Genomic DNA, 461,373 nt, shown 5'->3' with positions numbered 1-461,373 from the left:
AGATCCGGATGAGCTTCCCGACATTATTGTGTCCTCGGATTTCAATATTTTTTACGGACACCGCTTCAACCGGCAGTTCGTGGCTCCGGGACATTTCACAGGCTACGGCTGTTTCCAGCCCGGGACCCGATTTGTTGAGGCTGGAATCCCGGATCCAAAGGGAGAGTATTCCATCCTCTGCGTCAATCCCCTGGTCATGGTGGTCAACCTGGATCAATTGGGCGACAGGCCTTTGCCCCGGACCTGGGCCGATTGCCTGGATCCAATCTGGAAAAATAGCCTGACCATCCGGGGTGGTGACCAGTTTTTCTGCCATGCGGTTCTTTTGCCCATATTCCAGCAGTTCGGCCCGGAAGGGCTCCGGGCCCTGGCCGCCAATCTAGCCCGGGGGCTCCACCCTTCCCAGATGGTTGCCCGCATGGATAAAAACAGCGACGGCGCCGTCTATGTCATGCCGGAGTTCTTTGCCCAGCGGGTGAGGCACCAGGAGCGGATTCAAATTATCTGGCCCGAAGACGGTGCCCTGGCCAGTCCCGTGACCCTCCAGGTCAAGCCGGACAGGATCCCCGATCTGAAGCCGGTTCTGGACTATCTTACGGGGCCGGGTCTGGCCGCCACCCTTGCCCATGCCCGCTTCCCCGTTCCCCATGCCGGGATTCAGGCCGATGTCCAGACCCGGCCTTTGAGGTGGCTGGGCTGGGATTATCTGCGCAAGAACGATTTGGTTGAACTCAACCAAGAGATCGATGAGATCTTCATGCCCCTGGCCCCGGTGCAGGGATGAGGCTGTAAAAATGACCCATCCCGGAGTAAAATTGATCACCGTGGCCGGCCCGCCCTCTTCGGGAAAGACCTCCGTGATCATCCAGACTCTCAGGCACCTGGCCGCTCCGGAAAAGACCGTGGGGGTGATCAAGTTCGACTGCCTGACCGGGGATGACCATCTCCGGTACGAAAAAGCCGGCATCCCGGTGAAAAACGGCATTGCCGGCGGAATCTGCCCGGACCATTTTTTCATAGCCAATATCGAGCAGGGTCTCCAATGGGGCCGGACCGCGGGCTTCGATTTTCTGATCAGCGAAAGCGCAGGCCTGTGCAACCGCTGCTCCCCCCACATCCGGGGGGTGTTCTCGGTCTGCGTCATCGATCATCTCAGCGGGGTGGATACGCCCAGGAAAATCGGGCCCATGCTCAGGAACGCCGATGTGGTGGTCCTAACCAAGGGGGACATCGTGTCCCAGGCCGAACGGGAGGTCTTTGCCTTCCGGGTCCGCCAGGCCAATGCCAAAGCAGTCCTGCTTCCGGTTAACGGCCTCACCGGCCAGGGCAGCCTGCTCCTGGCCCAGGCCCTGGAAGATGCAGCTGAAATTTCATCCTTAAACGGCATGCGGCTGCGTTTTACCATGCCCGGTGCCCTCTGTTCCTATTGCCTGGGGGAAACCCGGATCGGCCCGGACTGTCAGATCGGCAACATCAAGACCATGGACTTCTCATGAGATCGTCAGCCCTGCTCCATCAGGCCCTGGAGGCCCTGGTCAAGGAACATCCCTATCTTCATGATTTTTTTGCTGCCTTGGACATGGACCTGCCCCGGGACAATTCCATTCTCAGGGAATTTATCCTCTCAACCCCCCCGGAGCATCTGGCGCGGTACAGCCTTACCCATGAAACCCTCATGGAGCAGGTTCTGGACTTTATCGCCGGGATGGTCCGGTTTCAGGCGGAAGAGAATGAAAACAACATCAGACAGGTAACCATCCTGGCCGGTCACGACAAATCCGGAAACAAAGAGGCCTCAGATCTGGTGCTCTGTCCGGGGGAGGTGGTCTGCATTGTCGGCCCCACAGGTTCCGGCAAAAGCCGTCTTTTGGCAGACATCGAATGCCTGGCCCGGGCCGACACCCCGTCGGGCCGGCGCATTCTTCTCAACGGCTCCCTGCCGGACCCGGCCATGAGGTTTTCCGGAGAGCGGCAGCTGGTGGCCCAGTTGTCCCAGAACATGAATTTTGTCATGGACATGACCGTGGAGGAATTTTTGAATCTCCATGCCGAGAGCCGCCTGATCCAGGATGCCCCTGCCCGGGTCCGGCGTATTTTTGAGGCTGCCGTGGGGCTTGCCGGTGAACCCTTTTCCCTTGCCACCCCGGTCACCGCCCTTTCCGGGGGCCAGTCCCGGGCCCTGATGATCGCCGATGTCGCCTTTTTAAGCGCCTCTCCCATTGTGCTCATCGATGAGATTGAAAATGCAGGGGTGGACCGGAGAAAGGCCCTGGCCCTCCTGATCCGGGAAGAAAAAATCGTTCTCATGGCCACCCATGACCCCATGCTGGCCCTTTCCGGCCACCGGCGCATCGTCATCCGCAACGGCGGCATGGTCCGGATCATTCAGACCTCTGAAGCGGAAAAGCGGGCTGCGGCCCGCCTTGAGGTCCTTGACCAAAACCTGGGCCGCCTCAGGGACGACCTGAGGCAGGGCCGCAGCCTTGTGTTTGATCCGGAACACTTCCTGACGGGCCGGCCAAATCCTTCCTGATCGCCCTGGGCGGTGCATGGGGCAGGATGGTCAGGTCCGGCGATTTGCCAGAGCAAGCCGGTAGGATTATTCTTCGAATTTTACGGAAACCTTTTTGTAGCCGGGTTTCTCCTTTACGCTGACGTCCAGCTCAATGCTTGAATCTCTAAGCCCCAGGGACAGCCTGCTTTTTCCTTTGGCCTCATCCATATGCAGAATCTCCCTGACCACCTCAAAGACATTTGCCGCCACATTTGCCGCCGGGGAAGGCAGGCGGGTACCCCGGTATTCGGCGGTTACGGAAACAACTCCGTCGTCGGACTGGACAATGGTAATCTTTTTGGCATTGTTGTTCACCCCGTGCAGGGCCGTCAATGCCAGCCATTTAAGGGCCCCGTCCACCCCTTCCTCTTCTTTATTCAATTCGGACATTTCCTTTAACGGATCCGTGGTTGAATAGCAGTCACAGAGTTCCTGTACTTTTTTATGCAGATTTATTGAATCTTTCATGGATAGTTCTCCTTATACAAGCGGCCAATGTCTTTGGCCGGAATTTTGTAAGCCTCGTTCGCGGCTATCTTGGATATATCTTCTTGCAGGGTTCAGGAACAGGGGATGAATGGACTTTCAGGTCTGAGAAGATCTTCTCCAAAAGATAAGGCGGATTGACAGATATTCAACGATGGCCCATTCTTTTTGTGCCTGGCCCTCAACTCCAAAGGATCAGGAGATGGTTTCCGGTCATGGCCATCATGCATGACAGGTCCGGCCAATCTCTTGGACCGACGCTGTTTCTATTTTGCCGCCAGGGCGAGCGTCTTGGTTTCAAAGAGTTTCAGGACTTTTGACGCTTGATCTCTGCCCTCCTTCCGGAGAAAAGGAGAGACCTTGTTTCCGGAAGGAGGGCAGAAGGGGGGTGGGACAGGCCGGACCGGTTAGAAACGATATTGCACTGAAAAGATCATCTCGTGGATCCGGACATCGGTACTGACCTTCACGGCCAAAGAGGCGGGCTTGACTTCCCTTGTTCCGGCATCCAGGTATCTATACCCAAGGGTCAGGCCCCAGTTTTCATTCAGGGTGTAGCTGCAGCCGGCCCCAAGGCTCCATGCAAAATTGGTCTCATCGCTGGATCCGTTAAAAATGTTGGCATTGCTGTCTTCGTAGAGAACCATAGAGTCAATAAAGGCGAATCCGATTCCCCCGGACAGATATGGGGTGAATGCAGTCTGGTTTTTAAAGTCATAGAAAAAATGGAGAAGCAAGGTGTCCAGGTCGGTTTTTGCTTTGACCTCCCAGTCCAGGGGGCCGGAAATGAAAATACCCTGGTCTCCGGTCCAGACGGTTTCTGCCTCTGAACGGATCATATACTCAAGCTCCACCCTCACAGGGATATGAAATGCCGGGTTAAAATCATACCCCGCCGCAAGACTGCCGCCATGGCTGGTATCATCCCTGTCACCAAACCTCTGGTACAGGGTACTGCTTGAAATATAGGCATCAGAGGATTCCTGGCTGGCCATGGAGACCCCGGCGGCAATGTAAAATCCGGTTTGATGATTTGATTTCAGGTTGTCTGCCTGGGCAAAAGAGGCGAGAAAGAGGACGAGAACAAGTGTACAGAAAAAATGCTTCATTTTATCAATCCTTTCGATCATGTGTTTGCGAATGCAGTTTGCAGGCTATGTTATTGTAAAACAATCCCTACCTGCATTAAAAACTGAGTTTTTTTTAGCATAAATGATGCGATGGAATCAATTAATTTTTAGGACAAATCCTCGTTCCATTCAAGTCTTGAAATGATTATGAATATTGATCATTTGATCAATCAGGTCCAAATATTTTATCTCATTTGGGGCTTGAAAAAGGCGAATCATCCGGGATCTCTTTAGGGATTTCATGAAACAGTCCCATGGAGCCTTGGGCCGTCTTTTTCTCATACAGGAAAAAACAACGGGAACGCGGCAAAGCTCCTTGCTGTTTTTCATCCCCGCACCAGAAAGAAGAGGTGGACAAAGTTAGCTCCTTCAACGGATCAGAATCCCAGGAAGCAAGCGTCTACACCCGGAACTTTGCCAGCATGGCCTGGATATCCCGGGCCAGTTGCCTGAAAGAATTGGAATTGCTGTCAATGGTGGAACTGGTCCCGTCCATCTCAGAAGCCACCTGGTGAACCCCTGCGATCTGTTCGGAGATCTGTTTTGAGAATTCCGCGCTTTTGGATACGTTTTCATTGACTTCCTGCATCTCCGTCGAGGTTTTGTTCATATTCTCTGCGATCTCGCCGGTGGTGGCGGACTGCTCTTCCACCGAAGAGGCAATGCCTGAGACGATATCATTCACATCAAAAATAATGCTGCTGATATCCTTGATTTTTTCCACGGTCTTCCGGGTGGAAAGCTGAACCTCGTCAATCTGGCTCTGGATCTGTTTTGTGGCGTCGGAGGTCTGCCCTGCCAGATCCTTGATCTCGTTGGCCACAACAGAGAAGCCTTTGCCCGCCTCCCCGGCCCTTGCCGCCTCTATGGTGGCGTTCAAGGCCAGAAGGTTGGTCTGTTCTGAGATCTCATCGATGGTTTCAGTGACATCGTTGATTTTAAAGGCGGCCTTTCCCAGGGCATCCACCAGATCAGAGGCCTCTTTTGTGAATGAGACGGCCTGGCTTGAAATGGTTCGGGCTTTTTCCGAATTTTCCGCAATTTCATTGACCGTGCCGGACATCTGCTCCGTAGCAGAGGCCACCGAACGGATATTTCCCATGACCCGGGAACTGGCATTGGATACGGAATCAAGGTTCTGCTTCATTTCAGAGGCCACCTGGGTCAGAGAGTTCGAATTATCTGTCATCTGCCTTGAATCGTCGGACATTTTTTTTGAGATGCCGGCAAGCTCATCGGATGAGCTGGACAGATCATCGATGTTTCCCCGGAGCTGCCTGAAAATATCTCCTATATTGACGGTCATGCGGTTCAATGCTTTAGCAAGCTGCCCGATCTCGTCTTTTTGATTGATATCCAGCTTTTTGGTGAAATCGCCCTCAGACATCTGTTCCGAGAACTCAACCCCTTTGATAATGGGTTTTGTCAATATATTGCTGAACAGAAATACAACCACGCCGACAAGGCACATGCTGAGGCCGAAAGCGATGAGCAGGCTGTTTCTCATGGAGTATAAAAGGGCGTACTGCTCTTTTTTATAGGCCCCGATGGCCACGATGAGATGTTTTGAGGGAATCTCTCGGAATAAAACGATCTTTTTGTTTATTTTTCCGTCCGGTTCCTTCCAGTCATATTCAAGTTTTCCGTTTTTTTCCTCGATCATGGTCTGAACGATGAATTGGCCGTCCTGGGATTTAACATTGTAGACATTTTTACCTTCCAGGGAAGGATGGATGATCATGTCTCCTTTCATATCAAATACAAAGGGATATCCGTCACGGCCCACCTTCATGGCAAGAATGGCATCGTGGAGATCTTCGGATTTTACCAGTTTGGAAAACTCTGCCTTATATGAAGACGCCCAGATGATAAGGTCCATGGGTTCAAAATAGGTAAGATAGGCGGCTTTTTTCCGGGCCTTGGTTTCATTGGGATTTTTCCAGTCATATTCAATATATCCGGAGCGGGACGGGGTATGGAGCAGGGCATCCACTTTGGGCCAGAAAGAGGTTTTGGATATATCCACCCCTTCCGCCTTGGGATGAATACTCAGGATGCCCTTGCTGGAAACACCGGCGGCATACCCGGTGTCTCCGATCTTTTTGCTCAGGATCACTTCCGAGGCCTTTTTTTTCAACTCTTCCCGGGTAATTTCACCCTCTTTAAACTGCCCGTAAAAATAGGCGATTACATCTTTGTCCTTTTGGGTAATCGCCCTGAGGTAATTTTTTATGGCAATATCTTCCAGGGCTCCGAGGCTTTTTTGGGTTGCATGGATCATGTTTGAGATTTCCTTGTCCAGACCCGAGGTCACCTTTTTCTCGATCAGAATGTAAATCCCCAAAGAAAGGGCGGATAAGATGAGAAAAACAGAACAGCCAAAGACCAGAAGCATCTTCATTTTAATTTTCATGATCAGAGTCCTTTAGAAAAAAGTTGAAATTTATAATCCACAAATCAAGGCATGAACCCATTATCCACGACCTGTCATCATTGTTCTTTCTTCAGTCCCGGATCGTTATGATCCGTTTTTCTAATTGGCACCGGCATGTTCTTTTTCAAAAGGACCGCCTTTTTTCGCAAGAAAATTCAGTACTAAAAAAATCTAACTTACTTACGAAATTAAAATTTCAGCGTTAGCATTTTATCCAGCAATTGTCCAGCCTTCATTGTAAGCATTGGTTGGAAATGGATATATTTAACCGGTTTTGTCCGGAGGTATCGTTTTTCGGGGAGTCTTTTAAGAACGGTCTGATTCGAACCCGGGAAAGATCCTCTTATTCCATATCCTTAGTTGAACACACCCGGTTCCGTCCGGATTCTTTTGCGCGGTACAGGGCAAGGTCAGCCCCTTTGATGATCTCATCCATGGAAGAATATTCTTTGCCGATGGCGGCCACTCCGATGCTGACGGTTATTGGAAGAGATTTCCCTGAAAATGGGACCGGGCTCTCTTCAACGGTTCTGCAAATTCGTTCCGCCGCCCTGCACGCCTTTTTCAAGTCCGTTTCCGGGAGCAGGACAATAAATTCTTCCCCTCCAAAGCGGGCAAGGATATCCATTTCACGGACAGCCCCGGCAATCTGTTTTGTCAGGGACTGCAGCACAATATCTCCCACATCATGCCCATGGGTATCGTTAACCCTTTTAAAATGGTCGACATCTATCAGCAGAAGAGAGAGGGGGCGTTTATATCTGACACTGCTTTTTCTTTGTTTTGAAAAGAGTTCCAGAAAATGGCGTCTGTTATAGATCCCGGTCAAATCGTCAAGGGTGGAAAGCCGGATCAGTTTATTTTCCACCTCCTGCCGTGCGTTTATCTCTTTTTTGAGAACATCGTTCAACCGCTGCTGTTTGACAACAGCAAAAAATTCACTCCGCCTTATCCGGTTGAAGTGGATAAGATGATAAGAGCCGTAGAGATTTGCCAGAAAAAAAAAGAGTACAATGGTCATTGTATGGGGGAGCGGAGATTCCGTAAATAGGAAAAGTGTTGCCGTGTACAGAACCGACATGACCATGGACGGAATAAATGAAATAGTGAATTTTATGGAGATAAACAAATAGTACATGAGGACAATGATGGGCGTTGTCGGAAGAATAACGCCCTGGCAGGTATCAAATAAAAATGCGGCTTCCACGGACTCGGATACACCCACCATGATCATATAGGTCATAATGGTGACGGGCAGATAAGGACCCAGACTCTTTTTCCATGCAAAGAGAGCGGCGGTAAATCCCAGGACAAGGCTGAGAAGACGAAGCACCAGCATGGTATTCAATCTATTGCCGCTTCCCAGTACCTGGGCGTTTGCAATAATCCCCAGAAAATAGACCAGGCTTGTAAAGATGCAGATAAAGATCAAACGGCGTCGGTTTTCCTTTTTGTACTCCTCCTGATAGCAGGACTCTGTATCCCGTGACCTGAACTCCCCCACAAAGTTGAACCGGGGTTTTTGTGAGATATCAGAAATCATGGATATTGGGTTCCGGCAATAAAATAACAAGGTTTTTCTTCCATGGGTATGGGGGGCCGACCCCGACCTGTAAAGAATCCTGGGCAATTGATTTTTCTGTTCATAAATCCACCCTCAAATTCAATGTCGAACCGGTTTGTCTCCTCTTTAGTTTTTTTATAGCAGACAGTATTGTCTAATATATACTTTTACAAGTAAAATTAATATTTGGCGAAAGTTTGCGTTTTTTAATGCCCTTTCTGATTAAGTCATTCCAGGGTTACTATCATTGGTTGCCTATGGGGTTTATCTGATTTAAGAAGTAATCAAAGATGGGGATTGGATTGCCCTGATGGCAATACCGGGATTTGCGGATGAGCGGATTTTTCCCGTTTTTTAGGAACACCGTCTAAAGGGGGTTTTGGGTTCTGCCGGCCTCAACTCAGTTTGGGGAAATGCATGCCGGTTCAAGAAGGGGACGTCATTTGCTGTCTGTCAGAATTGATCCGGCCAGGCAAAAAGCTCGGGGCTGCCGCCGGTATGCCAGAACAGCACGGTCTGGTCTTTGGTGAAACCGCCTTTTTGGATCAGGTCCAGAAGGCCGCCCATGGCCCGGGCCGTGTAGACCGGACCCAGGAGAATTCCCTCAAGCCGGGCAAGGGCCCTGATGGCATTAAATTCGAGATCTCCGGGAAGGGCATATCCTGCCCCGAGATAGCTACAATCAAGGTCAAACTCGTCTGCTCTCATCCGGTCGGGAATGTTGAGGCGTTCAGCAGCCTGGTTGGCGATCCGTTCCAGGATGGGGGGGAAAGGCTCATCCCCTGTTTTTGTCTGGTCAATGCTGATCCCCAGAACGTTTCCTTTGAATCCTTTATATTTTGCGCCCAGAGCAAGCCCTGCCTGGGTGCCTCCGGAGCTTGTGGCAAAGACAATCGCGTCCGGTTCAATTTCCATCTCTTCCATCTGATCTGCCAGCTCCAGCATGGCATTGACGTATCCGACGGCCCCAACTGCATTGGAGCCCCCCACGGGAATCACATAGGGGGCTTTCCCGTCCCGGGTCAGCTCTTCGGCCACCTCGTCCATTCTGGCATCCCGGGCCGGCCGGGTGCAAAAATGGATGGTTGCCCCGTAGATTCTGTCCAGGAGCAGGTTGCCGTTGGGATGTATGGGGGGCTCGCCGTTGAGGACCAGGTGGCAGTCAAGCCCGGCCCTGTTGGCGGCGGCAGCAGTGAGGCGGCAATGGTTGGACTGGATTCCCCCGGCTGTGACCAGGGTGTCTTTGCCCTGCTTCAGGGCTTCGCCGATGAGGAATTCCAGTTTTCGGGTTTTGTTGCCTCCGAGTCCAAGGGAGGTGAGGTCATCCCGCTTCATGAATATTCCGGGGCCGCCTGTGCTCTTTGACAGGTTTTCCAGATAATGGATCGGGGTGGGAAACTCTGCCAGGCAAACCCTGGGAAGGCGGTCAATATTCATGGAAAAGCCTCCTTTTTTTAGAATTTATCAATGGGTCAGAATCATGGAGATGAACGCGGCAGCCCTGTCGGTCTGGGGATTGTCAAAGAATGCGTCCGGCTTTCCGGTTTCCACGATCTGTCCCTCATCCATGAACAATACCCGATCGGCCACTTTCTTGGCAAAGCCCATCTCATGGGTAACTACACACATGGTCATGCCCTCGGAGGTAAGATCGGTCATCACGTCCAATACCTCGCCGATCATTTCCGGGTCCAGAGCAGAGGTGGGTTCGTCAAAAAGCATGATTTCAGGGGACATGGCCAGCCCCCGGGCAATGGCCACTCTCTGCTGCTGGCCGCCTGACAGCTGGGTGGGATGGGCATCCGCCTTTTCATCCAGACCCACCCGTTCCAGTTTTTCCATGGCAATGACCCTGGCCTGCTCTTTGGGCACCTTTTTCACATGGACCGGTGCCAGCATTACGTTCTGGAGCACGGTCATATGGGGGTAAAGGTGAAATTGCTGGAAGACAAACCCGATGTCGGCCCGCAGTTTTGTCAGATTGGCGGAGTGGTCGTGAACCGGCATGGAGTTGACAACGATTTCCCCCTCCTGGATATCCTCCAGCCGGTTGATGCACCGGATCAACGTGGATTTCCCCGATCCGCTGGGGCCGCAGATGACCAGGACCTCACCCTTGGGTATGGCCAGGTCGATGTTGTTCAGCACGTGAAGCTTTCCAAACCACTTGTTTACGTTTTTAAATTTAATGATATTTTCCATTGGACCGTCCTTGATATGTTTAAACCGCCATTCTCCGCTCCAGATAATTGGACAGAAGGATCAGGGGGTATGAGATGACAAAGTAGAGAATGCCGACCAGGGAGAAGACCATGAGGCCTTCGGGGATTCGAATTACCGTTACCCAGCCCACCCGGGTCAAATCCATAACCCCGATGACCGAAACAACGGAGGTATCCTTGATCAGCAGGACAAATTGTCCCACCAGGGGCGGCAGGATGACCTTCATGGACTGGGGCAGGATGACCAGCCGAAGCTGCTGGACCCGGGTCAGGCCGGAAGAGGCAGCTGCCTCCCACTGCCCCGTGGGGATGGAAGCGATACCCCCTGCCACGATTTCACAGATAAATGCTGAGCCCATGATCGCCATGGCCAGGAGGGCTGCCGGAAAGGCTTCCAGCTGGATCCCCCATTCGGGCAGGATAAAGAAGATGATAAAGACCTGGACCACAAAGGGAGTGCCCCTGACAAAGGAGACATAGACCCCGATGAGCCATTTTAAGGCCTTGTTTTTTCCCGAGCGGAAAATGCCCAGAAGAAATCCCAGTATGGTGCAGGTGACCAGGGAGATAAAGGAGATCTGTACCGTCATCCACAGTCCCTTGAGGAAAAAGGGAAAAATTTCCACAAGCCTTGAAAAGTAGAAGGACATCATATCAATATACCTCCCTGAAGATCAGTTTTTTCTGGGACCAGTCTGCCAGGGCCTTAAGCACAAAGTAGATGCACATATAGAAAAAGGCCACGGTGAAAAAGGCCTCTGTGGGCATGAACCGCTCAGAGGTCAGGGTCTGCCCGCAACGGGTCAGTTCGGCTACGGAGATCAGGGAGAGCAGGGCGGAATCCTTGACCAGAACAATGGCCTGGCCCAGCAGGGGCGGGATGGTGACCCCCAGGGCCTGGGGCAGGATGATAAAACGCATCCGCTGGAAATAATTGAGCCCCGATGAGATTCCAGCTTCGATCTGTCCCTGATCCACGGAGGTGATTCCGGCCCGGATGATCTCGGCAACATAGGCGCCGGAGTTGAGCATCAAAGCCAGTATCCCGGTCTGGATTTCAGGCATCCTCACCCCCAGGGTGGGCAGACCGAAGTAGAAAAAATAGATCTGCACCAGAAGCGGGGTGGACCGGATCAACTCGATGTAGGCGGTTGCCGAGATCTTTAATAGCTTATAGGGGGAAATCCGACAGGCGCATGCAAAGATGCCCGTTACCAGGGCCAGGAAAATGGAGACAATGGAAATTAAAAATGTGGAGCTTAACCCTTGTAAAAACATGGGCAGGTACTCCATGATGATTCTGAAATTAAAATTTGCCAGCATAAACCCATCCTTAAATCGGGCAGGCTCCAAAAAGGAGCCTGCCCGGCCGTTGTTCAGATCTTAAGAAACTTTGGGTAAGGATACCAAAGGATTAATGATCTTTTTTCCACTCAATGCCTTCCATCCAATAAGAGATGTTTTTGTCGTATTCTCCGTTGGCGCGGACGGTTTTAAAGTAGAGGTTGATCCACTGCCAGAGGTTGACGGACTCCTGGCGGACGGCAAAGGCGAGGGGATCCTTACCCTGGCCCAGGCGTTTGTCCAGCAGGCGGACAGAATTGGGGGGAAAGTCAGGCAAAACGGTGAGTACGGCAAGGTCGTCGTTGACCCCGGCATCCACATGGCCTGCGATCAGGGCCTGTACAACCATTCTTCCGCCGCCTTTATAAGATTTGATCTTGGCCTTGGGCAGGTATTTCTTGGCAATGGTCTCGCCTGTGGAGCCCAGGAGCACGCCCACGGTGACGTCGGGCTTGTTGACATCCTCAAGGGTTTTATAGGGCTTGTCGGTTCCGGTGAAGATACAGGGCTGAACATATATCCAGGGATCGGTAAAGGAAATTTTCAAGGCACGTTTCAGGGTGGGAGTCATGTCGGCGGCCAGAATATCGGCTTTTCCGGAGAGCAGTGCCGGGATCAGTCCGTCCCAGTCAAAGTCCAGAATTTTGAGTTTAACGCCCATGGCATCTGCCATGCCCTGGGTAAAATCAACCATGGAGCCGGCCGGTACGCCGGTTTTGTCCACAAAGGCGTATGGGGGGGCTCCGGACTGAACCGCCACTCTCAGTTCTCCGCGTTTCACAATGTCGGTCAGGGTTCCGGCGAAACTGATTCCGGTAAACACCAGAGCGGTGAGAACAGCGAGCATCAAGGATTTGAATTTCATTTTTTTCTCCTTTTTAAATTATGGTTTATACGGGTTCTGAAATCCTTATTCCAGAACCACCCGTTCTTCCTTAATCGATATGCCCCTTTGTTTTAGGGCCTCCAGAAAGGAGGCCGTTGGAATATGGGCCGTGGGGGAGAGGACACCTTTTTCCAATATTTCGCCTTTGGCAATCATCCTGGCTACAATGGCGGCGGTATAGCCCACCCCCTTGCTCATGGCCATGATGCCGGTCTCAAGATCCCGCTCAATGAGCATGGTGGAGGTCAGGCGGGTTTTTTTGCCGTCCATAATGCCTTCAAACACGTTGACCATGACCACCAGGTCTTTTTCCTCGGCCGTATATTGCAGTTTAGGACCTAAACATTTATCAAGAAGGTCAAGGGGGGAGCAGCCAAGGCCTTCCACCTTTGACTCGCTGACCAACCCTAGGGCCTTCATGGGGCGCCAGAAGTCGCTCCAGCCGGGCCATCTTAATGAGTAGCGACCTGTCTCCCGGATGGTCGGGGTGGCGCCCAGAAGATCGGTGAAGAAAACGGCATCCCCGTTGGGGTATGCCTCAAGGGTCCCCAGGCCCGGTACCTCCACCGGATGGATAAAGGCTTTGTCAAAAAGATCTTCGGCAGAGATATCGATGATTTTCCCTTGCTTAATGATTCTTGCGCTTCTGTTCAGGGCGCTTAGCACCCCTCGCCAGATCCAGGAGATCTTATAATTTAAGGGATTGGTACAGGCCTTTTTTTCAGGGAAGCCGCCGCAGTAGGAGTTAATCAGAGTAAGGGTTTCAAATCGGCGGCCGGCATCCCCGTAGATCACCAGGTCAATGCCCGGGTCCAGGCCGCATTCCGGCATGATGGCAATGCCGGCTTCCTTTGCCTGTTCGTCCAGGCGGGCCGTGTTGTGGGCGTAGTTGGTATTGACCACAGGCGTCCGGGTTTCCAGGGCCGCCTCGTAAACAGCTTCCTTGAAGTCCTTTGGCAGCAGGTCAATGACAATATCCACCTCTTTGTAAAGGGAAATCAGGTTTTCTTTTTTTCTGGCGTCAAGGGCCTGGGTCCTGACCTTGTCCATGGGGGTAAAGGGTTTGATCATGTCAAGGGCGTCAAAGGTAAGATCCGCGCAGATGATCTCTTTGACTTCCGGGTCCCGGGCCAGGTCATAGATGGCGGTCCTGCCCTGGATGCCGCATCCGCCCAAAATCAGTACTTTCATTTTTTCTCTTTCAATTTATAGGTTTAGTCTTCCGAACAGTTTTTCAAATGTGGTTCGGACGTGGGTTCTCATCTGTTCGCCTGCTTCGGACGAGTCTTTTTTCTCAATGGCCCGGACAATGTCGATATGCTGCCTGGGACCGATGAGCTGGGGGCCGGGATTGAGCCCCATATAGTCTCTGTCAAAGAAGCAGATATAGGTGTGGGACCGCCAGAAGCTGTGCCTGCAGTACTGCTCAATGTAGGGGTTTCGGCTCATCCGGGCAATGCCCATGTGAAACTCCTCGTTCAAAGAGAGGCTGGTGATTTTCACATCATCATTCTTGAGGCTGCCCAATGCCTTTTCCCTTTCGATCAGGTCAAAAAGGAAGTCAATATCTTCGGCAGTAGCGCAGTCTGCGGCAGTCGCTGCAGCCAGACCTTCGAGGTGCTCCCTGACATGGAAAACATGTTTGGCATCCTGGGGGCTGGGCAAGGGGATAAAGCAGCCTTTTTTCTTTTTTTTGTCCAGAAACCCTTCTGCCACCAGCTGACCAAGGGCATGGCGGACCGGGGTCCGGCTCAGTCCCAGTTCTTCTGACAATTCCGTCTCCAGAATGAACTCCCCCGGACTGAACTGATCTTTTAAGATCAGCTCTATTATCTTTTTGTAGGCAAATTCATCCAAGTTTTTACGGGCCATGTTTTTAATTCTCCTAAGGCAGACGGTAATGTATACATAAATAAATACATTACTGTGAGTCAACATAAATTTTATTTTTTTTAAACAGGAATTTTAAAGCAACCTGCCGTATGCGGTCTGGGCAGGGTGTTCAATAAAGGTTTTACGGTTTTATTTTGGATGTTGGAGGCAAAGGGAAAACCATTTCTTTTCCTGGGCGACCCACTTTCCAGACTGGCAGGATGATTTCTTTTTATTGGCGAAAAGAGGTAAGGGAAGCTATTAAAAATACCAGGTAGCCCAGGCTGAAATGGTGTCGGAAGGACCAGTGTAAACGTCTGTTCCCGGAATGGCAACTCCCCCGTACTCTGTACCGCGGCTTCCCCAGTTCAGGGTTGCTGTCAGGGTGATCCGAATATTGTCCGACCAATCATAGACCATCCGGGGCAGGAGCATGCCGGAGCCGTCTTCAAGGTTAAGGACTGGGGTGATATAGGCATTGACCAGGGGGTGGATCTCCAGGTTGAGATTGGCGCTGGCAACCCACCTGCCCAAGGCAAAGAGCTCTCCCCTGTCCAGGCGGTCGGACACGGCCGGGTCCGAAAGCATGTCCGTATAGTTCCCCCGGGAAATGCCGTTGTAATAGAGTTCCACATAGCCGTACCAGTTCCTGTTCAGCCAGATCCAGGAATAGTCCAGGTTGATCACGGATGAAAGGTAAAAGGACCGATCCTGGCTGGATTCGTCAAGAAAGGTGCCGGTCAGGTCCCATCGCCAGGCAGCCCCTCCCAGGTACCCCACGCCTCCGATTCCGGCAACCAGATCCCGGTAATGGCGGGCCGCCATGAGTTCGGCTTCCATGTCGCCCAAAAAGAAGTGGAGCTTTGTACCCAGGGAGTTTTCATCCAGGCCGGCATCCCCGGTAGCCGGATCCCTGCGGGCCACATAGATGAGTTCGATGTCCACTCCTTTCGCCGGGAACTGGACCAGAATGAGGTCGTCACCGGTCTTATACTCCCGCTCCAGGTCCGTGGGGGCAAAGGGATTGAAAAGATCCATGGGGTTGAAGGTAAATCCATGTCCCCAGGTCACGGCCTGACGGCCTAAGCGGATCTCCCCCCAGGACGGGGAGAAAGAGACCATGGCCCGGTCCAGGCGGTGAGAAACAAAGGAGTCCCTGTCCTGGTGCAGGGTGGCGGTGAGATCAAAGAACCGGCGGTCATCCCGGGGCGGGCTGAAAAGGCCGTTTGGGAAAAGAGACGGAAAGAGATCTTTGAGCCTTTCCCCGTCCCTGCGGGTACCGCTGCCTCCGGCCAGTGCCTCGTAGTTTACCTCCACATAGGTGGAATCGTTGAAAAAGGCCTTGTTGTTCAGGCGAAACTCCCCGGTTCCGTCCAGGTTGGGGGAAAGGCCGGTTGCCTCGTAGGCACTGCCGGAGCCGGGGAAAAGTGTCCGGGTGTATAATTTCAGGTGGCCGTCCCACTCCATTTCGGGAAGGTCCCATCCAAAACCCGGAGAAATCGGAACAAGTAAAAGAAAAAAGGCCATGGTTATGGCACGTATGGATCCCCGTCGGAACTGGCCTTTCCTATTTTGTATGGTCATCGCTTACCAGTCCGTCCTTGAGCCGGACAATTCTCCTGGCATGGTCCATCACCATCCGGTCATGGGTGGAGAAGATAAAGGTCACTTTCCGTTCCTGGTTCATCCGGGCCATCATCTCCAGGAGCTCCTGGCCGGTCTGGGAATCCAGGTTGGCCGTGGGTTCGTCGGCCAGAACAATGGACGGCTGGGAAACGATGGCCCTGGCCACGGCCACGCGCTGCTGCTGGCCGCCGGAAAGTTCCGCCGGCCTGCGGTCATGCATGTTTACCAGGCCCACTTCATCCAGAATGGCCCGGGCGCGATCCGCCCTTTCCCGGGCCGGTACGCCCTGCATGAGCATGACATACTCGACGTTTTCCCGGGCTGACAGCACCGGGATGATGTTGTAGGCCTGGAACACGAATCCGATTTTGTTCAAACGCAGGTTGGCCAGGCTGGACTGGGAAAGTCCGGTGATCTCCTGGCTGTCCAGGATGATCCTTCCCTGGGTGGGGGCGTCCAGCCCGCCGATCAGATTGAGGAGAGTGGTCTTGCCGGAGCCGGAAGGCCCGGCCAGGGCGGTAAACTCCCCCTTTGCCACGGAAAGGGACACGCCGGCCAGGGCGTGGACCAGCACTTTGCCCTGTTCGTAGGTTTTGCTTACATCAATGACATCAACCATATTCATGGGGTTCACTTCCATTTGATGGGTTCAGGTTCGGGCCATGGCCTCTACCGGGGTGATCTGTCCGGCCCTAGCTGCCGGGTACAGACAGACCAGGATGCCCAGTCCCATGATGACCGCGTTAACAGACAAAAGATCCCTGACCGTAAAAAAGGGGATGACCAGCCGGCCCATCCCGAAGAATTCCGATCCCTGGGCCATGAAGGACATGTCAATGCCGCCGGACAGGAGGCGGATGGTCAGAAACCCCAGGACATTTCCGGCGGCAAGGCCGATTACCAGGAGGACCAGACATTCCAGGAGAACGTTCCTGACAATTCGGACCGGTGTAAGTCCCAGAGCCTTGAGCAGTCCGAACTCCCGGGTTCTTTCCAGAACGGCCATGAGCATGGTGTTGACCAGGCCAAAGGCCATGGCCGTGAATACCACCAGGTACCAGAGCAGCATGAACCGGTCAAACATGTCCAGGTACCCCTTGAGCAGGGGGAGCATCTCGATCCAGGTCAGGACAGTGAGGTCCTTGGGCAGGTCCTTTGTGAGGGCCTGAGCCGCCTGCCCAAGGGCGGCCCGGTCCAGGGGATTCCTGTCCGGCAGCCGGATGCATGCAGATGTGACGCCGTCGCCTATGCCAAGGAGTTTCCGGGCCGCGGCAAGGGAGATGAACACGTACTTTTTTTCCGTGGCCTCCATTTCCGTCCGAAAGGTTCCCCGGATTTTATAGGCCCGGGAAGCGGTTTCCCGGTCTGCCCCCTGGGTCATGAGCACCAGCTTTCGGCCGATCTTGGTTTCAAAGGAATCCAGCAGGGCTTCGCCCACGACGATCCCGCGGTCATCGCCGGGATCGAGAAGGCGACCCTGGGCGATTGAATTTCCGTAAAAGGAGAGACCGGGTTCCTTTTCCGGGACAATGCCCACGATGGTGATTCCTTCGGAATTTCTGGCATTGGAGGCCACTCCATCCACCTGGATGCGGAAGGCCCATCGGGAGCCCGCGGGCAGATCGTGATTCAGCAGGTCTGCCACGGGCGCGGGATTGCTGATCCGGTTCTCCACCACCGGGTCATCCCGAAAGGCCGGATTCTGGATCTGGATATGGCCGGTCAGGGTGTTGAGGGCGTTTTCCAGGGTGGAGACCATCATGCCCCGGGACAGGGCGGTAAAGGCCAGCATGGTCCATGCCCCGATGATGACTGCCGTCAGGATGATGCCGGTTCTTTTTGGGTTTCGCCAGACATTTCGCCATGCCAAATAGAGATGCATAATTCCTCCTTATGCCGCCCGCATGGCATCCACCGGGGTGAGCCGGTGGACCTTGATTGCCGGAACCAGGGCCGTGAGTAGGGTAATGATAAAAACCACGGACGGTCCTGCCAGGGCCGTTGCCAGGCTCAGCTTCGGACGGATCACTCCGGGGATGCCGTACTGCCTCAACATGCCTTCGGCATCTCCCAGGGGGATGCCGGTATGCTGGGTCCAGAGGGTGATAATGCAGCCCAGAACAATCCCCAGAACAATTCCGCACAGGGTCAGAAATGTGGATTCAAACAGCAGCATCTTTGTCAGCCGTCCGGGATTGGCGCCCATGGCCATGAGGGTGCCGAATTCCCGGGTCCTTTCAAACACGGCCATGAGAAAGGTGTTCATGATGCTGAAGGCCACCATGACCATGAGGATGACGTAGAAGATGATCCCACCCCCAAGATCCATCTGGATGGACTGGATCAGCCCGGGGGTGAGCTCATCCCAGGACAGGCAGACCAGGCCGGGTTCAAAGCCGGGCCCTGCCAGCTCCTTTTGCAGGCTGTCCCTGACCTGCCCCACGTTCCAGAGCGAATCGCAGGTGATCACGGTTTCATGCACGGCCCGGCCCATGGAAAAAACGTTTTGAAAATGGGACAGGGGAACCTGGATGGCGGACCGGTCATAATCGTCCATCCCTGAGGAGAAAATGCCGGCCACCTTGAGGACAGTGGCGGCAACGGAACCGTCCAGGGCCGATCCCAGGACCACGAGTTCATCCCCTAGATCTATTTTCAGGTTCTTTGCCAGCAGAGCCCCGACCAGGGCGGTGTTGGTGTCCGAATCTTTCAAAAACCGCCCTTTCCGGACCGTGTCGGCCATGGTTGAAATCCGGGCTTCTTTCCCGGGATCGATTCCGGTGATCAGTCCGCCGTAGGTGCGCAGGTCTGACGAGAGCAGGGCAAAGGCATTGGCCCGGAAGGTATAGGCAGTGACATGGGGAGTCCGGTCAAGGATCCGGGCAAGGGGTTCCGGCTGCTGGATCGCTTTTCTGATCTTATGATCCTGGTTGTATCCGTTCCTGAGGATCTGGAGATGACCGGTCCGGGTCTTTACCGTTGCATTGATCATGACCTCATAGGTGCCGATCTGCATGGAAAGCATGAAGACCAGCAGCAGGCAGGCAAAGGCAATGGCCAGTATGGTCAGGATGGTGCGTCTTGGGTTGCGCCAGACATTTCTCCAGGCCATGAGAATTTCCATGGTCACCTCAGGGGTTTTTTCAGCGCGTTCAGGGTAAAAAAATTCTCCTGCAGGGGTACGTCAAAGTCGAGGCTTTCGTATTCCAGCAGGGTATAGTCTTCCTTGGATCCGGCATCCATGGACCGCATAATCCATTTCCCGGGAAAAGTTCTGCCACCCATGTTTCTGATCTCCGAGGTGGTCATGATCTTAATGGCTTCCATATCTTCATCAAAAAAAGCCTGCTCCATGAGCACCCCGTCCTCCCGGATTTTGAGCTTCTGCATTCCCCAGATCACCGGGGCTCCGGGCCTGGGAATAGATTTGATCTCATAGACCGTAAACCCTTCCCTGGTTTGGGTTCCCGCAATCTCGTGGGTATAGTCCACGAGAATGGTATCGGCCTTGGACAGGTCGTTGTTGGAAAAATCAGACCCCATCCAGGACTGGGACATCATGGAGGGGGGGATCTTGACCACCCGGTTGATCTTGGGGTTATAGGTCCACATGTCCCGGTCGATCTTCAGGGTGCCGTTGCCTTTGTCCTTTTTCGGGGAGATGATCTGGAAGATGGACTTCTCCCGCCCCCGGGTCCAGGCCTTGATCACGGATGTCCGCTCCCAGTCCGGGCGGTGAACCGTCATCCGGACCACCGATACCGAAGTTTTCCCCCGCATATAATCCCAGGCCCTGGTAATAATGGTCTCTGCGTCAGGTTCCCCTGTCGCGGCCGCGGATGGAACCAGGGCCAGGATCAGAGCCAGTATCAAAACCCGGTTTTTCAATATTAACGTCCTATGCTTTTCCAAAGTTGGACTCATCAGAGTTTCATTCCTTTGATCAGGATATTGATAAACCGCCCGGAAGCGGCCATCACATCAAACTCCCTGTCCATCCATGCCTGGAGCATCATTCCGTCCATGGCGCCGACGAGTCCGGCAGCAATGGAGAAAGCATCCAGATCCCCACGGAAAATTCCGGTTTCCCTTCCTTCGTCCACCAGGGCTATGATGATGTTCCTGAGGCTGTCGTACATGGACAAGAGCGCCGAACGGTACCGGTCCCGCATGGAAGGGTTTCCGGCAGCAGCCCAGAATTCCAGAAACACGGAAAAAGTGTCAATCTCCCGGTAAAAGGAGGAGATCAGGGATTCCAGAAGGGTCCTGAGCCGGTCTTCCGCATTTCCCCCAAGATCTTCCGCATGGACCATGGAGGCGACTGCCATCTGATCCACATACCATTGGAACAGGGCAAAGAAGAGATCTTCCTTGCTCCGGTGGTACTCGTATATGGTACCCTTGCCCACATCTGCTGCCCGGGCGATGTCGATGATTTTGGCGGCCGCATACCCCTTTTCCGAAAAAACGGTCAGGGCAGCGGCCAGGATGGCGGCCTGTTTTTTTTCCTTGTTTTCCTGTCTTTTTTGCATTTTTGACCTTTGAGTCGGTTGTTATTCACTTGTTTTGAATGTATTTTCTTTATTTTTATATTATTGACCGACCGGTCGGTATTTGTCAAGAAAAAATTTTTTGGAAAATCTTGATCCGGTTTCAACAGGGGGTGCGGGTTTCAGTCACAGACCTGGGAGTACTCTTTTTTATCCAAAAATAAAAAAAAGGCCGGGATATCAACATCAGACATCCCGGCCTTTTCCATTGTAAAGAATTTTTTGAATCAGGCGCTTTCCCCGGCCTCATCGGTCAGGGTGAGCCGCCGCCGCATGGTTTCATAGGTGCCGTAGGTCAGATAGCGGCCCTGACGGTCGGACGGGGTTAAAAAGGAGACCAGCTTGCGTTCCATCATCCTGGGGTGAAGGTCTTCGGACATGGCAAGGACGCCCTCGGTGATGATCTTCTGCAGGAAAAGTTCCTGCACGGTTCTTTCCCGGATGCTGGAGGCAAAGGGGAGAAACAGGAAATTGGCAAAGATGATCCCGTAAAGGGTGGATGTCAGGGCAATGGGTACAGTGGCCAGGATCACCTCGGAACTCCCCTGGCCGGCCAGCATGCCGATGAGCCCGACCACGCTTCCCACCAAGCCGAAGGAGGGGGCCACATCGGCCATGGTCTGGAGCACTCTCCGGGTTTCATCCCGCCGCACTCTGAAAAAGTACATTTCAGCGGTCAGGGACTCTTTGATCTGCTCTTTGGTGCATCCGTCCACCAATAGCCCCAGGGCCTGGCGCAGAAATTCGATGCCGGTTTCCTCTTCATCATTCTGAAGGGCCAGCAGTCCGTTTTTTCTCTTTTTTACGGAAAGGTCCACCAGGGTCCTGACGACTTTACCGGGGCTGATGATGGACCTGCCGTAGGAGGTCTTCAACACCTTGAAAAGGATTTCGATCCGGTTCATATTATAGCTTAAAAAGGTGGCCCCCAGGGTGCCGCCCACAACGATGAGGAATCCGGACATGTTCATGTAAAGTCCGGTGTTGCCGTGGATGAAAAAACCGGAAAGGAAAAGCAGAACACAGACGAGGATTCCAAAGATGTTTTTCCCGGCCTGGCGTAAGAACGAACCTTGATCTGAAGTAAACATTTTTCAATTCTCCGTTGATTATAATTGAATATATTGGATTAATATTTCTGTCGGGTCAGTATGAGTTCAACCCTTCTGTTCAGGGCCCGGTTGGTCGAAGTGTCATTGGGGCGGAGAGGTTCATGGAAGGAGTGGGCCGTGACAAATATCCTGTTTTCGTCCACCTTGCATACCTCGGTCAGGTACCGGGCCACCCGGACCGCCCTCTGGGCCGAAAGATCCCAGTTGGTGGGAAAGCTCCCTGAACGGGTCGGGGTATCGTCGGTGTGGCCGGCCACATTGATCCTGTACTCATTGTCACTGAGGGCCCTGGCGATCTGGTCCAGCTGGTACCGGGCCCCCAGTTTGAGGTTGTCCCTGCCCGGATCAAATAAAAGGTCTGCCGCCAGGATGATCTTGATCACCTCGCCGTTGACCAGTTCCACGGCAATGTTTTCATCCACCATGATGTCCTTGACCGCCTGCTTTGCCCGGTCAAAAACCTCTGCGGGCCTGCTTTGGGTGTTGATGTTCAGGGTCTGGCCCGAGCCTTGATCAGAGATCCTGTTTTTGGCGGGGCCGGGGCCGAGCCGGATATCCTTATCCCCGATCTGGTAGATATACATCACGGCAAACAGGATAAACATGGTCATCATAAGATCGGACCAGGATACAGACCACTTGTTCTGCTGCTTTTCCTCCGGAAATGTGAGAACATCATCGTAAAAATCAATAACCGGATCTGACTTGTTTTCTGGACTGCCCTTCGGGTCTGGTTTCATGTTTCTTTGTTTCCTGAAAGCTAAAATTGAATCCCAAGTAAAAAAATTATCGTTATATTTCAATCGGATAAAATATGGGTTTCTTTAACAGGAGTTTAAAGGAAAGGGAGGACCGGCGTGCAGGGACCCGGACCGGAAAAGGGGAAGGCAAAAAGAGCCGGGGATCAGATCTGCTTGATGATGGGAAAGGCCCTGCAAAGGTCAAGAACCTCTTCCCTGATTCCGGCCAGGACTTCTTTGCCGGTTGAATTGACCATGGCCGAATCCATGAGCCGGGCGATTCGTTTCATTTCAGCAGCGCCCATGCCCCGGGCAGACAGACCATTGGTTCCCAGCCTGATCCCGCTGACCCGGCCCGGGGTCTTTTCGTCCTGGGGCACCAGATTCCGGTTCAGGACAATTCCCACGGATTCCAGGCGGGTTTCCGCAAATTTGCCAGACATTTCCCTGGCGGTCAGATCCAGGAGGACCTGGTGGTTGTCCGTGCCGCCGGTGACGATGCGATACCCCATTTCCTTGAATTCCCGGGCCAGGGTCCGGGCATTTTCAATGGTTTTTTTCTGGATGGAAATAAATTTTTCTCTTGTTGCGATTTTAAAAATCAAAGCTTTGGCCGCCAGAAGGTTGACGGCACTGGTGCCCTGGCATCCCGGGAACACGGCCTGGTCAATCTTTTTTCCGTATTTTTTCCGGCAGAGGATCACGCCCCCCCTGCCCCCGATCATGGTCTTATAACAGGTAAAGGTGACAAAATCGCAAAAGGGGACCGGGCTGGGGATGGCCCCGGCAGCCACCAGTCCGGCCAAATGGGCCATGTCCGCCATGAAAAAGGCGGAGACTTCCCGGGCAATTTCAGCCATTTTTTCATAGTCGATGAGGCGGGGATAGGAACTGGCACCGGCCACGATCATTCGGGGATTTAATTGCCGGGCCATTTGCCTGACCCGGTCATAGTCGATGCGTTCGGTTTTTGAATCCACCTTATAATGGGAGAAATCAAAGCATCTGCTGGTGATGGAGGCGGAATGCCCGTGGGAAAGATGTCCACCGTGGGGCAGGCTCATGGAGAGAACCCGGTCCCCCGTTTCAAGGACACTGAAATATACGGCCAGGTTGGCCGAGGTTCCGCTGTGGGGCTGGACATTGATGTATTCGGCGTTAAAAAGTTTTTTTCCCCGCTGCCTGGCCAGGTCTTCCACCTGGTCCGCATGGACGCAGCCGGCATGGAAGCGGCCGCCCGGATACCCCTCTATGGTCTTGGTGTTGAATATCGATCCCAGGACCTCGTTTACGGACCGGGGCGCATGGTTCTCCGCCGCGATCAGGTTCAGGGTGGTTTCAAGCCTTTTTTCTTCGTCGATGACAAGCCCGGCCAGTTCCGGGTCGTCCTGGGACAGGTATCTCATTTTGGATTTCTCCTTTTGATTTCCTGTGCGAGTTGGTTTTTGGACCAGGCCGCCTTATTTTTGGATTTCTTCTCCCTTCTTGTCAATAGAATTCAGGGGAAAATGGCAGGCCACCTGTCCGTTGGTCCGGGTTTTGACAAGGTCCGGGGAAAGGGACCGGCAGATCTCCTGGGCATGGGGACACCGGTTTTGAAAGACGCATCCCCCGGGAAGATTAAAGGGGGTGGGCACCTCTCCCTCTATTTTCGGGGCGGGTTTGCGGGCAAAGGGGTCTGCGGTGAAAAGGCTGTCCAGGAGGAGCTGGGTATAGGGGTGGCCGGGCTTTTGTCCCGAAAGTTTTCCCGAAGTGATTTCAACGATTCTGCCCAGGTACATGACAATGATCCGGTCACAGAAATAGTCCACCAGGGCCAGGTCATGGGAGATGAACAGATAGCTCATGTTGAACCGCCGGCGAAGCTTCCGGAGCAGGAGGACGATCTGGGCCTGGACCGAAACATCCAGGGCGGCTGTAGGCTCGTCCAGGATAATGAATTCCGGGGTCATGGCCAGGGCACGGGCAATCACGGCCCGCTGTTTCTGACCGCCGGACAGCTGATAGGGATAGGCCCGGCAGTGTTCGGGCTTTAGGCCTACCATGTCCAGGAGTTGGAAAATCCGGTCATTCCTTTTCGCGGTGGTTATTTTTTCCTTCTGGATTTTGAACACCTCTGCCAGGCTGCGGAAAATGGAGTTGCGGGGGTCCAGGGAGGAATGGGGGTCCTGGAAAACCATCTGCATCCTTCTTCTCAGGCGGCGCAGACGGGTTTTGCCCATGGCGGTGATGTCCAGGCCGTCAAAGAGGATCTGTCCCCGGGTGGATTTGATCAACCCCAGGATCAGCCTGGCCAGGGTGGATTTCCCGCATCCGGACTCCCCCACCACCCCCAGTGATTCTCCTTTGAACAGATCAAAGGTCAGATCATTAACCGCCTTGACTTCACCGATTTTTTTGTGGAGCAGACCGCCGGTCACGGGATAGAATTTGGATAAACGGCTTACCTGGACCAGGGGCTTCATAAAGTCTTCCTCCACTGGGGCGAGAATTGGTGGCAGAGAACCCGGGAGCCCGGATCTGTCCGGATGATCTCCGGCGGAATCTTGCGGCACAGAGGCCCAGCGTCCGGGCACCGGGGATGGTATCGGCATCCCTTTGGGTATGTCCGGACGCTGGGAACATTGCCCGGAATGGCCTTGAGACTGTCGGCCTCCATGTTCAGGACCGGAATGCAGTTGAGCAGGGCCTTGGTATAGGGATGGCCGGGACGGGCAAAAACCGATTTGACATCCCCGATTTCCACCAGGTTGCCGGCATACATGACCGCCACCCGGTCGCATAGATTGGCGATTACCCCCAGGTCATGGGTGATCATGATCAGTCCCAGGTCCATTTTTTCCACGGTCTGCCGGAACAGTTCGACGATCTGGGCCTGGACCGTTACATCCAGGGCAGTGGTGGGTTCATCGGCAATGAGGAGCCTGGGATCGGCACACAGTCCCATGGCAATGACGATCCTCTGCTTGAGTCCCCCGGACAGCTGGTGGGGGAACTGGTGGAATACCTTTTCGGAATTGGGAATCCCCAGGGAGGACATCACATTGACGGCCCGTTCCCGGGCCTGTTCCCGGGACAGGTCCGTATGAAGCTGCAGTCCCTCTACGATCTGGTGACCCACCCGGTAAACCGGATCCAGGGAGGTCATTGGATTCTGGGAGATCAGGGAAATTTGGTTTCCCCTTAACTGCTGGTATTCGGGTTCGGATAAAGAGAGCATGTCCCGGCCCATGAAGGAGATTTCCCCTGAAGAGACCCTGCCGTCCAGAAAGGGGAGCAGCCCCATGACGGCCTGGGCGGTCACGGATTTCCCGGAACCGGTTTCTCCCACCAATCCCAGGATTTCTCCGGCCTCAAGCTCAAAGCTGACTCCGTTCAGGGGCTGGACGATTCCGTCCCGGGTCTTGAATTCAACCTTGATGTCCTTTAGGGTGAGCAGGCTCATTTTAGGGTATCCTCGCGAATGTCCATGATATCCACCAGGGCGTCTCCAAACAGGTTGAATCCGACCACGGTGATCATCATGGCCAGACCCGGAAAGATGATCACCCAGGGGGAGATGAACAGATAGGCCGTGCCGTTGCTCATCATGGCCCCCCAGCTGGGCAGGGGGGGCTGGGCTCCCATGCCCAGGAACCCCAGGGTGGCTTCCAGGACAATGGCCTGGCCGATGCCGATGGTTGCCGCCACTATGACCGGGGCAATGGCATTGGGAAAAAGATGTTTGAACAGAATCGTAAAATCTGTGGCTCCCAGGGACCTTGTGGCCTCCACATAGGTCTCGGTCTTGAGCATGAGGATCTGGCCCCGGATGAGCCGGGCATACTGGGCCCAATAGGTCAGGGCAATGGCAATAATCACGCACTCGAGTCCGGCCCCGACAATGGCCACCAAAAGCAGCGCCACCAGGATCTCAGGCAAAGACCAGGTCAGGTCCGTGACCAGGGAGAGGAACTGGTCCAGCCATCCTCCGTAGTATCCGGCCAGAGAGCCCAGGATCACGCCGATGACAACGGAAAGCCCCACGGAAACGACGCCCACATATACGGATATCCGGGATCCGTACAGGATCCGGCTGAACACATCCCTGCCGAACTCGTCGGTGCCCATGAGATGATCCTTGGACGGCGGGGAGTTCATGATGCTCAAATCCTGCTCTTTATAAGAGTAAGGCGCCACCAGGTCTGCGGATAACGCCACCAGGATCAGCCCCAGGATGAGAATGACACCCAGGATTCCGGCTTTATTGGATTTCAGTTTTTTAATGCGCCGGAGCCACCTGTTGGATGGCGGTTTGATCTGTTTTTCCGTATTTTCCGTAATGCTCATGGCAGGAGGATCTTTCCTCTAATCATTGTCAAATCTCCATTCTTAATTATGCTGATCCCTTACCCTGGGATCGGTTAGGGCGTATAAAACATCGGCCAGGAAAGTGCCCATCATGATGCCCATGGCCAGAAGCAGCATGGCCCCCTGGATCACGGGGTAATCCCTTCGGAAGAGTCCGGTGATGAGCAGCTGGCCCAGGCCGGGCCGGCCAAATACGATTTCCACGGTTACAGCCCCGCCAAGGACCCATCCGATGCGGAGTCCCAGAATGGTGATCACCGGGATCAGGGCGTTTCTTAAGATATGCTTGAGCAGGATGGCCTTTTTGCCTAAGCCCTTGGCATGGAGCATGACGATAAAATCCTTGGATGCCACCTCAAGCATGGCCACCCGGGTGACCCGGGCGATGAGGCCTGCACCCCCCAGGCCGACGGTGACGGCCGGCAGGACCAGGGAGGAGAATGTGCCGGATCCGGACACCGGAAACCAGGAGACCCAGACCGCAAAGAAGAGGATGAGGATCAGGCCCAGCCAGAAGGCCGGGATGGTCACCCCGAACAGGGCGATGAGCATGGCCACATGGTCGAATATGGTGTTCTTGGTCGCAGCGGAGATGATTCCCATGGAGACCCCCAGGACAAAGGAGAGCACAATGGCGGACAGTCCCAGGGAGAGGCTGTAGGGCAGATGGTGGAGCAGCAGTTCCGTGACCGGACGCTTTTCAATGATGGAACGCCCCAGGTCTCCCTTGAACATATTTTTCAGCCAGATCAGATATTGAACCGGAACCGGCTTGTCCAGATGGTATTTTTCAATCAGTTTTCGTTCATGGGCCTTGGTCATACCCGGCCCCATGAGGTTGTCGATGGGATTGCCGGGCACAATGTGAATCAGGGAAAAAACGATGACAGACACCACGAAAAAAATGGGGATCATCAGTAAAAAACGGCGGATTACGTATACCCACATGGATAGATTACTCTATTTTGGCTCACCCCTTGATTTTCCGGAGCTAACCGGAAAATCAAGGGGTTCGGGTTAATCAGTTAAAGACAAATGCACTTATTTGAGATCCCAGTCCAGAACACCCATGCCCATAAACCGCCTGTCCAGGCTGTCCTTGGGATAAACCAGGCGCTTGCCCACGGCAAACACCTTATCCGGAAGGTAAAAGGGAGCCCAGAGGACCTGGTTCAGCACGTAGGTATGGTATTCCTTGAAGTTTTGAATCCGCTCTTCTTGGGTCCTGGATCTTGTCATGGCCTTCTGCATGAGATAGTCTGACTCGTTGTCATGCCACATGCATGCATTGGGATAGCCCAGGCGCTTGGAGTTGAGGAACCACTCCAGGATATCTGCATTGTCCCATTCATAGGAGCGGACCGCCAGCTGATGTTCCCCTTTTTTATAAAAGGCCCGGATGGAAGAGGGATCCATGAGGTTGATTTCGGTCTCAATGCCCACGGCGGCCAGCTGGGCCTGGATGACCTCGGCAGACCTGCGGTAGGAGGATTCGTTCTTGGCCAGCATTTTGAGCTTCAGCCGGTTCCCGTCCTTGTCCGTCCTTACTCCGTCGGGTCCCATTTTCCAGCCGGCTTTGTCCAGGGCAGCCTTGGCCCCTTCCGGATCAAACCGGATTTCATCCTTGGGATCCACCTTGGAGGAAGGGAGGGAGTCGATCAGATAGGTATAGGCCGGCTTGCCGGCGCTGGCAAATACGTTCTTGGTGATGCTCTCCTGGTCCACGGCCAGGGCAATGCCCTTTCTGACCAGGAGATTGTCCAGGGGCGGGGACTGGGTGTTCATGATCATATGGTATAGGGTGAGCCCTGGCAGCTGGACAATACTGAGGTTTTTGTCTTTTTCGATTTTATCGATGAACATGGTGGGAACGGCGAATACAACATCCAGTTTCCCGGTTTTCAGTTCCAGGAACCTTGTGGATTCCTCCTTGATGTCCTTGTATACAACCTTGTCGATGACGGCAGGCCCCTTATTCTTGACATGACCGGGCCCCCATTTATAGTCGGGATTCTTGACCAGGACCAGTTCATTTCCCGGAGACCAGGATTCAAACTTATAGGGCCCGGATCCCACCACATATTTGATTCCGAACTCCTCACCGTATTTTTTATAGGCTTCCATACTGGGAACACACATAAAAGACTGGGAGAAATTGTACAGCATATTGGGGTCCGGGTGCTTCATGTGGATGAGCACGGAATAGGGCCCGGTGATCTCCACGTTGTCAACGGCCCCGACCATATAACTTGAAGGGCCGGTTTCCATTTCCTTTAAAAACCATTTGACCACTTCCGAATTAAAGGGACTTCCGTCGTGGAAACGCACCCCTTTTTTCAGGTTCATGGTCCAGGTCATGCCGTCCTCGCTCACGCTCCAGGATTCGACCAGGCCGGGATAAAATTTTCCGTCCAGCCCCCATTCGATGAGTCTGTCAAAGAGAATGTACATGGCTTCGTGGCTGAGTTCAACCTTGATGGGATTAAAGGTGGTGACCCCCAGTTCATTGGGATCACCGGCCGCATACACGGTTTTTTGAGCCTTTGCCTGGGCCGGAGCCAGGGCAAAGATCAGGATCAACAGGATAAAACCTATACGAATTACAGTTTGTTTCATTTACTCCTCCTTGGGGTTAACCGTTTGAATATAGAACAACAGGCTCCTTGGCCATGTTCAGAGCCGACTTAATTTTTATAGAGTCTTTTGCCGGGCCGGTCTCCGGTCAGCGCTCCGTCCCGGACCACGGCCCGGCCGTTGACAAAGACATGGGGAATGCCCTGGGCGGTCTGGTGGGGCCGGGTAAAATCGGCCCGGTCCAGGACTTTATCCGGATCAAATAGGACCAGGTCGGCTGCCATGCCTTTCTCGATCCGCCCCCGGTCCTTGAGGCCCAGCTTTTGGGCGGGCAGCCCGGTCATTTTATATACGGCCAGTTCCAGGGAGAGGATCTTCTTCTTCCGGACATACCGGGCCAGAACCCTGGGAAAAGTTCCGTAATACCGGGGATGAACCGGGACTCTTCCGGTAATTCCTCCCGGGGTTACGGAACATCCGTCTGATCCGATCATGCCCATGGGGTGTTGGAGAATGGTCATAAGATCCTCCTCGGACATGGCAAAGACGATCATGCCAAGCCCGTCCTTTTCTTCACAGAACAGGGTAAAGAGGGTTTCAATGGGATCGCATGTCTTGGCCCGGGCTGCTTCCGCAACTGTGGACCCGTTCAGGCCTTTATTTTCCGGAAGGGAAAATCCCGTGAGCAGCACATCTTCCCAGCTTAAGCCCTCCATGGGGTTGTCCCAGTCCATGGAGGTCATGTCCCGGGCTACCTGCTTTCGGGTTTTGGGATTGGAAAGAATCTGTTTGAGTCTGGATGCCCCGGCCTCCTTGGCCCATGTGGGAAAGATCTCTATGAGCCCCGTGCTGTAGGCCGTGTAAGGGTATTGATCAAAGTGAACATCCAGGCCTTCCCCACGGGCCTGGTCAATCTTCTCCAGCAGGAGGGCGCCCTTTCCCCATATGGCAGGGGATTCGCATTTGAGATGGGAGATTTCAAGGGAGGCCCCGGATTTCCGGGCCACGGACAGGGCCTCGTCCACGGCCTCAAATAAGAATTTTCCCTCGCTTCTCATATGGGTTGAGTAGACCCCCTCATATCGGGGAAGAACACCGGCCAGTTCAGCCATTTCACCCTTTTGGGCAAAGGCCCCGGGGTGGTAGACCAGGCCCGAGGAGAGCCCGAAAATCCCTTTTTCCATTTCATCCCGCAAAAGAGCCTTCATCTTTTGGATCTCATCCGGTCTCGGGGGGCGGTCTGAATATCCCATGACATTGGCCCGCAGGGTGGAGTGGCCCACCAGGGGAACGATGTTTAGAGCCGTTCCCTGTTCCGACAGCCGGGTATAGAACTCATCCAAGCTATTCCAGTTCCAGTCTTCGGGGTTGAGTTCCCGTTTATAATGCTTGCCCAGGTCGCTCATGTACTCCATGAACGCCTCTCGGAAATCTTCACAGACCGGCCCGGGCGATCCGCCGCAATTGCCCGTGACTTCGGTGGTTACTCCCTGGGTGATCCTGGATTCAGCCCCGGGGGAGAGCAGCAGAGTAAAGTCCGAATGGGTGTGAATGTCGATAAATCCCGGGCAGAGGGTAAGGCCCTTCCCATCCAGGATTTCCGGGCTGTCCAGATTTAGGTTCGCAGCCACATGGGAGATCCTGCCCCCGGTGATACCGATGTCGGATGCAAAGGCCGGCCTTCCGGTTCCGTCGATGACGGAAACGTTTTTGATGATGAGGTCAGGCATTTGAACCTCCGCTTTCCGGCTGCCGTCTTGAGGTGTCCGGAAAATTTTTGTGATTCCGGATGAATTTTGCTACCACCGGAAGGATTCTCCCCATCCCTGCCGGGGAGTTTTCCAGGGGCAGAATCACCGGGATATTTATTCTTTCCTCAAGATCCCGGCCGTATCGATGAAGTTCTTCGCAGGAGCCTCCCTGCCCGTTGAGGGTGACGGCAATGACCCGGGAGCCGTAGAGTTCCACCAGCCGGATTTCGGTTTCAAGGTCCGGGAGCAGGCATTTAAACTTTTCCCCGCCGTCCACATACTTTCTGAACGGAGCATGCTGGAGAATCACTCCCTTGATGTTCCCGGATAAGATGATCTCGGATCCGCAGGGGCCTAAGGGGTTTCGCAATGCAGACTGGCCCTCCACGATGATCAGGTCCGGTCCGGCCTCCTGTTCGCAGCGGACAATGGCGTCTTCCAGTTCGCCGCTGACAAAATCATTCAGGGTGGAATCCAGGATAAACCCATAGGGATTGCCCTGGAGCCATCCGGTCTGGCCGGTGTAGATCATCCGGACTCGAACCCCTGACGGCTCACAGGCCTCTAAAATGAGCCGGGAGGTGGTCCGTTTTCCCAGGGCGCAGTCTGTGCCCAGAACGGCAATGCGGGGGATCTTCATGTCAAAGATCCGGCCGGACCAGAAACAGAGTTGGTCAAAGGGTTTGGATTTCCGGATATCAATGATTTGTGCCCCGTTTTTTTGGGCGGCTTCCCGGAATGCGGGAATTTCGCTTAAGTGCATGTGCATGCCGTTGACAATGGAAATCCCCCGGTTGAGTATATCCATGGCAATGGCCTGCCATTCCTCGTCCAGCCGCCCCCCGCAGAGGGCCACCCCGATAACGGCAAAATCCGGTTTTTTCCCTTTTTCATCCAGGTAGGCATCCATGTGGGCATATACCGGAATGTTGCGGCGGATTCCTTCCAGGACTTCTCCGGCGTCTTTTCCTGCATGGTTCCCATCAATGACCCCGGTGACCTGAAACCGTTCCGTTCCCCGGATCAGGCCGTGGGCGGTTTTTGCATCGGCCGCGGCCAGGAGACCATTGGTCAGAAGTACGGCTGTTCCCATCATGATTTGATTTTTATCGGTTTCCATTAAATTCTTGTCACTCCCAATCCGGGCTGGTCCGTGGTTCTTAGGTTTCCGTTTTCCAGGATAAATCCGCCTTTTACAATGTCCCTGGCCAAATCCAGGCTGCCGTCAAGATCCAAATACCGGGTGGCCGGGGAGGCCAGGGCCGCATGCAGGGCGGCGGCAATGCTGACAACGCTCTCGTCCATACATCCCCACATGAGGTCAATGCCGGAAAGACGGGCCAGTCGGGCAATATCCAGACCCGGTCCCATGCCTCCGCATTTCATGAGCTTGATGTTGAAAATTCCAAAAGGCCGGGGTTCCTGGAGCAGGGCCGGGACATCCGCCGGGGTGTGAAGGCTTTCATCGGCGGCGGACAACATTCTCATGGACCGGTCAAGGGCCTGCATCTCCTTGAGCTGGTCCGATTTTAGGGGCTGCTCGGAAAACTCCACGCAATCTTTTGTCTGTTTGAAAAAACGGGCAAAGTCCCTGGCAGAGTACCCCTGGTTGGCGTCCACCCGGATACGGACGGACGGGCCGAAGTCTTCCCGGACCTTTAGGACCCGTTCGATGTCCCCTTCCAGGTCGAGCCCGGTTTTGATCTTGAGGATGGTAAACCCCCTTTCCACATACTCCCGGGCCTCTTCCAGGGTTTGGTCAAGGTCCATGATGCCGATGGTGATGGATGTGGGCAGGGAGTCATGGGCCCGGCCCAGGATATCGGCCAGGGGCAGGCCCAGGGTTTTTCCGGCCAGATCGTGGAGGGCGATGTCTGCCGCTGCCATGGCCGCCGGTGTTCCGTCCAGGCCGGTCTGCAGGGATCTGAGCAGGGAAGGCGTCATCCGGATGTCCTTTCCTTTGAGAAAAGGGTTCAGGCCCTCCAGGGCTTTCATGCTTTTTCCCATGGTTTCACCGGTGACCTCCGGTGCCGGGGATCCGGCTCCGATCCCCGTGATCCCGTTATCCCCTTCAAGGGTCACAAAAATGTTCTCCACGGCATCCACGGTCTCATAGGCAATGGTATAGGGCCGGGTCAGCTTGAGGTCCTCTTTCCAGAATTTAATCTCTTTTATTTTCATTCGTCGATCCAGCCTTTGATTTTCGGGGGCAGGCAGGTCCATTTCCGCCGGGTGTTGGTCACCATGAAGGACTCGGCATGACTGATCCCGTCTATCTGGCTCATCTGTTCTTCATAGAACTTGAACATCCACTCTATACCTTCGGTGACGATGACTTCGGCAAAAATGTCGTAACGGCCGGTGACGGCCACGGCCCAGTGAATGTTTTCAAATTCCATGAGCTGGTCAATGACATCTCCCATTTTTCCATTGTCGTCCACCCGGATGGCAATGATGGCCGTCAGGGTGTCTTTGACCTTAAAGGTGTCCACCAGGCCAGCCACTTTGAGCACCCCCCTCTTAATGAGGGAACCCAGCCGGGTATGAACCGTGGGGGCGGAGACATCCAGCTTTTTTGCGATCTCTTTGGCCGGCATCCTCCCGTCCTGGGAAAGGAGTTTGATCATCCGCCGGTCTATGGTGTCTATGTCTTTGTTTTCCATAATTTTTTTAAAAATAGGGGTTAAGGGTAAATCCGCTTGGTGACAGGGATCTTTCCGTACAAATCGCCTGCCGCTTCACAAAGTTATTTTATTTAATTAAAATTCATACGGGATATATTTTGTATTTATAAAAATAAAATGTCAATAATTTTTATTTAATTAATGTAAAATTGATTTGATAAGGTCGGATGAAGTTGTTTTTTGGGTGTAACTCATATATTTTAAAGGAAACCGATGAATAAAGAGGTTGGATTCCCGTGAAGAAAAAATTGATCCGGCAGATTCCGGCAGATCAGCGCCCCAGGGAAAAGCTTCTGGAGAAGGGCGCCGGGATTCTTTCGGACAGGGAGCTTCTGGCAATTCTCCTGGGCAAGGGGACCCGGGACATGGATGTGCTGGCCCTGGCCGAAAAGCTGATCCCGGTCATTGATCAAAGAGGGTTTAATCTCACGGTGGAGGATGTAAAGCCGTTCAAAGGAGTGGGGGATGCCAAAGCCGCCCTTATCCTTGCGGCCATGGAGTTTACCCGGCGCAGGGTCAGACCCGAAGGACTGAAGATCACCCGGCCCGAAGATCTGTTTCCCCATGTCCGCCACTATGCTGACCGGAAACAGGAGCATTTTCTATGCGCTTCGGTGAACGGCGCCAATGAGGTGATTCAGATCCGGGTGGTGTCCATCGGTCTGGTCAACACCACCCAGGTCCATCCCAGGGAAGTCTATGCCGATCCTCTCACGGACCGGGCTTCGGCAATCATTGTGGCCCATAACCATCCCTCGGGAGATTTAAGCCCCAGCAAAAGCGATATCGCCATGACCCGGCGTCTTTTCAATGCCGGGGATATCCTGGGCATCCGTTTTCTGGATCACCTGATTTTTAATCGGGATGCGTATTTCAGTTTCAGGGAAAACGGGTGTTTAGGAGAGGTCTCGTCCGGATAGGACTTTTTTGCTATAAGGGCCATGGGATTTTGCCCGGGTTCAGGAGGCCGGCCGGATCATGTTGACCTTGAATTCGGTTTCGCAGTAATTTCCCCTGAGGTATACCTTTTCTGCCGGCCGGGTATAGCAAATTTTAAAATTAAAATCATTCAGCCTGGAATAAAATTTTTGAAACACTCCGGTATCGGTCTCCAGGTTGACCCGGCATCGGTCGGGCAGGTGGAACATGGATACGGCATGGTGGATTATCATGTAAAAGCAGGCGGCAGAAAGGTATTTACAGTTCAATTCTTTGTAGATCTCAGGATAGAATTTGGAAACGTATAGACTGTCTGAAAAGGTTTCATGGGAGACCACCAGGGACCTTGAAAAGGGTCTTGGGTCTTTGGGGGTACTGAGAAAATACTCCAGGCAGGACAACTCCTGTTCAAAGGAAATTGAAAACCGGCTCAGCAGAATGGGGATCTGTCTGGTTAAGAATGGGGATCTGTGGGGAAGAGTCAAGGCCGGGCCCCCTAGTTTGTTTTTTTTCTGGGACTTCGCAAGAGGTTGGCCTCTCCTTTGAAATCAAATTTTTCGTACCATTCCGTCAACAATCCGTAATTCATATGGGGGTCTTTGCCGTTGGGCATGAAAACCGGACTGACACTCAGGTGAATATTAAAGCAGTCTGCTTTCCGGCAGAGTTCCTGAAGAATTTGGGATCCTTTCCCTTGCCGGGTCACAAAGGAACCGATGTGATAGATATGAACCGCTTTTTCCCCATTGGAAACAGCACCCATGGCGACAATTCCAATGGGTTTTCCATGGACGTTCTGGAAGATGAAGGGGTAGATCTCAGAGAGATTCTGATGATACCCGACCCCCAGGGAGACCCTGCCCCTGTATTTTTGATAAAAATAATCGACATAATCCATCTCCCGGGCCATGGGATTTTCAGTTATTGAACCGGGTTTCTCAGTTTTCCGGCCCTGATTTTCCCCTCCGTCCCCCATGGAGGCTTTATCTGGGACAGGAATGGGTTCCGGGTTGAGTATCCCATGGCCGGCCAGCCAGAGAGTCATGGGGCCGGATACTTCCAGACACCTGGAAACGGCCCGGGAGAGTTCAAGTCTGTCGGTTTCCAGATGAAGCTGGCGGCTTATATCCAGAAACAGGTCCCTTGCCGATTCAAACACATGGTTTCTGGCTGAGGAGGATTCGATCCGGGCATGAAGGTTATCGGCATGAAAGGCAGCCCGGCATTCCGACGCGTCAAGGGAGTTCCAGGCCCGGCAGATAAAGGGGCGGACCGGATAGATCCGGCAGGCGCCGTCCCTTAAAAATATACAGGGCGTTTTTTCTTTTAGATCAAATTTTTCTTCCAGGGTTTTGCCCCGGATTAATCTGTGTTTGGTTTTGATTTTTTCTCTTAAAACCGTAAGTTCCGAATCCGTGAATTGATCCTGAACAAAGGAATAGATCAACAGGGCCTCAATGGGCAAAATGGTAATATGCGAGTAACAGCAGAAATCACAGCCGTTGCGGCAGGAAACCTGAGGGGCCTGTCCGGATTCCTCAAGGTCCTGGATGATGTTCTGGACATACTCCATGACCTCCACCGCTACGGAAAGAACCGAGTCCTTGAGAAAGCCATGGTATACTTTTTCCAGAAAAATTTTTTCCAGAATGGTTTTGAATAGATCCTGGTCGGCCGGGCCCTCTGATTCTTTCATACAACCTCGAAGGTGCAAGACAGAAAGGATTCCGTAAACGAACCAAAAGGCTGTCTGAACTTACATGTAAATGGTATTCACGTTTAGAAAATTTAAATTTTCCAATATGCCTGGAGTCTATCCGATTCCCTGTTTATGAGCAAGATTTATTATCCCGGTCCCGGCAACTGTTTCATGGGAGGCTTGCAGAGCCGGGCTTTTTATTTGTTTTGAGTTTTCAGGTCAAACCTGTTATACAAAAGGGATCAGCAGGGTGCGTGCACAAAGGATACGCCCCTGCTGTTATATCATTCCATGATTTTTCCTTTATTTTCAACGGGAACGCTCACGGCGTGATGGTCGGCTGAAGAAGGGTTTGGCGTATAGCATCAGGACAACGGCGTGATTGGGAAAATTAACGGATTTTCCATTTTTTCATCTGCGATTTCATTCCGGATTACGAAATAGTCCTTAAAGAGAAAAGGATATTGAATGAATATTTATGTTGGGAATTTTACCGATCAAATGAATGAGACTTCCCTAAGAGAAATGTTTGAAGCCTTTGGCGAAGTCCAAAGTGCGAAAATCATAAAAGACAGATACACCGGGAGGTCCAAGGGGTTTGGATTCGTTGAAATGCCCAGCAACTCAGAGGCGGACCAGGCAATCAAGGCCTTGAATAAAAAATTTATTGACGGGAAAACCATTAAGGTGAATCCTGCCGATTCCGGCGGCAAGAAAAAAAAGCCTTTTAAGCGGAGGCGATTTTAAGAATTTTTTAAAGCCTTATCCACAAAACAAAAAAGCCCGGGAGCAATATTGCCCCGGGCTTTTGATTTATCTTTTTGTGGGCAGCCCTAACGACGGCTGCTTTGAAAAATAGATAAAATGGCTAACTAGAGAACCGTTACATTTGTTGCAGCAGGACCTTTCTGTCCTTCTTCAATATCAAATGAAACCTGATCCCCTTCATTCAGGGATTTAAACCCTGCTCCGTTGATGCCGGTATGATGCACAAATACATCTTTTCCGCCTTCCTGCTCGATAAATCCAAAACCTTTTGATTCGTTAAACCATTTTACGATGCCGTTTGCCATAGTGGCTTTCTCCTGTAATAAAAAAAATAAAAAAAATTCGGTTTCCAACGCTGGGAGTAATCTCACTTTTTGTTAGGGAATATACACCTGTGATTTGAAACCTGTGCGTTAAAATAGTAAGCGCAGTCCGCCTAAGATAGATGATTTTCAACAAATGTCAAGTAATAATTGATGTTTGGCAAAGATATTTTACACATTTGGGCCTAACCCACGCCGAACTGGGAGGGCTTGATCCGGGTCAGGTATTCCACAAGGGCCTTGTGCTTTTTAAATTCCAGCTTTTCCCGTTTAATGAAAATATTGAAATGATCGGCCCCGGGCTTGATCCCGGGAAAGGGATCGATGAGGATTTTTTCCTCAAGTTCCCGGATGACCGTATACTTGGGGACAAATCCGATGCCCAGCCCTGAAATGGCGCCATTGATGATTCCCCGGATATGGTTGATTTGGATTACGTTTTTCAGACAGGTCCTTTTTTCCCGGGGAATGGCCGTGACGAAATTTTTCCACCAGTCCAGATTCTTGTCATCGGAAAGGAGATTGATCTTTTCAAGATCGTCCAGAGAACGGATCTCATGCTCTTTCACGAATTGAGGCGAAGCAATGGTGACGTATTGTTCCTGGAAAAGATATATTTTTTCCAGGTTGGGCAGATCATGATCCCGGCAGTCAACGACCAGGTCCACCTCATCCTGGGCCAGGGGCTTTCCCAGATAATGGGAAAAATAAAAGTCCAGGTGGATATCCGGATGGTTTTCAAGAAAGGTATGGATATGATTGATCAGGATTGAGGTGCCGAATTCAACGGTGGATCCGATCCGGATTCCCAGTTTGGCCTCTTTTTTAAACCGGGTGATCTCCTGGTCGGCCCGTTCGATTTCATAGAAGATCTTTTCGCAGGACCTGAACAGAGCCTGGCCGGCATGGGTCAGGGAAAGGGTCTTTCCCCGGCGGCGGATCAGGGGGGTGTCCAGGGAGGTCTCCAGTTTTTTAATGGCGTGGCTGACCGCGGACTGGGTGACAAACAGGGCTTCTGCGGCCCGGGTAAAATTCTTGATCTTTGCCAGGATAAAAAAGGTCTTTAGGTGGTATAGATCCATAAAGTATGAAAGCAATTCATGATAATCATAAAAATTATGAATTTTACTTTACTCAACCAGGGGGTATATTACAAGGAAAAAGTATTTTATAATTTTATAAAAGAGGTGATTTCATGGAAAAAAGCAAGGTATTAGATTCTTTAGGCATTCAGGATGTTAACTTCGGCGCCACCACCGGCGGTTCAAATGGATGGATCCAAACCAAGGGCAAAGAGCTTGTGAGCACCTCCCCCATAGACGGGCAGCCCATTGCCAGGGTGATCATGGCGGACCGGCGGGCCTATGACTCGGTCATGGAAAAGGCCACAGCCGCCTTTGCCTCCTTTCGCATGATGCCGGCCCCCAAACGGGGAGAGATCATACGGGAGATTGCCGACGTTCTCAGGGAGAAAAAAGAGGCCCTGGGCACCCTGGTCGCCATGGAGGCGGGAAAAATAAAGGCGGAAGGGCTGGGCGAGGTCCAGGAGATGATCGACATTGCCGATTTTGCCGTGGGACTTTCCCGTCAGCTTTACGGACTGACCATGCACAGTGAGCGCCCCATGCACCGGATGTACGAGCAATGGCATCCCCTGGGGATCGTGGGGGTGATCACGGCCTTTAACTTTCCTGTGGCGGTCTGGTCCTGGAATGCATTGGTTGCAGGGGTATGCGGGGATGCCGTATTGTTTAAGCCCAGTTCCAAAACTCCGCTAACGGCCGTTGCCATTCAGAATATCATTGCACCTGTGGTGGACAAATACGGGATTGAAGGGATTTTTAACCTGGTCATCGGGTCACGGGAAGATGTGGGGGAGCCCATGCTCCACGATAAACGCATTCCTCTGATTTCAGCCACGGGATCCACGGCCATGGGAAAACATGTGGGAGAGGTTGTGGGAGGCCGCCTGGGCCGGACCCTGCTGGAACTGGGGGGCAACAACGCCATCATCGTCACCGAAGACGCCGACATGGACATGGCCATCCGGGCCACCCTGTTCGGGGCCGTGGGAACGGCGGGCCAGCGGTGCACCTCCACACGTCGGATCATTGTCCACTCTTCCGTGAAAGAAAAATTTGTAAATGCCCTGGTCAATGCCTATAAACAGGTTAAGATCGGCAATCCCCTGGACGAGTCCACCCTCATGGGACCCCTCATTGACGGCCGGGCCGTGTCCGACATGGAAAACGCCCTGGCTGCGGTTCAGGAACAGGGAGGTAAAATCCTTTACGGAGGCGGCACCCTGACTCTGGAGGGCCTTGAAGACGGGTTCTATGTAAAGCCCGCCATTGTGGAGGCTGAAAATCAATATCCCGTTGTCCAGGAGGAGACCTTTGCCCCCATCCTCTATATCATTGAATACGATACCTATGACCAGGCCCTTGCGTTCCACAATAACGTGCCCCAGGGTCTGTCCAGCGCCGTGTTTACCTCTTCGGTCCATTATCAGGAAACCTTTTTGTCCCATATGGGATCGGACTGCGGTATTGCCAACGTGAATATCGGTACCTCCGGGGCGGAGATCGGGGGAGCATTCGGCGGCGAAAAAGAGACCGGCGGAGGCCGGGAATCCGGGTCGGACGCCTGGAAGATCTATATGAGGCGTCAGACCAATACCATCAACTGGGGCAGGGATCTTCCCCTGGCCCAGGGAATAGAGTTTAATATCAGCGGAGAATAATAAATTATGAACAATAGCATATTAAGGCTGCCTGAAGCCTATAACGAGCCAATAAAGATGTTCGGGCCGGGCAGTCCGGAAAGGCCGGCCCTGGAGGCTGAACTTCAAAGGCAGATGAATGAGGAAATTAAGATTCCCCTGGTCATCAACGGCCGGGCCGTCCATACCGGCGACATTGGGACAGCGGTCTGTCCCCATGACCACAATCATGTTCTGGCCAGATTCAGCAAGGCCGGGGATGCTGAAATTCTCCAGGCCATAGAAGCGGCTTTGAAAGCCAAACCGGCCTGGGAGGCCATGCCGTGGCAGGAGCGGGCAGCCATCTTTCTCAAGGCGGCAGACCTGATTTCCCAGAAGTATACCCACCTGCTGAATGGGGCCACCATGCTGGGCCAGTCCAAGAATGCCTTTCAGGCGGAAATTGACGCTACCTGCGAACTGGTTGATTTTTTGAGGTTTAACGTGAAGTTCATGGAAGAGATCTACCAGGGTCAGCCCCGTTCTGAAAAGGGGATCTGGAACCGGACCGAGTACCGGCCCCTGGAAGGTTTCGTCTTTGCCCTGACCCCTTTCAACTTTACGGCCATTGCCGGAAACCTGTGCACGGCCCCGGCCATGATGGGGAATACCGTGGTGTGGAAACCGGCATCCACGGCAGTCTTGTCCGGATTTTACATCATGGAGATCCTAAAGGAGGCAGGACTCCCCGACGGAGTGATCAACTTTATCCCGGGTCAGGGGTCAAGGACCGGAAAGATTATCCTCTCCCATGAAGACCTGGCCGGGATTCATTTCACCGGTTCCACCGGGGTGTTCCAGACCCTTTGGCGGAAAACCGGGGAAAATATTGACAAGTACCGGTCCTATCCCAGGATCGTGGGGGAAACCGGGGGCAAGGATTATATTTTCATTCATCCCTCGGGAGAACCGGACCCGGCGGTTACGGCCGCGATCCGGGGGGCCTTTGAATACCAGGGCCAGAAATGCTCGGCCTGCTCCAGGCTCTACCTGCCCCGGTCCATGTCCGGGGAGTTCTTGAAAAAACTGGAAAACCAGGTCAAAACCATAAAAACCGGCAGCGTTCAGGAATTCGGCAATTTCGTCAACGCCGTGATCGATGAAAAGGCCTTTGACTCCATTGACGGGTATATTTCAAGGGCAGAGTCTTCCGACCAGGCTGAGGTGATCCTGGGAGGCAAGCGGGACAAGTCAAAGGGGTATTTCATTGAACCCACCGTCATCCTGGCCAAAGACCCGCACTATGAATCCATGGAGAATGAGATTTTCGGACCGGTCCTGACCCTTTATATTTATGAGGACCAGGACCTGGATCAGACCCTGGACATCCTGGACCGGACCAGCATATACGCCCTGACCGGTGCCATCTTTGCCCGGGACCGCGCGGCTGTCAATCATATGATGGAGAGGCTGACCCATACTGCGGGCAACTTCTATATCAATGACAAACCCACCGGGGCCGTGGTGGGGCAGCAGCCCTTTGGGGGAGCCCGGAAAAGCGGGACAAACGACAAGGCCGGCAGTCTGCTCAACCTGATCCGGTGGACCTCTCCCCGGACCATTAAGGAAAGCTTTGTTCCGCCCATGGATTATCAATACCCGTTTATGGCCGAATAAACCCAACCTTGCATAATCAGGGCTTTGCGGTAGACAACTACAGCTTCAGCCCTGAGCACCTCGGAGCTGAAACCTTTCTGACGTTTGCAGCAGTGGGGGAAACCCGGATGGTGGAAACATCAGAAAGGCCCGGCTTTTAAAAAAGGGGCGGTTATCTCAACCGCCCCTTTCGGGTGGGTGATATAAAAAAAGTCTATACAACCAGGCCCGGAAAATCATTATCATTCAAGGTGCTCTACTCTTGGGAGGAGCTCATCTCCGTTGATTGAGTCTCAGATAACCGTCCGGGTTACTGTCCTCCTCGGCGATAATGGATTCCACATCAAAGCCGGAAGATTCAGAACTTCTCTGAACCCCCGTTGACTGGTAGGCGGTAAACGCTTGTCCAATTCCTTGGATATTCATTTACACCTCCTTTTTAGGGTTATTATCCATTTTGTTTATATTTTTTCCAAAACCCAGGTTTATTTTTTTCTAGTATAAACCCTGGTGCTGCATGGCCGGACGGAAAATTCTTCCCACTGTCGGGCCAAAAGAATCCTCTTCCTGATGATGGCTTCTCTATTGAACTCATAGATATCCCGGAGCCAAAGGAAACAGAGTTCAAGATCTTGCAGGGATTTTCACAGCTTTTTCCTGTTTGGCGATTCCGGGACTCTGTTTTGAAATGGACACAGGCGGATGGTCCCTAAAATTACGACTTACAAGTTTCCCTGGTTTCTGCTATGGTTTTGACAGCACCGGCTGATGTTCGAGCGGTTCCAAGGAGCAGAAATGGAGATTAGGCAAAAGCGGCCAGCCCTGAATTCAAGGGTGATACTGGATCTGAAAAAGCGGTCCTACCTGGGGATGATTTACTATCTCGTTGCATTGGTGGGCGTGATTTTTCCCGATGGATACTATTTCAGGGACCCGTCTTTTTCCAGGCTGTTTCTGGGTATCGTCATCTTGATCTGCCTGTTCAGGCTTGTTCATTATCTGGTCAGCGACCATGTCCCGCCCCGGTTCAAACGGCTTGACTTTATAATCTTTGCGGGCAGCATTGTTTTAAACTCCTTGATCTGGGGTCTGGGGTTTGCAAGACTGCTGGGTCAGGAAGGAGAGCAAAATACCCAGCTTCTCATGCTCATCTGCACCATCGGGATCTGCTCCGGCGGAGTGGTGGCATATGCCCCGTTACTTTGGCTGTCAATCTCCTTTAACGCTTTTATTCTGCTGCCCGGGACCCTTTTCATGGCCGTCAAGGGCGTTTATCTGCCCCTTGCCGGGCTGTGCATGGTCTTTTGTTCCTATCTGGTTTTTCTGGCCGCCCGGATTAACGGGGAATATTGGAAGGCCCTGGAAATTGAATCTCTTCTGGAGCAGAAAACCAGGGAGCTTGAAAAGATCAGCCACATGGACGGTCTGACCGGGCTCTATAACCGAAGGTATTTTGAAACGGCATTTGAAATTGAGTGGAGGCAGGCGGTCAGAAATCAGACCCGGATCGCCGTGCTTCTCTGCGATATCGATAAATTCAAGCAGGTAAATGATCGTTTCGGCCATATGGCAGGAGACGAATATTTAAAACTCACGGCCAGGATCCTTAAGAAGGTTTTTAAGCGCAGAACAGATGTCCTTGTCCGTTACGGGGGCGAGGAGTTTGTGGTCCTGATTTCAGATGTATCCACTGAAACGGTTTTGGATCTGGCCGAGAACCTGAGAAAAGAAATGGAAAAAACCATCCTTGAGTATGAATCCGAACAGATTCAAACCACGGTCAGCCTGGGAGTAGTCGTGGGGATTCCTAAACCCTCGGATAAAAAGGAAAGCATGATTTCCAAGGCAGATGAGCGGATGTACCGGGCCAAAAACAGGGGACGGAACCGGGTGGTCGCTGAAGAGGGCTAGGCCTTGAAAAAAGAAGGGGATTCGCGGCGGTTTTCAGCTTTTTTGTGATCACCGGTTCCATCTTACCATTCCGGATCATATACGGCCGGGAAATTCAAGCCTCCCTGTATTGCCAAGACCGGGCTTCCATGATAAGGATGGATAAAGCCTCCTTTCCCCAGGGGCACCTTTTTTTCCGGGGACTAAATTAAATCTTTGACGGGCAGGAAAATATGGGAGTGCAGAGCAGTTCAGACCATACTGTGGAGAGGTCGATCGGACGGGAAATCCGGTCCTGCAGAAAAAAAATAGGGTTAACCATTGCAGAACTGGCCCACCAGGCCAGCCTGTCCACGGGCATGTTATCCAAGATAGAAAACGGTAACACCTCTCCCTCCCTGGCCACCCTGCAGTCTCTTTCCAAAGCCTTGAACATTCCCATCACGGCTTTTTTCAGGAAATTCGAAGAAGAGCGGGATGCCAGTTTCGTCAAGGCAGGACAAGGCCTGGTCATAGACCGGAGGGGAACCCGCACCGGACACCAGTACCGGCTCCTGGGACATAGCCTGGGAAAGAGCATTTCCGTGGAACCCTATTTAATCACCCTGAATGAGGAGTCCGAGGTTTTTCCCCTGTTTCAGCATCCGGGCATGGAGTATATTTATATGCTGGAAGGAGAAATGGTTTACACCCATGGGGATAAATCCTATTCCCTGAGCCCGGGAGACTCCCTGCTTTTTGATGCCGATGCCACCCACGGCCCTGAAGAGCTGATCGACCTTCCCATTAAGTTCCTTTCCATCATGATTTCCCACCGGACATCCAAGGAAGGATAATCCCGGTCTTTCACAGGGAACAGATTCGTTTTCCTATGCTCCGGCCATGTCTTTTTTCCGGTCCTGTCCGCCATGGAATCGGCTTTATGGGGTTCTTGCCATGCTCCGGTCACCGTGATATGGAAGCACAATAAGCTTGGTTGGGCAGACATTGATAAAAGCAAAAATTAGATTGGAAAGGAGGGTTTGATTTGAAAAGCCGCGCCATCGGATTCCTGGCCCTGGTTTTCTTCTTTCTTCCGGTGAGCCTCTCCTTTGCCGGAGATCTATTTTTCATTGCCGATGACATGGATGCTGCGCCTTATATCTCTGCGGATGCGAGAGGGCTGCCCATGGGGATTTTATACGATACTGTTAAGACCGCATTCAAGCGGATGAACAAGCCTTTCCGGTATGAAGTCCATCCCTGGAAACGGGCGCAGATGATTGTGGAAAAAGGCCAGGCAGACGCCCTGATTACCACCCCAACCCCCAAACGGCTTCAATTCCTGGTGCCCAGCCAAGAGGTCTTGTTTACCATGAAAACCAAGATCTTTACCCAGGAAGACAATCCCAATATTGCCCGGATAAGATCTATTCATTCCCTGACGGATCTGGAAGGGCTTAGAATTATTGATTATATCGGTGACGGCTGGGCAGAAAAGAACCTGGCACAATTCGGGATTCTCTGGGCACCCTCCCTTTCAACGGTCTGTAAGATGATCGCCGCATACCGGGGGGATGTTTTTATCCAGGATGAGAACCTGGTAAAGGATGCAATTAAAAATATCAAAGCCCGTGGAGCGAATCGGGAATTGAGATTTGATCGTATTGTTGCCTTTGATGTCCCAATCCAACCGATTGATTTCCACCTGCTCATCCGGAAGGATTCCGGATTCCTGGAACTGATGCCCGAATTCGATAAAACCATCCGGGCCATGCGCCGGGAAGGGGTGCTGGACCGGATCAAGGCCAGGTGGGTGGAATAGGGTCAGGCTTTTCTGATGGGACTGATTATCGGTTTTACCAGGCAGGCAAGATCGGTCACGGCCATTTCAACGGTTAGGGTGTTCTTTCCGGATCCGCAGAAAATCGTGTCAAGCTCCATGAGGCTTTCATCCAGGACCACCCGGACGTCGTCATTGACCGGAAAAGGTCCTGTTCCGCCGATTTCAAACCCCAGGTCGGCCTCCACCCGTTCGGGCGGGACGGTCCGGATCTGCTTCCGGTTAACACCAAAGGCCCGGCCCAGAAGTTTATAATCGATCCGGTCCTGGGCGTTCACCCCCGCCAGTATCCAGTGGCTGTCCTTGATTTTGAAAACAATGGTCTTGATCAGGTTCCGGGTCAGATGGGGAACCCTGGTTTGGGCATCTTCAAAGGTCCGTACGGGAACATGGTCGTGGAGCCTGAAGGGCAGTCCGCTGTTTTCGAGCAGGAGATAAATTGTCTGAAAAGCCATGGGTTTTTTTGTCTGCCGGGATCTTCCCATACATATCAGGATATGGGCCGACTCCCTGGCCGGCCGGATCGGCAGAAAAAATCCGGGCAGGCCAGGGAAACCGGCTTATGGGCCGGCGTGGTTTTAAATCAGGGTCAGGGTTCGCTGGATCTCCCAGGGGGTGACATGGCGCATGAAGGTTCCCCATTCCGCTTTTTTCAGTTTAATAAACTCATCTGCAATGGGACCCAGGCCGGATTTGACCACCTCATCCTCCTCCAGCGCCTCAACCGCCTCCAAAAGGTTCTGGGGGAGAAGGATCATGCCCAGGTTTTTTCTTTCTTCAATGGACAGGTTCCAGATGTTCTTGCCGGTAATGGCCTCTCCCGGGTCAATTTCATTGATAATCCCGTCCAGGCCGGCGGCAATGTGAACGGCCAGAAGGAGATAGGGGTTGACCATGGAAGAGGGAGATCTATCTTCAAAGCGGTTGGAGGCGGGGCTCCTGAACAACTGGGTCCGGTTGTTGTCTCCGTATGACGCAAAAGAGGGGGTCCAGGTATAACCTGAATCCGTGGAGTAGACGAATTCGCCGCTCTGGATGCGGCGATAACAGTTGATCTGGGGAGATGCAACAGCCGTAATGGCCCGGATATGTTTCAGGAGCCCCCCCACATAGTGGATGGCGGTTTTCGAGATGCCCAAGCCCTTCCAGTCCTCCTCTCCCTCCTGCAGGGGAAAGAGGTTGTTGCCGCTCAGAAGATCGGCAATATGAAAGTGGAGGTGGGCCCCGGAACCGGTTTTGTCTTCAAAGGGTTTGGCCACATAGGTGGCAATGGCTCCGTATTTCTGGGCCACCTGTCCGGTCATCATCCTGAAGTGGATGAGCCGGTCTGAGGCATGCAGGCCATTGGTCCAGTCAAAGTTGATTTCATACTGGCCGTTGGCGTCCTCATGGTCACTCTGGTAAATACCGAATCCCATTTCATTGCCGTACCGGGTAATGTCCTGGAGATAGTCCATGCTCTGGCACATGCCCTTGAAGTCGTAGCAGGGTTTGGCAAGGGTGTCTATGCCGCTGGGATCCCAGACCTTGATTTTGTCCCCATCTTTTTCCACCAGAAAGTGCTCGGGTTCGAACCCGCCGTTCAGGGCAAACCCCTTTTCGGCAAAAATGGAGAGCATCCGTTTTAAATTGGTCCGGGGGCAGTAGGGCCAGGGTTCATCATCCACAAAAAGATCACAGCAGGCCATGGCCACATTGGGCTGCCAGGGCAGACGGGTATAGGTGGAGAGATCGGTCCGGGCCATGAGATCGTGGCTTTCCGGTCCCAGCCCCATTCCCCAGACAGCCCCTCCGGCAAAGCCTGCCCCGTCATCCACGACATCATCAAAACAGTCCACAGGAACCTGTTTGACCTTGGGGCCGCCATGGATATCCACAAACTGGGCCAGGATAAATTCAATTCCCTGCTCTGCCAGGCTCTCCCGGACGGCCTCACGTTTTTTCTCTTTTTCCCTGGGTTCTATTTCAAGGACGGCTGTCATGTTGATTCCTCCATAAATTTACTATAATGAAAGTTTTTTTCCTTATATTTATTTTTAATGCAGGGTTTGTGCCAAAGCCGAAGTTCAGGATTTTAAATTGAGAACAGGTTGAATTGTTGTGTGATTTTAATGGGTTTTGGGACGGGGGGTCTGCTTTTTTCAACGCGCCGGATGCATCGGTGTCCTGAAAACCACAAATATGTGTATTTACGCAAAAACCAGGAGGGGTTTTGTACAAATATGTATTTTTGAGAACTTTCATTTAAAAGTCCTCCCGTTTGAGGGGGCCGGATGCCAGGGGCAGGTCCAGGGCTTTGGATGCAGCCAGGGTAATGGTCCTCATGTCCTCGGGCTCCAGGTTATGGACATTGGTCTTTCCGGCGCACCGGGCAATGATGGCTGTTTCCTGGGCCGTTCCCCGGATCCATTTTACGGCAGCCTCACAAAGGTCCTGTTCGCTGAAGCTATCCTTAAACCCCATTGAATTGTTTTTTATTTCACCGCCCAGTGCAAGTCCCATGGCTGTTCCGAAGACCGAGGCCGTGCAATTATAGGCCAGGGCCTTGGCCACATCGGTCCCGGACCTCATGCCGCCGAAATTCACCAAGGCGATTTCTTCTTCTTTGCCAATGGACCTAAGATACTGGACTGCATCCCTCATCAGGGTAAGATCCACGGGAGAATCCAGCTCCACCCAGTCTTGAAGGATGTCCTTGGACTGGTCCAGGATCATGATGTCAAATTTGTTTTCCAGGGCAAAATCCAGGGACTGGGTCAGATTCCGGCCCCGTACACACAGGCCCAGGATCTGGTTGGGCAAAAAACGCCGGATCTCTCCGGGCTGGAGATCATTTCCGGCGACATAGATGAGCCCGTCGGCATTTTCCTCGGGCTTGTCGCCGGCCGTTAAAAGCTGGAGCCATGGATAAGACGGGTCTTCTCCCTCATTCAGGCGGGTTCTGCCAAGATATCCGCACCCGGTTTGGGAGAGGGCGGCGGAAAGCCCCTTTTTCACCGTCACGGGAGCCGAATCAAACCCGGTAACCAGAAAGGGGTTTTCCAGGATCACTTCGGGAAGCGTTTCTTTTTTAAGACCCAGGCCGAGACTCCGGGAGATTTTCGTTCGGGTACTGCATTCTTCCCGGTAGGGGTCAATGACCAGGCGGGTCAGGGCTGCGGATAAAAACACAATATCGTCCAGATGGGCGGGCCGGTCCAGAGGAAAGGGATTTTCCCTGGAAACCATGGCCCCTGTGAGAAGTTGAGCCTGTTTATCTGTTTCGCTGGGCTCGGATTCAGCCATCCCCCGGATAAGATCAAAGGACTTTTTGGGGTAATTGGCCGTTCCGGTCTCTGATTTTATGTCAAGAGACTCTTTCTGTCCGGATCTCATTTCCGGGACATAGGGCAGGCGGGTCAGGGCTGCCGCCTCCGGGGTCAGGGCAACCAGGTCCTCCCGGCAAAGATCATGGATGGAGGTATGTCCCAGTCCGCTTGCAATGGCGGCCATCTGCCAGCGCATGGATTCCAGATAAAAATGCATTCTCCGGGCATTTTCCTGTACATCAAAGCGGTCTACCCGTTTGGGATCCTGGGTGGCCAGGCCCACGGGGCAGGACCCGGAGCTGCATTTCATACATCCGATACAGCCGCCCGCCAGGAGCATGGGAGTGCCCACACCCACGGCAGTGGCGCCCAGGGCGATGGCCTTGGCCGCATCCACCCCGGTCTGGATTCCGCCCATGAGAACGATGGGAAGCTCACCCTGGGCATCGATTTCCGCCAGTCCGTCCATGGCCTCCATGATGGCGGATATGGTGGGAATTCCCACGTACTCCAAGACTTCGTTTCCTCCGGCTCCGGTCCCTCCCTGGAGTCCGTCCAGTTCCACGAAATCGAGCATGTCCTTATAGGCGATCTTAACGTCGTCCCTTGTTCTGCCGGCCCCCAGCTTGATGCTCACCGGCAGGCGCCAGCCCACGGCTTCCCTGAACTCCCGGATTTTCATGATCAGATCGTCCCCCCCCAGGACATCCGGGTGCCGGGACGGGGAGCGAAGATCCATTCCTTCGGGAATTCCCCGCATGGCCGCGATTTCTTTGGTCAGCTTGGCAGCCATGAGCTGACCTCCCAGGCCGGGCTTGGCGCCCTGGGAAACGTAGAGTTCCAGGCCGTCGGACCGTTTCATGTCATGGATGTTCCAGCCCAGCCGGCCGGAAAGACATTGTGCGATAAGCTGTCTGGCCTCAGCCCGTTCAACCGAGTACATGCCCCCTTCCCCTGTATTTTCCGAAATTCCGGACAGGGAAGAGGCAATGCCCAGGGCCTGCTTGGCTGCCGGGCTCAGGGCGCCGAAACTCATGGGAGCGATCATCACCGGCATGGAAAGATCCAGGGCCCGGCCCCCGTGGCGGTCGCCGATAAAGGTCCTTAGATTGACCTTTGAAGCAACATCCTTGTCCACGGCCGTAAGGTCCATCGGTTTTTTAAAGGCAATGTCGTTAAAGTGGGGAACATGCCGGGACGCCCCGAATCCCCTGACCCGGTACCGGCCGATACGGCTCTTGACCCGGATATCCTCCTGGACCTTTTCATTCCAATAGGGGGTGTCGGCGCCTGAAAATTTAGGAAAGGGAATCTTTTTTGCCGGTGGTTCCGGCGTACCGTAGGTCAGGTCCCTGCCGTGGCAGACTATTTTTTTAAAGGTACCTGAAAATTCAAGTCCATGGGTCTTGAGAAAGGTATGAATACTTTCCAGGTCCGGGGCCGTAGGCTCGCAGAGCCGGGCATCACTGCCCAGGGAGCTGACCTCTCCGCCCACAAAAATTTCGCCTCCGGCCATGTTTTCTCCCACCCGGTCTCCGGAATCTCCCAGGATGATGATCCGGCCGCCGTACATCATGTATCCGGCCATGAAGCTGGAGTTGCCGGCACAGCAAAGGGTTCCTTTTTTCATGACCTGGCCGGACCGGGAGCCCATATTGCCTTTGATGATGATATTTCCTCCCCTCAGGGCCACTCCGGCAATGGCACCGGCATTGCCGCCCACAACAATGGTGCCGGCCAGCATATTGTCCCCCACACCCCAGGAGACGTTCTTTTCCACCCGGATGAACGGGCCGTCGCTCAGGCCCCCGCAGAAATATCCGGCAGATCCGTGGATACTCACATCCACGGGGTTGGTCAGGCCTACACCAATATAATGCCGGGCATCGGGATTGATGATCTCTATGGGTTCATGGATGGCCCCGTATCCCCGGATCACTTCGTTGGCGGTTCGTATGGGCATTTCAGAAAGATCTATGGTTGCCATGTTCCTATTCCTTATTTAAACACTTTTCTTGGGATTGGGTCTGTTCATGGTAAAGGCCGGAAGGTCTGCTATGATTCCCTGGACCAGAGGCCGTATGTCAGGGGCGCCGGTTCGCTGGTCTCCAGAGCCTTGCCGGGAAACAGCCGGTTGATGCCCACCTCTTCCGAGGAAATGGCGATCATCTCATCATCCTCATATTTGACCATGGGCTTGGCAGCCAGCTTGTCCTTGGCATAGCCGATGGCGTCTTTTGTGGCCACAAGATAGGAAAAGGTGCCGTCCAGATCCTCCAGGGAGGCTTTCAGGGCCTCTTCCAAGGTCGCTTCCCGGCTCATCTGAAAGGCCAGGTAAACGGCGATGAGTTCTGTATCGTTTTCGGTCTGAAAGGTCATGCCGTGGCGTTCCAGGCGTCTTCTCATGATCCAGTAGTTGGTGATCTGGCCGTTGTGTACCGTGGCAATGTCGGAAAAACCGCAGGCCCAGAAGGGGTGGGCCGTGTCCGGGTGGACCCCGGATTCCGTTGCCAGCCTTATATGGGCGATGCCGTGGCTTCCGTTGAAATCTCGGATCTGATAGTCCGGGGCCAGGGCCCTTGGCTGTCCTACATCCTTGAGAATATCCAGGCGTTGGCCCATGGACACAGGTTTTAGGTCTTTTTCAATGGCATGGGTCAGCTCCAGGAGATTTCCTTTGAACCGGGCCTGAAGTCCCAGGGTGCATCCCAGCACCTCTTCTTTGACAATCTCCACCCCTTGGCCGGCCAGGACGGACCGGATCCGTTCCCTGTCGGATCGGGCCCCTCCGTTGACGGAAATGAAAAAACGCATGCGGATGAGGTCCTCAAGGGGATCCCGGTAAAGGGCCCAGCCTGAAGAGTCGGGTCCCCGGTGAAGGGTGGCATCCAGGATTTCGGTCAGGGCCGCCCCGGTTGTCAGTTTGAATTTTCGGTTTTTGTCGTGCTTAAACAGAATACCGGCTATGGCGCACATGGTGGTGTTCTCCTTGAATTGTCAGCCTGGGCTGGATATGACTCATTGCACTATGGTTTAAATGGGAACAATAGTTCACCACAGGGAAAAAATTAAATCAAGAAAAATTTCATAAAAAGAAAATATTTTTACTTTTGTGAAATATACGTATCAAAAAAATCCTCCTGAAATGTCCCATGCTTTTCGGCGCCGGGTTTTTGGGCCCTTGGAAAGCTGCCGGCGGACAAAAGGCCCGCCGGCAGCCGGGTCAGGAGGGAAAAGGGTTAAATATGACTGTCCACAGGGAAGCCTGCATAGGCTTCGTTGCCGTGCTCGGTGATGTCCAGTCCTTCCACTTCTTCGGTCTCGGATGCTCTCAGGCCGATGGTGTATTTGATGGCCAGGAACAGGATCATGCCGGTGCCAAAGGCCCAGACAAAGCCGACACCGATGCCGATGAGCTGGGCAAAGAGAACCGTGGTGCTGAATTTTTCAACTCCGAAAAAGGCAAAGGCCAGGGTTCCCCAGGCGCCGCATACACCGTGGACGCTGATGCAGCCCACCGGGTCGTCGATTTTAAAGATTTTTTCAATATAGATGACAGAGTAGACCACCAGGATGCCGGCAACAAGACCGATGATCAGGGCTCCTCCAACGGAAACCACGTCCACGGCTGTACAGATGGCCACCATGCCGGCGAGAAATCCATTGACGGTCATGCCCACATCCGGTTTTTTAAAGATCAGCCAGATGGTGCCCATGGCGCCCAGGCCGCCGGCTGCGCCGGCAATGTTGGTCATGACTGCGATCCTGGCCAGATTGCCGTCAAAGGTGGTGGTGGATCCGGGGTTGAAACCAAACCATCCCAGCCAGAGCAGAAAACCGCCGATGACGGCAAAGGGCAGGTTATGCCCGGGGATTGCCCTGGGATTGCCTTTGGCATCAAACTTACCGATGCGGGGACCGATGACGATGGCACCGGCCAGGGCCAGCCATCCGCCGATGGAATGGACCACGGTGGAGCCGGCAAAGTCATAGAACCCGACGCCCAGAAGGCCCTCTAACCATCCGCTGCTGTCCAGGAGGCTTCCCCAGGCCCAGTTTCCGAATACCGGGTAGATAAAGGCGCAGATCACCACGGAGTAGGCCAGGTAGCCCGTAAACTTTGTTCTCTCTGCAACCCCGCCGGAAACGATGGTTGCGGTTGTGGCGGCAAACACACATTGGAAGAGCCAGAAGGGAAATCCCCACTGGGTTGCGGCTGTGGATCCCAGGAAAATCAGGGACTCATCCGGTCCGGCAAACATGATATGAAACCCCACCACCAGGAAGGCAATGGTGCCGATACAGAAATCACAGATATTTTTCATCATGATGTTGACCGCATTTTTGGCCCGGGTAAACCCGGCCTCCAGCATGGCAAACCCGGCCTGCATTAAAAAGACCAGAAAGGCGGCGATACAGGTCCAGAGAACATCCCCCCGGTACTGCAGGATTTCAATGTCGGTGAGATACCTGACAATGGATGCGGTGGTTGATTTTCCGTCCACAACCACCTCCACATCTTCGGCAACGGGAGAGGTTTCATCCCGGTAGGCAGCGGAAACAGGCAGCTCTTTTCGGATCTCTTCCTGGGTTTTTCCCTGGAACAGGGCTGTGGGGTATTGTTCCAGGGCAGCTTCTGTCGCCTTATCGGCGGCAAGGGCATGGGGCGGCAGCCCGGCAAGAATGCCGGCGGCCATCACCAGGAACAGGGCCAGGGTTTTAAGGGGGGATAAAAATCGCTTGGTTTCAGGTCTCATCTGTTTTCTCCATTATAAATTTAAGGTTATAAAAAAGTTTTTTCTATAGGGCCTGGGTCCCGGTTTCACCGGTCCGGATCCGGACGGCGTTCTCAAGGGGCTGGATAAAGATCTTGCCGTCTCCGATTTTACCGGTTTTGGCCGTGCTGACAATTGTTTCCACCACTGCCTCCACCCGTTCGTCTTCCACGGCGATTTCCAATTCAACCTTGGGGAGGAAATCCGTCTGGTATTCAGCCCCCCTGTATACTTCCTTGTGCCCTTTCTGCCGCCCAAAGCCCTTCACCTCGGAAATGGTCATGCCGTTGATATTGATCTTGGCGAGGGCCTCTTTCACCTCATCCACCTTGAACGGTTTGATGATAGCCATAATTTTTTTCATGTCTTCTCTCTTTTTTAAGGGTTTGCCAAAGCTGCTTGAATATTCTTTAGAGCAAGAGGGGTGCCAGGCGGGGAATTGGATCAAAAATGGGTTTTAACATCTTGAAAATAAAGAGATTTTACTCTGATGAAAAAATGTTGCTTGGATTTAAAGAAAAAGGGATAAAATTACAAAATTGGAATAATGGCTGTCTAAAAATGTAATTTTGCAGATTTTAAGAACGATTTTGTGGGAATGGTTTCGTTTTTGTTCTTAATCCGGATAAAAAAGATGGAGCAGGCCTTCAGGCTCTTTCCCAGGCCGTGCCTCCGTAAGATCATCTAAAGGGATTTGGTAATGGGAAACACCACCGGGATTCTTGGATCTTCTTTTTTCTCGAACCGGATGTCCGCCCAGGGTCTCAGCAGAACAGGCTCTTTTTGGATCGCTGGAAGATCGGCAACAGAGAGTCTGTTGATGCTCTGTGGAGTAGGCTGGTCGTTTTCAGGGAAATGGAGGATGTCGGAATCCTTGACAAAGAAAAAATGGTGGAGGTTGGTTTCCGGGGGGTTGTTTCCATAGAAATGATGGACTTTGGCTTCTGCTTCGTGGAGATTCAACCTCAGGGCAACGGCCGGATTGTTGTTTACTTTGGGATGGGCCTTGATTTTTCCAGGACCGATTTCATCAAACATGAGTGTTTTCTTGTAGACCAAGGCATGCTTGGGATGAACCGTAATCACCAGATCATCAAGTTTGAGATAATCCATGGCATATTTAAGCATGATCTTATTGCCGTACATGGGAATATTCTGGGAACCATCTCTGTATTCAGGGTCTGTGGCAAGGCAGCCTACTTCACCGATCCGCCTCCCCTGACGCCTCAGGCAGTTCAGTTCCTCTTTATATATGGTGTCCATGGGCAGGCCATGGGAGGAGTCTGGAAACAGACTCATCGAAAATACCAGTTTTTGCTTTTTTTTCCCGATGAACACGGCCGTATTATCGAAGAAATGGTGTTTAAGGATTCTGCACTGGCGGGAACTCTCTTCCTCATTGATGTATCCTTCTTGGGAATAGACCTCCTGGACAAGTTTCAGGGCATCATAAAATTCATCCATATTGCTGGCAATTTTAAATTTGTAATCATCCATTTTCCGTTCATCAATATGGATCAATTTTCTGAGTTCTTCGACTTGAGCCAATTCATTCTCCTTTATGCACATCCCTGTTATTTTTAACCTTTGAGTATCATTAATTAAAAAGCAGGTAAAGGTTATTCATAATAAATCATTATCCTAAGGACTTATCCCTTGGTCATGTTTGATATAGCAATAACAATACCAGGAAAGTATCGGCCCTGACCGAAGAAAGTGGTTTTGTCAAAAACCAGAGTTATTTTAAGGGGTTAAAAATGAGGCTGGCGTGAAATAAAATTAAGATTCCCTTTGGAAAGGAGAGTGGAGACAAAAATTTTTTCTGAATATGTATGAAAAACAATGCATATTATTGGACGATTTGATTTAACACCTTGAAAAATAAGTAAAAATTGAAAAATAAATTATGTATCGAAATCCATGCACAAGAACTCTCCACACAGTGAGAACCTGGTTAAAGCCTTATTTAAAAGGGCTTTTCAAGATGCGTATGGAAAACACTACACATCACCTCTGAAAGTCTTGGCATCCAGTCCGCATTTTTTCATGAGATCATAAAAATCTGCCCTGTATTTTCCGGCCAGTTTAGCTGCCTGGCTCACATTCCCCCGGGTCAAGGTAAGCAGCTGGATGATATATTTTTTTTCAAAATCCAGCTTGGCATCTTTAAAAGGCTTTAACTCCGGGTTGCTGTTTTTCGGTCCCTGCATGATTAAATTCTCTGAAATAACAGAGGCATCTGACATGGCCACGCTGTATTCAACAATATTTTTTAACTCTCTTACATTTCCCGGCCAGGGGGCATTCACCAGCTTTGCCATGGCGTTGATGGAGAACTGGCTGATGTTTTTCTTCATGTCCCGGCTGAATTCATTTAAGAAGTGATGGGCAAGAAGGGGGATACAGTCCCGGCGTTCCCTTAAGGGGGGCAGGGTAATGGGAATGACATGAATCCTGTAGTAGAGATCTTCCCTGAAACGTCCCTTGGATACTTCCTGGGAAAGATTTTTATTGGTGGAAGCAATGATCCGGGCCTTAAAAGATATCTTCCGGTGTCCTCCCAGGGGGTAGAATTCATTTTCCTGCAAAACCCTGAGCAGTTTGGCCTGGATGGATACGGGGATTTCCGATATCTCATCAAAGAAAAAAGTACCGTCCCGGACCTGTTCCAGATACCCTTTTTTGTTTTTATCCGCCCCGGTAAAGGCTCCTTTCCGATAACCGAACAATTCGCTTTCAAACAGGGATTCCGGAATAGCCGCACAATTGATGGCCAGAAAAGGGGCATGTTTCCTCTGGCTGGTGACATGGATGGACTTGGCGATCAGTTCCTTGCCTGTTCCGCTCTCTCCCTCAATCAGAATATTGGAATCAATATTGGCTGCCGTGACCACCTTTTTGAGAACGGAAATCATCTTTTCATCTTTGGCAATGATGTTGTGAAGTCCGAATTCCTCATGCAGCATTCCTTTCAGAGCCCTGACCTCCTCGGTTAATTTGTTTTTTTCAAGGCACTGCCGGACATGATGGATTAAGTCGGAATCCTTAAAGGGCTTGGTCAGGTAATAGTATGCCCCTTTCTGTACAGCTTTTACCGCATTTTCAATGGTGCCGTAGGCAGTCAGTATGATCACAGGCATTTTCGGGTCCACCTTGTTGAGGGCTTCCATCAGGTCAATCCCGTTTTCGCCGTTGAGCTGATAATCGATGACGGCCAGATCGAAAAAAGCCTCATTCACAGCGGCCAAGGCATCCCTGCCGTTTGACACGGCCGTGACATCGTACTTTTCCGCCTCCAGTCTCATTTTTAAAACTTTCAGCAAAGAAAGGTCGTCATCTACAAGCAGGATATTTTCCATTCTCGGTTCCTTGATACCATTGGGTTTGGAATTTCTGAATTTCGGTAAGCAGGTCCGGGTCAGGCCGGGTCCAGGTCAATGGCTTTTAACCGGTCAATCTGCTCCAAAAGATTGGAATTTTCATTTTCAAGAGCCTTGATTCGCTCGTTCAGGGCCTTGGTTTCAGCCAGTTCTTTTTTCAGGCGGGCCAGGTTTTTTTTCAGGGATTGAATCATCCGGGTCCTGACTTTTAACTGGTCCCGGTTGATCAGGTCGTTTATATAAAGATCCTCTATCTTTTTTTCATCTTCAATGATCCGGTTCAGCAGATGGGAAAGGATCATTGCGTCTCGCATATACTGGGCCAGAACCGGATCATCTTGGTCCGGCTTGTTTGATTCACCCCTGTAGAGTTCCAGAATCCGCTCATTCTCCCTTGCCGCTCCCTTAAAGTCCTTGTTTTGGATCAGCTCCCGGACAGAGACCAGGTGTTTTCCATGCACGGTGTCTGCAGGGCTGGAAGCGGATTGAAAAGGGGGGAAAGCCTGACACCCGGCAAGGAGAATTCCTATTAAAATGCAGCAGGTAATGTAAACAGGATTTTTGTCCCTTTTGAATACTGGCTCTCGGCCCATATATTGCCTCCATGTGCGGTGATGATATATTTTGAGATGGAGAGGCCCAGGCCTGTTCCCATCCTTGTGTTGAAACCATTGTCAATCTGCTTGAATTTATAGAAGATCTTTTCAAGATCTTCAAGTTTAATTCCAGGCCCGTTGTCTTCAATGGTTATTGTTACATTTTTTTCGGAATCTGAAAAGCCGCAGGCAATCATCACCTGCCCCTTTGCCGGTGTGAATTTTATGGCGTTTCCAATGAGGTTGTCCAGTACTTCAATGATCCTGTCTTCATCAATGAACACCATGGGAAGATCCTCGGGGGGCGGAGAGAATTCAAGGCTGATCTTCCTCTTCCAGGCCAGGGGGGCCAGCTTGATGACGGATTTCCGGATCACATTGGGCATGCTGCGCCGGCTTTGCTGGTACTCCATCTTCCGGGCCTCCATTTTAGAATAATCCAGAATTCTCATGACTGATTTTAAAAGGCGGTTGCATTCCTCATGGATCAGGGAATAGAGCTGGTTCTGCTTATCCGGAGCATCCAGGTAAAACCCCTTGGACAAGATGGTGGAGGCCTCTTTAATTGAGGTGACCGGGGTCCTGAGTTCGTGGGAGACATGGCTGATAAAATCCGCCTTCAGGCTGTCCAGTTCGTTTAACCGGCGGCACATGGCATTAAAATGGTATGACAGGTCCTGGATTTCCAGAGGCCCCTCAATGGTTTGAATTTCCTTGAATTGTCCCCGGGCAATTTCCTTTGTTTTTCTTTGGAGGCTGGTAACGGATTTTCGAATCCACCGGGTGTTGACGGTGGTGATCAGCATTCCCAGCAAAACCGTCAAAATGGTCGTGATGATGGTGACGATCAGGATGCGATGGGTCATCCGGGCAGCCCGGTTTGTTTTGTTGACGATCATGTCCCTGGAAAGGCTGAGGATTTTCTTCAGATGTCCTGAGATTCTTTTAAAATGAAAACCGCTTTGGGTAAGGAGCAGGTCAAGATCCATTTCTTCCCCGGTTTCCATTGTAGTGGCGTTTTGGCTGAACCAGGCGATATAATTCTCAAGAGAAGAAAGAGACTCCGCAAACAAATCTTTTTGTTCATCGGTTTCCATCAGCGCCTTAAAGGTCTGAAGATCATTTTCCAAGTGTATTTTCATGCCCGTAAACCGGTTATGATAGGCAATATCTTTTGATACGAAATACTTCTCACCAAATTCGGCAATGGAGGTAAAGGCATCAAGGATACGGTCCCCCAGAATGATGCTCTCCTGATGCTTGTCCACAATTTCACGGTTCATCTTCTGGAGCCCGGTCAGGTTAAAGATGACCACACCGCCCGAGGCAAAGACAAGAAGCAGGATGACGGCGTTTCCGATGACCAGGCGTTTAAATATGGTAAGGGGTGTTCGCTTCATTTTTTCCTAATCTTAAAGAAGAATTTTCGGTTCGGCGTCATGACGGTGAATCGTCCCTGATTATGCTGTCCCCAAGGAAAAAAGGATACTTGATAATTTTCCCTGAGTCAAAAGGTATATCCACGCCCCAAAAAACCCAAAATCATGCAACGGCCTGAGGCTCCCGGGACGCCTCCCGGTTGCGCCCCGGGATGAACGGTTTGGGGAGCCGATCTTTCATCTGTCCGGGTATGATCGATTCTCCGATAATCGGAAAGTCAAAATCTATAAGAAAAAAGTAATTTTGGATGTTTTGTAGCAACAGCTACAGAAAAAAAGGATGTTTGTCCTTACCAATAATGATATGAACATGAAAACCCAGATGATTATCATGAAAAGGAGAAAAAATGGCTTGCCTATGCGAAAAAATAGCCGGCGGTGAGATTGAACTGTCACCCGTCTGTATAGGGAATCTCTGGATATTTAAAGACCTTGATTCTGATGAAATAAAGGCCCTGAGTCATGGAGCGGTGAGAAAAAAATTAATCAAGGGGCAATCCTTATTCCTGCAGGGAGACCCGGCAAATGAAGTGTTTTTGATCAAAGGCGGCCGTGTCAAGCTTTCCAAAGTTCTTGAAGAGGGCACGGAACTGACCCTTGACATACGAAAAGCAGGTGACTTTGTCGGAGAGAATATGTTTTCCCAGGAAGGCCAGTATCCTGTCAGCGCGGTCTGTCTTGAGACCACTCTCACATGCGGTTTTACCCGGAGTCAATTTGAAGAGCTGGTACTGCAGCATCCCGGGGTTGGCCTCCAGATCATTAAAACCCTTAGCGAACGGATCTCCTGGCTCACCGACCGTGTGGGCAGCCTTGCCGTGGCAAACATTGAGGATCGTCTTTATCGGGTCTTAAGCAATGTCGCAAAGGAACACGGGGAACAAGGCCCCCAGGGAGTTGTGATTCAGTTTCCGCTGACCCATGAAGACCTCGGTTTTTTAACGGGTGCTCACAGGGTCAGTATTACCCGCGCCATGAAATCACTCAAAAAATCGGGGAAAATTATCATTGCGGACAGGCGGCTCATCCTTCCCGCCTTAAAAATCGCTTAAAATTTTCTTTGTCGACGGAATGTCGATCTGGTCTGCCGCCTTCCTGTTTGTATTTATTTGAGGCCGGGAGTTTTCAATCCTTCTGGAAAAGGGTATAAAATCAGGATTGCCCAGAATCCAAAAATCCAGGCCTCAAATGAACATCATCTCAACCATTGTACCGATTTTTATCATCATCTTTATCGGCCTTTTTGCCAGGCAGAGGGGATTTATCCCAAGGGATTTCCTGCACCAGGCCAATCGGCTGGTTTATTATATTGCCATTCCGGCCATGATCTTCAGCGCCGTTGCAAAGGCCTCCCTGAAAAATGAGTTCCACCTGACAGTCCTTTTGCTTACCCTGGCTTCGGTGATCATCATCACCCTCATTGCCTGGGCCGCAGCAGGCATTTTCAAGATTCCGCGATTGTCCACAGGCTCCTTTATCCATTGTTCGTTTCACGGGAACCTCGGGTATATCGGACTTGCCGTGGCGTTTTACTACCTGGGGCACAACGGTTTTGTCCGCGCCGCCATTATTGCGGGATTTGTCATGATCGTCCAGAACGTCCTGGCCGTGGCTGTTCTCCAGTTTCACAGCCGGAACCCCAGGGACCACCTGAACCTGACAGGAACCTTGAAAAGCGCCATGACCAATCCCGTTATCCTGTCGGCCCTGTCCGGCATCCTTTTCTCCCTTCTGGGTCTTACCCTGCCCGTTATCCTGGACCGGTCCCTGGATATTTTAAAGGGAATGGCCCTGCCAACGGCTCTGCTGGTAATCGGGGCCTCCCTTTCCTTTGAAAAGCTGAAGCTCGGATTTTTCCGGGTCCTGCTGTCCGGCTTATTAAAGGTCATGGTCCTGCCGGCCATAGGTCTGGTTCTGTTCAAGCTGTTCGGGGTCCAGGCCCGGGATTATCTTCCCGGCCTGATCATCCTTGCCTCCCCCACGGCCACCCTGGTCTATATCATGGCCGAGCAGATCGGGGGGGATCCCGACTTTGCCGTGGCCGCCATCTCCATCAGTACAATTCTGTCCGGATTTACCTATGGAATCTGGCTGGGGCTGGGATAGACCGGAAGGTTTTGTCCCCTTTTCCCTTTTCCTCTAGAAGAAATATAGTTTGTTGACTTTATAAAGTTACATATTATATTTTTTGTAACTTTAAAGGAGAAAAAAATGCCAAGAACCGGGCTTGCATCCACCCAATTGTTGGAAAAAATTATCCAGTTGGCTGAGCAAAAGATAAGAGACTTCGGGTTTAAGCGCCTGACCCTTACCCAATTGGCCAATGAAATGGGGGTGTCCCATGCAGCACTGTACAAACATGTTTCCAGCAAAGAAGCCCTGCTCGATTTTATTTCAAAGAAATGGCTTCTGGAAATGGATGAGCAGCTAAAATGCATCAGCCGGGAATCCATTGAAGCATATGACCTCCTTTTGAAGTGGTTTACAACTTACCATCGGTTGAAACTGAACAAGGTTCGTAAGGATCCGGAAATCTATAAAACCTTTAATATGGCTGTAGAGAAGAAAAAAGTCTTTGTTCAGGAGCACCTCAATGAAATCAAAGATCAATTGGGGTTTATCGTTGAACGCGGCAAAGAAGCCCACATGTTTGACCGGTTTTCAACCCAAAAAACCGTAAACTTATTGATGGAAAGCACGGTAAGCTTTCATCATCCTCTTCTTGTCGCCGAACAGCAGCAGGAGGATAGAATTCAGGAATTGAAACGTCTTATCCACACCCTGGTGAAAGGACTAAAATCCAACAGCAATACGCAAAAGGAGAAATCCATGAAAACCATACAAGATCGAGTGGCCCTGATCACGGGAGGAACCCGGGGAATCGGCCTGGCAATAGCAAAAAAATTAGCCCGAAAAGGATATAAACTGACCTTAATCTATTCACACAACAAAGCCGCGGCCCAATCCGCTCTGCAGGAAATTAAGGCAGGCTCCTCTGAAGTGAATATTATCCAGGCGGACGTGGCCAGTCCGGAGGATATGAACAAAGCCTTTGGGAAAACCGAAGAAGCCTTTGGAGGCGTTGATGTGGTGATCCATTCTGCCGGGATTATGCTTTTAAGTCCTTTGGCGGAATTAGACCTTGAGGACCTGGATCGAATGCACAGGACCAATATCCGGGGAACCTTTATCGTGAATCAGCAAGCCGCCCTGAGGGTTCGACCGGGGGGAGCCATTATTAATCTCTCCTCCTCTGTAAAGAAGCTGGCATTTGAGCAATACGCCGGGTATGCCGCATCAAAGGGAGCGGTTGATGCCATCATCCCCATCCTGGCCAAAGAGCTTCGGGGCAAAGACATCACGGTCAATGCGGTCGCTCCGGGGCCTACGGCAACAGAATTGTTCTTTAAAGGCAAGGATGAAGAAACCATTGCCCGTCTGTCAAAGGCGAGCCCTCTGGAACGGCTGGGCACCCCTGATGATATGGCTGAGCTGGTGGCCTTTTTGGCGGGACCGGGGCGGTGGGTCAACGGACAGATAATCTATGCCAACGGCGGAATCATTTAAAAGAAATCATCCCCTTGCATTGCAGGGAATAGACGGTTGACAAGATCCCCACAAATTGCGGGGATCTTGTCACAAGTATCAAGCCGTTCCCATCCAGGTTTCTGAATTTCCTTACTCCCTTTTATATCGCCCGATCAGGCGGTTCATCCCGATCAGATGCGGCTCTATTCTTTCCAGAAGCTGCCACAGGTTCAGCCCGGGTTCAAGATCCAGGGTCTTATCCAATGCCAGGACCCAAAAATAATAATTGTGCAGGCCGTGCCCGTTGGGCGGCATGGGACCGTTGTAGCTTGTTTTCCCAAAATCGGTAATGCCGCTGGTATACAAATGGGTGGCTTCATCCAGATGCCTCACATCTCCGGGAATATTGTACAGCACCCAGTGAACAAAACCATAGGTGCCTCTGCCGGATACCAGCGGGGCATCCGGGTCATGACAGATAACGGCGAAGGACATGGTTCCCCCGGGCGGGTTTTCCCATGACAATGCCGGTGAAACATCTTCTCCTTCCCCGGTAAATTTGGAGGGGATCAGAGTATCCTGTTCAAATGCATTGCTTTTTACTTGCATTTTTGTCGGTGCAAAACCCATGATGGTCTCTCCTTTCTTTTTGGTTTTTAAATTGGGCAGCCATGAATCAGGGTAATGGGGATTTTTTGTCCTGTCAATGGCCCCGCCTGCCAGTTTTGTTTGGCAAAAAATTGTTTTCCTTTGTGAGTGATGACAGGTTTTTTCCTGGCAGCATCTGAATAGACCTGCCCTCTTTGTCTTTAATCCCCCCTACCAATCAGTTCATCTAAGATCTTCTGCCGCTTTTCAATTCGCTTTTCAGCAGGTTTTACTATTTTTAAAGGCAACAACTCGATCAATGATTCAATCGTCTTAAATTTAACAATTGGTTTCAAAACCCAATCATATTCCATTATGTCTACGAACATTGAATACTCTCTTTTGCCCTCTTCTAATATTGGAACAAATGGTATCTTAAAAAAGGGTACCGTTGTTGCGAGTTCATTCGGTACTGAGGGGCCGCTTAAATCAGTAATAACAAAGCGTGACAATCCAACAAGAGTCTTAACGGTTTCAGTATAATTTCTATCACGGGGCCGCTCAAAATCAAAAATCATCGGCAGGTACTTCATTTCTCTTAACTTAGCGGCACAAGCTCGCAATGTTTCAATTCCACCACCTCCAAATCGCCCTAAAATCAGCACCCCCTTTTGAGTCATGGAATTAAAAACATTTTTGAGGTTTTCATGTCTTAAAAGAAGGTAAATAAATTGGGCAACCTCTAAACTATCAACACAGACCGCAGGTTGGTCTTGTTTGGATATTGATAAGTTGTTTTGTACCGTTCCTTTTAAACGCAAACCCCATGCTGAAGAGCCGAAAATTTTACATCCAGTGAGGTTTGCATCTTCAAAGTTCGTGTCCGCCATTTGAGCATATCTCAAATTTACATCATATAGGCTCGCTTCCTTAAAATTGGCACCGATCAGATTTGCTTCTCTTAAGTTGGCGCCTTCTAACTTTGCATGATTAAAAATAGTCCCATTCAATTTTGTTCTAAATAAGTCGGCCCAAGATAGATTCGCATTGGTAAAATTCGCATTTTGAAGGTTTGCATCAGATAGAGTGGCCAAGGTGAGGTTCGCATCCAAAAAGACAGTATCTCTAAGGTTTGCTCCCTGAAGAAAAGTTTTACATAGGCTCGCTCGACTGAAATCCGCATCGTGAGAAATTGAATCGTTGAGGTTGGCCCCGTTGAGTTGTGCTCCGGTGAGTTTAGCTCTGCGAAGGTCAACGTCTTTAAGAATAGCCTTGTTAAGGTTTGCTTTTTCAAGATTGGCATCCATGAGGATAGTTTTTCTGAGCATGGTTTCGTTGAGAAATGCACCTTTGAGATTCACCCCACTCAAGTCTGCTCCGTCAAGGTTTGAGCCATTAAGGTTTGATGCGTTAAAATTTGCACCACTGAGGATTTGATTGCAGAGTTCTGAATGGTTCAGGTCAGGTTTTATATCTTTGTTATCATCTCTCCACTTATTCCAAACATTTACACCTTGCTTGATGATATCGAGATGGTTTTGGTTTGCCATTTCATAATCCTCCGTAACATAGCCTATTTTTTTCTTATGGATGATGAATTTTTCCTTGTAATGATCGATTTCTACATCCTGAAATTATTTTTCTTCCTAATAAGAAATCATGTCAAGCAAATTATAGGAAGTCAAACTTCGAACAGGGCTTGTATTTTCAAGCAAGCCAGGGAGGTCAGGCAGTAGACGGGGGGTGTCAATATTAAGAAAAGAGCCGCAACAATTTTTTTAAATCCTTTTTCGGGTCAAATGTGCCCAGATCCTGAATCGACAAGGGGGCAGAGCCGGGTTGGGGAGGGGTGCAGAGGATATGATTCACGATGAGGGTTAGTTTTTCCAGTTTCTCGGTAACGGTTTCCAAGGATTCGTGGGGAACAGGATAGTTTGACAGCATCAGGTATTCCATGGGATAGCGATCCAGTTTCTTCTCAAACCGCAGTATGCTTTTGAGCATGTTTTCTTCCTGGCGTTTTCTGTCTGAAAAATAGTGTTCATAGTCCGTTGAATCCGGGGCCTGGGAAAGGATATTTAAAAACAGGTCAAACACTTCTGTGAACTCATGGATCCGGTTTTTTGATTTCCGGATAAACTTGAGTATGAACTTCTTTTTTTCTTTATTGAAAAGATAGTTCCGGGTCCGGAACAGGATTCTGAAGGAGAATAGATCTGAAACCGGGATGGTTTTCTCAAGGGCCTTACAGATATCAGAATCTATTTTCCTTGTCAGGAAGAGTCTTGAGATGAAGAGCTCAATCTGATCCGGCGGAATTTCGACAAGATAAGGGGCGGTTCTTTCCGGATGAAACAGTCTGAGCATGGAATGATTGTGAATCATATGACCGGTGATTTCCGTCAGATGCTTTTGTTCGAGTCCCCCGGTTTCCAGCAGGGGCTCCAGGGCAAGGCGGACATCCTGTTCCGGGAAAAGAATCATTTCTAGCATCATTTCCCTTTCCGGGAAATCTTCATCTGCCAGGGCATCTTCCAGGTCAGTGGCTGTACCCATCCCAAAACTGGATTCAAGAAAAGACAAAGAAGCCCTGGAAAGAAAAAGTCCTTTTTCCCAGATCTCTTCCAATGCCCGGCCTATCTTTTTGAATTGTTTTTCCGGGCCCATATTTTCTGCCTGATCCAATAAAAATGAACGGATAGTTGTTTGCCGGAAATTGCAAGCGTAAGTATAATCTATCTTTTATGAAGGATCAATTTCAGATGGCGGGTTTTTTGAAGCCGGCAGGTTTATGATTCCGGGACAGGATCTGATTTTTATGTAACATTGGGGCTCACCTGACAGCGGACTCAAGGGAGCGCTGTCGGGTGAGATTCTTTCCATAGGGAATCCCCAGCCGATCCATGCGTTTGCGCAGGGTGTTGGGATGGATGTTCAACAATTGGGCTGCACCGCCCGGCCCGTTGATTTTTCCCTTGGCCGATGCCAGGGCCTTTCGGATATGAATGCGGTTGATCTGGTCCAGGCTTAGAAATGAACCCTGTGCTTCTGCCATCCCTGTTTCCGATATCCGGATTCCTTTTCCCGGAATTAAACCGGAAAAGCTAAGGCGCCTGTTCCTGGAGCAGATCATGGCCCGCTCGATAATATTTTCAAGTTCCCTGACATTTCCCGGCCAATGGTAATCCTGTAATTGCTCGATTTCTTTTCTTTCAATCTCCGGTAATCCGCCAGGGCTGAGGCGACCTGCCTTTTTACGGATAAAATACCTGGCAAGCTCGGGGATATCGGATTTGCGCCGGCGGAGGGGAGGAATATGAATGGGGAAAACGTTTAAGCGGAACCAGAGATCTTCCCTGAAGGTCCCGTCCGATACCATGGCATCCAGATTCCGATGGGTGGCCGAAATCATCCGGATATCGAGGGAAAAAGAGCCGATTCCCCCCACCCGTTCGATTTCACGGGTCTGGAGAACATGGAGGAGACGGACCTGGACCGGCAGGGGCAGTTCCCCGATTTCATCCAGGAAGATGGTTCCTTTATTCGCCAATTCAAACCGGCCCTGCTTTTTGGCCAGGGCACCGGTAAAAGAACCTTTTTCATGCCCGAACAATTCACTGTCCACAAGGGTTTCTGGGATTGCACCGCAGTTAACATTGACAAAAGGGCCGTTTCTGCGGATCGAGACCTTGTGAATTTCTCTGGCAATCAATCCCTTGCCCACCCCGGTTTCTCCCATCAACAGCACAGAGGTGTCCAGACCGGCCACCATTTCAACCTGTTCCATGACCCGGGCAAGGCCGCTGCTCTCACCGATGATTCGAATCGGGTCAAAGTTTATTTGATGATTTGGGGTATCCATGGTCCTTTTTGGTATGATGCACGGGTCTGAATGGACTTGAACCCTTTCCCTAATAAAACCATTAATTTTAAATTGACATTGATCTGGATAAGGATTATCCGGAGAGCATGGCTTTCCTCTTCAAATTCAAAAAAGAGGGACCAGGCAGAAGTATTCCGGTGTCATTCCCCTGGCGAGCTCCCATGCAGGTGGAAATTCTATTCCCCAGACCCGGAAAACCGCTGACTCGGTCTGGTTATTTGCTTACTCATTTAATTTATTCCTCCTTCAGAACAGTATCAAAAATCAACTCTACTAAAAGGATACGGATGAGCCGGGAAAATCCGGCGGAAGAAATTTGCTCTACTTATTTTCTAAAATTTAAACTTATTGCGAAAAGCCCTCCTGGCACGGGTGAGAAGGGATTCAACGGCATGTAATGTCACTTCCAGACTCTCTGCGATTTCCTTATAGCTCATCCCCTGTTCATGCCGCAGATGAATGGCTGCCCGCTGGTTCTCGGGAAGTCCTGAAAGGACAAGGTCGATCCGCTCCCTGAGTTCTGCCGTGCAAAGATGGTGAAGGGGGGTTTTGTTGCTCACAGCCTCGGGCTGACGTGTCAAGGTTTCCGGCCTCATCTTCCGCAGGTGGTCGATACAAAGATTACGGGTAATAAGGAACAAATAGGTCCGCAATGTGGAAAAGGTCCTGTAGGCATCTGCAGTCCGGTAAAGCCGAAGAAAGACCTCCTGGGAGATGTCTTCAGCCTCGGAGACATCCCGCAGTAAACTTAAGGCAAATCCGTATACCCCTTTCTGATACCGGTTTAATATCTCCTTGAATGCATCTGAGTTCCCTTTTGAAATCAAGGAGACCAAATCAGCATCAGATTTTTTTTTATAGGGGGCGGAAAAAATCAACCTTGGGGTTTATCCTTGCACATCCTCTTTTCGAAATTCTTTTTCATTTCCGAAATAAGATACAGACTTTTTTCACTACCAAGCAGCTTGCGAATCTCGATAATATATCCAGCTTTGTTCAGGGCACTCTTTTTTGAGATTTGACTGTATGACTCAATCAGAGGGGCGACCATATCCATATCGAGGTTGCCTGGCCTGCCCATCAGGTCCAGGATTTTTCTCTCTTCTTTAGAAAGCAGCTTCCTAAATTTCCAATGATCGGTATCCAGCTGTTTAATGGTATCTGTCACCTTTCCCCTGAGTTCCTCCGGCAAATCCATTCCGTCCAGGATTTTCAAAATCGGTCCCGGTCCGGGCCGCATTTTTCGGTTCGCGGCAGTAAAGAAGAACCCGATATTGAATGCGAGGGAAAAGAACAACAATACCCATACTCCTTTTTTCCAGAATGTCAGGCCCATGATATGAGTAAGTCCCCCACAGAAAAGAAAAATCCGGAAATCTCGCAGTATTGGGCCCATTGCTGTATGCCGATCCCGCCGTCCCCCAGTTGACAGCCGATTACCAGGCCGATGAGTGCGCTTAAGACCATGGCTGTCTGGGCACCCCAGCCGAGTGCGATCCACCAGAAGATCAATCCCGCCCGGGGGGCTGCTTCCTTGAAAAATAGGTCTAGGGTTCTTTTCTCCAGCCCTGGGGAAGGCCGGGCAGGGGATCGGGACTCCAGAAGACCGGTAAGGCAGCGCAATTCTTCGGCCTTTACCGAACAGGTCCTGCATTCGGCAAGATGATGTTCAAAAAGTATCCTTTTTTCATGAGCCAGTTCTCCATCAATCCAAGCATCCATCATTCCATTTGCATCCTTGCATTTCATGATACACCTCTTTGTGGTTAATCCTTTCCTTATTATAACGGATGAACCGTGAAATTCCGGCACATTATTTTAATAATTATCCTAATTTTACGCTATTTGAAAAATTTTATCTAGTTTACACCATGGTATAACTAGTTATTACACCATGGGGTAAATTTCAGGAGAAGTTATATATAACTATCTTATTTTACACGCTTATAATATGTGGGCACGTTTCCTGCTCTCAATTGAAATATTCTTTCGGATCATGTGGAGAAGAACTTTAGCTGACAGGTAGAAAAAATGAAAATTCATCTTCATAAAAACGCAACAACCACCCCAGCCCAGAGGGCTTTTATCCAGAACAATTCCCATTTCAGTGTGTCCCAACTGGCAGAAAAAATAGGGGTCAGCAAGACTACGGTACGGCGTTGGCGGAAGCGGTCCAATGTCTTTGACCATTCCCATACCCCCAACCGAGTCAGCAAAGCCCTTACACCTGTAGATGAGATTAAGATCGTCCTCTGCCGCCTGGTCACCCGGGCCGGACTGGACGATCTTCACAAGATCGTTGGATCCTTCCTGGATATCGAGTGTTCCCGGGCCAGCCTGAACCGTTGCCTGAAACGGTATCATATCTCAAAACTCCCCGGGCTGCAGCATTTTGTTCCCTATGATCTCAGGGACTATACCGGCACTTATCTGTATTATATTTGTTTTCAGATCCCCGGATTTTCCGGTCTGACCTCTCCGATCTCCCTGCATACTCTTCTGGACTGCTCCTTCAGGATTGTCAATGCCAAACTCACCCTTTCCGGCCCCGAGTTTCTGTCCCACTATATCCGTGAGTTCCCCTTACGGATACTGGGCATCATCCACCAGGACCCTGTTGTCCTGACCCCGGGAACGGATATTGGGGCGGACAGGCACCGGCAGCTCATGATGGTGGAGAACCAGTGCCGGTCCAACAGAATACTTTCGCATCATCTTGAGACCCCCTATCCCAAGACCATTCAAAAGCTGAAAGAGGTCTGCGCCTCCCTTGAAAACAAAATGCCCCATGTTTTCTGGGATTTTCCCTGGTCTTCCAACCCGGAATTTGCCAAAGGGATCAACCAGTACAATAACCGGTTTACCCTGGGCGCATTGAAGCGGAAGACCCCCAACCAGGCCCTGAAGAGGCATTACATCCTTTTCCCCAGCAGTTTCAGGCAAAAACCCGAAACCTGGGCTTGAGTCTTGCCGGCCGCTTTTTCCCCAAACCTGCCGGGAGATCATCCCGGTCTCCCGGGGGATAAAGATTGTATGATTATCTCAGTGGATTGTTTTCTAGATAAAAGCGGTATGCCAAATGATAGTTAAATATCTTACATAACCAATCATTTGAGACATAATATCCTCCTGATTTTTAACTAGTTTTTTATCCTAAAGAAAGTCTTGAAAGCTCTCGATATCAGCTGCAGGAACGGATCGATCCGGGCGGTTAGCTCCCGCCCCAATAATTCACACACCTTTGGGATACCAGGTGTGGCAACAGGTAAACCGGCACTGATGCCTTTACCATTAGAACCCAATTCACGGAGGAAAGAAACATGAGTCTATCAATAAACACAAATGTCTCGGCACTGGTTGCACATCAGAACATGCTCACAACGGACAACGAGATGAACACATCCCTGGAAAGGCTTTCCACGGGCCTTCGGATCAACAAGGCTGCGGACGACGCCTCGGGCATGACCATTGCCGACTCCCTCAAGGCCCAGTACCTGGGAATCGGCCAGGGCATTCAGAATGCCAACGAAGGGGTCTCCATTGTCCAGATCGCCGACGGTGCTTTGGAAGAATCCATCAATATTGTCAATACCATCAAGTCAAAGGCGATTCAGGCAGCCTCCGACGGCCAGACCGCGGAGACCCGGGCCGCCATCCAGGCGGATATTGACAAGCTCCTGGATAACCTGGACACCATTGCCAAGACCACGTCCTACAACGGCCAGCAGCTTCTCAACGGCGGATTCACCGGCAAGGAACTGCAGATCGGGGCCTCTGCCAACCAGACCGCCGCCATCAACATCGGCTCCACGCAATCCACCCAGACCGGCCATGTGTCCACGGCCACCCTGGCCCTGGACAATAAAGACGGAGGAGAGATCAAACTCACCATTACCTCTGCCATTTCAGGAGAGGAAGTGGAGCTGGAGGCCATTGAGATCCTTATGGACAGCAACTCGGCAGCCAACGGGATGGGCGCCCTGGCCGATGAGATCAACTCCCAGACCTACCTGACCGGTGTCTCTGCCACGGCCGTGGTGAAAAGCACCACAGCCGAAGCCATCCAGGCAGGGTCCACAGGAGACGACTTCTCCATCAACGGAGTGCGCATCGGCGCTGTCGATGTCCTGGACAACGATTCCAAGGAGGCTCTGGTCACAGCCATCAACGACCAGACCACGGAAACCGGGGTAATCGCAAGCAGGAATCAGGACGGCACCCTGTCCCTGACCTCGGAAGACGGCCGGGCCATCCTGGTCCAAGGGGATACCGGGAAGGTGTTCGGAGACCAGACCGCAGACGACATGTCCACCATCGGGTATATCACCCTTACCCAGGCCGGCTCCAGCCAGTTCAACATCGAGGGCACCACCAACGGCAGTCTTCAGGATGACTTTACCCTGACCGCGAACCTGACCACTTTCGACGACGCCACTCTGGCCGCAGGTTCCGAGATTGCCGTGGGCTCCACCTTGGCCGCAGGCACGGTGGTAGGCGGGGATGCCACCCTTACTGCAGCCGTGACAAACACCACGGGCGAATATGAACTGGCCGCGGGATCCGAACTGCTTACCGGCAGTGTTCTTGGCCAGGGCACCACCCTGGGCGGAACCGCTGAGGTGGGCGGCGCCGCCACAAGCCTGAACCTGGACAGCAAGATCACCGCCGGCTCCGTCCTGGAGACCGGTTCGGTGCTAAAGGCCGGCACCACCCTCACCTTTGACTTTTCAGACGGCGGCGTCACCTATACGGCCGGCACCACCCTGAGCACGGATCTGACCCTGGCCAGCTCTCTCAGTATTTCAACGGAAATGACCCTGGCAAAGGGCTCTGAACTTGCTGTCGGAAGCACCCTGGAAGCCGGCAGCTTCGCCGGGGCGGACATTGCCCTTGGTGCGGATATGAACGTAGACGAGGACATGACCCTTGGGACCGGATCCACCCTTGCCGATAATTCCGTACTGGCGGCCGGCTCCACCATTGGGCATGATACCACGGTCGACGATGGCGCCGGCGGGGCCATCACAACCACCCAGGAAACCAACCTGGCCGCCGGCTCCACCCTTGCGGCCGATTCCGTTCTGGGGGAAGGTTCCGAGATTGAACAGGCCATGACCGTTGATGCGGTAACCCTGTCCGAGGCCACGATTCTTAAGGCCGGCTCTGTCCTGGAAGCAGGCACCACGCTTGCGGCCGGCACCGTCCTGACCGAGGACATGGCGTTGGAGGACAGCAGTGGTACCGTGCATAATCTGAAAGCGGGCGACATCCTTAACGAGGATCTGGATACTACGGCACAAATTACCCTGTCCAAGGACCTGATCCTGGCAAAAGGCAGCGCCCTTGCAGCGGATTCGGTCGTTAAAATCGATACAGACAGTGCCGGCAACCTGGACTTGAGCGGCCAGGAGGGCCTGACCCTCTCGGATATCAACGTCATGACCCAGGAGGATGCCCAGATCGCCATTGAGATTGCGGATGCGGCCCTGGCCGATCTGGACGCCACCCGGAGTGACCTGGGTTCGGTGCAGAACCAGCTCACCTCCACCATTGCCAACCTTTCCGTGACCAAGACCAATGTCCAGTCCGCGGAATCCACCATCAGGGACGTGGACTTTGCCGAGGAGACGGCCAATTTCACCCGGCTTCAGCTCCTGGCCCAGACCAGTTCCTATGCCATGACCCAGGCCAATGCCAATTCTCAGAACGTGTTGAGCCTGCTCAAGTAAACCAGTAAAATAGCCGGGCCAAGGCCTGAAACGACAAACCCCCGGGGGCGAATGCCCCCGGGGGTTTGTTATGGAGGGAGAGATGGAAAGGAGCCGGGGACCGGGTCTGCCCCGATAAAAGACAGGCCCCGGGAGGGTCATGGTTCGGCCGGTTACAAGTAGTCCACCAGGCTCAGTCCCATGATGGTGGAGCAGGAACTCAAAGCAGCCTCATACACTGTCTCGAGATTCTTGAGATTCATGATCGCCTCCACGGTATCTGCATCCTTGACATCGGAACGCTGGGTAGTCAAGATGAGTTCGTTGTCAGATGCCGAGGTATCCGCAGCGGTCAGGTTAGTATAGGCGATGCCGATGGAGGAGATGCTGGATGTGAGGCTGGTGTAGTGGTTTTCCAGGCGGATCATGGCCCGCTGGATCGCGTCCACGTCACTTTCTGTCAGGGCGGTTTTCAGGTCAAAAATGGTATCAAAGATACTCCAGGTAGCCTCTTCTCCCTCAACGGGGCCGGAATCTACATCTCGAGCGTCAAATCCCAGGTCTGCGGCGGCACTGGTATCGCTGTTGGTGCCGCTTGAAAAGAGCAGGTCAAAGGAGGTAAGCTGTCGGCCGGTATCCGTATCTTCCTGGATGGTAAAGGTCTGGTTTTCCTCGTCGTAAATCACCTCGTAATTGACCCGGCTGCCTCTTTCGGCCGATGCGGCCTCCAAGGAGTCTTCCACGGCCTCGGCATAGTTTGCCGGATCCGAGTATGTGCCGGGTTCAATATAAGCGGTGAGCTGGGTGGAGGATTCGTTTTCCCCCAGGAGGGTCTCTGTGAAATCTATGGCGTCGTTTTCACCGGCCACCACGGTAAATGTGTCGGCAACGGCCTTGTCGCTCTGGACAGGTTTGATCGACACGGTATCCCCATCAAATCCCAGGTCCGGCAGAATGCTGTTGTTTTCATAGCCTTTCACAATATCAAAAGATATGGTGGCCCCTTCCTCGGGCGTATCATTGAGGTCCAGGACAATATCGGCCACTCCGTCGTCGTCGACGTCGATTTCCAGGGTTTCTCCGCTTCCTTCGATGGTGGAACCCAGCCCGTACCCGGGATCATTTTCCACGGTCCAGGTTCCGTCGGAGTTATAGGTCAGGGTCAGGGGCTCTGACCCTTCAGGGTCCGGGGTGTACTCGGTCAGGTTGGAAGGGCTTGTTATTTCGATCTCCAGATCCGGGAAATCTCCTTCGTCAACGCTCAGTCCCGATATCCGGACCGTATCCGTGTGCTGGGCAACCAGGATGATTTCCATGACTCGGTCATAGGAGCCGTCTGTGCCGATGGAAAAGTTGTTGTCCGTCTCATCATAACCGATCTCGTAGCCCACACCGTATCCATCTTCCCGGGAGGCCTCGTTCATGGCGTCCTCAACGGCCTTGGCCAGCCCCTCCCGGGTATAGGTTCCGTTGGGAACGCGAGCTTCAATGGTCAGAATATTCTCGGTTCCAGTGCCGGGGTCTTCCTGAAACACAATCAGGTTGTTGCTTTCATCCACGAGAATCTCATCCTCGTAAAACAGATCGCAGCCGCAACAGCCAAGGGACAGAACCGTGTCCTCACCGGTCTTCAAACTGATGCAATCCTTACTGCCCTGGTAGGTCACACTTAAGGGATAGTCCTCATCGTCATAGGAGAAGGGGGCGGCCTGGTTATCGTCCCCGGCAAAGATGTAGCCGCCGTAAGCCTCGGTGTTGGCAAGATCCAAGAGCTGGTCCAGGTAAAGCACCATGTTTTCTGCGGCATTGACCCGGGCCTGGGTGGTGGCCGATGCATTGGCCAGTTGGGAACACAAGAGGTTGAGTTCCAGCATCAGATCTGCCATGGTTTCCAGGGTGGTCTCGGCACCGGTTAAAACGGTCTGGCCCTGGTAGACATTGGCCTGGATCTGTTTCAGGCAGGACAGGTTGGAGTCGATGTCGAGTATCCGGGCCATGCCCGCGGGGTCATCGGACGCAGAACTGACCCGGACGGTGCCTTTTTCATTGGCTTCGGCCAGATCGCTGGTCAGGCGGCCGAGTTGATAGGTGGCCTGTTTGTATATGCTTATGGATGGGACTCTCATGGTAATTCTCCTCAGTTGAAATCCGGTTTTCCAGACTACTGGAAAAGCTTAAATTTTCATGAAATATCCAACCCGAATCAGCGCACGGCCAAAAGGGTCTCAAACATCTCGTCCACTGCAGTCAACAGCTTGGCTGCCGCGGAATAGGCAGCCTGCTGGGCTGTGAGTTTGATCATCTCCTCATCCAGGGAAACCGCAGAGACCGAATCCCGCTGTTGCGTTAGCTGGTACACCAGGAGTTTCGAGTAATCCAGGGAAGTCTGAACGGACTGAACCCCATATCCGATGACGGAAGCCAGGGTGGCTTGGTAGTCATCCAGGCAGGTTTTTGAACTTGTTGCCGCGGCGGCCTTGCCCCGGGTATACTCCCACTGTTTCATGGAAAGGGTCTGATCCCGTGTATTGGCCATGGCCAGGGAATTGATATTGTCCGCGGAAGAGATCTCACCGGTGTCCTTATCCACCATGCCCGAGGCAAGATAATCCCCGTCCTCCAGGATCTTGTTCACGCCGATGGTCTGTGCATCTGTACCGGTAAAAAATGTGTTGAGGCCCAGGGCCGAGGCAAGGCCGCTGTCCCCGTCCTTGTCCCCTGCAAAGGCAAAGCTGAAATCCGATGGATCTGTTTCGGCCAGATCCATTTGAATGGTTCCGTCCCCGGTCACGGTCCGGTCAAAACGGATTTTAATATCCCCGAGCCCGTCCCCGTCCAGGTCCACCATGAATCCGTCGTCATCCCCGCCCTCTGGGATGATCTGCAGGGTGCCGCCGGAGGGATCGTTTTCAATTGTCCAGACCCCGTCGGACCGGGTGAAGCTAAGATCCTGGGCCGCCAGAGTCAGGGCCGTATAGTTGAGCACGGAGATCCGGGTGTTCTCCTGGCTGATCCCGTCGGCCCCGCTGTAGCTGATGTTTTCCATGGCGCAGTAGTCTTCATCTGTATCAAAGACCATTGTATGGTCCCTGGTGACCCTTGCGGTCACGCCGCCTGCACTTCGGTTGAACTCATCGGCAAAGGAATCCAGAGTCCAGTGCCAGTCGGACAGGGTCTCGGCCGTTCCGTCCCCGCCCCCGTCAAGGGAAAGGGCCCGGCCGGACTCGTCCGTGGTCACATAGAACACCTCCCCTTCCACCAGAGTGCCGCCGTTCAATTGGATGGTCATTCCGTCCACCTCCACGAAGACCGGGATATGGGATGCCGAACTGCCCTCTATGGTGAGGGTGCCTGAAGAGGACCCGGAAGACCATTCAATGACCAGGGGCTCGTCGTTGTCCGGAAGGCTGCCCCCGGACTTCACCCTGAACTCGTAGGTGTCGTCGATGCTGTTGGCCTTTCCTGCAACCGAGAGGTCCAGAAGATCGGCTTCACCGGCTTCATCGGTATTGATCCTCATGGTGTTGCCGGCCACAAGGCTGCCTTGGGATACCTCAAAAAAGAGGGTGGTTGATCCGTTCTCCTTTATCTCCACGGTCCCGGGTTCATCGATCTCCACATACCCGGATTCTCCGGTGGGCTTGCCGTCGCTGTCATAGATCTCCCAGTAGACGATGGCAGGATCCCCCCAGGTAACGGCCGAGGTGAAATTCTTCAAGGCATCCCCTGAGACCAGAATGTTGTTTTCCGGGGCATCGGCCCCGGTTCCGGTGCCTGTGGAAACGGCAAGGGAGGCATCCAGGCCCGTGTCCGTAAACCCGGTGATGGCCAGGGGGGTATCTGATTCAGCCGTCCTCACGATGGTGACGCTGGTCCCGTTTTTGACCACCTCGTATCCATCCGACGGAAGGGAGGCTGAAAGGGCGCTGTAAAGCTGCTCGGCCTGTTCCTCATCCGTAAGCCCGGTGCCTGGATCGGTGACGTTATAGGAAACCGTGTACCCGTCCACTTCAAAGGAGACAAGATCACCGTCGCTGAAATTGGCATACCCTCCCGTGCCCCCGAGGGTGATCATGCCGTTGCCCCCGCCTGCGCGCCCTTTTGTGCCGAAGAGCCCTGCCAAGGAGGTATCGGAGGAGGTGATCTCCATGCCCGGGTCCAGGAGAATGGTCACGGAACCCGTGAGCACGGCCGCCGTATCATAGATGCCGCCGGCCTCCCCCACAAGGATGGTTGCCGAACCACTGCCGCTGCTTGAGCATCCGGGAAGGGAAAAGCCGAGACAGTCGTCCGCAGTGTTGTCTGGTGTGGCACTTTCCTGGTCGGTGCCGTCAAAGTCGAGCTGGCCGTCTCCTATGGCCGTGCCGGTGCCCAGGGTGGTAACGTCCATGCTGGCGTCGTTGCCCGTATCCCCGGAAGCGGCAGACAGGATAAGGCCGGTTCCGTCCGTGGTCCTGACAATGACCTGCCCCGTGGCCTCGTTCAACTCTACTGTAAAGGGCTCGTCTGAAATCTGATTGGAAATGGCACCATAAAAGACCTGGGCCATCTCATCGGCGTCCGTGGTATCCACATCGGTCAGATCCACGGTGACCGTAACCAGCTCGGAAGGCGTGGCATCGGTGGCAACGGTCAGGGTAAGGGTATCTCCGGCATTAAAATTCTGGAAATTGTCCAGGGCCACCCCGGCATTGTCAACCACCCCAAAGTCCTGGATCCCGATTGTGGCTCCCGAGGCGCTTTCAATGGAGGTGCCGTTTACCAGGAGATCCGTATCCCCGTTGGTCTGGTTGATTTTTTGGGCAGCCGACTCCAGGGCATCCTCAAATTGTTCCCCAAGGGTCCCGGCAGAGGAATCCACGGTGAATTCCACGATCTCTTCCTGGCCGTCCACATGGAGGGTGAAGCTTAAGATATCACCGTCCTGGGCATTGGTGACCCCGTTCAGGCTGAATTCAGCCTCTGTGCCAGAGGCATTGGCCGAGATGCCGTCAATGTCGTTTAATTCCGCTGCAATCTGAGCGGCGCTCCGCCTTGCGCCGGAGCCGGAATCGCTGATCCGTACCCTCTGGTTTTCTTCCCCGCCGGTGATGATCAGGACCTGTTCGGCCAGGGCTGCGTTTAGGGCGTCGGCCACACTGCCGGAGGCAGACGAGGTGATCCCGCCTCCGGCCAGGGACTGGGCAAGGCTCTGTTCCCCCAGCACTCCTCCGTCGATCACGGTGAGTTCATAGGTGGAATTGGCCCGGCCCGTGCCCAGGATATCAAAGATCTCGGCCTGGGAGATGCCCATGTCCACCAGAACGGTCTGGTAGGTGCTAATGGATGACCCGCTGTTCTGGATCACCATGGAAAAATCCTTTAGATAATCGATCTTGTCCCCATAGGCCAGGCTGTTCAATACCCCGCTCTCTCCTGTGGCATAGGTGCCCTCCAAAGGCCCGGAAAAATAGGACTGGCCGGTTCCCTGGGAATGCTGATAGTTTAAGGTCCAGATCAGGTTCGAAACCAGTTCGTTCAGGTTGGCCAGGGTTTCCGGGAGCGCGGCATCCCTGATCGTCAGTGATCCGGCCAGGGAACCGCCTGAAATATCATCGGTGATATCGTGGGTGGTGCCGGAGACGCCGCACCAGTATACCCGGTCATCAGAGACCTGAAGGGGATGGGAGATATAGTCTTCCACCAGGGGAAGGCCTCCGCCCGTGGAAATCAGGTAAGAGCCGTCCTCCTTGACCGTTAGGTCGATGTCGATGAGTTCTCCCAGTTCGTCGACCAGGGCGTTGCGCCGGTCGCTTAAGTCATTGGCATTTGCCCCTGAACTTTCCGCTGTCATGATTGCCTTGTTCAGGGCGGCCAGTTCTGCGGTAATGGAGTTTATATCGCCCATGGCCGAAGAGATTTCCCGATCCAGGTCCTGGACAAGATCTCCAAGAGATTGGCTGATTTCGTTGAGGCGCTGGGCCAGGGCCAGTCCGGATGTATAGACCTTCTCCTGTTCCGTGGCCACGGAAGGGGTGTTGCTCAGGGATTCCCAGGCGCTCCAGTAGTTGTCCAGGAGAGTGTTGAGGCTGTCGGCTGAATCTTCTGAAAAGAGGTCCTCGATTTGGGTCATATAGACCAGTTCCTGTTCCAGGGCCGCCTGGGTGGACACTTCCGTGGTCAGCCGGTTTTCCAGAAGCTGGTTGATTTCCCGGGTTACCGACGCTACGGTTACCCCGGTCCCGTAAATCTGTCCGCCCGAGGAGATGTATTTTGTGGTCCCGTATTCAAGGGTTTGGATGCTGTACGTGGTGTTGTCCGCATTGGCGGCGTTCTGCCCGGTGACGCTGATGGCGGCCTGGTAGGTTCTGAGGGCGGATTGGGCCATGTTCAGAATGGCGTTGAGACTGCTCATTCTCCTCCTCCCTGATTGGCATAGCGGGATACGGCCCAGATCCGGTTCATGGCACCCTTGAACATGATGATGTTTTTGCGGGTCGCCTCAATCAGGGCCCTGTTCTCCTCCTCAAGCTCCCTGGCCAGGGGAAGAAGAACCTCTTCCCGGTCCGGGGTGAGTCCGGGGATGGTCCTCAGCCGGTTTGCCAGGGTCCGGGGGCAGGTGCGGGGCAACTCCTTTTCAGCCATTCGGATCAGCTGGTCACGGATGGAACCCACCAGGTTCTCCAGGCGGTTGATGCAGTTGTTTTTTCTTAAAGTCAGTTTGGTAAGGGTTCGGGTTTCGAAATTTGACCCTGCCTCGTGTTCGGCTTCCAGCAATTTTTGCAGTTCCCGGTGAAGGGCCAGGGTCCGGACCATCTTTCTTTCCAGGGTATGGAAACCGTCATTCTCTGCAGTTTTTTTAAACAAGGGTGTCATATCGCCTCCCTATCGTTTCATGGAAATTACCGTGCTCATCATCTCGTCTACGGTGGTGATCACTTTTGCATTGGCCTCGTAGCCGTTTTGAAGCTCGATCATGGAAACAAATTCTTCGGAGATATCCACGTTGGATATCTCAAGGGTATAGGAGCTCAGTTCCCCAAGCCCGTTTTCCCCGGCTGAGTTTGTGATGGCCGACCCGCTGTCCGTGGTTTCCGAGTAAAGATTCCCCCCTTCGCTTTTCAGGCCGTTGGGATTGTTAAAATCTGCCAGGGCGATATTGAACAAAGCCAAAAGCTGACCGTTGTCGTAGGTGCCGGTCACCGTGCCGTCGGATGATACTTCCACCCCTGTCAGATCGCCGGGGGGATATCCGTCCGCATCGTGGTAGGTGGTTGAGGAGGACTCGCCGTACTGGGTGGTGGAAAGGGAATCATTGACCCAGTTATTGCCGTCCCAACGGGAACCGATGTTCAAGGAAATATTAGTTCCCGTTGTACCGTATTCCCCGCCGAGGAAGTCCGTGCTGAACTGAAAATACCCGGTATCCTTAGCCTCGTCAGTGGAGCATTCCCGCCAGACGCTGGAGCCTGAGATGTCAAAGGTGATCACGCTCCGGTCATCCAGGGGATGGGTGTCGGTGCCGGAGGATAAGTCTTCTGCAAAGGTAAAGACGATGTCATCCCTGTCATCCTCGCCCCCGGAACCGTCCAGGTCTATCACCGCCTCTGTCTTATCTCCGGAAAGAGTGGCATTGCTGTATTCGGCAGGGGGCACGTCCGGGTCCACGTCAAAGCTCAGGGTTTCCCCGCCCCCAAGGGTGGCAGCGGCCCCTGAGGTAACGTTAAAGGTCATGTCGGTGGACCCGTTTCCGTCAAAATCAATGGCCACGCTGTTGTTCCCGGTGGTGACAATATCGGCCTCGGCGTATTCGGCCGGCGGGGTGGGATTGATGCCAAAGGAAACGGTCTCACCTGCGGCTGTGACGGCCGAGTCAAAGGTATACTGAATGGTGGAGGCCTGGGCCGCGTTGGTATCCCAGATTTCGACTTGAACCTGGGTGCTGCTGCTTTCCGCGGCCACGACAGTCACGTTGAGTCCGCCGTCATTGGTCACATTCCACTGGGTGCCGTCCCACTCCAGCACAATATCACCCGTCGTGGCCACGGCCCCTTCGTCCCCTGACGTGATGACGGACAGGGTCATGTCCGCGTCAAATGAATTGTCCTCATCCACGAGATCGGCTTTCCTGAGGGCCTGGTTCCAGTCCCATGCCCCGAGGGCGGCGTTGTACATCAGGTCCACATCCTCCACCGCCATGGTCAGGCCTTTGGCATTGTTGATCGTCATGTTGGCCGGGGCGGTGTTGACGGCCGCCGCATTATTGGTGGACGGGTCCGTCACCAGGGTGCCTGCCGCAGCTGCGTCTTCCGGGTTGCTCCAATACCAGGCCTCGGTCACGGGATTCCAGATAATGCTCAGGCCTTCCGCGTCCCGGGTCATGATGCTGGGGTCATTGATGCCATATGTGGTATTGCCGATGGCGTCCCCGGTATAGAAGACCTCCTCAAGATCCTGGACATGGAGATCCGTGGTGTCGTTGACATCAAAACTGAGGGTATCCCCGGCCATGGCATTCTTGTCAAGCTTGATCTTCAGGTCCGCTTCTTCAGTACCGCCGCTGCTGGTGGGATCCAGAACCAGGTGGATGTTCTGGTCATCGGAATAGATGATCTCCGCGTTCTTGTAATTGTCCGGCAGGCCGGCCGTATTAAGGACCCACTTACTGCCGTCAAAGGTCATTTCAATGCCGTACCCGTCTACCAGCATGGCTTCCGAATCTTCGATTTCAAAGTTGATGTCGTCCACGGTGTTGTTCCCGGCGGTCGCAACATTTCCCACCCGGCCGGTGAACTCTTCCATGGTCATGCTGATGATATGGCCCGAGTTTTCCGAAAATTCAATGGTTCCCCGGGCCAGAAGTCCCTGGGAGGAACTGCCCTGGACCAGGGCCCGGTTGTCCTCTTCCGGGTCGCATACGATGATGTACTCCCAGGTGGTGCCCGATTTTTTATCGTAATAGACGGTGACTTCATGGGCAGATCCCAGGGAGTCATAGACCGTTACCGGGCACGCGTGTTCGTAGGTATCCGATGTAACCGTGGTGGTCTCCCCGGCTTTGTACTCATATTTATTGGACAGGACTGAAGGATTGGCGTTTGCATCCGAGTCCAGATTGGTGATAACAGTCATCTCCTTGGTCTTTTCCGGCGAGCTGGTGAATTCGGTTAATATGAGATCGGTGATGGCGCCGATCGAGTCCCCTTCTTCATCCACGTTCCACCCCTGGAGCACGTATCCTCCTGAGTTGACCAGAGCGCCGCTCTCGTTAAAGAAAAAATTGCCGGCACGGGTATAATAGGTCTCATCCGAACCTACCTGGGAGACAATGAAAAAGCCGTCCCCGCCGATGGCCAGGTCCGTGGCGTTTCCTGTTGTTTGAGGGGAACCGTCTGAAAAGTTCTGGGTGACGTTTTCCACGGACATGCCCAGTCCAACCTGGGCCGCACCGGCCTGGGTCCCGATGGTCCGGTAAAGGGTGTCGGCAAAGGTGGTATTCCCTTTTTTAAACCCGACCGTATTGATGTTTGAAATATTGTTACTGGTGACCTGGAGGGCTTTGCTCATATTGCCCAGGCCGCTGGTGCCAGTGTAAAGGGAACCGGATAGAGACATGATGTACTCCTTATGGTTTATGAAATAAATTCATGGTAACGGCAATGCTGAAGATTATCGGACAGATGTAACCGTGGACAGAGAGACCAGGCGGCCGGATTCCCCCAGTTCCAGGTACTGCACGCCGTTTACGATCTGAATGGCGGTGACTTCCCCGGATATGGGTGTTGTGGCGTAGGAACCGCTGGCGGTCTTCACCGTATAGTAGTAAAGCCCGTCAGAAACTCCATAGCCGGTATCTGAGGTCGCATCCCATGGGACCGTGTTATCCCCGGTCGTGGTATCCGCCTCATCCACCTCAATGGTGGCCACGACCTCGTTGTTGGCATTGTAAATCGTAATGGTAACCGCCTCCGAGGTTTCCAGGTGGAAATTTAAGTCCCCTCCATTGATCTGACCCTCAGCTACCCGGACAATAGGGTAGTTGGAACTCACGGTTCTACCCAGGTAGTCCATAATGGAGGTGGCATCATCGTCGGAAGAGTTCTCGGGTTCCGTTACGCTGGTAACGGACGAGGGGTCAAGCAGCACTCCGCCCACCACCAGATAGGGCTTGCCGTTCTGGTAAACCACCGAATTCACCGTACCCGTGATGGTGGAGGTAACCTTTTCATAGCCGGATCCGGCATTGGCCATAACCGTATAGGTGTAGGTGCCTTCATCAACCGCGTCTCCGTTGGCATCGGTGCCGTCCCAGGCGATGAGATAGGATCCGGCCTCCTGCTGTCCTTCCTCCAGGGTCTTCACTGTATTGCCGTTTTCATCCTGGATCACAACAACCACATCAGCCGGTTTGGACAGGGTGTAAAATCCCGAGGTGACACTGCCGTCCTCTACGGTCATGGTATTGGCAATGGCCGTTACCTGCATACCGACATAGTCCGTGGCATTGGTAGCGGAGTCGGAGTCAGCGGCCGTCTTGAGCATTTCATCCATCTTTCCATTCAGATTGATCAGTTGCTCCACCTGTGTAAACTGGGCCAGCTGGTCGGTAAACTGACTGGTATCGGCCGGATCCAGGGGGTTCTGATTCTCAAGCTGGGCCACCAGCAGGGTTAGAAAGTCTTCGGACCCGATCTCGTCATTGGCGTTTGTGTCTTCTTTCTCATAAGCGGTATATTGGGCAATAAGGGACTCCAGCGCTGCATTCCCAACGGATGAGGTAGACATGTCTCCTCCTATTTAATTGTTTATGGTTCTTCCCGGTTCAAAACCCCGGTTTGCTTACTTAAATCGTATCAATAAAGGTGCCCCTGAAATCCTGCATGGGAGTTAATCCCGGATAGGCCGGGTTTGTATCATCGGATTGGGTTTGGCTGGATCTTCGCGGGCAATTCCATGGGGTGAAATAAAACCTCTTTCCCAAAGAACGGACCGAAAAACTAGAAAAAACGGCTTTGTTCTAGTTTTGATAACCAACCTTATGACACTTTGGTGTGATAAAAATTAGAAATTCCTGTTTTATCAATGGACAAGGCAGAAGTTAAAACGGAAAAATTTACCTATCTTTTATTTTGAACAAGGTATTGATTCCCGGGAACCCGGGTCCTGGGTTCAGGATGATTTTTACAGATAAAATCTCACCAACTTGGTTTTTCTTCCGAGAGGAAATGGTCGGCAATCCCGGGTTGATTTCAGAATCAATCCCTTGATAAATATGCTCTTTAGGGTATTCTCCGGTCTAAAGCCATTTTGGAAAACACTCGATATGGAGTCCAAAGCACCCGGCAGAAATTGCCGGAAAATTTTTTAAGGAGACATTCCCATGTCAACCGGATCAATTACTTCTTTAGGATTGGGATCATCCCTGGATCTTCAGGGGATGCTGGATGTCCAGCGGGAGGCGGATGAGTCAATAAACGGCCTGAAGCTGGATGAAATCGAAGACCAGACAGCAATAAAGGACCAGCTCAACTCCGTACTCAACCAGCTGCTCTCCATGAAAACAACCTCTTTAGGTCTTTCCCTGTCTTCCAATTATCTATACCGGTCTGTTACGGTTTCAGACTCGGACATTGCAAAGGCCACGGCCCAGGACGGCACCGCAACCGGGTCCTACCGGGTTACTACCAGCCGTCTGGCCACGGCAAGTTCCTATATCTCCGAAGGGGTGTCCTCTTCATCGGCCAGTGTCTACGTGCCCACGGTTGTGGAGTCCACCCAAGGCTTTACCGGTACGGACATTGTCCTGGCACAAGGGGAGACCATGGAGGTTTCATATGGTCTTGAAGATGATCCTGAAGTCTTTATCATTACCGGGACAGCCGGGGGAATGACTGCGGCGGATTTGGTTTCTGCCGTCAATTATAGCGCCGCCAACCAGGATAATGGAGGAAATCCCCTGGTCACGGCCTCGACCTATACGGACAAGGAGGGAAAAACCCGTATCCGGATTGAGGCGGCTTCCGGGGAAACCGGGGAGGGGAACCGGGTCAGTGTATCCGGGTCTGATATCGGGTTTGCTGCGGAGGTTTCCGAACTCTCTTTTAAGCTGGGGGAGGACGGTGAGGTCTACACCATTTCCGTCCCGGCCGAGACCACCCTGGAAGGACTGGTCAAAAGGATCAGCGAGGATGAGGACAACCCAGGGGTCACCGCCACCATTATTGATACCGGCACCGGGGACAACCCCTATCAGATGGTCCTGACGTCCAAGGACACGGGAGAGGATTCCCGGATCATCATGGTCAGCGAACCTCCCGGTCTGGACCTGAAAGAAAAAGAGGGGAAAGGCTATACCATGACAGGGGATGACTCCATCTCCTTTGACTCCCCTGTCACCATTGACGCAACCAACAATGCCGTTGTCTTTCAGGAAGATACCGGAGACGGATACGGGAGTGAGCTGACCGCCACCATCGAAGAGGGAAGCTATTCAAGTGCGGAGGAACTGGCCCGGGCCGTTGAACTTGCCCTGGAAAACGAATCCAAGCTCAAGGGTGAAGGAAAGGATTATAAGGTCTACATTGACTCGGATACCGGAAAGATGGGCATCCATGAAGCCGGAACATTGGAAGGACTTTCCGTCAACTGGGGGGACACGGACAGCACCGCTGCTTCTGTCCTGGGATTTTCCGAAAATATGGAACTCACCCCGGCAGATTCTTCCCTCAATGCCGAGATAACGGTCGGCGGCAATTCCTACCAGCGCCAGGACAACACAAGCCTGACCGACATCATTGAAGGGGTGACCCTGTCTCTGTACTCCACGGGAGTGACCACCATCAGTATCGGTGCCAGCACCAGCAGCGTGGAAGATCAGATCAAGAGCCTGGTCGAGACCTATAACAATCTGATTGCCGAGATTGATGAAAACGATGACTATAACGAAGATGAGGGGACCTGGGGCACCCTGGCCCGGAGCTCCACGGCAAAGACCCTGAAGCAGTCCCTCAAGACCCTGTTCAGCGCCACGGCGGATACCGGCGGCAGCTTCACGAGCCTCCTGGACCTGGGAGTTGAGTTCAACGATGACGGCAGCATCACCTTGGACGAAAACATATTGAGCCAGCGGCTGTCGGAAGATTTTGAAGAGGTCCAGACCCTGCTCCTGGGGACGGACACGGTAACCGGCCTGGCCGATATCCTCAATGAAAAGATCGGAAACTATGCTCTGTCTGACGGCTATATCGATACGGAAATCGATGTGATAGCCGAAAAGATCAGCCGCCTGAAAAATTCTTATACAACCCAGGCAGAGCGCCTGGAAAAAAAGTACGAGATCATGACTGCAGAGTATACGGCTCTGGACAGCTATCTTGCGCAGATCGAGTCCACTCGTTCTTACATAGAGCAGATGCTGTCTTCCGATGGTGGCGATGACTAACCCGGATTCCGGATCAGGGTGAAACCTCTTCCTTGAGCATGCAGCAGGCGATTTTGTGGATGGGGTTTCCCCGGGAATCATAGGCCAGGTTGCCGGGCTGGATCAGCTTGTTCATGACGCATCCCTCGGGGATGGTAAGGTTGAACAATTCCCGCTCTGTGACGGGCGGATTCGGCTCAAGCCGGTTGTCAACGATGGTGTAGGAATGGAGGGGATGATCCTCGCAGATCGGGCATTGATAGACCCGGCCGTTGGGAAAGACAAAATAGTTTTTGGCCACATTCCCCGCACAGAGAAACTCTTCTCCAGGCTCCAGAAACACTTTGGGATAGGTAACCCTGACCCCGTATCCGGCAATGGTTTCCGCCACCTTTGGGATGATGTCCAGCCAGGTTTCCTTTGTGACCTGGCCCGGGGTTTTGTCATTTCCCGACTCCCCCCTCAGGCCGATGACCTGGATGAAAAAGCGTTCCAGTCCCAGGTCTTTGACCAGACCTACCATATGCCTCAGTTCGTGGATGTTTTTTTCCGAAACCGTATAGATCATGGAGCAGGAAAAATTCTTTTTCACGGCCTTTTCAATCCCCGTCATCACGGCATCAAAGCTGCCCTTTCCCCTTATGCGATCGTTGGTCTCTTTTGTGGCCCCGTCCAGGGAAAAGCTTAAAAAATCGAGTTCTTCCGGGTTGATTTTGTCCAGGATATCGTGGAAAAGAAAGCCGTTGGTATCAATGGTGACGGAGTTGAACCGTAACCGCCGGGCCTCTTTCACGGCCAGGGAAAGGTCCGGGTGCAGGGTGGGTTCCCCCCCCAGGAAGATGACATTGGTATTTTGGTTTTTCGAGGCGAACAGCCGGAGCCACTCCCGGATGGTTTCGATATCCAGCCTTTTTTTCCCGTGCTGGCTCCGGTTGATATAGCAGTGGGAGCAGGACAGGTTGCATTGGGTGAGGATGTGAAAAAACAGGTTGGATGCGTCCCGGGAAAAGGCCACGGTTTTCTTTTGCATCTGATTTGCCTTATCTTTGCAAGAGTCGATTATCCCATGCACTGCTTGGTGAAGTTGGGATCAAAGGGGACCGGGTAATTGCCGTCAAAACAGGCCTTGCAGAAGTTCTGTTCGGGATTTTCAACCCCCGAGGCTTCCATCATCCCCTCAATGGACAGGTATTGCAGAGAGTCCAGGCCCAGGTACTCCCTGAGATCGTCCAGGGGCATGCTGGCGGCGATCAGCTCTCCCTTGGAAGAGAAATCAATGCCGTAGTAGCAGGGAAACTTATGGGGCGGGCAGGAGATGCGCATGTGGACCTTTTTCACCCCCAGCTCCCGCAGGGCCCTGACCCTCGTCTTGGCCGTGGTTCCCCGGATGATGGAGTCTTCGATAATAATGATGTCCTTGCCTTTGATGAGTTCCCGGACCGGGTTAAGCTTGACCCGGACCGCAAAATCCCGCATGGACTGGGTGGGCTGGATAAAGCTGCGGCCCACATAGTGGTTCCGGATCATGCCCATTTCAAAGGGAATTCCCGATTCCTCGGCATAGCCGATGGCCGCGTAGTTGCCCGAATCCGGGAAGGGCATGACCAGGTCCGCATCCACGTGGGATTCCCGTGCCAGGCGCCGGCCGTGGGCCTTTCTCATCTCATAGACATTTTTGCCGTCAATGGTGGAGTCGGGCCGGGCAAAGTAGATATACTCGAAGATACAAAGGGATTTATGCTCGGCCGCCTTGGGGTGGCGGATGCTTCGAATCCCGTCTTCGTTGATGATGACGATCTCCCCCGGGTCGAGTTCCCGGATGAACTCGGCCTGGATCAAATCAAAGGCGCAGGTTTCCGAGGCCAGGACATAGTGGCCGTTGAGCTTGCCCAGGGCCAGGGGCCTGAATCCGTTGGGGTCTTTCATGCCGATGATCTCTCCCTTGCAGGTGAGCAGGATCATGGAGTAGGCCCCCTCGATCTTGGAGACGGCCTTTAAAATGGCGTTTTCATAGTCTCCTTTGATCAGGTTTTTGATAAAGAGATGAAGAAAGACCTCCGAGTCCATGGTGGTCTGGAAGATGGAGCCCTGGGCTTCCAGTTCTTCCCTCAGGATATGGGCGTTGACCAGGTTTCCGTTGTGGGCCAGGGCATAGGAGCGGTGGCGGTGATTGACCAGAAAGGGCTGGGCATTGGCCAGAACGGAATCCCCGGTGGTGGAGTATCTCACATGACCGATGGCCGATCCCCCTTCGATGCGCTCCAGGTCGTCTATATTGAAGATCTCCGGCACCAGGCCCATGCCCTTGTGGGAGAAGATCTTGTCGTTAATTCCCCGGTTCACCGAGATGCCTGCACTTTCCTGGCCCCGGTGCTGGAGGGCATAGAGACCGAAATAGGTGATCTTGGCTGCCTCGGGATGTTTGTAAAGACCAAAGACCCCGCATTCGTCCCTGGGCCGCTCTGTTTCTATTGAGGATAAATTACACATTTTCCTTGTGATACTCCTGGATGGGTTTTACGGAAAGGGTTTTCTTTTTCATGGCCTGGATGGCACTGCAGATGGCCCGGGTTCCGTCGGTGGTGGTGGAATAGGGAATCTTATACTTGATGGCCGCCCTCCGGATCTCATAGCCGTCCCGCTGGGTCTGGCTGGAGGATCCGGTATTCAGAATGAGCTGGATCTCCTTGTTTTTTACCGCATCCACCACGTGGGGGCGGCCCGAAGAGACCTTTTTGATCCGCTTTGCCGGGACATTGTTCTCTTCCAGGAACATGGCCGTTCCCCGGGTGGCCATGATGGTAAATCCCATTTCATGGAAGTTCCGGGCAACGGGCAGGGCCGCTTCCTTGTCCTTGTCCTGGACCGAGATGAACACGGTGCCCTCCTTGGGCAGCTTCTGGCCGGCGGCAAACTGGGCCTTGGCCACGGCTGCCCCCAGGTCCTCGTCAATGCCCATGACCTCGCCTGTGGATTTCATCTCCGGCCCCAGAACCGGGTCCACGTGGTCAAAGCGGTCAAAGGGCATGACCGCCTCCTTGACGCAAAAATAGGGGGGAATGACCTCCCGGGTGAATCCCAGCTCCTTCAGGGTTTTGCCCAGCATGATTTTGGTGGCCAGCTTGGCCAGGGGGACGCCGATGGCCTTGGACACAAAGGGGATGGTTCTTGAAGCCCTGGGGTTGACCTCTATGATGTAGACCGTGTCGTTCATGATGCCGAACTGGATGTTCATCAGCCCTTTTACGTTCAGCTCCTTTGCAATGGCCCGGGCCGCATCGGCCATCTCGTCGATGTGCTCCTGGGCAATGGAGTAGGGGGGCAGGACACAGGCAGAGTCGCCGGAGTGGATTCCGGCTTCTTCAATATGCTCCATCATGCCGCCGATAATGGTGGTCTCCCCGTCGGAAATGGCGTCCACATCCAGTTCAAAAGCCTCTTCCAGGAACTTGTCAATGAGTACGGGCTTGTCCGGGGAGGCCTGGACGGCCAGGTCAAAGTACTCCTCCAGGTCGGCCTCATCATAGACGATCTTCATGGCCCTTCCCCCGAGGACAAAGGAGGGTCTGACCATGACCGGATATCCGATATCCCGGGCAACGGCCCTGGCCTCTTCATAGGAAAAGGCGATCCCGTTTTCGGGCTGGCGCAGATTCAACTTGTTGAGCATTTCCTGGAAAAGGTCCCGGTCCTCGGCCCGGTCAATGCTCTCCGGGCTGGTCCCGATGATGGGAACCCCGGCCTTCTGAAGGTCCGTGGCCAGATTCAGCGGGGTCTGGCCCCCGAACTGGACAATGACCCCATGGGGATTTTCCTTTTCAACGATGTGGAGAACGTCCTCCCGGGTCAGGGGCTCGAAGTAGAGTTTGTCCGAGGTGTCATAGTCCGTGGAAACGGTTTCCGGGTTGGAGTTGACCATGATGGACTCCACCCCCTCTTCTCTCAGGGCAAAGGAGGCATGGACGCAGCAATAGTCAAATTCAATCCCCTGGCCGATGCGGTTGGGTCCGCCCCCCAGGATGATGACCTTTTTCCTGTCAGATACCCGGGCCTCACATTCGGTCTCATAGGTGGAGTAATAATAAGGGGTGGCGGCCCGGAATTCGGCGGCACAGGTGTCCACCAGCTTGTAGACCGGCACGATTCCCAAGTCCTTGCGGGTTTTTTCCACCTGCTTGTCGGTGAGCCCGGTGAGAAAGGCCAGCTGCTTGTCCGAGAACCCGTACTTCTTGGCCTTTTCAAAAAGATCTTTTGGCAGGTCCTTGCCGGCCAGGCGGATCTGTTTTTCCAGGTCAACGATCTGCTTCATCTGGTGGAGAAACCAGGGGTCAATGGCGGTCATCTCGTGGAGCATGGTAATGGGCATGCCGTGCTCCAGGGCGTATTTGATATAGAAGATCCGCTGGGAATTGGGTGTGGAGAGTTTGTATTCCAGTTCATTTCCGGAAACGCTTCCGGGCTCCGGGTCCTTGCCGTCGGCCCCGAATCCGGCCCGGCCGATTTCCAGGGAGCGCAGGCCCTTTTGAAAGGATTCCTTAAACGTCCGGCCGATGGACATGGTTTCCCCCACGGACTTCATGGCCGTGGTCAGGATATCCTCGGCTTCGGGGAATTTTTCAAAGGTCCACCTGGGGATCTTGATCACGCAATAGTCGATGGAGGGTTCAAAACAGGCCATGGTTTCGCCGGTGATATCGTTGGGGATCTCGTCCAGGGTGTATCCCACGGCCAGTTTGGCGGCTATCTTGGCAATGGGAAAGCCCGTGGCCTTGGAGGCCAGGGCCGAACTCCGGGAGACCCTGGGGTTCATCTCCACCACGATGATGTCCCCGTTGTCGGGATTTACGGCAAACTGAACATTGGAGCCCCCTGTGTCCACGCCGATCTCCCGGATAATGGCGATGGAAGCATCCCGCAGGTTCTGGTATTCCTTGTCCGACAGGGTCTGGGCCGGGGCCACGGTAATGGAATCCCCGGTGTGAACCCCCATGGCATCAATGTTTTCAATGGAGCAGATGATGACCACGTTGTCGGCATGGTCCCGCATGACCTCCAGTTCATACTCTTTCCAGCCCAGGACAGACTCCTCCAGCATGACCTGGGTGATGAGGCTGGCATCCAGCCCTGCCTTGGAGAGCCGGGCCAGTTCTTCCGGGTTATAGGCAACCCCGCCCCCGGTTCCTCCCAGGGTAAAACTGGGCCGCACGATGATGGGAAATCCAATGCGGCGGGAGACCTCTTCCACCTCATGCATATTGGTGGCAAACCCGCTCTTGGGAATCCGGAGGCCGATCTTTTTCATGGCATCCCGGAAAAGCTCCCGGTCCTCGGCCTTGTTGATGGCTTCAACAGAGGCCCCGATCATCTCGATATTGTACTTTTCCAATATCCCGGTCTTCGCCGTTTCCAGGGCCGTGTTCAGGGCGGTCTGGCCCCCCAGGGTGGGCAGCAGGGCATCGGGTTTTTCCTTTTCAATGATCTTGCACAGGGCCTCGGGGGTGACCGGCTCGATATAGACCCGGTCGGCTGTTTCCGGATCGGTCATGATCGTTGCCGGGTTGGAGTTAATCAGGACCACCTCAAATCCTTCTTCCTTCAGGGCCTTGCAGGCCTGGGTGCCGGAATAGTCGAATTCGCAGGCCTGGCTGATGATGATGGGTCCTGCCCCGATGATCAGGATCTTGTGGATATCGTTACGCTTTGGCATGTTCAATCACTTTTGCAAACTGGTTAAAAAGATAGGCCGCATCATGGGGGCCGGGGGAAGCTTCGGGATGGTATTGGACGGCAAAGGCCCGGACTTCGTCGTTTTTCAGGCCTTCCAGGGAATCCTCATTCAGGTTGATGTGGGTGAGGATTGAGTTTTCTTTGTCCAGGGTATTTAAGTCCACGGCAAATCCGTGGTTCTGGGAGGTGATCTCCACACGGCCGGTATCCAGGTTTTTCACGGGCTGGTTTCCTCCCCGGTGGCCGAATTTGATCTTCAGGGTTTTGCCCCCCATGGCTAACCCTAGAAGCTGCATTCCCAGGCAGATGCCGAAAATGGGGGCAATTCCGAGAAGCTGTTTAATGGTATCCACGGCATAGGTCAGGGGTTCCGGGTCTCCGGGTCCGTTGGACAGGAAAATTCCCTCGGGCTTTAAGGCCTTTATGGTCTCTGCATCTGTCCCGGCCGGAACCACCAGAACCTCGCACCCGGCCCTTTCCAGGCAGCGGATGATATTATACTTTATGCCGAAATCCAGGGCCACCACAGAGTGCTTTTTCCCCCGAAAATGCCAGATCAGGGGATCTTTGAGTTTGTCTGCACTGAAGTACTCGGGCTGGTTGTACTTCCAGAAATAGGGCTTTTTGCAGGTCACCTTGCCCACCAGGTCTGCGCCTTCCATTGGGGGGACGGCTTTTGCTTTTTCCACCAGGGAAGCGGGATCCAGATCCGATGTGGAGATCACGCCCCGCAGGGCTCCGGATTTACGGATATGCCGGGTCAGGGCCCGGGTGTCCAGGTCTTCGATCCCTAGAATATGGCCTTTTATCAGGTAGTCGGCCAGGGTGCCCCTGGATCTGAAATTGGAGGGAAAGTCCTGGTACTCCTTAATGATAAAGGCTGCCACCTGGATCCGGTCCGATTCAACATCTTCGGGACAGACCCCGTAATTTCCGATCAAAGGATAGGTCATGGTGACCATCTGGCCGGAATAGGAGGGATCGGTCAGAATTTCCTGGTATCCGGTCATGCTGGTGTTAAAAACCACCTCTCCGCCGGCTTCTCCCGGTCCTGTGAAACTCCTGCAGGGAAAAGTCCTGCCGTCTTCCAGGGCTAATAATGCTTTCATGTTAACTCACACCTGTTCAATTTTATATGTCATGGACTTCCGGGCATTCCCCGGACTCCCATACTTATATGTTTACCCCTTTTATAATGAACCTCCCTCAATATCATAAAATGAGGGGATTTAGCAAGACGGTATTTGCCTGGAATTTTTATGGAATTTCGATAAAACCGATAAAATCAAAGAAAATTAAATTCTCCTCTCCCATGATTTGTTCTGTTTTAGGGAACCTTCACTTTTTTCCTTTTTTATGAACGATTGAAAGCCTGTCCGGCCCGGCAAAAACAAGAGAGGAATTTCACATCGTACCCGGCAATTCAAGAGAAAACCTTTCCAAGGTAAAAAATAGATCCGGAAGTATGGGTTTGGCACATGTTTTGCTATTGGCACATGTCTTGCTATGCTTATGAAAAGATAAATTAAACGTTTGCAGGGCTTCATTGGATTTTGGGCGGGGATAGCCCTTCCGGTTCCAGGGAAGGATGAACCCTTTTGGTAAATTAACCTAGTTTAAAAAATGACCTGTGATGAAAAAGATATTAATCGTTGACGGCAATGATGAAACGCGTGACGGGCTGGCAGCTGAATTCCGGTCCCATGACGGATTCCGGGTCTTTTTGGAGAAGAGTGCGGCAATGGCTGTCAAGCTTGTCGGATCCCGGCAGATTGACGTTCTCATCACCGGCGTAGACCCCCCGGAGACGGATGGGTTTAAGCTGGTCTCCCATGTGAAAAAACAGAGCCCAGAAACCCAGATTATAGTGATTGCAGATCATTTTTCAGACCAGGTGGTCCAACATTTAAAAACCCTTGGTATCTCCCATTGCCTGAACAGGCCGGTAGAGACGGAGGCTCTTGTTGATTTGATCTTTCAGGGAACAAAACAGCCCCCCCAGAGCAGCATTCACGGCGTGGCCCTATCCTCTTTTCTTCAGCTTATGAGCCTTGAGCAAAAGACATGCACCCTCAGTATCCAAACCGAGACAGACCAGGGCAAGATCTTTTTTATGAATGGAGAGGTCATTGGAGCCCGGACCGGAGAACTGAACGGCAAACAAGCTTTTTATAGGATTATGGAATGGGGCGACCCCAATATAAAGCTTACTGCGGGATGCCGGGCAGACCGCAGGGAGATCAACCTTCCCCTGATGCATCTTTTAATGGAAAGCCACCGGATGATGGATGAATCCGTTGGCAAGGTCCCGGAAAAGATTCCGCCCGGATCCGGACATGATCCTTCGGGACTTGGGAAACTGGGTGCTCCGGGTTCCAATGCACCGGATGCCCGGGACCCCAAAAGAATCGACAACAGGGAGGGTTCCCGCCCTCCGGCCGTACCGGGCAGGGCGGGCAGAGGGGATATATCCGGGGACAAAATAGAAGAAATGCTTTCCAGAGGCCCTTTGTCAGAGAGACTTCAGGAGATGCAGGCAGCCCTGTATAAAACAGCCGGACCCATGGCCAAGATCCTTTTCCGGGATGCTGTCCGGGAATGGATAAGAGTAGAGGATCCATCGGAATCATCCCTCCCCGCCCTGATTGAAATCGTGGTCCGGGGAATCAATGATCCCGATAAGAAGCAGATTTATATGAAGATGATTTCACTCCGGTCAAAAGAAAGAGATTCGGCTCCCCCCCGGGAATCTGTTTCCTGGCAAATGGCAGAGGCCACAGATCTTGTCGACCAGGTTTTTAAAACCAAAGGGGGCAAATCTGAGTAAATGGCCCGGGCATTGCCGGTGCTTATATCCGGGTTGGAATAGTTAAATATGCCGATTTTGTGCGGGGAAATAACACCATGATGTTGATATTTCCTCTATGGGCGATTGGTTTTGTGCCGCCCGGAGCCGGAGGCAGGTACCTGGATATGATAAAAAAAAAGAATGACCCAAGGAAAGGATTTACCCTTGAATATAATATGGAGACCCAATGAACAGAGACGATAGACATCAGCATAACAGAAAGACCTCATCCGAAAAAAGAGCCTTGCACCAAGAATACACATCTATATGTTACAAGGCCAAATCCTATTCATGCGTGGGATGTGCCGGGGAGAAGTTACCATGATTGTTCAGTGTAAAGAATGTCAGAAGATGCTGGAGGTTGATGAGACCCAGCTCACCAAGGATCTGATGCGCGGGGCCTGTCCCAACTGCAAAGCCATCATTGAAGTGGCAAAGCCGGGGATTGAGGCAGACGAACGGGAAACCGGGCAAGGGGAAACATCAACCCGGACAAAGGAACCTGCCGGAAACATCCCAAATTCCGATCCAATGGAGAATCGGGAGGAGCCCGCCTCTTCCGTGGGCCGGGAAAAAGAGAACCCGCCGGCAACCAGAAATCAAAGGTCCGGCACTCTGACCATCGGAAAAAAATTATTGTTTCTGTTCCTGGCATTCATCCTGATCACAGGGGGAGGGCTTAGTTTTCTATACATGACCTATGTTCCTTCAATGATGCAGGACCAGATCAGTCTGCGGACCTATTCCATTGCCCAATCCTTCAGCGGGGCAATCCTGCAGCCGCTCCTGACAAAGAATTATCTGCTGGTGAATCAAACTGCGGTAAACAATGCAAAACTTCCCCATGTGGCCTATGTGTCGGTCCTGAACAGCCGGGGGATAGTGATTGCCGGCATCCTAGGGAATAAAACTCTTTTTGACTCGGATTTCCGGGCAAATATTGAAAACAGCGGATTCCCAAAACAGATCTCCTCCCGGAACAGAATCCCAACGGGTTCGGAAAAAAGTGTTCTAAACTTCATTGTGGGAGGACAAAAAATCCATGACGTGGCTGTGGCCATTGGGGAGACCGGCGGAGAGGTTCATGTCGGCGTGTTTACGGCAGATGTGGAAAAGGCGGTTCAAAAAAGTCTGATGCCCCTTCTGGCCCTTTTGGCGGCAATCGTACTGGGAGGAAGCCTTTGCTTCTATCTGGTTGCCCGGTCCATTTCCCTGCCCATCCGGAAGCTTACCCAGGCTGCCGAAAAAATCAGCATCGGAGAAATGGACCATCCCATTGAAATCAAAGGGGGAGGAGAAATCCAAGACCTGGCCGACTCACTGGAACGGATGCGGTTTTCCATCAACACGGCCATGGATCGGCTGATGCAGCAATGATTAGGGCACTCAATCTTGCACAAGGAGAAGAGAACATGCGCTTAATACCTTTGTTATGGCTCATTCTGACCATTGCCTTTTCCGGTCCGGTATGGGCTGAAACCTATCAACTGTCCATGCAGCCCCGGTATTCTCCCGAGGAAATCTACCGGCGGATCACCCCTTTGGCCGAATACCTGGGGCAAGAAACAGGGCATACCATTGAAGTCGTCATCCTAAGTGATTTCAGCCAGTATGAAAAACAGTTGAAAAATGGTTCCATCGAAATTGGATATGAGAGTCCCTATATGTATGCCCTGGTGTCAGATGCCCATGAGGCCGTTGCCAGTGCCTTAAAGGGAAAAGACATAGACAGATTCCGGGGGGTCGTCATTTCCAGAAAAGATTCCGGGCTGTCGACCCTGGCCGATCTGAGGGGCAAGAAAATTTCCATTGCCGGCTACACCTCTGCCGGCGGGTATCTGTCCCAAAAACTATCCCTGATGAACCAGGGAATCAACGTTGAAACCGATATGGATATCACCGAAGCCACAGACAACAAACAGGAGAACGTCATCCTGGCGGTTTATACGGGTGATGCAGATGCCGGATTCATTCGGGAATCTGCCCTGCACCAGACCGATACCTATATCTCGGTTTCACAGATACAGGTCATCAGCAGGTGCGCCTGGCTTCCCAACTGGACGCTTTCCCTGAGCAGGTCCCTGCCGGATTCGCTTAAAGAAAAGATAGCGTCGGCACTCCTGGATCTGCAAACCACCCATGCCGCAATAAAGGCCTTAAAGATCAATCACTTCAAGTATGCTTTCGATGAAGATTATGACGCGATTCGGAGGGCAGCCGGGCTGAATTGACCTGCCTTTGCAAAATAAGACCACAACCCGAAATCACTTAGAGATTACCATGAATAGAATTTTTCCATATTTTTGTTTTTTAATGCTGCTCTGCTGGAGTCTTGTTTTTCCCGGCGGATCCATGGCCGGAGGCATGTATAAGATGTCCATGCTGCCAAGGTATTACCCCAAAAAAATCAGGGCCATGATTGCCCCCCTGGCAGAATATATTTCCCAGGAAACCGGGGCAACGGTCAGCCCTGTCCTGACCACGGATTTTACGGAATATGAAAACCGTTTGAAAAGCGGTGAGATTGAAATCGGATATGAAAATCCCCTGGTGTATACAAAGGTGTCCAAGACCCATGAAGTCCTGGTTATGGCCGTAAAAGGAGAGGGCGGAAACCGGTTTAGGGGAATTATCATCACCCGGCCGGACTCGGATATCCACTCCCTGGGAGATCTGAAGCATAAAAAGATCATGATCGTGGGTAAGACCTCGGCCGGGGGATTCCTCTCCCAGAAGCTCTTCCTGGCGGAAAACGGAGTTTCGGTTGAAAAAGACTGCGAACTGGAAGAGGCGTCCAATAATAAACAGGAAAACGTCATCATCTCCGTGAGTATTGGTGATGCAGATGCGGGTTTTATAAGGGAGTCTGCCCTCCATATGGCAGATTTCTATATCCAGCCGGGAAGTATTGTGGTCATGACCCCCTGTGCCTGGCTGCCCAACTGGGCGGTCTCGGTAAAGCGCTCCCTGCCGGATGGGGTAAAAGCGGATATCAAATCGGCACTGCTGTCGCTGGATCAAAATTCAAAAGTACTCAAGGCCATGAATGTTACCGGATTTAAACCGGCCAGGGACCAGGAGTACGACATCATCCGTAATCTTTTATAGTGCTCACAGGGGCACGGGAAGGAACGGGATTGGAAACAGGAATTATATCGGACAACCTTTGAATCTATGTTAGGAATCGGCCATGTTAACCCAGGAACAGCTTGACTATATCGACAATGCAATTCAATCCCATCTCATGGAAGCCGGACTGGATCATGTCATATATATGGATATGGGCGGAAACGCCATTGCCAAACACGACAACGGGAAAACCCGTCTGGACTCCACCTCCTTTACCGCCCTGGCCGCCGGCAACTTCGCGGCTGTTGACGCAATGGCAAAGCTGGTCGGTGAATCTGAGTTCTCCCTGTTGTTTCACAAGGGCAAGAAATTAAGCATTCATTTCAGCAAAGTAACAGATGATACCCTTTTGATTGCCATGTTCAACAAAGACATATCATTGGGGCTGGTAAGACTCAAAGTAGCTGAGACTGTCGGCCGGATCAGCAAGATCCTGGCCAAGGGATAGTTTTCATAAAAATCAGGCCATCCGGATGCGGGTGGCCTGGGGAGGGCGAATTTGGCGCTCATCAATATTAAAACCAAAGAAGTTCAGATCAAAATCGTTTATTACGGCCCGGGAAGAGGCGGAAAGACAACCAACCTCGAATATATTAACCAGGCCTACCGGGATCAGATCAAGACAGAGATGGTCAGTCTTAAAACCCATGACGACCGGACCCTTTTTTTTGACTTTCTCCCATTTGATGTAGGGCCCATAAAAGGGTTTGACGTGACGATTCAGCTCTACACCGTTCCGGGGCAGGTAAAGTATAACGCAACCCGGAAGCTGGTGCTCAGGGGGGTGGACGGCATTGTTTTTGTCGCAGATGTCCAAAAGGAGCAGCGCATAAAAAATATCGAATCCCTTAACCAGCTTTATGAGAACCTGGATTCCTATAGCCTGGACCTTTTTGAGGTGCCCCTGGTGATGCAGTATAACAAGGTGGATCTGAAAAAAGCCAAGATTCCGGTCCTGTCAACCGAGACCATGCAGGCAGACCTCAACGGCCAGTTGAAAGCCCCTGCCTTTGAAGCCAGTGCTTTGAGCGGAGGCAACGTGATCCCCACTTTGAAAGAAATTATTTCCGTAACCCTGGCATCTGTTCAGAATCAGCTTTTTAAGGAGGTTTTTTGAATCCGCTAACTGAACTCAAACAGGTCATTGCTTCCATGGAATCCCGGATCGAAGATGAAAATGTTGATGCATTTGAAGATCAGCTTTCATTGATCAAAGCCCGGCACCCGGACAATGCTGCAATGACTTCCATCATAGAGATGATGCGGTCCCTTGGCCGATACCTTGGCACCCGGAAAAAAAATGTCCATGAAGATACTTTTTCCGTACTCAAGGCCATTACCGAAGATCTTGAAAAATTGGCCTGTGAACCGGACCTGGATAAAGATCAGGCCGCCGGGATTCTGGCAGAATCGAGCCGCACCTATAGAGCATTGAAGGCCAAAATCACCTCCCTTCCCCTGATCAGCGCAATTGAAATGCAGGATTTAAAAGAGGTGATTCTTGCCATTGACTGGGAAATTTCAAATGCAACATTGGAAGATTTCGATAAAGTAACCACCCGGCTGATGTCAAAGTTCAAATCGAGTAAAATCCCATATTCTTTTTTGAAAATCATAAACAGCCTTGGGAGGTATATTGCTTCTAAAAAGGCTTTGGCCCATCAAGACGCCATCTTTTTTCTTCATTCGGTTTTTGCGGATTTTGAACGGGTCGTTCAGACTCCGGGCATGCCCTTCCAGGAGAAAAAGCGGCTGATTGAGCGGGACGTCGCCGCCTTTATTGATTTTAAAAAGAAGTTAGCCAATACAGGGAAGGAGGCCACAGATTCAGCCGATTCGGCAGAAACTCCGGCGGTCCGGCCGGCACTCTCCCACGTGAAGACCTCCCGTACCCATTCGGATCAAAAGGTGGTCCTGCTGGAAACTTCATCCCAAGAAGAGGCCGGTTCCCCCTCCCGGCCAGAAGATTCCCAACCCGGATCCCCCAAAGTCCGGGAAAGGGAACAACCGGAAAATCAGGATATCATGGGAGATCTTTTCAGCATCAAAGAGAGCCCGGCAGATAAAATGCTGGATTTCATCCATTTGTCAGGTGTTCACGGAGAAGATCAGGCCGTGGGGAAGAATATGGACAGCCTGGCAGAAGAGGATCTAAAGGAAAAAGGGTTTAAAAATTTTATTCCCCAGCGGAGGGATACAGACCCCATACCGGAAATCAGAAGCCGGCTGGATGACTTTTTCAGCCAGGAGGATGTGGGGAATCCTTCTGTTGCAGGCCCAGGCGAAAACGAGACCCCTTTGATCGCTGCAGATGAAGCCGAGCCCCTTTCGGTCCAAGAAGATGATCCGGAGACCTTTATCATCTTCCGGGAAGTGGAAGAGACCCCGGGTTTCGACCCAGGGGAAAAAGGAGATTCCGGGATTTTAGTCCATGAAAAAGAATCAATACCGGTCCTCGGGGATGTTGTGGAACCCCTGATTTTCTTTCCGGAAGGCGAGGATCCCGTCGAGGAGGCCATCAAGCGGCTAAAGGCCCTGGCAGAAAGCCGGGATCTGATTCCGGGACAAGAGATGGCGACGACCGTGGAGGAGGATCTTTTCATGCTTCAAGATCTGTGGCGGGAAGATCCTGATAAGGTTCTGCTGATAGATGTTCTGTTCCGCTTCACCCGGCAGGCTCTTGCTCCGGAAGAACCGGAAGAACCGGAGGAAGCGGAGGAAGCGGAGGAGCTGGAGGAGCTGGAGGAGCTGAGTGAACTGGAAGAATCGGAAGACCCGGATCATCCGGATGAACCTGTCGTGGCAGAGGATAAGATTCTGCCGGTTTCCTTGGACAGACGCCGGCCTCCGGGGGTTTGGAAAAAGTTGAAATCCGCACTTTTTCCCGGGAAAAAATGATCTGGTTTTGTGGAGATTGCGGGGAGAAACCGGCCATTGCAATTCCTCAGGGCCGGAAGATTTCCCAATCAAAGTTACCCCTTTCTTTTTCAAGCCGGTTCCCGGTCTGATTGGAATGGATCCAGAATGGAGCGTCATCGATCTGTTCCAATCAAATCTGAACAAAAACCTAGATACCTCCTAACATCGGTATTTTATGGTTATAAACATCAAAAAGACCTGCCCTCATGGTGGATCGGGTGCCGGCAGACAGGAAAAAGATCATGCGAAAACAGACCCATAGAAACGGAGAAGGCAGTAAAGACTACTTTTGTGCGGAGTTTCAACTCAAGGAATCCAGGACTCTCTTTCAGTTCAAGCTGAGAAAAGAATCATCCGGAGACTGGTTCGCCGTCTTCAAAAAAGGCTCAAAAGCCCTGGAGAATCTGAAACAAGGGGACGAGCTGAAAATGAAGTACTACTGCCTGGACAAGTCTGTGCCCGCAGATATTCGCAAAACTCGGATCAAGTACGTTAACAAGTCCTCGGGATTTAGGGACCATTATACCATTGGCCTGGAAATTGATTCTGAAAGTCTTGACAGCCGGGATCCCTTCCCGGGTCTGGCCTGATTCCCTTATTTCCCGGCAAACATCGGGAAGCCTTGCCAAATCCTTCCGGGCATACTATTCTGGCCATAAACGACAACCCCGTAGATACCAGGCAGGCCCATGTTTCCACAGACGAACTCCCAGATGATTGATCCGGTTTTTCCCGGCCTTGACCCCGTCCTCTTCTCCCTTCTCCAAAACCGGCTGGACCGCTTCGCGGAAAGCTTTGAAAAAAGCGGGCTCAACATGAAAGAAGACCGGGTGCGGGATTTGATCCCCTATCTTGTCCGGGTCATGCTTTTCAGTGAGTTTGCGGCAGAACAGATGATCCGTGAACCCGGTCTTTTTCATGAACTTGCAGTTTCCAATGACCTTGGCAAGACCTATTCGGACAAGACCCATGCCGCACGCCTGGAAAAGAAACTGGCCCCCTGCGACCCCGGGGGAATCCGGGAGGTAATGGTCCGGTTCAAACTCTACGAGACCCTCCGCATTGCCTGGAGGGACCTCAATGACCTGGCCGGCCTGGATGAAACCATGGCAGACCTGTCAACCCTTGCAACTGCCTGTATCTCCCAGGGCCTGGATAGCCTTTACAGGCAGTTATGCCAGACCTTTGGAACCCCCAGGGACGGCCAGGGACGGTCCCAGCAGCTCATGGTCCTGGGCATGGGAAAACTGGGGGCTGGGGAGTTGAACTTCTCATCTGATATCGACCTGATTTTTGTCTATCCAGAAGAGGGATTTGTTAAAGATGAATCCGGCAGGGACGGAATCTCCAATGATGAATTTTTCACCCGGCTTGGCCGTAAATTTGTGAACCTGTTTGCCGCCAAAAGCGGGGTGAATTTCTTCAGGGTGGACACCAGGCTTCGTCCCTTTGGGGACAGCGGCCCCATTGTCATGAGCGCTTCAGTCTTTGAAGAGTATTACCAGGCCCACGGCAGGGAGTGGGAACGGTATGCCATGATCAAGGCCCGGCCCGTTGCCGGAGATCTGGATGAAGGATACCGCCTTTTAAAAAATTTAAACGCCTTTATCTACAGGCGGTATTTTGATTACGGCTCCTTTGACTCCTTCAGGGACATGAAGCACCGGATTTCCCTCCAGGTGAAAAGCGCACGGCTGAAAAACAACATCAAGCTGGGGGCCGGCGGCATCCGGGAAATCGAGTTCTTTGCCCAGCTCTTCCAGCTCATCCGGGGAGGGGTGGAACCCGGGCTCCAGGAGAGGAAAGTCCTCAAGGTCCTGGATCTTCTTCTTTCCTTGAAATGCATCCAGGCCGGGACAAGGGATGAACTCAAAGGCTCCTATATTTTTCTGCGCCGGGTGGAGAATAGACTCCAGGAATACCAGGACCGGCAGACCCATGACATCCCGGAACATCCGGATCAGCGGCTTATCCTGGCCCTTTCCATGGGGTTTAAGGATTTTAATGGATTTAACCGGGAATTGACCCGGGTTATGAATCGGGTCCACCACCACTTTTCCCAGCTCCTGGTCACCGGGGAGGAGGAGAAAGAAGATGTGGAAAGCCGGGATCTTAAAGATGTCTGGCTCAATGTCAATGATCCTCAGTTCACGGCCGATGCCGTTGAGATCGCCGGATACAAGGACCCGGAAAGGATCCTTGCCCATCTGCGCAGTCTTGCCGTCCATCCCAACACCCGGAGGCTCACGGAAAACGGCCGGAAAAAACTGGCCCGGCTGGTGCCCATGCTGGTAAAAAAGGCCGGCCGGGAAAATGAGGCCGGATCCATTCTGGGCCGGCTCATCGACCTGGTCATCACAGTTGAGCGCAGAACCTGCTACCTTTCCCTTCTCCTGGAAAACAAGGGGGCTCTGGAGACCCTCATTGCCCTGGCCAGCAAAAGCCCCTGGATCGTCAATTTCTTGAGCAACCATCCGGTGCTCCTGGACGAACTCATGCACCCGGCCACCCTCTACTCCCCTCCCAAGAAGAAGGCCCTGGAAGATGAAATAGAGGCCAGGATGGCAAAGCTCCCCTCCGATGACCTGGAGTACCGATTAGAGGAGCTGAACATCTTCCGCCAGGTCAACACCCTGAGGGTGGCTGCGGCCGATGTAAGCGGGGGCTATCCCCTCATGAAGGTCAGCGATCATTTAACCTATATTGCGGAAACCATCCTGGCCCGGGTTCTGAGGATGGCCTGGGAGGTGGTGGCATCAAAATACGGGCTTCCGCCGGATATTGACGGGGCCGATCCGGATCAATGCGGATTCGCCATCCTGGCCTATGGAAAGGCAGGGGGCCTTGAAATGGGGTATAAGTCGGATCTCGATCTGGTCTTTCTCTACCGGGGAGAATCCGGCATGACCCGGGGCGGGAAGCGGTCCATCGAAGACGTTCTCTTTTATTCCAACCTGGGCCAGAGGATCATCCATATCCTGACCATGCACACCCCTGCCGGAACCCTTTACGGGGCCGACATGCGCCTGAGGCCCGGCGGGAGCTCAGGCACCATCGTTTCCCACATTAACGCCTTTGAAGAGTATCTCAACACCGAAGCCTGGACCTGGGAGCACCAGGCCCTGATCCGGGCCCGGCCCATTACCGGGGACAGCAGCCTGATCCGGGAGTTTGAAAAGATCCGGGAGTCTGTCCTGTGCATTCCCCGGCCGGAACAGGACCTGCGCCGGGAAGTGGGGCAGATGCGGGAGCGGATGAGAAAGGAAAGACTCAAACCTGCGCCGGGGATGTTTGACCTCAAGCAGGACCGGGGCGGCATCGTCGATATCGAGTTCCTGGTCCAGTACCTGATCCTGAGGCATGCCCATGTCCATCCCGACATCACGGTCTGGACCGACAATATCCGTCTTCTGGAGAGCCTGAGCCTGGAGGGAATCATCACCGGGGAGGAAAGCCAGATCCTCCAGGAAGCCTATGTAACCATGCGCAAGAGGATCCACCGCATGATCCTCCAGGAGGAAAAGCCCATAATCCCGGACGGTGATTTCAGCGGTTTGGCCGCCGCGGTCCGGCAGATCTATCAGAAGTACCTGGGGCCGGATCCGGACTAACTGTAAGATTCGATTATGGCTGTTCTCAAATTACCATTCCGATTCATGCCGTGAGGAGCAAAGGTTTTGCGTTCATTCTCGAAAATCATCCATGATTTTCTCCGAGGAGGGATCCCTTTTCCCGGATTGTCCTGCCGCCCGAAGGAATCCAGTCCGCAAAGACCTATGCTCCTCCCTGAGTCGTGTCTCAGTCCCCCGGAGAGACGTCCGGAAGTAAAACCAGGGCGGAATTCTTAATCCCGGGCGCAGCCCCGGCAGATCTTTTCACTTCCCCTGGGTTCCATTTTAGAGGGCATGACCGGCTCCCCGCATTGGGCGCAGGCTTGGGACGGCTCGACCTTGGCTTTTTCCGGTACAGGAAGGGATACGGATTGGACCTGGAACAGGGATTCCAGGTCCAGCTCCAGGATATCCCGGCTCCGCCGGAGGTGAAGCTGGTCAAACCGGCTCTGCTCTTCTTCCGAAGCCTGACCGGCAACGACCTTCTGGAGGAGTTCCCGGTGTTCCGGGTCCAGGTCAAGAGCGCCATGTTTTAACGCCAGTCTGACTCCCTCTCCCGTGTTCCGGCTGAAAAGGGTCAGCGCCATTTTCCCGTAATCCTTGTAGATAAAATTCCCTTTTCCAAAGGTGCATCCGGTCAGGACCTGGACAGCATCGGCACTGCAGGCATCGGTTTCCACGACTGCCACCATTTCCTCGTCCGCGGCCCGGGTTTCCCTGAGGCGTTTCATGCCTTCCCTGGCCGCACGAAATCCGATGGACAATCCCGGGCAGACATGGCCGTGGAAGTCTTCACATTTTTTAAACTCTTTTGTTTCCATAATGGTTTGAGCGTTCATTGATTATTCTCCTTTTGATGTCCGGAAATTCTCTGATCCTCTGACTAGGCTCGGATTCCCGGACAGATGTTTGGATTAATAGGAAAATTCCAGACCCAGAAAAACGGTCTGGCCCGGGTTGGGAAATCCGTATTCTTCTTCGTAATTCTCATCAAACAGGTTTTCCACACCCGCAGTGATGTATCCTTTTCCCAGGGTTTTGGGCAGGGGATATTTGACCAGCAGATCCACCACGGTGAACTCTTCCATATTCTTCAGGGTGACTGTCTGTCCCAAAGGGGTGCCCTCTTCGGAACTTCCCGAGGAAAGGTAGGGAACCTGGCGGTTATCCACCCAGCGCAGGGTGGCCTTTGCCTCCCACCCGTTTTCCCCCTGGTATTTAATGCCGAAGTTGGCTTTGAATTCAGGCAGTTCGGAAAGTTCGTCCGAAAGGGCATTGCTGCCGTCCAGAACATCCCCCTCTTTTTCGGTCTCCTGCCAGGTCAGGTTGGCAAAACCGGAAAAGCCGTTTGCGATTTGTTTTTGGATATCGATTTCAACGCCCCTGAAGTTGACCCGGTCGATATTGTACACCACCCGGCTGGGGGCGTATCCGAAGATCCAGCGGATATAGTCGTCCACCTGGTAGACATAGCAGTTAAGCTTAAGGGTAAGTCCGGGCAGACCGGTATAGGTGACCCCGGCCTCGTATTCCATGGCATCCTCATAGGTCAGATCCTTGCGGACCACATCACTGTTGGGGTCCACCTCCGGCCGGTATCCCCCGTAATACCAGTAAAATGCCGGGTTGTCCGGGAACCTTGTGGCCCTGGCTACCCGGCCGTGCAGGGCAATTTCCGAACCGGGACGAAAGACCAGGCCCAGTTTGGGGAGGAGGGCATCTTCATCGAATTTGGCCTCCACGGTTTCAAATCCCGCGGGTTTTCCGGCGGCGTTGTATCCGGTGACCTGGTCCACTCTCCGGTCACCGAAGTAATTTTCATACCGCAGGCCTGCGTAAAGTTCCAGCCGCTGTGAAAAGGACCAGGTATCGTCCAGATAAAGGCCGTGCCACCGGGTGGCGTCCCAGTCGTCCACGCCGTCGCTGACAGCCGAGGCAAAATAACCGGTTCTCACATAGGTGTTGTCGGTTCCGCCGTACCCCTGGTAATTGCCGTCCAGTCCCATGCCCACAAGATGTTCGGAGATATTTTTTTCCGTTCTGGCGACCCAGCCCCAGGAACGGTCCGGCACTGCCTCCCGTTTCAGCACCACCTCTTCCTGGTTGTAGGAATAAATGGTGTCTTCCCGGTCTTCATTGTTAAAATAGATCTTGGCCTGGGAGGAAAATCCGCTCCAGTCCATTTCCAGCCCCAGGTCAAGTTCCACCCTTTCCTTGGTATAAAAGCTGTTGTCCCCGTGGGTGTCTCCCGTGGGAAACTTGATGCCCGGGCCGATGAGATAGGACCCTATGGATGAGGGATACGAGGGGTCAAAGCCGGCCTGGCCGGGCTCATTTCCCACGGGCATGTTAAAATCCCCGTTGGTATACCGGACAGAGGAGGTCAGCTTGCCAGTGTCCCCCAGGTCATAGGAGAACCGGCCGGAAAAATCCTTTTTCTCGGCACTGCTGTTTCTCAGGTGGCCGCCGGTTTTCTGATATCCCCCGGAGATAAAACTGCCCAGGTTCCCGGTTTTGACAGATCCGGCCACACTCGTGGAAAAGGTGTCGTACCGCTTGTATCCCACGGCGGCATTCAGGGAGGGCTTTTCTTCCGGCTCTATGGGAATCAGGTTAATGGTGCCTCCAAGGGTGTTCCCATATTTGGCGCTGAAGGCCCCCTTGCCCACGGCCACATCCTCTATGTTCTGAAGGGAGAGCACGCTCCAGTCCACGAACTGCCCCCCCATGACGCCGGTACCGTTCAGGGGCCGTCCGTCCATCATGATCAGGGAGCGCCTCTCATCCAGGCCGCGGATTTTTACCTGGCTGCTCTTGGGAGTCATGATCGACCTTGTCTGGATGTCCAGCCCGGAAACCTTGTCCAATACATCCGGAAGGGACGAGGTCACGGGCGTGGCCTCTTCTTTTATGGAGATGAGTTTCACATTTCCTTCCGCAGAAACCTCTTTTTTCGCAGTAACTTCCATTTCCGGCAAATGAACAACCTCACCTGCAACGGCCAATGGCGTCAGGCCAAATAACAAAATCAATATCCCAATAACTGCCTGTTGAATTTTCATGATTGCCTGCTCCTTAAATAATGCTTGAATCGGGTTGAATTTCAGACAGATCGGAGAGAAGGCAAAAAAAGCCAGGAGATTCCGATCTGTATCCATCGAAACCTTCCTGGCTTCTTTACTCTAAGCCTGTTCGCAGGGAAGGTGAGGCGATGATCTCCCCTGCTATATTTACAAACCAAATAGATGTACTTCTTTTTCGCTTCTGCGAAGGTTGAAGTTATTTATAAAGTTGTTTTTCCCATGATGTCAAGGATAAAAATCCAGATATGGCGGCCCGCCAAACGCGCTTTTTTGAGGATAAATTCCGGTAAAAGGGAAGATCAGGGTTCTTGAAATTGACAGCAAAAGGGGTAAAGCAAAAAAAACAGGTGATCCCGGGTGTAAATATAATTGACATAATGAAATATATAATATACAAAGCCGTCTATGAAAAAAAGCAGGGCGTTTGATTTTTCGATTATCCGGAATCTCCGTATGAAGCGGGGAATGACAGCAGAAGAACTGGCCCAGAGGGCAAATGTCACCCGGGCCACCGTGGCAAAGCTTGAATCGGGAAAAGGGAATCCCACCCTTGAAACCATTTTTGCCCTGGGACAGGTATTCCAGCTTACGGCAAACGAGCTGGTCAAAATGGCGGAAGCGGAAAAAATCGAAACGGCCAAAGCTTCTTTTTATGATAAAAACGGAATCAGGGGGACCTGCGCGGGTTTTCCGGACTTTGAAATTTTCCATCTCAAGGCCGGTGCCGATGTCAGGGCCCTGTCAGAGCCCCATGTACACGGAAATACCGCCGAGGTCTGCATGATTCTTTCCGGAAAGATCCGGCTGACAATCATGGACAAAAGCCATGAATTGGGTCCTGGTGATGCGGTCCGGTTCAAGGCGCTTCAAGATCATTGCCTGGAAATTCTGGAAGAATCCGAGTTTCTCCTGATTCATCATAATATGTCCTGATACCGGGGTATCAGGGAGGTTATCTTTAGGACCACGAAGGTCTTTTCAGTCCTTTCATCAAGGGCTGTGGGATCTTGTGGTCCTTTTTTATTTGGTGAACAGGCTTTTAACCGTGACTAACAAAAGGAAAAGAAAGATGAACCGTTTCAAATTGATTTTGCTGGTGTTGATATTTCTGGCATGGCCGGGACCGGAATTTCTCCTGGCCGATCAGGCCCAAAATGAGGAAAACACGGTAACCCTTGACCCCATGACCGTGACCGAAGAAAAAGAAAAGCAAAAAGGGACAGATATCATTGATGTGGAGGAAATTCAGATCCCCCGGATTTCCGGCAATGTCCTGGATGCACTGGAAACCGCTCCGGGGATTCAGATCCGGCGCAGCAGCCTGGCCGGCCCCGGAAGCGGTCTCCGGCTCAGAGGCTTTGACGAAACCCGGATCTCCATACTCCAGGACGGGGTCTTCCTGAACCGGGACGGATCATACGGAAACGGAGCCCTGGACTGGAGCACCATTTCCCTGGAGGCCATTGAGGCCATTGAAATCTACCGGGGCCCGTTTCCTGCCAAGTACGGCAATGCCCTGGGGGGGGTCGTCGATTTTAAGACCCGGGCTCCTTCCGAAGATCCCCGGACTTCCGGCAGCCTTTTTCTGGGAAGTCAGGACACCCTGACCGGCGGCTTTTCCCATGCCTGGAAAAAAGGGCCCCTGGGATGGTCAGTCAATGCAGGCCATTTTGAGAGTGACGGATACCTGCGCAATAACTTCACAGACCGGGACAATGTTTCCGCCCGGCTGAGCTTTGACCTTCCCGGATCCTGGGAAATCGGTGCGGGCATGGATCATTCCGAGAACGAAAACGGAAATCCCGTGTACAACCGTTCTGACAGTCCCTATTACGATTCCGGGTATCCGGATGCCGATGCCGATCAACTCCGGGGCCCCGGGATCGGGGCCCGGCTGGCCACCTCAGCCCAGGCCTGGGATGCCTGGGGAGACGGCAGCAAAACCGAAGATGAGAATACCAACCTGACCGCATATATCTTGAAAAATACGGCAGACGGCCATTTCCGGGTGGACGGCCGGTTGTGGAACCAGGAGAGCACGGAAGAGTACTTTGATGTGACAGACCCGTCAAAAAAGATCTACGGGCGGCAGACCGATGCCGAAGACAACAACTGGTCCCTGAAAACTGAGTTTGCCAAACAGATCGCCTCCCACAGCCTGGAGGCCGGAGCCGAAACCCGGAGATACGGATGGGGGGACCAGCAGGTTACCTATATCGATACGAGCTATTTTAACGGGTCTGTCTATTCTCCTTATTTCACCTTTCTCAGGGAGGGGTTCAAGGGCCAGCCCGATCTTATGGCCTATCACGCCCTCTGGCTTCAGGACTCCTGGCAGATCCGGCCGGACACCACCCTGGAACTGGGGCTGCGCCAGGAATGGTTCCGGGCGGACAGTGTGGATCCCGACGCCTTTGGCTACACCTGGACAACCGGGGTAAACGATCTGAGCGAGGTCCACCTGGACCCGAGACTGGCCCTGATCTTTCGTCCCTATGAAAAGACCTCCCTCACGGCCCGGTGGGGCATTGTCCATCGGTATCCCTCTTCCCCGGAGTATTTCTGGTGGTACCTGAACAACGCCACCCAGTACTTTAACACCGATTTCAACTCGGAACGGGCCATTCAGTATGAGTTGACCTGGGACCAGGGCGTGGGAGAACATGTCGATTTCTTTGTCCGGGGTTACTATTACGACATTAAGGATTATATCTCCTCGGTCTCGGTCTCAGGTATCGGATCTGTCTATTTCAACATCGGCGAGGTAACGATCAAAGGGGTGGAAACAGGAGCGTCCTGGGACCTGGGCCACGGCTGGAAAGCCTGGGCCAATCTGACCTGGCAGAAGGGCTCCAAGGCAGACGATCCATGGGATACAGACAACAACCTTTCCACCGAGCTTCCCGACCTTCCCGACATGATGGTCAAGGCCGGAGTGGACTGGGCCAGGGACCGCTTTAAAACGAAACTCTGGATAATTTACGTGGATGAAAGGGATCATTTTAACGGCACGGCCCTGGAGGAACTCCAGGCCTATACCCTGGTCAATCTATCCGCCACCTACCGGTTCTGGGAGAAAAACGGCCTGGCCATCGATCTTGAGGCTGCGGCCCAGAATATCCTGGATGAGGATTACGAGGAAAAGGACGGTTATCCCATGCCCGGCGCAACAATCATGGCCGGTTTCCGGTTCTGTTTTTAGAGGAGAAATAAAAGATGAAAAAATGGATTTTTTTGATCTGTATTTTACTGCCGGTCCAGGTATGGGGCGGGACCGGATCTGCTCCATCTTCGGATGCAGGCCCAATCCTGTTTGCCCAAAAGGCCATGGCCATGGCCGGAAAACACATGGACCTGGATCAGGATGCGGCCTGCCTCACCAATGCCCGGTCTTCCTTCCTGGACAAGGTCCCGGCCCGGGCCGCCCTGGATGAGGTGACCCGGAAGACCGGGATCAGCCTGGGCCGGGGCAATCTGCTCCTGGTCCATGAACCGGCCAGATCTCCTTTGTGGATGGCCTTTGTCAGCCGCAGGGTTCCGGACCGGCTGGTTATGGTGCTTATCAGTTCCGGAGATTCCGGCCCGGTCTGTTCTTCCCCGGTCAACATCAAGGTAGAGGCCGGAACGGATTTTGGGCTGTTCAATAAAGAGTTCGGAAAAAAAGCCTTTTCCCTGGTTACCCTGGCCAATGGATGGGCCGACCACGTTCCCATGGAAATTCTGGACGGGGCCCTGTTCCATGATCACCTCTGCTGCGGAGTCTTTACCGGGTATTTTACGGCCGAGTATATCCTTGCCCATATGCCCCTGGGTGAAGAGGAGAAGTATATTTACCTCGGGGCCCCGGCCTGGTGCCAGGACGATCTGATCCAGACCTTTCTCAACCTGACCCCGGGCAAACACGGGTACGGCACCATGGCCTATCCCTGGAGCCGGCCGTGGACTACCTCTGAAAAGGCTTACCCGGGCCTGGGCGGGATCATTATCCGGCACAACCCCAGGACCGGGACGGGCAAGGCCTGGGTCCTGGGGTTTGACTGGCAGCCCCGGGCCTTTGAACAGTTTCTGGCCCGGCCCGGATTTGTCCTGGACTGGAAGAAAAATCCCTGGCTCCATGTGGCCTATAACCGGTTTTTCATGCAGCACCTGGCCCGGCCGGAGACCTTTGTTTCCGTAGTGGGCACCAAAGAAATTGAAAACAAGGCAGACCTGCAGCGACTGATCCGGATGGGCGCCAATCCCCTGGAAGAGATTCTTGGCCCGGATCCTTCCTGGACAGAGGAGTTTTCTTCGGCCAAACCCAATTCCCCCAACAAAGAGAAGGAGAAATCATGATATTCAAACCCTTTATGAGGGAGGGGTTCATGCCCCTTCCCGTTGCCTTTATTTCAAGCATCAGCAAAAGCCGGATCAGGAATATCGCTCCCTATTCCTGCATCATGCCCGTTCTAAGGCCCCTGGACCTGATCTGCCTGGCTTCGGCCAGGAAACGGGATACCCTGGATAACATTCGCGAGATTGAGCAGTTTGTGGTCAATCTGGTGGGAACGGATTTTTGCGATAAGGTGATTCCCACGGCCCGGTTTTCCAGCCCCGAAGAAGATGAGTTCGAACTGGCCGGGCTGTCCGAGAAACCCTCCTCCCTTGTGGATCCGCCGGGCATCCAGGGGGCCTATGCCTGGATGGAGTGCGAGCTTGCCGAGTTTCACGAAGGGAAGAGCTATACCCTGATCATGGGCCGGGTGCTCCGGCTGGAGGTGGAAGACGATGTCCTCACCCCGGACAAGGGCCTGGACATCAAAAAGGCGAAACCCCTGATGATGACCGGCAGCAAAAAGGGCATGCACTACTCCACCCTGTCCGATCTGGAATCCTTTGATCCCTTTGGGGCCATGTTCCCTGACGGAAAGGATCCCCTGGAAAAGATGCACGGTTCTTGAGAAGGGTTTTTCAACCGAACCCGACAGTGCCGGAAAATCCAGGAAGAACGTATATGAATATGCAATTCCGTCGGCAGGGGCTTCATCTCCGCAGAGGGAAGAATTTGTACGGGCTCTAAACGGCTTTCCACGAAAGGGCGGCAACTCGCAAAGCTCAAACAGGCCACCCTTTTGCCGTTCCAAACCGTCAAGAGCCCGCACAAAATCCCCCTGATGTCTCCGCTGAAGCCCCTGCCGCCTTTCCACCGGGACGGTAATTCTATATGCGGTTGCCTGCCGGGAAATCCAAGGACCTGATTGGACAGGGGATGCCTGGATTTAATTTTTACCCGTATACATTCCCTCATAATCCAGGGTGGTCAGGGGCGTCCCGGATGCCGGGCATCCGGATCCGATGACCTCTCCCAGGAGCAGGGCATGATTGCCCGGCTCAAGATGCTCCTTGACCCTGAGCTCAAACCAGGCCAGGCAGTGTTTCAGGATCGGGACCCCGGTTTTCCCGGGTTCCCAGGACAGTCCCTGGAACTTCTTTTGGGGATCCGGGCCCTTGAACCGGGAGAGCATCTCCTTCTGGGATCGGTCCAGGATATGGAGGCCGAATGCCTTACTTTTTTCAATCAAACCGCGGGAGTACCGGTTGGGATGAACCGCCGCCATGATCAGGGGCGGATCATAGGAAACCTGGGAGACCCAGGATGCGATCATCCCGTTGATCACATCTTCATGCCCGGATGTCAGCACATAGATCCCGTATGTCATCTGCCCAAAGGCCGCAAGCCATTCTTTTTTCATTTGATACTCCTTTGATTGAGTATGAAAACATGATCTTTCCAGAGTACCATTCAATTATATTTTATAGAGGCCCCTTTGCAAGCAAAATTACGTTCCGGTTCCGGAGATGATTTTTCTTAGTTTCAGGTCGGATATCCGGTCTTCGTCCATATCCAGAATCTCTTTGAGGACCGATTCGGTGTGCTGTCCCAAAAGCGGGGCCGGGGAATGGATTTGGGCCGGGGTTTCAGACAGGTTGACGGGGGATCCGATGCACTTCATGGGGCCGGCCACTGGATGGTCCACATCGCGGATCATTTTTCTTGCCCGGGCAATGTGGGGGTCTTCCACCACATCCTTGACCGTATAGACCGGGGCGCAGGGGATCTGCTTTGACTGGAAAAATTCAATGATATCCTTCACGTCCTTGTCTCCTGTCCATTCTTCCACGATCTTCTTGATTTTTTCATGTACCTTTACCCGGTCATAGTTGTCTTTGAGGCTGTCATCCCCGAGAAGGTCTGTCCGTTCAATGGCCTTACAGAAGATCTCCCACAATTTGTTATTTCCCACGGCAATGATCACCCACCCGTCTTTGGCTTTAAACGTGTCATAGGGGTAGATGAATTCATACCGGTTTCCGGTTCTTTCCGGAATGCGGTTCTCCACCAGGTAAATCTGGATGATGGTTTCCATGGCCGAAACCACGGAGTCCACCAGGGAGATATCCACCTTCTGACCGGGATGACCGTTGCGGACGCCCATGAGGCTGGTCAGGATGCCGATACAGGAGCACAGCCCGCCCAGGACATCTCCGATGGCCGTGCCGGTCCGGGTGGGGGGGCTGTCCGGCCATCCGGTAATGCTCATGATGCCGCCCATGGCCTGGCCGATGATATCGTAACCGGGCAGGTCCTTATACAGGCCTGAATGGCCGAATCCTGAGATACAGGAGTATATGATATCCGGATTATGTGCCTTGATGGTTTCGTATCCAAGACCCAGCTTTTCCATGGTGCCGGGCCTGAAATTTTCCAGGATCACATGGGACTTTTTGACCAGGTCCAGGAGAATTTTTTTGCCCTGTTCTTCTTTGAGGTTCAATACCAGGCTTTTCTTGTTCCGGTTCAGGTTCATGAAGTAGGCACTCTCCTCCTTGATAAAGGGGGGATACCGCCTGGAATCGTCCCCATGGCCCGGCACTTCGATTTTGATGATTTCAGCTCCCATATCTCCCAGGAGCATGGTGCAGAAGGGGCCAGCCAGAACCCTGGACAGATCCAGCACCCGGATTCCGTTCAGAGCACCTTTACTCTTTTTATCTTCCATTCAGATCTCCAAAAAAACTATTCGTATCCATTCTAATTTTATGCCGGGTTCAAAGCCTTGGTCCGTTTCCTGAGCAGGTAGAGGCCGATGGTCAGTAAAATGGCACAGAGGGTTGACAGAATCCCGGGGATGACGGCGAGTCCGGCCACAACCAGCCACAGCAGGATATCAACGATCCTGCGGCCAGAGGTTCTTAAGCCCCCGAAAAGGTTGGAAAAGGCCAGGACAAAGAGCCCTCCGGACAGGGCAGCCCTTACAAATCCGTCCACTCCGGCCTGGGCCAGCATCCCAGGGTAGATGATGAATAAAAAGGGGATGATATAGGTGACGGCCCCCAGAGACAGGGCATACCTGGCCGCTTTGATCCATGGGGTATTGGCAATGCCTGCACCCACAAACACCGCGATGCATACTGGTGGTGTGATCACGGACAATGTGGCATAGTAGAATACAAAAAGATGGGCCACAATGGGAAGAACCCCCACCTTGATCAGGGCCGGGGCCAGGACGGCGGCCACCAGGACATAGGCTGCCGTGGTCGGGATTCCCATGCCCATGATCATGCAGATAATGGCCACGATAAAGGCGATCAGGAAAATTTTATCCCCCCCGAGACTGACGATCAAAGAGGAAAGAGTAATCCCAAGGCCGGTCATGTTGATCATGGCCACCATGATCTGGGCACCGGCCAGAAGGATGCCGATGATCAGAAGTCCCCGGGACGAGTCCTGGAATCCCTTGTTGAGCTGGGTTGCGGCCGGTTTCAAGTCAGACAGGGATTTTATCCGGGTGACGGGAAAAGCGACCAGGGCGGCGGCCATGCCGTAAAAAGCCGCGGTCTGGATGGCATTGCCTCTAAAAATACCAAAGAACAGACCCCCCAGGGCAACCACCACCGGGGTGAGGCGTCTCCAGTAAAGGATCTCTTTCCACGGGGGAACCTCGGCATCGGTCAGGGAGCCAAGATTTTTTTCCCTGGCCATAACGTCAATGGTCAGAAAAACTCCCATATAGAACAAAAAGGCAGGTAGGGCTGCGGCAAGGATGATGTTGACGTAATCCACGCCGATGATTTCCGCCATGATAAAGGCGGCCGCCCCCATGATGGGCGGGGCCAGCTGACCGCCGGTGGAGGCCACGGCCTCGGTCCCGGCAGCCATGGGGGCGGGATAGTTGAGCCGCTTCATCAGGGGGATGGTGAAATTGCCCGTGGTGGCCACATTGGCCACGGCACTGCCGCTGACCATGCCGAAAAGCCCCGAGGCAATGGTGGCGATCTTGGCCCCGCCGCCGGGAGCCCGCCCCCCCAGGCGCATGGCAAGGTCGATAAAGGTCTGTCCTCCGCCCGTGTTCAAGAGAATTCCACCGAACAGAGTGAATGCGGCAATGATGGTTGCCGCAACCCCCATGAGCATCCCCCATACGCCCAGATCGCCAAGAAACAGGGTTTCCGTGACAAAGTAGATGTCAAAACCCCTGTGGCCCAGGTCGCCGGGGATATACTGGCCAAAAAGCGCATAGCAGAGGATGAGAATCACGATCACCGGGAAGATGTACCCGATAGCCCTTCTCGCAATCTCCAGAATGGTGGCCCCAAGGGCCGCGGTCATGAAGATATCGACCTTTCCGGCCATGGGCAGGGTGGTCATGATCATGTCGTAATGATAGATGACATAACCGCAGGCAAAAACAGATGCCGCAGCCATGAGGGCATCGATCACCATTCCGGCCGGCCGCAGGGGCGTGCCCTCCCCCAGGGGGTAGTAGAGCACGCCCAGGCAGATCAGCAGTGCCAGGAAAAGGGCCCGTTGAATAATGCTTTCAAAGGGTCCTGTGGCCGAGGTGTACAGGACAAACAGGCTGATCAGGACAGATATGGCCGTAATGCAGCCGGTTCGCAGATTCTCGAGTGATTTCATGGCGGAACTCCCATGGTTCTTTGGTGGATTACTCTGCCAGACCGGCCGGGATTTTAGCTCCTGTTTCCTTAAAATACTTGATGGCTCCCGGATGGATGGGAGAGGTGGCGTATTTCAGTGTCATTTCCACGAAATCCGCACCTTTAACGCTGGACATGGCCGTTGCCTGGACGGTTTTGTCCTCGCAGATCGCCTTGACAATCTCATAGGCGGTCTGGTCGTCCAGTTCCGGACTGGCGCTACAGGCTACGGCAAACCCCCATGTGGTGTATGGGCCGATGCCGGGACCGGCTCCGGCAGGAACGTCCACAATGGAAACTTCCGGAAGATCATCCCGGATCCGGCCTTTTTGTTCATCGGTCAGAGAGAGGATGGTAATGGGGGTGAAGGTGGAAATGTCCCGGGAAGAGGCATCCAGTTTCAGGCCGGATCCGGATTTGACATACCCTTTGATATGGTTGTCCTTGACGGCCGAGACAATGTCGGTGGTGGAGCCCCGGACGTATTCGGGCTGGATGCCCAGGGCCTTGAAAACCGCTTCACTGGTCTTTTCCGTGGCCGATCCCTTGAGGCCCGGGTTAAACCGTATGCCGGCAAGCTCTGAAATCTTATGGATTCCCGCGTCTTTTCTGAGGATGACGTTCTGGGGAGCAATAACGTAAACCCAGAGCAGCTTGGATTTTACCGGTTTTCCCTTAAAGCTTTGTTTGCCGGCATAGGCCTGGGACAGGACATTGGTCGTTACAAGCCCCAAATCAATCTGCTTTCGGGAAAAGCGTCGCAGATTATCCACCGTGGCCCCGGTTTCCACAACCGAGGTTTTCAGGCCGGGAACTTTTTCGTTGATGACTTGGGATACAGCCACAAAATATCCGTAGTGGCTGGATGAAGCCGATGTTGATCCGATCAGCATTTTTTGGGATGCCATGGACGACGGGGCCCAGGCCAGTATCAATATCAACGAAACCAAGAGAACCAATCCTTTAAATGTACATTTTACATTCATGCTTTGTCCCTCCTTTATAAGGTGTTTGTGTTGAACTGATCTTGCTGTCTTCCAACTGGGACCCAGAGCCTAGGGGGTATATCCCATGAGACGGGAAATCTCCCGGGCCGCGGATATGATCTTGCCGGAGAACTCAGAAAACGCTTTTCTTTCCGGCCGCCTGGCCGTTGTCCAGGCGATATTCACTGCGGCAAAGGCCTCTCCTGCATAGTTGAATACAGGAGAGGCCACTGCCCTTAATCCCAATTCCAATTCTTCATCGTTGATGGCAAATCCCCGGCCCCTTATCTCTTTGAGTTCCTTTAAAAGAGCCTCCCGGGAAAGAAGGGTCCGGTCTGTTTTGGGTTGGTATTCAATCTGCTTTAAAATCTGTTCCAGCCTGGGAGGGGGGAGAAAGGCCAGAATGGCCTTTCCCATGCTGGCGCAGTATACGGGCAGACGATCCCCGATATTGACGTTGATGTTTACCAGATAGTCGGACATGATCCGCTCCACATAAAGGATCTCTGTGCCGTTTAAAATCGTCAGGTTGATGGTTTCCCCTGTCTCGTCGTTCAATCGCTTTAAGATGGGCATGGCATAGGTGTGGAGGTTCATGTTTTTCAAGGCAGACAATCCCAGGGAGACCAGCCGGGTTCCGAACTGGTATGTTTTGGTGCCAGGGGCGGTCTCCACCAGGCCCAGGGCCATCATCGTTTTGATCAGTCTAAAGCAGGTGGTTTTCTTGTATCCGGTTTTTTGAACGATTTCCTCCAGGGTCAGGAGTGTCTCGGCCCGGTCCAGGCAGTCCAGAACCGTAAAACATTTTTCAATGGATTTAATATGGTCTTTGTCTGGCATTTGAATATTCCTGATAAAATTCCGATATGCGGAATTTTTGAAAAGATTTGTACCGCATTAAGGAATTGAATACTGGGGTAAAAATGGAATGTCAAGGATTTGTTTTAAAAAATCGAATTTTTTTCAGGCAGTTGTCCCTGCTTGGCCAGTCAAAAAACATGGTCTTGAGAATAATGCTTCAGTTCTGTATAAACAATCTCAACAATTGAACGGGACAAAAGAGCAGGAGAGAATTTTCTTCTGCTCCATGTCTCTGTACTCTTGATCCGGGCACTGCAGGGCAAGGTATGAAATGATAGAAGAGATCCATATCATGGAAACCCTGCCGGGAAGATTCCGGATCTTTATATTAAAAAGGAGAAAATCATGAAAAAATTTATCTTTGGCAGTATCGGCATCCTGTTTCTGCTGGGAACTGCCGTGGCAGGAGAGATTTCCGTGGGGGCGGTTACCCCGCTGACCGGAAAACTGGCTGTTTACGGGGAAGGATTTCAGCAGGCCATGCTCCTGGCCGCGGATGAGATCAACGCGGCCGGCGGCATCAAGGGAAATACCCTGAAGATCCTGTTTGAGGACAACAACTCCACGTCCAAGGGGTCGGTTTCCGCCATTAGAAAACTGATCACCATTGATAAACTCCCCCTGATCTTCGGCCCGGCAGCCAGCTCCAATTTCCTTGCCGTATGCCCCATTGCCCAGAACAACAAAACGGTTCTCGTGGGTGCGGAAAGTGCGGCAGCCGCCATTACCAAGTGCGGGTCCTATGTGTTCCGGGTTTTTCCTTCAGACCTTCTCCAGGGGATCGGCGTGGCAGAGCTGACCCAGTCCCTGGGATATAAGGAGGTTGTGCTGACCTATGTCAACAATGACTGGGGCGTGGGCCTGGCTGAGGTTTTTAAGGAAAAGTTTGAGGAATCCGGCGGTAAAATCCTTGAAGAACTACCCCATGGCGAGGGAAAAGCCGATTACAGGAGCGAGATCCTGAAGATGAGACGCCACAATCCCAAGGCCGTGGTCAACCTGACCTATATCAAAGAGGGCGCCACCATACTAAAACAGGCCTATGAGACCGGTCTCAAGGTGCAATGGCTCATGGGCTCGGCCTCCAAATCCCCCAAACTGGTCCAGCTTGCCGGAAAATCTGCTGAAGGCGTCATCGGGACCTATCCCACTTTTTCCCAGGATACGCCCCAGTACAAGGCCTTTAAAGCCGCCTGGGACAAGAAATATCCGGGCAAGAAAATTCCCGTATTCGGCGAATACAACTATGACATGGTCAAGCTGACAGCCCTGGCCCTGGGGGAGGCCGCCTCGGACAGCCCCGATGATATCCGGGAAGCCCTGATGAAAGCAGGCAAGGGGTATATGGGAGCCACCGGCGACAAGACCTTTGATGAAAACGGGGATGTGGGCGCCTCCTACGGCCGGTGGACGGTCAAAAACGGAGCCATCACGGATTATAAGTAAATTTCATGACGGTCTACTATTTTCAACTGCTGACAAACGGGATCATTGCAGGATCCATTTACGCCATGTTTGCCGTGGGGCTTGCCATGGTTTACGGGGTGTTTAAGTTTATCAATTTTTCCCATGGGGAACTGATCACCTGGGGGGCCTACCTGAGCCTGATGTTCTTCTCGCCCCCCTTTTCTCTTCCCCTGGGTTTTGCCGTGATCCCGGCCCTTGTCATTACCGTGGGAATGGGGCTTGCCCAGGATTTTTTCGTGTACCGACCCCTGCGCAACTCCAATCCCATTGCCATTCTCATCGCCTCCATCGGGCTGTCTTATCTCTTAAGGAACGGTATCCGTCTTTGCTGGGGATCCGACTTAAGAACCTTTGATCTGCCCCTGTCCCAGGGATTGGTTTTCTGGGGGGTCTATATCACAAAGATCCAGATTCTCATGATGGTATCGGCCCTGGTCTTTTTTGGTGTTTTATACTTTCTGCTGACCCGCACCCTGCTGGGCAAGTCCCTGCGGGCCGTGTCAGACAATATGGAGCTGTCCGCCATCATGGGAATCAGCATGAAAAAGGTGACGGCCGCCATATGGATTCTTGCGGCCGTGTTTGCAGGGACCGGCGGCATTCTCCTGGCCCTGGACACCAACCTGGAACCCATGATGGGAATGACCAGCCTGGTCAAGGCCTTTGCCGCAGTGCTCCTGGGCGGGGCCGGCAATATATGGGGAGCCCTTTTGGGCGGTCTTTTCATCGGGATTGCCGAAAACATGGGCGTGGCCTTTATCTCGCCCGATTATAAGGATTTCATTTCATTCGGCGTGATCATCCTTCTCCTTCTTTTCAAACCCAAAGGGATATTCTCAATTGCAGGGGGGGTGCGCTGACCATGGACTATCTCCTTCACATCCTCATTATCTGCCTGATCTATTCCATATTTGCCCTCTCCCTGAACCTGGAGCTGGGATATGCAGGACTCTATAATTTCGGGCACATTGCCTTTTTCGGCATCGGGGCCTATGCATCCGCCCTGCTGAGCCTCCAAGGCGTATGGATCCCTCTGGCCATGCTCATGGCAGCGGTCATTGCCGGCATCGGGGGCAGCCTTTTTTCCCTGCCGGCCCTCCGTCTGTCCGGGGATTATTTCGGCATTGCCACCTTTGTCTTTGCCGAGATGGCCCATCTCTTTTTTTTAAACGAGCGGGATCTTACCGGAGGGCCCATGGGACTGCCGGGCATTCCGAGACCGGCTTTTACCGGGTCCGGGGTGGAAAGTCTTCCCCTTTTCCTGGTCTTTGCCCTTTTGATTGCCCTTTTTACCTTTGGGCTGCTTTACAGGATTGCAAATTCTCCCTATGGACGGGCCCTAAAGGTGATCCGGGAGGATGAATTCGTGGCCCAGGCCCTGGGCAAGAACACCTTCCGGCTCAAGACCAAAGCTGTTATGGTCGGCTCCTTTTTTGCCGGACTTGCCGGCGGCTTGTGGGCCCATTATATCACCTATATCAGTCCTTCGGATTTTACCCTCCAGGAAACCATCCTGGTTCTTCTCTGCGTGGTTCTGGGGGGCAGGGGCACCCGGACGGGTCCTGTTGCCGGGGCCTTTGCCGTCATCTTTTTCGGCGAGATCATCCGGTTTATCCCGGTACCTCCGGGATATGTGAGATTTGTGGCCCCTTTCCAGGGAATGGTCTACGGCCTCATCCTCATCCTGATGATGCTCAAACGCCCCCAGGGGATCATTTCAGAGGCAGGAAGGGGGTCGAATGCTTAGACTGGACAGGATCTCCAAGCGGTTCGGCGCCCTTGTGGCCGTGGACGATGTCTCCTTTTGCCTGGCTCAAAAGGGAATCTCCGGCCTGATCGGGCCCAACGGCAGCGGCAAAACCACCCTGTTCCACATGATCACTGGCTTTTACCCCCTGGACCGGGGAAGCATCCATTTCCAGGATGAAAAGATCAGCGGGCTTGCCCCCCATGTGATCAGCCGGAAGGGGATCGTTCGGACCTTTCAGCAGACAAGGGTTCTGCCCTTTCTTTCTGTCCTGGACAATTTGATTGCCGCTGCCCCCAATCAGATGGGGGAAGATCTTATTCCCCTGTTTTTCAGACCCTCCAAAGTGGCGGCCCAGGAAAGAAAGAACATGGAAAAGGCCGTCTCCGTTCTGGAGACCCTTGAACTGACAAGATTAACAAATAGTCCTGCCGGGGATTTAAGCTACGGCCAGCAGAAACTCCTGGAGATCGGAAGGGTGCTCATGGCCGAGCCCAGGCTGATCATCCTGGACGAGCCCACGGCGGGGATCAATCCCAGCCTGATCCGGCGCCTGGTCAGGATCCTTGAGACCCTAAAGGATCAGGGGATAAAAATTTTCCTTATCGAGCATAACATGCCTCTGGTGTCTGAGCTGTGTGACGAGGTTTTTGTCATGGACTCGGGAAACCTGATCTTTTCGGGCCCGCCCCATGAGGTACAGAAGAACAAAAAAGTGATTGAAGCCTATCTGGGGAGGGAGGCCTGATGCTGCTGTCCATTGAAAATCTCACCGCCGGGTATGGAAACGCCCCGGTACTCTCGGATATCTTCCTGAACCTGGAAAAAGGGGAGCTGGTCTGTATCATCGGCCCCAACGGCGCCGGGAAATCCACGGTCCTGCGCACCGTGGCCGGGCAGCTGATCCCCTCCCGGGGAAAGATCACATTCAAAGACGAGGACATTACCCGGATGTCCATTGCCCGGAGGGGAAAAAGGGGGCTGGTCTTTATCCCCCAGGGCATGAATATCTTTCCCAACCTGACCATCATCGAAAACCTTGAAATGTCCGGCACCCTGCTCAAGGAGAAACAGGCCCTCAACTCCGGGATCCGGCAGGTCCTGGAAAGATATCCTGTCCTGGATAAGAAAAAGAATTTTTTCGCCCGGGACCTGTCCGGCGGAGAAAGACAACTCCTTGCCCTGAGCCGTTCCATTATCGTAAAGCCCGACCTTGTGCTTCTGGACGAGCCTTCCCTGGGCCTGGCTCCCCTTGTGGTGGATATGATCTTTGATCAGATTTCAGATATCGCCAAAAACGGGTCCTCGGTCCTCCTGGTGGAGCAGAATGCCAGAAAAGGCCTTTCCGTCAGCCACAGGGGATATGTACTGGAGCTTGGAAAAAACCGCCTCACCGGCACAGGCAGGGAGCTTCTGGAAAACGACGAGGTCCGGCGCCTCTACCTAGGCGGGTAACCCGGGAAAAATAAGGAGATATGAACAATGGCAAAACTTCTCCAGATCGCCCAGCTGGGCCATCCTGTTTTGAGAAAAACAGCGGCCCGGGTGGAAGATGTCAAAGAAGCGGCCATCCAGTCCCTGATAGAGGATATGATGGTCACGGTTGCAGATGTCAACGGGGTGGGAATCGCCGCACCCCAGGTCTATGAATCCAGCCGGATTTTCATCATGGCGTCCAGGCCCAATCCAAGGTATCCCCATGCCCCGGAGATGGAGCCCGCAGCCCTGATCAACCCGGAGATCCTTGAGACATCAAAGGAAAAGGAAAAAGGATGGGAAGGCTGCCTGAGCATCCCGGGGATAAGGGCCATGGTTCCAAGGTACACCTCCGTCACCGTCAGATTCAGCACCGTCAACGGGGAAGAGAGGGAAACCAGGTTCACCGATTTTCTCGCCCGGATCTTTCAGCATGAATCAGACCACCTGAACGGGAAGGTCTTTTTGGACCGGGTGGAGTCCAACGAGGAGATTGTCACGGAAAAAGAGTTCCTAAGGATACTTTCAGGAAAGAATTAAAGGGGAAAGGTAAAGGACGGCACGTCGACTTGACTGCGATGGCGTCGGTTATCATTCCATCGAACCTCAGCCCGGGAAAGATGGCCCGGCATGGATCTGATCTTAGGTCCATGCCGGGGGGAAATTATATGCGGGTTTTATCCCTTTATCCGCTTTAACTCCACTTTGACGCGGTTGTTGGGATTGGGACAGTCCCAGACCATGACATCGGGATCTTCTCCCATGGGAAAGGTTCCCCCGAACTGGAGGGTCTTTACCCAGCCGGCGATGTTGCTGTAAAAGAGCCCGCAGAAATCGCCGCATTTATGGGTGCTCAGTTCAAATTCATCCCCCGGCTTCATGCCGATGGTGCAATCTCTCTTTGTTTCAAGGATCCTTGCCACAACCTTATTGCCTATTGTTGGAAAACTGACTGACATTTTTACCTCCTTAAGATGATGTTTATGCCATGCCTGTTAATAGGGAATAAAAAAAGGAATTTCTGTAGCCTGGACTACATTTTAGAAAAAAGATGAGGTCATGGTTATTTTTTTCCCGGTTTTCAGGATCTTCCCGCAGCCGGCAAGGGCTTTCATGGCCTTTGTTATGCTGACCCTGTGGGCTCCGACCAGGAATCCCAGGTCTTCATGGGTCAGGGGAATCTTGAGTTCTATCCCGTCTGCGACCCGGGTTCCATGCTCTTCTGCGATACTGGAAAGCACGTTGTAGAGGCGGTTTTCAAGGTTGTTTTCCGACATGCTTTCCAGGCGGTCGGTGATGGAGGATATCCTATGGCTCATGGACCGGATCACCTTTAATCCGATCTCCGGATGATCCAATATCAGCTCGTCAAAGGAATTAATGTTAAAACCGCAGGTCACGGTGTTTTCGATGGCCCATGCGCTTAAGGGATAGATCTGTTTGCCGGAAAAAAGATCTTCCCCGATCATGTCCCCGGCTTTTCTGAAATCCAGGGTAACTTCGGATCCGTCTTCATGGACTTTGTTGAGTTTGATTCTTCCGCTTTTGATGAGAAATACCTCATTGATGGGATCCCCCTGCCGGAAAACCGGGCTTCCCTTGTTGATGATTCTTCTGATCCCGATGTCTTTGAGCCGGATCAGCTGATCCGGGCGGAAATCCTTAAAAATCCAGAAGTCTTTAAAGCATTTGTCCGTGGTCGGGGTATTGGGGCTGTAAAAATTGCCGCAGTCGCATTTCATGGTCAGCCGTTCCTTATGATCATCATGTTTTCTTCGAGTAATACTAAATCAGGGGCAAAAAGCAATTTTAAATATAAAAAAATTGATTTGGCAGGCTTTTTCCCGGGGATTCAAAATATCACTAACATCAGTTTTCTCAATTTGTTTATACGGTTCCTATAGATATTAAAAATTTGCCAAGCTTCCTGGATGCTGACTACAATTTATCGCTTGAACTGATTTTAAACCGGTGAAAAGGAGAAAACCTATGAGTGAAGACTATACTTCCATGTGGCAGGATCTTGGCCTGGATCTGAGCGCCCATGATGCCCTTTTAAATGTTCTGGGATCCGGGTACAGGGATATCTACCTGGCCCAGAAGGAACGGCCCGAAGGAATGGGCTATTTTGATTTCGTGATGAGCGAGGTCCACGGCCTGCGCATCAAGGAACTGGTGGACGAAAAAGCCCAAGGCAGGAAGATCATCGGCTCCTATTGCGTGTTTGTCCCGGAAGAGATCGCCCTGGCCGCCGGCGCCACCCTGGTGGGGCTCTGCTCGGGTGCGGATTTCGCCATGGAAGAGGTGGAGAAATATTTGCCCCGGAACACCTGCGCCCTGATCAAATCCTCCTTTGGATTCAAGCTGGGAAAGGTCTGTCCCTACCTGGAAAGCGCAGACATGATCGTGGGGGAAAATACCTGTGACGGTAAGAAAAAAGCCTATGAATCTTTAGGAAAACTGGTGGACAACCTTTACGTGATGGACCTTCCCCAGGTCAAGTCGGAAAACGGCCGGGCATTGCTTCGGTCTGAATACGACCGTTTCCGCCAGGCTGTGGAGGCCATGACCGGAAAGGCCATTACCGTGGAATCCCTGAAACAGGCCATTGAAACCGTCAATGCAAAAAGACGGGCCCTCCACCGCCTGGCCGGGCTCAGAAAAGCCGATCCGGCTCCCGTCTCCGGCCTGGACGCCCTTCTGGCCAACCAGGTCTCTTTTTATGACAACCCGGCCCGGTTCACCGAGTCCCTGAACAAGATCTGTGATGAGCTGGAACAGCGCGTGGAAGAAAAAAAGGGGATTGCTTCTGAAAAGACGCCCCGGCTCCTGCTTTCCGGCTGTCCCATGGCCGTGCCCAATTGGAAACTGCCCTGGATCGTGGAAACCTCCGGGGCCGTTATCGTGGGTGAAGAGTCCTGTGTGGGAGAGCGGGGAGTCAGAAATCTTACGAACGATTCCGGATCCACCCTGGATGAGCTCATGGATGCCATAACCGACCGGTATTTCAAGGTGGACTGCGCCATCTTCACCCCCAACCCGGACCGGCTGGACCATGTCATGGAAATGGCGGAAGAGTATAAGGCGGACGGGGTGATCCACTACGGTCTCCAGTTCTGCCAGCCCTATCTCATGGAGGCCGTCCCCGTGGAAAAGGCATTGGAGGAAAAGGGAATGCCCTGCCTGAGGATTGAGACCGACTACGGCATGGAGGATGTGGGCCAGATCAAAACCCGGATCCAGGCCTTTATCGAGCAGGTGGGGTGAGATGGCCCTGGATCTGCCCGGGCTGATTTTTGACCAAGCCTATATAAAGGATATTGAGGACCGGGTCTATGAACGGGGAGTGGCCCTGAGCGCCTCCGGCGGGAAAATCGTGGGGCTCTATTGCGCCTTCACCCCCAAGGAGGTGGTGGCTGCGGCCGGGGGCATTCCCGTGTCTCTGTGCGCCGGTTCCGAGGACCCTTTCCCGGCGGCCGAGGAGCATCTGCCGGCCAATCTCTGTCCCCTGATCAAGTCCAGCTACGGCCATGCCGTGGGCGATACCTGCCCCTATTTTCACATGACGGATTTTCTGCTCGCCGATGCCACCTGCGACGGCAAAAAGAAGATGTTTGAGCTGCTGACCCGGATCAGGCCCCTTCACCTGCTGTTGCTTCCCCAGAGTGCCGGGGCGCCGGAGAACTTCAGGGCCTGGGAGACTGAAATCCGAAAAGCCGTGGATTTCTTGGAAAAGATGACGGGCAATCTTATCACAGAGGAGAAACTTGCCGGTCAGATCCGGATCTACAACCGGCTGCGGCGAACCGTTGAATCGATCTTTGGTCTGAATGCGGGAGACCTGCCCCTGGTCTACGGGTCTGAGATTACTCATATCACCTCCATGGCCGGGTTTGAGTGTGACCTGGAAATCCGCATGGCGGAAATGGAATCGGCCCGGGAAAAGATCCTGGAGCGGGCAGGGGATCACGCCTTTACCGACCAGATGAAAAAACGGCCCAGGATCCTGCTCACCGGCTGCCCCACCACCAACAAAAAGGTGCTTTTCCTTATTGAAGAGGCAGGGGGATGCGTGGTGGCCATGGAGTCCTGCGGCGGACTCAAGTCCGTGGGCCGCCGGGTGGATGAAACTCTGCCTCCCCTGCGGGCTCTGGCGGAAAAGTACCTGAACATTGCCTGCGCCTGCATGAGTCCCAACACCGGGCGCCTGGACCTGATCGGAGAACTGATCCGGGACTATCGGGCAGACGGGGTGATCGATTTGACCTGGAACGCCTGCCACACCTACAATGTCGAGGCCTTTTCCGTTCGCGAAGCGGTCCAGGACCGGTTTGACACCCCCTATATGCAGATTCTCACCGATTATTCAGAAAACGATATGGGACAGCTGGAAACCCGTATCCAGGCGTTTCTGGAGATGATTGCCTGATCAAAGGACCCCTCTGTTTGCAAGCCCGGGTCACTGGCGGCCGGGGTATAAATAGTAAAAAATAAAACAAAAGGAAGAAAAAATGAAAAAGAGATTTCAATGTATGATTTTTATCCTGGTCTTCAGCCTGACGGCAGGTGCGGGAATGGCCTTGGCCAAGGCAGACTACCGCATCGGCATCGTCACCCCCACCCTGTCGGCCAGCGAGGATGAATTCCGGGGCGCGGTCCGGGTGGCTAAAAAATATCCGGGCATGATCAAGCACATTTCCCTGCCCGAAAACTACCAGGAAGAACAGGAGACCGCCATCACCCAGATCCTGAGCCTGGGAGACCAGAAAGATATCAAGGCCATTATCATCTGCGCCGGATATTCGGGTATTCTGCCGGCCATCCAGAAGGTAAAGACCAAACGGCCGGACATGATCGTGATCACGGCCCCCATCTGGGATGATCCGGACATGATGGCCAAGTACGTTGATCTCTGCCTGGACACCGACTGGGTGGGCCGGGGGATCTCCATTCCGGAAAAGGCAAAGAAAATGGGCGCCAAGACCTTTATCCACTACTCCTTTCCCACCCATATGGCCAAGGAGGTTCTGGCCAAACGAAGGGACACCATGGCAGAGACCTGCAAGCGGCTGGGCATGAAGTTCGTCAGCCTCAACACCCCGGATCCCAAGACCGGAGCCGGGTCCACTCCCATGCTCCAGTTCCTGAACGAGGACATCCCCAGACAGATCGCCCGGTACGGCAAGGATACCTGCATCTTCGGCACCAACTGCCCCATGCAGGACGTGATCATTGCCAAGGCCCTGGAACTTAAATTCATCATGGCCGAGCAGTGCTGTCCCACGCCCACCCAGGGATTCCCGGCGGCCATGGAACTGGAGATCTCCGAAGATGAGGCCGGCGACTTTGACAAGATCAACGCCATGATCACGAAAAAGGCGGCCCAGGAAGGCTGTACCGGACGGCTTTCCACCTGGCCCGTGGCTGTGGGATATTTCTTTCCCGAATTTTCCACGGAAGTGGCCATGCAGATGATCGACAAAAAGCTGGCCAGCGTCAGTGTGGCCAGCCTCTCCCCCATTGCCCGGGAGGTGGCCGGTGTGGATGTCCGGTTTAACAAGATGAAACCGGAACTGGATAATTACTATCTCATCCTCATGGATTCCGTATTCTATTAAAGACAGGCCCATCCGGCTTATGCTGTCTTTAAAAAAAATCACCAAGCAGTACAATGGATTTACCGCCCTTGACGGGGTAAATCTTGAGGTTGAGCCCGGCAGGATCCATGGTCTTGTCGGGCTCAACGGCTCGGGTAAAACCACCCTGCTGGGAATCATATCCGGCCAGTCCGTGATCCGGGAGACCGGCGGATTTTCCGGATCGTTTGAATTTAACGGGAAAAAGCGCTGTTTTGCCCGGCCGGCCCAGGCCTCGGCTGCCGGCATCGGTATGGTCCACCAGGAATTTGCCCTGATCCCGGGTATGGATGTGGCGGAAAATATCAGCCTGTCCCGGGAATCGGTAAAGGCCTGGACCCAGCGCCTTCTGGGCCGGGACCTTTCCATGATTGACCCTAAGGCCAACCAAAAAAAGGCAGAGAAGATACTGGATCGTCTCAATCCGGAACTGGACCCGAATCTTTTATGTGCGGATCTGCCCGTGGCCATGAAGCAATTTGTGGAGATGGCAAGGGAGCTGAACCGGGAGCCGCTCAAAATGCTGCTCCTTGACGAGCCCACCGCTGTTCTGGGACCGGCCGACGCCGGCCGCCTCATGGACGCGGTCAGACTGGCGGCCCAAAAGGGCACGGCCGTTCTCTATGTCTCCCACCGTCTGGAAGAGGTGGCGGCCTGCTGCCATGGGATCACTGTTCTGCGCAACGGCCGGGTGGCCGGATGCCTGGAAAATGACCCACAGGACCCGGGAGGCCGGAAAAGGATGGTTTCCCAATTGTCTGCCCTGATGGTGGGAAAGAAGGTCTTCCAAAAGGCCCGAAAACCAAAAACAAATACGAACAGGCCCCCTTTTCTGGAAGTGGCAAGCCTGAGTGTGGATAAGCCCGGGGATCGCCTGGACCATCTGGATCTGACGGTTTACCAGGGGGAGATCCTGGGGATCACCAGCCTCTCCGGCCACGGAAGAACCGCCTTGGGAGCCGGGCTTTTCGGTCTTTGCCGGGCCCGGGGCCGGGTGAGGCTCAAGAGCCGGGACCTGACCCGGTTTTCGCCGGAAGAAATGATCCAAAACCGGGTCTGGATGCTGCCGGAAGACCGCCGGGAACACGGGCTTCTGGCCGATCATTCCATTGTGGAAAACATGACCTTTGCCCCGGTACAGACCGGTCAGGGCTTTGTTAAAAAGGGGCTTCCCTTTTTCCGGGGCATTGATCAAAAAGGGTGCAGAAAATATGCCCGTGAATCCGTTGCAGACCTGGATATCCAGTGCCGGTCCGTCTTTCAAAAGGCCGGGGAACTGAGCGGGGGGAATCAGCAAAAGGTCTGTATGGCCCATGCCATGGCCATGGATCCGGATCTGCTTTTTGTGGGGGATCCCACCCGGGGAATTGATATTGCGGCCAAGGAATCCGTATTGCGGCTTCTGGCCCGGACCCGGGAAGAAAAGGGAACCACCCTGGTGATCAGTTCGGGTGAGGTGGAGGAACTGCGCCGGATCTGTGACCGGATCGCCGTATTTTACAGGGGACAGCTTTTTGATATCCTGGATCCGGAAAGGGATGAGGCGGATTTCACCCTGGCCTGCGCCGGACAAAGGGAGGCCCTTTGACCCGCCCTTTTAAAGATTTGGGCCTCCAGATTCCCCAGGCTGCCATCATCCTGTTTCTGGCGGTGATGACCGGTGCCGCAGTCTTTCTTGACATCCCCCTGACCTGGATATTGAGCGACGCCCTGGTCCGCCTGGCCATGAACGGGGTGCTGGTGCTCTCCCTGGTGCCCATGCTCCGGGCCGGGGTGGGGATCAACTTCGGACTTCCCGTGGGCATTGTGGCCGGACTCATGGGAATGTGCATGGCCGTTAACTTCGGGTTCAAGGGGCTCGGGGGGCTTGTCCTGGCCATGGGGTTTTCCATGCCTGCCGCCCTTGTCCTGGGAACCGGGTACGGGGCCATATTAAACCGGGTCAAGGGCAGGGAAGAGATCACGGCCACCTTTGTGGGGTTTTCCTTTGTGCCCTTGATGAATTTTTTCTGGACCGTGGCCCCTTTTTCCAATCCGGCCATGCTCTGGCCCATTGGAGGAAAGGGGCTGCGTCCGGTGATCGGGCTGAAAAAATACTTTGCCAAGGCCCTGAACGATCTCTGGGCTGCGGACATGGCCGGGGTCAGGGTCCCCCTGGGCCTGCTGCTCTTTTTTTCCCTTCTCTGCCTGCTGCTGGTTCTTTTTTTCCGGACCCGTCCGGGCAGGGCCATGACCGCGGTGGGAGAGAACGAGATCTTTGCCGGGCTGTCCGGGGTCAATATCTTCAGGGCCAGGATGCTTGCCGTTGTTCTTTCCACGGGGATTGCCGCCCTGGGTATCTGCGTCTATGCCCAGAGCTACGGGTTTCTGGAGCTGTACGATGCCCCTTTGATGATGGCCTTTCCCGCGGCCTCGGCCATCCTGGTGGGCGGCAGCATGGGCCGGCACACGAGAATGGCCCATGTGGTCCTGGGAACCTTTTTGTTCCAGACCACCTATCTGATTTCCGGGCCCATTGCCAACGAACTCATGGTCCCTGAAGTGGCTGAGATTTTCAGGCTCATGATCACCAACGGGATCATCCTTTATGCCCTGCTCTATGAGGGGGGAAAACAGCAATGACTCGATTCCCGAGGGTTCCCCTGATCTTTGCCGGGATTTCCTTCCTGGCCTTCTGGTTTTCGGGCATGAGCCTTTGTTTTCTGACCAACGAGGTCATCACCCGGTTTGTCCGGGACGGGGTCATGGTATTGGCCCTGATCATTCCCATCCGGGCCGGAATGGGCATCAATTTTTCCATCGTGGTGGGAGCCCTGAGCGCCCAGGTGGGATTGATCCTGGTTCTCGATTTCGGATTCGGCGGCATGGCCGGACTTTTCATGATGGCGGCACTGGGGCTGCTGTTCTCCCTTTTGATGGGAATTATCATCGGTATCTGCCTGAACCGGGTGAAAAACAGGGAGATGATCACCACCATCATCATCGGGTTTGTGGCCACCTCCATCTACCAGCTCATCTTCATGGTGGGATACGGCACCCTGATCCGGCCCACCAACCAGGAGATGATGCTTTCCCGGGGGATCGGCATCCGGAACATGGTGGACCTTGAGATGTTCAGAGGACTTTTGGACACTCTCTGGCTCATCCGCCTGGGATCGGTCGAACTCCCGGTTTTCATGATTCTGGCGGTTCTCGGGTTCGGCCTTGGGATCAAATACCTGACCCTGACCCGGCTGGGAAAGGCCTTTGCCATTGTGGGACAGAGTTTTGAAAAGGCCCGGGCTCTAGGGATGGATGCCGATATGATCCGCATCAAGGCCATCGTCCTTTCCACCCTGATTGCCTGCCTGGGCCATCTCTTTTATATCCTGAACATCGGCATGCTCAACGTCTACACCGCCCATATGAACACGGATATCTTCTCCTGCGCCGCCCTCCTGGCCGGGGGAGCCACCTTGACCCATGCCCGGGTCCGCCATGCATTTTTAGGGATTCTGCTCTTTCATTCCCTGTTCATCGTATCTCCCCAGGCCGGCCAGAATGTGTTCGGCAACCCGGCCCTGGGAGAGTATTTCAGAAGTTTCGTGGCATACGGGACCATTGCCTTCGCCCTGATCCTCAATGCCGGAAAAAAAACTCCAAAAACCCTTGTTGAAAAGGATATAAAGATATGAAATTTGCCGGAATTGATATTGGATCCAGGAGCATTGAACTTGCCGTGGTGGATGAAAAAGGGGAACTCCTGGAGACCCACCAGACCGACACCGGATTTGACCCCATTCCCCGGGCCCGTAAACTCCTTGATGAGGTTGAATACGATTCCATCATGGCCACGGGCTACGGCCGGACCCTGTTTGAGATCGCCTTTGACGGGGCCCGGACGGTCACGGAGATCAAGGCCCATGCCCGGGGGGTTCTGGCCTCTTTCCCGGAGGCCGAGACCATCCTGGATATCGGGGGGCAGGATTCCAAGGCCATTGCCCTGAATGCCAAGGGCCGGGTGAAGAAATTTGAGATGAACGACCGGTGTGCGGCCGGTACCGGAAAATTTTTGGAGATCATGGCCTCCAACCTGGGTTTCTCCATTGAAGAATTTGGGCGGGCCGCCCTGGAAACAGACAGGAATCTGGCCATCTCCAGCATGTGCACGGTGTTTGCCGAGTCCGAGGTCACCTCATTGATCGCCAGGGGTGCGGACCGCAGGGAAATTTCCCGGGGCCTTCACCTGAGCGTGGTCAAGCGGGCCTCGGGAATGATCAACCGGGTCTCTTCCCAGGGACCCATTGTCTTTTCAGGGGGGGTGGCCAGAAATCCCTGCATGGTCCACCTTCTGTCACAGAGTCTGGACCGGGAGGTTCTTGTCCCGGAAGATCCCCAGATGATGGGGGCCCTGGGTGCGGCCCTGGTATTGGAAGAGGAGACCCCGGCCTGATTCAACCCCGTTCTTGACGGAAAATTGCCGTCCATATCAGACTTTGAACTGCCCCACTATGGATTTGAGCTGTTCAGATACCTTTGAAAGGGTATCGGCGCTTTTGTTGATCTCGGAGCTGGAAAGGGCCATTCCCTTGGCGGCACAGTTTACTTCAGATACTTCTCCTGCGATCTCTCCGGTTACATGGGAGTTCTCAGAAGCGCTTTGGATAACCTTCTGGAGCCCTTGGGCGGCCTGGGCCATATTGGCCGCGATCTCCCTTGCGGAAACAGACTGCTCCTCCACCGCCGCTGCAATATTTGTAATGAGTTTCAAACAAATTTCAAAACAAAAGAAGGATGCCGTCATCGAAAAAATTAGGTCAGGTTAAAAAGTTGACATTTGAGTTGCTTTGGTATAAATACGTCCCCGCTAAAAAGCCAAACCTATTGTGAGATAGGGACGGAAAGCCAAGGACCTCTTAATTGAGAACGCCTGGTTGCTGAAGAGAATGATTGCGTTTGGATAGATAAACCGGGATGCTGCGCAGCCTGGTTTTTGTTGTTTTGAATATGAAGTTCATCATTTCCTCCTCGTTTGCCTCACAGTTTGTGCATAAAGAAAAAAATCAGGGGGGCGACATCCCCCCTGTGAATGTCGCCATTATCTGACCTGAATAGCCGGTTTGATATTGGTTGGTTTTCGTATACTTGTTTTTTCGAACCAAATAGATAGAAAAAAAACAGGCATACGATTTTTGTAAAACTTATTGAATATATTATGTAAAAATTTGACAGACCCTTTGCCGGAAGCGTGCCATTCGTGCTGAAACAGGGTTTGTTGTGGAGGATTTAAAATATGAAATTGAAAGCGAAACTATTAATCATTAGCGGCACAGGGTTTGTAGTAATTTTCTGTGCCAGTCTTGTCGCCACTTTTTTCTATTACAAAAATATTAAACAGGCTCAGATCAATGAAGTGGTTCAATCGGCCCGCCAGAATTTTGAAGTGGCAATGGAGGCTAAAAAGAAGGTCTGGCAGACCAATGCCCTTCAGGTCGCGAATAACTTAGAAGTTAAAAAAGCGTTTCAAGAGAATAATAGGGAAAGGGCCAACAGACTGTTAAAACAGCTCGGTGATGTTTTTAAAAAAAATACAGGGTTCAAAAACGTACAGATTCACCTGATCGATACGGATTTAAAATCCTTTTATAAATCCTGGGCCCCGGATAGGTTCGGGGAAGAACTGACGTATTCCAAAGGGTATGCCCAGGTTAAATCAACGGGAAAATCCTTTGTTGCCATGGAGATGTCATCTAAAGGGCTTAGGCTCAAAGGGCTTTTCCCGGTTCTTGACGGCCAAAGATTTCTCGGTATTGCCGATTTTGAGGGCGGTCTTAACTCCATCAAAAGGACGTTAAAGCCTTATAATATTGATTTTATTTATTTCATGGAAGATGCTTTTTTGAATATTGCCAAGGGCATGAAAGATAAGCCCAAATTTGCCAATTATATTTTGAATCAGAAAGATGTTGATCCGGAATTTTACAAATATATCCAGCAGCCCGGCATCTTCAACCGTATTCTTAAATCAGGATATTTCAAGGATGACAGTTACCTGAGCTTTAAAGGTGCTTTTAAGGGGTTTTCCGATACCAAGACGGGTCTTTATCTGCTCGGGGTTAAGACTGACATTGCCTTGAAACAAGTCAATTCGATCAGGAATTTGATTTTTACACTCTTTGGCGCACTGTTTGCGGTCTTTTTGGGGTTTATTCTGGGAATTATTTATTTTATCAACAGAAGTGTTGTCCGCCCGATTAATGCTGTTGCAAAAAATATGGAGGCCATTGCCAGCGGGGAAGGTGATTTGACACAGAGAATTGAGGTTAAGAATAAGGATGAAATAGGGATACTGGCCGGCTGGTTCAATACCTTTGTTGAAAAGTTGCAGAGTATAATTGGAGGAATTTCAAAAGATGCCATTATACTGGAGCAGTCCTCAACAGGATTTTTGACCATTTCAGAACAGATGTCCGAGAGCATCCAACAGATGTCTGTCAATTCAAGCAATGCCGCATCTGCATCTGAAGAGATGAGTTCGGTAATGGCCTCTGTTGTTTCGGCAGCCGAACAATCTTCCTCAAATATCAGCATGATCTCCTCTGCTGCGGAAGAGATGACCTCAACCATTAATGAGGTCGCAAAACATACGGAAAGAACCAGCACAACAAGCAATGAAACCGTTGCTAAAACAAAAAACGCCTCTGAGAAAATCAGTTTCTTAAGCAAGTCTTCCAACGAGATTGGAAAGATAGTGGATACCATTAATGACATATCGGAACAGACCAATCTGCTGGCATTAAATGCCACCATCGAAGCAGCCCGTGCAGGAGAGGCTGGTAAGGGGTTTGCCGTTGTCGCAGGTGAGATCAAAAGTCTTGCGCAACAAACAGCAGGGGCAACCTTGGAAATTAGAAATCAAATAAAAAGTATTCAGAGTTCCACCCAGGAAGCGGTTGATGAAATTGAAGAAATTACAAGGGCAATCACCGATGTAAACGAGATGATTGACAGTGTCGCGGCCGTAGTTGAAGAACAATCTGTTACAACAAAAGAGATCGCTGAAAATGTAAGCCAGGCTGCCCGGGAGATCGTGGATGTTACTGAAAATGTGACTCAGAGTTCAAGCGTCTCCAACCAGATTTCCCAGGATATTGCCAGTGTGAACCAGTCCTCTTCTGAGATATCCGGAACCGGCTCGCAGATTAAGCGTAATGCTGAAGATCTAAATAAATTATCAAAAACACTCAAGTCTACTGTCCATCTGTTCAAGATTTAGGGTGCCTAGACGGATATCGCCGGCAGGTATGATAAAATCATGTATAGAATTAAAGTCGATCATAGAAAAAACAGAGTATATCTGAAGCTCGGTACCATTGAGCCTGGGGAGGCGGAACAGATCTTCAAAGAACTTGAGTCCCAGGTGTATGGAGTGTCCAAAGGATTTTCAGGTGTATTTGATATTTCCGCCTTTAAAGTCAATGCACCTGACGATAGCACTTGGGTAGGAAAGATCATTGCATTGTTGACAGATGCCGGAATGGGGGTTTCAGCAAGGGTGACCGGGGTGAAAGCAAAATGCCGGATAACCGAGGGCCGGCATAGGAAGCCTGCTGTCATTGCTGAAACAATCTTCATGGCGGATCGGATCCTTGACCGGATTTAAGAATCGGCCCGGTTAAAAGACAGGTCCTAGGCCCAAGTCATGTTCAAGACGGTTTATAGTTGTTTTTGTCCAGATGGATAAGGGTCTATAAAATAATTATCTCATGATAGAAACTTCCTTTTTGTCAAGCAAAGCACAAAAGATTATCAAGAACTTGAAATATGGCTCAGATCGGGTCTGGGATACGACCATACTTGTTGAATTTTAATTTTTAAACTTGAATGGTGCTTTTGTGGCGGCTGTTGCTATATCTGACCATGGTACATGCAAATTAAAATGTGTAGCAATTATGGAGTTTTGCCGTTTTTCTTAATGGTTAAGACAGGAATCCTATAGCGATTGATGAGTGTAAATTCAAACCAGAAAGGAGAAACATCATGTCGATTTCCGTATCATCATACTCTAATCTTACCATTGATCAGGCGTTCACTGTAAATACGACTACATCTGTGGAGACAAATAGCGACCAGGAAGAGACCTCAACCACAGTAAGCGAAGACTCTGCAGAGATCTCCGAAGAAGCCTATGCCCTGATGGAAAGCGAAACTGAAGATTCAGAAGCGGAGATCGGAGAAACAGAGGAGACGGAAGCTTCAGCCTCTGACGGGCAGGCAGGCCAGCATGGGTTTTTTTTTGGGAGGATTTATAGTAAAAGAACGGGAAACAAAATAGTCAGGAAAAATTTTATATGGATTTCGAATGAAAATTTTCCTTGATTTTTCAATCTTTTCAAACCAAAAGGAAAAAACATGAAAAAAATTTATTTTGCACTCTTTGCACTCTTCCTGGTCTCTTTCACCGGTTTCCAGGCCATTGCGGCAGATTTCCCTTCCAAGGATATCCAGGGGATCATCATGTGGGGGGCCGGCGGGGGAACGGACAACGCCACCCGGGCCATCACCCCTCTGGCTGAACCCTATCTGGGCAAACAGGTGGTGCTGATCAACAAGCCCGGCGGAACAGGGGCCATTTCCACCCAATATGTCTATTCCCGCCCCTCGGACGGATATACCCTCTTGTATGGAGCGGAAAACCCCCAGCTCTACGGGATTTTGAAATTGTCCAAGCTGGATTACAAGGATTTCTATCCTGTCAACGTCCTGGCCAGGGGGCTCGTTGTTATCGTTGCCAACAACAAAACACCCTGGAACTCTTTTAAAGAGCTTGTTGATGATGCGGCAAAAAATCCGGGAAAAATTAAAATGGGGTCCACCGGCCCCGGCGGCCTGCCCTTTACGGTCAGCGCCATGCTCAGAAGCGCTACCGGCTTTGATGTGAGAACCGTTCCCTTTGACGGTGACGGCCCAGGCATTACCGCTACCCTTGGCGGTCATGTGGATTTCTTTCCCGTTGCCCTGGGTGCGGCCAGGGAACATATCCGTGCAGGACGCCTCAAAGCCCTTGCCCTTGTATCGGATACAAAAGTTGCCGGGCTTGAGGATATTCCTCTGATCGTTGATGACTTTCCGGTATTTAAAAAATACCTGCCCTGGGGCCCATTTTACGGTGTATGGTGTAAGAGAGACGTGCCTGAGGCGGCCAAGGCCAAACTGGTGGAGGCCTTTAAAAAAGGGGCGGATGATCCCAAGTTTAAACAATTTATCGAAAACATCAGTGCCGTTACAATGAACATTCACGGCGAGGAGGCGGATAAATTTCTTACACACTGGCAGTCCGTCACCACATGGCTGCTCCATGAAGCCAATGCAACCAAGGTGTCTCCCGAGGATTTAGGCATTCCCAAACCTTAACATGCCGGGGCCTTCTGCTTTATCGGGGCAGGCCCTGGGGATTTTGTTTTTTCATACCGGCCCCCCGGCTTTTGCCGGGGGGAGGTGTAAGGGATCATGCAATGAAAAAGAGACCCAAACTGATTCCGGGTGAAACAAGTTTCATCTGGATGCTGCTGGTTTTCAGCCTTGTCACCCTGATTCTGGCCTGCCGGATTTCCGGTTTTTCATCGGCCAGTTCCCCCGGGGCGTTTCCCATGTTTTCATCCGCGGTGATGCTGGTTTCCGTTGTTTGGATAGGGGGCCGGTCATTGGGGGGGAAAAAGGACGGGACACAAAGCCTGAAGGATGAAGTTCAAGGGGCAGCCAAGGCCGTAGTTCCCCCGGTTTTCCTGATGTATACGGGCCTGGTCATCCTTTACATGTTTTTAATCGTTCCCTTGACCTTTCTGCCCGCTTCCTTTGGATTCCTGGCCCTGGCCATGATTTTTCTAAGAGGGAGCAGTCCGGGGAAATCTCTTTTGATTTCCGGCCTGACCATCGGCATCATCTACCTCGTATTTCACTATCTGTTCCGCGTTGTTCTGCCCTGAAAGGATAAAATCCCATGGACCCTTCAAATCTTTCCCATTTTTTCATGGCCTGGCTGGATCCTTCCCTGCTCGGGCTGACCGCTCTGGGCACCCTGGGAGGGGTCTATGTGGGCGCAATTCCGGGCCTTTCCGTCACCATGGCGGTCTCGATTCTCATTTCCTTTACCTTTTCATGGGAAGTCAATAATGCCCTGGCACTCATGGTCGGCGTATTCTGCGGAGGCGTTTACGGCGGGTCCCGGTCCGCCATCCTGCTCAATATCCCGGGAGCCCCCGCAGCCATTGCCACCAGCTTTGACGGATATCCCCTGGCAGAACGGGGGGAGGCCGGGGCGGCCATCGGGGTGAGCACCCTTATTTCCCTTGTGGGCGGGATGATCGGCGTTCTTGTCTTGGCCGTTGCCGCCCCCCTGGTGTCGGAGTTTGCCCTGCAGTTTGCCCCCAGGGACTATCTTCTTCTGGCCGCCATGGGACTTCTGCTCGTGGGCGGCCTGTCCGGAGACTCCATGGCAAAGGGGATTTTTGCCGGTGCCCTGGGCGTGACCCTGGGCATGGTGGGCATGGATCCCATGACCGCCGAAGGCCGGTTCACCTTCGGCACCGTGGCCCTGCTCGGGGGAATCCATTATGTCATTGCCATGATCGGATTGTTCGGTATATCCGAGTCCCTGTACCAGCTTCACATGCTGAATCTCAAGCCTGTGAAGCAGAATGTGGATAAAATCATTCCTTCCTGGTCCGTGATTCTCAAGTATCTCCCCCTTTCCATCCGGACCTCCTTCATCGGGGTCATCATCGGTGCCCTGCCCGGAACCGGCGGGGATATTGCCGCCCTCATGGCCTATGACCATGCCAAACGCACGGTGAAAAAACCATCCCGCCCCTTTGGAAAAGGGGCCTATGAGGGGCTTATCGCCCCGGAGTCCGCCAATAATGCAGCCATCGGCGGGGCCTATATCCCCATGCTGACCCTGGGGATTCCCGGGGATGCGGTCACGGCCGTGATGATCGGCGCCCTTTACATCCACGGTCTCAAGCCCGGCCCCATGCTCATGCTCGAAACCCCCCACCTGTTCTGGTTCACCGTGGGCAATCTCTGCCTGTCCAATATCTTCATGGTGATCTTCGGACTCACCGGGATCCGGATTTTTGCCAAGATGGTGGAACTGCCCAGGGGCATCCTTATCCCCGTCATTACGGTTCTTTCGGTGGTGGGCACCTATACCATCCAGAACAGTATCATTGATGTTTACTGGATGCTGGGATTCGGCCTGGCCGGCTATTTCCTCAAGATGTTCGGATTCCAGGTGGCCCCCATTATTCTGGGGATCATTCTGGGTCCCCTCATGGACATGTCGTATAGAAGAACCGTCATGTCCTGCGGTGACAATATGGATGAATTCTTTCTCTCTTTTTTCATCAATCCCCTCACCTGTGTGCTGACCCTTTCCGTTTTTTTCATGATTTTCAGCCAGACGCCCCTGTGGACGGCCCTGAAAGCAAGATTCCGGAAACCGGGTCCGCCGGAAACCGGGACGAATCCGTAGAGGAAGACTTGATTGCAGGTTCCCCCCCATTACCATCCGTTTTTTAAGAGGGAATCAGGGCGGATTGACATTTGACATTAACCTGTATAGCCTTGGGATTATAGATGGTTCCCGGGAATTTGCGTGCCGCTTTGATGAGGGACAATCGTTTTAAACCAGGATAGATTTATGAGAGTTCAAAGCAAAAAACAAGTGAAAGTGAAAAATACCCTTATCGGCGGCCCAATGCCGCTGATCTGCCTGCCCATGGTGGCCGGGGACAGGGACGATCTGCTGACCCAGGCCCGGGAACTGATTCTGCTCAAGCCGGATCTTCTGGAGTGGCGGATCGACGGATATGAAAAGGTGTGCAATATCCAGGACTGCGTCAAGGCCCTGGAAGATCTCCAGGAGATCATTGATCCAATTCCCATGATCTTTACCTGCCGGATTGAATGTGAAGGCGGTCTCCAGCCCATATCGGAACAGGAGCGCCTGGATCTGATTCTCGGGGCCATGGAAACAGGGCTGATCGATATTGTGGATATAGAACTGTGCAGCGGAAAAGAGTTTATCGATTCCGTGGTAAAGGCGGGCAGGGCATCCGATACCAGGGTGATCCTCTCCTGTCACGATTTCAAAAAGACGCCTCCCAGAGATTTTATCCTGGATAAATTGACCGAGGCAAAAGAAATGGGGGCAGATATTGCCAAGCTGGCAGCCATGCCCAATGAATACAAAGATGTTCTCTCCCTGATGGAAGCCACCCTGGCCGCCAGAGGCCGGGTCGATATTCCCCTTGTGACCATGTCCATGGGGGAGAAAGGGGTTGTTTCAAGGATTTCAGGCGGAGTCTTCGGATCCGATATCACCTTTGCCGTTGGAAAAAATGTCTCGGCCCCGGGTCAGATTCCCATCAAGGATCTCAGACAGGCCATGTCGGTCCTCTACTAGCTCTTTTCTTTGATATCTTCCAGGGTGTCCGTCACCTCTGGTTTGGGGACGTTTTCCCCAATGAAGACATCCCCGATATCCCGGATGAGGATAAACCGGAGTTGTTCTCCCTTTCTCTTTTTATCCCTGTGAATGGCCTGTACAATTTTCTTTGTATCCAGCCGGGCCGGGATTCTTACGGGGAGGCCTGATCCGGTCAGGACGGTTTCCACTTCCTGCTGGAGATCTTCTTTGCAGTGCCCCAGGCGGCAGGATAGATTGACCGAGGCGATCAGGCCCATGGACACCGCCTCTCCGTGCCTCAATCCATGGCCGCTGGCCTGTTCAATGGCATGGGCAAAGGTGTGGCCCAGGTTCAATAGGGCCCGTTTCCCCTTTTGAAAGGGATCTTCCTGGACGATGTTGATCTTCACCTGTATGGCCTGGGCAATCAGATCCTGGAGACCGGTAAAAGAAGAGGGCTGAAAAGAACCTTTGCCCCATTCCCAATTGCCGGCCTTGATTCTTTCAAAAAGTTCTTTTCCGCCGATCAGACCATGCTTGATTACCTCGGCCATGCCCGAGGAAAATTCTTCCGGAGAAAGACTTCGGAGGGTGGCAACATCGGCAATCACCGCCTTGGGCTGTATAAAGGCGCCGATCAGATTCTTGCCCTGGGGCAGGTTGATGCCGGCCTTTCCGCCGATGCTGGTATCTGCCATGGCCAGAAGACTTGTGGGGCATTGAACCAGATCCACGCCCCGCATGTAAACGGAAGCCACAAACCCGGCCAGGCCGCTGATGACGGACCCGCCAAGGGCGATAATGGTAGTGCTCCGGTCAAAGCCTTTTCGTACCAGTTCTTCACAGACCGATTCCACGGTTGAAAGGGTTTTGTTCTGCTGACCGGGATCAACGGTTATGACGGCATCCGTATGACCCAGACTCTCTGCATACCGGGTGCCCACGTTTTTATCCGTGATCACGGCAACCGGGCCGTTTATCCCGGCCAGCTGCCGTACAAAGGGCAGGATCCCGCCCCCGACGATGTAGTCATAATGGGTGTCGGAAGCAGTAATGGAAAGCCTCAGGTCGGGATTTGCCCTTATGATCCCGATCAGGTTGGATGTGATTTCATCCGGGGTTTTGGCCGAGGTCCTCATCTGGGAAAATTGCCCATACCCCTTTTCCCGCTGTTTGAGAAGCTCCGTCACCTGGAGCATGGGATCGGCGGTTTCCAGCAGGGGCCGTTTGGCATGGGTGTCCCTGGAGACCCGGTCAAAGATCTCCTCGGGGGTTGCCACCAGGCAGAAGATCTGACCCTTGCGGCTTAAGGCCGATGCATTTTGGGGATCCAGCATCATCCCCCCGCCGGTGGAAACGACCAGGCCCTCTTTGCTGCCCAGCTCTTCGGCCAGGTCGGATTCCATTTTCCGGAAAGCCGGCTCCCCTTTTTTCTCAAAGATCTCCGCCACCGGCATGCCGGACCGCTCCACGATCAACTGGTCCGTGTCCACAAAGGAATATCCCAGATGTTTTGCCAGCAGCTTTCCCACCGTTGTTTTTCCGGTTGCCATGAATCCTGTCAATATGATGTTCGGCTCTGTCATTCCGGTTTTGTCTTCCTTGAGTGCCTAGGGCGGATATTAAAATTTCAGCGGCCCTGAATTTGTGACCTTTATTAAAAAAAAGAGATCCAATGTCAAGCCATATTCATAATAGCATAGAATTGAATCTGCGCCTTAACAGATATCCAAAAAGATCGCGGGAAAATGATCCGATTTTGATAAAGATAAAAATTATTTTTCCCGGCAGATTCAGCTTGGTTGGGATTCAGCTTTTCGGGTATTGGCCTGGATTTTTTTCGCTTTTGCAAGAATATCCTCTGCAAAGTATAAGAGGCTGGAGTAAAAGGAAAAGACCTGTACCAGTCTTTTGGAATCAAACCGGCGGATAAGGCCTTTTTCCCTTAAATTTAAGAGTCCGGTGTCCAGGGCTTTCACTCTGTCTTCAAGGGGGATGACCGCGGGCAGCGGTTGATTTTTCATCAACAGTTCAAGGGTTTTTCCGCTTTCCTCGGCAAGGTCTTTGAGTTCTTTTGACAGGATAATATCATATCCGTTCCCATCCAGAACATTGAGGGTCCGGACCATGTTGCGCAGATGTTCCGCCGAACGGCTCATGATGGAGACCTTGTCTGAAAGATCGGTGTTGACATTTTTATGGTAGATCAGCGCCTCATGCTGGTTCACTTTTTGTAAGAGTTCATGGTTGCCCCAGACATCTTTTACCAGTTCGTCCACCAGGGTTTCTTCCACATTTTTCTGTCCTGCTGTGAAGGCATCCACCAGGATGCGGCATTTTTCCGAGCAGGCCTTTGACTGGGATTCAAGCTTTTCCATTAAAACATCCACGCCCCTTCTTGGAAAAATCAGAACAGAGACCAGAAAAGCGGAAAGGATACCGATGGAAATTTCAAATACCCGGGACAATCCGAAAAGAACTATATTCTCGGCATGGACACCGGTCATGATCAGGATGACCGCCGTGATTGCAGCCATCCGGTACCTGGGTTTGTAGCAGGTTAAAAAACTGCAGAAACCGATGGTGAAGAACAGGGCGATTCCCATAAAGAGAGGGGTTTCCGGGATGATCAGGATCACCAGTGTGCCGATCAGGGCTCCCAGGATGGTGCCGGAAAACCGGTACAGGCAAAGGGCCACGGAATCGGCCACATAGATCTGCATGACGATCACCGTGGATATGACGGCCCAGTGTCCAAGCTCCAGGTGGAAAAAACTGGTTATTGTATAGGCAAGAACCGCTGCAAAGGCCGTCTTGAATCCGTGTATGGCATGTGTGGGTGAAAAATTCATATTTTCTCTGTTAAAGATTTCTTCCCAGCTGTCCGCATCCGGCAGATACGGATCTGCCCTTGCTCCATCGTTTGATCACAAAGACCCCCTTGTCGGTTAACAATTGGGCAAATTCATGCATGTCAGAGTCCCGGGGGGGCTCTGCCTTAAATCCGGACACCGGGTTGAACGGGATCAGGTTGAGCCGGACCGGCAGGGGATGGATAAAATCCGCCAGGTTCCGGGCATGATCCGGGGAGTCGTTCAGGCCCCGGATCAGGATGTACTCGAATAAAAATGTACCCCGGTTGGACAGGGGAAATTTCATCAGGGCGGCTTTCAGGGTATTGAGGGGATAGGTTCGGTTCACCGGCATGATCTTGGAGCGGGTGGCATCATCGGCTCCGTTGATGGAAACGGCCAGCCTGAGATTGGGCAGGTTGAGCCCGGCCAGGCGGCGGATTCCCGGGACCAGTCCGGCCGTGGACAGGGTGATGTGACGAAGCGCCACGTCAAAGCCCTTTTGTTCGTTCATTACCTGAACAGCATCCATTACGGCTTCATAGTTGTCAAAGGGTTCTCCCATGCCCATGAACACGATATTCTTAATCTCTTTTTGCAGGGTGTGCCGGGCATTGTACAATTGCCCGGTGATTTCGGAAACACTCAGGCTTCGTTTGAATCCCATACGCCCGGTTTCACAGAATCTGCACCCCATCCGGCATCCCACCTGGCTGGACACGCAAAGGGTATGGTAGCGGGTCATGGGAATGATCACCGACTCGATTTCCAGACCGTCGGAAAGCCGGGTGATAAACTTGGTCAGGTTCTCTTCCTGAAAGATATGGACCACCTCTCCCGGATCCAGTCTGAACCTGCCTTCCAGTTCAGCAGAGAATTTCGGGGAACCTAAAAACTCGGGAGCCTGGAGAAACCCGGGGTTGCCCCGTTTAAAGATCTCCCTGAACAGGACTTCGGCATGAAACCGGCCTTTGCCGAAATCTTTTTCAAAAAATCGGATCAGCCGGTCCAGGGGGGTTCCAAGAATATCCAGGGTCAAACCTTGAACTTTCCCAGGCTTTCCTGGAGGCTGGCGGCAAAATCAGAGAGCTTTGACACGGTTTCATTGACCTGGATGCTGGAATCCGTTACCCCTTTTGCGCTGGCGTTGACCTTTGAGATATCCCCGGCAATCCTGCCGGATGCCGAAGAGGATTCGGCAATGTTTTCGCTGGTTTCGTGAATGCCCTGGGCTGCCTGGGAAACATTGTCGGCGATTTCCCCCGAGGCAGCGGACTGCTCTTCAACAGATCCGGCAATGGCCGTAACAATTTCATCCACCTCATGGATCACCCTGGAGATATCTTCTATCTCCCCGATGGTACCCTGGGCCGATTCCTGGATCCGGCTGATCCTGTCCCCGATGTTTTTTGCCGCCCCTGCGGTCTGCCCGGCCAGTTCCTTGACCTCATTGGCCACCACGGCAAAGCCCTTGCCGGCCTCTCCTGCTCTGGCCGCCTCAATGGTGGCATTCAGGGCCAGAAGATTGGTCTGTTCCGAGATATTTGTGATGACTTCGATGACCTGGCCGATTTCCTCGGCATCCGTGCCCAGTTCATTGACCTTGGCAGAGGTGTTCCGGGCCACGGTCACGGCGGACTGGGTAACGGACCTGGCCTGTTCCGTGTTCCTGGAGATCTCGTTCACCGTGGCCTTCATCTGTTCCATGGCTGCGGAAATGGTGTCCAGACTGTTGGAGGATTGTTCGGAACTGGCTGCAATGGCCGTAAGTCTGCTGCTCATCTCCTGGGCCGCGTCCAGAACCGATTCTGAACTCTGGGCCATATCCCCGGCCCCGGATTTGAGGGTTTCCGATATATCGGACAGATCAGAGGAGGACTGGTTCAAGGTGGCCACCCCCCGGGTGATATCCTTGAATACCTTTGCCAGTTCACGGCTCATCTGGTTCATGGCCTCCACCATGGAGCCGATCTCATCTTTCTGGTCCGCCTGAAGGGACTGGGTGAAATCGCCCCCGGCAATGGTCTGGGTGAATGTGGCCGCCTTTTTAACCTGGCCTGCAATTTTGCCCGAGACAAACAGGCCCAGGATGACGGCAGCCGCGATGCCTGCCAGGGTGGCGGTCCAGAGCAGGGTAAATGCCCTTTGTTTTTCCTTTTGCACATCTGCCTCGGCCTGGGCGATCAGCGCCTGGGATATGCCCATGGCCTGGTCAAGCTTCTGGGTCAGTTCCCCGCCCAGGGCGATGACCTTTTCATCGATGGTTTCCAGAAGTTCGTAGTCATAGTTCTCAGCGGACAATTGCCTGTGCATCTGTTCATAGGCGATTTTAAACCCGGGCTGAAATTGGGCCTCATGAAACTTGGCCGTATCTGTAATTATTTTTCGCAAATTTTCGTCCCTGGCCGGGAAAATTTTTTTTCCGTTTAGTTCTGCCCCCTTGAGGACGGCGGTTTTATACTCCTGGAAGGTCTTTATATTGGTTTCATGCCCCTGCATGACAGCGGAAAGCTCCTCCGTATCCAGGGCGGCCATGAGCTTCATAACCGATATGATGTCCCGGTTTACGGTCAGTTTCATGTTCAGGGCGGATTCGATGAGGGGCGCGGATGTAATGACGATATTGAATTTATCCTCCAATTTTTTCATCCCGTTGAAACTGACCAGGCTCACGATGATGGTGACCGATGCAACCAGCAGAAATCCGGCCATCTGCTTTGCTCTCAATGTCTGTACGATTCCCATAATCCCCCCTTGATTCAGTGCCCTCTGAAAATCCGGCAGGGGGCACAATAGTTTAATCCATTGTTACTTGTCCAGGACTTTCCGGATCAGCACGGCAAAGTCCTTCACTTTTACGGGCTTCATGACAAACTCCCGGATGATGTGATCTTCCACCCTGTCCCGGGTGATGCCTTCGTTATACCCTGTGCACAGGATTATGGGCAGGCCCGGCCGGATGGCCACCAACTCCCGGGCAAGAAGATCCCCGGTCATCTCCGGCATGCTGTAATCCGTGACCACCACCTCAAAACTTTCTGGAGAGGTCCTGAAGGTTTCCAGGGCTTCCCTGGCAGAGGTCCTGACCGTGACCCGGTATCCCAGCAGCTCCAGGATCTGCCTTTCCACAAACAGGACATTGGGCTGGTCATCCACGAGAAGGATGTTTTCATGGCCTTTTTCAATCTTCACCGGCCCGGCAATACTCCCGGGATCCGTGCTGTTCTTAATCACCGGCAAAAATGCCTGGAAAAGGGTTCCCCGGCCCGGCCGGCTCTTTACCCGGATATCTCCGCCGTGGTGATGAACAATGCCCTTGATCACGGCCAGGCCAAGCCCAGTGCTCTTGCCCCTGGGTTTGGTGGTAAAATAGGGGTCGAAAATTTTTTCCAAAACATGATCATTGATGCCGATTCCCGTATCTGAGACCGAATAGCAGGCATATGTTCCCGGTTCCATCTCCAGGTTGTCCTGCCCCGGATTCTCCGGAATATTCACCTGCCGGAGACTGACCCCCAGGGTGCCGCCGGTCTCTTCCATGGCCTGGAATGCATTGGTCATGAGGTTCAGGGCCACCTGGTGAATCTGGGTGGCATCCCCTGATACCATGCCGCAGTTTTCGTCGATCTCCCGGTGGATGATGATGGAGGGCGGCAGGGATGCGGTGATGAGCTGGCAGGCCTCGGATACAATATTCTGCATTTTGAGAGGCTTGAATTCATGGGGTTCCTGAAAGCTGAAGGTGAGAATCTGCCGGACCAGGTCCCTGGCCCTGTCTCCGGCCATGGACAAGGCATCCAGAAAGGCCATGCATCTTTTGTCCAGACTGCAGGATTCCCGGATCAGTTCCGTATACCCCACCATGCTGGAAAGGATATTGTTGAAATCATGGGCAATTCCCCCGGCCAGGGTGCCGATGGCCTCCATTTTCTGGGCCTGCTGAAGCTGTTCCAGGATGGCCATTCTTTCCTGCTCCATCTCTTTTCGGGCGGAGATATCCCGGATTACGGCAATGAGAAAAGGGGTCTCCTCAATCTCTATCCTGACCATGGACAGTTCCGAAGGAATGGAGCGGCCGTCCCTGTGGATGATGTTGATCTCCACATTTTCGCAGCCGGCTCTGCTCTTTTTGAAAAGGGTGTTCAGATTGGAGTGGTCTGCTTTCCGATGCTGCTGGAAGGGGACAAGGTCAAAGATGCTTTTTCCCTGTACCTCTCGGGCAGAGTATCCGAAAAGGGTCTCGGCCGCCCTGTTCCAATAGGATATGATACCCTTTTTTTCAACCATGAGAATGGCCTCATTGGCCGTATCGATGATGGTCCGGTTGATCTTTTCCTTTTTGATCAGCTCCTGTTTATATGCCATGATGGACTTCTTCATGTCGCAAAAGGTGTCTGCGGTCCGCTGGATCTGACGGAAGCCCGACTGGATCCTGGGCAGGGAGGTGTAATCGTTTTCCTTGATTTTTTCAGCTTCCAGATCCAGCTGGGAAATGGGACGGATGAGGCGCCCGGCCATGACCAGGCCGGCAATGGTTGCCAGGACGGAAAGGCCCAGGATCAGGATATGGATAAGACGCTGGTTGGCAATGATTTCACTGAAATAATCCTCTTCCGGGATATAGACGCCGATGAGCCAGGAGATCTTGTCCGCCTCCACCCGGGTGAACATGGTATAGAATTTTTTGTCCCTGGATTCAAAGGCGGCAAAAGCTTCGGAACTTCTGTCCCCAGGGGCAGGTTCAGGTGAGGACAGTCCCATTTCCCTTTTAACGGCATCATAAGCCAGGCTGCAGGATTTGTTTGAGAGTTCCGTAATTTTGGGCAGGCGGATTTTTTCATTCCCTTTTTCGTACCGGAGCTGTTCAAGATCGGGATAGGCAATCACGTCCCGGTTCCGGTTGATCATAAAAGCGGTCCCGGTTTTCCCCACCCGGAGTTTGCCGATGAATTTTGAAAGCACATCAAGTTCAATATCAACCCCCACCACCCCGGCCAGGTCCCCGTTGGGCATGTAAATGGGTCCTGCAGTGGTGATTCCGGGTTTCTGGGAGGTGAAAAATACGTAGGGCTCTGTCCAGATGATCTCTTTTTCCTGGACCGCTTTTTTAAACCAGGGCCTGACCCTGGGGTCATAAGTGTCCTGGGGATCCAGTTTCCGGCCCAGAATATTCATGTCCCGGTCCCGCCAGATCAGGATTGTCTTTCTTCCGGTCTCTGTGGTTTCAATGAATTTTGTCCGGTAATTCTCCTTGTCCCGGCTGACAAAATAGAAACTGCCGTCGGGCCTGGCAAAGTAAATTCCCGAAAACTGGGGATAGATTTCCAGCTGCTCAAAGAAGTACTGCTCCAGGTTTTCCCGGCCGTTATGATTGGTGTCGATAACCGCAGAGGAGATCAGGCGCTTGGTCAGGTTGGCGGCGCCCCTGGCAATGGAAAGAAAATTCCGGGTCTCTTCCAGGGCGAGATCAGAGATATTCTCCATGATATCCCGGGTGTGACGGAGCATGACTTTTTTGGTGGAAAAAAAGGAGAACGGGGTCACCAGCAACTGGGTACCCCAGACCAGTCCCAGGCAGCCCAGTATAACGGCCCAGCGTATGGAAATTTTCAAAAATACCTCCGAATGCTTCTGGATTTATCCCTATCTATACGGTCCGGCTCCAGGCTTGTCAAGTTGGTCCCATAAAGGGCCCGCCCATATAAAAAAGTCCGGCAGTTCAGGGTTTCCATTCCATTCATGGTTCTATTCTTCATCGGCCGTCTTCCGGGAACAAGAAATCTCAATGGGTTGCTCCATGTTTCATGGGTACCAGAAATGATTTGGGCTGGAAGAAAAAATCTGATATTTTAATCTTTTGGCAGAGGAGAAAGCTGTCAATGGACAGCGACCCTTTTTGATATGAGTTTCAAACAACAACGGAGTACCCATGACCCAAGAAAAACAGGCCGGAAAAGATCTGCACTTTGATACCAAAGCCATCCACCACGGCCTTAAAAACAAGGATTTCCAAGGGGCCACCCTGCCGCCCATTTTTCAGTCTGCTGCCCATTATCACGAGACTTCCCAAAATCTGAGCCAGACCTTTGCCGGGGAAAGCCAGGACCATATTTATATGAGGCTGACCAATCCCACCAACCGGTTTCTCGAGGAAAAGCTGGCCACCCTGGAATCGGGAAAAGCCGGTGTATTGACCTCGTCGGGAATGGCCGCCATCAACAACGCCTGCATGACCCTGGTCCGGGCCGGGGATGAACTGGTGGCGTCCCGGTCCCTTTTCATGTCTACATTCGGGCTGTTCACCCATATTTACAAGCGGTACGGCATAAAGGCGGTCCTGGCAGACCCTTTGAATCCTAAAGAATTCGAGGCTGCCATCACCGACCGCACCCGGTTTGTCTACATCGAGACCATCACCAACCCGAAAATGGAAATCGCCGATATCCGGCGGATTTCCGATATTGCCCATGCAAAAGGACTTCCCCTGGTGGTGGACAATACCCTGGCCTCTCCCTGGCTCTGCCGCCCCCTGGAGCTGGGGGCGGACATCGTGGTCCACTCCACCACAAAATACCTATCCGGCCACGGCGGGTCCCTGGGGGGAGTGGTTGTGGACGGGGGGCAATTTGACTGGGCATCGGAACGATTTCCCGATTTTGCTCCCTTTGTGGAGAAAAAGGGGAATCTCGCCTTTATCCATAAGATGTGGAAAGAGGCCCAGGTCAATTTCGGCACCACCCCGGCCCCGTTCCACTCTTTTTTAACGGACCTGGGCCTGAATACCCTGGGGGTCAGGATGGAAAGGCATATGGAAAATGCGGTGAAGGCAGCCTCGTTTCTGGGGAACCATCCCAAAGTAAAATGGGTGAACTTCCCGGGATTGGAAGACCATCCCTGCCACGGAACGGCAAAGGCCCAGTTTAAAGGCAAAGGCTTCGGCACCATGCTGGCATTCGGCCTGGAAGATGAAAAGGCCTGCTTTTCCCTCATCGACAATTTGTCCATGATCCTCAACCTGGCCAATCTGGGGGACTGCAAGAGCCTGATCATCCATCCCTGGTCCACCCAGTATGTCACCTTTCCCCAGGAGGAAAAAGAGCAGCTTGCCGACCCCTGCCTGATCCGGTTCTCAGTGGGGATAGAACATATCGATGACATTATAACCGACCTGGATCGGGCATTGTCAAAGGTCTGAACATGAGCGAATACTCAGGACATGACCAGACCGGGTCTTCCGTCGGACTGGTGGAGAAGAAGTTTTTCACCTTTGCCGAACCCCCCGGCCGGCTCGAGCTTGAAAGCGGGGCTTCCATCGGACCTGTCACCCTGGCATACGAGACCTGCGGCCGTCTGAACAAAGACCGGTCCAATGGCGTTCTGGTATTCCACGCCCTGTCCGGGGACTCCCACATGGCAGGCTATTACAGCCCCGGGGATCCCAAGCCGGGCTGGTGGGACATCATGGTGGGACCGGGCAAGGGAATCGATACGGAGCACTATTTTGTCATCTGCGCCAATATCCTGGGCTCCTGCATGGGCTCCACCGGGCCTTCCTCCATCAACCCGGAAACCCAAAAAGAGTATGCCGCGGATTTTCCCATGATCACCATCACGGATATGGTCCGGGCACAGAAGGCGCTGCTGGATCACCTGGGCATTGAACGCCTCACGGCGGTTATCGGCGGATCTGTCGGCGGCATGCAGGTCCTGGAGTGGTGTGTGAGGTATCCGGATACGGCTGCATCGGCCGTGGTCCTGGCCTCCACCTGCCGTCATTCCGCCCTGGCCATTGCCTTTAACGAGGTGGCCCGGCAGTCCATCATGGCGGACCCCAATTGGAAAGAGGGTCATTATTACGGGGAAAAAAAACCGGATATGGGCCTGGCCATCGCCCGGATGATCGGCCACATCACCTATCTCTCCGATGAGTCCATGCGCCTCAAGTTCGGAAGAAAACTCCAGAACCGGAGCGCCCTGAGCTTTGAGTTCGGCGCGGAGTTCCAGGTGGAGTCCTATCTTCAATACCAGGGAAAAAAGTTCATTGAGCGGTTTGACGCCAACTCCTTTCTCTATATCACCAAGGCGGCCGATTATTTTGACCTGGCCCGGGAACATGGAAAAGGCTCCCTGGTCAAGGCCTTTTCCAAGGCAAGGGCAAAGTTCCTGGTGGTCTCCTATACCTCGGACTGGCTCTATCCCACCTACCAGTCCAGGGAAATGGTCACGGCCATGAAAAAAAACGATCTGGATGTCAGTTTCTGCGAGATCGACGCCCAGTGGGGCCACGACGCCTTTCTTCTGCCCAACCCCAAACTGGACACTCTCATGAAAGGCTTTCTGAAGCGGAACCGCCATGAAGGTTCCCGTCTGTCCCAGAAGGAGACCGGTCATGATTGATAAATCCATGGACCCTTTGCGGTATGATCTGCAGATCATCGCCTCCTGGATCCGGCCCGGATCCAGGGTCCTGGGCCTTGGCTGCGGCGAGGGAGAGATCCTTCACTGGCTCAAGACCGAGAAGCAGGTAAAGGAACGGGGCATTGAAATCGAGGAAGCCAAGGTGGTGCGCTGTATTGAAAAGGGGATCTCCGTTCTTCAGGGGGACATCAATACGGAGATCCTGGATTATCCGGACCAGGCCTTTGACTATGCCATCTGCTCCCAGACTCTCCAGCAGGTCTATGATCCTGCCACCCTGATTCAGTCCATGCTCCGGGTGGCGAAAATGGGGATTGTCTCTTTCCCCAACTTCGGCCATTTCAAGGTCAGGACCCAGCTGGCCCTCACCGGCTGTGCTCCGGTCACCCGGGAACTGCCCTATGACTGGCACAACACCCCCAATATCCGGGTGCTCAGCCTCCGGGATTTCAAGCATTTTGCCCGGCAGGCCGGATTCAGCATCCTGAAAAGGGCGGCCATCAACACAAAGGATCAGAACCGCCGGGGGAAGCAGGTTCATTTCCTGCCCAATCTGTTTGCCACCTATGGAATTTTTCTGATTGGAAGGGAGTAGGGGAAGAGATTCGAAAGAGAATCATCCCTCAATCGAATCAAGAATCCAGAGACAGGCAGTCGGCCTTTACGGTGATTTTTGGGAACCGCTCTCCTGGATTCCGGGCAAACTCCTCCGTGGATGCAAAAGACTTTTCTGAATAGGGCTGCGGATTGAAGAAGAAAAGGGCAGGTTTCCTAGATCGGAAACCCGCCCACGTGGGTAATTATTGGTAAAATAAGAGAAACAACCCTGCTTTGCTAATTTATGATCTTTCTTTGCCGCCTAGCCAGCCAGAGCAGGCCGGAGCCTAGAAGGAAGAAACTGGCGGGTTCCGGCACAGGACTATTTGTCTGAACATTGCTTATGGTAAAGCTTGCATCAACGGTATCTGTAATACCGCCATAATCAACGCTTGTCAGGACAAACTCAAGTCCGAAGATATCGTCCAGGTTATAATCTGAAAGGTCGAATGAACAGCTTGCCTCAAAATCAACAATTCCCGAGCTGCTGTTTTCATAGTAGAACAAGGAGATTGAATCCTCCTCGGTGAGCAGATTAATCTCAAAGCTGTCATATCCCGTTGTATAAAGGGAGATGTCAAAACTTAAGAGTTCATCTGCGGCAGATATACCTGTGCTGTCAGAGTAATAGGGATCATTATAAAGCAGGGTATATCCCATACCCGCATCTTCATACAGGGTGACACTGTTCGTTGAATTATAGTCCACGCTTCCTTCTGTGTAAAACCCGCCATCCTCCGTTAAATCGATCATTGTGGCAGAGGATACTCCTAACGCCGAAAACAAGACCAATACGACCATGATAATGACCTTGAAATTTTCTGCATATTTCATGTTTTTCATTCCTTTATGTTCTTTTAATTCGGTTAAACTGCTTTTCTTATGCTTGGTTTTCATAATATTGATCCTGCTTTACCGGGGGTCTGCTTTCCCATAAACTTCTGTATTAAACTGAAGTTTAACCCTTGATGAAGTTGTGATTTTAATTGTAACCGGTCCCAGAATCTCTCCCGGAGAAAAGGTTTGATCTTCCCCAAGGAATTCGATGTAGGGGGATCCGTCCAAGGAGCCATCACTCTCTTCAACCTGGGCATCCCCGGGTGAGAGATCCGTGATCACAAGGTTCAGAGGCCCTGATACTGTAGTGTTTGATACATTTTCCAGTTCGGCAGTAACAGAGTATGTTTTTTGTCTTCTGTTGTATTCTGTATTGCTGATTTCAACATTCACCAGATCCGTGACAAGGTCTAAACCGCCACTGACCCGGATCTGGACTTCGGCGATATCATATCCGTTTCTATCGTTTTCAACTCTGATTTTAAATGTGTTCAGTCCAATATCCTCAGAAGATGGGGTTCCAAAAAGAATTCCGTCCTTGTCAACGAACAGCCATTCCGGCCCCTCGTTCATGGAAAAGACAAGATCCCTGTTATCCGGATCACTCGCCATTTCCGAAAGATCCTGCTCATAGGCTTCGTTCACAATGGCTTCAGGAAAATTAATGCCGTCAGCTTCAAAATTGGGGCTGCCGAAATCATCCGTGACGCCCAGCATTTCCTCTCCTGAGGGCTCAAATGCAACCATATGGGCCGTATATCCGTTATCGGTCACATCCACTCGCACATATTCATTGACAAGGCCGCCGTCAATGCCATCTGCCAGATCATGGTAGCCGCCAACGGTCATGTGTTCCCAGTCCGTTGTAAGGGGCTCGGAAGTATCCAGCCAGCTCCCCCCTCCTGTTACACAATAATAGACGCCGTTCAGGTATCCCCTTTGATACGCGTGTGTGTGGCCTGAAAACAAAATATCCACCTTGTACTCTTCAAGCAGGGGGACCAGATAGAATCTGACCGATTCTTCTCCCTCATACCAGCGCTCGTAATAGGGTGCCTTGTGAATAAAGACAAAAATATGTTTTGCGCTGTTTTCTCTGGCTTCCATGAGCATGGATTCAATCACGTCTAATTCACCAACACTGAGACAGGCATTGTCAATACAGATAAAATAGCATCCTGCATATTCAAACATAAATGATCCATATCCGGGGTCATAGGGTTCGCCCCGGTCCTTGCTGGGCATATCGGCAAATTGTCTTATCATTGCCCCCTGGTCTTTGTCATGATTCCCCCAGGCATTGAACCATGGTCTGGTTTTTCCAAGGTATTTGGCCACCCGGTCCAGGTAATAGAGATGGGTGTCTGTGTAGCTGTTTCCGTCTTCTGCAAGATCCCCCACGGAAACCCCGATGTCCACATTCCCGGCCATATGGGCCATCATCGTTTTTGTGGGCTCATATAAATCGTCAGGGAATGTCGCGTGATTTGTTCCCTGGCTGTCGGCCCATACGCCAAAGCTGAAGGCAATCTTTTCTTCAGGTGCCGTTTTAAAAGACAGGTCAGAGATGACCAGATCATCTGCCGTCACCCTGAAATTATATTTTGTATCCGGGCTAAGTCCTGTCAGGACAGCCTTGTAAATGACCGTCTCCTGGGTGTTGGTTTCAAAGGTGGGAACAACGCTATAATCAAGAGACTCATCCATGCTGTATTCAACGGATGAGTCGGCCTCAATACTGGTTTCCCACATGATGGTGATCCCGTCTTTTTTTACATTCTGAAGGTAGGGATCTGTCAGGAATTCTAAAGTCTTGGGCGGTTCTACCCCACCCGGTCCCTGAAGGTCTGCCACTTCACCGGATGTTAAAGCCGCGTCATAGAGCTGGACAAGGGAAACATCAATGCTATTGTCTTCCCCGTTTTCATCGGCGAAAAGAAGAAGGGTCTCTTCAAGGGAAAAGCGCCCGTCAATTTCCTGGGCTACCCCATCGAGAACCAGTTCCCCGTTAATATAGAGGTCATACCTTCCGCTGTTGTTGTCAATCACTGCCACAAGCCTGTACCATTCCCCTGGCTCGCATGCAAATTCAAGGCTGTCATTATCGCTGTTGTTTGAATACCCTGTGGCGGAAACGCCGATGGCATTCTCTTCATTGATAAAGCAATCCCCATCATTGAAATTTGAAGGGTTTGTCTGGAAAAAAGCTTTCCAGGTATTGTTGTCGGATTCGGAAAATGTAAAATCCACCACAAGGCTCCACTGATTCACATTGGTTTCTCCGTCAGCGGGTGTGATTCCGTGATCAATGGAATAATAACTGCCCACACCTATTCTTGCGGCTCCGTCTTCGGAATCGATTCCTTCCACTGCCGAATCCGAACCAATACGGGTCAGATCCTTTCCTATGGTTGCAAGGGTCAAATTGTCCGGATTTTCAAAATCCCATTGTCCCACAAGTGTGGCCGCCTCCCGGGCGCCTCCCAGGGCCGCAATCTCTTCTTCGGTAAGAACGCCGTCATAAAAAACAAATTTTGAAATTTCAATGGTCTCCTCTTCACCATCATTATCCCGGAAAAGATGAAAGACCTCTTCGATTCCGAAACGGCCGTCCACGGACTGGGGATTTCCGTCCAGGACCTTTGTGCCGTTTTTCCAGATTTCAAAGAGTTCACCATTCTCAACCCGGACGACAATCCGGGTCCAGGTATCCGCTTCAATGGTACCCTCAGGGGCATAGCCTGTGTCCCCCACCCCGATGGCCCCATTGGATTTGGTAAAAATTTCGCCGTCATTGGAGTTGGTCTGATTGGTCTGGAGCAGGCTGCTGTATCCGCTGGTCAAAGAACATTTGATGTCATAGACCAGGGTATAGTTATTCACATGGCTTCCTCCCCCGTTGGGAGTGAATTCGTTGTTGCAGGTATAATAGCTTCCAAGCCCGATACTGGCGGCAAAATCTCCTGAGCTGTGCCCGGATACGGATGTGTGGCTGCCGGTCAGAACCAGATCCGGCCCGATTGTCGCTCGGGTCATGTCAGAGGAATCATCAAAATCCCATTGTCCGACAATTTCCGCTGAAAACGCCGGTGTGCAAAATCCAACCAGCAATAATAAAATTAAAACAAACCTTTTCATTTCTCCTCCATCTCTTTGTTTAAAATTCAAAAAAATTATTGTGCCTCATTAAAAAATTTGGCGGTTCCCTTTGACAGAAAAAATTTAAGTGGATCTGGAACAAAGGAAACAGATCACAAATTAGAGGAGGTATATTTGACTATTGTTAAGGAAAGGAGGTTCTCACGAAAGACTATTGTCTTTCTAATGCGAGGACTAGATAAAACTTATACCCGCCGGGATAAAATTCTGAGATCCTATGGATATTAGTGAGGATATATTCAATAAATTAATGGTGTTATATTGGACACGCTGCCCGATAATCCGTATGGGCTATTCTGAAAAGTAGAATATCATTCCCTTTTTATATACTATATTGGGCATAGGAAATTCGCCAAGTTCTTAAAACCGAATAAAGAAGTTCGTTATATTTTTTATGGGGCATTCAAATTAAAAAACCGGATCTCCAGGGAACCCGTTGGTCCAAAATAAAACGGTAAATTACGGGATCCGGATATCAGGCAGATGCGCCCAGCCAGGCCGCGCCGATGACTCCGGCGGAATCTCCCAGACGGTTCTTGAGAATGGGGGTGCGCACCTTTTCATGGAAGGCATAGGCCCGGACTCTTTCCATGCCCAGGCTGTAAAGCTCGGGGATATTGGATAATCCTCCACCCAGGACGATGGCATCCGGGTCGAGCAGGGAGATCAGACCTCCCACGGCCCTGCCGAAATCATCCAGGAACTGCTGAAAAACCCTGACGCCGTCTTTTTCCCCTTTTCTTGCCAAGGCCGCGATCTCCCGGGCATCCAGGGTCTGGCCGGTTAATTTGGAATAGGCCCGGGTCATTGCCGGGCCGGTGAGCTTGGTATCGATGCAGCCCCGGTTCCCGCAGAAGCAGAGCTCTCCTGCCGGGTCAACGGATAAATGGCCCCATTCCCCGGCAATGCCGTGGCTGCCGCTGTGAAGGCGGCCGTTGATGCAAAGACCTCCTCCGCACCCGGTGCCCATGATAATGCCGAAGACCAGTCCAAATCCTTTGGCTGCTCCGGCCATGGCTTCGGCCAGGACAAAGCAGTTGGCGTCGTTATCCATGACAACGGGCCTGCCCAGCCTTTTTTCCAGGTCGGCCTGAAAGGGCTTTCCGGCCAGCCAGGTGGTATTGGCATTCCAGACCAGACGGGTGGGCCTGTCCAGGGTGCCGGGAATCCCGATGCCGATGGTATACTTTTCCCGGTCCGGCAGGCAGGTCAGGGCTTTTTTGACCAGGCCCTGGATATTGCCCAGAACCGCAGTGTAATTGTCCGGTTCATCCTTTGGGGTGGGAATCCGCTCCCGGAAAAGTTCCCGGGTTCCCCGGGAAAGCAGAATGATCTCGGTTTTGGTCCCCCCGAGGTCAATGCCGATCTGAAAGCCTTGATCTTTTTTGCCGGATGAGCCTTCCATGCCTATTGGATCCTTGTTCCTGCGGCGGAATCAAAGAGAACCGCCTTGGAGGTGTCCAGGGTAAGATCCATGGTCTGCCCGGGGGCCACGGCCCGGTCCGGGTGGATCCGGCAGGTGGTCTTCACCCGGTTGATCCGGGTAAAAACCAGGGTGTCCGGCCCTGTGGGTTCCACCACATCCACCCGGCAGGTGAGCCTGGACATGGGGGGAAGGATCTGATCCCCGGGCAGAGCGGCACCAATCTGTTCCGGTCGGAGACCTAAGACCAGGGATTTGCCGGCCAGGTCTCCGGGATTCCGGCAGAGTCCTCCGGCCGGGATAAAACAGGTTTCATCCTGCCCGGCCGTCAGAAGGATTCCGTATTCCCCGTCCTCTTCCCCCAGTTCGCAGGGGATGAAATTCATGGCAGGGGAGCCGATGAATCCGGCCACAAACATGGAGGAGGGGTTGTCGTAGATCTCCCGGGGGCTGCCGAACTGCTGAATGACCCCGTCCTTCATGACGGCGATACGGTCGGCCAGGGTCATGGCTTCGATCTGGTCATGGGTCACGTAGACAATGGTGGTCCCCACCTTCTGGTGGAGCAGCTTGATCTCGGTGCGCATGTCCACCCGCAGCTTGGCATCCAGGTTGGACAGGGGTTCGTCAAAGAGAAATATGGCCGGTTCCCGGGCCAGGGCCCTTCCCATGGCCACCCGCTGTCTCTGGCCCCCGGACAGCTGGGCCGGTTTCCTGTCCAGCAGGTCTTCAATCTGGAGCATGGCCGCCACCTTTTCCACCTGTTTTTTAATTTCAGGCCGGGCCATTTTCCGGGTTTCCAGGCCGAAGGAGATGTTCTTTCTCACGTTCATATTGGGGTAAAGGGCATAGGACTGGAAGACCATGGCAATGTCTCTGTCCTTGGGCGGGACATGGGTGACGTCCTTTTCCCCGATGCGGATAACCCCGTCGGAGATGGTCTCAAGGCCAGCGATCAGGTTGAGCAGGGTGGATTTCCCGCAGCCCGAGGGTCCGACCAGGACCAGGAATTCACCATGGGTGATGTCCAGACAGATGTCCCTTAAGACCACGGTCTTGCCGAATTGTTTTTTTACATTTTCAATGCTCAGGGATGCCATGGGCGGGTTTTATCCTTTTACAGAGCCTGCGGTGAGTCCCCGCAGAAAGTATTTGCCGGCAACGATGTAAACGGCCAGGGTGGGCAGGGCCGCAATGATGGCTGCGGCCATGTCCACGTTGTATTTCTTGATGCCGGTGGAGGTGTTGACCAGGTTGTTCAGGGCCACGGTGACCGGCTGGGTCTCTCCCGAGGAAAAGACCACCCCGAAAAGAAAATCATTCCAGATCTGGGTGGTCTGCCAGATGATGGAGACCACAAATATGGGAACAGAGACCGGCAGCATGATCTTAAAGAAGATCCTGAAAAAACCGGCCCCATCGATCTTGGCCGCATTGACCAGCTCCCGGGGAATGGTCACGTAGAAGTTCCTGAAAAACAGGGTGGTAAAGGCCAGACCGTAGACAATATGAACCAGGATCAGGCCGGGCAGGGTCTGGGCAAGGCCCAGGACGCCCAGGAGCTTGGCCATGGGCAGAAGGATGATCTGGAAGGGAATGAAACAGCCCAGGAGCAGCATGGAGAAGATTACCTCGCTTCCCCAAAATTTCCATTTGGAGAACACATATCCGTTGGCCGCTCCCATGAGGGTGGAGATGGCCACGGCCGGCACGGTGATCTTGATGGAGTTGAAAAAGTAGCCCTTGATGCCTTCACAGGTCACTCCGATGCAGGCCGAGTCCCAGGCCGTTTTCCATGCCTCCAGGGAAAAGGTTTTGGGAAAGGAGATCAGGGTGCCGGTGCGGATATCTTCCATGGTTTTCAAAGAGGTGAAGATCATGATGACCAGGGGCACGAGAAAATAGATGGCCGCGATTACCAGAACTGCGTAGACAGCGGCCTTGAAATAGATTCTATCCATGGGACCGGCTCCTCAGTTCCGAGTAAAGATAGGGGACGATGACAGCCAGGACCGCGCCGAACATCACCATGGAAGAGGCCGCCCCCATGCCCAGCCGGCCACGGGTAAAGGCAAAGGAGTACATGAAGGTGGCGGGCAGATCCGAGGCATAGCCCGGTCCGCCTCCGGTCAGGGCCACCACCAGGTCAAAGCTTTTCACGGCGATGTGGGAGAGGATCATGATGGTGCTGAAAAATACCGGCCGCAGACTGGGAATGATGATCCGGGTATAGATCCGGGGCAGACTGGCCCCGTCAATCCGGGCCGCCTTGATGATGGCATCGTCAATTCCCCTCAGACCTGCCAGGAACAGGGCCATGACAAAACCGGTCGACTGCCAGACCCCGGCAATGACAACGGTGTAGATGGCCATTTTAGAGTTGACCAGCCAGTCAAACTGAAACTGGGAAAATCCCATTTCCCGGACCAGCCGCTCCAGCCCCAGGCTGGGATTGAGAATCCATTTCCATACCGTGCCCGTGACGATGAAGGAGAGGGCCATGGGATAGAGGAACACGGTCCTCAGGGCCCCTTCGATTCGGATCTTCTGGTCCAGGAAAATGGCCAGCATCAGTCCGAGCAGAATGCAGATCACAATGAACAGAAAACCAAAGATCACCAGGTTTTTGCTGGCCACCCACCAGCGTTCATTGGTGAACAATTTGATATACTGGACCAGCCCTTCGAATTTGTACCGGGGCAGCATCCTGGATTTGGTAAAGGAGATCCAGGCAGTCCAGAGGATAAAGCTGTAGACAAAGACCATGATGGCCAGAAAGGTGGGGGCCACCACCAGTTTGGGCAGGAACCTGTCCGACAGATATGAGAGATGATTTTTCATAAAATTAGGGCGCAGCCGGTCCTGGGCCGCGCCGCGATTCTCTTATTCTGCGTCGGCCACGGCAGAGACCAGCTGGGCTGCTGCATCCTTGGCGCTCATGTCTGAATTGTAAAACTTGGTCACCACATCGTAGATCGCCCCCTGGACAGCCGGAGAAACGGCCATGCCGTGGGCCATGCTGGGCATCAGGGTTTTATTGGCCGCACCGGCGGCAAACTCGTCCATGGACCTAAGGGCGATATCGTCAAAGGCGGTCTTGGACACCCCGGTTTTCACGGGGATGGAGCCCTTGTTCACATTAAAGACCTCCTGGAAAGTGTTGCTCAGAATCAGCCGGGCCATGGCTGCCTGGGCCTTCTTGGCCTCCTTATCCTTTACATCGAACATGATAAAGGAGTCCACGTTGAACAGGTAGGAGCCTGCGGTTTCCGGCACGGGCACGGCCACATAGTCGGACCCCGGATTTTTTCCGGCAGCGGTGAATTCTCCCTTTGCCCAGTCTCCCATGAACTGCATGGCCGCCTCTCCCTTGATGACCATGGCCGTGGCCATGTTCCAGTCCCTGCCCGGGGCATCCTTGTCCGTAAAGTTCTTGATCATCTTAAAGGTCTCAAGAGCCTTGATCATCTCCGGGCTGTTCAATGCCTTAGGGTCGGTATCCACCAGGGCTTTTTTATAGAACTCAGGTCCGGCCTGGCCCACCACTACAGATTCAAATACCGTGGCCTCCTGCCAGGATTGTCCGCCGAATGCAACGGGTAGGAATCCGGCAGCCTTGATCTTTTGGGCGGCAGTTTTAAACTGCTCCCAGGTGGTGGGGATCCTGGCGCCGGCCTTGACGAAGATGGCCGGGTTGCACCACATCCAGTTGATCTTATGGACATTGACCGGCACGGCCACATAGCTGCCCTTGTACTTCATGATATCCGTGACAACGGAAGGGACAAGGTTGTCCCAGTCCTCTTTTTTCGCCACTTCGTCCAGATTGGCCAGAAGCCCTTCCTCGGCCCATTCCTGGATGGCCGGTCCCTTGACCTGGGCGGCCGTAGGGGGATTCCCTGCCATGGCCCGGGTTTTGAGTACGGTCATGGCATTTTCGCCGGCCCCGCCGGCCACGGCCATGTCTTTCCAGGTATGGCCCTCTTTTTCAAGCAGATTCTTGAGTACGGCAACGGATTTGGCTTCACCGCCCGATGTCCACCAGTGGAGCACCTCTACCTCTCCGGCAAAGGCCTGTGAAAAAAGAAGACCGCAACAGACCAGCATGGCGGCTGTTTTGATGAAAATTTTCATGTTTCCTCCTAGGTTTTGGGTTGTATGGACTGTCTGGAGTGCTTTTTAGTTTATAGATAGGAAAGGATGAAAATTCAAGAATTAATTTACTCAGTGAACTAAAAACTATGCTTTCCTCCTGGGATATGCTACCAATGGGCAGGGAAACCAATGGAAAACCGTGGGAATTATCATGAAGCGCTCTAGAATAAATGCGGAAATCCAATCCGCAATAAAACTATTTGACCAAATCGGATTTAAGCTGCCGCCCTTTGCCTTCTGGACCCCTGAAGACTGGTCCGGCAGGATAAATCAGGTCCGGGAGATCATGGACAACCGCCTGGGATGGGACGTGACCGATTACGGGCATAACACCTTTGACAAAATGGGACTTCTGCTCTTTACCATCAGAAAAGGCAACGCCGGTCAGCCGGATATCTATGCCAAACCCTATGCGGAAAAACTCATGGTCTGCCGGGAAGGCCAGGTGGCGCCCATGCACTTTCACTGGAGGAAAATGGAAGATATCATCAATAGGGGCGGAGGCAATCTGGTTCTTCGGATGCACGGGGCAGCCCCGGACGGGACCCTGTCCCGGGAAGCCTTTGAGGTCTCCATTGACGGGCAGAAAATCCGGGTTGAACCGGGGCAGGAGATCATACTGACCCCGGGAGAGAGTATCTTTCTGGAACCCTTTGTCTATCATGAGTTCTATGCCCAGCAAGGGACCGGGCCGGTGGTGATCGGTGAAGTCTCTTCGGTCAACGACGATGAAGAGGACAACCGGTTTCTGGAATCCATGGGCCGGTTTCCGGCCATTGAAGAGGATGAGCCCCCCCTTTATCTTCTCTGTACAGACTACAAAGAGCGGGTGCTGAAGATCATTTAGTCCATAAACAAAGGGATGCCATGGCTGTTGCTGACAGGGGATTGCTCAGGGAAATCAATCAGTTTACCATTTTAAACACGATCCGGAGCCTGGGGTCTGTCTCCAGGGTTGAACTGGCCCAGATCACCGGCCAGAGCCGGGCGTCCGTCACCAATATCACCGCCCGCCTCATGGAGAACAACCTGATCTATGAAAAAGAGGTAAAGGATTCCAACCAGCGGGGCCGGAAACGGGTCATGCTGGCCCTGAACGCAGATGCCGCCTATGTTGTCGGGATCAAGGTTTCCGCCTGCATGATCTCCTGTGCGGTCACGGATATGGCTGCCGAGGTCCGCAGCAGCGTTGATCTGCCGGTGGATACCAGTAACCGGCCCGTGGAGTTCGTGGCTGATCTTATCTATGAGGGCGTCTCCTTCTGTATAACCCGTGCCGGTCTCACTCCCGGGCAGGTCTCCGGCATCGGCACCGGCATCCCCGGGCTCATTGACCGGGAAAAGGGGATCAACCACTGGACCCTGTTTACCCAGAAGGACCACCTGCCCCTGCGTCAGCTCATCCAGGGCCGGTTCGATATCCCGGTCTGGGTGGAAAATGATGCCAACACCGTAACCCTGGCCCACCAGTGGTTCGGCCATGGCCGGGGAATCGACAATTTTCTGGTCATCACCATTGAGGACGGGGTGGGCATGGGAATCGTGGTCAACGGCCGGCTCTATACCGGTGAACAGGGCATGGCCGCAGAGTTCGGCCATGTGGTGGTTTCACCCGGAGGGCAGCCCTGCCGGTGCGGCAAACGCGGCTGCCTGGAAGCCTATGTGTCCAATTTTTCCATCATCGGCCAGGCCGCCCAATACCTGGGAAAGGACAGGACCCTTATTACATACGAACAGGTCCTTGGGGCGGCAAACGCAGGGGATAAAAGGATCCAAAAGCTTTTTTCCCGGGCCGGAAGAATTCTGGGCAGGGGGATCGCCGGGCTGATCCAGGTGTTCAGCCCGAAACGGATCATCTTTTCCGGCCGGGGGGTGGAATCCGGCCCTCTTTTGTTTGATCCCATGGAAAAAGAGATGCGACTCCACACCACCGGGGAGGTCATGGAAAACTGCGACATCATCCTCCAGAAATTCTGCGACACGGACTGGGCCCGGGGCGCCGCCACCCTGGCGCTCCAGGAACTCTATAAATCCCCTCTGGACCGGATCCTTCCCAGGATCTGAGCCCCTTTTTCGGGTGAATAAAGAAGGGGTGAAGATGCTGCCCCGAAGTTAAATCCGGTGGGTTCCCGGTAAAACGATGAGGGGGTTGCCATTTTCAGAGGCAGCATCTATGTGAGGGAATAGAACCTTGGCCTCTGTATTTTTAATAGCCGTCGGTCAGAGTCATCAAAAATGCCACCAGATCATCAATATCCCCGTCCGTAAGCCCCAGATTCCCCACCCTTGGATCAATATTCCGATCCAGTTCGGGAACATAGCCCTGGTTGTTGTTGATGAAAGCCACCATATCTTTTAATGAGGCAAAGGTTCCGTTATGGGTGTAGGGGGGAGATGCTGCAATATTTCTCAATGTCGGAATCTTGAATTTTCCGTCCTGGTCCGGATCTTCGACAACCGCTCCCAGTCCCGGGTCTGGCGAGGGAAGGGGGACCAGGGGATTGGAAGGAACCCCGATGTTTGCATATCCGTAATTGGTGAACAGGGCAGAGGGCGCATTGAAATCTGTCGTTGTGCTGTGACAGACAGCGCAATGGTTTTCAAAAAGGCCCTGGCCCTGCTGCTCGGCATCCGTGAACTGGTCCTGGGCCAGATCGTATTTGGAAGAAAAAGCGCTTACTTCAAAACTGCGTTCATAGGCTGCAACGGCACGGCCGAAATTATCGTAGGCCTCATCTACATCATCAAGAGAACCCGCTCCGAAAACGCTGATAAACAGATCCGCATAAACAGAATTTTTGATGACATTGATGATGCTCTCTTTGTCCGGCATGGCCATTTCAACAGGATTCAGGGGGGGACCCTGGGCCTGTTCGGCCAGGGGATCCCCCAGGACCGAGCCGTCTGCCCTTCCGTCCCAGAACAGGCCGCCTCTCCATTCTCCGGTGTCCAGAGAAAGATTCGGGCTATACCCGGCATATGCGGAGCTGGGGGCGTTTCTGCCTCCTTTACTGGTCCCGTCAGCTCCGATGGAAACCACGCTTGTTTCCGGATTCAGGGCATTTCTCCGGTCTGCAAATCCGGCAAAAGGGTGATGGCAGACCTGGCAGGACTGGGTTCCGTTAAAAGATAGATTCTTATCCTTGTAAAGATGCCTGCCAAGCAGCTCCATGTCTGTCAGTCCGCTTGGATCACCTGCATAAGCCCCTCCTAAAGAGGCGAAAAGAACAAATAGGATAATGGTCACTTTTTTCATGGTTTTGTCTCCTTTTTCCTGTTTGATGCTTCTTTGCTGGTTAAGGCGTTTTTCCATTAAAGGGGAGGCATCCACTGGGATGTCCCTTCCAAGCAAGAAATAAGTGAAGGGAGGTCAGAACGACCTCCCTATCCCAGGCAGTGCAGCCGTGGGAATGTTACTCCTTGCCAAACGGATCACAGGTTCCGGCATTTTCCGGGTTGCTGGATGAAACTGGCACCCGTTGAGAATTCCTGTTCATTTATCCGCAGTCGCCGGGTCCGTTTCCGGTCCCGTCGGCCGGTCCGTCTCCGTCGCCAGTTCCGTCACCCGGGCCGTATCCGCCGTTATCTCCTGTTCCGGCATTGCCATTGGCGGCCATGAGCATCAGATGAGAGCTGACGCCTGTCAGTCCGCAGTCGCCGGGCCCGTTTCCGGTCCCGTCGGCCGGTCCGTCTCCGTCACCTGTGCCGTCACCCGGGCCGTATCCTCCTGCCTGGGCCATTAACTGATCTGTTATCCTGATCTGGGCTCCGTTTGATCCCCAGGCAGGAAGGGTTAAAAGACCAATAAGCAGTACCAAAAAACCGATTTTCAATTGTCTTTTCAACATGTCTTCTCCTTGCTGTTTGTGAGTTGAATTTAGGCCACCTCATTATTAGAGATACCCTTATAAATGTGTGACCGTTTCACACAGAACCGCTTTTATTCTGAAATTGGGGCGGAATCATTTTTCCATTTGGTTTTGATTGAATAACGTTTTAATGATTGAAACGTTACAAAATATTTTGTTTAAATTTTGAATTGAGCCAAACAATAAAGGGGATCGCTCTCTTTACAATTATTTTCCGGGATTGTATGTTTTTACCTTGAAGACGCTCTTTTGTCGTGCAGAGGGTTTGTTCCCATGATTCAGGAAAAAGGAAAAAAATATGAACGAATATGAATTTTACCAGGTGGAAAAGAAACCGCCCCTTGCCTGGGTATATTTAAACCGGCCCCAAAAGAACAATGCCATGAACCCTCCGGCCTGGAAAGAGAGTATCCCGATTTTCAGGGACCTGGATCAGGATCCGGAGATCCGGGCCGTTGTATTGACCGGAAGGGGAGGCTGTTTTTCATCCGGGATCGACCTCACGGGCATGGTTCCGGAGCTGCCCGAACTCATGGACTCCGGGCAGAAAGGCGGGATCAAATGGCGTCTTCTTGAAAAGATCAAAGGACTCCAGGAGGCCATCACCTGCATTGAACGATGCAGGAAACCGGTGATTGCGGCCGTTCACGGCCATTGCATCGGCGGGGGGCTGGACATGGTTACGGCATGCGATATCCGGCTCTGTGCCGCAGATGCCTCCTTTTCCTTAAAGGAAGCCGCCTTGGGCTTTGTGGCCGATGTGGGGGTGTTGCAAAGGCTGCCCCTGATCGTGGGACAGGGCATTACCCGGGAGCTGGCCTATTCAGCCAGGACCATTGATGGGCAGCGGGCTGAAAAAATTCTTCTGGTCAATAGAGTATATGAGGATCATGAAGCCTTGCTTGAAGGGGCGAATGCCCTGGCACTGGAGATTTCGCAAAATTCGCCCCTGGCCGTCCAGGCATCCAAGGATGTTTTAAATTTTGGTATCGGCAAAAGTGTGGATGAGGGCCTGAATTATGTCGCCTCAATCAGTGCCAATATCATTCCCTCCAACGATCTTATGGAGGCAATAACCGCCTTTGCCGAGAAACGGCAGCCCGAATTTACCGGAACCTGAGTCAGATCTTCCAAATCCCTTTTCAGCAGCCCGGAACCGGACAAATATTTTTTGACCATCCTGCCCTGTTCATGTATACTTGAGATCAATTCTGAATTTCCTATTCCATCGGGTCGTTTCTTCCTTCTCATTCTGGACTGAAAACTGAGGGTTTCATTTTCATTATTTTGTCATTCGTCAAACATCAATGGGAAAGGAGCAGGTATGAAGGATCAGTCATCACAGGTTTTTCTCCAGCGGGCCAGGGTCTTCAACATGTTCAGGAGGACGGCTTTTGTTTTATTTTTCGTCGCCTTGATCTATTCCCTGGCCGCCGTGGTCTATTCCACCCAGGTCATCTACAAGGTCAAGTTCAACTATGCCGTTATTCTTGAGCAGTTCGGCGGAAAAAGGCGGGCCGTTACCGAGGTGGGATGGCACTACCGGCTGCCCTTTTTCACCCGGCTGGAGAAAGAAGTTCCATTGATGAACCAGAATATGTACCTGGGCGGTTCTTCCGCCCCCATTAAAATTATTTCCCAGGAAAACGTGGCCCTGTGGACATCGGCACTGATGACCTTCAGAATCCAGGATCTCAAGGTATGGGGCATTGAAAACCTCTCCCCGGAAATCCTGCTCCAGGGGGATTACGACGGTATCGCCAAGGACATTCTCCAGGGTAAGGAGGTGAACAAGCTCATCTCCGACCGGGAGTCCATCAAGGAAGAGATATTTCATGCCCTGAAAAACAGGCCCATCAACAAGAACGGCCCCACCCTCGAGGGAAAATACGGCATTGAGGTGGTCAGTTTTGTACTCAACGAGACAAGGTTCGGGGATAAGCTTGTTGAGGCCACCGAGGAGAAAAAGCGGCGCCAGCTCATCGCAGAGGCGGAGAACTATGCCGCAGACCAGGAATCGGACCGGATCCGGAAACTCTATAAGGCATATCTTGAGGGCATCCGTTCCCTTCACCAGGCCCTGGGCGGGGAGGGCAGGACCGTGAATCCGGCCCTTCTGGAATTCCTTTCCCAGCAGAAATGGGCTGCCGCCTATGAGAAGAACCAGTCCGATCAAAATACCTTTGTGCTCCACGGAACCAGCCTGCCCCCGGCCATTACCCTGCCGGCCATGGAAGGGAAAATGGAACCTTCGGAACCGGCGGCTTCGACCGGAACAAAACAGGCCCAACCGTAAGCCGGAATCAGCAGGGGGAAGAACATATGGCCAAGAGAACCACAAAGGAAAAAAAATATATCTCCTTACCCGAGGAGACCATTGAAAAAATTGAATCCATGGTATCTTTCTGGACCTATGATACCAAAGCGTTTGTAAGGTCCCGTCTCAATCAGTACAAACCGGCCCATCCCTTTATTTCATCCGTCAAAGAGTTCTTTTTTCTTGTTTTTTTCATGAAGAGAAAAACAAAACAGATGAACGTGCTCAACAATCCCCAGATATTGACGGACTGGAAAAAGCGGTTCCTCTATTCCGGAGAGATCAATCCCGGGGCCTCCTGGAACAAAATCATCGAAAAAGAGCTGACCAAGCCGGAATACCATTATCTTATCGCCGTTCTTGACCGGGAACTCACCGATCTGCATGTGCCTGTGGAACTTGAAAAAACCTTTGAGAAGATTTACCGGGTCCATATCCGCAAGGAGCATCTGGAAGATCCGGACGTGCCAAAGGCCCCCATCATGCTCATCGAGGGAACCTCGGGATCGGGCAAGAGCGCCACGGTCCGGGAGGCCCTGGAAAAGGTGGTTTTCCGGAACGAGGTCATTCCCACGGTGGACTGGAAGAGGAAGAAAGAAGAGCTTTTGGGAGAGCATGGCCTGTTTACCCAGCTCGAAGACGTGGATCCCGAATTTGCCATGGAGATTGCGAAAAAGAAAAAGACCGATTTTTACCGGCGTTTGGCCAAAATTCCCATTCTCAAACGGGTCTTCAGAAAGAGGATCATGAGCAGCCTGACGGATTTCGAAGATCTGGGCATTGAGGTGGATTCCTCTGTCATCACCCCCAACGATTACCAGACCGCCCTGTCCGGCGAGCCGGGCAACTACTTCAAGCGGGCCATGGGGCATCCCAAGGTCACCTCCATCCGCCATATAGAGGAGGCCCATTCCGCATTCGGAAAATCCGAGTCCAGTGCAGGGGGCAGCGGCGGGGCTGAAAAACAGCAGAGAACCCTCATCGACACCTCAAATATCGTCCTGGACGAGATCATTGACGGCCGGCGGGACTGCTTTGTCGTTGCCACCAGTGACCAGACCCATCGCTTTGATTCCGCCATTTACCGGCGGTTTGTGGAACGGGGAGTCATTATCGATATTTCCAAATACTGGATGAACCGGGAGAATTTAAAGAAGATCATCATCCTGGAGATCCGGCGCCATCAGATTCCCACGAAATTCAGCCCGGATTCCGAGCGGCTGGACAAGGCCGCCGATAAGATCTACGCCATCTTCAAGGAAAGAAGCCTGAAGATCAGCCCGGCTTACGTGAGAAAGCTTATTGAGTCCGTCATCAATATCCGGGGGGATTTTCTCCTGGAGTTTCTGGAAAATTCCATTCTCATCCGTTCGGCGTTTCAGCTTGTGGCCAAGAACGTCTACGGAGAACTCTATGACAAGGTGGTCGACCGCATGGACCGCCAGATCTCCTGGGAAGAGTACGTGGGCGATATCAAGGACAAGTTTTCCGAAATGGCCAACAACTGCTTCAACTACGGGGTCAGCGAGGACAAGGGGGTCGTGCTCACAGGTCCCCCGGGCTCGGGCAAGACCTATCTGGTCCGGACCTGGCTCTCCTCCAATACAAAAGTTCATGATATTGCCACCAGCCCCTCTGCACTCCAGGACCCTTCCAGCCCGGTGCACGGGGCGGTTTCCAACCTGGAGAAGGTCTATGATATTGCCAAGATGATCGCTCCCACGGTGATCTTTTTCGACGAGGGGGATGCCCTGGCCCCCAAGCGGAGCGGAACCGGAGGCCAGCCCTCGGATGCCCTGACCAATAAGTTCCTGAACATCATTGACGGTGAAATTCCTCTGAACAAGGTGTTTACCGTCCTGACCACCAATAGGCTGGACATCCTTGATCCGGCCCTGATCCGTTCCAAGCGGCTGAAAACCCTGGAAATATCCGGGCATATGCGCCAGAAGGATATCTTTGACATCATTAAAAAACAGTTCAAGGATGTGCCCCATCCCCGGGAGTTTGAGGTGGAAAAGATCATTGAGACGGCCCAGGGGATCTGCAATACTCCGGCCGATTATACCTCTTTTACGGAAAAGGCCATTGCCCTGTGCACCACGGAGTTTAAAGTCCTGCTCAAGCTCAGGCAGCTCAAGGCTTCCACCGAGAGTCAGAAATATGACTTTGTCAAGCTCAACTTCAAGACCGTCCTGGGGATCCTTGACGCGCTCAAGGCGCCACCCCTGTTGAAATCCAAGATCAAGCACGATTTGAAAAACTTTGTCAAACATTACGACAAGATCGTGGAGACGGTTGGACATGTGACCCGGGAAGAGGACTATCCCCTGGTGGAGGCCCATCTGGAGTCGGCAAGACGGGAAATTTCCTCCAGCCCGGTGCGCAAGGGATCGGTCCAGCTGAACGAATTTCTGGAAACCGAACTGAGCAGGGAGCCCCAGGTGGGATTCATCGTCGGAGTGGGGGCCAATGACATGACCGGCATGCTCCTGCCCATTGCCACCAGCCTCACCGGCCGGGTGGAGAGTTCTCCCATCATCGTCACCGGGGCTGTGTCCTCTTCCACGGCCCAGACCGCCCAGCTGGACATGGCCGTTCAGATGACCCAGCAGTCTGCCCAGGAGGCCCTGACCATGGTGAAGAACTATATCCAGGGACTCTGCCCCGAGGTCAGCATCCCCTGGCTGTTCGGAGATTTTCTCCAGCGCTACTCCATCCATCACCAGCTTTTGTCCGCCTCATACAACGTGGGCGGCCCCTCTGCCGGTTATGCCCTGGCCTTGAACACCATGTCCGCCATTTTAAGAATCCCCCTTTGCATTGACTTCGGCATCACCGGAGCCCCCTGGACCAAGGGGGTCAGAAAAGACGAGGTCGGGGGCTCGGTCATCATCGGGGGGCACCGGAAAAAAACGGAAAAAGTGCTTTTATACCTGAGACGGATGTATATGCCCCTCCAGAATTATAAGGATCTTGAACCGGAATTTCTCATCGGATACTGGCAGCGGGACAAGGACATCATTGCCGTGACCCATTTTGCCGATCTCATGCCTGAGGTGCTTTTCCTGGACCAGACCCACAATGACATGAGAGAAGATCTCATTGAAAAACGGATCAAATACAAAACCGAGAAATACTATGATGCCGACAAAACCCCCCGGCTCAAGGAAGATATTATCCATACCAAAAAAGAGATGCGGTACCGGGCGGAACAGGAGATCCTCAAGCGGGTTAATGCCATCAGGTTTTACCTCCTGGACCCGGACCGGGAAAAATACATCTCCCATGAGAAGATCTTTGAGAACTATATTGACGACAACGTGGTCTGCTGCGTCAGTTCCTGAAAGATCCGTCCTGATCTCTCAAGGCAACCGGTTTGTCTAGGATCTCCGCCCAGATCACGGCCCGCCGGAGCCGGCATGATCTGACCTGTCCCGGCCCAAGGCAGGAAGGGCGTGCCGGCCGAAGATCTTGCTGAATCGATCCCGGTTCCGGGGATCTCTCCCGTTTTTTCGCTTCCCGCCCTGCTGCAACAAAGGCGTCTGCCTCATCTTCCACAGGCTCCCTGGGGTCAAAGGGGGCCTCTTGGGGGCGGACCCGATTCTGTCCAGGATCTTCCAAAGGAGGCTCTGCCAGATCATCCCAGATGGTTTCCCCGGATTTTTGTTTCTGCGCCCCGGCCTGGCGTTCAAGCTCCCGGCGGAATTCCTGAAGCTGATCTGATATTTTTCCGAACAGGGAAAACAGGCCCGGTTTTTTGACCTTTTTCTTTTTTTCCGGACCTGCCTTCATCTTTTTTTTGGCCAGGCGCCGCCTTACAATGGAAGGCAGCGCCAGGAACAAAAACAGGATGATGATATTTATGAGGGTGTCAAAATCCATTGGTAAGCCTCTTGTTTTTTCTTGCCAGCCATATTCAAAAAATCTATTTGGGGGGTTCCGACGGCTGATCCGTGGCAATCTGATCCCTCATCCGGGTGTCTGCGGAGATGTTCTGCATTCGGTAATAGTCCATGATGCCTAAGTTTCCGCTCCGGAACGCCTCGGCCATGGCCAGGGGGACCTGGGCCTCGGCCTCCACCACCTTGGCCCGCATCTCCTGGACCCTGGCCTTCATCTCCTGCTCCTGGGCAAAGGCCATGGCCCGTTTTTCCTCGGCCTTGGCCTGGGCAATCTTCTTGTCTGCCTCGGCCCGGTCCGTTTCCAGCTCGGCTCCGATGTTTTTGCCCACATCCACGTCTGCGATATCAATGGACAGGATCTCATAGGCGGTTCCGGCATCCAGGCCCTTGCTCAGAACGGTTTTGGAGATCATATCCGGATTTTCCAGCACTTCCTTGTGGGTATTGGCCGACCCGATGGTGGTGACAATTCCTTCCCCGACCCGGGCCAGGATGGTTTCGGCCCCGGCTCCGCCCACCAGGCGGTCGATATTGGCCCGCACCGTCACCCGGGAAATGGCCTTGAGCTGGATTCCGTCCTTGGCCATGGCCGCCACCAGAGGGGTTTCAATGACCTTGGGATTCACCGACATCTGAACGGCCTCCAGTACATCCCGGCCGGCAAGGTCGATGGCTGCGGTCCGGTTAAAGGAGAGTTCGATATTGGCCTTGTCCGCCGCAATCAGGGCCTGGACCACCCGGGATACGTTTCCCCTGGCCAGGAAATGGGATTCCAGGCTGTCCGTGGGGATTTCAAGTCCGGCCTTGACCGCCATGATCTTGGATTCCACGATCAGCTTGGGCGGAACCTTTCTGAACCGCATAAAGATGATGTTCAGCAGTCCCACCCGGGCTCCCGACACCAGAGCCTGGATCCACAGGTTGATATAGGAAAAAATAAAATAAAAAAGCACCAGGCCCAGGATGCCCGCAATGATCAATAAAATATACATGATGTCCATTCTTTTTCTCCTTGCTGGAAAGTCCGAAGCCGCAAGCCGGAAATAAGGCCCGGGATCCGTTGATTTCCTGTATGAGTTAAAATCTATTCAAGTTTCTCAACGATGATTTGATTTCCTTTTACCCCGGCGACCCCGATCCTTGTCCCCGCAGTCACATATTCCCCGTCCGTGATCACGTCCAGGCGTTTCCCTTCAATCAGGGCCATGCCCGAGGGGCGCAGGTCCGTCATTGCCTCACCGGTTTTGTCTGCCCAGGCATCAAGGTCCGGGGACTGGGAGATCACTCCTTCCCGGGAGGACAATTTCCGCTGCAGGGAGAGGGGGGATGCGGCCAGGGCCCGGATGCCGACGTATATCAGAATTGGGACCAGGATCAGGTCCGCACCCACAAAGACCATCCCCGCAGCCTGGGAAATATCATTGAAAGCCAGAAAAAGGGAGTAGAAAATCAGGCCGGCAGCCAATAGGGAGAGCAGTCCCATGGACGGGATAAAGATCTCCGCTACAATGACCAGAATCCCCAGAACCTGCAGAACAACCGGAAAAATATATACCTTCATCCTTTATTCATCCTTTCGCCTCACAAACACCCTGTTCCGCTCCACAGCCTCCACCACAAGCCGGGTTCCGGCTAAAATAAACTCTCCCCGGGTGATGGCGTCGATTTTATAGTTGTTTTTGTCCAGCTTCATTTTCCCCGAGGGCCTCAGGGGAGTCAGGGCCCGGCCTGTATCCCCAGGAACCGCCTTTTGGGCTTCCCGGGAGTCTGCATGGGAATCTTCCAGGGTGGCGGACAGGTAAGGTCCTTTGACCAGGGTTGAAAATCGGGGCAGGAGAAACCGGACCGTGAACAAAGAGATCAGAAAGGCACCCATAAAAGACCCCAGCACCAGGCCCAGGTTTTTCAGCAGAAGCCCGGACTGCCAGGGCATGTCCGGGCTGGGAATCACAAAATCCTGAAACGCCAGAACCAGGCCGGCGGCAATGACCATAAGCCCTGAAATTCCGGCCACCCCGAATCCCGGGAGGACAAAGACCTCGATTCCCAGGAGCAAACACCCGGTGAGCAGCAGGAGAAGTTCCGTATAATCGGCCAGGCCCACCAGGTATTGATTAAAGAATACCAGACCCAGACAGACAATGCCGATGATGCCGGGCAGCCCGAATCCCGGGGCTTTGATTTCCGTGTATAGGGCCCCGATGCCCACCAGCATGAGGATGGACAGAAAAGGCTGGACCATCCGCACCAGGCTCTCGGACCAGGACTCTTTTGTGATAATCAGGGTGTAATCCTCATATCCCAGGAATTTCAGGGCCTGGTCCAGGTCCGGGACGCTCCCCCGAGAAAAGCCCAGGTTCCGGGCCTCGGTATCATCCATGGTCAGGAGCTCTCCCTTGGCCACAATGGTTTTTTTTTCGGCTTTTTTTTTCGACTCATCGTCCAGATCCTTCCACTCGGTCTGATCCATGAACCGGGTTTTGCCGTCCAGGGTCACTTCATATACTTCCATATTCTTGGAGACCATGGACTCGGCCAGGATTTCCGGATAATGATTTTTCTTGGCCAACGCCCGGAACTGGGCCCTGAGAACGGTCTGGGTCTTTTCCCCGGCCTCTTTCTGGCCTTCCCCGGTCTGGAACATGGGGGCGCAGTCTCCGATCAGGGTATGCTCTTTCATGACCAGGACATGGCCGGCCAGGGCAATGAGAGCGCCGGCGGAAATGGCTTTTTTCTCCACATAGGAGATGGTCTTTCCCTTGGAGACTCCGGACAGGGCGTCCACGATTTCAAGGGCCGAATCCACGCGCCCTCCAAAGGTATTCAGCTTGAACAGGATGACCGTTTCCGGATCGTCCGGGATCTGGTCCAGACTCCTTTTGACAAAGGCGGCCATGCCCGGCTCCACCATTCCTTCCACCGGTACCACATGGATGGACTGTCTGGCCTGCACCGGGCCCGGACACAACTGGAGCCAAAATAAAATGAAGATTCCCAGGGCAATGATATATATGGCTTTTTGCATTCAAAGAACCTAAAGCTTATGGGCCGGCCGGATTAAACCGGCTTCCCCTATTGTGTTTCCCTAAACATGGCATGATACTGCTAACTTTGATTCTAAAAAGAGTATACCACGAAACCGATGGATTCATAGAAAATTATTTATCGGGGCCCGGGGGAGGGCCTATAAACTTGACAGGGAGTGATGCAAATCAATTCCGGGGTTGAGTGCCGGTCCTTCCTGTTTCACAATCAAATCTCCGTTGTTGAAAAGCAGCCAATTTTTGTTTTTTTAGGGCTTTGTTAGAGGCCGGTGTTCAGGGCGAATCCCGGTTGCATTTTTATGGCAAACAGGTTAGATTTCCAAGCCATGGGTATAAAGAGAGAACAAAGGGGACGGATGAGGATAGAGCCGGTTTTCAGGACACGGCTGTTTCCGGCGTGCCTGGTATTGCTGATGATCATGGCCGGGGGCTGCTCCATCCAGTCCAGGATGATGGCCAATCTCTCAGACACCATTGTCAACAACAATGACCTGGCCATGGTCGAGGCCGGTGCTCCGGCCTATCTGCTCATGATCGACGGCCTGATCAAGGATGATCCCAATTCCGAAGAGATGCTGTCCACGGCAGCCCTTTTATACACGTCCTATGCTGATGTTTTTGTCCGGGATGGTCAGCGGGCCGGAAAAATTGCAGCCAAGGCCCTGGGCTACGCAAACCGGGCTCTGTGCATCTCCAATACAGAGGCCTGCGGCTTGAAGGAAAAACCCTATGAAGAATTCACAGCCGCGCTTGAATCCACGGACCGGGGAGATATCCGGGCCCTCTTTTCCCTGGGCAGTGCATGGGCCGGGTGGATCATGGCCAACAAAGAAGATTTCAATGCCCTGGCAGATATTTCCCGTATAGAGGATATCATGCTGCAGGTGGTCCGTCTGGATGAATCCTATCGGGACGGGGCCCCCTTTTTATATTTGGGGTCCCTGGCCACTTTTCTGCCCCCGGCACTCGGGGGGCGGCCCGGACAGGGCAAGACTTATTTTGAAAAGGCCATTGAGCTTTCCAAGGGAAAAAATCTCATGGCCAAGGTTATGTTTGCCAAGCTTTATGCCAGGATGCTGTTTGACCGGGAACTTCACGACAGACTGCTCCAAGAGGTCATGGAAACCGATCCGGCCGTGCCCGGCCATACCCTGGTCAACACCTATGCCCAAGAGCAGGCCCGTCGCCTCCTGGAAGAGGCCGACGATTATTTTTGAAAATTCTTAGATTGCCATGGGTTTAAAATTTTGGAGAAAAATATGGTTTTAAAGAGATATCTGCCGGTTCTGACTCTGTTGCTTTTGACCTTGTTCATGGGGTCGCCGGGTTGGGGCCTTACCCTGAAGATCGCCACGATTTCGCCGGAAGGCTCCATGTGGATGACCCAGATGCGCCGGGGAGCCGAACAGGTAGCCCTTGAAACCGAGAAAAGGGTGAAATTCAAATTCTATCCCGGCGGGGTCATGGGCAATGACAATGCCGTTCTCAGGAAGATCCGGGCCGGACAGCTCCAGGGCGGGGCCCTGGTCGGGGGAAGTCTGTCCAAGTTCTTTCCGGCCAACCAGATCTATGCCCAGCCCATGAAATTTTCCAGTCAGGAGGAAGTGGATCATGTCCGGGAACAGATGGACCCGTTCATCATGGACGGACTCTACCAGGCCGGGTTTGTCACCTTCGGCGTTACGGGCGGGGGTTTTGCCTATATCATGTCCAAGGAGCCCATTGAAACCCCGGCAGATTTTAAGGACAAAAAAGTGTGGATCCCGGACAATGACCAGACCAGTCTGGATGCGGTCCGGGCTTTCAATATCAATCCCATTATTCTGCCCCTGTCCGACGTCAGAACCGGTCTCCAGTCAGGCCTCATTGACACGGTGGGGACCTCTCCCGTGGGGGCCGTGGTCCTCCAATGGCATACCCAGATCAAGTATGTCACCAATATCCCTTTGATTTATCTCTACGGGATCATGGCCGTTGACAAGAAAAAGTTCATGAAGATCAGCGAACCGGACCGGGAAATCGTATCCCGGATCATGACCCGGGCCTTCAAGGAGATTGATGCCCGGAACCGGGAAGACAATATCAAGGCTGTAGAGGCATTGAAAAAGCGGGGAATACGATTCATCACCCCGTCGGGCAAAGAACTTGAACAATGGCGGACAACCGCCTCAAAGGCCTCGGAAAAGATGAAGGAAGACGGCACTCTGCCCGCTGACGTGGTTGATAAGATGGACGCTATTCTGGCCGAGTTCCGGGCAAAAACCCCCTAGCAGACCCATGACCGAAAAATTCAAAAAATCCGGACAGACCTTGACAGACCCTTCCCATAAGAACAGGGGGATTTTTCTGTCCGGGGCCGCCCTGTTCCAAAAAATCGAAGACGGGATTCTGGTCAGCCTCCTCATGACCATGATCGGCCTGGCTGTTCTCCAGATATTCCTGCGGAATGTCATGGATTCCGGGATCGTATGGGGGGATTCCCTGGTCCGGGTGCTGGTTCTCTGGATCGGACTTTTGGGAGCAATGGTGGCCTCCAGGAACGATAACCACATCAGCATTGACATCCTCTCCCGGCATCTTCCAAAGGGAGTGAAACGCTTCACAACCCTGGGCACCCATATTTTTACCACCCTTGTCACGGCCCTCATGGCCTGGTTCAGCCTGAAATTTGTCCGCCTGGAAATGGCGGACCATTATACGGCCTTTGCCAATGTGCCGGCCTGGACCTGCGAGATCATCATTCCTTTGGCGTTCCTGATCATGAGCCTGAGGTATGCCTTTTTCTGTGTGGACCAGATCATCCAGATTATTTCCCGGGAAGGATCATGATTTATCTGACTATCGGCATCATCATCCTTGCCGCCTTTCTGGGGGCCCCGTTGTTCACGGTGATCATTGCCGCGGCCATGACCGGGTTTTATTGCTCCGAGATTGATCTGTCGGTCATGGCCATTGAGCTCTACCGGATTGCCGATACCCCCATTCTTCTGGCCCTTCCCCTGTTTACCTTTGCCGGATACATCCTGGGGGAGAGCAATACATCGGCACGGCTGGTCCGGCTGACCCGGGCCTTTCTGGGATGGATGCCCGGGGGCCTGGCCGTTGTGGCCTTTGTGGTCTGTGCCTTTTTTACGGCCTTTACCGGGGCCTCCGGGGTCACCATCGTGGCCATCGGCGCCCTGCTCTATCCGGCCCTGAAACAGGCCGGGTACCAGGACGATTTCAGCCTGGGGCTGGTGACCACCTCGGGAAGCCTGGGCCTTCTTCTTCCCCCCTCCCTTCCCCTGATCCTTTACGGAATCATTGCCCAGCAGATGAGTGCCGGTACAGAGATCCTCATCGAGGACCTGTTTTTGGCCGGGATACTGCCGGCCCTTCTCATGATTGCCATGCTTTCCGGCTGGTCAATCTGGTCAAACAGGAAAAACCCCATTCCCCTGACCCGGTTTTCCCTGAAAAATATCAAAAGCGCGGTCCGGGAATCCATCTGGGAAATCCCTCTGCCCCTGTTTGTCTTTGTCGGAATATACTCGGGATATTTTGCCGTGTCCGAAGCCGCAGCCGCGACCGCCATGTACGTTCTCATCGTTGAGGTGTTCATCTATCGGGAAATCAAGTTCCCCGGGCTTCTGGTCATTATCCGGGAATCCATGATCATGGTGGGGAGCATCCTTCTCATCCTGGGGGTTTCCCTGGCGTTTACCAATTTTCTCATTGATGCAGAAGCTCCCATGAAGCTCTTTCAACTCTGCCAGAGTTTTGTTACCAATAAACTGGTCTTCCTGGTCCTGCTCAATATCTTTCTCCTGGTCCTGGGAGCCATGCTGGACATCTTTTCGGCCATCATCATCATGGTTCCCCTGATGCTGCCCGTGGCCTTGGAATACGGGATCCATCCCATCCACCTGGGCATCATCTTTCTGGCCAATATGCAGATCGGGTACTTTACCCCGCCCGTGGGCATGAACCTTTTTATTGCCGGCTATCGGTTCAACAAGCCCATCATGGACATCTACAGGGCCACCATTCCCTTCATGCTGGTGCTCTTGCTGGCCATTCTCATCATTACCTACTGGCCTGGGCTGAGTCTCTTTTTTATCTCCTGAAATTTTTGGGGCAATCGTAAGAAAAGACCATGATTACTGGGCCGGCTCCAGATGGATCATCACGTCAATGATCCTGTCGTTGCCGTCCATGAGGGTCTCTTTCACGATCTCCGAGATATCATGACCCTTTTTTACGGTGAGATCGGCATCCACTTCCAGGTGGAGATCCACGTAGAATGAGCCGGCCAGGTTCCTTGTCCTGATATTGTGGACACCCCTGACCTCAGGGTTGTTCCGGATCCGGGCCTCCATTTCCTTTAGTTCGGATTTGGACATACCCCGATCCATGAGTTCGTTGATGCTGGAGAAGAGGATTTCCAGTCCCACCTTGATGATGAAGGCAGACACCAGAATGGCCCCCACCTGGTCCAGAAAGGCCAGGGCCGGATTGATCAGGCAGGCGACAACGGCCACCAGAACCGGGATGGAGGAGAGGGCATCGGTCCGGTGGTGCCAGGCATTTGCCTTGACCGGGGAGGAGTGGGTCTGGGTCCCCACCCGATAGGTGATCCTGAACAGGAACTCCTTGACGACAATGGACAGGACCGGTCCCAGGATCACCATCCAGTTGAGATGGACCGGTTTCCGGTCCATCAGGGAAATCACTCCATTGTACCCGATTCCTGCTGCAGTGGCCAGGAGGATCAGGCCGATGATGACGGTGACAAAGGATTCCAGCTTGCGGTGGCCGAATGGATGGCATTGATCCGGCGGGGCAGACCAGTATTTGACTCCGAAGATGATCACGAGATCCGAAGAGGTATCGGAAAAACTGTGAAGGGCATCTGCCACCACGGCCTGGCTGTTTCCGTATATGCCGATGACCAGCTTGACCACGGACAGAATGATATTGGCCCCAAATCCCAGGAGGGTCACCCTTTGTATTTTAGCTATGTTTTTGTCCATATGCCGAGTTTTATTATTCAAGGATTTTCATTTTTATAAAATCCCTGAACCATTTGCAACTCTTTGTTCATGCTCTTCAAAACATAGAGCCGAGAATTCAGGCCTTCGGACTCCGGTTCAGGCTGCCCGTGGTATACCCTTCCAGGTCAAGGGAGGTAAAATGAAACCCGATTTCCCTGAATTGCCGGGCGATCTCTCTGCCGTGACCCCCTGCCGTGAACCGGTCCATTTCCCCTGGCGGCAGTTCGATCCTGGCAAGGTCTCCGTGGCACCGGACCCTCACAGACAAAAAACCAAGGGCGTGGAGTATGGATTCCGCTGTTTCAATCCGGATCAGTTTCTCCCTGGTGATGGGATCTCCATAGGGAATCCGGGCGGCCAGGCAGGACTGGGAGGGCAGGTTCCAGGTCTCAAGACCCAGATCCCTGGAATAATTCCGGATTTCGTTTTTGGTCAGCCCGGCATCTATAAGGGGCGCCAGGAATCCGGCTTCCCGGGCCGCCTTGAATCCGGGCCGGAAGTCCTTGAGATCATCCAGGTTTGCCCCGTGGGCCAGGTGGGAAAATCCGGCTTCTCCAGCCCTTGCCTTTACCATGGCAAAGAGATGTTTTTTACAGAAATAGCACCGCTCCCTGGGGTTGGCTTTTATGTTCGGATCTTCCAATACCCGGGTTTCAAGGAGGATGTGCTCAAGGCCGAGAACCTGGGCCATGCGGAGGGCAAGATCCGCATCGGTCCGGGTCTGGAACTCGGATCGGACAGTGACGGCAAGGACATCATCACAGGCCTCTTTGGCCGCCGCTCCCAGAAAAGAGGAGTCTGCCCCGCCTGAAAAGGCAATGGCCAGCCTTTTAAAGGAGCCCAGGTCCCGGATCAGGGACTGGTATTTATCCTGATGGTTCTTATCCGGCCGGTCTTTATCAGACATTGTCCGTTTTCAGGTCCGGGTTGTTCCAGTCCCGGATGAGATTCAAAAAGGTCCGGACGGCAATGCCGGAAGGTCCCTTGGGAATATAGGATTTTTCCGTGAAATCCCAGGCCGTGCCGGCAATGTCCAGATGGACCCAGGGGGTCTTGTCCACAAAGTTTGACAGGTAGGCCGCCGCAGTTATGGTCCCCCCGTCCTTGCCTCCGAGGTTCTTGATGTCTGCGACTTTGGATTCGATCTGCTTTTTATAGGCCTTTGTCAGGGGAAGCGGCCACACGGGTTCCCCGGCCTTTTTCCCGGCCGCCGTCACCAGGGAGGTCAGTTTCTCGTTATTGCTGACCAGTCCTGTGTGGTGATGGCCCAGGCCGATGATTACGGCCCCGGTCAGGGTGGCGGCATCGATGACGCAGTCGGGCTTGTAGGTCTTGATCCCGTAGGCCAGGGCATCGGCAAGGACGAGCCTTCCTTCGGCATCTGTGTTGAGAACCTCCGAGGTGACCCCGTTGAAATGGCGGATGATGTCCCCGGGACGAACAGCCCGGCTCCCGGACATGTTGTCCGTGGCCGGAATCAGGGCCACCACTCCCACAGGGGGTTTTTCTTCGCCCACGGCCTGCATGGCCGACAGCACGGCAGCCCCGCCGCACATATCGTACTTCATATCACCCATGCCCTGGGCCGGTTTCAGGCTGATTCCCCCGGAATCAAAGGTAATGCCCTTGCCCACCAGCATAATGGTCTGGGATTTTTTCGCCGGCCTGTATTCCAGGATCACCAGTCTGGGCGGGATGGCTGATCCCTGGTTCACGGCCAAAATGCCTCCCATGCCTAATTTTTCCAGTTCTTTTTTTTCCAGGCATTTGTAAATCAGCCCATGGGTCTTGGCCAGGGCCTTGGCATGATCGGCAAATTCCTTGGATGTCCAGCCGTTGCCCGGCTCATTTGCCATATTTCTGGCTTCGCAGGCAGCCCGGGCCGCAGTCAATCCTTTTCTGGCCCCTTTGCGGACCTGCTTCACAGATTTTCCGGCCGAGAACTGGATGGTTGTAAGCCCTGTATAATCGGTTTCTTTCCTGGTGCTTTCCTTATACTTTGCAAACCGGTAATCCCCCAGGAGAATTCCCTGGGCCAGGGCATCTGCCGTATCTTCCGCTCCGAATCCCGGGATTTCCGGAAGGCAGAGGACCAGGGTTTTCGCCTTTGTCCGCTCGCATGCCTTGGCGATTCCGCCCCCGGCCTCCCTCAGGGTTTCAAAGATCTCGTCCGGATCTTTTTTCGGGTCCATCTCCCCCAGGCCGATGAGCAATATCCTTTTGGCCTTGCCCTCTTTGGGCTCCGGGTAAAAGAGAAGTTCTTCCTCGGCCTTTCCTTTGAAATCCCCCAGGGAAAAAGCCTTTTCCACCCGGGATTTTACGGCCCGGTCGCATTTGGGGGATTTATCTTTTTTTTCAAGGGCGCAAAAGACCAGGAGGTCGGCTGCAATTTCTTTGACGGGTTTTTCTGTGACAGTCAATCGGGAAGGTTTCATGGAATATCCTTACAAAGGCCTAGGCCTAAACTTAAAGGTCAACAGCAAAGTATGCATAAGTAGTCGATTCATTCTATTTAAATTAACCCCTTTGCCCTGATTTTCAATCCCAGAATATCAAAGATATACGATTTAACTAGAAAATTTCCCAAAGACTTCATCCTGAGGTTGCAACCTTGGGGTACATTGTTCACAGGCAAGACCCTTCTCACAGACCCGTCCGTTCCTCCTTTTTTCCTTCCATGGGCAAGCGGATAATAAATTTCGTCCCGGAACCTGGCCTGGATTCCACCTTCAGGTCTCCTCCATGATTCTGTTTTATAATGAAATAGGAAACCGAAAGGCCAAGGCCGGTACCGATACCCACAGGTTTGGTCGTGAAAAACGGCTCAAAGACCCGTTTGCGTGTTGCCTCATCCATTCCAGGACCATTGTCTTCAATCTCCATTCTCAGCATCCGGCTCTCCTTTTCAACGGAAACTCTCAGTATGAAACAGGGTGGATCCTTCTTTGCGGCATGTTTCATTTGCATGGCCTGGGCACCGTTACGGAGAAGATTCAAGAGAACCTGCTGGATTTTTGCCCCCTCACAGGGAATCATGGGAAGATTTTCCTCATACTCCTTAATGATTTTGATTGTTTTAAAATCATATTGTTTTTTCAGGTCATAGTCCGTAGAGGCGATTTCCAAAATCTGGTCCAGGAGACGGTCGGGACGATGGGACGAGACATTTGCGTCCGTTTTTCTGGCAAAACTGAGCATATTATTCACAATTTCTGCCACCCTCTGGCCGGATTCATTGATGGTTTCAACCATATTCAGAATGTTTCTTTTTTCCATAAAGGTTCTGATCTGATCCATCGATATACCGATGGCCTCTGCAGCACTGCGGTTGGCTGGCATGTCAAGGTCGCCAAGTCTTGATTTCATAACATTGGCAGTCTGTATCATTCCTGCCAGGGGGTTGTTAATCTCATGGGCCATGCCGGCAGCAAGTCCGCCAACGGACAACATCTTTTCTGACTGGACCATCATTTCTTCCAGCCGGACCTGTTCTGTCACGTCATCGACCCGGATAACGGCACCTTCAACCCCATTGGCCACCAAAGGATAAATGGTAACATCCTCATACCGCGTTTGATTTTCCTCTTTCCTGACCAGTCGCGGGTCAGAGCAGACCTGCCTTTTATGGATCGCCCGTTTGACCCGCTCCAGTTCATTGGAAAGAACCGGGAACGCTTTTTCAAGGGGCTGTCCCTTTGCCGACTCCGGGGAAACTCCGGTGATCTGTTTTGCTTTCCTGTTCCACTGGGTTACCCGGCCCTCCTTGTCCACTCCGATCAGCACCGAAGGCATGGAGTCGATGATATTGGCAAAATAATTGCGTAAACTGCGAAGTTCTGCTTCGACCCGTTTTTTTTCCGTAACATTGATTGCTATCCCATTTACGCCGCCGACCCTATTGTCTTCATTATAAAAAGGGGTCAAAAAGGAGTGGTATATCGCCCCTGAGGCCTCTGATTCGTATTCACAGGACTGGCCCTTCAGGGCTTTTTTTATTTTTTCCATGATGAGGGGCTTGTCTTTATACAGATACAAAGCGGATAATCCGACAAGTTCTCCGGACTTCAGTCCGAGGGTCTTAAGCTCCCGGCCTTCCGACAGGGTGAAAATCCCATTTTCATCCAGCGACCAGATGATGACCGGAAGAGTATTGTAAATGGCCATGAGCTGGACATAGTTCTGCTGCAGTGCCTGTTCCGCCATTTTCTTTTCGGTAATGTCTCTATATTCGACTGCCCGGACCACACGCCCCATGTAAGTAAGATTCTTTCCGTGAATATAAAGGGGATATCTGGTGCCGTCTTTTCTGATTCCTTCAACTTCATAGGGCTGCTCAAAACCGGCCATAATCTTCTGTCTGACGGTTTCCCGCCAATCAGAAGCGATGAGATTGAAGGCATCCATTCCCATGAGTTCATCCCGGGTATACCCGGAAATCATAGAAAGACCTTGATTGCAATCCAACATAACACCATTGTCATGGATAAAGAGGCCGCCAAAAGAGGCATTGTGAAGCGTTCGGTACCGTTCTTCACTTTCCCGCAAACCCTGTTCCATCTGTTTATGCTCTGTAATGTCCGAGTGTGTTCCGGTAAAACGTATGGGGGTTCCCTCTTCGTTGCGGGCGACAATTTTCCCTTTCCCCCGGATCCACATATAGTCTCCGCCCTTGCGCTGAAACCTGAATTCTACATCGAAGTCTTCCTTTTCTCCGGACAAGTATTGTTTGACGGAAACTAAGGTTTTTTCAAGGTCTTCAGGATGGAGCCGCTTCTCCCACTCCTCGATTGCGGCTGGGAATTCATTGGGTTCATACCCGGCCATTCTGTAATACCGGGAATCAAAATGAAGCCTGTTCTCCTCTAAATACCAGTCCCAGATGCCTTCATTTGCGCCGGACAATGCAAGGTCCAACCGCTCTTCACTTTCTTTTAACGCCTCTTCTGTTTTTTTCCTCTGGGTGACATCCCACACAGTGGATATCATTAGCCCCTTTTCCGGGATGGGCGTGTTTCTGGCGGTAACATAGACCGTCTCCTTCCCCTTTCGCGTGATGGGAATATCTTCCCAGACCATCTGTGAGGGATCTCCTGTGGCGCAGTCTTTTATAATCCTGTTTTTAATTTTTTCCCTGAAAACGGGATCTTCGTAAACAGAAGACCAAAATCCATCAGGATCGGCAAGGGCCTCTCTGGTGGTCCGGTAAAACTTTGGGAAATTGTCGTTTATGTACTCGAACTTTACTGTGGGACCAACAGAGTTCACTGCAATACCGATTGGCAGATTGTCCATTATCGCCCCTATAAAGGCTTGATTTTCCCTGAGCGAGATTTCTATGTTTTTGCGCAGAGTGATATCATGGGCCGAAGCAAAGGTAATTCCCCGTTCAGGCATGGGCTGGGATATCCATTCCAGCCAGTGATATGTGCCGTCTGAGCATCTGTACCGGTTTGTGAAGTTTAATACCTTTTCTCCGAGTTTCAATTTTTCGTTGACGACGGCTATCGTAGGTTCGATATCGCCAGGATGGATAAAATCCATAAAGGATCGGCCGACCAGGTCTTCTTCGGGATGTCCGAGAAATGATGAAAACGCAGGATTGACCTTTAAAAATTTAAAGGTATGGATGTCTGCAACACAAATCTGGTCCGGGGATAAAGAAAATATCTCGGCATAGATTTCTTTTTCCTCCTTGAGTCGCTTAATTTCATTTTGCAGTTCCCGGATTTGTTTTTTCAATTCTTTCGAACTTGGATTTTCAGTCATAGATAGGGCTCTTTTTGATTATTTTTTATGGACGGATTCCATCCTCATTTTTATCAAGAATTCTCCGGACCAGAACCACAAGGTCTTGATTTAGAATCGGTTTTTGAATGAATAGTCTGATTCCGAGTTCAAGTGCCTTGGCCTGGGATATGTTTTCACTGAATCCTGTGCACAGAATAATCGGTATATCCGGTTTGATTTTTAAAATTTCCGCTGAAAGTCTGTCCCCGGTAATTCCCGGCATGGTCATATCGGTTATGATTAAATCAAATTCATTCGGACCGGCTTTAAAGGCTTCAAGGGCTTCCATACCATTGTCAAATGTCTCGACCCGATACCCGTGATCTTCTAAAAGCTCTTTGCCGCTTTGCCTGATAAAATCTTCATCATCAACGACCATTATGGTCTCATTCCCTGACAATTGAGACTCATCTTCAATCTTTGGAAGCGTCGTTTCTATGCCTTCCCTGACAATGGGAAAATAAAGATAAAAGCTTGTCCCTTTTCCAGGCTCACTAAAGACTTCCAAAAAGCCGTCATGCTCTTCAACAATCGCCTGAACAAGGGCCAGGCCCAGTCCGGTCCCGTCTCCTTTCTTCTTTGTCGTAAAATAGGGGTCAAACGCTCTTCCCAATGTTTTTTCATCCATTCCATGCCCTGTATCACTTACTTCAAGCTTTACGTATTCGCCGGCAATCCCCTTTTTATCCTTCAAAAGAATTGAATCGGAAATCTCGAGATCCATTAATGAAACCGTCAGATACCCCCCTGTTTTTCTCATGGCATGATAGGCGTTGGTGCAAAGATTCATGATGACTTGATGGATTTTAATGGGATCTGCCAGCACCAATTTTTTTGAATCCAGCCTGGATTTTATTTCAATGGTGGAAGGGATGGTTGAACGGAGCAGCTTAAGGGCCTCTTTAATCTCAAGATAAATTCTAAAGGGCAGCTTTTGGTATTCACTTTGCCGGCTGAATGTTAAAATCTGCCTTGTCAGTTCCGTGGCCCGCTGGCCGCCTTTTATAATTTGTTCGATATGCGTACGGGCTTTTTCAGGATTTTCCAGATGCGTTTGAGCCAGCTGGGAATACCCCAATATCCCCGATAGAATATTATTGAAGTCATGGGCGATCCCCCCTGCAAGGGTTCCGATGGCTTCCATTTTCTGGGTCTGCTGGAGCTGAGCCTCAAGCTCTTTTCGTTTTTTGTCCGCCTGCTTTTGTTCGGTAATGTCTTTATCCACTCCCCGGAATCCAAGCAATTCTCCGGTTTCACCGATGACCGGCACCCCGTTGGTCAACAGGCAGATCTGCCTCCCGTTTTTACTGATATTCCAATTTTCCAGATCTTTTATGGGCTCTTTCCGGGCAACGATTTTTTCAAATGCTTTGCCGATTTTTTCAGCTTCATCCGGAGCCATGAAATCAAAGGGTGTCTTGCCCATCATCTCTTCCGGAGAATATCCGAGAATTTTTTCCACCCTTTTGGAACAATATATATATCGTCCCCCAGAGTCCACTTCCCATATCCAATCCGCCATGGTTTCAACGATCCCGCCGAGCCGCTCCTTACTTTTCCGCAGGGCCTCTTCGACCTGTTTCCGCTCGGTAATATCCTGGACAAAGGATATCGAAAATTGTTTTCCATTATACTCAATCAGGTTGGATGTGACTTCCACGGGGAAAATGGTTCCGTTTTTGTGGAGATGAACCGTTTCAAAATTATTATCTCCGTTTTGGCAAAGGGTCTGCCATATCGGATCAAAATCCCCCGGATTCAACGTCGGATTTATGTCAAAAACCGTCATGTTCGACAATTCGTCCACGGTGTAGCCAAGGCTTTTGGCAGCCTGCCCATTGGCATTTAAAATCCGGGCGTCTGATCCAATGTGAAAAATACCGATGGAAGCCTTGTCAAAGATAAACTGGGTGAGCCGCAAGGCTTTTTCAGCCTCAGCCTTTTGGGACAGCATTTTATTGGCAGACTCTGCAAGCTGGTCAAGTTCAGAAAATTTTACTTTTTCCCTGTCAATAAATAGGGAGGAGCCCGCTGCCAGTTTAAAGAACTTTGCGAATAACTGAAAATCGTTTTTCAGTCTTTTATTTAACAGGCGGGTAAGCAGCAGAACAATCAAAATAACGGCAATGAAAAAGGATGCTATAATAAGAAAGCTTTGGCGAAGCTGGCTTTTCAACTGGGTCTGCATTAAAAGAATCTGATTCTCCACATCTTCCAGATAAACTCCTGCCGCAGCTATAAAACGGCCGTTCCCGGCCAATTTGAAAAAACTTGTTTTGGGTTGAGGTTCAGGATCATCTATCTTTTTGTACCAGTAATCAACAAAGCATTCTCCATTTTGCCGGAGGCCTTTTAAAAACTCTTTTCTGAAGGGTTTGCCTTTTGCGTCTTTGTAATCGTCTGAAATCGTCTTTCCGGTGTCATTGGGCAGGTTTGGGTTGGCATATACCCTGGCAAAGTTTTTTCCGCCATGAATATCCAATAGCTCATAAACAAAAACATATCCCTCCTTATTGGGTCCGAACCGATGGGTTTCAACATAATGCGAAATTGTTTTTTGCATCGCAGACTCAAGATCATCAAGATAGATTCCTGTACCAATAAACCAGTCAAATGGCTTAAAAAGTTTTACATAGGCAATCTTTTTGAAATCATTTCCCTGATGACCCGGCTTGGTCCAATGATAGGAATAAAAGCCCTCTCCCTTTGATTTGACGATTTTTATCATATCTTTCAAAACATATTGTCCTCGGGTATCCTGCTTATCCGAAAACGAGAGGCCCTCCTGATCAGGTCTGTCTGCAAATAATTTTGAAATGCCGTCAAGGCCGTTGATAAAATAGTATGCTTCGCCTTGACCTAAACGGATCGGACGAAGAGAATCAATGATGATTTTTTGAATATTTTTTTCCGGCATGCGTTCTTGATTTTGATTATAGAGATTTTGAGCAATGGCGTGGCCCACTGAAACCCTTGCTTTTACCCGGGTTTTTGCCTCCTGGAAAACCTTGTCCATTTCATAGTCAATGGTATTGGCCACCCGGATCACCTCGGATTTTATTCTTTGCCGCTGTTTTTCCAAATACTCCCCACGCATTTGTCGGGCCTGAAATTCGGCTTGTCTGATGCTTTTGATTGTATGCGTGCCGAGAAGGACCGCTGCAAGTGCTATCAGCAAGAAAATGGCCCATCGTCGTATCGTATCGACAAAATAAGGTTTTGTTTTCATTCAATCACAATTGATTTGGAGTATTGATTCAAGTCGCAATACTATAAAAAAAATGTCAGCGTTTTAAAACAAAAATCTTATGAATAGGGTTGAGACGGGCCCTTTTCCCGTCAAAAGAATTAGATCCGTGCCTGAATAATCATGTGGCCTGGGTCTGCCATATTTCGATCCGGCGTCCCTCCGGGTCATAAAGGTAAAATACCCTGGCCGCCCAGGGATGATCTTTGATTTGAGTCGGTCTGAGTTCTTTTTTTATGAAAGTCTTCCATACAGATTCAATATCATCAACCTCCAGAGCAATGGTTATCCCATGGGGGGTTGAAACTTTGATGGAAGATTTGGCCTGGTCTGCGATACTGATTCTGGAATTGTCAGACAGCAGAAACTCGACAAACCAGTCGGTCCTAAAATTGATCTTCAGGGACAAACCGTCACGATAAAAATCAACGGTTTTCTCCCATTCCCGGCAATATAAGATTGTGTTGGCAGAAATTATTTTCAAATCAACCATTGCAATGCTTCCTTGGGGATATGCCCTGTTCCAGATTCAATGCCGTCTCCAATATTTAAAAAAAATTTTAACCTTTGATTGATCTATATCAAGGAATTTTCAAAATGATAAGATTAAACTCATTCCATGATCATCCCAACAAAAAAGTCTAAAGCGGGGAAAAATCATTTTGAAAGGGATTCGATTCAGGGAGAGTGACGGATGAAATCGACTATAATCACAGAGAGGGCCCATGACTTTGTTGAAGAAGTAGAAAATATCAGTCATTCTGATTTGAATCGTTGCTGGCATTGTTTCTGCTGCAGCGGCGGTTGTCCGTTCTCCAAAGACATGGATATCCTTCCCAACGGAGTGATAAGGATGATTCAGTTCGGGTTAAAAGAAGAGGTTCTAAATTGCTCGACCATATGGTTGTGTGTCGGGTGCAATACATGTTCCATGGAATGTCCCAATGCCGTTGATATGGCGGCGATAATGGACGCCCTTCGCCAGATGGCCATTAAAGAAAAGGTTCCCATTGCAGAACCCGGAATCCTTTCCTTTCACAATCAGGTAATCAATTCAATTTCGCGATACGGACGAACCCATAAGCTTGAGATCATGATGAGATATAAAATCTCGGGGAAAGATTTTTTTTCAGATATCGACCTGGGACTGAAAATGCTCTCTAAAAGAAAGCTGGATCTCATGCCTTCAAAAGTGAAGAACAAAAAAGAAATTCAAGCCCTGTTTAAATTGGCAGGAGAACTATCATGACTTTTCAGTACACAGAGTTGAGCTATTTCCCCGGCTGCTCCCTGGCCACGACAGCCAAAGAAAACAATGCATCGCTAATCTCTTTTTTGGAAGATTTTGATATCGAATTAAATGAAGTTGAAGACTGGAACTGCTGCGGTTCTTCATCGACACACAGTGTGGATTCAAATCTGGCCCTGGCCCTTGCATCACGCAACCTTTTTCTTGCCCCGGAAGACAAACCCCTGTTGATCGCCTGTCCCGGGTGCTATCTCCGGCTGGGTCTTGCAAAAATGGAGCTGCACAGGGATAAAGCAAAAAGAAAATCCGTGGAACGACACTTCGGGCAAAATTATAATCATGAACTCCGGCTTCTCCATTTCTTTGAACTCTTGGTGAAGATGGGCAAATCCGGGTTTTTCAGGGGATTGAAAGGCCGGTTAAGAGGATTGAAGATAGCGCCCTATTACGGCTGCATGCTGGCAAGGCCCCCAAGGATGAATAAAGAGAAAAATCATTACGGCCTGATTGAAAGGACAATGGGGTCTCTGGGCGGGGAACCCGTTCAATGGGGTTTTTCAGCCAGCTGCTGCGGTACGTTTTTATCGGTCAGCCGCCCGGAGATTTCTTCTACGCTCGTCAATCGCATCATGAAGGGCGCGGTTCAATCCGGTGCGGATTGTATTGTGACCGCCTGTGCCATGTGCCAATTAAACCTTGAAATCCGGTGCGATTCTCAAAATCAAATACCGGTTTTTCATTTTTCTGAACTCTTGTCCCTGGCGCTTGAACACAAGGCCTCGAAAGATTGGTTCAACCGGCATTTGATAAACCCTGAATCGGTTTTGAGACAAAAACAATTGCTCCCTTGTCAATCCACGGGTTGATAAGAAAGGATACCAAAAGGAAACAATATTTATGGACCGGCAAGAGCGTGAAAAGATAGGCAAGAGAATGGCTGAGCTTGAAGCGTTGATCTTAGAAACCCAAAAGAGACTTCCCGCCCATTCTGTTAAGCCTCCTGTTATGCAGGACCTTCTGGCCTATGAAGATGAATATGAGGTTTTGCTTAAAAAGCTGAAGGAATTCAAAAAAGGGGAATCATGTCAGGACCACCAATAGACGGCCACCAGAATATGGATGAATCTCCGCCCCAGGTGCGTGAAATGAATATTACCGGTTTTATGAATGCCCTTGGAATTCATAAAGAGCGGAAAGGCGATGGGGCCAATTTTTTCAATCGTTTGATTCTATTTGATAATTTGGAACCTGTTTAACAGGATTATTGATTCAATAATTGTTTGGAATATAGTAATATGGTCTTTAATTTTCAATCACAGGTTTTCACCGCTCATCTCCGTTCTTTTCATTTTCATGGGGTGAAAGTCTTTTATTGTCCCACAACGTTTTTATTGTCCCACAACGTATAAAAAGGAGGAAAAGGCATGTTTTGCTTTCAATGTCAGGAAACTGCAAGGGGTACCGGCTGTACGGTTCGCGGGGTTTGCGGAAAAGAAGAACATACGGCGAATCTTCAGGATCTTCTTATCTTTCACTGCAAGGGGATTGCGGTACTGGCGAAAAAAGGAAAAGAACTGGGAACTGACCGGGTTGAAGAAGCCGGGCGGATGATCACCCATGCTCTTTTCACAACCATAACCAATGCCAACTTTGATGACACAGCTCTCATTGAGTGCATCAAGGCGGCTCAATCTTTTAAGGATGATCTCAAATCCTCCCTTGGTGATAAGGTTGAGGGGCTTCACGATTCTGCCCTTTATTCCAGTTCTGATGAATCCCAATTCCAGGAAAAAGCCAAAACCGTAGGAATCCTCTCCACAGAGAACGAGGATGTCAGATCCCTGCGGGAAATTGTGGTCTTCGGCTGCAAGGGCATCAGCGCCTATGCCCACCATGCCGCCATGCTCGGTTTTGAGAAAAAAGAGGTCTATGAGCAGCTCATCCAAAGCCTGGCTTCCGTCACAGAAGATCTTTCCGTTGATGAGATGGTCGCCATGGTGATGAAGACAGGTGAAAATGCGGTGGCCACCATGGCGGTTTTGGATGAAGCCAATACAAGCACATATGGGCATCCGGAAATTTCCAAGGTAAACCTCGGCGTGGGTTCACAACCGGGTATCCTTGTCAGCGGCCATGATCTCAGGGATTTACAGGAACTTCTGATCCAGACCGAGGGCCGGGGAGTGGATGTCTACACCCACAGCGAGATGCTTCCGGCCCATTATTATCCGGAGTTGAAAAAATATGCTCATTTAAAAGGGAACTACGGCAGTTCCTGGTGGCATCAGAATAAGGATTTTGAGACCTTTAACGGGGCCGTCCTGATGACAACCAACTGCGTGATCCCCATCAAGAAAAACAACACCTATGCAGATCGGATTTTTACAACCGGCGCCGCAGGGTATCCGGGTGCGGTCCATATTGCAGACAGAAAAAACGGAGCTGCCAAAGACTTTTCAAACCTGATTGCCAAGGCAAAACAATGTCCGCCGCCCGAGGAAATTGAAACCGGGGAAATTGTTGGCGGTTTTGCCCACAACCAGGTTCTGGCCCTTGCGGACAAGGTGATCGAAGCCGTCAAATCCGGTGCGATCAAACGATTTGTCGTCATGGCCGGATGTGACGGCAGAATGAAAAACCGGTCCTATTTTACAGAAGTGGCGCAAAAGCTTCCCAAAGATACGGTAATCCTGACTGCGGGCTGTGCCAAATACCGGTATAACAAACTGGATCTGGGGGATATCGGCGGGATTCCAAGGGTATTGGACGCAGGGCAGTGCAATGATTCATACTCCCTTGCCGTCATCGCCATGAAGCTCAGGGACGCCTTTGGTCTGGAGCACATCAACGACCTGCCGCTCTCCTTTGACATCGGCTGGTACGAACAAAAGGCCGTTGCCGTTCTTCTGGCCCTGCTGGCCCTGGGAATCAAAGGCATCCGTCTGGGACCGACCCTTCCCGCCTTTGTTTCACCTACGGTGCTGAATGTTCTGGTTGAAAAATTTGATATCAAACCCATCGGCGATGTTGATGAAGACATCGCAGCCATGATGGCCGGAAAATAAAAAGGAAGAAAAATATGGATAAATATGAATGCGTCCCCTGCGGTTATGTTTACGATCCCAAGGAAGGGGATCCTGAAGGAAACATCGAGCCTGGAACTGCTTTTGAGGATCTTCCGGAAGACTGGGTCTGTCCGATTTGCGGTGTGGGAAAAGACGAATTTGAAAAAATAGTCTGACCGGCCATACCCTTAAAAAAAGATGCAGCCGTTCAAAATCCCTTTGAACGGCTGCATCTGTGTTTTATCCTATTTGAAAATTTTCTTGGGTTTTGTGGTATCTCCCGTGGCATTTGGATAATTTTCAGCCCGATAGGATTTCTTGCCTGTTTCGATCAAGTGGTTGGCCTCTTCCATAAAAGAATTGAAGCGTTTTTTGCATTCATAGAACCCATGCCACCATGAATAGTCCGGAGCCATCATGGCAGCGCCCATTCGTGCCCGGCGGCCTTCATGATGCCAGAGTTCGTAATATTCCACCTCAAGGGGCTCGTCAAAAAAGCGGGTTTTGTCCATCAGCCCTTTTGCATAGAGTTCATCCAGCTTTGCCTTGGCCGGTTTAAAATAAACCTCATTATACTCTTCAATGGTCTGGTCCATCTGGCTGTAATGGGATTCGGTCCACCGTTTCCCGTGACATTGCATGCAGACTTCCTGCATCTTTGTTCTTTCTTCTTTCCAATTGGTCTGTGCGGGAAGGGGTTTGAAATTTTCAGGCCGGACGGTCAAAGGGGCCTGTAATTCCCAGGACAACCTCTCTGTGACATCATGGGATGTCATCACACTTCCGGCCCCTGACATATGACATGAAGCACAGGTCGGTCCCCTGAAATCAACGCCCGGGGTCCATGTCCCGGGAGCGGCGTCCCAGTTATAGTCATCGCCAAAAGCATCGTAAATATCGCCGTGCTTTGATTCGGTGAAGATTTCTATCTGGGGATGATCCGGGCCCAGGTGGCATTGACCGCAGGCCTGGGGTTTTCTTGCCTCCATCGCAGAAAAGCGATGCCGGGTATGACAAGAGGTGCAGCTTCCCTTGCTGCCGTCCAGGTTGATCCTGCCCACGCCGACATTGGGCCAGGTTGCCGGAGTCAGCTCGTTATCTTTCATTTCCAGAATGGTTCCGTGACAATGGAAACAGCCGTTTACCCGTTCAAAATCGCTGTTCATGCCATGGTTGAGCCAGGGGTCTATTTTCCATATGATTTCAAGGGTATTGGCATGTTTGCTCTTGCCGTACTGCATGGCTTCATCCGGGTGGCACCGGGAACAGTCTTTGGGCGTGACAACGGCGGAAACAGGAACCATGTATTTTTTCTGCCCGTATTTGGTGTCATTGGCCTCATATTCTTTGTAATGGGACTGGCTCACATCCGGGTCATGGGATTCTGCGGCATGGCAGTCATAACAGGTTATATTGGCACTGGCATGCCGGCTCGAAGCCCAGTCGGAAAATATGCCCGGATGCTGTTTTTTATGGCATTCAATACATGCCATGGCCTGGGGCGACATGGATCTTTCCACCCGGAATTCTTTTGATTTTGGTATGTTCATCTGAACATCTGAACTGAAAACCGCGGAAGCCGGCATACCAATGAAAAGTACCAGCGATAGCAAAATAATTACATTTTTTTTCATGGTTCCCCCTGTTATATTTGAAATTCTATATCTTTATCTGAATATTTAAATCCCCAATCCCCTGTAGGGCGGCTGGTTCTGTTTATACCTGTATATGTCACTATCCACATGAACCAGGTTTCTATGGCAGTCGACGCATTTTTTTTCGTACCCTTCCCTTGGATATAAAACAGTCCGGTGGGCCAGCATGGCCCCCCTTTTATTTGGAATGTGGAGGATATTCCGGTGACACTTCTGGCATTGTGCATTTTTAAAGGTTGCATATGCATGTTCCCGGCTTTTTTCCCGGTCATAGGTTCCATGGACAAAATGAACGAACACATCCTTGATGCCGTGGGCTGTCTTTGCATAAAAAAAGTTGATTGTATCCTGGGGGGCGGGCAGATGACAATCCATGCAATCGGCTGTAAACCCCTGGGCATTGTTGACATGGGTGGAGGTTTTCCAACTGTTGTAGGCGGGTCTGATTTCATGGCAGGAGGCACAGAATCCGGGGGTTGAGGTCCTGGCCATGGTATAATAGGTGAGGCTGAAAACAGGAAAGGCAATAAAAATTCCAATGGCGATCAGAATAGCGGGCTTGATTAATTTTTTCATAGCCGTCCTTCTAGTATTTTACATAAGGTGAAGGGTTTTTACCGCAATTCTTAATGAACTTCTTGAGCTTGAGAGAACGTTTGGTCCAGGCCAAAATTAGTTTATGGATAATAATATATTGAAAAAAGAATTGTCAAGGAGATATCGGGCTTTGAATCAAACCCCCTTATACTCCGTCAGCAGATCCCCTGGAGACGTTTCGCTAGAGAGAGGACGGATTTTGAAAATGGTGGCGGTGATTCTGATGGGGAGAAGCGGGAACAAGGTCGAGATCCGATTGTTCCCGCCGGTTTTATTTTTAGTACATCAGATTGGGCAGAAAAAGGATGATCTGGGGGAAAAGGATCATGATCACCACTCCGAGAATCACGGCAATGAGAAAGGGAAAGATTCCCTTGAAGATCTTTTCCAGGGGGATCTCATCGGGGAGAACCGCCCTGGCCACCCCGTAAACCACATAGACATTGATGCCCACAGGGGGAGTGATGACCCCCATTTCCGTGACCATGACGATGATGACCCCGAACCAGATGGGATCAAATCCCAGTTCCATGACCACGGGAAAGAAGATGGGAACGGTGAGGGTGACAAAGGCCAGGGCATCCATGAAACAGCCCCCGAGAAAATAGATCAGGATGATCACCCCCATGACCAGGACCGGGGACATGGAAAGGCTTCCCACCCATCCGGCCACTTCAAAGGGAATCCGGGTGACGGCCAGGAATTTTCCAAAGATCACAGCCCCGGCAATGAGCATGATCACCATGCAGGAGGTCCTTAGGGTCTCCATGAGGGATTTGACAAATCCCTGCCAGGAGATCTGGCGCCGGATCACGGCAATGACCAGAACCCCGAAGGCTCCGATGGCGGCGGCTTCCGTAGGCGTGAACAGGCCGATGAATATGCCTCCCACCACCAGCAGAAAGATGGCCAGGGTCTCGCCCAGGCCCAGGAGGGATCTGAACTTCTCGGCCCAGGAGAATTTTTCTCCGGGAGGTCCCTGTTCCGGATTGATCCGGCACCGGATAAAGATGGACAGGATAAAGAGAACCGTGACCAGGAAAGCCGGAAAGATGCCGGCCACGAACAGGGCTCCGATGGACTGTTCCGTAAGGATCCCGTAAATGATGAGTACTACGGAAGGGGGCATGATCATACCGATGCCGCCCCCCGAGGCCACAGATCCTGTTGCCAGTTCGTCATCATAGCCGTACCGCTTCATCTCGGGCAGGCCCACCGTGGCCATGGTGGCGGCCGTGGCCGGGCTGGATCCGCACACGGCGCCGAATGCCGTGCAGGCGGTAACCGTGGCCATGGCCAGGCCTCCCCGGATACTGCCCAAGAATTTATACCCGGTATTGTATAGCCGTTTGCTGATGCCCGAGTTGAATCCCAGCTGGCCCATGAGGATGAACAAGGGGATGGTGGTCAGATCATAGGAGGAAAAGGTCTCGTAGACATTTCTGGACAAGAGGACCAGGCCGGCATTGGGGCTGATCATGAATGAAAATCCGGCAAATCCCACCAGGGCCATGACAAAGGCCACGGGCATCCGGGTCATGAACATGAGGATCATGATAAGTATACCGATAATACCGGTCAGGGTCGGGCTCATTTTTTATACGCTTTTCTTAATTGGTTGATATCGTCAACAATACTTTCCAGGATGGTCATGGAGAAGATCAGCAGGCCGACGGCCAGCACAAAGATGATATAGGTGATGGGAAATTCCAGGTTCATGGAGACCTCTCCGGTTTTCCGGATATCGCCGGCATAGAGAAACATCTGCCAGGTAATGACGCCAAAGAGGGCAAAGGTCAGGAGCCGGGTAATGATGTCGATGATGATGCGGGTTTTCTTGGGCAGCAGGCGGACCAGAATCTCCACGCCCACGTGGCCGTTCATCTTATAGGTAAAGGGAAGGGCGGCTGCGGCGACAATCACGGCCATGAATCCCACCAGTTCAACGGAACCGAAGATGGGATGTTTGAAAAAACGGCCGATAACGTCCACAACGGTGAGGAGCATCATGGAGGTCAGGGCAAGGGCGCCCAGGAATTTCAGGAAGCTCGAACATCTGTCCAGCACCTTGGCAATGGGATTCATGGGATCTGTTCCGGGAGGTTGCATCGGGGTTGAGGGCTCTTACAGCAGACGGCCGGCCAAACCTGGGGCCGGCCGTCTGCATGCTTTCAAAGGCTTACATATTGTCCTGGATGAATTTTACAAGGGCTTTTCCGTCTATGCCCTTTTTGGCGACTTTTTCAATGTAGTTGTCAATGACCGGGGCTGCGGCTGCGGCCCATTTTTTTGATTCCGCATCGGACTGGCTGAGGACCTTGCCCCCTTTGGATTTAAAGAATTCCATGCCTTCTTTGTCGGAATTGTCCCAGGCCACCCCGTGCTTGGCAGACCATTCTTCGTTGATTTCCTTGATGGCTTTCTGCTGGTCCGGGGTGAGCTTGGCCCACTTGTCCTTGTTCATGAATACGGCAAAGGTGGTGGTGTAGGCCGTGGAAAAGTTCTGGACCATGTAGTGGACTACTTCCCCGAGCTTCCAGCCCTTGTTGGATTCAACGGGATGGGAGGAGCCGTCCACCACCCCTTTCTGGAGCATCTGATAACATTCCCTCATGGATTTCCCCACGGGAGAAGCCCCTAAAGCCGCCTGGACCAGGCCGCTGGTTCCGGTTCCCCTAAGCTTGAGGCCTTTCAGATCCGCCAGGGTGTGAACTTCCTTGTCCCGGGTGTGGATCAGGCCCGGTCCGTGGGCATGGAGAAACATGAGCCGGGTATCGTCAAATTCCTTGGGGGCAAAATGGGTCAGAACGGCATTGGCCACCTTTGTGGCCTGGACTCCGCTGGAGTACCCCATGGGAAGGTCAATGGCCGCTGCCACGGGAAATCGTCCCCTGGAGTATGCAAGCACGGTCATGCCGATGTCCGCCATTCCCTGGACAACCCCGTCATAGGTCTGGGGTGCCTTGGTCAGGGTTCCGGCGGGAAAGTACTTGATCACGACTTCACCATGGGTTCTTTTTTCTACCTCTTTGCACCAGGATTCAGCCAGCTGGCTCTGGATATGGGTCGGGGGGAAAAAATTGGAATAGGTGAGCTCGGTTTTTGCCCATGCCTGGGCGGTAAACAAGGCCAAAACAATTATCGCCGGAATGGTAATCCTCTTCATTTTACTGACCTCCTGAGAGTGGGGTTAAGGAGCTGAAATCTGCTTGGGGATCCTGGGTGTCATCCGAAATCCGGAAAATCCTCTGCCTGCCGCAAATCACGCCATAATGTAACTATAACTAAGCTATGAGCTATAAACTATATTTAAAAGAAAGAAATCCTGTCAAGGAAAACTTTGGATTGAAAAGAGAAAAACCTTTTAAATATTGTTGGCATGTCAACTATGTCTGAAAGCCGGGCTGTTCGGGCTTTTGAGAAAGGGATGATCATGGCCGGAACATGGTTGTGATTTAGCTGTTTTGTAATTAGTAATTCCGGACACAGCAAAGGAATTCGGTCTGAAAACAGGAAAAAAAGTCCTGGATTTGACAAAAAACAGGGATGATTGATGGGTCAACGGATTTGAGGGGGTTTCCTGTTATGGGAGCGGTGACATAGGTTGTAGCGGAATAGATCCAACCCGGCAGGGCAGGGCAAGAGATTTGCCGCTAAATTGCCTTAAGCCTCTCCAGGCCTAAGGCAAAGTAAAAGATGTCCGGGTTTCCCCGGTCATCTGCTCCGAACAGACCCCATTCCCTTCCCTGATCCGCCCGGCTATTCTTAACGGTCCGGCATGATGGAATCATAATCTCTCCGGCTTTGGCGTAAAAAGGGTCAAGAATTGATTTGCTTACGGGGAGTCTCTACTCCGGACTCGGAAAGGCGGAAAATAATGTAGTAAGTTGAATTTCGAGAGTTCAAGTTGCTATATTGGTGCTTTCTATAGAGAAATAGTTACTATAAAAATTCATTGGATTCTATACGGATTATTTCATTGGAAGGATTGCGTTCTGATTGATCAAAAGAGCTTCACGAATCTGTTGTTCTTTCGATTTTAAAAAATCCACAATGGAACTGTTGTTAGACCCGTCCCAACGTTTCCGCCCGATTTTTATAAAAATTTTGGCGATCCCTGTATCAATGATAAAGTCGTATGATAATGTTATTGAATTTTCGCGAGAATCAATATTATATTCGTTATAGGCATTGTTAAGGAAGTCCAGAACCGTTTCTTTTTTTGTGGCAACCATATCGATTCTCCTCTGCGTGAATGAAGTTTTCTAAATAGAAGTCTAACAGTTTTTTCCTATTTATCATATAAAAATAATTACCCGAACACCGAAAGAAATTTTAATGATTGCGTTTTGTATAGTAACCTCCCTTACGAGGTTGAACCCCTAAAATCAGGATACCAATGTAATAAGTTGAATTCTCATCCGGAAGAGGCACACCCAGATGCAGGGGTCAAGGTATTTGGGCAAAAGCGACGGATAATAGGCAGATTCTGGGGGCTGGGGGAGAAAAACACCCGGCTACCCGATTGGCCAACCTGTTGTTTTATAAGAAGTTAAACCTAGACTTTCTGCTGTTGAAGAACTCCCTCCATGAACCGTTCCTGCTGAATTAAATGACACCGTTAATCTCGACATGGACGGCTTTCATGGAACGCTCCCCCCAATATCACGTACTTCGTTATCTGTTCATTTTTAAGAAATCTCTGATTGTACCCATGGTACGTTCCCAGTCAGCCTGTGGGTTCTGTATCTTGATTTTTCGGAATGGAAGTCCCTCATACAGCCTCTCTGCCATGGATACCCATTCATTGAAGAATGTGTGGGTGGCGTTCGAACCTTTCAACGAACGATGTGTAAACCATGTTTGTCGTTCATACACAGCATTCCCCCACTGCTCCCAAGACCCTTCTCTGCCAGACTCCCGCCATTCTTTATTTTTGACCTCGGCAACCGGCGTGAATAGTTGCGCCATATCTTCTGGTGCCAAGTAAATGAGAACGGGATGGAGCTCGGAGATGACCGAAATAATCCGCTGGTTGCTTTTCGCGACGTCATACTCCGAATGGCCGGAAAGATAGAGATACATCGCGTCGGTTTGCCAAAAACGGCTTTCTATTACGGTGACGGTGTCATCGTGTTTGGCTTTTTTTGTGAAGTTTTTCCAGTCCCGCAAAACATGCTGTTCACGTGACTTCGTTGTCGAAATGATATCAGATAGCTCCTCCATCTTGCCGATGAAGATTGGATTATTCTCTGCCCACTCAAGGAAACACTGACATTTTATTCCACACGCTGAAATGGCCGTCATCAAATTCTTCGCGGTTGTTGATTTCCCAGAACATGGCACGCCTTCAATCAGAATAAGCTCAGTATCGATCATAATTATATGCCTCTAGTGTAGATGGCTGGCAAGTTATTCTCTGCACAAACCATCCTCCAAGACAACACGGGTATTGTGCTATACTTTACATAATAGAAGGCAAATAGCTGGCAGAAATTCACAACATTGCCCCCGATTTTCGTCACACCCCATTCCCTCTTTTTTCGACAAATGTATGATGTGTCAATATGATATTCTTGTCAAACTGAATGCTGTCTGTGCATGAAGAATGCACAGAGGCGTAAGGGACAGGTCGCGCGAAGCGAACGGAATGACGCGAAAAAACTCTGCGTTGATGCATTTGTTATGTGGATTTAGCGTATTGATATTTTTATTAAACTGAGCAAGACATTAATTGAACAGAACCATTAATATTAATGTCTGGATGCTCAATTACAGCTACTTCTCTAACTAGATTAAAACCATTCCGTTCATACAAACGACTTGCGCTTACATTATTTGAGAAAACCCTAAGTGACACTCGGGGCAATCCACGTTTCCGAGCTAAATATTTAGCATACTCTAGGAATTTCGTGCCTAATCCTTGTCCACGAGCCTGAGCTAAAATACAGATTTCTGCTATAAATAAACTCTCTGGATCTCTTAATTCCCTATAAGGAGCCAGCGCTTCAATTAAATCTGCTGGTAAAGGCGAGTTGTTAATTTCGTCCGAAGATAAGCTCGCTTCTTGATAGGTAATCATCACTCCCATAGCCAAGCCATTTTTCTTTACCAAAACGGTGTTCTTTACACCTAGATCATTTAATGGGTCTGTTAAATATCTGATAGCTGATTCTTCAACTGATTCGTTTTCCTTTGATAAAGCTTTCCACACGGCTGACCAAACGCCTCCCGAAGACTCAGAAACAAGAAGGGCAATAAATTCAGCATCAAGATTACTTGCTGAATGAAAATGTTCCATATTCATATAATCCTAATCTCCCGTTTCTAAATTTTAGATAGTGCTTAAAGTTCATAGGTACATAACGTTTTGGTGAGCAGCCGCCCTCGATTTTCGGTTAAAATGCCCAAGCTTCTTGGGTCTGCTCCACTAAATTGTTAAGCTTTAAGGCTTACGGGCAGAAACAAACCCCCCTCCCTCAGATGTGACACCAAGTTCAATGGAAATGTCTGTAAACCCAGCTTCTTTTAACCAGTCATGGTACTGTTCTTCTGTGTAAACTCCTCCTTCTTCATACATATTCAGGAATATCAAACTGAATGCCATTGGGACAGTTGGAGATAGACGTTCATTATCTAAAATCATTCCTAAAATAAAAATATGACCTTCTGGTTCGAGCGCCTGGAAAACATTCTTCAGTATTTTTATGGCATTCTCGGGTTCCATGACCTGAATAAGCGCTCTTAGTATTGCAACATCATAACTGCCTTCAAGTTCACTATTTAACAGATCTATACCCATTGTGGTGATCCTATCAGATAAACCTGCTTCCGAAATAAATTGATTTGAAAAGGACACCACTTGAGGCAGGTCTGCTACGATTGCTTCTATTTTTGGGTATATATTACATATCCCGATAGCAAGTCCACCTGACCCTCCACCCACGTCTATTAGGCATCTTGCTTTGCTAAGATCAATTTTTTGAGTAAGATATATTCCTGACCGTATGCACGCAGGATGTTGACCACGGAAATATTTAATCAATTCTTCCTCTGGCAGTGTCTGCCAGTCATGCTTTGCTTTAGGTTCGCCGGTTTGAATACTCTCTGCTGTTTTAAGGGTAGCATGCCACAAATCGTTAAAGAACTCATTCAATCCTCCCATATATGTTGGAAGACCTTTAACCAGAAAAGTGTCTGCTTCCATAGTATTGGAAAAAATCCCGTTTTCAACATAGAGAAGGTTTGCGGATACCAGGGCATAAAGGAGAGGGGACAACTTTTTTTCATTAACCCGCAAGATGTCTGCCAGGTGCTCGGCATTCATCGGGTGATCTTTTAGTGGCGTGAATACATCAAGTTGCATCCCAGCCAGCATGGCAAAAGACGGATAAACAGCATAAGCGTTCCGCATAATGTTGGCAGGGTTAATTTCCGGAATGTTTGTCATGTGTATCCTCTTTTCATTCTCTGTGGGTTGAAAAACTCAGATATTTTGCTAAGGACAAAAATCTGAATCCCTTTTCCTGAAATTGCCCAACTACCTCATATTGTGCCTGGAATGAAAAGCCAAAATTCAGGTTTATTGGAGAGTAGACTTATTTTTGATTTCATTGCAAGCCCATCCCAAAAAATCAGGTTTGAAGATATTGACTGAAATGGTGAAAAATCAGAGTTAAAATTTTTCCATGATTCTGAATTTCCAATCCAGCGGTTACTATAGAGAGTATATCAGACGTTTTCAGCCAATCGATTGTTCCATGGAAAAAATCCTTTATCAGAAAGTATCGGGTTAAGATGAAACCCTTTCTCCAACCCGGGCGGTCAGACATCAACGGGGAGGTGAGGCGGCGGCAATGGCCGGGCTCGTCAGGATCGAAAGAGACGGGCACTTCCGCTTCTCCTGCTTCCAGGTCCTGCCGATGCAGGCCCGGGCCTGAAAAGCATCTGCCCGGGCTTGACGCTCTTTAGGAAGGGCTTGGATTTTTATAAAAAAAAATTGACAAATAGCTGCAATGTATCTATATCATATCTAATACATAGCTAAAAATGCGGACAGGCCGGGGTCGCGGCACTGACAGCTGTGATTTCTGTCCCATGGGGGAAGCAAGGGGAATAAAATGAGGTATGCAGAAACAGGGTTTAACCTGGAAGTGGATTTAACCCGGGGCAATATCGAGAAAATCGCCACAGATCCCGAAGAGACCGCCCTTTACCTGGGGGGGCTGGGGACCAATGCCAAACTTATGTGGGACCGGGTGGGCCCCGAGGTTGAGGCCTTTTCCCCTGAAAATCTTTTGATCTTCAGCGCCGGACTGCTCTGCGGCACCCCGGCCGTCGGCTGCAACCGGACCATTGTCACCACCCTCTCGCCCCAGACAAAGCTCATGGCCTTTTCCATGATGGGGGGCTTCTGGGCTCCGGAGCTCAAATATGCCGGCTATGACAAGCTCATCCTCAAGGGGAAATCCGACAAACTGGTCTACCTGTGGATCCATAACGACACGGTGGAGATCCGGGATGCGGCCCATCTGGCCGGCAAGGGGGCCATTGAGACGGCGGAGATCCTCAAAAAAGAGCTGAACCAGTCCAAGGCCCAGGTGGCGGCCATCGGCTTGGCCGGGGAAAACCGGGTCTATTATGCATCCATTGAACAGGGCCGTTCCTCGGCCTCCCGGGGCGGGATCGGAGCCGTCATGGGGGACAAGGGGGTCAAGGCCGTTGTGGTCCGGGGGACAAAAGATATAAATGTTGCCCGTCCCCAGGAGTATATGGAGCTCTGCCAGGAAGTCCTGGATTATATCAAATGGAGGGAGGATCATCCCATTCCCTTTGTCACCCCCATCCTGGCCGTGCTGGGGTCTCCCCAGGAGATGGCCATCCATGACGAGAAATGGCATACGGAAAATTTCTGCTGGGGCAATGCCCGGACAAGGCGGAAGGGGTTCTGGACCGAAGAGGTGGAAAAAGAGTGGACAAACACCATGGAAACCGCCCGGACCCGGCTCATCTCCTGCTATAACTGCCCCTTAAAATGCGGGGCCACCCTGTCCCTGCCCGGAATGCCCACCTATATGATGAAGTGTTTTACCAAGCTGACCTATACCATGGGGGCCTATTCCAATCTGGATTTCGGACTTAAGATTGCCCAGAAGGCAACGGAATACGGGGTGGACGGATATTCCACCCCCCAGGTCATGGCCTTTGCCCTGGAACTTCTGGAAAACGGGATCCTGGGTGAGGACGACTTTCCGGACATGCCCGGGGACAATGAAGGCCGCTTTTACTACCTCCTGGACAGGATCGTCAGACGAGAGGGGATCGGAGATATCCTTGCCAAGGGCACCTATTGGGCGGCCAAAGAGATCGGCAAGGGTGCGGAAAATTTTGCCCACAACAATATTAAAAAACATGAGCAGCTCCCCTTAAAGCTGTCCATGCTCAATCCCATCTATTTTCTCATGTACTGCACGGGGGAGAAAATGAATATCACCCAGATCGAAGGCCAGTTCCCCCAGCATCCCTTTCCCACCCGGGAGGACCGGGAAAAATTTGTGGAAGACTGGTTCCAGGTGCCGGATGAGAAATTCAAGCAGTACTTTCTGGACTGGGAATTCAGGGGGGAAAATTCCATTCCCTTTTACCCCACCGTGGAGATGACCTGCGAAATCGTGGACTGGCAGGAACGCATGCATTACATTGACGATGCCCTGGGCATGTGCGCCGGTCTTTCCTCCTTTCACATCAAGCCGCCCTATCATATCCATAATTTCCCCAGGTTCATCTCGGCCGGAGCAGGCATTGAAATGGATGAAGAAAAACTGACCAAAGCGGCCAAACGGTATCGGACCCTGGTCCGGGCCGTTAATATCCGGCGGGGCCTGCGGAGAAAAGATGAGCGCCCCCCTGAGGATCATTGGAAAAAGCGGTTCCCGGAACTGGAAAAGGAATTGCTGGACAAATACTACGCCTACAAGGGCTGGAACCGTGAGGGGATCCCGACCAAAGAAGCCCTGGAGGACTTTGGGCTGTCATTTGTGGCCGAGGATTTCCTCGCCCGGGGCATTCTGGACGAACCCGCACCGGAAGAGCGGGCCGCGTCCCAACCGGCAGAGGCGTAAGCCGAAACGACCGAAAGCGAGGTCAATTGTGACGGAAAAAAAAATGATCAAAACCCTGAAGATCGATGTGGACAAATGCAACGGCTGCCGGGCCTGCGAGGTGATCTGCTCCTCTTTCCACGCCTCTCCCCGGTACAGCTCCAACAATCCGGCAAGATCCCGGATTCGGGTCCTCAGGGACCCCCTGCGCGATGTTTATGTCCCGGTCTATGCCGGGGATTACACCATGGCCGAATGTGCGGGAAGGGATCAATATACCATTGACGGGAAAGTCTATGACGAATGCTCCTTCTGCCGGGCCTCCTGCCCGTCCCGGGAGGAGTTCAAAGAACCCGATTCCGGTCTGCCCCTCAAATGCGATATGTGTGAAGGCGAAGACCAGCCCCTCTGCGTCAAGTGGTGCATGGTGGACGCCCTGACTCTGGAGATTCGCGAAGAAGAGGCAGAGGAGGAGCCGGCTGTACCTGAAGCGGAGACGCTGGAGACCGGCCTGGAAGCCCTGGCCGACAAATACGGACTCAAAACCATCCAGACCGCCCTGGCACGTCTGGCGTTAAAGGAGTAATCCTTGCACCGGCCGGATTACACAAGTGCAGACCCGGGGAATAACCAGATGAAGGGGTAAATATCCATGGAGCAGCCGAAGATATCAGAACGAAACGATCAAAGGGTATTTAAGAACGATATGAAGGACAATTACGGGGATGTGATGATCGTGGGGGGAGGGATCAGCGGGATCCAGGCTTCTCTTGATCTGGCCGCAGCCGGTTTTAAGGTCTATCTTGTTGAAAAATCACCAGCCATTGGCGGGTACATGGCCCAGCTCGATAAGACCTTCCCCACCAATGACTGCTCCATGTGAATCCTGTCTCCCAAACTGGTCGAGGTAGACCGGCAAAAAAACATTGAAGTACTCACCTATACTGAGGTGAAAAGTGTAGAGGGAAAAGCAGGGGATTTTCAGGTAATGCTGACCCAAAAGCCCCGTTATATCATAGAGGACAAATGCACGGGCTGCGCCGTCTGTGCGGAGTACTGCCCGGCAGGATATCCGGACCCATTCAACCAGGGGATATCCGAGAACAAAGCGGTCCATATATATTATTCCCAGGCAATTCCGCTGGTCGCCTATATTGACGAAACCTGTCTTTTTCTGAAAGAAAAAAAATGCAATATCTGTTCTGCTGTATGCCAAAACAAGGCCATTGACTTTACCCAGGTCGAGACACGGATGGAAATCAGGGTCGGCGCCATCCTCCTGGCCCCCGGGCTTGAACCGTTTACTCCCGGCATGACAGACCAGTACGGATACGGGAGAAGACAGAATGTGGTCACCAGTATGGACTATGAGCGGCTCATGTGTGCGACAGGGCCCTATGAAGGTCAGATACTGCGTGAATCCGACAGGAAACATCCTCACAATGTGGCATGGATACAATGCATCGGTTCCAGGCAGGTCGATCAGATGCTGGAGGGCGGCAACTCTTATTGTTCCTCAGTCTGCTGCGCCTATACCCAGAAACAGGTCATCCTCACCAAAGATCATGATCCTGATATCAAATGTACGGTTTTCCATAATGATATTCGTGCATTCGGCAAGGAATTCGAATCCTTTTATCAGCGGGCGGCCGACCTTTCCGATGTACGGTTCATCAAAAGCTATGTCTCGGTGATGAAAGAAGATCCAAAAACCAAGAATATCACGCTCCGCTATTTTACGCCTGAAGAGGGCGTCAAAGAAGAGGAGTTTGATATGGTGGTATTGTCCGTGGGGCTGAATCCGCCTGCCGGGGCAAAGGAACTGGCGCAGAAAATGGGGATTGAGCTGAACCGTCATGGATTCTGCCGCATCTTACCGGAAGCGCCCATGCAGACCTCTCAGCCCGGTATTTATATAAGCGGGGCATTCCAGGGACCTGTGGATATTCCCGAATCGGTCTTCAGTGCCAGCGCAGCCGGATCACAGATCGGCGAACTTCTCAATAAAAGAAGGGGAAAGCTGAGCCGGGAAAGGACCTATCCGCCGGAAGAGGATGTTTCGGATCAGGGTCCTAAAATAGGGGTATTTATCTGTCATTGCGGTGCAAATATCGGACGTGTGGTCGATATCCCTTCAGCGGTTGAGTTTGCATTGACCCTTCCCCATGTTGCCTATGCACAGGAGCAGTTGTTTTCCTGCGCCACAAACAGCGCCCAGGAAATCATAGACAGAATTAAGGAACACGGACTCAACCGTGTGGTGCTCGCCGCCTGTTCCCCGAGAACCCTTGATGCGCTCTTTAAAGACACGGTCCGGGAAGGCGGGCTCAACCCATATTATTTTGAGTTTGCCAACATCCGTGAACAATGTTCATGGGTTCACGCCAAAGAGCAGGAAAAAGCCACAAGGAAATCCAAGGAGCTAATCCGCATGGCAGTGGCCCGTGCCGCCTTTCTTGAACCCCTGCCGGAATTTGAGGTGCCCATAATCAAGCAGGCCATGGTGGTCGGCGGCGGTATCGCCGGAATGACCTGTGCCCTTTCCATTGCAAAGCAGGACCATCACGTTTATCTGATGGAAAAGGACAAGGATCTTGGCGGAATGGCCAGATACATCCATTCCACTCTGGAAGGAATGGACGTGCAGGCCTATCTGGGCGATTTGGTTCAAAAGGTTTACCAGCACCCCCTGGTCCATGTGCATACCGATGCGGTCATTAACGAAACCAGCGGTTATATCGGAAATTTTGTCACCCAGGGAAGGTCTGAAAGTGGAAAATTCAGTATAAAACACGGCGCCACGGTGATTGCTACCGGGGCCGAGCAATACCAGCCGACAGAGTACCTGTACGGAAAAGACGACCGGGTGATGACCCTTCTTGAGCTCGAGGCAAAGCTGGCTGACCAGGATCAGATCGTTTACACGGCAGACTGCCTGGTGATGATTCAGTGCGTGGGCTGCAGAAATGAGGACAACAATTATTGCTCCCGTGTCTGCTGTCAGGCGTCTGTCAAAAACGCTTTGGCGCTCAAAGAGATCAATCCTGCAATGGACGTTTTTATCCTCTACAGGGATATGAGGACCTACGGGTTCAGCGAAGACTATTACAGAAAAGCAAGGGATCTAAAGGTCCGCTTCCTTCGCTATGAGCCGGACAGCGCACCGGCAGTCCGGGCCGGGAATAAAAACGGCAAAGAGGTGTTGACGGTTTCTGTTCTGGACCAGCTTTTGAAGAAAAAAATCCGGATTGAAACCGATGTGCTGGCCCTGGCTGCTGCCGTGGTCCCCTCTGCACAGGCCGTGGATATCTCACAGCAATTCGGCGTGGCCATCAGTCCATCCGGATTCTTTAAAGAGGCCCACGTAAAGTTACGTCCGGTGGAGTTTGCCGCGGACGGACTCTATCTTTGCGGGACCGCCCACTATCCCAAGCGGATACCGGAGGCGATCAGCCATGCCAACGGTGCTGCCGGACGGGTCCTGACCATGCTGTCCCACGATACGGTGACCGTCCCGGGCTCAGTCTGTACCGTGGATGAGAAAAAATGCATGGGCTGCGGGGCCTGCGTGACCGCCTGCACTTACGGCGCCATTGAACTTAAGACATCGAAAAAGATAAGCCGTGCCGAAGTTTTCCCGGTGCTGTGCAAGGGATGCGGACTTTGCAATATGAAGTGCCCGACGGGCGCCATACAGTTGAGGCATTTTACCGATGAACAGATCACAAGCCAGATTGATGCGGCTGTGTAAAGGAGGAAAAAAACATGACTTCAGGATTGGGGTTTGAACCTAAAGTCTTGGGTTTTGTATGCCACTATTGAGCTTACGGCGCTGCCGATTTGGCTGGAGTTTCCAGACTACAATATACAACCGAGATGAAGCTTATTCGCGTCATGTGTTCAGGAAGAATCGACCCTGAGTTTGTTTTCCGCGCCTTTGCAAAAGGGGTGGACGGGGTGTTTATCGGTGGCTGCCTCCTGGATGAATGCAATTTTGTGACCCACGGCAACTACCAGGCCCTGAACATGGTGCTGCTCTGCAGGAAAATAATGGAGCATATTGGCCTTAACCCGGACAGGCTGAGAATAGCGTTTATGTCCTCGGGCGATGGCACGGTCTATGTTGAGGCAGTCAACGGCTTTGTCCGTAAGATAAAGGATTTAGGGCCTATCGGGAGCGAACAAGGAATCAGTGAAGAGAAACTTGCCTTGGAATTTGCCAGGGTGAGAAAGTTGATCCCTTATATCAAAATGGTGAAGCGGGAAAAACTGGAAACCCAGCTTCGAAATGAAGCCACGCGTGAAGACTTCTATACGGTTGAGGAGATGGAAGAGATGTTTGAAAGTGTGGTTTCCTACTATATTGATCCTGAAAAATGCAAGGCGTGCATGATCTGTGCCCGAAACTGCCCTGTTGATGCCATTGAGGGCGGCAAGGGAATGGTACATGTCATAGATCAGGAGGCCTGTATCAAATGTGAAACCTGTTACAACGTCTGCCCGGATAAGTTCGGTGCGGTAACGAAAATTGTGTCCGAACCGGTTCCGGATCCGATGCCGGTGGCCGCTAGAGCGATATCCAGGTAACCTTGGACGATAAGAGAGGGGCATTGAGATGATGACCGAAGAAGAGATCCCCATTAAAGGGAAAACCTATGATTTCAGTGATGCCGTGAAGGCGGCGGATGGAATTGAAGTCAGCTGGTGCTACCAATGCGGTAAATGTGCCGGCGGCTGCCCCCTGGCCTGTGAAATGGATCTGACGCCGACCCAGCTTATCCATGCAGTTCAGCTCGGGCTTAAGGATCTTGTCCACAACAGCAAAACCATGTGGCTGTGCTCTTCGTGCCAGACATGCACGACCCGGTGTCCCCAGAACGTGGACGTGGCCGGGGTGATGGCTGCGGTCAAGGTTGTCATGCAGCAGGAGAATGCAGAGGCAAAGGTTCCGGCGGTCCTGGCGTTTAACCAACGTTTTCTTGAGAACATCAAGTTGTTCGGACGAACCTATGAACTGGGCATGGTCGCCCTGTATAAACTTAAGACACTGAGTTTCACCCAGGACTTAGGGTTGGGGGTTGAGATGCTCAAAAGAGGCAAGTTCAAGATACTGCCCCGCTTTGTGGGATCATGGTCGGTGCGTAAAATATTTATGCGGGCCCGAAGGCAGGAAAAAATATGAAATATGCATACTATCCGGGGTGCTCCCTTCATTCAACGGCAGAAGAGTATGATTGTTCGTTAATGGCGGTATGCCAAAAAATGGATATTCAGCTTGTTGAGGTTGAAAAGTGGGTTTGCTGCGGCTCCACCGCTGCCCATAATAAATCCAAGTTACTTGCCGCAGCCCTGCCCATGGCCAGTTTGGCCCTGATGCAGAAAATGGGGTTTGAAGAACTTATTGTTCCCTGTCCGGAGTGCTTTTCAAAACTCAAGAAAGCCCAGCACCATATTGCCCATGATAAAAAGGCAAAGAAGGCAGTGGCCGATATCATTCAGACCCAGTGTAATGACGAAGCAAAGATTTACCATCCGCTGAAAATATTTTCCGAGGATCCCTTGCTTTCAAGGATCCCGTCCCTTGTGAAACGGGATCTTTCCGGGCTGAAAGTCGCCTGTTATTACGGATGCCTGATCACCCGGCCTCCTCAAATCGCTCAGTTCGACAATTGTGAATCCCCTGAATCAATGGACAAGGTGCTGAGGGCAGCCGGTATACAGACCCTGGATTGGAACCATAAGACCCGGTGCTGCGGATCCTCCTTTGCCGTTTCCCAACCGGAGATTGTGGTGAATCTGAGCCGGCAGGTAATAGACGATGCAAAATCGGCAGGCGCGGATGCCATTGCAGTGGGATGCCCCGTCTGTCATGTTAATTTGGATTCCCGGCAGCCGGATATGGAGAAAAAATTCAGCACCTCATATGATATGCCGATTCTTTATTTTTCTCAACTTCTCGGTTACAGCTTCGGCATCTCATCAACGGACCTGTTGCTTCACAGGCATATGACAAAAGCCGAGACCGTGCTTGAAAGCATCAAGCAACCCGTTGCGGGATAAAAAGGAAAGGCCGGAAAATGGGCCTCAGATCCTTGAATGCCGGGATAGCAGAGTCTTGGTTCTCCTGATAATTTCAGCAAATCAGCGTTATAATCCATCTTCCATCTCCAGGCCGCTTTCGTATTGGTCCGTTCCCTTGCCTTTCCGGGATCTTCCTGATACATCCGTGGCTGAAAAAGGAAGGGATTCACAGGATAAAAAGCCGGGGAGGGAAGGAAAATAAAAAACGTAAACTCGTTTCAGGTATTGAAAACCGACAAAGAAAGCGGTTCGGCCGGCTCCTTTGAGCGGACCGAAACCACAGACCAGATAGAAACCATCGAACTGATCGGAGAGGAACCTTTTCTGATCCGGGTGGATGACAAACCCTATTCGGTGGTCATGCGGACCCCGGGAGATGAGCTGGCCCATGCAGCCGGGCTCTGCCTGGGTGAGGGGATCCTGGATTCCCCTGATGACTTCAAGACCCTGGGGTATGATGAAAACCTGGATCCCAATGTGGTGGATGTCTGGCTCACCCCGGAACGGCAGAAAAAGATCCCGGATATCTTGAAGAGAAAAACCTATATCAGTCAGACCAGCTGCGGCATCTGCGGCAAGCAGATGATCCGGGACCTGGACCAGGTGTTGAGGCCTGCGCAGGACGGTTTCACAATCCGGACGGATCAGATCTTTGAATGTGTGAACCGGCTCTTCCAAAATCAGAGTATCTACCCCAGAACCCGGGGATCCCATGCCTCCATTCTCTTTGATAACGATCTTAAGGTGCTCGCCTTTGCCGAGGATGTGGGCCGGCACAATGCCCTGGACAAGGTCCTGGGAAAGGCATTTTTGGACAGAACCCTGGACCGGGCCGGGCTGGTTGTCATGTCCTCCAGGATCAGCTATGAGCTGGTTCAGAAGGCGGCCCGGGCCGGGCTGCCCATGATGGTCTCCAAGTCCAGGCCCACGGCCCTGGCCGCGAAAATGGGCCGGAATTTGAACATGACCCTGGCCTGTGCCTTTGAGAAAACCAAATTGATCATACTCTGCGGGGAACAGAGAATAAGCAGGATTTGAGGATATCCCCATCAAAACAGGAAGATCGGCTCTGGGTTTTATGCTTTCTCACCCAAGTCCATAGGAGGGCAAAGTGAAGATTCTCACCCCTGCAAAAAAAGTCGTTGACGTGGAATTGACCATCCGGGTCCGGGACGATTTTGTCCGGGTCTGCTTTGATACTGTTTTTTAAGCAACCCAACAAAATTTTGAATTTTGTCAGAGGATAGTGTATCTTCTTGTTTATACTAGTTATTTTTTATAGATAAAATTGACGGATGTAATTCAATTCGTTAAGCGCCAAGGATCATTTACCAGATGAAAGGAAAATCATGAGACCGAGTGCGTTTTTTTTATCCGCCTGCATGGCGGTTTTTATTCTCATGGCCCAGCCGGGCAACGGCAGTTCCGAGGAGCTTGTCATTGTCGGCACCGGTGCCGGAATGCCGGTTCTTGATGCGGTTGGAAAGGCATTTACCCGGGAAAATCCGGGAATCGATATCTTGGTGCCCGAAAGCATCGGCTCGGGAGGCGGGATAAAGTCGGTGGGAATGGATGTTTTTCTCCTGGGCCGGGTGGCAAGGGATATTTCGGACAAGGAAAAGAAATATGGTCTGGTTCAGCAGCCCCTGGCAAAGCTGCCCATTGTTTTTTATGTCAACAGCAGTGTCTCTTTGGTCAGCATCACGCCGGAACAGGCCTGCCGCATTTACAGCGGCACAACCCGGAAATGGGAGGATATCGGAGGCGGGAAAGGATACATCCGTGTGATCAGAAGGGAAGAGGGAGACAGTTCTCTGACGGTTCTGCTCCGCACCCTGCCCGGGTTCAAGGATATCACCCCGACCCGGATTTCAAAAATCACCTATACGGACCAGGAAACCCTAAACGCCTGCCTGGATCAGGAGGACAGCATCGCATACGGCACCCTGTCGGACGTAAGAGACATCTCCGGAATCCGGGCGCTTAAACTCGACGGTGTTGCCCCCTCAGACCCGGACTATCCCCTTTTCGGCCCCCTTGATCTCGTGTACAAGGAAAAAAATGTCAATGGCAGCCTGAAAAAGTTTCTGGGGTTCATTTCCTCTGATGCGGCCAGAAAAGCGATCATGGATGCGGGCGGGAGCCCTGTAAATTAAAAAGAATGGTCATCAGAAAAAAAATAGTCTTTTCCACGATTGGCATGGTCTTTCTGGCCGTCCTTCTGACCGTGGCAGGTGTTTTGGGCCTTTTAAACAAAGGGATTGAAACCCAGACCCGGGAACTGCTCCAGGAGCTTGAAATCCAGTCCGGCCAGCGCATCAAATCCGGGAAAAAGATTTTACTCAATACCCTTGCCTACCATATTCAAAGAACCAATTCGGAAACAGCCGATGCCTGCCTGGATACCGGGATAAGGGAAACGGCCGGCAATGGTCAGTGGAAAGCCCTGTTCGCCAGGATGTCGGAGATTTGCGCAAAGGCGGATATTGATTTTATGGTGGTTTTCGACACCCGGGGAAGGGTGCTGGTCTCTTTTCCGTCCATGATGGACGAGGAGGTTGCCGAAGCCCATTTTAAGGAACTCGGCCTGTTCAGCCGTTTTGCTCCTGCCATTGCCCAAAGGGATCTGACCGACAACCGGGCGGTTTCATCCATTGAAAAATGGAACCCAAACACACGCCGGGCATACAATATTGACTGCAATGAAACCGAAGATATCGTGGTTCTGTCGGCAGGGGTTATTCCCAATGATTATATGGATGAACCCATCGGATATGTTTTGACCGGCATAAACTGCAGACGGCTCTCTGTGCCCTTTCATCATTTTTTCAAAACCACCGGTCAGATATCTTTGTTGATGGACGATCAGATCCCCCTGATATGGGCAGGGATATCCATTGATCAAAAAGAGAGAATAAAAGAGTCCAATGCCTTTGTTTTTGATCCCATCAAGACCACCGGCCCCGGCAATTCCCGGATCAATCGTGTTGAACTTGCGGGAAAATCTTACCATTGTCTGTCCATCTTGCTGGTGGATCTTTTAAAAGCCGGAGAAGCGTCTGAAAGGATAAGGGTATCCCCGGCGGCTTCAAACTGCCGGATCATTGTGGGTGAGCCTGCCGGATTGATTGATACTGCCGGCGGAAAAATTATTAAAGAAGGCAGGGCCATTAAGAAGAGGATTTTGATAACCGCCCTGTTCATCACATTCATGGTGCTGGCCGTAACCGCCGGCCTCATGGGGATGATCGGCAGAAAAATATCACGGCCCATTGCATTGGCCGCGCAGATGTCCGATAAAATAGCCTCCGGCGATTTGGACCATGTCCTGGACGAAACCGGCACAGATGAAACCCATACGCTCTCAAAATCCATGAATCTCATGGCGGCAAATTTAAAGGCACTCAAAAGTGAAAATGAAGGCCATATCAAAGCCCTTGAAGAGAGCGAAAGCCGATTTCGAATCCTTTTTAACTCCTCCCACCAGGCCATTGCATTGATTGAAAAGGATACCGGTATATTCGTCGACGCCAATGCCAGGCTCTGTGAGATGTCAAAATACGATAAAAATGAAATCATCGGAAAAAATGCGGAAGAATTCGGGTTCTTTTTTGAGGATGAAGGAACCCGCCTCACGGACCGGCTGAACCAATTGGATCAGGTCAAGGAAGAGGAGGCGGATCTTCGTGTAAAAGGAGGACCCGTGATCCGTATCCTGGTTTTTGCCGTGCCCATCAGAATTAAAGCCAGGGATTTTTTTCTCATTGAATTTTATGATATCACGGAAAAAAAACGTCTGGAGTCCCAGCTGAAACAGTCCCTGAAAATGGAATCCATCGGTACCCTTGCCGGCGGAATTGCCCATGATTTCAATAATATCCTGGGGATTATCCTGGGCAATGCCGAACTGGCCCTGGAAGAACTGGAGGCGGCCCACCCCGCCTGTGAGAGTCTTGAGTCTGTAAAGACGGCAAGCCTCAGGGCCGCTGAGATTGTTTCCCAATTGTTAAACTTCAGCCGGGGGTCGGAGCAGGAGCTAGGCGTCATCGATGTTGCACCCGTGATCAATGAAACCCTGGATTTTTTGCGGTCCAGCATTCCGAGTACCGTTCAGATTCAAAGGCAGATTCAAAGATCTGAACTCCCTGTGGTGGCAGACCCGGTTCAGATCAAGCAGATTATCATGAATGTAAGCATCAATGCCTATCAATCCATGAAGGATTCCAAAGGCACCATTGATGCCCGTGCCGGGATCACAGATGTCGATTTTGCGACTGCAAGGGCAAACAAAGATCTAAAGCCGGGCAGGCATGTGCAAATAGAGATCGCAGATGACGGGTCCGGCATCCCGCCGGAGAGCATGGACCGGATTTTTGACCCCTATTTCACGACCAAGGAGTTTGGAAAGGGATCCGGAATGGGGCTGACAGTGGTTCTTGGAATTATTAAAACCCATCAAGGGGCCATCATGGTGGACTCCAAACCCGGAAAGGGCACACGGGTTTCCATCTATCTGCCCCTGGCGGCCGCAAGCCTTCCCGACTCAAAACTCATTTCTGAACCGGATAATCTATTTCATGGAAGCGGCACAATTCTTTTTGTGGATGACGACAGGAAAATTGTTGAAATTTTCGACAAGATGCTCACACGGATCGGTTACCGGGTTAAGGCATATACAGACCCCCTGGAGGCGTTGGCGGCATTTAAATCAGATCCCGGTTTCTTTGACCTGGTGATCACGGATATGACCATGCCGAAAATGACGGGAGCCGATCTGACGGAAATCCTCAAGGCCGAACGGAACGATATTCCCATCATTATCTGTACCGGCCACAGCGATCTCATGGATGAGAATAAAGCCAAAGATATCGGTGTGGCCGCATTTATCATGAAACCTGTCGTATTCAAAGAGATGTCGCATAGGATTCGTCAGGTGCTGGAAAAATAAGGGCCCTATGCTTTTATTTTCCTTGGCGTAACCCCTTTCTTGGGGCAGTCGCCCTCAATGGGACATCGGTGGCAGAGGGGGGAGACCGGGCGGCAGACAGCCTGGCCGAATGCCACCAGGATGGAGTTGACCTCTTTCCAATGCTTTTTCGGCAGTTTTTTTCTCAGGGCCTGCTCGGTCTCCAGAGGGGCTTTGGTTTTCACATATCCCCAGATATTCATGATCCGGTGAACATGGGTATCCACACAGATGGCATCCTTGTCAAAGGCCACGGCCCTCACCAGGTTGGCCGTTTTCCGGCCCACCCCGGGCAGGGTGATCAGATCCTCGATTTCTTCGGGCACCCGGCCGTTAAAAGCCTCCAGGGCCCGGGGCAGTTTTTCCAGGTACCCGGCCTTGGACTTGTAAAAGCCCACGGGAAAGATGAGTTCCTGGATTTTTTCCCTGGAAAGAAGGGCAAGACCCGGCCCATCCGGGGCCTCTTTGAAAAGTCGTTTTGAGGCCTCCGCAGTCACTTCGTCCCGGGTCCGGGCCGATAAAATGGTGGCCACCAGAACCTTGAAGGGGGAGCGGGTCTGGACGGCAATCAGGTCCACCACGGGCACCTGAAAGGTGGCCACCTCTTTTTTCAGGGTTTCTATGAATCCGGATATGTTCACGTTTATTCCTTTTTCCGATGTTTTAGAGCCGGATCATCTTACACCCGGTCCGGTTGGGAAACAAGGCCCGATTTCCAAAGAAAACTCCCTTGGCGGACATCCGGCCCTGTTCCTGGAAAGGGTCCGGGCCTGGCATGGGGATAATTGTCGGCAGACAAATAAGTCCTTGACTTATAGCTGTATTGTATCTATTTAGTATCTAAGCCACCCTTGAATTCCAGGCTGTTTTTCAAGGGTTTTGTGCCGGCCCCGCCATTTTCACCGGCGGTAAAGCAGGGGAATGATTCAGAAGACCTCTTTTTAAAGAAAGCAAAAGGAGAAACCCATGGGCAATATTCCTGAAAAGATCTGGACCTGGCAGATGGTCAGTCCCTTTAAGAAGGAGAGGGAAACCGGAGAGGTGTTTCCGGGCAGGCTTGAAAAAACCCGGATAGATGTTCCGAAACTCAATCCCGGTGAGGTCCTGGTGGAAGTGGCCGGATGCGGAATCTGTCATACGGATCTGGGGTATTACTACTACGGGGTGCCCACGGTGAATCAGCCTCCCCTGACCCTGGGCCATGAAATCTCCGGGGTTGTGGTGGATGCGGCCGGGGATGTCTCGGCCTGGCTCGGAAGGGAGGTCATTGTCCCGGCGGTAATGCCCTGCCGTGAATGCCATCTGTGCAAGACCGGCCGGGGCAATAGATGTCTTTCCCAGAAAATGCCGGGCAATTCCATGGGAATTTACGGAGGGTTTTCCAGTCATATTCCCGTGCCTGCCCTTGATCTCTGTCCGGTGACGGACAGGGGGGATATCTCCCTGGAAGAACTGGCCGTGGTGGCGGATGCCGCCACCACCCCCTTCCAGGCGGCCAGACGGGCAGATGTCCAGACGGGTGACCATACCATCGTCATCGGGGTCGGCGGGGTGGGCCAGTACATGGTCCAGATTCTCAAGGCCCTGGGAGCGGCAACGGTCATTGCCGTGGATATCAACCAGGAGCGCCTGGATGTCATGGAGAAGAACGGGGCTGATTTTATTGTCAACTCCATGGGAAAAACCCCCAGGGAAGTGAGCGGTGAGATCAAGGCATTCCGAAAGAAAAAGGGCCTGCCCAATTTCGGGTGGAAGATCTTTGAGGTTTCCGGGACCCGGCCGGGTCAGGAGCTGGGACTGGGTCTGCTCAGCTTCACCGGAAAGATGGTGGTGGTGGGATTCGGTCCCCACAAGGTGGAGTACTCCATATCCAGGCTCATGGCCTTTGACGCCGAACTCATCGGAACCTGGGGATGCCTGCCCGAATATTACCCTTCGGTCCTGGGCATGATCACCTCGGGCCGGATCAACTTCAGGGATTTTGTCCAGACCCGGCCCATGAGCACCATTGTGGAGAGTTTTGAGGAGGCCCATACCCAGTCACCGGACCGGAGAATCGTCCTGGTCCCTGACTTTTAACCCGGGGGCAGAATGAGACTTCAAGGAAAAAAAGCCATTATCACCGGCGGGGCAAGGGGAATCGGCCGGGCCGTGGCCCTGCTCTTTGCCCGGGAAGGGGCCGATGTTCTGATCAACGATCTCCATGAGGATGGGGCTGTCCGGCAGACCCTTGGTGAAATACAGGACCTGGGCAGAAAGGCCGCCTTTGCCGCCGCAGACGTCTCCTCCCATGGAAGCGCCCGGGACATGGTTCAAGCGTGCATCAAGGAGCTGGGCCGGGTGGATATCCTGGTGAACAACGCCGGCGTGTCCAGGCCGTCCATGTTTCTCAAGATGAAGGAGCAGGACTGGGACGAGGTGGTGGGCGTTCATTTAAAGGGGATCTTCAACACCACCCAGGCTGCGGCCCGTCACATGAAAGAGCAGAAATCCGGCAAGATCATCAACGTGATCTCCTCGGCCGGACTTTTCGGCACCATCGGCCAGATCAACTATGCCTCGGCCAAGGCCGGGGTGATCGGATTTACCAAATCCGCCTCCCGGGAACTGGGCCGATACAATATCAACGTCAACGGGGTCTGCCCCGGAATCACCAAAACCCAGATGACCGGCAAGCTCCAGTCCGATGAAAAACTGCGCTCAATCTACGAATCCAGGATCCAGCTGGGCAGATTTGCCGAACCCGGAGATATTGCCCCGGCCTTTTTGTTCCTGGCCTCTTCCGATGCAGATTATGTTACCGGGCAGATATTGAACGTCGATGGAGGTTATATCGGGTAGTTTTGATCCAAACACAGGACTTTGATTTGGATATTGGTTTTTAAAAAATAAAATCCAAGGCCGTCCTGTCGGTTTTGGATAAAAAAATTGAGATTTTAAAAAGGAGGAAACATGGCCCTTGAATGGATGCCCAGGGACAACGGATTTAAGGATCACACCCTTCACACCAGCCCTTTCTGGGGAACTGAAGATGACGCTCCCTGCGTGATCTACGAGAAAAAGCCCCTGACCGACCCCAAAGGGGAGACCGTGGAAGGTCTGTTTGTCACCTGGATCACCCTGAACAATCCCAGGCAGTACAACTCCTATACCACGGACATGGTCAAGGGGGTGATCGCCGGATTTGAAAACGCCTCCCTGGACCGGAGCGTCGTGGCCGTGGTCTTTACGGGAACCGGACCCTATGCCTTCTGCACGGGAGGGAATACCAAGGAGTACTCGGAGTACTATTCCCGGAGACCCGAGGAGTACGGCCAGTACATGGAGCTGTTCAACCACATGGTGGATTCCATTCTGGCCTGTAAAAAACCCGTGATCTGCCGGGTCAACGGCATGCGGGTGGCCGGGGGGCAGGAGATCGGCCTGGCCTGCGACCTGGCCGTGTCCTCGGACCTTGCCATCTTCGGCCAGGCAGGTCCCAGGCACGGTTCCGCCCCGGCCGGGGGATCGAGTGATTTTCTTCCCTGGTTCCTGACCATGGAGGATGCCATGTGGAACTGCGTCTCCTGCGAAATGTGGTCTGCCTATAAGATGAAGGCCAAGGGCATGATCTCCAAGGTGGTTCCGGTCCTCAAAAAGGACGGCCAATGGGTGAGAAACCCGATGATCGTAACGGACAGGTATATTGAAGAGGGGGAGATCGTCTACGGCGAATATAAGTCCGGCCGGGATTTCAAGGAGGGAAAAACCCTCTTAAAAGAGCTTCAGCCCAAGGCGGATTTTGAGCTTCTGGATAAGGAAGTGGACAAGGTGGTCTGGAAATTTGCCAATCTTTTCCCGGGATGCCTGATCAAGTCCATTGACGGAATCCGTCAGAAAAAGAAGTTCTTCTGGGATACCATGAAAAACGACCACCGCCACTGGTTGGCCGCCAACATGGGCGGGGAAGCCTTCCTGGGATTCGGCGCCTTTAACACCAAGAAGATCACGGGTCAGGATACCGTTGATTTCATCAAGTTCCGCCAAAACCTGGCAGAGTCCAGGCTCTGGGATATGGACATGTTTGCGGAGGTCATGGGCCGTCCCGAGGAATAACCAATCATTTTCCGGAAATGGCTTGCTGAATCCTCAGGACGATGAATTCTGCAGGTCTTAAAAGGGCAATGCCGATTTCAATGATGAGACGTCCCTGGTCGATATCCGCCTGGGTCATGGTCTCTCCCCGGCCGCACCGGACATAAAAGGCCTCGGAGTCTTTGGCTCCCTGCAGGGCGCCTTCCCGGAAAAGATTGCCCAGGAACAGAGCGATTGTCTGCTTCACCCGGATCCACAGGTTGGAATCATTGTGTTCAAACACGGCCCACCGGGTTCCACGGGAGATGCTTTCTTCAATCATCATTGCCGTTCGCCGGATCGGAACATACCTCCATTCAGGATCCCGGGACAGGGTTCTGGCCCCCCAGACAACGGTTCCCGTCGGTTCAAATTTCCGGATGGCATTTATCCCGGCGGGATTGAGGCGGTCCTGGTCCGGATCGGTTATTGTACATGAAGGTTTTCCGGTCCCTTTTAAAAGAGCATCCAGACCGGCCGGCGCCTTCCACACCCCTTTGCTGAGATCGGTTCTGGCATAAAGCCCGGCAATACCGCCCGAGGGAGGGGACAATACCGGTTGCCTTCCCGAGGAATCCAGGATCCATGGAAAGTATACCGCCCCCCGGGAACCGGCGGGATTCAGCCGGCTTTTAAAGGCCAGGGCATGGGAAGCACTCCTGTCCCCGCGGCCGGTTTCGCCGATGTAAAACAGGTTTCGGCGGTTTTCGCAGTATTCCATGCCGGCATCCGTTATCCAGGAAGTGCCGATTCCGGGTGCTGCCAAAAGGCTGATCTCATCGATATCGTCCAGAGCATGGAAGGCCTTTGTAAATAGATCCGGCTGGGAAACTCCGGACATCCGGGTTGGGGCCGGTACCCGGACAATATAACAGCGCTTCCCCCCGTTCATAAAGAAATGATCCACACTCTGGGCCAGAAAGGAATCGTCGATAATTGTGCCGAAATGATCCTGGTATTCCTGCCGGGTTTGAACCGGCACGGCCCTGTTCAGGTCCCCTTTTTGGGTTTTTCCCACAAATGCGGCCGTGGTGGTGTCACAGGCCCGGATGGACGGATCTCCCGAAGGAATTTCGTCGATATAAATTCCCGGGTAAGAGATGTGAGGCATTTGATTTCTCCCTGGATGATATGAATTTACTAATCATACCTTCCCTGGTATAAAAGATCAATGCAGGAGAAAGCAGCCGCAGGCTAAATCTTATTGAGATTTCTGCTGGATATGGACTGGGATAGGGATCGGGACAAACAAAGGGAAAAGGATACTGACGGATATGGGAACTGCCGAAAAATCATCTGATTTATCTCCGTTTTCCATTCCCAATATCCGGCTCTTCATCGCTTTCCGGGTTTTTTTCAACTCCAGGTTCTACTATCCGGTGTTTACGGTTCTGTTCCTTGATTTCGGCCTGACCCTGGCTCAGTTTTCCATCCTCAATGCAGTCTGGGCCGCCACCATTGTCCTGGCAGAGGTTCCGTCCGGGGCCCTGGCAGACATCATGGGGAGAAAACGCCTCCTGGTCTTTGCCGCATCAATCATGGTGGTGGAGGTCGGGATCATCAGCTTTGTTCCCAGGTCCCATGTGTCCATTGTATTCTGGGTCTTTCTGGTGAACCGGATCCTCAGCGGCCTGGCCGAAGCCGCTGCCTCCGGAGCGGATGAGGCCATTGCCTATGACTCCCTTGCCGCAGAGGGGGATCCTGAGCAATGGGGGCGGATCCTGGAGATTCTCATGCGGTTCCAGTCCGTGGGGTTTATCATTTCCATGGCCCTGGGGGCTGCGGTCTATGACCCGGCCCTGGTGGACCGTGTCTGTTCTTTTTTGGGTGCTGACCTTGGGATCACCCAGGCGATCACCATGCGGTTTCCTTTGTATCTGACCTTTGCCCTGGCCCTTTTGGCCCTGGCCGCAACCCTGAAGATGAAGGACCCGGGGACCGGGAAAGATTCGGCCCGGTCCAGGGAGATGAAACCGGCCCAGGCCTTTGGTCTCACCCTTGCGGCAGGTCTCTGGATTTTAAAGACTCCCTTTGCCATGACCGTGATCCTCTTCGGGATGCTTTTTGACGGGCTGATCCGGGTGGTCATTACCCTGTCCAGCCAGTACTACCGGGTCATTGATCTGCCGGAATCCCTTTTCGGCATCATGGGATCCATGGTGGCCCTTCTGGGCCTGGTGATCCCGAAAATCGCCCGGAAAATAGCAGAAAACAGGCCCCCCTCCCATGCCCTCTGGATCACGGCGGGCCTGGCTGCCACCGGGCTTTTGACCATGAATCTGTTCTGGCCCTATGCCGGAGTGATCCCGGCCCTGATCACCTTCAGCGCCATGTATTTCACCGGTTTTTTTGTCAGTTTCTATCTCAACCGGGCCGCCTCTTCGGACCAGAGGGCCACGGTCTTAAGTTTTAAGGGCCTGTCCTACAATATCTCCTACGGATTGCTGGGACTGCTCTACGCAGTTCTCTTGAAAACAGGGAAACAGGGAATGCAGGGCCCGGGTCTGGAGGACAGAGTATTCATGGATACCTTTGCCTGGTTCCCCGGGACCTTTGCCGCCGGGTTTCTCCTCTGCCTGGCCCTGTTCTTCATCTGGCTGAGAAAGGCTGGGCCTGAAATCTGATATCCGGATCCTGAAAAGCGGGTTCGGTCCTGACAAAAGGATGGGGGGCTTTATCCGAAATCATATCGATTGCGGAGCAGATCCCGGGTTTTGGGGTTGATCTCCATGCGGTCCAGCTGGTCCGCCGAAACCCACTCTGCCTTTTCTGCGTCATCTCCTGCCCGGATCTCCCCGCCCAGATATTCAGCCTCGAAATCCACGATATAGTAATGATACCGGATCTTCCCGTCCCGGTCCCTCTCAATGGACTCAAAGGAATAGACCGGTTCCCCGGCCCGGATCCGGATCCCGGTTTCCTCTAAGATCTCCCTCTGGACGGCCTGCTTCAGGGTCTCCCCCAGCTCCACACTGCCCCCGGGAATGGCCCAGACCCCCTTGGCCGGAGGATTTCCCCGCTGGACCAGGAGGATCCTGTCCTCCTTGAAGACCACGGCTCCCACGGCCAGGGCCGGGCGGTTAGGATACTCTTTGGGATTATTTTTGTTCAACATTGGAAGGCCATATATATCTGTTTTTGTCTCAGAGCCCAAGACTGCCTTAAATCCGGGGTAAGGTCAAGGCAAGACCCGTAAAGGGCTGAAAAAATCCTTTTATCATTTCAAATCAGACTTATATTTTATATACTTGTTTTGTTTCACCCTTTTCCAGAATCCGGCATCTATCCCGGACCGGCCGTCTGGACGCCATCTCCGGCACAGGACAGCCCGGGTCAGATCCAAAGGAGGATTTATCATGAATGAAAATGCACAGGCCATGGTTATGGCATCCCTTGCGGCAGATTCCCTGGCCCTGGGGGTTCACTGGATCTACGATACCCAGGTTCTTGAGTCGGATTTCGGACTCGTTGACCGTCTTTTGCCCCCGAAACCGGGCTCCTACCATTCCACCAAGAAAAAGGGAGAATTTACCCATTACGGTGACCAGTCCCTGGTCCTCCTGAAATCCGTGGCCCATTCCGGCGGGTTTGATCCCAATGATTTTTTTGATCTGTGGCAGGAGTTGTTCCGGGAGTATAATGGGTATATTGACGGAGCCACCCGGGCCACCCTGGAGAATATTGCCCAGGGAAAAGGCCCCTATAACAGCGGATCAGGCTCCGATGATATTGCCCCGGCTTCACGGATTCCTTCCCTGGTTCTGAGCCTGGGAGATGATCCGGACCAGCTCATTGAGGCGGTCCGGGCCCAGACCATCATGACCCATAATGATCCGGACACCATCGACAGCGCTGCATTTTTTGCCCTTGTCTCCCTGGAGTGCCTGGGGGGCGCGGCACCCTCAAAAGCGGTTCTCGGGATCGCCGAAACCCGGTTCAAAGACTCCCCCATTGCCCAATGGACCCGTCAGGGGCTGGAGGCTGCCGCCGAGGACAGTGTTACGGCCGTGGGCCGCCTGGGCCAGTCCTGTCACACCGGTGATGCCTTTGCCGGCATCATCCAGATCATTGCCCGGTATGAGGAAAATCTTTCCCAGGGAATCGTGGCCGCGGTCATGGCCGGGGGGGACAACGCGGCACGGGCCAGCCTGGTGGCCATGATCCTGGCTTCGGCCCGGGGAATGGATACGAAAACCCGGGAATGGTTCCAGGGACTGGAACAAAAGGAAACCATACTCCAATGTCTGGACAGGCTGTCCTGACCCAACCTTAAAAAATCATTCGAACCCCGGTCCGTTTTTCCCTGGGAGAAATCCAAGGCCCTTATCTGATTTTTCTTGAAACCCCGGGCCGGGTTATGGTAGATAATTTCTGATCATCCATTCAATCTGAAATCTTCGCCCTGCTGAAAAGATTATTAAAAAACTGCGACTGATCCGGTCCTGCATCTGAAATCATCTCATCTACAATTGCGCCCGGAAGATGGCCGGAATTGGAATTTTCCGGAGTGCCGGACCATTGATCCGGATTTCATGTCTGTCAATATTTTTTAAAAGGAGGGGGCGTGCTTGGGAAAAGAATAAAGATAAAAATCCTTTTGACGGTCTGTACGGTTCTGCTGACGGTTTCTCCGGTCAATGCAATGGTAAGAGATTTTGATCCGGACAAGATGACCATGGCTGCCGGCGCCATGGGCAGTCTGATCGGGAGCCTTCCCATGAATCCGGCTTTCCAGAATGCCGCAAAGGAAAAAAAAATACATTACCGCCACCGGGAGTTGGAAAAAATCAGAGAGGTTATTTTTGAATTAAATTCTTATCTGTCCGGACTTCGCGATGTTGCCAGGCGAAATGCCCTGAATGAATCGCTTTTGGAAACCTGTTCCGAAAAAATTCACCAGGGCGTTAAGGAAATCGAAGATTGGTTTCAGGAGTTTTCCAGGACCGGATTAATACAGAGATTCGGTAATCCCCGGCAGTCTGAACAGCAGATAAAACAGATAATGGACCTTTTAAGAGAGTCCCATTGGGCCGTCTCAAAGGATATCATGGGGAATCTTGAATCCAAAAGCCGGAGAAGAGAACCTACGGCAGATCTCAGCTATCTGCTGGACGGCCTGATCATGAACCTCGGAAGCCTGGATATGGCCGTAATGAATATAGGAAACATGCTGGACCAAAGATGATTTTTCCGGAAAACCGGAATAACAGCCAGCCCTTAATAAAAAGATAACCAAAAGGAGAAGAATCATGCAGATAGATTTTCACCACGGGGTAACCTATGTCACGGCCAGGGCCGCGGGATTCGAACATCCTGAGGCGGAAAAAATCGCCTATTGCGCCCAGTATGTGGATGACGCCGTAAAAACCGGAACCATAGGATTTCAAAACAAGGCCATATACGCCCGGGTCTGCTCCGCCCACAGCATGATGGACTATAGGAACATGGAGGCCCTGGCCAATCACCGGGTCTGGATTCCCTTTCATTTCCTTCCCGGCAATGACCGGAAACAGGCCTGGGAAAATCCCGGACAGAAGTTCACTGAAAAGGTCATCTGCAGGAAGAACAGTCCCGTGGCCAAGGATATGATTGCCGCCTGCATCCGGGACAGGGACAAGCCTTTTGCCCTCCACCGGCTAGGCATTACCATGCATGTCTATGCAGATACCTGGGCCCACAGGGGATTTGCCGGGATCAACAATGAGGTCAACGATATCAGCGATCTTGAGAATCTCAGCGACGATAAATACGAAACCCAGGAGCATCTTTGCGGATTTTTTGGAAAACTCTTTGACCGGGTCAAGAGTAAATTTGTGGGGGATGCTCTTCCTTTAGGGCATGGGGCTGCCCTCTGCTTTCCGGATCTTCCCTATCTGGAGTGGCAGTATACAGATTCCAAGGGGAAACCGGTGAAACGGAACAATACCCTCGACTTCCTGGATGCGGCCGATCATCTCTGCCGGGCCATGGAACAATTCCGGGCCGGATCTGTGGAGGCGCCCACAATCGGGCTCAGTGAGGAGTACAAGGGAAAAATTAAGGAGATCTTCACGACCTTTACCAATGAGGAAGGAGAAGAGCGCCACCAGGGATGGATGGAAAGAATCCGGGAGGGGTTTTTCCCCTTTGGACCGGGAAATCCCGCCTACGATCCCTGCGGGAAAAGATCCTGGAAATACCTTTCCCTCGGGACCACAAAAGACTTTCAGGAGTATAATTGGAACAGCACCTTTCTGAACAGTGACTGGAAATTTTTCCATGATGCCCTGCTGGACCACAGGTTTACCCTTCTCCATGAAATCCTTCCCAAGTACGGCATCTGTGCCGCTTAAGCAAAAGGAGGACACCATGTGTTTGGTTTTAGGCAGAATCAGAAATTTCCCCCAGAAAAACGGGGCAGACATTCAGCTCAGGGTTTACGGGGATGAGTTCTATGCCCGGTATGAAACCCTGGACGGCTATACCGTGGTCTACGATACGGACAAGGACCTTTATTGTTTTTCGGTCCTGGCCGGTGGCCGGCTGGTTTCCAGCGGGGCCCCCACCCACAAACCGGTTCCTTTGGGGGTGGTCCGTCACCTCCAGGAGGACAAGGGAATCCGGAACTCCCGGTTTGATGAGAGATTCCGCCTCATGCGGCCCAAAAAATCCCCCCCGCCCGGGGTCTCCGCCACCCTGGGGCGGAACAACGGCCTTTTACCCGGGACCCGGCTGAACCGGGAGGCCAGGGTCAAGGGGCTGACCATTCTGGTGGAGTTTAAGGATGTCAGGACCCGGATCACCCGGGACCATGTGGACGGGCTGCTCAACGGAGAGAACTTCACGGCCTACGGAAATGCCTGTTCGGTCCGGGAGTACTATAAGACCATGTCCAGCTCCAGGATAGAGTACGTAAACGAGGTGGTGGGGCCGGTCAGACTTTCCCGGAACCGGACCCATTATATTGCCAATCCCTGCATGAAAGAGGCCCTGGACCTGGCCGTCTCGGAGTTCGGGGTGGATCTTTCCCTTTTTGACTGCAAGCAGAGGGGAGTGGTGGATGCCGTCAATTTTCTCTATGCCGGGGAAACCCTTTACGAAGACTGGCTCTGGCCCCATAATTATTCCATGGATTACAGCCGCAACGGTATGAGAACCGATCTGTACACCATCCAGAGCCTGGGCAGGAGTCCGGTGGATATGAAGATCGGAACCTTCTGCCACGAGGCCGGCCATCTGATCTGCCGGTTTCCCGATCTTTACGATTACGGATCCAGGGACGGGGATTCAGATCCCAGTGCAGGGCTCGGATATTACTGCCTCATGTCCAGCGGCAGCCATCTCAACCGGGGGAGAAACCCCTCTCCCCTCTGCGGCTACCTGAGGCATCTGGCCGGCTGGGCTGAAAACGAGGTTTTGCTGAACCATCCGGGAAACTTCAGGGCCGTGCACGGGGATTACAACACCATCCACAAGTATGTCGTGGATGACCGGCCCAACGAGTACTTTATCGTGGAGAACCGGACCCGGATGAATCTGGACCGATACGCCATGTCCTCGGGCCTGGCCGTGTACCACTGCGATATCCTGGGATCCAATGAATGGCAGGGAGGCACGGCAGACCGGCATTACCAGTGCGCCCTGGTTCAGGCCGACGGGGCCCGGAATCTGGAGAACAACCGGAACCAGGGGGATGATGCCGACCTGTTCAGGGAAAAACCGGGGCTTGCCCTCTCCCGGGATACCATCCCCTCTTCCCGGGCCTGGGGAGGCTTGGAATCGGGCCTGAAACTTTACGATGTCGGCCCCCCCGGGGATGCGATTTCCTTTTCGACGGGCAGCCCGGCCGAGCCCGAGGGCAGCGGGGAAACCATTGTCAAGGAGTCCAGACCCTCCCTGCTCATCCCGGACAATGATCCGGAAGGGGTTTGGGATGAGATCGAGTTTTTCAAGTCCGGCCTCATTGAAAAGATAAAGCTCAGCCTGGACATCACCCATACCTATATCCAGGACCTCAAGATCATGCTTGAGCCTCCCCAAGGCCCGGCCCTCACCCTGGTGGAAAAAGAGGGGGGAAGCCGGGACGATATCCGGGCGGAATTTGATTCCGATTCCAAACTGGCCCCTTTAAAGGGAACGCCCTTTGCCGGGATCTGGAAACTATGGGTGGCCGATACGGCAGGCCAGGATATCGGCAGGCTCAATTGGTGGAAGATGGAACTGGATTATTCAGACCGGGAAACCCGGATCCAGGAGGAAAAAACGGAAAACAGACCCATTCCGGACATTGACCGGGCAGGGATCGGCTCCGTCATCCCCCTGGACCGGCCCGGAACCCTGTCCGATATAAAAGTCTGGTTTGAAATCGATCATTCCTACCACGGGGATCTTTCCGTGATCCTGGGATCTCCTTCCGGGAGCCGGGCCGTTCTGATTCCCTTTAATTCCCTGGGTTCAAAAAAAGGGATCCTGGCCGGGGAGTTTACCTCGGCATCCCTGCCTGCCCTGGCAGACCTTCTCCATGAGCAGATCCAGGGAGAATGGACCCTTCATGTGAGTGACGGCTGGGAAAGGGATACAGGCGTTCTGAAGAAATGGGGACTGGAGATGAGTGCTGAGAATTAAACAGAATGTCTGACAACAGGCATGGGGAGAAATGAATATGACCAAAAAAGCCATAAAATATATCCAGGAAGAACTGAAAAAGATGGGACTGGATCCGGGGAAGATCGACGGTATCCTGGGGGATAAAACCCTGGCCGCCCTGGACAAGGTCCCGGGCATGCCTCTGAACTTTCCCAAAACCCGGAAAGGGGTCTGGTTTATCCAGGACCGGGCCATAAAAAAAGAGATTGAAACCGGAAAACAGGACGGATACTGGGGACCCCAGACGGAATTCGCCTTTGAATCCCTGGTCCGGATCTCAGAAGGGCTGGAACCTGAAATATGGCGGCCCGAGGACCTGGACGAATCCAATCCCAATGACTGGCCCGTGCAGAAGCCGGAAACGGAACTGACAAGGGTTTACGGCGACGTGGGAAAGAACCAGGCCCGGCTTCACCTGCCCTATCCCCATTGCCTGGCCTGGGACACCTCAACCGTGGTCAACTCCTTTTCCTGCCATGAAAAGGTCCATGACAGCCTGTCCCGGGTCCTGACCCGGGTCAGGGACCATTACGGAGAGGACAGGATCAAAGAGCTGAGGCTCGATTTCTGGGGCGGCTGCCTCAACGTCCGGCAGAAACGGGGCGGCTCCAGCTATTCCCTCCACTCCTGGGGCATTGCCCTGGATTATGACCCGGGCCGGAACCGCCTCAAATGGGGCCGGGACAAGGCCTCCTTTGCCCATCCGGATTATGATGCCTGGTGGCGGTTCTGGGAAGAAGAGGGCTGGCTCAGCCTGGGCCGGACCCGGAACTTTGACTGGATGCATGTTCAGGCGGCCAAAATCTGATCCTTCAGAGGATGGAGACAGCGGTATCTTTCCCGGCTTGGATCGTTTGGTTTTTTTAAAAGATCTTCTGCCGTGCAAACGGCCGGGCAGGAATCATCCTGGCAGTCTATGATCAAGCTCTACAAACCGACCCCAGGAGAAGCCAAAAAAAATACATGTTGGCGTGTATGATTCACCAATCTTGGTTTTGTTATTGAACCCTTTTTCAAAACGGGTCTTGGTTTGCAATTATACCATAAGTGCTTAGTCAAATTTATATGAATTGAGGCCAACAGTTAAGCCCTAAACGAGAATTATAATATCACTTTACACGATATTGTGATCCTGATATGTCGTTGAGTATATAGAGGAATTAGCCGGATCTGGATATTCTTCATTCCTGCGTATTATCCAGTTAGCTATTTAGCAGTGAAAGTTATCCAAATCTACACATCATATTGTTAGGTATCATATAAGAAATCAAGGTGCTCAATTATGAACGGTCAAGAAGATAAATTCGAACTCCCCCCAAAGATTGACCGATATTTAGGGTAAGCGTAAGGGCGGAAGCGTAAGGGCCGTAAGGGGCCGTAAGGGGGTCGGGCCACGATAACCAATTAAAATAATGACAAATCACCTCGAAAAACACCCCGATTTTGAGGCTATATTGTACTTTTCGGGGGCAAAAAGAGCAATATAGAGAATATGTACTTAAATTTTAGCCAGCGTAAAATGCCCTATATCGCTGATTTTGATACTAAAAACAGCGATATAGGCCCTAAAAATGGCTATAAATCGAACATATTGACTGAAAATTCGAATAGTTAGTGTGGCCCGACCCCAAGCACCAAAGTAGCCAACACCTCATCCATAATCGCTTGGGAGTCCTTAAATACGGTTCATCCGATTAATGCGTACTTCTTGTTGTGAAGATCCAGAAGTTTTAGTTTAAAAAATTCAAAATCACGATATCCATATGCTTTACGTTTCATGGTTTTGATCTTGTTATTGGTTCCCTCCAAAGGCCCTGTTGAAATTGCATAATCATAAAAGGAGAGTATCCTGTTTCTGTGTAGACCCAGCGTCTTTGCAAATTTCTTCAGCATCTGAATATCTGATACATTGGCCAGGTTAATCCAGTTCTCCAGAACCTTCCCACCGGTATTTTTATCTGATTGGTTCCAAATTTGCCTGAGCTCTTCCTTCATATAATATACGGTTGATAACGGTTGATTGACTTCCAGTGCCTTTTGCAGATGTTCTGCTTCCCCCTTGTTCTTTTGAAGGTTTTCTGGATTCTTCAACAAAAGCCAGCGGGTTCCTTTTATCAGTTTTTGTTCCCCGCTATTCGACAGGTGTTTGTAAAGGTCCCTTCTGAATTCAGATAGTTTCTCATTGAACAGTTTTACCACGTGAAATCTATCGAAGACTATGGCAGTTCCAGGCATATTTTCAATAACAGCACTCAAATATGCCGGAGACATATCAATGCTGATAGCTTCTATTCCGGCCTTTGAAATTTTTATTTTTTGCCAGAAGAACTTCAATGCATCGCCTCCTTTTCCATCACCCACATGCAGAATTCTGCCGGATTCCAAGTCCATTACTATGGTTAGATATTGATGTCCTTTGCCTATGGAGATCTCATCTATGGCAATCCGCTTGACCTTTTTGAGGGGTATGCTCCGGTAACGTCTTGTAAGATGAGCTTTTTGTATCTGTTTGATGGTATCCCAGCTGATACGCAGGTGGCTGGCAATATCTTTGATTGTCATGAACTGGGATAATTCCAGGACATAACGTTCAAAGGCACGGGTATAACTCTTCCCCTCTTTGGAAAAAGACAGTTTGATTTGCCGGACAAATTTGCATATGGGGCACCAGACTCTCTGAATGGCCGTCTTGAGGATTACGGGTCTCGAACCTACGGGTATTGTTCTCAGAGTTCGTTTGATAACTCCTCTTTTCACGACAGATCTTGAGTTACATTCAGGACACTTTATTGCCTCGGGTTTAGGAAATATTTCAAAGGTGAGCACCCCGCCGATAAAGCGGGTTGTTTTATAAAAGTAGTCACGAAGACCAAAAGCGTGGTAAATAAGACTGGTGGACATGATTCTATTCTCCGGTTTTGTGCGGCTAACACAAAAAAATTGGAAAATGATCATGTCCACACCTTCATTTCAAGCATAAAATCATTTTTTGTTTCAGAATCCTATATCGGCCTGCTTCTCATTCCAAGTACGCGATTTTCTGATGAACCTTAAATACCATTAATGAACGCCAGGGCATTACTCATTTGGATTAAGGATATCTCTTGGAAACCCAGACCAATGCAAGCAATTTCTGACTCATAGGCATTAAAATTATATATAAAATGTATCCTCTGTGGGATAGTTCTTTACATTATCGAATCTCATTGATATTCAAAATTTAATCCGGTTTTTTCATGGATCACCAACTGGGTATTATTACGATTTTCATGTATTATAGATTTTCAAAATTATTTGTTATAAATAACTTATAGAAAATTACATCAAATCTTCTATAGTTAGATAACAGAGAGGTGAAAAATGAAAATAGTAGACTGCCTTCCCAATATGTCAATGATGTATCTAAAAAGAATCGTAAACAGCATACTCAAAGATGACATCACTAAAGGAGATGAAGAAAGACATCGCGAACAGATTTCCCAAAACGAAGCAGAACTTTTCAGCGACGAAAGAATACGGAAAGTTTTAGATCTTGAGTCTTATACAAGGAGCCAGCGTATTCTCACAGAGGGGATTTTAAATGGTCTTCTGATGAACTCAGAGATGGCATGTCCTGAAGATAAACTATTCAAATTTGTACAGAAGTTCGAACAAGACGTTATTGATGAAGCAAAGTCAGAAGACGCTTTCAAGTTCAGTGACCCCAAAGCTGTTGAAATCTATGAAACCGTTCTGGAGATAGCACTGGAGGATGACCATGTGTCAGTAGATGAATTTCGGATGCTCGAACGACTTCGTGTCAAATTGGGAATTACCCGTCGTGAGCATCGTCTACTGGAAGCAAAACTTGGAAAGTTCCCACAGCCTAACAATGAACTCCACAATTCCAATTTTTTTTCAGATGTTGCTAAATACCTTCAGGCTATTGGAATTCTGTTCTGCTGTAATAAGATGGAGGGCGGGGCTGTTTTAGTTTTACCAGAAGAAATCGCTCCTAATGTAAAATCAATCCTTGGCTTTGAAATGAAACCAGATTCCCAGAAACTTATGCATGAAGCACTATCTACAGATCAACTGCGTTCTGCGCTAAAATACATGAACATGCCGCTGTCAGGATCAAAGACAGAACGATCCGAAAGACTTCTAATAGCAGGATGCAAACCCTCTGAGATTCTATCCTCCCTTCGGAACGAGGAACTTGCGGAACTCTGCAAAAAATTAAAAGGAGTAAAAATTTCGGGAACAAAAAGTGAAAGAATTGATAATATCATTCAGTATTATGACGGTCTTACCGTGAAGAAAATTAAGAATGCGGAAGATCCCCGTGCAATTTGGTATGAATATTTAGTGGAATTAGCCCACCGCGACAACCAAAACTTATACTCTCAAAATCTTATCCGCCATGATCGAGACATGGAATCAGGTTTTGAGAAAGGCACTCGCTACCTTTTTGAGAAAAAACTCGGTTTTCCACTCATTGAAATGCCAGGCACTGAACATTCAGACGGTGGTGTTTCTTTCCCAAATGGTGAACTTTTATTGTGGGACAACAAGGGAAAAGAATCTGTATATGAATTCCCCAAAGCTCATTTTGACCAGTTTAAAAATACATTCGCGAATCTGTGACAAGGGTAAATGTTTTTTTGGTTGTTGTTCCCCAGATAGGCAGCAGAGCCAAGATTTCTGCCATAAAACTGAAAAATGCCTCCGAAACAGATACTGACGTAGCATTAATTACCGCTGAAGATTTAAAATGGGTGGCCGAAAACTGGAAAAACCTCACAAAATCGGAAGGATTTTCTCTTCAGGTTTTCAATATGACAGGCATTCTCGATCGTAGAACACTGAAAGAACGATTAGAAGTTTTTCTTGGATAGTTCCCTTTGTTTTAGAAAAACCTTATTATGGATGATCTCGTATAATATACCTGCTGTATCCATGATATTTTTTGAACAAAAAAAATAATTTTCCAATAAAATATTGAAGTAAATGGGAACCCCGTAATTTGTCTATAAATGAGGTTGATCTATGCTAATTAAATTATTAAAAATTTTACCTCCTTCCATATCCTATCTTACTTTCTACATTATAATAAGTATTGTGATAATTTTTCGATTTTTATTGTCATCGGTTTATGGGGGTCTAACTATTTCTATCTGTTTATATTATTATTTTGAATTATTTTCATCTTCACCACCTCTTTCAGCATTAGAGTTACTTGACTGGGCCATATCTCTCCCCTCAGAGTATAAAACTGCGATTTTGACTTCAGTTATAACTGTTACAGGATTCGCTGTTGCATTCCATACTGCGACCATAAATTGGCGTAATCAAATGAAAGCACAATTGAAAAATCAGGCTGCAAATGAAGTAGAAAATTTTTTTGCCTTCATTGCTCAAAACATAAACACCACAACAATTTATATAGAATCATTAATTAAAATTGTGAACGAGATACAAAAGGGTAGCTCAACTATAGAATCAATTGATTTTTCAATATGTTATGCACAAGGAAAAGCCCAGGAGTTTCTCGATGCAAGAAAAGCATTGTCACAAGCTTCCATTGATGTTCATAGGCTGATTGGGAAAAATTACAGCCTTCTCACATTAAATTTTAGTGCATTACCTTTACTTCAAAATGCGGCCAGCTCACTATCAAATATTACAAACAAAATGTGGGTTCATGTGCCTATCGTTGATTTAAATAGTAACACTTATATTCAATCTTTTCTTAATCAAGCGAATATTAGCGAATATCAGGACTTTTTAGATGCCTGTAATAATAATGACATAAAGATGTTCGGTTTGTCAGGAGGAGCTCAAGGAGCTTTAAATTCTCCGATAATAGGCTTTTCATTTCCTCAAGTCATACATCTTTTATCTAAAAGAAAAGATTTTAAAAAAATTATAATGGGATTACACGAACAGCTTAATGATGATATTTACAAAACCAAATCATAATTAAAAGTACATCATTCATGTTTCTTGGAGTCAAATCTTTATAAAGGGTGTTGAAATCGATGACGCAATTTTAACGTTATCCGACAAATTTTCAGTATGTTAGTAATTGAAAAAGCCTCTGTTTAGTTGTATCTTTCAAGCGCCTAAACAAAAAGGAAACAACACCACAGAGGCTTTATGCATACAAAAAATATCAGGCGAATCATCACAAAGCAATTGAAAAAGAGTTTTCCGAACTGGAAAAAGATGACAAGGAAGTCCAAAAAAGAGCTGACAAAGCAAATCATGATGGAAGTTTTGGATAATTATGATTATTCTCAAACCTTGGACATCCCCATCGAAGAACTCATAGGAGTTGAAGATCAGGCCCCCTCAGCAGAGATTCGTAGCCTTCCTGAGATGGCGTCCTACATTGAAAATTTTCATTCCGACAACCTGTTTCATTTTGACACCCTGAAAAAGCCATACCCTGAAATTGTAGACCCGGAATTGCAGTTTGTTGACCAACTTATAGACAACCAGATTATCAACAGCTTGATTGCGCCTGACGGATATTCCGCTGTGCACAGGGATATTCAACCCTACCAGTTATTTCGGATGGAGCTTTTAAAAATAATCAAATACCCTGAAATCAGTTACAGGAAATTTTGCAGCGATGAATATTTTGGCAGGGAACGAAAGCAAAACAGGCGTTTTGTGAGACTGCCTTTAAATACCAAACACCAGGCAGATCATACTGAATTGTGTCACTTCCGGCGTGGCCTGAATTTCAAACAATTGATGAATGTCCTGGTATATTTCCTCCATCATTTTTATAAATCAGGCTGTCTGGAGAGTGCCGTTATCCATGGTGTTGATTCCAGTGAACTGCCGTCTGAAATCAATTACCCCCTTTGCACAATTCAGGTCAAAGGCAAAAAAATACGAATGTATTCCGATCCGGACTGTGATTGTGGAAAACGCCGGAATAAAAGGGATAAATCGTATTACGTCATTGGCTACCGGCTTCACACCCTAACAGCCATCAACCCATCGACAGGCCATAGTTTTCCATTGGTATCCCTAATCGGGGCGGCAAATCATCATGACAGCCTGTTTTTAAAACCGTTGATCAAGCTTGCTCAAACATTGGGTATTGATATCAAATTGATAACCGCCGACCAGGCTTATCACGATAGTGATGGTTCGGTTCTCAACGAAACCGGTGTCTATGTCGTCACCCCTGCATCGGAGAAAGCCAAACTTCCTGACAACGTTTTGGAATCGCCATTAAGGGTTGCCTGTAATGATTCTTGTGAGATTCCAATGCAGTTTTTGGGATCGACACCGGAAGGCCACGAATTTGGATGTGATGCCGTTCCGGGTGAGTGTGCGTTTGAATCAAATTGTTCAAAATCAAGGATCGTTGATTTTGACAGCGGCTATTTTCAACCAATGCCGATTTTTCATAGCGGATCTCAAGACGCAATCGAGATCCGGAAAAACTGTGAAAGGCCCTTTAATCTGATGAAAAAAAGAGAAGGCCTCGAACAAACACGGGTAAGAAGCCAGCATGGTGTGATTGTCCGATCAACTCTGACGACTATCGTAACATTGTTGATTGAAATGGCCGGAACAAGGCATAAACCAATGAAAAAAGAAGATGGGCAAAAGGAGTTGTTTGCTGCCACAGGATGAATTGAACGTTCAATGCGGGATTTTTTCTGAGCCGATTGATCGGTCGCTATTGGTATATCTGAATACAACAAAGGCCGCCGTCTGAAATAGATTTTATGCGGTAAAAAACAAAACCAGATATTGCTACGGTAAAAGCCGGACAATCTGACATTGGAAAAAAGAATTACAAACGCGTGGGGCACCTATAACGAAACAGAAATTTGAACGGTTTCAACACCCTTTTATAATTGAATTATAGATTACAACAATCCAAATGAAGACGGATAAACCGCTTATTTGGCAGCAACGTTAAAATCGTCTGTTCTTCAGGATTGTTGAGGAATTGAAAACCCCACATTATGTCTATAATTGTTGGATCTAACTTCCCACTTCAAAACCAATACATAATTTACGAATTGCTCGCTTTCAGGAAAAGAATCCCAATTCTCAGGCTACAGAATCTGCGCCAGAACAACCGAGATATTGTCTTTTCCCCCGTTGGCATTTGCTTCCTGAACCAGCCGGTTCACCTTTTCTTCCAGATCAGCCTTGGAACCAAGAAGGGTCTTTATGGCATCATCGGAAACCATGTCTGTGAGGCCGTCCGAGCAGAGAAGGAAGATATCCCCGGAAAAGAGATTGCCCCGGAGAACATCCAGGGCCGGGTTTTTCTTTATGCCCACGGCCCTTAAGATTACGTTTTTAAAGGAGTGATGGGCGGCCTCCTCCGGGGTGATCAAACCCTGGTCCAGCTGTTCCTGGACCAGGGAATGGTCCTTTGTCAGCTGTTTCAATTCTTTGCTGCGGAAACGATAGGTCCGGCTGTCACCGATATGGCCCAGAATGAAACGCTTCCCGGCCAGGACAAGCAGCTCGGCTGTACATCCCATACCCTCGCAGCCGGCATGGGTCCCGGCATAGTCCAAAATGGCGTCGTTGGCATTCAAAAATATTTTCTGGACCCGCTCATATTTTTCATCCTCGGTTTCCGGCATGGCGGAAAACAGGTTCCGGGCCGAGTCTGCAAACAATTGGCTGGCGATATGTCCGGCTGCCGTGCCCCCGATTCCGTCGGCAACAAGGCAGAATCCCCTGTCCGGATCCATGAAGATGGTGTCTTCATTTCTTTTTCTGCGCTGCCCCAGGTCGGTTCTGCCCGATAAAAGAAAATTTTTCATTTTATTTAAATCTCTTTGCCATGAAATCCACGAGATTGGACTCATCATAGGAAATATTGAGCCGCCTTCTGAACCCGGCCAGTTCATCGTTGATTTCCTTGCCCGACTGGTAGCGTTTTGCCTTATCCTTTTCCAGGCATTTCATCACAATGGTGTTGAGTTCATCCGGGATGTCCTCCCGGACTTTGATAATGGGCGGGATCTCCATCTTGGGCAGGTTGGTCAGGGCCTCCAGTTCATTGTTGAATTTATAGAGTCTTTTTCCCGAAAGGATCTCGTAGAAGATGATCCCCAGGGCGTATAGATCGGCCTGGTGGTCGGTCTCCTTTCCCAGGGCCTGCTCCGGTGAAAGATAGGAGAGTTTCCCTTTGACCACGCCGGCCTGGGTCAGGCTGGGTTCGGACCGGGCCTTGGAGATTCCGAAATCGCTGATCTTGACTTCCCCTTTAAAAGAGATCAGCATGTTCTGGGGACTGACGTCCCTGTGCACGATGTTCAGGGGTTCACCGGTGTCTGCATTCTTTTGGGTATGGGAATAATAGAGCCCGGAACTGATCTTTTGAATCAAAAAGGTGGCCAGTCCAACGGGGAGCCCTTTTTTTTCATGGGCCATGATTTCGGCCAGGTTTTTTCCGTCCACAAATTCCATGGCAATGAAGTTGGCATTGTGCAGTTTGATCAGATCAAAGATCTGAACGATATTGGGATGCTGGAGAAGGGCGGCAAGCCTTGCCTCCCTGATGAACATGTCCACAAAGTCCTGGTTTTCAACCAGGTGGGGCAGAATCTTTTTGATGGCAACGGTCCGTTTGAACCCGTCATGCCTGGCATATTCGGCCAGGAAGAGTTCGGCCATGCCCCCCTGGGCAATCTTCCGGGTCAGCCTGTAGGGCCCCACGGTTTCCGCTTTTTTAAATTCCTCCAGTTCCCGCGCCTTTCTTTTTTTCAGATACCGGTCCGTCAGGAGAACGGCCAGACCCAACCCGATGATGCAGGCCGCCCAGACCCCCAGGATCCATGTACCGTATTTTTTCATGGGCCCGTCCAAAAGTTGGGCATCCATCCCGAAAATAATCTTTCCGATTTTTATCTTTGAAAAAAAGACCTCCTTTGTAAAAGAGACGATGGGGGCTCCTTTATAGGATGCCCGGTCGATTGAAATCCCGTCCGCCTCTTCCATGGGCTCGGGTTTGTCCGGGAAAACAAAGGGCTTGCCAATGACATTGGGGTCACTGTGGGCAATGATCTTTTCGCCATGATCCAGGATCGCGGCAAACACCGGGTGGTTTTTTTTATCTAGTTCTCCGATGGCAACATTCAGGGTCAGAACGTCATTTTCCAGCAGGGGGGAACTGATTTTTTCGCCCATGGTATTTGCTGCCTGGATCCCTTTTTCAAAAAAGGCCTGTTCAAAGGCCTTCTGGCTATTCCGGATGGAGATATGGCAGATCAGGGCGATAAAGAAAAATGCCAGCACATAGGTGGCCAGGGGTTTTTTATTCCGGTCTAAAAACCGGTTTTTAAACATCCCGGTCTGGGTCTTGGTGGCAAATTTCTTTGCCCATGTGATGGTGGTTGCTTTTTTCTCATTGGATGACATAAGGTTTCTCCAAATTAATGAAACGCCATTACTCTTTCCGGGACAGGATCGTTGTCGTAACCCGGGCACACCGGGAAATGATACGATTTTTAAACCAGGTAAGTTCCTCAAGATCGGACAGGTCTTTCAGGTTTACCTTTTTGCCGGCGCCGGACGGATGTTTCAGAATAACAAGGGATTTAAGGTCGGATTTTTGACAGCAGTCCAAAGAGAACTCCCCCGGGCTGCCGCATAGGGGGCATGTGAATTCGTAATCCTTGCCAAAGCCGGAAAAGCCGGGAGAAGGAGAACTTAGCTTTGTCTGTCTGCCGCTCCACCACAGCAGGCAGTCCTTGTACCGGCCAACCCCGAAACTGAAAAGGATGATAGCCAAAGACAGCAGGGCAAAGAAGAGGAAGGGTCTCTGGAGGGTCCCCATTTTCTCCGCGGCAAGGGAGATGAAAACCTCCCCCACCCGGGTGTCGGAGAATGTAATATCCGCAGAAAAATTCATCACTTTCTGATGGTCCCGGCCCGAAATTTTCCAGAAATTCACCCCTTCAAGCCGGCCGTTCTTTTTCCGGTCCAGGGTAAAAAGCTGCTTCTGGTCGGTATAGGCGATGATCTTGTTTTTATGGTCAATGATGGATGCGAAAACCACCCCGGGTTTTTTCGTCGCATCTTCAATGAGACGGCCCAGGGCATCTATTTTCATCTCCAAAAGGGGCAGGCCGGACTGGCTCGAGATGTCTTTTGATATGGCCACCCCTTTTTTGATAAGGGCCTGGCTGCGCCGGCCTTCGATAATATGGACAAATATATAGAAAATGATACAGACAATAAACCAGGCCGCCAGGCAGAGAATAAATTTTTTTCCGGAAAGCTTGTGGACGGGATCCTCATTTGTCACCATGCACTATCCCCCCTTGTGAGCGATTTGACCTTGGTGTTGGAAGTTCTAGCGGATATTGAATCGGGTAAACAGGCCGAAATCTATTATAGGGTTTGACCTATATAAAAAACGGGTTGATGTCAAGCATCTCTATATATTAAGGGGATTTTGGCCGTGGAAAACCGGGGTTTTCCGGTTTGGCTGTTTGGCGCCGCCGGAACCAGAAAAATATTGTATTATCCTGGGGAAATGGTATGAGTAAAATGGGGAAGAACAAAAAGCCGGCCTGGGCCGGCCGGGTTTGAATCGGGGAAATCATGAAACATGCTGTCCTGGTATTTTTATCCATTTTTTTTCTTGGCGCCTGTGCGACCAAGGGCCCTGAGCCCGTGCCCCAATCGTTCCGATTCTATAAATCAAAGGGGTATGCCCTGTGTAAACCGGAGAAAAACACCTCTTTTGCCGATCTTGCCCGGATCCATCTGGGCGATGAAAATCAGGTCTGGAAAATTGAAGATGCCAATGACTCGGCGTCAAGCGGGGATTTTATCGTTATCCCTTTGAAGGAAAAACACAGGGGAGGCCTCTATGAAGACGGATATCAAACGGTTCCCATTCTCTGCTACCATAGATTCGGGCCCGGCGACAACTCTTCCATGAATATCTCCCCCGGGCTTTTCCAGGAGCAGATGAAATACCTTAAAGAGAATGGATACCGGGCCATCACTCCGGAAGATCTATTGAATTTTCTGGAATATCGCCGCCAGATCCCCAAACGGGCCGTTCTCATCACCATTGATGACGGATTCAAGTCCGCCTATGATGTTGCCTGGCCGATTTTGAGACGATACGGGTTCCCGGCCACCCTGTTCGTCTATACAGATTACGTGGGAATTTCGAAAAAAGCCATCACCTGGGATGAGTTACGGTTACTCAAAGCCAATGGTTTTACAATCGGATCCCATTCCGTTGCCCACAGCGATCTGACCAAGATCCAGGAGGATGAAACCCGGGAGGCTTTTCAGAAAAGACTGGAAAAAGAGATCTTCACCTCCAAAAAGATCCTGGACAAAAAACTGAACCAGGATACTTTTATCTTCTCCTTTCCCTATGGCCGGTATAATCCAAAACTCATGGAGATGACCCGGGACGCCGGGTACAGAATCTCCGTGACCGTGGACCGGGGCGGCAATCCTTTTTTTTCGAATCCCCTTGCTTTAAAACGGGATATGATATTAAAAAAGGACATGGAATCGTTTATTTCCAGGTTGAAAATCTTTAATAACCTTTCATTAAAGTGACCGGACTATGAACATCTATAAAACAGGAATCGCCCTATTATTAAGTTTCCTTCTGATTTCGGGATGTGTCTCCTCTTCCCAGAAGCAGGCTCCGGCCAAATCCAAAACCGAGCAAGCCGTCCTGGTTCAGGATCATATTGTAAGGGGAGAGGCTTTGGAACTGGACGGACTCTATACCCAGGCCCTGGAGCAGTATGAACTGGCCCTGACCGTTGACCCGAAGGATGAAGTCGCTGCCGGGCACAGGAAAAAGGTTTTGGCCGTCCTCTGGAATCTGGCCCAGGATCATTACAACAAAGGTCTGGCCCTGGATGAACAGGGGAAATATGAGGCTGCACGCAAAGAGTATCTGAGCGCCCTCCAGAACTGGCCCGATCACAAGGAGGCACGGGCAAAGCTCACCCCCGGCGGCGTATCCGAGGAAACAGATAAATATATCGTCCATGAACTTGCCTATGGGGAAAGCGTCTCCATTCTCGGGAAAATCTATTACGGGGACTTTAAGACATATCCCATCATCGGCAAGTTCAACAACCTGGAAGACGTTACAAAGGTCCGGGTCGGGCAGAAACTGAAGATCCCGGTCATCCAGGGCTTCACCCTTTCCACCCTGAAAGCCAGACACCAGGAGTATCTCAAATCCCTGGAAACCCAGGCCGAAGACAATGCCTACCAGGAAGCATTGGAGATTCAGGCCGAAAAACCCCCGCCCCGGGATGAAACGATCAAGACGGAACCGGAACCCCAGGAGATGGCCGCTCCGGAAGAGGTTGAAGAGGAGCCGGACAAAGCCGCGGCTGAAGAAGAGGCGGTACTAACTGAAGAAGAGGCTGTACCAGAGGAAAAGGCCGCACCGGAAGAGCCGGCGGAAGAAGAAGCCGTGGTTCAAGAACCGGCACCTCCGTCATCCTATGATCAGGCCCTTGAATTTTTCAATAGTAAAAAATATGCCCAGGCCATCCCTTTGTTTGAGACGGCACAAAAAGAGGACCCCCAGAGCCAGGATATCCGCAGCCTGCTCTTTGATTCCCATTTTCAGCAGGGACTGGCTCAATTTAATCGGGAAGAGTACCTTGAGGCAAAGGCCAGTTTTGAATCTGCCCTGGTCCAGGATTCCTCCTGTGAAAAATGTCCCGGTTATATTGAAAAGTGCGAATCCACCTATAAGGAAAAGCATTATAACCTGGGGATCCATTATTTCGGGAAAGAGCAGCTGGAAAAGGCCATTAAAGAATGGAAAATGGTCAAAGAGATCGATCCGGAGTATAAGGATGTCGCTCCGAATCTGAAAAAAGCCGAACTGCTGTACAAAAGGCTGGAAACCATCAAGCAGGGCAGCCAGGAATGAAACAACCCCTGTCCATTATTGTCCAGCTGGTTCATATCCACGGCCCCATGAAAGGCAGGATCCAGGAATTTGGCGGCAGTGAAATCGCCATCGGCCGCCATCCGTCCTGCGATCTCCAATTCCCCAAAGATCTTGTGGTGATCTCCCGGAACCACGCCCGCATCATCCGGGAGGGAAACCGGTTTAAAATTATAGACTCCAGCACCAACGGGACCTTTGTCAACGGCACCAGAATCACGGAAACCTGGCTGAAAAACGGGGATGTGATCTTTTTCACTGAAGGCGGCCCCAAGATCAGTTTTTTAACCCGGGAAGGAGAGATCGCCCCTGCACCGGAGCCCCGGCCTTCTGTCCCGGAAGCGGTCGTCCTTGAGCCGCCGCCGCTTCAGGAACCGCCTCAACCGAATCCGCCGGTGGATGAGAATCCCCGACCCCCGGCAACTCCTGCCATGCCTGCCCGGCCCCGGCCAATCCCCCAGTCTCCGCCGCTCCAGCCGGTCTTTTCCCAGGAACCTCCGGTTCCGCCTCCCCCCCCGGCGCAACAAACCGTTCAGCCCCCGCCGCCCCAGTCTCCCGGACCTGAAACCGTAAAGGCTCCCCTGGTCATCCAGTACGGCGCCGTTTTAAAATCATTTAATGAGCTGCCCATTACCATGGGGTCCCGGGGGGACTGCGATTTTACCCTGGAACACCCGGCTGTTTCCGGCCCCCAGGTTCAAATTTATTTCAGCCAGGGAAGCTATCGGGTAAAGGATCTCACCGGCCAAAACCAGATGCGGATCAACGGCCGGGAGGCTGTTTCCCCGTCCCCGCTGATGCCCGGGGACAGGCTTTTTCTGACCCCCGGCGGACCCGGCTTCCAGTTCATAGAGGGGGGCCGCATGGCCGAGATAAGCCTTCCTTCCCAGGAAGAACCCGAACATGACGAATCGCCCCGGGAAATCGCCGCAGCCCCGGCAAAAGAAAAATCCGGTTCCTTATTTAAAAAATTATTTCGATAGGACCGGGTCAGTCTGATTGACAATACCGTAGAATCTTTATATAAATTCTACTGAACGTTTTAGAAAAATCCTTTGGTTAAAAACCCGGTTTTCATCCCCTTGCCCCATATTCCAGCCGGACCGGGGAAAAGAAAAAAATGCAATACGAATGGATGGTTGTTTTCAACCATTGTTTTTCAGATAAGACAACACCGGTAATGCAGTTTTTTTAATCATCTTTAGGAGGATTTATCCATGGCTTCAGACGCATTTTTAGAGATTGACGGAATCAAGGGCGAAAGCACGGACAAGGAATACAAGGATCAGATCGAGATTCTTTCCTACAACTGGGGGGTTTCCCAGATGGCTTCCGGGACGGCCAGTTCATCGGGCGGCGGCTCTGTTGCCCGGGCAGATTTTCAGGATTTCAGTGTTGTAAAAGAGCTGGATTCCGCCTCCCCTCTGCTCAACAAAGCCTGCTGGAGCGGCACCCACATCGCCAAGGTAACTCTCAGGCTCCACCGGGCCGCCGGAGAGAAACGGGTAAAGTACATGGAATACAAGATGGAAGACGTGATCATCTCTTCGGTCAGCATCGGCGGGGGCGGGGGCGGGATCCCCACGGAATCGGTTACCTTTAATTACGGCAAACTCTCCACCGTATACACCAAACAGGCCCGTCCGGGCGGCGGCGGGGCCGGTGAGGTTCCGGCTGCATACGACCTTGAGCAGAATACCAATATTTAAAGGACAGGCCGGTGAACCAAGGATCTTCTTCCGGCGGAAGGCAATCCTTGATTCGGTTGAGACAGATCCATTCTCATTAAATATGACAGGAACTCCGTTAAAATAAAGTTCGTAAACGGCGTCTATTTATTTATAGATAATCTCCGGAAGAATCTGCAGCACGGCATGGACGTAATGGACTCCCCGTTTGTAAAGGAGTAAAATATGAATGAAAATACCGCCCAGCAGCTGTTTCAGGATTACAGAAGAGTCTGGACCAGAGAGTATGTAACAAATGAAATGCCGAATCAATTGACCTTTTTACCCGGGGGGCAGTTAGACGGAGGAGCCGCGCCCAATTTCGTCTATCTGACCCATGGGGCATTGCAATGTTCCAACTCCGTGACCTCTTTCGCCATTGCCCATGAAATGTCCCACGTGGTGACCCTCCAGTGGCTTCAGAGGCACGGGCTTGTCAAGCCTCCTGTGGCCGGTAAATATGATTATTTCTGGGGGGAATACGTAGCAGACCTGATCGCCTTTCATCTGATCTATACATTTTTCAGGGTTAAGGCCCATGTGATAAAAATTGAATTTCCTTCCCTGGCCCATGAACTGGGAACGGCAGATAATACCCATCCCGACGGGGGCAAAAGAGTGAATATGCTGCAAAGCTATTCCGAACAAGTGACTTCCGGGGAGAACCCATGGAACGCCATGCTGTCTATCGGTCGCTCCTTATGCACCACGGGTTTTTTTAGTAACCAATAAACGGGGCAGCCATGCTAACACAGGACAATAAACGTTTTTCAATCCACACCCCCCTGGGCAAAGACATCCTGCTCCTGGCCAGGTTCCGGGGACAGGAGGCCGTGTCGGAGATGTTCCGGTTCGATATTGAGCTTTTCTCTGAACAGCAGTCCATTCCCGTAAAGGACATTATCGGCCGGAACGTGACCATTTCCCTTACCCCGGCCCAGGGAGGGGAACGGTTTTTTAACGGTCTGATATCGAGTTTTACCCAGGAGTACCCAGGGGATGAGCCCGGTCTTGAAGGACAGCAGCTTTTCCGGTATTCAGCGGTCATGGTCCCTGGCCTCTGGCTGCTGACCCGGACCTCCGACTCCAGAATATTCCAGAAGATGAATGTCCCGGAAATCCTTGAAAAGGTATTTTCAGACAACGAGTTTACGGATTACCTCATGGATTTTGAAACCGCAGGCTATGAAGAAAGAGAGTACACCGTACAATACAATGAAACCGATTTTAATTTTATTTCCCGGCTCCTGGAAGAAGAGGGCATCTTTTATTTTTTTGAACACGCAGACGGCAGGCACCGGATGGTCATGAAGGATAGTCCGTCCAGTGATTATTGTATTGACGATGGGGACGGGGAGATCCGGTTTCAGATGGGAGAGCGGGGACCCGATGGAGAAGAGGAGTCCATTGAAAGCCTGAAAATGGCGCACCGGATCAAAACGGGGAAGTACACCTTAAAGGACTATAATTTTGAGATCCCGGATACCGATCTGGAAGTTACCTATGACACCACAAACAACCTGGGACCCGGAGAGCGGGAACGGTATCATTATCCGGGAAGATATGCCAAAAGGGAGGCCGGCGACAACCAGGCATCCCTCCGCATGGAAGAAGAGGAAGCCCGTATCTCTGTTTTGAGCGGCAAGGGCAATTGCACTCTGTTTTCCAGCGGTTCTGTTTTTGAACTCAAGGAGTCTTATCAGGAGGACTGGAACGACAAGGAATACCTGATCACCCGGGTACTCCACAAGGCAGACCAGGCAGACTCCTATTTCAGCGGCCTTCAGGTCCGGGAAGAAGAAACCCGGCCCTATGAAAATCATTTTGAGTGCATGGACAACTCGCTGCCTTACAGGCCCCGGCGCCTGACCCCTGTACCGGTGATTGACGGGGTCCAGACGGCCTTTGTCGTCGGGCCCGGGGGAGAAGAGATCTACACCGACGAGCATGGCCGGGTCAAGGTCCAGTTCCACTGGGACCGGGAAGGAAAATATGATGAAAACACCTCATGCTGGCTCAGGGTCGCACAGTCCATGGCCGGCCAGGGCTGGGGATCCGTGTTTCTGCCCCGGATCGGCCACGAGGTGATCGTGGAGTTCATCGAAGGCAACCCGGACCGGCCCATTGTCACGGGCCAGGTCTACCACGGGGTCAACACCCCGCCCTACAGTCTGCCCGATGAAAAGACCAAGACCACGTTCAAGTCAAGCTCCAGCTTAGGCGGTGAAGGATTCAACGAGATCCGGTTCGAGGACGAGGCCGGTGAGGAACAGATCTTTATCCATGCCCAGAAGAATTTTGATCTGAGGATCGGCAACGACCGGTACGAGACAGTTGATAATGACCGGCACCTCCATGTCACCAACGATAAGTTTGAAACCGTGGAGAATTTCCGGCATGAAACCGTGACCGGTGATCACATGGAGGAGATCGAAAGCGACCGCCATCTCGATGTCAAGGGCAAGGAGGCCAAGCAGGTGGGGGGCAGCAAGTCCCTGACGGTCAAGGGGGATGTAATAGAGGTATTCAAGGCCGGTCACTCGGAGCAGACCACAGGGGATTATTACCTGAAGGCCAAAAATGTTGTTATTGAGGGCATGGAAAATATCACCCTCAGCGTGGGCGGGTCTTACATCGCCGTTGAATCCGGTTCCATCGAGATCAAGACCGGGGGGGATGTTACCATCAACGGGACCAACGTATCGATTGCCGGCAGTGCCGGAACAGAGATCACTGGCGGAACCGTAAAGATCAATTGATAAGGGAATCACCATGGCCAAGAAAAGCGGAAAGGCGGGGAGCGCTGTTTCACCTGGGGCGCCGGACAAGGCAGAGGATGCGGACATTGCCGATCCCGGCAAAATGGCCAAGATCAAAGCCGAGCAGGTAGAAAAAAAGCAGGGCAAGTACGGCAAGGAGGAAACCAAGCCTCACAAACCCGAAGAAGAAAAATCCTGGATAGAGATCGAGATGGTGGGGGAGGATGATAAACCCATACCCGGGGAAAAGTACAAAATAACCCTGCCCGACGATACCGTGGCCCAGGGCACCCTGGATGAAAAAGGCTTTGCCAGGATCGAAGGCGTAGAACCCGGAACCTGCAAGGTCAGTTTTCCTGACCTTGATAAAGAGGCATGGGAGAAGATCTGATGGCCGGTAAAGAGTATAAGGTTAAGTCCGGGGATTGCATGTCCAGCATCGCATTTGAGCATGGTTTTTCCCCGGATACGCTTTGGAATCACAATGAAGACTTGAAACAGAAACGAAAAAAGATGAATCATCTGGAAGTGGATGATACCCTTATCATTCCTGAAAAAGAGGAAAAAGAAGAATCCGGTGCCACAGAACAGAAGCACCGGTTCCGTAAAAAAGGAGTTCCGGCCAAATTAAAACTGAAAATTTTCAAACTCGCGGTTTCCGAACCCACCGGGGAACAGAGCACAGCCCAGGAAGATTCTTCCCAGGCCGACACGCAGTTTGAAGAGCCCCATGAGACAGCAGAAATAGAGGAAGAGCCCTGGTGCGACTGCCCTTTTACCCTGATCGTCGACGGCGAACCTTTTGAGGGAATGACGGACGGGGACGGCTTCTTAGAGATCTCCATCCCCCCCAATGCCAGCCAGGGCGAGTTGATTATGAACCCCAATGAACCGGATCAAAAGACCTATCCCCTGAGACTGGGAACCCTGGGGTCTGCCGATGAAATCGCCGGGATGAAACGGAGGCTTTCCAACCTTGGGTTTGATTGCGGCGATCAATTAAATGAAATGACAGAATCCTTTGAGACAGTATTGAGAATATTTCAGGAGACCCATGAACTTGAGATCTCAGGTGAGCTGGATGATCCGACTAAAAATAAAGTGCTTGAATTAACCGATTGAACCCTTTACTGGGAAGAATGTGGACACCGGCCTTCTCATAATACCATTTTCAGCACCCGGCATCTATTCATGAAAAGGAATAAAACCAGGATGTTTGTTTTAAAGATAAAAATTTTAAAAAAAATCAAACAGGTGCTCAGGATCATGGGGTTATGTTTGGGTCTTATTGCAGTAATGGGTATACCCAGTGTGAATGGAGGGAAGAAAGACATGGACGCGGATAATATGATGATACTTCAAACCAGCAACGACCCTGACGAGGTGTGCCGGGCCGCCCTGGAGATCTCCGGCAAAGAGAGTCCCGAAGCATTGGGTTTGCTGGGCGAACTCCTCGGGGATGAATCGTTTCTCGGCCGGCTCGATTCTGTGAAAGATTATGAGAGCCCTCCTGAAACACTCAATATCACGGGTATACTGGAAACCCTTGGGGGAAATCCCAGTCCCGAGGCCAGGAAGGTTCTCATCGGGCTGACCCGGAACAGGGTCTTTTTGTCCCGTCTGGCCCGGGTTGAAATGCTGATCCTTGCCTGTGCCGAGATAAGGCCCGTACCGGAACCTGTGATGGAATTCTGGACCGGACAGATCGATCCTGAAAACAGTTCCTCTCCTTTGGTGGTGGAAGCCCTTTTTACCAACGCCACTGAACCGGCCATGAAATTATTTGAGACCATGGTGACGGATCCTTCCTATCCGCAGTCCGATAAAAGTTTCTGGCTGTTGACCTATGCCGTTCCCCATCGGGATGACCTGCATTTCCTTGAAGTCGCTGAACGGGTCATTAAGACCGGCACAGACCCGGACATGACATTTGAATGGATTCGGATCATTTTTGATTTTAAAGAAACCTGGTATCCACCCATAAACATACCCATACCGCCGAATCCCAATGAAATTGACCCCCAGGCAAAAGACAAACTCATGGAAATCGCAGAGATTGCCCTGGCCGTTAAAGATCTTCCCCTGAATTTGAAACAGGCTGTTGAGACCCGCGTAATGCTGTATGGAGAACAAAAGGAAAAATAAAGGCCAATAATTCGAAATAGCCTGACAGGAGACATGAAAAATGCCTGCTGATGAACAGATTCGTGTTACTTTTCTTCGCATAGAGCTCCACGGGAGTTCGGGCAGGAGAACTTCAGGGAGGTTCCGTTTTATCGCTGATGCGGGAGAACACCGGTTCGGGAGACTCGAGGAACAGACCGCCCAAGTGGACACAAGGGAGGGGACCATGCACATTGACCTGGAACCCCTGGGCTGGACCTGCGATATCACCGTAGCCGGGTTAAGACGGCTCAGAATCAAAACCCGGGGCGTCAAACTCAGGCGCATCCGCAACCGATCCCTTGGAAGCACCCTGCATAAGTTCAAACAGGTGCTTGAACTTCCCGGCCGGGATATTTTACATGTCCGGCAGGATGTATATGAAAATTCCTGCCGGCATTATACGGTCCGTTACAGGATCGAGGCACGTGCCCAGGGAGATTTTGCCATTCATCCTCCGGATACGGTCTTTGCCACCCGGAGCCACAGGGGCGGCGTCACATATACAACGGTTTCCGGACGTGTCAGGCTGTCCAGGATCGAAATCTGTCCGGTTTTACCGGTTCCGCCCACCGGACTTCCTCGAAGGCCGGCCTTCCCGACAACGGCGCCCCCTGCAAGGACCTACGCCGGGAGAGCCCGCCTTCACCCGGGCGATGCGGTCAACGGCATAGAAAATCCCAGCTGGATTCCCATACTCACCGAAACCCAGGCCGCCACAACCAATACGGCCAAGTTGAAGGTGACCTATTACCGGCCCAGAACCTTGGGGTTTACGGCCAATGATCCCCGGCTGGAATGGAGTGCAGAGCCTGCCAACCGGGTTCGTTTTCTGAACAATGACAATCATGGCCGGACGGTTCAGGTTTACGGCACAGGAAGCACCACTTCCGCCGATATCGACGTGGTTTTTACTCTGAAGTTTGAAGGTGAGGAATGTGCAAAATTCCGGACGGTTCTGGGACCTTTGAAAACCATACCCTGCCGTTTCAATATTTTTAAGGGCCCGCCGGGCCCGGCAGACGATCCCAACCGGCACAGACCCACGGTGACACCGGCCGATATCGGGTGCCAGCTGGAAGTGGCCAATATGTTTTTGCGCCAGAGCGGCATACAATTGCAATTGGACAGCAATGCCACACGGAACACGGCCCGGCCCGGAGGAGGCGCCCCCCCCCTTGCGGTTACGGCCTCGGGAACAACAGGCATCTATTCGATCACCGTCCCTTCCGGCCAGACCCGGAACGCTCCCTGGAACAGCATATGGCTCCAGGCCAATTATCGCGCCGGAGTGATGAATTTCTGTTATTTAAAAAGCTCCACCTTGAGCAATGCCCTGGGCTTTGCTTTTAAATGGCCTGAACATCCAAGCTCCACTTCTGCCAATAATCGTTGGAATTTCCAGGAGAACGGCACACCCTCTACCTCCTGGATACAGCCTTCCGGGAATCGGCCGGACAGAGCGGCCAGGACCGTCACCATGAAGGTGATTGCCGGCTATAGATGTAACAGCGGACTGCCCAACGACCTGAACGGTATGGCAATTATAGAAAGGACCAATGATATGTCTACCACAAATGGTCGCAGGTCTTACGGGGCCACAGTTGCCCATGAAGTCGGTCACATGCTGAGCCTGGGCCACCGGATAGAGAGCCCGACAATCGCCGGGGGCAGATATGATGATGAATTAACATTTCCCCCGCGCCAGAATGTGATGCTGTATTATTCAGCGGACAGCGCCGGAGATTTTGATATTGCCCAGACAAAGGTCATGCGCAGCAGCGCTTTGATTCCCTAAGAGGGAAATGATCGATCAATTAAGGAGAAATCAATGGCCAAACAAGTCTGTGCCGACGCCATGCTTCAGTGCAGTTTCGGAACCGCGCCCTCTTCTCTGGTGGTTACCCCGGAAAAGAGGGTGATGACCACCACGCCGGCAGCCAATATCATGGATCATGTCCCGGGAAAAAACATCGTAACCTTCGGCATGTGCAACACCCAGTCGAATCCGGCCGTGGCAGCGGCCACATCCGCCGCCACCACGGCTGCGTTAGGCGTGTATACCCCGACCCCGGCGCCCTGTGTCCCGGCCACGGCATCCCCCTGGATTCCGGGAGCTCCCACGGTCCTCATCGCCAATCAACCGGCCCTGAACGATACCTCCACCCTGAACTGCATCTGGGGCGGGGTGATTACCATTAAAAGCCCGGGCCAGACCTCGGTGGACATCCCCTGATCTTTCCGCCTTTGCCCGGAGTTTTTACAGAACCATGGCAGTTTCCTTATTCTTTTAAATCCTCATGGTCTTAAGATGGGCTGAAATCATCACAAGGGGGTCTCGAATCCCAAAAAAAACAGAAGCAATCCCTTTTAAAAAATAAATTTTCATTGATCAAGACGATGGTTTCTCATAGAATACATGAATTATCTTTACGAAAAACAGTATTTCCCAGAGTGTTCATTAAAACCGAGGTCTTTATGGGTGTGAAAATAAGCAAATATATTATCCTGCTCTGTTTCATTTCACTGATATCCGGTTCTTTAGGCAGTCCTGCCGATATGCCAAAGCTCAATAAGGGCAAAAAATGGAATATCGCCTATTATGAGGGAGGCCCTTTTTCCGACTATGCCGAAACCATGAGAGTTCTCGTGACGGGACTCATGGAACTGGGATGGATTGATAAGACTGAATTGCCAAATTATGATGAAGAGATTCAAATGCCGTATTGGAACTGGCTGACCCGATGTGAAAGTTCTTATCTGGCCTTTAAAGGTAAAAATGGATTTTCCGCGAACTGGGATGATAAGGAAAGAACCCTTGTACGGGAAAGGGTCCTTGGAAAGCTGAAATCAGGTTCCATTGATTTAATCATTGCCATGGGTACCTGGGCCGGACTTGATTTGGCGAACAACGGGCATTCCGTACCCGTTCTGGTAGTGTCAACTTCAGATCCCATAAAAGCGGGAATCATTAAGAGCGCGAAAGATTCAGGATATGCCCACGTAACGGCACGGGTCGATCCCAATCGCTATAAGCGTCAAATAAGAATGTTTTCAAGAATTGTCGGTTTTAAGACATTGGGGATTGCCTATGAAAATACTCCCGAGGGAAGGGTGTATGCTGCAATGGAAAGCGCTGAACAGATTGCCGGGGAAAGAGGATTTAAGCTTGTTTTGTGTGAAGTCATTGATACAAATGCAGACACGGCCGGATCTGACCAATCCTGTTTTGAATGTTATGAAAAACTGGCTGCAACATGTGATGCCGTATATGTTACGGCTTTAACCTGTGTGGACCGGCAGGCAAAACCGATAGCAGATATTTTCCGGAAAGCCGGGACGCCCTCTTTTGCCATGCTGGGATCGAGATTTGTCAAAAAGGGGATGATGCTGAGCATTTCAAGTGATTCCGGTTATACTGCCCTGGGTAGGTACAATGCAGCGAAATTTGGTGAAATCCTGAACGGAGCGGAACCGGGAGACCTCAACCAGATTTTTGAGGATCCCCTGGATATTGCGGTAAATATGGAAACGGTCAGACAAACGGGATTTGAAATGCCTGAAAGTATTTTAAAAATTGCAACTGAAATTCATGAGCAGTAGATTGTAATGTCTTCGCGTTTAAAAGGGTATCTGAGCGTGGGTTTTGTCTGTTTTGCGTACTGGATACTGGACAGCATCTGGTCTTATATATCCTTTGAGTATAATTTAAAACAACTGATTTTTGCTGAGCCCGGATCTTATTTAGATCCGTTTTTGCTGAAGGTTCCTCCATATCAGATCGTTTCCCGCCTGATGGTCCTTGCTTTATTTATCGTCCTCGGTGTCCTGATCACGGAGTTTATTATTAAAAAACAGGAAGCTGAAAAAAGACTGAAACAAAGCGAAGAAAAATACCGCCTGCTGGTGGAAAATCAAACAGATATGGTGGTCAAGGTTGATATAGACGGCCGTTTTCTATTTGTCAGCCCATCCTATTGCCGGATATTTGGAAAATCAGAGGAAGATCTTCTGGGAAAGACATTCATGCCCCTGGTACACGAGGAGGACAGGGAATCAACTGCCAGGGCAATGGATGCCCTTTTTTCTCCTCCATACACGGTCTATTTAGAGCAGCGTGCAATGACCAAGTCAGGTTGGCGGTGGCTGGCCTGGATGGATACGGCTGTTTTCGACAGCCAGGGAAATATCGCGGAGATCATCGGCGCCGGACGGGATATTACCGATAAAAAAAATGCAGAAAAAGAACGGGTAAAAATCGAAAATCAGTTGAAACAGGCCCAGAAGATGGAGTCCATTGGAAGACTGGCCGGAGGCGTGGCCCACGATTTTAATAATATGCTCAGCATCATCCTGGGAAATACTGAAATCGGCCTGGAAGATTTGGAACCGTCAAACCCTGTGATCAAGAACCTTGAGGAAATTCAAAAAGCAGCCCGGCGATCAGCCGACCTGACCCGCCAGCTATTGGCCTTTGCCCGGAAACAGACGGTTTCTCCCCAGATCCTGGATCTGAATCATACCATAGAAAAAATGCTTAAGATGCTCAAGCGTTTGATCGGGGAGAATATTGATTTGTCATGGCATCCGAAACCATCCCTGTGGCCGGTGAATATAGATCCCTCCCAAATCGATCAGATTCTGGCCAATTTATGTGTCAATGCAAGGGATGCCATAAAGGATATCGGCAAGATTACCATAGAGACGGATAATGTTCATCTGGATGAGGATCAGAATCAGACGGGAATTCAACCCGGTGAATATGTTCTCATCGGCGTCAGCGATAATGGCTTGGGTATGGATAAAAAGACCATTGACAATCTCTTTGAACCGTTTTTTACCACAAAAGGGCTCGGCCAGGGCACGGGGCTCGGCCTTGCCACGGTATACGGCATCGTTAAACAGAACAAGGGCACGATCAATGTTTACAGCGAACCGGATAAGGGGACGATTTTTAAAATTTATCTGCCGAAACACACCATAGAATTTGAAACCGAAGCACAAAAGCCCATTCAAAAGGAACTCCCCGGAGGCCATGAAACCATACTGCTGGTTGAAGATGAAAAGGCAATGCTGAAAATGACAAAAGGGATGCTTGAGCGGCTGGGCTATAACGTCCTGGCAGCTGCCACACCGGATGAGGCGGTTCTGGCCGGAAACAATTTTGATCAAAAAATTCATCTATTGATGACAGATGTTGTCATGCCCAAAATGAACGGACGTGACCTTGCCAAAGAAGTATTACAAACCCGTCCGGATATGAAATGCCTTTTCATGTCCGGATATACCTCAAATGTAATTGCGGATCAGGGTATTTTGGATAAAGGATTACATTTTATCCAAAAGCCTTTCTCAAAACAGGACCTCTCCTACAAAGTAAGAGAGGTCTTTGATAAGTAAAAAATATAGCCTTGGGCAATGGCCCGGACCCTCACAATGGTTCCCGGGAGTCCGCGTTCCCCATCGGAAATCAGGCGGTCCCATTGCCGGAATTGTGGCTGTCCGGCGGAATAATATGGACATCCCGCTGGGGGAAGGGGATTTCAATATTCTCTTTGAGAAACCGCTTATAGATTGCCGTATTGAGCATGTGGAGCACTGACCCCTTCTGTACCGGTTTTCTCACCCAGCAGAGCAGCTCATGGTCCAGGCTTGAATCACCGAATGCCCGGAACCGGACCCTTGCCGCCGGAATCGAACAGACCTGGGAATTTAGTTTTGCCTCATCCAGAAGAACTTCATGGACCTTGTCAATGTCGGATCCGTAGGCCACGCCCACCTTCACCCGGATCCGGTATTTTTCATGCCGTCCCCCGGCTTCATTGATTACCTTTGTATTTCCCATGATTGAATTGGGAACCGTAATCTCCACATCGTCCCGGGTCAGAATGCGTGTGCTCCGGATTCCTATGGTGGTTACATACCCGCGCTCCCCGGATTCAAGAACGATCATATCCCCCAGTTTGTAAGGAGCGTCAGCCATGATAAAGACACCGGAAAACAGGTTGGCCAGGGTGTCTTTTGCCGCAAAAGAGACGGCCAGACCCAGAATCCCGGCGGAAGCCATCCAGGCGGTCAGATCAATATTCCATACCAGGAACAGAATATACATGGACACGCTGATCACAATGATCAGCAGCAGATTGTTAAACAGGGGCAGGGTCCTGTCCTGGATGAGCTTAAACCGGCTTTCGTCATGGCTTACGAGGCTGAGCAGCAGTTTGGCCAGCCTGGAGACGGCCACCGACCAGATCAGGATACCGATGGTTTTCAGCCCGCCCATGGTTACGAAATCAACGCTCTCCTTAAATGCCAGTCTTTCCGTTGCCAGGGCCAGGCCGAAGAGAAGGATACTGATGAAAATGGGTTTGTGAAAAATATCCAGGATCTGATCATCCAGTTTGAAGGTGGTCTTTTCGATCCATTTCCGGGCCACCCTGCGTATCATCACATCGGCGATTTTGGCCAGTCCTGCAAAGACCAGGATGATGACCAGGGCCTGGAGGTAGCGGTTGGGTGCCACCTGTGAGAGCCATTCCAATAATTGTTCTTTGTTCAAGGCCATGATTTTTCTCGCTTTATTTCGTTTTTATTTCCCAAGTAAGGATTGGGCCTCAGCCAGCACCCTGTCCATCGTCTCAAGGATGTAATCTATATCTTCCGTTTCAACGGTCATGGGCGGTCTTATCTTTAGGATATTGTCATGGGGGCCTTCGCTGCCCATGAGAATCCTGTGCTCCCGCATGCGGTTCTTCACGTAACCGGCCAGAACGGTCCCGGGTTCACGGGTCTGAGGGTCGGTCACCAGATCAAGGCCGATGAAAAGCCCGCAGCCCCGGACATCCCCCACAACTTCATATTTTTCCTGCAAATCCCTTAGCCCGGCCAGAAGTTTGTTCCCCATCTTTCTGGCGTTTTCCTGTAGGCGTTCATCTTCAACGATCCTGAGCACCTCAAGCCCCGTGCGGCAGGAGAGGGTGGAACCGCCAAAGGTGGAGAAAAACTCGGGTCCCTTGGCAAAACTGCCGGCGATCTCTTTTGTCGTGACCACAACGCCCAGGGGATGTCCGTTGCCAATGGGCTTGCCCAGAACAACGATGTCGGGAACGGCGCCCTGGTGCTCAAAGCCGAAGAAAAAGTCGCCAAGGCGGCCCAGACCCGTCTGCACCTCATCGGCAATACAGACCCCGCCCGCGTTCCGGATTTTTTCATAGACAGCCGGCAGATAGCCTTTGGGCGGGATGATCTGGCCTCCCACGCTGGGAAAGGTTTCGGCAATGAATCCGGCCAGTTTCCCTTTTCCCGCGCGGATATCGGCCAGGGCCCCGTCCACCAGATCCGCATATTTTTGTGCAATATCTGCCCCGCCGCGGCGGAAACGGCCGCGGAAGTTGTCGGCCACCTCGATCAGGTGGACCCATTCCGAGGGGCCGACCCCGCCTTTGGCGTTAAACTTGTATGCCGAGATATCGATGCAGCCGGTGGTGTTGCCGTGATACCCGTGGTCCGGAGTGATCATATCCCTGCCCCCGGTATGGGCCCGGGCAAGCCTCAGGGACAACTCGTTGGCTTCGGAACCTGAGTTGACAAAAAAGCAGATGGACAGCGGTTCAGGCATGTAGGAGGCGATCTTTTCGGCAAAGGCAATCTGGGACGGATGCAGATAGCGGGTGTTGCTGTTCATGCGTTTCAGCTGGTCGGCGGCAACCGCCTGGATCCGGGGATGGGCATGGCCCACGTGGGGAACGTTGTTATAGCTGTCCAGAAAGGGTCTGCCCCACTCGTCAAACAGATGGGTCTTCCAGCCGCGCAGGAACATGATAGGATCGGTGTAGGTCAGTTTCAGGTTCTGTCCGAACCTTTCCCTTCGCTGGGCCAGGATCCCGGCCTTGGAGGGCGGTTGATAGACAAGTCTTTCATCCTCAAGATTCAGGAGAGCCGCCGGATTGGGATAAAGACTGGACCAGAAAGTGCGTTCATCCGGGTCCACGGCCCCGGGCCAGTTGGGATCAACATGGATCAGACCTGTTTGAAAGTGCAAATGCGGCGCCCATCCGCCGTTGTGATCCGGTTCGCCCAGGGCTGCAAAGGCCTCTCCTTTTTCAATGGACTGTCCCGGCGCCATGGATCCGATGGATTCAGGATTCAGATGGCCGTAAAGGGTGAAAAAGGGAGAGCCTTCTCCGGTTTCATGGCAAAGAATGACCAGACCTCCGTAATCCAGGTTGTCCTTCCGGTTCTCAACGGCCTCCACCACGGCGTTCAGGGGCGCAAAGACCCTTGTGCCGGCCGGGGCAAAGATATCCACGCCAATATGGACGGTTCTGCGGTTGCTTGCCTTGAAAGGCCCCTTGTAAAAGGCCCTGTCCGTATAGATCAGGCGGGGTTCCGCATAATATCCCAGATGAAAGCCTTGGGCTTCCACACCCAGGGTTCCAGCCTCATCAGGGGTCAGATCAAATGGATTTTGGGGCAGGGTGGAGTCGGCCACGGACAGGCTGACCCGGGGCAGGGCATCCAGGGACCGGCCCAGAACCGGGGCAAAGCCCCCGCGGTTTTTATTGAGCCATTCCATGACCGAACGGGCCTTGTCGTTAACCCCGAATCCGCAGGCCGCCCGCAGGCGGGCCGCTATCAGATCCGGATTGACCTTCTGGGACTCCAGAAAGGCCCAGGCCGGGCCCTGGGATATCAGGACGTATGGATCATCGGGCTTTTCCCGGGCCATCATGGTGGAGTTGACCACGGAAACGGCCAGGCGCAGGCGCAAAAGGGGCCAGATCATATCGATCTCTTTTGGGGAGAGCGGACACTCGCTGTGAAAGCCCTTTACCAGATTTTCCAGGACGCTTTCCGGGTCCGGGTGATCCAGTACCATGTAGGCGGCGGCAATGGCCAGATCGCAGACCACAGGAGAGAGGCACATATCCCCCAGATCAATGATGCCGGAGACGGCAGGAGGAGCTTCCAGACTTCCAATCACCAGGATATTGTAATCGTTGATATCGTTGTGAACGGCCTGGGCGGGCAGTTCGTCCAGATCCGTCTTGATTCCGGAAAAATCATCCAGGATCTGTTGGAGGACCTTTTGCCGGGGTTCATCGGCAATCATTCCAAGGTGTTCTCCAATCCAGCCGCCCGAGGGCAGATGCCATTTAAATTCCCGGTGCAGGGCTGAATGATGAAAACCCTTCAGAGCATTATCCATGGCCCCAATGGTTTCTCCAAGTTTTAGGACAAGGTCGCAGGTCTTGGGTTTGAATTCGGCCCAGGTTTTTCCCTCGATGTTTTCCAGCATCCAGAGAATCCGGTCGCATCCTTTTTCGTCTTTGCAGATTTCAAAGGGCCGGCCTTTTTGGGAGGGCACAACCAGGGGCAGGGAAAAGGCGTTAAGGTGATCCAGCGCAGAGCATTGCAGGTCCACAATATCGGTCGGACAGCCTTCCCGCATCACTTTAAGAATATGGGTGGAATTGATCCGGAAATTCAGATCATACTCACCGTCCAGCCGGATAAAGGCCCCTTCAATGCCCCAGAGATCTTGAACCGCCCCCTGCCAGTGCTTTGTCATGCATGTCTCCAAAAATAAAAAAGGGTAAAAGATTTCTTCATGGCATATTTTGCCCGGCGGGACAATACCTATTTTTGTTTCACATCGCTCTTGAAACTATTGTATCCCCCATAATTCGCAAATCTTGACAACCATTTTTTCAGGGCCTATCATTGCCAGGCTTATTGTATAGAATATCGGAGCAAATGATTTAAAAATATGACCGGCTTTTAACGAGGCTTTATTTACAAGAGACGTTAAACCCAATGTTTTCAACTACACCTGCAAGAATACTGTTAATTACAGCCCTGGCTCTGACCGCTGCGCTTTTGGGATTATTTGGCAGGCTTTCTGTCTGGCAGTGGCAGCATATTCAGCTACATTCGACCATAGAAACGCTTGGAGGTATAACAGCTTGCCTGATTTCCGTGATATTGTTCATCCGGTCCCAGGAAAAACTGAATGCTTGCCTTGCTATGCTGGCAACCGGGTTTGCAAGCATGGGCGTGCTTGATACAGCCCATGCCATAAGCCAGCTTGGTGATTCCTTTATTTTTCTTCACAGCGTCGCCAGCCTGTCTTGCGGTTTCTTTTTTGCTTCGGTCTGGTTCAGCAACAAACGGCGGTTGGGAAGCCTTTCCGAACTGCGTTTCATATACTTTGGATTTATTATTCTGTCGATTTCAATAGGGTTGAGAGCGCTGTTGTTTCCGGCTGATGTACCCAAAATCATGCCCCTGTTTGACGGTGGATTTACCATGGCCGCAGTCCTGATCAATCTGACAGCAAGCCTCCTGTTTATTGCTTCAGTATTCAAGTTTTATCAGATGTACCGGCAACAGGGAGACCGTCAGTATCTTCTTTTCGCCTGCCTGGCGTATCTGTTTGGAATTGCCGCTATCATTTTTCCATTTTCAAGGCCTTGGAACGGTATGTGGTGGGCCTGGCACCTGGTAAGGCTGTCGGCTTTTTTCATCACGCTGGTGTTTATTGCAAAGCAGTATGGAAAATATCTGGGAGCAAAACAAGGGGATGACTAAATAATGAAGCTATGGTCCCCCTTGCTCAAAGCACCTAAATACCTGGTGTTCTGGATGCTGGCCGACGCAGTATATGTTTTTCTTCTGTCTTTTTTTCTGGACACAGGAATCCCATTGGGCTTTTCCAGGTTTATCTTTGTCCATCTGCTGGCCATAGCTGTGGGGGCCATGGTGATGTTTACCGGACTGGGAGCCGGGGTGCTCTGGATACCGGTTTTGACTTTTTTAAATATCAGACCTTCCGAAGCGGTTGCCATTTCTATATTTACCCAGATTGCCGGTAAAGGAACGGGCTCTCTGACCTATCTTTTCAATGGTATGGTGGATTCGAAAACGGCGGTTGCATTTATCCCCATGGCTCTGGCAGGGGTGACCATGGGCTTCTGGGCCGGCTTTTATATCCCCATGGCCTACGAGCGACTCCTGCTTTACATCTTTCTGCTCATTGCCGGCTATTTGCTGATGAGAACCATCCAGTCCCTTCATATCCATGATTCGGATATTGACAAAAGGTCGGCTTCAGACACGCCCATCCACTATGCCAAAAGCTATCCCGTGGTCATCCTCTCTTCATTTTTCACCGGCCTTCTGAGCATCGGCAACACAGATTGGCTCATCCCTCACATGACGACCAAACTCAATATGCCCACGTCCCGTGCAGTGGCCACCAGTCTGTTCATCATGTTTGTCACCATCCTTTTTTACCTTTTTCTGGTCTGTGTAAGTGTCTGGTTTGGGCATGCATCCTGGCCCCAAGGGACCTCCCTATTGTTTGCAACCTGCAGCGGCGTTATCATGGGAGGCCAGATCGGTACACGCCTGATTCGTATTCCATGGTTTAAAAAATATCAGAAACATACGTTTATCATATTGCTGGCCATGTCCATCATCCATCTTTTATGGTAGGCCAACTGTTTGATTTTCATCCTCAACCCGATCATTGTAATTCCTGGAATGGTATGTTTTTTTCTAAAAAATATTGATAATAGGTGCGCTGTCCTTCGAGTTCAATAAATTTGCGGCTATAATTTTTGACAGCAAAGCCTCCGGGATTTTTTTTCTTATTTATCCTAGATAATAAATATAAAAAGCCTCTCTTATTGACACTCCCGGTTTTTCATAATAATGAAACCATAGGGTTTGGGGCAAAGTTTTTTCCTGCTCGGATTTCAATCTCTTTTCAAATTATTGAGTTTCAATTTTCTATTCAGCGACATTTGATTTTTTTCCAGCAGTATAAAACCTGGGAGGAAATGGAAGAACTCTTCATTGATCAAATTTGCCCGGTTTTGTCCAGAATATCAAATTTAATATATATCGAAGAGAAAGTGATGCCATGAAAGAAGAGAATAAAGGGTTCCTATCCTGGCTAAAGGATAATTGGCCATGGTTGGCGCCGGTTTCCTATATTTACGTCACTTATGTTGGAATGGTTCAGGCATATAATCTGTTTAAAAATTTCGGCCTGTCCATATTTGAATTTGCAGAACTCAATGATTTTCTTCTGGCGGCATTTCAAAATCCTTGGTTTTTTCTCTTTGTTCTTCTCCCGTTTTTATTCACCGGGATTTTTCTTGTCGCGATTACCTCAATCAAGAAATGGGTTCTGTATAGAGGAGACAGCTTTCAATCTCCGGGAAGAATAAAAGCGGCAAAATTCTGTTCCATTCTTATCCTCGGTGGTTTGGTGATCCTCTTTCCGATCTGGGCTCAATTAACTTCAAAAGAGGACGTTCTTGCGGATGAAAATAGAAAAATCCGTCTGCTCGTGAGCCAGGGAGATAAATCAAAAAATGTTTCCGGATGGATTGAAAAAATGCGCCTTATCGGGACAACTGAAAAATTCATATTTGTGTATAATGAAAAAACAGATACGAAAATAGCGATCCCCCAATCAAATGTATATCGCTTGGAATTTAATTGGAACAATAACGGAAATACGGGCTTGGGATACACGCCGGAGCCTGGCCTTTTTAGAAATGTCAGAATTGAAAATTTTTTTTCAGAACAAAAACAAAAAACCGGATATGAATTGATTGATATTTTTTGCTGTTTTGATATGGGTGAGCACCAAGCCTCAGATTCATCATCCGGGGATGAACACTTATTAAATTCCATTGTTGAAAAAATCAGAAATAAATCAAAAAAAATGCATTTGGGGCAGTTAATTATTGTCGGAGGAGTAGATAAGATAAAGCTGTCCCATGCCAGAGAAAAACAATATGGCTCTAATTTAGGGTTAGCACAGGCAAGAGCCGAATGGATTTCTGACTATTTAAAAAAACGGCTGGGTCCTTATTTAAAAAATTGTCAGATTTTAACATTGGTATCCGGGCCCAAAGAATCATTGAGATCAAACATTGATATCGAAAATTGGGATGAGGATGAGCATTTTCGCGAAGATAGAAGCGTCCGGATTTATGGAAGCTGGTTTGCCAAAGAGTGAATCGATTCTAAAAAATTGAGGGTTCAAGATCTGCCCCTGGGATTTTCTCAGAATTTTCCAAAAACCCCAAAACCGTCCTGGGTGTTACGGTTCGTTCCGGTATATTTAAAAATTTTGATTAGGATATTTGCGACTTAGGCAATACCCGTTAATCACAAGAATATTTATAACCGTGGTAATTGGCGATCGCCAAGCCTGCTGCAATACCCTTAAATTCACTGTGGGCCTTTACCCTGCCTGGAAAACGGTTTGCAAGCATACGCTGTACCTCTGGAATCAAAGAGGATCCGCCGGTGCTTATCAGATGGTCAACACACTCTTCATCCAATCCGGATTTTTCCAGAATGCGGTCAACTGCACCGTCGATCTTATCCAATAGGCTTACAATGATTTGTTTAAATTCAGGTTTGGTAATTTCAACTGAAAGGTCTAATTCGGGCACTTCGATCAATGCGATATCCTTTTCAGACAGGGAAATCTTGGCCTGCTCAATCGCCTTAATGACTGAATAAGAATAGTTCCAGGTAATTAATTCCCGCAGTCTGGTTAATTTTTCTATTGTCTTTTTGTCTTGGCGGTTCGAGTAAAGTGCAGTGTCTATCTTGTCCAAATAATCTTCGTGGTTAAGGGTATGGGTCTGATGCCAGTTCAGGAGACCATCCTCAAATTTTGCAAAGGGGAACAATTCTTCGGCTACAATGTCTAAATGTGCGGTCCTGACAATGAGGCCCTTTCCAAGTTCCGGAAAAATTTTGGTCTCGTATATTAATTGGTTAATATGATCCCCGCCGATAGGAATACCGTGGGTTGCCTGAATGGAGAATCCATTGGATTCGATTTTAATGACGCACAAATCAAGGGTCCCGCCACCAAAATCAAAAGCGAGTAATCGCTCCCCTGCACAGGGTTTCTCATCCGCCATAAAGCTGATAGCCGCCCCCAGAGGTTCCGGGAAAAATTCAGGCTCCGGCAGTCCGGAATACCTGACGGATTTACCAAGCTTTTCTATGGCCATCCTGTTTCCTCCAATTGTATCCTTTTCAAACTGGACAGGTCTTCCTATATGGATTGATAAAGGTTTTTTGTATATGCTCCTGTGCAGCCGTCTTTTTATGTGAGCCAAGATAGGTGTGATGAGCGCCTCAACATTGTACTTGATTCCAAAAATATCGATTGTCTCTATGCTTCCCATGCCCAGCCATCGCTTTAGACCCCGTAGCAGAAGGCCAGGCATGTTCTTGTCGACCTTTGCATGAACATCAAGGGCCACAGTAGTATCGCCACCATTGTCCTCGCGTCCTCGCAGCATGTTGCTCTCACCGTGGGTGACTCGAATGGTTCCCAAAGAAACTTCTTCCAAAATGATCTGTCGTCCTTGGTTGAATTCAAGATAATTGTTCAATGCTTCGGTTCCAACAGTTGCAGTGTAATCCCGATCCATATAATTCGCAGTTGGCATGACGACATCATAACCATCTTCATCGTCAATGGCAATATACGACACGGTCCTGCCATCGAAGATGGCCAAGGTGGAATTTGTTGTCCCAAAATCCAAGCCGATTCCAAGCATGATCTGTTCCTTTATAGAAAAGCCCAAAAGGCAATTATATTTATGACTTATGAGTTGGGGTTTCAATAAATATCACAACAAAAAAATAAAGAATAAACTGTGAAGCTGTAGTCAGGTCAATACCGCATTAAAAACAAAATACCCAAGCGCAAGTCTTGCAGGATCATGGACATCATACTGGTTAGGGGCATGGGTCAGGCAATAGAGTCGCAGTGGGAGACCCCAAGAGTGGAGGGTTGGCAATAGATTTTTTGGGGTCCTTAATGGACCAGGGACCGTGCATCAAACATCGGCAAATGCACATCAGCCTTGATCCCGATGGGTGACCGGCGTGGATCAGCTCCGCAACCCCGCAGGTTGAAATAACAGGCGGGAAAAGATATGGAAACCGGTTATTGGTATATCTGCGCCATGCATGGCCTGGGCCCAGTTAGTCAGGATATTGAGCAGTACCTGCTGGATTTTGCTGGCCTGGCAGGGAACGGCAGGAAGGTTGTCGTCGTATTTCCTGGTGATCTCAATTTGTTTAAAATCATACTCTTTTTTTTAATGATTCGTATTTTAAATCATCTCGTCTGGAAAGTAAGGAATGAAAATTGATTAACCCGGGCAATAAATATTTGCCCGGGTTATGTATCTATGGAATTAAATTTTAAACGTGGACAGAATTTCTTTTAGTTTCCCGGATAATTGAGACAGGTTCGATGCATTGTTATTGACACTCATGCTGTCCGCTGACATCTTTTCTGATAGAGCGTTTACCTGGACGATATCTTTTGCAATACCATTGGAGGCAACTGAAATCTGCGCCGTATTTTTTCCGACCTCTTTAACCCCCTGGGAGGCATTTCCGACATTCCCTGAAATTTCGGATGTGGCAATGGATTGCTCTTCCACTGAAGAAGCGATGGTTGTAATGATATTATCAACACCATTAATGACGTTGGCCACATCGGATATTTCGTCCACAGAGGAACTGGCGGATGACTGAATCCCTTCGATCTTATTTTTGATTTCTTTGGTGGCCTCTGCCGTCTGACGGGCTAAGTCTTTAATTTCTGAGGCGACAACAGCAAATCCTTTACCCGCTTCTCCTGCCCTGGCCGCTTCGATAGTCGCATTGAGTGCCAGGAGGTTGGTCTGCTCCGAAATATCATTGATGGTGTTCGTAACCTCACCAATATCAAGGGCCGCACGGCCTAAATCCTCCATACGGACGGAGGCGGTTTGGGTTTTTGATACAGCATCACCGGAAATCGCCTTGGCCTTTTCAGAGTTGGCCGCGATTTCATCAATGGTGGCACTCATTTCCTCGGTGGCAGAGGCCACCATGTCAATATTGGCAGAGGCCTCTTCCATGGCAGCGGCCACCGAGCTGATATTGGCATTCATTTCTTCTGTGGCAGAGGCAACGGTCTGGGAATTATTCAAAGTCTCTTCTGCTCCAGATGCCAGGCCTCCTGCCAGGACAGCCAAATCAGATGATGCCTGATCCAATTCCTGTGCATTGCCTGAAATGATGGTCAAAAGGCCTTGAAGTTTTTCCATAAAAAGGTTGAACACTTTTGCTAAATCACCGATTTCGTCTTTTGATGTCACTTCCAAACGCCTGGTGGTATCGCCTTCACCTTGAGCAATATCATTGAGGCTATCCACAACTTGCCTGACCGGTTTTACGATGACAGCACCTGCAATGTAATAGATGGCCCCGAAAAGAATCAGCATCGTAACAATACTGATAATAATACTGACATTCCTCTGAAACCGGGCCTGGGAAAGGACTTCTTCCACAGGCGCTCCTACAGCGATGTGCCAGGTTTTACCTGTACGACCCAATTCAATGGGAGAAAAAATAAAATTCGTTTTCTTGCCGGTTTTGGCAGAAGTAATGATTTCAGTGGCATGCTCCCCCTTGGACAGGGCATTCATAGTTTTTTCAGAGAAAAAATCTTTGGCAGGCTTCCCCACCAATTTTTTCAGGGGATGGGCAGCAACAATGCCAGTGTCGGTGATCAACATACCGTATCCGGAATCATAAGCTTTAATATCTATGACAAGTTCATGCATTTTTTCCATGGAAAAATCGGCACCAGCCACCGCAACAACCTGGCCATTGTACTTAATCGGTACGCACACCGATATGACAGTAACCTTTTTCCCTCCGATTTCATATTCAACAGGTTCGGTGACCATTTCTTTGCCTGTAGCTCTAGGGTAAGAGTAATATCCTGTACTTGTACCATCTTCATATTCCACGCAGGGTTCAATATGAATTCCGCCCACCCGATTCCAATAGGCAACGTATCTACCCGTATCGTCATGCCCTTCAGCTCCTTTGAATTCATTGTCCCGGCCGTCTAGGGCATTCGGTTCCCATATATTCCAAACCCCCAGGAGGTTGGGGGTATCTTCCAATATCTGCCGGATCAGATGGTTCAGGGTAGATCTTTCCGGGATTTTGCCATCTGCTTTAAAACCAGATAGAACCTGGGCCAAAGTTCGTGCTGTATCCAGGGCCTGATCTATTTCATTTTTAATCTGGTTGCTGAATTTTTCTGTCATAATTTCAGTTTTTTCCTTGGCCTCGGTTTTAGAAGCCTTAAAGGAATTAATCGTGATTACAGAATTTGAGATTGCCAATGAAATAAACAGTAAACTACAAATTGAGAGCAGCAGCTTGCCTCGTAAACTCAGGTTCATTTTTTCTCCGTTATTTAAAATTGGGTTGCTTGGATAATCGCGAGCCTTCGGTAAATAAGTTAAAGTTCAATTTTTTTCTCAAAACCAATATTTGGAAGCAAAATAGTATAGAAATAGATAACTAGCGTCAACTCCTTTTTGAAACCTCCATGCTGAAGAGGGATTGGGTTCTGCCCTGCCGGAGCCCGGGTGGAAAGGGGGGGAAGTCTGCTTTTGACTCTTGGAAGATATGAGACAAAAGTAGTTGAGATTCAGGCGTTGACTACTAGTATGAGCTTGCTTCCGCTATTCAATATCCAGTTTGTGAATTCGTCGCCCTGGGCTATCTTTTGTAGTTTTAGTACGGGCTTTTTTAAATAAACGGTTTCGTATTTAAAATGGAATTTGGCAGGTTAACGGTCCTGTTTGGTTGAGATAATCTTCTCTGGCGTTTATGTCGTAAGAGAGCAGAAATTTAATATTTTTTATGAAGAGAAATGATAATAGGTATATGTCCCCCGAATTTTCGAATTTAAAATCATGCACGGAAAACAATCAGGGATCGATATTTTCTCAAAGTATGATGATTCAGCAAGGGAAACCACTCATGGATGTGGCCGGGAAGGGAACGGGTATCTGGAACAACAAAGTCTCTTTTTTTCATCCCGATTTCATCCAGGAAATAGACAAAGGCCTCCACCGCTCCATTCTGGTGTTCTCCCAAGACCCGTACATTGAGCATTTCGTTTTTTAGCGCGGAAGAAGCTTGTTCGCAAAGGTTATGGAAAAGCCAATCCGGTTCGTTGGCACAGTGCAAGGCTCCGAATAAAACAATGTGACGAGATCCCGCTTCAAATGTGCTCCAAAAGTTTTGAGCAATGGACCGGTCACGCGGGTTCAAAGAGCCATGATGATTCTCCGCCTGTGTATCGGTTTGTTCAATACCAGAAATCCTGATATCCGGATTCCTGCCCCTGACGGTGCGGAGTATGTTCATTATATCGGCATCCAACAGGGGGAAATAATCCCTGCCCGCCTCCATTCTCTTGATCAACCCCTTCAATTCCCCGGGGGTGGCTTCCAGCATGAGAACATCGAAGCTGAGAGCTGGGAAAAATTTTTTTGATAGAAAGCTACGGGTGGATTCCTCATGAAGTTCACCCATGCACAATATTTGAAAGTTCGATTGCCCAAGACGGGCAAGCCATTGCTCTAATGGGACAAGATTGGATGTAAGGCATTGCCTCATGGCGGCTTTTTCAGGCTCCGGCAGTTGCTTAAATAATCCCAGGGCGTTGACCGCCGTCTGATGATGGAGAGGATGCTGAATACGCTCCAGCTCCACCGGCCCACTGGGAGGACCCGGATATTCCTCAAGTATCCAGTCATAAACAAATAAAAAAAACAGGATAAGGACATACCCGCCTAAAGTGGCCAATATGACGCGGACCAGGGGTGAGTCCATCTGGAAAACTCCACGAGCCCCGTGCAGATCAAGGGCTATTTGACGGATGTTAAAGTTTGAGAGCAGCCTGAATAAATATCTATCGCAATTCCGGACCCATTCCAACTATAATTCCGGGATTATATGTTTTTTGTGAAGAGAAATGCCAATAGGTATACTGCCCCAGATTACCAGGATTATCATAGAATTCGGGACCGGATGAACCGGGGTGCAGTGTTTATAAATTTCGTTCAGGACACATCATGCTTGCTTCATCGGCCCGCAACGATATGCTACACTTTCTGTCAATCATGTTTTCGTGTGTCCTGTTCCCGTGATGCCAGAGATGAAAAGCCATATAGACAAAATAGTTCTCTACAAACGCAAAAATTTTTCCTTCCTATTTTTTGTAATCAGTATCGCGGTTTCTTCTTAATATGCCGGAGAAGCCGATAAGCCCAAATCCAATGAGTAATATCGTCCCAGGCTCAGGAACCGGTTCAAAAAACAGGTTGTCCAGGCCTAGGCCTGCTGAAAAATCGGATACAAGCGCAATTCGGTAAATAATATCACTGGAAGAAGTGAAAGAAAAATTATCTCCAATCCAGGTTGACTGGCCGGACGCCATCACCGCTGATGCCAGTAACAGATCGTGTGCACCATAGGCATTAACCGTTAAAATTCGCCGGGTTTATCCGGTTCATTTTTGCTATTGAATTCTATTTTCATCAAATACTTCCCTAAGACACAAAAATCCGGTATTGTTTTGTCGACGATATGGTTTTTGTACTCCAAATTAGATACCGGTCACGAATTCACAAACCTTATTATTTGAGAACAAATTTCGTGTGCTAAAGATGAAGATTTTAATAGGTATAAAAACTAAGTTGTCCGGCTAACTAAAATAAGATATAAAATCTTTTTATTGAAATCAGCCAAGCATTCATCCCGGCTACCGACATTTTTTCCCGGCTGATAGCGCAGTTCACAAAATCTGTTAACAATAAATACTGCAAAATGAACTTTCTAAATATCAAAGAGACGATTTTATACTATTTCCCCATATTGGTCGGAGAGCCCGGAAATATTTTAATTTTCCTGATGCTTCTGGGAATCGTTTCTTTCTTGATTAACCTTTTTAAGCAGCAGATTGAAAAAACCGTTGATCGAGTTTCCGACGATAACAGGGAAAATATAAATCAATTTTTACGAAAGTATACCATTCCAATCCTGTTTGTTTTTTTCTTTGTATTATCCATAATAACGCAAAAATGGATTACAGGGGGAGCCATTGCCATCGGCTTTGGGTATTATTTTTTCATTGGAAAACGAATGCCCAAACCATCCTTTTTTAAGGCTTCTTTAGTTTTTTTTATTTTGTTAATTCCAACGGCATTTATTGGCGACCTTGCCGTTTATGATTACAAATTAACAAAAAATGACGAGAAATTTAAAGTTGTTTTCATCTTGTCCCCCTCTAATGAACCTAAATTCATCACCCGCTTTGAAGCGTTCACCAATACATGGAAAGCCATCAAACAATCTGAATTCGTAACAGGTCAAAAAATCAAAGTTTTTCCGGAGCCCCGTCCTCGATCATTGCTTAAATTTTCAAGCAAGTACTCCATGGAGATTGAAAACAATATTGTCCTTTACGGCATTGAAAAGGTAAACCCAATTGATATCGTTGTGATGTGCCAATGGCTATCTTCAGATGAGGATACAGATTACTTTAGAATCAAGCTCTACCGCCTTAAAAATAAGCCCAGATTACTTAAAATAGCGGATAGCTGGGAAGAGGCTCCGGAAGATATATCGGACTGTAAAGGCTCACTTGAAGATGTCATCAAAGCAGCAAAACGAATGATTTTGGATGATACCTCCCCCTCAAACCAAGAGACAGAGACAACAAAAGGAACAGTCAAAACTGAGGATAAAAAAATTAAAAGCGGATATTCCAAAGAGTTGAATACACTAAAATTTCGGTATGATACATGATTGGTTGGGCAGATAATGCAATTTAAAGTTCAAAAAACAAGCAAGATAATTATGCTCATCGGCCTTATTTTAGTCCTATCGTTGGGATACAGCCGCTATGACCGAATCCGTTCCATTCCGCATATGTTTAAATACTTGCCCACGGACATGTCTGTATTTGCGTTATCCTCTTCTTTTGAGACCCTTTGGTCGGGCCTCGAACCTCACTTTGGCAAAGAGTTAAATGAAACCCGCCGGTCACTTGAAAAAGACGATGAGCAGATTGATCCAAGCAAAATTAAGGAATTATTAGGCAGTATACTAGAACTGCATTCCATGCTGAAAGATAAAGGAATCAAAATCAATTCGCCACAGGATTTAGCCGACTTTGGCTTGAACCCAGCCCAAGGCTTTTTATTTTCAATATCCGGACCTTTGGAAGAGTTTTTATCAAACTTGGAAGAAGTTCCGGCGGTATCAATCGTTTTACCGGTTTCAAACCCTTTAAAATTCGAAGACCTGTTAAAAAAACTTGAAATCCTTGAGACAGACAAACCCAGCGTAAAAAGGGTCCCGGATCTGAAAAACCCCTTTACGGCCACTCAGATTTCAGAAGATTTTTTTATTGTTTACCCGGAATCCGGTATTGCCGTTGTCTCCAACCGCATGGAGTTGATGGGGCGCATACTTGATAATCCAAAAGAAAACTTTGATTTTTTCACCAATAACGATGCCTTGGTGAGATCGTTGAATTCTCAAGTTCCGGCAAGAGTAAAAAGTGATGGATGGGTAAGAATTTATGCCCATTCCGCTGCAATCCCTTTTATCAGTAGAGTCATGGCGACACTGAAGTTTCATCGAAACCATATTCTTTTGAACGCAGATTTCGGCATTGATCCCTGCAAGGTGAAGGCTGTAAATCGATTGACCAGCAGTAAAGGGTTGTTCAAGAGGTTAGAATCCCGGATCCCGGTAAAAAGCGGATTCAGCGTAAATATCAGTGACAGCAATCTGCTCTATTACAAAGACCTGTTAATGAAATATGGAGATCGATCCGTTAGAGACACAATTAGAAATTTTTTTCATGGCATTTTAAACGATACCAAAGAGATCCATTCCATTGAAGAAATGGGATTATTTGCCGTTGGAACACGTGGATTGATTCCGGATATGGGAATGGTATTGAAAATATCAGAAACAGATGCGGAAAATTTTGTTTTCGAACTTCAAAAGCGATTCAGAATTGTGCGGGATAAAAAGATTCTCACTGCAGCGATTAAGAGCTACCAAACCGGAAATGATGCCGATATATCAGATCTTATTTCCGCAGGCAGGCTTTCAGAAAAAAAACAACCTTTATGGCATCGTTATAGGATGGACTCTGGAAAAATGATAGCGGGGCAATTTGAAAAATCTGACTTTAATGGCCAGACCTATCAATTTCAGGAATCGGGTTACTCTTTTGCTTTTCTTTACCCGCCCATGACCCGGGATGACTTTACCTATTTATCTGAAGAGTATGACATGGATCAGATAGACACCAAAGCCTTATTGAACGATGGATACCGGCTTTGCAGTGTTTATTATAAGGATCAACTGCTGATCGGGACGGATGCTGAGACATTGAAAAAGCTCATAAATGAAAATTATGGTGAAATCAATAAACCGGATTTACCGGCAATCTACAGACTGAGCGGGCACGGCCGGTTCAAGGCTTCCGTTTATTGCAGTCCCAAATGGATCATTGACCAGGGGCTGCTGAATCCGGACAAGGACCTGCAATCCATGATCCGTCAGAATTTGATCGATCTGGGAAAGTATCGCCATCTTTTGCTATTATTCTCTACAAAGGATAGTAAGAATGAAATCTCCGTATCCGCCGTCATCAGAAAATAAGCTTCAGCATATCTCATTGAGAAATGTCATAAAACGGTATGGTCCAAAGACCATACTTGAAATTGACAGGCTCGATATCGATTCCGGAGATGCAATATTCTTATATGGCCGGAACGGGGGAGGGAAAACCACTTTGATACGGATACTGGCAGGGACAATCACGGTTTCAAAAGGAAGCGTCACCAGATCAAAAGAAAGCCGGAAATTTAATACCGTATTTATCCCCCAGAATGGGGGACTTTACAGACAAATGACAGTCAAAGAAAATTTTCAAATCTGGGCACATTTATACAAACAAACATTTGGAAATGATATTGAAAAACAATGGGTTGTTCAAAAATTGGGTATGGAAAAATATTTGGAAACAAAAGTCAGGGAGCTTTCAGGCGGATTATTCAAACTGGTTGCCATTGCCTGTGGAATCAGCGTTAATCCCCAGGCATTGATGCTGGATGAACCCTTCAGCGGAGTGGACGAAAAAAACAGGGATCGTCTGCATTCCGCATTTGAAGATCTTCAAGGCAATCTTGAATTTTTTGTTCTCACGGGGCACCGACCGGCCGACAGCATTTCCATGAATAAACAGATCCGCCTTTCAAGGGGGAGCATCTCCAATGACTGATCTTTGGAAAATCATTGTCAAGGATCTGATCATTTACGGCAATTCAAAGGGGATGCTTTTTTGGTTATTTCTTTTTCCGATATTATTGCTGATGTTAACCGGAGATATCGGTCTGAAGGACAGCCCCTTAAATCTAATTTTAATTTCAGGTGATGATGCTTATCCCGCCCCGGAAAAGATAGAAGATTATGTAACTGAATTATCCAATGTTAACATTGTGGGAAATAAAATCGAGTGCAACGATATCCGTCATTGCCTCATGGCCAATCAGGCAGATGGTGCCCTTGTCTGGGACCGGCAAAAAGAAAAGTGGTCTGTATACACACTGGATCGTTCAGGGAGTCAATTGCTTTCTATGATTGCTCAATCATTTTCCCAGGAGATATTTTCCTTTTCATCTGTCGTTCTGAACCAAGAAGTGGATAATCCGCCAAATCTATATGTTTTCTCACCTGCGAGATTTGGCAAAGATCTATTCAATGTGCCCATATTCATTACTCTTGTCATATGCCTTTACCCCTTTGTTTTTGCTTCAAGCAGCTATATTCGAGAAAGAGAAGGCGGAACCCTTGAAATCCTGCTGGCCTCTCCCGGAGGTTCTTGGCAGCACATCTATTGGGGGAAAATTATCCTTTCTATTATTCTGACGGTGGTGAGTGTCTCTCTTTTATTAATTTTTTCACAATACTGGTTTAATTTCGGGATGAAAACCGGGTTTATGGAAATTATGCTCGTGCAGGTGTTAACCATGCTTTCATCCGCCTTTTTGGGTTTTGGGCTTTCCACATTTTTGAGAAACAGTCAGGATGGCTACTTGATGTCTGCGATTTATTTGCTGTGCTTGATATTGTTAACAGGCATCATCTTTCCGATTCATCCTGATAGTTTCCTTATCAATGCAATATCTAAATTTTTCCCAGCCACTTTTTCTGCCGAAATGTTTGAAAACTGGCTGTCTTATGGAATTGAACTTCAATACTATTCAAAAGATATCATACCCATCCTGTTTCAATGTGGAGCCTATTTTATGTTTTCCTTAGTCGGCGTTCATTTGGAGAAAAAAAGATTTTAGCCAATGGAATTGTACTATAAGCGTCTATAAAATAATGGCCCGGTCTTATTTTTTTATCTTCCTGAAGACTCCGGCGTCTTTGAACAGTTCCCTATTGTCCCTGTTGGCTAAAAATGCTTTTCTCAGTTCGTCCGTGGTCTTCAGGCTGTCATCCACCACTTCAGTATTCAGTGTTCTGATCGCCAAACGGCCGTCCTTCAATCCATAGGAGGCAACAAAGAAAAGATTTTTCTCATCTTCTTTAGGGGGGCCGTCGTCAGTTCCGATAACCTGAAGCTGAACGCAGGACAAACCGCCGATTTTAATGGGATACCCCCGGTAGTAGATCTCATCATTCCCTCCCGGAGGATAATGAATCAGATATTCCGTGTCTGAGTATTTAAGAATGATCATCCGCTCTTCTTGCTGCGGAGGCTGACCCTCTTTGTTCTGGACCACCTTCCACACACCAAGAACTGCGGGATCCACCGCAATATGGTGCTCTTTTGTCAAAGGGGATTCGTATTGGCAGCCGGCAAGCAGAAAGACGACTGCGGTAAACATCATCATGGTGGTTTTCATTTTGGTGTCTCCTTGATAGATTGTGGTTGTCTCCACTGCATCCCAGGCTAGGGGTCGTTCCGGTATATTTAAAAATCCAGGTTAGGATAATTATTTGCAACTCAGGTAAAACCCGGCATTGCTTTTGTTATTCATGGCGTTTTCGGTGATAGTGGCGGTCTCCAATCATAGACATAATGTGGGGTCTTCGAGTCCTCAAAATTCCTGAAAATTGATGATTTTAACGAGTCTGTAGAATAAGTCATTTTTAGGCGGTAGTCATTTGCCGCTATGAAATTATTCTCAGCCTCTTGTTTTTTATTATTCTATGTTAATTCTGTCGTTAAAATCGATTACGCTATTGTAACTGTTTCTTAAGACCGCAATATCAGCCTCTGATAAAGAGAGATCTGTTCCCCCATGCCCTTCCTTTATGTGGCTGGGATCGAACCATACCGATGTATCTTTTTCAAATTATGCAAAGCGCAGAACAGCAGCCATTGACAATTAACCTTGATTTTCCCTCTCAAAGTGAACCTGTCCAACTTTATCGTATGCCGAATATGGCCAAACACCGGTTCTACTGTCCCGAGCCGCTTGGAATAAATCATCCGACCCAAGGCGGAGTCGATTTTTTGTTTCATCCTTTCCGTGGCTGTGTCCGGGGCATCTTTGTTCTTTGTCCCGCTATGAAAATATGCCACCGATCTCTTGGGAGATCTGTCTGGATGACGAAGGCATTTTGATCTGAGCTTACAAGGGCCGCAAGCGGATTTAGGCGCCTTGAATCGCGTTACAAAATTGCCCTGGGTATCGAAACCTCTGCCACTTCGGTAAAGCCGCTTTCCGGCCGGACACATGCAAAATTTAAAATCAGGATCAAAATAGAAGTCTTCTTTTGAATACAATTGGGATTTTTTCCGTTTTCCTGCGATCTCTTTACGATGCCTTTCTTTGTAGCGGTCATTATCTTTAAACCGGGGATCTCGTTTGCGGAACCGGTTATCGGCCACATAGGCGTCAATCCCTTCTTTAGCCAGCATATCCATATTGTCCTTGGTGTGAAATCCGCTGTCTGCTGTCAAAAGGGTCTTTTCAAAAACACTATCTTCCAGATTGCCCTTTGTGGATTCAATCATCGGTTTCAACAAATCCTGTTCTGGCCCTTTTCCATAGGCTTCGGCACCCACAATCACTTGATGTTTGCTGTCCACCATGGCCAGGCCGTTGTATCCCTGGATATAACCCTTTGATGATTTCATTTTGGCAGAATCGTTATCAGTGATGTTGGACTTTATGGGTTTGCCACCGGCACCCGGTTTATCATCATTGTCGTTTACCCATTCACGGATCTTTTTAATCTGCTTTTGAAGCGTTGCCATATACTTTGCATCGGACTCGATGATATTGTTTTTCTCTTCAATGTCATCGATTTGCCGGTGCTTTTCAATGATATGTTCTATGGCTTTTTCAAGTTTAAGGGCTTTTTTCTTAAAATCGGCCTTGGTGCCGCTCCATTCCTTTGAGGCATTGGAAGGCAGCTTACAGCCGTCCACAGCAAACATTTCCCTGCCGATCAGGTTCATCTCATCGCAGATAAGGATGATTTCTTGAAACAGAGCGACAGCCTCTTCATCCTGGCTGGAAACAAAATCAGCGATGGTCGTGAAATGGGGTCTCGTATGAGCGGACAGGGCCATGAAGATAATGTTTTCTTCGCAGCATTGGGAGATTTTCCGGCTGGATGTGATCCCCCTTGAATAAGCATAAAGAATTATTTTTAAAAGGATCCTGGGATCATAGGCAGGAGCCCCGGTATCATCGTTTTTATACCGTTTGTCGAAAACACTCAAATCCAGTTCATTGTCAATCAAATGACTGAGGGTATATTCGAATGTACCCGGCAGGATCTGTCTGTCAAAATAGACCGGAAGGAAAACACCTTGATCGTATGAATAGTCTTTATATTTGGCCATTTTTTACTCTTGTCTGGTCTGCGGTTTTTCTATTTGTTTTAAAGAAAAATCTAGCACAAATTGATAAGAATCTCCAGTGTTTTCAACCTTTTTCTACAGCTTCAACGTTGGAATCTGCGGCTTGTCCGTCAGCATGTCCGTTGTTGGAATTTATTTGATTTTTTCGTTTTGGCATCGATGAGTGATATGCTAAACCTGATCGGGGGTGTAATGTCGTTTTGTACGAGCCCGACTCTTACTAATTTTTTATAAATGGTGCCAGAATATCAAACTGTTTCTGAAGTTCTGCAAATCTACAATTACAGTAACTGTCTTGATCACAGTTCTCTTTGCGAATACTTTTTCGCTTTCTTTTATGCTTTTCACTATGCCAAATGGTTTGAAAATCATCCTTTTTTATATTCCCAATGCCTTTTGAGTTTTTATCATTTATATAGTTACAACAAATATAAACATCACCTTTTGGGTCTATGACTACATTCATTGGAGAAATCCAGCATTTAAAATTTTTATGGTATGGTATCTTAGCTATAGATAATGAAACTCGTTCTGGATGATTCGTTATTAATTTAGACTCTTCTAATGTATAAAATACTTCTTGTTCAATCTTATCTAAAGATTTTAATTCAGTGTCCCTAGTAGAACGAAATCTAAAATGATCTAATTCCTGGAGTTCATTATCTTTCAAATCATTACGGATATATTCTACGAATTTTTTACAGTTTGAATTTGTAAGTAAATACTTGATTCCTATTTTAGTATCATAATCAAGACTCGCTCGCTTTGTACTTAACAATGTTTTTATATTTTTTTTCCATAGAATAAAAGTATCATTTTGATCTTGTAGAGAGCTATGGTTTACTTCTTGGCACCGACTAACCCTTATATAATCATTAAAAGCACCAAGCGTTCTTTCGGGACAATATTGATGGAGATTTAGCCCGTTTGTAAGCAAACCAAATTTAATACCATTATTAGTTGATCTTACATCCTCAATTATTTTTAAAATTTGTTTAAAATTACTATGTTCAAGTGGCTCTCCTCCACCGGATAATTCAATCCGTTTGACGCCAAAAGAGATTAGATTATGAATAAGTTTATTTAAGATATCAATTTCAATTTCTTCATTTTTATCTTTAGAATTTTCAGAACTGGCATTCGTCCTGAGAGGCTTATACATACAATACGAACAATTTTGTTTGCAATTATATGTAGGGAAAATAATTGCTTGACGAGGCGGTTTGGGTCTTCGTTCAAAGTCGTATAAGTCGATATAAGTCTTCCAGTCTTTGCGGTATGATTTTAATATCGGGTCTTCAAATAAAGCTATTTTAGAATTATGTTTCCATAATTGTTCAAATTCATTTAGGAAACTCAAATAAGAACTTCTTTGTTTGCCTTTTATAATGAAAGTTGGTTGTTCATCAGCTTCTGGGTTTAAACCATATAGAGTTACGATCATATCATCATCTATTGAAATTAGTGAAAATGGCATATTAGTCGTCGATACTCTTAGCATTGGTCTCAAAGAAAGGTTGTTTATTTTAGCAATAACTTTTTCGTAAAGAGTGTCGATGGTGTCTAAAATCTTCTGCTTTAGGATTTGATTAGGGTCATCCAAGTTATTATATGAAATTTCTTTACTAACAGCTTGGATCTGGGTAACTTCTGGAGAATCGGGTGATAATAATAATATACGCATTTTTGTGTTACTGTTACACCAATTAATAAAAGCTTCGGTTTGAGCTCTATTCGAAAACGTTTTTGATAGTGATTGCCCCATAATAATTACTTCCTTAGGAGGCTTTCTTTTTGTATAGAATTTTTCCCACCACTCACCGCTTAGTGAACTTCTTTTATCATAAAAATGCTTTATACCCGCTTTTTTTTCCCCATGCTTAAAACGTTCAAATATTTCTATCCATGCTTTGATGTCACGACCTATTCCAATTGGGTATGCCATTTCATTCTATCCTAATTAAAATAATCTTTATAGCGGCGGATCCGCCTGAATGTTTGGGATCTCCAGCTTAAACAAGTAAAAAAAATTAACTCAACCAAGATGTTGACCGTAGCATCCTATTTTGTTGGACGATGCGGTGGATGAGTTATACCCTATATATATGGATTTTTCTAAAAAAATAGCTCTAAACTCATGAAGTTTGACATACCAAACAAAATTCGTAAGCAATTGTAAGCTATAAAATTATCCGATCTCATCAAATCCAGGCTTTGAATACGATTGCCAAAAAATCTGTAAGTCATTAAAATCATTCTCCTGCTGACGGAGTCAGCATTCGTCCAACGCGGTTCTGACCCTGCTGGGGTTGAGTGCCAACGAAACCCCAGTCGGTGTCCAGCACTATTGTTATGTCTATTTTTTTACATACTTGTCAATTTGTAATAAGAGCTTCTCAGGTTCCTTGCAATAACTTCTTTCAGGCAAACTATCCCAAAAACGTTCAATTGCTGTTCCAAATTCTATTAATGTTTCCTCATTTATATTGAGTACTTCATCAAGCAAACTTGTTCCATAGAGCTCTAAAAGTTCTATGTCTTCATGTTTCTTTATAATATCTGGACGCTTTTTTCTGAGTTCGGCAGCAGATGAACCCTCTCCATGTTTTACAACATTACAGACCAATCTCAATTGATCAATTTCCTTCAATCCCTCAACAGAACCTAAATCAACACCATAATGAATTAGTATTTTTTTTAAATCTCCGAATTTTGAAAAAATATGATTCATTGTGATTTTAAAATTACGCAAAAGCTCGTTATACAAAAAGTGCCGCATTTGTTGTTCAAACGCTTCATACAATGCAATATGCCAGGATGATAAGAGGGCATATCTACCATGATTTAACAAGTCCCAATGTTCAATAGCCTTATCCATGGCATAGTCTGCAACATCTGCAGGATCAATAGATTCAGGAGAATATGAATTATCAAACACCTCTTGAAAATAATCATTAGCATGTTCATCTGCTTCACTATCAATGTTTTCAAAAACTGTTTTAAGCTTAAGATTATATACATCAACAAAGTTTCTAATTTGTTTCTTCAAATATTGTTTGGTCATTTTAGGAAGATATAGTTGTGGTTTCAATTTTAACCTCAGAGACAATGTGATGTGTAGATCTGGATAACTTATATGACTAAATAGCTAACTGGAAAACACGCAGATGTGGAGGATATCCAGATCTTGCTAATTCCTTTATATGTTCAACGCATATCAGGATCGCTGGATCGTGTAAAGCCAAATTGAAAAATAAGGTTTATACATAACGGTAAAGAAAAAATGTTGTAAAGTGGAAAAGTTAAGATCCTACCGGACAGTTTGAAATTGCCATAGGCATAGCCACCTCTCACTGGGGACCTTCCAATAATCCCCAGTGAGAGGTGGCGGTGATAAGCCTTCTCGGATATATTTTTAACGCCAATCAAAAATATGTCCAAAAGGAGAAGAGCATTATGACCGCCAAAAAGAAATTAGCACAGAAAAGACTGACTTTGCTACAGCTTGCTGAAAAATTGGGGAACGTATCCAAAGCCTGCCAGATGCACAAGGTATCTCGAAGCCAGTTCTACGAGTACAAAAGATCTTTCCAGGAGTATGGATTTGAAGGCTTGATTGACAGACCACCAATCCCAGGACCACATCCTAACGAAATTTCTGAAGACACCAAAAATCGCATCATTGCACTTTCATTGGAAAACCCTGCTTTCGGCCAGCAACGGATTGCTGATCAGCTCGCTCTTGAAGGCCTTGCTGTCTGTGCAACCACGATCCGCAATATCTGGAAAAAGGCTGGAATGGAGACAAAATACAAACGCCTCTTAAAGCTTGAAGAGTCGTTGTCTGAAGATTTTGAATTAACAGAGACCCAGATCCGCTTGCTGGAAAAGGCCAATCCTGAGTTCAAAGAACGGAATGTGGAAAGCCATTACTCTGGTTACCTGCTATGCCAGGATACGTTTTATGTCGGGCGACTCAAAGGCGTTGGCAGGGTATACCTACAAGCCGTTGTTGATACATATGGCAGCTTTGCTTTTGGTAAGTTATACACCAGTAAGCGCCCGGAAACAGCGGCGGATGTCCTGTATGACAGGGTTCTTCCTTTTTACGAAGAGAACGATATCTGTATTGAGAATATCCTTACAGACAACGGTACGGAATTCAAAGGGCGGCCAACGATCCATTTGTACGAGATCTTCCTTGAACTCAATGATATCAATCACCGGAAAACAAAGGTGGCCAGTCCAAGGACGAACGGATTTGTGGAAAGATTCAACAGGACAATTTTGGACGAATTTTTCCGTACGGCTTTCCGGAAAAAGCTATATGAGTCCGTTTCCGCTTTACAGGAAGATCTCGACAAGTGGCTGCACTATTACAACTATGAACGGCCTCACCGGGGATACCGCAACCAGGGACGACGCCCATTTGAAACGTTTCAAATGGGTATAGAAATTAAAGGAAGAATGGAAAAGGAATCCGCCTAATAAAAAATAGGCGCCGAGAAGGCTGAGTGTACGGGAGGTATTTGACTTTTACATGTAAAGTTGTGACTGCTTGCATGATCCTCAACCTCAGCCTCCCGAAAAGATTCCGCAAACCAGGGGAATCAGGCAGGGGTGGGGCAAGGGGGTGTCGCGGCGTTAACGGCCAGGCTCGTCAGGACAGAAAGAGACGGCCGTTTCCGCTTCTCAACCGGCCAGGACGGCCGGTTGAGATTTAGCGTAAACCCCCTTGCCCCGCCCCTGCCGGGTAAAGCCGAAAGTCTTAAAATCTGAACCCATGGTCCTTTAAACTGGCTTTTTAAATTCCAGGAAGCCTGGCCGTCCGTAGAAATTCAAACCAGCGAATAATTGAATCCCTCCTCCCCCATGGTGACTTTGATCTTCTGGACCGGTTCTCCTGCGGCCATGCGGGATAAAAGCTCCCGGCTCATCTCGGGCAGCAGGGTGTTGGTCAGGATATGATCCACGTTCCGGGCGCCGGAATCCACCTCGGTGCAGCGCTCGGCAACAGCGTCGATGACGGCATCGTCGTAAGCGAATTCGATCTGGCGGTTGTCGGCCATGCGGCTGACGATGCGATTGAGTTTCAGTCTGATGATCAGCTTCATATTGTCGTCGGTGATAGGAAAGTAGGGCACGACCTTCATCCGGCCTAGGAAGGCCGGCTTGAAATGGGCCTGGAGATCCGGGGTGAGCATCTCTCCTAAAATCGTGGGCTCGGGGATGGTCTCAGGGTCGGCGCAGATCTTCATGATCCGGTCGGTGCCCAGGTTGGAGGTCAGGATGATCAGGGTGTTCTTGAAATCGATGACCCTGCCCTCGCCGTCCTCCATATACCCCTTGTCAAAGACCTGGTAGAACATCTCTGTGACGTCGGGATGGGCCTTTTCCACCTCATCCAGGAGAACCACGCTGTAGGGACGCCGTCTCACCGCCTCGGTGAGGACCCCGCCCTCGCCGTATCCCACGTATCCCGGGGGAGATCCCTTGAGGCCGGACACGGTATGGGCCTCCTGGTACTCGGACATATTGATGGTGATCATGTTCTGCTCCCCCCCATAAAGAAGATCGGACAGGGCCAGGGCCGTCTCGGTCTTGCCCACGCCGGAAGGTCCCACGAGCATGAACACCCCCGTGGGTTTGGAGGGATCCTCGATCCCGACATGGGCGGTCTGGATCACCTGTTCAACGGCGTCAAGGGCATGGTCCTGGCCGATGATCCTCTCCTTGAGCCGGCCGGAAAGGGAGAGGACCGTATCGATCTCATCGGTGAGCATGGAGCCTGTGGGGATACCGGTCCAGCCCGAAATCACGTCGGACACGGTGTCGCAGTCCACGGCAATATGAACCAGGGCCTCCTCTTCCTGGAGGCTTTGAAGCTCGGCCTCCAGCCCGGCCAGTTCGGCCTGTCTCGATTCAAGGCCCTCCTTTTCCTCTTCTTCACTGTCAAAGAGTCCCCGGATCTCTTGATGAAGCTCCCGGATCTTTTCGGCCACGCCCATCTCTTTTTCAAACCGGGCCGTGAGAGCGGACAATTGTTCTTCCTTTTCGGTTTTTTCCTCCAGGATCCGGGTGATCCGTTCGGAATGATCCCTGCCCAGGGCAACCTCTTTTTCCAGAATGGCCTGTTCCCGGCCCAGCTGATCCAGGTGGCGCCGTCCATCTTCAATGGCAGGGGGATCCGTGGTCAGGCCGATGGCAACCCTGGCGCAGGCCGTATCCAGGACGCTGACGGCCTTGTCCGGGAGCTGGCGGCCCGAGATATACCGGGAAGACAGCCGAACCGTCTCCTGGAGGGCCTCGTCCGTGATCATGACATTGTGATGTTTTTCCAGAAAGGGCGCAATGGCCCGCATCATGACCATGGCCTTTTCCTCGTCCGGCTCCTCTATCTTGACCACCTGGAAACGCCGGGCCATGGCTGCATCCTTTTCAAAGTACTTTTTGTACTCGGCCCAGGTGGTGGCGGCAATGGTTCTGAGCTCCCCCCGGGCCAGGGCCGGTTTGAGAAGATTGGCCGCATCCCCGGATCCGGCTGCGCCTCCGGCCCCGATCAGGGTGTGGGCCTCGTCGATGAAGAGAATAATGGGGATGGGGGAGGCCTTGACTTCGTTGATCACGGATTTTAACCGTTCCTCAAATTCGCCTTTGATCCCGGCCCCGGCCTGGAGAAGTCCCAGATCCAGGGTGTGGACGGCCACCCCCTGGAGAACCGGGGGCACGTCTCCTTCGGAGATTCTCAGGGCAAAGCCTTCCACCACTGCGGTCTTGCCCACCCCGGCTTCACCGGTGAGGATGGGGTTGTTCTGCCTTCGCCGGATCAGGATATCCACCATCTGCCGGATTTCAAAATCCCGGCCCAGGACCGGATCGATCTCCCCGTTTTTGGCCTTTTCCGTGAGATTGATGGTGTACTGGGCCAGGGCCTGGGCTTTCCCGCCCCCCCCGGCCGGCGGGGCAGGGCCGTCTCCACGGGTCCCTGGGGCGGCCAAAGCCCCCTCTTCCTGTTCTTCAACCGATCCTGAAGTCAGGTCTGAAAAAGAGTCGCCCAGGGTTTCAGCGGAGATCCTCTCAAACAGGGAGGAGGAGGAAACCAGGGTCCGGGCCGATTCCGAATTGGACAGCAGGGCAAGCAGGATATGGCCGGACCGGACCGAAGAGACTCCGAAATCGACGGATGCCAGAAGCCAGGCCTGTTTGATCATCTCCGGAATCCGGGGGGAGAGGGCCGGGGTCCTGGCATTTCCGGTCTTGAATTTTTCCATGACATCGGTGAGATCCCGGATCAGATGGGATTCGTTGATTTCAAAATAGGAAAGGATCTTGTGAAAGTCCGTATTCTGGATGTCCAAAAGCTTGAGAAAGAAGTGTTCCAGTTCCACATCGTAGTGGGTATGGGACAGGCACAGGCCTGCAGCCGATTCCAGGCTTTTCCGGCAGGCAGTGTTCAGCTTGCCGATCAATGACTTGAGATTTGATACGGACATTGGACTCTCCTTTTGTTTCGGTTTTTAGGCTAAGGGTATTGGGCTGAAGACCGAAGGGGGATAGGCTGCTAAACCCCTTCGGTCTTCAGCCTACCCACCTTCATCCGCTTTAGATCATTTTCCTCAAAGGTGATATACGGGTTTTCCGTAAACTCATGTCCGGGCGAGGCCGCCCAGGTGGTCCAGCCCAGAAAGACCCGGCCCGGGCCCTTTTCCCCCAGGACGCAGGAGGGGACCTCCTCTTTTTTGAGGAAGACCCGGATTTCAAATTCAAATTCGATCCCCACCATGTACCGGATCAGGGAGAAAACCGGCAGAAGAAGGTCTCCCATGGGGATGAACCGTGTATAGGCAGTGTAGTCTATTGGGCCCAGGTTAACCCTGAATTTGGTCTGGCACTCCCGGACACGGGTTCCGCAGACCGCATCAATACCCAGGGAGGCATTGGCCGAACCCAGTTTTGTACAGTCCTGGGGTTCCAGGGGAACATCTCTTTCCACAAACTGGTCCACCCGGGTGGGGGCCCCGGAAAAATATTCAATGGCCGCCTCAATCCCGGCGGCCGAGGCCACGGGCAGGGAGAGAAGTCCGGCGTAAAAGGTCAGGGATTCCCGGGGCAGTCCCAGAAGCCCGACCATGCCGGAGGTCCCGAGTCCGGCCAGGCTCAGGATATACCGGGACAGGCGGTCCCCGGCCCCGGGCGCATAGTTCTCCGGGAACCGCTGTTTTTTCCAGGCCAGATAAAATAAGGAGATCAGCCGGTGGTGGAAGATGTTCAGAAAATCGATAAAAGCATGATCTTTATTTTTCCGCCGTTCCAGGGCCAGTTCATTGTACCAGTTGGGAAGCAGGCCCGAGGGCCCGATGAGCCCCATGAAGGCCACCTCCATCCGGGAGGGTCCGTTTTCCGGGTCCTGTCCAAGGCCTGAGATATCGCTTGGGGGAAATGAAAACCCGGGTTTGACCGAGAAGCGCACCACCTCTTTTCCCGGCTCCAGGGTATCCCCTATTTTTTTCTTGTCCCGGGCAAACTGCTCCAGCAGGTCAACCGCCCTGAAAAAGGAGAACTCATAGAAAGAGTCGTAGAGTTGGTCTTCTAAACCAGTATCTGATTGCCGCTTCTGGGGGGCCACCGTTTCATTTCCTCTTTTTTCTGAAGGGTTTTCAATACCAGCTGGGAAAAGGAGTTGACCGATACGTACTGGGCCAGAAACCTTTCCAGGATGGAGGCGAACAGAAAAAGTCCGGATCCCACGAACTTGTCCTCATCCAGGGTGAGGGTGATCTCCACGCCCCGGGCAAAAGAGGTCCGGATCCGCTTGGTCACATGACGGGACTGGACCGAGACAATGCCGCTGATCTGCTGTTTGGTGGAGGTGGAATTTTCAAAATCATAGAGTTTCAGGATCTCTTTTAAGGCGTCCTCTCCGCCCTCCACCATGGAGATATAGTTGAGGGAGAGATGGGAGATCATCCTCCACTGAAGTGCCCCGCCCAGAAAGGGGCGCCGGGTGGGAGTGGGTTTGATCATGCTGACGATTCTGTCCACGGGTGCGGCAAGCTCCATGGTAAAGTCCCCCCGCTCGTCCCCGAAGGGAAGCCTTGAGGGCAGGTCCCGGTTTGTACAGGTCTGGTGAATGGTCAAAATATCCGCCCCGGGATCTGCCGGGGTCATGTTCAGGTCGGAAAAGGAAAGATAGACCTCGGTTCCCTTGTCCCCCTGCCGTCCCGACGGTCTCCGCTGGATATGCCAGAAAACATGGCTGTTTCCGGCCTCTTCATGGGAGAGATGGTGGCGGATGGAATAAAAGGGCCTGTACTCCTTGGCCTGGCCTGCGGAGACAGAGGCCGGCTTGACCCGGTCCACGGTATAGACCTCGGTTGCCCCGGCCCTTCTCAGATCCGGAACCACCCGGTACTCGGTTTTCCGATGCTCCACCCTCATGGGCTCGGCTATTTTTTTGAACAGGTTCACGGCCGGGGCGGAATGGAGCTGGAAGGTATCTTTGTTGACCACGATATCCCGTTTGATGCTTTGGGAAAGATAGAGGATAACGGACAGAGAGGTGCCTGCAGATCTCTTCTTAAGGGCCTTGAAACCGGTGAGATCAAAGAATAAAAATTTTTCCGGGAAGGTAAAATACTCAAACAAGAGCAGATATCCCGGGAAGGACCGCTTTGAATAGGGCAGCATCTTCTCATTGGGATCAAACCCCACCGGACGGATCGATTCCGGTTCTAAGGCGATGGTCTCGGTCCGTCCGCTGGAATTGGCAAACCGGAATTCCAGGGCCGAGACATTGTTGAAGATCTTCTCGTACAGGGGAAAGACATGCTGGTGCTGGCCGTTGAGGAAAAACCGCAGAGATTCACATTCCAAATCGCTGAAATCAATATCATTGACGGTTTCCAATTGGATATGAATGGCCTGGACCGCTCCCTTTGCCCCGGGCCCCGGCTCTTCAAGGGAAACCGCCTTGACCCTGACCGGCCACAGGGAAACCGGTGCGCAGAGGGTAAAGGTGCAGGGCACCCCCTTGACCGGTTTGGAGAAGAGAGCAGCGCCCTTTTGAATCTCATATCCTTTTTCCGTGATGCTTTTCGGGTTGGGGTCGAACCGAACCAGGGTCATGGAGGGGATGGGGTTGGTGTAGTGGGGATAGGTGATCCCCATCAAAGATTCGGTGATCTGGGGGAAATCATCGTCGATCTTTTTATGGATTCTCCCGCTGATATAGGCAAAGGCTTCAATGAGTCTTTCCGTATGGGGATCTTCACATTTATCCGGTTCCAGCTGGAGCCGTCCGGCGATTTTGGGGTATTTTGCCGCAAATTCTGCCCCCATCTCCCTGACAAAGGTCAGTTCCCGTTCATAGTAGTTGAGTAATTTATCATCCATAGGAAAGAGCGCATTCAAGTTGTTTTATTTTGAAATTACATACCGGCCCCGGTTCAGGTCAAAAAAAGTATCAAAGGAGACCGGTTCGGAAAGGGGTTCCATCACAAGGATCCCGGATATCCTGAAAAAGAGCTTTCTCTTGTCATGGTTCTCCCTTTCAATCCTCACCACCGGTTTTTTCAGCCGGGGTTCAAACACGGAGATGGCGGTTTCGATTTCCTTGCACAATTTCTGTCTCACCGTGCTGGTCCCGGGATTTTCAACGGAAAAATCACTGATCCCGTACCGGATCAGGGACCGCTTCAGATTTTTGAAAGGGGCCGGGATATCAATGGGGCTGCACCGGGTGTTCAAGAGGTTTTCAATATCCCGGATCACGTTGTCCAGGATCTGTTTTTCCGACAGAACCCGGTACAGGGAAGGCTCCTGGATGGTTTTGGGGTCATCATCCAGGAGCCGGTCCAGTATGGAGGCGTTCAGATTTATTGAATCATCCATTGTGTTCCCGTCCCTTTTCTGTCAAGGGTCTGCTACCCGTTTGCCGGCGGCGGCAGTTCAGCCACAAGCCGCAGGGAGACGGAAAGCTCGTCCAGCTGGAAATGGGGTTTTAAAAAGCTGACCGCCCGGTAAGCCCCGGGTTTTCCCGGGATCTCGCTGACATCGATCCGGGCCTCCCTCAAAGGATACTTGGCCTTCATCTCCTGGGTGGCGTTGTCGTCCAGGAGCACGTAGTTGCTGATCCACCGGTTGAGATAATCCTCTGCGTTCTGCCGGGTCATGAAACTGCCGATCTTATCCCGCATCATGGATTTGAGGTAGTGGGCAAACCTGGAGGTGGCCATGATGTACTGGAGCTGGGAGGAGAGCCGGGCATTGGCATTGGCCGCATCTGAATCGTAGACCTTGGGTTTGTTGGCACTCTGGGTGCTGAAAAAGGCGGCATAGTCGGTTCCCTTGCAATGGACCAGGGGAATGAACCCGAGATCGGCCAGTTCTTTTTCCCTCCGGTCGGTGATGGCGATTTCCGTGGGGCATTTCAGGGCCACATCCCCCTCATCGGTCTTAAAGGTGTGGACCGGGAGTCCTTCCACAAGTCCCCCGCCCTCAACCCCCCGGATGGCCGCGCACCAGGAGTGCTTGGCAAAGGCTTCGGTGAGCCGGGTGCCCAGGGCATAGGCGGCATTTCCCCAGAGGTATTGGTTGTGAGAGGTGCCGTCCACCTTTTCCTCAAAGTCAAAGGCCTCCACGGGCACATTGGCCTTGCCGTAGGGAAGGCGCATGAGGATGTGGGGCATGGCCAGGGCCACATAACGGGAATCTTCAGACTCCCGGAAGGACTTCCATTTGGCGTATTCCACACTGGAAAAGATCTTGGCCATATCCCGGGGCTCGCCCAGTTCGGTAAAGCTGTCCATGTTAAAGAGTTCAGGACCGGCCGCCGACAGAAACGGGGCATGGGCCGCCGCAGCCACCTCGGAGATCTTGCTTAAAAGGGCCATGTCCTGGGGGTGGCTGGTAAACTCATAATCCCCGATCAGGGCGCCGTAGGATGCCCCTCCGAACATGCCGAACTCCTCTTCATACACCTTTTTAAAGAGGGCGGACTGGTCAAATTCAGCGGCCTTTTCCATGTCCTTGAGCAGGTCTTTCTTGGATACGTTCATGACCCGCAGTTTCATTCTCTCCCCGGTTTCGGTCTTGTCCACCAGGTAGGCCAGGCCTCGCCAGGAGGCCTCCAGTCTCTGGAACTCCTCCTTGTGCATGACTTCGTTGAGCTGGTCTGAGATGAGTTTGTCGATGGCGGAGATCCGGGCGTTGATCATGGCTTCGGTATCCTTGGAAACCGTGATTTCTCCCTCCATGATCTGGGATACGAATTCGCCCAAAAGATCCTTGGCCCAGGGTTTCTGACTCTCGTCCCGGGCCAGCCGTCCGTCCTGTATGATCTGATCCAGGAGCCCCGGCTCCTGGGTGGTTTCCTCTGCCTGTGCCCCATCGGGCTGGGCCTGCTGTTCCTTGTCAGCCATTGGGTCTTTCCTCCTCGTTGATGGTTAATCCTTTTTTACACCGGCTTCCTTGCCCAGTTTTTCCAGGGAATCCGTACTTGAGATCACGTCCTGGAGCAGCTCGTCCAGCTTGTCATTGCCGTCCAGTTTGTTGAGCAGGCCCTTGAGCTTTTCCCTGGCCTCCACCAGTTTCCGGATGGGATCGATCTGGCGGGCCACCTTTTCCGGGTGAAAGTCTTCCAGGGATTTGAACTTGAGTTCCACGGCCATGGCCGTATCGTCTTCCGTGAGCTTGTTGTCCGCCCGGAAGGCCAGCCTCGGCTCCATCCCCTCCAGGACATTGTTGAAATTGTCCCGGTCGATCTCCACAAATTTCCTTTCCTTGAGCTTGGGAAGGGGCTTTTCCGGCTTTCCGGACAGGTCTGCCAGAACCCCCACGGTAAAAGGAATTTCCTTCATTTCAATTGCATCACCCACTTCCACATCATAGGTGATCTGGACCCTGGGGGATCTCACCCTGTCCAGGGTATGCTGTAAACTTTCCTTGGCCATCTTACCCTCCTTTGATTAATCATTATGGATTCTATCTTTTTATTCTGTCCCGCGGCTTGAAAACTCCATGGCCTTGGTCACGTCCAGGGTGCACATCCGTGTCAATATATCCTGGGCCCGGTATTGATCGTCGTCGGAGCTGCCCTCTGCCGTGAGGCACTGGTAAAGGGTGCCCAGGGCCTCGGCGATCCATATGGGGGATTCCCACCGTTCCAGGGCAAGCTCTTCGATCAGGGTGTTGAGTTCCTCCACAATGGGCCTGGCCAGGTCGGGCCGCTGGGCTTTGAGGCAGAGTCTGGCCATGAGCAGTTTGAAATTTGTCTTTTCCCTTACGGACTGGGCACTGCAGGATGCCCCTAAAAGCTGTTCCAGGGCCGGTTTCACCCCTTGGGTTCCCAGTTTTTTCAATGCATCCTGCCAGACCGCCTCTTCAATGCCGGCGCTGCCCAGGATGCGGTTGACATGATAGGTTCCCACATTGCCCCCGGGAGGCTTGACCGGTGGGGCCTGGACCGGCCCGCCGGGAAGAGGTGCATCTGCCGGACCTTCTTCTGGAAGAGCCTCCTCCTGAATCTCCAGGTCTACCTCCACCTCTTCGGGTTCTGCATCGGGTTCGGCCAGCCTTTTTTCCTTGACCAGCCGGGTGGCAAGGGTGAGGCAGTCTTCCAAAGAGGATTTCAGTTCCGCCAGCCTGGGTGCTTCCCGGCCGAATCTTTCGTCAACCGCCGCGTCAAAATCCTTAAACAGCTCCCCGCAGCGATTCACAACCTCAAAGAGCTCCTCATAATAGGCCCTGGAGCATGAGGCCGCAGCCCCGTCAAAATCCTCAGCGGTCAGCTTGCCTTCCGCGATCTTCTCGTCCCTGGCCTTTTTCTTGTCCTCAATGGTGTCGCCGTACTGGTTCATCGTATCTTTTTCATATCCCACGTCCCTGGATTCCTGCCATTTTATCCAGGAGAAACCCGGGGTGACACCGGGATCTGTCATGGGAATTTCCTTGATGGGAAACCATAGCTTGTCATTGATGAACTCCAGGGGACCCACCCTATAATCCAGGTCATCATCTTCGATTTCCGGGTAGAGGCTGTCCCAGAACCGCTCCAAAAGCCGGATCAGGATCTCAAGTCCCTGGGCAACTCCCTGGAAGCCGCTGGTATGGGTCAGGGCCTCAAAAAGCCAGGCTGCGATCTGCAGGTCCTTGGTCCGGGTGGTCAGGGCATCAATGGAAAGGGTCAATACCGCATTCCAGTCCGATGTCTTGACCTCGTGCTGCCACTCCCCCTGGTCCAGGAGATCGTCGGCCCTTCTGGCCTCCTGGATTTCATCATACACCGATGTATACCTCAGGTTTTCACCCGAGGGGTTGTCCCCGGCCAAAGGCTCAAGAATGGGATCCATATCCATCCGTTTTCTCCTTTATGGGTGTTGTCGGTTTTCCGTTTCATCCCTACCGGTCAGATTGAACAATGTTAAAAAGTCCCGGGTTCTCAGGGCCCGGGAATAGATCGTTATCACCGGCTCTCCGGGCAGACCTCCCAGGAAAGCGGCCCCGGGCGGGTCCGGCCCGGGCCGGAAAAATCCCCGGCTTTCCTTTTTGGGGGGAAGGCCGGAAAAAATCTTTTTGAGCTGGTCCACGGGCAGGGTCATCATCTCCTGGTCCCTGTCCCGATGGAACCAGGCTCCCATGGCCCTGGAAAGGTCTGTCTCTTTCCCGTTTTCCTCAAAGGGGGGGGAGCCGCGTCCGGTCATTTCCAAAAGCCCGTCTTCAAAGTCGTTAAACCGGTCATAGACAGTGGTGGTCATGTTCTCAAAGTTCCTGAAAACCATCTCAAATCCGTCAAATATGGACTGCCATTCCCGGTCCCTCCCGTTCATGACCAGGCTTCCCATGATCATCAGGGGATAGATCCGTCCCATGCGGTCGCTGCTCTCCCGGAGGATTCCCAGGGAGAGCTCCCCCTTTCTGATGCCCCGCACCCAGAACCGGAAGGACCGGGGTATCCTTGTCCGGTCGGTTTTTCCTTTGGCGGCCATCCCGTTTTCCACCCAGGAGGCCAGGGCAATGGCCAGGGGAGATTCAACGTTCACACTGAAATAATCGTTGAATGCCGGATGCTTGCCCGAGGCGGAGACCTGAAAACCTCCGGTTTGTTTTTTTATTCCCAGCATGTAACGATTTCCATGGGCGTTTTTCCCGGCCCGGCACTCAGGAGTTTGGCAACAGGCTCATGCCCCCTGAGTCTGTATTTTGCCTTGATATATTTGACCCCCATCCGGATCATGCTGTCTTCATGGTCTGGAAAATCCTTGGGATAAAACCGGTGTTCCCCGTTGGAAAAATCCTTTAGAAACTTGGGAAAGGAGAGCCGGCCCGGGTATTTTTTGATCAGGTCCAGGCTGCCGATCTTGATGGTGAAAATCACCTCGCATTCGGACTGGGGAGACCAGGAAAAAACCTTTTGAACCGGGAAATTCAGGTTTTCCAGGGTGGTTGTCTTGTCGGCGCAGACCAGTTCCAGCAGGGTGGCGTGGGGCTGGACCTGGGCCTCGTCATTGGCGCTGGTGGGCTTTCCGCCGATTTTGACGCTGTAGTTTGACTTGGCCGGTTTAGACGCCGCAACCCCCCGGGTCAGAAACTTAAAGAAGTAGGGGGAAAGGGGCAGTCCTTTTCCGTCCACCTTGGCGGCGTAGAAGCCTTTTTTGATTCCCCTTTTGATAAAGGGCTGGCACGGCCCCTTGACAAACCGGGTTACAAACCCTTCCGGTCCCATAAGCAGGGTGTTCAGGTTCTGGTCGTCGGACACGTCCCTCATCTCCAGGAGCACCTCGTTTTCCCATTTTTTCTGAATCTGGCAGGCAGCCTCTTTCAGGGCAAACTCATGGATGAAGACCAGGGGGCCCCGGAGAATTCCCCAGACAAGAGCAGGCTCTTTCCCGGGATAGACGATGAGCCGGGAAAGCTTTTTGATTTCCCTTCGGGCCACAAAAAACGGGGCATCGCTGGTGGCCGGATCCTGGGTGTAGATCTGGGTGGCAAGGTCAAAGGCGGCTCTCTGGGAGGAGATTGCCGGCCCGAGTGCAGCCAGGGAGTCCTGAAAGATCATGAAACTCTTCCCGGCCTTGAGCATGGCCTGGGCATCCAGCCGGGTGCTTGCCAGGCCCGGGGCCAGTTTGGATTTCACCTTGGAAACGGCTGTTCCCAGGACCCCGGTGGATCCGGATTTCTGGGCCCTCAGGGTCGCGGCCTGGCCGTGGAGCTGGTTGATGTCCCTTACCAGGCTCACCCAGTCGGGCTGATCCCCTTTTTCAGAAAAGGGAGCCAGTTCCTTGGGGATGGTGTCCAACAGGGAAAAATAGGGACCTTTTTTATGGGCCACGCTGGTGGAAAGGGCCTGCCACTGCTCCCGGGTGGTCAGGTATGTCATCCCGGTACCGAATTCGGCAAGAAAGTCCATCCAGGCATTGATGTAGGCGGTTCTGTACCATTTATGGAATTCCCGCTTGCGCCCGGCCGGGATCAGTGAGTCGGTCAGGGCCGACTCGATCTCCAGGATAAACCGGTCAATGGAGTCCTTGCCCTTGCGGGTGAAACCGGGTGCAACCGCTTTTGCCTCGGCGGCCCGGACTGATTTTCCCCAGAAGTCGGCCAGGGTATAGGGACTGATCTTTGGATCCTGGTTTGCCCGGATCACCAGCCATTTCAGGTCCGTCCCCTCCAGGGTCAGGATCCGGGCCAGCCATTTCTGCAGCTCGTTCATCTTCAGGTTCATGGCCCCGGTATCTTCCTGCCAGAGCAGGTAAAAAAGGTAGAGGTCATTCATTTTCATCTGGACATCTTCCAGGATATCTTTCTGAGCTCCGATGTCCACGGTGTTGAACTTTGGCTGTGCCATGGCCGTAAGCTCTTCAGGCGGCAGGTTCGTGAGCTTGGCCTTGATGATGTTGATCCTTCTCACCAGATGTTCGATATGGCTGATGGAAATCTCCACGGGCGTGGAAAGGGAAAAGCCGGTCATGTTGTCGGCCATTTTTTCATCAAAGGGGGAAAGAAACCGCTTTTCCAGAAGGGCGCAGTATTTTTTCTTCAATGCCGCTTCCACTTCAATGCTCTCGTGGAGTCCCAGCCGGGGAATCCACCAATTGTTGTTGCTCTCTTCGATTTTTTGGATGGTGGCCCGGAACTGCTCCAGGGTGGAGACATCCGAGATCAGCTCTCCTTTCAGGATCTGGGGACCGGCAAATTGGGTGGTGGCCGTCTTGATGGTGTGGAGATTCTTGACAAAGGAAAAACTTAAAATTCCGCAAACGGCAAGGATGAGGGTTGTCCAAGCGGCAAACCCGATATTCCGGGTCAGCCTGGCCCAGGCTGCCCCCCTCTGGGTCTTGGTAAAGAGGCCCCGGTCCGAGGGCAGCAGCCGGGAGAAAAAATCATGGAGAAAAAGCCCCCGGCTGGTTCCGGGCAGGACTTCCTGCTCCCCGATCAGGCCCATGTCCTTGAGAAAATGGGAAAAGGGCGTCCCCTCCTGGCGGCCGGAGCTGAAAAACACCCCCCGGAAAAACGGGGTTTCCTGGTAGGGATTTTCCTGGAACAACCCTTTGATAAAGGCCTGGAGTCCGGGCTTGATCTTGTCCAGCTCACTGGGAAAAAGGATGAGACCCGGGTCCACGTTTTCCGGTCTCTGCTTCTGGAGGATGAGCAGGCGGAGATCCCGGATCCTCTCTCCCATGGTCTTGAAACAGCCGGACACAAGCCCTGCAGCGTCTTTTTCAAGCTTGTGGTTGACCATTCCCATGGCCTGGCCCAGGGCCTCGTCGTCAAAGCCGTCGCAAAACTGGGTCATGCCCTGGATGAGGTCACATTTGGTCACCATGATGTAAATCGGGAACTTGGCGTCCAGGACCCGCATGAGTTCATCCACCCTTTTGCGGATATCCCGTCCGTACCGCTCCAGGCTGTCGGGTGTCGAATTGTTCAAAGAATCCGCAGCCACCGTGACGATCAGCCCGTTTAAGGGTTCTTTTTTCCGGTACTTTGCCAGAATACTTAAGAACTTCTGCCACTCGTCCTTGTCCCGTTCCTCATCCACCCGGACGGCGTACCGTCCGGCCGTGTCAATGAGGATGGCCTGCTCGAAAAACCACCAGTCGCAGTTCCGTGTGCCTGAGATGCCGGACACGCTGCTGACTTCGGCAAAGGAGGAGGAGAGGTCGGCACTCTTGATGGCCGTGGTTTTTCCGGTACCGCTCTCGCCGATGATCATGTACCAGGGCAGCACATAGAGCGGGTTGCCCTGTTTTTTTAAATGGGATTTTTTCAGGGATTCCACGGCCTCTTTCCACTTGGCCTGCATCTCCCTGGAGACTTCCCGGCTTTTTTTGTCACGGGATTTCAGGGCCGCATTGTCCTGCTCAATGATCTGGCTGACAAATTTCTGCTCCCGCTTCCTGGAGAGCAGTTTCTGGACCAGCAGGAGGCCGAGGAAAACACCGACGATCCCCGCAACGATGAAAAAGCAGACCCACAGGGGCCATCTGGCCCAGACAACACCGGCAAATACGGCAATGCCGATAAATACCAGCAGCACGAGAACCAAAAAAATTTTAAAGAAAAAAGCAAGCCGATTTTTCATTTAAGGTATCCTGCTGATTAAGGTTTCCCCCACATTGCTCAAGACAAATCTGTAAATAAAGAACAAGATCCCGTACAGGCCCACCGGCACCAGGAAGGCTGCGGCCGTGAGCAGGGAAAATCCCCCCTTTCCCCCGGCATCGACTGAATGCGGGTCCTTTCTATAGGCGTCGGGAAAGAGCTGCATCCGGTCAATGGCCGGCAGGTCCATGGAACTGCCGGTGAGCAGCTTTAAATTGGATGTCTTGAGCTGGTCAATGAGCATATCGTCCCCCTGGTTGTGATACTGGCCGGTAAAGCCCAGGGCAAGGCAGAGATAATAGACTTCCCTGACCGGGTTCTGGTGGGGGCCGATGGTGTTGAGTTTTTGGAAAAAGAGTTCCCCGGCGTCCGAGGTCTGATAGTATCTGCGCTGGAGCTGTTCCCCCTGCCAGTATCCCCGGCCCTCCCAGGCGCTGCCCATGACGGCCTCATCAATCCAGGCAAATACGGCAAACCGGGCCAGATCATAATCCTCCCGGGTGGCCCTGGCCTGCTCGGACAGGACCTCACTCTCCCGGATCAGCCGGTCCATGTGGGCATGGGCCTGGTCAAAGGGGATGCTTTCCGGCCCTGTTTTTTTCTTGAGCAGGAGGGTGTACGCCATCATATCCGTGAAACAATCGGCCAGTCTCATTCCTTAATTCCTCCTTACGATCATGAGCTCAACCCCCAGGTCTTCGGGAGCCGTATCCCAGTAAAGGGCCATGTTGTTTCCCCCGGTCACCGACTCCCACTGCTTACCGTGATGGTCTGCCTGAAAATAAAGGGCATCTGCCTTGCGGGGCAGTTCCTGGGGAACGGTTTCAAGATGGGTCAGCTTGATCCCCGGCAGAGACTGGGCAATGAGAATGGGCAATGATTCCCTGGAACTGAATTTGGCAATATGCTTCATGGATTCGATGATCTCCTCCGGGTTCTGCCGGCTTTCAAGAACCAGGTAAAATTGGTTGCTTCCTTCAAAGAGATTGGGGGAAAGATCTGCGGCATAATAGGTTCCGTCAAAGTGCAGGGGAATGATGTACTCGGGACCTGAGGTGATTTCGTCCAAAAGCCGGGTAATCAGCTTCTGGGCGCCGGTAAAGCATTCCCACAGGTTTTTGTGGTCATACTCCTTTACCAGGGCTGTGCCGTCTTCCAGTTCTCCCCCGGCCGATACCTCGGCGGAAAAAGAGGAGAGTTCTCCGATGATCTGCCGCAGGACCCCGTAAATCCCCCAGGGTTGACCCTGGACCGTTCCCGTCAGATGGGCCAGCAGGGGCAGGTACCGGTTCAGGGAGCGCAGGGCCATCATATAGACCATGTCCCTTGCGCCGAACTCCGCCGTATGAACGCCCTTGGCCCGTTTTACAGCCTCAAGCTGGCGGGTTTTGGAAAAGAGCTGGTCCTTGATCTCCTTGATGATGCCGGCCAGGACAGGGGAGCCTTCAATGGTCAGGCAGGGGGGGATAAAGTCTTGATCCACCACGGTTTCCTCAAGGCGGCGTTTGAGTCTGGCAATGGGGATGAGCTGATACTCTCCCTGGTGCTCGATTTCCGTTTCCCAGAAGATCCTGACGAGAAACAGCATCCGCCGGACTTCCGCCTTTGGGCCGTTTCCGTGGAGATCTTCGATCTCTTCCGGGGCGCCCAGGGAGACGAACCGGTTGGATGCCGGGGACAGATCCTTGAAATCCGGCAGAACACTGACGTTTTCTCCGCCGGCATCCCATTTTTTCAGCCCCAGAAAGACGGAAAAGGATTTTCCGCCCTCTTCCCAGGCCGATTCAAAGGACCGGGCCTGGATCACTCCGTTCTCCCCCAGGATCACATGGGAGTTGTCCGGAAAAAGAAATTCTCCGCCCCGGATGTCAAAGACGGAATTGGCCAGCACGGCCTCGTCGATTTCAAGGCTGCCCGCCCCCCAGAAATGGGGAGCCATGAACCTGTACCAGGGTTCCACCAGGGATTTATTGTATAAATCGCTGAGCTGGAAGTGATGGGGCTGAAGAAAGAGCCCCTGATGCCAGAAAAGAGGTTTAACCATTATTCCTGCCCTTCTATTTTTTCAATCTGCTCCGGACCCAGCAGAAGAGTGATGTCCAGGAGTCCGGGTTTCTGTGTTTTTTCCCTGGCGATAAATCCCTTTTCTTCCACGACAACGGGAATTTCAATGAGCCGGGTGATGCGCTCCTTTACAATACCGTAATATCCGGCAATGATGCCTAAATACTTGGCATGTTCCGCCCGGTCCATCATCAGGGTGGTCTGCTCCCCGGGATTCACGATGAGCCGTTTGGACGTGGCAACGCCCGGGTCAAACAGCCGGCATTCCAGGAGTTTGTAAAGGCCGCTCTGATCACCGGACAGCTGGTTGAAGCCGTTGGGGTCCTTTAGCTGGTAAACACAGACAAAGAGGGTATGGGCCTTTCCGTTGTCCAGGTTCAGCATGGGGTCGGCCTTGACCTGAATTTTAATGGCCTCCTTTTCATAGGTCCACCGGGGCGGGGGCAACACTTTTTTTGCGCATGAAAACAGGACCAGCATGAAAAGCACAGAAACCAACAGAACAATACTTTTTTTCAATTTTTCCTCCTCCCTTAAATTGATATTTTTTGGCAGTTCTTTTCAAATTCCCGTAAAAAAGACTCCATGAACCGGCCGGATTCAAACCATTTTTCAAATTTTCCAAATTTGAGCTCATACTCTTCATAGTATCTGGATTTGCGCATGGGGGTCAGTTTGGAAACCCCGGCCTCTTTTTCGATTTTTTCAGGGGAAAGTTCCTCCAGAATCTGCATGACCTTGGCATGGGCCGCTTTTTTGGCCGCTTCCTGGGCTTCGAAAAAGGCCTTGCCGATCTGGCCGATGTAGCTTTCCAGGGGTCTGGCCCGGTCGCTGCCTTCCAGGTGGAATCCGATGACCTGGCGGATGGTCTGGTCTGAATCCTGTTTTCCTACCAGGGTGGTGTTGATCACGGATATCACCTGGTTCAGGGATTCAAAAACCGTATTAATGGAATCGGCAAGACTCTCCAGAAGCTCCTCCGAGCTTAGGTCCACCTGGGAGATGTCCCTTCCCAGGAGCAGCTTGATCACCCTTCCCAGGACATGGTCGTCAATGGATACTCCTGGGGAACCCCCTGCATGTTCTCCAGAATTCGGTCCGGGACCCTCAAACCGCTCGATCAGCCTGTCCAGGGTCCTGATCTTATCGGCCGGTTCCAGGGAGGCCAGTTCGCTGCCCAGGAAATCGTCCATCCGGTACTCGCTCCGGTCCCCGTGTTTCCGGAAAATCTGACGAATCCTTTCTTCCATGTTTTGAAGGTCTTTTGTCATCCATTCACCCTTATTTTTTCGGAGGGATTATGATTGTCTTATCCAGATCGTCCTCTTCGCCGAAGAAACCGGTGTCCGGTTCTGCCGGTGTCGGTGATTGACCCGGGGACAGCACCACGGTTTCCTCCATCTCTTCGAAATCATGGGTGTCATCACCTGCACCATCATCTGAATCCGGGGGAACAGGCCCCTGCAGCACCACGGTCTCTTCAAAAAAATCATCGGGCTCGGGCGGCTTCTCTGCAGGCTCCTGCCGGTTTTCCTCCGGAGGCTCCGGGGCTTCATCCGGGGAAGACAGGACAATGGTTTCAAGGACATCCTCTTCCATGTCCGCCAAAGGAGCAGGGGATGCCTGGGCCCATCGGGTCCGTAAGGATTTCAGCATTCCGGCGATGGCCTCTTTTTCCGGCAAAGACTCTTCCGGGGCTTTTTTTTGTTCAGCCGCATTATTTTCCTCCATGGGCCGGGCTTCCCAAAGGGGAGCCGCCGGGGCCGGGGGCCGGGTTGAAAACAATTCGGTTTGAATCTCCTGCTTCAGGGATTTCATGTCCGCGAGCAGTCCGGCCAGGCAGGATTTCAGATCCCGGCCAGGTTCCTGTTTCAGCAGGGAAAGGCCGGTAAACAGGGTTTTGAACCAGAACGGCTCCCACTCCCCGGGAATGGCCTGGGGCCGGGGCTCCCAGAAGATATTTTCCGGGGCAAGACCGGGAAATTCCCGGACCAGGGCCTGGGAGTCAAAGGAGTGCCCGGCCGTCTGGTGTCCGGCCAGGCTCCCTGCCAGGTCATAAACCGCACCGGGGCCCTGGTTGCTGTTTGCCAGAAAGGTATGGAACCAGAGGCGGACCATAAAAACAAGATCCCGGTTCTGGGTCAGGACATGTTGGTCCCGGTTCAGGTGAACATCGGACACAAGGTCAATGACATTCAGGCTGAAATCCCAGAAAACCGGAAGTATCCCCTTGTCCGGTCCGGGGCGGATCCAGATGCTGTGGGCGGAAAAACCGGGCAGGGATGGGATATCCCCTTTCCGGCTAAAACATCGGACAAAGCTTTCCAGAAAAGAGAGCTTTAAATAAAGGACCTCCAGGAAAAACCTTTCGTCCTGTTCAAAGAAGAACCGGGGAGTTCCTTTCCGGCCGAGGCATTCCGTAAAATCAGCCCCCCGGACGGTCATGGACAGGGAGGGAATCTGTTCAGGGGACGCCCCTGAGATGAGGGGGAGGAAATCAACGGCTTTTATGGATGCGGCATGGAAAAAAAGCATGTAAAAGGGGTAAAAGGAAAAAAAGGCGATACGGGATCCTGCTTTTTCGCCGGTGATATAGCATTCGGCATGGCCAGGACATTCAAGGCAGGGAAAATTTCCGGAAGCCCTGCTTCTGAGCCGGTTGAAATCCCGGATCAGATCAAACCGGTCTTTTACAAACACCCGGTCTTCCGAAGACCGGGAAAACTGGTAAAAGGCGGGGTCTGCCTTGGCTCCGTGGCACCGTGGGCAGTAAAGATACCGGTGCAGGGAGGTATAATAGGGGAAGAGCCCGGCCCCCTTTAAGGCCTGGTCATCCTTGCACAGGACCAGGGGCTCTCCGCATTCGGGACAGGGGGGCTGGAAAAATTTTTTCTTTTTTTTGCAGAAAAACAGGGAATGGAAGGCAAGGGGCTCTTTTTCCCGGCCAGGGGGCCCCGGGAGAGTAAAGGCGATTTCGTCGCCGGTATAAAATCGAAGGGTCTCAATCCAGATCCGGTCCATATCTGCATTGGTAAGGGGATGTAAATCGTCCGGCGGGATGGGATAATGGTCTCTCTGGGTCAGCAGGAAAAAGGGCGTAACGATTTGGGAAGGCCCTGTTTTTATACCGGCTTTTACTAATATTGAAAAATTCCCCCCGCTGTCTGCGATCTGAAAAGGAGATGAATCGCCCGGACTTGATTCCGGTCCCCTCTCCGGGACAGGAAGATCCAGAACAAACCCCTCCCTGTCAGATTCGATGTACGGAAGCAAGGATATAAGCGTATCCATTTTTCCCCAAAAAAGCCTGATGAGTTGCCGTTTTTAAATTGGCGAAGAAGGGAATTAGACTTTAATGTACAGAGGATCTCTAAAGTCCCTGTCCCTAAAATCGCCTTCCAGCCCGATGAACATAAGTTAGAATTCAGTGCTTTCAGCAGAGTATCTTTGAACTTTCAGAAAATCAACCTTTTTTGTGGCTTATCTCTGCAGGGGAATATCCCATTTTTTCATGTATTTCCAGACCGCGGTTCTGCTTTTATGGATGCGCCGTCCCACTTCCGCCTTATTCCAGTGGCACTCTTCAAGGAGCCGGACCAGGTCTTCCCGGGTTATCTTTTGAGTGGAGAATCCGGTTTTGGCAGTCGGATCCGGATCCATTGTGGGGAGGGGCCGGGTCTTGGTTTCCCGGACTTCAACGGGCAGGTCCTTTGATTCGATCCGGTCGGTTTCACAGAGAACAAAGGCGTGCTCAACAGCATTTTCCAGTTCCCTGACATTCCCGGGCCAGGGATGTTCCATGATCTTTTTCATGGCCCCTGTACTGATCTTTGATATGTTTTTCCCCTCTCTCTTATTCCCCTTTCGCAGGAAATGATTTACCAGCAATGGAATATCATCCCTTCTTTCCCGCAACGGCGGCACAGGGATGGGGAAGACCTTGAGCCGGTAAAACAGATCTTCCCGAAACAGCCCTTCCCTTGTGAGAAGAAAAAGATCTTTGTGGGTCGCAGCGATGATCCGGATATCAATTTTAATCTTTTTTGAATCGCCCACCCTTTCGATCTCTCTCTCCTGGAGAACCCTTAATAATTTTACCTGCATATAAGGGGTGAGCTCCCCGATCTCGTCGAGAAATATCGTCCCCTGATCCGCCTCTTCAAACCGTCCCTTCCGGTCCCTGTGGGCCCCTGTAAACGCTCCCTTGACATGACCGAACAATTCGCTTTCCAGCAGGGTTTCGGACAGGGCCGAGCAATTGACCGTTATCATGGGTTTTTTATCGTTGACGCCGTTGTAATGGATGGCCCCGGCCACCAGTTCTTTGCCCGTGCCGCTTTCCCCCTGGATGAGGATATTGGCCCGGCTGTTTGCCGCGGCCCGGATTGCATCAAAAACATTCTGCATGGCCGTACTTTTCCCGATGATATTGCCGAGCCGGTATGCCTTTTTCAGTTTTCTCTGGGCCTCTTCCGCGGTCTGTTTTATTTTTTTTAATTCTGTCAGGTCGGTGATGGTTTCCACAATGCCGAGCATGTGGCCGTCCTCATCCTTTGCCAGCCTTGCGTTTTTGATAACCGGGATGTCATGGCCGTCCCTGTGACGGATAAAGCACTCTTTTGCCTCGGTTCTGCCATGTTCGATCACCCCGCATTTATGGATATTGGCCGGGCATTTTTTACCGAAACACCGGCTGCATTCAATCAGGGAGCAGGTTTTTCCGATGGCCTCGCCTGCGGAATAGCCGCTGATCTTTTCCATGGACTTGTTCCAGGAAGTGATGATTCCCTGGGAATCCAGGGTAAAAAGCCCCTCGGCCATGGTATCCAGGATTTGATTTAAAAAGTGTACATTCCAGATTTCATGTGTTTTCATTGCCCGTCCTGTCTCCATGGAAAGATGATCTTAGGCCACCTCTAATCATTGCCTTTTGGCCCGATTTCTGCGTTGCAGGATAATTTTAATCCTCGAAATATTCCATATATTCCTCCGGTTAGAATTTCCCCGCGCCTTGAACTCAAACCAAAATTCTAATTATTAGAGATACCCTTTAATGTAAAGGATATGGTAACGTTACCGTTACCACTCGCATTTTACAAGAAAATTTTTTTTGGAGCCTATTCTTTTGGGATTTTCTCCTGAAAGGGAATTTTTTTCTTTTTGCCTGCCGTCCGGCAGGAATCCCGCATTCATGTGGATATGCCCATCCTGGGAAGAATCCAGATCTGCGCCAGGAAATAGATGCCGAGAAAAATTAGGATATAGCCCATGTCGTCCAAGGTTTGCCTCCGGTGTATACGTGTTTTCCATCTTTAAAATAAGCAAACCATATGCCAGGCTGGTGGAACAGCATTGCCGGGCTGTCCCGGAAGGCTTTTCAAAGGCGGAACAGGGATTTCCAGGGTCCTGGAACGTTACCGGCGTTACCTTTCCCGGGTCCATATCCATCCCAGGGGCGGATATGGGTCAGGCGGCAAAAGCCTTTAAAATTATTTCTTTTAATTTTAAAGGCTTAAAAGGTGTTTTTAAAAATTCTCTGATTTGGCATAGAACTTGATCTAAAAAAATTGAGATCATTTTGAAACCCGATATAAAGGATAGAAAGATGAACAAAGAAGAATTCCAGTCTGAGCTTAAAGGAAAGACCGTGCTTGCGGATTTCGGAGCTTCCTGGTGCGGTCCCTGCCGGGCAATGGCGCCTGTGATCCGGGAACTCAGGGATGAATATGCGGGCAGGACATCAATCCTGGAAATTGATATTGACTCCCAGAAGGTCCTTGCCACAGATTATATGGTTCAGAGTATTCCCACGCTCATCCTCTTTAAAGACGGTGTGGAAATCAAGCGGTTTGTCGGTCTTCAGTCAAAATCGACTATTGAAAACAGCCTGGATGCGGTATTATAACCCATTGCCTTCATACAAAAAAAATCAGGGGAGGTCCGCCATGGGAAGATGCATCAACCATCCCGATATTGAAACCAACTACCTGTGCATGAAGCACCAGATCCATCTCTGCGAAGACTGCCTGGAGTGCCGGGACCCGGATCTTTACTGCAAGTTCAGATCCTCCTGCCCCATTCATTTTATCTCCCTGAAAGGGTTTGATGAAAAACCGGAAGAAAAAGAGTCTGAAACGGTTTCTGTTGTTTTCCAACCCGGGGGAAACAGCGTAACCCTCCCCAAGGGGGGCAATCTGCTGGAAGCCGCCCAAAAGGCGGATGTCTATGTCAATGCCTCCTGCAACGGCAGCGGATCCTGCGGCAAATGCAAACTGATCATCGAATCAGGATCCTTTGAAACCGGGGATACCGGCCTGCTGAGTCCCGTGGAAAAGGAGAGGGGAGTTGTCCTGGCCTGCCAGGTCGAGGTGAAGAATGATCTTGCGGTCCGGATTCCCGAAGAGACCCTTGAGAAAAAGCTGAGGGCGGAGGGAATGGGGAATGAGGCCACCCAAAAGCTCATGGGCTTGGTCAGGGAGATGGATCCCATTGTTAAAAAATATATCCTGACCCTTGATGTCCCCAGCCTGGACGATACGGTCAGCGATCTGGACCGGCTCAAGCGGAGCCTGAAACGAAACGGGTGCGATATCTTCTCCATGAGTACGGACCTTGGGGTGATGCGCCAGCTGACCCGGTCCGTAAGAGAGGACAATTGGCAGGTCATTGCCTCGGTGCTCCAGAAAAAATGTTCCACCCAGATTGTGGATGTCCGGCCGGCCAACCAGGCCCTCCGGTCTCTGGGAATGGCCGTGGATCTGGGGACCACCTCCATTGTCGTCTATATCGTGGATATGGAGACCGGTGAAATTCTAAGTGCGGCATCGGGGCATAACCGCCAGGCCGCCTGCGGGGATGATGTGATCAACCGCATTGTCTGCTCTGAAAAAGAGGGGATAAAAAAATTAAAGAAAATGGCCCTGTCCACCATCAACAACCTCACCGAAAGAGCCCTGATCCCCCTGGAAGAGACCCACAGGCAGATCGAAAACATCGTGGTGTCCGGAAATACGACCATGGTCCATCTTCTTCTGGGAATCGAGGCAAAGTATATCAGAAGAGAACCCTATATCCCGACGGTATCGGAGTTTCCCGTCATCCAGGCCGCCCATGTGGGGCTCAAGGCTGCCCGCTACGCCGGGGTCTTTGTCATGCCCGGCCCGGCCGGCTATGTGGGCGGGGATATTGTTTCGGGCATCCTCTATACCGGGATGCACCGTTCCAATAATCTTACCCTTTTTATCGACGTGGGAACCAACGGGGAAATCGTACTGGGAAACGACGAGTTCATGATGACCGCGGCCTGTTCCGCCGGTCCGGCCTTTGAAGGGGGCGGGATCCGATGGGGCATGCGGGCGGAAACCGGTGCCATGGAAAAAATCTTCCTGGACCCTGCCAGATTTGATCCTGAATATGAGACCGTTGACAGCAAACCGGCCCGGGGTATCTGCGGTTCGGGGATGATCGATCTCATGTCCGAGATGATGGTCAAAGGAGTGGTGGGACAGGACGGCAAGTTCCGTTTGGACAGCCGCCACCCCAGGATGACGGTGTTCAACGATGAGCCTGCCTTTATCCTGGAGTTTGCCGAAAATACCGATATGAAAGAGGATATCATCTTCACGGAATCGGACATCCGGAGCCTGACCCTGAGTAAGGCAGCCGTTTACGCCGGATTCACCGTTCTGATTGAGAAGATCGGCATGGATTTTTCCATGGTCCGCCAGATGATCATCACCGGTGGATTCGGCCAGTTCCTGGATATTGAGAAGGCCGTTTCCATCGGCCTTCTCCCGGACATTGACCGGAAAAAATTCAAATACATGGGCAACAGCTCCATTGCCGGGGCCTACATGGCATTGCTGTCGGGAAAATTTCGGCAGGAGGCCATCGACATATCCAATCGGATGACCTATGTGGATTTTTCCAGCAGCACCCGGTTCATGGATGAGTTTACCAAGGCCCAGTTCCTGCCCCATACGGATTCCAGACTCTTTCCCAGTGTAAAAATTTTACAGCCTCAACACTAATATTGGAGATGAATATGTGGAAGTTCTTGCAGAAAATTACAAAAAATCTGATCCTTGCCATTCCAGTGATGATGGTATCGGGATTTGTCTTTGGAATTGTTTTTGAATCCCAGTTTCTCAAAGGCCTGATCATTCCCTTCACCTTTCTCATGGTCTATCCCATGATGGTCACCCTGAACATCCAGAAGGTATTTGAAGGGGGGGACACCAAGGCCCAGGTCCTGACCCAGGCCATCAACTTCGGGATCGTCCCCTTTGTGGCCTATTTCACCGGGCTGATATTTTTCAGGAATCAGCCTTATATGGCCCTGGGCCTCCTGCTGGCCGGACTGGTTCCCACCTCGGGCATGACCATCTCCTGGACCGGATTTGCCAAAGGAAATATCGCGGCTGCCGTGAAGATGACCGTGATCGGCCTGACCCTGGGATCCATTGCCACCCCCTTTTACGTGCAGATGCTCATGGGGGCTTCCATTGAAATCAACTTTGCCAGGGTCATGCAGCAGATCCTGATCATCGTGTTCCTGCCCATGGGGGCCGGTTTTCTCACCCGGAGGCATCTGGTAAAGAAGTACGGGTTCAAGACCTTCCAGAAGACCATCGGCCCCAAGTTCCCGGCCCTGTCCACCCTGGGGGTCATCGGCATCGTCTTCATTGCCATGGCCCTGAAAGCCCGGGGGATTGCGTCTTCCCCGACCATGATCCTCTATATTCTCATTCCCCTGGTCATCATTTACACCTTTAACTATGTGCTGAGCAGCCTGGTGGGCAAATATTTTCTGCCCCGGGGAGATGCCATTGCCCTGGTATACGGATCGGTCATGCGCAATCTCTCCATTGCCCTGGCCATTGCCATCAATGCCTTTGGAAAGGAAGGAACCAGCGCAGCCCTGGTGGTGGCCATCGCCTATATCATCCAGGTGCAGTCCGCGGCCTGGTACGTCAAATTTACCGACAGGATCTTCGGCCCTGTCCCCCTTGAACCCGATAAAGAGAAAGAGGCCGTTGCGGAACAGGCTCCTTCTTCGGCCGGAACCGAGGTCCGGGCTCCGGTCTCCATGGTGGCGGACATCCAAAAAATCCTGTTTGCCACGGATATCTCCGTCACAGCCAAATTTGCCGCCCGGTATGCCTGCAGCATCGGCCACCGGTTTAATGCCAAGGTCTGGGTCATGCATGTGGTTCCCGAGATCATGGAGGCCTATTCATCCGAAGCCGGGATCGACCTTTCCGGGCAAATGGATCAGGACGAGAAAAAAAGGCTGAACCGGCAGGCCGAGGAGCTGGCCCATGAGCAGGTCCGGAACCGGATCCACGAAACATCCCAGAAGGTGCTGGAGGAGATTCCCCATTGCCCCCTGGCCGAAGAGAACATCATCATCAAATCCGGGGACCCGGTGGAGCAGATCATTGCTCAGGCCGAGCAGGGCGGATTCGACCTGATCATCATGGGCACCCACGGCCAGGATGAGATCGAGGACATCCTCCTGGGCTCTACAGCCCAGGGCGTGATCAAGCATTCAAAGGTTCCGGTTCTGGTGGCCCGGCCGACCGGATAGAAATATTCACTGCGGTGCCATGGTCCATGGCACCGCAGTGGAACCCTATTTCAATTTTTTTAATTGATCCGTTAAAAGCCCCTTAAAACGATCAAGGCTGATGGGGTACCCCTGCATGGGAATGCCCATCCAGTCACAATACTCAAGGAAGTCTTCCGGTTTTTCCTCCATGTACTTATCCAAATATCCGATGCCGTCCAGAACCACGGCTCCGCCGGTATGTCTTGGAAAATTTTCATTGGCAGTCCCCTTATCCCATCCCTTAAAAACCTGGGTTCTGTATTTTACCCATCCCGGGGTCATAAACCAGACTGGTTCTCCTCCTGCCACCTCCTGGGCGATTCGCTGCATTTCCTCATCGCTGGCCAGCATCCCCATGCAGTGGGTGGCCTCAATGCGCCGGACATGAAGGCCCTGATCCTCAATAATGGTTTGCATCAGCCTTGTCGGGTTGTCCGGGTTGACGTAGCAATATTTTCCACCATAAACAACAATGACATCTTCTAGTTGCATCTTTGCTTTTTCAATGAACTTCACCAGCTGGTTTTCCAGCTCCCCGATGTCCTGGTGGAGCCCCGGTGTCGTATAAAATAGGTGGCTGGTATCCAGGAATCCCTGCTCCCGGAGAAAATTAAGTTCCGGGCTCATGGTGCCGCAGGCAACGATGGCCGTGTTACTGAAAGATAAATGTTTCATTTGCAGACCTCATGGTTTTTTTGCTGATCAATCAAAATCGACATGTTCAACTCCTTCCCGTTACGGAAACGGGTTGCGTTACGGGTAACGCCATTGCTTCACCAGGCCCGGAAATTCTTTCATATCCGAGGTGCCCGGATGCCCCACCGCATGGTCAGCATCCTTGATCCAGGATAGATATTCCCTTCTCCATTGATTATCCTGGAGCGCTTTGGCCGGTTTCAGCGTATTGCCGGATTGGCTGGAGTATGGAGTCAGTGATTTCACAAATACCCTCCGATTGAATTGTCCTTCCTCTCCTTTACGCTGTCAATAATGAACAGCAATCTTTATGCCATGTACCTGGGTAGGGAATTGGGAGCGACTCGGCAGGGGGTCTTTTTTTCAAAAATTTGTATGGTTGTAGTCTGTGCTAGGGATCTCAATTTATTTCTGATGTATGTTGATTTTAGTTTTTATCATTACCGGGGAAATCAAAAAAAACCCCTATAATGATCCGCTTTGTGGAAAATGGACGGATGTTTACTTTTTCAGACCAGAGGTGGGGGCATCTTTCACCGCTGGATCCAGGAGGCAAAAGGATAATGATTGAGAGCAAACAGAATTTCTCTGATGTTGAAACATTGTTTGAAGAGCATGGTCTTACGGATTACAAATGGATTGACCCGAAAGAGATTGTCGTGGCCCAATGGGTCCGGGTGAAATGCAAATTCGGGTGCCCCAATTACGGCCGGAAGGCGGCGTGTCCACCCAACACCCTGTCCGTGCCTGAATGCGAACGATTTTTTAAAGAGTACAAACATGCGGTTCTCTTTCATATCCAGGTACAATTCGACATTCCGGAAAATCGGTTTGCATGGTACAAAAAAATGACCTTGAAATTAAGCAGACTCGAACAAAAAGTTTTTCTATCCGGCTTTGAAAAGGCTTTTTTCCTCTTGTTCGGGGGCTGCCTTCTGTGCAAGGAGTGTAAAAGATGGAGCGGTCCCTGTGCAATCAGCCGGAAAGGGCCCGCCCCGCGCCCGAAGCCTTTGCGGTCGATGTTTACGCCACCTTCAAAAAATTGGGTTATCCGATCGCTGTCAGAACAGAACCGACACAATCCATGGATCGCTATGTTCTTTTGATGGTGGAATAAGAAACAATGGTGTTAATATTCTGTTCTGCCCGGGCCTGGTTTGAAAATGGTCAATAATAGACTTATGTGGGGTTGTGAACACGATAACGCTTGACAATACTTATCATGGATGTCCTCGGAATTTCGTAGCCAAGCTGGGGGACCACTTCGGTGCCACTGGCCTCAATTTGCTGGACTGTACCGCCACGAACGAAGAAAGCTCAGTTCGTGGTCAGACCTCCGTCTACCGGAAAGATGCCGCCGGTGATCCATGCAGCATTTTTCGAGGCCAGGAACAGGGCCATTTTCGCGACGTCCGCTCCCGCACCTATACGCTGCAAGGGATAGATCGAACGGATCATGGCATCGAACCGATTTTTTGCCCCATCATCCAGCCGGCCATAATTGTATGCCACCTGTGGTGTGGCAACGGTTCCCGGAGCAATGGCGTTGATTCGGACGCCCAAAGGTCCTAGTTCGAAGGCCAAAGCTCTTGTGAAGGATTCCACCGCCCCTTTTGTGGCGGAGTAGACCGTGGACGGCCGGTCCTTAAGCATGCGTTTTGCAAAGTAGGACGACAGGTTAATAACATTGCCCCGGGTCGCGGTCAGATGGCCCAGAAATACCTGAGTCAAAAGGTATGGTACCCGGACGTTCAAGGAAAAATGCCGGTCGAAATCAGCCTCCGACGTTTTGGAAAAGGGAATGAACCGGGCGATCCCGGCGTTGTTGATCAGGATATCCACCCGGATGCCCTGTTTTTCGACGGCATGAAAAATTTTTTCCACAGCTCCCTCCTGTGCCATGTCCGTCGCCACGGGCAGAACATGGGTGCCGTTCAGGGTAAGGCCGTGGGCCTTTTCCACCAACTTGTCCGGGTTTCTTCCTACGATGACAAGATCCGCACCATGGGCGGCGAAGGTCTCGGCAATGGCGAATCCGATGCCGTCACTCCCTCCTGTAATAACGGCGGTTTTTCCTTTGAATGTAATCATAACATCTCCTGTACTAATTACGGGTTATCGATGCACAGGAGTCTACCTGAAATCTTCCGGTCGTCATTAACACGGGTTAATTTGAGGTATTTTTTATCCTTGATTTGATTCTGGACAGGGATACGTCGGTCATTCCGAGATAGGAGGCCAGGTGATAGGCAGGGAGCCTTTCGGCAAGGACAGGATTTTCCTTACAAAATGTAAGATACCGCTCCTGTGGCGTATGCATGAGGAACTCGTATTCCCTTGTGAACTTCTCCTCGGCCAGGGCCTCAGCATGGGGCAGTGCAAAGTGTTCCCAAATGCCCTGGCGATTGAGCCAACGGCAAAACGGCTCAAATCCCCAGACAGAGGCCTCGACCGCTTCCAGGGTTGCGATGGTAAACAGGCTATTCTCCACCCGGGCGGACGGAGCCACAGGCCAGAGAAATTGCCCTTCAAGAAAAAGTCCCTTGTTGAACTCCCGGCCGGAAGCACCCACATAAAAGAGCCGGATGATACCCCGGTGGATGAAAAATACTTTATCCCAAATCTCTCCGGCCCTGATCAGAGTTTGTTTTGCCGGATAGCGGCGACGGACGAATCCACGGGAAAAATGGAGGAACTCAGATTCAGGAATCTGCAGTCCGTTGCCCGAATCCTTTCGCCTGTCATCCAGAATCCGTTTCAGGGCTGATTCCGGGCTGTCCAAAGAATTTTCAATGATAGTCATCTTTTTTTCCCGTTAATCGATACAAAACCAACTGCTGCTGACGGCCAGGACCTGGCTGCCCACTATGACATTTTGTTTCGGGAAGGTTTTTATGTTGTTAAGTGTAATTTTAACGCCATGCATCAGTTTTTATTTAGTCCAAATTGTCGGGTACCAAGTTTTTCTTTCCACCTATTTTCACATTCTATTACCCCATCAACTGTTGTGGTGGCTGGGACTATCTCAAGGATTGAAAACTGGAATGCAGATGGATCTAAACTCTTTAATTCCGAGTTACCTCCATGACCACTTTTAGCATAGGTTGACCACCTACCATAAATACCTTGGTCACCATATGCAGAGCCGACGTATAGCTTCCCAGATGTCTTGTCTTTGATCAGATAAACGCCATTAACGGAAGATAATGCCTTCAACCAAGTAAGATTTGTGTCTGGGAATTGTATTAAATTTTTCAGGTCTTGATAATTCAAGTCCACTAAGCTGAAGGATTGAAAATTTCCGATTGATTTTTTCCCTTTTATTTCTACAACTTCTTTATCTTTTGCTTGAACCCATGCGACAGTTGCTGCTCCCCATTCAATGATTAATCGTTCCGATAAATCATCGAGAATATTGTTTCTTCTTAAATCATATCTTACGGCATGGTTGAACCAGTCAGCCGGCAAATTGTGCTCTTTCAAGAGAACCATAGTTTCTTTGGTAAAACTTGAATTTGCTATGCACCCTTGAATGTCCCACAGGCCAAGAAAAATACCGGTCGTTTTATAATATGGGGCAAAGACAGCGATCGCTTTGGATTTACCAAATTTATTTGGATTCTGGAAGCTCTGATACACTTCGAGCCGCTTGATATTGTTTAGAAACGTCTCATAAATTGGAATTTCTTTATTCCCATGACGAACCAGCTTTATCGTGGCTGGATTGATACCGTATATTTCAAATATTTTGTATATAGTGATCATTTCTCTTCGTTGCAGAACGTATTGCTCACCAGAGATGGCCGCTTTTTGGCCCGAATCTGGTGGAGCAAATGGTTATGGCAAAAACCATTTATTCAGAAGGTTAATGCCACCTTCTGTAATTGAGAATCTAGAAGTGGCATCTTCAATTTTCCCGTATCCCATCTGAGTCTCTTCTTTTTTCATATAGCCCAGTTCACATAAATGATACAGCATATACGGGAATGCAATAACCCCAAAGTTATTTCGTTTTGCAATTTTTAGAGCATTTATTCCAAACGTTGTAACTGTCTTATGGATTAAGCTTCTTTTTCTCCCAAAAACTTGCTCTTTTGTTGGAATGTTCTTATTCGGGTCATGATAAGGATTGTGGCAATTATGGCATAGCACAATCAAATTATCATAGTGATTGTGCTCTCGATTTTCATCAATATGATGAATTGTTAATATTTCGCTTCCTCTTGCGCCACATAATGCACAAGCATTGTCTGTTTCATGGAATAAAATTTCAGGCATATCGAAAGCTTTCATATTCAAATTCCAAGGACATAAATTGATCCGTGATTTCCGTTATCTTTCATATTCACTCATCTAACGGGATAACATCCAAAAGGTAAGAATAACCAGATCTGCATAAATATTTATATTATCAATGATGAAATCATTAACATCATCTGAAATGGTATGCAAATTTTTTTATTCAATTTGTCACATAGCTGACCAAGGACTTATAAAAGCTGACCAACATTGATTTCCAAAAAGGCAGGACTGGAAGACGCCGTATTGGAATGGAGCAGGACTTAAAAAGAGTATCCATGCCCCCGGACTGCCCGGAGCGGGGCAGGAATTTCCAGGTTTTTTCCAGGCATTCCCATGGCAAGGCCCAGCAATTCGGAAACCAGGATGGATGGGATGGGGCTTTCCAGTTCCTCCTGGGCGGCCGGGCCGGGGGGATTGTCAAATTGAAGCTGGCAATAATTGCAGGCTGAGCAGATCATGTCTGCGCCGGCCTGCCTTGCACTCTCCATTTTCTGCCGGAGAATGGTATGGGACATGGGTCTGTTCTTTTGGTGAAGGGGATCTCCGCAACATTCAAGGCGCCTGGACCATTCCAGGGGCTCGGCTCCGGTCAGGCGGATGATCCGTTCAAAGATATGGGGGGCGTGGGGGGCGTCAAATTGGGTGATATTGGAGGGTCTCAGGGCATGGCATCCGTAATGGGGGGCGATTTTCAGGTGTTTCAAGGGTTTTTTGATCTGCTTTTTCAGGGTTTCGCCTTCCATGTCCAATACCGTTAATATGTGCCGGATTTGAGTGGTTCCTCCATAGGAAAGGCCTTCTTCTTTCAGGAGAGCGGTGATCATCTTTTTCTTGTCCGGATCGTTCTTGAAAAAATGGTCGGCATGTTTCAAGGCCCCGAAACAGCATTTGCACAGGGTCAGGATGGGCAACCCCTTTTCTTCGGCAATGGCCAGGTTTCTAATGGACAGCAGCAGAAAGGACATCAGGTCTTTATCCCTCATGGGATAGCCGCAGCAGTTAAACTCCAGCTCTTTCAATTCGATACCAAGGGCGGACAGAACCGCGCTGGAGGAAGTCTTGTACCGGGGAAGGTAAAACCCGCTTTTGCATCCTGGGAACAATGCGTATTTCATGATTGATATTCCTGTTTGTAGGCGATGTTTCTCATTTCATAGAAGATATCCGTGACCCGGACTCCCTGGGGACAGCTTTCCTGGCATTGATAACAGGTCAGGCAATCCCATATCATGGGGGCGTTCAAAGCTTTATCCATCAATCCCAGGGAGAGACTGTGGATGATCTGGTGGGGGGCCGTGCCAAAGGCCTGGGGATCCTTTGACAGGGAAACAACCGGGCAGGAATTGGTACAGGACCGGCATTTATAGCAATAGGAAAAGGTCTGGGCCGGAAGGGATTTTTTCAGAAGGTCCAGATCCGGATTCTTTTGGCCGGAGGCGATGGGGATGACCTTGTCCCGGGGGCTCAGAAGGCCTTTTCGGACCCTGTCCGTCCTGAGTCCGGCCATGGGATCTGGTGAGGGCTCCCGGGCGAGCTGATTCCGGGTTTGAATCCAGATATCCTGGAGATCCATACCGGCCGGGCAAAGCTGGGAACACCGGTTGCATTCGGTGCAGATAAAGGAACCTTCGGTAAATGAGCGCCCGGATTCCGGATCAAAAGGATCGCCTGTGGCCGTCTCCCGAATTTTTTCCACCCGTTCCGAGGGGAAAATATAGGGGTTGGAGATAATGCGGTAAACCGGCCCCACCGAGCAGTTAAGGGTACAGGTGCCGCACCGGGTACAGGCCTGGATATCAAAGGCCCTCCGGGTTGCCTTGTTTTCAGGCCGTTTTATGAGCTGGCCTGAAATTCCGTTTGTCAGAATGCTGACGGGGCTGGTCAGGATATGGAGGAATTTACTAAAGGGCAGGTAGGCAAGTCCCGCAAAACAGCTGATAAAATGAACAACCCATATCAGAGTATCCAGGCGGTGTTCATTGAAGAACCTGGCCCAGGGCCTTAGGCCCATAGAGAGTCCATAGGAGGCAAAGGCCCACTGGGGTCTGGAGTGACAGCCCATGCAATTGTCGTCATGGAGGGTTTCCCCCTCTTCCAGTGCCCCAGGAGTTACCTGGAGGACCTCCCCCGGGAAAACCACGTTAAACTCTTCCTGCCAGAAGACCTTTAAGGCCGGAAGTTCTTCCTCATAGATCATGTCTCCCCAATCCACCATCATTTCGTCAAACACGGCAGAAGAAACGATTTTACTTGCCTCAAGGAGGAATCCGGAAAAGATAATGATCCCGAGAAGAGCAATGGCGATATAATCCGGTTTTTTACTGATCAGGCGCAATCCTGATATTTTTCGCCGGCGTCCCATGGCAATGGCAATCCCGATGATGACCATGACACCCAGAACATTTCTCATCGTCATAAAGGGATTCAGGGTGGATGCATAGTCGGAAAACAGGGGCTCGCTGATAAAGCCTTCAAGGGCATGGAAGAGAACAAGTCCTGTGAATCCGTAAAAAATAAACATATGCATGATCCATTTGAGAAAATCCTGGCGAAGCAGCTGGACCTGCAGAATGACGTCGAGAATCAGGGATCTGAACAAACGGAAGAGGCGGACAGGGGAGATCAGGATTCCCAACCCCCCGATGAAAAAGCCTGAAATCCTTTTCAGGAAAGAAAAAGCCTCTTCCTTGGGCCCGATGAAGACCCGGAAAAATTGAATGAACCGATGGGATAATCCCAAAAGAAAAACCGCCAGAGAAAGGAAGAAACTATATGTATAGATCACAGGCCCGCTTCCACTTTTTGATTTTTGAACGATTGATATCCGGTTGATTGGATATCACAAAATGAAAAACTTCTACAACCTAAAATGCGAAATGAGTAAAATTAATTGATTGCCATCCCGTCCCCCCTCTCCCAAGGAAGAAGAATATCGGCCGTTTTCTACAGAACCCGGAAGCCGTATCTGTGGGATAAAATTGTGCGGCCGTTAGCAAGGTTCCGGGCGAATCAACCCGGCAAAGTTTGACTTTGCCCGGGGTAAATGATAGAAAGCTACGGGTTTTCGGCAGCCCCTGACAGCCCACGCCCGCCTGCCGGGAGAAGGCCTATCAGGCTCTGCCCAACCAATACAACGGCCAGGCCATGAAACTGGGAATTGCAAAAAAACTGTTCATACTATTTTTTCTGTTCATCCTGATCTTTTACGGTACCGTATTTGACCTGTTTTTCAAGGTCAGGGAGATGTCGGCCCGGTCGGCCCGCATCGTAGGCGTGAACAACCGGATTGCCGCATTATCCAAAAAAATGCAGGACAACCTGGTGGACATGGACGTCAATGGAAAAAAACTCAGATTATTGAAAAAAGACCTCTATTTTACCGGATTTGAAAGGGCACGAAAGGGGTATATTGAGGCCATTGCCGACATCCTGAGCCTGAATCCCGAACCGCCCTGGCCGGACTTGAATACCGCATACGGCCAGTATATCCGGCCCGGGCCGAAAAAGGAGATGCTCGCCGCCGGAGACGGGTGGGAGGGAGCGGGCCGGGTTCCCCAGTGGACGGCTGACATTGAAACGGCCAGAAAGGAGAACCAGACCCGGATCGACCAGGCCCTGATCCGGATCAACACCTTAAGCCGGCTGATCGTCCGCAACGGGATGGTCGGTTTCGGCATCTCCATCATGGTCGGCCTCCTGGGGGTCCTCTTTATCACCCGGTCCATGCTGGCTCCCCTGAACCGGTTAAAAACAGGGCTTTCACAGGTTTCCAATGACAATTACAATCACCTGATTCCGGTTCGGTCCAGGGATGAGTTCGGAGAGCTTACCCAGGCCTTTAACGACATGAGCCGCCAGCTTAAGGCGGATGAGGAGATCCGTTCCGACTTCATCGCCACCCTGAGCCATGAGATCCGGACCCCGCTCTCATCCGTCCGGGAGTCTGTGAACCTGGTGTCTGAAGAGGTGCTGGGCCCGGTAAATGAGCAGCAGCAGAAATTTTTATCCATTGCCGGTAAGGAAACCGCCCGGATCACCAATCTTCTGAACCGCCTTCTGGACACGGCCAGCCTGGACACCGGGCCGGGGGAGATCCTGCCCCTGGAGCCCAACCATCTCATCCGGGAAACGGTGCAACGCCTTGCCGGCCGGGCTGAACTTGCCCGGGTCAATGTCTCTTTCACCCCCATGGAAGAGGCCCCCAAGGTGATGGGAGATCCCGAGGAAATCCTCCAGGTATTGATCAATCTCCTGGACAACGCCATCAAATTTTCCGCTGAAAACAGTCGGATCACCCTGTTTCTAACCCTGGAGGCCCAACACCTCATGTTTAACATCTCAGACGCAGGTCCGGGGATTCCCCGGGAAAAACAGCGCCTGGTTTTTAAAAAATATTACCGGACCCAGGAGGTCCGGGACCACGCAGACGGCGTGGGACTCGGCCTGAACATTGCCAGGCGTATTGTCCAGGCCCACGGGGGAACCATTTTTGTCAAGAACAACAGAGACCGGGGATGTACCTTTTCCTTTTCCCTGCCCTGTGTAAAAAACGCCTGACACCAAGGAGCTTTTTATCATGCACTTTCAATATAGTTTAAAGGGATTTTGGACCATGGGCCTTTGGGCCTGCCTGTTTGCCCCGGTCTTGGGAGTGATGCTGACCGGATGCACTGTCACCGGACTTTACGGTCAAAGAGACCGGCATTTGAATCTGGCCACCCAGGCTTTTTTTGCCCGGGACTGGCCCCGGGCAAAAAAGAGGTTTTTCGCCCTGGCCGCCCAGACCCAAAACCCCAAGGCCGTAAACGCAGGGATTTACGGTCTGGCCTGTGTCGACATGGCAGCGGCAGAAGACGTCCCTTCATTTTTAGAGGCCCTGAAAACCCTTTCCCGTGAATCCGGGGACCGGTTCAGGAGCCAGGATCCTGAACTCTTGATTCTTGCGGCAGATCACGGGTTCCGGCTCATGGAAAAAAAACAAAAAGACCAGGCAGATCAGCTCCTCCGGCTCGGTCTGGAGAAAAAGAGTTCCGTTGAGACAATCAAGACCCTTGAACAGGCCATCAAACGCCTGAAACACCAGATCCAGGTGCTTGAGCGCATTGACCAGGAACTTCAGGAAAAGAGGAATCCATCATGAAGACCCCCCAAAAGATCCTGGTCGTGGACGATGACCCCAATATTCTGGCAGTGCTGGAGACAAGGCTCTCGGCAGCAGGGTTCAGGGTTCTCCAGGCCGGGGATGCCGCATCCGCCTCCCGCATCCTTAAACAGACCCCTGTCGATCTTCTGGTCTCTGACGTAAAAATGCCCCGGAAAAGCGGCATGGAGCTGTTCAAAGAGATCCGGGAAACCCTTCCTGATCTTCCGGTCATCTTCCTGACCGCTTACGGCACCATCCCCGATGCCGTGGATGCCATCAAGCTGGGCGCCGTGGATTATATTTCAAAACCCTTTGACGGCAGGGAACTCATCGAAAAAATTAACCAGATCCTTGCCCTCTGCAAAAAAGAGGCAGCCACGGCCCGTCCCGAGGGGTTTGAAGGGGATTATTATTGGGGAGAAAGCCCGGCCATGAAAGCCCTGTTTGACATGGTAAAGAAAGTGGCCCCGACCCAGGTCAATGTTCTGCTTCTCGGGGAAAGCGGTGTGGGAAAAGAGCGCATTGCCCGGTACATCCATGAACATTCCGCCCGGAAAAACCAGGCCTGCGTGGTCGTGGACTGTGGTTCCACCCCTGCCGGCATTCTGGAAAGCGAACTCTTCGGCCATGTCAAAGGCGCGTTTACCCATGCGGTGAAGGACAAGACCGGTCTTATCGAGGCGGCAGACAAGGGCACCCTTTTCCTGGATGAGATCGGCAACATCTCCCATGACATGCAGTGCCGGCTCTTACGGTTCCTTGAGGACCGGCAGATCCGGCAGGTGGGTTCGGTCTGCGAGACACCGGTGGACTGCCGGGTGATTTCGGCCACCAATGCCGATCTCATGGAGGATATCCAGGCCGGAACCTTTCGCCAGGACCTTTACTACCGGTTAAAGGGCATTTCCCTGACCATTCCGCCCCTGAGGGAACGCAGGGAAGACATCCCCGAACTGGCCGCCTTCTTTGCCGGCAGTGCCGCAAAAGATGGGGAAATCCGGTTCTCTGCAGATGCCATGGACCTGCTGTGCACCCATTCATGGCCCGGCAATATCCGTGAACTGAAAAACGTGGTGGAGGTGGGTGCCATTCTCTGCCAAAACCAAACCATAGAACCCCGGGACCTCCAGATTGAAACCCTTGAAAGGGGAGGGGCAGAAGCACCGGGCACGGCCTTTTCCATTGAAGAGAGCGAAAAAAACACCATTATCCGGGCATTGAAAGAGACCCGGGGGGTTCAGAAAAAAGCCGCCGACCTGTTGAACATCAGCAAACGGGCCATCCATTACAAGGTCAAAAAGTACAAGATCGACCCGGGTCTCTATCGATAGGAGCCGGGAGGCATAAAAAAAGGGCGGCCCTTTACGGACCGCCCTTTCTCATATGGAGTCAGTATGCAGAATCGGGTTTACTTGAATTCCGAGATCTGCCGGACAAGTATTACCATTCCGGCATCAGAGGTATAGCCGTCCCCTGTCACCATAACCGTCTTGCCGGCAAAGGAACCAAGATCCTCTTCACATTCGAGCAAATAGGTGTTTTCGCCGTCCAGCAGGGTGACGCCCTTGGCCGTTTTTTCGATAACGCCTTTCACCTGAACCCGGGAAACGGATTGTTCTCCTGCGGGCTTGGGCACGGTTCCTGTGTTTGTGTCCTGGGCAGATGCCAGGGATCCCATGGCGATCATGGCTGAAGTGATTAAAATGGTAAGGGTTTTTTTAGAGTTCATGTTTTGTCTCCTCTATATTGATTTACTCTGTTAAATTGCCAGGGTTTTCAATTGCCTGAACAATCTGGATAAAACGGTCTGAGCCATCTGTCTTCAAGGTGCCGATCACCTTGACCTGTCTTCCGATGAGGTCGGTTACATCTGAATCGCATTTCAGGTCATACCGGTCCTGGCCATCGACCAGAACCAGTTCTCCTGAATCGGATCGTTCCAGCATCCCGTACATCTCCAGACCGACTACGGCCTCCGGTGTATCCTCCCCGGGATTTTGGACCCTGTCCCCGGAGGAGACTGAGTTTTTCTCCTCACAGGCAAAGGTCAGCATCCCGACAAGACCGGCCAGGAGAATGGCAATGGATACGGTTTTTTTATTCATGGTTCTAACTCCTTTCCTAAGATGTTTTCTGGGGCTTTGACTCCAGTGCCTCCCTAAAGAGCAAGGGGTGTGCCATGGTTATAAGTGTCTGTATTTAAAAATATTATCCAAATAGAGGCCTTTTTTTCCGGCCGGAATAGTTACAAGATTTTCATCCGGGTTTCGTTTTTTTCAACTTTAAAAAGCCGGCCGGTCCGTGTGCAAAAATCGTAACCCGACCTGCTGTTTTCGTAACCCGGATCAATGGAAGGCAGGCCCTGTTTCCAGGATAGGCAAATGATTTTAAGGCATTGAAGAAATGGCATGCTGTTTGCTATCTGCCAGGGATAGACAAAATACCATTACAAAGGAGGTCCTTTTTTAGATGACAGCAACAGACCCGCCAAACCGATACGCCAGTGCCGCGTTCAGGCTGGAAACCCCCGGGATTTTCTTCCAGTTTAAACTGAGGCGTACAGAGGCAGAACCGCTGTTTGCACTGGTCCAGAAAAATTCCAAAGCCCTTTCCCGTCTCAAGGAAGGCTCCCTGGTCCCCATGACCTTTTATTATCCGGACAAAACCATTCCGCCGGTAAAGATAGAGACACGGATAAAGTATATCCGGGGCACCGGCACCCCCGGTTTCAGTGAGCATGTCATGGTTGCCCTGGATATTGATGGTGGGGGCGGGAATTGAAAAATGGATGTCCGATATTCCCGGCAACCGGATGGTTCATGAAGGTCAGTCCTGAAAAGAGAACTTTTTAAATCCGCAAAACTTTACTATAAGAGAGGGAGTGCCGTGTAAAAAACGATTCAACGGCTTTGGTCCTGTTCGGGCAAATTTGAAAATGGATTCCCCGGGGAATCAGGAGGACAATTGGGCATAGCCACGGACATCATCCTCATCGTTGTGGCTGCATTTTTCTGCGGTCTGGCCATGCAGCGGCTGGGTCAGCCCCTTATCCTTGGATATATCGCGGCCGGGATTGTTCTCGGCCCCCATACCGGAGGGTTGACCGTATCCGGCATCCATGAAATTGAACTCCTTGCCGAAATCGGGATTGCACTTCTATTGTTTGCCCTGGGACTGGAATTTTCCCTGAAAGACCTGAAGCCGGTCAGACGGATTGCCCTGATCGGAACCCCCGTTCAAATGGCGTTGACCCTGGGGCTGGGATTCGGCATCGGTCATTGGATCGGATTGGACTGGAAGTCTTCTCTGTGGCTGGGGGCCCTGGTTTCCCTGTCCAGTACCATGGTCATCCTCAAGACCTTAATGAATCAGGGCTGGCTGGGAACCCTGTCCAGCAAAGTCATGATCGGAATGCTCATTGTCCAGGATCTGGCGGTGGTTCCGATGATGATCATCCTTCCCCGGTTAAATGATCCGGCCGTAGGCCTGCCCGCCCTCGGCTTTGCCGCCTTGAAAGCCGTTGGATTCCTGGTGGCCATGGTTTTGCTCGGAACCCGGTATCTTCCCCGGCTGATGTCTTATATCGCCAGACTCGGTTCAAGGGAGCTTTTTTTACTGGCCATTACCGCCATCGGCCTGGGCATCGGGTACATCACCCATCTGGCCGGGCTCTCTTTCGCCTTTGGCGCCTTTGTTGCCGGAATGGTATTGAGCGAATCCGATTACGGACACCAGGCCTTAAGCGATGTGATCCCCCTGCGGGATCTTTTCGGCCTGCTGTTCTTTTCTTCCGTCGGGATGCTCTTTGATCCGGCTTTTCTCTTGGACCATGTCGGAGAAGTCCTTTTCCTGGTTCTTACCGTGTGCCTTGGCAAGGGACTTATCTTTGCACTTGTCTCATACATTTTCCATTACCGGAACGTCATCCCCCTGGCCGTAGGGCTGGGCCTTTTCCAGATCGGGGAGTTTTCCTTTGTCCTGGCCAGGGTGGGGGTATCCACCGGTTCCATCGGAAATGACCTTTACACCCTGGTTCTGACCGCAGCCATTTTATCCATGGTTCTCACCCCTTTGATTTCAGGACAGACAGGCAAAATATATGCGCTCAAAAAACAATGGTTCCGCCATGAAAAGCTGGAAACCTCCAACATCCCGGATCAGGGCTTCAAGGGGCATGTGGTGATCATCGGAGGCGGGAGGATCGGTTCCCAGATCGGGCAGATATTAAAAGGCTTGAACATATCCTTTGTCATTATCGAACTGGATCACAGGCGGTTTGAAATTGCCAGGACCAGCGGCATGGCCGTGGTTTACGGGGATGCGAGCCAGAGCATTGTCCTTGAAGCAGCAGGGGTGAAAAAAGCATCCCTTCTCATAGTGACCCTGCCGGATCTGGTCACTGCCCGGCTGGCCATTGTTCAGTCCAAAGGCCAGAATGAAGAACTCAATATCGTGGTGCAGGCAGCCGGTCCGGATTATTTCGATGTGATGCGCAATCTCGGAGTGTCAGAGGTTGTCCTGCCCGAGTTTGAAGCCAGTCTTGAAATGACCCGCCAGTCCCTGATTCATTTGATGATTCCGCCGGCGGATGTTCAAAGGCATACGGATGCCATCCGGCAGGAGCTCTATGCGGCATTTTTCAATTCAAATGAAAACTATCGAACCCTGAGCCAGCTTCGGGGCGCTGAACAGCAATTTGATCTGCAATGGATCCGGTTGAGCCGGGACAGTTCTCTGGTCAACCGGTCAATTGGCGAAAGCCAAATCCGGAAGACCACCGGGGCATCGGTTGTGGGTGTTGTCCGGGACGGCACATTGATTCCCAATCCCGATGCCGGCCTTGTTTTGATGGCCGAAGATCTGGTGGCCATTATCGGAAGCGGCCGGAGCCGGGAAGCCTTTGAATTGAAAGCCGGATCTTTGCACCCGGCCTAACCAGTAAAATTGATTTCAGAATGGCGATCTGTCTATAATCCTTTTGAATCAAGATTATCAGGACCGCAAAAGGATGGGGAAGATTCATCCATCAATTCTTTCAATTGAATGATAGGGAGTTTGTCCTTTCATTTTCTGGAAGATAGTAATTTTTAATTGCTCTGGCAGCCGGATATCATATATATCTTTATGGTAAACAGACAATTGTATTATTACTAGTAATGCCCAAAGGGAAAAATCTGTCAATGAAAAAGCTAGTATATCAAACCTTGTGCATCCCCCTTCTCCTAGGCAGTCTATTTTTTTCCCGTGCCGCGGCAGAAGATCTGTCCCGGGTTCTGGTCATTCATTCCTACCACAAGGGATTTATCTGGACGGACGGGGTTGACGCTGCCATCCGGGATGAATTCTCCAGGGGCCAGGATGTCCAGGTGATGTCCGAATTCCTGGACACAAAAAGACGGCCCCTGGAAGTCATGGCCCCCATTTTCCATCGTTTTCTGGAAGAAAAATACAGTCATGATCCTCCGGATGCCATTATCGTCTCGGACAACAACGCCCTGATCTTTATGCAGAGCGTTCACAGGGACCTGTTCGGAAATGTGCCCTTATTTTTCTGCGGCATCAACAATTTTCATCCCCAGATGCTGGAGAAGCTGGGCCCTAGGGTCACCGGTGTAGTGGAGAAGACCGACCCTGCCGGCACCATCCGGCTGATCCTCCACCTGCAGCCGGACCTGGAGCGGTTGATTGTTGTCACCGGTATGTCGGCAACCGCAAGGGAGATCAAAAAAGAAACCGAACCGATCCTGTCAGGCTTCCAGCAGGAGGTGATCTGGAAGGACCGCCTCTCCAGCCGGGAGTTGTTCCCCTTTCTGGAAACCCTGGGTAGAAAGGATGCTGTCCTGCTGATTGCCTTTAACCAGGACAGCGACGGGACCTTTTACTCCTACCAGATGGGAGCCAGGCTCATCTCCAGCCGGTCCCGGGCACCGGTTTACGGGTTGTGGGACCATTACCTGAACACCGGTGTTGTGGGCGGCAACATGGTCAATGCCCGGGATCAGGGCAGAACCGTTGCCAGACAATGCCTTGACCTGTTAAACACCGGCCGGATTTCCGCCATCCACGAACAAAGCCCCAACACCATCCTGGTGGATTACCAGGCTTTGAGACACCATGGATTCAAATCCTCTGATCTCCCGGCCCAGGCGGTTGTCATCAACCAGCCCCCCTCCTTTTACCAGAGCCACAAACTGCTGATCTGGTCTGCCTGCGTCTTTATACTCGTGCTGATCCTCCTGGTCGTCACCCTGGCGGGTAATATTGTCAGGCGCAGGGAAAGTGAGCAAAAGTACAGAAATTTGTTTGAACTTTCCATGGATGCCATCTTCCTGATCAATATGGATCTGGAGATCCTGGACTGCAACCCTGCCGCCTTAACCCTTTTCTGCATCGATACCAAGGAGGATTTCCTGCTGTTGAATCCCGCAGACATTTCCCCTGAGTTTCAGCCGGACGGGAAACCCTCCTTTGAAAAAGCGGTCAAGCTGGTGAATATGGTCATGGAAAGCAAGGCTCGCTATTTTGAGTGGCGCCATTGTAAATCCACCGGCCAGGAATTTGATGCCAGTGTGCTGCTGTCCCGGATGAATATCGGGGGGAAAAATTTTGTCCAGGCCACTGTCCGGGACATCTCAGATCAAAAAAGAGCCCAGGAAATGCTGATCCAGTCGGAAAAAATGATGTCTGTCGGCGGGCTTGCCGCCGGCATGGCCCATGAAATCAACAATCCCCTGGCCGGAATGCTCCAGAGTGCCACTGTGCTGACCAATCGTCTGACCCGGCCGGACATGCCTGTCAATATTGAGGCGGCCCTGGAATCCGGCACCACCATGGAAGCGATTGCCGCTTTCATGGCCCGCAGACAAGTCCCGAAGATACTTGAGGCCATTAAAACCTCAGGCGCCAGAATAGCCGCCATTGTGGAAAATATGCTCAGTTTTGCCAGAAAAGGGGACTCTTCCTTTTCCACCCATAATCCAGTGGAATTGATGGAAAATGTGCTGACCCTTGCGGCCACGGATTTTGACCTGAAAAAACATTATGATTTTAAAAATATCACCATTCAAAAAGAATACGGCCGGGACCTGCCCCAGATCCTCTGCGAGGCCGGCAAAATCCAGCAGGTTCTGCTGAATATCCTGAAGAACGGAGCCCAGGCCATGTTTGAACAGGCCGGTAAAAATCCGCCTGAATTTGTGATACGGATCTGCCATGAACCTGCTGCCCAAATGTTGAGAATCGAAATCCAGGACAATGGGCCGGGCATGGACAAGGAGACTGCCAAACGGATCTTTGAACCTTTTTTTACCACCAAGCCCATCGGCCTGGGAACCGGTTTGGGCCTCTCTATCTCCTATTTCATCATCACCGAAAACCATGGGGGCACCCTGGCGGTTTACTCCCAGCCGGGAAAAGGGGCCAATTTCGTCATCCGACTGCCCCTGGAAACTTCCTTCCATGATCAAACCCCGGCGTGACAGGGGTGAGGTTTGGCAACCGGACCGGCAATATCGGTTTCAGAGTTTTTTGATCATCCCGGCAAGGTCTCTGAGATCGGCTTCATCCGGGTGGCCCACGGCATCCGATGCATCTTTGAGCCATGCCGGGGGTTCGGCTTTTTGACTCACTTTTTCAAGGACGTTGGGATTGACCTCTCCCTGGCAGGTGAATACACCTGCAATGTCTGCATTGTCTGTCAGGCCGGCAGCATACTGAATGCAGGTTTTAACATGGTCGGAATCCCTGGCCGCCCCGTGGGTGGCAAATAAAAAGAGACGGGTGCCGCTTTTCAGCCCGGACAAGAACTCCTGGGATTTGGGATCGGGCTTTCCGGCCATGAACCAGAAACCCACGGCCACCATGTCATATCCTTCTGTTTCCTGGGCCTGATCAACGGGAAGCATATCCTTTTCCCCGTCAAGGGTCTCAAATATCGTTTCGGCAAGTTTCAGGGTATTGCCGCTCTGGGTGGAATAGACGATCAAAGTCTTCATTCGGTGTTCTCCTCCGTATTTTTAAAATGGGTACAAACATCCTCAATTGGAATGGCCCGGCATCCCGGAAGGTCCGGGGCCGGGCCTGGGGTGTAATTATTCACTGGGCCCGGCATATCCCATGGGCAGCTTTTTGAACCGGCCGCCGTGGATAATGGGATCTCCCTTGTAACCCAGGGCCTTAAAGTTGATATAATCGGTTTTATCAATCAGGTGTCCCACATCCCTTCCCTTGGATTTCATATAGGAAAAATCAGTGCCCTTGTGGGCGATTTTTTTGAAATCCACATTCCGTTTGTCCTGGTGACATCTGTTGCAGGTCTGTTCACCCTTGAGACTTTCATGGCATTGGACACAGGACAGGGCCATCTCAGACGGCATGACCTCGTGTTCCAGCCGCCAGTACATCCAGGTCTCCTTCCACTTATAGGAACCGCTGTACTCAAGACCCGCGGCATCCATGCCGTCAGCAAAGGCTTTTTCCCAGTCCAGGTGTTTCCAGTATGCGGTTTTGTCTTCCTTGTTGCGGGGAAAGAGATGGGGGACCAGGACATACTCATGGTCCGCATCAATGGCCTGGATTCCTTTCATGATCTTAAAGGGAGTGATCTTGGAACCGGGGTCGTTGATGGAGCCCACCGGGCGGGTCAGGTTGATGACATCGGCATTGAGATCCACCTTTTCCCCCATGAGGACCCGGTTCATGAAGCCGGAATACCATTGATAATCGGGCAGGGCCGACTCTTCCCATTTGAACTCTCCCTTTTTCCAATTGTAGTCGGGCTTGCCGTACTTGTCTTTCTTGACCTTCCGTTTTTTATCTCCGGCCTTGGACCAGTCCCAGAAGGTCTTGGTGGGCTTGCACTTGGCAAACACCGGGGAATGACAGACATTGCAGTCCAGGGTTTTGGCGTGGTCGTTCAGATGGTGGTCCAGAAGGCTGCCGCAGTAATGGGGGGTTTCCCCATGGCAGCCCTGGCAGGAGACCGTTCCTTCCGCAGCGGGCACGGAGCTGCTTCTGCCCTTGATCCTATGGTTCCGGGTTTTGTGGCACTCGGTACAGGTGAAATCGTATCCTCCCATGTGAATGTCACAGCTCCTGTCCGGCTGGAGCAGCTGGCGGGACATGTCCGCATGCTTGATGGCATCTCCGCCTCCGCCGTTGAAGTGACAGGATCCGCAGGTGGCCCGGCTGGAATGGCCGATATTTTCAGCCACCTTTTTCAGGTTAACCTCTTTTTTGGGCATACCGGCGCCGGGCGGGTCTTTTTTGTAAGTGCCCGTGGTGTCGTGACAGACCAGGCAGTCAATTTTTGTCTTGTCCGTGAAATCAAAGTTTTTGTCCTTCCATCCGTATCCTGCGTGACAGCTTGTGCACCGGGGTTCGTTGCTGGGCAAGGCGATGCAATAGTTGTTCACGGCTGTGGTGCCCTTGCCGTGGAGGATGTCCTTTCTATGGCCCGTGGTATATGGGGAGGGGCCCCTCCAGAGCCAGTGGGCCGTCTTGAGCATATCCTCTCCCTGGGTTTCGTGGCACCGCAGGCACTCTGCGGTTACCTGGAAGGGATCGGCATTGTCCGGCAGTCTAACCAGCTCCCTGTGATCCGGAACATTTTTCAAATGGCACCCTTTGCAGTCTGACGGACCTTTGGCTTCCTCTATGTGGCACTCCATACACTGCTGGTGGTAGGCCGCCTTAAGACCGATTCTCTCCGGGTGGTCCGGATTGAATGCATCCTGGTGACAGGCCGAACACCGGGTGGTTTCCAGGGCGTTTTCATCTTTTGGTCTGAAATGATGGCATTTGGTACAGTCCTGGATCAGTGCCGCATGCCGTTTGTGGGCAAACCTTACCGGTTCGTAATGGTCTTCCCGTTTTTTGATGATGGGGCTGTCCAGGAGAAAATAGTTGTCCGTGGCGTCATCCAGGGAGATGCCTGCATCCATGAGGCAGATTCTCCGGGTGATCCGGCAGTCATCCTTGTACTCTTTGATAAAGGGGACGATCTCCTTGGCCCTTTCCCTGGCCTTTTCCTGGTCCGGAGCCTTCCAGGCCCGGGCTCCCAGACATGGCGATGCCCCAAACAGAACCAGTCCGGCCAGGAAAATTATTTTTTTGATCATGAAGACAACTCCTCGGATCCCTGAAGGACCGGCAGATAGGTTACGGCGATCCTGTAGATAAACATTAAAGTTGCGATGAGCCCGAAAGTAACCAGCATTTCACCCATTGCCGGGAAATATCCGTTGTCGCTCAGGGGCGGTTTATATCCGACGATAAATACGTTGATCCGATTCAGGACCACACCGCCGACGATAAGGGCGGCCGCCGTGAAAATTCCTCTTCTGGAAGTCCGCACCTTTTCAAAGAGGAGCATGAACCAGGGCAGGATCACTCCCAAACCCATTTCCACGATAAATGAATTGGTCTGGTGGGTTCCGTCCAGCAGGTAAACCCAGGTTCCCCGGACAAAAAGATCGCTGATTTTAAGCAGCATATAGATTCCCAGAAGAAAAATGGTGATCCGGGTCAGGGGGGCCAGGATGTTCATCTCGGAATCGAGTTTAAAGGAAGAGGTGGCCAGGGTGGTTTCAAACACCACCATGGGGTATCCCACGGCAAAGGCCGAAGTCAGGAAAAAGAGCGGGAGCATGGGGGTATACCAGAGGGGGTGGAGCTTGGTGGGGGCCACCAGCATGAGAGAGCCCAGGCTGGACTGGTGCATGCAGGACAGGACCACGCCCAGGATGATGAAGATCCACATGATCTTGTCCAGGACGGCGTCACCAATGGCAAGGATCCCCTCCACCATTCCGTTGAGCCCGGCCAGGGGACCCGGCAGACTCACTCTTCCCTTGAACTGCTCGGCAAGGATGGGGAAAAATTCAATGTAGAGCACGTTCAGGTATACCATCACGCACATGGCCACTTCAAAGAGGACCGAATTGGTATTCCAGTTGAACATGGGTTTCCATATGGCCCAGGACCGGCCGATGTCCACCAGAAGGCCCAGGACCACAAATGTGTAGCCCAGAACGGCTGTGAGCAGGGCAGGGCGGGTAATGGGTTCGTAAAAACGGCGGCCGAAGATATGGGCCAGGGCCGCAGTGATAAATCCGCCGGCAGCCAGGGCCACGCCCGTGGCAACGTCCACCCCGACCCAGAGGCCCCAGGGTCTGGCATTGGTCAAATTGGTAACGTAACCGATGCCTCCGGTAAACCGGGCAATAATGGCCGCGGCTCCGGCCATCATGAATACCAGCATGACCAGAACGCCCGGGGTCCAGAATTTTTTTCGCAGGGGACTTGGTTTATGCATCCGGACCTCCTTTTTCCTTGGCGGTTTCCTTTTTCTTTTCAGCGCTTTTGTTCGATCCGTACATGAATATGCCCAGGACGCCGAAAAGGGCGAGGGGAGACCACAGATAGCTGAACAGGGAATGCTGGATGGTTTCCGACAGCTTGGGAGACGGTTTATCCGGCAGGACCGGAAGGTTGACCTTGTCAAAGGGAACTTCAGAAAGGTAGATCCAGGACGTTCCGCCCACCTCTGTTTCTCCGTATATATGGTTGATATATCTGCCGGGGTTTTCCTTGAGCCTTTTTTTTGCCACCTTGAGCAGGGTCTTTCGCTTGCCAAAGGTCAGGGCTTCCGTGGGGCAGATGGCGGCACATCCGGGAAGGCCCCCCTCCTTGGATATCCTTTCGTAACAAAAGGTGCATTTCATCACCCTGGGGGTAATGGGATCAAAGTACTCATAGGCCGGAATCTCAAAGGGACAGGCCACCATGCAGTACCGGCATCCGATGCATTTATTCACATCGTACCGGACCGCCCCGGTTTCATCCTTGGTCAGCGCCCCCACAATGCAGGCGGATACGCAGGCCGGGTCCTGGCAGTGCATGCACTGGACCTTGGCAAAGGTGGGGGAGGGGTTGTGAAAGCCGTCTATCTTTCCTGTGAAATACCGGTTGACCACGGTATAGGCCTTGGCATCGGGCCTCCGTTTTTTTTCAAAAATCGTACATTGGCAATCCGGTCTTTCCGGCGGCGGCAGCTTGTTGACTCCTGCGCAGGCCTCTTCGCATTTTCTACAGCCCACACACCGGGTCAGGTCCACAAGGCACCCATATGGATCCGGGGGCGCCTTGGACTCCCATGCCAGAGCAGTTGAGGGCCGGGCCGCAGCAGATGCGCCGGCAGCACCCATGAATTTAAAAAAACTCCGTCTACTGAGTTGCATTGGTCCTCCCAATTCAGGTTAAATATTTGTGAAATTTTTCCATTCCGTTTCATTTCTATTGCCCGGACCGTTTTCCCTTTTGAATGCCCAGGCAGATATGGTTTGTTTTTTTATGGTTGTAAATGATCCGGTCCTTTGATCTCTGGACAATGGTGATCAAATCCCGGGCCACATCTTCATCTCCCAAAATGAGATCAAGAACCTCCCCTTCTTTCATGGATTGAAGGCGGCTTTTGCACTTGAGAAGGTCCAGGGGGAAAATGACCCCCCGCAGGTCCAATGCAATTTTTGCCGTCATTCTGCCTCCCAAAAAAGGTTTAAATGGATGGAGTTGCAATGGGCGTGCCCCGGGAAATGGAATTTTTTAAATTTATAAGAGTACGGTTTTAAAGAGGATTTTGGGATGGCAGGCAGAGATTGACAAGAGGATTGTTACATTGTATTTAAACATATGTTTAAGTTAAACTATATTTAAACATGTGTTTAAACAATTGACTCGGAGCAAAGACCATGGAAGAGCGAGAGATCAATATTTTCTGGAAAAAGATCGTCAACACCATCAATGACGGCTTGATGTTCATTGGGCCCGAAGGCACCATCTTAATGGTGAACAAGGCCTTTGTATCCCTGACCGGATATTCCTCCAAAGAGGCCATCGGCATGTCCTGCCAGCTTTTGGGCTGTGATGCCTGTGAACAGACCCTGGACACCGGAATCAAATCGGTCTGGTGCAAGCTGTTTGAGCCGGGCCAGGAAGACATGAAAAAATGCCGGTGCCTGCTCAAGCGAAAGGACGGCAGTTTTCTTCCGGTACTGAAAAATGCATCCGTATTAAAGGATGAAGATCAGAATGTGCTGGGGGTTGTGGAAACCCTTACCGATATATCCGAGATCGAGCGCCTGGATGAAAAAGTCCATATCCTGTCCAGGCACTGCCACCTGGAGAGTGATTTCTTCGGCATGGTAGGGGAATCAAGGGAAATGGAATCTGTCTTTGATATGGTCCGGAAAACCGCGGATTCAAGTGCTCCGGTCATTATCCTGGGGGAAAGCGGAACAGGCAAGGAACTGGTGGCAAATGCCGTCCATCTTTGCGGTGCAAGAAAGGAGGGCCCCTTTATCCAGCTCAACTGCGCCGCACTGAATGCCTCTGTCCTGGAAAGCGAGATGTTCGGCCATGCCAAGGGGGCGTTCACCGGGGCATACAACAGCCGGATCGGCCGGTTTGAGGCGGCCAACAAGGGCGATTTTTTCCTGGATGAGATTGGTGACATGCCCCTGTCCCTCCAGACCAAACTGCTCAGGGTGCTGGAGTCCGGCCGGTTTGAGCGGGTGGGGGATATCTCTCCCATCCGGGCGGATGTGAGAATCATAACGGCAACAAACAAGAACCTGGAAGAGTTGATCCGGAAAAAGGAGTTCCGCCAGGATCTGTTTTTCCGCATCAACGTCATCCCCATCCTGATTCCCCCCTTACGGGAAAGAAAAGAAGATATCCCTTTGCTGGTCAACGCCTTCATGGACAGCCTGAACCAGAGTGGCAAGAAAAGGGTCACCGGGGTGAGCAATGATGCCATGGACCTGTTTATGAAATACCCCTGGCCCGGAAATGTCCGGGAATTGAAAAATGCCATGGAGTATGCCTTTGTCACCACAGACGATTCGATCATCCAGCCCCTTCACCTGCCGAAAAATATTATCCGTTCCAAAGAATCCGAAAGGAGCTTCTCCCTGCCGCGCCAGGACCGGTCTCCAGATGAAAAAAAAGAATTGATTGATGCCCTCAGGCAGACAAACGGAAACCAGACCCGGGCGGCTCAACTGCTGAACATCAACCGGGTCACCGTCTGGAACCGGATGAAAAAATACGGGATAGATCTGAAGAAGATATTGATTTCGTGACGGATTCCCTTCCGGAACCTCTTTTCATTTTTTGATGAATTCGCGGATATGGAAATCAGGCCCTGTTCTCTGGTACAAAAAATGCTTTTTGTCTGGTCAGGGGAAATTTCAGGCTGCAAAGCCTTACACCCGGACCTTTAAAATAAGGAGAAAATCATGAATCAGACCATCCAGAAAACCCTATGTCCATACTGCAGGCTTGAGACTTTTGTTGAATTGCCTGGGGATTATGCCCCGGTGTATGTTCATTGCGATTCATGCAAAAAAAAATTCATCGTTGAGCGCAAGATCCAGGGATTTAAATCCTTTAGCTTGGAAGAGGCCCCCTGCATAAGCAACCCCGACTGCAGGGACATTGAAATGGGAGCGGCTGACGAACAATAGCCTTCCCAGCAAAACAGAACCATGGATAAGGGAAAATCCATCTTCTTTTCAAGATCTTATGGCAAGTCTGTGGTTTGGCCCGGCCAAGCCAAACCCTCTCTATTCTTCCTGCCCTCTCTTGTGTAAAAAAAATCAGGGTCCCCAAAAAACCTTTCTTCCCCGGGAAAAGGATTGGGCCTATTTTGTCTTTTGCAAAAGACCTCCATAGCTGTTCTCAAAAACGTACCGATTCATGCCGGGAGGAGCAAAGCTTTTGCGCTCATTCTCGAAAATCATCCATGATTTTCTCCGAGGAGGGATCCCTTCTCCAGCGGCGTCCTGCCGCCCGAAGGAATCCAATCCGCGAAAACCTCTGCTCCTCCCTGGGCCTGGGCTCAGTCCATATCTAAGGTTAAATAAACGAACATACATTCGGAACCGCAAAAAAGAATCCGGGGCAGCCACTGGCGGTATTCAAGCTGCCCCGGATCTCGGTGAGGTGGTTATCCAAATTTATGGAGGCAAGTAAATCTTTTACTCTTTTTGAATAACTGAAAAGAACCACTGCATCTTTGGTGCCAACCCTGAGAATCGGCTGGAATTCAGCCGATTCTTCCCATTTTTATATATATGCGGTTTTTTAGGACCTGTTTCAATAGACCCTTCGGTAACGCAACCGGAACGTTACCGATCCGTCGGGGTAACGTTTTTCCGCAACGGGTTTGGAAGAGGATCCCGGCCGGATAAATAAATGAAACCTGCGTTTAATAAAGGTCCACGGGATTTACCCCGTGGTTTTATCTTCCCTGTTTTGCCGTTCTGGCACTCTCCTTGCTCAACAGGGTTGTAAATGGAGCGCCTTGAAAAAAAGGCTACAACTCAAATCTAAACAGAAAGGAACCGTAAAATGACAGATCTTAATAGAATGGAAGCCGCAGATCAGGTGGACGCCAGAGGAAGTGCATGCCCGGGACCCCTTCTTGAAGCCAAAAAAGGCATCGGCAAAGTCCAGGTGGGCCAGACCCTTGAAATTCTTTCCAATGACACGGGTACCCGTGTCGATATCCCTGCATGGGCAGGAAAAGTCGGCCATGAATACCTGGGATTTCTTGAAGCAGATGGGTATGACAGACATTTTATAACCCGCAACAAATAAACAGGTGATGATGTGGCAGACAAACCGGCAAATAAGATACTGATCCTGGCCACGGAAACCTGTGCCTATCCGGGTGCGGATTCAGTGGGTCAGGCCCACACAAGCTATCCGGCCAATACCTATATCCTGCGGGTCAGGGCGCCGGTTCTTTTCCCGGAATCCTTTTACATTGATTGCTTCAGAAAAGGGATCAGCGGCATCATTATCATGTCCTGCGGTGAAGAATGTCCCTATGAAGGCGCATACAAGGCTCTGGCCACCCGGCTCAATTCGGTTTACCGGAAAATGAAGGAGCTGAAACTGGACCTGAAGCGCCTTCGCCTGACAGCCATCTGTACGGTCTGCAACCGGGCCTTTTTAAACGAAGTCAACCAGATGAACCAGCTGGTCGGGGAGCTTGGGCCGCCCCAACTGGAATCCTGAGCCTGCAACCACACAGGGTCTGCTGCCCGGATTCCCGGAGCAGCAGACCCCATCTTAAGAATTCTTTTAGGAGGAACCATGATCTCCATTAAAACCTTTGACACCCTTGTTGTGGGGGCAGGGATCGCCGGGCTGCAAACGGCCCTGGATCTTGGCGACCAGGGGTACAAGGTCGCCGTTCTGGAAAAAGATCCTTCCATCGGCGGCAAGATGATCCGGCTTTCAAAAGTATTCCCTACTTTGGACTGCGCCAGCTGCATCACCACCCCCAAGATGTCTTCTGCGGCCCACCATAAGAATATCACGCTTTTTACCTATTGCAGTCTTAGGGCCCTGAACCGGGACGGCCGGGGCGTCAAAGCCAGTGTGGTTCAGAATGCCCGTTACGTGGACACGGAAAAATGCATTGGGTGCCGGAAATGCGAGTACGCCTGTCCGGTCTATGTGGAAGATAAGGAACAGGGGGGATTCTCCGGGAAAAAGGCCATTTCCATTCCCTTTTCCAATGCCATTCCCCAGCTTCCCGTCCTGGACACGGACCACTGCATGCTCTGCGGGCGGTGCGAAAAGGTCTGCCCCACAGATGCCATTGATTATCTCCAGGAACCCGGGGAATTTGAAATTCAGGCAAAAACCGCCGTTGTCACCACCGGTTTCGAGCTCCTGCCCAAAGAAGAAAATGTCCCCTTTGGAAAGGGCAGGATTCCCAATGTGATCGACTCTCTCCAGATGGAACGGCTTCTGGCGCCCCACGGTCCTTACAACCGGGTGTTACGGCCTTCCGACGGCATGGAACCGGACTCCATTGCCTATGTCCAGTGCGCCGGTTCCAGGGACAGGCAGATGGGGGTTTCCTATTGCTCCAGGGTCTGCTGCATGTATGCCATCAAACAGGCCATGCTGCTTTCAGGCTCCCTGCCCCTGGCAGATATCACCATTTACTACATGGACATCCGGGCATTCGGCAAAGGGTATGAACAATTTTACCAGAACGCCAAGGCCATGGGCATCGAATTTGTCAAGGCCAAGGTGGGAAGGATCGATGCCGGGGAAAAGGGTCAGGCACTTGTTCGGTTCGAACGCCAGGACGGATCAGGCATTGATACGGCCGGTCACGATCTGGTGGTTCTTTCCATGGGCATGGTGCCCGGATGGGATCCTGCGGGGATCTGCCCGGTATCCAAAGACACGGACCGTTTCATCACCTCTATTAAGCCGAAGACTTCCCCGGTGCTGACGGATATGGACTGCATTTTTACCGCCGGTGCCGCAGCCGGTCCCAAGGACATCGTGGATACCATTACCGAATCGGGTTCCGCTGCCGTGGAAGCGGCCAAGTTCATGTCCAATTCCCGGACAAAGGAGAGCCTATAATGGAAGAGAAAGATAAAAAAGTCGGGGTCTATATCTGCTATTGCGGGGGGAATATCTCGGATCATGTGGACGTGGAAGAGGTAAGGAGCCGTGCGGAAAAAATGCCCGGTGTTTCCGTGGCCCGGACCAATATGTTCATGTGTTCCGATCCCGGCCAGGAAATGATCATCCAAGATGTAAAGGCCAATAAAATCGACCGGGTGGTGGTGGCCTCCTGTGCTCCCAGCCTTCATGAAACTACGTTCCGGGGGGCCATTGAACGGGCCGGTGCCAACCCCTTTATCTACGAACATGCCAATATCCGGGAACAGGTCTCCTGGGTCCACCACGGGGATCCGGCCACGGACAAGGCCACGGTCCTGGTGGCCTCGGCCGCGGCCAAGGCAGAACGGCTCAAACCCCTGGATCCCATTCATGTGGATGCCAGAAAACATGCCGTGGTGATCGGCGGGGGCATCGCCGGGATCAAGACGGCCCTGGGTATCGCCCAGAAGGGAATCAAAACCGCTATTATCGAAAAGACCGATACCTTGGGCGGACAGCTCAACCATCTGGACCGGCTGGCCCCGTTCGGGGAGAAAGCATCGGATATCCTCAGCGAACTGCTGGAACAGGTCCTTGCCAATCCGTCCATTACCGTCCATACCGGCAGTCAGGTAAAGGAAGTTGCAGGCTATGTGGGCAATTTCGACCTTTCCGTCATGAAAGCTCAAAAAATACTGAAGATAGAAACCGGCGCCATTGTCATGGCCACCGGTGCAAAGTCCTACCGGCCCCGGGAGGGAGAATTCGGCTATGACCGGTACCCGGAAGTCATCCCCTTAAAAGAACTGATCCAACTCATAAAGGGTCAGAATCCAGGGGACACCCAGCTCAAATTCAACGGCAGGCCCGTCCGGAACATTGCCATGATCCATTGTGTGGGCTCCCGCCAGATCCCCGGGATTCACGAGCCCAAGGAAAACGGATTCCTTAACGAATACTGCTCCCGGACCTGCTGCACTGCCATGCTCAATGCTTCGGTTCAGATCCGGGAAAATTTCCCCCGGACCCGTATCTTTGAAATGTACCGGGACATCCGGACCTATGGCAGGGGCCAGGAAGAACTTTACAACAGGGCCTCTGCCAATAAGGTGGTATTCATGAGGTACGAGGCCGATGCCATGCCTGAAGTCGAAAAAAGTTCAAATCCTGATTTTCCCCTGTCCGTAAAGATCAGGGACAGCCTGACCTTTAACGAGGAGATGGAAGTCCCGGCCGATCTCGTGGTCCTGGCCACGGGACTTGAACCCAACGATGTGTCTGATCTGGCCTCGGCCATGAAGCTGCCCGTGGGAACCGACCGGTTCCTCCTGGAAGTCCACCCCAAACTCAGGCCCGTTGAATTTCCCGTATCCGGTATCTTCCTTGCCGGTACCTGCCAGGCCCCCATGGATTCGGGAGAAACCTGCAACGCTGCAGGTGCTGCCGCGGTGAAAACTCTCGCCCTGCTGGAAAAAGGCTATATCGAGCTGGATCCTTTTGTGGCGGAAGTCGATCCGGACAAATGCAAGGGCCACGGCGCCTGTGTGGACGCCTGCATCAAGGAAGGGGCGCTCGCCCTTGTGGAGGTCATGGAAGAGGGAAAGAAAGTCAAAAAGGCCCGGGTCACCCCTGCCATGTGTATGGGATGCGGGGCCTGTGCCGCGGTCTGCCCGGAGAAAGCCATTGATGTCAACGGGTGGGCGCTCCAGCAGTACGAGAGCATGGTTGATGCCATTGTCGCAGACGGCCATGCCGCTTAAAAAACCTTTAAATCGCGGGAAACTTCATCATGGAAAAACAAGACAAAACATCCGGAAAAGAGGCCTTAAAAGTCCTTCGGGCCCAGAGAAAGGAAAGTATCGCCCGGGCCTTGTCACGGATGAAAGCACAGAAAAAAGATATCAATGCCATTACCCGGTTTCTGGAAGCCGGGGAGGCCACCATCCCGGATATTGCCAGAGGGACAGACATGCCGGCGGACAAGGCCCTGTGGTACATGGCCACCTTAAAAAAATACGGCTGCATCGCTGAAGGCCCTAAAGACGGCGCCTTTTTCAAGTACGGCCTGGTCCCCTCATCCGGCAGTGAAAAAACCGTCAACAAGGAAAAAGCGGAAGGTGCCATATGAGTACGGTCAATTTGGATTTTGCTGAAGAGTTGAAAGCCTTTAGCCAGGATACGGCCCTGGAATGTTTCAACTGCGGGACCTGTACGGCGATCTGTCCCCTGGGCCAGGATTTGGTCAGCGATAATTTTCCAAGGAGAATGATCCGGTATGTCCAGGTGGGCGCCAGGGAGTCTATCCTTGAAAACGCCAATGAGCTCTGGAAATGCCTTCACTGCGGCCTTTGCACCCATACCTGCCCCAGGCAGGCCGATCCGGGGGAACTTATCCTCGGTCTGAAACGTTTTGTAATTGCCAATTTTCGAAAGGTTTAAATCATGTTTACCCCACAGGATATCATCGAAATTCTTGCCCGGAACGTAAGGCAGACCCAGAGCCCCTTCGGAATACCCAGGTTCATGGTCAATGCCTGGCACAAAGATCAGGATCTTCCGAAAAAGGGAGAGTATCTGCTCTATACCGGGCTGATGTACCAGTTCACTCCTTTTATCGAAACCTCCACCCAATATCTGGAAAAGTACGAGGACACGCCCACGGCCGAATACCTTAAATATGCCCGGTACGTTCCCGGCTATGTTTCCGGCATCGGACTTGCCCTGATGACCGGAGGAAAAGAAAAGAAAGAGGCGGGACAGCCCCTGAAAAACATTGTCCGGCTGTTAAAAGAGTCCTGCATTGATTTCGGATACCGCCCGGACCTGGACCATTATTCAGGCATCCTGCTCTACGACATGGGCGACCAGGACGCCTTTGTGGCCCACGCCAGGAAAGTCGCCCAGAACCTTGAGAATGCCGGAATCCGAAAAATCATCACCATTGATCCCCACACCACCTATGCACTAAAGGAACTCTTTCCAAAATATACGGGAGCCCAATTTGAAGTGACCCCCTATTTTGAACTGCTTGACCTTAAAGCTGTAGACGCGGATCTTGAAGTCACCCTTCACGATCCCTGCTTTTTCGGCCGATACCTGGGTGTGTCAGACATCCCCAGAAAGGTTCTGGCAGGCCTCGGGATCCGGGAAACCCGGATCCGGAACACAAAAGAATTTACCAGCTGCTGCGGCGGTCCGGCAGAGTCCATTTCCCCGGCCTTGTCCAATCAAATCATGGAGACCCGGGCCAGGGAACTTCAGGAACCGGGCAAACCCATTGTGGCCTATTGTCCCATATGTCTGGGCAACCTGAAAAAATCCGGGGCAGATGTCCGGGATCTGTCCAGTCTGCTGGTGGAACATATATAAACAGAACCATTTAGATAACCAAAGCCTTTTAACTTTTAACGCGTATCGTAAAGGAGAAAAACATGTCTGAAAAAATCATCTATTTCTGCACCCACGGCGGAGAGGGGGCAGAAAAGGCCTCCATCTGCTTTGCCATGGCCAATGCGGGCGTGGCAATGGATATAGATATCACCGTTGCCCTCCAGGGCAACGGGGTTTACCTTGCCCAGAAAGGATTTATCGATCATGTCCCGGCCACGGGCGGCTTTGCCCCCCTGACCAAGCTCATGGGCGATTTCATGGAGCTTGGCGGCAAAATCTTGGTGTGCAAACCCTGCATTGACGAAAGAAAAATCCAGGAAACCGATTTGATTGAAGGTGCCCAGATCACGGCCGGCGGAACCTTGAACGTTCTTGCCCTGGAAGCCGATGCCCAACTGGTCTACTAAAGCGCAACTTAAGATCCTGAAAAATGAAAACGCGGCGGCTTGGGTCACGGGGGAGGCTGTAGCTTCCGCGTTTTCATTTCAGGTGACCTTTAAATTGATCCAAACCTGACAAAGGAGGAAAAATGCAGAATTCCTCAACCCATCCGGCTCTCAACAGGGTGACCGATCTCATTGCCCTGAAGCAACAGGGTGAAGCCGTTACCTGCCGGACATCCTTTGAAATCGTGCCGGTCAACTTTGCCCAGGGAGCGGCAAAATTCCAGGCTTATGTGTTTCTCTGCCACTTCTCAGGGAAGTGCGGAACCAAAGAGTACCGCTTCAGAAAATGTTACGCCAAAGGGTGTCCCGATAACCTGTGTCCCCATGTTTCCCAGGCCGTGATGATTGCCAACCGGTATTTGAAAAGAGACTACCAGAGGCTGGCCCTTGCCGGAATAAACCTTGAAGAGTCTTTTTTCAGCCTGGAAGAGATGCTGGTGAAATATGATGAACTCGACCTTGGCAAAGACCCGGTCACCGGGGGGATGCTGACCATCCACGATTATATCCATATCGCTGAAGAGGGCAATAAGGTCCGTGTAGAGGTTTCCCTTGAAACCATCCCTGCCGTGGAGCACTTTGCCCATCAGAAAAATGAACAATCATTCCTCATGGCCGATTTCAGCATTATTACCCTGGGAAGAAAAAGCCGGTTTCAAAGGTGCCTCTCCTGTTTTCCCACGGCTTTGGAAGACCGGGAAAAACCATTGGCCGTTCATACGGCCAATGAGCGCTTAGCCCTGTTGTATGAGGATTTTGACAGGGCAGATATCGGGTATACGCGCAATTTTTTTTAAAAATAGATTTCCCATTGATTTTCTTCAGGCATGCTGCCGGACATATTCGTAAAGGATAATGGAGGCGGCCACGCTGACGTTCAGGCTCTGGGACTTCCCGAACTGGGGGATGGTCAGGCGTTGGACCCGGGGGAAAAGATCCGGTTCAAAGCTGATCCCGTATTCCTCGTGGCCGAAGACAAAGGCGCTTTTTTCGGGCAGTTCCGCCTCCGTCACCGGGGTCCCGGTTCCAGGCTCCAGGGTGAATAGAGTGTATCCCCTGTCCGCAAGGCCGGTGTAGCAGGGGTAAAAATCCCTGTGGAACCTTGCCGGTACGTGTTTAAAGGCTCCCATGCCCGGGGCCGGATCAAAAAAATCGATTCCCACCAGATGAATTTCCCTGGCGCCGAAGGCCTCGGCGCTCCTGAATATCTTTCCGATGTTATAGGTGGGCTTGAGGTGGTCAAGCACGATGATGCAGTCATGGATTCCGGGCTCGGCCAGGAGGTTCCTGTTCTTCTGTCTGCGGAAGCGTCTTCTGGCCATTTCCCGCTCGGACTTGAGCATCTGCCTGATCTTATGGGGTCCCATCCCGGTTTTGTAAAGCAAAGAGATGAAAAGGGCAAGAAAAATTCATGGAAGGAAATTTTTCCCCAGGTCCGGGCTATTTTTTCCTTGACAAAAAACTATTAGTATAAAAAACTAACTATAGTTTTTAAAGATGGAAAAATGGACAGATATGGAACCTTTATTTGAAAAATATACCATCCAGAAGGACCGGGTGTCGGACCGGATCACGGCCGTGCTCAAACAGGCGTTTCTGGACGGCACTTTGAAGCCCGGGGACAAACTTCCCACGGAAGAAAAGATCGCGTCCCAGTTCCAGGTCAGCAAGGTTGCCGTGCGGGAGGCCCTCAGAGACCTTGAGGCCCAGGGGCTGGTCCGGAAAGCCCGGGGCATGTACGGGGGGAATTTTATCTCTGCCCCGGATGTGAAGCTGGTGGGAGATTCCATGGTTTCCTGTTTCCGGTTCGGGACATTGACCGAGGAGGAGATGATCGACTTCAGGCAGTCCCTGGAGCCGGTTCTGATCCAGAAGGCCGTCCGGCTCAGGACCCAAAAGGACCTTGAGGCCATGAAGGCCAATATCCAGGCCTGCGAACAGGACCTGGCCCAGGGGAAAACCCAGGCCAAAAAACATATCGAGTTTCATATTCTCATTGCCAGGGCCTGCCGGAACAGCCTGTTCGTGGCGGTTATGGAGGCAATGGCCGAGATCTTCGAAAGTATTGCCGCTCCCTGGCAGGACAACCGGGAGAGGATGCGTCAGGATATTGATTACAACCATAAATTTTATCAATGCATTTTGGATCGGGACGAAAAAGAGGCGGAAAAATTGATGATCGCCCATTTTGACCTGACCCGGCAGTTCCGCCAGGAAGACCTGGACAGGGAATCGATCCAAAAGAAATAAACGGCAATTCAAAGGAACCAAATCATATGGCAACGGCATTTGTTGACGGCAGGCTGTTTTTAGGCAACGGCAAGGTATTGGAACAGGGCAGTGTGGTGGTTGATAAAGACCGGATCATCAGCGTCCATTCCTCCCGGGAAGACCTCCCCGGGGATATCCAGAGGATTTCCCTGAAAGATCATACCCTCTTTCCCGGGTTTATCGACTGCCACGTCCACCTGGTCATGGATGCCAGCCCGGATCCCCTCCATTCCCTGGCCCAAGAACCCATCGCCCTTACGGCAATCAAGGCTGCTGAAAACGCCAGAAAAACCCTGGCCGCAGGGGTAACCACGATCCGGGATATGGGCGGGGTCGGCGGAGTCGATTTTACGGTCAGGCAGGCTGCAGCCTCGGGACTGATCAACGGACCCAGGGTGCTGGCATCGGGAAGCCTGGTCTGTATGACCGGAGGCCATGGATGGCCCATCGGCAGGGAGGCGGACGGCCCCGATGATGTAAGAAGGGCTGTCAGGGAGCAGGTCAAGGCCGGGGCAGACCAGATCAAGCTCATGGCCACGGGCGGGGTGCTGACCTCAGCCGTGAGCCCGGGCAGTGCCCAGCTCACCCGGGAAGAGATGAAGGCCGGCATTGAAGAGGCCCACAAGGCCGAGAAAAAAACAGCCACCCATGCCATGGGAAGTGAAGGAATATTAAATGCCCTTAGGGCCGGAATCGATTCCATTGAGCACGGTGTCTATCTCAATGATGAGATCATCTCCCTGATGAAGGAAAACCAGGTCTTTTTTGTGCCCACCGTTGCCGCCCTTTACCATATCGGGAGAATGGGGGTGGAGGCAGGGATCCCGGACTGGGCCGTGAAAAAGAACAATACCGTGATTCCCCATCACCGGGAGAGCGTGAAAAAAGCCCTTGAAGCAGGGGTGGACATTGCCATGGGAACCGATGCCGGCACCCCCTTTAACTTCCATGGAAAAAATCTCATGGAAATTCCTTTGCTGGTATCCAGGGGACTGAGCCCCAACCAGGCCCTGGTGGCGGCAACGGGAACGGCAGCAAGGCTTCTGGGGCTTGAACATGAAATCGGCACCATTGAGCCGGGCAAGGCCGCCGACCTGGTCATGGTCAGGGGAAATCCCCTGGAGGATATCGATATCCTGAACCGGGCCGATGCGGTCACCCGGGTGATGAAACAGGGAAAATTCCTGGGGGAGTAATCCTGCCGGGCCGGGACAAAAGCAATCCGGGCAAATCATTTGCTTATCCCCATTTGCCCCTTTGGAAGTGGGTCATGAATAAAGATATTTGAAAAAAAGGAGAAAAGAAAAATGAGATTGAGACGTTCGTTTCTAAGCGGTATCATTGCTTTGCTGTCTGTACTTTTCCTGTTGAGCTTTTCAGCCGGGGCCAACCAGATCAAGGAGCTGAAAATTGGTATCGGCGTGGATGCCGACACCCTGAACCCCCAGGAACAGACCACCACCCTGTTTCAGAATATCTGCGACCTGATCTATGACAACATGTACTTTCAGGATCCCGAAGGCGGGCTTCATCCCAGGCTTCTGGCCGGGCACGAGGTATCGGAGGACGGGCTGACCTGGACCCTCCACATTCAGAAGGGGATCAAGTTCAGTGACGGGTCTGCCCTGAATGCAGATGTTATCAAGATGACCTGGGACCGGATCCTGAATCCGGATCTTCGGGTCCCCCTGCGCTTTGCCGTGTCCATGGTAAAAGAGTGTGTGAAAATCGATGATGTAACGGTTCAGCTGAATCTGAAATATCCCTTTGCCCCCCTGGATGCAACCCTGTCCATGGCCCTCTGTGTTCCCATCAGCCCGGCAGCATTGGAAAAATACGGAGAAGACGTACGCCAGCACCCCGTGGGAGCCGGACCCTATGTGCTCAGTGAATGGGTAAAAGGGGACCGCATCGTTCTTACCCGGAATGAGAACTACTGGGGAAAAAAACCGAGTGTGGATAAGATCTCCTTTAAGGTGATTCCCGAAGCCACCACCCGGGAGGCCATGCTCCGGACCGGCGAGATCGATGTCTGTTACAAGCCCCTGCCTTCCAACGTAGCCTCCCTGAAGTCCCAGGCCGCCATCACCGTGGACATGCCCCTGGACACCCGGACCATTTTCATGGGCCTGAACTGCCAGAAAGGGGTCACCATGGACAAAAAAGTCCGCCAGGCTTTTAACTATGCCGTTGATAAAAAAGCCATCGTGGACCGGATTCTGTTTAACACGGCCCAGCCCATGGACGGTCCGGTATCCCCCAAGGTATTTGGCTACTCCAAGATGGACCTTCAGTACGACTATAACCCGGACAAGGCCAAACAGCTTTTAAAAGAGGCCAATTTTGATTTTTCCAAAACCATCAGCATGAGGACCCCCAACGGCCGGTATCTTTTTGACAAGCAGGTGGCGGAAGTGGTCCAGGCTTATCTCCAGGCCATCGGGGTGAAGGTTGAACTCAGAACCTATGACTGGCCTACCTATATTGCAGGGCTGTTAAAGCCCATTGAAGAAACCGAGCTTGAAATTTTCCTTCTGGGCTGGGGCCCGCTTTTCCTGGATGCGGACATGGGCCTTTACGGCCAGTTCACCACCGAGGTGAACCCGCCCAAGGGGCTGGGATCTGCCTTTTACAGCAACCCGGCCTTTGACGCCCTCATGAAGGAGACCAGAAAGGAACAGGATACGGACAAGCGGTTTGCCCTGCTCAAGAAGGCTTCCGGCATGGTCTGGGAAGACTGCCCCTGGATCTGGCTCCACGTGGAAAAGTTCGTCCTGGCCTATTCCAGCAAGATCAAGGGCATGGTGGTCACCCCCACGGAGAAATTTTATCCCACCTATATCACCATGGACTAGTCATTACCTGTGATCAATTTTCTGTTTAAACGGATTTTATCCATTATCCCGGTTCTCCTGGGGATATCCCTGATGCTCTTTTTCATGCTCAGGATGCTCCCGGGGGATCCGGCCCAGGTCCTGGCCGGTCAGATGGCCTCCCCGGAAGATATCGCCATGATCCGGACCCAGCTGGGGCTGGATGAACCGGTCTATGTCCAGTACGGGGCGTTTTTAAACCGGCTGGTCCACCTGGACCTGGGCCGGTCGGCCCGGACCCAGAACCCGGTGATCGAGGAGATCTGGGCCAGGCTGCCCAACACCATGCTCCTGGCCGTGTGCGCCATCACCCTGGCCTGTGTGTTCGGAATTCCCGCCGGGGTCGTGGCTGCGGTGCGTCCCTATACCTGGATAGATTACCTGGTGACCCTGGCCTCTTTGTTCGGGATCTCCATGCCTGTCTTTTGGCTGGGGATGATGCTCATGATCGTTTTTTCCATCACCCTTCAATGGCTTCCGGCCGGGGGGATCGGGACCTGGAAGCATTTGGTTCTTCCTTCCGTCACCCTGGCTGCCTTTGTGGTGGCGTTTATCGCCCGGATGACCCGGTCCTCCATGCTGGAGGTCCTGTCCCAGGATTATGTGACCACGGCCCGGTCCAAGGGGCTGATGGAAAAGGTGATCATTGTCAAGCATGCCCTTAAAAACGCCCTGATCCCCATTATTACCGTGGTGGGGCTTCAGTTCGGCCTGCTCCTGGGCGGGGCCGTGCTCACGGAGACCGTGTTTGCCTGGCCCGGCCTGGGCCGGCTCATCGTGGACTCCATCCTGGCCAGGGACTATGCCATGATCCAGGGAAGCATCCTGGTCTTCGGCCTGCTTTACACCCTGGTCAACCTGGCAGTGGATTTGATTTACGCCCTTGTAGACCCCAGAATAAGATATGAATAAGCCTGATTCTACCGACAAAACCGTGAAAGACCCTGAAAAGAAAAGGAGGGAGTCCAATTCCAGCCGGACCTGGGCCAAACTCAAGCGGAACAGGGCCGCCCTCATGGGGGGCATTTTTCTCCTGATTTACCTGATCTGCGCCCTGGGGGCCCCAATCCTGTTCCCGGGGGATCCCTCCGCCCCCAACCTGATCTCCTCTCTTTCTCCTCCCAGCATGGAAAACATCCTGGGAACCGACGAGCTGGGCCGGTCCATTTTGGGCCGGATTCTCTACGGTTCCAGGGTCTCTTTGATGATCGCCCTGGGTGTGGTCGGGGTGGGCCTCCTGGTGGGGGTGCCCGTGGGCCTGATCTCGGGATATTACGGGGGAAAAATCGATTTCATCATCCAGCGCTTCACAGACATGCTCCTGGCATTTCCCGGGTTCCTGCTGGCCCTGGCCCTGGTGGCCGTCATGGGGGTGGGGCTGAAGAATACAGTGATCTCCATAGGCATCAGCATGGTGCCCCTCTATATCCGGTTGGTCCGGGGCTGTGTCCTGACCGTAAGGGAGGAAGTCTTTGTGGAGGCGGCCCGGGCCGTGGGAACCCGGGACAGGAATATTATCCTAAGGCATATCCTGCCCAATGTCATGGCACCCATTACGGTCCAGACCAGCCTCTGCATGGGCACGGCCATCCTCTACGCCGCCGGTTTGGGATTTCTGGGCATCGGCGTTCAGCCCCCCATGCCCGAGTGGGGCTCCATGCTGGGGTCGGCCCGGGGATATATGATGGCCAAGCCCCACGTGGCAACTTTCCCGGGCATTGCGATTTTCCTGGCGGTTTTAAGTTTCAACCTGTTGGGGGACGGACTCAGGGACGCCTTTGATCCAAGGAGCAAGATATGAAAAAAGATGCGCTTCTTTCGGTCAAAGGGCTTAGTACCAGTTTTAATACCCATGACGGGGTTGTCCGGGCCATTGACGGGGTCGATTTCGAGGTGTTTCCCGGAGAGACCCTGGGGCTTGTGGGGGAAAGCGGATGCGGGAAAAGCGTGACCTCCCTTTCCGTGCTCAGGCTGCTGAACCCGGCCATGACCCGCATCCAGGGCCAGGTGATGTTTGACGGGAACAACCTTCTGGATCTTTCCCCTGACCAGATGCGCATGATCCGGGGAGGCACCATTTCCATGATATTCCAGGAGCCCATGACCTCCCTTAACCCCATCCTCACCGTGGGAGAACAGATCAGCGAAAGCCTTCGCCTCCATGAAAACCTGGACCGGAGAGCAGCCCGGGAAAAAGCCGTCCAGATGCTGGAGATGGTCCAGATTCCCTCCCCCGGGGTACGGGTGGACCAGTATCCCCATAAATTGTCCGGGGGCATGCGCCAGCGGGTCATGATCGCCATGGCCCTGTGCTGCAGCCCCAGACTGATCTTTGCCGACGAGCCGACCACAGCCCTGGACGTGACCATCCAGGCCCAGATCCTCAAGCTTTTGAACCGACTGAAAAAAGGGTCGGCCACATCCATTGTGCTCATCACCCACGATCTGGGGGTGGTGGCCCAGATGGCCTCAAGGGTGGTGGTCATGTATGCGGGAAGGATCGTGGAGGAAGCCCCGGTGGTCCCACTGTTCCACGACGCCAGGCATCCCTATACCCGGGGACTTTTAAACTCCGTGCCCGTATTGAACGATGAAAGCCGGAACCGGCTCAGCGAAATTCCGGGAATTGTCCCCAATCTTCTGCGCATGCCCGGGGGGTGCAGCTTTCATCCCAGGTGTCCCAGGGCGGAGGATATCTGCAGAAAAGAGTCCCCGTCCATGACGGCTTTCGGGGATAACCGGCGGGTGGCCTGCTGGCTGGCGGATTCGAAAATATAAGGAAATTAAGTCCATGCCTGTTCTGGAAGTTGAGAATCTAAAGAAGTACTATCCGGTTCAAAAGGGGTTTTTCGGGAAAACCGTGAATCAAATCAAAGCTGTGGACGGAATCAGCTTTAGCCTGGAGTCCGGGGAGACCCTGGGGCTTGTGGGGGAAAGCGGGTGCGGGAAGACCACCGTGGGAAGGTCCATACTGAGACTGACTCCTCCCACGGACGGAACGGTGAGGTTCAGGGGCCGGGATTTGGGAGATATGAATAAGGAAGAGCTAAGGAGGGCCAGGACCTCCCTCCAGGTTATCTTCCAGGATCCCTTTTCTTCCCTGAATCCCAGGATGACCGTGGGCCGGATTATTGCCGAGCCCATCCGGAATTTTGAAACCCTCTCCCCAAAAGAGATCCGGGAACGGGTGGCCGGGCTCATGGACCGGGTAGGACTCCGGACGGGTCAGATGGGGCGGTATCCCCATGAGTTTTCCGGGGGACAGCGCCAGCGCATCGGAATTGCCCGGGCCCTGGCCCTGAATCCGGATGTGATCATCTGCGATGAGGCGGTTTCCGCCCTGGATGTGTCCATTCAGGCCCAGATCATCAATCTGCTCAAGGACCTCCAGGCCGAGATGAACCTGTCCTACCTGTTCATTGCCCACGACCTGAGCGTGGTGGCCCATATCTCCCAGAGAATCGCGGTCATGTACCTGGGCAGGATCATGGAACTGGCCCCGGGCCGGAAGCTTTACAAAGAGCCCCTGCACCCCTATACAAAGGCCCTTCTTTCATCGGTTCCCATGCCGGATCCCCTTTTTCAGCCGGACCAGGAGTTTGAATTGTCCGGAGATGTGCCCAGCCCCCTGGACCCGCCCCAGGGGTGCAGTTTTCATCCCCGGTGCCCTGTGGCAACCGAAAAATGCAGGACAAGACCCGAGTACAGGCAGGTCGCGCCCGGCCATTGGGTGGCCTGCCATCTGGTGGAATAGAATTTCAGTTTGCCTATAGAAACGGCCTTTGGGCCCGGATCAAAGGCTGTAGAAAACACCTTTAGGAGATCAGACCATGACAGAATTGAGAAAAATGATCCAGGATCTGGAAAAAGAAATTATCGAAATCAGAAGGGCCCTGCATCAAATTCCCGAAATCGGGCTCAAGGAAGAAAAAACCTCCCAATGGGTGGCTCAATACCTGGAAAAGATCCCGGGCATGGAGGTGACCACCGGGGTGGCCGGCACCGGGGTGATCGGACTGCTTAAAACCGGAACTCCCGGCAAAACCCTGCTGATCCGGGCGGATATGGATGCCCTGCCTGTCCGGGAGGATACCGGACTTTCCTTTGCCTCGGAGCATGGGGACATGATGCACGCCTGCGGCCATGACGGGCATATGACCATGGTCCTGGCCACGGCCCGGATCCTGTCCCGGATAAAGGAGAGGTTCACCGGGGCTGTCAAGTTCATGTTCCAGCCGGCAGAGGAATGGCCGGGCGGGGCAAAACCCATGATCGACCAGGGCCTGCTGGAAAACCCAAAGCCGGACTATGCCGTGGCCGGTCATCTCTGGCCCAGTCTGCCCCAGGGCACCCTGGGAATCAAGCCCGGAATCCTCATGTCTGCGGCCAGCATGTTTACCATTAAAATCACAGGCCAAGGAGGCCACGGGGCCATGCCCCACCTCTGTGTGGATGCCCTGGACACGGCCGGCCAGGTGGTCAATGCCCTCCAGAGGGTGGTCAGCCGCAAGCTCAACCCCCTGACCCCCTCCGTGGTCACGGTGGGCTCCTTCCACGCCGGTTCCGCGCCCAATACCATTCCCCAGGAGGCTGTTCTCAAAGGCACCACCCGGACCTTTGACCGGCAGGTCTGGCAAAATTATCCGGAACTCCTGGAGCCGGTAATCAAGGGGGTCTGTGATTCCATGGGGGCTTCCTATGAGTTTTCTTTTGACCCGGGGTACCCTCCCCTGGAAAATGATCCTGAAATGGTAAACCTCTTGAAGAAAACCGCGGCAAAGGTGGTTCCCCGGGACCGGATCCATGAACCCGAGCCCACCATGGGCGCGGAAGACATGGCCTTTGTTCTGGAAAGAATCAAGGGATGTTATTTTTTTCTCGGTTCCGGATTTGAAGGCTGCGCTCCCCTGCACAGTCCAAAGTTTGACTTTAGGGAATCCGTGCTGCTCACCGGTGTGGAAACCTTTGTCAGGTTCACACTGGATATGCTTGGCTAATCTGATTTTCTCGTACCGGATGAAATGAATATTCTCTCCTGCTTTTCAGGGACAACTATCTAATTTGTCATTGAGAAACAATTGAAATCCTCTTTTTTTTATGGCAAAATATAAGGGCCGATTTCGCCGGAACTTCAGCAAACCTCATTCCAACGGCGACGGCATTGTTTTTCAAGGCGGTCACAAGCCTTGATCTTAAACTTCTTTTACAGAAGCGATAAAAAGACTGGAAAGGAAGGTGAGCCATGAAAGCAAAAAAAACTGTAGAAAACATTTTAAATCCAATGGACATCCAAATAAACGGAGACCGGCCCTGGGATATCCAGGTCAACAATCCCAGGTTCTATAAACGGGTGATGGCCGGCGGGTCCCTGGCCCTTGGAGAAAGCTACATGGACGGATGGTGGGACTGCATTTCCCTGGATGAGTTCTTTAACAGGCTTCTTCAGCGACGCATCGATAAAGCGGTCAGACCCGTGAGCCCGGGAGCCATATGGGGCGAGATCCGGTCAAGACTGATCAATGTTCAGAACAGGACCCGGGCCTTTATCATCGGCAGACGCCATTACGATATCGGCAACCGGCTTTTTGCCGCCATGCTGGACAGGGGCTTGAATTACTCCTGTGCCTATTGGCACAAAGCAAAGACCCTGGACGAGGCCCAGACCCGGAAACTGGATCTTATCTGCCGGAAAATTGGGCTGAAGCCGGGAATGACGGTTTTGGATATCGGATGCGGCTGGGGCGGGTTCGCAAAATTTGCAGCCGAAAACTACGGGGCCAGGGTAAAGGGCATCACCGTCTCAAAAGAACAGGCACAATATGCAAGAGAGGCGTGCAAGGATCTTGACGTGGAGATCTCTTTGACCGATTACCGGACAATGAGTGAGAAATTCGATAGGATTGTCTCCATTGGAATGTTTGAGCATGTGGGCTGGAAAAATTATCCCACATTCATGAAAGTCGTCCAAAGGTGCCTCCATGATGAAGGACTCTTCCTGCTCCACACCATTGCGGGAAACACCCCCTCCAAATCAACGGATCCCTGGATCAACACCTATATTTTCCCCAATTCAATGCTGCCCTCGGCCAGCCAGATCTCCCAGGCTGCCGAAGGCCTGTTCGTCCTTGAGGACTGGCACAGCCTGGGCCATTACTACGATCAGACCCTCATGGCCTGGTATCAGAATTTTACCCGGAACTGGAACCGGATCAAGGATGGATACGACGGCCGCTTTTTCCGTATGTGGACCTATTATCTCCTGACCTGTGCGGCCAGTTTCCGGTCAAGGCGGAATCAACTCTGGCAGATCGTGTTCTCCAGAAAGGGCATAGAGGGTGTTTTCCGGACCGAGGGGAATCTGTTTGTATGAAACAGCAAGGCTTTTTGACCCGGTCAAAAAGCCTTGCCGTCCACGAAGGGCAGGGGGTTATGAGGGAAAATCTATTTCACACTGGTCATTGAGATGGAGCCTGAAGATGATGACGGCCAGGGCCAATACAGGCAATGCCATGATAAATCCGAATACGGGGAGAATGGTAACTCCGATAACCAGCAGGCCGAGTGCAGCACCCAGTGCGAGAAATCCGATAAAATATTTTGAGATCCTCTGGGAAACACAATTATTTGATCTCATGGTGGCCTCCTTGTTTTTTTTTGTTTAGGCAACTTATGCCTTATGTAAAAATATAAGGCATAACTTAAAAAGTTCAAGCCAATTTTTTGCAGACCCTGATTTTCCTGGATAAAACCTTTTCCCCTGCCGGGAATTCTGGTAAGAGTAATGCCCGGGGCAGAATCAACCCGGAAATTGCAAATTTTTTATGCAGGGCCGGAGTACAAAGAAGAAAAGGGGAATATGGAGCGGAAATGGCAGATCCTGTTTTGTGATGAAATGGCCCGGGCCTGTCCAATAACCGATTTCATCAATCAGTGCACACCGAAAAACCAGGTAAAGGTTCTCAGGATCCTGTCCCTCCTGGAAGAGCACGGCCCCACGCTGCCCAGGCCCTATGCCGATACCCTCCATGACGGGATCCATGAACTCAGGTTTACCCTGTCCCGGGAGCGGGTGAGGGTTCTCTATTTTTTCTGTTACCGGAAGTTTATTGTTCTCTACTATGTATTTTTAAAGAATACTCGAAAGGTCCCGGAGAAATTTATCAGAAAAGTCATTGAATACCGGGAAAATTTTCTGGACAGGATTCCCTTTCAGACCCTGGAAAAGGCCGGTCGTGCTGTTTCTGAAACAGATCTTTGACCACAGGATGGCATCAAAGGAGTTTCAGCAACTCTACCAAAGAGAGTGCCATATCTGTTCCACTACCATGAAACTGGTCTCGGTCATGGAGAAGGACAGGGATGCTCTCCCCGGCATCCTGAATTCCCTTGATATCTCCTTTCAGAACTATGAAAACATCAGACAGGGGGAAGACTGCAATCCCCGGGTTGTGGAGAGGCTCTGCCGCCACCTGGGAATCGGGGAACCCGGACTATTTAAAAACTGCCCTCGCTGGCCAAAATAAAGGAAATGAAGATGAAGGTGATTATTGATCTATGTGTGGTCCCCTTAGGTGTGGGACTGTCCGTATCAAAGTATGTGGCGGCCTGTCACAAAGTCATTGAGGCGGCCGGGCTGGAATCCCAGCTCCATGCCTATGGAACCAATATCGAGGGAGAGTGGGATCAGGTCTTTGCCGCGGTAAAGGCCTGTCATGAAAAAGTCCATGAAATGGGGGCTCCCAGGATCACCACCACCATCAAGGCCGGGACCCGGACCGACCGGGACCAGACCATGACGGATAAGATCTCAAGCGTGGAGGAGAAGCTCCGGTAAAGATCCTTGCCCTTGTCCGCTTACCCCTCTTGATTCTCCATTAGGACCTGCAGAATTTCATCGATTTTTTCCTGGGCGCCTTTGGCATCCAGGGTGCATCCGCCTGCCCCGGCGTGTCCGCCTCCTCCGTAACGGGCAAGAAGCCTGCCCACGTTGACCCGGCAGTTCCGGTTGAAGATGCTGCGGCCGATGCTGATCAGAACCTGGGATTTGTTCTTGTCTTTATACCGGATCTTCAGGCTGGCAATGGTGTCGGGAAACAGGGAATAGGTCAGGAACCGATTGCCCGAGGGGACAACTTCAAGGGGCCTGAAGTCTGTCACGGAGATCTGTCCGTGGATCCGGGTATGGGTCTTGAGGTGGCCGGTGAATTCGGCATTTTCCCGGATCACCCCTTCGCAGCGCCTCCGGACCTCAGGATCCTGAACAGGGGGTTCATCGGGCCGGGTTCTGAGCAGGGAGACCAGGCGGTTCCAATAGTCGATATCCTTATATCCCTCGTTTTTGATGGTCATGGACAAAAGAACCCAGGGGTAATTTTCCGGTGTTTTGACCTGGTCCAGGGTCAGATCGGCGGAATCGATCATATCCGTGTTTTCCACCAGCTCATCAAAACGGGAGGTCAGTTTTCCAAGGGCCTTGTAATATTCATACACAACCCCTGCGGCAGAAGGGGCGATATCAAAGGCGCCCTTGAACTCCTGGTCCGGCTTGTTGGATACATGGTGGTCAAACCAGAGGGAGGATTTCGGGTGCCAGGGCAGATTGGCCAGGATGTCTCCCTCCCTTATATCGGCCTTTTCCCCCTGGATTTCACCGGGCTCGATCCATAAAATTTTGGAACTCAGATCCTTTTCCAGGGCCTCAAACAATAGAACGGCGCAGACAATGCCGTCAAAATCCGGCCGGGTTACGATTCTCATAAAAACAACCTGTGGTGTTAAGGGTTTGCGAAAAAGATATTGATAGATCATTGTCGGGAATTTATCAAGAAAGATTTATGGATTGTTCTTGACAATTCAAAAAGATTCCGTATTATTTTATCTCAAATGAGATAAAAATGTCTCATTTAAAATGATAGTGTTTTTTGAAAAACAGGGAATTCCGGGAATCCCCTGTCCGATTGGGACACAGGATACGAATGAGGGGAAGTATGGCACAAAATACCAGGGAAAAAATTATCCGGCAGGCCATTGCCTGCATTGCACAGAATCCCAACGCCTCCCTGGAAGACATTGCCGAGGCAGCCGGAGTGGGACGGGCCACCATCTACCGTCATTTTAATTCCAGAAATGATCTGAGTGTGGAATTAAAGATCACAGCCGGCAAAAGGCTTACGGACACCGTCGCCCCGATCCTTGAAAGCGGACTTTCGGCCCTGGAAAAGCTGGCCTCCATCGTGGAAAAATGTATTCCCCTGGGAGCCAGTCTCCATGTGATCTCCTATTTTAACCTGGTCTGCAAGGAAGATGATCCCCGGGTCATGGAGATCTATGAAAAGCATCTGGAGCAGATGCGGCAGCTGGAAACGGAATTAAAATCCCAGGACGCGGTTCACCAGGACATTCCCCAGGCCTGGATCATGGCCAGTCTGGAAAGTCTGGTGTTTGCCGCCTGGGAAAAAATAGAGTCCGGGGATATCGCCCCCAATGCCGCACCCGGACTGGTCCTTGGTACCTGTCTCTCAGGTCTGGGCACGACCCGGGCTCTGGATTGGATCAAACAGCATAAGGAATAATGGAAATGAAGAAAAAAATATGGCTGGGCCTGGCCGCCGGGATCGGAATCTGTGTTCTCTGCATATTGATCTGGCACTACAAAGTATCTGAAGACACCAAAGGATCGGTCTGGGCCAATACCTCGGGAAACGTCCTGGAAGACCGGGACAACAGATCCGGATCCGGTCCGGGCAAAAGGGTGGATGTGGTCCATCCCTGGCCCGTGGAGGACGGACTTTTGATCACCCTGCCGGGAAGGGCCCGGGCCAGCCGCCAGGCCACCCTGTTTTTCAGGGTTTCCGGCCCCCTTCACCAGGTCCGGGTCAAGCCCGGGGATAAAGTGAAAAAAGGGGATCTCATGCTCCGGCTGGATGACCGGGACTACCTGCGCCGGGTCCGGGCCGTACAAAGCCGGCTGAAATCGGCCCGGGCCAATCTGCTGAAGATGGAGAACGGAGCAAGGGCCGAGGATATCCGGATCATTGAAGCCTCCCTGGAAGCGGCCCGGGCCGATCTGGACCTGGCTGAAAAAGAGCTGAAGCGGTATGAAACCCTGTATAGGAATGCAGCGGTTTCCGAGCAGAATCTTGACCGGGCCAGGAACAATGTCAAGCTTCTTCAGGCCAAGACCGTCTCCCTGGAACAGCAGCTGGCAAGGGACAGAACAGGGGCCAGGAAAGAGGATCTCCTGGCAGCCCGGGCTGGAATCGAAGAGCTTGAGGTGGAGCTGGATATTGCCAGGGACCAGCTCAACGACACCCGTCTTGTCGCCCCCTTTGACGGGGTGGTGACCCGCCTGATTCCCGATGCATTTGAAATGGTGACCCAGGGACAGCCGGTCCTGACCCTGGATAATATCGCCACCCTTGAAATTCCCGTGGATGTCCCTGAAAACCAGATTCATCTGTTTCTGGAAAAAGAGAAGCCCAGGACCTATAAGGCCCGGTTCCTGACCACGGGGCCTCGCCCCTTTGAGGCAAAACTGGCGGAGTACGCTGCCCGGGCAGATCAGACCACGGGCACCTATGAATTTGTCTTTTCCGTTACCCCGGACAGCCAGGGGGTCATTTTTCCCGGGATGACATCGGAGATCAGTGTCTACGGTGCCGCAGGAGATGAAAAAAAAGAAAAGCTGGTCATTCCCCTTCTGAGCCTTACCGGGGTTTCGGGAAATTCAGCCCAGGTATTTCTCGTGGACCGGGAAACCCGAACCGCCCAAAAAAGAGGGATCGTTTTTCAGGGCCTGGACGACAGCGAAAATGTGGTGGTCCTTGAGGGGCTGGCCCCGGAAGATCTCATTGTGACCGGGGGGAGTTCGTTTATCCGGCCGGGGCAGGCCCTGGAATTCAAACTGCCAAATTAAAGGAAATCCATCCAAGATGAAATTTGCCTCTGCCGTACTCAAAACCCGGGTCATCAGCATTTTATTGTCCGTTCTCCTGGCCGGATTCGGGATCATTGCCTACCAGAAACTGGGCCGGCTGGCCTATCCGGATTTTACCATTAAGACCGCCCTGGTGGTGACTTCCTATCCGGGGGCCTCTCCCCGGGAGGTTGAAAAAGAGGTGACCGACAAGATCGAGCAGGCCGTCCAGAGCATGGGGCAGCTGGACTATGTCACCTCCATATCCCAGGAGAGTCTCTCCATTGTCTATGTGGAAATAAAAGATCAGGTCAAGGGCTCCCAGATTCCCCAGGTCTGGGACGAACTGAGAAAGAAGGTCGGGGACATGGCCGCAGCCCTGCCCCCCGGGGCCGGGCCCTCCATGGTCAGGGATGATTTCGGGGATGTGTTCGGGGTCTATTTTGCCATCTCCGGGGAAAGCTATTCCAGCCGGGAACTCAAGGAGTATGCCAAGTATCTGAAAAAGGAGCTTCTCCTGGTGGATGAGGTGGCCAAAATCGATTTCTGGGGAGAGCAGACCGAGGTGGTCTATGTGGAGTTTGCCAGATCCAGACTGTCTGAACTCGGCATATCTCCTGATCTGATCTTTGCCACGCTGGCCTCCCAGAATCTTGTCTCTCCGGCGGGCAAGGTCAAGCACGGCCCCAATTATATCCGGTTCAGTCCCACCGGGGAGTTCTCCGGTGAACAGGCCATTGCCGACCTCTATATCACGGGCGGGGACGGCAGGCTTTTCCGCCTGGGAGACATTGCCCGGGTCTATCGGGGATATAAGGAGCCCACAGTCCAGAAAATGCTCTTCAACGGCAGGGAAGCCGTAGGTCTCGGGGTTTCCACGGAAAAGGGAGGAAATGTAGTGCGCATGGGAGCCGCGGTCATGGAGAAGATCAAAAGTCTTGAGTCCATGAAGCCGCCCGGGATGAATGTGGATCTGATCAATTTCCAGGCTGCCCGGGTGACCCAGTCCCTGAACGAGTTCATGGTTAATCTGGTGGAAGCCGTGGCCATTGTGATTCTCCTGCTTCTGATCTTCATGGGGCTGCGGTCCGGGCTTCTCATCGGAGGGGTATTGCTTTTGAGCATCCTGTCCACTTTCGTGGGTATGTGGCTTTTGGATATCACCCTTCAGTTGATTTCCCTGGGCGCCCTGGTTCTGGCTCTGGGCATGCTGGTGGACAACGCCATTGTGGTCACCGATGTATTCCTCATCGGCCTGGCCCGGGGTCTGGACCGGAAAGAGGCGGCCATGACCGCCGTGAAAACCACCATGTGGCCCCTGCTGGGCGCCACCCTTGTGGCCATCCTGGCCTTTGTGCCCATCGGGCTCAACCCCAGCAATACCGGGGAGTTCTGCCGTTCTCTCTTTGATGTTATGGCCATTTCCCTGCTCTTTTCCTGGATTTTTGCCATCACCGTTACCCCGGTTCTCTGTGTAAGATTCCTCAAAAAACCGTCCACAAAATCCAATGACCCCTATGATACCCGGTTTTACCGGGTTTTTCGCGGGGTTCTCCACGCCTGTATCCGGAAACGCTGGATCACTCTGGCCGTCCTTATGGTGGTTCTGGTCTGCGCTGTCATGGGGTTTCAAAGGGTCCCCAAGTTCTTTTTCCCGGAATCCACCCGGAACCAGTTTACCGTGGATTATTGGCGGGCCCAGGGAACCCATATCAACGAGGTGGAAAGGGATGTAAAACAGATCAACGACTATATCCGCTCCCTTAAAGGGGTGGATTCGGTGACCGCCTTTGTGGGAGAGGGTTCATTGCGGTTTGTCCTGCCCTATAACTACCATACAGCCAATACCAGCTATGCCCAGCTTCTGGTCCAGGTGGATGATTATCATCATGTCACGGACATGCTGCCCAAAATCCGGGCCTATATATCGGAACATTTTCCGGATTCCGAGTTCAAGGCGGTGAGATTCAAGGAGGGGCCTCCTGTAGAGTATGCCGTGGAGGCCCGGTTCAGGGGACCCGATGCCGGGGTGATTCAGGAGATCGCCGACCAGGCCAAGCAGATTCTCCATGACATTCCCCAGGCCGTGAATGTCCGGGACGACTGGCGTCAGCCCGTCAAGGTTTTCAAACCCGTATTCACGGAAACCCGGGCCCGGTGGGCCGGAATTTCCCGCTCGGACATCAGCAAGACTTTTTTATGGAATTTTTCCGGCATGACCGTTGGAATTTACCGGGAAAAGGATGAACTCCTGCCCATTGTCTCCCGCCCCCTGCCCGATGAAAGGGCTTCGGTATCCAACTTCAACAGGATCCAGGTTTACAGCCCCGCCCTGAACCAATACCTGCCCGTGGAGCAGGTGGTGGACCGTCTGGAACTTGCCGAGGAACTGCCCCTGATCCAGCGGCGGAACCGCATGCCCACCATCACGGTTCAATGCGACCCGGCCTGGGGCCAGGCTGCGGATCTTGAAAAAAAGGTCCGTCCCCTGATCCAGGCCCTGGAACTGCCCCCCGGGGTGTCCCTGGAGTGGGGAGGCGAGTCCGAGGAAAGCGCCAAGGGACAGGCGGCCATTAACGCCTATTTCCCGGCCTGCCTCCTGGGAATGTTCATCCTGGTGGTCTGCCTGTTCAACGGGCTGAAAGAAGCGGTGATCATCTTTTTATGCATCCCCTTTTCCTTTGTGGGAGTTACCCTGGGGCTGCTCTCCTTTTCCCTGGCCTTCGGGTTCATGTCCATCCTGGGTTTTCTGGGGCTGACGGGCATGCTGGTCAAGAACGCCATTGTTCTCCTGGACCAGGTTTCCGAAGATGTGGAAAAAGGAAAAACCCGGTACCAGGCGGTCATGGACGCCGCAGTCAGCCGTCTGAGGCCGGTGACCATGTCTGCCGGCACCACCATCCTGGGCATGGCGCCTTTGTTGTTCCATCCCTTTTTCGCCTCCATGGCCGCCACCATCATGGGGGGGCTTCTGGTGGCCACAGGGTTGACCCTGGTGGTGGTCCCGGTGCTCTACTCCCTGTTTTTCAGGATTAAAAAGGAAGAGATGAAGCTGGAACATTCATAGGGTATTTTTAATCATTAGGATTTTGGTTCGAGTTCAAGGTGCAGGAAAATTTTAACCGGAAGAATATAGGTAATATTTTGAGGATTAAAATTTTACTGCAATGAAGAAATCGGGCCAAAAGACAATGATTAGAGGTCAAATTCCCAGTTCATCAGGGGAATATGCTGCTGGGCCCCGTAGATGTCGGTGTCGCCGTGGCCTCCGGAAACCACGGGCCGCCGGAGGGTGATCTTCAGGGCATGGGCCGGTTCAAAAAAGATCACCGACTCAATCTCGTCCACGGGAACTCCGTAAAGACGGGCTGCGGTTTCCCGGGTCACGAGCCCGGATTCCTTGAATTCTTCGTAAAGTGTCCTCTCCTTGAACAGAATATCCAGGGTCAGGAGAAAAGGACCTGCGTTCTTGCTCCGGATCACCCGGGCCATGTCTTTCAGTTTCATTGTCCGCCTCCTTGAATCATTTCACAGGCCAGGGGAAAGAGATTTTCCCCGGCCGTCTCCATCAGGTGATAGATGGAAAAACGAAAGACCTGCCCGGCCGGGATGTCGGAAGGGGAAAAGGGAAAGGCCAGGTTCCCGGCCGTGGCCACCCTGCCTTCATAGCCGTAATGGAGCAGGGTGGAGCGGAACAGGCTGCACAGGGTGTCGGCCTGCTCCTGGGTGTCTCCCAGGGCTTCGATGAGAAGTCCCAGCTCATGGGCCTTTGTCTGCAACGGCTCCAGGTTCCCCATGACCCCCCGGGCTCCGTAGAGGCTGACGTGGATCCTATTGTCCAGTTCCATGTCCGGGAAAAAGGACTCGACCTGATGTTTCACTGCTGCAAGCACCGGGTCAATGGAGTCAATGAGAAGGGGATCCCGGATCCCGGCCACGGAAACAGTGCGGAAACCTGCCAGGGTCGCACCTTCCAGTTTCACAGTCTCTTTTTCCGAAGATTCAAACCGGGTCCCGGAGACCCGGACCATTCCCTGGTCCAGCTCTTCAAAACGGGATTGGGTCAGATCCAGGGAGCCGCCCGGGCCGTGGAGATGATAAGGATCGGATTTCTCGTACAGGGAATGGGCTGCCACGGACATCCGGGTGAACTTTCGTTCCGGGTTTAAGGGCTTGAGCACAAAGGCGTTCGGCTCAAGAATGCCCAGGGCGCAGTCGGAACCCGATCCGGGGGTGGCGGCAATGGCCGCGCATTCCAGGATCTTTCCCATGTGAAGGGCCAGTCCCTTGTCAAAGCCCTTTATCACGGCCAGGGCGGCAAAGGGGGCCGGATCATAGGCCCGGCCGGCCAGGATGACGTCACATTCCTGGTCATGGGCGGCCATGAAAGGTTCAATGCCCATCTGGGCCACGATATGGGAGGCACTCTCAATGATATCCGGGGTCAGGGGCTCTTTGTGATCCAGGGGGGTGATCCGGTTTTCGGCCAGAGCCTTTTTCAGGGTTTCTTTGGGGATGTCCCCGGGGACGAGTCCCAGTTTCAGGGTGAGATTGTTTTCCCGGGCGATCTCCCGGACGATCCCGGCACACCATGCCAGGTGGGGAGCGGCGCCGGATCCGCCGGAAGTTCCCACGGCTACCGGGATTTTTGCCGTAAGTCCCGCCCGGATCATAATGGAAAGATCCCGTTTTACCCCTTCTTTGTCGGTAAAGGACTTGCCGCATCCCAGGTAGTGGGGGCCGGGGTCTGTGGACCCGCCGTCCACGGCAATGAGATCCGGGGATTCAGCCATGCCCCTGTCAAAGGAGTCTTTTGGGAATCCATATCCCAGTATGGCCGTGGGGGAGAGTACCTTAAAAACTTTTTCTGCTGTCATCTGCACCTTCCAGTGAGTGTCGTTATGTCCAGGGTAAGGGTATCCCATACCCTGAGTCTGATTTCAAGCTCTAAACAGGGCCTGGGTCCGGGAACTTCGGGAACTTCGAATCCTTCGTGGTTTTCTCCTATTTTCTCACACCACGAAGGCCTCGAAGGCCGCGAAGAAGGGCAATTTTTCATGATCAGATGACTGGCCTATAGTCCAAAAACGAGAAATGTTTCCGGGGCTGAAAACTCAAGGAACCGCATCCAAGAATATATGGCGGTTCTTAAAAGTATGTTCCTTTATCTTTGCCTTGGATTTGGACTGAGCCCAGGCCCAGGGAGGAGCAGAGGTTTTCGCGGATTGGATTCCTTCGGGCGGCATGACGCCGCTGGAGAAGGGATCCCTCCTCGGAGAAAATCATGGACGATTTTCGAGAATGAGCGCAAAAGCTTTGCTCCTCCCGGCATGAATCGGTATGTTTTTTTAGAGCAGCTATGGATGTTTCGCCGGCTGCCGGCATGGGTCTTCCACTCCATTCTCCCCGGCCTGTCCTGGCCGGGTTCCGAGGAAGCCGGCGGTAATCCCCGTCCATGGGGCCGGCCGGCATATACCGTTCCAGACCCATACCGGCAGCCTAGGACCCTGGGGAATTGGAAGTCCGGATCCTGTTGCTCCGTGGAAAACCGGCTTGACAGATCATGACCCCCTCTGAAATGATGGAGCCGGGATGTTTGGCATGGAAGCATTTTCGTTTGAAATTCTCAACATCTGCCAAAGCGCCACTTTCCCGGTGGATGCGGCAGAGTCCCAAAGGAGGAGGAAGATGAAAGAGACCTTAAAGCCGGGCATTGAACATGAGTTTTCATTCACAATCACCGAATCCAAGCTGGTGCCGGCACTCTATCCGGAGGCCGAAGAGTTCAGGGTCATGCCCGATGTCTTTGCCACGGGCTACATGGTGGGGCTGATTGAATGGGTCTGTATCCAGGCCCTGAACCCCCATCTGGACTGGCCCGAAGAGCAGAGCGTGGGAACCCGTATCGACGTCAGTCACCTGGCGGCAACACCGCCCGGGCTGGAGGTTCTTGTCAAGGTCCGGCTTGTGGAAAAGGAGGGGCGCCGTCTGGTCTTCGAAGTGGAGGCCCATGACAGCCTGGACCTCATTTCAAAGGGGAGGCACGAACGTTTCATCATCAACAAGACGAAATTTGATCTGAAGCAGGAAGAAAAGATCCGGGCTGCCGCAGCCCGGGATCATTGATTTTTAAAAAAGGGTCCGGAAAAAATAAAAGTCCCGGGCGATCTGCCCGGGACAGGGAATTTTAAGAAATTTTTTTAGTGATCGCAGCCGCCCTCGCAGCCGGTACCGCAGTCTTTGGCATCGGTACCGCAGCCGCAGCCGCAGTCCTGGGCCGGGGGCTCCAGGCCGGTCTGGGCAATGGTGATGTCAAATTCCAGGGTCTGTCCGGCCAGGAAATGATTGATATCCATTTTAACGGATTCTTCACTGATCTCCATGACCCGGGCCGGCACAGGCCTGCCGTTGGGATCCTGGAGCTGGAGTTCAAGACCGACTTCCAGGGGGATCTCATCGGGAATATGAACCCTGGGAATATCCACAAAAGCTTCCTCGCTCTTGGGGCCGTATCCCTGTTCCGGGGGAATGGTCACGGTTTTGGATTCCCCTTTTTTCATACCCACCACGGCCGTGTCAAATCCCGGGATCAGCATGCCGGCCCCCACGGTAAATGTCAGGGGCTCTCTGCCTTCTGAAGAGTCAAAGATATCCCCGTTTTCCAGTTTCCCGGTATAATCCACTGCTATGGTGTCCCCTGATTTAATCGCTTCCGTCATAATGGCTTCCTTTCAGAATCTTTTTGGTCCGGCTGATTCTGATATCCTGGCCCCTGCCCCTGAGGGAACGGGTCAGGTGATTTAAAAAAACATCCCCCTGGCAGGGGGGATGGCGTAAATTAGGAATAAGATAAGAGTAAAATCTGTTTTGTCCAATTTTTATTCCCCGGGCAGGGCCGGGGTTTATTGGAGCCGGATATGGATATATCCTCCCCGGCCGTATCCAAAGAGGCGGAACATGTGATAATAGTGGGTGGAAATTCCTTTGCAGAACCTGGCAAAAGAGATCTCATAGGGCTCAATCTGGGAAGGGTCCACATCCAGCAGGGTCACCCTGCCGGTCTGGAGATCAAATCCCCCCACCGGGGAAATATGGGGGATGTTCAGCTCCCGGAGAAAAGATCCCTGGTCAAAATGGGCAATGATGATGGAGTTGCCCAGGGTTTCAAACTCTTCCAGTCTTTTTCTGAGGGTTTTTTCAAAGTGTTTTGAATTTTCTGATCCGGCACCCACCGTTTCAATGGAGGCATAGGGAATCCTGTAGGTCTCCAGGGCTGAACGGGTGATATTGCCGAGGATATCAAGGGGAAGACCCCGCTTGCCCCTGTATCCGTTGGGTCCCATCCTCTCTTTCCAGTGGGCGGTTCTCACCCTTTCAAGGATGTCCTGCTGGGTAAGGGGGGGATCGGGCAGGGACCCGTTCCTTTCCAGCAGGGTGTTGACCACGCAGACCACACTGGCCACGGAGCAGGAAGATTCGTGGAACTGCTTGACATGGTGGCGGAAGAGTCCCTCTTTAATGGGATTGTCCGTTTTTTTGCAGCAAGCCTCCATTGGTATGGCTCCGTCGCTTCCAAAGGTCCCGGTACGGGTGAGTTTATGGAAATGATACCGCAGGATCAGGACGCTGCGAACCAGGTACTTGAGAATGAGTATCTTCATTGTTGAAAAAATCCGTTTTTGCCATGGGTGTTTCCCCTGCCGGAACCGCCTGAAACAGAATCCCGTTTGAGATCCGGATCCAATCTAATTAAAATGACAATGAAATTTTATCTGTCAATGAGATGAACGCCTCTTTGTCAGGTATAACGGCGGAATGGAAGATACAGAGCCCGGAATGGTCTTGTTTCCAAGGCCCAGGGTATCCTGGTATCGTTCAAGGGCCATTCAACAGCGGACTCTCTTTATCCAGCACATCCCTGACCTTTTCGATGAGAGCCTTCTTTGAAAAGGGTTTTTGAATAAACTCCATCCCCTCATCCAGAACCCCGTGGTGGGCGATGACGTCGGCGGTGTAGCCGGACATGAACAGGCATTTCAGATCCGGGAACAGGTGCTGAAGCTGCCGGGCCAGATCCCGGCCGTTCATTTTGGGCATGACCACATCGGTGATGAGCAGATCAATCCGGCGGTCATGGGATCTTCCGATTTCAACGGCTTCTTGGGGATCCGAAAAGCCGAGTACCGTATATCCCTGGCGTTCCAGCATCATCTTTGTCATTGTCAGTATGGCTTTTTCATCTTCCACCAGGAGAATGGCGGCCTCCCCCATTTCATGGCTTTCTTCCCGGGAGGTCTCTGCTGCCTGGAAAGGTTTTTCGCCATGTCTGGGAAGGTAGATCTTGAAAGTGGTTCCCTGTCCGGTTTTGCTGTAAACATTGATAAAACCCTCATTCTGTTTGACGATTCCGTATACCGTGGCCAGTCCGAGGCCCGTGCCTCTGCCGTCACCCTTTGTGGTGAAAAAGGGTTCGAAGATGTCTTTTTGTGTTTCTTTTTCCATGCCGTGACCGGTGTCGCTGACACAGATCATTACGTACTCACCGGGTCTGAACCCCTCGTGCTCCCGGCAATAGTCTTCATCCAGGGTTATATTGGCCGTCTCGATGATGATTTTGCCCACATCGGCGATTGAGTCCCTGGAGTTGACGCAGAGGTTGGCCAGGATTTGGTCGATCTGGGAAGGATCCACCTTTACGGTCCATAGATTCATCCCGGGCAGCCAGGCAAGGAGGATGTCTTCGCCGATGAGCCGCCGGAGCATATTCAGCATTCCCTCTATGGCATCGTTGAGGTCAAGTACTTTGGGGGCAATGGTCTGTTTGCGGGCAAAGGCCAGAAGCTGCCGGGTCAGGTTGCTTGAACGCTCGGCCGCTTTTTTTATCTCCCTAAGATTCTCAATGGAAGGGGAGCCCGGAGCGGCATCCTCCAGAATCATCTCCGTGTTCCCCAGGATAATGCTCAGCATATTGTTGAAATCATGGGCCACCCCTCCGGCAAGCCTTCCCACGGCCTCCATCTTCTGGGCCTGGCGAAGCTGTTCCTCCATTTTCCTGAACTCGGTGATATCCGTTGCGATCTGGAGCCGGACCAGGCGGCCGTCGGTCCATTTGATGGCACGGTCATGGTTGATGTAGAATTTTCCCGTGATGGGATTTTTGTCATGCCAGACACAAACTCCTTTGGGATTCCCGGTTTCATCGATCAACTCATCATTGGTACAGCAAGAGCACTTGCCGGTTTCCCCCCGGAAAGCCTCCCAGCATTTTTCACCGGTCAGATCCCGGCCAAAGTTTTTGATCATATGCTGATTCATGAAAAGAACCTCAAAGGTTTCCATGTCCGCCACATATATGGTGGCGTCAATGCTGTCCAGGACCGTGACAAACCTTTCATGGGAAAGCCGGAGGGTCTCCTCGGCCTGCTTTCTTTCCGCAATCTCCTTTTCCAGCTTCCGGCTTTCGGTCTTCAGGGCGTCATAGGCGGTTTTCAGTTTAGAATCCGTGACGATCTGATTTCCCAGGGCCAGCCCGATATAGCCGGCAATGATCTGCAACTCCTTCTTGATCTCGTCCGTATATTTGATGAAGATTCCGTCCAGTTTCAGGGCGCCGATCAGATTCTCCCCGGCCGATAAAGGAAAGACCCATGAATGGATGGGTCCGGCAAATCCCTTGATCTTTACATCAAACCGGTCTGTTAATTCATCGGATTCAACCAGGCTGCGTGATGACAAGGCCTGGCTCACGAGGGGGTCGTCCATGGCCGAGATCTTTGTGGGGGAAGTGTTGATGTCGGAATAATACCAATCATCGTTGAGAAGATAATAGATGATGACATTGGCTCCGCCGATGGCCTCCATAATCGTCAGGATCGCTTTTTTGACCATGTTCTCCAGCCCCCTGACCGAGGCAAGCTCGGTCAGGATATCAGAGACGATCTGAAGTCGTGATTTCTGGCTTGCAAGGATCTTGAGGCGTTCGCGGAGTTCTTTGATCTGGCCGGCGCCGTTTTCATCTGAATCGTTCATTTACATTTTCCGTATATCTGAAAGCATCTGTGACAGTTTTTTCTCCAGGTGTTCCAAGGAGATGTTCAACCATCCAAGGGGGAGCCCCAATTGCCGGCTGATGTCTTCTGCTTCGGCGGTAAAATCTTTGGAACAGGGGGTTTTAATGCCGAGGAGGCGGGTATGCTCCATGGTGAAAATTTCTTTGATGATCTCCGGATTCCGGCCAAAGGCCAGGCCGGTGATGAGACCCCAGCGCCTTGACCAGTCTTCCATGATAAAAAAGGCGCCCGAGGATAAGTGGCGTTCAAATACCTCTTTGCCCAGGAGGATCTCAACACAATTCTGTCCGGCCGTCCGGACGGCCTTCCCCTTTTCCATGAAAGAATCCATCCTGGGGTGGCAGGTCCCGTAAAACACCCCCTTGGGTGAAGGCCCGAAGTGGCTCAGGGCCCTGACCAGGCTCTTCTCCAATTTTTCAAAATCGATATGCAGGGATGAGCATAGGAAATGGGATTTGAGGGGCCATTTGTTCTTTTGGATCAGATATTCAATTTCCTGTTTAAGGATCCCGCAGCCCACCAGGGGGATCATTTTATTTTCCCGTCTTTTTATTTTAATAGGTTCCAAATCGATGGGCCGCCTCAATCATGGTTTTTATCTTTTTGTCCGGAATGGCAAAGGGCATGACCAGCGTTCCAAAGACAAATCCGCCTCCTTGGGCCCCTTGATCCATCATCTGTCTGACCTGGGCCTCAATCCTTTCCTCCGGCCAGTCAATGAGTCTGACATCATTGATGGCCGCCGCAACCAGGGCCCGGCCCGCAACGATTTCCTTGGCCTGAACAATGTCATCCATGGGATGAATATAGAATACACCTGCCCCGGTGTGCTCAAGTATGGGTTTGATCATGGGATTTAAGAGTCCCCCTCCGTTGAAATAGACAATGCCCCGGGGCCCCAGGGCATTGATGTCCCTCTTGATCCATTCCAGGGCCATGGCTTCAAACTGGGCGAGGCTGATAAAACTGGCCGTTGCAACTGGGTTTGAATAGGCGATCATATCGACTCCTGCCTGGAACAGTGCCTTCATCTTCATGATGCAGAAATCAGAACATTTTTTTAGAAGAAGCTTTCTTGTTTTTTCCGGACCCGTCAGCATCAGGTCCAGCCAGCCGTCCATGCCCATTAAAATGGGAGGCATGGAAAAAGAGCCGATCACCGTTGACAGCACCGGACACTCGTCTCCTTTTTCCCGCTTGACGATTTCAATGGTTTTCACCTGCTCTGCAAAGGGTTTTGTATCCAGCAGGCCTGGGTCAATGACCAGGTTTTCTATATCTTTTTCGGTCTTTATGATGAGATGCCCCACATTGGGCGGGCCGTCCTCCACAAAAACGGTTCTCCTGGACCCCAGCATCTCCGAGTCCCTGGCCGTATAATGGGCCCCCCATATGTGATCGTAGCCGTATTTTTCGTAGAGCCGGATCTGGCCTTCGGCCACATATTCTCCCCGGGAATAATACTCTTTTATGGGCATTCCCAGCTCTTTAGCGCCCTGTTCGAAAAGATTGCAGACCACGGGAACCCGGTCCGGCTGCCGTCCTTCCATCAATGCACCGAATCTTTGTTTGGGTGTCAGCATAATCTCCTCATGGGACCAGGTTTTCAATGATCTTCACGGCCTCAATTCCGTTCTCTGCAAAGGCATCGGCCCCCACGATCTCATACAATTTATGATCAAACTGGTAGGGAGCCCCTCCCACGACCAGCTTGATCCGGCCCTCAAGATCTCTTTCCCGTAAAAGTTTCCTCACCCCTGCGGCCCCTTTTTCTCCCCTTGCCGAGTGGACCATCATGGAAGAAACCCCGATGACATCGGCATCCAGCCGGACCGCTTCATCAACAAATTTTTCCGGGGCCACGTTGATGCCCAGATCATGAACTTCAAACATGTGGGCCTTGAGGCATCCGGCGACGATCTTTTTTCCCAGACCGTGGAAATCCCCCATGGCCGTACCCAGGAGAATCCTTCCTTTTTTGGCCTGTTTTTTTGCAAACAGGGGAATCATGGCATCGGTGACTTCTGCGGAAACCTTGGAACAGATAAAATGCTGGGCCAGTGTGGCATCCTGTTTCTCGGTCAGATCCGTCAACAGCCGTTCAATGGTAGGCACCACGATTTTAAATACGATTTCTTCGGGTTTGATGCCGTTGTCCACAGCGGTTTTGACAATTTCAACGGCCTTGTCCCGGTTCGAATCAAACACGGCATTGTAATAGGTTTCCAGAATCTCTTTCAGCAGTTTCATATCGTCCCCTTTTAAAGGGTTGTTTCAGACCGGCAAATGGTCTTTCGGCTCCATTTATGGGTTGCCGGATAATTTGAATCCCCACTGTATTCCTACGATTAAACTTTTCCCGTGTCCTGCAATCAAATCAAAATTTTAATTTTTAGAGGGAGTCTTTAGATTTGATTTGATTGAAACGATTATCGGCGAAACGTTTTTCAAAGGGATTCATTTTGAAGTATACATAAAAAGAAAAGGGAAGGCAAAAATTTTATCCTCCCGGCCTGAATCCGGGATGATTCAAACTTACATCAATAACTATGTAAAGAAGGCGTCCGGGCTTTCGATTCTATTCTTCAAGGATTTTTCCAAGGTTTCAAAGGTCAGGAGGAAAGATCTGTTTGAAAAGTACTCCCAGTCAAAATTTGCCAGAAAAACCGGCTGGGACAGGCTGATGCTGGCCTCTCATCAATTTGCACCGGCAGACTGGGCCGGCTCTTCCCTGAAAAGGGCGCTGACGCTTTCCCCGGTGTGGATTCGCTGGATGGCCCGGGCAAACAATTTTGCCGTTGAAACCACCTTGAGGTTTGGAAATTGTTTTTCCTCTGGAATATGGACCGTGTTGGAGACCACGATTTCGGTGATGGATGCCTCTTTCAGGTTCTGGACGGCCCGGCCGCAGAGGACCGGGTGGGTGGCGCCCACAAAGATTCTTTTCACTCCGGCTTTTTCAAGGGTTTCCACGGTGGAGACAAGGGTGGATCCCGTGGAGATCTCATCGTCAAAGATGACAGCGTCCCGCCCGCTGACCTCTCCCACGACCAGCCCCTGTCTCACGGCCGTATCGCTGATCCGCCGTTTGTCAATGATGGCCATGGAGACATTGAGGTGCTGGGCAAACCTTCCCACTCTTTTGGCCCCTCCGGCATCCGTGGCCACCACCACTGTATTGGAAAGATCAAGGGTGTCCCGGAAATAATCGCAGATAAGGGGCATTGCCGTGAGGTGGTCCACGGGCATGCTGAAAAAGCCGTGGACCGAGTCGGCATGAAGGTCCATGGTCAATACCCGGTTTGCCCCGGCGGTTTTCAGCAGGTCGGCAATGAGCCTTCCGGCAATGGAGATCCTGGGAGCATCCTTTTTATCCGATCTGGCATAGGAATAGTAGGGGATGACAGCGGTGATCCGCCTGGCCGAAGCGCTTCGAAGGGCATCCAGGGTGATCATGAGTTCCATGATGTGGTCGCTGGCCGGCTGGGTAAAGGACTGGACCACAAAAACATCTTTTTCCCTTACGCTTTCCTGGATCTGGACAAAAAGGTTGTCGTTTGAAAACCGGGAGGCCGCAAGCCGGCTCAGGGGAATGCCGATATGTTCACAGATTTCCCGGGCAAGGCCTGGATTGGCCCCCCCGGAAAACACCTTTAAATCATTTTCCACTATTCGCTCCCGTCCGTTAGGGGTTCTTTCCAGAATTTCTTTCATAACAATTTCATTGGAAAAAGGCCAGCCGGGAACGCATTTGGATTCCCATGACCGTTTCTCCGGGCAATCCGGACCGCCGTTTATGCTGAACCATGGGTTTCCCCTTGCAATATTCAATGCCGCCGGATAAAAGCGTAAGAAAAAAATAATCTTTCATGGTCTAGGAGATTTCATGGGAAAAGAGATATCCGGAAAAACAGACAGGCAAATATCGGCCAGACCCCTGGCCGACTCCTTCGGCACGGCTGCCTTTGGCGGACAGGGATGGTCAGGGAGGACTTTGACCCATGGGCAGGAGATCGGGGGGCTGTGGGCGGACTGCGGCATGGATACCGAATGGCAGAACCTGAAAAGTGTGCTGGTTCACCGGCCGGGAAAAGAAATGGAAATTCCAAAACAGCAGGTCAATGAACTCCAGTTCGCAGAGGCCCTGGACCTGGGAAAAGCCCGGGAAGAACATGAAGGCATGGTAAACGCCTATCAGAAGAACGGGGTAAAGGTCCATTTCCTGGAGCCCAATCCCTCCATGACCCCCAACCAGATCTTCTGCGCCGATCTCTTTGCCATGACCCCGGAAGGGGCCATCCTGGCCCGGCCCGCCTCCACGGTAAGGGCCGGGGAGGAGCGGTGGGTGGCCCAGACCCTGGCCAACCTGGGGATTCCCATCCTTAAAACCCTGACCGGGACCGCCACATTCGAAGGGGCCGATCTCATGTGGCTGGATCCTGAAACCGCCGTCATCGGCCGGGGCCTGAGGACCAATTCGGCAGGAATTGACCAGATCTCCTCGCTTTTGAATGAGCTGGGCATCACGACCCTGGCCTTTGATCTGCCCTACGGGACCATGCACTTCATGGGCATGCTCAGGATGGTGAAAAAAGACCTGGCCTTTGTCTGGCCGAGAAGAACCCCCCACGGCCTGGTCCTGGCCCTCAGGGAGAGGGGGGTTGAGGTTCTGCCCCTGCCTGATCTTGGAGAAGCCGTGGCCAACATGGCCTTCAACTTTGTGGTCCTGGGACCGGGCCGGATCATGCTGGGGGATAAAAATCCAAAAAGCATTGCCGGATACGAGGCTCTGGGAATTGAATGTACGGCTCTGTCCGTGGATGAACTGCGAAAGGCCAACGGCGCCATGGGATGTATGACCGGGATACTGGAGCGGAAAAAATGATAGCCGACAGGGAGAAGGCAAAAAGAAACCGGGTCTATTCGGGTTCTTCGGGAATGGGGTAGGATACCCCTCCCAGGATCAGGCAGAGGCTTTCCCGGTCCGGGGCCAGGAACCGGGAGATCTTGACCAGGGCGTTCTGGGCAAACTTGATACGATGGTCCGGCCCCTGGACATAGAGGCTGTCGTCCCGGGTAACGAGTTGCCCCGGATCCAGGATCATGGTTTTGCCCGTGTTCAGAATCAGGGTCAGGTTTTTCGCATCCTCCCGGATATCAAAGACAAACAGGGCCGTGTCCTCATGGGGGAAATAGACCTTTTCCAGGAACCCGTCCCGGGTCTGGCGAAGATGGTATCCCCTTTCATCCTTTTGAATGGATTCGTGGAAATAGCGGATGATCTTGGGATGCTCGAATTTTCCGTGCTCATTATGCCAGAGTCCATTTTTATCCATCCAGAAAACAGCATCTTCCTTTGGAATGATAATGACTTTTTCTTCTGATTCCATGGGCCCGGTATTTTCGTCTTTATCCTTCATAGGAACCTTTATCTATCGTAAAATCGTGCTGTGAACAATCTCTTTTTACACCGGCCGGGATTTGATTTTGGTTTTCCCTTTCATTTCAAAATCTTAAGTGATATTCTGATTCCGATCTTGGGATAAATCAGGGGATATTAACATGGAAGAAAAAAACCAGATCCCGGATAATAAAAAAGCTTCCCAGAACCTGGTTGAGATGACCCGGCGCCTGGAATCAACTGAAAAAAAACTGACTGCAGAAAAGACCTTTTCCAACTTCCTGATTCAGGAAAGCACGGCGGCCATCGTGATCCTGGATACGGATTTCACGATCATCCATGCCAATGAGGCCTATCTGAAAACCGTCAACAAATCCAGGGAAGAGGTCATCGGCGCCAGTTGCCATGAGATTTCCCACGGGGTAAGCGTGCCCTGTTCCAGCGCCTTTCCCGGGGTGAAATGTCCCATGGTGGAGACGCTCCGGACCGGGGAGAATGTTCATGTGATCCATGATCACAAGGGGCCCGACGGCAAACCCGTCTACTGCAACCTGAACACCTACCCCATAAAAGATGAGGCCGGGGAGGTGGTGGAGGTCATTGAATTCTGGCGGGATATCACCGACGAATTTTCCAACCGGTGGGATAAACAGGTCAAAAAAATCAACTCCAATATCCAGAAGCTGGTCCAGGAGGACCGGATGATTTCCCTGGGCAAGCTTGCTGCAAGCTGTGCCCATGAGATCAACAATCCCATCCAGGGGCTGCTGACCTTCAGCCATCTCATGATGGATATCCTCAGCGAGGGGGACCTAAGCGCTGAATCTTTGGAAGAGTTTAAGGATCATCTTTCCCTGATGGCCAGGGAGCTGGAGCGCTGCGGCAACATCGTTTCCGGACTCCTTTCCTTTTCCCGGGAATCCAGCGTGGAGTATAAGCAGGCCGATCTGAATGAGATCATCAATTCCGTCCTCTCCCTGACCCGCCATAAGCTGGCCCTTGGAAACATCGGCCTGATCATCGATCTCTTTCCCGAGCCCCTGATGCTGGAAGGCGACATCAACCAGCTCCAGCAGTGTTTCCTCAATCTGATCTTTAATGCCCTTGAGGCCATGCCCGAACAGGGCCACCTGACCGTGGTTTCCAAACCCGACCTTGACCGGAACCAGGCCATTATAGAAATCAGGGATACGGGATACGGGATTCCCGAAGAGAGCCGGAACAACCTGTTTGATCCCTTTTTTACAACCAAATCCCAGGGCCAGGGAACCGGTCTGGGATTGTCCATAGTTTACGGTGTGGTAAAAAATCATAAAGGAACCATAAAAGTCGACACCAGGGTGGGAGAGGGTACGGCATTTATTTTAAAATTTCCCTTGTCCTGAGTCTCTTCGCACCTGTGATGGAGCAGATCATGGATAAAAAACTGAAGATCATGGTCGTAGACGATGAACTCATCGTCAGGGAATCCCTTTTACACTGGTTCAAAAAAACCGGCCATGGGGTTGAAACGGCCGGTTCCGGGGAAGAGGCCCTTGAAAGGCTCGAGCAGAATCCGTTCCAGCTTTTGTTCGTGGATATAAAAATGCCGGGAATGGACGGCCTGGAACTGCTGGAGAGGGTCAAGGAGGAGTATCCCGAGACCCTGGTGGTCATCATAACGGCCTTCGGCTCCATTGAGTCGGCAGTAAAGGCCATGCGCATGGGCGCCAGCGATTATCTGCTCAAACCCTTTAAACCGGACCAGCTCTCCCTGGCCATGGAAAGGATCCTTTATCAGCAGCAGCTGACCTTTGACTATCAATATCTGAAGGGCCGGGTGGAAAAGATGACCCGGTTTGACAATATCATCGGGCAGTCTCCCCCCATGGAGGCGGTGTTTGAGCTGATTCCCGAAATTGCCGTCAGTGATTCCTCTGTCCTGCTCACCGGGGAAACCGGAACCGGCAAAGAGCTGGTGGCAAAGGCCATCCACGCCAAAAGCCCCCGGGCCCATCTGCCCTTTATCGCCATCAACTGCGGAGCCCTGTCCGACGCCCTTCTGGAGAGCGAACTCTTCGGGCATCAGAAGGGAGCCTTCACCGGTGCCGCCCATACCCGGAAAGGCTTTCTGGAGGCGGTTTCCGGCGGAACCCTGTTTCTGGATGAAATCGGAGAAATCAGTCCCAGGATGCAGGTGGACCTGCTCCGGGTGCTGGAAGAGAAAAAAGTGACCAAGGTGGGCAGCCGGGAGCCGGTGGATGTGGATTTCCGTCTGATTTCGGCCACCCGCCGGGATCTGGAAAAGAGAATCGAGGAAGGGGTATTCAGGGAGGACTTTTTTTACCGTATCAATATCATCCGGATCCGGATTCCTCCCCTGCGGGAGAGAAAAGAGGATATCCCCCTGCTCGTGGAGCATTTTCTGGAAAAATACAGCCATGAAACCACCAAATATGTGGACCGGGTCAAGTCCGGGGTCATCCCCCTTTTAAAGGAATATGACTGGCCCGGGAATGTGCGGGAACTGGAAAATGCCATGGAAAGAGCCGTTGTTCTGAGCCGGTCCAGGTCCCTGGGAACAGAGGATTTTTCTTTCTTACGGCCTTCCCGGAACCCGGCTTCAAAACCCATGTCCCTGAAGGAGATCCAGAATGCCCATACCCTCCGGGTCCTGGAAGACCAGGACTGGAATATCACCCGGGCCGCCAAGGTCCTGGGCGTCAACCGGGTCACATTGCATAAGATGATCAAGCGGGAAAATCTGAAGAAAAGCGGCTAAACGTACCGGGGAAAGCCTATCCATGGAAATGACCCAAAGATCTGTTGGAATTCTGCCCCTGGGTGAGGTTCCCGGGCTCGTGCTGAAGATCATGGCCGCCCATATCCTTGCCTATGCGGATCTGCCGGCAAAGATCCTTCCTTCCCTGGAGACTCCCCATTTTGCCCTGGATAAAAGACGGCTTCAATACGATGCCGGGGGGATATTAAAGATGCTGGAGTCCAGAGGAATCAAGGGGTGCACAAAAGTAGTCGCCGTGATGGACCAGGACCTTTTTGTCCCGGTTTTCACCCATGTCTATGGAGAGGCAAGACAGGGAGGGAATATGGCCCTGGTATCCCTGTTCCGGCTGGACAAAAATCCGGACGGCTCGACTCCCGCATCTTCGCTTTTTTATGAACGGGCCGCTAAAATCGCCCTCCATGAACTCGGCCATCTTTTCGACCTCTTTCACTGCAACGAGAGCACCTGCCTGATGCACTTTTCCGGGGATCTAGAAGACCTTGATCGGAGTTCTTTTTCCTTTTGCCGGCATTGTTCTGTCGGTCTTCGGTTCCATCTCTGACTTTTCCGTGCCCAGAAAGGTCCGGGTCAGCACATCCCATCCGATTTCAGGGAAAGCTCCGGCCACGTCCCTGACCGGCTCGCCACCGGTGGCGGCCAGGTTTTCATACTCCGGTCCCATGAGCTTCAATAATTTCTGGCTCTCCTGATCCGTCCACTGGAGGCTTTTTCTGCCGTAGAAAAGTCCCTTGAGATTTCTTTTGGGCATCTCCGGTTCAATGATATAGAGCCAGCCCTGGTGAAAAGGATCTTCATGGGTGATTTCAGGATGCTCCCGGGCCTTGTGATTCACCGCCAGAACGGTTCCGGTGATGGGGGAGAGAACCGCGGCTCTTTTGTCTCCCCGGCCGAATGTCAGGCAGATCTGGTCTTTTTTCAATGAAGCCCCGAGGGGCGGGAGGGAAAGATAGGTAATGGCCCCGAAAAGCCTGACCATGAAATCGTCAAATCCGGCCCGGATCCTTCCCCCGTGCTCAAACCGGGCCCAACTGTGTCCCATGTGATAATAATAGCCCCGGGCCAGACGAAAACCCGAAGCCCGGTCATAGCCGGGGGGGGAACTCAGCTCTGCCGTATCCATTTCATCCAGCATCTGATCAAAAGAGCAGTGAAAGCATTCATAGTTCAGGGTGCAGATCTTGGGTGCATCCACACGGCCGGTCAGGGCGTGACGGCAGGGTCGGGAAGATCCCCGGTAATTTTTCCTCAGCTGGTCCGCCCATTTGGATGGTTCCTTTTCCCGGACCCCGGGGCTGACCCGGGACATGCTTTTCTGCATACCCTTGTCAAAGGGGCAGTTCTGGCAGTCATAGACATTGTCGCAGAGCCTGAAATTGACAATGCCGGCCTTCATCCAGATGCACTGGTCTTCCACCACCCGGAATCCCTTGACGCTTTTTTTTGCTTTTGAAAGTTTCATTTTACCCCCTCCTTTTATAATGAGTCCCTGTATCCGCAGGATAGTGCAACACCGGTGCCAGGGGCTGGAGGATGAAAGGGGGGTATGGGGAAGTTGCTGAAATAACGAGTAATTTGATCCAAGCGCAAACCCGGGAGCAATGGAGGGAAAGATCGGTTCCGGCAGAGACTGATTAAATTGGCTACATGGGTTCCCCGCCTTTTGAGGGAAAAACCGGCAAACCCTTGATCCTCTAAGAGGAAAAGACCGTAAAAAATAGCTACACCCGGTGTAGCCGATGGCCACACCCGATTCTTTTCATTGGCATTCCGGCCTGTAAATTTGAGGACTTCTCTTCCATGCGGTTGTATTTGATAATAAGTGAAAAATGAAAAAGCCCCTGAGTAATAATTTACTCAGGGGCTAAAATGTCACAGAGATAAAATGGTATTTTAAATCACGGTCACATTTGCAGCTGATGGCCCTTTGGCACCCTCTTCAATGTCGAATGATACTTGATCCCCTTCATTGAGAGTTTTAAAACCTGCTGCATTGATGCCTGAATGATGGACAAACACATCTTTGCCACCACCTGCATGTTCAATAAATCCAAAACCTTTTGACTCGCTAAACCATTTTACGATACCGTTTGACATATAGTCGTTCTCCTAAATAAAAATAAAAATAAATCGTCTCGATCTTAAAGAATAGTCACTGATTACTCGGGGAAAATACCTAAGGAAGAAACTCAAGCACGTTAAAGTCGTGCAATGGCTGTAGAGCATACAGTAATGGGTGAGTATGTCAAGGGAATTAAATTTTAATTGTTGCGCTTAGAAAGTAAGATCATGATTTTCTGTCTTCCGTATGCCCCCTCAATGAGAGCTTCAAACATCATATTACGGTTATTTTTTTGTTTCAAAAAGCAACTCAATACCCGTTAAAATTGATTCCTAGGAATCTGCCAATGCATAGGAAATTGGCCCGATGAAAGATTCAACAATTATCCGACCAAGAAAGTTTTTAGGGCAAAAATTGTCAAAGATATTTTTGAATCGCTGACAATTTTAGAGAAAAATTATAGGAATCAATACCAACTGATTATCATTCAATAGTTTGGATTCTGCGGCAGCCCAGGGAGGTGTGAAGGTTTTCGCGGATTGGATCCCTTCGGGCGGCGGGACAACCCAGGAGAAGGGATCCCTCCTCGGAGAAAATCATGGATGATTTTAGAGAATGAGCGCTAAATTTTTGCTCCTTCCGGCATAAATCGAAAATTTCTTTGGAAATAATATCAGGAATCAAGTGCTATCCATAATCAACCGTTTATAATCGCTGGCAAATACGCAGGTCCGGCCGCAGGGGCTTCATCTCCGCAGATGGAAGAATTTTTACGGGCTCTAAACGGATTTCCACGAAAGGGCGGCAACTCGCAGTGCTCAAACAGGCCACCCTTTTGCTGTTCCAAGCCGTTAAGAGCCCGTACAAAATCCCCATGATGTCTCCGCTGAAGCCCCGGCGGCCTTGGCACCGGGCCGGTAAATCTATATATAGCCCTGGCAGGACCTGGCCCTGGAGTTGCCCTCTTTGCTTGACCCTTGAGATTTGGAAGTTTATGCTCACCCATGAAAGAAATGTGATGAACCCGGTAAGTAAAAAGAGAAGGATTCAATGACCCACCTGCCCGTGGAAGAGGTAATCCCGGAACTGAAACAGGCCCTGGCATCCCAAGGAAAGGCCGTGCTCCAGGCAAGTCCCGGGGCCGGGAAAACCACCCGGGTTCCCCTGGCCCTGATGGACGAGCCCTGGCTGGGGAAAAAGAAGATTCTCATGCTGGAGCCCAGGAGGCTGGCGGCCCGGACCTGCGCCCATTACATGGCCGGGCTTCTGGGAGAGCCTGTGGGGAAAACCGTGGGCTATCAGATCCGCATGGAGCGGAAAATCAGTTCCCATACCCGGATCTTCATCATCACCGAAGGAATCCTGACCCGGATGATCCAGGACGATCCCTCCCTGGAAAATACAGGACTGGTGATCTTTGACGAGTTCCATGAGCGCCATATCCATTCCGACCTGGGGCTGGCCCTCTGCCTGGACGCAGCCCATGCCTTCCGGGAAGATTTGAAGCTCCTGGTCATGTCCGCCACCATGGATGTGGACGCCGTATCCGTCCTCCTGGACAGGGCTCCGGTGATCCGTTCCCGGGGAAGGGCCTTTCCCGTATCCTGCGTTCATCTTCCCCCGGAACAGGGAGCCGGGCAGCAGGCACGCTTCAGGGGGCGGTTTTCCCCGGTTCTTGCCGCCTGCAGAATTGCCGTTAAAAAGGCCCTGGACCATGATCCCGGGGATATCCTGGTCTTTTTACCGGGAATGGGGGAGATCCGGAAGATGCAGGCCCTGCTCTCCGGGGACCTGGGATCGGATACAATCCTGGTCCCCCTGTTTGGAAATCTTTCCCTCAAGGAGCAGACCCGGGCCATTGAACCCGCTTTGCCGGGCCAGCGGAAGATCGTTCTGGCCACCTCCATTGCGGAGACCTCTCTGACCATTGAAGGCATCCGGGTGGTGGTGGATTCCGGTCTCATGAGGGTATCCAGGTTTTCCCCGGGAACCGGAATGGGCCGTCTTGAAACCGTTCCCGTGTCAAAGGCCTCGGCAGACCAGCGCCGGGGAAGGGCCGGCCGGACCGCTCCGGGAACCTGTTACAGGATCTGGTCCGCCCATGTTCACAAGGGCCTGGTACCCTTTACCCGGCCCGAGATTTTGTGCGAGGATCTGGCCTCCCTGGTCCTGGACCTGGCCCTGTGGGGGGTGAGGGATCCGGCGGATCTGCCCTGGATGGACCTTCCCCCGGAATCCGGGGTGAACCAGGCCCGGGATCTGCTCCGGCAACTGGGGGCCCTGGATCAGGAGGGCCGGATCACGGACCATGGCCGGAAAATTGTCCGGGCCGGGATCCATCCCAGGCTGGCCCACATGATCCTGATGGGGAAAAACCAGGGCCTGGGGCAACTGGCATGCCGCCTGGCCGCTCTGCTGGAGGCCCGGGATATCCTTGATTTTGACGGGAGAGGATTTGATCCGGATGTCAGGCTCCGCCTGGAGGTTCTGGAAAAAATGGCCCGGGAACCCGATCGTTTCCAGGGGCCGGGGGTGAGGGCGGGAGCCGCCCGGAATGTTCTGAAAACCGCGGCTCATCTTCAAAAGAAAATGGGTCTGCCCCCTGGGAAACCAAAGATGAACGGGGCCGGATCCCTTCTGGCCCATGCCTTTCCCGAGCGGGTGGCAAAAAAGAGGGATAGCCTCTCCTATGCCATGGCATCGGGTTCGGGGGCCTGTTTCAAGTCCCATAACAGCCTTTCTTCATCAGAGTTTATCGTGGCGGCCCAGGTGGACGGCAACCCCAGGAATGCTTCGGTTTTTCTGGGTGCACCCTATTCGGCCCGGGATCTGGAACAGGATTTCAAAGACCGGATCAGGACCCGGGACCGGGTGGACTGGGATGGTGTAAACTTGCGGGTGCGGGCTGTCAGCCAGGTGTCATACGGGGAGCTGCTTCTCCGGGAAAGCCCCATGGCCCATGCCGATCCGGAAGCTGTCAAGACGGCCCTGATCCAGGGCATCCGGCTCATGGGCCTGGACAGGCTTCCCTGGAGCAAGAAATCGGAGAGCCTCCGCCAGCGGGCCATGTTCCTGAAAAGCGTCGCCGGAAGGCAGGATCTGCCGGATCTCTCTGATGGGGCCCTGGAATCCGGGCTGGAAAAATGGCTGGCACCCTTTCTGGACGGGATCCGGTCTGCCAGGGACCTGAAGCAGGTGGATCTTTTTTCTGCCCTTTCCGGCCAAATGACCTGGGAACAGCAGCAGGTCATCGAAAAAAACGCTCCCACCCATATCCTTGTGCCTTCCGGTTCCAGGATCCCCCTCAAATATTCTGAAGGGGACAGGATTCTGGAGTCGCCTGTCCTGGCGGTCCGGCTCCAGGAGATGTTCGGCCTGGTCCATACCCCGGCAGCCGGGGGATTTCCCGTCACGGTCCATCTGCTTTCCCCGGCGGGACGGCCGGTCCAGATCACCCGGGACCTTGAGAATTTCTGGGAAACCACCTACAAAGAGGTAAAAAAGGATTTAATGGGCAGATATCCCAAGCATTACTGGCCCGACGATCCCCTGAAGGCCGCGCCCACCCACCGGGCCAAACCCCGCAAAAAATAAACGTACAATGAAGAATTCAAGTCGGTGCTGTTCCCCTGAATTTGAATTTTCAGCAGAACATTTCAATCCTGATTATTTATGAAAATACAATTGATTTGCATCTGAAAAGAATATAAACTTTCTGAATATGGGAAATTCCGCGGCAAAAAGCCTTGATCCGTTTAAAAAGTTTGAATACCTGTTGCTTTTATCCCTGCTTGCCGGGCTTTATCTGACAACCCACGTCAATTACCTTCTCTTCCATACCCTTTCCGAGTTTTTCAGCATTGTTGTGGCTGCGGCATTTTTCATGATCACATGGAATTCAAAGCAGTACATCAAGAATCAATATCTTCTGTTTATCGGGATCGCCTATCTGTTCATCGCCTTTCTGGATCTGCTCCACACCCTGTCCTACAAGGGGATGCCCGTTTTCACGGACTATGATTATTATGCCAACCAGCTCTGGATCGGTGCAAGATACATGGAAAGCATCACCCTGGTGGCGGCCTTTTATTTCCTTAAACAGAATAAGGAGTATCCGCCTGAAGTCCTTTTCATGGGATATCTGTTCCTGACCGGCCTGGTGGTGGCCAGCATTTTTTATTGGAAGATTTTCCCGGTCTGTTTTGTGGAGGGGACGGGACTGACCCCCTTTAAGAAGATCAGTGAATATATCATCTGCCTGATTCTGGTTCTGGGGCTCTTTCTTTTGAGCAAAAACAAAGCCAGGTTTGAACCCAATATTTTCCAATTTCTGGTCTTGTCCATGATCTGCACGATTATTTCAGAGCTGGCCTTTACCTTTTATGTCAGCAACTATGGATTTTCCAATCTGGTGGGCCACTATTTTAAGCTGTTTTCCTTTTACCTGATCTACAAGGCCATCATTGAAAGCGGCATCCGGCGGCCCTATGATCTGGTTTTCAAAGAACTGGACACCACCAATATAAATTTGAGCCGGGAAATTGAAGCCCGGGTTAAAAGCGAGAAGGAGCGGGAGAAGCTCATCGTCAAGCTGCAAAAGGCCCTTATCGACGTAAAAACCCTGAGCGGACTGCTTCCCATCTGTGCCCACTGCAAGAATATCCGGGATGATAAAGGCTATTGGACCCAGCTTGAATCCTATCTGGATCATCATGCCGACGTGAGGTTCAGCCATGGGATCTGTCCGGATTGTATGAAGAAGTATTATCCGGGGTATAGCGGAGGTTCTGATGAGTGATCCCCCCCGGACGACTCCAACCGGAGAAGAGGCCCGGGAAATGCTTCAAAGGCAGATGGACCGGCTCATGGAAAATCTGTTTCTCTTTTTCGAAACCCGGGAACTCGGCCTGCCGGCCCTGGGCATGGCCATGGATCAGCTCATCCGAACCCTGATTGAGCTGCCCAATGAGGCGGCATGTAAAACCGGGTGTGCCCATTGCTGCCACCTCAGGGTGGGGGTGTCCATTCCCGAGGTCCTGGTCATTTTCAGCGGACTCCGGGCCCAGGCCACTTCCCAGGGCCTGGAATATTTCAGGAACAGGGTGATCCGGACCTCCGGCCGGGGAGATGTCCTGGACGAGACCTGGTGGCGGAGCCGAAAAACGGCCTGTCCCTTTCTGGACCCGCAGAACCGCTGCCTGATCTACGATCTCAGGCCCTTTTCCTGCCGGGCCTATCATTCCACAGATGTTGCCGCCTGCCTGGAGGGGTTTGAGGCCGGAAAAGAGATGGGCATCCCCTGTTTTCCCCTTTACAGGGCCTTTACCGATATGCACTCCACCGTGTTTATCCGGACCATGGCCCGGAAAGGACTGGCTTCATTCCAGGTGGGCCTGGTCAAGGCCCTGGAACTCCTGTTCCGGGATGAGACCCTGATCGCCCGCTGGTTCAACAAAGAAGATGTTTTCGGGCCGGCAAGGTTAGAAGGATAGGACCGCCCAGGACAGGACAAGATACCGCCCCAGTTTTCCCAGGAAGACCAGAACCAGAAACAGCCGGAAACGGATCTTCAGCATCCCGGCGGCAAAGGTCAGGGGATCGCCGATGAAGGGAACCCAGGAAAAGATCAGGCAGGCAGCCCCATATTTTTTAAACCGGTCCAGGGCCGGGTCGATCTCCTTGGGGGAGAGCCTGAAAATTTTTTTTAATAAGAATGAACTTCCGGCCAGGCCCAGGCCGTAGTTGACTGCCGCTCCCAGGACATTTCCCAGGGTCGCGGCCCCAATGACCCCTAAAGGATCCAATCCGTGGGCCAGGAGAACCCCCAGGACCACTTCGGAGCTTAAAGGCAGGACAGTGGCGGCCAGAAAGGCCGATGCAAACATTCCCCCCAGCCCGTAATGGGAAAAGATTTCCAAATCAATTTCCTGGTGCCGGAAGAGGGCATGGAATCCCCCCGGTGTTGGGAATCTCTATGAAGGGCCGGGGTTCAGTCAATCTCTTCCCCGATCAGTATTGCCTTCTGGATCAGTTCAACGGGAAAAAGTATTCCCAGGCGTTTGGCAAGCTCCATGTTGAGATAGAGTTTCGAGTGTTGGTTGGTTGCCAGGGGGATGGCAGAAGGCGGGGTTCCGTTTAAAATTTTCAGGGCGGTTTTCCCGGCCCACCATCCCTGCTCCTCGGCGATCTTGGTCCGGCCCAGCAGGGCATAGGAAATATTATTGTCCGCCACACCGCCGGTGACAATTTTGGTATTTTTCAGGATAAACTCTTCCGCCTCTTTTTTGTTCCAGCCGGAAATACCGATGGGGCTGATCCAGATCAGCATATCCACCCTGTCCTGAAATTCAAGATAGGCGGCTTTCCATGACTTAAAATCCGATATGAGCCGGATGTCTGAATTGTGAATATCCGCTATTTTTTTCAGATGAACGAGTTCCTTCCGGTTGGAGAAACCGTCTGCGCCGATGATTCCCATTCGGGGTCCCCTGGAAAATTTTCTCAGCAAGCCGATCGTCTCTATATACGGCGATATTTCAACCATCCCGGTGATGTTGGGCGTGGGAAATCCGTATTCGGAGGCCCCCCAGTTGAGCCCGCAGAAAACAAAGGGAAGGGCTGAATTTTTGTAAAAGGGGGCAATGAGATATTTTGCGGCGTTGTCGTCGCTGGCCACCACGAGATCCGGCTGCCAGGTTTCAATGAGATTCTTTGCCTTGAGGGCCGACTTTTTCTTGAAGTCTTCTCCTGTATTTATTTTTGTATTCATGTGGAAAATTTTGATCTGTATCCGGGGCGGGGAATATGGACTTTTATCCGGGTTCAGGGGGATGCCCAGGGATTTAAAAAGGCCTTTTTCAATATCATCGCTCCATTTATAGCCCTGGTGGTAGGAGTCGATATAGAGGACCTTTTGTTGAGATCCGGGGTCTTCCGCCGGTTTTTGGGCGCGGCACAGGGGGGAAAACAGACTGATTCCCAGTAAAATTGAAACGGCAGTCATCTTCATCATGACCGGAGTCTCCTCTCCAGGGGAAGGCAGATGATAAATTTTGAGCCGGCTCCGGGCCGGGATTGAACCTGCATATCCCCGCCGTGGTTTTCCTTGATAATGAAATAGGATACGCTCAGGCCCAGACCGGTTCCCACCCCCACGGGCTTGGTGGTGAAAAAGGGTTCAAATATCCTTTTGCGGGTCTTTTCGTCCATGCCCGGCCCATTGTCCTCGATCTCCATGCAGACCCGGTCGTTTTCCTTGTGAAACCTTGTGCGGACGATGAATCTGGGCTGTTCAATCCCTGCCTCCTGCATGGCCTGGGCTCCGTTTCTCAGGATATTGAGCAGGACCTGCTGGATCTTGCCTTTCTCGCAGGGAACCATGGGGGTATTGTTCTGGTATTCCCGGATAATCTGAATCAACTTGAAATCATACTCTTTTTTCAGGTCATAGTCTGTGGCGGCCAGTCCCAGGGTTTTGTCCAGAAGATCCTCCAGGGAGGTTGGCGAGACCATGGCATCTCCCTTGCGGGCAAAACTGAGCATGTTGTCCACGATATCCGCCACCCTGAGTCCTGACTGGTGGATGGTTTCCAGCATCCTGGGGATTTCCCGGGCTTTCATAAAGGACTGGATGGCCTCCATGGAGGTACCGGCTTCCCGGGCCGCCTGGATATTGGCCGGGATCTTCTTTTCACAGGAGAGCCTTCTCTCCATGACGCTGGCCGTCTGGAGCATGCCGGCCAGGGGGTTGTTGATCTCATGGGCCATACCTGCGGCAAGCCCGCCCACGGACAGCATCTTTTCGGACTGGACCATCATCTCTTCCAGGCGGACCTTTTCCGTAACGTCGTCCAGACGGATCACAGCCCCTTCCACCCCGTTGGTCACAAGGGGATAAATGGTGACATCTTCGTAATGGGTTCCGCCTTTAGATTGCCGGGGATTCTTCCGCCCATGGCGGACCTCCCGGGTTTGGATGCTCTCGGCCACCTGCTCCATCTGGGGACTCATCCTGGGGAACACCTCTGACAGGGCCTTTCCATGGGCAGTGGCAGCCTTGATTCCCGTAGCCTTTTCCGCGGTCTTGTTCCACTGGGTGACCCTGCCCCCTGCATCCACGCCGATGAGTACCGAAGGCATGGAATCAATGATATTGGACAGATAATTCCGCAGCTTGTTGAGTTCGGTTTCGTAAGCTTTTCTTTCGGTGATATCCCTCATGATGGTTGAGAGGTATTCAAGTTCCCCGGTGTCGGATCTGTGGGCCATGATGACCTGGGAAACCGGAATCTCCCGGCCGTCCGGCCCTGTGATGGCGGTTTCCCCCTTCCAGATGCCTTTTTCCATGGCAGTGGGGATCCCATGGGTCTGGATGATCTCCATGGCCCGGGCCGGGTGGAGGTCCGGGATCTGCTTTGTACGGACATCCGTGTCCTCCGGCCATCCCAAAAGTTTTTTCCCGGCATGGTTGATGTAGAGTATTCCGGCTTCCGGGGTGGCCATGGAGACCAGATCCGAGGTGGACTCCATGATGAGCCCCAGGCGGCTGAGGCCGGAGATCTTCTCCTTGATGGAGTCCCTCATCAGGGAAAAGGAATTGGCCAGGACGCCGATTTCATCCTTGCCTGCCAAATCGATTTCCTGGTCAAGATTACCGGCGGCCATCCGGGTGGAGATGCGGGTCAGCCGGGTGATGGGCTTGGTGAACCGGGTCACCACAAGGGAGAGCAGAAAGGTGGCGAACAAGGATATGCCGGCCATGATGAAAAACAATAGGGTGGAAAAAGTCCTGGCATTGGCATATTTGATTTCCAGGGGAAGGGTATAGGCAATGATCCAGTCCCAGGGGGCAAAGCGTTTGAAAATGCACCAATGTTTTTTCCCCTTAAAGGTATAGTTGAAATTTCCCCGGGACGAGGAAAGAATCTCACCCTGGGAATGGATCACTATGGGGGCCTGGCTCCCGGCGGCCCGTTGCCGGCTCATGACAATTCTGCCCTTTCCGTCGAGAACCACCAGGGTTGAGAAAGAGTTCTGGTTTGAGTCCTGGGAATACCGGGTCAGGTTTTTGACGGCTGAAGCTTTAAAATCATCTTCATAGGCTTCCACCAGCCCGGTTTTTTTCAGCCTCTCCACCTGGTCGGTGAGTAATCCCAGGATGCCGTCTATTTTTTTCTGATAAACGGACTCCTGGCTTTTGTCCAGAATCTGCTTGAGCTGGATGTCTGCCAGCGCCAGGACGGATACCGTGGTCAGGGCAAAGGCACAGCCGATGAAAAAAAGGAGTTTGAATGTAATGGAATGAAATTTCATTCTAGGGTCCTCTATCCTGGAAAGAAGGGATCAAAACATCCTGTCTGGTCAGTCCCAAGGGAAAAGACAAGGCCGGTTGCCTGGTCTCGGGAATGGCCGGGGAATGGTTTTTCCATGGATTTTTTTCATCTGCTTTTTCCTCCCTTGGGCAGGCGGACGATGAATTTTGTCCCGGCTCCGGGCTTGGATTCAACTCTCATTTCTCCTTGGTGGTTTTCCCGGATAATGAAGTAGGATACGCTCAGCCCCAGACCCGTACCCACCCCCACGGGTTTGGTGGTGAAGAAGGGCTCAAATACCCGTTTCCTTGTCTTTTCATCCATACCCGGTCCATTGTCCTCGATCTCCATGGACACGGTTTCGCCGGTTTTGTCCAGGCGGATGCGCAGGATGAATTGAGGCCCGTTTGTTTTTGCCTCCTGCATGGCCTGGGCCCCGTTTATGAGGAGGTTCAGGAGGACCTGCTGGATTTTGGCTCCCTCGCAGGGGATCCGGGGAAGGTCGGTCTGAAACTTCTTGATGATGCGGATCTGTTTAAAATCATATTTTTTTTTCAGGTCATAGTCTGTGGCGGCCAGTTCAAGGGTTTTTTCCATGAGTTCCGAAAGGGAGTAAAACGAAATCCGTTCCTCACCCTGGCGGGCAAAGCTGAGCATGTTTTTAATGATTTTCGCCATTCTGGACCCGGAGGTGGTGATTGCCCTTATCATAGGGGGAATTCCCCGGGCTTCCATAAACCTGGAGATGGCTTCCATATCCGTGCCTGCCTCCTGGGCCGCCTCCTGGTTGGCCGGGATATTAAAATTGTCGGACAGGCGTCTGGCAAGGACATTGGCACTCTGGATCATGCCGGCCAGGGGATTGTTGATCTCATGGGCCATGCCTGCAGCCAGGCCTCCCACGGAAAGCATTTTTTCGCTCTGGACCACGAGCTCTTCCATTCTTACCTTTTCAGTGATGTCATCCACCCGGATGACCGCCCCGGTCACTCCCCTTGAAATCAGGGGAAAGATGGTGACATCTTCAAAAAGGGTCCGGTCTTTTACCGTGCGGGAGGATTTAAGATTAATCTGCTTTTGTCCGGTTTCAATGGCAAGGAAGACCCGGTCCATTTCCTTTGCCAGCATGGGCGCCGCCTCGGGAAGGAGTCTGCCCAGGGCCTTTTCCCGGGAGAGTCCCGTGATTTTTTGGGCTTCAAGGTTCCACTGGGTGACCCTGCCCCTGCGGTCCACCCCGATGAGCATGGAAGGCATGGAGTTGATGATATTGGAAAGGTAGTTTCGCAGCTGCTTCATTTCAACGGAGGTGGTTTTCTGTTTATAATATAGAGCAATCACGCCCACCAGGGTCAGCCCGATGACCAGGAGAAAAACAATGGTCTTCTCCGCCTGGGTATAGAGGGCGTGGCTGGTGTCTGAAATGCTTGTCTGTGCAATGGTCTCAAACATGAAGTTGAGATTCTGCAATTGTCCCTGGATGGATTGAATTTCGGATCGGATCCGGTCCAGGCCGTTGAAAGTTTCTTTTTCTCCCTGAAGGACGATGGCGTCGATTCTTTCAAAGGTCTTGGAAAGCGCCTGGATATTGTCCTGCTCCTCGGGATCCAGCCTGCTGATCAGCCCGTTTACCACATCCAGGCGCAGAAACATGAGGTCAAGTCCTTCTGCCAGGTTCTCAAATGAGGCCCTGTCCGGATGGTTTGAGAAAATCTCCAGACAGAGCTGAAATTTTAAAACATCCAGTTGCAGCTTGCCCGAATGGCGGGAGGCTTCATGGAACTCATTGGTCAGGCTGCCTTCCATGTGGGACGCTGTTTTATAGGTGGATACGCTGATGCCAAGGCAGATGAGGATCACAGCTGAAATGGACAGGTACAGGCCCTTTTTGTTTGTCATGATCTTCCGTAAATTTTAGGGGTTGCCGGCTTTTTTCTTTGCCTTAGTTTTCAGGACGGATGCTTTTGATTGCCCAGATCCACCGGATTCTCATTTCAATTTTTGCCACGGGGCCGCCCAGGTCCTTGGGATAGATGATTCTTAAAGGTCCTTTTTTCCGGATGGACATGATCTTGCCGTCCCGCCGGGTGGCCAGGAGCACGGGCCAGTTTTCCCAGTCTTCCCTGGGGATTTTCGTTGTAAAACCATCCAGGGCAGAGATGGAAATTCCTTTGCTGGCTTCGATGCCGGCATTCCGGAGAAGATCTCTCAGGAGGACTCCCTGGTAGACGCCGTCATCTTCTTTCCAGTATGTGGACGTCCGGATCTGCTTTAATCCCAGGGACTCAATGTCTGCATGGGTGTACTCCCTTTCTGCGGAACCGGTGCCGACCCTTAAAATAATTTTTTTGCTGCTGATTTCAGGAAGACGGATATCTTTGATCAGCTTTTCCCCGGAATGGGCTTGGGAAAGGATCATGAGGACGGGTAAAAGAATGAAAATGAACAGACGGACAATGGATTTTATTCCCATGCAATTGCCCCCGATGAATTTATAAAACAAGAAAACGTCCCCCTCTGGACGGCTTTTCAATATGGAAACAATCTTAGTTAAAAAGCGATTTAATGTAAAGGAGAGAATTGAGCCCCGGGCAGAGGAGAAAGCCTCTTCCCGGGGCTTGGGAGTATCAGGAAATCCCCAAGGTTTTCGGCAGGGGATTACAATTGCTTCATGGCGCCCATATGGGTCCGCAGTCTTTTGCCCGTAACCTCCACGCTGGTGGAGCGGATGGCCTCGTTGACCTGGATGAGCCGGACATTGTCCACCCCGCTGTCCCCAAGGTCAAGGCCTTTGCCGATCACGTCGGCATCCAGGCCCTTCATGAAATCCTCAAGCAGGGGCACGGCCTTGTGGGAGAAGAGATAACAGCCGTATTCCGCCGTGTCCGAAATCACCACGTTCATTTCGTAGAGTTTTTTCCGGGCGATGAGGTTGGCGATCAGAGGCACCTCGTGGAGGGATTCGTAATAGGCAGACTCTTCAATGATGCCGGCGGAGACCATAGTGTCGTAGGCCAGTTCGACCCCGGCCTTGACCATGGCCACCATGAGGATTCCCCTGTCAAAGTACTCTTGTTCCGGAATATCTTCATCCGTGGAGGTCGAGGTCTCAAAGGGAGTGTCCGCAGTCTGGGCCCGCCATTTAAGCAGGTCAGCGTCGTTGTCTGCCCAGTCCTCCATCATGGTCTTTGAAAAATGACCGGTCATGATGTCGTCCATATGCTTGTTGAAAAGGGGGGTCAGGATCTCCTTGAGCTGTTCGCTTAAATCAAAGGCCCGGATCTTGGCCGGGTTGGAAAGCCGGTCCATCATATTGGTGATGCCCCCGTGTTTCAGGGCTTCGGTAACGGTTTCCCATCCGTACTGGACCAGCTTGGAAGCATATCCCGGATCCACGTTTTTTTCGATCATCTTGTCGTAGCAGAGCAGAGAGCCCATCTGCAGAACCCCGCAGAGAATGGTCTGTTCCCCCATGAGATCGGATTTCACCTCGGCGACAAAGGAAGACTGGAGAACCCCGGCCCGATGCCCCCCGGTTCCGGCGGCATATGCCTTGGCCATTTCCCAGCCCTTTGCTTCCGGATCGTTTTCCCGGTGGACCGCGATAAGGGTGGGGACGCCGAATCCCCTTTTATACTCTTCCCGGACTTCCGTGCCCGGGGATTTTGGGGCCACCATGATGACGGTCAAGTCCTTGCGGATCTCCATGCCCTCTTCAACGATGTTGAATCCGTGGGAGTAGGAAAGACAGGCCCCCTGCTTCATCAGGGGCATGACACTCTCAATGACGTTGGAATGCTGTTTGTCCGGGGTCAGGTTGATGACCAGGTCTGCCTGGGGCAGCATGGTTTCGTAAGGTCCCACCTGGAATCCGTTTTCCGTGGCATTTTTCCAGGATTGCCGTTTTTCTTCAATGGCCGCTTTCCTCAGGGTGTATGAGACGTCCAGGCCCGAGTCCCTTAAGTTGAGGCCCTGGTGAAGTCCCTGGGCCCCGCATCCCACGATAACGATTTTTTTGCCCTTCAGGGCTTCCACACCATTGAATTCAGATTGATCCATCAAACGGCACTGGGATAATTCTTCCAGCTGCAGCCTCAGGGGCAGGCTGTTGAAATAATTTCGGCCCATGTTGCTCTCCTTTTATCTCTTTTTTGTATTTTTGCCATCCGGTTCTCAACAAAGGTCCGGGTTCCGTGGCTTTATCAGTTAAACACCACCATGCCGGAATTTTTTTATTGCGTCAAATGAATCATTTGCAATTTTAAATTGCTAAAATTGAAATGCTTTCCCGAAAACAAAGAAGATATTTGCTCTTTTCCTCTCCCTTGAAGAGATCTCTGTCCTCTGACAGGTTTTGTGGGGCCGGGTCTGCGATTACTTTTTTGTTATTTAGTTGCAAAGAAAAAAAATATCCCCAAAAGGCTCAAATTTTTGTTTTGGGTTGACTTTACCGGTTCGTTAAACTAACGATTAAAGCGTCGAGAAGATAGAGAAGGACCGACTGGAACGGCTTTCAGACCAGTTTCCCTCCTTTGACAGGCAGCAGGCTCCTCGACCAAACAGGATAAAATTGTCGGCCAATATTGCAGACCTGTAAATTCCCGGAAGGAGTTGAATATTATGATTCAGACAAATACCACCTGGGATGCGAGCCCCCGGTTCCGGATGCTCAATTCGGATCAGGTGGAAAGAATAAAGCGGGCCTCCTTTGAAATATTGGAAAAAGTCGGGTTCAAGGTACTCCACCCGGGTGTCCGGGAGATGATGAAATCCGCAGGCGCCCGGGTCCGGGGCGAGTCGGTAAAGGTGCCGGAGTATATTGTTCAGGGCTGCCTGGATACGGCTCCCAGGGGCTGGTCTCTCTATGACCGCCTGGGGAACCGGGCCATGGATGTTTCCGGCAGAAACAGCTATTACGGCACAGCCACGGCCAGCCCCAATACCAAGGATGCCTTTACCGGTGAGTTTCACGAGACAAGGGTGGAAGACCTGTCCCGTGCCGCCCTGATTGCCGATGCCCTGGAGAATATCGACTGGATCATGCCCATGGGATCGGCCCAGGACGTCCCGGCAGTGGCGGCTGAGCTCCATGAGTTTTTTGCCGCGGTTACCCATACGACAAAACCGATTGTTTTTCTGGCCTATTCTCCCCGGGGTACGGAACTGATCTATGACATGGCCGCTGAAGTGGCCGGCGGTGCAGAGGCCCTCAGGGAAAAGCCCTTTCTGGTCCTTTATCCGGAACCCATCTCGCCCCTGGTCATGCCCCAGGAGGTGGCGGACCGGATTTTTATTGCGGCGGACCGGTTCATGCCCCAGATGATGGGACCGGCCATTCAGCCCGGGGCCACCGGTCCCGTGACCATGGCCGGGGCCGTGGCCCAGGGCGTGGCAGAGTCCATGTTCTGTGTCACCGTGGCCCAGCTTCGCCGGCCCGGCTGTCCCGTGGGTCTGGGATGCAACTTCGGCATCCTGGATATGTCCCGGGCATTGATGAGCATTGCCGCACCGGAGATGAGCCTGGCCCTGGCGGCCCAGGCCGAGGTGGCCCAGTCCCTGGGGCTGCCCACCTGGGGACTGGCCGGAGCCACGGACTCAAAATGCCTGGATGCCCAGTCCGGGGCGGAAGCCGCCTATCACATCCTGGCCCAGGGCCTGTCCGGCCTCAACCTGATCCATGACGTGGGATATATGGACATGTCCATGGCCTGCAGCGTGGAACAACTGGTGATGAGCAACGAGGTCATTGGAATGGCAAAGAGGTTTTTAAGGGGGATGGAAGTCAGTGAGGAGCACCTGGCCCTGGATGTCATGGCCGGGGTGGGGCCCGGGGGACATTTTCTTCAGCAGCCCCATACCATGAAGCATTTCAAGGATCAGCTCTGGCGGCCCAGGGTGTTTACAAGGCTGCCCTTTGACCAGTGGGAGAAAGCAGGTTCCCAAACAACGGAAGACCGGGTCAGGGAAGAGATCAAAAGAATTACGCAGACCCATCAGCCGGAAGGCCTGACCGACCGTGTGAGGACTGAACTGGAACGGATAAGGGATGAGGGGGAAAAGGAATTGACAGGCGCCCAGGCCTGATCCCTTTTCCCATTAACGATTCAAAATAGGATAAAGAGGAGTAGAGAGTATATGGCAAAGCAATATGACGCCATTGTCATCGGTGCCGGAATCATCGGTGCCTGCGTGGGATTTGAACTGGCAAAGCAAGGGAAAAAAGTTCTCAACGTGGACAAGCTGTCCGGATCGGGATTCGGATCGACTTCAGGATCATGTGCCATTATCCGGCTCCATTATTCCACCCCCGACGGGGTGGCCATGGCCCGGGAAGGCTATTATTACTGGCTGGACTGGGTCAGGTATCTGGGTGTGGTGGATCCCACGGGCCTGGTCAAGTATATCAACACCGGTTGCCTGGTCATTAAAACCGAGAAGAACCATTATCTGAAAAATGTCATGGCCTCCTTGGACGAACTGAACGTCTGTTACGAAGAACTGGATCCCGAAGGGATAAAAAAGCTGATGACCATCGCAGATACCCGGCAGTTCGGGCCCCCGGTGACCCAGAAGGATCCCCGTTTCGGCGAGCCCACGGCAGACGCTGTGGCCGGGGCCATCTATGTCCCGGAATCGGGCCTGATCAGTGATCCCAAACAGTCCGTGCACAACGTTCAGAAGGCCGGTGAAAACGTCGGAGGGGAGTACCTGTTCAAGGCAAAGGTGGTTGAGATTCTGAAAAAAGAGGGGAGATGTGCAGGAATCAAACTGGAAGACGGGACTGAAATCCATGCCCCGGTGGTGGTCAATGTGGCCGGCCCCCACTCCTATCAGATCAACGAGATGGCCGGGGTGACCCAGGGGATGAAGATCAAGACCCGCCCCCTGAAGCAGGAGGTCTGCCACGTTCCCTCTCCGGAAGGGTTTGACTACAACAATCTGGGTACCATCATCTCCGACGGAGATGTGGGCTGCTATTCCCGGCCGGAAATCGGAAACCATGTGCTCATCGGGTCCGAGGACCCCGAGTGCGATACCCTGGACTATGTAGATGATCCGGACACCTATGACACCAATTTCACCGAACAATGGACCACCCAGGTCATGCGGGAGGCCCAGCGCTTGAAAGGCCTGCCCATCCCAGGCCCGGGAAAAGCCCAGGGAATCGTGGATCTCTACGATGCCTCCGATGACTGGATCCCCATCTATGACAAGTCTGACCTGCCCGGTTTTTATATGGCCGTGGGAACCTCGGGCAACCAGTATAAAAATGCGCCCGTGGTCGGGGTCCTCATGGCCGAGCTGATTGAGGGCTGTGAGGGCGGCCAGGATCATGACAAGGATCCAATCAAATTTAAGATGCACTATACTAAGCGGGAGTGCGATATCGGTTTTTTCAGCCGGCTCCGGGAAATCAACCCCAACTCCAGTTTTTCAGTGATCGGCTAGGATGGAGATCCCCACTGAAAAAACGGAGCCGCCCGGGGAGAGCCTTCTCTCCATTCGGAATCTGAAGACCTATTTCCATGTAAAAGAGGGACTGGCCAAGGCGGTTGACGGCGTTTCCTACGATATCGGCCATGGGGAGACCCTGGGGCTGGTGGGGGAATCCGGATGCGGGAAAACCGTTTCCGCCCTGTCCATTTTAAAACTGCTGGATGTCCCCCCTGCCGAGTATCATTCCGGGCAGATCCTGTTCAGGGATCAGGATCTGCTGAAGATGACCGAAGATCAGATGAACGCCATCCGGGGACGGTCCATCTCCATGATCTTCCAGGAGCCCATGACCTCCCTCAATCCCCTGCTCTCCATCGGGTTCCAGATCGATGAGGTCATGGTCAACCATTTGGGGCTCAGTCCGAAACAGGCCCGGGAGCGGACCGTTGAACTCCTGGACATGGTGGGGATTCCCCTGCCCCGGAAACGGGCAAAGGAGTATCCCCACCAGCTTTCCGGCGGAATGCGCCAGAGAATCATGATTGCCCTGGCCCTGGCCTGTGATCCGGAACTGCTGATCGCAGACGAACCCACAACGGCCCTGGATGTGACCATCCAGGCCCAGATCCTTGATATCATGCTCAGCCTCCAGGAACGGTTTAATACGAGCATCCTCTTGATCACCCATGACCTGGGGGTGATTGCGGAAACCGCACACCGGGTGGCCGTCATGTACGCCGGCAGGATCGTTGAAGAGGCGGATGTGAAAACCCTTTTTAAAAATCCCCTCCACCCCTATACCCGGGGGCTGCTCCGGTCGGTTCCCAATATCAACAGGATCGACCCTTCGGCCCGGCTCCAGGAGATATCCGGAATGGTGCCCAATCTCTGCCGCCTTCCCCGGGGGTGTGCATTCTATAACCGGTGCGATCTCAGAGAAGAAAGGTGCCGATCGGAAAAGCCTGGACTCTATTGCGTTGAAAACGGCCATTATGTCCGGTGCTGGCTGCACCAGACAAGGGAGTAATTATGAAAAGGGAAATCACATGACCGAAACCCTCCTGGAAGTCAGGGAGCTGAAGAAATATTTTCCCGTAAAATCAGGGTTCCTGTTCAAGTCCGGGGATCATGTCCATGCCGTTGACGGAGTCAGCCTGAGCGTGAAGCCCGGCCGGACCCTGGGCCTGGTGGGAGAATCCGGGTGCGGGAAAACCACCACGGGCAAGACCATTCTCAAGCTGACCGAACCCACCGGGGGGCAGATCTTCTTTAAAGGGGAAAACATCACGGATCTGACCCGGCCGGAGATGAAAAGGGTGAGGCGCCAGATGCAGATGATCTTCCAGGATCCTTTTTCCTCACTCAACCCCCGGCATACCATCGGGTCGATTCTGGCCTCCCCCCTGGAGATCCACGGACTGGCCGATGAGAAAAACATGGAGGAGATCATCTCAGGGCTTTTAAACAAGGTCGGGCTGTCATCCGAGGCCATGCGGCGGTACCCCCATGAATTCAGCGGGGGTCAGCGCCAGCGCATCGGAATTGCCCGGGCCCTGGCTCTCTATCCGGAGCTCATCATTGCCGATGAACCCGTGTCCGCCCTGGACGTATCCATCCAGGCCCAGATCATCAATTTAATGAAAGATCTCCAGGAGGAGCTGGGTCTGGCCTATATCATCATCGCCCATGACCTGAGCATCATCAGCCATATCTCCGATGAGATCGCGGTGATGTACCTGGGAAAGATCGTGGAAAAGGCCTCCAGCGCCGACCTCTATGCCGAGCCCCTTCACCCTTACAGCAGGGCCCTTATTTCGGCGGTCCCGGTTCCCGATCCTGAATTTAAGAAAAAGCGGATGATCCTGAAAGGGGACGTGCCCTCACCCATTACCCCTCCTGCAGGATGCAGGTTCCACCCCCGCTGCCCCCACCGGTTTGAGCCCTGTGACAAGGAAGAACCCTTCCTACGATCCATCGGGAAGGAGAACCGGCTGGTGGCATGCCATTTGAAATTGTAAGTATAAAGGAATTTATTGATTTTATGTTTTTAGGAGCGGCTTTTGTTCAACTATATCATTAAAAGATGTCTGCAGGCCATCCCCCTTCTCCTGGGGGTATCGGTCATCGCCTTTGCCATCATGCACCTGGCTCCCGGGGGGCCCTTGAGCGTCTATACCTTAAATCCCTCCATCACGGCCCAGGATATCGAAAAGATAAAGGTCATCCTGGGCCTGGATCAGCCCGTGCATATCCAATACTTCAAATGGGCCGGGGGAATGTTTACCGGAAACTGGGGAACCACTTTTTTCGGGGGCAGGCCCGTGTTTGACGTGATCGTGGAAAGAATTCCGGCCACCTTTCTTCTCATGGGGTCGGGCATGGGTATCGCCATACTCATCGGCATGTGTATCGGCATGCTGGGGGCCTTTAAACGGTATTCCGTATTTGATTATCTCGCCACCACCGGAGCCATGGTGGCCCTCTCCTTTCCCACATTCTGGTTCGGGCTCATGGCCATATACATCTTCAGCCTCAAGCTGGGCTGGTTTCCTTCCGGCGGAATGTTCACCCTGGGCGGAGACGAGGATATCCTCGATCTTCTGCGCCATCTGGTGCTTCCCACGGTGGTGCTCTCCCTGGTATTGGTGGCCCAGTGGAGCCGGTATACCCGGTCCAGTTTTCTTGAGGTCATTCACCAGGACTATATCCGGACGGCCCGTTCCAAGGGGATCAAGGGATCCAGGATCCTGTTCCGGCACGCCCTTCCCAATGCCCTGGCCCCTTTGATCGCCCTTGCCGGGGTCCAGCTGCCCTGGCTTTTCAGCGGAGCCCTGGTCACGGAGACCATTTTCGGCTGGCCCGGGATGGGCCGGCTTTTTGTGGATTCCCTGACCATGAAGGAGTACCCCGTTTTAATGGGCATGGTGATGTTTACGGCCATTGCGGTCATCCTCGGGAATCTTGCGGCCGATCTGATCAACGCTTTTCTCGATCCGAGAATCGCCCTGGAGTAATGATGAGGAATAAACAGGAATGCAGATAAGAAAATGAGAACCGATCTTCCACAACTTTCAGAATCCGGGGCAGAAGGTTCTGCCGAATTCTACGAATCCCAGACCCACCGTCTGTGGCGGAGGTTTTCCGGCCACAGGCTGGCCGTGATCGGCGGAGGCATTGTTCTGGCCCTGCTGATCAGCGCGGTCTTTGCCGATTTGATCGCCTCCCATGATCCCCTGGACCTCGACACTTCCCGGCGGTTTATCCAGCCCTTCACGGATTTCAACTTTATCCTGGGTACCGATGAAATGGGACGGGACACCCTGGCCAGGCTGCTCCACGGGGGGAGGATCAGTCTGATCGTGGGAATCGCGGCCATGTTTGCCACCGTTGTCACCGGTCTGCTGGTGGGATTGATCTCCGGGTACTACGGAGGAAAAATCGACAATATCCTCATGCGGTTCACCGACATCATCCTCTGCTTTCCCCAGGTTTTCCTCCTCCTGATCCTGGCCGCATTCATCACACCCACGGTCCTTTCCATTGCCCTGATCATCGGCTTTACCTCATGGATGGAGGTGGCCCGCATCATCCGGGCCCAGATCCTGTATATCAAAAAACAGGATTTTATCGAGGCCAGCTTTGCCCTGGGCGCTTCCGGGGGACGGATCATGTTCCGGGAACTTTTGCCCAATGCCATGGCCCCGGTTCTGGTCTCGGCCACCCTGAACGTGGCCAATGCCGTTCTCATGGAATCCTATATCAGTTTTCTGGGGTACGGGATCCAGCCTCCCCTGGCCAGCTGGGGGAATATGCTGACCAATGCCCAGGCCTATTTTGACCTTTCGCCCTGGCTGGCCATCCTGCCCGGGATCATGATCACCCTGACGGTGATGAGCTTTAATTTCCTGGGCGACGGCTTACGGGACGCCCTGGACCCGCGTTTAAGAATGTCCAATTAACCGTTTGTCCCGGCTCCAGAGGGGCGGACATCAACCATAATTATTGTAAGGGGGTTTTGAACATGAAGGATTCTATACCATCCGGTCTGACACGCAGGGAATTTATGAAGACAACGGGTTATATCGGCTTTTCCGCTGTGATCGCCGGCAGTGTGCTGGGAATCACCGACCCGGCATGGGCGGCCAAGAAAAGCGTGATCGTGGGGATGACCCAGGAGCCTGTCAACTTTAACCCGCTCCTCTATGTAAACTCCGGAACCGAGGAAGTTCCCGAGGCATGCATGTTTGATGCTCTCTGGGACATGAACCACAAGGGAGAGTTTATCCCCAACCTGGCGGTCCGGGTTCCCACACTGGAAAACGGGGGCATTTCCAAGGACGGGAAACTCTGGAAGATCGAATTGAAAAAAGGGGTGAAATGGCATGACGGGGCTCCGTTCACGGCCAAGGACGTGGAGTTCACCTTTCAGACCATCATCAATCCCAAGGTGGCCATCCGGTCCCGGTCCGGGTTTGACCTGATTTCCGATTTTAAAATCATAGACGACTCCAATGTGGAAATCCGCCTGGCCAAGCCCTTTGTCCCCTTTGCCTGGGCCTGGCAGAAGATGCACATCGTTCCCCATCATATCCTGTCCAAGGTCCCGGACATCAATACGGCCGCCTTTAACATGAAACCCGTGGGCACCGGACCCTATAAGCTGACCAAACGGGTGGCCGGCAGCCATATGATCTACAAGAGAAATGATGCATACCACCGGGGGACCCCGGCCATCGAAACCGTGGTCCACAAGTTCATTCCGGACCAGACCGTGGCCTACACCCAGTTTAAAACCGGTGAAATCGACGTTTTCGGCCTTCACGGCATCCCACCCGAAAGATATGAGGAGTCCAAGACCCTGGCCAACCTGGTCCCTTTGAAGACCCCCCAGCCCTGGGTGGAGTTCATCTACTTTAACTGCGGCAAGCCCCAGTTCAAGGAAAAAATCGTCCGTCAGGCCCTGTATCTTGCCTGTGACAAGGAAAAGTGGATCCAGGACGTCCAATACGGACTTCCGCCCAGAACTTTGTCCTATCTGCATCCCAGCCACTGGGCCTATAACAGCAACCTCAAGGATCCGGGATTCAACCTGCAGAAGGCCGCCGAGATGCTGGAAGGGGCAGGATGGAAAATCGGTTCCGACGGTATCCGGGAGAAAAACGGGGTCAAGCTTAAATTCACCATGTCCACCACTGCCGGAGCCAAGGCAAGGGAACAGGCCCAGGCCATGGTCCAGGCAAACTGGAAGGAAATCGGCGTGGACATGGAAATCAAGAACATGCCCGCATCCGTGGTCTGGGGCGAGTTCTGCACCAAATCCCAGTTCGACACCCTCATGGTGGGCTGGGAGCCCACCGTTGGAATGGATCCGGACTATACGGCAAGGTGCCACTCCAAGCAGATTCCGGTAAAGGACGGGGTGGGATCCAATTACGTGCAGTATGAAAATCCCGAACTGGACAAGCTTCTGGAAGAGGGGGTACTGATTTCCGACATGAAAAAACGGAAACAGGTCTATGACCGGATCCAGGAGATCCTCCACGAGGATGTTCCCTTTGCTCCGATTTTTGCCTATGTATTCATCTACGGGAAAAAAGCCAGTCTCAAGGGGTATGAGGTCAATCCCTATGTGACTGACGTGACATGGAACATCCAGGACTGGTCCTGGACATAATCCGGATCTTTTTTTGAAAAACCGGTCCGGCTGAAAGCCCTTGTTCCTTATCCGGCTTTTCAACCGGGCCTGAAAAGACAAAAGCCTTCACAAGAAACTGTGAAGGCTTTTGTCTTCAAACCGTTGAGAATTGTGGGATTTGCCTGCACATCTTTACGCTATATTTCCAGTATTCCATCAGTCCAGGTCTTGTCTTTGAATTTCATTTTTCGTCGAGGGTTTTATAAAAATTTTGTATAATTTCAATAAATTGATTTTTTTTATACATATCTTCAACGATTTCTTTGAATGCTTCAAGGTATTTGGTTCTTCCCAGCCAGGATTTTTTTGAAATACCGATATAGACCGGATTGGGTTTGCTGTATTTATAAGTTGCCTCTTTAAAATTTGAAGCAAATGCCGGGTCGCTTTCCCGGAGTGCCTTCCATTCCATTTCCGCACAGATGGCAACATTGTATCGGTGGTGTTTTAATTTTTCCAGGGACAGGATAAGGTTGGGAACCGGGTCTTTACGTATTTCAGCATCTGAGTCAAATGGGTTAAAATAGACATAGCCGATAATTGTACCTACCTTTTGTCCTTTTAAATCTTCAAACTTCAAAATATCATTTGATTCGTTTTTACGGAGGAGAAATATTTTGTTGGAGTTGGGTTTGTATTTTAAAAGATGCATGTAGCTACACCTGTCTTCCTTATTCAGGAGGCCGCCTATTAAATCGGCTTTCCCTTTCCTCATCATGCCCAGGCAGCGTTTAAAGGGAGTGTTCCTGGTAAACCTCAGTTTGAAATCATACCCATGTTTTTGGTTCACATGATCAACAACCGCTTTCAGAATAGATATTACTTCACCATAAGGAGGCCCTCCGTCTTCCGGGAAAATATGAAACGGCGGATAGCTGTCAACCGGAACCAGAATGGTTTTCGCAAAGAGAGGAGAGGCAAGTATTATCAGTATGCAGGTATACAGTATGGCACGTGGCATGTGCTCAATTCTCCTTAATGTGAGAGCCCGGGCTTTTTTTTTTCAATGCATTACGTTTTACTTCAGCCAGCTTCGGCCTTCTTCAAGGGTCTCTTTAACATCTTTACATCCAAACAGCTGTCATGGGCAATGATTTTCAATTCAGTTGGATGATCTAAAGCTGCCCTTAAAATAAAATTCCGATGGATTCCGGGGGGAGTGGCCCAGTTCCAGGCCGGTGTCCCCGTTTCCATATCCCCCGTCCAAGTCAGCAGAGGAAGGCCGGTCTGTTCAACGGCCTTCGCACCGGTTCGAAAAATGAAGGTTTTACTCCACAAAGGTGATGCTGGCATCCTTGGGAAGGGCCAGGCCCACACAGACCTCCAGGGACTTTAAAATGCCCGAGATCACCGGACAGGATACATGGGGAATGGTTCTCAAAGCCAGGTCAATGACCTGGGAATTGACGGTGCCGGTCTCTTTGTCCTTGAACAGTTCGGCCATGATGTCCAGTTCCTTGCCGCCGAGGATCTCGTTGACTTTTTTCCAGTTGGGGCACTGGCTTTCCAATTGGAAAGAGGCCTTGTACCCTTTATGCTTTTCAGAACTTACCCGGGTGGTGAATCCGCAGATACCGCCGAAAATTTCCACGTTTGTCATGATCTGGTTTCCTTTTCAATGGGAGGTTAACACTGAATTTTAAATCGTCTAGCACAATTCTAATTTTACAGAAGAACAGCATTCTGGCAAGCTGCTTTTGTGGAACCTTATACCATCGGAATGAAAAAAATTACATGGATCTTCATTTTCGAAAACTTCTTCATTTTCGAAAACTTCTTCGTTGATTTTTTTATGGGTCCATGGTATGGCCATTACGCATATCACATACTATGTGATAGTGAGACTCAACTATTAATTCTTGGGGACCGGAAGACATGGCAGAGGCAAAAAACAAAAAAGAAGCCAAGCGGATCGCCACCCGGGAGCGGATTCTGGAAACCGCTATCTATCTGTTTGCCCGGCTCGGCTATCATAAGACCACCATCCAGGATATTGCCTATCACATCGGTATGACCACGGGCGCGGTATTCCATCATTACAACTCCAAACCCGACATCCTGGACGAGGTGATAGACGTTCTGAACCGGAGTTTTGACCCGTATATTGAATTTCTGGAAAAAGAGCATCCCAGCCATGAAGAGCTGCTCCGGGGAATCACCGATATCTTCCTGGACCGGTTCAACCACGAGCCCAGTTCCATCATCGGCCTGTCTTCCCTGACCGCCGAGTTCAGCGGTATCCGGGGGCCGGTCATCACAAAATGTCAGGCCATCTATGATCGGTTCGTGGATGCCTTTGAGGCGGCGCTCAATCAACTTCACAAGAAAAAGACCAACCGGGCAGAGGCGGTCTGCTTTATTGCCGGACTCCAGGGCGTGGCTCTCCAGGCCCTGCTCCGGGACGGGGAAATGGAGATTGAGGATCTTCTGGCCGGATTCATGACCATGACCGGGAAGGCGTCCCGGGAAGACGTATAGGATTCGGCCGGTGAAAAGATAAAGTACCTTTTGGTTGTTTGGCAAGATTAATTTTAATGGAAAGGAAAGGTAGATGATGAAGCAGATGATTCGGATTTTGGCGGTTTTCTCTCTGGTGTTTTTCATGGCCGGGACTGCCATGGCCCAGCCCAAAGGAACCCTCCGGGTGGCCCTGACCAGTTCCCCCAACTCCCTTGACCTGTGTTACGGCGCGGACAGAAATGCATCCAATGCAGGATGGCGGTTGTACAACTCCCTGGTGGTGGTCAATGACGACGGCATGATCGAACCGGCCCTGGCCGAGAGCTGGACCGTTTCCCAGGACGGGAAGGTCTATACCATGAAGCTCCGTCATGGGGTGAAGTTCCATAATGGGGAAGACTTCAACGCAGACCAGGTGATCTTCTCCTGGAACCGGGGCAAGGGCAAGGACGTTACCTGGCGGAAAAAATGGGACATTGTCAAAGAGATTGAAAAGATAGATGATTTCACCATTAAACTCAAACTGGACGCTCCCTCCCCCCTGCTCCTGAGGCAGATCAGCTACTTCTGGAATATCGTGCCCCAGGGGTACCTGAAAGAGGTGGGAGAAGACGGATTTGTCAATCATCCCGTGGGGACCGGTCCTTTCCGGTTCGTGGAATGGAAAAAAGGGGACCGCCTGGTCTATGAGGCCAACCCCGACTATTGGGAACCGGGAAAACCCAAGGTTGCCAAGGTCATCTTCAGGCCCATCGGCGAGTCCGCCACCCGGATGGCAGCGGTGAAAACCGGTGAAATGGACATCGTGTCCCGGTTAAGCTCCGAAGAGGCCGCCATGCTCAACGGGGTTCCCAATGTCAAGGTGGTTGCATATCCCGTGGACCGGGTCTTTTATATCACCTTCAACAACCTGACTTCAGGCAAGGGCCTGCCCACGGAAAATCCCCTGGTCCGCCAGGCCATGAACTATGCCGTGGACATCGACGCCATCATCGATGCCCTGTTCAACGGGAACGGAAAGCCCCTTACCGGTTTTTTCGTTTCCTCCAACCTGGGCTACAATACCCAGTTGAAACCCTTTGGCTACTATCCTGAAAAAGCCAAAGCCCTGCTCAAGGAAGCCGGATACCCGGATGGATTTAAGATCGAGATGGCCGCTCCCACAGGGGCCTATTCCCAGTTCGAGCAGGTCTGTGAGGCCATCCAGGGATATCTCGCCGATGTGGGCATCGACATGAAGCTCACCCTCATGGAATCCGGTAAGTACTGGGAGCTTGAAGCCAAAAAGGAACTGCCCCCCATGTTCGGTGATTCCTGGTCCTGCCGGGAGGGCGAGCCCCTTGAACGCCTGGAAGGCACCCTGGGCGGATTCAAGCAGAGCTACTCCGCCTGGAGTGATCCCAAAATTGACGAGGTCCTGGGCAAGGTGGCAATCATGCCCGATGAAAAAGAGAGGGCCGAGCTCTATAAAGAACTGCAGAAGTACATGCAGGACAACCCTCCCTTTATCTACCTCTACCAGCCCATGACCTTTGAGGCCATCTCCACCAAGGTGAAGAATTACCGGCCCAGGGCAGCAGAGGATTATTATCTGAAAAACGTGTCCCTCGAGGATTAACGCCGGATCAAGGGCTGTCGGGAGAATTCCGGCAGCCCTTTTTTATGAAAAGAATGAAAAAGATATCTGAAACAGTGGATGAGGTGGTGGCCGGCGACGGAACCGCCGGTCATGTGGCGGCCCTCCCGGCGGCCCGGCTTAAGGTGAAGACCTCCGTGATTGAGGAAGTGCAAAGATGAACTATATTGAAGAACCTGCAAGAAAAACCCCGGTCCTGGCCGAAACCGATGTCCTGGTGGTGGGCTCCGGTCCCTCGGGCCTGGCCGCAGCCATCGCATCGGCCCGTCAGGGCGTGGACACCATGCTGGTGGAGCGGTACGGATGTTTCGGGGGAAACATCACCCAGGCCATGGTGGAGTCCATCGGCTGGTACCGCCATGAGGGCACGGTGGAGTCCGACGGCATCGGCCGGGAATTTGAGATCCGGGCCCGGGAGTTCGGGGGGGAAAGAAAAGAACCCCAGTCCGTCAGCCAGGTGGTGGAGGCGGATATTTTCAAATGCGTGGCCGATCAAATGGTGGAAAAGGAGGGGATCGACAGGTTCCTCCATTGCCTGGGGGTTGAGGCCCTGGTCCGGGAAAACCAAGTCATCGGGGTGGTCACGGAAAGCAAGCAGGGCAGGAATGCCATCCTGGCCAAGCGGGTCATCGACTGCACCGGGGACGCCGACATTGCCTTTCGGGCCGGGGCGGCCTGCACCAAGGCGCCAAAAAGCCAATTGGAAGGGGTATCGGTCAGTTTTGGATGCTCCGGCGTGAACCGGGAAAGATTTTTAGACTACGTTCAGAAAAACCCCGGCAGCCTGGGGCAGTGGGCCACGGAGACCAGCGGTAAGGAAAATGAGATGTTCAGTCCCTATCTGAGCGAGCCCTTTGCCCGGGCCAGGGAAAAGGGGGAGATCCCGGACGGGGTTCTCACCGGGGGATACTGGAGCAGCCTCACCGACACGGGCGAGGCCACCTATCTCAACATGGTCTATATGCTGGGCCTGGACCCCACCGACCTGGCCGATCTCACCCATGCCGAGATCGAAGGCAGGAAACAGGCCATGATGGCCATTGATGCCCTGAGAAAATATACCCCCGGGTTTGAAAACGCCCGTCTGAGGACCTTTGGTTCCTCCCTGGGCACAAGGGAGTCCCGGAAGATCAAGGGCCGCCACATCATGACCGGGGATGAGGTGAAAAACCAGGCTGCTTTTTCCGATTCCATCGGCATCTTTCCTGAATTTCTGGATGCCTACGGGGTGGTGGTCATTCCCACCACGGGACGGTTTTTCCAGATTCCCTACGGGGCCCTGGTGCCGGAATCCGTGGACAATCTCCTGGTGGCCGGCCGGTGCGTGTCCGGGGATAAGATCTCCCATGCGGCCCTGCGCCAGATGATGTGCTGCACCGTGACCGGCCAGGGCGCCGGAACGGCAGCAGCGGTTTCAGTCAAGGAGAAGGTATCCTCGGCCCGGGTAAATATCCAGCGGGTTCAGGAGGCCCTTAAAAAACAAGGGGTCCGGATTCAATGATGGCCACCTCTAATAATTGTCTTTTGGCCCGATTTCTTTGTTGCGTGGAAATTTTAATCCTCAAGATATTACGTATACTCCTCCGGTTAAAATTTTCATGTGCCTTGAACTCGAACCAAAATCCGAAACTATTAGAGATACCCTGATCTTGAGATTAGATAATTCAGAAGGAGACTTTTAAGGAAGATCATGCAAAGATATATTCTTTCCCGTCTGATCCAGTCCGTCTGTATTCTGTTCGGTGTGCTCTTCATCGTGTTTTTTATGCTTCAGATGACCGGCGATCCGGTTTCCCTGCTCATTTCCCGCCATGCTTCCCCCGAGGAGGTGGAGGCCATGAAAGAGGAACTGGGATTTAACCGGCCCCTGCCGGTCCAGTTTTTTGAATTTGTCTCCGGCGCTGTGGTCGGGGACTTCGGTAAATCCCTGCGCCACCATCAGCCGGCCATGGACCTGATCCTGGACCGGCTGCCGGCCACCATAGAACTGGCGGTCACGGCCCTGTTGATTTCATTGATCCTGGGAATTCCCCTGGGGCTGATATCCGGATCCAATCCGGGCAGCTTCTGGGATGTGCTGTCCCGGGGGACCGGGCTGCTGGGGCAGACCATCCCCAATTTCTGGCTGGCATTGATCCTGATCCTGGTCTTTTCCGTCCACCTGGGCTGGTTCCCCTCATTCGGCCGGGATACCTGGACCATTTTGGGGTTTACCCTGCCCACAAGATCGGTGATCCTGCCGGCCTTTTCCCTCTCCCTCTTTACCATGGGCCAGCTGGTGAGGTTCACAAGATCCGCCGTCCTGGAAATCCGGGGGGAGGACTACGTGAGGACGGCCTACTCCAAGGGCATTGCCGACCGGAAGGTCTATATCGGCCATATCCTGAGAAACGCCTCCATCCCCCTGATCAGCATCGTGGGGGTCCAGTTCGGCTATCTTTTGAGCGGGTCCATCTATATTGAAACCATCTTTTCCTGGCCGGGGCTTGGCAATCTTCTGGCTGAATCCATCGGGAACCGGGATTTTGCCCTGGTCCAGGCCATTGCATTTTTTTCCAGCTTTGTGGTGGTGGCCCTGAATCTTTTAACGGACATTGCCTACGGCCTGGCAGATCCAAGGATAAGGTACTAAGTCATGAATACGGATATGAATTCAACCGGGCTGGTCATTGACCAGGAAAAGGAAACAGGGGTCTGGCCATTTTTAAAGTACCTGGGAAAACTTCTGATCCGGGACCGCCTGGGAATGGTGGGTCTGATCATGTTTATCATTGTCGTCTTTTCCGCTGTATTCGCCCCCTGGCTCTCTCCCTATGACCCCTTAAAACAGCATCTGCGTTTTGCCAAGGATCCACCGGCCTGGATGGAGGGCGGATCCATTGATCATCCCCTGGGCACGGACAACCTGGGCCGGGATATTTTAAGCCGGATCATCTACGGCACCCGGGTTTCCCTGACCGTGGGCTTTTTCGGTGTTCTCATCGCAAGCTCCCTGGGGATCTTCATCGGCCTCATCTCCGGCTATGTCGGAGGCACCGCAGACAACATAATCATGGGCGGGGTCAATCTAATCCTGGCCTTGCCCTATCTTGTGTTCGTGGTCTTTATTGCCGCCATCCTGGGGTCCAGCCTCATCAACGTGATTCTGATCTTCGGCCTCACCGATATCCCCATCTTTGTGAGGATCACCCGGGGGGAGGTCATCAAGATGAGGGAATCCGGGTTTGTGGAATCGGCCAGGAGTATCGGGGCCAGCGACAAACGGATCATCTTCCGGCATATCCTGCCCAACCTCATCGGCCCCATCATCACCATTGCCACCTTTGAGATGTCGGCCATGATCTTTTACGAGGCCGGCCTGGGATTCCTGGGACTTTCCGTGCCCCCGAGCATCCCCTCCTGGGGCAATATGCTGGCGGCCGGCCGGAAATACCTGGTCATCTACCCCTGGATCGCCACCTTTCCGGGGCTGGCCATTATCTTCACGGGTCTGGGCATGAATCTTCTGGGCGACTGGCTCAGGGATGTCCTGGACCCGAAAATGCGGCGAATTAAAAAGTAGGGGAGGGACCATGGGAAAAATTCTGGAAGTAAAAGACCTGATCACCCGGTTCCATACCTTTGACGGGGTGGTCCATGCCCTGTCCGGGGTCTCCTTTGACCTTGAGGAAGGGGAAATCCTGGGTGTGGTCGGGGAATCCGGGTCCGGCAAAAGCGTGACCATGATGTCCCTGCTCCATCTTCTGCCCTCACCCCCGGCCCGGATCGAAGGGGGGCGTGCCCTCTACCACGGGGACGGGGAGCCCGTGGACCTGCTTCAATTGTCCAAGGCCGAGATCAGCAGGATCCGGGGGGGGAAGATCGGGTTTATCTTCCAGGATGCCCTGAGTGCCCTGAATCCGGTCATGACCATCGGAAAGCAGATCTCCGAAACCCTGATCCAGCATCTGGGCCATACCGCTTCCCAGGCAAAAAAGCGATCCATCCAGCTTTTGGAGTACGTGGGAATCCCGGAGCCGGAACAGCGGTTTTCCTGCTATCCCCATCAGTTTTCCGGGGGCATGCGCCAGCGGGCCATGATCGCCCTGGCCGTTGCCTGCGAGCCCAAGATCATCATCGCAGACGAGCCCACCACAGCCCTGGATGTCACGGTCCAGGCCCAGATCATCGAACTGGTCCAGCGGCTCCAGAAAGAGATGAACATGTCCGTGATCTGGATCACCCACGACCTGGGGGTGGTGGCCGGCATGGCCGACCGGGTCCTGGTCATGTATGCGGGAACCGTGGTGGAAACCGCCAGGGTGGAGGATCTCTACTACAGGCCTTCCCATCCCTATACCCAAAAGCTTCTGGGGGCCCTGCCAAGGATGGACAGCACCGGGCGCCACCGGCTGGAAAGCATTGACGGCGCCCCGCCGGATATGCTCTTCAAGCCGGCCCACTGCCAGTTTGCCTGGCGGTGCGATCATGCCGAAAAAAAATGCATGAAAGAGATTCCCAAAGAACGGGAGATCTCTTCCTGCCACCAGGCGGCCTGTTTTTTTGATTTTCACAAGAAAGAGGATGTCCATGAAAGATGATTCCCAGATTCTGGTCAGGGTAAGAAACCTGAAAAAATACTTCCCCATTCAAGAGGGATGGCTGATCAACCGGCAGGTCGGTGCGGTCAAGGCCGTGGATGATGTGTCCTTTGATATTCGAAAAGGGGAAACCCTGGGGGTGGTCGGGGAGTCCGGATGCGGAAAATCCACCACGGGCCGGGCCATCCTCCACCTGGACCCTCCCACGGCCGGAGAGGTCCTCATCGACGGGAAGGACCTAAGCCGGATGACCACGGTGGAGAGAAGAAAATTCAGGCCCCGGGCCCAGATGATCTTCCAGGACTCCTATGCCTCCCTGAATCCCAGGCATTCCGTGGGCAGCATCATTGCTGAGCCCATGGTGATCCATACGGATATGGCCCCGGATAAGATGCGTCAACGGGTCATGGATCTCCTGGAGATGGTAGGCCTCAATCCCAACCATTATCAGCGCTTTCCCCATGAATTTTCCGGGGGGCAGCGCCAGCGGATCAACATTGCAAGGGCCCTCTCCCTCAATCCCAAGTTCGTGGTCTGCGACGAGCCCATATCGGCCCTGGACGTATCCATCCAGGCCCAGGTCATCAATCTGTTCGAGGATCTTCAAAAGGATTTGGGCCTGACCTATCTTTTCATTGCCCACGACCTGAGCATGGTCCAGCATATCTCCGACCGGGTGGCCATCATGTACCTGGGCAAAATCATGGAGCTGACCTCCCGGGAGAACCTGTTTGAAAATCCCCTCCATCCCTATACCCGCTCCCTGATCTCAGCGGTTCCCATCCCGGACCCGATCAAGGAACGGCAGCGGACAAGGATCCTGCTCAAGGACGAGGTTCCGAGCCCGGCAGACCCGCCCAGGGGATGCGTATTCTCAACAAGGTGCCCCCAGGTTGAGTCCATCTGCACCCGGACAGCCCCGCCCTGGAAAGAGATTCATTCCGACCATTTTGCCAGCTGCCATTTTGTGTAAGGGGTTATTTTTGTGAATCTCTTAACATGTATCGATTGGCAACATTGAAGATGGCTGATTCGGAAATCAGTTTAAATCCGAATTTTTTATAAAAACGGACATTTTCATCCAGATCTGTTTCCAGGTATGCCTTTGCGGAACAATTGTCCACTTCTTTGCAAAAACGCTTCATGAGTTCCGTGCCGACCCCCAGTCCCCTGTGAGACGGCAGAACGCCGATGGGACCCAGGTGCCAGTGCTGTTCAACCGGATCATGCTCTGCCCATTCCCTGAACCAGACGGATTTTCTCCAATGAATATCATTTTCATCTTCGAACATCTCCGGGTCATCAATGGATTTGCCGATGCAGGACTTCATCCTCATGACCCCGATGATTTTGTCATTTTCCTTTGCCAGAAAGACAATGCCGGGCAGGGTATTGAAGAGCTCAAAAAACATTTTTTCGATTTCCAGACGCTCCTTTTCCCCATTCCCCAGAAAAACGCCAAGGTGGTGTGGATTGTTGAGCATAGCGATGCTGAGGACCTTTGCCGATTCCTGAATCTCATTTTGTTCCATAAAGGAAATATGAAATTTGTTCATAGTCACTCCTTGAATCGTTTAGGGTTTCAACTGCTGCATAAGGTGGTGCTCTCCGGCGCGATAACCCTTGGTTTCATACCGAGGCTCAGGCTTCAGGAGACAGGGCAAATGCTGCTGTGTGTATTGACAGTTCACGTTTTTACCTGGTTAAGCGATTCAGAATCATCTTTTATGATTTTTAGCATTTTCCTTCGAATCAATCCACTAAATGGTTTTATCATTAACCAGTATAACCCAAATGTAAACTTGGTAATTGGAGCAACACACAATACTCTGGTTTCAGTGCTTACTTTTGTTCTGTTTTCCTCCATGTCTTCGAATTGGAAATTCCAGACGACTTTTATCCATGGGGAAATGGAATTATTTATAAAATCTTCATAATTTGGAATCTTTGCAATCTTAGCCCTTGCCCAAAAACCAATTAAATTTTCATTTGGGAAAGTCTCTTCAAGGTTTGTAAAACCGATATCATGAATAAAATTTTGCAAATTTAATCTTTTTGTTGGTAATCCCCGGATTTTGAATAAAAATTCAATGATTTTTGATTTGGACAGGTCAAAGTCTTTTGCAAGATGATACACATTTCCAATTGGGCAATTTACCATTGTTTCATGGTATTCATTGAATGTGTATTGGGGCAGGTACTTGTCAATGAGTCTGTTTTTTTGCATTTGTATTGCCTAAAATAAGAATAATTGCTGCCATATTACTTTGTCGTTAACAAATCGATGTAAGGGCACCGGCAGTTTGCGCACTTCTAACAGCAGATTATACCCCAGGCTCCAGGTTGTTTTTGACAGGCCCTTTTGTCATATCCAAGATGGATATTTCGATACCAAAAGGATCTTTTATGACTGCGCATTTACCGATTTGAATGTCGAACGGTTCGACCAGAACTTCACACCCGGATTTCAGGAAACATTGAATTGATTTGTCCACATTTTCAACCAAGTAATTTACATCAATTTTGTTGGAGATTTTTTTAATGTTATGAAGAACGATCTCGGAATCTGATTCAGGAAATTTTAAGCCTACATTTCCCCCATGCTTCCATTCAGGAATGAGGCCAAAGACATCCGAATAATACTTGGCTGCCTCATCGACATCTTTGACTTTTAACATTATACAATCAATTTTTTGGAGCATTTACATCTCCGGTGCATGCATTTTTTATAAATCCGTATTTTGATAATCTTCCAACAGATCCTGGTACTTCTCTGAGTCCACAAAGCCGCATGATTTTATTTCAGGACAGAATCCTCTGTACACGCACTCCGGCACACAGACATTGGCAATTATCGGTTCTTTTTCTTTTATCTTATCCAATACAGCCTGCCAAGCCTGGCGGGACTCTTTGGAGGCGCTGCTGCAGAGTCTCTTTCTGGATATATTTATAATCGCTTGAGCGTTGGCTATACATTCATGGGAGACAGGGGAGGATTGAGATTTGATCTCCCTGTCTTCTCCTGTCCTGTCCGTCCTTTGGGTACTCACGAAATGCTCAATCCCGATCTTGTGTCTGACAAAATGAACACTGACCCAATATTTGAGATCTATCCATTTCCATTTTAGGATCAACTGACGAATCGGTGAGTGTTCAGACAAAAGAATATTTTTCTTCCATGAATCTGTAGGTTCTTTTGTCCCCTTCTCCATGCTGACCGTTGTCCTGGCAGCGTCAGCGACCTCTCTCCAGGTTGATTTTATTTCAAAGTTCTCTATTTTCATCTTTTTAAAAGCTCCTTGCAATGCTCTTGTTAGGTTTTTTGGGTTCTATAGCCATACCGCCCAGTCGCCGTAGTCAAATGTTCCGCTGCCATGATGCAATTTGCCTTCAGCCTTTAACTGCCGAAATGCATCACGCATTCTACCGAGAATCTCGGGTTGAATATCCAGGGTGTGATGTGCCGGGTACACATGTTTCACCGGCAAGGCCGATACCCGCTCCAAAGAGTTGAGGTACGCCCCCGGATCGGTGGACGGGAAATAGGCAAAAAGAGTGTCTTTATAAACCAGGTCACCGGTAAAGAGATTCCCGCGCTCCTCTTCCCAAAAACACATATGCCCCGGCGAATGTCCGGGTGTATGCACGACTTGAACAAAACGGTCTCCAATATCGATAATATCATTATCCTTCAGCACTTTTGTCGGCTTACCCTGAAAGAATTCATACCTGTTTACATCATAACCTTCCGGCAGGTCACATCGATCAACGACCATGCCTTTAATTTGTTCCCTTGTTAGAGGAAACTCTCCGCTGAGCCAGTTTAGCTCATCCCCATGGGCGTAAAAGTCCGGAAAATATTCATGACCGCCAACATGATCCCAATGAATGTGGGTGGCGATTGCGGTAACCGGCTTGTCCGTCAGCCCCATGACTTCATGATGGATATTACAGATTCCTAGCCCGGTATCAATTATCAGACTGCGTTCAGAGCCATTCAAGAGATAGCAATGTGTTTCTTCCCAATGGCGGTATTCGCTTATGATATACGTTCCCTTGTCAATTTGATCTATTGTGAACCAATTATCCATTTGAGTTCAAGCTTTCTTTCAATAATTTTCTGTTTGGCATTTTTTGATTGCCGATCCCTTCTGACGTGCTGCTGTAGGGCAAGCGGCTGATTCATGGATCCTTACCAACAGCTGGTTATGCGGTTTTGGCCATCCATTCCCCGGGAGTGCGGGCTTCCCCGTCTTTGATCGTCCACAACAGCGATTTCAATGCGGAGAGATCGTTAAGCGGATTCTCTGGTCAGGTTCGGCGTCAGGTTATATGATTATTTTTAATACCTCCGCTTTTTTTCGTTTTGGGGCCGTAGGAATTTTTTCGGGATAGCCCAAAATGATTGGAGCTACAATTGTACAATTGTCCGGTATGCTTAATTCATTTCTAATCTTCGGGTCATGTATTTCTGTTCCAAAATTCACCCAGCACGTTCCTAAACCTCTGGAAGCTGCTCCCATCATGAAATAGCTGGCTGCCAATGCACAATCAACATATAAATTTTTTAGATGAGAAAATCCAAGAATCAAAACCAAACACGGTGCATTGTAAAAGACATTGAACGACTCGTTTTGCAACATACTTTGGTATTTTTTTGCATAATCATTTGGATTGGCAGCAATACGAGCAAGAATATTTTTCTTGCCCTCGTCTGAAATTTTTTTAAGCATTGCTTTGTTATTTACAATAATAAACTTCCAAGGTTGCTCGTTCCCTGCGTTTGGTGCAAGGGTGCTTTCATTTAGAATTTCTTGAATGACCTCTATAGAAACAGATGCCTCTTGATATTTACGTACAGACCGGCGTTTTTCTAATAGTTCATTAAATTTCATGAATTTGCCCTCTTAATGAAGTGATTTTTATCACATAAAATCAGGTTGAAGCTTTTGTTAACTTAATTTGAGCCATGCGTTATCTTGTGTTTATTCAAATAATACAAACCTATAGCCAAGCCTGTTATAAATCCCACTATATGCCCTAATTTTGGATGATGAGCATAAACCAAGTCTAATAGCAAAGCTGGTATCAATGCGAAGCCAACAATGAATTTAAATAAAAATGAAGTATCAATTTTCTTCCAAATTACCAGGATACCTAACGCCGAGACACCGAATACTGCTTGAGAGGCTCCAGTTCCAATATTCCATGGTGGTTCAACGGTCAACGTGCTTATCAGGGTACCAAATGTACCAGATAGCAACCAAAGAATAAAAAAACGTATAGAACCAATATATTTTTCAAGGATCAAACCCAATAAAGCGAATGATAAAACGTTGAATAACATATGAGGTTGTTTAAAGTGGATTATTTGTGAAACAAATATTCGCCACAATTCCAGATTCCAAAGATGGCTAAAAGTGACTCCACCGTACGGTTCCAATTCCACATACTTGATTTTGCCAAAGAATGATCCACTTATCTGAACATTCACGTATAATGAGTATACTATTGTAACAATCGATATTGCTATTGTGATATATGGATATTTCTGTGATTTCATTTTTCCTTTCTTTAGCTAACATGAATTACATGTATTTACGCAATTCCAATTATTTAAACCTTTTTTCCAGAAGCCATATGTAAAACCCATTGAAAAGTCAAGGAATTCTGTTGATATTGATTGTGCGGTTTTGCATATAATCAATATTTGAGAAGGAGCATTCCTATCTTTCATGAGGTGCAATTTGGGGATGGTCAGATATGAAAAAGGTGGCAGACTTTTTATCAGCGGCCGGGGCAGGCTGCAGCTCCGCAGAGTGAAGAATTCCCAGAGCCTCTAAATTCCATTGCGCTGAAGGGGAAAAACTCGCGGTGCTCAAACAATTCCCCCTTTTAACCGCGCAATTCCACTAAGAGGCTCTACAGAATCCCACTCCATGTCTCCGCCGCAGCCCACCCCGGCCTCCCCGATAGGAGAACCGTTGATGATAATCCTGGCTTATTAAAAATAATTTTTCGAATAGATCATGGATTTTCAAATCTCCTGTGCCAGAGGCCGGAGGGGGGATGGGGTAGAGCCGGGTTCAACTTTTTGCGGCCGCAGGACGCGGAGGAGCGAAAAGTTCACCCCAAAGCCGGACTTTCCGTCCGGCTTTGGATTAGGCGGCACCCCATCCCCTCTCCGGCCGGCAGCTATACTCAGCCAATTGTTTTCGGTTTTCAGAATCCGGAACAAACAAAATTATCCGGAACATATAGACAGGGGAGACTTTTAAAGATTTCAGAAAGCACTATTATCGCCAACGGGCAAGTTGTTCGGCAGACCCTTTGCCGCCTTTTCAGAATGAATTTACAGACCGCAACACGAATTTGGAAGTTAATCATTTGATAATCCTGGTGTCATGTCCAGGGAAGAAAGGTGTGCTAAAAACTATAATCGTAGAAAGAGAAAGCAAGCAAAACAATACCAATTTCTCTTTTTCATGCTCCAACTCTCTCTTAAGGCCGGGCCGTCATCAGACGGCCCGGTTTTTTTTCGGGGCAGAACCCTTCAATCACACAGCAGAAACAGAACCTGGGAAACAGGAATCCTTTCCGGAAGATCCCCTTCAATGGATTGGATAAAATGGCTGTTCACGGCCGTGAGGACGGCGTTGAGCTGATCCAGGTCCATGAGGGCCTCTTTGGGAAGATCCGTGATCCCTTTGAAGTTTTCCGGGCAGAAGTCCACCCGGGGGGTGCCCTTTTCTTCCATGTAAATGGGAAAGCCGTGGGTCCGGCAGATAATAGGTCTTGCAGGGTATAACAGGCATTGATGATCCAGGAGCAGGGGGCAGCGCTCTTCATCAATACAGGCCTCCCGGACGGCCTCTCTCTCCTCCCGGGCCAGTTCGGCAAAGGCTGCGGCCAGGGCAAAGGCCTCCACGGGAAAGAGGGTCAGAAACCGGCAGCAGTCATCACATCCCTTTTTGCAGGCGATGTTTTCCCGGTACCGGGTTTCAAGGTTTCGGACATGCTCATCCACCCGCCTGACAAGGGCAAAATAATTTTCAAGCAAGGCACGGATCGATTTCGGGTTCATTTTTTTTCCGGTAAATATTTGTAAAATGCCATTCATGGCTTATTGTCTATTATTGCATTGAAAAATAAAAAAACGTAGTCGTATTTAAATAAGGATAGAAAAAAACGTTTTCCCGGCTTGGGGAAACGTCTAGAGAGGGTAGATGGAAAGAGTTATTGAGTTGATCAACTATGCCGAAGAGGCCATTCCCGACCTTGAGCAGTCCAGATTCTACAGGGAGCTGGAGTTCAAGTCCATTGAAACGGCAGGGGAGCTTGCCTTTCCCGAGTCCCGGCGGGACCCGGATGTGGTCGTGGTTTTTATCCGAAAGGAAAAGCAGGACTGCCTTGAACGGATCGAATGGATCACAAAGACGGATATTGATAAGGAGATCATTGCCGCCGTTCCCGAGGATATGCTGGATACGGGAGTGAAAACCCTGCAATACGGGGCTTCGGATTTCTTTACCCTTCCTGCCAAGGCCCGGACCTTTGACTTTTACATCAACCGGGCCCTGGAGAGAAACTATCTTCACAAACATATCTGCTTTAACGATACCTGCTACCAGAGCCGGTTTGCCCGGTCCGAAAAAAATTATGAGCAGCTTTTCAATGCCGTGCCCTGTTTCATCTATGTCCGGGACAGGGACTACCAGATCACGGACTGCAATAAAAAGTTCAAGGAGTATTTCGGCGATCACCAGGGGGAATACTGCTTCGGCATACTCAAGAACAGGGATGAACCCTGCACCAAGTGCTCCCTGGAAAAGACCTTCCGGGACGGGACCAGCCATGCATCGGAGATGGAGATCATTTCCTCGGACGGGGTCAAGCATACGGTCCTGTGCTGGACCACGCCCTTACGGGACAGCCGGGGAAAGATCAAGAATGCCATGGTCATGCTCACGGACATCACGGAAGTCCGGCGCCTTGAGGATCACCTGACCTCCCTGGGTTTTATGATCGGCTCCATATCCCACGGCATCAAGGGCCTGCTGACCAGTCTGGACGGGGGCATGTATCTCATGGAAAGGGGATTTGAAGCCAACAGCCGGGAAAAGATCCGGGAGGGCTTTGACCAGTCCAGGCAGATGACGGCCCGGATCAAGAAACTGGTCCTGGATATCCTCTATTATACCAAGACCCGGAAAATGGCATGGCAGCAGGTCTCTGTGGGCCGGTTTCTTGAAGATACCCTCAAGATCGTGTCGGGCAGCGCCCGGAAGAACAATATCCGCATCGATCACAAACTGGAGGTGCTGACCCGGGACGATATCTTTGAAATCGATGAGGAAAGTCTCCAGTCCGCCATGGTCAATATCATTGAAAACGGGATTGAGGCCTGCATCGACCAGGGCGGAGAAAAACAACACTGGATCTCTTTCCATGCCAGGGTGGACAAGGAAAAGGCCCTGTTTACCATCCAGGACAACGGCCTGGGCATGGGCGATGCCACCCTGAAAAACATATTTACCATTTTCTTTTCCTCCAAGGGGAACAAGGGCACGGGCCTGGGGCTCTATATCGCCAATAAGGTGGTCCAGCAGCACCGGGGGGAGATCAAGGTGAAATCCACCCAGGACAAGGGGACCAAGTTCCTGATCAAGATCCCCAGGCAGGTTCCCAGAACCGCCAGAAACCCCCGGGGGATGGTCTGTTCAAACTAGTTCCGGGGAGGGGAAAAATCTTTTTTTTCACAGGTCCGGATCCTGCCCGTTATCCCGGGAATTTCAAGTTAAACAAAGGTTGAAACCTGTCCGGTTTTACTTTAGAGTGTGGCTGTGTCCCCCCTCCCGGGGGGTGAATCCGTAACTTCAGGAGGGCGTAAATGCAGACGACCACTTCGAGCTTGATGAAAATGAAGCAGGAAGGGCGGAAAATCACCGCTCTGACCGCCTATGACTATGCCTTTGCATGCATGCTGGACCAGGAGGGGATTGAGATCATCCTGGTGGGGGATTCCCTGGGCATGGTGGTCCAGGGAAAGAAAAATACCCTGGCAGTGACCATGGATGAGATTCTTTACCACACCTCCATGGTGGCAAGAGCCTGCCAGTCCGCCATGGTGGTGGGGGACATGCCTTTCATGTCCTACCAGGGCTCTTTGGACCGTGCCGTTGAAAATGCGGGCCGTTTCCTCAAGGAGGCCGGGGCTTCCGCCGTCAAACTAGAAGGAGGGGCAGATGTCTGCCCGGCCATAAACGCCATGGCCCGGGCCGGTATCCCGGTTCAGGCCCATATCGGCCTGACCCCCCAGTCGGTCCACCAGATGGGCGGGTTCAAGGTCCAGAGGGATGAGGAGCGGCTGCTCAAGGATGCCAAAGATGTGGAAAATGCCGGGGCCTTTTCCGTGGTTCTGGAAGGGATTCCCTCCCCCATTGCCGAAAAGATTACAAAGACCCTGAAGATCCCCACCATCGGTATCGGGGCCGGGCCTGCCTGCGACGGCCAGATCCTGGTTCTCCACGATATGCTGGGAATCAATGACCGGTTTTTGCCCAAGTTTGTAAAAAAATATGCCGATCTGGCCGGAGAAGCCAGAAAAGGCCTGGCCTCCTATATCGAAGAGGTCAAGCAGGGGAAATTTCCCTCGGACGAGTATGAGTACAAATAAGGGACAAAGATTTTCCATTATCGGCTGCGGCCGGCTGGGCATAAACCTGTCCGTGTTCCTGGCCCAACAGGGATTTATGCCCGCTGTTCTGTGCAGCAAAAGCCGGGCCTCCGCCCAAAGAGCCGTAAAGGCGGCCGGAGCAGGGCGGGAGGGCCGGGATCCGGTGGAGGCGGCAAAGGCCGCAGACCTGGTCTTTATCACCACCCCGGACACGGTGATTGAACCGGTGTGCAGGGCCGTGGCAGAGGCCGGCGGGTTCAGTTCCGGGTCCGTGGTCTTCCATCTGTCCGGAGCCCTGTCTTCCTCTATTCTGGATTCGGCTAAGCAGACCGGGGCCGCCATCGGCTCCATCCATCCCCTCCAGGCCTTTGCCCCCTATGAGGCGGGACAGGCCTCTCCCTTTACGGGAATCAATATCTCCCTTGAAGGCGACGACCGGGCCGTGGCCCTGGGGCAGAAGATCGTCTCCGCCCTCGGGGCCGGATCCTTTACCATCCCCACCCGGGCCAAGGTCCTCTACCATGCCGCCGCCGTGGTGGCCTCCAACTATCTGGTCACCCTGGAACATGCCGCCCTCAGCCTGCTGGGCGAGGCCGGCCTGGATGAGAAAAAAGCCTATTCGATTCTGGAGCCCCTGATCCAGGGGACCCTGAAGAACATCAAGGCCCGGGGAAGTGTCCAGGCCCTGACCGGGCCCGTGGCCCGGGGAGACCATGAAGTCATTGCAGGCCATCTTGCCGATATTGACGGGAAAATGCCCGGGTTTTCAGAATTTTACAGGCTGTTGGGCAGGCACACCCTGGACATCGCTATCCAGCGGGGGGAGATCTCCGGGGAGAGCCGGGACAGACTTGTCCGGCTCTTTCGCCCAAAAGATTCAAATTAAATCCAATCTTTTTTTCATGACCTTATAAAGGAAGCTCTATATTTTATTCAGCTTCAGGGGCTTTTGGTTCTCCGATTCAAGGGTCTGGTTGGCCGACTCAAGAAGGGCCTTGGAGGAGATCACGGAAACGCCTTTGAGGCTGTCATCCACGCTGAAGTATTTCTCGGCGATCTTCAGGATCCTTTCCTTGTCCAGTCCCAGCAGGGCATCCTTGAAATTCCGGCGGATCTCATCGGACAATTTGGTGATGTCCCGGTAAAAGGCCTTCATGGCGGCGGGCCCCGGTGTCTCGGGCTTGTCAATGTCCGAACAGACCTGGAGGATGGCCTCCTTGACGTCGGTCTGGGTATACTCCCCCTTCATGATGAAATCGCAGGCATTTTTATATACATCCAGGGTCTGTTTGATGTGGGGATCCCGGTAGGATCCAAAGGAGAAGATACCCTCTTCGGTGTTGTACATGGCAAATCCGCCGTAGGCCCCGCCTTTTTCCCGGATCTCCCTGTGCAGGTAAAGGGAGCGCAAAAGTTTGCTGATCACGGCCAGGCCCGGGGAATCCTCATGGGTGATTCTCACGGTTCTAAAGGACTGGCCCACAAAGGATACTGCCGTGTTGGTATACCATCCGTCGCGGGGCAGGCCCTCGTCAAATTCAATTTTTGGGGTGTGAAAGGCCTTCTGGGAACCGTCGGGCAGGCCCTGGTAGATCCGGCCGATATTCTTGTCCGAAACCAGGATGGAATCCCTGGACCCGATCACGGCCGGTTTAAAATTGTTTTTCCGAAAGAGCGCCCCTGCAATCCGCCGGAAATCCGAGTCCATATCCTGGAGAACTTTTTCCCCGGATTTCGGGAGCTCCAGCTTTTCAACAATGGACTGGACGTGCTGGTACTGGGCAATGCCGTGCCAGAGTTCATTGATGTAAGAGGATTTGGACAGATGGCGGGCGGACAGGGAAATGGCATACCTGTGTCCCGCGGATACGATGGAGGCTTCCATGGAGGCCTGGTACTGAAGAAGCAGGCTTTTGAGCCGGTCGTGGTCATGGAACCCGTATTCGAGAACAAACTCCCGGATCAGTTCAAAGAGTTTTTCCACGTTCCGGTCCAGGGCCTTTCCCTGTAGGGCCAGGAAGGAATGATACCCTCCCTGTTTTGAAAAATAGGAGCCGGAAAAAGGGGACATGGAAACACCGCCGGTGTACAGGTCCATTTTTTCGGCCATGCTGACATAGGAACTTTCCCGGGTGCCTGCGTTGGTAAAGGCCTTGCAGAAAAACGGAACCAGGGGAAACATGCCCGGGTCAATACTGCCGGCACCCACAGGACAGGTAAAGTAGAGGATCCCGGAGGTAGCCTTGTCATAGACCGTGGCAAAGGATACCTCTTCCAGGCTGTCCGGCCGGATCATTTCGATCTCCGGGGGCACATCCTCCAGTTCCAGGGTGGGAAGGACCGTGACATCCTCTTCCTTTTCCTGGAGCGCTTCAAGGGCCCTGGCATCTTCCCGGATCCGGTCCAGCTCCTCCGGGCTTAGGGTTTTGAGCCTTGCCTTGAGCTCCTCCCGGATTTCCTTTACCTGGTTCTGTTCAAGATCCGGGTTCGGTTCAAGGGTGAACCGCATCCTGTGGGGATTCTCAATGAAGTACTCTTGGATCTTGCCTTCCAGGAACCGGCCCTGGTCAAGCTCCCTGTTGAGCCGCTCAATGTCTTCGTCTATATTGATGCAGGCCACGGGGTCGCCGTCGTGGATCAGGGTGCCGGCAAAGGAGAGCAGGAGCTTGATACCAAAGGGATAAGGGGTATTGGTGATTTCCTTTCTATGGAATTCAATCTGGTGGATGGCCGAGTCAATGAGGCTCCGGTCAATCCCTTTGTCCACGAGTTCCTGTAATGTTGAAAAAATGATCTCCTCCACCTTTTCAACGGATTCTCCGGATATGTCCTTGAGCCCGCAGACAAACATGGCATCCCGGTTGTCCGGGTCAAACCCCGAGGAGTCGGACAGGGCCGATCCCAGTTTGGAATCGATGAGGGCCTTTCGCAGGGGAGAGGCGGAATTGCCCAGAAGAACCTGCTCCAATACCGTGAGAACCAGGATCTCAAAGGAATCCCTGGCATCGCAGGTAAGCCATGCCACACAGCCCTGAAACTTTTTGGCGGCCTCCCCTGAATCGGAAAAGGGAAAGGCTTTTTTCTCCTGCCTCGGTTTGTCCCACCTGGGCTGGGAGGGGACCTTTGAATCCACATCCAGATAGTCAAACCGGTTCAGCACCTTTTGGGAGATAAAGGCAAGGCTTTCTTCCAGGGGAAGGTTGCCGTAGGTATAGAAAAAAGAATTGGACGGGTGATAGTATCTGGCATGGAAGGCCTTCAGTCCTTCCCAGGTCAGTTTGGGGATGTCGCCGGGTTCTCCCCCGGAGTTGTTGCAATAGGTGGTGTCCGGATAGAGGCATTGAAACAGGGCCCGGCCCATTACCTGGCTGGGAGAGGACATGGCCCCTTTCATCTCGTTGTAGACCACACCCTTGTACTCCAGTTCCACTTCCTTATCTTCCCTGTCCAGGATATTGAGCCTGTGGCCTTCCTGTTTAAAGCTCAACTCGTCGATATCGGGAAAAAAGGCCGCATCCAGATAGACGTCCATGAGGTTGTAATAATCTTTTTGATTCTGGGTGGAAAAAGGATACATGGTCCAGTCCGAAGCCGTAAACGCATTCATGAACGTGGAAAGGCTTCGCTTGATCATGGAGAAGAAAGGATCCCTCACCTTGAACTTTTCAGAACCGCAGAGCACCGTATGCTCAAGGATGTGGGCCACTCCGGTGGAGTCCTTGGGCACGGTTCTGAAGAAGACCCCAAAGGTGTTTTCCTTATCCTGGTTGGCAATGTGGATGTGGACTGCTTTTGTCTTTTCATGGACCAGGTGGATCAGTTTTGAATCGATACTGGGGAGGGGGACCACCCGAAGCACTCGGTAGCCTTCTATCTCCTGGTTTTTCTCTAGTAACTGGGGGGCTGTTTGACTTCCCATATCCTCATTCCTAACAGGTTTCGGGTTAGATTTTCTTGTATATTCCCCGCTTGACCTTTTCTATTTTTCCTATTTTATCCAGTCTGAAAATAATATTTCTCAGTTTTTTGTCGTCATACCCGGTGGCGGCCTTAATGGTCTTGAAATTGGTGCCTTCGGGGTAATTGGCAATGATCTCCAATACCACCGAAGAGGCGCTTTTTCTCTTGGCGGTTTTCTGCACCGTTTCTTTCCTTACTCCGGGCTGTTTTTGATAAATTAATTGTTCCAGCTTGTCAAGCCTGGCGTGCAGGTCGTGAATATCCCCTCTTGTGGGAATGTCCAGACGGTGAAGAAGCATTTTGACAAATCCCTCCCAATTGGCTCCAAGTTCAGTGTTCTCTTGCATGTCGGGTCTCCTTAAAACGGTTCATTTTGCCGGTCACGCGATTCCGGCGATCCCGTGCATGAAAATGTCCCGGACTGTCCACTGATCCGAATAAAGGCGCTGTCCGGGTTCTGTACAGGGACCGAAATCGGTTCCATATGACCTATTTGTGTTGAATACTGCTTATGTTTGAAGTATTATGATTAAGAAATTACTTCTGAAACAGATGAAAGTCAAGTAGTAATTTTGCCGGGGAAAGAAAGTAAATTCCCCAGAGGGGACACAGGCGGGTCTTAATCATAAATCACAGGCAAATCAGGCAGATAAGATGACACATCCGGGAGTATTGCTCAAACGGGAAAAACTCTATGCCGGAAAGGAAATGGGGCAGAACTTTCTTTCGGATCCGGGCATAGCAAAGATGATCGTAGACCGGACCGGGATTGCCCGGGATACCCGGGTCCTGGAAATCGGCCCGGGCCTGGGCGCCCTTACGGTACATATCGCCGGAAAATCCGATCATGTGACAGTGGTGGAAAAGGACAGGCGCCTGGTGCCCCTGTTGACGGAAGAGCTTGAGAATCAGGGGGGGTACCATGTTAAAATTTTAAACCAGGATATCCTTAAAACCGATTTCAGGGAAATCGCCGGGGACAAAAAACTGATGGTTATCGGGAACCTTCCCTATAATATCTCTTCCCAGATCCTCTTCAGGCTGGTCAAGGAGAGACGACGGGTGGACCGGGCATTTCTGATGTTTCAAAAAGAACTGGCCGCAAGGATCAAGGCCGGCCCCGGGGGAAAGGAGTACTCCAGACTCTCGGCCGTTGTCCAGTACGCGGCCCGGGTCTGTTCCGTCACCCATGTCAAACCGGCCGCGTTTTTCCCCCGGCCCGACGTGGATTCCACGGTTCTTGAATTTGAGTTTAAGGAAGAGACCGGTCTGGATGACGCCATGGAAGACCTCCTGTTCGATGTGATCAAAGCCGCATTTTCCAAGCGGAGAAAATCTTTGAAAAATTCCCTTGTGACAAAGGAACTCGGCCTGGACAAGGCCCGGGTCAGACAGGCCCTGGACCGGGCGGCCATTGTTCCTGAAAGACGGGCCGAGACCCTGTCCGTGGAGGAGTTTGTCTGCCTTGCCAGGGCAGTCCATGAAATGGAGGAAATTCAGGAACCCCAGCCATGATCGATGTCATGATTTCCATGGAGAATCTCATTGAGATTCTCAAAACCGGAGGAAAAGTAAAAACCGGGGTGGATGTCTACAATCCCCAGGGCAGGCTCCTGCTTTCAAAGGCCACCCTGGTGGACCGGGTGTCTGCCCTGGAGGAACTCAAATCCCGGGGCCTCAAATCCCTGCCCGTGAACTACGCCAAGAAGGGGGGACTCTGGGACGGAAACGGGCGTCTGATCAAGGTCAGTCCCGGCGGATTTATCGATCTTGAGGCAGGCAATGGGGAACCGTTCCCGGGAAAAGAGGGCGGCGGGGATCTTCCCGGGGGTGAAGGGGATATTGAAAAACAGGTGTCCCGGATCAACGAGATAAAAAAACAGGCGGAAAAACTCTATGTCCGGTCCAGGACCTGCATTAAAAAAGCCGTTGAGCAGATCCGGCTGAGCCGGGGCGAGTTTGATGTCCAAAAAATTGAATCCTGTGTAGGGGATTTGAACGATTTTCTGGACCGGACCGGCCACCCCCTTTCCGGCCTGAACCGGGAGATCTTCTTCCATGAAGAGTACTTTTACACCCATGCGGTCAACACCTGTGTCCTGGGAACCCTGGTGGTCCGCCGGTTCAACCGTGATTTTTCCCAAACCGTTGACCGGGCCCTGACCGGGACCGATGCCGCCTCCCGGGCCGCTCCTTGCTTTACCTGTTATTTTCAAGAGGATCTCAATGCCATTTCCCTGGGAATGTTTCTCTACGACCTGGGAAAGAGCCTGGTTCCAAAAAAACTGCTGGATAAGCCGGGCAGGCTGACCCGGGATGAATTCGATATTGTCCGGCGCCACTCCTTTGACCATGGTGTGAAACTTCTTGAAAAGAACCGGATCCACCATTCCATGGTGAAAAATATCGTGGCCTACCACCACGGCCCCCTTTACCCGGACGAACCCAATGCCTATCCCCTGGATAAGGACGTCTCTGATATTCCCCTCTATGTAAAGATTGCCAAGCTGACCGATATCTACGATGCCATGACATCCCGTACCCCCTATACCCATGCCCTGGACCAGGCCTGGGCCGTCACGGAGATGGTCCGGAAGTACAGGCAAAAGGATACCATGATCCAGTATATCCTCAAGGCCTTTGTCAAGACCATGGGAATCTATCCCCCGGGCAGCATCCTCTATCTGAAAACCGGTCAGATGGCCTATGTCCTCGGGGGGAAAGGCCCCCTGGTCCTGCCCTTTACCGACAGGCAGGGCAATACCCTGAAGCAAAAAGCGGATCCTGTCAGACTGGCCGGCCCGGGAAGGGATTCCGAAGCGGTCCCGGACACCACCCGGGGGGTGAAAAGGCCCGTGGACGTCTATTCCCTTCTGCCCTCTTATCTGAAAACAATCGCCACGGCCTGACGGTTTGGATAGGACCGAAACGAATCTGGCAGGGGAATCGCAGTTAAATACCCAAGTCCGGCCACAGGGGCTTCCGCTCCGCAGAGGGAAGGATTTTTACGGGCTCTAACCGTCTTTCCACGAAAGGGTGGCAGCTCGTTTCACTCAAACCGTCCACCCTTTTGTCGCTCCAAGCCGTCAGGAGCCCGTACAAAATCCCTCTTATGTCTTTGCTGAAGCCCCGGCGGCCTTTGTACCGATAGGGCATTTAGATACGATTGCCCGCGAATCTGGTCCGGGCTATTGAATCCTTCTCTTTATTCATGATATTAATATAAGTTTAAACCACAATTAAATAAATAAGCAGAAGAGGAAAATAGATGATTCGAGCCAATGAAAATTACAATAAGCTGAAGGCCTCATACCTTTTTTCTGATATTGCCAAAAGGGTGGAGGCATTTCAGAACAATCATCCCGATCGCCCGGTCATCCGCCTGGGGATCGGGGATGTAACCCATGCCCTTCCCAAGGCCGTGATCCGGGGATTTCAGACCGGGGTGGATGAGATGGCCCGGGACGCCACCTTCAGGGGATACGGACCTGAGCAGGGATATGCCTTTTTAAGGGAAAAAATCGCGGCCCATGATTTCCAGGCCAGGGGCGCCGAGGTGTCCGCCGACGAAATCTTTGTCAGCGACGGGGCAAAATGCGACAGCGGCAACTTCCAGGAGCTGTTTGCCGATGACATCCGGATCGCCATTCCCGATCCGGTTTATCCGGTCTACCTGGACACCAATGTCATGGCCGGCCGGACCGGGGAGTTCAAGGACGGCCGGTACGAGTCTGTGGTCTACATGGACTGCCTAAAGGAAAACGGATTTCTTCCGGAGCTGCCCGAACAAGAGGTTGACCTGATCTATCTTTGCTTCCCCAATAATCCCACCGGGTCCACGGCCACCAAAGCGGAACTGGAAAAATGGGTGGAGTACGCCCGGGAGAATAAGGCCCTGATCCTTTTTGACGCGGCCTATGAGTCTTTTATCCGGGATGAGTCCCTGCCCAGGAGCATCTATGAAATCAAAGGGGCCCGGGAAGTGGCCGTGGAGTTCCGCAGCTTTTCTAAAACCGCCGGATTTACAGGAACCCGGTGCGGATTTACCGTGGTGCCCAAAGAGTGCATGATCTTTTCAGGCTCAGGGGAAAAGATATCCCTTCACGCCATGTGGAACCGGCGCCAGTCCACCAAGTTCAACGGGGTTTCCTATCCGGTCCAGAAGGCGGCCGAGGCGGTTTACTCAAAGGAGGGCCAGGCCGAGGTCAAAAAACTCATCGACGCATATATGGAGAATGCGGATATTGTCCGCAGGACCATGAATACTCTGGGATTTGACACCGTGGGCGGGGAGAATTCTCCCTATATCTGGGTGGACGGACAGGGCAGGGACTCCTGGGACTTTTTTGACCTGCTCCTCAATAAGGCCTCCGTGGTCTGCACCCCCGGGGGGGGATTTGGAAAATGCGGAAACCCCTATATCCGGATCTCCGCCTTTAACAGCCTTGAGAACGTCACCACAGCCATGGAAAGGGTGAAAGAGGCCTTGAGATGAATCATTTTTTCAAGGTTAAATCCCTTGAAGAAGTACTGGCCCTGAGAGAAGATTTCCCCTGCCTGGGAACCGAGAGGGTTGATGTGGCCCGATCCTGTTCACGGGTGCTTGCAGAGGATCTCAGGGCGCCCCGGGATATGCCCGGGTTCAGACGGGCCACCATGGACGGGTATGCGGTAAAGGCCTCCTCCACCTTCGGGGCGACGGAATCCAGCCCGGCCTGGCTCAAGATTACGGGCACCATCTTAATGGGGGATGAGCCCGGATTTGCCTTAAAGCCCGGGGAGGCCGCCCGGATCTCCACAGGGGGCATGCTGCCCAGGGGGGCCGACAGCGTGGTCATGGTGGAGCATTCCCAGACCGTGGACGAGACATCCGTTGAGATCTACAAGAGCGTGGCCCCGCTCCAGCATGTGATCGACCGGTCGGAAGACTTTCCAAAGGACCAGGTGGCCATTCCCCGGGGAACCCGGATCCGTCCCCAGGAAGCCGGACTCGCCGCCGGACTGGGATTTTCAAGCCTTGAGGTATTTAAGACGCCAAAGGTGGGGATCATCTCCACCGGCGACGAGATCATTCCCATTGAAGAAGAGCCCGGACCGGGCAGAATCAGGGACATCAACTCCTATACTCTGGCCGGTTTTGTGGAAGAGGCCCACGGCCTGCCGGTAAGGTACGGGATTGTCCGGGATGATCCTTCAGACCTGCGGCTTGCCTGCGAAAAAGCCCTGGCAGAGACCGACATGGTCCTGATCTCCGGGGGAAGTTCCGTGGGCACCCGGGATTATACCGTGGAGGTCCTTTCCAATCTTCCGGATACCCGGATCCGGGTTCACGGCATGTCCATCAGTCCCGGAAAACCCACCATTCTTGCCCACAGCGGCAATAAGCCGGTATGGGGACTGCCGGGTCAGGTGACCTCGGCCATGGTGGTCCTGAAGATCGTGGTCCTTCCCTTTCTGCGGCGGCTCATGGGGGCTGCCGGGACAGACGGCCTGGTAAGGGTAAAGGCCAGGCTGGCCCGGAACCTGGCCTCGGCCCAGGGACGGAGGGAGTTTGCCCGGATCATGCTGGAGGACAGGGGAGACGAACTTCTGGCCCGTCCGGTGCTGGGAAAGTCCGGTCTGATCCGGACCATGGTCCATGCGGACGGACTCCTTGAAATCGGGGAGCATGTAGAGGGCATGGAAAAGGACAGGATGGTGGATATTATTCTCTTGTAAAGGATGGATGGATGAGTTCAAAACGAAACGTATACCTGGATATGAAAAGCATTGAAGAGGCAAGGGAAATCCTGTTCCGGGAATTCGGTCTGATAAAGACCGGGATCGAAACCATTGATTCGGCCCAGGCCCGGGGCAGGGTGCTGGCAAAGCCTGCTGTTGCCGCCATTTCATCCCCCAATTTCCATGCTGCGGCCATGGACGGGATTGCCGTGGACGCGGCCCTGACCTTCGGAGCCAGCGAAGAAGCCCCCAAAATCCTTATCCCGGGAGAAAACGCCTTCTGGGTCAATACCGGTCATCCCATGCCCCCGGGCACCAACGGGGTGATCATGATCGAACACCTCAACATCATTGGCGAGCTTCAGGTGGAAATCGAAGCCCCTGTTTTTCCCTGGCAGAACGTCAGGAAAATGGGAGAGGATATTGTGGCCACCCAGCTTCTGTTTCCCCGGGGCCATCAGATCAATTCCTATTCCCTGGGAGCCCTGCTCTCCGGCGGGATATTCAGGATTCAGGTCTATAAAAAACCGAGGGTCCTCATCATCCCCACGGGCTCCGAGCTTAAAACCTGGCAGGAGGTCCAATCGGTCCCGCTTAAACCCGGGGATGTGGTGGAATCCAATTCAGCGGTCCTGGGGGGGCTGGCCCGGGATCACGGGGCCGAATTTACCTGTCACTCCATGCTCCGGGACGATCTTTCCTTCATTCAAAAGGCAGTTAAAGAGGCTGCCGCCGGCGAATTCGACATGGTCTGCATCATCGGGGGATCTTCGGCCGGATCCGAGGATTTTGCCAGGCCCGTGATTGCATCCCTGGGCGAGGTCTTTGTCCACGGGGTGACCATGATGCCCGGAAAACCGGTGCTGTTCGGCCGGATCAACCAGATCCCCGTATTCGGCATCCCCGGATATCCCGTGTCCGCCATCGTGGCCTTTGAGCAGTTTGCCGGCCCCCTTCTTCTGAATATGCAGGGACTGCCGCCCATGGAGATCCGTACGGCAGAGGTGGCTCCGGCAAGAAAAATCGCATCCAAACTGGGCCAGGAAGAGTTTTTGCGGGTGAAAATCGGTTCCGTGGACGGGAATCTGATCTCCTCCCAGCTTCCCAGGGGATCGGGGAGCATCACCACCATTACCGAGGCCGACGGCATTATCCGGATCCCGAAAAACCTTGAGGGCATCAATGAAAGGGAAAGGGTCACGGCCCAGCTTCTCCGGCCGGTATCGGCCATTGAGAATACCGTGGTCATCATCGGGTCCCATGACAACACCCTGGATCTTCTGGCCGATCAGATCCGGCGGACAGACGCCGGGGTCAGCATCTCGTCCAGTCACGTGGGGAGTATGGGGGGGCTCATGGCCATAAGAAACAGGGCCTGTCACATGGCCGGAGCCCACCTCCTGGATCCTGCGGACGGCAGTTATAATATCTCCTATATCGAGAAGCATCTGCCCGATGAAAAGGTGAGAATGGTCAACCTGGTCATGAGGGAGCAGGGCCTGATCCTGCCAAAGGGAAACCCGAACCGGGTGGAGTCCATTGAAGATCTCAAAGACAAGGGGTTGCGGTTCATCAACCGCCAGCCAGGTTCCGGAACCCGGATCCTTCTGGATTACAAGCTTGCGACCCTGGGGATCGATCCCGACGATATCACGGGATATGAGAATGATGAGTACACCCACATGTCCGTGTCCGTGGCCGTCCTGTCCGGCCGGGCCGATGCGGGCCTGGGCATCATGGCTGCGGCAAAAGCCCTGGATCTTGATTTTATCCCCGTGGTTACGGAGGAGTACGACCTGGTGATTCCGGAGCGGTTCTTTGAATCCGCCAAGATCCGGGCTGTCCTGGAAACCATCCGATCCGCCGACTTCAAGAACCGGGTCTCCTCCCTTGGCGGCTACGGAGTGGAAAAAACCGGAAAGGTCATATATTCCTCTTCCTGATAAGGGGAAAACCGGAAGGTCTGAATTCCAACCTCTTTGTTTTAATATTTTTCTAATTTATTTTTAATCCCGAGGTAACGGGAGCAGAGTATAAAAGGTTTCGTCAATTCAATTCAAAAGAACGAAAGAGGATAAGTTCAAAACAAAAGCAAGAAGAGAAAAAGAATTGGAGGGAGGAAACCCATGGCAGTAAAAACAATGTATACCCCGTCCCAGGACGAACCCTACATGAATGAAAGGCAGGTCGCTTATTTCAGGGACAAACTGGCCGTCCGGAAAATTGAACTGACCGACAAGATTGAATCCACCCTGAATAAAATGAAATCCCTGAAATCCGTTGATGCGGATATCCTGGATCGAAGCAATTCCATGATGAACCTTGAATCGGAAGTCATGGCCTTTGACCGGTATATTGAACAGGTCAAGCAGATTGAAAAAGCCCTTGACCGGATCGATACGGGAAATTTCGGCTATTGCGAACTGACCGGCAGTGAAATCGGGCTGCGCCGCCTGGAGGCCATGCCCTTTGCCACCATGTCCATCAAAGCCATGGAACTGCTGGAATCCGGCCAGGAGATCCTCCGCCCTTCCTGAGCCTGAACCTGAAACAGAAGAATCTGATCCCGGACATTGGGAAAAAGAAAAGGACAGCTGTCAAAGCTGTCCTTTTTTTGTTCTTATAAAGCCCATGGGAAACAGAGACCTGCCCAGTTTCCCTGTTTTTAAACTCGGATGAAAACCTGCCCATATACAAGGCCCGAGAAAGTTTGAGGCCGGAAGTCTACTATTGTGCATGAAGACCTCAAACTTTCCTAGCAAGGCCGCAGACGGGTGGGGTTTTGTTCAAATATTAATAGGGATGGATCTCCACCCTTCTGTTCAAAGACCGTCCGAATTCGGTTCCGTTCAGGGCCACGGGCCGCTTGAAACCAAAGCCGGTGGTGGCCAGACGGTTTCTGAGGATTCCCTTGTCCACAAGGTACTTGGCCACGGCGTTTGATCGTCTCATGGAAAGATCCATATTATACTCTTGGCTCCCCACATTGTCGGTATGCCCCTGGAGTTCGACACTCATGGCCGGGTTCTTTTCCAGGATTTTCACCACTTCATCCAGCAGGGAATAGGCCTGGGGTTTGATCACGGCCTTGTTAAAATCAAAGAGCACATTGTCAAGGATCCAGCAGCCCTGGGCATTGACCTTGGCTCCCATGGGGGTTTGCGGACACTGGTCTTCGTCGTCGATTACACCGTCCTGATCACTGTCCTTTTTTCCGGGGACCTTAGGCGCGGGAGCCGGAGCAGCAGGGGCCGCTTCCATTTTCTTGGCCTTGGCGTTGAGAAATACTTTTTCAACAAATGAGGCCATGCCTTCGCCGCTCATGAGATCTTTGGCTTTGGAGAAAAATCCACAGTCACCGATGCGGGCGATTTCCTGGAGCAGGGCTTCCCCTTCAGCGGAATCTCCCACCTGGATGGGGTAGATGCAGATGGATGATCCGTACTTGTCCTTCAGGTTCTGGGCGCTTGCGATTGCACGGGGCATTTGCAGGCCGTCGGCAATAACGATCACGGCATTATGGACTCCGCCTAGGTTTTCAAAATCCATTGCCGCAGCGTCAAAGGCCAGGCCCAGGGGACTTGTTCCACCCGGTTTTGTCACCTTTGCCAGGCTTTTATCCAGGTCTGCCGTGGAATAGGGAACCATTCCGTAGAAGAGTTTGGTCGGATCCTTGGTTATGGATGGATGATGGCCAAAGGTTCTCAACCCGGCGGTCTGGCCCAGTTCCGGTATGGTCATGTTCATCCGTTCGGCAATGGCCTTGGCAATGACAAAGTTGGTGGGTTCTCCATTCATTTTTAATTGGTCCACAGAGCTGGATGCATCCAGGATGATCAGGAAATTATCCACCTTGGAGGTATACATGTTTGGATCAAATTGTTTCGCGGAAAAGGAGGACAGATCAGCAGGCATTTTTGTTGCGCAGCCAAAAAGAAAAAACAGGGTAAGAACAGACATAAGGCTTTGAACTAAAAATTTCTTTTTCATTTTTTTCACCTCTTCGGTTTAAGATTATTGGTATGTAAAAAAAAGAACGTATACCTGGAATGAACGTGGTAAATACCCTCTACTTTTACAGGAGAATAAAGATGAAATCAACCGTTCTTTTCCATTTCATGGATGTTTTTTGCCGGAAGATGCAGGGCTTTGGATCGGAAAATAGATCGTTAAAACAGGTCGTTATGTTTTTTTTGGGCTTTTGTCGCAGTGGAGTTCTTTTTTGATCGCCACGGCCAGATTCCGGATGGTAAAGGGTTTTTTTATGTATTGTCCGGCTCCGAGTTTCAGGGTCTTGCGAATTCTCGGATTTTCCGAATAGCCGCTGGCGATGATGGCCCTTTGAAGGGGATTGATCTCTAGGGTTTTCTTATAGGTCTCAAATCCGTCAATGCCCGGATCCATTTTCATATCAAGGATCAGCAGGTCCACGGGGTTGTCTTTTAAAAATTCCAGGGCCTCTTCTCCGCTGCCTGCTGAAAACGGGGTGTATCCCAGCATCTCAAGGCAGCCTTTGGCAATTCTACGCTGCTCTTTGATGTCGTCAACCACCAGGATCTTTTCCTTGTTTCCCCTGAAGTCTTCGATGGCCATGTCCTGGGGAACCGCATTGGAGATATTCCGGGTGGCCGGGAAAAAAAGTTCAAAAATCGTACCCCGGTTTTTTCGGCTTCTGACTTCTATATACCCTTCATGGTCTTTTACCGTGTTCCAGACCACGGAGAGTCCAAGCCCCGAACCGCTTCTCCCCATCTGTTTTTTTGTATAAAAAGGCTCAAATATCTTTTCCAGATCCGGCTTTGATATTCCCTGGCCGTCGTCACTTACCCGCAGAACGGCGTACTCCCCTTCATTGATCTCATCGTACCCGGAGATGGGCATGTCCACATACCGGTTACAGGTCTGGATACTCACCTGTCCCCCCGGTTCGACAGCTTCGGCTGCATTCATGACAAGGTTCATGATCACTTTTGAAATATGGGTTTCAGACCCTTTGATATTCATGAGTTCAGGCTCTGAATCGGAGCTGAAGGTCACTCCCGAATAGTGGAGTTCAAGCTGCCGGTGGGCCGGGCTGTTAAAGTATTCATGGACCACGTTGTTCAGGTTGATGATATTCTCATTGACCACCCTCCGCCGGGTCAGGGTTAAAAGATCCTGTACGATCTCGGCTGCTTTTTTACCGGCATCATGCATAAACATGATGGGCTCCCTCAGGGGGCTGTTTTTGTCGATCTGGAGGAGGAGAACTTCAGGGTAGGATACCAGTCCGGAAAGAATATTGTTCAGGTCATGGGCAACCCCGCCGGCCATGATGCCGATGAGTTCCATTTTTTCCGCCCGGTTGAGTTTCTCCTCCAGTTCCTTTACCCGGGAAATATCCCTGAGGCAGCCGAGTATGGCGGGCTGGCCTTCCCAGATCACCCTCACGGAGTTGACCTGGACCCAGATGGTCTTTCCCTGCCGGTTCAATGCCCTGAAGGAGTATGTGGACCCAAAGTCCTCCCCCTTCAGCCTCTGCTTATGTTTTTCCATTACTTTCCGGCTGTCACCCGGGTGAACGATATCCATAAAAGGGATCTTCAAGAGTTCTTCCATGGGATACCCGGACAGGTCAGCGGTTTTGGGATTGGCGAATTTGATGAATCCGTCCTGGATGAGATAGATGCAGTCGTTGATGTTTTCAATCAAAACCCTGTATTTTTCAGCCGGACCCACAGGGCCTTTGATGCCGGAATCAAGCCTCTGCCCCGGATCCGGCGGGGCTGCCCGGCCGGCCTCAAGCTGGCGGGTTTCCCTGGCCAGGGCAGCGGCAAGGGATTTGAGTATCTCGATATCATCCCGGGAGAACTCCCGGGGTTGGGTGTCTGCCGTACACAAAAGATCGGTGACGGTACCGGGAAGGGGCACGGCCAGCCATGCCCTGAGTCCGAAGTTTTCAACAAGGGTGTCCGCCCCGATGATTCTGGCCCGGGTCATATCGGGAATGAGATAGACAGGATCAACAGCCTCTATATCATTTTTCCCGAAGAAACTGCTGCAATGCTTCAGGCCTTCCTCAAAACCTTCGGGAAGATTCCGGCCGGCAAGAACCGAGACTTTAAAGGAATCATTGTCCACCCTCAGGCAAAAGGAAAAACAGGTTCCAAGGAGAGAGCACGCCTGTTCCGTAATTTTGTCAATATTCTTTTTGCAGTCCGTTCCCAGCATGTGAAAGAGCTGGGTAAGCTGGACGGCTTTAGGATCCATGGCGATTTTCCCGGTTATTGTTTCCGTGGAACTCTTTAACGGCTCATTATGAATTCATGATTTTAATATCCCCTCACCGGATTCAGTTCAAGTCTTTTTTTACTTATTGCATTTTGCAGGCACAAATTATATACGAGGGGCTGGTCGCTGGAGTTAGGGGGAAGGAAAGACAGGTCCTTTCCCATGGATTATAAAAGGGCAGGAAAGAATGAATGGAAATATACCAGGGAATCATACTCGGCATTTTACAGGGACTTACTGAATTCCTGCCGGTGAGCAGTTCAGGCCACCTGGTCCTGGGCCAGCTTTATCTGGGGATCAAGGAATCCATGCTTTCCTTTGATATCAGCGTCCACATGGGCACCCTTGCCGCCGTTCTGGTGGTTTATTTTTCGGATATACGGACCATGGTCCGTTCTATGGCAGGTTTTACAGTCAGGCTTTTGCGCAGACAACCCGCTTTTCATCTGTTAAAGGAAGATCCCAACCTCAAAATGGCCTGGCTCATCATCATCGGGTCCGTGCCCACAGCCCTGATCGGCCTTGCCCTGAAAAAAGTCGAACATATCCTTTTTACATCCTCCCTCATCGTAGGCTTCATGCTTATCCTGACCGGGACCGTTCTCTGGGTGTCCAGACATTTTTATCATGACCCCGGAGCCCATGACTCCAGATTTGACGCCAAACGGGCCCTTTTCATCGGGATCATCCAGGGGCTGGCCGTGATTCCGGGGATATCCCGTTCCGGGAGCACCATTGCCGCGGGCATGTTTGCCGGCTTTGACCGGTCCATGGCAGCCAAATTTTCTTTTCTCCTGTCCATTCCGGCCATTTTAGGGGCCCAGATTCTAAGTATAAAAGAGACCCTGAACACCACCGGATTGAGCATCGATCCCGTCACCGTCTGCGGGACCATCGCATCCTTTTTAACCGGCCTTGGAGCCCTGACCCTATTATTGAAACTGGTTCACAGGGGCAAATTTCATCTGTTTGCCCCTTACTGCTGGCTGGCCGGGACCCTGGCCCTGGCAGCGAACCTGATTTAGAGGAGACAGATTCAGACCCCGGGTTCGGCCCGGGGCCATGTTTGATTTATATGCAATTATCCCCACCCCAGAAGGACGCAGTCGATCACACCGGCTCCCCGGCACTCGTCGTTGCCGGAGCCGGTTCGGGAAAGACCCGGACCCTTACGGCAAAATTCTCCCATCTCATTAACCTGGGCCATGATCCAAAAAGGATACTGGCCATAACCTTCACCAACAAGGCCGCCGATGAGATGAAATCCAGGCTCATTGAAATGACAGGACTTTCCTACGGCAGTTTTCAATGGGTCCGCACCTATCATTCCGCCTGCCTCATGATATTGAAAAAGCATTGTGAGCTTCTCGGGTATACCCCGCCTGTCCAGGTGTTTACGGTCTATCAGCAGGACAAGCTGGTCAAGGAACTCTGCGTGAAGAACAACGTGGATAAAAAATACGCCGGAAGAATTCTGACTGCGATTTCCCGGGCCAAGAACTCCGGGAACCCGGAAAAGTACTTTGACCGCAAGCCCAGGATCATGGGTTTCAGGATCGAGGAGTTTTTTGTCCAGTATGAAGACCGTCTCCGGGAAATGAACTGCGTGGATTTTGATAATATCCTTTTAAAAACAAGGGATCTTCTCCGGGACCATAGAGATATCCGGAAAAAATATCAGAACTATTTTTCCTATATCCTGGTGGACGAATACCAGGATACCAACAACCTCCAGGAAGATCTGACCAATCTGCTGCTGGGAGCCCACAGGAATCTTTTCTGCGTGGGAGATGACTGGCAGGCCGTATACGGATTCCGGGGAAGCAATGTGACCCATTTTTTAAGCTTTCCTGAAAAGTACAAAGATTCAAAGGTGTTCCGGCTGGAGGAGAATTACCGGTCTGCCGATGAAATTGTCCAGGCCGCCAACGACATGATCGACCACAACCCGGACAAGATGGACAAGCGCTGTTTTTCCCAGAAAAAGGGAGGGGTGGTGGAGGTCTACGATTTCTTATCCGACGCCCATGAGGCCGAATGGACGGCCAGGAGGATCATGGCCCTCCACCGCCAGGGCCAGGGCATTCCCTATGACAAGATGGCCGTGGTCTACCGGACAAAGTTCTGTTCCCTGCCCTTTGAAAAGATCTTCAGGCAGTACCGGATTCCCTACCAGCTCATGGGGGCCCAGGGCTTTTTCGAACGCATGGAGATCCTGGACATCAACTCCTATTTAAGTGCGGCCTGTTTTCCCCAGGATGATCTTTCCTTTGAACGGATCGTGAATACCCCCAAACGGGGCATTGGGCCGGCCATGGTCAAGAAAATCGCAGAGGCCCGTCAGCCGGGCATGGGACTCCAGGAAAGTGCCCGGGGCATGGTCCGGGACAGGGTGCTGACCCCCAAGATCCATGAAAATCTTATTGAGGTCCTGGAGATTCTGGATGCCATCCACGACATGGCTCCGGCCATGGCCATTGAGACCGTCCTGGACCGGACCGGCTACTATGAATTTCTGGAGAAAAAGGCAAAGACCCGGGCGGAATTTATTTCCAAAAAAGAGAATCTCGAGCAGCTTGTCCACACGGCCCGGCCCAAGGACAACCTCATGGAGTACCTTGAAGAGGCGGCCCTGATCCGTGAGGACAAAGATGACAAGGAAGAGGATGACTCCGGAGGGGTGGGGCTTTTAACCATTCATTCAGCCAAGGGCCTGGAGTTTGACACGGTATTTATCGCCGGATGCGAGGAACGGCTCTTTCCCCATTGGCGGTCCATTGACGACGGGGACCAGGCCCTGTTCGAGGAGCGGCGCCTCATGTACGTGGCCATGACCCGGGCCGAACGCTTTCTCTACCTGACCCATGCCAATTACAGGAAAGGGGAGTTTGCCGTCAGGAGCCGGTTTGTCGATCAGATTGAAGAGTATCTGAGATAGAAGCCTTAAAGGCAAAAGTCCAAAGCCAAAATCCGGGAAAGGGGAGGTCCGGCTGATTACAGAGGTTACAGGTAATTTGGAAACACCAGGAGTTTACTAAGGGGGTTCATGGACCTGTTTTATGCCATTAAAGAGCCGATTTCCCAGCTTTCAGGAAAAATTCTGCGGAACGGTCTTAAGATCATTCCCTCGGACCACAAGACCATATTTCTGACCCTGTTTTTCAGTATCTTTTCCACGGTGACCGGTGTGGGAATTGTGGTCCCCCTGCTGCCCATCTATGCCCACGATCTGGGGGCTGCCGGCATTTACGTGGCCATGATTTTCGGCTCTTTTTCCATTTCAAGGACCTTTTTCCTGCCTTTTTTCGGCCGGCTCTCCGACCAGAAGGGAAGAAAACCCTTTATCCTGGCAGGACTTTTTGCCTATGTTTTGGTATCCATTGCCTTTTTATTTTCCTCCACCGTGGAAGAACTGATCCTGATCCGGTTTGTCCAGGGGGCCGGATCCGCCATGGTCATGCCCGTGGTCCAGGCCTATGTGGGAGAGATTACCCCTGAAGGCTCCGAAGGCTATTCCATGGGACTCTTCAATCTCTCCATGTTTTTGAGCCTGAGCCTGGGCCCCCTCATGGGAGGGGTGATCCGTGATGTCTGGTCCATGGACGCCGCCTTTGCCTGCATGGGGCTGCTCTCGGGTGCCGGACTGGCCTTCTGCTTTATTTTTCTGCCCCCCCTGTCTGAGGAGAATCTGAGCCTGAGGCGGCAGGATCCCCTTCCCTGGCCCGTGCTCGCCAGGGACCGGGCCCTTGGGGCCCTTTTTGTCTTCAGATATGCCTATACAGCCTGTATCGGGATCATCTGGTGCTTTCTTCCCCTGTTCGCCGACAAGGCCTTTCATCTTTCCGGATCCCAAATCGGCCTGCTGGTCATGCTCGGGGTTTTTGTATCCGGTGTTCTCCAGCTGCCCATGGGCTATGTGGCCGACCGGAGCCATAAGAATTTCATGATCATCTCCGGGGGGGTGTTGTCTGCCCTGGGAATGCTTCTGGTCTTTTTTTCAAACTCTTTTGTCGATCTTCTCGGAGCGGTTTCCCTGTTCGGGGCAGGGGGGGGGATTTCCATGCCGGCCATTACCGCCCTTGCCGTGATCAAGGGAGACGAGGTCAAAGCCATGGGATCGGTCATGTCCGTCATGACCATGGCCCACAGTCTGGGAATGTTCACCGGCTCCATTCTTGCCGGGCTTGCCATGGACTTTTTCAGGCTTGAGCTTGCCTTTCCCTGCGGCACCCTGTGCATGGCCCTGGGAACCCTTTGTTTTCTGATCCTGATCCGGAAACCATGAGCCTTTGCCCGGGGCGCCGGGGCAGAGGCAGGGATCTTTTTGATTCATAAATCCGGACAGGCCCTGGTGAATTGATTTTTTTTGCCTGTTCCGCATTTTTCATGTATCTTGGACCCTGCGATTTATTCAAAATTGACGGTCGAAATTGACGAAATTTTAAATTCACGGCAGCGGGATAAAGGCATCAGCAATCCATGCGGGTAAAGATCCATACCCATTCCCGGGAATGGGACCGGTTTGTCAGGGAAGATCCGGGAGCGGCTTACGGCCATCTTTTCGGATGGCGCCGGGTGATTGAAGCCGCTTACGGCCATAAACCCCTCTACCTGGCCGCGGCGGAAGACAGGGGATCGGAAAAGATCCGGGCGGTCCTTCCCCTTTTCCGGTTCAAACGCCCCTTTTGCCGCCCGGAATGGATCTCCATCCCTTTTTTTGACCAGGCCGGGATTCTGGCCCGGGATGAAGAGGCGGGAAGATTCCTTCTGGAAAAGGCCGGGGCCATTCTGGCCGGAAAAGGAGAGGGACGCCTCTCCCTGAGGCAGGACCGGGGATTTGATGCTTCGGCTCTGGCAATGGACGGCCGGCGGCCGGAGATCTTTCGCGGGAAAATCGGCCTCAGCATCCGGCTGGGGCCGGGCCCGCAGAAAATGGAGGCCCTGTTCCGGTCCAAACTCCGGAGCCAGGTTCGAAAAGGTCTGAAGAACGGTTTGACCTGGGATATCGGAAAACATCGCCTCCTGAATCCCTTTTACCGGGTATTGAGCCGGAATATGAGGGACCTGGGCTCTCCGGTTCATTCAAAAAAGTTTTTTAAAGGCGTATTGGCCTGTTTTCCGGGCCAGGCCTTTATCTGTGTGGTCTATTTCAAAGGCATGCCCGTGGCCGCATCCTTTATGTTCCGGTTCAAAAACCGCATTGCCAATCCCTGGGCCTCCTCTGTCCGGGAGTTCAGGCATTTGAATGCCAATATGGTGCTCTATTGGCAGATGATCCGGTTTGCCTGCAACCTGGGGCTGGACGTGTTTGACATGGGCCGTTCTTCCAGGGGGGCCTCCACCCACCGGTTCAAAGAGCAGTGGGGCCCTGAGGAAACTCCCCTTTCCTGGTATACATGGACCTTGGGCAGAGAGAAATCCATCAGGGAGACCCTTTCCATCTCCCCCTGGAAAACCCTTCCCCTGTGGGGGGCCAATCTGGCCGGCCCTGTGGTCCGGAAGTATATCTCCCTGTGAAGGTCGAAAAGGAAATATGATCGAGATTCAAATTCCCATGCCGGTTCTGGTCAGCGTTGACGATGTGGGCTGGTGGTCGGGGCAGGACGGGTCTTCCGTAAATCAGCCCTTTCGCACCGGTATGAAAAGGTCCCATGTCCCGGAAGATTACCAGGCCCTGGCCGCCCTGGGCAAGGCCCTGGACATGAAGATCCCCGCAGGCTTTGTCCTGTGTGAGTGGGACAAAACCGGTCTGTTGAAGAGCCTGCCCTCTGCCACCTGGATGGGGGATCAATGGCAAGGGTTTTCCCAAAACAGGGCGGAAAAGGAAAAGGCCGCCTGGATTATTAAAGAGGCTAAATCTTTTCTTGAGCCTGCCCTCCACGGCATCGGCCATGAATTCTGGATCAAGGGGAAAATGGACAGAAGCGAGTTTCATACCCCATCCGGGAAGATGCGGCCTCCCGATGAAGTGGATAAACATCTGGAATATTTCTTCAGACTCATGGAACAAACCGGCCTGGACACAGGGGTAAGACTCTTTATCCCCCCGGCCCTGAACCATAGTTTCGGAGACGAAAGATTCCAGAAAATCGCCGCTTCTTACGGGATCCAATATGTCTTCCTGGTATTTGAGCGGGCAAGATGCCATGCCCGGCCCCAGTTCCCGGGGGCGGCATGGGAAAACAATGTCGTTCTTCTGGAGCGGGGGGCATCGGCTGTCCCGTGGAACCGGACATCCCCCCGGCCGGAATTCGGATTTGACCATCCCATCCTCCCCCTGCACTGGGCCAATCTCCTCAACGAAGATCCGGCAAAAAACCTGGATGGGATCCATGCCTGGGCCGAGTTCATCCGGACCGGAGCCCGGGAAAAGGGGCGGGTACTGGTCCGGGACATTGCTTCCTGCCTGACCCAGTACCTGAACGCGACCCAGTCCGGGATTCGGCAGGAGGGAAGGGATTATATCATCCACATGGACTGGATCCAAAGGGTGCCAAAGTCTGCCCTGGGAGACGAGATTTTTTTTGCGGTCAAAAAACCAGGGCCCGGGGTGATGAAGATCTTTGGAGCGGTCGAAAAAGAGCCTTCCCGGCCGGCAGAGAACAGGTTTTTGAAACTGGGTCTGCCCGAATCGGGAAAAGTGGTGATCCGTCTCGAGAAAACGGCCTGAGCGGTTGGATTGTTGGGATCTCTAGCGGTTCTTAAAATAAGATTCCGATTCATGCCGTCAGGAGCAAAGATTTTGCGCTCATTCTCGAAAATCATCCATGATTTTCTCCGAGGAGGAATCCCTTCTCCAGCGGCGTCCTGCCGTCCGAAGAAATCCAATCCGCGAAAACCTCTACTCCTCCCTGAGTCCGGGCTCAGTCCAAATATAAGGTTAAAACAAAGGAACATAGTTTTGAGAACCGATGTATTCAGAATATTGATACGTATTGAAAAACATATCAGTATTTTCGTTTTGACAAGGGAGCCCGGGTTTTTATATTTCCCATGGATACGCGGGAAAAGGGGAAATATGAAAATCCATCATATACTGGAAAGGGGAACGGCCCGGATAAACGAGGACTGTCTGGTAATTGAGGACAATATCTTCGGAGTCTTTGACGGGGCTACCAGCCTGGACAGACAGACATTTGAACAGGGAAAGACCGGGGGAATGATCGCATCCCAAACGGCCCGGTCCGTGTTCAGGAAGAACCATTATCCCCTGGGGCAACTGGCCCGGAAGGCCAATCAGGAGATCATGAATCAGATGATCCGGCACGGGGTGGATATCTCCAGAAAGGAAAGCCTCTGGAGTACCAGTGCCGCCGTGGTCCGGGTAAAGGAGAGGGTTTTGGAATGGGTCCGGACAGGGGATGCAGTGATCCTGCTGGTCTATGAAGACGGCTCCCACCGGGTCCTGGCGGACCGGGAAGACCATGACCATGAAACCCTGACCCTGTGGAAGGATATGGTTGAGGACCGGATTGGAACGGATCCTGCCGGCCCCGGGAGGACCGGGTCCGGAACAGGGGATCGGGACAGGGCTCTGCCCCCTATCCACCAGGCCCTGGCCGGCCAGATTCAAAAGGTCCGTTCGGGCATGAACATCACCTACGGGGTCCTCAACGGTGAAAAAGAAGCCGAGCCTTTTCTATACCAGGGAACCGAGTCCCTGGACCGGGTCAGGGACGTGCTTTTGTTTACCGACGGCCTGTCCCTTCCCAGGGAAACTCCGGAAAAAAAGAGGGATTTCACCTCTCTGGTAAAGGATTATCTTTTACTGGGCCTTGAGGGACTCAAAACCAAGATCCGGGAAAAAGAGAAAAAAGACCCCTTTTGTCTTGCTTTTCCCCGGTTCAAATGTCACGACGATATCGCCGCCATTGCCATCACCTTTTGACCTTTTCGTACACGCTCTCCATTCTTGAAAAAACCTTTTCCCAGGTATAGGCTTTTGTGATTTCCCGGGCCCGGGCCATGTCCGGCTGCCTTTTTTTCAATGTCTTTTGTATGCTATTTTCCAGGGCCTCTGCCAGGGCCTGTTCCAGAAGGGGAATATCCTTTTGAAAAGGGGTGTCAACGGTTTCAAGGGGAGGGAGTTCCAGAAGGTCCACCATGTCGGACCGGACCGATCCCAGGATCTCCCGGGTTCCCGGGAGGGCCGTGGTCAGGATCCGGCAGCCCGATGACAGGGCCTCCATGAGTACCAGGGGCAGGCCTTCAAAAAAAGAAGGAAGGACAAAGATATGGGATTTTCTCATGAGTCGGGCCAGTTCATGGTGAGGCAGGGGGCCGTGGACAATGACCCGCTCTCCCAGGGACCGGGCCAGGTCCAGGCACTCCTTTTCTTCCCGGCCGGAGCCCGACCCGGCCAGGTGGAGACGAAAGTTTTGGGCGAAGATTTTTTTAAGGGAGGCAAGCAGCCAGGGAACCCCTTTTGCCCGGCTCAGTTTTCCGGCATAGACGATTTCAACGGGCCCTTTATCCGGTTTGGGAGCTGAAAAAAAGAGTTCATTGTCAAATCCTCCGCCAACCAGGTGGAGTTTCTCCGGGGCAACCCTGTGAACGGCCCGGATCTGATCTTTCTGGTGGCGGCTCAGGCAGAAAATGGCGTCGATTTCCCGGATGGCGTCCCCCATCCTGGGATCCGTTTCCGGACACAGAGAGAACTGGCGCAGGCAGGTTCCGTGGCAGGAGGTTACCATGGGGCGGTCCCCAAAAACCTTTCTGGCGATTTTGGAGACGATCCAGAGGTGGTGGGAATGGATGATGTCCGGTGCAAACCTGTCCCGGGCCTCTTGAATGACCCTTTTAAAGGCAGCCTCATACGCTTTCAGGCGGTCCAACCCCATGGAGGAAAAAACCGTGGACGGGTAGGGCATGACATCGCTCATGCCCGGCAGGGGAAACTCAAGGTCAATGCCGTTGAACCGGACAAAGCAGGCATGATCCGGGGGAATCAGGGAGGGATCCAGTTCAAACCCGTCCTGGATTCCAGCGATCAGGAAATTTTCATGTCCCCTGTCCCCGGCCTGTTTTATGATGGCCTGGATGGTCTTTCCCGACCCGGTAAAATCCGGCATCTGGCTTAAGATATGGAGAATTTTCATATTGCCGCTTCTAAAGGATGATTCCCTTTGATTCTTCCGGTTAGGGCCTGGATTTTTTCAAAAAGCCCTTGAGCTGGGCCACGTGCTGTTTTTCCTCTTCAATGATCTGGTCGATCTTTTCCCGGCCGAGTTTAGGGGGGACCAGGTCTTTGATCCCCAGGTAAAAGAGGATGGATTCCTTTTCCAGGCCGATGGCCGTGGTGATGATCTCCTCCATGGTCTCCTCTCCGGTAAAGCGCTCGGCGATCTCCGGGTCCCCTTCCCCCCCGTGGCCGTCTGCCATGGCCCTGAGGTAAAGGACCAGTTCTTCATCCGGATCGAAAACGGTCTGTGATTTTTCCAGGTCAGACACCTTATTCTTCATTTTTTCAAACCGCTCTTTGTGCCGGTCCTCCATCCGGGCCAGGGTAATTAAAAAGTTTTTATCCGGCCCGTCCTGAAACTCTGCTGCTTTCCGGTAAAATGCAGCCCCGTTTTCTTCAATCCGGATGGCCATGTCAAACACTTCCTGGGCATTAAAATCATATGCCATGGGCAAACTCCTTAAGATAATGGTTGAACTTCCTATGTCTTTCGGCTGTCTCCCGGTCCCGGGAATCTTAAATTCAAGATCCTGTAGATCTGCAATGCTTCTTGCTATGACCTTAAGCGTTAGCAAAAATGCATGGGGATTGCAATATCAGGGAGAAAGTTTCACTTTTGATCCTTCAGGCCGAACTTGCCATTGGAAATCCTGTGGTTACCTTTGGTATCAAGATCTTTTGATCGATTTAACCCATCAACAATCCGGAAAAAAAGATATGCACATGGTCCGGAACCATGAAAATCAAATGAAAAGGAGGCTCCCATGAGCTTGGAAGAATATTTTGAAACCACCGCGGGAACCGGAATCCTGGCAACTTCGGACAGAGACGGAAAAGTGGATGCAGCCGTGTATTCTCGGCCCCACTTCATGGAGGACGGTTCCATGGCCCTTATCATGAGGGACAGGCTTTCCCACGCCAACCTCCAGGACAATCCCCAGGCAGCATTTTTATTTGTTCAGGAGGGAAAAGGATACCAGGGCAAGCGCCTTTTCCTGACCCGGGTCAGGGAAGAAAAAAACAGTGATCTGTTGTTCAGGCTCCGCCAGCGGACCTATCCTGAAAAAGACCCCTTCCCCGGCGATCCTCTGTTTCTGGTGTTTTTTAAAATTGAAAAAGAGCTGCCCCTGATCGGGCCTGGAGACGAAGTTTCGTGAATTGTGAAAACCCCCTGACCCTTCCTGCCCCCCTTTTTTATCCGGAAAAGGGGGGCAGGAAAAAAGACTCGATTTTAAACGAAATTCCATGAATGATCCGTTTCAGGGTCTGGTACAGACAAGGACATCAGCCGGCGGATCCTTTGGCCGGTCGGGGGATGGGTGTTCATGATCTGACCGGAAGGGCTGTGAAAAAGACGGAGGGGATGGACTCTTTTCTGGTATGCCTCAATCCGGGACAATGCCGACGCCAATGCCCGGGGATTTCCGGTCAGGGCGGCACTGTCCAGGTCTGCATTGTATTCGCGGGTCCGGGACAGGGCCAGGTGAAGGAAGAGGCTCAGGCCCGGCGCAAAAACCAGGAAGAGAAAAGGTCCCAGGGGAAGATGGAGACGTCCGAGCAGGATCATGGGAAGAGACACCAGCATCAGAAACTGACCGGCCAGGGAGAGATAATAGATCAGCCTGCCAAACAGGGCCGAGGCTGCCATGACCCGCATATCATTGTTGCGGATATGGGCGATTTCATGGCCGAGGATGCCGGCCACCTCATCCGGGTCAAGGAGCCTTAACAGACCTTGGGAGATGCCTATGGCCGGATCTTCAGGGGTTCCCGCAGCAAAAGCATTGAGTTTGGCCGTGGGCAGAACATAGAGGGCAGGCATCTGTTTGAGGCCGGCCCGCTGGGCAAGGGTCCGGGTGAGCCGGTAAAGTGCGGGGCCGGCCTGGGGGTGGAGAGGCCTTGCCCTGGCTGCCCTCATGATCAGGTAAGAGGGAAGGTTCGGGGTCAGGACCAGGCCCAGAACCGTTAATATGAGGGCGGTTTTAAATCCGGCCGCTCCCGCAATCATCCATCCGAGAAGGCCCAGGATTCCGGCCATGGATACCAGCATCAACCCGGTGTGCACCAGAATATTGATTTTATTTTTTTTCAGGTATGCAGGGTTCATTTCAGGAACCTCCTTTTCTTGTCTTTTCTAAAAAATAAATCATTTCATTACTTTGTCAAAAAAAATAAAAAAAGTAATGTCATATTATTTGAAGGATGCCCAAAGCACGACCCTGCGGGTCTGAATCGGTTTTGCATTCCTGCTCCTCTTCCCCCCAGATCTGTTGCATTCCTGCCTTTCCCCAAGCACCTCCTCAAATCCTTGGCAATGAATTCGGAGTAAGTCTTTGAAATAAAATGAAATTTTTTTTTGCAGGCTGCCCGGGATATTTGGTGTGTAATTTGCATTATTTGTATTCGGTCTAATGATCCATTCGTGGAGATGGGAATCTTACAAAAATCGACTTAAAAAGGAGTGATTATGACAAATCTGTTGAAAAAAATCTTTGCCCTGGCCTTTGCTCTGGTTTGGGTTGCCCTGGTTCCCCTGTCTGCCCAGGCAGCCCCCAAGGGCAAACTGATCATCTTTCATGCCGGGAGCCTGACCGTTCCCTTTGCCAAGATTGAAAAGGCCTTTGAAGCCCAATACCCCGGAGTGGACGTACTCCGGGAGGCCGGGGGCAGTACCAAGATGGCCCGGATGATTTCAGAGGTCGGAAAGAAGGCCGATATCATGGCATCGGCCGATTACAAGGTCATTGACAATAACCTGATCCCCAAATTCGCTGGCTGGAACGTCAGGTTTGCCTCCAACCAGCTGGTCCTCTGTTATACGGACCAGAGCCGGTATGCAAAGGAGATCAACGATAAAAACTGGTATGAGATCCTTCTTAAAAAAGACGTGGTCTGGGGCCATTCCGATCCCAATCTGGATCCCTGCGGCTACAGGAGCCTCATGGTGCTCCAACTGGCTGAGAAATTTTACGGCATGGAGGGCCTTTCCGACCGCCTCATTGCCAACCGCCCAAAGAAGAACGTCCGGCCCAAGTCCGTGGAACTGGTAAATCTTCTTAAAACCGGGAACATGGATTATGCCTGGGAATATCTTTCCGTGGCTATCCAGCATGAACTTAAATTCGTGAAATTGAACGACCACATCAACCTGGGCAATTACAAGTACGATGGTTTTTACAAACAGGCCCGGGTCAAGGTAACCGGGAAAAAACCCAATACCTGGAAGATCCGGACAGGCAAATCCTGCACCTACGGGATCACCCTGATCAAGGACGGGCCCAACCCGGAAGCGGCCAAGGCCTTTCTGGGCTATCTGCTTTCCCCGGAACAGGGATTAAAGGTTCTGGAAGAGATGGGACAGCCCCCGTTCATCCCCTGCCGGGTGCCGGATGAGGCCATGGCGGGAAAACTTCCCGCTGAGATCAAGGAACTGGTGGAAGTGAAAAACTGATCCATGAAACAAATGGAGCCCATAAACTGGCTGTTCATGCTCATCAGCCTGCCCCTGATTCTTCTGCTGACCCTGCCCCTGGTCAAGATGACCTTTGACCCTTCCCTGGGCATGATGAAGGAGACCCTTATGGACCCGGATGTGGTCAATGCCATTGCCCGGTCCGTCGGCCTGTCCCTGTTTGCCGGCTTTCTTGCCTTTGTCATGGGGACTCCTCTGGCCTATCTCCTTGCCAGGAAGCGGCTGCCGGGTAAAAAACTGGTTGAGGGAATCATTGATCTTCCCATCATGATCCCCCATCCCGTGATCGGCATAGCCATCCTGGGGTTGGCCGGCAGGAACCATCCCATCGGCCGGTTTCTGGCCGATGTGGGCATTGAAATCATGGGGACCCAAACCGGGCTGGTCAGCGTCCTCCTCTTTGTGGGCCTGCCCTTTTACGTAAACACGGTCAAGGCCGGGTTCGAGAGTATTCCCATCCGGCTGGAAAATGCCTCCCGCACCCTGGGAGCCGGGGCCATGTCAACCTTCTTCAGGGTGACCTTTCCTTTGACCTGGCGCCACATGATTCTGGGGGTGATCATGTGCACGGCCCGGGCCATCAGCGAATTCGGAGCCGTGGTCATCGTGGCCTACCATCCCATGACCGCGCCGGTGATCATCTACGAGCGTTTTACCGCATACGGACTCAAGTACTCCCAGCCCATTGCGGTCTGGCTGATCCTGATTTCCTTTCTTCTCTTTGTCACCCTTCGCATGCTCTCCCGCTCCGCGGATCAACAGGGATAAAACATGATCGATTTGAAAGACATCGGCCTGGTCCTGCCGGATTTTTCCCTTGAGGAGATCAACCTGACCATCCGGGAAAATGATTTTTTTGCCCTGATCGGCCCCACAGGCTCGGGAAAGTCCCTTCTCCTGGAAGGGATCATGGGACTGATGCCCTTTACCAGCGGAAGCCTGATGCTTCGGGACCGCAACATCACGGACCTGCCGCCCGAAAAGAGGAACCTGGCCATCGTGTACCAGGATTTCGCCCTGTTTCCCCATCTTACGGTGAAGCAGAATATCTTTTACGGGGTTCCCTATCAAGGGATACCGGATAAAGAGGCCGGGCAGCGGTTCGATTTTCTGGTCTCTACCCTGGGGCTTTCAGGAATCCTTAAAAGAAGGCCCTATCATTTAAGCGGGGGAGAAAAGCAGAGGGTGGCCCTGGCAAGGGCCCTGATCCTGAATCCCGGGGTCCTTCTTTTGGACGAACCCCTGTCCGCTTTGGACCCGGTCTTCCATGAAGGCGCCAAGGAAATGGTAAAGACCATCCATGATGAAATGGACATGACCATCGTCATGGTTTCCCACGATTTTTCCGACGTGCTCTACCTGGCCAACCGGGGAGCCATTATCCGCAGGGGCCGGATCGTCCAGCAGGGGGATACCCTGGATCTGTTTGAACGGCCCAACTCCCGGTTCACAGCCTCTTTTGTTGGCATGAAGAATATCCATGCCGTGGACCCGGGCCGGGGCAGGATCCGGATCCGGGAGAATCGTCTTGAAATTCAGGCGGCCCGGGTTCCGGACCCGGGGATCGGGCACATGGGAATCCGGCCCGAGGATATCCAGCTTAAGGCCAACGGATCCATGGAGTTCCAAAACAGTTTTTCAGGGGAAATCACCCGGATCTCCAGCCACAACGTCTTTTTAAATGTTCACCTGAAGGCAGGAGAAATGGGATTTGAAGCTGTCTGGCCCAGGAGCCATCTCCGGGATTACGGGATAGCCCCCGGCAAGACCGTCTCTTTTGGGTTCCATCCTGAGGCGGTTCATTTTTTTAATTGAGAATTAAGAATGAATAATTAAGAATTGCGGATGGCCCTGACGGGCCGCCTGTTTTATGAAAGCCGGTCGGTGCATCTGGGTGCGGATGTCATAATAAATCGCTTACAGTCCAGATTTTTGAATGCCCGCTTTTCAATAAACAACGGCAGGCTTTAATGTCAGCATACCCATGTTGATATTTTTTACAAAAATCAAGGTAGTACCTGAGCCATTTACGATGGGCCGGGTATTCTTTGGGCTGGGTCTCGCTATTCACCAACAGCCGGTCATATTTTTCAATTGGTGGTGGGGGGACTTTAAGCATGGTATCAAATTTTGATAACGTTAAAAATCTGATGTTATCCAGTTGGACAAAGCAATACTTGACTTTGCAACAACAGTCAATCTATTAAATCTTGAAGGATATACAGAACCACACATTATATTGTTCACTCGGACATACGTGGGCGGGCTGGAAAATCACTTGATTATATGGTACGGCTCGAAGCTAAAGCTTCAGCCGTAGTCAAAGGTGAATTTACCACCCCACAACCCCGGGCCGTTGAACAAACCCGCTACACACGGCCAAAGGCCCGTGAGCTCAATATTAACTCTTTAAAATGGAACAATCATGCTCCAAATTATTTCTGGAAAATTCTTTGAAAGTGATGACAGGTTCATACATGAAGGAAGATGAACCGCAGATTTTCATAATGAGGTTAGTTTTTTAATAGGAGACGGATGAATAAACATTGTGATTTACACCTTCATTTAAGTGGAAGCATTTCAAAAGAATTATTAATTGAATTTGCCAAATCAGATGATAATAAAAAAGCCATTGACGACATTGAAACAGCAGATGTCCTAAAAATGTTTAAGATTATTCACGACCTTACAAATTCACCAGAACGAATTGAAGCGTCTACAGAAAATGTTATCAACACAAGCACTGCTGATTATTTAGAAATTCGCACAACGCCTCGATATTTCTCTTCCACAACACCTTTACGACACAGTGTGGGGGCTTTTGTGGCAGGCCTGAAAAAACATCCAAAAAAGGCAAAAGGCTTACTTTCTATTAATAGATACATGCATGATGTAAAAAGCGCACAAAAAATCATAGAGATCGCTTTGGAATTTCCTGATCATATTGTTGGGATTGATATATCCGGTATAAACCCAGAAGGCATTCGAATATTGCAGGGAGACGATCTCAAACAAATTGTTGAGACTATTTTAAATAGTTCATTGGGATTGGCTATACACATTGGAGAGTTAAATTTAGAAAAGGATAGCATTGATAGTACCATTGCCTTAAATGCAATAGATCAATGGCTTGACCAAAATCAAATAGACTGTTTTGGGAAAATCAGGCTTGGTCATGCTCTTTTCTTGGAAGAAGATCACAAAAGAATAATTCGTAAACATCGATTGCCCATTGAAATTTGCCCTTCCTGCCATCGCTATCTTGGTGCTTGGAATAAAAGTGAAGGGCATCCTGTCCAACAGGTTTATTCTGATAAAGATTCTCCAATTGTAATTGGCACTGACGATACTTTAATTTTCTCGACCAATTTTCAAAGGGAGCTGGCGTTAGCCAGAAAAGAGTTGCCATATAGCCTGGAAAATCAGTGCAACTATAGGTTTACCCATAATCCATAATTCATAATGGGGTCGGCCCACACCAACCGATTGAAATAACAAGGAATAATCTTTAAAAATACCCCGATTTGGGGGCTATATTCCATTTTTCGGGGTCAAAACGAGCATTATAGGAAAACCAGAACGAATAGTTAAACAAGCCAAATGAAGACGGATAAACCGCTTATTTGGAAAGGTTAAATGGAAAAATTGAATACAAGGTTAATAAAAAAATCAATAGAGTAATTCAACGATTAAAATGACTTCAGGACGGAATAAAAAAAAGCCCCTAATTCAAAAAATGTCAAAAATGGATAGAACATTGTTTCAGTTCGTCCTTGGAGCGATTTAATTGACTTCAGTACCAGAAAGATAAAAATGCATTTTTCAATATTTTGGGAGTAGTTAAAAACCAGATGTCATTTCAATTATTTGAAAATAAACAACTTCAGAGCGTAAGAAATATTTAACAAATGGAAATAATGATAAAAATTAAAGAGATATCTTCAGACTTGGTCCCCAAAAAACTATTACTAGAAGCGGACCCATCAATTGAACGCGTAAATCAATATTTAAAAGATTCATTATGCTACGTGGCTGTATTCCAAAAAGAAATTGTTGGAGTCTGTGTTTTAAAACCCATAGATAAAAACAAAATTGAGTTATTCAATATCGCTGTCTTACCAGAAAACCAGAAATCAGGTATTGGGTCACAATTACTCAAATTTGTTATAGACAAAGTTAAAGAGAAGAATTTTGGATCAGTGGAATTAGGAACTGGTACATTTGGTTATCAATTGACATTTTATCAACGTTTTGACTTTCGAGTGGACTCAATAATCAAAGACCATTTCATCAACAACTATGATGAACCAATTTTTGAAAATGGAATCCAACTAAAAGACATGTTGAGACTTATTCTGAAACTGAGGTAAAAATCATTTAACAAGTGGATGCAGCCGTTTTTACCCGCCAAAAGCGGCGGTTAAAACGGTTGATCCTGGTGTTCACGGCGGCTGCTCCGCCGTGAACGCGGTGCTGACTTCGTCCAGCCCCTTGCTCCGGCGCTCCGCGCCAGAACAAGAAACTGGACCGGACACCGTGCACCGATCAGCACCGCGTTTTTTTTGCTTGCTCAAGGCATGACGCCTGCAGCCGGACTGTCTTTCCTTGTTGCGGGTTCCACGACAACTTTACCGGCCATGGCTGTCGTTTGGACACTGGTTAACCATCGCATTTTTATCCTGTATGTATCTTTTTCCCTGGCTGGTGCCATACTATTGGGATACGCAAACCTTATTTGGGGATAAAAATGACTGTCTTTGAAAGGTTGTCCCAATCTTAAAAACGATTGACTTTCCAGGCAAACTCATTATATAGACTCATTATATAATGATCCTATATAAGCAGGGAATGCCATGCCAAGAAAAACGCAATTTACAGCCGAAGAGATTGTTAAAGCAGCCTTTAGTCTTGTTAGAAAAGGGGGTTGGGAGGCACTGTCTGTAACGGCTGTTGCTAAAAAAATCGGGAGTTCCACCATGCCCGTATATTCCTATTTCAATAGCTTGGACAACCTTAAAAAAGCTGTGGCATCAAAGGGGTGGGAGCTGCTTTTGGAATATGAAACAAAAGAATATACCGGAGATCCCTGGGTTGACCAGGCCATCGGGTATGTCAGTTTTGCAATGGCAGAAAAAAAATTATTTTTTTGCATGTTCGATGCAAAGAATATTGATCTTCAGACTCAAATGCGTAAGGCACACTGGGATTATCTAGGTGGATTGCTCAGCGGCTATGAGGGATTCAAAGGGCTGAAATTAGAAGAGGTCCTCTTAATACGCCATACAAGAGTCATGTTTACTCACGGGCTTGCTACTTCTGCCATCGCCGATTGGGGTACACCATTAAAAACAGAAGGGATGCTGGAACATAATGTAACGGCAGCTAGCCAGGCCATATTAGAAGGATATAAAACAACTTACAACTGTGCGGACAAGAGTATTGCCTTTATTGACAAACAAATAAAACATTTAATCCAGAAAAAGGCGGAATTCACCAAGGAAAAAACTAAGAAACCATAAAATCAGGCGATTCGCCTCAAATTGTGCACAACACGCCATTTCCATTAAGGATTTATATGCACTCTCAAAATCGTAACAACAGACGATTTGGTCTTTTTTTTCTTTTCATCGTGCTGGCAATACCGTCTGTCCTTGCCTATTATGTATCAACGCCATACCATCAGGAATATTTTAAAGAATTCGTTCAAGAACGTGCCCGAAGATTTGGACACAATATGATGGGTGACCAGGGCACGAAATACGAGTACGCGCCAGACCTTCCAATAGTTTCAAAAGAGCGTGTCCTGCTTGCAAAAGACAACAAGATTATTATTGATAGGACCTGCATTGTTTTTAAAAATTTAAAAAAAGATATGGTTGAAATCGATCTGTATCTGCTTGAATTAGATCCAGACGTACCGTATTCTCTTACTTTTTTGAAAAAAGACATGAATAAAGGGATCAGATTGGGAAATAATAGATTCCGCTTGATTTCAGTCAATGAAAAAAAATTAAAGCTTAAAAGGCTTGAATCCTACCACACTCGATAGTCATTATCCGGTATACTTTTTACCCATCTGTGTTCGCAGGGGGTTGCGGTAAGCGCATTGCACTGCAACCTTGTTGCCTTCTGGGAACTTCCATGATTTCTGCAACGCCGGGATAAATTAAAAAAGCGCTTGACTTTCCGGGCGGATGAATAATATAGACTCATTATATAATAAGTCTATACAATAACTCATTGTAAAATTTGACAAAAGGTTTTTCCACAGCGGAAATTTTTATCGATCAAGTCACCTTTTAAACAAGGAGGAGGGTATGAAAAACGTATTATCGGTTTCCGGATTTATCATGATCTTACTATTCGTGTTTTCCTTTTCAGGCATTGCCATGGCAGAAGAAAAGGCGGTAAAAGCCGAATGTATTGAAAAGTGCAGGGAAGCTGCAAAACAAATCAAAGAAATCGGCCTTGACGCGGTTCTGAAAAAGCTGTCAGACAAGGACGGAGAATTTGTCTGGAAAGATTCATATGTCTTCTGTTTTAACGACACAAAAATACTGGCACATCCGGTAAGCCTTATTGTCGGCATGAGTACATCAACCATCAGAGACAGCAATGGTTTGCTCTATATGAAAGAAATGATAGATCTTGCCACCGCCAAAGGCGATGGATGGGTCAACTATATGTATGTGAACCGGAAATCAAGTGACCCGAACCCCCAGCCGAAAACAAGCTATGTACTGCATGTGCCCGAAGAACAAGTCTTCCTTGGGGCAGGAATATTTGAATAAAATCAATCCCTAAGACCGGGACTTATTCCTGAATCGATACCGGTCACAAAGCCCCCTGCCGCTGTTTTTTTGTTTCAAAGGCTTTTGACATTTCAAGAATATGCATCCTTGGCAAAAAGTTCAGAACGGCTGCAGAATTTAAACCCTTGAAAAAGGAGGACGGTTCATGACGCATTTCAGGCAATGTCTTCAACGATGTGCAGCCCTCATTTTCATTGGCGCTTTTTTCTGCTGTGGGAAACCTGCGACCCACCCCCTCCCCACCGTTGCTCCTGTTTATTACAGATCCGCCCTTGAGCTGGCAGGCGCCATTCGGCAAGGTGAGATAAGCGCAAGTGAACTGCTCGACCACTACCTTTCGCGCATAAAGCGCTATAACGGTGCCGTCAATGCGGTGGTGGCCATGGATGTAAACAAGGCCAGGGCGAGAGCGGCCCAGGCTGACAAAGCACTCGCCAGGGGTGAGATATGGGGACCGCTTCATGGCTTGCCCATGACGGTAAAAGAGGCCTACGAAGTGGTCGGCATGCCTGCCACCGCAGGAGATCCTGAATTTAAGAACCACATGCCAAAGCAAAATGCCATTGCGGTTCAACGCCTCATCGACGCGGGTGCCATCGTCTTTGGCAAAACAAATATGCCGTTCCATGCCAAGGATTTCCAAACCTTCAATAAAGTCTATGGGACGACGAATAATCCATGGGATTTAGCCCGAACGCCCGGCGGTTCATCCGGCGGTTCGGCAGCGGCGCTGGCCATGGGTTTTACGTCCCTTGAACTGGGCAGCGACATCGCAGGCTCACTTCGGATTCCGGCTCATTTCACAGGGATTTACGCACACAAGCCGACATTTGGAATCATTCCAAGATTCGGGCATCTCCCACCGCTGCCCAGCAGGGCCACTCCCCACACAATGCCGCAAAGACCGCTTTCTGTTGCCGGGCCCATGGCCCGGAGTGCAGAAGATTTGGAGCTGGCCATGGACATTTTGACGACCTCGGGCAAATCAGATAAGGATGTCATCCGTCCGGATCTTTTACCTGCGCCCCAAAAGCCACTCCAGGAGTATCGGGTCGCTGTATGGTTTACAGATCCCTATTCCGAAGCCGAAGTTGATGCTCAGGTCATGCCGGTTCTTCTAAAATCAGTTAACAAGCTGCTTAACGCCGGTGTTCAGGTCAATGAAACGGCCCGTCCCGGTATTGATCTGAGGGAAAGCCTCCTGATGTTCCTGGATATCTATTATCAGAAGGGACACTTGCCCCTGGCCGGAGAGCTTGTTGACAGGCAGGAAAAGATGCAGGCCAAGTGGGCCAGATTCTTTGAAACCTATGATGTCCTGTTGGCTCCGGTCACACCCACCGTGGCGTTTCTACATGATCAGACCCAACCCAAGGAGGCGCGCGAACTGGTTATAAACGGAAAACGCCGTTCCTACATGGCCAGTAACTTTGCCTGGACCCTGATGGCTGTGGTGGCCGGCCTGCCGGCCACCACAGCGCCGGTTGGATTGAGCGATTCAGGCCTGCCGGTGGGAATCCAGATTATCGGCGCCAGGTTAGAGGACCGAAAAACCATCGCTTTTGCAAAGGAGTTGTCCAAACTTGTCGGAGGGTTCGTGGCACCGCCGGCCTATGGAGAGTGACTTCGATAGTCTTGGGTCGGGCTCGCGTAACTATTTAATATTGTATTGCTTTTGTTCAAAATACATGATTTATTCTAGCCTTGGGTTAAGATTTTTGACCCCAAAAACAGCATTTTAAGAATATAATACGGGTTTCAACAATGCTCTTGCAAGGGATCGCAAAAGCCGCGACCGCTGAAGAGCAACGTTGAGGCTGTAGAAAAAGGTTGAAAACACTGGAGATTCTTATCAATTTGTGCTAGATTTTTCTTTAAAACAAATAGAAAAACCGCAGACGAAATAAGAGTAAAAAATGGCCAAATACAAAGACTATTCATACGATCAGGGTGTTTTCCTTCCGGTTTATTTTGACAAACAGATCCTCCCAGGCACTTTTGAATATACCCTCAGTCATTTGATTGACAATGAACTGGATTTAAGTGTTTTTGACAAACGGTATAGAAACGATGATACCGGGGCTCCTGCCTATGATCCCAGGATTCTTTTAAAAATAATTCTTTATGCTTACTCAAGGGGCATCACATCCAGCCGGAAAATCTCCCAATGCTGCGAAGAAAACATTATCTTCATGGCCCTGTCCGCTCATACAAGACCTCATTTCACGACCATCGCTGATTTTGTTTCCAGCCAGGATGAAGAGGCTGTCGCTCTGTTTCAAGAAATCATCCTTATCTGCGATGAGATGAACCTGATCGGCAGGGAAATGTTTGCTGTGGACGGCTGTAAGCTGCCTTCCAATGCCTCAAAGGAATGGAGCGGCACCAAGGCCGATTTTAAGAAAAAAGCCCTTAAACTTGAAAAAGCCATAGAACATATCATTGAAAAGCACCGGCAAATCGATGACATTGAAGAGAAAAACAATATCATCGAGTCCGATGCAAAGTATATGGCAACGCTTCAAAAGCAGATTAAAAAGATCCGTGAATGGGTAAACGACAATGATGATAAACCGGGTGCCGGTGGCAAACCCATAAAGTCCAACATCACTGATAACGATTCTGCCAAAATGAAATCATCAAAGGGTTATATCCAGGGATACAACGGCCTGGCCATGGTGGACAGCAAACATCAAGTGATTGTGGGTGCCGAAGCCTATGGAAAAGGGCCAGAACAGGATTTGTTGAAACCGATGATTGAATCCACAAAGGGCAATCTGGAAGATAGTGTTTTTGAAAAGACCCTTTTGACAGCAGACAGCGGATTTCACACCAAGGACAATATGGATATGCTGGCTAAAGAAGGGATTGACGCCTATGTGGCCGATAACCGGTTCCGCAAACGAGATCCCCGGTTTAAAGATAATGACCGCTACAAAGAAAGGCATCGTAAAGAGATCGCAGGAAAACGGAAAAAATCCCAATTGTATTCAAAAGAAGACTTCTATTTTGATCCTGATTTTAAATTTTGCATGTGTCCGGCCGGAAAGCGGCTTTACCGAAGTGGCAGAGGTTTCGATACCCAGGGCAATTTTGTAACGCGATTCAAGGCGCCTAAATCCGCTTGCGGCCCTTGTAAGCTCAGATCAAAATGCCTTCGTCATCCAGACAGATCTCCCAAGAGATCGGTGGCATATTTTCATAGCGGGACAAAGAACAAAGATGCCCCGGACACAGCCACGGAAAGGATGAAACAAAAAATCGACTCCGCCTTGGGTCGGATGATTTATTCCAAGCGGCTCGGGACAGTAGAACCGGTGTTTGGCCATATTCGGCATACGATAAAGTTGGACAGGTTCACTTTGAGAGGGAAAATCAAGGTTAATTGTCAATGGCTGCTGTTCTGCGCTTTGCATAATTTGAAAAAGATACATCGGTATGGTTCGATCCCAGCCACATAAAGGAAGGGCATGGGGGAACAGATCTCTCTTTATCAGAGGCTGATATTGCGGTCTTAAGAAACAGTTACAATAGCGTAATCGATTTTAACGACAGAATTAACATAGAATAATAAAAAACAAGAGGCTGAGAATAATTTCATAGCGGCAAATGACTACCGCCTAAAAATGACTTATTCTACAGACTCGTTAAAATCGCCTTTTTTTCGAAATTTTGAGAAATAGGAGGCCCCACAATATGTCCATTATGCAGTAGGTCCATCAAAGATTGTAAAAGAATTGCTTTGAATTGTTAAGGGTCGTTTTTGTGTCAAGACTCAAGATAACCACCAGAATGGTGGGTTTTCATGATGCCGGTGAATTCCGGGGAACAGCTCCCCCCCCGGGGGGGGGGGTAAAGATATTGGTGGAGAGGAATAAAGCCGGATACGAGGTTCCTACCCAGGTTCTTTAAAAGGATGAGGCCGGGTACCCGGCCTCATGCATATTCAACAAAGGGCTGCGAAGCAACCTCAATTTTTAATTTTTAATTCTTAAATATTCATTGCCTTACATGGGCGTATTGGGCACCAGGTCCCAGATGCCGCAGGGGCAGGCCCCGGCGCAGAATCCGCATCCAATGCATTTGTTTTCGTCCACCTGGTACTCAAATCCGCCTTTGCCCAGATCGGCCCGGGAGATGGCGGCTTCCGGACATACGGCCACGCAGATGCCGCAGTCCCGGCAGTTGCCGCAGGAGGCGCAGTCCGCCCCGCAGTCTGCCATGGTATTGGCGTTTTTCCTGGGATCGTAATATGCCAGGTTGACCCTTTCCTTGGGAATCATGGGGAGGATCTCTCCCAGCCCGGGATCTTTTCCGGAAAGCATCTGATCAATGGCCTGGGCCGCTCTTTTTCCCATGCCGATGGCGTCGGTGATCAGGCCCGGGGCCACGATATCCCCGATGGCAAAGACCTTGGGATCCGAGGTCGCTCCCAGTGGATCCACGGAGACAAACCCGTTCTTGAGTTCAATTTCCTCCCCCATGAAATCCAGGTCAGGCACGTCTCCGATGGAGACAACCACGGTGTCGGCCCGGAGCAGCTTGCCGTCCTCAAGAACCACCCCTTCTTTGGTGATCTCTTTGGTAAACAGGGGCCATTTGAATTTGGCGCCGCATTTTTTTGCATCCTCTTTTTCCTTGCCAAATGCGGCAGGCTTCTGGACATCGATGAGGGTGATGTCTCTGGCCCCCAGGCGGTGGGCTTCCGTGGCCACGTCGCATCCCACATTCCCGGCTCCGATGATGAGGATCTTCTTGCCCGGATCAAAGGAAGCGGTTTTGGCTTTTTCCAGAAAGTCATTGGCAAACCGGGCATTTTCAATGCCGGGCAAGGGCAGGGTCCTGGGTCTTCCGGCCCCGGCCGCCACAACGGTAAAATCGTATTCGGATTTGATCCTGGAGAACTCCTCGGGATCAATGGTCTGGTCCAGCCGGATATCCGGAATCAGTTTTTTGATCCGGTTCAGCTCTGCCTCCAGGGTTTTTTTGGGAATCCGGGATTCCGGAATCACCTTGGAGATCTTTCCGCCGATGTCGCTGCCCGTGTCAAACATAACCGCGGTGTGACCCTGGAGGGTCAGGTGCCAGGCCGCGGCCAGACCGCCGGGGCCGGTACCGATGACGGCCACCTTTTTATGGGTCTTTTTGGCCGGTTTGGGGGGCTTTATGCTTTCCCCGGCCTTTCCCAGGAGTCTGACGTCAATGGGATTCATGGATTCCATGTTCCGGGTGCAGGATGCCATGCAGGGACTGGGGCAGAGATAGCCGCAGACCGTGGCCGGCAAAGGGGAATGCTCCAGGCCCATGGAGATGGCTTCGTCGATGTTGTCGGCCCTTACCATGGCCCAGCGGTCCTGGACGGGAATCCCGGTGGGGCAGGCGGCCTGGCAGGGGGAGAGATATCTTCCCTGCTCCCAGACCGGTATGTATCTTCTCAAATCCCCCTTGGCAATGAGGGGGATGGTTCCCCTCTGGGTTTCCTGGAGATCTCCGATGAGTCCGCCCCGTCCCAGTTCCCTGTCCCAGACTTCGGTTCTGAAGGCCGCCATGGAAAGCAGTTCATTTCCCAGGGATTTTTCCTGGGGGGATTTGGACACAAGGACCTGCCAGTCAGGCCGGTGGGACAGGGCATTGAAAAGATCGGCCCGGTCGATTTTCTTTAAAAAGACCTTCAGGTTCTCCAGCAGCCAGTCCCAGTCCTTATCCGACATGGGAACGAGCTTGGCATCCTTTTCACTGTATCCTTTCACGCTGCCCCGGACAAAGGCCTTGCCGCCCACCATGCCCACCAGGGGACGGTAGCCCATTACAGGGTCCTTTGCGTCAAATCCATGGCCGCAGATCACGGCAATGCCGCCGGCCATGAATTCACCGAAGTAATCCCCGGCCGCTCCCAGAATCCAGAGTTCAGGAGGTTCAAACCTGGGGTTGTGCTTGGTCATGGTCATGCCCCGGGCCCCGATGGAGCCGCCGATGTAGACCTTTCCCTGGGCCGCGCCGTTCATGGCGCCGTTGGAGGCATTGCCGTGGACCACGATTTCCGCCCCGGCATTGAGCCAGCCGATATCATCCGAGGCCGGTCCCATGACCTCTATTTTGGTATTGGTGTTTCCCAGGGAGCCGGTGCGCTGGCCTGAATGGCCGAGAATCCGAATATGGGTGGTTTTTTTGCCGGCGTCCCAGAGCCTTCCGCCGATGCCGTGCTGGCCGAATGCTTCGATTTCCAGCTTTTTCTGTCCGGACTGGATATGCTGGTGGATGATTTCCTCCAGCACCCTGGACGGGACTCTTTTGTCTTCTCTCTTGCCGGATATATAGATATAGTTATCGGTTTTCATATCAGCCTCCTTTTAAACCACATACTTGATACTGAGGCGTTCCGCTACAGCATGATCATCAATTCCAAGGGCATCGGACATGCCGATGGGAAGAGAAGTGGATCTTCCCAGGGGGGCTACGATCTTCTTGAGTTCCGTGTCAAAGGAGATAAAAAGATCCACGACCCTCTGGGCCACATCTTCGGGATCCAGGCGCCGGTAAAGCCTGGGGTCTTGGGAGGTGATGCCCTTGGGGCAGACCCCCACGTTGCAGACATTGCACCGGTCTTCTTCGGTGCCCACGCACCCGGCCGCGGCCTGCATCACGTATTTCCCGATCTGGACCCCGGAGGCCCCCAGCATGATCAGGGCCGCGGCATTGGCCGCGATATTCCCGTTTTTCCCGATCCCGCCCCCGGCAAATATGGGCACTTCATTCTGCTTGCCGATCTTGGTCAGGTTCAAATAGTTGTCCCGGATACAGGAGGCAATGGGATGGCCCATGTGATCCATGGACACGGAATAGGCAGCCCCTGTCCCTCCGTCCTCGCCGTCAATGGCCAGTCCGGATGCATAGTCGTTCCGGGTCAGGTTGTTGAGCACGGCAAGGGAGGTGGAGGATGCCGAGATCTTGGGATAGACCGGCACCCGGAATCCCCAGGCCATGGACATGGACAGGATCATCTTGGCCACGGACTCTTCAATGGAGTACTGGGTCTGATGGGTGGGGGGGCTGGGCAGGCTCACGCCCTGGGGCACCCCGCGGATGGCGGCAATGAGTTTATTGACCTTATGCCACATCAGAAGCCCGCCGTCCCCGGGTTTGGCGCCCTGGCCGTACTTGATTTCAATGGCGCAGGGGTCTTCCTTCATATGGGGGATGGCATGGATGATCTCGTCCCAGCCAAAATACCCGGACGCGATTTGGAGGATGACGTATTTGAGGAACCTGGACCTTAAGAGCCGGGGCGGGCATCCGCCCTCTCCCGTACACATGCGCACGGGCATGTTCAGTTCCTCGTTCAGGTAGGCCACCCCCATCTGGAGTCCTTCCCACATGGTGGGGGAGAGGGCGCCAAAGGACATGCCGCCGATGATCAAAGGATAGATCTCCCGGACCGGGGGAATCCAGCCCTTTTCCTTGAGCCGCTTCATGTTCTCCCGGGGGGAAAGCACCCTGCCCAGAAGGGTCCGCATTTCAAACTCGTGGCGGCCGGCATCCAGGGCTGGGTCCGTGAGCATGGAGATCCGGGTGAACTTGATCCGGTCGAGAACGGAAAAAGAGGCGTTTCTCCGGCCTCCCCTTCTTCTGGGAACCCCTTTCTGGTTGATATGAAATTTCATCCGGTCCAGCCCCGGGTTTTTGACGGGATGGATGGCATCGTTGGGGCAGGCCATGGTGCACATGGCGCATCCGATACAGGCGTTTTCCACCCGGGTCTTCTGCTGGATGCCGTAAAATACGGCATATTCATTGGATGGGTCATGGGCCTGGTTCACCGATGTCCGCAGATGTCTTTTCCGAAAGACCCCCAGTTCTATGGCTTTGACCGGACAGACCGCTGTGCATTGTCCGCAGAGCGTACACCGTTCGTTGTTATATTGGATCTGCCAGGGCAGATCGTTAAGGCTTAAAGAGGAAGGCTCAAGGCTTCTGTTTGACGACATATATTTACCTCCTGGCGTTCAGGGCTGACAATGGCAGTGTCCAAGTGCATGGGTTGAATATCTTTTGATTTGTCCCGGTCCGGGATTACGGCGTCCAGGCCGCAGATCTCCGAGGAAAAACCGTACATTCCCGGTTTGCCTCCCACGACGCCGGGCCGGAGCTTTTTACGGTCCTGGACCATGAAAATAGAATGGTCGGGCAGGGTGCCGATGACGCAGTTGGGCCCGTCAATGGTCAGGGGACGGCAGGTTCGTTTGAGATGAAATAGGAATTCCGCATTGGGATGGCTTTCCAGATCCTCCCTCTGGAGAGGGGTGATCACATGTTTGTAACCGTCTATTCCCAGGTCCAGTTCCACCATGGAGTAGTGGAGAATATGGGCAAACACCTCGGAGTCGGACTGATATCCGGTGTATTCGGGGATTCCCCTGGAGGTGAGAAAATCCTTGATGGGGATAAAGGCGGTGTTCTCTCCGTTGGTCATGGTGCAATACCCTTTGAGGAAAAAGGGGTGGCAGGCATAGAGATTGATGGCGTAATTGGTGTTCTGCCGGCCCTGGGCCATGATCACCCGGGCATGGAGTTCTTTCCTGTCCAGGCCCAGGTATTGGGCCAGCTGCATGGGATCCCCGATTTCCTTGATCATGATGGTGTCGGGCCAGAAAGAGAACACGATCATGTCCTTTTTCTCTTCCCCCATTTCGCGGATTTTCAGCCGAATGTCTGACAGCCGGGCGGCAATTTCCTCCGGCTCCAGTCCGTCCCAGTGCTCGGGCAGTTCATAGGCCCGGATCAGGTATAGACCCCTTCTGGGGATTCCTTCCACAGCTTTTTTAGGAACTTTCAAGGAGATCTTGTATTTGGTCAGGAACCCCTGGTCCATCATGAAAAGGTCCAGGCGGCGGATGCCCTCTTCACTGAAAATGCCCGATAAAATGGGGCAGTCCTTGATCTCTTCAAAGGGTCCGCCAAGATCCTGGAGCAACAGACCCACGCCGGATCCGTCATGTCCCTCTTTCATGACATCCAGGGCCTTGATGGCGAGCATGGGAGAAACCGGGTCCTTGCTGGTGAGTGCGAATAAACGACACATATATACTCTCCTTGTTCTTTGCAAATGGGCAAAACCGATTTTTCAAAAGTTTCAATTTAAAGGTTAATGAAAAAGCTGTCAATGATTTTAATTATTTTTTTCAGGCAGTTACAAGGTGGGAAAAAGGCGGGATCTCTTGGGAAACCTGAAGATCCAGCCTTGGAATAATTCAGTATTATTAAATTTAATTAAATAGTATTGTGTAAAACCAAAGGGATTCCAAACCGTTTAAACGGCTGCCAGCTTCCGGTACAGGGACAGAGTTTCATCACTCAG

The 461,373-nt window shown here is 51.7% G+C and carries 390 protein-coding genes, 2 pseudogenes and 1 riboswitch (2 of these 393 only partly in view); of the genes and pseudogenes, 198 read left to right on the top strand and 194 right to left on the bottom strand.

Annotated elements, in window-relative coordinates; genetic code table 11:
• The 3 genes in view from F608_RS0112165 to F608_RS0112155 are tightly spaced (each overlapping or abutting the next) and all read left to right on the top strand, a layout consistent with a single transcriptional unit that may run on beyond the window.
• Positions 1–784, top strand: partial view of an ABC transporter substrate-binding protein gene (locus tag F608_RS0112165; RefSeq protein WP_022665918.1) — the 3' portion only. The gene continues 431 nt to the left of window position 1, outside the view; the window shows 784 of its 1,215 coding nt (coding positions 432–1,215); the start codon falls outside the window, past its left edge; its stop codon occupies positions 782–784.
• Positions 747–1,496 carry a GTP-binding protein gene (locus F608_RS0112160; protein ID WP_022665917.1) on the top strand — a complete coding sequence of 250 codons (750 nt, stop codon included), beginning with the start codon at positions 747–749 and terminating at the stop codon, positions 1,494–1,496. Before F608_RS0112165 ends, F608_RS0112160 begins: the two co-directional genes overlap by 38 nt.
• On the top strand, positions 1,493–2,533 hold the full coding sequence (locus F608_RS0112155; RefSeq protein ID WP_022665916.1) for an ATP-binding cassette domain-containing protein: 1,041 nt from the start codon (positions 1,493–1,495) through the stop codon (positions 2,531–2,533). Before F608_RS0112160 ends, F608_RS0112155 begins: the two co-directional genes overlap by 4 nt.
• 66 nt (positions 2,534–2,599) lie before the next feature.
• Here the strand turns inward: F608_RS0112155 and F608_RS0112150 are convergent, their stop codons facing one another.
• The 29 genes from F608_RS0112150 to F608_RS0111995 form a co-directional block, all read right to left on the bottom strand.
• The gene (locus F608_RS0112150; protein WP_022665915.1) at positions 2,600–3,022 is read right to left on the bottom strand and encodes a hypothetical protein; all 423 of its coding nucleotides are present in this window, start codon (positions 3,020–3,022) and stop codon (positions 2,600–2,602) included.
• 425 nt (positions 3,023–3,447) lie between these two features.
• Entirely contained in the window at positions 3,448–4,149 is a 702-nt protein-coding gene (locus F608_RS34740; protein WP_022665913.1) for an outer membrane protein, read from the bottom strand.
• A gap of 421 nt (positions 4,150–4,570) precedes the next feature.
• Complete coding sequence (locus tag F608_RS34735; RefSeq protein WP_022665911.1) at positions 4,571–6,583, bottom strand: methyl-accepting chemotaxis protein; 2,013 nt, start codon at positions 6,581–6,583, stop codon at positions 4,571–4,573.
• Between the two features lie 364 nt (positions 6,584–6,947).
• Complete coding sequence (locus F608_RS34730; RefSeq protein WP_022665910.1) at positions 6,948–8,147, bottom strand: GGDEF domain-containing protein; 1,200 nt, start codon at positions 8,145–8,147, stop codon at positions 6,948–6,950.
• Positions 8,148–8,621: 474 nt separating this feature from the next.
• Positions 8,622–9,605, bottom strand: coding sequence for a D-cysteine desulfhydrase family protein (locus tag F608_RS0112120; RefSeq protein WP_022665909.1), 984 nt, complete (start codon positions 9,603–9,605; stop codon positions 8,622–8,624).
• 27 nt (positions 9,606–9,632) lie between these two features.
• Complete coding sequence (locus F608_RS0112115; RefSeq protein ID WP_022665908.1) at positions 9,633–10,370, bottom strand: amino acid ABC transporter ATP-binding protein; 738 nt, start codon at positions 10,368–10,370, stop codon at positions 9,633–9,635.
• A 19-nt stretch (positions 10,371–10,389) separates the two neighbouring features.
• Complete coding sequence (locus F608_RS0112110) at positions 10,390–11,043, bottom strand: amino acid ABC transporter permease (protein WP_022665907.1); 654 nt, start codon at positions 11,041–11,043, stop codon at positions 10,390–10,392.
• A 1-nt stretch (position 11,044) separates the two neighbouring features.
• Positions 11,045–11,713, bottom strand: coding sequence for an amino acid ABC transporter permease (locus F608_RS0112105; protein WP_027362693.1), 669 nt, complete (start codon positions 11,711–11,713; stop codon positions 11,045–11,047).
• Between the two features lie 91 nt (positions 11,714–11,804).
• Positions 11,805–12,599, bottom strand: coding sequence for an ABC transporter substrate-binding protein (locus tag F608_RS0112100; RefSeq protein ID WP_022665905.1), 795 nt, complete (start codon positions 12,597–12,599; stop codon positions 11,805–11,807).
• 45 nt (positions 12,600–12,644) lie between these two features.
• Positions 12,645–13,811 carry a saccharopine dehydrogenase family protein gene (locus F608_RS0112095; protein WP_022665904.1) on the bottom strand — a complete coding sequence of 389 codons (1,167 nt, stop codon included), beginning with the start codon at positions 13,809–13,811 and terminating at the stop codon, positions 12,645–12,647.
• 15 nt (positions 13,812–13,826) lie between these two features.
• The gene (locus tag F608_RS0112090; RefSeq protein ID WP_022665903.1) at positions 13,827–14,492 is read right to left on the bottom strand and encodes a GntR family transcriptional regulator; all 666 of its coding nucleotides are present in this window, start codon (positions 14,490–14,492) and stop codon (positions 13,827–13,829) included.
• A 261-nt stretch (positions 14,493–14,753) separates the two neighbouring features.
• Positions 14,754–16,076 (bottom strand): hypothetical protein, encoded by a 1,323-nt coding sequence (locus tag F608_RS0112085; RefSeq protein WP_022665902.1) that lies wholly within the window; start codon positions 16,074–16,076, stop codon positions 14,754–14,756.
• Complete coding sequence (locus tag F608_RS0112080) at positions 16,060–16,743, bottom strand: ABC transporter ATP-binding protein (protein ID WP_022665901.1); 684 nt, start codon at positions 16,741–16,743, stop codon at positions 16,060–16,062. The genes F608_RS0112085 and F608_RS0112080 overlap by 17 nt, the downstream gene beginning before the upstream one ends.
• Positions 16,744–16,767: 24 nt before the next feature.
• Positions 16,768–18,000, bottom strand: coding sequence for an ABC transporter permease (locus tag F608_RS0112075; RefSeq protein ID WP_022665900.1), 1,233 nt, complete (start codon positions 17,998–18,000; stop codon positions 16,768–16,770).
• 9 nt (positions 18,001–18,009) lie between these two features.
• Positions 18,010–19,242 carry an ABC transporter permease gene (locus F608_RS0112070; protein ID WP_022665899.1) on the bottom strand — a complete coding sequence of 411 codons (1,233 nt, stop codon included), beginning with the start codon at positions 19,240–19,242 and terminating at the stop codon, positions 18,010–18,012.
• Positions 19,243–19,244: 2 nt separating this feature from the next.
• Entirely contained in the window at positions 19,245–20,006 is a 762-nt protein-coding gene (locus F608_RS0112065; RefSeq protein WP_022665898.1) for an outer membrane lipoprotein-sorting protein, read from the bottom strand.
• A gap of 35 nt (positions 20,007–20,041) precedes the next feature.
• Positions 20,042–20,650 carry a TetR/AcrR family transcriptional regulator gene (locus tag F608_RS34725; protein ID WP_022665897.1) on the bottom strand — a complete coding sequence of 203 codons (609 nt, stop codon included), beginning with the start codon at positions 20,648–20,650 and terminating at the stop codon, positions 20,042–20,044.
• A 245-nt stretch (positions 20,651–20,895) separates the two neighbouring features.
• A complete protein-coding gene (locus F608_RS0112050) occupies positions 20,896–21,759 on the bottom strand; it encodes a motility protein A (protein ID WP_022665896.1) in 864 nt (287 codons plus the stop codon).
• A 38-nt stretch (positions 21,760–21,797) separates the two neighbouring features.
• Positions 21,798–22,520 (bottom strand): OmpA/MotB family protein, encoded by a 723-nt coding sequence (locus F608_RS34720; protein WP_022665895.1) that lies wholly within the window; start codon positions 22,518–22,520, stop codon positions 21,798–21,800.
• Positions 22,521–22,684: 164 nt separating this feature from the next.
• On the bottom strand, positions 22,685–23,926 hold the full coding sequence (locus F608_RS0112040) for a serine hydroxymethyltransferase (RefSeq protein ID WP_022665894.1): 1,242 nt from the start codon (positions 23,924–23,926) through the stop codon (positions 22,685–22,687).
• A gap of 54 nt (positions 23,927–23,980) precedes the next feature.
• Complete coding sequence (locus tag F608_RS31665; protein ID WP_033398109.1) at positions 23,981–24,985, bottom strand: ABC transporter ATP-binding protein; 1,005 nt, start codon at positions 24,983–24,985, stop codon at positions 23,981–23,983.
• Complete coding sequence (locus F608_RS0112030; RefSeq protein ID WP_022665892.1) at positions 24,982–25,965, bottom strand: ABC transporter ATP-binding protein; 984 nt, start codon at positions 25,963–25,965, stop codon at positions 24,982–24,984. Before F608_RS0112030 ends, F608_RS31665 begins: the two co-directional genes overlap by 4 nt.
• Positions 25,962–26,849, bottom strand: a complete 888-nt coding sequence (locus tag F608_RS0112025) for an ABC transporter permease (RefSeq protein WP_022665891.1) — start codon at positions 26,847–26,849, stop codon at positions 25,962–25,964. Before F608_RS0112025 ends, F608_RS0112030 begins: the two co-directional genes overlap by 4 nt.
• A gap of 42 nt (positions 26,850–26,891) precedes the next feature.
• A complete protein-coding gene (locus tag F608_RS0112020; protein WP_022665890.1) occupies positions 26,892–27,818 on the bottom strand; it encodes an ABC transporter permease in 927 nt (308 codons plus the stop codon).
• Between the two features lie 93 nt (positions 27,819–27,911).
• Positions 27,912–29,486: an ABC transporter substrate-binding protein gene (locus F608_RS31660; protein ID WP_022665889.1), complete on the bottom strand. Its 1,575-nt coding sequence runs from the start codon at positions 29,484–29,486 to the stop codon at positions 27,912–27,914.
• 68 nt (positions 29,487–29,554) lie between these two features.
• The gene (locus F608_RS0112010) at positions 29,555–31,174 is read right to left on the bottom strand and encodes an N-acyl-D-amino-acid deacylase family protein (RefSeq protein WP_022665888.1); all 1,620 of its coding nucleotides are present in this window, start codon (positions 31,172–31,174) and stop codon (positions 29,555–29,557) included.
• Complete coding sequence (locus tag F608_RS31655) at positions 31,167–32,315, bottom strand: N-acetyltransferase DgcN family protein (RefSeq protein WP_022665887.1); 1,149 nt, start codon at positions 32,313–32,315, stop codon at positions 31,167–31,169. Before F608_RS31655 ends, F608_RS0112010 begins: the two co-directional genes overlap by 8 nt.
• Positions 32,315–33,376, bottom strand: coding sequence for a mandelate racemase/muconate lactonizing enzyme family protein (locus tag F608_RS0112000; protein ID WP_022665886.1), 1,062 nt, complete (start codon positions 33,374–33,376; stop codon positions 32,315–32,317). Before F608_RS0112000 ends, F608_RS31655 begins: the two co-directional genes overlap by 1 nt.
• Positions 33,373–33,858, bottom strand: coding sequence for an Lrp/AsnC family transcriptional regulator (locus tag F608_RS0111995; RefSeq protein WP_022665885.1), 486 nt, complete (start codon positions 33,856–33,858; stop codon positions 33,373–33,375). The genes F608_RS0112000 and F608_RS0111995 overlap by 4 nt, the downstream gene beginning before the upstream one ends.
• Before the next feature lie 257 nt (positions 33,859–34,115).
• Here F608_RS0111995 and radC point away from each other — a divergent pair, with 257 nt between their 5' ends.
• On the top strand, positions 34,116–34,799 hold the full coding sequence (radC, locus tag F608_RS0111990; RefSeq protein ID WP_022665884.1) for a RadC family protein: 684 nt from the start codon (positions 34,116–34,118) through the stop codon (positions 34,797–34,799).
• Positions 34,800–34,838: 39 nt separating this feature from the next.
• Here radC and F608_RS31650 read toward each other — a convergent pair whose 3' ends face one another.
• Entirely contained in the window at positions 34,839–35,303 is a 465-nt protein-coding gene (locus tag F608_RS31650) for a hypothetical protein (protein WP_022665883.1), read from the bottom strand.
• Between the two features lie 11 nt (positions 35,304–35,314).
• The gene (locus F608_RS0111980; protein ID WP_022665882.1) at positions 35,315–36,514 is read right to left on the bottom strand and encodes a YkgJ family cysteine cluster protein; all 1,200 of its coding nucleotides are present in this window, start codon (positions 36,512–36,514) and stop codon (positions 35,315–35,317) included.
• 471 nt (positions 36,515–36,985) lie between these two features.
• Between F608_RS0111980 and F608_RS0111975 the strand changes: the two genes are divergently transcribed.
• Positions 36,986–37,264 carry an RNA recognition motif domain-containing protein gene (locus F608_RS0111975; RefSeq protein WP_022665881.1) on the top strand — a complete coding sequence of 93 codons (279 nt, stop codon included), beginning with the start codon at positions 36,986–36,988 and terminating at the stop codon, positions 37,262–37,264.
• A 125-nt stretch (positions 37,265–37,389) separates the two neighbouring features.
• Here the strand turns inward: F608_RS0111975 and F608_RS0111970 are convergent, their stop codons facing one another.
• Entirely contained in the window at positions 37,390–37,590 is a 201-nt protein-coding gene (locus F608_RS0111970) for a cold-shock protein (protein ID WP_022665880.1), read from the bottom strand.
• A 203-nt stretch (positions 37,591–37,793) separates the two neighbouring features.
• Positions 37,794–38,690: a LysR family transcriptional regulator gene (locus F608_RS0111965; RefSeq protein WP_022665879.1), complete on the bottom strand. Its 897-nt coding sequence runs from the start codon at positions 38,688–38,690 to the stop codon at positions 37,794–37,796.
• A gap of 113 nt (positions 38,691–38,803) precedes the next feature.
• Between F608_RS0111965 and amaB the strand changes: the two genes are divergently transcribed.
• Together amaB and pruA are read left to right on the top strand one after the other, a co-directional pair.
• A complete protein-coding gene (gene amaB, locus F608_RS0111955) occupies positions 38,804–40,351 on the top strand; it encodes an L-piperidine-6-carboxylate dehydrogenase (protein WP_022665878.1) in 1,548 nt (515 codons plus the stop codon).
• Between the two features lie 6 nt (positions 40,352–40,357).
• Positions 40,358–41,986 carry an L-glutamate gamma-semialdehyde dehydrogenase gene (pruA, locus tag F608_RS0111950; RefSeq protein ID WP_022665877.1) on the top strand — a complete coding sequence of 543 codons (1,629 nt, stop codon included), beginning with the start codon at positions 40,358–40,360 and terminating at the stop codon, positions 41,984–41,986.
• Positions 41,987–42,238: 252 nt separating this feature from the next.
• Here pruA and F608_RS36175 read toward each other — a convergent pair whose 3' ends face one another.
• Positions 42,239–42,391: a hypothetical protein gene (locus F608_RS36175; RefSeq protein WP_022665876.1), complete on the bottom strand. Its 153-nt coding sequence runs from the start codon at positions 42,389–42,391 to the stop codon at positions 42,239–42,241.
• Positions 42,392–42,760: 369 nt separating this feature from the next.
• Here F608_RS36175 and F608_RS34715 point away from each other — a divergent pair, with 369 nt between their 5' ends.
• The 3 genes from F608_RS34715 to F608_RS0111920 all read left to right on the top strand — a co-directional run bounded on the left by F608_RS34715 (position 42,761) and on the right by F608_RS0111920 (position 45,659).
• A complete protein-coding gene (locus F608_RS34715; RefSeq protein ID WP_022665875.1) occupies positions 42,761–43,876 on the top strand; it encodes a GGDEF domain-containing protein in 1,116 nt (371 codons plus the stop codon).
• 212 nt (positions 43,877–44,088) lie between these two features.
• Complete coding sequence (locus F608_RS31640; protein ID WP_022665873.1) at positions 44,089–44,691, top strand: helix-turn-helix domain-containing protein; 603 nt, start codon at positions 44,089–44,091, stop codon at positions 44,689–44,691.
• A gap of 191 nt (positions 44,692–44,882) precedes the next feature.
• Positions 44,883–45,659 carry a substrate-binding periplasmic protein gene (locus F608_RS0111920; protein ID WP_022665872.1) on the top strand — a complete coding sequence of 259 codons (777 nt, stop codon included), beginning with the start codon at positions 44,883–44,885 and terminating at the stop codon, positions 45,657–45,659.
• A 2-nt stretch (positions 45,660–45,661) separates the two neighbouring features.
• Here F608_RS0111920 and F608_RS0111915 read toward each other — a convergent pair whose 3' ends face one another.
• The 11 genes from F608_RS0111915 to F608_RS0111860 all read right to left on the bottom strand — a co-directional run bounded on the left by F608_RS0111915 (position 45,662) and on the right by F608_RS0111860 (position 59,136).
• Entirely contained in the window at positions 45,662–46,132 is a 471-nt protein-coding gene (locus tag F608_RS0111915; RefSeq protein ID WP_022665871.1) for a YbaK/EbsC family protein, read from the bottom strand.
• Between the two features lie 123 nt (positions 46,133–46,255).
• Positions 46,256–47,659 (bottom strand): type III glutamate--ammonia ligase, encoded by a 1,404-nt coding sequence (gene glnT / locus F608_RS0111905; protein WP_022665869.1) that lies wholly within the window; start codon positions 47,657–47,659, stop codon positions 46,256–46,258.
• Positions 47,643–47,921 carry a hypothetical protein gene (locus F608_RS36170; RefSeq protein ID WP_153307487.1) on the bottom strand — a complete coding sequence of 93 codons (279 nt, stop codon included), beginning with the start codon at positions 47,919–47,921 and terminating at the stop codon, positions 47,643–47,645. Before F608_RS36170 ends, glnT begins: the two co-directional genes overlap by 17 nt.
• Positions 47,922–50,972: a glutamate synthase-related protein gene (locus tag F608_RS0111900; RefSeq protein ID WP_022665868.1), complete on the bottom strand. Its 3,051-nt coding sequence runs from the start codon at positions 50,970–50,972 to the stop codon at positions 47,922–47,924.
• A gap of 68 nt (positions 50,973–51,040) precedes the next feature.
• A complete protein-coding gene (locus F608_RS0111895) occupies positions 51,041–51,961 on the bottom strand; it encodes a class II glutamine amidotransferase domain-containing protein (protein ID WP_022665867.1) in 921 nt (306 codons plus the stop codon).
• Between the two features lie 263 nt (positions 51,962–52,224).
• Entirely contained in the window at positions 52,225–53,742 is a 1,518-nt protein-coding gene (locus F608_RS31635; protein ID WP_022665865.1) for an ammonium transporter, read from the bottom strand.
• A 43-nt stretch (positions 53,743–53,785) separates the two neighbouring features.
• On the bottom strand, positions 53,786–54,124 hold the full coding sequence (locus F608_RS0111885; RefSeq protein WP_022665864.1) for a P-II family nitrogen regulator: 339 nt from the start codon (positions 54,122–54,124) through the stop codon (positions 53,786–53,788).
• A gap of 320 nt (positions 54,125–54,444) precedes the next feature.
• On the bottom strand, positions 54,445–55,308 hold the full coding sequence (locus F608_RS31630; RefSeq protein ID WP_022665862.1) for an N-acyl amino acid synthase FeeM domain-containing protein: 864 nt from the start codon (positions 55,306–55,308) through the stop codon (positions 54,445–54,447).
• A 452-nt stretch (positions 55,309–55,760) separates the two neighbouring features.
• Positions 55,761–57,119 carry a sigma-54-dependent transcriptional regulator gene (locus F608_RS0111870; RefSeq protein WP_022665861.1) on the bottom strand — a complete coding sequence of 453 codons (1,359 nt, stop codon included), beginning with the start codon at positions 57,117–57,119 and terminating at the stop codon, positions 55,761–55,763.
• A gap of 59 nt (positions 57,120–57,178) precedes the next feature.
• A complete protein-coding gene (locus tag F608_RS0111865) occupies positions 57,179–57,601 on the bottom strand; it encodes a hypothetical protein (RefSeq protein WP_153307486.1) in 423 nt (140 codons plus the stop codon).
• Between the two features lie 68 nt (positions 57,602–57,669).
• The gene (locus tag F608_RS0111860; protein ID WP_022665859.1) at positions 57,670–59,136 is read right to left on the bottom strand and encodes an ATP-binding protein; all 1,467 of its coding nucleotides are present in this window, start codon (positions 59,134–59,136) and stop codon (positions 57,670–57,672) included.
• A 386-nt stretch (positions 59,137–59,522) separates the two neighbouring features.
• Here F608_RS0111860 and F608_RS0111855 point away from each other — a divergent pair, with 386 nt between their 5' ends.
• From F608_RS0111855 to F608_RS35690, 3 genes are all read left to right on the top strand, one after another.
• On the top strand, positions 59,523–60,227 hold the full coding sequence (locus F608_RS0111855) for a Crp/Fnr family transcriptional regulator (protein ID WP_022665858.1): 705 nt from the start codon (positions 59,523–59,525) through the stop codon (positions 60,225–60,227).
• Positions 60,228–60,363: 136 nt separating this feature from the next.
• Complete coding sequence (locus F608_RS0111850; protein WP_022665857.1) at positions 60,364–61,281, top strand: AEC family transporter; 918 nt, start codon at positions 60,364–60,366, stop codon at positions 61,279–61,281.
• 105 nt (positions 61,282–61,386) lie between these two features.
• Positions 61,387–62,742, top strand: coding sequence for an SDR family oxidoreductase (locus tag F608_RS35690; protein ID WP_022665856.1), 1,356 nt, complete (start codon positions 61,387–61,389; stop codon positions 62,740–62,742).
• A 111-nt stretch (positions 62,743–62,853) separates the two neighbouring features.
• Here the strand turns inward: F608_RS35690 and F608_RS0111840 are convergent, their stop codons facing one another.
• The 7 genes from F608_RS0111840 to F608_RS0111800 form a co-directional block, all read right to left on the bottom strand.
• The gene (locus F608_RS0111840; protein WP_022665855.1) at positions 62,854–63,333 is read right to left on the bottom strand and encodes a YbhB/YbcL family Raf kinase inhibitor-like protein; all 480 of its coding nucleotides are present in this window, start codon (positions 63,331–63,333) and stop codon (positions 62,854–62,856) included.
• A 179-nt stretch (positions 63,334–63,512) separates the two neighbouring features.
• Positions 63,513–64,841, bottom strand: coding sequence for a pentapeptide repeat-containing protein (locus tag F608_RS34710; RefSeq protein WP_051148528.1), 1,329 nt, complete (start codon positions 64,839–64,841; stop codon positions 63,513–63,515).
• 202 nt (positions 64,842–65,043) lie between these two features.
• The gene (locus tag F608_RS0111820; RefSeq protein ID WP_022665854.1) at positions 65,044–65,958 is read right to left on the bottom strand and encodes a hypothetical protein; all 915 of its coding nucleotides are present in this window, start codon (positions 65,956–65,958) and stop codon (positions 65,044–65,046) included.
• Between the two features lie 166 nt (positions 65,959–66,124).
• Entirely contained in the window at positions 66,125–67,153 is a 1,029-nt protein-coding gene (locus tag F608_RS31615; protein WP_022665853.1) for a sigma-54 interaction domain-containing protein, read from the bottom strand.
• A gap of 353 nt (positions 67,154–67,506) precedes the next feature.
• Positions 67,507–68,010, bottom strand: a complete 504-nt coding sequence (locus F608_RS31610) for an RNA polymerase sigma factor (RefSeq protein WP_279615086.1) — start codon at positions 68,008–68,010, stop codon at positions 67,507–67,509.
• A gap of 38 nt (positions 68,011–68,048) precedes the next feature.
• Positions 68,049–68,510 carry a hypothetical protein gene (locus F608_RS0111805; RefSeq protein ID WP_027362687.1) on the bottom strand — a complete coding sequence of 154 codons (462 nt, stop codon included), beginning with the start codon at positions 68,508–68,510 and terminating at the stop codon, positions 68,049–68,051.
• A complete protein-coding gene (locus F608_RS0111800; protein ID WP_022665850.1) occupies positions 68,501–68,923 on the bottom strand; it encodes an anti-sigma factor family protein in 423 nt (140 codons plus the stop codon). The genes F608_RS0111805 and F608_RS0111800 overlap by 10 nt, the downstream gene beginning before the upstream one ends.
• 282 nt (positions 68,924–69,205) lie before the next feature.
• Here F608_RS0111800 and F608_RS0111795 point away from each other — a divergent pair, with 282 nt between their 5' ends.
• Both F608_RS0111795 and F608_RS0111790 read left to right on the top strand, forming a co-directional pair.
• Positions 69,206–70,138, top strand: a complete 933-nt coding sequence (locus F608_RS0111795; protein WP_022665849.1) for a helix-turn-helix domain-containing protein — start codon at positions 69,206–69,208, stop codon at positions 70,136–70,138.
• A 356-nt stretch (positions 70,139–70,494) separates the two neighbouring features.
• Positions 70,495–72,903 carry a flagellin N-terminal helical domain-containing protein gene (locus F608_RS0111790; RefSeq protein ID WP_022665848.1) on the top strand — a complete coding sequence of 803 codons (2,409 nt, stop codon included), beginning with the start codon at positions 70,495–70,497 and terminating at the stop codon, positions 72,901–72,903.
• 152 nt (positions 72,904–73,055) lie between these two features.
• On the opposite strand, the gene F608_RS0111785 is transcribed toward F608_RS0111790, so the two are convergent.
• From F608_RS0111785 to F608_RS0111765, 5 genes are all read right to left on the bottom strand, one after another.
• On the bottom strand, positions 73,056–75,008 hold the full coding sequence (locus F608_RS0111785) for a flagellin N-terminal helical domain-containing protein (protein ID WP_022665847.1): 1,953 nt from the start codon (positions 75,006–75,008) through the stop codon (positions 73,056–73,058).
• Between the two features lie 77 nt (positions 75,009–75,085).
• Entirely contained in the window at positions 75,086–79,276 is a 4,191-nt protein-coding gene (flgK, locus tag F608_RS0111780) for a flagellar hook-associated protein FlgK (RefSeq protein WP_022665846.1), read from the bottom strand.
• The gene (locus tag F608_RS0111775) at positions 79,273–79,737 is read right to left on the bottom strand and encodes a flagellar protein FlgN (protein ID WP_022665845.1); all 465 of its coding nucleotides are present in this window, start codon (positions 79,735–79,737) and stop codon (positions 79,273–79,275) included. The genes flgK and F608_RS0111775 overlap by 4 nt, the downstream gene beginning before the upstream one ends.
• A 9-nt stretch (positions 79,738–79,746) precedes the next feature.
• The gene (locus tag F608_RS0111770; RefSeq protein WP_022665844.1) at positions 79,747–82,476 is read right to left on the bottom strand and encodes a flagellar hook-basal body complex protein; all 2,730 of its coding nucleotides are present in this window, start codon (positions 82,474–82,476) and stop codon (positions 79,747–79,749) included.
• A 54-nt stretch (positions 82,477–82,530) separates the two neighbouring features.
• A complete protein-coding gene (locus F608_RS0111765; protein WP_022665843.1) occupies positions 82,531–83,646 on the bottom strand; it encodes a FlgD immunoglobulin-like domain containing protein in 1,116 nt (371 codons plus the stop codon).
• A 595-nt stretch (positions 83,647–84,241) separates the two neighbouring features.
• Between F608_RS0111765 and fliD the strand changes: the two genes are divergently transcribed.
• Positions 84,242–86,302: a flagellar filament capping protein FliD gene (gene fliD / locus F608_RS0111760; protein WP_022665842.1), complete on the top strand. Its 2,061-nt coding sequence runs from the start codon at positions 84,242–84,244 to the stop codon at positions 86,300–86,302.
• A 13-nt stretch (positions 86,303–86,315) separates the two neighbouring features.
• Here the strand turns inward: fliD and F608_RS0111755 are convergent, their stop codons facing one another.
• From F608_RS0111755 to carA, 4 genes are read right to left on the bottom strand one after another with little or no spacing between them, the layout of a single operon-like run.
• Positions 86,316–87,311, bottom strand: coding sequence for a radical SAM protein (locus F608_RS0111755; protein ID WP_022665841.1), 996 nt, complete (start codon positions 87,309–87,311; stop codon positions 86,316–86,318).
• Between the two features lie 29 nt (positions 87,312–87,340).
• Positions 87,341–88,771 (bottom strand): amidophosphoribosyltransferase, encoded by a 1,431-nt coding sequence (purF, locus tag F608_RS0111750; RefSeq protein WP_022665840.1) that lies wholly within the window; start codon positions 88,769–88,771, stop codon positions 87,341–87,343.
• A complete protein-coding gene (gene carB, locus F608_RS0111745; protein WP_022665839.1) occupies positions 88,764–91,988 on the bottom strand; it encodes a carbamoyl-phosphate synthase large subunit in 3,225 nt (1,074 codons plus the stop codon). The genes purF and carB overlap by 8 nt, the downstream gene beginning before the upstream one ends.
• The gene (gene carA, locus F608_RS0111740; protein WP_022665838.1) at positions 91,975–93,117 is read right to left on the bottom strand and encodes a glutamine-hydrolyzing carbamoyl-phosphate synthase small subunit; all 1,143 of its coding nucleotides are present in this window, start codon (positions 93,115–93,117) and stop codon (positions 91,975–91,977) included. Before carA ends, carB begins: the two co-directional genes overlap by 14 nt.
• Positions 93,118–93,641: 524 nt before the next feature.
• Here carA and F608_RS0111735 point away from each other — a divergent pair.
• From F608_RS0111735 to glnE, 9 genes are all read left to right on the top strand, one after another.
• Positions 93,642–94,835, top strand: a complete 1,194-nt coding sequence (locus F608_RS0111735) for a DUF4388 domain-containing protein (protein WP_022665837.1) — start codon at positions 93,642–93,644, stop codon at positions 94,833–94,835.
• A gap of 342 nt (positions 94,836–95,177) precedes the next feature.
• Entirely contained in the window at positions 95,178–96,233 is a 1,056-nt protein-coding gene (locus F608_RS0111725; protein WP_022665835.1) for a HAMP domain-containing protein, read from the top strand.
• Between the two features lie 35 nt (positions 96,234–96,268).
• Complete coding sequence (locus tag F608_RS0111720; protein WP_161626849.1) at positions 96,269–97,087, top strand: phosphate/phosphite/phosphonate ABC transporter substrate-binding protein; 819 nt, start codon at positions 96,269–96,271, stop codon at positions 97,085–97,087.
• 49 nt (positions 97,088–97,136) lie between these two features.
• On the top strand, positions 97,137–97,964 hold the full coding sequence (locus F608_RS0111715) for a phosphate/phosphite/phosphonate ABC transporter substrate-binding protein (RefSeq protein WP_027362684.1): 828 nt from the start codon (positions 97,137–97,139) through the stop codon (positions 97,962–97,964).
• 82 nt (positions 97,965–98,046) lie between these two features.
• On the top strand, positions 98,047–98,433 hold the full coding sequence (locus F608_RS0111710) for a roadblock/LC7 domain-containing protein (RefSeq protein ID WP_022665832.1): 387 nt from the start codon (positions 98,047–98,049) through the stop codon (positions 98,431–98,433).
• 51 nt (positions 98,434–98,484) lie between these two features.
• A complete protein-coding gene (locus F608_RS0111705; protein WP_022665831.1) occupies positions 98,485–99,102 on the top strand; it encodes a GTP-binding protein in 618 nt (205 codons plus the stop codon).
• Positions 99,099–100,883, top strand: a complete 1,785-nt coding sequence (locus F608_RS0111700) for a hypothetical protein (protein ID WP_022665830.1) — start codon at positions 99,099–99,101, stop codon at positions 100,881–100,883. The genes F608_RS0111705 and F608_RS0111700 overlap by 4 nt, the downstream gene beginning before the upstream one ends.
• 263 nt (positions 100,884–101,146) lie before the next feature.
• On the top strand, positions 101,147–101,494 hold the full coding sequence (locus F608_RS31605; protein WP_051148527.1) for a hypothetical protein: 348 nt from the start codon (positions 101,147–101,149) through the stop codon (positions 101,492–101,494).
• 99 nt (positions 101,495–101,593) lie between these two features.
• Positions 101,594–104,515, top strand: coding sequence for a bifunctional [glutamate--ammonia ligase]-adenylyl-L-tyrosine phosphorylase/[glutamate--ammonia-ligase] adenylyltransferase (gene glnE / locus F608_RS0111685; protein WP_022665827.1), 2,922 nt, complete (start codon positions 101,594–101,596; stop codon positions 104,513–104,515).
• A gap of 233 nt (positions 104,516–104,748) precedes the next feature.
• Here the strand turns inward: glnE and F608_RS0111680 are convergent, their stop codons facing one another.
• Together F608_RS0111680 and F608_RS0111675 are read right to left on the bottom strand one after the other, a co-directional pair.
• Positions 104,749–105,354, bottom strand: coding sequence for an FmdE family protein (locus F608_RS0111680; RefSeq protein ID WP_022665826.1), 606 nt, complete (start codon positions 105,352–105,354; stop codon positions 104,749–104,751).
• 75 nt (positions 105,355–105,429) lie between these two features.
• Positions 105,430–107,577 carry a TonB-dependent receptor gene (locus F608_RS0111675; RefSeq protein ID WP_161626848.1) on the bottom strand — a complete coding sequence of 716 codons (2,148 nt, stop codon included), beginning with the start codon at positions 107,575–107,577 and terminating at the stop codon, positions 105,430–105,432.
• 426 nt (positions 107,578–108,003) lie between these two features.
• Here F608_RS0111675 and F608_RS0111660 point away from each other — a divergent pair, with 426 nt between their 5' ends.
• The 4 genes from F608_RS0111660 (at position 108,004) to F608_RS0111645 (ending at position 112,538) form a co-directional block, all read left to right on the top strand.
• Positions 108,004–108,531, top strand: coding sequence for a helix-turn-helix domain-containing protein (locus tag F608_RS0111660; protein ID WP_022665822.1), 528 nt, complete (start codon positions 108,004–108,006; stop codon positions 108,529–108,531).
• 136 nt (positions 108,532–108,667) lie between these two features.
• Complete coding sequence (locus F608_RS0111655) at positions 108,668–110,800, top strand: TonB-dependent receptor (protein ID WP_022665821.1); 2,133 nt, start codon at positions 108,668–108,670, stop codon at positions 110,798–110,800.
• 14 nt (positions 110,801–110,814) lie between these two features.
• On the top strand, positions 110,815–111,933 hold the full coding sequence (locus F608_RS0111650) for an FmdE family protein (RefSeq protein WP_022665820.1): 1,119 nt from the start codon (positions 110,815–110,817) through the stop codon (positions 111,931–111,933).
• On the top strand, positions 111,930–112,538 hold the full coding sequence (locus F608_RS0111645; RefSeq protein ID WP_022665819.1) for a flavin reductase family protein: 609 nt from the start codon (positions 111,930–111,932) through the stop codon (positions 112,536–112,538). The genes F608_RS0111650 and F608_RS0111645 overlap by 4 nt, the downstream gene beginning before the upstream one ends.
• A 318-nt stretch (positions 112,539–112,856) precedes the next feature.
• On the opposite strand, the gene F608_RS0111640 is transcribed toward F608_RS0111645, so the two are convergent.
• The 5 genes from F608_RS0111640 to F608_RS0111620 all read right to left on the bottom strand — a co-directional run bounded on the left by F608_RS0111640 (position 112,857) and on the right by F608_RS0111620 (position 118,403).
• Positions 112,857–113,330 carry a flavin reductase family protein gene (locus tag F608_RS0111640; protein ID WP_022665818.1) on the bottom strand — a complete coding sequence of 158 codons (474 nt, stop codon included), beginning with the start codon at positions 113,328–113,330 and terminating at the stop codon, positions 112,857–112,859.
• Between the two features lie 87 nt (positions 113,331–113,417).
• A complete protein-coding gene (locus F608_RS0111635) occupies positions 113,418–114,638 on the bottom strand; it encodes a CaiB/BaiF CoA transferase family protein (RefSeq protein WP_022665817.1) in 1,221 nt (406 codons plus the stop codon).
• Positions 114,639–114,676: 38 nt separating this feature from the next.
• The gene (locus F608_RS0111630) at positions 114,677–116,557 is read right to left on the bottom strand and encodes a TRAP transporter permease (protein WP_022665816.1); all 1,881 of its coding nucleotides are present in this window, start codon (positions 116,555–116,557) and stop codon (positions 114,677–114,679) included.
• Positions 116,558–116,585: 28 nt separating this feature from the next.
• The gene (locus F608_RS0111625; RefSeq protein WP_022665815.1) at positions 116,586–117,563 is read right to left on the bottom strand and encodes a TAXI family TRAP transporter solute-binding subunit; all 978 of its coding nucleotides are present in this window, start codon (positions 117,561–117,563) and stop codon (positions 116,586–116,588) included.
• Positions 117,564–117,632: 69 nt separating this feature from the next.
• Entirely contained in the window at positions 117,633–118,403 is a 771-nt protein-coding gene (locus tag F608_RS0111620) for an IclR family transcriptional regulator (protein ID WP_022665814.1), read from the bottom strand.
• Between the two features lie 366 nt (positions 118,404–118,769).
• Between F608_RS0111620 and F608_RS0111615 the strand changes: the two genes are divergently transcribed.
• The 6 genes from F608_RS0111615 to def are packed head-to-tail and all read left to right on the top strand — an operon-like array spanning position 118,770 to position 123,654.
• Complete coding sequence (locus F608_RS0111615) at positions 118,770–119,870, top strand: ABC transporter substrate-binding protein (RefSeq protein ID WP_022665813.1); 1,101 nt, start codon at positions 118,770–118,772, stop codon at positions 119,868–119,870.
• A 5-nt stretch (positions 119,871–119,875) separates the two neighbouring features.
• Positions 119,876–120,751 (top strand): branched-chain amino acid ABC transporter permease, encoded by an 876-nt coding sequence (locus F608_RS0111610; RefSeq protein WP_022665812.1) that lies wholly within the window; start codon positions 119,876–119,878, stop codon positions 120,749–120,751.
• A gap of 2 nt (positions 120,752–120,753) precedes the next feature.
• Positions 120,754–121,638 carry a branched-chain amino acid ABC transporter permease gene (locus tag F608_RS0111605; protein WP_022665811.1) on the top strand — a complete coding sequence of 295 codons (885 nt, stop codon included), beginning with the start codon at positions 120,754–120,756 and terminating at the stop codon, positions 121,636–121,638.
• Positions 121,631–122,386 carry an ABC transporter ATP-binding protein gene (locus F608_RS0111600; RefSeq protein WP_022665810.1) on the top strand — a complete coding sequence of 252 codons (756 nt, stop codon included), beginning with the start codon at positions 121,631–121,633 and terminating at the stop codon, positions 122,384–122,386. The genes F608_RS0111605 and F608_RS0111600 overlap by 8 nt, the downstream gene beginning before the upstream one ends.
• Complete coding sequence (locus F608_RS0111595; protein WP_022665809.1) at positions 122,386–123,093, top strand: ABC transporter ATP-binding protein; 708 nt, start codon at positions 122,386–122,388, stop codon at positions 123,091–123,093. Before F608_RS0111600 ends, F608_RS0111595 begins: the two co-directional genes overlap by 1 nt.
• Positions 123,094–123,120: 27 nt before the next feature.
• A complete protein-coding gene (gene def / locus F608_RS0111590; RefSeq protein ID WP_022665808.1) occupies positions 123,121–123,654 on the top strand; it encodes a peptide deformylase in 534 nt (177 codons plus the stop codon).
• Between the two features lie 137 nt (positions 123,655–123,791).
• On the opposite strand, the gene F608_RS0111585 is transcribed toward def, so the two are convergent.
• The gene (locus tag F608_RS0111585) at positions 123,792–124,073 is read right to left on the bottom strand and encodes a TIGR04076 family protein (protein WP_022665807.1); all 282 of its coding nucleotides are present in this window, start codon (positions 124,071–124,073) and stop codon (positions 123,792–123,794) included.
• Positions 124,074–124,154: 81 nt separating this feature from the next.
• Complete coding sequence (locus F608_RS31600; protein WP_022665806.1) at positions 124,155–124,856, bottom strand: Crp/Fnr family transcriptional regulator; 702 nt, start codon at positions 124,854–124,856, stop codon at positions 124,155–124,157.
• A 247-nt stretch (positions 124,857–125,103) separates the two neighbouring features.
• Here F608_RS31600 and F608_RS0111575 point away from each other — a divergent pair, with 247 nt between their 5' ends.
• From F608_RS0111575 to F608_RS0111545, 7 genes are all read left to right on the top strand, one after another.
• Positions 125,104–126,381 carry a double-cubane-cluster-containing anaerobic reductase gene (locus F608_RS0111575; protein WP_022665805.1) on the top strand — a complete coding sequence of 426 codons (1,278 nt, stop codon included), beginning with the start codon at positions 125,104–125,106 and terminating at the stop codon, positions 126,379–126,381.
• A 1-nt stretch (position 126,382) separates the two neighbouring features.
• Entirely contained in the window at positions 126,383–127,543 is a 1,161-nt protein-coding gene (locus F608_RS31595) for a double-cubane-cluster-containing anaerobic reductase (RefSeq protein ID WP_022665804.1), read from the top strand.
• An 82-nt stretch (positions 127,544–127,625) separates the two neighbouring features.
• Positions 127,626–128,732, top strand: a complete 1,107-nt coding sequence (locus F608_RS0111565) for a DUF3798 domain-containing protein (protein ID WP_022665803.1) — start codon at positions 127,626–127,628, stop codon at positions 128,730–128,732.
• Positions 128,733–128,751: 19 nt separating this feature from the next.
• On the top strand, positions 128,752–130,338 hold the full coding sequence (locus F608_RS0111560; RefSeq protein WP_022665802.1) for a sugar ABC transporter ATP-binding protein: 1,587 nt from the start codon (positions 128,752–128,754) through the stop codon (positions 130,336–130,338).
• Positions 130,335–131,372 (top strand): ABC transporter permease subunit, encoded by a 1,038-nt coding sequence (locus F608_RS0111555; protein ID WP_208599523.1) that lies wholly within the window; start codon positions 130,335–130,337, stop codon positions 131,370–131,372. Before F608_RS0111560 ends, F608_RS0111555 begins: the two co-directional genes overlap by 4 nt.
• On the top strand, positions 131,369–132,424 hold the full coding sequence (locus F608_RS0111550; RefSeq protein WP_027362679.1) for an ABC transporter permease subunit: 1,056 nt from the start codon (positions 131,369–131,371) through the stop codon (positions 132,422–132,424). Before F608_RS0111555 ends, F608_RS0111550 begins: the two co-directional genes overlap by 4 nt.
• Positions 132,421–133,182: an acyl-CoA dehydratase activase gene (locus F608_RS0111545; RefSeq protein WP_022665800.1), complete on the top strand. Its 762-nt coding sequence runs from the start codon at positions 132,421–132,423 to the stop codon at positions 133,180–133,182. The genes F608_RS0111550 and F608_RS0111545 overlap by 4 nt, the downstream gene beginning before the upstream one ends.
• A 36-nt stretch (positions 133,183–133,218) precedes the next feature.
• Here F608_RS0111545 and F608_RS0111540 read toward each other — a convergent pair whose 3' ends face one another.
• Positions 133,219–133,500, bottom strand: coding sequence for a hypothetical protein (locus F608_RS0111540; protein WP_022665799.1), 282 nt, complete (start codon positions 133,498–133,500; stop codon positions 133,219–133,221).
• A 93-nt stretch (positions 133,501–133,593) separates the two neighbouring features.
• Positions 133,594–133,671, top strand: a riboswitch (cyclic di-GMP riboswitch).
• A gap of 351 nt (positions 133,672–134,022) precedes the next feature.
• Here F608_RS0111540 and F608_RS34705 point away from each other — a divergent pair.
• The 7 genes from F608_RS34705 (at position 134,023) to aroD (ending at position 141,195) form a co-directional block, all read left to right on the top strand.
• The gene (locus F608_RS34705; RefSeq protein WP_022665797.1) at positions 134,023–136,005 is read left to right on the top strand and encodes a methyl-accepting chemotaxis protein; all 1,983 of its coding nucleotides are present in this window, start codon (positions 134,023–134,025) and stop codon (positions 136,003–136,005) included.
• Between the two features lie 39 nt (positions 136,006–136,044).
• The gene (locus F608_RS0111525; protein WP_022665796.1) at positions 136,045–136,392 is read left to right on the top strand and encodes a hypothetical protein; all 348 of its coding nucleotides are present in this window, start codon (positions 136,045–136,047) and stop codon (positions 136,390–136,392) included.
• A gap of 377 nt (positions 136,393–136,769) precedes the next feature.
• Positions 136,770–137,108 carry a hypothetical protein gene (locus tag F608_RS0111520; RefSeq protein WP_022665795.1) on the top strand — a complete coding sequence of 113 codons (339 nt, stop codon included), beginning with the start codon at positions 136,770–136,772 and terminating at the stop codon, positions 137,106–137,108.
• A gap of 33 nt (positions 137,109–137,141) precedes the next feature.
• Complete coding sequence (locus F608_RS0111515) at positions 137,142–138,143, top strand: Bug family tripartite tricarboxylate transporter substrate binding protein (protein ID WP_022665794.1); 1,002 nt, start codon at positions 137,142–137,144, stop codon at positions 138,141–138,143.
• Between the two features lie 101 nt (positions 138,144–138,244).
• Positions 138,245–138,715, top strand: a complete 471-nt coding sequence (locus tag F608_RS0111505; RefSeq protein WP_022665792.1) for a tripartite tricarboxylate transporter TctB family protein — start codon at positions 138,245–138,247, stop codon at positions 138,713–138,715.
• A 14-nt stretch (positions 138,716–138,729) separates the two neighbouring features.
• The gene (locus F608_RS0111500; RefSeq protein WP_022665791.1) at positions 138,730–140,262 is read left to right on the top strand and encodes a tripartite tricarboxylate transporter permease; all 1,533 of its coding nucleotides are present in this window, start codon (positions 138,730–138,732) and stop codon (positions 140,260–140,262) included.
• A 168-nt stretch (positions 140,263–140,430) separates the two neighbouring features.
• A complete protein-coding gene (gene aroD / locus F608_RS0111495) occupies positions 140,431–141,195 on the top strand; it encodes a type I 3-dehydroquinate dehydratase (protein ID WP_022665790.1) in 765 nt (254 codons plus the stop codon).
• Here the strand turns inward: aroD and aroB are convergent.
• From aroB to F608_RS34695, 5 genes are all read right to left on the bottom strand, one after another.
• Positions 141,192–142,784, bottom strand: a complete 1,593-nt coding sequence (aroB, locus tag F608_RS0111490; protein WP_022665789.1) for a 3-dehydroquinate synthase — start codon at positions 142,782–142,784, stop codon at positions 141,192–141,194. The genes aroD and aroB overlap by 4 nt on opposite strands.
• 207 nt (positions 142,785–142,991) lie before the next feature.
• The gene (locus F608_RS31585; protein ID WP_022665788.1) at positions 142,992–144,050 is read right to left on the bottom strand and encodes an FUSC family protein; all 1,059 of its coding nucleotides are present in this window, start codon (positions 144,048–144,050) and stop codon (positions 142,992–142,994) included.
• A 10-nt stretch (positions 144,051–144,060) separates the two neighbouring features.
• Positions 144,061–145,089: a 23S rRNA (adenine(2503)-C(2))-methyltransferase RlmN gene (gene rlmN / locus F608_RS0111480; RefSeq protein WP_022665787.1), complete on the bottom strand. Its 1,029-nt coding sequence runs from the start codon at positions 145,087–145,089 to the stop codon at positions 144,061–144,063.
• Entirely contained in the window at positions 145,086–146,795 is a 1,710-nt protein-coding gene (locus tag F608_RS34700) for a methyl-accepting chemotaxis protein (protein ID WP_051148526.1), read from the bottom strand. Before F608_RS34700 ends, rlmN begins: the two co-directional genes overlap by 4 nt.
• A 63-nt stretch (positions 146,796–146,858) precedes the next feature.
• Entirely contained in the window at positions 146,859–149,663 is a 2,805-nt protein-coding gene (locus F608_RS34695; RefSeq protein WP_022665785.1) for a PAS domain S-box protein, read from the bottom strand.
• 316 nt (positions 149,664–149,979) lie between these two features.
• Here F608_RS34695 and F608_RS0111460 point away from each other — a divergent pair, with 316 nt between their 5' ends.
• The 3 genes from F608_RS0111460 to metW are packed head-to-tail and all read left to right on the top strand — an operon-like array spanning position 149,980 to position 153,063.
• The gene (locus F608_RS0111460; RefSeq protein ID WP_022665783.1) at positions 149,980–151,245 is read left to right on the top strand and encodes an O-acetylhomoserine aminocarboxypropyltransferase/cysteine synthase family protein; all 1,266 of its coding nucleotides are present in this window, start codon (positions 149,980–149,982) and stop codon (positions 151,243–151,245) included.
• Positions 151,246–151,247: 2 nt separating this feature from the next.
• Positions 151,248–152,447 carry a homoserine O-acetyltransferase MetX gene (metX, locus tag F608_RS0111455; RefSeq protein ID WP_022665782.1) on the top strand — a complete coding sequence of 400 codons (1,200 nt, stop codon included), beginning with the start codon at positions 151,248–151,250 and terminating at the stop codon, positions 152,445–152,447.
• Positions 152,440–153,063 carry a methionine biosynthesis protein MetW gene (gene metW, locus F608_RS0111450; protein ID WP_022665781.1) on the top strand — a complete coding sequence of 208 codons (624 nt, stop codon included), beginning with the start codon at positions 152,440–152,442 and terminating at the stop codon, positions 153,061–153,063. The genes metX and metW overlap by 8 nt, the downstream gene beginning before the upstream one ends.
• A 239-nt stretch (positions 153,064–153,302) precedes the next feature.
• On the opposite strand, the gene F608_RS0111445 is transcribed toward metW, so the two are convergent.
• The 7 genes from F608_RS0111445 to F608_RS0111415 all read right to left on the bottom strand — a co-directional run bounded on the left by F608_RS0111445 (position 153,303) and on the right by F608_RS0111415 (position 162,618).
• A complete protein-coding gene (locus F608_RS0111445) occupies positions 153,303–153,962 on the bottom strand; it encodes a PEP-CTERM sorting domain-containing protein (RefSeq protein WP_022665780.1) in 660 nt (219 codons plus the stop codon).
• Positions 153,963–153,977: 15 nt separating this feature from the next.
• Positions 153,978–156,938, bottom strand: coding sequence for a metallophosphoesterase (locus F608_RS0111440; RefSeq protein WP_161626847.1), 2,961 nt, complete (start codon positions 156,936–156,938; stop codon positions 153,978–153,980).
• A gap of 598 nt (positions 156,939–157,536) precedes the next feature.
• Positions 157,537–158,466, bottom strand: coding sequence for an ROK family protein (locus F608_RS0111435; RefSeq protein ID WP_022665778.1), 930 nt, complete (start codon positions 158,464–158,466; stop codon positions 157,537–157,539).
• Positions 158,467–158,468: 2 nt separating this feature from the next.
• Entirely contained in the window at positions 158,469–159,584 is a 1,116-nt protein-coding gene (locus F608_RS0111430; RefSeq protein WP_022665777.1) for an ABC transporter ATP-binding protein, read from the bottom strand.
• 9 nt (positions 159,585–159,593) lie between these two features.
• A complete protein-coding gene (locus F608_RS0111425; protein ID WP_022665776.1) occupies positions 159,594–160,445 on the bottom strand; it encodes a carbohydrate ABC transporter permease in 852 nt (283 codons plus the stop codon).
• Entirely contained in the window at positions 160,438–161,325 is an 888-nt protein-coding gene (locus F608_RS0111420) for a carbohydrate ABC transporter permease (protein WP_022665775.1), read from the bottom strand. The genes F608_RS0111425 and F608_RS0111420 overlap by 8 nt, the downstream gene beginning before the upstream one ends.
• A 42-nt stretch (positions 161,326–161,367) precedes the next feature.
• On the bottom strand, positions 161,368–162,618 hold the full coding sequence (locus F608_RS0111415; RefSeq protein WP_022665774.1) for an ABC transporter substrate-binding protein: 1,251 nt from the start codon (positions 162,616–162,618) through the stop codon (positions 161,368–161,370).
• 172 nt (positions 162,619–162,790) lie between these two features.
• Here F608_RS0111415 and F608_RS0111410 point away from each other — a divergent pair, with 172 nt between their 5' ends.
• Together F608_RS0111410 and F608_RS0111405 are read left to right on the top strand one after the other, a co-directional pair.
• Positions 162,791–163,486, top strand: a complete 696-nt coding sequence (locus F608_RS0111410; protein WP_022665773.1) for a D-lyxose/D-mannose family sugar isomerase — start codon at positions 162,791–162,793, stop codon at positions 163,484–163,486.
• A 20-nt stretch (positions 163,487–163,506) separates the two neighbouring features.
• Positions 163,507–164,703, top strand: coding sequence for an ROK family transcriptional regulator (locus F608_RS0111405; RefSeq protein ID WP_022665772.1), 1,197 nt, complete (start codon positions 163,507–163,509; stop codon positions 164,701–164,703).
• A 142-nt stretch (positions 164,704–164,845) separates the two neighbouring features.
• Here the strand turns inward: F608_RS0111405 and F608_RS0111400 are convergent, their stop codons facing one another.
• Together F608_RS0111400 and F608_RS31565 are read right to left on the bottom strand one after the other, a co-directional pair.
• Positions 164,846–165,895 carry a cytochrome-c peroxidase gene (locus F608_RS0111400; protein WP_027362674.1) on the bottom strand — a complete coding sequence of 350 codons (1,050 nt, stop codon included), beginning with the start codon at positions 165,893–165,895 and terminating at the stop codon, positions 164,846–164,848.
• A gap of 241 nt (positions 165,896–166,136) precedes the next feature.
• Positions 166,137–166,487, bottom strand: a complete 351-nt coding sequence (locus F608_RS31565; RefSeq protein WP_022665770.1) for a hypothetical protein — start codon at positions 166,485–166,487, stop codon at positions 166,137–166,139.
• 319 nt (positions 166,488–166,806) lie between these two features.
• On the opposite strand from F608_RS31565, the gene F608_RS0111390 reads away from it, so the two are divergent.
• The 3 genes from F608_RS0111390 (at position 166,807) to F608_RS0111380 (ending at position 172,172) form a co-directional block, all read left to right on the top strand.
• A complete protein-coding gene (locus F608_RS0111390; protein WP_022665769.1) occupies positions 166,807–167,628 on the top strand; it encodes a crotonase/enoyl-CoA hydratase family protein in 822 nt (273 codons plus the stop codon).
• A 204-nt stretch (positions 167,629–167,832) separates the two neighbouring features.
• Positions 167,833–168,804 (top strand): SPFH domain-containing protein, encoded by a 972-nt coding sequence (locus tag F608_RS31560; RefSeq protein WP_022665768.1) that lies wholly within the window; start codon positions 167,833–167,835, stop codon positions 168,802–168,804.
• A gap of 26 nt (positions 168,805–168,830) precedes the next feature.
• On the top strand, positions 168,831–172,172 hold the full coding sequence (locus tag F608_RS0111380) for an AAA family ATPase (protein WP_022665767.1): 3,342 nt from the start codon (positions 168,831–168,833) through the stop codon (positions 172,170–172,172).
• Here F608_RS0111380 and F608_RS0111375 read toward each other — a convergent pair.
• The 4 genes from F608_RS0111375 to F608_RS0111360 form a co-directional block, all read right to left on the bottom strand.
• Positions 172,162–172,710 (bottom strand): hypothetical protein, encoded by a 549-nt coding sequence (locus F608_RS0111375; protein ID WP_022665766.1) that lies wholly within the window; start codon positions 172,708–172,710, stop codon positions 172,162–172,164. The two genes, F608_RS0111380 and F608_RS0111375, sit on opposite strands and share 11 nt — an antisense overlap.
• A gap of 43 nt (positions 172,711–172,753) precedes the next feature.
• Positions 172,754–173,731, bottom strand: a complete 978-nt coding sequence (gene floA, locus F608_RS0111370) for a flotillin-like protein FloA (RefSeq protein ID WP_022665765.1) — start codon at positions 173,729–173,731, stop codon at positions 172,754–172,756.
• A gap of 83 nt (positions 173,732–173,814) precedes the next feature.
• The gene (locus F608_RS0111365) at positions 173,815–174,291 is read right to left on the bottom strand and encodes an NfeD family protein (RefSeq protein ID WP_022665764.1); all 477 of its coding nucleotides are present in this window, start codon (positions 174,289–174,291) and stop codon (positions 173,815–173,817) included.
• A 3-nt stretch (positions 174,292–174,294) separates the two neighbouring features.
• The gene (locus F608_RS0111360; RefSeq protein WP_022665763.1) at positions 174,295–175,755 is read right to left on the bottom strand and encodes an NfeD family protein; all 1,461 of its coding nucleotides are present in this window, start codon (positions 175,753–175,755) and stop codon (positions 174,295–174,297) included.
• A gap of 375 nt (positions 175,756–176,130) precedes the next feature.
• On the opposite strand from F608_RS0111360, the gene F608_RS0111355 reads away from it, so the two are divergent.
• Genes F608_RS0111355 through F608_RS0111340 form a run of 4 tightly spaced genes read left to right on the top strand, consistent with a single transcriptional unit; the run spans position 176,131 to position 179,880 of the window.
• A complete protein-coding gene (locus F608_RS0111355) occupies positions 176,131–176,991 on the top strand; it encodes a TRAP transporter TatT component family protein (RefSeq protein ID WP_051148525.1) in 861 nt (286 codons plus the stop codon).
• A 42-nt stretch (positions 176,992–177,033) separates the two neighbouring features.
• Positions 177,034–178,044 carry a TRAP transporter substrate-binding protein gene (locus F608_RS0111350; protein WP_022665760.1) on the top strand — a complete coding sequence of 337 codons (1,011 nt, stop codon included), beginning with the start codon at positions 177,034–177,036 and terminating at the stop codon, positions 178,042–178,044.
• Between the two features lie 7 nt (positions 178,045–178,051).
• Complete coding sequence (locus F608_RS0111345) at positions 178,052–178,603, top strand: TRAP transporter small permease (RefSeq protein WP_022665759.1); 552 nt, start codon at positions 178,052–178,054, stop codon at positions 178,601–178,603.
• Complete coding sequence (locus F608_RS0111340; RefSeq protein ID WP_022665758.1) at positions 178,600–179,880, top strand: TRAP transporter large permease; 1,281 nt, start codon at positions 178,600–178,602, stop codon at positions 179,878–179,880. The genes F608_RS0111345 and F608_RS0111340 overlap by 4 nt, the downstream gene beginning before the upstream one ends.
• 33 nt (positions 179,881–179,913) lie before the next feature.
• Here F608_RS0111340 and F608_RS0111335 read toward each other — a convergent pair whose 3' ends face one another.
• From F608_RS0111335 to F608_RS0111310, 6 genes are all read right to left on the bottom strand, one after another.
• Entirely contained in the window at positions 179,914–180,807 is an 894-nt protein-coding gene (locus tag F608_RS0111335; protein WP_244154265.1) for a cation diffusion facilitator family transporter, read from the bottom strand.
• Positions 180,808–180,883: 76 nt separating this feature from the next.
• Complete coding sequence (gene larE / locus F608_RS0111330) at positions 180,884–181,714, bottom strand: ATP-dependent sacrificial sulfur transferase LarE (protein WP_022665756.1); 831 nt, start codon at positions 181,712–181,714, stop codon at positions 180,884–180,886.
• On the bottom strand, positions 181,707–183,242 hold the full coding sequence (locus F608_RS0111325) for a leucyl aminopeptidase (RefSeq protein WP_022665755.1): 1,536 nt from the start codon (positions 183,240–183,242) through the stop codon (positions 181,707–181,709). The genes larE and F608_RS0111325 overlap by 8 nt, the downstream gene beginning before the upstream one ends.
• A gap of 208 nt (positions 183,243–183,450) precedes the next feature.
• Positions 183,451–186,573 (bottom strand): PAS domain S-box protein, encoded by a 3,123-nt coding sequence (locus F608_RS34690; protein WP_022665754.1) that lies wholly within the window; start codon positions 186,571–186,573, stop codon positions 183,451–183,453.
• A 25-nt stretch (positions 186,574–186,598) separates the two neighbouring features.
• Entirely contained in the window at positions 186,599–189,691 is a 3,093-nt protein-coding gene (locus F608_RS34685) for a cache domain-containing protein (protein WP_022665753.1), read from the bottom strand.
• Positions 189,692–189,962: 271 nt separating this feature from the next.
• The gene (locus tag F608_RS0111310; RefSeq protein ID WP_022665752.1) at positions 189,963–190,334 is read right to left on the bottom strand and encodes a VOC family protein; all 372 of its coding nucleotides are present in this window, start codon (positions 190,332–190,334) and stop codon (positions 189,963–189,965) included.
• Between the two features lie 201 nt (positions 190,335–190,535).
• On the opposite strand from F608_RS0111310, the gene F608_RS35685 reads away from it, so the two are divergent.
• The 5 genes from F608_RS35685 (at position 190,536) to rd (ending at position 194,331) form a co-directional block, all read left to right on the top strand.
• Entirely contained in the window at positions 190,536–191,090 is a 555-nt protein-coding gene (locus F608_RS35685) for a 4Fe-4S dicluster domain-containing protein (RefSeq protein ID WP_022665751.1), read from the top strand.
• Positions 191,087–191,956 carry a CoB--CoM heterodisulfide reductase iron-sulfur subunit B family protein gene (locus tag F608_RS0111300; RefSeq protein WP_022665750.1) on the top strand — a complete coding sequence of 290 codons (870 nt, stop codon included), beginning with the start codon at positions 191,087–191,089 and terminating at the stop codon, positions 191,954–191,956. Before F608_RS35685 ends, F608_RS0111300 begins: the two co-directional genes overlap by 4 nt.
• 31 nt (positions 191,957–191,987) lie before the next feature.
• Positions 191,988–192,191 (top strand): hypothetical protein, encoded by a 204-nt coding sequence (locus F608_RS0111295; protein WP_022665749.1) that lies wholly within the window; start codon positions 191,988–191,990, stop codon positions 192,189–192,191.
• A 323-nt stretch (positions 192,192–192,514) separates the two neighbouring features.
• A complete protein-coding gene (gene hcp, locus F608_RS0111285; protein ID WP_022665747.1) occupies positions 192,515–194,155 on the top strand; it encodes a hydroxylamine reductase in 1,641 nt (546 codons plus the stop codon).
• 14 nt (positions 194,156–194,169) lie between these two features.
• Positions 194,170–194,331, top strand: a complete 162-nt coding sequence (gene rd, locus F608_RS35680) for a rubredoxin (protein WP_022665746.1) — start codon at positions 194,170–194,172, stop codon at positions 194,329–194,331.
• Between the two features lie 69 nt (positions 194,332–194,400).
• On the opposite strand, the gene F608_RS0111275 is transcribed toward rd, so the two are convergent.
• From F608_RS0111275 to F608_RS0111230, 10 genes are all read right to left on the bottom strand, one after another.
• Complete coding sequence (locus F608_RS0111275; RefSeq protein WP_425248197.1) at positions 194,401–195,741, bottom strand: multiheme c-type cytochrome; 1,341 nt, start codon at positions 195,739–195,741, stop codon at positions 194,401–194,403.
• Positions 195,742–195,834: 93 nt separating this feature from the next.
• Complete coding sequence (locus F608_RS0111270) at positions 195,835–196,386, bottom strand: cytochrome c3 family protein (RefSeq protein ID WP_022665744.1); 552 nt, start codon at positions 196,384–196,386, stop codon at positions 195,835–195,837.
• A 298-nt stretch (positions 196,387–196,684) separates the two neighbouring features.
• Positions 196,685–198,001, bottom strand: coding sequence for a TRAP transporter large permease (locus F608_RS0111265; protein WP_022665743.1), 1,317 nt, complete (start codon positions 197,999–198,001; stop codon positions 196,685–196,687).
• Positions 197,998–198,492, bottom strand: coding sequence for a TRAP transporter small permease (locus tag F608_RS0111260; protein ID WP_022665742.1), 495 nt, complete (start codon positions 198,490–198,492; stop codon positions 197,998–198,000). Before F608_RS0111260 ends, F608_RS0111265 begins: the two co-directional genes overlap by 4 nt.
• A gap of 94 nt (positions 198,493–198,586) precedes the next feature.
• Complete coding sequence (locus F608_RS0111255; RefSeq protein ID WP_022665741.1) at positions 198,587–199,573, bottom strand: TRAP transporter substrate-binding protein; 987 nt, start codon at positions 199,571–199,573, stop codon at positions 198,587–198,589.
• A 487-nt stretch (positions 199,574–200,060) separates the two neighbouring features.
• On the bottom strand, positions 200,061–200,198 hold the full coding sequence (locus F608_RS36165) for a hypothetical protein (protein ID WP_022665740.1): 138 nt from the start codon (positions 200,196–200,198) through the stop codon (positions 200,061–200,063).
• 180 nt (positions 200,199–200,378) lie between these two features.
• Complete coding sequence (locus F608_RS0111245; protein ID WP_022665739.1) at positions 200,379–200,642, bottom strand: hypothetical protein; 264 nt, start codon at positions 200,640–200,642, stop codon at positions 200,379–200,381.
• Between the two features lie 442 nt (positions 200,643–201,084).
• Complete coding sequence (locus tag F608_RS0111240) at positions 201,085–201,786, bottom strand: P-loop NTPase family protein (protein ID WP_022665738.1); 702 nt, start codon at positions 201,784–201,786, stop codon at positions 201,085–201,087.
• Positions 201,787–202,120: 334 nt separating this feature from the next.
• Positions 202,121–202,714, bottom strand: a complete 594-nt coding sequence (locus F608_RS0111235; RefSeq protein WP_084681047.1) for a GNAT family N-acetyltransferase — start codon at positions 202,712–202,714, stop codon at positions 202,121–202,123.
• A gap of 138 nt (positions 202,715–202,852) precedes the next feature.
• Positions 202,853–203,857 (bottom strand): methyltransferase, encoded by a 1,005-nt coding sequence (locus F608_RS0111230; RefSeq protein ID WP_022665736.1) that lies wholly within the window; start codon positions 203,855–203,857, stop codon positions 202,853–202,855.
• Between the two features lie 670 nt (positions 203,858–204,527).
• Between F608_RS0111230 and F608_RS0111220 the strand changes: the two genes are divergently transcribed.
• From F608_RS0111220 to F608_RS34675, 11 genes and pseudogenes are all read left to right on the top strand, one after another.
• On the top strand, positions 204,528–206,528 hold the full coding sequence (locus F608_RS0111220) for an aldehyde ferredoxin oxidoreductase N-terminal domain-containing protein (protein WP_022665735.1): 2,001 nt from the start codon (positions 204,528–204,530) through the stop codon (positions 206,526–206,528).
• Positions 206,529–206,571: 43 nt separating this feature from the next.
• Positions 206,572–207,093: a 4Fe-4S dicluster domain-containing protein gene (locus F608_RS0111215; RefSeq protein WP_033398104.1), complete on the top strand. Its 522-nt coding sequence runs from the start codon at positions 206,572–206,574 to the stop codon at positions 207,091–207,093.
• Between the two features lie 66 nt (positions 207,094–207,159).
• Positions 207,160–207,390 (top strand): FAD-dependent oxidoreductase, encoded by a 231-nt coding sequence (locus F608_RS37465; RefSeq protein WP_022665733.1) that lies wholly within the window; start codon positions 207,160–207,162, stop codon positions 207,388–207,390.
• Between the two features lie 105 nt (positions 207,391–207,495).
• Positions 207,496–210,258, top strand: coding sequence for an FAD-dependent oxidoreductase (locus tag F608_RS0111205; protein WP_022665732.1), 2,763 nt, complete (start codon positions 207,496–207,498; stop codon positions 210,256–210,258).
• An 83-nt stretch (positions 210,259–210,341) separates the two neighbouring features.
• Positions 210,342–210,662: pseudogene (locus tag F608_RS37460) on the top strand (hydrogenase iron-sulfur subunit); the annotation flags it as partial.
• Between the two features lie 96 nt (positions 210,663–210,758).
• The gene (locus F608_RS37455) at positions 210,759–211,094 is read left to right on the top strand and encodes an indolepyruvate ferredoxin oxidoreductase subunit alpha (protein WP_482156181.1); all 336 of its coding nucleotides are present in this window, start codon (positions 210,759–210,761) and stop codon (positions 211,092–211,094) included.
• Between the two features lie 28 nt (positions 211,095–211,122).
• Complete coding sequence (locus tag F608_RS31545) at positions 211,123–211,689, top strand: 4Fe-4S dicluster domain-containing protein (protein ID WP_022665730.1); 567 nt, start codon at positions 211,123–211,125, stop codon at positions 211,687–211,689.
• On the top strand, positions 211,686–212,567 hold the full coding sequence (locus F608_RS0111190) for a CoB--CoM heterodisulfide reductase iron-sulfur subunit B family protein (protein ID WP_022665729.1): 882 nt from the start codon (positions 211,686–211,688) through the stop codon (positions 212,565–212,567). Before F608_RS31545 ends, F608_RS0111190 begins: the two co-directional genes overlap by 4 nt.
• A 246-nt stretch (positions 212,568–212,813) precedes the next feature.
• Positions 212,814–213,626 carry a formate dehydrogenase accessory sulfurtransferase FdhD gene (gene fdhD / locus F608_RS31540; protein WP_022665727.1) on the top strand — a complete coding sequence of 271 codons (813 nt, stop codon included), beginning with the start codon at positions 212,814–212,816 and terminating at the stop codon, positions 213,624–213,626.
• A gap of 311 nt (positions 213,627–213,937) precedes the next feature.
• Positions 213,938–214,744 (top strand): substrate-binding domain-containing protein, encoded by an 807-nt coding sequence (locus F608_RS0111170; protein WP_022665725.1) that lies wholly within the window; start codon positions 213,938–213,940, stop codon positions 214,742–214,744.
• 5 nt (positions 214,745–214,749) lie between these two features.
• Positions 214,750–217,536: a response regulator gene (locus tag F608_RS34675; RefSeq protein ID WP_022665724.1), complete on the top strand. Its 2,787-nt coding sequence runs from the start codon at positions 214,750–214,752 to the stop codon at positions 217,534–217,536.
• Positions 217,537–217,541: 5 nt separating this feature from the next.
• Here F608_RS34675 and F608_RS0111160 read toward each other — a convergent pair whose 3' ends face one another.
• Positions 217,542–218,195, bottom strand: a complete 654-nt coding sequence (locus F608_RS0111160; protein WP_022665723.1) for an endonuclease III domain-containing protein — start codon at positions 218,193–218,195, stop codon at positions 217,542–217,544.
• A 325-nt stretch (positions 218,196–218,520) separates the two neighbouring features.
• Here F608_RS0111160 and had point away from each other — a divergent pair, with 325 nt between their 5' ends.
• The 3 genes from had (at position 218,521) to oah (ending at position 221,649) form a co-directional block, all read left to right on the top strand.
• Positions 218,521–219,633 (top strand): 6-hydroxycyclohex-1-ene-1-carbonyl-CoA dehydrogenase, encoded by a 1,113-nt coding sequence (gene had / locus F608_RS0111150; protein WP_022665721.1) that lies wholly within the window; start codon positions 218,521–218,523, stop codon positions 219,631–219,633.
• Positions 219,634–219,645: 12 nt separating this feature from the next.
• Positions 219,646–220,395 (top strand): SDR family NAD(P)-dependent oxidoreductase, encoded by a 750-nt coding sequence (locus tag F608_RS0111145; RefSeq protein ID WP_022665720.1) that lies wholly within the window; start codon positions 219,646–219,648, stop codon positions 220,393–220,395.
• 111 nt (positions 220,396–220,506) lie between these two features.
• A complete protein-coding gene (gene oah, locus F608_RS0111140; RefSeq protein ID WP_022665719.1) occupies positions 220,507–221,649 on the top strand; it encodes a 6-oxocyclohex-1-ene-1-carbonyl-CoA hydratase in 1,143 nt (380 codons plus the stop codon).
• 4 nt (positions 221,650–221,653) lie between these two features.
• On the opposite strand, the gene F608_RS0111135 is transcribed toward oah, so the two are convergent.
• Positions 221,654–222,778: a phage tail sheath family protein gene (locus F608_RS0111135; RefSeq protein WP_022665718.1), complete on the bottom strand. Its 1,125-nt coding sequence runs from the start codon at positions 222,776–222,778 to the stop codon at positions 221,654–221,656.
• A gap of 163 nt (positions 222,779–222,941) precedes the next feature.
• Between F608_RS0111135 and F608_RS0111130 the strand changes: the two genes are divergently transcribed.
• A complete protein-coding gene (locus F608_RS0111130) occupies positions 222,942–224,291 on the top strand; it encodes an MFS transporter (RefSeq protein WP_022665717.1) in 1,350 nt (449 codons plus the stop codon).
• Positions 224,292–224,341: 50 nt separating this feature from the next.
• Here F608_RS0111130 and F608_RS0111125 read toward each other — a convergent pair whose 3' ends face one another.
• Positions 224,342–224,782 carry an NUDIX hydrolase gene (locus F608_RS0111125; RefSeq protein ID WP_022665716.1) on the bottom strand — a complete coding sequence of 147 codons (441 nt, stop codon included), beginning with the start codon at positions 224,780–224,782 and terminating at the stop codon, positions 224,342–224,344.
• Positions 224,783–225,023: 241 nt separating this feature from the next.
• On the opposite strand from F608_RS0111125, the gene F608_RS0111115 reads away from it, so the two are divergent.
• The 5 genes from F608_RS0111115 (at position 225,024) to F608_RS0111095 (ending at position 231,100) form a co-directional block, all read left to right on the top strand.
• On the top strand, positions 225,024–225,929 hold the full coding sequence (locus F608_RS0111115; RefSeq protein ID WP_022665714.1) for an ADP-ribosylglycohydrolase family protein: 906 nt from the start codon (positions 225,024–225,026) through the stop codon (positions 225,927–225,929).
• A gap of 302 nt (positions 225,930–226,231) precedes the next feature.
• Positions 226,232–226,852, top strand: a complete 621-nt coding sequence (locus tag F608_RS0111110) for a hypothetical protein (RefSeq protein WP_022665713.1) — start codon at positions 226,232–226,234, stop codon at positions 226,850–226,852.
• 64 nt (positions 226,853–226,916) lie between these two features.
• Positions 226,917–227,999, top strand: a complete 1,083-nt coding sequence (locus F608_RS0111105) for a DUF6765 family protein (RefSeq protein WP_022665712.1) — start codon at positions 226,917–226,919, stop codon at positions 227,997–227,999.
• Between the two features lie 16 nt (positions 228,000–228,015).
• The gene (locus F608_RS35675) at positions 228,016–230,271 is read left to right on the top strand and encodes a M6 family metalloprotease domain-containing protein (RefSeq protein WP_022665711.1); all 2,256 of its coding nucleotides are present in this window, start codon (positions 228,016–228,018) and stop codon (positions 230,269–230,271) included.
• 37 nt (positions 230,272–230,308) lie between these two features.
• The gene (locus F608_RS0111095) at positions 230,309–231,100 is read left to right on the top strand and encodes a M15 family metallopeptidase (RefSeq protein ID WP_027362665.1); all 792 of its coding nucleotides are present in this window, start codon (positions 230,309–230,311) and stop codon (positions 231,098–231,100) included.
• Between the two features lie 878 nt (positions 231,101–231,978).
• Here the strand turns inward: F608_RS0111095 and F608_RS0111085 are convergent.
• On the bottom strand, positions 231,979–233,193 hold the full coding sequence (locus F608_RS0111085; RefSeq protein WP_027362664.1) for an ISL3 family transposase: 1,215 nt from the start codon (positions 233,191–233,193) through the stop codon (positions 231,979–231,981).
• Between the two features lie 459 nt (positions 233,194–233,652).
• Between F608_RS0111085 and F608_RS0111080 the strand changes: the two genes are divergently transcribed.
• The 4 genes from F608_RS0111080 to F608_RS0111065 all read left to right on the top strand — a co-directional run bounded on the left by F608_RS0111080 (position 233,653) and on the right by F608_RS0111065 (position 237,930).
• A complete protein-coding gene (locus tag F608_RS0111080) occupies positions 233,653–234,918 on the top strand; it encodes a hypothetical protein (protein WP_022665707.1) in 1,266 nt (421 codons plus the stop codon).
• A gap of 17 nt (positions 234,919–234,935) precedes the next feature.
• Entirely contained in the window at positions 234,936–235,169 is a 234-nt protein-coding gene (locus tag F608_RS0111075; RefSeq protein WP_022665706.1) for a hypothetical protein, read from the top strand.
• A gap of 151 nt (positions 235,170–235,320) precedes the next feature.
• Entirely contained in the window at positions 235,321–236,253 is a 933-nt protein-coding gene (locus F608_RS0111070; protein ID WP_022665705.1) for a hypothetical protein, read from the top strand.
• Between the two features lie 177 nt (positions 236,254–236,430).
• Entirely contained in the window at positions 236,431–237,930 is a 1,500-nt protein-coding gene (locus F608_RS0111065; RefSeq protein ID WP_022663626.1) for a hypothetical protein, read from the top strand.
• A gap of 431 nt (positions 237,931–238,361) precedes the next feature.
• On the opposite strand, the gene F608_RS0111060 is transcribed toward F608_RS0111065, so the two are convergent.
• From F608_RS0111060 to F608_RS0111050, 3 genes are read right to left on the bottom strand one after another with little or no spacing between them, the layout of a single operon-like run.
• Positions 238,362–239,087, bottom strand: a complete 726-nt coding sequence (locus tag F608_RS0111060; RefSeq protein ID WP_022665704.1) for a Stp1/IreP family PP2C-type Ser/Thr phosphatase — start codon at positions 239,085–239,087, stop codon at positions 238,362–238,364.
• A gap of 1 nt (position 239,088) precedes the next feature.
• Positions 239,089–240,687: a serine/threonine protein kinase gene (locus tag F608_RS34665; RefSeq protein WP_022665703.1), complete on the bottom strand. Its 1,599-nt coding sequence runs from the start codon at positions 240,685–240,687 to the stop codon at positions 239,089–239,091.
• Positions 240,688–240,715: 28 nt separating this feature from the next.
• On the bottom strand, positions 240,716–241,579 hold the full coding sequence (locus F608_RS0111050; RefSeq protein WP_022665702.1) for a hypothetical protein: 864 nt from the start codon (positions 241,577–241,579) through the stop codon (positions 240,716–240,718).
• Between the two features lie 296 nt (positions 241,580–241,875).
• Between F608_RS0111050 and F608_RS34660 the strand changes: the two genes are divergently transcribed.
• The 13 genes from F608_RS34660 (at position 241,876) to F608_RS31510 (ending at position 256,274) form a co-directional block, all read left to right on the top strand.
• Entirely contained in the window at positions 241,876–242,859 is a 984-nt protein-coding gene (locus tag F608_RS34660) for a polysaccharide deacetylase family protein (protein WP_022665700.1), read from the top strand.
• Between the two features lie 7 nt (positions 242,860–242,866).
• Entirely contained in the window at positions 242,867–244,207 is a 1,341-nt protein-coding gene (locus F608_RS0111035) for a tetratricopeptide repeat protein (protein WP_022665699.1), read from the top strand.
• Entirely contained in the window at positions 244,204–245,208 is a 1,005-nt protein-coding gene (locus F608_RS0111030; protein ID WP_022665698.1) for an FHA domain-containing protein, read from the top strand. The genes F608_RS0111035 and F608_RS0111030 overlap by 4 nt, the downstream gene beginning before the upstream one ends.
• Positions 245,209–245,442: 234 nt before the next feature.
• Positions 245,443–245,934, top strand: a complete 492-nt coding sequence (locus tag F608_RS0111020) for an Hcp family type VI secretion system effector (RefSeq protein WP_022665696.1) — start codon at positions 245,443–245,445, stop codon at positions 245,932–245,934.
• Between the two features lie 204 nt (positions 245,935–246,138).
• Positions 246,139–246,684 carry a M48 family metalloprotease gene (locus F608_RS0111015; protein WP_022665695.1) on the top strand — a complete coding sequence of 182 codons (546 nt, stop codon included), beginning with the start codon at positions 246,139–246,141 and terminating at the stop codon, positions 246,682–246,684.
• Between the two features lie 11 nt (positions 246,685–246,695).
• Positions 246,696–248,711 (top strand): type VI secretion system Vgr family protein, encoded by a 2,016-nt coding sequence (locus tag F608_RS31520; protein ID WP_022665694.1) that lies wholly within the window; start codon positions 246,696–246,698, stop codon positions 248,709–248,711.
• Between the two features lie 13 nt (positions 248,712–248,724).
• Positions 248,725–249,102, top strand: a complete 378-nt coding sequence (locus tag F608_RS34655) for a hypothetical protein (RefSeq protein WP_022665693.1) — start codon at positions 248,725–248,727, stop codon at positions 249,100–249,102.
• Entirely contained in the window at positions 249,087–249,833 is a 747-nt protein-coding gene (locus F608_RS0111000) for a LysM peptidoglycan-binding domain-containing protein (RefSeq protein ID WP_022665692.1), read from the top strand. Before F608_RS34655 ends, F608_RS0111000 begins: the two co-directional genes overlap by 16 nt.
• A gap of 210 nt (positions 249,834–250,043) precedes the next feature.
• Positions 250,044–250,856, top strand: coding sequence for a hypothetical protein (locus F608_RS0110995; RefSeq protein ID WP_153307484.1), 813 nt, complete (start codon positions 250,044–250,046; stop codon positions 250,854–250,856).
• Positions 250,857–250,896: 40 nt separating this feature from the next.
• Positions 250,897–252,672 carry a hypothetical protein gene (locus tag F608_RS0110990; RefSeq protein ID WP_153307483.1) on the top strand — a complete coding sequence of 592 codons (1,776 nt, stop codon included), beginning with the start codon at positions 250,897–250,899 and terminating at the stop codon, positions 252,670–252,672.
• Positions 252,673–252,705: 33 nt separating this feature from the next.
• Entirely contained in the window at positions 252,706–253,110 is a 405-nt protein-coding gene (locus F608_RS0110985) for a DUF4280 domain-containing protein (RefSeq protein ID WP_022665689.1), read from the top strand.
• Positions 253,111–253,433: 323 nt separating this feature from the next.
• The gene (locus F608_RS0110975; protein WP_161626846.1) at positions 253,434–254,477 is read left to right on the top strand and encodes an ABC transporter substrate-binding protein; all 1,044 of its coding nucleotides are present in this window, start codon (positions 253,434–253,436) and stop codon (positions 254,475–254,477) included.
• 6 nt (positions 254,478–254,483) lie between these two features.
• Positions 254,484–256,274: a PAS domain S-box protein gene (locus F608_RS31510; protein WP_084681041.1), complete on the top strand. Its 1,791-nt coding sequence runs from the start codon at positions 254,484–254,486 to the stop codon at positions 256,272–256,274.
• A 70-nt stretch (positions 256,275–256,344) separates the two neighbouring features.
• On the opposite strand, the gene F608_RS0110965 is transcribed toward F608_RS31510, so the two are convergent.
• Positions 256,345–257,439: a mechanosensitive ion channel family protein gene (locus F608_RS0110965; RefSeq protein WP_027362661.1), complete on the bottom strand. Its 1,095-nt coding sequence runs from the start codon at positions 257,437–257,439 to the stop codon at positions 256,345–256,347.
• A 24-nt stretch (positions 257,440–257,463) separates the two neighbouring features.
• Positions 257,464–260,445 (bottom strand): aminotransferase class III-fold pyridoxal phosphate-dependent enzyme, encoded by a 2,982-nt coding sequence (locus F608_RS0110960; RefSeq protein WP_022665685.1) that lies wholly within the window; start codon positions 260,443–260,445, stop codon positions 257,464–257,466.
• A 245-nt stretch (positions 260,446–260,690) separates the two neighbouring features.
• Between F608_RS0110960 and F608_RS0110955 the strand changes: the two genes are divergently transcribed.
• From F608_RS0110955 to F608_RS0110940, 3 genes are all read left to right on the top strand, one after another.
• The gene (locus tag F608_RS0110955) at positions 260,691–261,464 is read left to right on the top strand and encodes an MASE3 domain-containing protein (protein ID WP_027362660.1); all 774 of its coding nucleotides are present in this window, start codon (positions 260,691–260,693) and stop codon (positions 261,462–261,464) included.
• A gap of 3 nt (positions 261,465–261,467) precedes the next feature.
• The gene (locus F608_RS0110950) at positions 261,468–262,370 is read left to right on the top strand and encodes a sulfite exporter TauE/SafE family protein (protein WP_022665683.1); all 903 of its coding nucleotides are present in this window, start codon (positions 261,468–261,470) and stop codon (positions 262,368–262,370) included.
• 430 nt (positions 262,371–262,800) lie between these two features.
• Positions 262,801–263,910, top strand: coding sequence for a hypothetical protein (locus F608_RS0110940; protein ID WP_027362659.1), 1,110 nt, complete (start codon positions 262,801–262,803; stop codon positions 263,908–263,910).
• Positions 263,911–264,058: 148 nt separating this feature from the next.
• On the opposite strand, the gene F608_RS0110935 is transcribed toward F608_RS0110940, so the two are convergent.
• Positions 264,059–265,480 (bottom strand): Hsp70 family protein, encoded by a 1,422-nt coding sequence (locus F608_RS0110935; protein WP_022665680.1) that lies wholly within the window; start codon positions 265,478–265,480, stop codon positions 264,059–264,061.
• Positions 265,481–265,861: 381 nt separating this feature from the next.
• Between F608_RS0110935 and F608_RS0110930 the strand changes: the two genes are divergently transcribed.
• Positions 265,862–266,080: a hypothetical protein gene (locus F608_RS0110930; protein ID WP_022665679.1), complete on the top strand. Its 219-nt coding sequence runs from the start codon at positions 265,862–265,864 to the stop codon at positions 266,078–266,080.
• Positions 266,081–266,125: 45 nt separating this feature from the next.
• Here F608_RS0110930 and F608_RS31505 read toward each other — a convergent pair whose 3' ends face one another.
• From F608_RS31505 to F608_RS37355, 3 genes are all read right to left on the bottom strand, one after another.
• Positions 266,126–268,180 (bottom strand): methyl-accepting chemotaxis protein, encoded by a 2,055-nt coding sequence (locus F608_RS31505; RefSeq protein ID WP_022665678.1) that lies wholly within the window; start codon positions 268,178–268,180, stop codon positions 266,126–266,128.
• Positions 268,181–268,697: 517 nt separating this feature from the next.
• Complete coding sequence (locus F608_RS0110920) at positions 268,698–269,624, bottom strand: hypothetical protein (protein ID WP_027362658.1); 927 nt, start codon at positions 269,622–269,624, stop codon at positions 268,698–268,700.
• Positions 269,625–270,003: 379 nt separating this feature from the next.
• On the bottom strand, positions 270,004–270,231 hold the full coding sequence (locus F608_RS37355; RefSeq protein WP_084681040.1) for a PEP-CTERM sorting domain-containing protein: 228 nt from the start codon (positions 270,229–270,231) through the stop codon (positions 270,004–270,006).
• A gap of 389 nt (positions 270,232–270,620) precedes the next feature.
• Here F608_RS37355 and F608_RS0110915 point away from each other — a divergent pair, with 389 nt between their 5' ends.
• Genes F608_RS0110915 through F608_RS0110900 form a run of 4 tightly spaced genes read left to right on the top strand, consistent with a single transcriptional unit; the run spans position 270,621 to position 275,170 of the window.
• Positions 270,621–271,601 (top strand): hypothetical protein, encoded by a 981-nt coding sequence (locus F608_RS0110915; protein WP_153307481.1) that lies wholly within the window; start codon positions 270,621–270,623, stop codon positions 271,599–271,601.
• 51 nt (positions 271,602–271,652) lie between these two features.
• A complete protein-coding gene (locus F608_RS0110910) occupies positions 271,653–273,476 on the top strand; it encodes a hypothetical protein (protein ID WP_153307480.1) in 1,824 nt (607 codons plus the stop codon).
• Positions 273,442–274,098, top strand: coding sequence for an ATP-binding cassette domain-containing protein (locus tag F608_RS0110905; protein WP_022665674.1), 657 nt, complete (start codon positions 273,442–273,444; stop codon positions 274,096–274,098). The genes F608_RS0110910 and F608_RS0110905 overlap by 35 nt, the downstream gene beginning before the upstream one ends.
• Positions 274,091–275,170 carry an ABC transporter permease gene (locus F608_RS0110900; RefSeq protein ID WP_022665673.1) on the top strand — a complete coding sequence of 360 codons (1,080 nt, stop codon included), beginning with the start codon at positions 274,091–274,093 and terminating at the stop codon, positions 275,168–275,170. The genes F608_RS0110905 and F608_RS0110900 overlap by 8 nt, the downstream gene beginning before the upstream one ends.
• Before the next feature lie 45 nt (positions 275,171–275,215).
• On the opposite strand, the gene F608_RS0110895 is transcribed toward F608_RS0110900, so the two are convergent.
• The 4 genes from F608_RS0110895 to F608_RS0110880 all read right to left on the bottom strand — a co-directional run bounded on the left by F608_RS0110895 (position 275,216) and on the right by F608_RS0110880 (position 280,795).
• Positions 275,216–275,731 (bottom strand): hypothetical protein, encoded by a 516-nt coding sequence (locus tag F608_RS0110895; protein ID WP_022665672.1) that lies wholly within the window; start codon positions 275,729–275,731, stop codon positions 275,216–275,218.
• A gap of 410 nt (positions 275,732–276,141) precedes the next feature.
• Positions 276,142–277,686, bottom strand: a complete 1,545-nt coding sequence (locus tag F608_RS0110890; protein WP_022665671.1) for an IS1182 family transposase — start codon at positions 277,684–277,686, stop codon at positions 276,142–276,144.
• Positions 277,687–277,924: 238 nt separating this feature from the next.
• A complete protein-coding gene (locus F608_RS0110885) occupies positions 277,925–279,649 on the bottom strand; it encodes an SPASM domain-containing protein (RefSeq protein WP_022665670.1) in 1,725 nt (574 codons plus the stop codon).
• Between the two features lie 411 nt (positions 279,650–280,060).
• Positions 280,061–280,795, bottom strand: coding sequence for a hypothetical protein (locus F608_RS0110880; protein ID WP_153307479.1), 735 nt, complete (start codon positions 280,793–280,795; stop codon positions 280,061–280,063).
• A 365-nt stretch (positions 280,796–281,160) separates the two neighbouring features.
• Here F608_RS0110880 and F608_RS0110875 point away from each other — a divergent pair, with 365 nt between their 5' ends.
• Positions 281,161–282,192: an IS481 family transposase gene (locus F608_RS0110875; RefSeq protein ID WP_022663638.1), complete on the top strand. Its 1,032-nt coding sequence runs from the start codon at positions 281,161–281,163 to the stop codon at positions 282,190–282,192.
• A 350-nt stretch (positions 282,193–282,542) separates the two neighbouring features.
• Here the strand turns inward: F608_RS0110875 and tssH are convergent, their stop codons facing one another.
• The 15 genes from tssH to F608_RS0110800 all read right to left on the bottom strand — a co-directional run bounded on the left by tssH (position 282,543) and on the right by F608_RS0110800 (position 303,243).
• Entirely contained in the window at positions 282,543–285,197 is a 2,655-nt protein-coding gene (gene tssH, locus F608_RS0110870; RefSeq protein WP_022665668.1) for a type VI secretion system ATPase TssH, read from the bottom strand.
• Positions 285,198–285,265: 68 nt separating this feature from the next.
• Positions 285,266–286,330: a type VI secretion system baseplate subunit TssG gene (gene tssG, locus F608_RS31500; protein WP_022665667.1), complete on the bottom strand. Its 1,065-nt coding sequence runs from the start codon at positions 286,328–286,330 to the stop codon at positions 285,266–285,268.
• The gene (gene tssF / locus F608_RS0110860) at positions 286,294–288,096 is read right to left on the bottom strand and encodes a type VI secretion system baseplate subunit TssF (protein ID WP_022665666.1); all 1,803 of its coding nucleotides are present in this window, start codon (positions 288,094–288,096) and stop codon (positions 286,294–286,296) included. The genes tssG and tssF overlap by 37 nt, the downstream gene beginning before the upstream one ends.
• A gap of 24 nt (positions 288,097–288,120) precedes the next feature.
• Positions 288,121–288,594, bottom strand: a complete 474-nt coding sequence (gene tssE, locus F608_RS0110855) for a type VI secretion system baseplate subunit TssE (protein ID WP_022665665.1) — start codon at positions 288,592–288,594, stop codon at positions 288,121–288,123.
• A 32-nt stretch (positions 288,595–288,626) separates the two neighbouring features.
• Positions 288,627–290,123 carry a type VI secretion system contractile sheath large subunit gene (gene tssC, locus F608_RS0110850; protein ID WP_022665664.1) on the bottom strand — a complete coding sequence of 499 codons (1,497 nt, stop codon included), beginning with the start codon at positions 290,121–290,123 and terminating at the stop codon, positions 288,627–288,629.
• A 24-nt stretch (positions 290,124–290,147) separates the two neighbouring features.
• Positions 290,148–290,654 (bottom strand): type VI secretion system contractile sheath small subunit, encoded by a 507-nt coding sequence (tssB, locus tag F608_RS0110845; protein ID WP_022665663.1) that lies wholly within the window; start codon positions 290,652–290,654, stop codon positions 290,148–290,150.
• A gap of 39 nt (positions 290,655–290,693) precedes the next feature.
• Positions 290,694–292,058, bottom strand: a complete 1,365-nt coding sequence (gene tssA, locus F608_RS0110840; protein WP_022665662.1) for a type VI secretion system protein TssA — start codon at positions 292,056–292,058, stop codon at positions 290,694–290,696.
• Between the two features lie 12 nt (positions 292,059–292,070).
• Positions 292,071–292,823, bottom strand: a complete 753-nt coding sequence (locus F608_RS0110835) for a TagF domain-containing protein (protein ID WP_022665661.1) — start codon at positions 292,821–292,823, stop codon at positions 292,071–292,073.
• Positions 292,811–296,284, bottom strand: coding sequence for a type VI secretion protein IcmF/TssM N-terminal domain-containing protein (locus F608_RS0110830; protein WP_022665660.1), 3,474 nt, complete (start codon positions 296,282–296,284; stop codon positions 292,811–292,813). The genes F608_RS0110835 and F608_RS0110830 overlap by 13 nt, the downstream gene beginning before the upstream one ends.
• On the bottom strand, positions 296,285–296,959 hold the full coding sequence (locus F608_RS0110825; protein WP_022665659.1) for a DotU family type IV/VI secretion system protein: 675 nt from the start codon (positions 296,957–296,959) through the stop codon (positions 296,285–296,287). It abuts the gene before it with no gap.
• 3 nt (positions 296,960–296,962) lie between these two features.
• Positions 296,963–298,348 (bottom strand): type VI secretion system baseplate subunit TssK, encoded by a 1,386-nt coding sequence (gene tssK / locus F608_RS0110820; RefSeq protein ID WP_022665658.1) that lies wholly within the window; start codon positions 298,346–298,348, stop codon positions 296,963–296,965.
• Positions 298,348–298,887 carry a type VI secretion system lipoprotein TssJ gene (gene tssJ, locus F608_RS0110815; protein WP_022665657.1) on the bottom strand — a complete coding sequence of 180 codons (540 nt, stop codon included), beginning with the start codon at positions 298,885–298,887 and terminating at the stop codon, positions 298,348–298,350. The genes tssK and tssJ overlap by 1 nt, the downstream gene beginning before the upstream one ends.
• A gap of 14 nt (positions 298,888–298,901) precedes the next feature.
• Positions 298,902–299,639, bottom strand: coding sequence for a type VI secretion system-associated FHA domain protein (locus tag F608_RS0110810; RefSeq protein WP_022665656.1), 738 nt, complete (start codon positions 299,637–299,639; stop codon positions 298,902–298,904).
• A gap of 10 nt (positions 299,640–299,649) precedes the next feature.
• A complete protein-coding gene (locus F608_RS0110805) occupies positions 299,650–301,659 on the bottom strand; it encodes a hypothetical protein (protein WP_027362656.1) in 2,010 nt (669 codons plus the stop codon).
• A 189-nt stretch (positions 301,660–301,848) separates the two neighbouring features.
• The gene (locus F608_RS0110800) at positions 301,849–303,243 is read right to left on the bottom strand and encodes a sigma-54 interaction domain-containing protein (RefSeq protein ID WP_022665654.1); all 1,395 of its coding nucleotides are present in this window, start codon (positions 303,241–303,243) and stop codon (positions 301,849–301,851) included.
• A gap of 730 nt (positions 303,244–303,973) precedes the next feature.
• On the opposite strand from F608_RS0110800, the gene trxA reads away from it, so the two are divergent.
• Genes trxA through F608_RS0110770 form a run of 3 tightly spaced genes read left to right on the top strand, consistent with a single transcriptional unit; the run spans position 303,974 to position 307,957 of the window.
• Complete coding sequence (gene trxA / locus F608_RS0110780; RefSeq protein ID WP_022665650.1) at positions 303,974–304,273, top strand: thioredoxin; 300 nt, start codon at positions 303,974–303,976, stop codon at positions 304,271–304,273.
• Positions 304,274–304,313: 40 nt separating this feature from the next.
• Positions 304,314–306,398 carry an ASKHA domain-containing protein gene (locus F608_RS31495; protein ID WP_022665649.1) on the top strand — a complete coding sequence of 695 codons (2,085 nt, stop codon included), beginning with the start codon at positions 304,314–304,316 and terminating at the stop codon, positions 306,396–306,398.
• A 14-nt stretch (positions 306,399–306,412) separates the two neighbouring features.
• Positions 306,413–307,957, top strand: a complete 1,545-nt coding sequence (locus F608_RS0110770; RefSeq protein ID WP_022665648.1) for a universal stress protein — start codon at positions 306,413–306,415, stop codon at positions 307,955–307,957.
• Between the two features lie 45 nt (positions 307,958–308,002).
• Here F608_RS0110770 and F608_RS0110765 read toward each other — a convergent pair whose 3' ends face one another.
• Entirely contained in the window at positions 308,003–308,653 is a 651-nt protein-coding gene (locus tag F608_RS0110765) for a DUF1638 domain-containing protein (protein ID WP_022665647.1), read from the bottom strand.
• Between the two features lie 78 nt (positions 308,654–308,731).
• A complete protein-coding gene (locus F608_RS0110760; RefSeq protein WP_022665646.1) occupies positions 308,732–308,920 on the bottom strand; it encodes a hypothetical protein in 189 nt (62 codons plus the stop codon).
• Positions 308,921–309,144: 224 nt separating this feature from the next.
• Between F608_RS0110760 and F608_RS37350 the strand changes: the two are divergent.
• Positions 309,145–309,588 (top strand): annotated as a pseudogene (locus tag F608_RS37350) (DUF2284 domain-containing protein); the annotation flags it as partial.
• Between the two features lie 41 nt (positions 309,589–309,629).
• A complete protein-coding gene (locus F608_RS36900; RefSeq protein ID WP_244154264.1) occupies positions 309,630–309,791 on the top strand; it encodes a DUF2284 domain-containing protein in 162 nt (53 codons plus the stop codon).
• Between the two features lie 200 nt (positions 309,792–309,991).
• On the opposite strand, the gene F608_RS0110750 is transcribed toward F608_RS36900, so the two are convergent.
• From F608_RS0110750 to F608_RS0110725, 6 genes are all read right to left on the bottom strand, one after another.
• On the bottom strand, positions 309,992–310,765 hold the full coding sequence (locus F608_RS0110750) for an SDR family NAD(P)-dependent oxidoreductase (protein ID WP_022665644.1): 774 nt from the start codon (positions 310,763–310,765) through the stop codon (positions 309,992–309,994).
• A 76-nt stretch (positions 310,766–310,841) separates the two neighbouring features.
• Positions 310,842–311,477 carry a Crp/Fnr family transcriptional regulator gene (locus F608_RS31485; RefSeq protein ID WP_022665643.1) on the bottom strand — a complete coding sequence of 212 codons (636 nt, stop codon included), beginning with the start codon at positions 311,475–311,477 and terminating at the stop codon, positions 310,842–310,844.
• A 122-nt stretch (positions 311,478–311,599) separates the two neighbouring features.
• Entirely contained in the window at positions 311,600–312,439 is an 840-nt protein-coding gene (locus F608_RS34650; protein ID WP_022665642.1) for a GIY-YIG nuclease family protein, read from the bottom strand.
• 72 nt (positions 312,440–312,511) lie between these two features.
• Entirely contained in the window at positions 312,512–312,967 is a 456-nt protein-coding gene (locus F608_RS0110735; protein WP_022665641.1) for an HNH endonuclease, read from the bottom strand.
• Positions 312,968–313,236: 269 nt separating this feature from the next.
• The gene (locus F608_RS0110730; protein WP_022665640.1) at positions 313,237–314,091 is read right to left on the bottom strand and encodes a CoB--CoM heterodisulfide reductase iron-sulfur subunit B family protein; all 855 of its coding nucleotides are present in this window, start codon (positions 314,089–314,091) and stop codon (positions 313,237–313,239) included.
• Complete coding sequence (locus F608_RS0110725) at positions 314,088–315,716, bottom strand: 4Fe-4S dicluster domain-containing protein (RefSeq protein ID WP_244154263.1); 1,629 nt, start codon at positions 315,714–315,716, stop codon at positions 314,088–314,090. The genes F608_RS0110730 and F608_RS0110725 overlap by 4 nt, the downstream gene beginning before the upstream one ends.
• Before the next feature lie 404 nt (positions 315,717–316,120).
• On the opposite strand from F608_RS0110725, the gene F608_RS0110720 reads away from it, so the two are divergent.
• Genes F608_RS0110720 through F608_RS0110710 form a run of 3 tightly spaced genes read left to right on the top strand, consistent with a single transcriptional unit; the run spans position 316,121 to position 319,450 of the window.
• Entirely contained in the window at positions 316,121–317,533 is a 1,413-nt protein-coding gene (locus F608_RS0110720; RefSeq protein ID WP_022665638.1) for a HAMP domain-containing sensor histidine kinase, read from the top strand.
• A gap of 19 nt (positions 317,534–317,552) precedes the next feature.
• Positions 317,553–318,116: a hypothetical protein gene (locus F608_RS0110715; protein ID WP_022665637.1), complete on the top strand. Its 564-nt coding sequence runs from the start codon at positions 317,553–317,555 to the stop codon at positions 318,114–318,116.
• Positions 318,113–319,450: a sigma-54-dependent transcriptional regulator gene (locus F608_RS0110710; RefSeq protein ID WP_022665636.1), complete on the top strand. Its 1,338-nt coding sequence runs from the start codon at positions 318,113–318,115 to the stop codon at positions 319,448–319,450. Before F608_RS0110715 ends, F608_RS0110710 begins: the two co-directional genes overlap by 4 nt.
• A gap of 77 nt (positions 319,451–319,527) precedes the next feature.
• On the opposite strand, the gene F608_RS0110705 is transcribed toward F608_RS0110710, so the two are convergent.
• Positions 319,528–319,848, bottom strand: a complete 321-nt coding sequence (locus F608_RS0110705) for a hypothetical protein (protein WP_022665635.1) — start codon at positions 319,846–319,848, stop codon at positions 319,528–319,530.
• 22 nt (positions 319,849–319,870) lie between these two features.
• Entirely contained in the window at positions 319,871–320,224 is a 354-nt protein-coding gene (locus F608_RS0110700) for a hypothetical protein (RefSeq protein ID WP_022665634.1), read from the bottom strand.
• Between the two features lie 364 nt (positions 320,225–320,588).
• Between F608_RS0110700 and F608_RS0110690 the strand changes: the two genes are divergently transcribed.
• The 3 genes from F608_RS0110690 (at position 320,589) to F608_RS34645 (ending at position 325,597) form a co-directional block, all read left to right on the top strand.
• Positions 320,589–320,900, top strand: a complete 312-nt coding sequence (locus F608_RS0110690) for a hypothetical protein (protein WP_022665632.1) — start codon at positions 320,589–320,591, stop codon at positions 320,898–320,900.
• Between the two features lie 183 nt (positions 320,901–321,083).
• Entirely contained in the window at positions 321,084–323,054 is a 1,971-nt protein-coding gene (locus tag F608_RS0110685; protein ID WP_022665631.1) for a monovalent cation:proton antiporter family protein, read from the top strand.
• A gap of 245 nt (positions 323,055–323,299) precedes the next feature.
• Positions 323,300–325,597, top strand: coding sequence for an ATP-binding protein (locus tag F608_RS34645; RefSeq protein ID WP_022665630.1), 2,298 nt, complete (start codon positions 323,300–323,302; stop codon positions 325,595–325,597).
• A gap of 39 nt (positions 325,598–325,636) precedes the next feature.
• Here F608_RS34645 and F608_RS0110675 read toward each other — a convergent pair whose 3' ends face one another.
• From F608_RS0110675 to F608_RS0110650, 5 genes are all read right to left on the bottom strand, one after another.
• Positions 325,637–326,113, bottom strand: a complete 477-nt coding sequence (locus F608_RS0110675) for a flavodoxin family protein (RefSeq protein ID WP_022665629.1) — start codon at positions 326,111–326,113, stop codon at positions 325,637–325,639.
• Between the two features lie 96 nt (positions 326,114–326,209).
• Entirely contained in the window at positions 326,210–328,237 is a 2,028-nt protein-coding gene (locus F608_RS0110665) for a tetrathionate reductase family octaheme c-type cytochrome (RefSeq protein ID WP_022665627.1), read from the bottom strand.
• Positions 328,234–329,433 carry an NrfD/PsrC family molybdoenzyme membrane anchor subunit gene (nrfD, locus tag F608_RS0110660; protein ID WP_022665626.1) on the bottom strand — a complete coding sequence of 400 codons (1,200 nt, stop codon included), beginning with the start codon at positions 329,431–329,433 and terminating at the stop codon, positions 328,234–328,236. The genes F608_RS0110665 and nrfD overlap by 4 nt, the downstream gene beginning before the upstream one ends.
• Entirely contained in the window at positions 329,426–330,358 is a 933-nt protein-coding gene (hybA, locus tag F608_RS0110655; RefSeq protein WP_022665625.1) for a hydrogenase 2 operon protein HybA, read from the bottom strand. The genes nrfD and hybA overlap by 8 nt, the downstream gene beginning before the upstream one ends.
• Before the next feature lie 55 nt (positions 330,359–330,413).
• Positions 330,414–330,656 carry a sulfurtransferase TusA family protein gene (locus F608_RS0110650; RefSeq protein ID WP_022665624.1) on the bottom strand — a complete coding sequence of 81 codons (243 nt, stop codon included), beginning with the start codon at positions 330,654–330,656 and terminating at the stop codon, positions 330,414–330,416.
• Between the two features lie 212 nt (positions 330,657–330,868).
• Between F608_RS0110650 and F608_RS0110645 the strand changes: the two genes are divergently transcribed.
• The 11 genes from F608_RS0110645 to F608_RS0110580 all read left to right on the top strand — a co-directional run bounded on the left by F608_RS0110645 (position 330,869) and on the right by F608_RS0110580 (position 340,233).
• The gene (locus tag F608_RS0110645) at positions 330,869–332,260 is read left to right on the top strand and encodes a sigma-54 interaction domain-containing protein (protein WP_022665623.1); all 1,392 of its coding nucleotides are present in this window, start codon (positions 330,869–330,871) and stop codon (positions 332,258–332,260) included.
• A 156-nt stretch (positions 332,261–332,416) separates the two neighbouring features.
• Positions 332,417–332,644, top strand: a complete 228-nt coding sequence (locus tag F608_RS0110640) for a hypothetical protein (RefSeq protein WP_022665621.1) — start codon at positions 332,417–332,419, stop codon at positions 332,642–332,644.
• Between the two features lie 886 nt (positions 332,645–333,530).
• Positions 333,531–333,779, top strand: a complete 249-nt coding sequence (locus F608_RS0110625; protein ID WP_022665618.1) for a sulfurtransferase TusA family protein — start codon at positions 333,531–333,533, stop codon at positions 333,777–333,779.
• Between the two features lie 12 nt (positions 333,780–333,791).
• Positions 333,792–334,202 (top strand): hydrogenase iron-sulfur subunit, encoded by a 411-nt coding sequence (locus tag F608_RS0110620; RefSeq protein WP_022665617.1) that lies wholly within the window; start codon positions 333,792–333,794, stop codon positions 334,200–334,202.
• A 78-nt stretch (positions 334,203–334,280) separates the two neighbouring features.
• Entirely contained in the window at positions 334,281–335,576 is a 1,296-nt protein-coding gene (locus F608_RS0110615; RefSeq protein WP_022665616.1) for an FAD-dependent oxidoreductase, read from the top strand.
• Positions 335,576–337,360: a CoB--CoM heterodisulfide reductase iron-sulfur subunit A family protein gene (locus tag F608_RS0110610; RefSeq protein WP_022665615.1), complete on the top strand. Its 1,785-nt coding sequence runs from the start codon at positions 335,576–335,578 to the stop codon at positions 337,358–337,360. Before F608_RS0110615 ends, F608_RS0110610 begins: the two co-directional genes overlap by 1 nt.
• Positions 337,361–337,389: 29 nt before the next feature.
• Positions 337,390–337,728 (top strand): hypothetical protein, encoded by a 339-nt coding sequence (locus F608_RS31470; protein WP_022665614.1) that lies wholly within the window; start codon positions 337,390–337,392, stop codon positions 337,726–337,728.
• A complete protein-coding gene (locus F608_RS0110600; RefSeq protein WP_022665613.1) occupies positions 337,725–338,039 on the top strand; it encodes a 4Fe-4S dicluster domain-containing protein in 315 nt (104 codons plus the stop codon). The genes F608_RS31470 and F608_RS0110600 overlap by 4 nt, the downstream gene beginning before the upstream one ends.
• A 3-nt stretch (positions 338,040–338,042) precedes the next feature.
• The gene (locus tag F608_RS0110595; protein ID WP_022665612.1) at positions 338,043–338,969 is read left to right on the top strand and encodes a (Fe-S)-binding protein; all 927 of its coding nucleotides are present in this window, start codon (positions 338,043–338,045) and stop codon (positions 338,967–338,969) included.
• A gap of 62 nt (positions 338,970–339,031) precedes the next feature.
• Entirely contained in the window at positions 339,032–339,397 is a 366-nt protein-coding gene (locus F608_RS0110590; protein WP_022665611.1) for a DsrE family protein, read from the top strand.
• 122 nt (positions 339,398–339,519) lie between these two features.
• Positions 339,520–340,233: a hypothetical protein gene (locus F608_RS0110580; protein ID WP_022665609.1), complete on the top strand. Its 714-nt coding sequence runs from the start codon at positions 339,520–339,522 to the stop codon at positions 340,231–340,233.
• 24 nt (positions 340,234–340,257) lie between these two features.
• Here F608_RS0110580 and F608_RS0110575 read toward each other — a convergent pair whose 3' ends face one another.
• A complete protein-coding gene (locus F608_RS0110575; protein ID WP_244154262.1) occupies positions 340,258–340,779 on the bottom strand; it encodes a TrmH family RNA methyltransferase in 522 nt (173 codons plus the stop codon).
• Between the two features lie 172 nt (positions 340,780–340,951).
• Between F608_RS0110575 and F608_RS0110565 the strand changes: the two genes are divergently transcribed.
• The 9 genes from F608_RS0110565 (at position 340,952) to cfa (ending at position 350,950) form a co-directional block, all read left to right on the top strand.
• The gene (locus tag F608_RS0110565; RefSeq protein WP_022665607.1) at positions 340,952–341,686 is read left to right on the top strand and encodes a FadR/GntR family transcriptional regulator; all 735 of its coding nucleotides are present in this window, start codon (positions 340,952–340,954) and stop codon (positions 341,684–341,686) included.
• Positions 341,687–341,712: 26 nt separating this feature from the next.
• On the top strand, positions 341,713–342,903 hold the full coding sequence (locus tag F608_RS0110560) for a metal-dependent hydrolase family protein (protein ID WP_022665606.1): 1,191 nt from the start codon (positions 341,713–341,715) through the stop codon (positions 342,901–342,903).
• Positions 342,904–343,014: 111 nt separating this feature from the next.
• Positions 343,015–344,562: an ABC transporter substrate-binding protein gene (locus F608_RS0110555; protein ID WP_022665605.1), complete on the top strand. Its 1,548-nt coding sequence runs from the start codon at positions 343,015–343,017 to the stop codon at positions 344,560–344,562.
• A gap of 9 nt (positions 344,563–344,571) precedes the next feature.
• Positions 344,572–345,492 (top strand): nickel ABC transporter permease, encoded by a 921-nt coding sequence (nikB, locus tag F608_RS0110550; RefSeq protein ID WP_022665604.1) that lies wholly within the window; start codon positions 344,572–344,574, stop codon positions 345,490–345,492.
• Entirely contained in the window at positions 345,485–346,381 is an 897-nt protein-coding gene (locus tag F608_RS0110545; protein WP_022665603.1) for an ABC transporter permease, read from the top strand. Before nikB ends, F608_RS0110545 begins: the two co-directional genes overlap by 8 nt.
• Positions 346,378–347,358, top strand: a complete 981-nt coding sequence (locus tag F608_RS0110540) for an ABC transporter ATP-binding protein (RefSeq protein WP_022665602.1) — start codon at positions 346,378–346,380, stop codon at positions 347,356–347,358. Before F608_RS0110545 ends, F608_RS0110540 begins: the two co-directional genes overlap by 4 nt.
• Before the next feature lie 13 nt (positions 347,359–347,371).
• Entirely contained in the window at positions 347,372–348,334 is a 963-nt protein-coding gene (locus F608_RS0110535) for an ABC transporter ATP-binding protein (RefSeq protein WP_022665601.1), read from the top strand.
• Between the two features lie 76 nt (positions 348,335–348,410).
• A complete protein-coding gene (locus F608_RS0110530; protein WP_022665600.1) occupies positions 348,411–349,577 on the top strand; it encodes a M20 metallopeptidase family protein in 1,167 nt (388 codons plus the stop codon).
• 245 nt (positions 349,578–349,822) lie between these two features.
• Positions 349,823–350,950, top strand: a complete 1,128-nt coding sequence (gene cfa, locus F608_RS0110525) for a cyclopropane fatty acyl phospholipid synthase (RefSeq protein WP_022665599.1) — start codon at positions 349,823–349,825, stop codon at positions 350,948–350,950.
• Between the two features lie 57 nt (positions 350,951–351,007).
• On the opposite strand, the gene F608_RS0110520 is transcribed toward cfa, so the two are convergent.
• A complete protein-coding gene (locus tag F608_RS0110520; RefSeq protein ID WP_022665598.1) occupies positions 351,008–351,214 on the bottom strand; it encodes a hypothetical protein in 207 nt (68 codons plus the stop codon).
• Between the two features lie 222 nt (positions 351,215–351,436).
• On the opposite strand from F608_RS0110520, the gene F608_RS0110515 reads away from it, so the two are divergent.
• Genes F608_RS0110515 through F608_RS0110505 form a run of 3 tightly spaced genes read left to right on the top strand, consistent with a single transcriptional unit; the run spans position 351,437 to position 352,414 of the window.
• Positions 351,437–351,838, top strand: coding sequence for a type II toxin-antitoxin system RelE/ParE family toxin (locus F608_RS0110515; RefSeq protein ID WP_027362647.1), 402 nt, complete (start codon positions 351,437–351,439; stop codon positions 351,836–351,838).
• Complete coding sequence (locus tag F608_RS0110510) at positions 351,813–352,103, top strand: hypothetical protein (RefSeq protein WP_022665596.1); 291 nt, start codon at positions 351,813–351,815, stop codon at positions 352,101–352,103. The genes F608_RS0110515 and F608_RS0110510 overlap by 26 nt, the downstream gene beginning before the upstream one ends.
• Positions 352,104–352,114: 11 nt before the next feature.
• Complete coding sequence (locus F608_RS0110505) at positions 352,115–352,414, top strand: MTH1187 family thiamine-binding protein (protein WP_022665595.1); 300 nt, start codon at positions 352,115–352,117, stop codon at positions 352,412–352,414.
• 20 nt (positions 352,415–352,434) lie between these two features.
• Here F608_RS0110505 and F608_RS0110500 read toward each other — a convergent pair whose 3' ends face one another.
• On the bottom strand, positions 352,435–353,337 hold the full coding sequence (locus tag F608_RS0110500) for a hypothetical protein (protein WP_022665594.1): 903 nt from the start codon (positions 353,335–353,337) through the stop codon (positions 352,435–352,437).
• Between the two features lie 230 nt (positions 353,338–353,567).
• On the opposite strand from F608_RS0110500, the gene F608_RS0110495 reads away from it, so the two are divergent.
• From F608_RS0110495 to F608_RS0110485, 3 genes are read left to right on the top strand one after another with little or no spacing between them, the layout of a single operon-like run.
• Entirely contained in the window at positions 353,568–354,152 is a 585-nt protein-coding gene (locus tag F608_RS0110495) for a TetR/AcrR family transcriptional regulator (protein WP_161626844.1), read from the top strand.
• Between the two features lie 5 nt (positions 354,153–354,157).
• Positions 354,158–355,495: an efflux RND transporter periplasmic adaptor subunit gene (locus F608_RS0110490; protein WP_161626843.1), complete on the top strand. Its 1,338-nt coding sequence runs from the start codon at positions 354,158–354,160 to the stop codon at positions 355,493–355,495.
• A gap of 16 nt (positions 355,496–355,511) precedes the next feature.
• Entirely contained in the window at positions 355,512–358,562 is a 3,051-nt protein-coding gene (locus tag F608_RS0110485; RefSeq protein WP_022665591.1) for an efflux RND transporter permease subunit, read from the top strand.
• A 128-nt stretch (positions 358,563–358,690) separates the two neighbouring features.
• Here F608_RS0110485 and F608_RS0110480 read toward each other — a convergent pair whose 3' ends face one another.
• Complete coding sequence (locus F608_RS0110480) at positions 358,691–359,002, bottom strand: DUF4387 domain-containing protein (RefSeq protein WP_022665590.1); 312 nt, start codon at positions 359,000–359,002, stop codon at positions 358,691–358,693.
• Positions 358,999–360,372: an acyclic terpene utilization AtuA family protein gene (locus tag F608_RS0110475; RefSeq protein WP_022665588.1), complete on the bottom strand. Its 1,374-nt coding sequence runs from the start codon at positions 360,370–360,372 to the stop codon at positions 358,999–359,001. The genes F608_RS0110480 and F608_RS0110475 overlap by 4 nt, the downstream gene beginning before the upstream one ends.
• A 724-nt stretch (positions 360,373–361,096) precedes the next feature.
• Here F608_RS0110475 and F608_RS0110465 point away from each other — a divergent pair.
• The gene (locus F608_RS0110465; RefSeq protein WP_244154261.1) at positions 361,097–361,621 is read left to right on the top strand and encodes a thioesterase family protein; all 525 of its coding nucleotides are present in this window, start codon (positions 361,097–361,099) and stop codon (positions 361,619–361,621) included.
• 74 nt (positions 361,622–361,695) lie between these two features.
• On the opposite strand, the gene F608_RS0110460 is transcribed toward F608_RS0110465, so the two are convergent.
• The 7 genes from F608_RS0110460 to F608_RS31460 form a co-directional block, all read right to left on the bottom strand.
• Entirely contained in the window at positions 361,696–362,214 is a 519-nt protein-coding gene (locus F608_RS0110460; RefSeq protein WP_022665585.1) for an FKBP-type peptidyl-prolyl cis-trans isomerase, read from the bottom strand.
• A 183-nt stretch (positions 362,215–362,397) separates the two neighbouring features.
• The gene (locus F608_RS0110450; RefSeq protein WP_022665584.1) at positions 362,398–363,156 is read right to left on the bottom strand and encodes a phytochelatin synthase family protein; all 759 of its coding nucleotides are present in this window, start codon (positions 363,154–363,156) and stop codon (positions 362,398–362,400) included.
• Between the two features lie 214 nt (positions 363,157–363,370).
• Positions 363,371–365,524 (bottom strand): hybrid sensor histidine kinase/response regulator, encoded by a 2,154-nt coding sequence (locus tag F608_RS34640; protein ID WP_051148520.1) that lies wholly within the window; start codon positions 365,522–365,524, stop codon positions 363,371–363,373.
• On the bottom strand, positions 365,525–366,097 hold the full coding sequence (locus F608_RS0110435; RefSeq protein ID WP_033398099.1) for a DUF1638 domain-containing protein: 573 nt from the start codon (positions 366,095–366,097) through the stop codon (positions 365,525–365,527).
• Between the two features lie 22 nt (positions 366,098–366,119).
• Positions 366,120–367,148: a uroporphyrinogen decarboxylase family protein gene (locus F608_RS0110430; protein WP_027362644.1), complete on the bottom strand. Its 1,029-nt coding sequence runs from the start codon at positions 367,146–367,148 to the stop codon at positions 366,120–366,122.
• 7 nt (positions 367,149–367,155) lie between these two features.
• The gene (locus tag F608_RS0110425; protein ID WP_022665582.1) at positions 367,156–367,815 is read right to left on the bottom strand and encodes a cobalamin B12-binding domain-containing protein; all 660 of its coding nucleotides are present in this window, start codon (positions 367,813–367,815) and stop codon (positions 367,156–367,158) included.
• Positions 367,816–368,262: 447 nt separating this feature from the next.
• Positions 368,263–369,279 (bottom strand): ribose-phosphate diphosphokinase, encoded by a 1,017-nt coding sequence (locus tag F608_RS31460; protein ID WP_022665581.1) that lies wholly within the window; start codon positions 369,277–369,279, stop codon positions 368,263–368,265.
• A gap of 172 nt (positions 369,280–369,451) precedes the next feature.
• Between F608_RS31460 and F608_RS34635 the strand changes: the two genes are divergently transcribed.
• The gene (locus tag F608_RS34635) at positions 369,452–370,450 is read left to right on the top strand and encodes a dimethylarginine dimethylaminohydrolase family protein (protein WP_022665579.1); all 999 of its coding nucleotides are present in this window, start codon (positions 369,452–369,454) and stop codon (positions 370,448–370,450) included.
• 34 nt (positions 370,451–370,484) lie between these two features.
• Here F608_RS34635 and F608_RS0110405 read toward each other — a convergent pair whose 3' ends face one another.
• On the bottom strand, positions 370,485–370,985 hold the full coding sequence (locus tag F608_RS0110405) for a hypothetical protein (RefSeq protein ID WP_022665578.1): 501 nt from the start codon (positions 370,983–370,985) through the stop codon (positions 370,485–370,487).
• A gap of 142 nt (positions 370,986–371,127) precedes the next feature.
• Here F608_RS0110405 and F608_RS31450 point away from each other — a divergent pair, with 142 nt between their 5' ends.
• The 3 genes from F608_RS31450 to F608_RS0110390 are packed head-to-tail and all read left to right on the top strand — an operon-like array spanning position 371,128 to position 374,292.
• On the top strand, positions 371,128–372,351 hold the full coding sequence (locus F608_RS31450; protein ID WP_022665577.1) for a two-component system sensor histidine kinase NtrB: 1,224 nt from the start codon (positions 371,128–371,130) through the stop codon (positions 372,349–372,351).
• Between the two features lie 29 nt (positions 372,352–372,380).
• Positions 372,381–373,727, top strand: coding sequence for a sigma-54-dependent transcriptional regulator (locus F608_RS0110395; protein WP_022665576.1), 1,347 nt, complete (start codon positions 372,381–372,383; stop codon positions 373,725–373,727).
• Between the two features lie 22 nt (positions 373,728–373,749).
• Positions 373,750–374,292, top strand: coding sequence for an archaemetzincin family Zn-dependent metalloprotease (locus F608_RS0110390; RefSeq protein WP_022665575.1), 543 nt, complete (start codon positions 373,750–373,752; stop codon positions 374,290–374,292).
• Here F608_RS0110390 and F608_RS31445 read toward each other — a convergent pair.
• Together F608_RS31445 and F608_RS0110380 are read right to left on the bottom strand one after the other, a co-directional pair.
• Positions 374,221–375,210, bottom strand: coding sequence for a glycine cleavage system protein H (locus F608_RS31445; RefSeq protein WP_022665574.1), 990 nt, complete (start codon positions 375,208–375,210; stop codon positions 374,221–374,223). The genes F608_RS0110390 and F608_RS31445 overlap by 72 nt on opposite strands.
• Positions 375,211–375,641: 431 nt before the next feature.
• Positions 375,642–375,845 carry a cold-shock protein gene (locus F608_RS0110380; protein ID WP_027362639.1) on the bottom strand — a complete coding sequence of 68 codons (204 nt, stop codon included), beginning with the start codon at positions 375,843–375,845 and terminating at the stop codon, positions 375,642–375,644.
• 1,015 nt (positions 375,846–376,860) lie between these two features.
• Here F608_RS0110380 and hrpB point away from each other — a divergent pair.
• The 3 genes from hrpB (at position 376,861) to F608_RS0110360 (ending at position 381,302) form a co-directional block, all read left to right on the top strand.
• Positions 376,861–379,404: an ATP-dependent helicase HrpB gene (gene hrpB, locus F608_RS0110370; RefSeq protein WP_022665571.1), complete on the top strand. Its 2,544-nt coding sequence runs from the start codon at positions 376,861–376,863 to the stop codon at positions 379,402–379,404.
• A 127-nt stretch (positions 379,405–379,531) separates the two neighbouring features.
• Positions 379,532–380,608, top strand: a complete 1,077-nt coding sequence (locus tag F608_RS31440) for a membrane-associated sensor domain-containing protein (RefSeq protein WP_022665570.1) — start codon at positions 379,532–379,534, stop codon at positions 380,606–380,608.
• A complete protein-coding gene (locus tag F608_RS0110360; RefSeq protein WP_022665569.1) occupies positions 380,601–381,302 on the top strand; it encodes a YkgJ family cysteine cluster protein in 702 nt (233 codons plus the stop codon). The genes F608_RS31440 and F608_RS0110360 overlap by 8 nt, the downstream gene beginning before the upstream one ends.
• Here the strand turns inward: F608_RS0110360 and F608_RS0110355 are convergent.
• The 6 genes from F608_RS0110355 to ilvC all read right to left on the bottom strand — a co-directional run bounded on the left by F608_RS0110355 (position 381,291) and on the right by ilvC (position 389,246).
• Complete coding sequence (locus tag F608_RS0110355; RefSeq protein WP_022665568.1) at positions 381,291–381,728, bottom strand: YqaA family protein; 438 nt, start codon at positions 381,726–381,728, stop codon at positions 381,291–381,293. The genes F608_RS0110360 and F608_RS0110355 overlap by 12 nt on opposite strands.
• 71 nt (positions 381,729–381,799) lie before the next feature.
• Positions 381,800–382,822, bottom strand: coding sequence for an ABC transporter substrate-binding protein (locus F608_RS0110350; protein ID WP_022665567.1), 1,023 nt, complete (start codon positions 382,820–382,822; stop codon positions 381,800–381,802).
• Positions 382,819–385,122 (bottom strand): PAS domain S-box protein, encoded by a 2,304-nt coding sequence (locus F608_RS34630; protein ID WP_022665566.1) that lies wholly within the window; start codon positions 385,120–385,122, stop codon positions 382,819–382,821. The genes F608_RS0110350 and F608_RS34630 overlap by 4 nt, the downstream gene beginning before the upstream one ends.
• A gap of 125 nt (positions 385,123–385,247) precedes the next feature.
• Entirely contained in the window at positions 385,248–387,017 is a 1,770-nt protein-coding gene (locus tag F608_RS31430) for a two-component system sensor histidine kinase NtrB (protein ID WP_022665564.1), read from the bottom strand.
• Positions 387,018–387,060: 43 nt separating this feature from the next.
• Positions 387,061–387,621 carry a putative pterin-binding protein gene (locus F608_RS34625; RefSeq protein WP_022665563.1) on the bottom strand — a complete coding sequence of 187 codons (561 nt, stop codon included), beginning with the start codon at positions 387,619–387,621 and terminating at the stop codon, positions 387,061–387,063.
• Positions 387,622–387,776: 155 nt separating this feature from the next.
• A complete protein-coding gene (gene ilvC, locus F608_RS0110325; protein WP_022665562.1) occupies positions 387,777–389,246 on the bottom strand; it encodes a ketol-acid reductoisomerase in 1,470 nt (489 codons plus the stop codon).
• Positions 389,247–389,738: 492 nt separating this feature from the next.
• On the opposite strand from ilvC, the gene F608_RS0110320 reads away from it, so the two are divergent.
• The 7 genes from F608_RS0110320 to F608_RS0110290 all read left to right on the top strand — a co-directional run bounded on the left by F608_RS0110320 (position 389,739) and on the right by F608_RS0110290 (position 398,229).
• Complete coding sequence (locus F608_RS0110320) at positions 389,739–391,202, top strand: trimethylamine methyltransferase family protein (protein WP_022665561.1); 1,464 nt, start codon at positions 389,739–389,741, stop codon at positions 391,200–391,202.
• Between the two features lie 51 nt (positions 391,203–391,253).
• Positions 391,254–392,567 (top strand): NAD(P)/FAD-dependent oxidoreductase, encoded by a 1,314-nt coding sequence (locus tag F608_RS0110315; RefSeq protein ID WP_022665560.1) that lies wholly within the window; start codon positions 391,254–391,256, stop codon positions 392,565–392,567.
• A 1-nt stretch (position 392,568) separates the two neighbouring features.
• A complete protein-coding gene (locus F608_RS0110310; RefSeq protein WP_022665559.1) occupies positions 392,569–393,582 on the top strand; it encodes an ABC transporter ATP-binding protein in 1,014 nt (337 codons plus the stop codon).
• Positions 393,583–393,601: 19 nt separating this feature from the next.
• On the top strand, positions 393,602–394,573 hold the full coding sequence (locus tag F608_RS0110305) for an ABC transporter ATP-binding protein (protein ID WP_022665558.1): 972 nt from the start codon (positions 393,602–393,604) through the stop codon (positions 394,571–394,573).
• 42 nt (positions 394,574–394,615) lie between these two features.
• A complete protein-coding gene (locus tag F608_RS0110300) occupies positions 394,616–395,569 on the top strand; it encodes an ABC transporter permease (RefSeq protein ID WP_022665557.1) in 954 nt (317 codons plus the stop codon).
• 33 nt (positions 395,570–395,602) lie between these two features.
• Entirely contained in the window at positions 395,603–396,514 is a 912-nt protein-coding gene (locus tag F608_RS31420; RefSeq protein WP_022665556.1) for an ABC transporter permease, read from the top strand.
• Positions 396,515–396,618: 104 nt separating this feature from the next.
• Positions 396,619–398,229 (top strand): peptide ABC transporter substrate-binding protein, encoded by a 1,611-nt coding sequence (locus F608_RS0110290; RefSeq protein ID WP_051148519.1) that lies wholly within the window; start codon positions 396,619–396,621, stop codon positions 398,227–398,229.
• Positions 398,230–398,431: 202 nt separating this feature from the next.
• Here the strand turns inward: F608_RS0110290 and F608_RS0110285 are convergent, their stop codons facing one another.
• Together F608_RS0110285 and F608_RS0110275 are read right to left on the bottom strand one after the other, a co-directional pair.
• On the bottom strand, positions 398,432–399,211 hold the full coding sequence (locus tag F608_RS0110285) for a substrate-binding periplasmic protein (protein WP_022665554.1): 780 nt from the start codon (positions 399,209–399,211) through the stop codon (positions 398,432–398,434).
• A gap of 306 nt (positions 399,212–399,517) precedes the next feature.
• A complete protein-coding gene (locus F608_RS0110275; RefSeq protein ID WP_022665551.1) occupies positions 399,518–399,850 on the bottom strand; it encodes a DUF6951 family protein in 333 nt (110 codons plus the stop codon).
• A 275-nt stretch (positions 399,851–400,125) separates the two neighbouring features.
• Here F608_RS0110275 and F608_RS0110270 point away from each other — a divergent pair, with 275 nt between their 5' ends.
• The 8 genes from F608_RS0110270 (at position 400,126) to F608_RS0110235 (ending at position 407,899) form a co-directional block, all read left to right on the top strand.
• A complete protein-coding gene (locus F608_RS0110270; protein ID WP_022665550.1) occupies positions 400,126–400,728 on the top strand; it encodes a TetR/AcrR family transcriptional regulator in 603 nt (200 codons plus the stop codon).
• Between the two features lie 73 nt (positions 400,729–400,801).
• Positions 400,802–402,328, top strand: coding sequence for an ABC transporter substrate-binding protein (locus F608_RS0110265; RefSeq protein ID WP_022665549.1), 1,527 nt, complete (start codon positions 400,802–400,804; stop codon positions 402,326–402,328).
• 53 nt (positions 402,329–402,381) lie between these two features.
• Positions 402,382–402,507 (top strand): hypothetical protein, encoded by a 126-nt coding sequence (locus tag F608_RS37125; RefSeq protein ID WP_279615076.1) that lies wholly within the window; start codon positions 402,382–402,384, stop codon positions 402,505–402,507.
• Positions 402,504–403,847, top strand: coding sequence for an FAD-dependent oxidoreductase (locus F608_RS0110255; RefSeq protein WP_022665547.1), 1,344 nt, complete (start codon positions 402,504–402,506; stop codon positions 403,845–403,847). Before F608_RS37125 ends, F608_RS0110255 begins: the two co-directional genes overlap by 4 nt.
• Positions 403,848–404,036: 189 nt before the next feature.
• Positions 404,037–404,978 carry an ABC transporter permease gene (locus tag F608_RS0110250; protein WP_022665546.1) on the top strand — a complete coding sequence of 314 codons (942 nt, stop codon included), beginning with the start codon at positions 404,037–404,039 and terminating at the stop codon, positions 404,976–404,978.
• A gap of 3 nt (positions 404,979–404,981) precedes the next feature.
• Entirely contained in the window at positions 404,982–405,908 is a 927-nt protein-coding gene (locus tag F608_RS0110245) for an ABC transporter permease (protein WP_022665545.1), read from the top strand.
• A 10-nt stretch (positions 405,909–405,918) separates the two neighbouring features.
• Positions 405,919–406,926: an ABC transporter ATP-binding protein gene (locus F608_RS0110240; RefSeq protein ID WP_022665544.1), complete on the top strand. Its 1,008-nt coding sequence runs from the start codon at positions 405,919–405,921 to the stop codon at positions 406,924–406,926.
• On the top strand, positions 406,916–407,899 hold the full coding sequence (locus tag F608_RS0110235) for an ABC transporter ATP-binding protein (protein WP_022665543.1): 984 nt from the start codon (positions 406,916–406,918) through the stop codon (positions 407,897–407,899). Before F608_RS0110240 ends, F608_RS0110235 begins: the two co-directional genes overlap by 11 nt.
• Positions 407,900–407,903: 4 nt before the next feature.
• Here F608_RS0110235 and F608_RS34620 read toward each other — a convergent pair whose 3' ends face one another.
• From F608_RS34620 to F608_RS0110190, 8 genes are all read right to left on the bottom strand, one after another.
• Positions 407,904–408,482, bottom strand: coding sequence for a GNAT family N-acetyltransferase (locus F608_RS34620; RefSeq protein ID WP_022665542.1), 579 nt, complete (start codon positions 408,480–408,482; stop codon positions 407,904–407,906).
• Positions 408,483–408,613: 131 nt separating this feature from the next.
• Positions 408,614–409,153 (bottom strand): hypothetical protein, encoded by a 540-nt coding sequence (locus F608_RS34615; RefSeq protein ID WP_022665541.1) that lies wholly within the window; start codon positions 409,151–409,153, stop codon positions 408,614–408,616.
• 97 nt (positions 409,154–409,250) lie between these two features.
• On the bottom strand, positions 409,251–409,628 hold the full coding sequence (locus F608_RS0110220; protein ID WP_022665540.1) for a VOC family protein: 378 nt from the start codon (positions 409,626–409,628) through the stop codon (positions 409,251–409,253).
• A 24-nt stretch (positions 409,629–409,652) separates the two neighbouring features.
• A complete protein-coding gene (locus tag F608_RS31405) occupies positions 409,653–410,210 on the bottom strand; it encodes a hypothetical protein (RefSeq protein WP_022665539.1) in 558 nt (185 codons plus the stop codon).
• A 45-nt stretch (positions 410,211–410,255) separates the two neighbouring features.
• Positions 410,256–411,017, bottom strand: coding sequence for an MBL fold metallo-hydrolase (locus F608_RS0110210; protein WP_022665538.1), 762 nt, complete (start codon positions 411,015–411,017; stop codon positions 410,256–410,258).
• A gap of 237 nt (positions 411,018–411,254) precedes the next feature.
• Complete coding sequence (locus F608_RS0110205; protein ID WP_022665537.1) at positions 411,255–411,821, bottom strand: nitroreductase family protein; 567 nt, start codon at positions 411,819–411,821, stop codon at positions 411,255–411,257.
• A gap of 62 nt (positions 411,822–411,883) precedes the next feature.
• The gene (locus F608_RS0110200; protein WP_022665536.1) at positions 411,884–412,489 is read right to left on the bottom strand and encodes a rhomboid family intramembrane serine protease; all 606 of its coding nucleotides are present in this window, start codon (positions 412,487–412,489) and stop codon (positions 411,884–411,886) included.
• 990 nt (positions 412,490–413,479) lie between these two features.
• The gene (locus F608_RS0110190) at positions 413,480–414,010 is read right to left on the bottom strand and encodes a YkgJ family cysteine cluster protein (protein WP_022665534.1); all 531 of its coding nucleotides are present in this window, start codon (positions 414,008–414,010) and stop codon (positions 413,480–413,482) included.
• A 142-nt stretch (positions 414,011–414,152) separates the two neighbouring features.
• Between F608_RS0110190 and F608_RS31400 the strand changes: the two genes are divergently transcribed.
• The 3 genes from F608_RS31400 (at position 414,153) to F608_RS0110175 (ending at position 417,488) form a co-directional block, all read left to right on the top strand.
• Entirely contained in the window at positions 414,153–415,655 is a 1,503-nt protein-coding gene (locus F608_RS31400; protein WP_022665533.1) for an ATP-binding response regulator, read from the top strand.
• Positions 415,656–415,816: 161 nt separating this feature from the next.
• On the top strand, positions 415,817–416,602 hold the full coding sequence (gene panB, locus F608_RS0110180) for a 3-methyl-2-oxobutanoate hydroxymethyltransferase (protein WP_022665532.1): 786 nt from the start codon (positions 415,817–415,819) through the stop codon (positions 416,600–416,602).
• Positions 416,589–417,488, top strand: a complete 900-nt coding sequence (locus F608_RS0110175; RefSeq protein WP_022665531.1) for a Rossmann-like and DUF2520 domain-containing protein — start codon at positions 416,589–416,591, stop codon at positions 417,486–417,488. Before panB ends, F608_RS0110175 begins: the two co-directional genes overlap by 14 nt.
• A gap of 36 nt (positions 417,489–417,524) precedes the next feature.
• On the opposite strand, the gene F608_RS0110170 is transcribed toward F608_RS0110175, so the two are convergent.
• Both F608_RS0110170 and F608_RS0110165 read right to left on the bottom strand, forming a co-directional pair.
• Complete coding sequence (locus F608_RS0110170; RefSeq protein ID WP_022665530.1) at positions 417,525–420,521, bottom strand: insulinase family protein; 2,997 nt, start codon at positions 420,519–420,521, stop codon at positions 417,525–417,527.
• Positions 420,522–420,546: 25 nt separating this feature from the next.
• Entirely contained in the window at positions 420,547–420,909 is a 363-nt protein-coding gene (locus F608_RS0110165; protein WP_022665529.1) for a hypothetical protein, read from the bottom strand.
• Positions 420,910–421,216: 307 nt separating this feature from the next.
• Between F608_RS0110165 and rsmA the strand changes: the two genes are divergently transcribed.
• From rsmA to F608_RS0110135, 6 genes are all read left to right on the top strand, one after another.
• Positions 421,217–422,077 carry a 16S rRNA (adenine(1518)-N(6)/adenine(1519)-N(6))-dimethyltransferase RsmA gene (gene rsmA, locus F608_RS0110160; RefSeq protein WP_022665528.1) on the top strand — a complete coding sequence of 287 codons (861 nt, stop codon included), beginning with the start codon at positions 421,217–421,219 and terminating at the stop codon, positions 422,075–422,077.
• Positions 422,074–423,471: an HD-GYP domain-containing protein gene (locus F608_RS31395; RefSeq protein ID WP_022665527.1), complete on the top strand. Its 1,398-nt coding sequence runs from the start codon at positions 422,074–422,076 to the stop codon at positions 423,469–423,471. Before rsmA ends, F608_RS31395 begins: the two co-directional genes overlap by 4 nt.
• Positions 423,472–423,830: 359 nt before the next feature.
• Complete coding sequence (locus F608_RS0110150) at positions 423,831–425,057, top strand: LL-diaminopimelate aminotransferase (protein WP_022665526.1); 1,227 nt, start codon at positions 423,831–423,833, stop codon at positions 425,055–425,057.
• Positions 425,054–426,280 carry a molybdopterin molybdotransferase MoeA gene (locus tag F608_RS0110145; protein ID WP_022665525.1) on the top strand — a complete coding sequence of 409 codons (1,227 nt, stop codon included), beginning with the start codon at positions 425,054–425,056 and terminating at the stop codon, positions 426,278–426,280. The genes F608_RS0110150 and F608_RS0110145 overlap by 4 nt, the downstream gene beginning before the upstream one ends.
• Before the next feature lie 11 nt (positions 426,281–426,291).
• On the top strand, positions 426,292–428,226 hold the full coding sequence (locus F608_RS0110140; protein ID WP_022665524.1) for a molybdopterin biosynthesis protein: 1,935 nt from the start codon (positions 426,292–426,294) through the stop codon (positions 428,224–428,226).
• A 183-nt stretch (positions 428,227–428,409) separates the two neighbouring features.
• Positions 428,410–428,820: a TraR/DksA family transcriptional regulator gene (locus F608_RS0110135; protein ID WP_022665523.1), complete on the top strand. Its 411-nt coding sequence runs from the start codon at positions 428,410–428,412 to the stop codon at positions 428,818–428,820.
• Between the two features lie 256 nt (positions 428,821–429,076).
• Here F608_RS0110135 and F608_RS0110130 read toward each other — a convergent pair whose 3' ends face one another.
• Together F608_RS0110130 and F608_RS0110125 are read right to left on the bottom strand one after the other, a co-directional pair.
• Positions 429,077–430,273, bottom strand: a complete 1,197-nt coding sequence (locus tag F608_RS0110130) for an OmpA family protein (RefSeq protein ID WP_022665522.1) — start codon at positions 430,271–430,273, stop codon at positions 429,077–429,079.
• Between the two features lie 192 nt (positions 430,274–430,465).
• A complete protein-coding gene (locus F608_RS0110125; protein WP_022665521.1) occupies positions 430,466–432,532 on the bottom strand; it encodes a hybrid sensor histidine kinase/response regulator in 2,067 nt (688 codons plus the stop codon).
• Between the two features lie 212 nt (positions 432,533–432,744).
• On the opposite strand from F608_RS0110125, the gene F608_RS0110120 reads away from it, so the two are divergent.
• The 6 genes from F608_RS0110120 to F608_RS0110095 all read left to right on the top strand — a co-directional run bounded on the left by F608_RS0110120 (position 432,745) and on the right by F608_RS0110095 (position 440,441).
• Complete coding sequence (locus F608_RS0110120; RefSeq protein ID WP_022665520.1) at positions 432,745–433,578, top strand: undecaprenyl-diphosphate phosphatase; 834 nt, start codon at positions 432,745–432,747, stop codon at positions 433,576–433,578.
• 50 nt (positions 433,579–433,628) lie between these two features.
• Positions 433,629–435,491 (top strand): ATP-dependent helicase, encoded by a 1,863-nt coding sequence (locus F608_RS0110115; RefSeq protein ID WP_027362636.1) that lies wholly within the window; start codon positions 433,629–433,631, stop codon positions 435,489–435,491.
• A 108-nt stretch (positions 435,492–435,599) separates the two neighbouring features.
• Positions 435,600–436,838, top strand: a complete 1,239-nt coding sequence (locus tag F608_RS0110110; protein WP_022665518.1) for an MFS transporter — start codon at positions 435,600–435,602, stop codon at positions 436,836–436,838.
• Between the two features lie 194 nt (positions 436,839–437,032).
• Positions 437,033–438,070: a GNAT family N-acetyltransferase gene (locus F608_RS34610; protein ID WP_022665517.1), complete on the top strand. Its 1,038-nt coding sequence runs from the start codon at positions 437,033–437,035 to the stop codon at positions 438,068–438,070.
• A 16-nt stretch (positions 438,071–438,086) separates the two neighbouring features.
• The gene (locus tag F608_RS0110100; RefSeq protein WP_022665516.1) at positions 438,087–439,223 is read left to right on the top strand and encodes a hypothetical protein; all 1,137 of its coding nucleotides are present in this window, start codon (positions 438,087–438,089) and stop codon (positions 439,221–439,223) included.
• 348 nt (positions 439,224–439,571) lie between these two features.
• Positions 439,572–440,441 (top strand): protein phosphatase 2C domain-containing protein, encoded by an 870-nt coding sequence (locus F608_RS0110095; protein ID WP_022665515.1) that lies wholly within the window; start codon positions 439,572–439,574, stop codon positions 440,439–440,441.
• On the opposite strand, the gene F608_RS0110090 is transcribed toward F608_RS0110095, so the two are convergent.
• Entirely contained in the window at positions 440,431–441,651 is a 1,221-nt protein-coding gene (locus F608_RS0110090) for a glycosyltransferase family 4 protein (protein ID WP_022665514.1), read from the bottom strand. The two genes, F608_RS0110095 and F608_RS0110090, sit on opposite strands and share 11 nt — an antisense overlap.
• 40 nt (positions 441,652–441,691) lie before the next feature.
• Entirely contained in the window at positions 441,692–442,183 is a 492-nt protein-coding gene (locus F608_RS0110085; protein ID WP_022665513.1) for a ferritin-like domain-containing protein, read from the bottom strand.
• Between the two features lie 315 nt (positions 442,184–442,498).
• Between F608_RS0110085 and F608_RS0110075 the strand changes: the two genes are divergently transcribed.
• Positions 442,499–442,891 (top strand): pyridoxamine 5'-phosphate oxidase family protein, encoded by a 393-nt coding sequence (locus tag F608_RS0110075; protein WP_022665511.1) that lies wholly within the window; start codon positions 442,499–442,501, stop codon positions 442,889–442,891.
• Between the two features lie 74 nt (positions 442,892–442,965).
• On the opposite strand, the gene F608_RS31385 is transcribed toward F608_RS0110075, so the two are convergent.
• Positions 442,966–443,841, bottom strand: a complete 876-nt coding sequence (locus tag F608_RS31385; protein WP_022665509.1) for a zinc metalloprotease HtpX — start codon at positions 443,839–443,841, stop codon at positions 442,966–442,968.
• Between the two features lie 360 nt (positions 443,842–444,201).
• Between F608_RS31385 and wtpA the strand changes: the two genes are divergently transcribed.
• The 10 genes from wtpA to F608_RS0110000 all read left to right on the top strand — a co-directional run bounded on the left by wtpA (position 444,202) and on the right by F608_RS0110000 (position 455,479).
• Entirely contained in the window at positions 444,202–445,185 is a 984-nt protein-coding gene (gene wtpA / locus F608_RS0110055) for a tungstate ABC transporter substrate-binding protein WtpA (RefSeq protein WP_022665507.1), read from the top strand.
• Between the two features lie 3 nt (positions 445,186–445,188).
• On the top strand, positions 445,189–445,974 hold the full coding sequence (locus F608_RS0110050; RefSeq protein ID WP_022665506.1) for an ABC transporter permease: 786 nt from the start codon (positions 445,189–445,191) through the stop codon (positions 445,972–445,974).
• Positions 445,975–445,977: 3 nt separating this feature from the next.
• Entirely contained in the window at positions 445,978–447,021 is a 1,044-nt protein-coding gene (locus F608_RS0110045; RefSeq protein ID WP_022665505.1) for an ABC transporter ATP-binding protein, read from the top strand.
• 720 nt (positions 447,022–447,741) lie between these two features.
• Positions 447,742–448,662 carry an amidohydrolase family protein gene (locus F608_RS0110035; RefSeq protein ID WP_022665502.1) on the top strand — a complete coding sequence of 307 codons (921 nt, stop codon included), beginning with the start codon at positions 447,742–447,744 and terminating at the stop codon, positions 448,660–448,662.
• A gap of 452 nt (positions 448,663–449,114) precedes the next feature.
• Positions 449,115–449,576 (top strand): GNAT family N-acetyltransferase, encoded by a 462-nt coding sequence (locus F608_RS0110030; RefSeq protein ID WP_022665501.1) that lies wholly within the window; start codon positions 449,115–449,117, stop codon positions 449,574–449,576.
• Between the two features lie 483 nt (positions 449,577–450,059).
• The gene (locus tag F608_RS34605) at positions 450,060–450,725 is read left to right on the top strand and encodes a TetR/AcrR family transcriptional regulator (protein WP_022665500.1); all 666 of its coding nucleotides are present in this window, start codon (positions 450,060–450,062) and stop codon (positions 450,723–450,725) included.
• Positions 450,726–450,781: 56 nt separating this feature from the next.
• On the top strand, positions 450,782–451,255 hold the full coding sequence (locus tag F608_RS0110020) for a hypothetical protein (protein ID WP_022665499.1): 474 nt from the start codon (positions 450,782–450,784) through the stop codon (positions 451,253–451,255).
• A gap of 340 nt (positions 451,256–451,595) precedes the next feature.
• Complete coding sequence (locus F608_RS31375; RefSeq protein WP_161626842.1) at positions 451,596–451,997, top strand: cache domain-containing protein; 402 nt, start codon at positions 451,596–451,598, stop codon at positions 451,995–451,997.
• 166 nt (positions 451,998–452,163) lie between these two features.
• Entirely contained in the window at positions 452,164–453,642 is a 1,479-nt protein-coding gene (locus F608_RS31370) for an amidase family protein (RefSeq protein WP_022665496.1), read from the top strand.
• Positions 453,643–453,934: 292 nt separating this feature from the next.
• The gene (locus F608_RS0110000; RefSeq protein ID WP_022665495.1) at positions 453,935–455,479 is read left to right on the top strand and encodes an IS1182 family transposase; all 1,545 of its coding nucleotides are present in this window, start codon (positions 453,935–453,937) and stop codon (positions 455,477–455,479) included.
• Between the two features lie 546 nt (positions 455,480–456,025).
• Here the strand turns inward: F608_RS0110000 and F608_RS0109990 are convergent.
• From F608_RS0109990 to F608_RS0109970, 4 genes are all read right to left on the bottom strand, one after another.
• Positions 456,026–458,356, bottom strand: a complete 2,331-nt coding sequence (locus F608_RS0109990; protein WP_022665493.1) for an FAD-dependent oxidoreductase — start codon at positions 458,354–458,356, stop codon at positions 456,026–456,028.
• A 12-nt stretch (positions 458,357–458,368) separates the two neighbouring features.
• Complete coding sequence (locus F608_RS0109985; RefSeq protein ID WP_022665492.1) at positions 458,369–460,003, bottom strand: glutamate synthase-related protein; 1,635 nt, start codon at positions 460,001–460,003, stop codon at positions 458,369–458,371.
• A complete protein-coding gene (locus tag F608_RS0109980) occupies positions 459,967–461,097 on the bottom strand; it encodes a class II glutamine amidotransferase domain-containing protein (RefSeq protein ID WP_022665491.1) in 1,131 nt (376 codons plus the stop codon). Before F608_RS0109980 ends, F608_RS0109985 begins: the two co-directional genes overlap by 37 nt.
• Positions 461,098–461,325: 228 nt before the next feature.
• Positions 461,326–461,373, bottom strand: partial view of an AfsR/SARP family transcriptional regulator gene (locus F608_RS0109970; protein WP_022665489.1) — the 3' end only. It continues 3,282 nt past the right edge of the window; only the last 48 of its 3,330 coding nucleotides appear in the window; its start codon lies off the right edge, out of view — the gene reads right to left on this strand; its stop codon occupies positions 461,326–461,328.

Origin of the sequence: Desulfospira joergensenii DSM 10085 (assembly GCF_000420085.1) — a bacterium.
GTDB classification, from domain to species: domain Bacteria; phylum Desulfobacterota; class Desulfobacteria; order Desulfobacterales; family Desulfobacteraceae; genus Desulfospira; species Desulfospira joergensenii.
Note: the sequence above shows the minus strand (reverse complement) of the source record. Positions and strands in the feature narration are given on the sequence as shown.

What these genes read in the sequence shown, in the direction of transcription:
- F608_RS0112160 (WP_022665917.1), top strand. Translation starts at nt 747, where the DNA reads ATGAGATCTTCATGCCCCTGGCCCCGGTGCAGGGATGAGGCTGTAAAA.
- F608_RS0112155 (WP_022665916.1), top strand. Translation starts at nt 1,493, where the DNA reads ATGAGATCGTCAGCCCTGCTCCATCAGGCCCTGGAGGCCCTGGTCAAG.
- F608_RS0112150 (WP_022665915.1), bottom strand. Translation starts at nt 3,022, where the DNA reads ATGAAAGATTCAATAAATCTGCATAAAAAAGTACAGGAACTCTGTGAC.
- F608_RS34740 (WP_022665913.1), bottom strand. Translation starts at nt 4,149, where the DNA reads ATGAAGCATTTTTTCTGTACACTTGTTCTCGTCCTCTTTCTCGCCTCT.
- F608_RS34735 (WP_022665911.1), bottom strand. Translation starts at nt 6,583, where the DNA reads ATGAAAATTAAAATGAAGATGCTTCTGGTCTTTGGCTGTTCTGTTTTT.
- F608_RS34730 (WP_022665910.1), bottom strand. Translation starts at nt 8,147, where the DNA reads ATGATTTCTGATATCTCACAAAAACCCCGGTTCAACTTTGTGGGGGAG.
- F608_RS0112120 (WP_022665909.1), bottom strand. Translation starts at nt 9,605, where the DNA reads ATGAATATTGACCGCCTTCCCAGGGTTTGCCTGGCAGAGTTTCCCACC.
- F608_RS0112115 (WP_022665908.1), bottom strand. Translation starts at nt 10,370, where the DNA reads ATGGAAAATATCATTAAATTTAAAAACGTAAACAAGTGGTTTGGAAAG.
- F608_RS0112110 (WP_022665907.1), bottom strand. Translation starts at nt 11,043, where the DNA reads ATGATGTCCTTCTACTTTTCAAGGCTTGTGGAAATTTTTCCCTTTTTC.
- F608_RS0112105 (WP_027362693.1), bottom strand. Translation starts at nt 11,713, where the DNA reads ATGCTGGCAAATTTTAATTTCAGAATCATCATGGAGTACCTGCCCATG.
- F608_RS0112100 (WP_022665905.1), bottom strand. Translation starts at nt 12,599, where the DNA reads ATGAAATTCAAATCCTTGATGCTCGCTGTTCTCACCGCTCTGGTGTTT.
- F608_RS0112095 (WP_022665904.1), bottom strand. Translation starts at nt 13,811, where the DNA reads ATGAAAGTACTGATTTTGGGCGGATGCGGCATCCAGGGCAGGACCGCC.
- F608_RS0112090 (WP_022665903.1), bottom strand. Translation starts at nt 14,492, where the DNA reads ATGGCCCGTAAAAACTTGGATGAATTTGCCTACAAAAAGATAATAGAG.
- F608_RS0112085 (WP_022665902.1), bottom strand. Translation starts at nt 16,076, where the DNA reads ATGACCATACAAAATAGGAAAGGCCAGTTCCGACGGGGATCCATACGT.
- F608_RS0112080 (WP_022665901.1), bottom strand. Translation starts at nt 16,743, where the DNA reads ATGAATATGGTTGATGTCATTGATGTAAGCAAAACCTACGAACAGGGC.
- F608_RS0112075 (WP_022665900.1), bottom strand. Translation starts at nt 18,000, where the DNA reads ATGCATCTCTATTTGGCATGGCGAAATGTCTGGCGAAACCCAAAAAGA.
- F608_RS0112070 (WP_022665899.1), bottom strand. Translation starts at nt 19,242, where the DNA reads ATGGAAATTCTCATGGCCTGGAGAAATGTCTGGCGCAACCCAAGACGC.
- F608_RS34725 (WP_022665897.1), bottom strand. Translation starts at nt 20,650, where the DNA reads ATGCAAAAAAGACAGGAAAACAAGGAAAAAAAACAGGCCGCCATCCTG.
- F608_RS0112050 (WP_022665896.1), bottom strand. Translation starts at nt 21,759, where the DNA reads ATGTTTACTTCAGATCAAGGTTCGTTCTTACGCCAGGCCGGGAAAAAC.
- F608_RS34720 (WP_022665895.1), bottom strand. Translation starts at nt 22,520, where the DNA reads ATGAAACCAGACCCGAAGGGCAGTCCAGAAAACAAGTCAGATCCGGTT.
- F608_RS0112040 (WP_022665894.1), bottom strand. Translation starts at nt 23,926, where the DNA reads ATGAGATACCTGTCCCAGGACGACCCGGAACTGGCCGGGCTTGTCATC.
- F608_RS31665 (WP_033398109.1), bottom strand. Translation starts at nt 24,985, where the DNA reads ATGAAGCCCCTGGTCCAGGTAAGCCGTTTATCCAAATTCTATCCCGTG.
- F608_RS0112030 (WP_022665892.1), bottom strand. Translation starts at nt 25,965, where the DNA reads ATGAGCCTGCTCACCCTAAAGGACATCAAGGTTGAATTCAAGACCCGG.
- F608_RS0112025 (WP_022665891.1), bottom strand. Translation starts at nt 26,849, where the DNA reads ATGAGCATTACGGAAAATACGGAAAAACAGATCAAACCGCCATCCAAC.
- F608_RS0112020 (WP_022665890.1), bottom strand. Translation starts at nt 27,818, where the DNA reads ATGTGGGTATACGTAATCCGCCGTTTTTTACTGATGATCCCCATTTTT.
- F608_RS31660 (WP_022665889.1), bottom strand. Translation starts at nt 29,486, where the DNA reads ATGAAACAAACTGTAATTCGTATAGGTTTTATCCTGTTGATCCTGATC.
- F608_RS0112010 (WP_022665888.1), bottom strand. Translation starts at nt 31,174, where the DNA reads ATGCCTGACCTCATCATCAAAAACGTTTCCGTCATCGACGGAACCGGA.
- F608_RS31655 (WP_022665887.1), bottom strand. Translation starts at nt 32,315, where the DNA reads ATGGAAACCGATAAAAATCAAATCATGATGGGAACAGCCGTACTTCTG.
- F608_RS0112000 (WP_022665886.1), bottom strand. Translation starts at nt 33,376, where the DNA reads ATGAAAATAAAAGAGATTAAATTCTGGAAAGAGGACCTCAAGCTGACC.
- F608_RS0111995 (WP_022665885.1), bottom strand. Translation starts at nt 33,858, where the DNA reads ATGGAAAACAAAGACATAGACACCATAGACCGGCGGATGATCAAACTC.
- F608_RS0111980 (WP_022665882.1), bottom strand. Translation starts at nt 36,514, where the DNA reads ATGAAAGAATCAGAGGGCCCGGCCGACCAGGATCTATTCAAAACCATT.
- F608_RS0111975 (WP_022665881.1), top strand. Translation starts at nt 36,986, where the DNA reads ATGAATATTTATGTTGGGAATTTTACCGATCAAATGAATGAGACTTCC.
- F608_RS0111970 (WP_022665880.1), bottom strand. Translation starts at nt 37,590, where the DNA reads ATGGCAAACGGCATCGTAAAATGGTTTAACGAATCAAAAGGTTTTGGA.
- F608_RS0111965 (WP_022665879.1), bottom strand. Translation starts at nt 38,690, where the DNA reads ATGGATCTATACCACCTAAAGACCTTTTTTATCCTGGCAAAGATCAAG.
- amaB (WP_022665878.1), top strand. Translation starts at nt 38,804, where the DNA reads ATGGAAAAAAGCAAGGTATTAGATTCTTTAGGCATTCAGGATGTTAAC.
- pruA (WP_022665877.1), top strand. Translation starts at nt 40,358, where the DNA reads ATGAACAATAGCATATTAAGGCTGCCTGAAGCCTATAACGAGCCAATA.
- F608_RS36175 (WP_022665876.1), bottom strand. Translation starts at nt 42,391, where the DNA reads ATGAATATCCAAGGAATTGGACAAGCGTTTACCGCCTACCAGTCAACG.
- F608_RS34715 (WP_022665875.1), top strand. Translation starts at nt 42,761, where the DNA reads ATGGAGATTAGGCAAAAGCGGCCAGCCCTGAATTCAAGGGTGATACTG.
- F608_RS31640 (WP_022665873.1), top strand. Translation starts at nt 44,089, where the DNA reads ATGGGAGTGCAGAGCAGTTCAGACCATACTGTGGAGAGGTCGATCGGA.
- F608_RS0111915 (WP_022665871.1), bottom strand. Translation starts at nt 46,132, where the DNA reads ATGGCTTTTCAGACAATTTATCTCCTGCTCGAAAACAGCGGACTGCCC.
- glnT (WP_022665869.1), bottom strand. Translation starts at nt 47,659, where the DNA reads ATGACAGCCGTCCTTGAAATAGAACCCAGGGAAAAAGAGAAAAAACGT.
- F608_RS36170 (WP_153307487.1), bottom strand. Translation starts at nt 47,921, where the DNA reads ATGAAAGTTCTCAAAAATACATATTTGTACAAAACCCCTCCTGGTTTT.
- F608_RS0111900 (WP_022665868.1), bottom strand. Translation starts at nt 50,972, where the DNA reads ATGGCAACCATAGATCTTTCTGAAATGCCCATACGAACCGCCAACGAA.
- F608_RS0111895 (WP_022665867.1), bottom strand. Translation starts at nt 51,961, where the DNA reads ATGTGCGCCATAGCCGGTATTCTGTTTAAGCACGACAAAAACCGAAAA.
- F608_RS31635 (WP_022665865.1), bottom strand. Translation starts at nt 53,742, where the DNA reads ATGAGACCTGAAACCAAGCGATTTTTATCCCCCCTTAAAACCCTGGCC.
- F608_RS0111885 (WP_022665864.1), bottom strand. Translation starts at nt 54,124, where the DNA reads ATGAAAAAAATTATGGCTATCATCAAACCGTTCAAGGTGGATGAGGTG.
- F608_RS0111870 (WP_022665861.1), bottom strand. Translation starts at nt 57,119, where the DNA reads ATGGAAAATATCCTGCTTGTAGATGACGACCTTTCTTTGCTGAAAGTT.
- F608_RS0111860 (WP_022665859.1), bottom strand. Translation starts at nt 59,136, where the DNA reads ATGAAGCGAACACCCCTTACCATATTTAAACGCCTGGTCATCGGAAAC.
- F608_RS0111855 (WP_022665858.1), top strand. Translation starts at nt 59,523, where the DNA reads ATGGCTTGCCTATGCGAAAAAATAGCCGGCGGTGAGATTGAACTGTCA.
- F608_RS0111850 (WP_022665857.1), top strand. Translation starts at nt 60,364, where the DNA reads ATGAACATCATCTCAACCATTGTACCGATTTTTATCATCATCTTTATC.
- F608_RS35690 (WP_022665856.1), top strand. Translation starts at nt 61,387, where the DNA reads ATGCCAAGAACCGGGCTTGCATCCACCCAATTGTTGGAAAAAATTATC.
- F608_RS0111840 (WP_022665855.1), bottom strand. Translation starts at nt 63,333, where the DNA reads ATGGGTTTTGCACCGACAAAAATGCAAGTAAAAAGCAATGCATTTGAA.
- F608_RS34710 (WP_051148528.1), bottom strand. Translation starts at nt 64,841, where the DNA reads ATGGCAAACCAAAACCATCTCGATATCATCAAGCAAGGTGTAAATGTT.
- F608_RS0111820 (WP_022665854.1), bottom strand. Translation starts at nt 65,958, where the DNA reads ATGGGCCCGGAAAAACAATTCAAAAAGATAGGCCGGGCATTGGAAGAG.
- F608_RS31615 (WP_022665853.1), bottom strand. Translation starts at nt 67,153, where the DNA reads ATGGATACCCCAAATCATCAAATAAACTTTGACCCGATTCGAATCATC.
- F608_RS0111805 (WP_027362687.1), bottom strand. Translation starts at nt 68,510, where the DNA reads ATGGGCCTGACATTCTGGAAAAAAGGAGTATGGGTATTGTTGTTCTTT.
- F608_RS0111800 (WP_022665850.1), bottom strand. Translation starts at nt 68,923, where the DNA reads ATGAAATGCAAGGATGCAAATGGAATGATGGATGCTTGGATTGATGGA.
- F608_RS0111795 (WP_022665849.1), top strand. Translation starts at nt 69,206, where the DNA reads ATGAAAATTCATCTTCATAAAAACGCAACAACCACCCCAGCCCAGAGG.
- F608_RS0111790 (WP_022665848.1), top strand. Translation starts at nt 70,495, where the DNA reads ATGAGTCTATCAATAAACACAAATGTCTCGGCACTGGTTGCACATCAG.
- F608_RS0111785 (WP_022665847.1), bottom strand. Translation starts at nt 75,008, where the DNA reads ATGAGAGTCCCATCCATAAGCATATACAAACAGGCCACCTATCAACTC.
- flgK (WP_022665846.1), bottom strand. Translation starts at nt 79,276, where the DNA reads ATGAGCAGTCTCAACGCCATTCTGAACATGGCCCAATCCGCCCTCAGA.
- F608_RS0111775 (WP_022665845.1), bottom strand. Translation starts at nt 79,737, where the DNA reads ATGACACCCTTGTTTAAAAAAACTGCAGAGAATGACGGTTTCCATACC.
- F608_RS0111770 (WP_022665844.1), bottom strand. Translation starts at nt 82,476, where the DNA reads ATGTCTCTATCCGGTTCCCTTTACACTGGCACCAGCGGCCTGGGCAAT.
- F608_RS0111765 (WP_022665843.1), bottom strand. Translation starts at nt 83,646, where the DNA reads ATGTCTACCTCATCCGTTGGGAATGCAGCGCTGGAGTCCCTTATTGCC.
- fliD (WP_022665842.1), top strand. Translation starts at nt 84,242, where the DNA reads ATGTCAACCGGATCAATTACTTCTTTAGGATTGGGATCATCCCTGGAT.
- F608_RS0111755 (WP_022665841.1), bottom strand. Translation starts at nt 87,311, where the DNA reads ATGCAAAAGAAAACCGTGGCCTTTTCCCGGGACGCATCCAACCTGTTT.
- purF (WP_022665840.1), bottom strand. Translation starts at nt 88,771, where the DNA reads ATGTGTAATTTATCCTCAATAGAAACAGAGCGGCCCAGGGACGAATGC.
- carB (WP_022665839.1), bottom strand. Translation starts at nt 91,988, where the DNA reads ATGCCAAAGCGTAACGATATCCACAAGATCCTGATCATCGGGGCAGGA.
- carA (WP_022665838.1), bottom strand. Translation starts at nt 93,117, where the DNA reads ATGAAAGCATTATTAGCCCTGGAAGACGGCAGGACTTTTCCCTGCAGG.
- F608_RS0111735 (WP_022665837.1), top strand. Translation starts at nt 93,642, where the DNA reads ATGAAAAAGATATTAATCGTTGACGGCAATGATGAAACGCGTGACGGG.
- F608_RS0111725 (WP_022665835.1), top strand. Translation starts at nt 95,178, where the DNA reads ATGATTGTTCAGTGTAAAGAATGTCAGAAGATGCTGGAGGTTGATGAG.
- F608_RS0111720 (WP_161626849.1), top strand. Translation starts at nt 96,269, where the DNA reads ATGCGCTTAATACCTTTGTTATGGCTCATTCTGACCATTGCCTTTTCC.
- F608_RS0111715 (WP_027362684.1), top strand. Translation starts at nt 97,137, where the DNA reads ATGAATAGAATTTTTCCATATTTTTGTTTTTTAATGCTGCTCTGCTGG.
- F608_RS0111710 (WP_022665832.1), top strand. Translation starts at nt 98,047, where the DNA reads ATGTTAACCCAGGAACAGCTTGACTATATCGACAATGCAATTCAATCC.
- F608_RS31605 (WP_051148527.1), top strand. Translation starts at nt 101,147, where the DNA reads ATGCGAAAACAGACCCATAGAAACGGAGAAGGCAGTAAAGACTACTTT.
- glnE (WP_022665827.1), top strand. Translation starts at nt 101,594, where the DNA reads ATGTTTCCACAGACGAACTCCCAGATGATTGATCCGGTTTTTCCCGGC.
- F608_RS0111680 (WP_022665826.1), bottom strand. Translation starts at nt 105,354, where the DNA reads ATGAACGCTCAAACCATTATGGAAACAAAAGAGTTTAAAAAATGTGAA.
- F608_RS0111675 (WP_161626848.1), bottom strand. Translation starts at nt 107,577, where the DNA reads ATGAAAATTCAACAGGCAGTTATTGGGATATTGATTTTGTTATTTGGC.
- F608_RS0111660 (WP_022665822.1), top strand. Translation starts at nt 108,004, where the DNA reads ATGAAAAAAAGCAGGGCGTTTGATTTTTCGATTATCCGGAATCTCCGT.
- F608_RS0111655 (WP_022665821.1), top strand. Translation starts at nt 108,668, where the DNA reads ATGAACCGTTTCAAATTGATTTTGCTGGTGTTGATATTTCTGGCATGG.
- F608_RS0111650 (WP_022665820.1), top strand. Translation starts at nt 110,815, where the DNA reads ATGAAAAAATGGATTTTTTTGATCTGTATTTTACTGCCGGTCCAGGTA.
- F608_RS0111645 (WP_022665819.1), top strand. Translation starts at nt 111,930, where the DNA reads ATGATATTCAAACCCTTTATGAGGGAGGGGTTCATGCCCCTTCCCGTT.
- F608_RS0111640 (WP_022665818.1), bottom strand. Translation starts at nt 113,330, where the DNA reads ATGAAAAAAGAATGGCTTGCGGCCTTTGGGCAGATGACATACGGGATC.
- F608_RS0111635 (WP_022665817.1), bottom strand. Translation starts at nt 114,638, where the DNA reads ATGGAAGATAAAAAGAGTAAAGGTGCTCTGAACGGAATCCGGGTGCTG.
- F608_RS0111630 (WP_022665816.1), bottom strand. Translation starts at nt 116,557, where the DNA reads ATGAAATCACTCGAGAATCTGCGAACCGGCTGCATTACGGCCATATCT.
- F608_RS0111625 (WP_022665815.1), bottom strand. Translation starts at nt 117,563, where the DNA reads ATGAATGTAAAATGTACATTTAAAGGATTGGTTCTCTTGGTTTCGTTG.
- F608_RS0111620 (WP_022665814.1), bottom strand. Translation starts at nt 118,403, where the DNA reads ATGCCAGACAAAGACCATATTAAATCCATTGAAAAATGTTTTACGGTT.
- F608_RS0111615 (WP_022665813.1), top strand. Translation starts at nt 118,770, where the DNA reads ATGAAAAAATTTATCTTTGGCAGTATCGGCATCCTGTTTCTGCTGGGA.
- F608_RS0111610 (WP_022665812.1), top strand. Translation starts at nt 119,876, where the DNA reads ATGACGGTCTACTATTTTCAACTGCTGACAAACGGGATCATTGCAGGA.
- F608_RS0111605 (WP_022665811.1), top strand. Translation starts at nt 120,754, where the DNA reads ATGGACTATCTCCTTCACATCCTCATTATCTGCCTGATCTATTCCATA.
- F608_RS0111600 (WP_022665810.1), top strand. Translation starts at nt 121,631, where the DNA reads ATGCTTAGACTGGACAGGATCTCCAAGCGGTTCGGCGCCCTTGTGGCC.
- F608_RS0111595 (WP_022665809.1), top strand. Translation starts at nt 122,386, where the DNA reads ATGCTGCTGTCCATTGAAAATCTCACCGCCGGGTATGGAAACGCCCCG.
- def (WP_022665808.1), top strand. Translation starts at nt 123,121, where the DNA reads ATGGCAAAACTTCTCCAGATCGCCCAGCTGGGCCATCCTGTTTTGAGA.
- F608_RS0111585 (WP_022665807.1), bottom strand. Translation starts at nt 124,073, where the DNA reads ATGTCAGTCAGTTTTCCAACAATAGGCAATAAGGTTGTGGCAAGGATC.
- F608_RS31600 (WP_022665806.1), bottom strand. Translation starts at nt 124,856, where the DNA reads ATGAAATGCGACTGCGGCAATTTTTACAGCCCCAATACCCCGACCACG.
- F608_RS0111575 (WP_022665805.1), top strand. Translation starts at nt 125,104, where the DNA reads ATGAGTGAAGACTATACTTCCATGTGGCAGGATCTTGGCCTGGATCTG.
- F608_RS31595 (WP_022665804.1), top strand. Translation starts at nt 126,383, where the DNA reads ATGGCCCTGGATCTGCCCGGGCTGATTTTTGACCAAGCCTATATAAAG.
- F608_RS0111565 (WP_022665803.1), top strand. Translation starts at nt 127,626, where the DNA reads ATGAAAAAGAGATTTCAATGTATGATTTTTATCCTGGTCTTCAGCCTG.
- F608_RS0111560 (WP_022665802.1), top strand. Translation starts at nt 128,752, where the DNA reads ATGCTGTCTTTAAAAAAAATCACCAAGCAGTACAATGGATTTACCGCC.
- F608_RS0111550 (WP_027362679.1), top strand. Translation starts at nt 131,369, where the DNA reads ATGACTCGATTCCCGAGGGTTCCCCTGATCTTTGCCGGGATTTCCTTC.
- F608_RS0111545 (WP_022665800.1), top strand. Translation starts at nt 132,421, where the DNA reads ATGAAATTTGCCGGAATTGATATTGGATCCAGGAGCATTGAACTTGCC.
- F608_RS34705 (WP_022665797.1), top strand. Translation starts at nt 134,023, where the DNA reads ATGAAATTGAAAGCGAAACTATTAATCATTAGCGGCACAGGGTTTGTA.
- F608_RS0111525 (WP_022665796.1), top strand. Translation starts at nt 136,045, where the DNA reads ATGTATAGAATTAAAGTCGATCATAGAAAAAACAGAGTATATCTGAAG.
- F608_RS0111520 (WP_022665795.1), top strand. Translation starts at nt 136,770, where the DNA reads ATGTCGATTTCCGTATCATCATACTCTAATCTTACCATTGATCAGGCG.
- F608_RS0111515 (WP_022665794.1), top strand. Translation starts at nt 137,142, where the DNA reads ATGAAAAAAATTTATTTTGCACTCTTTGCACTCTTCCTGGTCTCTTTC.
- F608_RS0111505 (WP_022665792.1), top strand. Translation starts at nt 138,245, where the DNA reads ATGAAAAAGAGACCCAAACTGATTCCGGGTGAAACAAGTTTCATCTGG.
- F608_RS0111500 (WP_022665791.1), top strand. Translation starts at nt 138,730, where the DNA reads ATGGACCCTTCAAATCTTTCCCATTTTTTCATGGCCTGGCTGGATCCT.
- aroD (WP_022665790.1), top strand. Translation starts at nt 140,431, where the DNA reads ATGAGAGTTCAAAGCAAAAAACAAGTGAAAGTGAAAAATACCCTTATC.
- aroB (WP_022665789.1), bottom strand. Translation starts at nt 142,784, where the DNA reads ATGACAGAGCCGAACATCATATTGACAGGATTCATGGCAACCGGAAAA.
- F608_RS31585 (WP_022665788.1), bottom strand. Translation starts at nt 144,050, where the DNA reads ATGAATTTTTCACCCACACATGCCATACACGGATTCAAGACGGCCTTT.
- F608_RS34700 (WP_051148526.1), bottom strand. Translation starts at nt 146,795, where the DNA reads ATGGGAATCGTACAGACATTGAGAGCAAAGCAGATGGCCGGATTTCTG.
- F608_RS0111460 (WP_022665783.1), top strand. Translation starts at nt 149,980, where the DNA reads ATGACCCAAGAAAAACAGGCCGGAAAAGATCTGCACTTTGATACCAAA.
- metX (WP_022665782.1), top strand. Translation starts at nt 151,248, where the DNA reads ATGAGCGAATACTCAGGACATGACCAGACCGGGTCTTCCGTCGGACTG.
- metW (WP_022665781.1), top strand. Translation starts at nt 152,440, where the DNA reads ATGATTGATAAATCCATGGACCCTTTGCGGTATGATCTGCAGATCATC.
- F608_RS0111445 (WP_022665780.1), bottom strand. Translation starts at nt 153,962, where the DNA reads ATGAAAACCAAGCATAAGAAAAGCAGTTTAACCGAATTAAAAGAACAT.
- F608_RS0111440 (WP_161626847.1), bottom strand. Translation starts at nt 156,938, where the DNA reads ATGACCCGAGCGACAATCGGGCCGGATCTGGTTCTGACCGGCAGCCAC.
- F608_RS0111435 (WP_022665778.1), bottom strand. Translation starts at nt 158,466, where the DNA reads ATGGAAGGCTCATCCGGCAAAAAAGATCAAGGCTTTCAGATCGGCATT.
- F608_RS0111430 (WP_022665777.1), bottom strand. Translation starts at nt 159,584, where the DNA reads ATGGCATCCCTGAGCATTGAAAATGTAAAAAAACAATTCGGCAAGACC.
- F608_RS0111425 (WP_022665776.1), bottom strand. Translation starts at nt 160,445, where the DNA reads ATGGATAGAATCTATTTCAAGGCCGCTGTCTACGCAGTTCTGGTAATC.
- F608_RS0111420 (WP_022665775.1), bottom strand. Translation starts at nt 161,325, where the DNA reads ATGAAAAATCATCTCTCATATCTGTCGGACAGGTTCCTGCCCAAACTG.
- F608_RS0111415 (WP_022665774.1), bottom strand. Translation starts at nt 162,618, where the DNA reads ATGAAAATTTTCATCAAAACAGCCGCCATGCTGGTCTGTTGCGGTCTT.
- F608_RS0111410 (WP_022665773.1), top strand. Translation starts at nt 162,791, where the DNA reads ATGAAGCGCTCTAGAATAAATGCGGAAATCCAATCCGCAATAAAACTA.
- F608_RS0111405 (WP_022665772.1), top strand. Translation starts at nt 163,507, where the DNA reads ATGGCTGTTGCTGACAGGGGATTGCTCAGGGAAATCAATCAGTTTACC.
- F608_RS0111400 (WP_027362674.1), bottom strand. Translation starts at nt 165,895, where the DNA reads ATGAAAAAAGTGACCATTATCCTATTTGTTCTTTTCGCCTCTTTAGGA.
- F608_RS31565 (WP_022665770.1), bottom strand. Translation starts at nt 166,487, where the DNA reads ATGTTGAAAAGACAATTGAAAATCGGTTTTTTGGTACTGCTTATTGGT.
- F608_RS0111390 (WP_022665769.1), top strand. Translation starts at nt 166,807, where the DNA reads ATGAACGAATATGAATTTTACCAGGTGGAAAAGAAACCGCCCCTTGCC.
- F608_RS31560 (WP_022665768.1), top strand. Translation starts at nt 167,833, where the DNA reads ATGAAGGATCAGTCATCACAGGTTTTTCTCCAGCGGGCCAGGGTCTTC.
- F608_RS0111380 (WP_022665767.1), top strand. Translation starts at nt 168,831, where the DNA reads ATGGCCAAGAGAACCACAAAGGAAAAAAAATATATCTCCTTACCCGAG.
- F608_RS0111375 (WP_022665766.1), bottom strand. Translation starts at nt 172,710, where the DNA reads ATGGATTTTGACACCCTCATAAATATCATCATCCTGTTTTTGTTCCTG.
- floA (WP_022665765.1), bottom strand. Translation starts at nt 173,731, where the DNA reads ATGGACATCATGTATATTTTATTGATCATTGCGGGCATCCTGGGCCTG.
- F608_RS0111365 (WP_022665764.1), bottom strand. Translation starts at nt 174,291, where the DNA reads ATGAAGGTATATATTTTTCCGGTTGTTCTGCAGGTTCTGGGGATTCTG.
- F608_RS0111360 (WP_022665763.1), bottom strand. Translation starts at nt 175,755, where the DNA reads ATGCAAAAAGCCATATATATCATTGCCCTGGGAATCTTCATTTTATTT.
- F608_RS0111355 (WP_051148525.1), top strand. Translation starts at nt 176,131, where the DNA reads ATGAGGATAGAGCCGGTTTTCAGGACACGGCTGTTTCCGGCGTGCCTG.
- F608_RS0111350 (WP_022665760.1), top strand. Translation starts at nt 177,034, where the DNA reads ATGGTTTTAAAGAGATATCTGCCGGTTCTGACTCTGTTGCTTTTGACC.
- F608_RS0111345 (WP_022665759.1), top strand. Translation starts at nt 178,052, where the DNA reads ATGACCGAAAAATTCAAAAAATCCGGACAGACCTTGACAGACCCTTCC.
- F608_RS0111340 (WP_022665758.1), top strand. Translation starts at nt 178,600, where the DNA reads ATGATTTATCTGACTATCGGCATCATCATCCTTGCCGCCTTTCTGGGG.
- larE (WP_022665756.1), bottom strand. Translation starts at nt 181,714, where the DNA reads ATGTCTGATAAAGACCGGCCGGATAAGAACCATCAGGATAAATACCAG.
- F608_RS0111325 (WP_022665755.1), bottom strand. Translation starts at nt 183,242, where the DNA reads ATGAAACCTTCCCGATTGACTGTCACAGAAAAACCCGTCAAAGAAATT.
- F608_RS34690 (WP_022665754.1), bottom strand. Translation starts at nt 186,573, where the DNA reads ATGACTGAAAATCCAAGTTCGAAAGAATTGAAAAAACAAATCCGGGAA.
- F608_RS34685 (WP_022665753.1), bottom strand. Translation starts at nt 189,691, where the DNA reads ATGCGTGGGGAGTATTTGGAAAAACAGCGGCAAAGAATAAAATCCGAG.
- F608_RS0111310 (WP_022665752.1), bottom strand. Translation starts at nt 190,334, where the DNA reads ATGGTTGATTTGAAAATAATTTCTGCCAACACAATCTTATATTGCCGG.
- F608_RS35685 (WP_022665751.1), top strand. Translation starts at nt 190,536, where the DNA reads ATGAAATCGACTATAATCACAGAGAGGGCCCATGACTTTGTTGAAGAA.
- F608_RS0111300 (WP_022665750.1), top strand. Translation starts at nt 191,087, where the DNA reads ATGACTTTTCAGTACACAGAGTTGAGCTATTTCCCCGGCTGCTCCCTG.
- F608_RS0111295 (WP_022665749.1), top strand. Translation starts at nt 191,988, where the DNA reads ATGGACCGGCAAGAGCGTGAAAAGATAGGCAAGAGAATGGCTGAGCTT.
- hcp (WP_022665747.1), top strand. Translation starts at nt 192,515, where the DNA reads ATGTTTTGCTTTCAATGTCAGGAAACTGCAAGGGGTACCGGCTGTACG.
- rd (WP_022665746.1), top strand. Translation starts at nt 194,170, where the DNA reads ATGGATAAATATGAATGCGTCCCCTGCGGTTATGTTTACGATCCCAAG.
- F608_RS0111275 (WP_425248197.1), bottom strand. Translation starts at nt 195,741, where the DNA reads ATGCCGGCTTCCGCGGTTTTCAGTTCAGATGTTCAGATGAACATACCA.
- F608_RS0111270 (WP_022665744.1), bottom strand. Translation starts at nt 196,386, where the DNA reads ATGAAAAAATTAATCAAGCCCGCTATTCTGATCGCCATTGGAATTTTT.
- F608_RS0111265 (WP_022665743.1), bottom strand. Translation starts at nt 198,001, where the DNA reads ATGAGCCCGACCCTGACCGGTATTATCGGTATACTTATCATGATCCTC.
- F608_RS0111260 (WP_022665742.1), bottom strand. Translation starts at nt 198,492, where the DNA reads ATGAATCCCATTGCCAAGGTGCTGGACAGATGTTCGAGCTTCCTGAAA.
- F608_RS0111255 (WP_022665741.1), bottom strand. Translation starts at nt 199,573, where the DNA reads ATGAAGAGGATTACCATTCCGGCGATAATTGTTTTGGCCTTGTTTACC.
- F608_RS36165 (WP_022665740.1), bottom strand. Translation starts at nt 200,198, where the DNA reads ATGATTCCATCATGCCGGACCGTTAAGAATAGCCGGGCGGATCAGGGA.
- F608_RS0111245 (WP_022665739.1), bottom strand. Translation starts at nt 200,642, where the DNA reads ATGGTTGCCACAAAAAAAGAAACGGTTCTGGACTTCCTTAACAATGCC.
- F608_RS0111240 (WP_022665738.1), bottom strand. Translation starts at nt 201,786, where the DNA reads ATGATCGATACTGAGCTTATTCTGATTGAAGGCGTGCCATGTTCTGGG.
- F608_RS0111235 (WP_084681047.1), bottom strand. Translation starts at nt 202,714, where the DNA reads ATGAATATGGAACATTTTCATTCAGCAAGTAATCTTGATGCTGAATTT.
- F608_RS0111230 (WP_022665736.1), bottom strand. Translation starts at nt 203,857, where the DNA reads ATGACAAACATTCCGGAAATTAACCCTGCCAACATTATGCGGAACGCT.
- F608_RS0111220 (WP_022665735.1), top strand. Translation starts at nt 204,528, where the DNA reads ATGAGGTATGCAGAAACAGGGTTTAACCTGGAAGTGGATTTAACCCGG.
- F608_RS0111215 (WP_033398104.1), top strand. Translation starts at nt 206,572, where the DNA reads ATGATCAAAACCCTGAAGATCGATGTGGACAAATGCAACGGCTGCCGG.
- F608_RS37465 (WP_022665733.1), top strand. Translation starts at nt 207,160, where the DNA reads ATGGAGCAGCCGAAGATATCAGAACGAAACGATCAAAGGGTATTTAAG.
- F608_RS0111205 (WP_022665732.1), top strand. Translation starts at nt 207,496, where the DNA reads ATGCTGACCCAAAAGCCCCGTTATATCATAGAGGACAAATGCACGGGC.
- F608_RS37455 (WP_482156181.1), top strand. Translation starts at nt 210,759, where the DNA reads ATGGTGAAGCGGGAAAAACTGGAAACCCAGCTTCGAAATGAAGCCACG.
- F608_RS31545 (WP_022665730.1), top strand. Translation starts at nt 211,123, where the DNA reads ATGATGACCGAAGAAGAGATCCCCATTAAAGGGAAAACCTATGATTTC.
- F608_RS0111190 (WP_022665729.1), top strand. Translation starts at nt 211,686, where the DNA reads ATGAAATATGCATACTATCCGGGGTGCTCCCTTCATTCAACGGCAGAA.
- F608_RS0111170 (WP_022665725.1), top strand. Translation starts at nt 213,938, where the DNA reads ATGAGACCGAGTGCGTTTTTTTTATCCGCCTGCATGGCGGTTTTTATT.
- F608_RS34675 (WP_022665724.1), top strand. Translation starts at nt 214,750, where the DNA reads ATGGTCATCAGAAAAAAAATAGTCTTTTCCACGATTGGCATGGTCTTT.
- had (WP_022665721.1), top strand. Translation starts at nt 218,521, where the DNA reads ATGGGCAATATTCCTGAAAAGATCTGGACCTGGCAGATGGTCAGTCCC.
- F608_RS0111145 (WP_022665720.1), top strand. Translation starts at nt 219,646, where the DNA reads ATGAGACTTCAAGGAAAAAAAGCCATTATCACCGGCGGGGCAAGGGGA.
- oah (WP_022665719.1), top strand. Translation starts at nt 220,507, where the DNA reads ATGGCCCTTGAATGGATGCCCAGGGACAACGGATTTAAGGATCACACC.
- F608_RS0111135 (WP_022665718.1), bottom strand. Translation starts at nt 222,778, where the DNA reads ATGCCTCACATCTCTTACCCGGGAATTTATATCGACGAAATTCCTTCG.
- F608_RS0111130 (WP_022665717.1), top strand. Translation starts at nt 222,942, where the DNA reads ATGGGAACTGCCGAAAAATCATCTGATTTATCTCCGTTTTCCATTCCC.
- F608_RS0111125 (WP_022665716.1), bottom strand. Translation starts at nt 224,782, where the DNA reads ATGTTGAACAAAAATAATCCCAAAGAGTATCCTAACCGCCCGGCCCTG.
- F608_RS0111115 (WP_022665714.1), top strand. Translation starts at nt 225,024, where the DNA reads ATGAATGAAAATGCACAGGCCATGGTTATGGCATCCCTTGCGGCAGAT.
- F608_RS0111105 (WP_022665712.1), top strand. Translation starts at nt 226,917, where the DNA reads ATGCAGATAGATTTTCACCACGGGGTAACCTATGTCACGGCCAGGGCC.
- F608_RS35675 (WP_022665711.1), top strand. Translation starts at nt 228,016, where the DNA reads ATGTGTTTGGTTTTAGGCAGAATCAGAAATTTCCCCCAGAAAAACGGG.
- F608_RS0111095 (WP_027362665.1), top strand. Translation starts at nt 230,309, where the DNA reads ATGACCAAAAAAGCCATAAAATATATCCAGGAAGAACTGAAAAAGATG.
- F608_RS0111085 (WP_027362664.1), bottom strand. Translation starts at nt 233,193, where the DNA reads ATGTCCACCAGTCTTATTTACCACGCTTTTGGTCTTCGTGACTACTTT.
- F608_RS0111080 (WP_022665707.1), top strand. Translation starts at nt 233,653, where the DNA reads ATGAAAATAGTAGACTGCCTTCCCAATATGTCAATGATGTATCTAAAA.
- F608_RS0111070 (WP_022665705.1), top strand. Translation starts at nt 235,321, where the DNA reads ATGCTAATTAAATTATTAAAAATTTTACCTCCTTCCATATCCTATCTT.
- F608_RS0111065 (WP_022663626.1), top strand. Translation starts at nt 236,431, where the DNA reads ATGCATACAAAAAATATCAGGCGAATCATCACAAAGCAATTGAAAAAG.
- F608_RS0111060 (WP_022665704.1), bottom strand. Translation starts at nt 239,087, where the DNA reads ATGAAAAATTTTCTTTTATCGGGCAGAACCGACCTGGGGCAGCGCAGA.
- F608_RS34665 (WP_022665703.1), bottom strand. Translation starts at nt 240,687, where the DNA reads ATGTCATCCAATGAGAAAAAAGCAACCACCATCACATGGGCAAAGAAA.
- F608_RS0111050 (WP_022665702.1), bottom strand. Translation starts at nt 241,579, where the DNA reads ATGGTGACAAATGAGGATCCCGTCCACAAGCTTTCCGGAAAAAAATTT.
- F608_RS34660 (WP_022665700.1), top strand. Translation starts at nt 241,876, where the DNA reads ATGAAACATGCTGTCCTGGTATTTTTATCCATTTTTTTTCTTGGCGCC.
- F608_RS0111035 (WP_022665699.1), top strand. Translation starts at nt 242,867, where the DNA reads ATGAACATCTATAAAACAGGAATCGCCCTATTATTAAGTTTCCTTCTG.
- F608_RS0111030 (WP_022665698.1), top strand. Translation starts at nt 244,204, where the DNA reads ATGAAACAACCCCTGTCCATTATTGTCCAGCTGGTTCATATCCACGGC.
- F608_RS0111020 (WP_022665696.1), top strand. Translation starts at nt 245,443, where the DNA reads ATGGCTTCAGACGCATTTTTAGAGATTGACGGAATCAAGGGCGAAAGC.
- F608_RS0111015 (WP_022665695.1), top strand. Translation starts at nt 246,139, where the DNA reads ATGAATGAAAATACCGCCCAGCAGCTGTTTCAGGATTACAGAAGAGTC.
- F608_RS31520 (WP_022665694.1), top strand. Translation starts at nt 246,696, where the DNA reads ATGCTAACACAGGACAATAAACGTTTTTCAATCCACACCCCCCTGGGC.
- F608_RS34655 (WP_022665693.1), top strand. Translation starts at nt 248,725, where the DNA reads ATGGCCAAGAAAAGCGGAAAGGCGGGGAGCGCTGTTTCACCTGGGGCG.
- F608_RS0111000 (WP_022665692.1), top strand. Translation starts at nt 249,087, where the DNA reads ATGGGAGAAGATCTGATGGCCGGTAAAGAGTATAAGGTTAAGTCCGGG.
- F608_RS0110995 (WP_153307484.1), top strand. Translation starts at nt 250,044, where the DNA reads ATGGACGCGGATAATATGATGATACTTCAAACCAGCAACGACCCTGAC.
- F608_RS0110990 (WP_153307483.1), top strand. Translation starts at nt 250,897, where the DNA reads ATGCCTGCTGATGAACAGATTCGTGTTACTTTTCTTCGCATAGAGCTC.
- F608_RS0110985 (WP_022665689.1), top strand. Translation starts at nt 252,706, where the DNA reads ATGGCCAAACAAGTCTGTGCCGACGCCATGCTTCAGTGCAGTTTCGGA.
- F608_RS0110975 (WP_161626846.1), top strand. Translation starts at nt 253,434, where the DNA reads ATGCCAAAGCTCAATAAGGGCAAAAAATGGAATATCGCCTATTATGAG.
- F608_RS31510 (WP_084681041.1), top strand. Translation starts at nt 254,484, where the DNA reads ATGTCTTCGCGTTTAAAAGGGTATCTGAGCGTGGGTTTTGTCTGTTTT.
- F608_RS0110965 (WP_027362661.1), bottom strand. Translation starts at nt 257,439, where the DNA reads ATGGCCTTGAACAAAGAACAATTATTGGAATGGCTCTCACAGGTGGCA.
- F608_RS0110960 (WP_022665685.1), bottom strand. Translation starts at nt 260,445, where the DNA reads ATGACAAAGCACTGGCAGGGGGCGGTTCAAGATCTCTGGGGCATTGAA.
- F608_RS0110955 (WP_027362660.1), top strand. Translation starts at nt 260,691, where the DNA reads ATGTTTTCAACTACACCTGCAAGAATACTGTTAATTACAGCCCTGGCT.
- F608_RS0110950 (WP_022665683.1), top strand. Translation starts at nt 261,468, where the DNA reads ATGAAGCTATGGTCCCCCTTGCTCAAAGCACCTAAATACCTGGTGTTC.
- F608_RS0110940 (WP_027362659.1), top strand. Translation starts at nt 262,801, where the DNA reads ATGAAAGAAGAGAATAAAGGGTTCCTATCCTGGCTAAAGGATAATTGG.
- F608_RS0110935 (WP_022665680.1), bottom strand. Translation starts at nt 265,480, where the DNA reads ATGCTTGGAATCGGCTTGGATTTTGGGACAACAAATTCCACCTTGGCC.
- F608_RS0110930 (WP_022665679.1), top strand. Translation starts at nt 265,862, where the DNA reads ATGGAAACCGGTTATTGGTATATCTGCGCCATGCATGGCCTGGGCCCA.
- F608_RS31505 (WP_022665678.1), bottom strand. Translation starts at nt 268,180, where the DNA reads ATGAACCTGAGTTTACGAGGCAAGCTGCTGCTCTCAATTTGTAGTTTA.
- F608_RS0110920 (WP_027362658.1), bottom strand. Translation starts at nt 269,624, where the DNA reads ATGGACTCACCCCTGGTCCGCGTCATATTGGCCACTTTAGGCGGGTAT.
- F608_RS37355 (WP_084681040.1), bottom strand. Translation starts at nt 270,231, where the DNA reads ATGGCGTCCGGCCAGTCAACCTGGATTGGAGATAATTTTTCTTTCACT.
- F608_RS0110915 (WP_153307481.1), top strand. Translation starts at nt 270,621, where the DNA reads ATGAACTTTCTAAATATCAAAGAGACGATTTTATACTATTTCCCCATA.
- F608_RS0110910 (WP_153307480.1), top strand. Translation starts at nt 271,653, where the DNA reads ATGCTCATCGGCCTTATTTTAGTCCTATCGTTGGGATACAGCCGCTAT.
- F608_RS0110905 (WP_022665674.1), top strand. Translation starts at nt 273,442, where the DNA reads ATGAAATCTCCGTATCCGCCGTCATCAGAAAATAAGCTTCAGCATATC.
- F608_RS0110900 (WP_022665673.1), top strand. Translation starts at nt 274,091, where the DNA reads ATGACTGATCTTTGGAAAATCATTGTCAAGGATCTGATCATTTACGGC.
- F608_RS0110895 (WP_022665672.1), bottom strand. Translation starts at nt 275,731, where the DNA reads ATGAAAACCACCATGATGATGTTTACCGCAGTCGTCTTTCTGCTTGCC.
- F608_RS0110890 (WP_022665671.1), bottom strand. Translation starts at nt 277,686, where the DNA reads ATGGCCAAATATAAAGACTATTCATACGATCAAGGTGTTTTCCTTCCG.
- F608_RS0110885 (WP_022665670.1), bottom strand. Translation starts at nt 279,649, where the DNA reads ATGGCATACCCAATTGGAATAGGTCGTGACATCAAAGCATGGATAGAA.
- F608_RS0110875 (WP_022663638.1), top strand. Translation starts at nt 281,161, where the DNA reads ATGACCGCCAAAAAGAAATTAGCACAGAAAAGACTGACTTTGCTACAG.
- tssH (WP_022665668.1), bottom strand. Translation starts at nt 285,197, where the DNA reads ATGTCCGTATCAAATCTCAAGTCATTGATCGGCAAGCTGAACACTGCC.
- tssF (WP_022665666.1), bottom strand. Translation starts at nt 288,096, where the DNA reads ATGGATGATAAATTACTCAACTACTATGAACGGGAACTGACCTTTGTC.
- tssE (WP_022665665.1), bottom strand. Translation starts at nt 288,594, where the DNA reads ATGGATGATTCAATAAATCTGAACGCCTCCATACTGGACCGGCTCCTG.
- tssC (WP_022665664.1), bottom strand. Translation starts at nt 290,123, where the DNA reads ATGGCTGACAAGGAACAGCAGGCCCAGCCCGATGGGGCACAGGCAGAG.
- tssB (WP_022665663.1), bottom strand. Translation starts at nt 290,654, where the DNA reads ATGGCCAAGGAAAGTTTACAGCATACCCTGGACAGGGTGAGATCCCCC.
- tssA (WP_022665662.1), bottom strand. Translation starts at nt 292,058, where the DNA reads ATGGATATGGATCCCATTCTTGAGCCTTTGGCCGGGGACAACCCCTCG.
- F608_RS0110835 (WP_022665661.1), bottom strand. Translation starts at nt 292,823, where the DNA reads ATGCTGGGAATAAAAAAACAAACCGGAGGTTTTCAGGTCTCCGCCTCG.
- F608_RS0110830 (WP_022665660.1), bottom strand. Translation starts at nt 296,284, where the DNA reads ATGAAAAATCGGCTTGCTTTTTTCTTTAAAATTTTTTTGGTTCTCGTG.
- F608_RS0110825 (WP_022665659.1), bottom strand. Translation starts at nt 296,959, where the DNA reads ATGAGACTGGCCGATTGTTTCACGGATATGATGGCGTACACCCTCCTG.
- tssK (WP_022665658.1), bottom strand. Translation starts at nt 298,348, where the DNA reads ATGGTTAAACCTCTTTTCTGGCATCAGGGGCTCTTTCTTCAGCCCCAT.
- F608_RS0110810 (WP_022665656.1), bottom strand. Translation starts at nt 299,639, where the DNA reads ATGACAAAAGACCTTCAAAACATGGAAGAAAGGATTCGTCAGATTTTC.
- F608_RS0110805 (WP_027362656.1), bottom strand. Translation starts at nt 301,659, where the DNA reads ATGGATACGCTTATATCCTTGCTTCCGTACATCGAATCTGACAGGGAG.
- F608_RS0110800 (WP_022665654.1), bottom strand. Translation starts at nt 303,243, where the DNA reads ATGAAAACACATGAAATCTGGAATGTACACTTTTTAAATCAAATCCTG.
- trxA (WP_022665650.1), top strand. Translation starts at nt 303,974, where the DNA reads ATGAACAAAGAAGAATTCCAGTCTGAGCTTAAAGGAAAGACCGTGCTT.
- F608_RS31495 (WP_022665649.1), top strand. Translation starts at nt 304,314, where the DNA reads ATGGGAAGATGCATCAACCATCCCGATATTGAAACCAACTACCTGTGC.
- F608_RS0110770 (WP_022665648.1), top strand. Translation starts at nt 306,413, where the DNA reads ATGTGGAAGTTCTTGCAGAAAATTACAAAAAATCTGATCCTTGCCATT.
- F608_RS0110765 (WP_022665647.1), bottom strand. Translation starts at nt 308,653, where the DNA reads ATGAAACATTTATCTTTCAGTAACACGGCCATCGTTGCCTGCGGCACC.
- F608_RS36900 (WP_244154264.1), top strand. Translation starts at nt 309,630, where the DNA reads ATGGAGCGGTCCCTGTGCAATCAGCCGGAAAGGGCCCGCCCCGCGCCC.
- F608_RS0110750 (WP_022665644.1), bottom strand. Translation starts at nt 310,765, where the DNA reads ATGATTACATTCAAAGGAAAAACCGCCGTTATTACAGGAGGGAGTGAC.
- F608_RS31485 (WP_022665643.1), bottom strand. Translation starts at nt 311,477, where the DNA reads ATGACTATCATTGAAAATTCTTTGGACAGCCCGGAATCAGCCCTGAAA.
- F608_RS34650 (WP_022665642.1), bottom strand. Translation starts at nt 312,439, where the DNA reads ATGATCACTATATACAAAATATTTGAAATATACGGTATCAATCCAGCC.
- F608_RS0110735 (WP_022665641.1), bottom strand. Translation starts at nt 312,967, where the DNA reads ATGAAAGCTTTCGATATGCCTGAAATTTTATTCCATGAAACAGACAAT.
- F608_RS0110730 (WP_022665640.1), bottom strand. Translation starts at nt 314,091, where the DNA reads ATGAAATACGCATTGTTCCCAGGATGCAAAAGCGGGTTTTACCTTCCC.
- F608_RS0110720 (WP_022665638.1), top strand. Translation starts at nt 316,121, where the DNA reads ATGAAACTGGGAATTGCAAAAAAACTGTTCATACTATTTTTTCTGTTC.
- F608_RS0110715 (WP_022665637.1), top strand. Translation starts at nt 317,553, where the DNA reads ATGCACTTTCAATATAGTTTAAAGGGATTTTGGACCATGGGCCTTTGG.
- F608_RS0110710 (WP_022665636.1), top strand. Translation starts at nt 318,113, where the DNA reads ATGAAGACCCCCCAAAAGATCCTGGTCGTGGACGATGACCCCAATATT.
- F608_RS0110705 (WP_022665635.1), bottom strand. Translation starts at nt 319,848, where the DNA reads ATGAACTCTAAAAAAACCCTTACCATTTTAATCACTTCAGCCATGATC.
- F608_RS0110700 (WP_022665634.1), bottom strand. Translation starts at nt 320,224, where the DNA reads ATGAATAAAAAAACCGTATCCATTGCCATTCTCCTGGCCGGTCTTGTC.
- F608_RS0110690 (WP_022665632.1), top strand. Translation starts at nt 320,589, where the DNA reads ATGACAGCAACAGACCCGCCAAACCGATACGCCAGTGCCGCGTTCAGG.
- F608_RS34645 (WP_022665630.1), top strand. Translation starts at nt 323,300, where the DNA reads ATGAAAAAGCTAGTATATCAAACCTTGTGCATCCCCCTTCTCCTAGGC.
- F608_RS0110675 (WP_022665629.1), bottom strand. Translation starts at nt 326,113, where the DNA reads ATGAAGACTTTGATCGTCTATTCCACCCAGAGCGGCAATACCCTGAAA.
- F608_RS0110665 (WP_022665627.1), bottom strand. Translation starts at nt 328,237, where the DNA reads ATGATCAAAAAAATAATTTTCCTGGCCGGACTGGTTCTGTTTGGGGCA.
- nrfD (WP_022665626.1), bottom strand. Translation starts at nt 329,433, where the DNA reads ATGCATAAACCAAGTCCCCTGCGAAAAAAATTCTGGACCCCGGGCGTT.
- hybA (WP_022665625.1), bottom strand. Translation starts at nt 330,358, where the DNA reads ATGCAACTCAGTAGACGGAGTTTTTTTAAATTCATGGGTGCTGCCGGC.
- F608_RS0110650 (WP_022665624.1), bottom strand. Translation starts at nt 330,656, where the DNA reads ATGACGGCAAAAATTGCATTGGACCTGCGGGGGGTCATTTTCCCCCTG.
- F608_RS0110645 (WP_022665623.1), top strand. Translation starts at nt 330,869, where the DNA reads ATGGAAGAGCGAGAGATCAATATTTTCTGGAAAAAGATCGTCAACACC.
- F608_RS0110640 (WP_022665621.1), top strand. Translation starts at nt 332,417, where the DNA reads ATGAATCAGACCATCCAGAAAACCCTATGTCCATACTGCAGGCTTGAG.
- F608_RS0110625 (WP_022665618.1), top strand. Translation starts at nt 333,531, where the DNA reads ATGACAGATCTTAATAGAATGGAAGCCGCAGATCAGGTGGACGCCAGA.
- F608_RS0110615 (WP_022665616.1), top strand. Translation starts at nt 334,281, where the DNA reads ATGATCTCCATTAAAACCTTTGACACCCTTGTTGTGGGGGCAGGGATC.
- F608_RS0110610 (WP_022665615.1), top strand. Translation starts at nt 335,576, where the DNA reads ATGGAAGAGAAAGATAAAAAAGTCGGGGTCTATATCTGCTATTGCGGG.
- F608_RS31470 (WP_022665614.1), top strand. Translation starts at nt 337,390, where the DNA reads ATGGAAAAACAAGACAAAACATCCGGAAAAGAGGCCTTAAAAGTCCTT.
- F608_RS0110600 (WP_022665613.1), top strand. Translation starts at nt 337,725, where the DNA reads ATGAGTACGGTCAATTTGGATTTTGCTGAAGAGTTGAAAGCCTTTAGC.
- F608_RS0110595 (WP_022665612.1), top strand. Translation starts at nt 338,043, where the DNA reads ATGTTTACCCCACAGGATATCATCGAAATTCTTGCCCGGAACGTAAGG.
- F608_RS0110590 (WP_022665611.1), top strand. Translation starts at nt 339,032, where the DNA reads ATGTCTGAAAAAATCATCTATTTCTGCACCCACGGCGGAGAGGGGGCA.
- F608_RS0110580 (WP_022665609.1), top strand. Translation starts at nt 339,520, where the DNA reads ATGCAGAATTCCTCAACCCATCCGGCTCTCAACAGGGTGACCGATCTC.
- F608_RS0110575 (WP_244154262.1), bottom strand. Translation starts at nt 340,779, where the DNA reads ATGCTCAAGTCCGAGCGGGAAATGGCCAGAAGACGCTTCCGCAGACAG.
- F608_RS0110565 (WP_022665607.1), top strand. Translation starts at nt 340,952, where the DNA reads ATGGAACCTTTATTTGAAAAATATACCATCCAGAAGGACCGGGTGTCG.
- F608_RS0110560 (WP_022665606.1), top strand. Translation starts at nt 341,713, where the DNA reads ATGGCAACGGCATTTGTTGACGGCAGGCTGTTTTTAGGCAACGGCAAG.
- F608_RS0110555 (WP_022665605.1), top strand. Translation starts at nt 343,015, where the DNA reads ATGAGATTGAGACGTTCGTTTCTAAGCGGTATCATTGCTTTGCTGTCT.
- F608_RS0110545 (WP_022665603.1), top strand. Translation starts at nt 345,485, where the DNA reads ATGAATAAGCCTGATTCTACCGACAAAACCGTGAAAGACCCTGAAAAG.
- F608_RS0110540 (WP_022665602.1), top strand. Translation starts at nt 346,378, where the DNA reads ATGAAAAAAGATGCGCTTCTTTCGGTCAAAGGGCTTAGTACCAGTTTT.
- F608_RS0110535 (WP_022665601.1), top strand. Translation starts at nt 347,372, where the DNA reads ATGCCTGTTCTGGAAGTTGAGAATCTAAAGAAGTACTATCCGGTTCAA.
- F608_RS0110530 (WP_022665600.1), top strand. Translation starts at nt 348,411, where the DNA reads ATGACAGAATTGAGAAAAATGATCCAGGATCTGGAAAAAGAAATTATC.
- cfa (WP_022665599.1), top strand. Translation starts at nt 349,823, where the DNA reads ATGAAAGCAAAAAAAACTGTAGAAAACATTTTAAATCCAATGGACATC.
- F608_RS0110520 (WP_022665598.1), bottom strand. Translation starts at nt 351,214, where the DNA reads ATGAGATCAAATAATTGTGTTTCCCAGAGGATCTCAAAATATTTTATC.
- F608_RS0110515 (WP_027362647.1), top strand. Translation starts at nt 351,437, where the DNA reads ATGGAGCGGAAATGGCAGATCCTGTTTTGTGATGAAATGGCCCGGGCC.
- F608_RS0110505 (WP_022665595.1), top strand. Translation starts at nt 352,115, where the DNA reads ATGAAGGTGATTATTGATCTATGTGTGGTCCCCTTAGGTGTGGGACTG.
- F608_RS0110500 (WP_022665594.1), bottom strand. Translation starts at nt 353,337, where the DNA reads ATGAGAATCGTAACCCGGCCGGATTTTGACGGCATTGTCTGCGCCGTT.
- F608_RS0110495 (WP_161626844.1), top strand. Translation starts at nt 353,568, where the DNA reads ATGGCACAAAATACCAGGGAAAAAATTATCCGGCAGGCCATTGCCTGC.
- F608_RS0110490 (WP_161626843.1), top strand. Translation starts at nt 354,158, where the DNA reads ATGAAGAAAAAAATATGGCTGGGCCTGGCCGCCGGGATCGGAATCTGT.
- F608_RS0110485 (WP_022665591.1), top strand. Translation starts at nt 355,512, where the DNA reads ATGAAATTTGCCTCTGCCGTACTCAAAACCCGGGTCATCAGCATTTTA.
- F608_RS0110480 (WP_022665590.1), bottom strand. Translation starts at nt 359,002, where the DNA reads ATGAAACTGAAAGACATGGCCCGGGTGATCCGGAGCAAGAACGCAGGT.
- F608_RS0110475 (WP_022665588.1), bottom strand. Translation starts at nt 360,372, where the DNA reads ATGACAGCAGAAAAAGTTTTTAAGGTACTCTCCCCCACGGCCATACTG.
- F608_RS0110465 (WP_244154261.1), top strand. Translation starts at nt 361,097, where the DNA reads ATGGAAGCATTTTCGTTTGAAATTCTCAACATCTGCCAAAGCGCCACT.
- F608_RS0110460 (WP_022665585.1), bottom strand. Translation starts at nt 362,214, where the DNA reads ATGACGGAAGCGATTAAATCAGGGGACACCATAGCAGTGGATTATACC.
- F608_RS0110450 (WP_022665584.1), bottom strand. Translation starts at nt 363,156, where the DNA reads ATGAAGATACTCATTCTCAAGTACCTGGTTCGCAGCGTCCTGATCCTG.
- F608_RS34640 (WP_051148520.1), bottom strand. Translation starts at nt 365,524, where the DNA reads ATGAACGATTCAGATGAAAACGGCGCCGGCCAGATCAAAGAACTCCGC.
- F608_RS0110435 (WP_033398099.1), bottom strand. Translation starts at nt 366,097, where the DNA reads ATGATCCCCCTGGTGGGCTGCGGGATCCTTAAACAGGAAATTGAATAT.
- F608_RS0110430 (WP_027362644.1), bottom strand. Translation starts at nt 367,148, where the DNA reads ATGCTGACACCCAAACAAAGATTCGGTGCATTGATGGAAGGACGGCAG.
- F608_RS0110425 (WP_022665582.1), bottom strand. Translation starts at nt 367,815, where the DNA reads ATGAAACTGCTGAAAGAGATTCTGGAAACCTATTACAATGCCGTGTTT.
- F608_RS31460 (WP_022665581.1), bottom strand. Translation starts at nt 369,279, where the DNA reads ATGAAAGAAATTCTGGAAAGAACCCCTAACGGACGGGAGCGAATAGTG.
- F608_RS34635 (WP_022665579.1), top strand. Translation starts at nt 369,452, where the DNA reads ATGGGAAAAGAGATATCCGGAAAAACAGACAGGCAAATATCGGCCAGA.
- F608_RS0110405 (WP_022665578.1), bottom strand. Translation starts at nt 370,985, where the DNA reads ATGAAGGATAAAGACGAAAATACCGGGCCCATGGAATCAGAAGAAAAA.
- F608_RS31450 (WP_022665577.1), top strand. Translation starts at nt 371,128, where the DNA reads ATGGAAGAAAAAAACCAGATCCCGGATAATAAAAAAGCTTCCCAGAAC.
- F608_RS0110395 (WP_022665576.1), top strand. Translation starts at nt 372,381, where the DNA reads ATGGATAAAAAACTGAAGATCATGGTCGTAGACGATGAACTCATCGTC.
- F608_RS0110390 (WP_022665575.1), top strand. Translation starts at nt 373,750, where the DNA reads ATGGAAATGACCCAAAGATCTGTTGGAATTCTGCCCCTGGGTGAGGTT.
- F608_RS31445 (WP_022665574.1), bottom strand. Translation starts at nt 375,210, where the DNA reads ATGAAACTTTCAAAAGCAAAAAAAAGCGTCAAGGGATTCCGGGTGGTG.
- F608_RS0110380 (WP_027362639.1), bottom strand. Translation starts at nt 375,845, where the DNA reads ATGTCAAACGGTATCGTAAAATGGTTTAGCGAGTCAAAAGGTTTTGGA.
- hrpB (WP_022665571.1), top strand. Translation starts at nt 376,861, where the DNA reads ATGACCCACCTGCCCGTGGAAGAGGTAATCCCGGAACTGAAACAGGCC.
- F608_RS31440 (WP_022665570.1), top strand. Translation starts at nt 379,532, where the DNA reads ATGGGAAATTCCGCGGCAAAAAGCCTTGATCCGTTTAAAAAGTTTGAA.
- F608_RS0110360 (WP_022665569.1), top strand. Translation starts at nt 380,601, where the DNA reads ATGAGTGATCCCCCCCGGACGACTCCAACCGGAGAAGAGGCCCGGGAA.
- F608_RS0110350 (WP_022665567.1), bottom strand. Translation starts at nt 382,822, where the DNA reads ATGATGAAGATGACTGCCGTTTCAATTTTACTGGGAATCAGTCTGTTT.
- F608_RS34630 (WP_022665566.1), bottom strand. Translation starts at nt 385,122, where the DNA reads ATGAAATTTCATTCCATTACATTCAAACTCCTTTTTTTCATCGGCTGT.
- F608_RS31430 (WP_022665564.1), bottom strand. Translation starts at nt 387,017, where the DNA reads ATGACAAACAAAAAGGGCCTGTACCTGTCCATTTCAGCTGTGATCCTC.
- ilvC (WP_022665562.1), bottom strand. Translation starts at nt 389,246, where the DNA reads ATGGGCCGAAATTATTTCAACAGCCTGCCCCTGAGGCTGCAGCTGGAA.
- F608_RS0110320 (WP_022665561.1), top strand. Translation starts at nt 389,739, where the DNA reads ATGATTCAGACAAATACCACCTGGGATGCGAGCCCCCGGTTCCGGATG.
- F608_RS0110315 (WP_022665560.1), top strand. Translation starts at nt 391,254, where the DNA reads ATGGCAAAGCAATATGACGCCATTGTCATCGGTGCCGGAATCATCGGT.
- F608_RS0110310 (WP_022665559.1), top strand. Translation starts at nt 392,569, where the DNA reads ATGGAGATCCCCACTGAAAAAACGGAGCCGCCCGGGGAGAGCCTTCTC.
- F608_RS0110305 (WP_022665558.1), top strand. Translation starts at nt 393,602, where the DNA reads ATGACCGAAACCCTCCTGGAAGTCAGGGAGCTGAAGAAATATTTTCCC.
- F608_RS31420 (WP_022665556.1), top strand. Translation starts at nt 395,603, where the DNA reads ATGAGAACCGATCTTCCACAACTTTCAGAATCCGGGGCAGAAGGTTCT.
- F608_RS0110290 (WP_051148519.1), top strand. Translation starts at nt 396,619, where the DNA reads ATGAAGACAACGGGTTATATCGGCTTTTCCGCTGTGATCGCCGGCAGT.
- F608_RS0110285 (WP_022665554.1), bottom strand. Translation starts at nt 399,211, where the DNA reads ATGCCACGTGCCATACTGTATACCTGCATACTGATAATACTTGCCTCT.
- F608_RS0110275 (WP_022665551.1), bottom strand. Translation starts at nt 399,850, where the DNA reads ATGACAAACGTGGAAATTTTCGGCGGTATCTGCGGATTCACCACCCGG.
- F608_RS0110270 (WP_022665550.1), top strand. Translation starts at nt 400,126, where the DNA reads ATGGCAGAGGCAAAAAACAAAAAAGAAGCCAAGCGGATCGCCACCCGG.
- F608_RS0110265 (WP_022665549.1), top strand. Translation starts at nt 400,802, where the DNA reads ATGATGAAGCAGATGATTCGGATTTTGGCGGTTTTCTCTCTGGTGTTT.
- F608_RS37125 (WP_279615076.1), top strand. Translation starts at nt 402,382, where the DNA reads ATGAAAAAGATATCTGAAACAGTGGATGAGGTGGTGGCCGGCGACGGA.
- F608_RS0110255 (WP_022665547.1), top strand. Translation starts at nt 402,504, where the DNA reads ATGAACTATATTGAAGAACCTGCAAGAAAAACCCCGGTCCTGGCCGAA.
- F608_RS0110250 (WP_022665546.1), top strand. Translation starts at nt 404,037, where the DNA reads ATGCAAAGATATATTCTTTCCCGTCTGATCCAGTCCGTCTGTATTCTG.
- F608_RS0110245 (WP_022665545.1), top strand. Translation starts at nt 404,982, where the DNA reads ATGAATACGGATATGAATTCAACCGGGCTGGTCATTGACCAGGAAAAG.
- F608_RS0110240 (WP_022665544.1), top strand. Translation starts at nt 405,919, where the DNA reads ATGGGAAAAATTCTGGAAGTAAAAGACCTGATCACCCGGTTCCATACC.
- F608_RS0110235 (WP_022665543.1), top strand. Translation starts at nt 406,916, where the DNA reads ATGAAAGATGATTCCCAGATTCTGGTCAGGGTAAGAAACCTGAAAAAA.
- F608_RS34620 (WP_022665542.1), bottom strand. Translation starts at nt 408,482, where the DNA reads ATGAACAAATTTCATATTTCCTTTATGGAACAAAATGAGATTCAGGAA.
- F608_RS34615 (WP_022665541.1), bottom strand. Translation starts at nt 409,153, where the DNA reads ATGCAAAAAAACAGACTCATTGACAAGTACCTGCCCCAATACACATTC.
- F608_RS0110220 (WP_022665540.1), bottom strand. Translation starts at nt 409,628, where the DNA reads ATGCTCCAAAAAATTGATTGTATAATGTTAAAAGTCAAAGATGTCGAT.
- F608_RS31405 (WP_022665539.1), bottom strand. Translation starts at nt 410,210, where the DNA reads ATGAAAATAGAGAACTTTGAAATAAAATCAACCTGGAGAGAGGTCGCT.
- F608_RS0110210 (WP_022665538.1), bottom strand. Translation starts at nt 411,017, where the DNA reads ATGGATAATTGGTTCACAATAGATCAAATTGACAAGGGAACGTATATC.
- F608_RS0110205 (WP_022665537.1), bottom strand. Translation starts at nt 411,821, where the DNA reads ATGAAATTTAATGAACTATTAGAAAAACGCCGGTCTGTACGTAAATAT.
- F608_RS0110200 (WP_022665536.1), bottom strand. Translation starts at nt 412,489, where the DNA reads ATGAAATCACAGAAATATCCATATATCACAATAGCAATATCGATTGTT.
- F608_RS0110190 (WP_022665534.1), bottom strand. Translation starts at nt 414,010, where the DNA reads ATGAACCCGAAATCGATCCGTGCCTTGCTTGAAAATTATTTTGCCCTT.
- F608_RS31400 (WP_022665533.1), top strand. Translation starts at nt 414,153, where the DNA reads ATGGAAAGAGTTATTGAGTTGATCAACTATGCCGAAGAGGCCATTCCC.
- panB (WP_022665532.1), top strand. Translation starts at nt 415,817, where the DNA reads ATGCAGACGACCACTTCGAGCTTGATGAAAATGAAGCAGGAAGGGCGG.
- F608_RS0110175 (WP_022665531.1), top strand. Translation starts at nt 416,589, where the DNA reads ATGAGTACAAATAAGGGACAAAGATTTTCCATTATCGGCTGCGGCCGG.
- F608_RS0110170 (WP_022665530.1), bottom strand. Translation starts at nt 420,521, where the DNA reads ATGGGAAGTCAAACAGCCCCCCAGTTACTAGAGAAAAACCAGGAGATA.
- F608_RS0110165 (WP_022665529.1), bottom strand. Translation starts at nt 420,909, where the DNA reads ATGCAAGAGAACACTGAACTTGGAGCCAATTGGGAGGGATTTGTCAAA.
- rsmA (WP_022665528.1), top strand. Translation starts at nt 421,217, where the DNA reads ATGACACATCCGGGAGTATTGCTCAAACGGGAAAAACTCTATGCCGGA.
- F608_RS31395 (WP_022665527.1), top strand. Translation starts at nt 422,074, where the DNA reads ATGATCGATGTCATGATTTCCATGGAGAATCTCATTGAGATTCTCAAA.
- F608_RS0110150 (WP_022665526.1), top strand. Translation starts at nt 423,831, where the DNA reads ATGATTCGAGCCAATGAAAATTACAATAAGCTGAAGGCCTCATACCTT.
- F608_RS0110145 (WP_022665525.1), top strand. Translation starts at nt 425,054, where the DNA reads ATGAATCATTTTTTCAAGGTTAAATCCCTTGAAGAAGTACTGGCCCTG.
- F608_RS0110140 (WP_022665524.1), top strand. Translation starts at nt 426,292, where the DNA reads ATGAGTTCAAAACGAAACGTATACCTGGATATGAAAAGCATTGAAGAG.
- F608_RS0110135 (WP_022665523.1), top strand. Translation starts at nt 428,410, where the DNA reads ATGGCAGTAAAAACAATGTATACCCCGTCCCAGGACGAACCCTACATG.
- F608_RS0110130 (WP_022665522.1), bottom strand. Translation starts at nt 430,273, where the DNA reads ATGAAAAAGAAATTTTTAGTTCAAAGCCTTATGTCTGTTCTTACCCTG.
- F608_RS0110125 (WP_022665521.1), bottom strand. Translation starts at nt 432,532, where the DNA reads ATGGATCCTAAAGCCGTCCAGCTTACCCAGCTCTTTCACATGCTGGGA.
- F608_RS0110120 (WP_022665520.1), top strand. Translation starts at nt 432,745, where the DNA reads ATGGAAATATACCAGGGAATCATACTCGGCATTTTACAGGGACTTACT.
- F608_RS0110115 (WP_027362636.1), top strand. Translation starts at nt 433,629, where the DNA reads ATGCAATTATCCCCACCCCAGAAGGACGCAGTCGATCACACCGGCTCC.
- F608_RS0110110 (WP_022665518.1), top strand. Translation starts at nt 435,600, where the DNA reads ATGGACCTGTTTTATGCCATTAAAGAGCCGATTTCCCAGCTTTCAGGA.
- F608_RS34610 (WP_022665517.1), top strand. Translation starts at nt 437,033, where the DNA reads ATGCGGGTAAAGATCCATACCCATTCCCGGGAATGGGACCGGTTTGTC.
- F608_RS0110100 (WP_022665516.1), top strand. Translation starts at nt 438,087, where the DNA reads ATGATCGAGATTCAAATTCCCATGCCGGTTCTGGTCAGCGTTGACGAT.
- F608_RS0110095 (WP_022665515.1), top strand. Translation starts at nt 439,572, where the DNA reads ATGAAAATCCATCATATACTGGAAAGGGGAACGGCCCGGATAAACGAG.
- F608_RS0110090 (WP_022665514.1), bottom strand. Translation starts at nt 441,651, where the DNA reads ATGAAAATTCTCCATATCTTAAGCCAGATGCCGGATTTTACCGGGTCG.
- F608_RS0110085 (WP_022665513.1), bottom strand. Translation starts at nt 442,183, where the DNA reads ATGGCATATGATTTTAATGCCCAGGAAGTGTTTGACATGGCCATCCGG.
- F608_RS0110075 (WP_022665511.1), top strand. Translation starts at nt 442,499, where the DNA reads ATGAGCTTGGAAGAATATTTTGAAACCACCGCGGGAACCGGAATCCTG.
- F608_RS31385 (WP_022665509.1), bottom strand. Translation starts at nt 443,841, where the DNA reads ATGAACCCTGCATACCTGAAAAAAAATAAAATCAATATTCTGGTGCAC.
- wtpA (WP_022665507.1), top strand. Translation starts at nt 444,202, where the DNA reads ATGACAAATCTGTTGAAAAAAATCTTTGCCCTGGCCTTTGCTCTGGTT.
- F608_RS0110050 (WP_022665506.1), top strand. Translation starts at nt 445,189, where the DNA reads ATGAAACAAATGGAGCCCATAAACTGGCTGTTCATGCTCATCAGCCTG.
- F608_RS0110045 (WP_022665505.1), top strand. Translation starts at nt 445,978, where the DNA reads ATGATCGATTTGAAAGACATCGGCCTGGTCCTGCCGGATTTTTCCCTT.
- F608_RS0110035 (WP_022665502.1), top strand. Translation starts at nt 447,742, where the DNA reads ATGAATAAACATTGTGATTTACACCTTCATTTAAGTGGAAGCATTTCA.
- F608_RS0110030 (WP_022665501.1), top strand. Translation starts at nt 449,115, where the DNA reads ATGGAAATAATGATAAAAATTAAAGAGATATCTTCAGACTTGGTCCCC.
- F608_RS34605 (WP_022665500.1), top strand. Translation starts at nt 450,060, where the DNA reads ATGCCAAGAAAAACGCAATTTACAGCCGAAGAGATTGTTAAAGCAGCC.
- F608_RS0110020 (WP_022665499.1), top strand. Translation starts at nt 450,782, where the DNA reads ATGCACTCTCAAAATCGTAACAACAGACGATTTGGTCTTTTTTTTCTT.
- F608_RS31375 (WP_161626842.1), top strand. Translation starts at nt 451,596, where the DNA reads ATGGCAGAAGAAAAGGCGGTAAAAGCCGAATGTATTGAAAAGTGCAGG.
- F608_RS31370 (WP_022665496.1), top strand. Translation starts at nt 452,164, where the DNA reads ATGACGCATTTCAGGCAATGTCTTCAACGATGTGCAGCCCTCATTTTC.
- F608_RS0110000 (WP_022665495.1), top strand. Translation starts at nt 453,935, where the DNA reads ATGGCCAAATACAAAGACTATTCATACGATCAGGGTGTTTTCCTTCCG.
- F608_RS0109990 (WP_022665493.1), bottom strand. Translation starts at nt 458,356, where the DNA reads ATGAAAACCGATAACTATATCTATATATCCGGCAAGAGAGAAGACAAA.
- F608_RS0109985 (WP_022665492.1), bottom strand. Translation starts at nt 460,003, where the DNA reads ATGTCGTCAAACAGAAGCCTTGAGCCTTCCTCTTTAAGCCTTAACGAT.
- F608_RS0109980 (WP_022665491.1), bottom strand. Translation starts at nt 461,097, where the DNA reads ATGTGTCGTTTATTCGCACTCACCAGCAAGGACCCGGTTTCTCCCATG.